Origin of the sequence: Clostridium ganghwense, assembly GCF_026735165.1 — a bacterium.
Classification (GTDB): domain Bacteria; phylum Bacillota; class Clostridia; order Clostridiales; family Clostridiaceae; genus Clostridium_H; species Clostridium_H ganghwense.
Window position 1 is genome coordinate 127,745 of record NZ_JAPQES010000002.1, and the last position, 405,822, is coordinate 533,566.

The 405,822-nt window shown below is 29.1% G+C and carries 397 protein-coding genes, 9 tRNA genes, 1 other RNA gene, 4 pseudogenes, 2 riboswitches and 5 other annotated features; of the genes and pseudogenes, 72 read left to right on the forward strand and 339 right to left on the reverse strand.

Annotated features, from left to right (window positions below; genetic code table 11):
* Positions 1–298: 298 nt before the first annotated feature.
* The 32 genes from OXH55_RS07215 to glyA form a co-directional block, all read right to left on the reverse strand.
* On the reverse strand, positions 299–1,111 hold the full coding sequence (locus OXH55_RS07215; protein ID WP_268049157.1) for a flagellin N-terminal helical domain-containing protein: 813 nt from the start codon (positions 1,109–1,111) through the stop codon (positions 299–301).
* Positions 1,112–1,281: 170 nt separating this feature from the next.
* Positions 1,282–1,620 (reverse strand): flagellar protein FliT, encoded by a 339-nt coding sequence (gene fliT, locus OXH55_RS07220; RefSeq protein ID WP_268049158.1) that lies wholly within the window; start codon positions 1,618–1,620, stop codon positions 1,282–1,284.
* A gap of 22 nt (positions 1,621–1,642) precedes the next feature.
* Positions 1,643–3,253, reverse strand: a complete 1,611-nt coding sequence (gene fliD, locus OXH55_RS07225; RefSeq protein ID WP_268049159.1) for a flagellar filament capping protein FliD — start codon at positions 3,251–3,253, stop codon at positions 1,643–1,645.
* A 44-nt stretch (positions 3,254–3,297) separates the two neighbouring features.
* Positions 3,298–3,684, reverse strand: a complete 387-nt coding sequence (gene fliS / locus OXH55_RS07230; protein ID WP_268049160.1) for a flagellar export chaperone FliS — start codon at positions 3,682–3,684, stop codon at positions 3,298–3,300.
* 216 nt (positions 3,685–3,900) lie between these two features.
* Positions 3,901–4,182: a hypothetical protein gene (locus OXH55_RS07235; protein WP_268049161.1), complete on the reverse strand. Its 282-nt coding sequence runs from the start codon at positions 4,180–4,182 to the stop codon at positions 3,901–3,903.
* Between the two features lie 19 nt (positions 4,183–4,201).
* Positions 4,202–4,594: a flagellar protein FlaG gene (locus tag OXH55_RS07240; RefSeq protein ID WP_268049162.1), complete on the reverse strand. Its 393-nt coding sequence runs from the start codon at positions 4,592–4,594 to the stop codon at positions 4,202–4,204.
* 42 nt (positions 4,595–4,636) lie between these two features.
* On the reverse strand, positions 4,637–4,855 hold the full coding sequence (csrA, locus tag OXH55_RS07245; RefSeq protein WP_268049163.1) for a carbon storage regulator CsrA: 219 nt from the start codon (positions 4,853–4,855) through the stop codon (positions 4,637–4,639).
* The gene (gene fliW, locus OXH55_RS07250; RefSeq protein ID WP_268049164.1) at positions 4,855–5,286 is read right to left on the reverse strand and encodes a flagellar assembly protein FliW; all 432 of its coding nucleotides are present in this window, start codon (positions 5,284–5,286) and stop codon (positions 4,855–4,857) included. Before fliW ends, csrA begins: the two co-directional genes overlap by 1 nt.
* Positions 5,287–5,317: 31 nt before the next feature.
* Positions 5,318–6,721 (reverse strand): flagellar hook-associated protein FlgL, encoded by a 1,404-nt coding sequence (gene flgL, locus OXH55_RS07255; protein ID WP_268049165.1) that lies wholly within the window; start codon positions 6,719–6,721, stop codon positions 5,318–5,320.
* Positions 6,722–6,732: 11 nt separating this feature from the next.
* Positions 6,733–8,553, reverse strand: coding sequence for a flagellar hook-associated protein FlgK (gene flgK, locus OXH55_RS07260; protein WP_268049166.1), 1,821 nt, complete (start codon positions 8,551–8,553; stop codon positions 6,733–6,735).
* A 109-nt stretch (positions 8,554–8,662) separates the two neighbouring features.
* Positions 8,663–9,100, reverse strand: a complete 438-nt coding sequence (locus OXH55_RS07265; RefSeq protein WP_268049167.1) for a flagellar protein FlgN — start codon at positions 9,098–9,100, stop codon at positions 8,663–8,665.
* The gene (gene flgM, locus OXH55_RS07270) at positions 9,100–9,375 is read right to left on the reverse strand and encodes a flagellar biosynthesis anti-sigma factor FlgM (protein ID WP_268049168.1); all 276 of its coding nucleotides are present in this window, start codon (positions 9,373–9,375) and stop codon (positions 9,100–9,102) included. The genes OXH55_RS07265 and flgM overlap by 1 nt, the downstream gene beginning before the upstream one ends.
* Before the next feature lie 336 nt (positions 9,376–9,711).
* The gene (gene fliY / locus OXH55_RS07275) at positions 9,712–10,929 is read right to left on the reverse strand and encodes a flagellar motor switch phosphatase FliY (RefSeq protein ID WP_268049169.1); all 1,218 of its coding nucleotides are present in this window, start codon (positions 10,927–10,929) and stop codon (positions 9,712–9,714) included.
* On the reverse strand, positions 10,922–11,917 hold the full coding sequence (gene fliM / locus OXH55_RS07280) for a flagellar motor switch protein FliM (RefSeq protein WP_268049170.1): 996 nt from the start codon (positions 11,915–11,917) through the stop codon (positions 10,922–10,924). Before fliM ends, fliY begins: the two co-directional genes overlap by 8 nt.
* Before the next feature lie 20 nt (positions 11,918–11,937).
* Positions 11,938–12,339 carry a chemotaxis protein CheW gene (locus OXH55_RS07285; RefSeq protein WP_268049171.1) on the reverse strand — a complete coding sequence of 134 codons (402 nt, stop codon included), beginning with the start codon at positions 12,337–12,339 and terminating at the stop codon, positions 11,938–11,940.
* A gap of 21 nt (positions 12,340–12,360) precedes the next feature.
* A complete protein-coding gene (locus OXH55_RS07290; RefSeq protein ID WP_268049172.1) occupies positions 12,361–12,720 on the reverse strand; it encodes a response regulator in 360 nt (119 codons plus the stop codon).
* A gap of 17 nt (positions 12,721–12,737) precedes the next feature.
* Positions 12,738–13,343 (reverse strand): chemotaxis protein CheC, encoded by a 606-nt coding sequence (locus OXH55_RS07295; RefSeq protein WP_268049173.1) that lies wholly within the window; start codon positions 13,341–13,343, stop codon positions 12,738–12,740.
* A 12-nt stretch (positions 13,344–13,355) separates the two neighbouring features.
* Complete coding sequence (locus OXH55_RS07300; RefSeq protein WP_268049174.1) at positions 13,356–15,407, reverse strand: chemotaxis protein CheW; 2,052 nt, start codon at positions 15,405–15,407, stop codon at positions 13,356–13,358.
* A 12-nt stretch (positions 15,408–15,419) separates the two neighbouring features.
* Positions 15,420–16,187 carry a CheR family methyltransferase gene (locus tag OXH55_RS07305; RefSeq protein ID WP_268049175.1) on the reverse strand — a complete coding sequence of 256 codons (768 nt, stop codon included), beginning with the start codon at positions 16,185–16,187 and terminating at the stop codon, positions 15,420–15,422.
* 3 nt (positions 16,188–16,190) lie between these two features.
* Positions 16,191–17,252 carry a protein-glutamate methylesterase/protein-glutamine glutaminase gene (locus tag OXH55_RS07310; RefSeq protein WP_268049176.1) on the reverse strand — a complete coding sequence of 354 codons (1,062 nt, stop codon included), beginning with the start codon at positions 17,250–17,252 and terminating at the stop codon, positions 16,191–16,193.
* A 15-nt stretch (positions 17,253–17,267) separates the two neighbouring features.
* The gene (locus OXH55_RS07315) at positions 17,268–17,756 is read right to left on the reverse strand and encodes a chemotaxis protein CheD (RefSeq protein ID WP_268049177.1); all 489 of its coding nucleotides are present in this window, start codon (positions 17,754–17,756) and stop codon (positions 17,268–17,270) included.
* Positions 17,757–17,766: 10 nt separating this feature from the next.
* Positions 17,767–18,219, reverse strand: a complete 453-nt coding sequence (locus OXH55_RS07320) for a chemotaxis protein CheW (protein ID WP_268049178.1) — start codon at positions 18,217–18,219, stop codon at positions 17,767–17,769.
* 14 nt (positions 18,220–18,233) lie between these two features.
* A complete protein-coding gene (locus tag OXH55_RS07325; RefSeq protein ID WP_268049179.1) occupies positions 18,234–20,168 on the reverse strand; it encodes a flagellar assembly protein A in 1,935 nt (644 codons plus the stop codon).
* Between the two features lie 155 nt (positions 20,169–20,323).
* Entirely contained in the window at positions 20,324–22,264 is a 1,941-nt protein-coding gene (locus OXH55_RS07330; RefSeq protein WP_268049180.1) for a glucose PTS transporter subunit IIA, read from the reverse strand.
* A gap of 185 nt (positions 22,265–22,449) precedes the next feature.
* Positions 22,450–23,271 carry a PRD domain-containing protein gene (locus tag OXH55_RS07335; protein ID WP_268049641.1) on the reverse strand — a complete coding sequence of 274 codons (822 nt, stop codon included), beginning with the start codon at positions 23,269–23,271 and terminating at the stop codon, positions 22,450–22,452.
* A gap of 35 nt (positions 23,272–23,306) precedes the next feature.
* Complete coding sequence (locus tag OXH55_RS07340) at positions 23,307–24,128, reverse strand: aminotransferase class IV (protein WP_268049181.1); 822 nt, start codon at positions 24,126–24,128, stop codon at positions 23,307–23,309.
* A 14-nt stretch (positions 24,129–24,142) separates the two neighbouring features.
* Complete coding sequence (locus OXH55_RS07345) at positions 24,143–24,796, reverse strand: HAD-IB family hydrolase (RefSeq protein ID WP_268049182.1); 654 nt, start codon at positions 24,794–24,796, stop codon at positions 24,143–24,145.
* Positions 24,797–24,866: 70 nt separating this feature from the next.
* The gene (locus tag OXH55_RS07350) at positions 24,867–25,190 is read right to left on the reverse strand and encodes a DUF1292 domain-containing protein (RefSeq protein ID WP_268049183.1); all 324 of its coding nucleotides are present in this window, start codon (positions 25,188–25,190) and stop codon (positions 24,867–24,869) included.
* 328 nt (positions 25,191–25,518) lie between these two features.
* Positions 25,519–25,941, reverse strand: coding sequence for a hypothetical protein (locus tag OXH55_RS07355; RefSeq protein ID WP_268049184.1), 423 nt, complete (start codon positions 25,939–25,941; stop codon positions 25,519–25,521).
* A 159-nt stretch (positions 25,942–26,100) separates the two neighbouring features.
* Positions 26,101–27,678, reverse strand: a complete 1,578-nt coding sequence (locus OXH55_RS07360) for a sodium:neurotransmitter symporter family protein (RefSeq protein WP_268049185.1) — start codon at positions 27,676–27,678, stop codon at positions 26,101–26,103.
* A gap of 201 nt (positions 27,679–27,879) precedes the next feature.
* Complete coding sequence (nifJ, locus tag OXH55_RS07365) at positions 27,880–31,392, reverse strand: pyruvate:ferredoxin (flavodoxin) oxidoreductase (protein WP_268049186.1); 3,513 nt, start codon at positions 31,390–31,392, stop codon at positions 27,880–27,882.
* Positions 31,393–31,929: 537 nt separating this feature from the next.
* Complete coding sequence (gene glyA / locus OXH55_RS07370; protein WP_268049187.1) at positions 31,930–33,165, reverse strand: serine hydroxymethyltransferase; 1,236 nt, start codon at positions 33,163–33,165, stop codon at positions 31,930–31,932.
* 137 nt (positions 33,166–33,302) lie between these two features.
* Between glyA and OXH55_RS07375 the strand changes: the two genes are divergently transcribed.
* The gene (locus OXH55_RS07375) at positions 33,303–34,079 is read left to right on the forward strand and encodes a threonine/serine exporter family protein (protein WP_268049188.1); all 777 of its coding nucleotides are present in this window, start codon (positions 33,303–33,305) and stop codon (positions 34,077–34,079) included.
* The gene (locus OXH55_RS07380) at positions 34,076–34,525 is read left to right on the forward strand and encodes a threonine/serine exporter family protein (protein ID WP_272508987.1); all 450 of its coding nucleotides are present in this window, start codon (positions 34,076–34,078) and stop codon (positions 34,523–34,525) included. Before OXH55_RS07375 ends, OXH55_RS07380 begins: the two co-directional genes overlap by 4 nt.
* 50 nt (positions 34,526–34,575) lie before the next feature.
* On the opposite strand, the gene OXH55_RS07385 is transcribed toward OXH55_RS07380, so the two are convergent.
* The 31 genes from OXH55_RS07385 to hflX form a co-directional block, all read right to left on the reverse strand.
* Positions 34,576–34,845 (reverse strand): metal-sensitive transcriptional regulator, encoded by a 270-nt coding sequence (locus OXH55_RS07385; protein ID WP_268049189.1) that lies wholly within the window; start codon positions 34,843–34,845, stop codon positions 34,576–34,578.
* Positions 34,846–35,051: 206 nt separating this feature from the next.
* A non-coding RNA gene (ssrS, locus tag OXH55_RS07390) (6S RNA) lies at positions 35,052–35,235 on the reverse strand.
* A 74-nt stretch (positions 35,236–35,309) separates the two neighbouring features.
* Positions 35,310–37,094: an aspartate--tRNA ligase gene (gene aspS, locus OXH55_RS07395; protein ID WP_268049190.1), complete on the reverse strand. Its 1,785-nt coding sequence runs from the start codon at positions 37,092–37,094 to the stop codon at positions 35,310–35,312.
* A gap of 16 nt (positions 37,095–37,110) precedes the next feature.
* On the reverse strand, positions 37,111–38,364 hold the full coding sequence (gene hisS / locus OXH55_RS07400; protein ID WP_268049191.1) for a histidine--tRNA ligase: 1,254 nt from the start codon (positions 38,362–38,364) through the stop codon (positions 37,111–37,113).
* Between the two features lie 125 nt (positions 38,365–38,489).
* Complete coding sequence (locus OXH55_RS07405; RefSeq protein ID WP_268049192.1) at positions 38,490–39,914, reverse strand: coproporphyrinogen III oxidase; 1,425 nt, start codon at positions 39,912–39,914, stop codon at positions 38,490–38,492.
* A gap of 51 nt (positions 39,915–39,965) precedes the next feature.
* Entirely contained in the window at positions 39,966–40,568 is a 603-nt protein-coding gene (locus tag OXH55_RS07410) for an MBL fold metallo-hydrolase (RefSeq protein ID WP_268049193.1), read from the reverse strand.
* A gap of 22 nt (positions 40,569–40,590) precedes the next feature.
* Positions 40,591–41,040 carry a D-aminoacyl-tRNA deacylase gene (gene dtd, locus OXH55_RS07415; RefSeq protein ID WP_268049194.1) on the reverse strand — a complete coding sequence of 150 codons (450 nt, stop codon included), beginning with the start codon at positions 41,038–41,040 and terminating at the stop codon, positions 40,591–40,593.
* A gap of 13 nt (positions 41,041–41,053) precedes the next feature.
* The gene (locus tag OXH55_RS07420) at positions 41,054–43,240 is read right to left on the reverse strand and encodes a RelA/SpoT family protein (protein ID WP_268049195.1); all 2,187 of its coding nucleotides are present in this window, start codon (positions 43,238–43,240) and stop codon (positions 41,054–41,056) included.
* 197 nt (positions 43,241–43,437) lie between these two features.
* Positions 43,438–43,956, reverse strand: coding sequence for an adenine phosphoribosyltransferase (locus OXH55_RS07425; RefSeq protein ID WP_268049196.1), 519 nt, complete (start codon positions 43,954–43,956; stop codon positions 43,438–43,440).
* An 18-nt stretch (positions 43,957–43,974) separates the two neighbouring features.
* Complete coding sequence (locus OXH55_RS07430) at positions 43,975–44,850, reverse strand: DHH family phosphoesterase (protein WP_418921834.1); 876 nt, start codon at positions 44,848–44,850, stop codon at positions 43,975–43,977.
* 214 nt (positions 44,851–45,064) lie between these two features.
* Positions 45,065–45,934 (reverse strand): protein translocase subunit SecF, encoded by an 870-nt coding sequence (secF, locus tag OXH55_RS07435; protein WP_268049197.1) that lies wholly within the window; start codon positions 45,932–45,934, stop codon positions 45,065–45,067.
* 5 nt (positions 45,935–45,939) lie between these two features.
* Complete coding sequence (gene secD, locus OXH55_RS07440; RefSeq protein WP_268049198.1) at positions 45,940–47,205, reverse strand: protein translocase subunit SecD; 1,266 nt, start codon at positions 47,203–47,205, stop codon at positions 45,940–45,942.
* A gap of 91 nt (positions 47,206–47,296) precedes the next feature.
* Positions 47,297–48,667: a thioether cross-link-forming SCIFF peptide maturase gene (gene scfB / locus OXH55_RS07445; protein WP_268049199.1), complete on the reverse strand. Its 1,371-nt coding sequence runs from the start codon at positions 48,665–48,667 to the stop codon at positions 47,297–47,299.
* A 62-nt stretch (positions 48,668–48,729) separates the two neighbouring features.
* Positions 48,730–48,867 (reverse strand): six-cysteine ranthipeptide SCIFF, encoded by a 138-nt coding sequence (gene scfA / locus OXH55_RS07450; RefSeq protein WP_268049200.1) that lies wholly within the window; start codon positions 48,865–48,867, stop codon positions 48,730–48,732.
* Between the two features lie 73 nt (positions 48,868–48,940).
* The gene (locus tag OXH55_RS07455; RefSeq protein ID WP_268049201.1) at positions 48,941–49,309 is read right to left on the reverse strand and encodes a TIGR04086 family membrane protein; all 369 of its coding nucleotides are present in this window, start codon (positions 49,307–49,309) and stop codon (positions 48,941–48,943) included.
* A 63-nt stretch (positions 49,310–49,372) separates the two neighbouring features.
* Positions 49,373–49,663, reverse strand: coding sequence for a preprotein translocase subunit YajC (gene yajC / locus OXH55_RS07460; protein WP_268049202.1), 291 nt, complete (start codon positions 49,661–49,663; stop codon positions 49,373–49,375).
* Between the two features lie 86 nt (positions 49,664–49,749).
* Entirely contained in the window at positions 49,750–50,880 is a 1,131-nt protein-coding gene (tgt, locus tag OXH55_RS07465; RefSeq protein ID WP_268049644.1) for a tRNA guanosine(34) transglycosylase Tgt, read from the reverse strand.
* A gap of 63 nt (positions 50,881–50,943) precedes the next feature.
* Positions 50,944–51,969, reverse strand: a complete 1,026-nt coding sequence (queA, locus tag OXH55_RS07470; protein ID WP_268049645.1) for a tRNA preQ1(34) S-adenosylmethionine ribosyltransferase-isomerase QueA — start codon at positions 51,967–51,969, stop codon at positions 50,944–50,946.
* 29 nt (positions 51,970–51,998) lie between these two features.
* The gene (ruvB, locus tag OXH55_RS07475; RefSeq protein ID WP_268049203.1) at positions 51,999–52,997 is read right to left on the reverse strand and encodes a Holliday junction branch migration DNA helicase RuvB; all 999 of its coding nucleotides are present in this window, start codon (positions 52,995–52,997) and stop codon (positions 51,999–52,001) included.
* Between the two features lie 12 nt (positions 52,998–53,009).
* Positions 53,010–53,612 carry a Holliday junction branch migration protein RuvA gene (gene ruvA, locus OXH55_RS07480; protein ID WP_268049204.1) on the reverse strand — a complete coding sequence of 201 codons (603 nt, stop codon included), beginning with the start codon at positions 53,610–53,612 and terminating at the stop codon, positions 53,010–53,012.
* A 122-nt stretch (positions 53,613–53,734) separates the two neighbouring features.
* Positions 53,735–54,376, reverse strand: a complete 642-nt coding sequence (locus OXH55_RS07485; RefSeq protein ID WP_268049205.1) for a hypothetical protein — start codon at positions 54,374–54,376, stop codon at positions 53,735–53,737.
* Positions 54,377–54,484: 108 nt separating this feature from the next.
* Positions 54,485–55,174: a DUF421 domain-containing protein gene (locus OXH55_RS07490; RefSeq protein ID WP_268049206.1), complete on the reverse strand. Its 690-nt coding sequence runs from the start codon at positions 55,172–55,174 to the stop codon at positions 54,485–54,487.
* 82 nt (positions 55,175–55,256) lie between these two features.
* Positions 55,257–55,880 carry a hypothetical protein gene (locus OXH55_RS07495; protein ID WP_268049207.1) on the reverse strand — a complete coding sequence of 208 codons (624 nt, stop codon included), beginning with the start codon at positions 55,878–55,880 and terminating at the stop codon, positions 55,257–55,259.
* Positions 55,881–56,053: 173 nt separating this feature from the next.
* Positions 56,054–56,794: a YebC/PmpR family DNA-binding transcriptional regulator gene (locus tag OXH55_RS07500; RefSeq protein WP_268049208.1), complete on the reverse strand. Its 741-nt coding sequence runs from the start codon at positions 56,792–56,794 to the stop codon at positions 56,054–56,056.
* Between the two features lie 129 nt (positions 56,795–56,923).
* Positions 56,924–57,574 (reverse strand): YigZ family protein, encoded by a 651-nt coding sequence (locus OXH55_RS07505; protein WP_268049209.1) that lies wholly within the window; start codon positions 57,572–57,574, stop codon positions 56,924–56,926.
* A gap of 1 nt (position 57,575) precedes the next feature.
* Positions 57,576–58,229, reverse strand: coding sequence for a HEAT repeat domain-containing protein (locus tag OXH55_RS07510; RefSeq protein WP_268049210.1), 654 nt, complete (start codon positions 58,227–58,229; stop codon positions 57,576–57,578).
* A 14-nt stretch (positions 58,230–58,243) separates the two neighbouring features.
* Entirely contained in the window at positions 58,244–59,647 is a 1,404-nt protein-coding gene (gene pdxR, locus OXH55_RS07515; RefSeq protein ID WP_268049211.1) for a MocR-like pyridoxine biosynthesis transcription factor PdxR, read from the reverse strand.
* Positions 59,648–59,748: 101 nt separating this feature from the next.
* Positions 59,749–60,645, reverse strand: coding sequence for a nucleotidyltransferase domain-containing protein (locus OXH55_RS07520; protein ID WP_268049212.1), 897 nt, complete (start codon positions 60,643–60,645; stop codon positions 59,749–59,751).
* 77 nt (positions 60,646–60,722) lie between these two features.
* The gene (locus OXH55_RS07525) at positions 60,723–60,947 is read right to left on the reverse strand and encodes a hypothetical protein (RefSeq protein ID WP_268049213.1); all 225 of its coding nucleotides are present in this window, start codon (positions 60,945–60,947) and stop codon (positions 60,723–60,725) included.
* A 141-nt stretch (positions 60,948–61,088) separates the two neighbouring features.
* Positions 61,089–61,673, reverse strand: coding sequence for a hypothetical protein (locus OXH55_RS07530; protein WP_268049214.1), 585 nt, complete (start codon positions 61,671–61,673; stop codon positions 61,089–61,091).
* Between the two features lie 161 nt (positions 61,674–61,834).
* Positions 61,835–63,622, reverse strand: coding sequence for a GTPase HflX (gene hflX, locus OXH55_RS07535; protein ID WP_268049215.1), 1,788 nt, complete (start codon positions 63,620–63,622; stop codon positions 61,835–61,837).
* Positions 63,623–63,760: 138 nt separating this feature from the next.
* Between hflX and hpt the strand changes: the two genes are divergently transcribed.
* The gene (gene hpt / locus OXH55_RS07540; protein ID WP_268049216.1) at positions 63,761–64,285 is read left to right on the forward strand and encodes a hypoxanthine phosphoribosyltransferase; all 525 of its coding nucleotides are present in this window, start codon (positions 63,761–63,763) and stop codon (positions 64,283–64,285) included.
* A gap of 55 nt (positions 64,286–64,340) precedes the next feature.
* On the opposite strand, the gene yunB is transcribed toward hpt, so the two are convergent.
* Positions 64,341–64,997, reverse strand: a complete 657-nt coding sequence (gene yunB / locus OXH55_RS07545) for a sporulation protein YunB (RefSeq protein WP_336296766.1) — start codon at positions 64,995–64,997, stop codon at positions 64,341–64,343.
* 247 nt (positions 64,998–65,244) lie between these two features.
* Between yunB and OXH55_RS07550 the strand changes: the two genes are divergently transcribed.
* Positions 65,245–67,833, forward strand: coding sequence for a transglycosylase domain-containing protein (locus OXH55_RS07550; protein ID WP_268049217.1), 2,589 nt, complete (start codon positions 65,245–65,247; stop codon positions 67,831–67,833).
* 49 nt (positions 67,834–67,882) lie between these two features.
* On the opposite strand, the gene spoVAE is transcribed toward OXH55_RS07550, so the two are convergent.
* The 43 genes from spoVAE to OXH55_RS07765 form a co-directional block, all read right to left on the reverse strand.
* Complete coding sequence (gene spoVAE / locus OXH55_RS07555; protein WP_268049218.1) at positions 67,883–68,239, reverse strand: stage V sporulation protein AE; 357 nt, start codon at positions 68,237–68,239, stop codon at positions 67,883–67,885.
* Complete coding sequence (gene spoVAD, locus OXH55_RS07560; RefSeq protein WP_268049219.1) at positions 68,232–69,257, reverse strand: stage V sporulation protein AD; 1,026 nt, start codon at positions 69,255–69,257, stop codon at positions 68,232–68,234. The genes spoVAE and spoVAD overlap by 8 nt, the downstream gene beginning before the upstream one ends.
* Before the next feature lie 15 nt (positions 69,258–69,272).
* The gene (gene spoVAC, locus OXH55_RS07565; protein ID WP_268049220.1) at positions 69,273–69,725 is read right to left on the reverse strand and encodes a stage V sporulation protein AC; all 453 of its coding nucleotides are present in this window, start codon (positions 69,723–69,725) and stop codon (positions 69,273–69,275) included.
* Positions 69,726–69,834: 109 nt separating this feature from the next.
* Positions 69,835–70,590 (reverse strand): RNA polymerase sporulation sigma factor SigF, encoded by a 756-nt coding sequence (gene sigF, locus OXH55_RS07570; RefSeq protein WP_268049221.1) that lies wholly within the window; start codon positions 70,588–70,590, stop codon positions 69,835–69,837.
* A gap of 56 nt (positions 70,591–70,646) precedes the next feature.
* The gene (gene spoIIAB, locus OXH55_RS07575) at positions 70,647–71,075 is read right to left on the reverse strand and encodes an anti-sigma F factor (protein ID WP_268049222.1); all 429 of its coding nucleotides are present in this window, start codon (positions 71,073–71,075) and stop codon (positions 70,647–70,649) included.
* 15 nt (positions 71,076–71,090) lie between these two features.
* Positions 71,091–71,426 (reverse strand): anti-sigma F factor antagonist, encoded by a 336-nt coding sequence (spoIIAA, locus tag OXH55_RS07580; RefSeq protein WP_268049223.1) that lies wholly within the window; start codon positions 71,424–71,426, stop codon positions 71,091–71,093.
* A gap of 350 nt (positions 71,427–71,776) precedes the next feature.
* Positions 71,777–73,537: an Eco57I restriction-modification methylase domain-containing protein gene (locus OXH55_RS07585; RefSeq protein WP_268049224.1), complete on the reverse strand. Its 1,761-nt coding sequence runs from the start codon at positions 73,535–73,537 to the stop codon at positions 71,777–71,779.
* 83 nt (positions 73,538–73,620) lie between these two features.
* Entirely contained in the window at positions 73,621–74,262 is a 642-nt protein-coding gene (locus OXH55_RS07590; RefSeq protein WP_268049225.1) for a cyclodeaminase/cyclohydrolase family protein, read from the reverse strand.
* 116 nt (positions 74,263–74,378) lie between these two features.
* Positions 74,379–74,948: a nitroreductase family protein gene (locus OXH55_RS07595; protein ID WP_268049226.1), complete on the reverse strand. Its 570-nt coding sequence runs from the start codon at positions 74,946–74,948 to the stop codon at positions 74,379–74,381.
* A 38-nt stretch (positions 74,949–74,986) separates the two neighbouring features.
* Complete coding sequence (gene murJ, locus OXH55_RS07600; RefSeq protein ID WP_268049227.1) at positions 74,987–76,546, reverse strand: murein biosynthesis integral membrane protein MurJ; 1,560 nt, start codon at positions 76,544–76,546, stop codon at positions 74,987–74,989.
* Between the two features lie 3 nt (positions 76,547–76,549).
* Entirely contained in the window at positions 76,550–77,665 is a 1,116-nt protein-coding gene (locus OXH55_RS07605; RefSeq protein ID WP_268049228.1) for a glycosyltransferase, read from the reverse strand.
* 72 nt (positions 77,666–77,737) lie between these two features.
* Entirely contained in the window at positions 77,738–78,463 is a 726-nt protein-coding gene (locus tag OXH55_RS07610; RefSeq protein ID WP_268049229.1) for a WecB/TagA/CpsF family glycosyltransferase, read from the reverse strand.
* Positions 78,464–78,481: 18 nt separating this feature from the next.
* Complete coding sequence (locus tag OXH55_RS07615; protein WP_268049230.1) at positions 78,482–79,135, reverse strand: sugar transferase; 654 nt, start codon at positions 79,133–79,135, stop codon at positions 78,482–78,484.
* A gap of 43 nt (positions 79,136–79,178) precedes the next feature.
* Entirely contained in the window at positions 79,179–80,420 is a 1,242-nt protein-coding gene (locus OXH55_RS07620) for an O-antigen ligase family protein (protein ID WP_268049231.1), read from the reverse strand.
* A gap of 111 nt (positions 80,421–80,531) precedes the next feature.
* The gene (locus tag OXH55_RS07625) at positions 80,532–81,710 is read right to left on the reverse strand and encodes a DegT/DnrJ/EryC1/StrS family aminotransferase (RefSeq protein ID WP_268049232.1); all 1,179 of its coding nucleotides are present in this window, start codon (positions 81,708–81,710) and stop codon (positions 80,532–80,534) included.
* Positions 81,711–81,726: 16 nt separating this feature from the next.
* Entirely contained in the window at positions 81,727–82,761 is a 1,035-nt protein-coding gene (locus OXH55_RS07630; RefSeq protein ID WP_268049233.1) for a glycosyltransferase family 2 protein, read from the reverse strand.
* A gap of 17 nt (positions 82,762–82,778) precedes the next feature.
* Entirely contained in the window at positions 82,779–83,846 is a 1,068-nt protein-coding gene (locus OXH55_RS07635) for a glycosyltransferase family 4 protein (protein WP_268049234.1), read from the reverse strand.
* A gap of 29 nt (positions 83,847–83,875) precedes the next feature.
* Positions 83,876–85,243: a glycosyltransferase gene (locus OXH55_RS07640; protein WP_268049235.1), complete on the reverse strand. Its 1,368-nt coding sequence runs from the start codon at positions 85,241–85,243 to the stop codon at positions 83,876–83,878.
* Between the two features lies 1 nt (position 85,244).
* Complete coding sequence (locus tag OXH55_RS07645; protein WP_268049236.1) at positions 85,245–86,723, reverse strand: O-antigen ligase family protein; 1,479 nt, start codon at positions 86,721–86,723, stop codon at positions 85,245–85,247.
* 26 nt (positions 86,724–86,749) lie between these two features.
* Positions 86,750–88,468 carry a capsular polysaccharide export protein, LipB/KpsS family gene (locus tag OXH55_RS07650; RefSeq protein ID WP_268049237.1) on the reverse strand — a complete coding sequence of 573 codons (1,719 nt, stop codon included), beginning with the start codon at positions 88,466–88,468 and terminating at the stop codon, positions 86,750–86,752.
* 14 nt (positions 88,469–88,482) lie between these two features.
* The gene (locus tag OXH55_RS07655) at positions 88,483–89,901 is read right to left on the reverse strand and encodes a lipopolysaccharide biosynthesis protein (protein WP_268049238.1); all 1,419 of its coding nucleotides are present in this window, start codon (positions 89,899–89,901) and stop codon (positions 88,483–88,485) included.
* A 17-nt stretch (positions 89,902–89,918) separates the two neighbouring features.
* On the reverse strand, positions 89,919–91,022 hold the full coding sequence (locus OXH55_RS07660; protein ID WP_268049239.1) for a LegC family aminotransferase: 1,104 nt from the start codon (positions 91,020–91,022) through the stop codon (positions 89,919–89,921).
* A 158-nt stretch (positions 91,023–91,180) separates the two neighbouring features.
* Positions 91,181–92,176 (reverse strand): NAD-dependent 4,6-dehydratase LegB, encoded by a 996-nt coding sequence (locus OXH55_RS07665; RefSeq protein WP_268049240.1) that lies wholly within the window; start codon positions 92,174–92,176, stop codon positions 91,181–91,183.
* 77 nt (positions 92,177–92,253) lie between these two features.
* Positions 92,254–93,303: a nucleotidyltransferase family protein gene (locus OXH55_RS07670; RefSeq protein ID WP_268049241.1), complete on the reverse strand. Its 1,050-nt coding sequence runs from the start codon at positions 93,301–93,303 to the stop codon at positions 92,254–92,256.
* A gap of 4 nt (positions 93,304–93,307) precedes the next feature.
* On the reverse strand, positions 93,308–93,946 hold the full coding sequence (locus tag OXH55_RS07675; RefSeq protein WP_268049242.1) for an acetyltransferase: 639 nt from the start codon (positions 93,944–93,946) through the stop codon (positions 93,308–93,310).
* A gap of 14 nt (positions 93,947–93,960) precedes the next feature.
* Positions 93,961–95,109 carry a UDP-N-acetylglucosamine 2-epimerase gene (neuC, locus tag OXH55_RS07680; protein ID WP_268049243.1) on the reverse strand — a complete coding sequence of 383 codons (1,149 nt, stop codon included), beginning with the start codon at positions 95,107–95,109 and terminating at the stop codon, positions 93,961–93,963.
* Between the two features lie 26 nt (positions 95,110–95,135).
* Positions 95,136–96,182 carry an N-acetylneuraminate synthase gene (neuB, locus tag OXH55_RS07685; RefSeq protein ID WP_268049244.1) on the reverse strand — a complete coding sequence of 349 codons (1,047 nt, stop codon included), beginning with the start codon at positions 96,180–96,182 and terminating at the stop codon, positions 95,136–95,138.
* Positions 96,175–96,879, reverse strand: a complete 705-nt coding sequence (locus OXH55_RS07690) for an acylneuraminate cytidylyltransferase family protein (protein WP_268049245.1) — start codon at positions 96,877–96,879, stop codon at positions 96,175–96,177. Before OXH55_RS07690 ends, neuB begins: the two co-directional genes overlap by 8 nt.
* A gap of 29 nt (positions 96,880–96,908) precedes the next feature.
* Positions 96,909–97,649, reverse strand: coding sequence for an N-acetyltransferase (locus OXH55_RS07695; RefSeq protein WP_268049246.1), 741 nt, complete (start codon positions 97,647–97,649; stop codon positions 96,909–96,911).
* Positions 97,650–97,689: 40 nt separating this feature from the next.
* Positions 97,690–98,790 (reverse strand): Gfo/Idh/MocA family protein, encoded by a 1,101-nt coding sequence (locus tag OXH55_RS07700; protein ID WP_268049247.1) that lies wholly within the window; start codon positions 98,788–98,790, stop codon positions 97,690–97,692.
* 57 nt (positions 98,791–98,847) lie between these two features.
* A complete protein-coding gene (locus OXH55_RS07705; RefSeq protein ID WP_268049248.1) occupies positions 98,848–100,164 on the reverse strand; it encodes a nucleotide sugar dehydrogenase in 1,317 nt (438 codons plus the stop codon).
* A gap of 47 nt (positions 100,165–100,211) precedes the next feature.
* Positions 100,212–101,318, reverse strand: coding sequence for a DegT/DnrJ/EryC1/StrS family aminotransferase (locus OXH55_RS07710; RefSeq protein ID WP_268049249.1), 1,107 nt, complete (start codon positions 101,316–101,318; stop codon positions 100,212–100,214).
* 27 nt (positions 101,319–101,345) lie between these two features.
* A complete protein-coding gene (locus OXH55_RS07715) occupies positions 101,346–103,187 on the reverse strand; it encodes a polysaccharide biosynthesis protein (protein ID WP_268049250.1) in 1,842 nt (613 codons plus the stop codon).
* A gap of 182 nt (positions 103,188–103,369) precedes the next feature.
* On the reverse strand, positions 103,370–104,275 hold the full coding sequence (galU, locus tag OXH55_RS07720; protein WP_268049251.1) for a UTP--glucose-1-phosphate uridylyltransferase GalU: 906 nt from the start codon (positions 104,273–104,275) through the stop codon (positions 103,370–103,372).
* Positions 104,276–104,379: 104 nt separating this feature from the next.
* Positions 104,380–105,453: a tetratricopeptide repeat protein gene (locus OXH55_RS07725; RefSeq protein ID WP_268049252.1), complete on the reverse strand. Its 1,074-nt coding sequence runs from the start codon at positions 105,451–105,453 to the stop codon at positions 104,380–104,382.
* Positions 105,454–105,617: 164 nt separating this feature from the next.
* The gene (locus tag OXH55_RS07730) at positions 105,618–107,354 is read right to left on the reverse strand and encodes a phospho-sugar mutase (RefSeq protein WP_268049253.1); all 1,737 of its coding nucleotides are present in this window, start codon (positions 107,352–107,354) and stop codon (positions 105,618–105,620) included.
* 132 nt (positions 107,355–107,486) lie between these two features.
* Positions 107,487–108,092, reverse strand: a complete 606-nt coding sequence (locus OXH55_RS07735; protein WP_268049254.1) for a 50S ribosomal protein L25 — start codon at positions 108,090–108,092, stop codon at positions 107,487–107,489.
* Positions 108,093–108,159: 67 nt separating this feature from the next.
* Positions 108,160–108,987 (reverse strand): hypothetical protein, encoded by an 828-nt coding sequence (locus tag OXH55_RS07740; protein ID WP_268049255.1) that lies wholly within the window; start codon positions 108,985–108,987, stop codon positions 108,160–108,162.
* Positions 108,988–109,017: 30 nt separating this feature from the next.
* A complete protein-coding gene (locus OXH55_RS07745; protein WP_268049256.1) occupies positions 109,018–109,851 on the reverse strand; it encodes a hypothetical protein in 834 nt (277 codons plus the stop codon).
* Positions 109,852–110,009: 158 nt separating this feature from the next.
* Positions 110,010–111,023 carry an alpha-hydroxy-acid oxidizing protein gene (locus tag OXH55_RS07750; RefSeq protein WP_268049257.1) on the reverse strand — a complete coding sequence of 338 codons (1,014 nt, stop codon included), beginning with the start codon at positions 111,021–111,023 and terminating at the stop codon, positions 110,010–110,012.
* 85 nt (positions 111,024–111,108) lie between these two features.
* Positions 111,109–111,564: a 2-thiouracil desulfurase family protein gene (locus OXH55_RS07755; protein ID WP_268049258.1), complete on the reverse strand. Its 456-nt coding sequence runs from the start codon at positions 111,562–111,564 to the stop codon at positions 111,109–111,111.
* 40 nt (positions 111,565–111,604) lie between these two features.
* Positions 111,605–113,965: an endonuclease MutS2 gene (locus tag OXH55_RS07760; RefSeq protein ID WP_268049259.1), complete on the reverse strand. Its 2,361-nt coding sequence runs from the start codon at positions 113,963–113,965 to the stop codon at positions 111,605–111,607.
* A gap of 80 nt (positions 113,966–114,045) precedes the next feature.
* Positions 114,046–116,409, reverse strand: a complete 2,364-nt coding sequence (locus tag OXH55_RS07765; protein ID WP_268049260.1) for a U32 family peptidase — start codon at positions 116,407–116,409, stop codon at positions 114,046–114,048.
* Between the two features lie 160 nt (positions 116,410–116,569).
* On the opposite strand from OXH55_RS07765, the gene OXH55_RS07770 reads away from it, so the two are divergent.
* The gene (locus OXH55_RS07770) at positions 116,570–117,127 is read left to right on the forward strand and encodes a superoxide dismutase family protein (RefSeq protein WP_268049261.1); all 558 of its coding nucleotides are present in this window, start codon (positions 116,570–116,572) and stop codon (positions 117,125–117,127) included.
* An 84-nt stretch (positions 117,128–117,211) separates the two neighbouring features.
* Here OXH55_RS07770 and OXH55_RS07775 read toward each other — a convergent pair whose 3' ends face one another.
* A complete protein-coding gene (locus OXH55_RS07775) occupies positions 117,212–117,976 on the reverse strand; it encodes an exodeoxyribonuclease III (RefSeq protein WP_268049262.1) in 765 nt (254 codons plus the stop codon).
* Positions 117,977–118,002: 26 nt separating this feature from the next.
* On the reverse strand, positions 118,003–118,998 hold the full coding sequence (locus OXH55_RS07780; protein ID WP_268049263.1) for a glycosyltransferase: 996 nt from the start codon (positions 118,996–118,998) through the stop codon (positions 118,003–118,005).
* Between the two features lie 186 nt (positions 118,999–119,184).
* Here OXH55_RS07780 and OXH55_RS07785 point away from each other — a divergent pair, with 186 nt between their 5' ends.
* A complete protein-coding gene (locus tag OXH55_RS07785) occupies positions 119,185–120,456 on the forward strand; it encodes a nucleotide sugar dehydrogenase (protein ID WP_268049264.1) in 1,272 nt (423 codons plus the stop codon).
* Positions 120,457–120,513: 57 nt separating this feature from the next.
* Here OXH55_RS07785 and OXH55_RS07790 read toward each other — a convergent pair whose 3' ends face one another.
* On the reverse strand, positions 120,514–121,503 hold the full coding sequence (locus tag OXH55_RS07790; protein ID WP_268049265.1) for a glycosyltransferase family 4 protein: 990 nt from the start codon (positions 121,501–121,503) through the stop codon (positions 120,514–120,516).
* Between the two features lie 201 nt (positions 121,504–121,704).
* Between OXH55_RS07790 and OXH55_RS07795 the strand changes: the two genes are divergently transcribed.
* Positions 121,705–122,565 (forward strand): hypothetical protein, encoded by an 861-nt coding sequence (locus tag OXH55_RS07795; RefSeq protein WP_268049266.1) that lies wholly within the window; start codon positions 121,705–121,707, stop codon positions 122,563–122,565.
* A 98-nt stretch (positions 122,566–122,663) separates the two neighbouring features.
* Positions 122,664–124,133: a glycosyltransferase family A protein gene (locus tag OXH55_RS07800; protein ID WP_268049267.1), complete on the forward strand. Its 1,470-nt coding sequence runs from the start codon at positions 122,664–122,666 to the stop codon at positions 124,131–124,133.
* 80 nt (positions 124,134–124,213) lie between these two features.
* Here OXH55_RS07800 and OXH55_RS07805 read toward each other — a convergent pair whose 3' ends face one another.
* The 15 genes from OXH55_RS07805 to OXH55_RS07875 form a co-directional block, all read right to left on the reverse strand.
* Complete coding sequence (locus tag OXH55_RS07805; protein WP_268049268.1) at positions 124,214–124,927, reverse strand: glycosyltransferase; 714 nt, start codon at positions 124,925–124,927, stop codon at positions 124,214–124,216.
* A 20-nt stretch (positions 124,928–124,947) separates the two neighbouring features.
* Positions 124,948–125,856, reverse strand: a complete 909-nt coding sequence (locus tag OXH55_RS07810; protein ID WP_268049269.1) for an NAD-dependent epimerase/dehydratase family protein — start codon at positions 125,854–125,856, stop codon at positions 124,948–124,950.
* A 37-nt stretch (positions 125,857–125,893) separates the two neighbouring features.
* Positions 125,894–126,967, reverse strand: a complete 1,074-nt coding sequence (gene rfbG, locus OXH55_RS07815; RefSeq protein WP_268049270.1) for a CDP-glucose 4,6-dehydratase — start codon at positions 126,965–126,967, stop codon at positions 125,894–125,896.
* A complete protein-coding gene (rfbF, locus tag OXH55_RS07820) occupies positions 126,967–127,737 on the reverse strand; it encodes a glucose-1-phosphate cytidylyltransferase (protein ID WP_268049271.1) in 771 nt (256 codons plus the stop codon). The genes rfbG and rfbF overlap by 1 nt, the downstream gene beginning before the upstream one ends.
* Before the next feature lie 183 nt (positions 127,738–127,920).
* Positions 127,921–128,655 carry a sugar phosphate nucleotidyltransferase gene (locus OXH55_RS07825; protein ID WP_268049272.1) on the reverse strand — a complete coding sequence of 245 codons (735 nt, stop codon included), beginning with the start codon at positions 128,653–128,655 and terminating at the stop codon, positions 127,921–127,923.
* Between the two features lie 139 nt (positions 128,656–128,794).
* On the reverse strand, positions 128,795–129,808 hold the full coding sequence (gene rfbB / locus OXH55_RS07830; RefSeq protein ID WP_268049273.1) for a dTDP-glucose 4,6-dehydratase: 1,014 nt from the start codon (positions 129,806–129,808) through the stop codon (positions 128,795–128,797).
* Positions 129,809–129,922: 114 nt separating this feature from the next.
* The gene (locus tag OXH55_RS07835; protein ID WP_268049274.1) at positions 129,923–130,810 is read right to left on the reverse strand and encodes a glycosyltransferase family 2 protein; all 888 of its coding nucleotides are present in this window, start codon (positions 130,808–130,810) and stop codon (positions 129,923–129,925) included.
* Between the two features lie 264 nt (positions 130,811–131,074).
* A complete protein-coding gene (locus tag OXH55_RS07840) occupies positions 131,075–132,022 on the reverse strand; it encodes a hypothetical protein (protein ID WP_268049275.1) in 948 nt (315 codons plus the stop codon).
* Between the two features lie 82 nt (positions 132,023–132,104).
* Entirely contained in the window at positions 132,105–133,013 is a 909-nt protein-coding gene (locus OXH55_RS07845) for a hypothetical protein (protein ID WP_268049276.1), read from the reverse strand.
* Between the two features lie 231 nt (positions 133,014–133,244).
* Entirely contained in the window at positions 133,245–134,162 is a 918-nt protein-coding gene (locus tag OXH55_RS07850; protein ID WP_268049277.1) for a hypothetical protein, read from the reverse strand.
* 46 nt (positions 134,163–134,208) lie between these two features.
* A complete protein-coding gene (locus OXH55_RS07855; RefSeq protein WP_268049278.1) occupies positions 134,209–135,156 on the reverse strand; it encodes a hypothetical protein in 948 nt (315 codons plus the stop codon).
* 56 nt (positions 135,157–135,212) lie between these two features.
* A complete protein-coding gene (locus OXH55_RS07860; protein ID WP_268049279.1) occupies positions 135,213–136,286 on the reverse strand; it encodes a DegT/DnrJ/EryC1/StrS family aminotransferase in 1,074 nt (357 codons plus the stop codon).
* 210 nt (positions 136,287–136,496) lie between these two features.
* The gene (locus OXH55_RS07865; protein ID WP_268049280.1) at positions 136,497–137,519 is read right to left on the reverse strand and encodes a glycosyltransferase family 4 protein; all 1,023 of its coding nucleotides are present in this window, start codon (positions 137,517–137,519) and stop codon (positions 136,497–136,499) included.
* Positions 137,520–137,598: 79 nt separating this feature from the next.
* Positions 137,599–137,871, reverse strand: coding sequence for a putative Se/S carrier protein (locus tag OXH55_RS07870; RefSeq protein ID WP_268049281.1), 273 nt, complete (start codon positions 137,869–137,871; stop codon positions 137,599–137,601).
* Positions 137,872–138,096: 225 nt separating this feature from the next.
* On the reverse strand, positions 138,097–139,026 hold the full coding sequence (locus tag OXH55_RS07875) for a hypothetical protein (protein WP_268049282.1): 930 nt from the start codon (positions 139,024–139,026) through the stop codon (positions 138,097–138,099).
* Between the two features lie 198 nt (positions 139,027–139,224).
* Here OXH55_RS07875 and OXH55_RS07880 point away from each other — a divergent pair, with 198 nt between their 5' ends.
* Entirely contained in the window at positions 139,225–140,817 is a 1,593-nt protein-coding gene (locus OXH55_RS07880) for a hypothetical protein (RefSeq protein ID WP_268049283.1), read from the forward strand.
* Positions 140,818–140,871: 54 nt separating this feature from the next.
* Here OXH55_RS07880 and OXH55_RS07885 read toward each other — a convergent pair whose 3' ends face one another.
* The 12 genes from OXH55_RS07885 to ytxC all read right to left on the reverse strand — a co-directional run bounded on the left by OXH55_RS07885 (position 140,872) and on the right by ytxC (position 154,166).
* Complete coding sequence (locus OXH55_RS07885; protein WP_268049284.1) at positions 140,872–142,002, reverse strand: aminotransferase class V-fold PLP-dependent enzyme; 1,131 nt, start codon at positions 142,000–142,002, stop codon at positions 140,872–140,874.
* A gap of 164 nt (positions 142,003–142,166) precedes the next feature.
* Positions 142,167–142,760: a cell division protein ZapA gene (locus OXH55_RS07890; protein ID WP_268049285.1), complete on the reverse strand. Its 594-nt coding sequence runs from the start codon at positions 142,758–142,760 to the stop codon at positions 142,167–142,169.
* 78 nt (positions 142,761–142,838) lie between these two features.
* Positions 142,839–145,217 carry a phenylalanine--tRNA ligase subunit beta gene (gene pheT / locus OXH55_RS07895; RefSeq protein ID WP_268049286.1) on the reverse strand — a complete coding sequence of 793 codons (2,379 nt, stop codon included), beginning with the start codon at positions 145,215–145,217 and terminating at the stop codon, positions 142,839–142,841.
* A 30-nt stretch (positions 145,218–145,247) separates the two neighbouring features.
* Positions 145,248–146,267, reverse strand: coding sequence for a phenylalanine--tRNA ligase subunit alpha (gene pheS, locus OXH55_RS07900; RefSeq protein WP_268049287.1), 1,020 nt, complete (start codon positions 146,265–146,267; stop codon positions 145,248–145,250).
* 51 nt (positions 146,268–146,318) lie between these two features.
* Positions 146,319–146,535 (reverse strand) — a binding site (T-box leader).
* Between the two features lie 64 nt (positions 146,536–146,599).
* Entirely contained in the window at positions 146,600–147,382 is a 783-nt protein-coding gene (locus OXH55_RS07905) for a TrmH family RNA methyltransferase (RefSeq protein WP_268049288.1), read from the reverse strand.
* A gap of 13 nt (positions 147,383–147,395) precedes the next feature.
* Entirely contained in the window at positions 147,396–148,058 is a 663-nt protein-coding gene (locus tag OXH55_RS07910; RefSeq protein ID WP_268049289.1) for a potassium channel family protein, read from the reverse strand.
* Positions 148,059–148,070: 12 nt separating this feature from the next.
* Positions 148,071–149,408: a TrkH family potassium uptake protein gene (locus tag OXH55_RS07915; RefSeq protein ID WP_268049290.1), complete on the reverse strand. Its 1,338-nt coding sequence runs from the start codon at positions 149,406–149,408 to the stop codon at positions 148,071–148,073.
* Between the two features lie 195 nt (positions 149,409–149,603).
* Positions 149,604–149,963 (reverse strand): 50S ribosomal protein L20, encoded by a 360-nt coding sequence (gene rplT / locus OXH55_RS07920; protein ID WP_268049291.1) that lies wholly within the window; start codon positions 149,961–149,963, stop codon positions 149,604–149,606.
* A 33-nt stretch (positions 149,964–149,996) separates the two neighbouring features.
* Entirely contained in the window at positions 149,997–150,194 is a 198-nt protein-coding gene (gene rpmI / locus OXH55_RS07925) for a 50S ribosomal protein L35 (protein WP_268049292.1), read from the reverse strand.
* Positions 150,195–150,213: 19 nt separating this feature from the next.
* Positions 150,214–150,708, reverse strand: coding sequence for a translation initiation factor IF-3 (infC, locus tag OXH55_RS07930; protein WP_268049647.1), 495 nt, complete (start codon positions 150,706–150,708; stop codon positions 150,214–150,216).
* 97 nt (positions 150,709–150,805) lie between these two features.
* Positions 150,806–150,933, reverse strand: a sequence feature (ribosomal protein L20 leader region).
* 41 nt (positions 150,934–150,974) lie between these two features.
* Complete coding sequence (gene thrS, locus OXH55_RS07935) at positions 150,975–152,888, reverse strand: threonine--tRNA ligase (protein WP_268049293.1); 1,914 nt, start codon at positions 152,886–152,888, stop codon at positions 150,975–150,977.
* Between the two features lie 90 nt (positions 152,889–152,978).
* Positions 152,979–153,205 (reverse strand) — a binding site (T-box leader).
* 61 nt (positions 153,206–153,266) lie between these two features.
* Positions 153,267–154,166 (reverse strand): putative sporulation protein YtxC, encoded by a 900-nt coding sequence (gene ytxC / locus OXH55_RS07940; RefSeq protein ID WP_268049294.1) that lies wholly within the window; start codon positions 154,164–154,166, stop codon positions 153,267–153,269.
* A 156-nt stretch (positions 154,167–154,322) separates the two neighbouring features.
* Here ytxC and OXH55_RS07945 point away from each other — a divergent pair, with 156 nt between their 5' ends.
* Positions 154,323–155,027 (forward strand): DUF6873 family GME fold protein, encoded by a 705-nt coding sequence (locus OXH55_RS07945; protein WP_268049295.1) that lies wholly within the window; start codon positions 154,323–154,325, stop codon positions 155,025–155,027.
* 180 nt (positions 155,028–155,207) lie between these two features.
* On the opposite strand, the gene OXH55_RS07950 is transcribed toward OXH55_RS07945, so the two are convergent.
* The 15 genes from OXH55_RS07950 to OXH55_RS08020 all read right to left on the reverse strand — a co-directional run bounded on the left by OXH55_RS07950 (position 155,208) and on the right by OXH55_RS08020 (position 164,498).
* Positions 155,208–155,281, reverse strand: a tRNA-Cys gene (locus OXH55_RS07950).
* Positions 155,282–155,363: 82 nt separating this feature from the next.
* Positions 155,364–155,437 (reverse strand) — tRNA-Cys (locus OXH55_RS07955).
* Between the two features lie 84 nt (positions 155,438–155,521).
* A tRNA-Cys gene (locus tag OXH55_RS07960) sits at positions 155,522–155,595 on the reverse strand.
* Positions 155,596–155,610: 15 nt separating this feature from the next.
* Positions 155,611–155,685: transfer RNA gene (locus OXH55_RS07965), tRNA-Gly, on the reverse strand.
* Between the two features lie 4 nt (positions 155,686–155,689).
* Positions 155,690–155,765: transfer RNA gene (locus OXH55_RS07970), tRNA-Phe, on the reverse strand.
* Positions 155,766–155,774: 9 nt separating this feature from the next.
* Positions 155,775–155,851: transfer RNA gene (locus OXH55_RS07975), tRNA-Asp, on the reverse strand.
* Positions 155,852–155,856: 5 nt separating this feature from the next.
* Positions 155,857–155,932 (reverse strand) — tRNA-Val (locus OXH55_RS07980).
* A 390-nt stretch (positions 155,933–156,322) separates the two neighbouring features.
* The gene (locus OXH55_RS07985; protein ID WP_268049296.1) at positions 156,323–157,303 is read right to left on the reverse strand and encodes an ABC transporter ATP-binding protein; all 981 of its coding nucleotides are present in this window, start codon (positions 157,301–157,303) and stop codon (positions 156,323–156,325) included.
* Positions 157,296–158,321 (reverse strand): ABC transporter ATP-binding protein, encoded by a 1,026-nt coding sequence (locus tag OXH55_RS07990; RefSeq protein WP_268049297.1) that lies wholly within the window; start codon positions 158,319–158,321, stop codon positions 157,296–157,298. The genes OXH55_RS07985 and OXH55_RS07990 overlap by 8 nt, the downstream gene beginning before the upstream one ends.
* A 12-nt stretch (positions 158,322–158,333) precedes the next feature.
* Positions 158,334–159,251: an ABC transporter permease gene (locus OXH55_RS07995; protein WP_268049298.1), complete on the reverse strand. Its 918-nt coding sequence runs from the start codon at positions 159,249–159,251 to the stop codon at positions 158,334–158,336.
* A gap of 14 nt (positions 159,252–159,265) precedes the next feature.
* Positions 159,266–160,216, reverse strand: coding sequence for an ABC transporter permease (locus OXH55_RS08000; protein WP_268049299.1), 951 nt, complete (start codon positions 160,214–160,216; stop codon positions 159,266–159,268).
* 228 nt (positions 160,217–160,444) lie between these two features.
* Complete coding sequence (locus OXH55_RS08005; protein ID WP_336296764.1) at positions 160,445–162,091, reverse strand: peptide ABC transporter substrate-binding protein; 1,647 nt, start codon at positions 162,089–162,091, stop codon at positions 160,445–160,447.
* Positions 162,092–162,441: 350 nt separating this feature from the next.
* Entirely contained in the window at positions 162,442–163,320 is an 879-nt protein-coding gene (hslO, locus tag OXH55_RS08010; protein WP_268049300.1) for an Hsp33 family molecular chaperone HslO, read from the reverse strand.
* Positions 163,310–164,077 carry a class I SAM-dependent DNA methyltransferase gene (locus tag OXH55_RS08015; protein WP_268049301.1) on the reverse strand — a complete coding sequence of 256 codons (768 nt, stop codon included), beginning with the start codon at positions 164,075–164,077 and terminating at the stop codon, positions 163,310–163,312. Before OXH55_RS08015 ends, hslO begins: the two co-directional genes overlap by 11 nt.
* A 160-nt stretch (positions 164,078–164,237) precedes the next feature.
* Positions 164,238–164,498 carry an alpha/beta-type small acid-soluble spore protein gene (locus OXH55_RS08020; RefSeq protein ID WP_268049302.1) on the reverse strand — a complete coding sequence of 87 codons (261 nt, stop codon included), beginning with the start codon at positions 164,496–164,498 and terminating at the stop codon, positions 164,238–164,240.
* Between the two features lie 316 nt (positions 164,499–164,814).
* Between OXH55_RS08020 and OXH55_RS08025 the strand changes: the two genes are divergently transcribed.
* From OXH55_RS08025 to dapB, 3 genes are read left to right on the forward strand one after another with little or no spacing between them, the layout of a single operon-like run.
* The gene (locus OXH55_RS08025) at positions 164,815–165,810 is read left to right on the forward strand and encodes an aspartate-semialdehyde dehydrogenase (protein ID WP_268049303.1); all 996 of its coding nucleotides are present in this window, start codon (positions 164,815–164,817) and stop codon (positions 165,808–165,810) included.
* A gap of 22 nt (positions 165,811–165,832) precedes the next feature.
* Positions 165,833–166,711, forward strand: a complete 879-nt coding sequence (gene dapA / locus OXH55_RS08030) for a 4-hydroxy-tetrahydrodipicolinate synthase (RefSeq protein WP_268049304.1) — start codon at positions 165,833–165,835, stop codon at positions 166,709–166,711.
* Positions 166,712–166,727: 16 nt separating this feature from the next.
* Positions 166,728–167,480 carry a 4-hydroxy-tetrahydrodipicolinate reductase gene (dapB, locus tag OXH55_RS08035; protein WP_268049305.1) on the forward strand — a complete coding sequence of 251 codons (753 nt, stop codon included), beginning with the start codon at positions 166,728–166,730 and terminating at the stop codon, positions 167,478–167,480.
* A gap of 57 nt (positions 167,481–167,537) precedes the next feature.
* Here dapB and OXH55_RS08040 read toward each other — a convergent pair whose 3' ends face one another.
* Entirely contained in the window at positions 167,538–168,698 is a 1,161-nt protein-coding gene (locus tag OXH55_RS08040; RefSeq protein WP_268049306.1) for a pyridoxal phosphate-dependent aminotransferase, read from the reverse strand.
* A gap of 201 nt (positions 168,699–168,899) precedes the next feature.
* On the opposite strand from OXH55_RS08040, the gene dapD reads away from it, so the two are divergent.
* Positions 168,900–169,610 carry a 2,3,4,5-tetrahydropyridine-2,6-dicarboxylate N-acetyltransferase gene (dapD, locus tag OXH55_RS08045; RefSeq protein ID WP_268049307.1) on the forward strand — a complete coding sequence of 237 codons (711 nt, stop codon included), beginning with the start codon at positions 168,900–168,902 and terminating at the stop codon, positions 169,608–169,610.
* Between the two features lie 42 nt (positions 169,611–169,652).
* Here dapD and OXH55_RS08050 read toward each other — a convergent pair whose 3' ends face one another.
* The 3 genes from OXH55_RS08050 to pdaB all read right to left on the reverse strand — a co-directional run bounded on the left by OXH55_RS08050 (position 169,653) and on the right by pdaB (position 171,876).
* Positions 169,653–170,321, reverse strand: a complete 669-nt coding sequence (locus tag OXH55_RS08050) for a single-stranded DNA-binding protein (protein WP_268049308.1) — start codon at positions 170,319–170,321, stop codon at positions 169,653–169,655.
* 95 nt (positions 170,322–170,416) lie between these two features.
* A complete protein-coding gene (locus OXH55_RS08055; RefSeq protein WP_268049309.1) occupies positions 170,417–170,932 on the reverse strand; it encodes a hypothetical protein in 516 nt (171 codons plus the stop codon).
* Between the two features lie 173 nt (positions 170,933–171,105).
* Positions 171,106–171,876: a polysaccharide deacetylase family sporulation protein PdaB gene (gene pdaB, locus OXH55_RS08060; RefSeq protein ID WP_268049310.1), complete on the reverse strand. Its 771-nt coding sequence runs from the start codon at positions 171,874–171,876 to the stop codon at positions 171,106–171,108.
* 182 nt (positions 171,877–172,058) lie between these two features.
* Between pdaB and OXH55_RS08065 the strand changes: the two genes are divergently transcribed.
* A complete protein-coding gene (locus OXH55_RS08065) occupies positions 172,059–172,292 on the forward strand; it encodes an alpha/beta-type small acid-soluble spore protein (RefSeq protein WP_268049311.1) in 234 nt (77 codons plus the stop codon).
* 77 nt (positions 172,293–172,369) lie between these two features.
* Positions 172,370–172,894, forward strand: coding sequence for a DUF4364 family protein (locus OXH55_RS08070; RefSeq protein ID WP_268049312.1), 525 nt, complete (start codon positions 172,370–172,372; stop codon positions 172,892–172,894).
* Here OXH55_RS08070 and OXH55_RS08075 read toward each other — a convergent pair.
* On the reverse strand, positions 172,891–173,775 hold the full coding sequence (locus OXH55_RS08075) for a YncE family protein (protein WP_268049313.1): 885 nt from the start codon (positions 173,773–173,775) through the stop codon (positions 172,891–172,893). The genes OXH55_RS08070 and OXH55_RS08075 overlap by 4 nt on opposite strands.
* Before the next feature lie 170 nt (positions 173,776–173,945).
* On the opposite strand from OXH55_RS08075, the gene OXH55_RS08080 reads away from it, so the two are divergent.
* Both OXH55_RS08080 and OXH55_RS08085 read left to right on the forward strand, forming a co-directional pair.
* Positions 173,946–174,194, forward strand: coding sequence for a TIGR03905 family TSCPD domain-containing protein (locus OXH55_RS08080; protein WP_268049314.1), 249 nt, complete (start codon positions 173,946–173,948; stop codon positions 174,192–174,194).
* A gap of 523 nt (positions 174,195–174,717) precedes the next feature.
* Complete coding sequence (locus tag OXH55_RS08085) at positions 174,718–175,827, forward strand: AI-2E family transporter (protein WP_268049315.1); 1,110 nt, start codon at positions 174,718–174,720, stop codon at positions 175,825–175,827.
* Between the two features lie 29 nt (positions 175,828–175,856).
* Here the strand turns inward: OXH55_RS08085 and OXH55_RS08090 are convergent, their stop codons facing one another.
* Together OXH55_RS08090 and OXH55_RS08095 are read right to left on the reverse strand one after the other, a co-directional pair.
* Complete coding sequence (locus OXH55_RS08090; RefSeq protein ID WP_268049316.1) at positions 175,857–177,173, reverse strand: bifunctional folylpolyglutamate synthase/dihydrofolate synthase; 1,317 nt, start codon at positions 177,171–177,173, stop codon at positions 175,857–175,859.
* Between the two features lie 136 nt (positions 177,174–177,309).
* Positions 177,310–179,949: a valine--tRNA ligase gene (locus OXH55_RS08095; RefSeq protein WP_268049317.1), complete on the reverse strand. Its 2,640-nt coding sequence runs from the start codon at positions 179,947–179,949 to the stop codon at positions 177,310–177,312.
* A 116-nt stretch (positions 179,950–180,065) separates the two neighbouring features.
* Positions 180,066–180,279, reverse strand: a binding site (T-box leader).
* A 179-nt stretch (positions 180,280–180,458) separates the two neighbouring features.
* On the opposite strand from OXH55_RS08095, the gene OXH55_RS08100 reads away from it, so the two are divergent.
* On the forward strand, positions 180,459–180,989 hold the full coding sequence (locus OXH55_RS08100; RefSeq protein ID WP_268049318.1) for a serine/threonine protein kinase: 531 nt from the start codon (positions 180,459–180,461) through the stop codon (positions 180,987–180,989).
* 101 nt (positions 180,990–181,090) lie between these two features.
* Here the strand turns inward: OXH55_RS08100 and OXH55_RS08105 are convergent, their stop codons facing one another.
* From OXH55_RS08105 to OXH55_RS08200, 20 genes are all read right to left on the reverse strand, one after another.
* Positions 181,091–181,735, reverse strand: coding sequence for a peroxiredoxin-like family protein (locus tag OXH55_RS08105; RefSeq protein ID WP_268049319.1), 645 nt, complete (start codon positions 181,733–181,735; stop codon positions 181,091–181,093).
* A gap of 69 nt (positions 181,736–181,804) precedes the next feature.
* Positions 181,805–182,389 (reverse strand): TetR/AcrR family transcriptional regulator, encoded by a 585-nt coding sequence (locus OXH55_RS08110; RefSeq protein ID WP_268049320.1) that lies wholly within the window; start codon positions 182,387–182,389, stop codon positions 181,805–181,807.
* 70 nt (positions 182,390–182,459) lie between these two features.
* Positions 182,460–183,104, reverse strand: coding sequence for a flavodoxin family protein (locus OXH55_RS08115; RefSeq protein WP_268049321.1), 645 nt, complete (start codon positions 183,102–183,104; stop codon positions 182,460–182,462).
* A gap of 101 nt (positions 183,105–183,205) precedes the next feature.
* A complete protein-coding gene (locus OXH55_RS08120; protein WP_268049323.1) occupies positions 183,206–183,493 on the reverse strand; it encodes a putative quinol monooxygenase in 288 nt (95 codons plus the stop codon).
* 102 nt (positions 183,494–183,595) lie between these two features.
* Entirely contained in the window at positions 183,596–185,521 is a 1,926-nt protein-coding gene (locus tag OXH55_RS08125; protein ID WP_268049325.1) for an oxidoreductase, read from the reverse strand.
* Positions 185,522–185,556: 35 nt separating this feature from the next.
* Entirely contained in the window at positions 185,557–185,778 is a 222-nt protein-coding gene (locus OXH55_RS08130) for a NifU family protein (protein WP_268049327.1), read from the reverse strand.
* 358 nt (positions 185,779–186,136) lie between these two features.
* A complete protein-coding gene (arsA, locus tag OXH55_RS08135; RefSeq protein ID WP_272508992.1) occupies positions 186,137–187,882 on the reverse strand; it encodes an arsenical pump-driving ATPase in 1,746 nt (581 codons plus the stop codon).
* 21 nt (positions 187,883–187,903) lie between these two features.
* Positions 187,904–188,275 (reverse strand): arsenite efflux transporter metallochaperone ArsD, encoded by a 372-nt coding sequence (arsD, locus tag OXH55_RS08140; RefSeq protein WP_268049329.1) that lies wholly within the window; start codon positions 188,273–188,275, stop codon positions 187,904–187,906.
* 26 nt (positions 188,276–188,301) lie between these two features.
* The gene (locus OXH55_RS08145; RefSeq protein ID WP_268049331.1) at positions 188,302–188,631 is read right to left on the reverse strand and encodes an ArsR/SmtB family transcription factor; all 330 of its coding nucleotides are present in this window, start codon (positions 188,629–188,631) and stop codon (positions 188,302–188,304) included.
* A 383-nt stretch (positions 188,632–189,014) separates the two neighbouring features.
* Entirely contained in the window at positions 189,015–190,895 is a 1,881-nt protein-coding gene (gene htpG, locus OXH55_RS08150) for a molecular chaperone HtpG (protein WP_268049333.1), read from the reverse strand.
* 241 nt (positions 190,896–191,136) lie between these two features.
* Positions 191,137–191,244, reverse strand: coding sequence for a MetS family NSS transporter small subunit (locus OXH55_RS08155; protein ID WP_268049334.1), 108 nt, complete (start codon positions 191,242–191,244; stop codon positions 191,137–191,139).
* A 2-nt stretch (positions 191,245–191,246) separates the two neighbouring features.
* The gene (locus tag OXH55_RS08160) at positions 191,247–192,749 is read right to left on the reverse strand and encodes a sodium-dependent transporter (RefSeq protein ID WP_268049335.1); all 1,503 of its coding nucleotides are present in this window, start codon (positions 192,747–192,749) and stop codon (positions 191,247–191,249) included.
* Between the two features lie 334 nt (positions 192,750–193,083).
* Complete coding sequence (locus OXH55_RS08165; RefSeq protein WP_268049336.1) at positions 193,084–193,833, reverse strand: tetratricopeptide repeat protein; 750 nt, start codon at positions 193,831–193,833, stop codon at positions 193,084–193,086.
* The gene (locus OXH55_RS08170) at positions 193,827–194,783 is read right to left on the reverse strand and encodes a GNAT family N-acetyltransferase (RefSeq protein WP_268049338.1); all 957 of its coding nucleotides are present in this window, start codon (positions 194,781–194,783) and stop codon (positions 193,827–193,829) included. Before OXH55_RS08170 ends, OXH55_RS08165 begins: the two co-directional genes overlap by 7 nt.
* Before the next feature lie 223 nt (positions 194,784–195,006).
* Positions 195,007–197,544: an ABC transporter permease gene (locus OXH55_RS08175; protein WP_268049340.1), complete on the reverse strand. Its 2,538-nt coding sequence runs from the start codon at positions 197,542–197,544 to the stop codon at positions 195,007–195,009.
* 14 nt (positions 197,545–197,558) lie between these two features.
* Entirely contained in the window at positions 197,559–198,224 is a 666-nt protein-coding gene (locus OXH55_RS08180; protein WP_268049342.1) for an ABC transporter ATP-binding protein, read from the reverse strand.
* A 174-nt stretch (positions 198,225–198,398) separates the two neighbouring features.
* Positions 198,399–199,313: a sensor histidine kinase gene (locus OXH55_RS08185; RefSeq protein ID WP_268049344.1), complete on the reverse strand. Its 915-nt coding sequence runs from the start codon at positions 199,311–199,313 to the stop codon at positions 198,399–198,401.
* A 3-nt stretch (positions 199,314–199,316) separates the two neighbouring features.
* Positions 199,317–199,997: a response regulator transcription factor gene (locus tag OXH55_RS08190; RefSeq protein WP_268049345.1), complete on the reverse strand. Its 681-nt coding sequence runs from the start codon at positions 199,995–199,997 to the stop codon at positions 199,317–199,319.
* 3 nt (positions 199,998–200,000) lie between these two features.
* On the reverse strand, positions 200,001–201,416 hold the full coding sequence (locus OXH55_RS08195) for a sensor histidine kinase (RefSeq protein ID WP_268049347.1): 1,416 nt from the start codon (positions 201,414–201,416) through the stop codon (positions 200,001–200,003).
* A gap of 11 nt (positions 201,417–201,427) precedes the next feature.
* Positions 201,428–202,147: a response regulator transcription factor gene (locus tag OXH55_RS08200; RefSeq protein ID WP_268049350.1), complete on the reverse strand. Its 720-nt coding sequence runs from the start codon at positions 202,145–202,147 to the stop codon at positions 201,428–201,430.
* Positions 202,148–202,312: 165 nt separating this feature from the next.
* Between OXH55_RS08200 and OXH55_RS08205 the strand changes: the two genes are divergently transcribed.
* Genes OXH55_RS08205 through OXH55_RS08215 form a run of 3 tightly spaced genes read left to right on the forward strand, consistent with a single transcriptional unit; the run spans position 202,313 to position 204,552 of the window.
* The gene (locus tag OXH55_RS08205) at positions 202,313–203,041 is read left to right on the forward strand and encodes an ABC transporter ATP-binding protein (protein WP_268049352.1); all 729 of its coding nucleotides are present in this window, start codon (positions 202,313–202,315) and stop codon (positions 203,039–203,041) included.
* Between the two features lies 1 nt (position 203,042).
* A complete protein-coding gene (locus OXH55_RS08210; RefSeq protein ID WP_268049354.1) occupies positions 203,043–203,795 on the forward strand; it encodes an ABC transporter permease in 753 nt (250 codons plus the stop codon).
* 13 nt (positions 203,796–203,808) lie between these two features.
* On the forward strand, positions 203,809–204,552 hold the full coding sequence (locus tag OXH55_RS08215; RefSeq protein WP_268049356.1) for an ABC transporter permease: 744 nt from the start codon (positions 203,809–203,811) through the stop codon (positions 204,550–204,552).
* Between the two features lie 158 nt (positions 204,553–204,710).
* On the opposite strand, the gene OXH55_RS08220 is transcribed toward OXH55_RS08215, so the two are convergent.
* The 7 genes from OXH55_RS08220 to OXH55_RS08250 form a co-directional block, all read right to left on the reverse strand.
* The gene (locus tag OXH55_RS08220) at positions 204,711–205,445 is read right to left on the reverse strand and encodes an ABC transporter permease (RefSeq protein ID WP_268049358.1); all 735 of its coding nucleotides are present in this window, start codon (positions 205,443–205,445) and stop codon (positions 204,711–204,713) included.
* A gap of 35 nt (positions 205,446–205,480) precedes the next feature.
* On the reverse strand, positions 205,481–206,227 hold the full coding sequence (locus OXH55_RS08225; protein ID WP_268049360.1) for an ABC transporter permease: 747 nt from the start codon (positions 206,225–206,227) through the stop codon (positions 205,481–205,483).
* Positions 206,220–207,140 (reverse strand): ABC transporter ATP-binding protein, encoded by a 921-nt coding sequence (locus tag OXH55_RS08230; protein WP_268049362.1) that lies wholly within the window; start codon positions 207,138–207,140, stop codon positions 206,220–206,222. The genes OXH55_RS08225 and OXH55_RS08230 overlap by 8 nt, the downstream gene beginning before the upstream one ends.
* 177 nt (positions 207,141–207,317) lie before the next feature.
* Positions 207,318–208,229 carry a sensor histidine kinase gene (locus OXH55_RS08235; protein ID WP_268049364.1) on the reverse strand — a complete coding sequence of 304 codons (912 nt, stop codon included), beginning with the start codon at positions 208,227–208,229 and terminating at the stop codon, positions 207,318–207,320.
* Complete coding sequence (locus OXH55_RS08240; protein WP_268049366.1) at positions 208,226–208,933, reverse strand: response regulator transcription factor; 708 nt, start codon at positions 208,931–208,933, stop codon at positions 208,226–208,228. The genes OXH55_RS08235 and OXH55_RS08240 overlap by 4 nt, the downstream gene beginning before the upstream one ends.
* Positions 208,934–209,184: 251 nt before the next feature.
* Positions 209,185–209,388, reverse strand: a complete 204-nt coding sequence (locus OXH55_RS08245) for a hypothetical protein (protein ID WP_418921835.1) — start codon at positions 209,386–209,388, stop codon at positions 209,185–209,187.
* A 31-nt stretch (positions 209,389–209,419) separates the two neighbouring features.
* A complete protein-coding gene (locus OXH55_RS08250; protein WP_268049368.1) occupies positions 209,420–210,211 on the reverse strand; it encodes an alpha/beta hydrolase in 792 nt (263 codons plus the stop codon).
* Positions 210,212–210,355: 144 nt separating this feature from the next.
* On the opposite strand from OXH55_RS08250, the gene OXH55_RS08255 reads away from it, so the two are divergent.
* The gene (locus OXH55_RS08255) at positions 210,356–211,228 is read left to right on the forward strand and encodes an AraC family transcriptional regulator (RefSeq protein WP_268049370.1); all 873 of its coding nucleotides are present in this window, start codon (positions 210,356–210,358) and stop codon (positions 211,226–211,228) included.
* Between the two features lie 99 nt (positions 211,229–211,327).
* Here the strand turns inward: OXH55_RS08255 and OXH55_RS08260 are convergent, their stop codons facing one another.
* Both OXH55_RS08260 and OXH55_RS08265 read right to left on the reverse strand, forming a co-directional pair.
* On the reverse strand, positions 211,328–213,292 hold the full coding sequence (locus OXH55_RS08260; protein WP_268049372.1) for a hypothetical protein: 1,965 nt from the start codon (positions 213,290–213,292) through the stop codon (positions 211,328–211,330).
* Between the two features lie 1,003 nt (positions 213,293–214,295).
* Positions 214,296–217,673 carry an AAA family ATPase gene (locus OXH55_RS08265; RefSeq protein WP_418921836.1) on the reverse strand — a complete coding sequence of 1,126 codons (3,378 nt, stop codon included), beginning with the start codon at positions 217,671–217,673 and terminating at the stop codon, positions 214,296–214,298.
* A gap of 338 nt (positions 217,674–218,011) precedes the next feature.
* Between OXH55_RS08265 and OXH55_RS08270 the strand changes: the two are divergent.
* Positions 218,012–218,245: pseudogene (locus OXH55_RS08270) on the forward strand (ABC transporter substrate-binding protein); the annotation flags it as partial.
* Between the two features lie 423 nt (positions 218,246–218,668).
* Here the strand turns inward: OXH55_RS08270 and OXH55_RS08275 are convergent.
* Positions 218,669–219,052 carry a hypothetical protein gene (locus tag OXH55_RS08275; RefSeq protein ID WP_268049378.1) on the reverse strand — a complete coding sequence of 128 codons (384 nt, stop codon included), beginning with the start codon at positions 219,050–219,052 and terminating at the stop codon, positions 218,669–218,671.
* Between the two features lie 579 nt (positions 219,053–219,631).
* Between OXH55_RS08275 and OXH55_RS08285 the strand changes: the two genes are divergently transcribed.
* From OXH55_RS08285 to OXH55_RS08300, 4 genes are all read left to right on the forward strand, one after another.
* Positions 219,632–220,177, forward strand: coding sequence for a sigma-70 family RNA polymerase sigma factor (locus OXH55_RS08285; RefSeq protein ID WP_268049380.1), 546 nt, complete (start codon positions 219,632–219,634; stop codon positions 220,175–220,177).
* Positions 220,174–220,998 (forward strand): hypothetical protein, encoded by an 825-nt coding sequence (locus OXH55_RS08290; protein WP_268049382.1) that lies wholly within the window; start codon positions 220,174–220,176, stop codon positions 220,996–220,998. The genes OXH55_RS08285 and OXH55_RS08290 overlap by 4 nt, the downstream gene beginning before the upstream one ends.
* Positions 220,999–221,064: 66 nt before the next feature.
* Complete coding sequence (locus OXH55_RS08295; RefSeq protein WP_268049384.1) at positions 221,065–222,027, forward strand: hypothetical protein; 963 nt, start codon at positions 221,065–221,067, stop codon at positions 222,025–222,027.
* Positions 222,028–222,399: 372 nt separating this feature from the next.
* Positions 222,400–222,654 (forward strand): ABC transporter substrate-binding protein, encoded by a 255-nt coding sequence (locus OXH55_RS08300; RefSeq protein ID WP_268049386.1) that lies wholly within the window; start codon positions 222,400–222,402, stop codon positions 222,652–222,654.
* Positions 222,655–223,061: 407 nt separating this feature from the next.
* Here OXH55_RS08300 and OXH55_RS08305 read toward each other — a convergent pair whose 3' ends face one another.
* Positions 223,062–223,427, reverse strand: a complete 366-nt coding sequence (locus OXH55_RS08305; protein WP_268049387.1) for a hypothetical protein — start codon at positions 223,425–223,427, stop codon at positions 223,062–223,064.
* Between the two features lie 18 nt (positions 223,428–223,445).
* Between OXH55_RS08305 and OXH55_RS20210 the strand changes: the two genes are divergently transcribed.
* Entirely contained in the window at positions 223,446–223,526 is an 81-nt protein-coding gene (locus OXH55_RS20210) for a hypothetical protein (protein WP_418921837.1), read from the forward strand.
* A gap of 84 nt (positions 223,527–223,610) precedes the next feature.
* Here OXH55_RS20210 and OXH55_RS08310 read toward each other — a convergent pair whose 3' ends face one another.
* The 5 genes from OXH55_RS08310 to OXH55_RS08330 form a co-directional block, all read right to left on the reverse strand.
* Positions 223,611–224,048 (reverse strand): hypothetical protein, encoded by a 438-nt coding sequence (locus OXH55_RS08310; RefSeq protein ID WP_268049388.1) that lies wholly within the window; start codon positions 224,046–224,048, stop codon positions 223,611–223,613.
* Between the two features lie 19 nt (positions 224,049–224,067).
* The gene (locus OXH55_RS08315; RefSeq protein WP_268049389.1) at positions 224,068–224,520 is read right to left on the reverse strand and encodes a hypothetical protein; all 453 of its coding nucleotides are present in this window, start codon (positions 224,518–224,520) and stop codon (positions 224,068–224,070) included.
* On the reverse strand, positions 224,444–225,394 hold the full coding sequence (locus OXH55_RS20110; protein WP_268049390.1) for an RHS repeat-associated core domain-containing protein: 951 nt from the start codon (positions 225,392–225,394) through the stop codon (positions 224,444–224,446). The genes OXH55_RS08315 and OXH55_RS20110 overlap by 77 nt, the downstream gene beginning before the upstream one ends.
* An 801-nt stretch (positions 225,395–226,195) precedes the next feature.
* Positions 226,196–226,459, reverse strand: coding sequence for a hypothetical protein (locus OXH55_RS08325; RefSeq protein WP_268049391.1), 264 nt, complete (start codon positions 226,457–226,459; stop codon positions 226,196–226,198).
* Positions 226,460–226,502: 43 nt separating this feature from the next.
* On the reverse strand, positions 226,503–229,295 hold the full coding sequence (locus OXH55_RS08330) for an RHS repeat domain-containing protein (protein ID WP_268049392.1): 2,793 nt from the start codon (positions 229,293–229,295) through the stop codon (positions 226,503–226,505).
* Positions 229,296–229,821: 526 nt separating this feature from the next.
* Here OXH55_RS08330 and OXH55_RS08335 point away from each other — a divergent pair.
* Positions 229,822–230,844 (forward strand): ABC transporter substrate-binding protein, encoded by a 1,023-nt coding sequence (locus OXH55_RS08335; RefSeq protein WP_268049394.1) that lies wholly within the window; start codon positions 229,822–229,824, stop codon positions 230,842–230,844.
* 42 nt (positions 230,845–230,886) lie between these two features.
* Here the strand turns inward: OXH55_RS08335 and OXH55_RS08340 are convergent, their stop codons facing one another.
* Positions 230,887–235,179: a 2-hydroxyacyl-CoA dehydratase gene (locus tag OXH55_RS08340; RefSeq protein ID WP_268049396.1), complete on the reverse strand. Its 4,293-nt coding sequence runs from the start codon at positions 235,177–235,179 to the stop codon at positions 230,887–230,889.
* Between the two features lie 258 nt (positions 235,180–235,437).
* Here OXH55_RS08340 and OXH55_RS08345 point away from each other — a divergent pair, with 258 nt between their 5' ends.
* The 3 genes from OXH55_RS08345 (at position 235,438) to OXH55_RS08355 (ending at position 237,534) form a co-directional block, all read left to right on the forward strand.
* Positions 235,438–236,202 carry an ABC transporter ATP-binding protein gene (locus OXH55_RS08345; RefSeq protein ID WP_268049398.1) on the forward strand — a complete coding sequence of 255 codons (765 nt, stop codon included), beginning with the start codon at positions 235,438–235,440 and terminating at the stop codon, positions 236,200–236,202.
* Entirely contained in the window at positions 236,195–237,004 is an 810-nt protein-coding gene (locus tag OXH55_RS08350; protein ID WP_268049399.1) for an ABC transporter permease, read from the forward strand. The genes OXH55_RS08345 and OXH55_RS08350 overlap by 8 nt, the downstream gene beginning before the upstream one ends.
* A gap of 173 nt (positions 237,005–237,177) precedes the next feature.
* The gene (locus OXH55_RS08355) at positions 237,178–237,534 is read left to right on the forward strand and encodes a tetratricopeptide repeat protein (RefSeq protein ID WP_268049400.1); all 357 of its coding nucleotides are present in this window, start codon (positions 237,178–237,180) and stop codon (positions 237,532–237,534) included.
* A gap of 71 nt (positions 237,535–237,605) precedes the next feature.
* On the opposite strand, the gene OXH55_RS08360 is transcribed toward OXH55_RS08355, so the two are convergent.
* The 6 genes from OXH55_RS08360 to OXH55_RS08385 all read right to left on the reverse strand — a co-directional run bounded on the left by OXH55_RS08360 (position 237,606) and on the right by OXH55_RS08385 (position 244,820).
* The gene (locus tag OXH55_RS08360; RefSeq protein ID WP_268049402.1) at positions 237,606–238,955 is read right to left on the reverse strand and encodes a sensor histidine kinase; all 1,350 of its coding nucleotides are present in this window, start codon (positions 238,953–238,955) and stop codon (positions 237,606–237,608) included.
* 255 nt (positions 238,956–239,210) lie between these two features.
* Positions 239,211–240,365, reverse strand: coding sequence for a transglutaminase-like domain-containing protein (locus OXH55_RS08365; RefSeq protein ID WP_268049404.1), 1,155 nt, complete (start codon positions 240,363–240,365; stop codon positions 239,211–239,213).
* A 33-nt stretch (positions 240,366–240,398) separates the two neighbouring features.
* Positions 240,399–241,229 (reverse strand): recombination regulator RecX, encoded by an 831-nt coding sequence (recX, locus tag OXH55_RS08370; RefSeq protein ID WP_268049406.1) that lies wholly within the window; start codon positions 241,227–241,229, stop codon positions 240,399–240,401.
* Entirely contained in the window at positions 241,229–242,482 is a 1,254-nt protein-coding gene (locus OXH55_RS08375) for a M16 family metallopeptidase (RefSeq protein WP_268049407.1), read from the reverse strand. Before OXH55_RS08375 ends, recX begins: the two co-directional genes overlap by 1 nt.
* A 133-nt stretch (positions 242,483–242,615) precedes the next feature.
* On the reverse strand, positions 242,616–244,199 hold the full coding sequence (locus OXH55_RS08380) for a glycoside hydrolase family 57 protein (RefSeq protein WP_268049409.1): 1,584 nt from the start codon (positions 244,197–244,199) through the stop codon (positions 242,616–242,618).
* A 108-nt stretch (positions 244,200–244,307) separates the two neighbouring features.
* A complete protein-coding gene (locus OXH55_RS08385; RefSeq protein ID WP_268049411.1) occupies positions 244,308–244,820 on the reverse strand; it encodes a DUF4912 domain-containing protein in 513 nt (170 codons plus the stop codon).
* A gap of 151 nt (positions 244,821–244,971) precedes the next feature.
* Between OXH55_RS08385 and OXH55_RS08390 the strand changes: the two are divergent.
* Positions 244,972–245,325 (forward strand): annotated as a pseudogene (locus tag OXH55_RS08390) (L,D-transpeptidase); the annotation flags it as partial.
* 11 nt (positions 245,326–245,336) lie between these two features.
* Here OXH55_RS08390 and OXH55_RS08395 read toward each other — a convergent pair.
* Both OXH55_RS08395 and OXH55_RS08400 read right to left on the reverse strand, forming a co-directional pair.
* Positions 245,337–246,914 carry a recombinase family protein gene (locus OXH55_RS08395; protein WP_268049415.1) on the reverse strand — a complete coding sequence of 526 codons (1,578 nt, stop codon included), beginning with the start codon at positions 246,912–246,914 and terminating at the stop codon, positions 245,337–245,339.
* An 86-nt stretch (positions 246,915–247,000) separates the two neighbouring features.
* Positions 247,001–247,132, reverse strand: coding sequence for a hypothetical protein (locus OXH55_RS08400; protein ID WP_268049416.1), 132 nt, complete (start codon positions 247,130–247,132; stop codon positions 247,001–247,003).
* A 214-nt stretch (positions 247,133–247,346) separates the two neighbouring features.
* Between OXH55_RS08400 and OXH55_RS08405 the strand changes: the two genes are divergently transcribed.
* Both OXH55_RS08405 and OXH55_RS08410 read left to right on the forward strand, forming a co-directional pair.
* On the forward strand, positions 247,347–247,799 hold the full coding sequence (locus OXH55_RS08405; protein ID WP_268049418.1) for a helix-turn-helix domain-containing protein: 453 nt from the start codon (positions 247,347–247,349) through the stop codon (positions 247,797–247,799).
* A gap of 203 nt (positions 247,800–248,002) precedes the next feature.
* Positions 248,003–248,386 (forward strand): DUF3888 domain-containing protein, encoded by a 384-nt coding sequence (locus tag OXH55_RS08410; RefSeq protein ID WP_268049420.1) that lies wholly within the window; start codon positions 248,003–248,005, stop codon positions 248,384–248,386.
* Between the two features lie 136 nt (positions 248,387–248,522).
* Here the strand turns inward: OXH55_RS08410 and OXH55_RS08415 are convergent, their stop codons facing one another.
* The 6 genes from OXH55_RS08415 to OXH55_RS08440 form a co-directional block, all read right to left on the reverse strand.
* Positions 248,523–248,693, reverse strand: a complete 171-nt coding sequence (locus OXH55_RS08415) for a hypothetical protein (RefSeq protein ID WP_268049421.1) — start codon at positions 248,691–248,693, stop codon at positions 248,523–248,525.
* A 278-nt stretch (positions 248,694–248,971) separates the two neighbouring features.
* Positions 248,972–249,412, reverse strand: a complete 441-nt coding sequence (locus tag OXH55_RS08420; RefSeq protein WP_268049422.1) for a hypothetical protein — start codon at positions 249,410–249,412, stop codon at positions 248,972–248,974.
* Complete coding sequence (locus OXH55_RS08425) at positions 249,393–249,614, reverse strand: helix-turn-helix transcriptional regulator (protein ID WP_268049423.1); 222 nt, start codon at positions 249,612–249,614, stop codon at positions 249,393–249,395. The genes OXH55_RS08420 and OXH55_RS08425 overlap by 20 nt, the downstream gene beginning before the upstream one ends.
* Before the next feature lie 348 nt (positions 249,615–249,962).
* The gene (locus OXH55_RS08430; protein WP_268049424.1) at positions 249,963–250,250 is read right to left on the reverse strand and encodes a hypothetical protein; all 288 of its coding nucleotides are present in this window, start codon (positions 250,248–250,250) and stop codon (positions 249,963–249,965) included.
* Positions 250,251–250,291: 41 nt separating this feature from the next.
* Positions 250,292–250,630 (reverse strand): DUF6054 family protein, encoded by a 339-nt coding sequence (locus tag OXH55_RS08435; RefSeq protein ID WP_336296769.1) that lies wholly within the window; start codon positions 250,628–250,630, stop codon positions 250,292–250,294.
* A 109-nt stretch (positions 250,631–250,739) separates the two neighbouring features.
* Complete coding sequence (locus tag OXH55_RS08440; protein ID WP_268049425.1) at positions 250,740–251,390, reverse strand: hypothetical protein; 651 nt, start codon at positions 251,388–251,390, stop codon at positions 250,740–250,742.
* Between the two features lie 628 nt (positions 251,391–252,018).
* On the opposite strand from OXH55_RS08440, the gene OXH55_RS08445 reads away from it, so the two are divergent.
* The 5 genes from OXH55_RS08445 to OXH55_RS08465 all read left to right on the forward strand — a co-directional run bounded on the left by OXH55_RS08445 (position 252,019) and on the right by OXH55_RS08465 (position 256,916).
* Positions 252,019–252,633, forward strand: a complete 615-nt coding sequence (locus OXH55_RS08445; RefSeq protein WP_268049427.1) for a PD-(D/E)XK nuclease family protein — start codon at positions 252,019–252,021, stop codon at positions 252,631–252,633.
* A 115-nt stretch (positions 252,634–252,748) separates the two neighbouring features.
* Positions 252,749–252,916: a hypothetical protein gene (locus OXH55_RS08450; RefSeq protein WP_268049429.1), complete on the forward strand. Its 168-nt coding sequence runs from the start codon at positions 252,749–252,751 to the stop codon at positions 252,914–252,916.
* Positions 252,879–254,420 (forward strand): recombinase family protein, encoded by a 1,542-nt coding sequence (locus OXH55_RS08455; protein WP_268049430.1) that lies wholly within the window; start codon positions 252,879–252,881, stop codon positions 254,418–254,420. The genes OXH55_RS08450 and OXH55_RS08455 overlap by 38 nt, the downstream gene beginning before the upstream one ends.
* Complete coding sequence (locus OXH55_RS08460; RefSeq protein WP_268049432.1) at positions 254,389–255,999, forward strand: recombinase family protein; 1,611 nt, start codon at positions 254,389–254,391, stop codon at positions 255,997–255,999. Before OXH55_RS08455 ends, OXH55_RS08460 begins: the two co-directional genes overlap by 32 nt.
* A 281-nt stretch (positions 256,000–256,280) precedes the next feature.
* Positions 256,281–256,916: a hypothetical protein gene (locus tag OXH55_RS08465; RefSeq protein ID WP_268049434.1), complete on the forward strand. Its 636-nt coding sequence runs from the start codon at positions 256,281–256,283 to the stop codon at positions 256,914–256,916.
* A 152-nt stretch (positions 256,917–257,068) separates the two neighbouring features.
* On the opposite strand, the gene OXH55_RS08470 is transcribed toward OXH55_RS08465, so the two are convergent.
* The 5 genes from OXH55_RS08470 to OXH55_RS08490 all read right to left on the reverse strand — a co-directional run bounded on the left by OXH55_RS08470 (position 257,069) and on the right by OXH55_RS08490 (position 266,928).
* Positions 257,069–261,016, reverse strand: coding sequence for a hypothetical protein (locus tag OXH55_RS08470; protein ID WP_268049436.1), 3,948 nt, complete (start codon positions 261,014–261,016; stop codon positions 257,069–257,071).
* A 355-nt stretch (positions 261,017–261,371) separates the two neighbouring features.
* A complete protein-coding gene (locus OXH55_RS08475) occupies positions 261,372–262,649 on the reverse strand; it encodes a ComEC/Rec2 family competence protein (protein ID WP_268049437.1) in 1,278 nt (425 codons plus the stop codon).
* 626 nt (positions 262,650–263,275) lie between these two features.
* A complete protein-coding gene (locus OXH55_RS08480) occupies positions 263,276–264,094 on the reverse strand; it encodes a hypothetical protein (RefSeq protein WP_268049439.1) in 819 nt (272 codons plus the stop codon).
* A gap of 352 nt (positions 264,095–264,446) precedes the next feature.
* Positions 264,447–265,577 (reverse strand): protein kinase family protein, encoded by a 1,131-nt coding sequence (locus tag OXH55_RS08485; RefSeq protein WP_268049441.1) that lies wholly within the window; start codon positions 265,575–265,577, stop codon positions 264,447–264,449.
* A 550-nt stretch (positions 265,578–266,127) separates the two neighbouring features.
* The gene (locus tag OXH55_RS08490) at positions 266,128–266,928 is read right to left on the reverse strand and encodes a DUF4393 domain-containing protein (RefSeq protein ID WP_268049443.1); all 801 of its coding nucleotides are present in this window, start codon (positions 266,926–266,928) and stop codon (positions 266,128–266,130) included.
* Positions 266,929–267,180: 252 nt separating this feature from the next.
* On the opposite strand from OXH55_RS08490, the pseudogene OXH55_RS08500 reads away from it, so the two are divergent.
* Together OXH55_RS08500 and OXH55_RS08505 are read left to right on the forward strand one after the other, a co-directional pair.
* Positions 267,181–267,576, forward strand: a pseudogene (locus tag OXH55_RS08500) (L,D-transpeptidase family protein); the annotation flags it as partial.
* Between the two features lie 163 nt (positions 267,577–267,739).
* Positions 267,740–268,009 carry a hypothetical protein gene (locus OXH55_RS08505; RefSeq protein ID WP_268049445.1) on the forward strand — a complete coding sequence of 90 codons (270 nt, stop codon included), beginning with the start codon at positions 267,740–267,742 and terminating at the stop codon, positions 268,007–268,009.
* A gap of 167 nt (positions 268,010–268,176) precedes the next feature.
* Here OXH55_RS08505 and OXH55_RS08510 read toward each other — a convergent pair whose 3' ends face one another.
* From OXH55_RS08510 to OXH55_RS08545, 8 genes are all read right to left on the reverse strand, one after another.
* Positions 268,177–268,881 (reverse strand): hypothetical protein, encoded by a 705-nt coding sequence (locus OXH55_RS08510; RefSeq protein ID WP_268049447.1) that lies wholly within the window; start codon positions 268,879–268,881, stop codon positions 268,177–268,179.
* A 167-nt stretch (positions 268,882–269,048) separates the two neighbouring features.
* On the reverse strand, positions 269,049–269,411 hold the full coding sequence (locus OXH55_RS08515; protein ID WP_268049449.1) for a CPCC family cysteine-rich protein: 363 nt from the start codon (positions 269,409–269,411) through the stop codon (positions 269,049–269,051).
* 223 nt (positions 269,412–269,634) lie between these two features.
* Positions 269,635–272,217 (reverse strand): ABC transporter permease, encoded by a 2,583-nt coding sequence (locus OXH55_RS08520; protein ID WP_268049451.1) that lies wholly within the window; start codon positions 272,215–272,217, stop codon positions 269,635–269,637.
* Complete coding sequence (locus OXH55_RS08525; protein WP_268049453.1) at positions 272,217–272,903, reverse strand: ABC transporter ATP-binding protein; 687 nt, start codon at positions 272,901–272,903, stop codon at positions 272,217–272,219. The genes OXH55_RS08520 and OXH55_RS08525 overlap by 1 nt, the downstream gene beginning before the upstream one ends.
* 82 nt (positions 272,904–272,985) lie before the next feature.
* The gene (locus OXH55_RS08530; RefSeq protein ID WP_268049454.1) at positions 272,986–273,975 is read right to left on the reverse strand and encodes a sensor histidine kinase; all 990 of its coding nucleotides are present in this window, start codon (positions 273,973–273,975) and stop codon (positions 272,986–272,988) included.
* Positions 273,968–274,648 carry a response regulator transcription factor gene (locus tag OXH55_RS08535; protein ID WP_268049455.1) on the reverse strand — a complete coding sequence of 227 codons (681 nt, stop codon included), beginning with the start codon at positions 274,646–274,648 and terminating at the stop codon, positions 273,968–273,970. The genes OXH55_RS08530 and OXH55_RS08535 overlap by 8 nt, the downstream gene beginning before the upstream one ends.
* Complete coding sequence (locus tag OXH55_RS08540; protein WP_268049456.1) at positions 274,645–274,839, reverse strand: helix-turn-helix domain-containing protein; 195 nt, start codon at positions 274,837–274,839, stop codon at positions 274,645–274,647. The genes OXH55_RS08535 and OXH55_RS08540 overlap by 4 nt, the downstream gene beginning before the upstream one ends.
* Positions 274,840–275,223: 384 nt before the next feature.
* Complete coding sequence (locus OXH55_RS08545) at positions 275,224–275,808, reverse strand: ATP-dependent Clp protease proteolytic subunit (protein WP_268049457.1); 585 nt, start codon at positions 275,806–275,808, stop codon at positions 275,224–275,226.
* A 292-nt stretch (positions 275,809–276,100) separates the two neighbouring features.
* Here OXH55_RS08545 and OXH55_RS08550 point away from each other — a divergent pair, with 292 nt between their 5' ends.
* The 3 genes from OXH55_RS08550 (at position 276,101) to OXH55_RS08560 (ending at position 279,055) form a co-directional block, all read left to right on the forward strand.
* On the forward strand, positions 276,101–277,030 hold the full coding sequence (locus tag OXH55_RS08550) for a helix-turn-helix transcriptional regulator (protein WP_268049459.1): 930 nt from the start codon (positions 276,101–276,103) through the stop codon (positions 277,028–277,030).
* Between the two features lie 53 nt (positions 277,031–277,083).
* Positions 277,084–277,710, forward strand: coding sequence for a DJ-1/PfpI family protein (locus tag OXH55_RS08555; RefSeq protein ID WP_268049460.1), 627 nt, complete (start codon positions 277,084–277,086; stop codon positions 277,708–277,710).
* 184 nt (positions 277,711–277,894) lie between these two features.
* Positions 277,895–279,055 carry a MerR family transcriptional regulator gene (locus OXH55_RS08560; protein ID WP_268049462.1) on the forward strand — a complete coding sequence of 387 codons (1,161 nt, stop codon included), beginning with the start codon at positions 277,895–277,897 and terminating at the stop codon, positions 279,053–279,055.
* A gap of 242 nt (positions 279,056–279,297) precedes the next feature.
* Here OXH55_RS08560 and OXH55_RS08565 read toward each other — a convergent pair whose 3' ends face one another.
* Entirely contained in the window at positions 279,298–280,068 is a 771-nt protein-coding gene (locus OXH55_RS08565; RefSeq protein WP_268049464.1) for a YoaP domain-containing protein, read from the reverse strand.
* A 190-nt stretch (positions 280,069–280,258) separates the two neighbouring features.
* Here OXH55_RS08565 and OXH55_RS08570 point away from each other — a divergent pair, with 190 nt between their 5' ends.
* Positions 280,259–280,720 carry a DUF3888 domain-containing protein gene (locus OXH55_RS08570; protein WP_268049465.1) on the forward strand — a complete coding sequence of 154 codons (462 nt, stop codon included), beginning with the start codon at positions 280,259–280,261 and terminating at the stop codon, positions 280,718–280,720.
* A gap of 145 nt (positions 280,721–280,865) precedes the next feature.
* Here OXH55_RS08570 and OXH55_RS08575 read toward each other — a convergent pair whose 3' ends face one another.
* The 32 genes and pseudogenes from OXH55_RS08575 to OXH55_RS08730 form a co-directional block, all read right to left on the reverse strand.
* A complete protein-coding gene (locus OXH55_RS08575) occupies positions 280,866–281,393 on the reverse strand; it encodes a GNAT family N-acetyltransferase (protein ID WP_268049467.1) in 528 nt (175 codons plus the stop codon).
* 356 nt (positions 281,394–281,749) lie between these two features.
* On the reverse strand, positions 281,750–282,283 hold the full coding sequence (locus OXH55_RS08580; RefSeq protein ID WP_268049468.1) for a flavodoxin domain-containing protein: 534 nt from the start codon (positions 282,281–282,283) through the stop codon (positions 281,750–281,752).
* A gap of 345 nt (positions 282,284–282,628) precedes the next feature.
* On the reverse strand, positions 282,629–283,294 hold the full coding sequence (locus tag OXH55_RS08585; RefSeq protein ID WP_268049470.1) for a hypothetical protein: 666 nt from the start codon (positions 283,292–283,294) through the stop codon (positions 282,629–282,631).
* A 511-nt stretch (positions 283,295–283,805) separates the two neighbouring features.
* Complete coding sequence (locus tag OXH55_RS08590) at positions 283,806–284,813, reverse strand: ABC transporter substrate-binding protein (protein WP_268049472.1); 1,008 nt, start codon at positions 284,811–284,813, stop codon at positions 283,806–283,808.
* Complete coding sequence (locus OXH55_RS08595) at positions 284,810–285,553, reverse strand: ABC transporter permease (RefSeq protein WP_268049473.1); 744 nt, start codon at positions 285,551–285,553, stop codon at positions 284,810–284,812. The genes OXH55_RS08590 and OXH55_RS08595 overlap by 4 nt, the downstream gene beginning before the upstream one ends.
* Complete coding sequence (locus OXH55_RS08600; protein WP_268049474.1) at positions 285,550–286,302, reverse strand: ABC transporter ATP-binding protein; 753 nt, start codon at positions 286,300–286,302, stop codon at positions 285,550–285,552. The genes OXH55_RS08595 and OXH55_RS08600 overlap by 4 nt, the downstream gene beginning before the upstream one ends.
* A gap of 7 nt (positions 286,303–286,309) precedes the next feature.
* Positions 286,310–286,969: a thiaminase II gene (tenA, locus tag OXH55_RS08605; RefSeq protein WP_268049475.1), complete on the reverse strand. Its 660-nt coding sequence runs from the start codon at positions 286,967–286,969 to the stop codon at positions 286,310–286,312.
* A gap of 78 nt (positions 286,970–287,047) precedes the next feature.
* Positions 287,048–287,157, reverse strand: a riboswitch (TPP riboswitch).
* 282 nt (positions 287,158–287,439) lie between these two features.
* Positions 287,440–287,910, reverse strand: coding sequence for an NUDIX hydrolase (locus OXH55_RS08610; protein WP_268049477.1), 471 nt, complete (start codon positions 287,908–287,910; stop codon positions 287,440–287,442).
* Positions 287,911–288,450: 540 nt separating this feature from the next.
* Entirely contained in the window at positions 288,451–288,762 is a 312-nt protein-coding gene (locus OXH55_RS08615; protein ID WP_268049479.1) for a hypothetical protein, read from the reverse strand.
* 80 nt (positions 288,763–288,842) lie between these two features.
* Positions 288,843–289,082, reverse strand: a complete 240-nt coding sequence (locus OXH55_RS08620) for a hypothetical protein (RefSeq protein ID WP_268049480.1) — start codon at positions 289,080–289,082, stop codon at positions 288,843–288,845.
* Between the two features lie 20 nt (positions 289,083–289,102).
* Positions 289,103–289,780 carry a hypothetical protein gene (locus OXH55_RS08625; RefSeq protein ID WP_268049482.1) on the reverse strand — a complete coding sequence of 226 codons (678 nt, stop codon included), beginning with the start codon at positions 289,778–289,780 and terminating at the stop codon, positions 289,103–289,105.
* A gap of 295 nt (positions 289,781–290,075) precedes the next feature.
* A complete protein-coding gene (locus OXH55_RS08630; protein ID WP_268049483.1) occupies positions 290,076–290,738 on the reverse strand; it encodes an epoxyqueuosine reductase in 663 nt (220 codons plus the stop codon).
* 299 nt (positions 290,739–291,037) lie between these two features.
* Positions 291,038–291,481 (reverse strand): MarR family transcriptional regulator, encoded by a 444-nt coding sequence (locus OXH55_RS08635; RefSeq protein ID WP_268049485.1) that lies wholly within the window; start codon positions 291,479–291,481, stop codon positions 291,038–291,040.
* 15 nt (positions 291,482–291,496) lie between these two features.
* A complete protein-coding gene (locus OXH55_RS08640) occupies positions 291,497–292,069 on the reverse strand; it encodes a cyclase family protein (RefSeq protein WP_268049487.1) in 573 nt (190 codons plus the stop codon).
* Positions 292,070–292,228: 159 nt separating this feature from the next.
* Complete coding sequence (locus OXH55_RS20115; protein ID WP_268049489.1) at positions 292,229–293,623, reverse strand: histidine kinase dimerization/phospho-acceptor domain-containing protein; 1,395 nt, start codon at positions 293,621–293,623, stop codon at positions 292,229–292,231.
* Positions 293,613–294,293, reverse strand: a complete 681-nt coding sequence (locus OXH55_RS08650) for a response regulator transcription factor (protein WP_268049491.1) — start codon at positions 294,291–294,293, stop codon at positions 293,613–293,615. Before OXH55_RS08650 ends, OXH55_RS20115 begins: the two co-directional genes overlap by 11 nt.
* Before the next feature lie 124 nt (positions 294,294–294,417).
* Entirely contained in the window at positions 294,418–295,707 is a 1,290-nt protein-coding gene (locus OXH55_RS08655; RefSeq protein ID WP_268049492.1) for a CE1 family esterase, read from the reverse strand.
* A 305-nt stretch (positions 295,708–296,012) separates the two neighbouring features.
* Positions 296,013–296,144 (reverse strand): hypothetical protein, encoded by a 132-nt coding sequence (locus tag OXH55_RS08660; protein ID WP_268049494.1) that lies wholly within the window; start codon positions 296,142–296,144, stop codon positions 296,013–296,015.
* 27 nt (positions 296,145–296,171) lie between these two features.
* Positions 296,172–296,969, reverse strand: a complete 798-nt coding sequence (locus tag OXH55_RS08665; protein WP_268049496.1) for a multinuclear nonheme iron-dependent oxidase — start codon at positions 296,967–296,969, stop codon at positions 296,172–296,174.
* A gap of 96 nt (positions 296,970–297,065) precedes the next feature.
* Positions 297,066–297,554, reverse strand: a complete 489-nt coding sequence (locus OXH55_RS08670; RefSeq protein WP_268049498.1) for a hypothetical protein — start codon at positions 297,552–297,554, stop codon at positions 297,066–297,068.
* A 219-nt stretch (positions 297,555–297,773) separates the two neighbouring features.
* A complete protein-coding gene (locus OXH55_RS08675) occupies positions 297,774–298,451 on the reverse strand; it encodes an HD domain-containing protein (RefSeq protein ID WP_268049500.1) in 678 nt (225 codons plus the stop codon).
* A 75-nt stretch (positions 298,452–298,526) separates the two neighbouring features.
* A complete protein-coding gene (locus OXH55_RS08680; RefSeq protein ID WP_268049501.1) occupies positions 298,527–298,673 on the reverse strand; it encodes a hypothetical protein in 147 nt (48 codons plus the stop codon).
* A 31-nt stretch (positions 298,674–298,704) separates the two neighbouring features.
* On the reverse strand, positions 298,705–299,256 hold the full coding sequence (locus OXH55_RS08685; RefSeq protein ID WP_268049502.1) for a GyrI-like domain-containing protein: 552 nt from the start codon (positions 299,254–299,256) through the stop codon (positions 298,705–298,707).
* A 32-nt stretch (positions 299,257–299,288) separates the two neighbouring features.
* Positions 299,289–300,167: an AraC family transcriptional regulator gene (locus OXH55_RS08690; protein ID WP_268049504.1), complete on the reverse strand. Its 879-nt coding sequence runs from the start codon at positions 300,165–300,167 to the stop codon at positions 299,289–299,291.
* A 182-nt stretch (positions 300,168–300,349) separates the two neighbouring features.
* Positions 300,350–300,859: a GNAT family N-acetyltransferase gene (locus OXH55_RS08695; RefSeq protein WP_268049506.1), complete on the reverse strand. Its 510-nt coding sequence runs from the start codon at positions 300,857–300,859 to the stop codon at positions 300,350–300,352.
* 108 nt (positions 300,860–300,967) lie between these two features.
* A complete protein-coding gene (gene def, locus OXH55_RS08700; protein ID WP_268049508.1) occupies positions 300,968–301,423 on the reverse strand; it encodes a peptide deformylase in 456 nt (151 codons plus the stop codon).
* 174 nt (positions 301,424–301,597) lie between these two features.
* Positions 301,598–302,065 (reverse strand): annotated as a pseudogene (locus OXH55_RS08705) (VOC family protein).
* A gap of 122 nt (positions 302,066–302,187) precedes the next feature.
* Positions 302,188–302,517, reverse strand: coding sequence for a hypothetical protein (locus OXH55_RS08710; RefSeq protein ID WP_268049510.1), 330 nt, complete (start codon positions 302,515–302,517; stop codon positions 302,188–302,190).
* A 317-nt stretch (positions 302,518–302,834) separates the two neighbouring features.
* Complete coding sequence (locus OXH55_RS08715) at positions 302,835–303,320, reverse strand: GNAT family N-acetyltransferase (RefSeq protein ID WP_268049512.1); 486 nt, start codon at positions 303,318–303,320, stop codon at positions 302,835–302,837.
* Between the two features lie 83 nt (positions 303,321–303,403).
* A complete protein-coding gene (locus OXH55_RS08720; protein ID WP_268049515.1) occupies positions 303,404–303,544 on the reverse strand; it encodes a hypothetical protein in 141 nt (46 codons plus the stop codon).
* Positions 303,545–303,587: 43 nt separating this feature from the next.
* Positions 303,588–304,091, reverse strand: a complete 504-nt coding sequence (locus OXH55_RS08725; RefSeq protein WP_268049517.1) for a hypothetical protein — start codon at positions 304,089–304,091, stop codon at positions 303,588–303,590.
* 88 nt (positions 304,092–304,179) lie between these two features.
* Positions 304,180–304,821: a DUF998 domain-containing protein gene (locus OXH55_RS08730; protein WP_268049519.1), complete on the reverse strand. Its 642-nt coding sequence runs from the start codon at positions 304,819–304,821 to the stop codon at positions 304,180–304,182.
* A gap of 212 nt (positions 304,822–305,033) precedes the next feature.
* Here OXH55_RS08730 and OXH55_RS08735 point away from each other — a divergent pair, with 212 nt between their 5' ends.
* The 3 genes from OXH55_RS08735 to OXH55_RS08745 are packed head-to-tail and all read left to right on the forward strand — an operon-like array spanning position 305,034 to position 307,626.
* Positions 305,034–305,894, forward strand: coding sequence for an AraC family transcriptional regulator (locus OXH55_RS08735; protein WP_268049521.1), 861 nt, complete (start codon positions 305,034–305,036; stop codon positions 305,892–305,894).
* A 23-nt stretch (positions 305,895–305,917) separates the two neighbouring features.
* Positions 305,918–306,874 carry an ABC transporter ATP-binding protein gene (locus OXH55_RS08740; protein ID WP_268049523.1) on the forward strand — a complete coding sequence of 319 codons (957 nt, stop codon included), beginning with the start codon at positions 305,918–305,920 and terminating at the stop codon, positions 306,872–306,874.
* Positions 306,875–306,876: 2 nt separating this feature from the next.
* Positions 306,877–307,626, forward strand: a complete 750-nt coding sequence (locus OXH55_RS08745) for an ABC transporter permease (RefSeq protein ID WP_268049524.1) — start codon at positions 306,877–306,879, stop codon at positions 307,624–307,626.
* 66 nt (positions 307,627–307,692) lie between these two features.
* Here OXH55_RS08745 and OXH55_RS08750 read toward each other — a convergent pair whose 3' ends face one another.
* The 3 genes from OXH55_RS08750 to OXH55_RS08760 form a co-directional block, all read right to left on the reverse strand.
* The gene (locus tag OXH55_RS08750) at positions 307,693–308,322 is read right to left on the reverse strand and encodes a CatB-related O-acetyltransferase (protein ID WP_268049525.1); all 630 of its coding nucleotides are present in this window, start codon (positions 308,320–308,322) and stop codon (positions 307,693–307,695) included.
* Between the two features lie 129 nt (positions 308,323–308,451).
* The gene (locus OXH55_RS08755; protein WP_268049527.1) at positions 308,452–308,685 is read right to left on the reverse strand and encodes a hypothetical protein; all 234 of its coding nucleotides are present in this window, start codon (positions 308,683–308,685) and stop codon (positions 308,452–308,454) included.
* A 111-nt stretch (positions 308,686–308,796) separates the two neighbouring features.
* Complete coding sequence (locus OXH55_RS08760; protein ID WP_268049529.1) at positions 308,797–309,399, reverse strand: TetR/AcrR family transcriptional regulator; 603 nt, start codon at positions 309,397–309,399, stop codon at positions 308,797–308,799.
* Positions 309,400–309,568: 169 nt separating this feature from the next.
* On the opposite strand from OXH55_RS08760, the gene OXH55_RS08765 reads away from it, so the two are divergent.
* Positions 309,569–310,597: an FUSC family protein gene (locus OXH55_RS08765; RefSeq protein WP_268049530.1), complete on the forward strand. Its 1,029-nt coding sequence runs from the start codon at positions 309,569–309,571 to the stop codon at positions 310,595–310,597.
* A gap of 57 nt (positions 310,598–310,654) precedes the next feature.
* On the opposite strand, the gene brnQ (OXH55_RS08770) is transcribed toward OXH55_RS08765, so the two are convergent.
* Entirely contained in the window at positions 310,655–311,995 is a 1,341-nt protein-coding gene (brnQ, locus tag OXH55_RS08770) for a branched-chain amino acid transport system II carrier protein (RefSeq protein ID WP_268049531.1), read from the reverse strand.
* 133 nt (positions 311,996–312,128) lie between these two features.
* Positions 312,129–312,391 (reverse strand) — a binding site (T-box leader).
* Positions 312,392–312,550: 159 nt separating this feature from the next.
* Positions 312,551–313,720, reverse strand: a complete 1,170-nt coding sequence (locus OXH55_RS08775) for an SAM-dependent methyltransferase (protein WP_268049533.1) — start codon at positions 313,718–313,720, stop codon at positions 312,551–312,553.
* Between the two features lie 431 nt (positions 313,721–314,151).
* Here OXH55_RS08775 and OXH55_RS08780 point away from each other — a divergent pair, with 431 nt between their 5' ends.
* Entirely contained in the window at positions 314,152–314,475 is a 324-nt protein-coding gene (locus OXH55_RS08780; RefSeq protein ID WP_268049535.1) for a protease inhibitor I42 family protein, read from the forward strand.
* 261 nt (positions 314,476–314,736) lie between these two features.
* Here OXH55_RS08780 and OXH55_RS08785 read toward each other — a convergent pair whose 3' ends face one another.
* On the reverse strand, positions 314,737–316,071 hold the full coding sequence (locus OXH55_RS08785; protein ID WP_268049537.1) for an aminotransferase-like domain-containing protein: 1,335 nt from the start codon (positions 316,069–316,071) through the stop codon (positions 314,737–314,739).
* A gap of 204 nt (positions 316,072–316,275) precedes the next feature.
* On the opposite strand from OXH55_RS08785, the gene OXH55_RS08790 reads away from it, so the two are divergent.
* Positions 316,276–317,619: an MATE family efflux transporter gene (locus tag OXH55_RS08790; RefSeq protein WP_268049539.1), complete on the forward strand. Its 1,344-nt coding sequence runs from the start codon at positions 316,276–316,278 to the stop codon at positions 317,617–317,619.
* Positions 317,620–317,701: 82 nt separating this feature from the next.
* Here OXH55_RS08790 and OXH55_RS08795 read toward each other — a convergent pair whose 3' ends face one another.
* Both OXH55_RS08795 and OXH55_RS08800 read right to left on the reverse strand, forming a co-directional pair.
* Positions 317,702–318,358, reverse strand: a complete 657-nt coding sequence (locus tag OXH55_RS08795) for a M20/M25/M40 family metallo-hydrolase (protein ID WP_336296770.1) — start codon at positions 318,356–318,358, stop codon at positions 317,702–317,704.
* Positions 318,334–318,927, reverse strand: coding sequence for a M20/M25/M40 family metallo-hydrolase (locus OXH55_RS08800; RefSeq protein ID WP_268049542.1), 594 nt, complete (start codon positions 318,925–318,927; stop codon positions 318,334–318,336). The genes OXH55_RS08795 and OXH55_RS08800 overlap by 25 nt, the downstream gene beginning before the upstream one ends.
* A gap of 185 nt (positions 318,928–319,112) precedes the next feature.
* Between OXH55_RS08800 and OXH55_RS08805 the strand changes: the two genes are divergently transcribed.
* From OXH55_RS08805 to OXH55_RS08820, 4 genes are all read left to right on the forward strand, one after another.
* Positions 319,113–320,588, forward strand: coding sequence for a spore germination protein (locus OXH55_RS08805; protein WP_268049544.1), 1,476 nt, complete (start codon positions 319,113–319,115; stop codon positions 320,586–320,588).
* Positions 320,581–321,666 (forward strand): GerAB/ArcD/ProY family transporter, encoded by a 1,086-nt coding sequence (locus tag OXH55_RS08810; protein WP_268049545.1) that lies wholly within the window; start codon positions 320,581–320,583, stop codon positions 321,664–321,666. The genes OXH55_RS08805 and OXH55_RS08810 overlap by 8 nt, the downstream gene beginning before the upstream one ends.
* Positions 321,653–322,786 carry a Ger(x)C family spore germination protein gene (locus OXH55_RS08815; RefSeq protein WP_268049547.1) on the forward strand — a complete coding sequence of 378 codons (1,134 nt, stop codon included), beginning with the start codon at positions 321,653–321,655 and terminating at the stop codon, positions 322,784–322,786. Before OXH55_RS08810 ends, OXH55_RS08815 begins: the two co-directional genes overlap by 14 nt.
* Before the next feature lie 168 nt (positions 322,787–322,954).
* Positions 322,955–323,197, forward strand: a complete 243-nt coding sequence (locus OXH55_RS08820) for a hypothetical protein (RefSeq protein WP_268049549.1) — start codon at positions 322,955–322,957, stop codon at positions 323,195–323,197.
* An 88-nt stretch (positions 323,198–323,285) separates the two neighbouring features.
* Here OXH55_RS08820 and OXH55_RS08825 read toward each other — a convergent pair whose 3' ends face one another.
* The 8 genes from OXH55_RS08825 to OXH55_RS08860 form a co-directional block, all read right to left on the reverse strand.
* The gene (locus tag OXH55_RS08825; RefSeq protein WP_268049551.1) at positions 323,286–324,686 is read right to left on the reverse strand and encodes an ABC transporter substrate-binding protein; all 1,401 of its coding nucleotides are present in this window, start codon (positions 324,684–324,686) and stop codon (positions 323,286–323,288) included.
* Positions 324,687–324,706: 20 nt separating this feature from the next.
* Positions 324,707–325,639: a sirohydrochlorin cobaltochelatase gene (locus OXH55_RS08830; protein WP_268049552.1), complete on the reverse strand. Its 933-nt coding sequence runs from the start codon at positions 325,637–325,639 to the stop codon at positions 324,707–324,709.
* 136 nt (positions 325,640–325,775) lie between these two features.
* A riboswitch (cobalamin riboswitch) is annotated at positions 325,776–325,968 on the reverse strand.
* Positions 325,969–326,058: 90 nt separating this feature from the next.
* Entirely contained in the window at positions 326,059–326,802 is a 744-nt protein-coding gene (locus OXH55_RS08835; protein WP_268049553.1) for an ABC transporter ATP-binding protein, read from the reverse strand.
* A complete protein-coding gene (locus tag OXH55_RS08840; protein WP_268049555.1) occupies positions 326,803–327,777 on the reverse strand; it encodes a FecCD family ABC transporter permease in 975 nt (324 codons plus the stop codon). It abuts the gene before it with no gap.
* Positions 327,774–328,883 (reverse strand): AI-2E family transporter, encoded by a 1,110-nt coding sequence (locus tag OXH55_RS08845; protein ID WP_268049557.1) that lies wholly within the window; start codon positions 328,881–328,883, stop codon positions 327,774–327,776. Before OXH55_RS08845 ends, OXH55_RS08840 begins: the two co-directional genes overlap by 4 nt.
* A 24-nt stretch (positions 328,884–328,907) precedes the next feature.
* Positions 328,908–329,477, reverse strand: a complete 570-nt coding sequence (mnmM, locus tag OXH55_RS08850) for a tRNA 5-(aminomethyl)-2-thiouridylate-methyltransferase MnmM (RefSeq protein ID WP_268049558.1) — start codon at positions 329,475–329,477, stop codon at positions 328,908–328,910.
* Between the two features lie 38 nt (positions 329,478–329,515).
* A complete protein-coding gene (locus OXH55_RS08855; RefSeq protein WP_268049559.1) occupies positions 329,516–330,211 on the reverse strand; it encodes a SanA/YdcF family protein in 696 nt (231 codons plus the stop codon).
* Between the two features lie 96 nt (positions 330,212–330,307).
* On the reverse strand, positions 330,308–331,039 hold the full coding sequence (locus OXH55_RS08860; RefSeq protein WP_268049560.1) for a class I SAM-dependent methyltransferase: 732 nt from the start codon (positions 331,037–331,039) through the stop codon (positions 330,308–330,310).
* A gap of 215 nt (positions 331,040–331,254) precedes the next feature.
* Here OXH55_RS08860 and OXH55_RS08865 point away from each other — a divergent pair, with 215 nt between their 5' ends.
* From OXH55_RS08865 to OXH55_RS08895, 6 genes are all read left to right on the forward strand, one after another.
* Positions 331,255–331,944 (forward strand): response regulator transcription factor, encoded by a 690-nt coding sequence (locus OXH55_RS08865; RefSeq protein WP_268049561.1) that lies wholly within the window; start codon positions 331,255–331,257, stop codon positions 331,942–331,944.
* Entirely contained in the window at positions 331,941–333,359 is a 1,419-nt protein-coding gene (locus tag OXH55_RS08870) for a HAMP domain-containing sensor histidine kinase (RefSeq protein WP_268049562.1), read from the forward strand. The genes OXH55_RS08865 and OXH55_RS08870 overlap by 4 nt, the downstream gene beginning before the upstream one ends.
* A 108-nt stretch (positions 333,360–333,467) precedes the next feature.
* Positions 333,468–333,986, forward strand: coding sequence for a CDP-diacylglycerol--serine O-phosphatidyltransferase (pssA, locus tag OXH55_RS08875; RefSeq protein WP_268049563.1), 519 nt, complete (start codon positions 333,468–333,470; stop codon positions 333,984–333,986).
* Positions 333,987–334,245: 259 nt separating this feature from the next.
* Positions 334,246–334,734 carry an NADH-quinone oxidoreductase subunit NuoE family protein gene (locus OXH55_RS08880; protein WP_268049564.1) on the forward strand — a complete coding sequence of 163 codons (489 nt, stop codon included), beginning with the start codon at positions 334,246–334,248 and terminating at the stop codon, positions 334,732–334,734.
* A 3-nt stretch (positions 334,735–334,737) separates the two neighbouring features.
* On the forward strand, positions 334,738–336,633 hold the full coding sequence (locus OXH55_RS08890) for an NADH-quinone oxidoreductase subunit NuoF (RefSeq protein ID WP_272508996.1): 1,896 nt from the start codon (positions 334,738–334,740) through the stop codon (positions 336,631–336,633).
* A gap of 20 nt (positions 336,634–336,653) precedes the next feature.
* Complete coding sequence (locus tag OXH55_RS08895) at positions 336,654–338,387, forward strand: NADH-dependent [FeFe] hydrogenase, group A6 (protein ID WP_268049565.1); 1,734 nt, start codon at positions 336,654–336,656, stop codon at positions 338,385–338,387.
* Between the two features lie 101 nt (positions 338,388–338,488).
* Here OXH55_RS08895 and OXH55_RS08900 read toward each other — a convergent pair whose 3' ends face one another.
* Together OXH55_RS08900 and OXH55_RS08905 are read right to left on the reverse strand one after the other, a co-directional pair.
* Positions 338,489–339,697: an ABC transporter permease gene (locus OXH55_RS08900; protein WP_268049566.1), complete on the reverse strand. Its 1,209-nt coding sequence runs from the start codon at positions 339,695–339,697 to the stop codon at positions 338,489–338,491.
* Between the two features lie 39 nt (positions 339,698–339,736).
* Positions 339,737–340,906: an efflux RND transporter periplasmic adaptor subunit gene (locus tag OXH55_RS08905; RefSeq protein WP_268049567.1), complete on the reverse strand. Its 1,170-nt coding sequence runs from the start codon at positions 340,904–340,906 to the stop codon at positions 339,737–339,739.
* Between the two features lie 212 nt (positions 340,907–341,118).
* On the opposite strand from OXH55_RS08905, the gene speD reads away from it, so the two are divergent.
* Entirely contained in the window at positions 341,119–341,937 is an 819-nt protein-coding gene (gene speD / locus OXH55_RS08910; RefSeq protein ID WP_268049568.1) for an adenosylmethionine decarboxylase, read from the forward strand.
* Between the two features lie 105 nt (positions 341,938–342,042).
* On the opposite strand, the gene mgsA is transcribed toward speD, so the two are convergent.
* The 18 genes from mgsA to OXH55_RS09000 all read right to left on the reverse strand — a co-directional run bounded on the left by mgsA (position 342,043) and on the right by OXH55_RS09000 (position 357,439).
* Positions 342,043–342,417 (reverse strand): methylglyoxal synthase, encoded by a 375-nt coding sequence (gene mgsA, locus OXH55_RS08915; RefSeq protein WP_268049569.1) that lies wholly within the window; start codon positions 342,415–342,417, stop codon positions 342,043–342,045.
* Positions 342,418–342,430: 13 nt separating this feature from the next.
* Positions 342,431–343,549: a rod shape-determining protein RodA gene (rodA, locus tag OXH55_RS08920; protein ID WP_268049570.1), complete on the reverse strand. Its 1,119-nt coding sequence runs from the start codon at positions 343,547–343,549 to the stop codon at positions 342,431–342,433.
* A gap of 91 nt (positions 343,550–343,640) precedes the next feature.
* Positions 343,641–343,907 (reverse strand): cell division topological specificity factor MinE, encoded by a 267-nt coding sequence (gene minE, locus OXH55_RS08925; protein WP_268049571.1) that lies wholly within the window; start codon positions 343,905–343,907, stop codon positions 343,641–343,643.
* Between the two features lie 11 nt (positions 343,908–343,918).
* Positions 343,919–344,716 carry a septum site-determining protein MinD gene (gene minD, locus OXH55_RS08930; RefSeq protein ID WP_268049572.1) on the reverse strand — a complete coding sequence of 266 codons (798 nt, stop codon included), beginning with the start codon at positions 344,714–344,716 and terminating at the stop codon, positions 343,919–343,921.
* 14 nt (positions 344,717–344,730) lie between these two features.
* Positions 344,731–345,363, reverse strand: coding sequence for a septum site-determining protein MinC (gene minC, locus OXH55_RS08935; protein ID WP_268049573.1), 633 nt, complete (start codon positions 345,361–345,363; stop codon positions 344,731–344,733).
* Positions 345,364–345,471: 108 nt separating this feature from the next.
* Positions 345,472–348,555 carry a penicillin-binding transpeptidase domain-containing protein gene (locus OXH55_RS08940; protein ID WP_268049574.1) on the reverse strand — a complete coding sequence of 1,028 codons (3,084 nt, stop codon included), beginning with the start codon at positions 348,553–348,555 and terminating at the stop codon, positions 345,472–345,474.
* 14 nt (positions 348,556–348,569) lie between these two features.
* Positions 348,570–349,061, reverse strand: coding sequence for a rod shape-determining protein MreD (gene mreD / locus OXH55_RS08945; protein ID WP_268049655.1), 492 nt, complete (start codon positions 349,059–349,061; stop codon positions 348,570–348,572).
* Between the two features lie 11 nt (positions 349,062–349,072).
* Positions 349,073–349,918 (reverse strand): rod shape-determining protein MreC, encoded by an 846-nt coding sequence (gene mreC, locus OXH55_RS08950; RefSeq protein WP_268049575.1) that lies wholly within the window; start codon positions 349,916–349,918, stop codon positions 349,073–349,075.
* Positions 349,919–349,924: 6 nt separating this feature from the next.
* The gene (locus tag OXH55_RS08955) at positions 349,925–351,046 is read right to left on the reverse strand and encodes a rod shape-determining protein (RefSeq protein ID WP_336296765.1); all 1,122 of its coding nucleotides are present in this window, start codon (positions 351,044–351,046) and stop codon (positions 349,925–349,927) included.
* A gap of 26 nt (positions 351,047–351,072) precedes the next feature.
* Complete coding sequence (gene radC / locus OXH55_RS08960; RefSeq protein WP_268049576.1) at positions 351,073–351,759, reverse strand: RadC family protein; 687 nt, start codon at positions 351,757–351,759, stop codon at positions 351,073–351,075.
* 14 nt (positions 351,760–351,773) lie between these two features.
* On the reverse strand, positions 351,774–352,349 hold the full coding sequence (locus tag OXH55_RS08965; RefSeq protein ID WP_268049577.1) for a Maf-like protein: 576 nt from the start codon (positions 352,347–352,349) through the stop codon (positions 351,774–351,776).
* A 10-nt stretch (positions 352,350–352,359) separates the two neighbouring features.
* Positions 352,360–352,620 carry a DUF4321 domain-containing protein gene (locus tag OXH55_RS08970; protein ID WP_268049578.1) on the reverse strand — a complete coding sequence of 87 codons (261 nt, stop codon included), beginning with the start codon at positions 352,618–352,620 and terminating at the stop codon, positions 352,360–352,362.
* Positions 352,621–352,761: 141 nt separating this feature from the next.
* Positions 352,762–353,490 (reverse strand): SPOR domain-containing protein, encoded by a 729-nt coding sequence (locus tag OXH55_RS08975; RefSeq protein WP_268049579.1) that lies wholly within the window; start codon positions 353,488–353,490, stop codon positions 352,762–352,764.
* A 153-nt stretch (positions 353,491–353,643) separates the two neighbouring features.
* Entirely contained in the window at positions 353,644–354,225 is a 582-nt protein-coding gene (locus OXH55_RS08980) for a C40 family peptidase (protein ID WP_268049580.1), read from the reverse strand.
* A gap of 189 nt (positions 354,226–354,414) precedes the next feature.
* Complete coding sequence (locus OXH55_RS08985; RefSeq protein WP_268049581.1) at positions 354,415–354,927, reverse strand: GNAT family N-acetyltransferase; 513 nt, start codon at positions 354,925–354,927, stop codon at positions 354,415–354,417.
* A 108-nt stretch (positions 354,928–355,035) separates the two neighbouring features.
* The gene (locus OXH55_RS08990) at positions 355,036–355,440 is read right to left on the reverse strand and encodes a hypothetical protein (RefSeq protein ID WP_268049582.1); all 405 of its coding nucleotides are present in this window, start codon (positions 355,438–355,440) and stop codon (positions 355,036–355,038) included.
* Positions 355,441–355,524: 84 nt separating this feature from the next.
* Entirely contained in the window at positions 355,525–355,959 is a 435-nt protein-coding gene (locus tag OXH55_RS08995; protein ID WP_268049583.1) for an ACT domain-containing protein, read from the reverse strand.
* Positions 355,960–356,113: 154 nt separating this feature from the next.
* A complete protein-coding gene (locus OXH55_RS09000) occupies positions 356,114–357,439 on the reverse strand; it encodes a methyl-accepting chemotaxis protein (RefSeq protein ID WP_268049584.1) in 1,326 nt (441 codons plus the stop codon).
* Positions 357,440–357,736: 297 nt separating this feature from the next.
* On the opposite strand from OXH55_RS09000, the gene OXH55_RS09005 reads away from it, so the two are divergent.
* A complete protein-coding gene (locus OXH55_RS09005) occupies positions 357,737–358,030 on the forward strand; it encodes a YmaF family protein (protein ID WP_268049585.1) in 294 nt (97 codons plus the stop codon).
* Between the two features lie 142 nt (positions 358,031–358,172).
* On the opposite strand, the gene OXH55_RS09010 is transcribed toward OXH55_RS09005, so the two are convergent.
* From OXH55_RS09010 to polA, 4 genes are all read right to left on the reverse strand, one after another.
* Positions 358,173–358,257 (reverse strand) — tRNA-Leu (locus tag OXH55_RS09010).
* A 96-nt stretch (positions 358,258–358,353) separates the two neighbouring features.
* Positions 358,354–358,923, reverse strand: a complete 570-nt coding sequence (locus tag OXH55_RS09015; RefSeq protein WP_268049586.1) for a lytic transglycosylase domain-containing protein — start codon at positions 358,921–358,923, stop codon at positions 358,354–358,356.
* Positions 358,901–359,527, reverse strand: coding sequence for a dephospho-CoA kinase (gene coaE / locus OXH55_RS09020; RefSeq protein WP_268049587.1), 627 nt, complete (start codon positions 359,525–359,527; stop codon positions 358,901–358,903). Before coaE ends, OXH55_RS09015 begins: the two co-directional genes overlap by 23 nt.
* A gap of 18 nt (positions 359,528–359,545) precedes the next feature.
* Entirely contained in the window at positions 359,546–362,194 is a 2,649-nt protein-coding gene (polA, locus tag OXH55_RS09025; RefSeq protein WP_268049588.1) for a DNA polymerase I, read from the reverse strand.
* A 211-nt stretch (positions 362,195–362,405) separates the two neighbouring features.
* On the opposite strand from polA, the gene OXH55_RS09030 reads away from it, so the two are divergent.
* Positions 362,406–363,200, forward strand: a complete 795-nt coding sequence (locus OXH55_RS09030; protein ID WP_268049589.1) for a TIGR00266 family protein — start codon at positions 362,406–362,408, stop codon at positions 363,198–363,200.
* A gap of 40 nt (positions 363,201–363,240) precedes the next feature.
* On the opposite strand, the gene OXH55_RS09035 is transcribed toward OXH55_RS09030, so the two are convergent.
* Positions 363,241–364,389, reverse strand: a complete 1,149-nt coding sequence (locus OXH55_RS09035) for a YibE/F family protein (protein WP_268049590.1) — start codon at positions 364,387–364,389, stop codon at positions 363,241–363,243.
* 171 nt (positions 364,390–364,560) lie between these two features.
* Between OXH55_RS09035 and OXH55_RS09040 the strand changes: the two genes are divergently transcribed.
* Positions 364,561–364,647, forward strand: a tRNA-Leu gene (locus OXH55_RS09040).
* A gap of 281 nt (positions 364,648–364,928) precedes the next feature.
* On the opposite strand, the gene OXH55_RS09045 is transcribed toward OXH55_RS09040, so the two are convergent.
* From OXH55_RS09045 to OXH55_RS09080, 8 genes are all read right to left on the reverse strand, one after another.
* Positions 364,929–365,555: a hypothetical protein gene (locus tag OXH55_RS09045; RefSeq protein WP_268049591.1), complete on the reverse strand. Its 627-nt coding sequence runs from the start codon at positions 365,553–365,555 to the stop codon at positions 364,929–364,931.
* A gap of 62 nt (positions 365,556–365,617) precedes the next feature.
* On the reverse strand, positions 365,618–366,091 hold the full coding sequence (locus tag OXH55_RS09050; RefSeq protein WP_268049592.1) for a hypothetical protein: 474 nt from the start codon (positions 366,089–366,091) through the stop codon (positions 365,618–365,620).
* Positions 366,092–366,297: 206 nt separating this feature from the next.
* The gene (locus OXH55_RS09055) at positions 366,298–366,600 is read right to left on the reverse strand and encodes a hypothetical protein (protein ID WP_268049593.1); all 303 of its coding nucleotides are present in this window, start codon (positions 366,598–366,600) and stop codon (positions 366,298–366,300) included.
* A gap of 44 nt (positions 366,601–366,644) precedes the next feature.
* Positions 366,645–366,899 carry a hypothetical protein gene (locus OXH55_RS09060; RefSeq protein ID WP_268049594.1) on the reverse strand — a complete coding sequence of 85 codons (255 nt, stop codon included), beginning with the start codon at positions 366,897–366,899 and terminating at the stop codon, positions 366,645–366,647.
* A gap of 165 nt (positions 366,900–367,064) precedes the next feature.
* A complete protein-coding gene (locus OXH55_RS09065; protein ID WP_268049595.1) occupies positions 367,065–368,144 on the reverse strand; it encodes a M24 family metallopeptidase in 1,080 nt (359 codons plus the stop codon).
* 100 nt (positions 368,145–368,244) lie between these two features.
* Positions 368,245–368,382, reverse strand: a complete 138-nt coding sequence (locus tag OXH55_RS09070) for a hypothetical protein (RefSeq protein ID WP_268049596.1) — start codon at positions 368,380–368,382, stop codon at positions 368,245–368,247.
* 42 nt (positions 368,383–368,424) lie between these two features.
* Positions 368,425–368,613 carry a hypothetical protein gene (locus tag OXH55_RS09075; RefSeq protein WP_268049597.1) on the reverse strand — a complete coding sequence of 63 codons (189 nt, stop codon included), beginning with the start codon at positions 368,611–368,613 and terminating at the stop codon, positions 368,425–368,427.
* Positions 368,614–368,688: 75 nt separating this feature from the next.
* Positions 368,689–368,871, reverse strand: coding sequence for a hypothetical protein (locus OXH55_RS09080; RefSeq protein ID WP_268049598.1), 183 nt, complete (start codon positions 368,869–368,871; stop codon positions 368,689–368,691).
* A gap of 189 nt (positions 368,872–369,060) precedes the next feature.
* On the opposite strand from OXH55_RS09080, the gene OXH55_RS09085 reads away from it, so the two are divergent.
* Positions 369,061–369,369, forward strand: a complete 309-nt coding sequence (locus OXH55_RS09085; RefSeq protein WP_268049599.1) for an ArsR/SmtB family transcription factor — start codon at positions 369,061–369,063, stop codon at positions 369,367–369,369.
* Positions 369,370–369,430: 61 nt separating this feature from the next.
* On the opposite strand, the gene OXH55_RS09090 is transcribed toward OXH55_RS09085, so the two are convergent.
* The gene (locus OXH55_RS09090) at positions 369,431–370,345 is read right to left on the reverse strand and encodes a ribonuclease Z (protein ID WP_268049600.1); all 915 of its coding nucleotides are present in this window, start codon (positions 370,343–370,345) and stop codon (positions 369,431–369,433) included.
* A 214-nt stretch (positions 370,346–370,559) separates the two neighbouring features.
* Here OXH55_RS09090 and OXH55_RS09095 point away from each other — a divergent pair, with 214 nt between their 5' ends.
* Positions 370,560–371,033: a flavodoxin family protein gene (locus OXH55_RS09095; protein ID WP_268049601.1), complete on the forward strand. Its 474-nt coding sequence runs from the start codon at positions 370,560–370,562 to the stop codon at positions 371,031–371,033.
* Positions 371,034–371,072: 39 nt separating this feature from the next.
* On the opposite strand, the gene OXH55_RS09100 is transcribed toward OXH55_RS09095, so the two are convergent.
* From OXH55_RS09100 to OXH55_RS09160, 13 genes are all read right to left on the reverse strand, one after another.
* On the reverse strand, positions 371,073–371,516 hold the full coding sequence (locus OXH55_RS09100) for a hypothetical protein (RefSeq protein WP_268049602.1): 444 nt from the start codon (positions 371,514–371,516) through the stop codon (positions 371,073–371,075).
* A 36-nt stretch (positions 371,517–371,552) separates the two neighbouring features.
* Positions 371,553–372,176 (reverse strand): hypothetical protein, encoded by a 624-nt coding sequence (locus tag OXH55_RS09105; RefSeq protein ID WP_268049603.1) that lies wholly within the window; start codon positions 372,174–372,176, stop codon positions 371,553–371,555.
* A gap of 94 nt (positions 372,177–372,270) precedes the next feature.
* On the reverse strand, positions 372,271–372,936 hold the full coding sequence (locus OXH55_RS09110) for a deoxynucleoside kinase (RefSeq protein WP_268049604.1): 666 nt from the start codon (positions 372,934–372,936) through the stop codon (positions 372,271–372,273).
* Positions 372,937–373,069: 133 nt separating this feature from the next.
* Positions 373,070–374,386, reverse strand: coding sequence for a Na+/H+ antiporter NhaC family protein (locus tag OXH55_RS09115; RefSeq protein WP_268049605.1), 1,317 nt, complete (start codon positions 374,384–374,386; stop codon positions 373,070–373,072).
* Positions 374,387–374,453: 67 nt separating this feature from the next.
* Entirely contained in the window at positions 374,454–375,641 is a 1,188-nt protein-coding gene (locus OXH55_RS09120; RefSeq protein ID WP_268049606.1) for a trans-sulfuration enzyme family protein, read from the reverse strand.
* A 19-nt stretch (positions 375,642–375,660) separates the two neighbouring features.
* Entirely contained in the window at positions 375,661–376,746 is a 1,086-nt protein-coding gene (locus OXH55_RS09125; protein ID WP_268049607.1) for a 2-hydroxyacid dehydrogenase, read from the reverse strand.
* Positions 376,736–377,380 (reverse strand): class II aldolase/adducin family protein, encoded by a 645-nt coding sequence (locus OXH55_RS09130; protein WP_268049608.1) that lies wholly within the window; start codon positions 377,378–377,380, stop codon positions 376,736–376,738. The genes OXH55_RS09125 and OXH55_RS09130 overlap by 11 nt, the downstream gene beginning before the upstream one ends.
* A gap of 22 nt (positions 377,381–377,402) precedes the next feature.
* On the reverse strand, positions 377,403–378,947 hold the full coding sequence (locus OXH55_RS09135; protein WP_268049609.1) for an FGGY-family carbohydrate kinase: 1,545 nt from the start codon (positions 378,945–378,947) through the stop codon (positions 377,403–377,405).
* A gap of 177 nt (positions 378,948–379,124) precedes the next feature.
* The gene (locus OXH55_RS09140) at positions 379,125–379,766 is read right to left on the reverse strand and encodes a YidC/Oxa1 family membrane protein insertase (protein WP_268049610.1); all 642 of its coding nucleotides are present in this window, start codon (positions 379,764–379,766) and stop codon (positions 379,125–379,127) included.
* Between the two features lie 58 nt (positions 379,767–379,824).
* Positions 379,825–380,058, reverse strand: coding sequence for a hypothetical protein (locus OXH55_RS09145; protein ID WP_268049611.1), 234 nt, complete (start codon positions 380,056–380,058; stop codon positions 379,825–379,827).
* Between the two features lie 188 nt (positions 380,059–380,246).
* The gene (locus OXH55_RS09150) at positions 380,247–380,408 is read right to left on the reverse strand and encodes a hypothetical protein (protein WP_268049612.1); all 162 of its coding nucleotides are present in this window, start codon (positions 380,406–380,408) and stop codon (positions 380,247–380,249) included.
* Positions 380,409–380,556: 148 nt separating this feature from the next.
* The gene (locus OXH55_RS09155; protein WP_268049613.1) at positions 380,557–381,033 is read right to left on the reverse strand and encodes a ferritin-like domain-containing protein; all 477 of its coding nucleotides are present in this window, start codon (positions 381,031–381,033) and stop codon (positions 380,557–380,559) included.
* Between the two features lie 49 nt (positions 381,034–381,082).
* A complete protein-coding gene (locus tag OXH55_RS09160) occupies positions 381,083–382,297 on the reverse strand; it encodes a DNA polymerase Y family protein (RefSeq protein WP_268049614.1) in 1,215 nt (404 codons plus the stop codon).
* A gap of 144 nt (positions 382,298–382,441) precedes the next feature.
* Between OXH55_RS09160 and brnQ (OXH55_RS09165) the strand changes: the two genes are divergently transcribed.
* On the forward strand, positions 382,442–383,767 hold the full coding sequence (gene brnQ, locus OXH55_RS09165) for a branched-chain amino acid transport system II carrier protein (RefSeq protein WP_268049615.1): 1,326 nt from the start codon (positions 382,442–382,444) through the stop codon (positions 383,765–383,767).
* Between the two features lie 28 nt (positions 383,768–383,795).
* Here brnQ (OXH55_RS09165) and OXH55_RS09170 read toward each other — a convergent pair whose 3' ends face one another.
* Complete coding sequence (locus OXH55_RS09170) at positions 383,796–384,593, reverse strand: N-acetylmuramoyl-L-alanine amidase (protein ID WP_268049616.1); 798 nt, start codon at positions 384,591–384,593, stop codon at positions 383,796–383,798.
* A 147-nt stretch (positions 384,594–384,740) separates the two neighbouring features.
* On the opposite strand from OXH55_RS09170, the gene OXH55_RS09175 reads away from it, so the two are divergent.
* Positions 384,741–385,223, forward strand: a complete 483-nt coding sequence (locus OXH55_RS09175; protein WP_268049617.1) for a DUF4883 family protein — start codon at positions 384,741–384,743, stop codon at positions 385,221–385,223.
* A gap of 49 nt (positions 385,224–385,272) precedes the next feature.
* On the opposite strand, the gene OXH55_RS09180 is transcribed toward OXH55_RS09175, so the two are convergent.
* The 16 genes from OXH55_RS09180 to OXH55_RS09255 form a co-directional block, all read right to left on the reverse strand.
* Positions 385,273–388,200, reverse strand: a complete 2,928-nt coding sequence (locus OXH55_RS09180) for an insulinase family protein (protein ID WP_268049618.1) — start codon at positions 388,198–388,200, stop codon at positions 385,273–385,275.
* A 239-nt stretch (positions 388,201–388,439) separates the two neighbouring features.
* Complete coding sequence (bioA, locus tag OXH55_RS09185; RefSeq protein ID WP_268049657.1) at positions 388,440–389,789, reverse strand: adenosylmethionine--8-amino-7-oxononanoate transaminase; 1,350 nt, start codon at positions 389,787–389,789, stop codon at positions 388,440–388,442.
* A 21-nt stretch (positions 389,790–389,810) separates the two neighbouring features.
* Positions 389,811–390,527: a dethiobiotin synthase gene (gene bioD / locus OXH55_RS09190; protein WP_268049619.1), complete on the reverse strand. Its 717-nt coding sequence runs from the start codon at positions 390,525–390,527 to the stop codon at positions 389,811–389,813.
* Positions 390,528–390,578: 51 nt separating this feature from the next.
* Entirely contained in the window at positions 390,579–391,559 is a 981-nt protein-coding gene (gene bioB, locus OXH55_RS09195) for a biotin synthase BioB (RefSeq protein ID WP_268049620.1), read from the reverse strand.
* A 26-nt stretch (positions 391,560–391,585) separates the two neighbouring features.
* Positions 391,586–392,149: a biotin transporter BioY gene (locus OXH55_RS09200; protein ID WP_268049621.1), complete on the reverse strand. Its 564-nt coding sequence runs from the start codon at positions 392,147–392,149 to the stop codon at positions 391,586–391,588.
* 260 nt (positions 392,150–392,409) lie between these two features.
* Entirely contained in the window at positions 392,410–393,144 is a 735-nt protein-coding gene (locus OXH55_RS09205) for a glycerophosphodiester phosphodiesterase (RefSeq protein ID WP_268049622.1), read from the reverse strand.
* A 106-nt stretch (positions 393,145–393,250) separates the two neighbouring features.
* On the reverse strand, positions 393,251–394,636 hold the full coding sequence (locus OXH55_RS09210; protein ID WP_268049623.1) for an ABC transporter substrate-binding protein: 1,386 nt from the start codon (positions 394,634–394,636) through the stop codon (positions 393,251–393,253).
* A gap of 78 nt (positions 394,637–394,714) precedes the next feature.
* Complete coding sequence (locus tag OXH55_RS09215; RefSeq protein WP_268049624.1) at positions 394,715–395,539, reverse strand: carbohydrate ABC transporter permease; 825 nt, start codon at positions 395,537–395,539, stop codon at positions 394,715–394,717.
* Positions 395,539–396,477, reverse strand: a complete 939-nt coding sequence (locus OXH55_RS09220; RefSeq protein ID WP_268049625.1) for a carbohydrate ABC transporter permease — start codon at positions 396,475–396,477, stop codon at positions 395,539–395,541. Before OXH55_RS09220 ends, OXH55_RS09215 begins: the two co-directional genes overlap by 1 nt.
* Before the next feature lie 251 nt (positions 396,478–396,728).
* Entirely contained in the window at positions 396,729–397,634 is a 906-nt protein-coding gene (locus OXH55_RS09225) for a DMT family transporter (protein WP_268049626.1), read from the reverse strand.
* Entirely contained in the window at positions 397,618–398,445 is an 828-nt protein-coding gene (gene folK, locus OXH55_RS09230) for a 2-amino-4-hydroxy-6-hydroxymethyldihydropteridine diphosphokinase (RefSeq protein WP_268049627.1), read from the reverse strand. The genes OXH55_RS09225 and folK overlap by 17 nt, the downstream gene beginning before the upstream one ends.
* A 23-nt stretch (positions 398,446–398,468) precedes the next feature.
* A complete protein-coding gene (folP, locus tag OXH55_RS09235; protein ID WP_268049628.1) occupies positions 398,469–399,290 on the reverse strand; it encodes a dihydropteroate synthase in 822 nt (273 codons plus the stop codon).
* 25 nt (positions 399,291–399,315) lie between these two features.
* Complete coding sequence (locus OXH55_RS09240) at positions 399,316–399,816, reverse strand: HD domain-containing protein (protein WP_268049629.1); 501 nt, start codon at positions 399,814–399,816, stop codon at positions 399,316–399,318.
* Between the two features lie 128 nt (positions 399,817–399,944).
* Positions 399,945–400,694 (reverse strand): aminotransferase class IV, encoded by a 750-nt coding sequence (locus OXH55_RS09245; protein ID WP_268049630.1) that lies wholly within the window; start codon positions 400,692–400,694, stop codon positions 399,945–399,947.
* 23 nt (positions 400,695–400,717) lie between these two features.
* On the reverse strand, positions 400,718–402,079 hold the full coding sequence (pabB, locus tag OXH55_RS09250) for an aminodeoxychorismate synthase component I (RefSeq protein WP_268049658.1): 1,362 nt from the start codon (positions 402,077–402,079) through the stop codon (positions 400,718–400,720).
* On the reverse strand, positions 402,079–402,651 hold the full coding sequence (locus tag OXH55_RS09255; protein ID WP_268049631.1) for an anthranilate synthase component II: 573 nt from the start codon (positions 402,649–402,651) through the stop codon (positions 402,079–402,081). The genes pabB and OXH55_RS09255 overlap by 1 nt, the downstream gene beginning before the upstream one ends.
* A gap of 179 nt (positions 402,652–402,830) precedes the next feature.
* On the opposite strand from OXH55_RS09255, the gene OXH55_RS09260 reads away from it, so the two are divergent.
* Positions 402,831–403,667, forward strand: a complete 837-nt coding sequence (locus OXH55_RS09260; protein WP_268049632.1) for a PHP domain-containing protein — start codon at positions 402,831–402,833, stop codon at positions 403,665–403,667.
* 45 nt (positions 403,668–403,712) lie between these two features.
* Here the strand turns inward: OXH55_RS09260 and OXH55_RS09265 are convergent, their stop codons facing one another.
* From OXH55_RS09265 to OXH55_RS09275, 3 genes are all read right to left on the reverse strand, one after another.
* Positions 403,713–404,108, reverse strand: coding sequence for a PPC domain-containing DNA-binding protein (locus tag OXH55_RS09265; protein WP_268049633.1), 396 nt, complete (start codon positions 404,106–404,108; stop codon positions 403,713–403,715).
* A 33-nt stretch (positions 404,109–404,141) separates the two neighbouring features.
* A complete protein-coding gene (locus OXH55_RS09270; RefSeq protein ID WP_268049634.1) occupies positions 404,142–404,414 on the reverse strand; it encodes an acylphosphatase in 273 nt (90 codons plus the stop codon).
* 157 nt (positions 404,415–404,571) lie between these two features.
* Positions 404,572–405,822, reverse strand: a 1,251-nt coding sequence (locus tag OXH55_RS09275) for a PTS sugar transporter subunit IIABC (protein ID WP_268049635.1), incomplete at its 5' end; no start/stop codon positions are given.

Here is a 405,822-nt window from a genome sequence, read left to right on the forward strand (position 1 = left end):
TCTTAAACCTGAAGATAATTTTTCCATAGATTTTCCTGCATTACCTACGTTAGTCATCATGTTTCTGTGAGCATTCATTGCATTTAAATTGTGGTTAATAATCATAATAAATTCCTCCTTGAATTTTACCTGGACATCCTTGTCCATTTTTTTATATTTATAATGGAATTAATTTTTTTAACTTTTGACTAGACAAATAGTTGAAATAAAAATTTTTAGCTATTTGCTTTAAGGAAACTCGACTCCTTTCAGTCGCCGAGTAAGTTCGAATAACTAAATCATAGATTTAGATTCTCACTTATCTTAATAATTGAAGTACACCTTGTGGTGCTTGGTTAGCTTGTGAAAGCATTGCTTGAGCTGCTTGGTTTAGTATATTATTCTTTGAGAAGTTCATCATTTCTTTAGCCATGTCTACATCTCTAACTCTTGATTCTGCTGCTTGGATATTTTCAGAAGCATTGTTTAAGTTGTTTATAGTATGTTCTAATCTATTTTGGTTTGCTCCCAATTTTGATCTTTCTGTAGATACTTTTTCTATAGCAGCATCTACTTTTGAAATAGCACTTGCTGCTTTTGTATGTGTGCTTACATCAAGAGCATTTACTGATAATGCACCAGCTTTCATTGTTGCAATAGCTAATTTCATCATAGTTCCTTTGTCTGCTCCTATTTGGAACTTTAAGCTTTTTGCAGTACCATCCAATAAGTTTTGCTTGTTGAATGTAGTTTTATCACCTATTCTGTCTATTTCATTTACTAGTTCATCCATTTCTGCATCTATTGCAGTTCTATCAGCAGTTACGTTAGTATCATTTGAAGCTTGTACTGATAGTTCTCTCATTCTTTGAAGAATTGAATGTGTTTCAGTTAAAGCACCTTCTGCTGTTTGGATAAGTGATATACCATCTTGAGCATTTCTTGAAGCTTGGTCTAAACCTCTGATTTGTCCTCTCATTTTTTCAGAAATTGATAGTCCTGCAGCATCGTCTCCAGCTTTGTTTATTCTTAAACCTGAAGATAATTTTTCCATAGATTTTCCTGCATTACCTACGTTAGTCATCATGTTTCTGTGAGCATTCATTGCATTTAAATTGTGGTTAATAATCATAATAAATTCCTCCTTGAATTTTATCTGGACATCCTTGTCCATTTTTTTGTTTATACTCTTTTTTCGTATTAATTATACAATACTTTATAGTTTTTTAAAAGTTTTTTTATAAAATAATATTTTTGATTAAATCTTTTATTTTTTTATGCTAATCAACTTCTTATTAAATCTTAAATTTGTTTCTTTAAAAAAAACGAACTATTAATAAAACTTTTATTATATGCATTATGAGCATTCCTTGATTTTTTAACATTATTAATTTTAACTCTTATTTCTTGTTTTTTATTATTCATCAGTGTATTTAGTTTTTGCTCCAACAAAACAAGATTAATTTCTTCACTTACACTTCTAAATTGTTCATAAGTATAATCTAACTTATTTATATCTTCTATAATTTCCTGTCTTTTTTTTAAATTATCCTCTAATGTATTTAACTCTCCCTTTTCTAGAACATTGATTAAAAGCATAGTTAAATCTCGATAATCTACCAATTTATCTTTTAACATCATGCCCATCCTCTTTTTCATATTTTTACGCTGTACCCATCTGAGAATATAGCCAGTTAGATTGTGCATTCATTTGGTTCATAGATTGTTCTAGTCTTGCAAACATTGCATAATAACTGTTTTCCTTATGAATTAATTTCTGCTGCATTGCATATATCAAAGTATTTTTTTCTTCTATCTGTTTAGTTAATGTGTTAGTAAAATAAGTTGTATCATCTTCCATTCCAGCTATTTCTAAAAGGTATCCTTTTTTACCGTTAGTATCTCTTCTTGCTCCCATATTATCATTAAGTATATCGTTAATTCTCTGTAAAATTCCTTCTTCAGCATATCTGCTTTTTCTATCAGTGCTGCTCATAGTCCTGCTGTAGGCAGTATCTGATTGTTTTATAAATAAATCCATAACTTGCTGTGGATTGTTTCTTAAAACTTCCTTTAATTTACTTTCATCAACGATTTTTATTTTTCCTCTTTCAGTTATATCAGAAGATGTATCTAACCCTAATTCTTTCTTACCAAAAGAGATCCCTGTTCCATTTACCGAATCAAAAAATGCTCCTCTTAAACCTGAAAGCATTTTTTTAAGAGTATTATCATTTCTTACAATTCCCTTTTTAGCTTCTGTGTCCCATTTTTTCACTTCATCTTCAGTCATAGCCTTTTTTTGTTCTTCTGTTAACGGCTTGTAACTGTAATTTTTTTTCTCACCTATTTTATCTGAAACCTTACCTATCAACTTATTATATTCTTCTATAAAACCTTTCATTTTGTTAAAAGGTTCATCAACATTATCTGCTATAGTTATATCAGTAGTGCCAGTTTTAGCTAAACTATAACTTACACCATCAATAGTAAAACTATTGGTTGATTTTGTAACATTAGTTGGAATAACTTCTCCAGGTGGGGTTATATCAATGGAAGCATCCTGTCCAGAATTGGTATCTAAAGCATTAACATTTAAAGCATTAGATAAATCACCATCAATGGCATCAACTGTAATAGATTCTGAAGCTCCTGTTTTAGATGTTTTCATTGTAAACTTACCTGTAAGTTCACTAAAGCTTGCTATAACTTCTCCAGATGTTTCTTCATTAATCTCATTCATTAAGTCAGAAATAGTCTTATCTCCAGCACTGTTATCCAAAGTTATTACTTTATTACTTACAGTTCCATAGCTTAGTGTTATACTTAACACCTTATTTGTATTCACATCTAAATCCGTTAACTTTGAGTCTAAAGCATGTCCACTTCCTGCTACCACTTTACTTATCTGTGCTGATTCTGCTAATTGATTAACTGTTACTGTATAAGTTCCTCTCTGGGCTCCAGCAACTGCTGTTGCTGTTCCTACTGCTGTTTCACTACTTGTAATATCAAAGCCTGAAAAAGCATTAGGCGATAAAATATAGTCATCGCTTAATACATCAAAATATTTATTCTTAAAGTCATTGAAATCCTTTATTATATCTCTATAAGCTTCCTGTCTCCATTCTATTAGCTGCTTATCTTGATTGATTTTGTCCAATTTAACTTTTTCAGCATCCATCATCTGTTTTACCATTGCATCAGTATCCATTCCTGTTGCCAGACCACTCACTCTCATTGTACTGCTGCCTACACCACCTACATAACTCATCCTTGAGCCTCCTTTTCACAACTCCATTTGTTAAATTCATTTATTTATTTCATATTTTTTGCAATTCTATTTGCTTCATACCAAGTATCTCTTATATCCTCTATCAATGGTATAATTTGATTCATCTTTTCTTTATCTTTTTTCATATTTGCCTCACCCAATTCATCAACAATAAACCTATATATACTCATCATCTTAGTTCCCCATTCTCCCGCCTGTTCTACATCTAGAGTTGCCATTAATTCATAAAATATATCTTGAGTTTTTGTTATATTATCATGAGCTTTTTGAATCTTTTTATCTATTATAGCTTGTCTACCAATTTTAGAAAATTTCACAGCTCCATCTAAAAGCATTAATAATAGTTGCTCCTTTGAAGCATAATTTATACTATTAGTTTTATAAGTATTATAAGCATTATTTGCGTACATTTAAAGCCCTCCTACGTTTCTTCATAATACCATATTCTTTTCTAATATTTTTATCGTTGATATTTTATACAACTTTACTAAATATAATTTATAAGTACAGATTTTAAATACTAAACTTTAAACATTTATCTAAGCTACTTAATGTTCAGCAACATTTTTTTAAAAATATACAGTATATAAAATTATCATATAAATTTTATATACTGTACTAATAGCTTATTTTGTAATATCTAAAAATCTCCCTGTTGAAATACTCTTTTGTACTCTCTCTTCTTTAATTGCTTCAATTTTGACATTATTAAGTTTAACAGCATCCACCATTATTCTCTTTTTCCCTTTATTCTTTAATAATTTTTTCTTAAAGGTTTCTTCTTTATTTTTCTTTTTATCTTTATCAACTTTCTCAGTTACTTTGCTTCCATGAACCTTCCCCTCTTTTGCTGAATCATTAACTATTTGACGAATCTCCATGTCTATCTTATTTAATCTATATTCCATAATATCACCTCAAATTAAATTAGACTTTTTCATCAAACATAACTCCTGCAAGCTTACACATTTCAGCAACCATATCTAACATTTTTTTTGGTGGTATTTCTTTTATAACCTCTTTTGTTGTATCATTTATTATTCTTATTATGAATTCACTTTTAAATTTATCATGCCTTTCATATTCAACATGAGTTTTTTCACCTTCAAGAAATTTATTTAATTTATCAACTGCTTTTTTAATATTTTGCTCTTGATTACTATTTTGTTTTGTAGAACCATGATTTACTTCTTTACTAATATTTTCATTTTGAAAAACAGGTTGAACCCCTGTAGAGTCATCTTTTGAATTATTCACTGTATTATTTGAAGTTATCCCCAAATTATTTTGCCTTCCTTGGCTTATAGCTCTAACATCCACTCTGCTTCCCCCCTTTAATTCCCTTTTTTAATAAAATTATAATTATTTTTTGCTAATTTTTTTTAATATTGATATATCTGCATATGCAGCTTTTTGATTTTCTTCTCCCACTTCTTTATACAATTCACTTCTTAAAATAGTAACAGTTTTTGGAGCATCTATAGCAAGCTTAACGGCTCCATTTTCTATGCCTATTACGGTTACTTCTATATCATCACCTACAAGTAAGGACTCTCCCTTTTTTCTCTTAATTACTAACATTAAGTCTCCTCCTTAAATAATGGATACTTCACCAAATATTCTTCATTATTTAATATTATTTGTTCCCCTAATTTTTCTTTAATATTAATAATTATAGGAGCTCTTAAGTTAGCCGTTATTTCTTCAACATTAGAACTTATAGTAACAGTATTTAACAACATTACATCTTCAGGCTTTTCTACTTTTAACCTTTGAACCAAATTATCATCTAATTTTATTTCATAATCTTTCTTTACATAAAAAGGAGAAACTACAATAAACCCAACTTCACTATTTTCTATTGAATGTAATATACTAAACATTTCATTATCTTCTACATTGAAAATTATAAACTTTCTAAGATCTTCAAAGCCAGGTACACCTTTATGAAAAGTTACTATATCTTTTTTCTCATATTCTCTTACTCCGTGATACTTAGTTTTGAACTCCATATTTTAATCTCCTGTTCTTATTAATTCTTAACTATCTTAAGTAATCCATTAACGAAGGCTGTAATACTTTAGCACTTGTTTGAAGAGATGCTAAATATACTGTCTGCATTGTAGCATATTCCATAGTTTTTTCAGTTATATCTATATCTTCAATTTTTGATAATATTTCTGTCATATTAAAATTCGAATCAACATTTCTATCTTTTGCGCTGTCCATTCTGTTTTGCTTTGCCCCAACTTCAGAACGAATTTTTAGTAAGTTATTCATAGCATCAGTAAGCTTTTGTAAATCTCCATTAACTAACTCTTTTATAGCATCTGTATCTACCGTTACCCCATCATCATTTTTACCATCTAGATGATTAGTTATGTTATTAAATATATCTCTTAGGTCTAATGAATCTCCCTTTGAATTTTTAAACTCTAATATTTCTGAAGCTGTTACATTATAGTCCATAGAAACACCTTGAGAAATCTGAACTTTTAATTTACACTGTATTTGATTATATTCAGGACCATCTACTAATTCTCCACCACTCTTCTTATGATACACAAGTCTAGCATTACTGGTATTGTTGGTACTAAATTTAGCAGTATCGCTGCCAGCTGATATTTTTATGTCACCTGTAGCACTTATCTTAAAATAATTATTACTAGGATCTTCTCCTCCCGCCTCATTTATGTTAACAAACATAAGATTATTATCTGCCATATTAGGAACTACTTTTATCTTATCTTTTAAATCATTATCTTTATCTATTTGTTCATTTATTTTACTTGCTAGATCACTCAAGCTATTAATTTCAGTATCTTTAGCAATAGATATTGTTTTTTCGGTCTCTACTGTACTACCAGAAGGTTTGAATTTAACTTTTATATCTAGTTGTTGTTTTAATTGTCCTTTATCACTAACTATTGTATTAGCAATTTTTTGATCTTTGTCTATAATTATTTTTTCAGTTGATGCCGCATTTCCAAAACTACTTCCACCAATAACATCTACAGGCTTAGTAGTTCCCCTAGTTCCACCAAAAATATACTTACCATCAAAGCTTGTATTTAAAATTTGTGATACTTCACCTATTTTTTCATTTATTTCATCTTTTATAGCTCGCCTTTCATTTGAACTATATCCTGCATTACCTGCTGATATTAAAAGTTCTCTTACCCTTTGAAGAACATCCCCAACTTGTCCTACTGCTGTATCTGTAGTATCAAGCCAATTTATAGTATCATTTATATTTTCATTATACTGCTTATTTGTATTAATGTCAGTATGAAGTTGCATTGATCTTGCAACCTTAAACGGATCATCAGAAGGTTTTCTAATTTCTTTCCCTGATGTCATCTGTTGTTGTAATTTTTTCATATATTCAAGATTTGTTCTCATATCAGCTAAAAAACTGTTAGAAAGCATTTTATTTGTTACACGCATTGTTATTCCCCCTATCTCTTCAAGCCATTAACTACTACATCTAGAAGTTCATCTACTGTTGAAATTATTTTTGCATTTGCTTGATAAGCATGCTGGAACTGAACCAAATTTGCCATTTCCTCATCAAGAGACACTCCCGATATAGAATCTCTTCTTTCCTGGAAGCCTTGTAGCAATACTTCCTGGTTTCTAACTACTCTTCTAGCTTCTTGTTCCTGTATTCCAAGCTTGTCTATAGTATCCTTAAAATAATTGTCTATTTTCATTCCATTTATATCACTTTTAACTGTAGCTACTCCTAAACTTGAATCTACAGCTAATGTGCCTATAAACCCTACTCTATCGGTTGAATTATCTATATCTTGGATTTTTAGTAGAGTCCCTCTAAGTTGAGCTATAGCAAGTGCTCTCTTACCATCATTTTCACCATCTACATCTGGGTTACCAGTAGTCCCTGCTTTTATTTTCATTACATCCTTTATAATTTCCATGTTAACTGATATATTACCAGCTGTAATTTCAACTTCTTTATTTAGTGTATCTCCTAAATTATTAAGCACACCATCGGTATACTGAGCTGCATCTTTATTAACAAAGAATGGCATCGTATCAGCACTTGAATCTTCTTTACCACTATGAACAGCATTAACTGAAAAAACCAACCCCTTAGCTAGTTTATTCAACTGATCTATATATTTATCTACATCCTTTTGAACAGACATATAGCCTTTAAGTTCGCCTCTATTTTCGTCCTTTGGAAGGCTAAACATAGCTAAATTTTCAAAATCTATTGTAGTTTCTTTTGCAATTGCTGCTCCGTTCTTGTCAAGTGCTCTTCCATTTGCATCATCATCATTTTTATCATTTTGAGCCCATATTACTCTGCATTGATCTAACTGCTTATATTCATCCTCAGTCATTTCTACCGTAATAGTTTCCGTCTTATCTTTATCACCATTTTTTAAGTAAGTGACTTTATATTGTAATGTATTTGCTCTTGAACCAGGTGTAGTAGTTTTTGCTATACCAGAAACATAAGAAAATCTTCTTACAGCATCATTTGGATTTTTTCTTATCAAAAGTGAATTTACATTGGGATTAAGTCCACTTTCATCTTCTGGCCCTACATTTACAGAATAAAATTTATCTTTTTTTACTTCTATGTTAAATTTTTCACTTAATTGATCTAATAATAAGTCTCTTTTATCCATTAAATCATTTGGTTCCATACCTGAAACCTTAACACTCATAATTTGCTGATTTAGCTTATCTAATCTATCAAGCATTCCATTCAAATCAAAAACAGACTGCTTTATAGAGTCATGAGTATTTTCTTTTATTTCCATTAATTGATTATACGTATGATTTAATTCATCTGCTAAGGCTGCTGACTGTTGAGCTACAACAGTTCTTGCATTTGAACTTTCTGCTTGCTTGGATAACTGATCCCAAGAATTAAAAAATTTTCCAATCAAAGTTGAAAGTCCATTGTCTGAAGGTTCATTAAATATGCTCTCTATTTCACTTAAATACTTATCTCTAGCTTCATATTGGGCTAATGTACTTTTTTCTCTTCTAACTTGGAAATCCATAAAACTATCCCTAACTCTTTGAATAGTCGACACTCCAACACCAGTACCAACTTGTCCCGGACCTACTTGGTTGTCCATAGATGGCATTCCAAAAGGTCTTGTAGTTTCAAGAACTGCCCTTTGCCTTGAGTAACCTTCTGTATTTGCATTTGCTATATTATGTGAAGTTACATCTATAGCTCTTTGCTGTCCAAATAGTCCTCTCTTCCCTATATTAAAAGTTGCAAATAATCCTGACACTTTTATACCTCCCTTTTTTCGAGTAACCAGATACCAGTATTCAGTAACCATAAAAAAATATTTTTTAACATAACCCACTCACTGGTTACTGACTACTGGTTACTATTCCTTATCTTCCTACTTTTCCATATGCATTATACGTTTTTGCCTGTCTATCAGGATTTAATAGAACAAGCATCTTATTTGTAAAGGCTAAACCTTGTTTTATAAGCAATTCATTAGTATCTTTCTGTAGTCTAACCTCTTCCAAAACCTTTCTAGTTTTTCTAAGATTATCCTCTAATTCTTTATCGTCCATTTCTTCAATTAATTTACCAAAAGTTTTCTCTTGTAATATGTCATTTGTTAATTCTCTTCTTTTTAATTCAATGTTAGCAATTTTTTGATTGCATTTTTGTATTTTTTCTACACAAGCATCCATATTAAAAGCATCATTTTTAACTATATATTCATGTTGTTCTTCTAAGATATTAAGAAGTTCTTTGGATGATTCTATTTGCTTCACCATTATTTCATTTAATTGATCTCTGAACTCTCTATCGTTCATTAAATTTCTCTTCCCTTCATTATATCTATCATTTTTTGTGCTACTAGTTTGGCATCCACATTATACGTTCCCTTTGCCACTTCATTTCTTATTTTTTCCAATTTTTCTTGAGATATTTCCTTTTTATCTTGAGCAGCAAAAGAACTTAAGCTTTTACCAACTTGTGAAATTTCTAGTGAATCTTTCTTTGCTACTTTTTTAGTTTTTTCTATATTCCTATTATTTTTTTCGTACATATTTATTACTTTATTTATACCAACTTGTGATATTTTCATATTTTACACTCCTTAATCTTCTCTTCATTTCTATGTTAATATTATCGACTTAGAAAATATAAAGTTTATACTTATTCATAAAAAAAGAAATGAAATTATAACAAAAATTTCATTTTTAATTCAAATTTGTACTCTATTAAACTTTACATAAAAATCTTTCTATGCCTTATCAACTAAAATAGACAATAAAAGTCCATTTTAAAATTTTTCCTCGAAAAAAGTTAAAATGAAATTTTTCAATTGTGAAATTTCATTTTTAAAACATGAATCCAAAAAAGTTAGGTAACAAAATATAAATATTTTGTTACCTAACTTTAACTATATTTTCTTATATAATTATCCTTTTAGTGATCTTACTCTTTCCTCACTACTTACTATATTCACTATTCTAACACCAAAATTTTCATCTACAACAACAACTTCTCCATAAGCAACTTTTTTACCATTTACTAGAATTTCAACAGGTTCTTCTGCTAACTTGTCTAACTCTATAAGTGATCCAGTTCCTAGATTTAATACATCCTTTATGCTCTTTTTAGTTCTTCCTAAAACAACTGAAATTTCAAGTGGAACATCTAGTATCAAATCAATATTCTTAGGTGTCTCATTAACCGCAATCTCTTGAAGCGGTTGAAAACTAGCCTGCTGAACATTAACCGGCGGCTGTGGTGGTACCACTGGTGGTACTGGTGCTGCTACAGGCTGTTCATATGCATAAGTTTCAGCTGGTTTAGGCTGCACTTGAGGCTGCTGTACATATTGTTTAGGAACTTCTTGCTGTACCTGTGGTTCCTTTGTTTTGTTTTCTGGTTGTTCATTTTCCTGTCCCATCATTATCGAAACTATTTTTTTTGCTGTGTTAATAGGAAGAACTTGCATAATATTACTATCAACTAAATCTCCTATAGTTAATCTGAATGATACTTGAATAATATCTTCTTCATCAGTTATACCTTCTGCTAATGGTGCAGTAATATCTTCCCATATTTTTGCAGTAGGTGGAGATATATTTACTTCTCTTGCAAACATCGTTGCCATTGATGTAGCTGCTGAACCTATCATTTGGTTCATAGCCTCCGCAACTGCGCTTTCTTCAATTTCAGAGAGAGAAGTTGGTTTCTCAACATTTCCATCTCCTCCCATCATAAGATTTGCAATTACAGCTGCATCAGTTATTTTCATTACTAATAAATTTCCACCTACAATACCACTTACATATTTTACTTCAAGTGCGATATTAGGAATTTCAAAGGTTTCCCTTAAATTATTTAGTGTGGTAACCTTAACCTGAGGTGTTGTAATATTTACCTGTTGACCAATTATAGTGGAAAGGGCTGTTGAAGCTGATCCCATGGATATATTTCCTATTTCCCCCAACAAATCTCTTTCTATATCAGAAATAGTATCACTTTCTGAATTTGATTTATTAGACTCAATAGTATTTTGTTGAGGTATATTTTCTTCTACAGATTCTTCCTTAGATACAGAATCATTTCCCCCTTTTAATAATGCATCTATCTCATCTTGTGAAAGAAATCCGTTATCGCTACTCATAGTTTTCCACATCCTTATCAATAATATCTAGTATCTGAACGCCTTTATTTTTGCCAATAATCCCCGGTTTTGCATATAAGTAGTCTTCATCTTCTACTTTCATTTTAATAGCCTCTTTTGTTGTAATATCTAAGGTCACTACATCTCCAATAGATAATTTCAAGAAATCATCTACAGTTATATTAGTAGCTCCAAGCTCAGCTGTCATTGCTAAATCAACAATATTTATTCTCTGACGCAGTTTCTCCTTAGAATGTTCTAAAATTTCAGCATCATTTTCTCTAAACCAATATTGAACTACAAGCTTATCTAATATTTTTTCTATACTCAGATATGGAATACAAATATTTATAAATGTACTACTTCCACTCATTTCAACAGAAAAAGTTATCAATGCAACTGGTTCTGTAGGCGCTAAAGTCTGATTTAGAGCTGGATTAGTATCTAATCCTTCTATTTCAGGTTCAACTTCTAATACATCCTCCCAAGCAAGTTTTAAATTAGCAATAAGCCCTTTATTTATTTGCTTTATGATATTCTTATCAATATCAGTAAATTCTCTTGTCTTATATTGACCTATACCTGCCCCACCTAAAAGAACATCAGTAATCCTATATACAAATTGAGGGTTAGTCTCAAAAAGTATTGATCCACTTAATGGTGGCATCTTAAATATTGTTAATATAGTTGGATTTGGTACTGAATGAATAAACTCTTCATAGGTTATCTGCTGAACAGTTTCTATATTTACTTTCACATTTGTTCTTACTTGAGCAGTTAGGTAATTAGAAATTATTCTAGCAAAATTATCATGAATAAGTTCTAGCGTTCTTATGTGATCCTTAGAGAACTTTTGAGGACTTTTAAAATCATACGGTTTAACCTTCTGTTTTTCCTCCTCTTGCTCAAGTTCATCAGGATTTAATTCCCCAGAGTCCAAGGCAGATAAAAGGGCATCTATTTCGCCTTGTGATAAAACGTCTGCCATGTTTGTCCCTCATTTCTTTACTAATTTGCAAACAATTTGTCTATATCGATTAAAGTAACTACCCTATCTTTAAAATTAATAACTCCTTTGATGTAAAGCTTTCTTTGATCATCAACCTTTTCTACTATTTCTTCTTCAATCTCAAGCACTTCATCGACTTCATCTACAGTAATACCTACATGTTCATCTTCCATTTTTAAAATTATTATATTATTTTGTTCTACATTTTCTTTTTTCTCAATATTCAATAATAAATTTATATCTAAAAGTGAAATAACATTTCCTCTTAAATTTATTAAGCCTTTTATATAATCTGGTGATTTAGGAACTCTAGTTATTTCCATGATATCATTTATTCCCTGAACTTTTGCAGTTTCAACTGCAAACTGTTCATCTCCTAGTCTAAATATGACTACCTGCATTTTTATTCCTCCCTTAGTCTATTAGCCTATTGCCTTCCTAATAGCCTCAAGAACTCTTTCTGCTTGGAATGGTTTTACTATAAAATCTCTTGCTCCAGATCTTATAGCATCCATTACCATTGTTTGTTGTCCCATAGCACTACACATTATTATTTTAGCCGCTGGATCAAATTCCTTTATCGCTTTAACAGCTTCAATTCCATCCATATCAGGCATTGTTATATCCATAGTAACAACATCAGGTTTTTCAGACTTATAAAGTTCTACAGCTTTTAATCCATTACTAGCTTCTCCCACAATTTCAAATCCATTTTTTTCTAAAATATCCTTTATCATCATTCTCATAAAAGCAGCATCATCAACAATTAATACTCTAGCCATGTTCTTATAACCTCCAATTAATTTACTCCTAATGTACTTAATATTTTTTCTAATGAGCCAGGCATTGGAATATAATAAAAATGCCCGCTTATTTCTTCACTCTTATTATTTTGCAAAAATCTAGTCTCTAAGTCAAGTACTTGATCATCAAATTGACCAGCTTCAATAAAACTTGTAGATAATATAGCTCCAAGCATATCATATGAAACTGCTGGTACAGACGGCGTTATTGCTAATCCTGTAAATTTAGCTATAGCATTCATATATGATGTAGCTATAATATTTCCAATTTCACATAATACCGAATTACCCATATCAGTTATCTGTTCTGCCTGCTCTCCTGTTAATAATTCTATTATTTGGAATGCAGTTTCTCTTTCAAGAACAAATAATATATTTCCTGGAGTATCACCAAGTACTCTTACAATAATACCAATAACAACTCTTTCTGTTCCTTCATCAGAAAAAACATCATCAAATGGAACTATATTTACCGCTGGTACTGTCATATCTATTTTTTTATTTAATAACTGTGACAAAGCAGTTGCTGCATTGCCAGCTCCAATATTTCCAACTTCTCTCAAGGCATCCATCTGCATAGGAGTCATCTCAAGATATATCATATTACTCCCTCCTTATATCAAAGCTGCAACATCAAGTATTAAAGTAACTAATCCATCACCATATATAGTTGCCCCTATATATTCTTTTAATGCCTTTAATGTTTTTCCTAAAGGTTTTATTACTGTTTCTTGTTGTCCTAATAATCCATCAACTAAAAGTCCAACTGTTTTCTCTCCAACTTTAACAATTACAATATAGTTTTTATTGCTATTGGATTTTTCAAGTCCTAACTTTTCATAAACTCTTATAAGAGGAATTACATTTTCATTATAAACAATAACTTCTTTATTGTCTGTTTTCATTACTTCCTCTTCTTTGTAATCTATAACTCTATCAATATATCCTAGTGAAATAGCCATAGTTTCATTTCCAACCTTAACAAGTAACGCTTGTATAATTTGAAGTGTCAATGGTAATGTTATAATAAAAGAAGTACCTTTGTCAATCTCACTTGTAACATCAACTGTACCACCTAGGGAGCTTATCTTGGTCTTAACTACATCCATACCTACCCCTCTACCTGATATATCCGTAACTTCTTCATTAGTACTAAAGCCTTGTGCAAAAATAAGATTTTTAATGTCTGATTCACTCATACCTTCAGTACTTATACCAACTTTTTCAGCCTTTGCTCTAACCTTTTCAACGTCAATTCCAGCACCATCATCTTCAACTTTTATTATAGCTTTTGTTCCTTCTTGATAAGCTATAAGCTTAATAGTTCCTGTTGGTTTTTTACCCCTAGCTATTCTATCTTCCTTACTTTCAATTCCATGATCTGCTGCATTTCTAATAAGATGAATTAGCGGTTCTCCTATTTCGTCTATAACTGTTCTATCAAGTTCAGTGTCTTGACCTTTAACTATAAACTCAATATCTTTATCAAGTTCCACTGACAAATCTCTTACCATTCTTGGGAATCTGTTAAATACAGTTTCTAATGGAAGCATTCTTATTTTCATAACAAGGTCTTGCAAATCTGAAGTAGTTCTAGCAACTTGTTCTAAAGTTTCATTTAATTCAGTTGACCTATAATTAGAGCTTATCTGTTCCAATCTAGTTCTATGAATAACAAGTTCTGAAACCATATTCATAAATTTATCAAGTCTTTCTAAATCTACTCTTACAGATTGATGTACCTTCTTATGCTGTTTTCTTTCTACAGGTTTTTTCTCTACTTCTTTTGGTTTAATTGGAGTTTGTTTTGTTTTTGTCTCCTGTTTCGTCTCTACTTTTACTTCTTGTTTTACTTCTGGTTTTTGTTCATTACCAGCGGCTTTATTTTCTTTCACATTTACATTATCGACTATAACTTTTGCAACTTCAGATATATTTATTAAAACATCATAAATTTCTTCTTTGCTTTTATGAGTTAAATAAATCATATCAATGTCCAAATCAAAATTTTCATTTTCTAAATCATCTGCTGATGGTATGCATTTCACAACCTCACCAAATTCCTCTAAACCTTTAAAAATCAAAAATGCTCTAGCAGATTTCAAAAGAGTATTTTCGTCTAAAACTACTTTAATTTGATATGCTTCAAAGCCTTTATCTAATGCTTGTTTAACAATATTAATATCATATTCATTCATTTCTATAAAAGCATTATCTGAAGCTTCAATAGTCACATTCACTTCTTCTTTTGCAATTTCTTTAGTTTCTTCTTCATCATTACCTTCTTTGCCCTGAGCAATTTGTTCCAAATTATCCATTATTTCATTTATAGAAATATTTTCTTCTATTCCTTCAGCTATATTATTGACCATTTGCTCTAGTGTATCAAGGCATTTAAAAAGGACAGTTACAACTTTTTGTGTAACTTTTAGTTTACCTTCTCTAAATTGAGATAGAACATCCTCCATTTTATGAGTAAGTTCAGCCATTTCATTAAATCCCATCGTAGCTGCCATACCCTTTATTGTATGTGCCACTCTAAAAATTTCATTTAGCTTATCTATATCATCTGGTTCTTGTTCTAACTGTAATAAAGACTCATTTAAAGTCTGAAGATTATCCATTGATTCTTCAAGAAACATTGATAAATATTGTGATGTATCCACGCTTTTCCCTCCTTATAGTTTCTTGTATATAAACGTAGAAGCTTTTTCAAAACCATAGTCTTTATAATTATATATACTTTCAGTTGCTCCTACAAAAAGGAGTCCTCCTTTCTTTAAGGATTCACTGAACTTTCTATATATTTCATTTTTTATATCTTGATTAAAATATATTACTACATTTCTGCAAACTATTAAGTCAAATCCTTTCTCATAATTATCAAGTATGAGATCATGTTTCTTAAAAGTTACCATATTTTTTATTTTAGAATCAATAATATATTTATCGTTTACTTTAGTAAAATATTTTTGTATATATTCTTTTTTTACATTTTTTATTTCTGAATTTACATATTCACCTTTTTTAGCTCTTTCCAAAATACTTTTATCTATATCAGTTGCTAAAATATTGTGTCTACCTTTTACTTTTAAATTATTCAAAATCAAAGCTATTGAATATGGCTCAGCACCAATTGAGCATGCGGCACTCCATATCTTTAAATTCTTTTCTCTAGGTATTAGGTCATTTTCAATTTTCTTTCTTAGTTCTTCAAAAATTTCTGGATTTCTAAAAAATTCTGTTACATTTATAGTTATAAAATCAAGAAATTTTTGTCTTTGACTTTGATCCTTTTTTAGAAGATTAACATATTCATCTACAGAACTCACTCCTACTCTAGACATCAAGCTTAAGATTCTTCTATGCAACTGATTTGATTTATAAGCAGATAAATCTATTTTAAATTCTTTTAAAACCCATTTTTTAAAATCCTCTAAATTCATATTTTATCCCCTAGCTTCCTTTGTATTTTTAACTATTATTGATGCAATTTCATTAATAGGAAGTACTTCATCCACTTTTCCAGTTTCATAAGCTGCTTTAGGCATTCCATATATAGTACAAGTGGACTTATCTTCTGAAATAGTAACACCCCCATTTTCCTTAATTACAGCTGTACCTTGTGCACCATCTTTTCCCATACCAGTTAACACTACACTTAAAAGGTACTTTCCATAAATCATTGAAGCAGATACAAATAATTTATCCACTGCTGGTCTAACTCCCCATATAGGTGGTTCTGTATTTAAGTGAATCTTCTTATCTGCTCCCACTTCCATATGAAATCCTCCAGGTGCAATGTATACAACATTCTTTTCTACATTGTCACCTTCACTTGCCTCTTTCACCTTAATTTTACTATTTGAATCAAGCCGTTCAGCAAAGGCTTTAGTAAAGCCTACTGGCATGTGTTGAACAATAAATACCGGAACACCAATATCTGCTGGTAATTGAGTAACCACTTTATAGAGAGCTTTAGGCCCTCCTGTTGATGCACCAATAACCACAGCATTTATTTTTTTATTTTTTTCTGATACTGATGCAACGTTTTCTTTTTGCAATTTACGATCTTTTTTTAATGAAGTACTTTTTTCTTTATAAATATTTTTACTATAAGCTAGTTTAATTTTGCTTTTAAGTTCTTCTCCTACCTTTTCTATATCTAAAGATATAGCTCCTGATGGTTTAGGTATAAAATCAAAAGCTCCATTTTCTAAACATTCCATTGTTAATGCTGTTCCTCGTTTAGAGATACTACTAAGCATTATAACAGGTATATTATATTTTTCTTCTTTCATTTTCTTTAAAGTAGTTATACCGTCCATTTTAGGCATTTCAACATCCAATGTTATAACATCCGGTTTTTCTCTACTTAATTTTTTAAATAAATCCTCGCCATTTCTTGACGTGTTTATAACTTCCATATCATTATTTGAATTAATGATATCTGAAACAATTTTTCTCATCAAAGCTGAATCATCAACTACTATAACTTTAATTTTATCCAAATTAGAATCACTCCATTATATTTCTTTAATTCCCATTCCCACTGTTTTAATTTGAACAATTCCATTTTCAGTATCAAAAATCATAGTTCTTCCTTTGTTCCCACCTGTTTCTTCACTAATTATAGGAATAGACATCTCTTTTAAAACTTTTTTTACAGAAATACTATTTCTATTTCCAATATCCATAATCATACTTTTATCTGAAAAATTAAACATTGAAGCTCCACCAGCTATTTTGGCTATTAAATTTCTTTTAATAGCTCCCTCTTTTTCCATTTTTTTTAGAAGTAAAGGAATAGCAAGATCTGCAAATTTCATAGGATTATTGACCTTAGTAAATTGAGTACTATCCGGAAGCATAATATGGGCAAGCCCACCTATTTTTCTTGAAGTATCATAAAGGACTATTCCTATGCAAGAACCTAATCCAACTGTTATAAGTTTTTTTGGTGGTGAAGCAGTATTAAGATCTGCAATTCCTACTCTAATATCATTTTTATTCATAAGTAGCACCTTATTTCAAAATTAATTCTTTTTCTTCTTGAGTTAATATAGTTGAAATATTTAAGAAGATTATTATTTGTTTATTTATTTTGATCAATCCTTTTATATATCTTTTAGCAATTCCAGCTACAATTTCAGGTGGTTCTTCGATATTTTCCATTTTAACATCACAAACTTCTGAAACCACATCAACAATTATACCTATTTTTGATTCTCCTTGTTTGGCTACTATAATTTTTGCTTCATCACCAGTATTATTATATGGTATATTAAACTTTTTAGCCAAACTCATTATTGGAAGTATATTTCCTTCGTAATTTATTACTCCCTCTATAAATTCAGGAGAATCTGGAAGCTTTGTAGGTTCTTCATACCCTAAAATTCTTTCTACCTCCATAATATCAGTAGCATAATATTGATCATTTATATTAAATATTAAAATTTTAATTTCTTTTTCATTCATATAGCCATCCTCCTCTATAGTACAAATTTATCTACTACTAATTCATTTTCAGAATTCAAATATGCGTGAATATCTTTACTTGCACTATCTAGCGTATATTCTCTTCCTCCTATAATGAAGCAAGTATTCTGGTAAGCAGTTCCTACCCATATATTGCCACCAGGTTCAACGATAAGTTTAGTAGATACTCCCCCTTCACTTCCAACTTTTTTACACTTAATCTCATTTTTAGCTTTTATAATACCACCCCTTGCAACACTTGTAGGATTTGTAAATTCTATACTTTCATGAGCTATTATTTCTGAAACATACTCACCCTTGCCAGTAATTATAATATTCCCTGAACTTTTTAAAGTTGAATCCTGACAATAACCTATTTTCATATCAACTGGAACTGCTAAAATCCCTCTAAATATTTGTATATTTTCATTTATAAGTTCTATTAAAACATTTAGCTCAGAATAATGCTTTATACTAATTGGTGCAAATCCCATCAATTTTTGCTTTATTACACTTGCTAGTTTTATTTCTTCGTTATTGGCATTACCTTGTATTAATTTTACATAATCATTACAAATTCCAGTTATATGTTTAAATTTATTTTCAATGAGTACTTTTATTATTTCTCCATCATGTACATTTTTCCCTAAAAGATTTAATTTTTTAACTTGTTCTACACTCTTAATAAGTTCTACTAACGCTGAATTTAATTTTTCTAACTTCTTCATCTTATTAAGTTTTATTATATCTTCTCCACCAGAACTAAGTGTAGAATTAATAACATGCCCTCTTACCTCCATATCACTTTTTGATGATATTTTTGCACTTTCTACATGTTTATTAATAAACAAATCATGTCCTGCATTAACTTGCATTCCTTCTTTAACACTTCCATGAATAATCACATCTCCAATAAATTCAATATTTCCTGTTTTTAAATCCACATCACTTTTCACTTCATGTACCTGATGAACACTAAATAAAGTACCTTTTACTGAAGGCTTCCCTTCCATAGATGCAACAACAGTATTCTCATCTTTAAATTCACAGTCTTCACCTACTTGCAGCTGAATTTTTTTAGCTACCTTATGCCTTTTTACTGTACCTTTTACATCTATACCATCTTTTCCGTTTTTACCTTCGTGTCTAACAGCTAAAACTTCACCTTTTTGAACTGATTTAACATGTCCTATACACTTATAATCTACTCTACCTTTATTATCTTGTTCTAACTGTTCGGTTTCTCTTTCGGTACTAAAATTAATCTGAATTTTATCGTCAATGCTCTCTATAACTTCTTCTCCCTGCGCTATCAGCAAATTGCTTACTTCTTCCATTTTGGTGGATTTTGCTATATTGTCTTCTATTATACCAAATTTAATTCCACTTGTGTTTAATTGTTCTTTAATTTCTTGTTCAGTATAAAACTCAGGGTATATTTGCTTCGCGATTTTTCTTTCAGGGCTTAATTGAAAAACTTCTAATGAATCCTGAACAACATATATATTTTCAGGAATATATTTAATATTTATAAAAGCCTTCATTTTATCAGGACTTAAATTTATATTTATTCTTCTTTCGGCAGTATTTTCGCCAAAAAATACCTCAATATTGCTATCTTCATATACTTCTTTTTTACCATTCACCTCAACATTATCAACCATAACTGTAATATTATTGGAATTTCTTATAGATGCTGGTTGTCCACCTTCTTTAGGATTTTTAACTATTATTATACCATTTTCAACTCTTATACTTCCATTTTTATTTTCTTTCTTTTCTTTTTTTTTCTCTTCAAATTCAATAGAAATAGTAATTTTTCTTTTAAAAAGCCCTCGTTTTTCTTCAATTATTTTATATTTAATATCCTCTTTTGAAATGTTTAATTGAGAACTTGCTAATTCTAAACACGCTTCCAATGTTTTACCTGAAAAAACCTTTTTATTCAAGAAATTCCCCCCTATACTTTTTATTCTAATAAAAGTATACCATATTATTATACAATGCTTTAATAGATTTATCGTTATTTTATTTATATACTTTATATGGTATTTTATTATAATTATTAAAACGAAATAAAAGAATGTTGCAGAGCAACATTCTTTTATTTCGTTTTAACCATAGCCACTAATTCTCCACTAACTTTATCACCATATTGTACATATATTTCTAATACTTTCTCCATATTTGTTACTATAACTGGAGTTATTAAGCTTTTTGCTTTTTCTTTAACTATAACTTCATCAAAAGAAATTAACAAATCTCCTTTTTTAACCTTATCTCCTTTTTCAACATAAGTTGTAAATCCTTGTCCATTCAACCTTACAGTATCTATGCCTATGTGAACAAGAATTTCTAATCCTTTTTCACTATTAATCGCTATAGCATGTTTAGTGGGAAACAATACTGCAATTTCTCCATCTATTGGTGAAAAAACCTTATTTCCTTCTGGTTTAATAGCAAAACCATCCCCTAATAATTTCTCTGCAAATACCTCATCTGGCACTTTATCGATCGTGATTATTTTACCATTTATAGGATTTTGAATTTGAATAGCTGATTTTTCCATAAAATCCCTTTCATTATCTTCAACTGCAGCCTCCTCTTTACCATTCCATTCATAAAAGCCCCTTCTAGCAATTATATCTTTAATATCATCCTTTATCTTCTCTGCATCTGTACCAAAGATTGCTTGAATACTATCTGCAGCTTTTAAAATACCTGCCGCGCCTAATGCTTTTAAAGCTTTTTTATCCACCGCAGAAGAGTCTTTTAAAGTCATTCTTAATCTTGTTATACACGCATCTATCGCTTCAATATTATCTTTACCGCCAACAGCTTCTATAACTCTAGCTGCTTTATCACTTCCTTTAGCGTTTACTGATTGAACATCATACTCTTCTTTATCTTCTCTTCCAGGAGTTTTTATATCTTTTGCTTTAATTGTAAAATAAAAAATTGCAAAGTATAATGTGAAAAATGCTATACCTACAACCCATATAAGCCATGGATGTCCTGCAAATTTAAACCCTAAGACATAATCTATAGCTGATGCGGAAAAAGTATATCCTAGTCTTATCTTTAATAAACTTGTTATAATACCTGACGCAAAAGCTGCAAGCACATGAAACACAAATAATATTGGTGCAACGAATATAAATGAGAATTCAATAGGTTCTGTTATACCAGTTAAAAATGATACAAAAGCTGCTGAAATCAACATACCTGAAATTTTCCTTCTATTTTCTGGTTTTGATGCTGCTATCATAGCAAGTGCTGCTCCCGGAAGTCCGAACATTAATATAGGATATTCTGCAGCCATAAATACTCCTGCAGTAGGATCTCCATGAAAATATCTAGCTGAATCTCCAAAATACGTCACTCCATTTGATACAAACTCACCAAATTGAAATAAGAACGGTGGATAATACATGTGATGAAGTCCTACTGGAATGAGTAACCTCTTTCCACCTGCATAAAATGCTGGTCCTAAAATAGATGTACTTGCCCATTTAGCAAAAACATCTATACTATTTTGAATTGTGGGCCAAATAGTTACACCTATCACTGCAAATATTAGTGCCGCTACAGAAGTTATGATAGGTACAAATCTCTTTCCGCCGAAGAAACCTAAAACTTGAGGAAGCTTTATATTATGATATTTATTATAAAGAATTGCAGCTATAAGCCCTACCACAATTCCACCAAAAATGCCCATATTTATGGTGATATCTAATCTAGAACCAGTAGCTTTTATTATTGCTTGTAAAATTAATTGTCCTACTACCGCAGCTAGAGCAGCAACCGCCTCTCCACCTGAAAACCCTATTGCTACTCCAACTGCAAAAATAATGGGCAAATTACCAAAAATAGCATCTCCAGCAGTTGCTAAATTTTGAAATACCGCTCCATATTGACCTAATAAGTCATTTTGCCCCAGTCTTAGCAGAATTCCTGCTGCTGGTAAAACAGAAACTGGAAGCATCAATGATTTACCTATTTTCTGCAGCACAGCAAAAAACTTTCCGCCTTTACTTTTATTCATTTTTATCTTCCTTTCTTCTAATATACTTTTTAAAGATTTATATTTTACATAGTGTTCATTAATATAATTAGCTAAACATAAAAAATATTTCACAAAAATTATCGTAAAAAAATGCACGAACTTAAAGATATGGCTACAGTAAGCCTACCTTTAAAGCTCGTGCCTAATTTCATAGTAACACAGCTCTAATCTTCACAAAGCCTTCTTAAATGAAGTGCAATATATCCAATTTCATCTTCAGGAACTTTTATATTAAAAATATCTTCAATTTTCAGTGCAACTTTTATTGCTATAGAGTACTCATTATATAATTCTTTTTTTATGCTATCAAGCAAATCATTTTTTATTGTTTTATTGTCTCTAACTCTTTCTATCATAAAATTAATATGAGTAAGAGTTCTTATATATTGAAAGGAGTTAATATCAAGTTTTTTCCTTAACAGCTTTGATATAAGTCCCATTATTTCTTTTATTTTTTTTGTATAAGCTAAAGATCTACTAACATCTTGTTCCATTATAGCTGCTCTAATATGTAAACATATAAATCCGACTTCATCTTCTGGTAACTTATGTTCAAATCGTACATTTATCATTTCTAAAGCTTTTTGAGCAATTTCAAATTCTTTAGGATATAATATTTTCAACTCATTGTAAAAAGGATTTTCAATCTTCACTCCTTTTTTTATTCTCTGAAAAGCAAAGTTAATATGATCTGCTAACGAAAGATGTATAGCTTCATTTAATTTAACATTTAATTCCTTTTCCGCTAAAGATATTATTTCTTCTGATATTCCAATAACTTCATTATCAATTTTTTGTAATAATCTTTCGTAGTTATGTCCTCTTTCACCCTTCTGTTTTATAAAAACACTCTTGATTCTATCTTGTGGTATAGACATCTTTTTTTTAAAATCAAAGCCAATAGCCTTACCTACTAATATTACTTCTCCATCTTCCTTTTCTGCTATAACCACATTATTATTTAGTACTTTTTTAATTACATACATCAATCCTCTTCCTCCTATAAGAGCAGTACAATAATTTAATTGTTTTCTACATATTCCTGTATAACTTTATCATACCCCTTTTTTATTTGCTGAACAATATCATTATTAGGATTATATTTATTTTCATCTACTCTGGATATAGGAAGAACTTTAGGTGAGGTACCACAAACAAAAAGTCCATCTAGTTCTTTTATATCTTTATAATATATCTCTTTTTCTTCTATCTCTTTTCCTAACTCATTACATACTTTCACAACATACTTTCTAGTTATTCCTGGAAGCACAGCTTTTAGTGGAGATGTAAAAATTTTATTCCCTTTAATCATGAAAATAGTAGACCTACTTCCTTCAGTTATATAGCCATTATCATCTACTAAAATCGCTTCAAATACTCCCTTTTCTTTTATTATTTTATTTGTAGCTTCTCTAAGGTTTGTATTAATAACTTTAGCATTAGGATTTTCTCTTTCAGCATGATACAAAGTAGTATAAACTCCATTTTTGTACATATCTTCAGTAGGATAATTATGTTTAATAAAATACATTAAAAAATCCTTTTCATTCTCATCTCTATGATTAAATACAATCTTTACATTGCCTTCAAATACATTATTTACTCTACACAATTCTTCAATATTACTTTTAATTTCACTTTTATTTAACCAAAGCTCTAGTCCTGTAATTGATGCTGAATTTTCTAATCTTTGTAAATGATCCTCTAAAAATAAAGGAACCCCTTTAATTATTCTAATAACTTCATATAAAGATTTTCCTTTATTTACAAAATCGTTACTAAATTCTTCACAAGACTCAACCTCATTATTGCAAATAAATTTTTCGCTATAACATTCACCCATAAAAATTCCCCCTTTTACTTCCATGTTAATATCTTTATATTATCTTTATTTTTGTTACGTCTCCCCTTATAATTAATTAAATACGGATTGCCAACAAGTTTAAACAGAGGTAAATCCGATAAAGAATCAGAAAACATATAGGATTCCTTGAAGTTTACTTCTATATTTTCTTTTTCTAAAACTTCTTTTAACCTTCTAACTTTTTCCTCTCCCTTACAGTTTTCTCCCTCTATTATACTACTATACACTCCATTTTCACACTTTAATTTTGTCCCAATAATTTTATCGACTTCTTTTATATTGTATAACTCACTTAAATATATCTCAGGGGAAGCTGATATCAAATATATCTTGCAACCTTCATTTTTTAATTTTTTTATAGTATCTATAGCATCTTTATATAAAATTTTACTTAATCTTTTTTCATAAAATTCTTTTACTACCTTCTTCATTTTCTCTTCATGAATACCATTTAAAAATCTTCCAAAAGCTTGCTTTGCTTTTGCTGCATCATAAATCTTGAATAAATAAAAAAATGCTGTTTTTAAATTTCTTGGTATGTGTTTTATCAATCTTGGATTTTTTCTAATCATAAATATATACAACTCAATAAAAGTTTCTCTTTTAGTAAGTGTAAAATCCACATCAAATATAGCTACCTTTTCCATCTGACCACCTCTACTGTTATTATAACTCTATTTTAAAAAAGTCGATGCTATTGCAACGACTTTTTTTCAATTACTCTTCTTCATTTTCTAATAGAGATTCGTAATAAGCTGTAACTTCCTTGAATTCTTCATCATCTGGAACAACAAGCTCCCCTTCATCACCTTCGCCAATAACTTTGAATAGGTATACTGAACCATCTTCTGGATTCTGTACAAGAGCATATTCATTATCTTTATATTCAAATCCATCTACAACTTCGCACGGAACCGTATTTCCATTTTCATCTTCTAATTCTACTCTAAGAGCTTCATGTTCATGCTCTCCACAACCACATCCGCAGCCGCAGCTTGATTCTTCTTCACATCCACAATCATGTAATTTTTCCTTATCCATTTTATACCTCCTAAACTGTCTTTTAATGTATATATTTATAATATAACAGTAATATTTCTATTTTACCCTTAATTCTAAAATATTAAAAGCACTTTTTGCAATTTTTTCGTAAATACAAAAAAACATGCAAAATTTTCTTTAAAAACTCTGCATGTTTTTATAGTTATTTTAAAACATTCTTCTAATATTTTTCATCATTCTTCTCATTCTTCTTGCAAGCCTATTCATCCTTCTCATAGATATTCACTCCTCTCCTTTCACTTATATATAGTTTGTGTAAAGAAACTATATATAAACTAGTGAGTTCATACCATGGAAGTACATTAGATTATTTGAAGTTTTTTCTATTCTTCATTATAAATATAAAAGATATTATACTTAATATTCCAAGAATAAAACTTAACGTAAAAGCTCCCAAAATTAAAATTTTAGCTGCGAATAGAGAAATGTGATACTGAGAACTCATACTCAAAAATTCACCATGTAAATTCTTATATACTGCCAAAAAGTAATTTATCCATAGTACTGATACCGCAAATGCTAAAGGTAGAATTCCAAGAGAAATATACATACCACTTTTCTTTCCAGCCTTAACACCATGTATAGCCATGTAAATAGGAATTACAAAAATCAAAGGTAATAAAGCCCCCAAATATGGTGGCGATAAAGCCAAAAATAAAGCTGAAACTAATGTAATTAACAATGATGTTTTGCTTATTTGTTTTCCTCTACTCATATTTATATTTTGCATTTTTAACACCCACTTTAATCGTACTAAATATTTTTATCGTTTATTTTGGTGTTTTATTAAAGATGTTAAAGTTATTGCACAAAAACCTAATATTAAAACCCAAAATGTTCCCATAAAAATTGCAGCACTGGAAGACATACTTCCACCTCCATATTTCTTTTATTTTTTAATTATAACAGAATTACTTTCTAATTCCTCACCATACACTTTTTTAATACTTCTATAAGTTCCTATAAACCCTAAAGTAAATACTATAATAATTATAATTCTAGCCCCATTAACCCAAGGCACTAACTCTGGAGTTTTAGCTACAAAATCTGGAACTAGTTTAAAATATCCTTGTTTTATATAATCCATAGTTGATCCAATCAAAAGCAGCAGAATTGATATAGGGGTAATAAATTTTATAACTACATTATATACCCAACTTGGTAATTTCCAATAAGCCCCTCTGTTTATTTCGTCTAGGAAAGAATCTTTCATTAACCATCCTGTTACCACTATCTCTATAAGACCCATGATAACTAAGAAATACGTTCCAACCCAGTTATCAACTTCAGAAAAATATGCAAATCCAGCTGTTTTTGTAATTATCTGCTCAAGTCCCACAGGAAGTCCTACTATAATATACAAAGCAAAAACTAAAATTGATGCTTTTTTTCTTGTAAAACCCATGTCTTCTTCTAAAATAGCAACAATATAATTATACATTGCTATAGCTGAAGTAATACCTGCACAGAACAATAATATAAACCATAATGTACCTATAGCTCTTCCACCATTTACTGCTCTAAATATATTCGGTAATGATATAAAAGTAAGGCCTATACTTTGACTCAAGCCTTCTGCACCTAAGAATGCGTAACATATAGGAATTACTATTGTACCACCTAATATTACTTCTGCAAATTCATTAAGCCCGACTGTTGTTAAAGAAGATAATACTATATCATCATCTTCTTTTATATATGAAGCATAATTTTGAATAATTCCCATTCCAAGAGACAACGTAAAGAAAATCTGTCCACTAGCAGCCAATGCAGTTTGCCAACTTAATTCACTCCATCTAGGTGACCATAAATAATCTAATCCTTTTAGAGCTGACCATTCAGGTTTTACTGGAGCTCCTATTGTAACTGATTTAAAAATTAATATAAATCCAAAAACATAAAGTATAGGCATCATTAACTTAGCCCATGCTTCTATACCCTTTTGTATTCCTCTTGTAACTGCCAAAGCCAAAAACCCTAAACTAATAATCCAAAATATAAATACAGGACCAGGACTTGTAACATAGTTTACAAAGAAATCCCCTGTTGAAACATTTGCATCCATAGTTTTTCCTGCAGCTGTAAAAATTCCATATCCTAATGTCCATCCTATGATGTGATTATAATATGAATTTACAAGTACAGTAACTCCAATTACAATCATTCCACAAATGGAGCCTAAAATAGCTGCTCTTTTAGGTTTTATTTTTTCTCTTGATTGCAGGTAAACCATATATCCTATTGTGCCGTGTCCATACTTTCCGCCATATCTTCCCTGCATCCATTCTACTAAAATTATTGGTATACCCAAAACAAACAACGCAATAACATATGGCAGCATAAATGCGCCTCCACCATTTTTTGCTGCTTGATATGGAAACCTCCAAAAGTTCCCAAGACCTATAGCATTACCTGACATAGCTAAAATCAATCCAATCTTGGACCCCCAATTTTCTCTTTCTTTCATATAATTGCCCCTTTCTCTTTTATAAAAATATAAAATAATATAAGTGAATTTAAAATCTATAATATCAAATTTATCAAACAATTGCAATATATTTTATTATTTTATTCATTTTTCTTGCAGTTAAATGGTTTTCATGTTTTTTTAAAAAAAGAACTCCTAAAATTTATATTTAGAAGTTCTTCCTTTTGTTACTTGTACTGTCTATTTTTGTGCAGCAAGTTTTCTATAACTTTCTAATCTTTCCATAGCATCCTTTTCTGTCTTCTTATATAACTCTTCTGCAAGTTCAGGATGTACTTTTTGCAATGAAGCAAATCTCACTTCACCTAACAAGAAATCTCTGAAAGATGTAGTAGGTTCTTTAGAATCTAAGCTAAATGGATTTTTACCTTCATTCTTAAGTTCTGGATTATATCTATAAAGTGACCAATATCCGCAATCAACAGCTTTCTTTTGTTCTAATTGGCTGCATCCCATACCAAGTTTTATACCATGGTTTATACATGGTGCATATGCAATAATCAAAGATGGTCCCTTATATGCTTCCGCTTCTTTAATAGCTTTTAATGTTTGATTTTTATCAGCACCCATGGATATTTGAGCTACATATACATATCCATAGCTCATAGCCATCATACCAAGATCTTTCTTCTTAGTCCTTTTACCACCTGCTGCAAATTTAGCTATTGCAGAAGTTGGAGTTGATTTAGATGATTGACCTCCTGTATTGGAGTAAACCTCTGTATCCACTACTAACACATTTACATCTTCTCCTGATGCAAGTACATGATCCAATCCACCATATCCAATGTCATAAGCCCAACCATCTCCACCTATTATCCATTGAGATTGTTTTACTAAATAATCTTTATTTTCTGCTATTTCAGCAACTACAGGACTCTTTCCTTTTTCAGATTCAAGTAATGGTAATAATTTTTCGACAGCAGCTTTTGAGCCTTCCCCTTCTGCCATATTTTCTTTCCATTCTTTTAGAGCATTTCTCAAGGCTTCACTAATATTTTCATTCATAGCTTTATCAGACAACAATGCAATTTTATCTCTTATTTGAGCAGTTCCTAAGAACATTCCAAGACCGTATTCAGCATTATCTTCAAATAATGAGTTAGCCCAAGCAGGACCTTGACCTTTTTCATTAACTGTATATGGTGTTGTAGGTGCTGATCCACCCCAAATAGATGAACATCCTGTAGCATTAGCTACAATCATTCTGTCACCAAATAATTGAGTTATAAGTTTAGCATATGGAGTTTCACCACAACCTGCACATGCTCCACTAAATTCAAATAATGGTTTTTCAAATTGGCTACCTTTTACAGTATACTTACTCATTGGATTTTGTTTTTTACTCAATGTTAGTGCATGATCCCAGTTAGCTTGTTCTTTTAACTGAGTATGAGCTGGCTGCATAACTAATGCTTTAGCTGGCGCTGGACAAATTTGTGCACAATTTCCACAACCAGTACAGTCAAGAGCACTAATAGCCATTGAATAGTACATTTTTTCCCCTTTAATTCCTTTAGCTTCAACAGCTTTAAAATCTGCTGGTTTATTATTATATTCCTCTTCTGTTAATAAAAATGGTCTTATTACTGAATGAGGACATACATATGAACATTGATTACATTGTATACAATTATCTAATTTCCATTCTGGAATATTAACAGCAATTCCTCTTTTTTCATACGCAGCAGTTCCTGCTGGGAATGTTCCATCTTCTATGCCATTGAACGCACTTACTGGAAGATTATCTCCCTCTTGTCTATTCATTACATCTGCTATATTTTTTATAAATGCAGGAACATCTCTTTCTACCTCTACTTTTTCTTCCTCATTCTTCCAGCTTTCAGGTACTTCTATTTTAACTAAAGCTTCTATTCCTTTATCTATAGCTGCATTATTCATATTAACAACTTTTTCACCTTTTTTACCATATGAAGTAACAACAGCTTCTTTTAAGTATTTGACAGCATCTTCTACCGGTATTATGTTAGCTAGCTTAAAGAAAGCAGCTTGCATAATCATATTAATTCTTCCACCGAGACCAATTTCTTGAGCTATTTTAACAGCATCTATTGTATAGAAATTTATATTATGGTCAGCAATGTATTTTTTAACACATGCAGGTAAATGTTGTTCAATCGCATCTTTATTCCAAATGCAATTTAATAAGAATGTTCCGTTATCTCTTAATCCTTTAATCACATCGTACTTATCTACGTATGATTGATTATGACAAGCTACAAAGTGTGGAGAAAGAATTAAATAAGGGGATTTAATTGGATTTTTACCAAATCTTAAATGTGATACTGTAACTCCCCCTGATTTCTTAGAGTCATATGAAAAATATCCTTGAGCATACATATCTGTATAATCTCCGATAATTTTAATTGCACTCTTATTAGCACCAACAGTACCATCTGAACCTAATCCCCAGAATTTACAAGCTGTAGTTCCTTCTGGTATTACATCTATTCCAGAAACAGCTTCTAATGATGTATGAGTAACATCATCAGTTATTCCTATAGTAAATCCATTTTTGGGATTGTTAGCTTTAAGATTTTCAAATACTCCAGCAATATGTCCAGGTGTAGTTTCTTTTGATCCAAGACCATATCTTCCACCAACTATCATTGGTTTAATTTCAGAATCATAAAATGCAGTTCTTACATCTTGATATAGCGGTTCTCCAACTGATCCCGGTTCCTTTGTTCTATCTAAAACTGCTATTCTCTTAACAGTTTTTGGCATAGCATCCATGAAATGTTTTATTGAGAAAGGTCTATATAAGTGAACATTTATATATCCTACTTTTTCCCCCCTTGCATTTAAGTAGTCAACTGTTTCTTCTACTGTATCGCATCCAGAACCCATTGCTATTATTATTCTCTCAGCATCTGGAGCCCCATGATAATTAAATAACTTATAATCTCTACCAGTTAATGTATTAATATCATTCATATATTTTTCAACTATTGCTGGTAAAGCATCATAGAATTTATTTGAAGCTTCTCTAGATTGGAAATATATATCAGGGTTTTGAGCTGTACCTCTTGTTACTGGGTGGTTTGGATTCAAAGCATTGGTTCTAAATGCTTTAATAGCTTCTTTATCCACCAATTTCTCTAAATCATTATAATCTAATATTTCAATTTTTTGAATTTCATGTGATGTTCTAAATCCATCAAAGAAATGTAAAAATGGAACTTTTCCTTTTATTGAAGCTAAATGTGCTACTGCTCCTAAATCCATTGCTTGTTGAACACTACTTGAAGCAAGTAAAGCAAATCCAGTTTGTCTTGCAGACATTACATCAGAATGATCTCCAAATATTGAAAGCGCCTGTGCAGCAAGAGCTCTTGCACTTACGTGGAATACACTTGGTAAAAGTTCTCCTGAAATTTTATACATATTAGGAATCATTAATAACAAACCTTGAGATGCAGTATAAGTTGTAGTTAATGCTCCACTTTGTAGAGAACCATGGACTGCTCCAGAAGCTCCTCCTTCTGATTGCATTTCCATAACTTTTACAGTTTGCCCAAATATGTTTTTCTTTCCTTGTGAAGCCCATTCATCAACATGTTCTGCCATTGGTGAAGATGGTGTAATTGGGAAAATTGCAGCTACATCTGTAAAAGCATAGGAAACGTATGCTGCTGCAGTATTACCATCCATTGTTTTCATTTTTGCCATTTGTATACCCCTTTCTATATTTATTTTACCTGCTGTACCCATATGTAACTTATTGTATATTTACAGCAAGTTATTTTACAAATTTAATACATCTTGAAATAAATTTATTACTATTTTAGTTTAACCAATAGTCATACTCTTATCCAAATATGTTCTTTATATAACTTGTCTAACTTTCTCTAGAGATATTGGATTTCTTAGAAATATTTAAAGAACTTTATTTGTCTGTAACTCCCAGGTATTATTTTAACATTTATTTCAATATAATGTAAAAATAGTTTTTGTAATATATACCTATTTTTCTTTAAATATACTATTTTATTGCTATATATCTTTAATTTTCATTATTTTTTTATTAAATAGGAATTATTTATGAATAATTATAATCATTAAATGTAATTATTACAACTTGAAAAACATTATTGTTTAAAATTTTCTTATAACAAATAATAATTGTTATTTTCTAAAAAAGAGGTTAAATTTAAACAAAAATAAGCCTAAAGTTAGATAAATTCTAACTTTAGGCTTTAATTTTTTTTATTCATAAAGTGGATGTCTTTTGCAAATTTCTTCAACCTTATCTTTTACTTTACTTAAATCTTTATCTCTATTTTCTATTACATAATTTATTAGATAAGCTATTTCTTTCATCTCTATCTCTTTAAATCCTCTAGTTGTGACGGCTGGAGTACCTATTCTTATACCACTAGTTACAAAAGGACTTCTAGTTTCAAAAGGAATAGTATTCTTATTTACTGTAATTCCTACACTATCTAAAAGTGCTTCAGCTTCTTTTCCTGTAATATCTTTATTTGTTAAATCTATAAGAAGTAAGTGATTATCTGTTCCTCCTGAAACAATTTTGAAATTGAATTTCTTTAGTTCTTCTTCAAGAACCTTTGCATTCTTTACAACTTGTTTAATATATTCTTTGTAGTCCTCTTTTAAAGCTTCTCCGAAGCAAACTGCTTTTGCAGCAATTATATGTAATAACGGTCCCCCTTGTATTCCCGGAAAAATAGCTTTATCTATTGCTTTTGCATATTTTTCTTTGCAAAGTATAGCTCCTCCTCTTGGTCCTCTTAAAGTTTTATGCGTAGTTGTTGTAACAAAATCAGCATAAGGTACTGGTGAAGGATGTTCTTCTACAGCTATAAGACCTGCTATATGAGCCATATCCACCATAAAGTAGGCTCCCACTTCATCACAAATTGATTTAATTACTTCAAAATCTATTATTCTTGAATAAGCACTAGCACCAGCAACTATCATTTTGGGTTTATGCTCAAAAGCAAGTCTTCTCAACTCATCATAATCTATCATTCCAGTTTTTTTACTTACACCGTAAGATGCAAATTTAAATAACTTTCCTGAAAAATTAACCGGACTTCCATGTGTTAAGTGTCCCCCATGACTTAAATCCATTCCTAATATTGTATCACCGGGCTCTAAAACGGAAAGATATACAGCCATATTAGCTTGAGAACCTGAATGAGGTTGAACATTTGCATGTTCGGCATCAAAAAGCTTTTTTAATCTCTTCCTAGCTAACTCTTCTGCTTTATCTACAACATGACATCCTCCATAATACCTTTTATTTGGATATCCTTCTGCATATTTATTTGTAAGTTGTGAACCCATCGCTTCCATTACAGCTCTACTTGTAAAATTTTCTGAAGCTATAAGCTCAATATTATCATTTTGTCTTTTAGTTTCCTCTTCAATAATATTATAAATATCCTGATCAAAAACTTTTAAATTATCAAAATTCATTATAAAACCTCCTTTTTTTAAAAATATTGATTAAATTATAAAATTTTATTGCGAAAATATCAACTAAATGAATAATTATGTTATAATAACTTTGTAAAATTACTACTAGACTATTGATTAGAAAGGATTCTCTAAATATGAACAGAAGTCATAAAATACTTCACATAGCTGCTGAAGCTGGAACAATCATACTCCAAAGTGGTGGAGAAACTTACAGAGTAGAAGAAACAATGCTTAGAATATGCTATGCCTTTAATATAAAAAAAGCCGATAGCTTTGTTACTCCTACAGGTATAATGATTTCAATTACTGACCAAAATAATCAAACAATTTCACTTGTACGAAGAATAAATAGTCGAACAGTAAATTTAGAAAAAGTTTGTATGGTCAATGATTTGTCACGATCTATTATTCCTAAAAAGCTTACTTTAGATTGTGTAGAATCCAAACTTAAAGAAATAAATTCTACTTCTGGACATAAATCTAAAGTTCTAATTGTTGCCGCCTCCTTTGCCGCAGGATTTTTTACTCTCGTTTTCGGAGGAAGTGTACAAGACTTTCTTGTTTCATTAGTTATAGGAGCAATCATTAAAATCCTATCTACTGCTTTAAACAACATACGAATAAATGAATTTTTTATTAATTCCCTAGGGGGTGCAGTAGCAGCTTTAATTGCTTTAATCAGTGTGAAATTTAATTTGGGTCATAGTGAAGATAAAATAATAATTGGCTCCATCATGCTTCTCGTGCCTGGACTTGCTATAACTAACGCTATAAGAGATACTATAGCTGGAGATCTGATTTCTGGAATATCTAGAGCAATAGAAGCTTTTTTTATTGCCATAGCCGTAGCAATTGGTTCAGGTCTTGTTATAAAATTATGGGTTATAGCTTTTGGAGGTATCTTTAAATGATTACTATAGTATTAAATTCATTGTACGCTTTAATTGCTACATTAGGCTTTGCTGTTTTATTTAACATAAAAGGGAAAAATATACTTTTTGCTTCTATAGGTGGATCTGTAGGTTGGTTCGTCTATTTATTAACCCTCACTTACTCTCCTTCTAAAATATTTGCAATGTTTCTAGCTTCAATTGCATTAAGCATATACTCTGAAATAATGGCAAGAGTTTTAAAAGCTCCCGTAACTATCTTTATGATTTGTGCCATTATCCCTTTAGTACCTGGTTCTGGAATGTATTATACAATGCTTGAATCTATTAAAGGAAACATTGATAAATCTTTAAGTTTAGGGTTAGAAACATTAAGTATTGCAGTTTCCATAGCAGCAGCTACTATACTTGTAGCTTCAATTACAAATGTTATAATTGCTATTAAAAATATAAAATCAAAACCTTGATTATTTTAAATGGCAATAATTCATTTATATATGAATTATTGCCATTTTTATTACTTCATAAACATTGTTAGAGTTGAAACTAATTCTTCAATTTTATGTTCATGTGTAGTTTCTTCATCTGAAGCCATACAATTTTTAGCATAATTCTGAAGTATAAGAGCACCTACTTTATTAATCGCTGCTCTTACAGCTGCAACCTGCACTAAAATATCTTTACAGCAAACTTCATTTTCCATCATTTTTTCAATACCTTTAACTTGCCCTTCAATACGTCTAAGCCTTACTTGTATATCTCTTTTAGTATCTTTTTTCTTTTCCATAAATTTCGTCTCCTATTATTAGTAATCACAAAACAATCATACCCATACCGGGTACTACATACACATATTATATCATTTATCATTGCCTTATTCAATCTCATTATTCATAAGGATTTATATATATTTTTAAAAATATAAGACCATCAAACAAATCATATCCTAGGATAAGCTCTGTTTAATGGTCTTAGTTTTCTGATAATAAACAATAAATTCCCACTGCACCGTATAGCAAGTAATAGTTGAACCTGTTCCCTAACAGGTGGGCATCACCTTTTTGCTTCTTGTACTTTAATTACATGACTAAAGTCTCATTCCACCAAAAGAGTTAGATTCCCTTTTTCAATAGTGTTGGGTCAATATATACTCACTTTACTAATACAACAGGAATTTCATATTTATTCTATACTTATATTATACTTAAATTATGTTATATTTTCAAATATTATTAATACTTTTCAGTAAAATTATTTTTCATTTATCTTTTTCTCTATACCTAACTCTCCTAATTGCTTATCATCAACTACATTTGGAGCTTCAGTTAAAGGACAGAAAGCATTTTGATTTTTAGGGAATGTTATAACATCCTTTATATTTTCTGTTCCAGCTAAGAACATAATCATTCTATCAAATCCATAAGCTAATCCGCCGTGTGGTGGAGGTCCAAATTTAAATGCATCTAGCAAGAACCCAAATCTTTCCCATGCACTTTCCTTAGTAAATCCAAGAACTCTAAACATCTTTTCTTGAAGAGTCGTATCATGTATTCTAATACTTCCTCCTCCAAGCTCTTCTCCATTTAATACTATATCATATGCCTCTGCTCTTACTCTTCCTGGATCGCTTTCTAGATAAGGTATATCTTCTTCCATAGGCATTGTGAACGGATGATGTTCTGCTTGGTATCTTTCTTCTTCTTCATTGTAAGATACTAATGGGAATTCAGTAACCCATACAAATCTAAACTCACTATTATCTTTTAGAAGTTCTAATTTGTTTGCCATTTCAAGTCTTAGTGCTCCAAGTGATTGTAATACAACACTGTCTTTATCAGCAACAATTAAAATTAAATCTCCTACTTCTGCATTGATCTTGTCAATTATACCTTGTATTTCTTCCTCTTTTAAGAACTTAGCTATAGGAGATTTTATTTCATCCTCTTTATAAGCTATCCAAGCAAGACCTTTTGCTTTATATGTCTTCACAAACTCTGTTAATTTATCAATTTGTTTTCTTCCCATACCAGCTGAATTTGGAACTTTTATAGCTCTTACGCTGCCTCCATTTTCTACCGCATCTTTAAATACCTTAAAGTCACAATTTCTAACTACATCTGAAAGATCGTTTATTTCCATACCAAATCTTAAATCTGGTTTATCACTTCCATATTTATTCATAGCTTCTTTATATGGCATTCTTTGTATTGGTAACTTAACATCAACATTAGCTACTTCTTTAAAAACCTTTTGTATTAACTTTTCATTTAATTCAATAACATCTTCCATATCTACAAATGAAAGTTCCATATCTATTTGAGTAAATTCAGGTTGTCTATTAGCTCTCAAATCTTCATCTCTAAAACATTTAGTTATTTGGAAATATTTATCAAACCCAGACACCATTAATAATTGTTTAAATAATTGTGGTGATTGAGGTAGCGCATAAAACATTCCTGGATAATTTCTGCTTGGAACAATATAATCTCTTGCTCCTTCTGGAGTACTTTTAGTAAGCATTGGAGTTTCAAGTTCTAAAAATCCGTTTTCATCTAAGAAATTTCTTACTACCTTAGCAGTTTTATGTCTTGTAATAAAAATTTTCTGCATATCTGGTCTTCTAAGATCTAAATATCTATATTTTAATCTTACCATTTCATCTGTATCTAAATCTTCTTTTATGTATATAGGTGGTGTTTCTGATTCTGATAATATCTTTATGCTCTCACCTTTAAGTTCAACCATTCCTGTAGGTAAATTTTCATTTGGAGATTGTCTTCTTACTAATTGACCTTCAACAGCTATACAATATTCAGGTTTAACTAAGTCTGCTTTTTCAAAAGCTTCCTTGTTTATTTCTTCTCCAAATACAACTTGAAGAATACCTTCTCTATCTCTTAGGTCTACAAAAACTAATCCTCCTAAGTTTCTTTTTCTTTGAACCCATCCCATAACTACGCACTTTTGTCCAACATTAGATTCTCTTAACTCACCGCACATTATCGTTCTCTTAAGTCCATTTAATGATTCTCCCATGGTTAATCCTCCTCTATTAGTTTCCTTTTACTATTTTAACTATTGTCTCTAAATCCTTCAAGCTTATATCAAACTGTTCTCCGTCTTCCATTCTCTTAAGTCTAGCATTTCCTTCGTTTATCTCGTTATCTCCTAAAATAATGGTAAAAGCTGCATCTATCTTGTTGGCATACTTCATTTGAGCTTTTACAGATTTGCCCATATGATCACAATCACACTTTATTCCTTTTTCTCTTAAAGAATTAACAATCTTTAAACTCTCAATTTTACCGTTTTCACCCATAGAACCAATATATAATTCAACATGATTTGGTTTTGGTATTTCTATATTATTTTCCTCAAGAGTAAGAAGTAATCTCTCTATTCCCATTCCAAACCCTACTGCTGGGGTATCTTTTCCTCCAATTTCTGATATTAAACCATTATACCTTCCACCGCCGCATACTGTTATATCATCATTTATTATTTCAAATACTGTTCTAGTATAATAATCAAGTCCTCTTACAATATAAGGATCAACTTTATATTTAATTCCTAAAGCATCTAAGTAAGTTTTTAGCTTTTCAAAATGTTCATTACATTCTTCACACACATAATCTAAAATAATTGGTGCTTCTTTAGCTATTTCTTTACATTTTTTATTTTTACAATCTAATATTCTCATTGGATTTCTTTCAAATCTGCTTTTACAAACATCACATAATTCATCATATTTTGATTTAAAATATTCTTTTAACGCTTCATTATACTTGCCTCTACAAGTTGGACACCCTATATTGTTTATGTTTAACTCTAAACTTTGTATTCCAAACTCTTTAAAGGCTCTCATCGCTAAACTTATAACTTCTGCATCTAGAGAAGCTTCTTTAGAACCAAAAACTTCTATTCCAAATTGGTGATGTTGTCTCAATCTTCCCTTTTGAACATTTTCATATCTAAAAACAGGCGTAAAGTAAAACATTTTAGTAGGTTGTGCTTCATTATGTAATCCGTTTTCAATAAAAGCTCTTGCTGCTGGTGCTGTTCCCTCGGCTTTTAAAGTTACGCTTCTATCACCTTTATCTTTAAAAGTATACATTTCCTTTTGAACAACATCTGTAGTTTCTCCAACTCCTCTTTCAAATAATTCTGTATGTTCAAATATTGGAGTTCTAATTTCTCTACATGCATAAACTGCAGCTATATTTCTTAATTTTCCTTCAATATACTGCCATTTATATGAATCCGCAGGTAATAAATCTTTAGTACCCTTTGGCGCTTGAATTGCCATAATCTCTCACTCTCCCTTAACTAAATTATAGTGCCAAACTATTGGCACTATATACTAACTATAGATTATAAACTGTAAATGGTAAACTGTAAACCTTAAAGCAGTATTTTATTCCTAATAGAAATTTAATAAAGAGTTTCTAAAATTTCTATTTTCTTTTCTATCTTTTCATCAATCCTCTTTATATATTCTCTTACGTCCTTTATATTTGGAAATCTTTCCATTCTATTATCATCTAAGAAAACAACTTTTGTAACTGCATCAGCTCCTAATGCAATTATAGTTTGCTTTTCTTCAATCATTTCAATATTATAGATTCCCTCTTTTGAAGGTTTTGCATATCCTACATTCTCCATATTGCCCACCATATTTTTTTGCCTATACATATAATAAGGCTTCATACCTAATTCTTTTGAAAGCTTTACAGTTTCTTCATACATGGCATTAAGTTCCTTTTGTTCTCTTATATTAAATACTCCAGTAACTATTTGCTCATGCAATTTAGAAGCTCTTTTTACGGACATACCATGTACTGTTATACTGTCAGGGTTAAGCTTTAATAATTCGGAGCATGTATTTCTAACCTGTTCTAAACCTTCATTAGGAAGGCCCACAATAATGTCCATATTTATATTATCGAACCCGAGTTTTCTAGCCAAATTAAATTTATTGATTACATCTTCTACTGTATGGTTTCTTCCTATTGATTTTAAAGTATCATTATTCATAGATTGAGGGTTAATACTAATTCTATTAACACCAAATTTTTTCATACTACTTAGTTTAGCCGCATTAATACTGTCTGGACGTCCACATTCCACATTAAATTCACGAACATTTCGCCCTTTTACAAAATTATCATAGATATTAAATAGAGTAGATTCAAATTGTTTTTCACTTATAGAAGTAGGCGTACCTCCTCCAAAATAGACACATTCAATCTTCAGATTCTTTTCATCTATAAACTTTTTCATTACTTGAATTTCATGATTTAATGTTGTTAAATAATCATCTACAATTTTTTTGCAGCTGCTAATTGGATTTGATGTAAAAGAACAATATAAACATCTAGTTGGACAGAAAGGCATACCTATATATACACTTATAGATTTTTTATCTTTATTCACATTTTTTCTTTCAACTTTGGCTATATCTATACAAAGTCTTGCTTTATCCTCTCTTACAAAAGAGTTTTCTATAAAACTTCTTAGTATATCTTGTTCACTTTTCCCCTGATCCATGAAGTCTAAAACTTTTTTTGTAGGTCTAATACCAATTAATACTCCCCACGGCAGTTCTTTTCCTGTTTTCTCTCTTAAATATTTAAAGATTGCACCTTTAACTTGATCATTTTTTTTAAAATCTTCATATATTTCAAAACATGCTAATTGTTCATCTTTATCAAAAATTTCTATTTTTTCCTCCAAAATAGTTACATGAAAATCATAATCTTCTTCTACAAATTCGATATTGTTAAAATTATAAAAAAGATTAAACATATGATATACATCATATCTATATTTGAAGTCATTTAACTTAATTTTCACCATTTTCTTTCCCTCGTATTCTAATGCACTGACATTCTCAACCGCCAATTTTCTTTATAAAAATGGGTTGTTTTGTTTTTCATATTTAATACTACTTTCTGGTCCATGTCCTGGCAATACAATAGTATCTTCTGGAAGAATCATAAGTTTTGTCTTAATATTTTTAATTAATAACTCATAGCTTCCTCCAACGAAATCAGTTCTTCCTATTGAACCCTGAAACAAAGTATCTCCAGTGAAAACTACATTTTCTACTAAAAAGCACATGCCTCCTGGAGTATGTCCAGCTGTCTCTATACATTTGATTATCAACTCCCCAAGTTTTAGGGTGTCACCATCTTCAATTGTTCCATCATTCTTTTGTTCCCATATAGCACCAAATACATTTTCTCCTGCAGACATCATTTCTTTGTCTTTAGGATTAATATATACAGGAACATTGTATTTGTCTTTTATATCTTGAACAGCATCAGTATGATCCATATGTCCATGTGTTAAAAGAATACAGTTAACCTTAACATCTAACTTATCAATTTCCTTAATTAGAATTTCTCCATCTCCACCTGGATCTATTACAGCAACCTCTTTGGTTTTTTCGTCTATTAATATATAACAATTAGCTTCATAAATTCCGGCTGGAATTCTCTTTATTTTCATTTTTATCACCCTTTATACAAAATTAAAAAGTTTTTTTACTCTCTACCATTAATGTAACAGGTCCGTCATTTTTTATATCTACTAACATTTCTGCTCCAAATTTTCCTGTTTCTACTTTATCAATTTCTTCCCTACACGCATCTACAAACTCTAAATAGAGCTTTTCTGCTTCTCCTCCACCTAAAGCCTGCATAAAATTAGGTCTTCTTCCTTTTCTACAATCACCATACAAGGTAAATTGTGAAATGATTAGAAGTTCTCCATTTACCTCTTTCAGAGACTTATTCAACTTTCCGTTTTCATCCTCAAACACTCTTAGATTAACTATTTTATCTTTTAAATATTTAACATCTTCTATTGTATCATCTTTAGAAATACCTAGCAAAACATTAAACCCTTTTCCTATATTACCAACTATTTCATCTTCTACTGTAACAGTAGAAGATGTAACTCTTTGCACTACTGCTCTCACTTTTAACACCTCATTAATTTTTAGTTCTATATACCGCAATTACGCCTTTAAGCTTTCTCATTTTCCTCATAACTTCTTTTAGTTTTTCTATATCAGATATTCTTAACTTAATAGTTACTATTGCAACACTAGATTTACCTGTTTTAGCGTTAACTGCATATAATGCAATCTTAGTTTCAATAATAGCTTCCATAAGTTCCGCTAATAATCCATTTCTATTCTCCGCTCTAACCTCAATTTCAGTAATATATTCTGTTTTTCTTGAATTTTCATCTTCCCATGTAACATCAATAATTCTACTACTGTCATTTACAATTAAAGTATTTATATTTTGACAATCTCCTCTGTGTACAGAAACGCCTCTTCCTTTTGTTATATATCCAATAATAGAATCGCCTGGTACTGGATTACAGCATTTAGCAAACCTAACAAGAACATTTTCAATTCCTTTAACTCTAACTCCTGGTGAATTACTTCTTCTCTTAACTTTTGTTGTATGCTGCAGCTGTTGCTTTAATTCCTCAATATTAACATCTTCTTTTTGTCCTTCTTGACTCTTTATATATCCTATTAACTTATTAACAATAGAAGCTGGTGCAACAGCACCAATACTAACACCAACATATAAGTCATCTATATTATTAAAATTATACTTCTTTAATAAATTTTCTAACGCTTCACCTTTTGCAACTTTTCCAAAATTAGTTCCTTGGCGTTTACTTTCCTTATCAATTAATTCTTTACCTTTTTCTATATTATCATGTCTTTTTTCCTTCTTAAACCAAGCCTTAATTTTGCTTTTTGCTTGATTACTTTGGGTAATATTCAACCAGTCAATGCTAGGTCCTTTTGGAGATGACGACGTTAATACCTCTACTATTTCTCCAGTTTTTAAACGATAATCCAATGGTACAATTTTACCATTAACCTTAGCACCTACACATCTATGCCCAACATCCGTATGAATTCTATAAGCAAAATCTATAGGTGTGGAATTATAAGGAAGATTAATAACTGCCCCCTTAGGAGTAAAAACAAAAACTTCATCTGAAAACATATCTATTTTAAAGTTTTCCATAAACTCTTCAGGATTAGACGTTTCTCTCTGCCATTCTAAAACTTCTCTAAGCCAAGTCAGCTTAGTTTCAAAGTCCTTATTTTCATTAGAAGGTTCTCCTTCTTTATATTTCCAGTGAGCTGCAATTCCATATTCAGATGTGTTATGCATTTCATAAGTTCTAATTTGTATTTCAAACGGTTTTCCTTGTGGTCCAATAACAGTTGAATGTAATGACTGATACATATTTGGTTTAGGCATTGCTATATAGTCTTTAAACCTTCCTGGAATAGGTTTATACATAGTATGGACAATACCAAGTGCAGCATAACAATCTCTTACATCATTTACAAGAATTCTAATAGCCGTTAAATCATAAATTTGATCTATTGTTTTGTTTTTTATAACCATCTTTCTATAAATACTATAAAAATGTTTTGGTCTTCCTGCAATTTCAGTTTCTATTCCCGTACTTTTTAGCTTTTCTTGCAGTTGGTTAATAATTTTGTTTATATATTCTTCTCTTTCATTTCTCTTTTCTGCTACTTTTCTTACCAAATCATAATATTCATTTGGATGCATATATCTTAATGCTAAATCTTCTAATTCCCATTTAATCTTGGAAATCCCAAGTCTATGGGCTAGAGGTGCATATATATCAAGTGTCTCTTTTGCTTTTTCTTTTTGCTTTTCTACAGACATATATTTTAAAGTTCTCATATTGTGAAGTCTGTCTGCAAGCTTTATTAAAATTACTCGTATATCCTTAGTCATTGCAAATAACATTTTTCTTACATTTTCAGCCTGCTGTTCTTCTTTCGTTTTATACTTTATTTTACCAAGTTTAGTTACTCCTTCAACTAAGATAGCGACCTCACTATTAAATTCTCTTTCTATATCTTCAAATGTAAATTCTGTATCTTCTATTACATCGTGGAGTAAACTAGCCGCAATAGTATTTTCATCCAAACCCATTTCTGATAAAATACAAGCAACTTCCACTGGATGCATTACATAAGGTTCACCTGATATACGTCTTTGATCTTTATGTGCATTTTCTGCATAACGGTAAGCTTTTATAATTATATCTTCATTAATATTTTGACAATTTTCTACAATTTTTTCTAATAAATCATCCAGCATACAAATTCTCTCCTAAAATCAAAAGCTGGTTTTTCTAACCAGCCATCGTTTTTTTTATAAATATTATATAATACGGTGTAGAAATTTGCAATAAAAACCTTTTTTTATATAAATTCCTTAACTACCATTATTATATCCAATTGCCAATAATATAAACCAATAAAAACTCCTTGCTATAATTTAGCAAGGAGTTTTTATTATAAATCATACTTAACTAATGACATAACGTCATAACCTTTTAGTTTATCTTTTCCATTTAATTCTGTTAACTCGATGATAAAATCAACACTCACTACTTCTCCACCTAGTTGTTCTACAAGTTTAACAACTGATTCAATAGTACCACCAGTCGCAAGCAAATCATCTACTATTGCAACTCTTTGCCCTGGTTTTATAGCATCTTTATGCATTTCAAGAGTATCTGTTCCATATTCCAAAGAATACTCTACACCCATTGTATCACTTGGTAATTTTCCTTTTTTTCTAACTGGAACGAATCCTGCATCTATAGCATAAGCTACTGGCGCACCAAAAAGAAAACCTCTAGCTTCTGGTCCAACAACAATGTCTATATTCTTATCTTTTAAATAGTCTGCAATTTTATCTACTGAATATTTAAAGGCTTTAGCATCTTTTAAAACAGTTGTTACATCTTTAAAGCTTATACCTTCCTTTGGAAATCCTTCAATTACTCTAATGTTTTCTTTTAAATCCACTTGTATTCCCCCTATTATTTATAAATTTATTTTTTCGGCATCATATTGAATTGTCTTATTTATGTACTTAGCAATTTGTTCTGCTCTTCCATTATCTAATGTAGTAAATAATTCTACTACAATTCGTGCATCATCCATTCTGCCTACTGCATTAATTTTAGGCATCACAATATTAGCCAACTTTCTTAAAGCTGAATAATTAATTTTAGTTATATTATTTATCTTCATTATGGCTTTAATACCATAATTATTAGTGTAAGTTAGATAATAAATTCCTTTTTCTATCATAAGTTCATTCTCACCAACTAAAGAAACATTGCTTGAAGCAATACCTATGGCTACCAAATCCAAGTATTTTTCAATGCATTGCACATGATAATGTTCAGCAATTGCACAAGCCAATTTAAACGCTACACCAACAGCATTTAATTCTTTAAAAGGATAGATACACCCTTCTTGTTTAGGGTTAATAACAATAGTTTCAGGTATTGTACTTTTAGGCTTTTGATAATCTGTTATAATTACATCAATTCCAAGTTTCTTACACAATTGAACTTCCTCAAAAGAATTTGTTCCACATCCAACTGTAATAATTAAACTAGCTCCTAGTAATTTAATATGATTTTCAATAGCTGCAGAATTAAAAATATTTTGCTCATTTATTCTGTCTGGTATATAATATTCCACGTCTGCATTTAAATATTTTAAAATTAATATAAGCAGTGAAACACTAGTTATTCCATCTACATTGTAAGAGCCATAAATAACTATTTTTTCTCTTTTATTAACTGCTCTAATAATTCTATCCAAGGCATCATTTATTCCCTTTAATAAATTCCAATTATTCATTTTTACTGAATTAAAAAAATTATGATAATAACAATACTTTCTCATATATAATCCCCCAAAGTTTATAGGAAGCAAGTAATATTATAAGTTAAATTCTTAATTATTACAAATATTTTTTTTATTATTTAGGATTATATTCGATAAAAACCCCTATCTTGTGGATATATATGTATATATATAAATATATTGTATTGCAGTACATAAAAAAAGCTGTCTCGTCATAGAAATTACTTTCTATTTTGAGACAACCCCTTAACCTTTATACTGTAGCTTTTTTCTTATATTTTTTTAGAACAACCCAAACTGGACTTGCTATAAATATTGAAGAATAAGCTCCTGATACTATACCAACTATAAGAGGGAAAGTAAACTCTCTAACAGATGGTACCAATACATAAACTGCTATAATTGTAAACAACGTAGTTACAACTGTGTTTATCGATCTTGTTAAAGTTTGAGTTATACTTATATTAGTAAGTTCTTTTATGTCTCTTCCTCTCATCTTTCTACTATTTTCTCTTATTCTATCAAAAATAACAATTGTATCATTTATAGAATATCCTAAAATAGTAAGCATAGCTGCTATGAACGGTGAATTTACCGGAATCTGGAAAACAGCATATACACTTAAAGTAATTAATATATCATGTACCAAAGCTGCGATGGCAGCAATTCCAAATTTAAATTCAAATCTAATTCCTATATATATAAGCATAGCAATAGTTGCTATTAAAAAAGCTTTAACTGCTTTATCTTTTAATTCTTTACCTATTGATGGTCCAACTTTACTTTGGGATAATAAAGCTTTATCCTCTAACTTATATGTATCTTTTATTTCCTTAAAAGCTTTACTTACAGTTTCACTTGTCAAAGTATTGCTTTTTATTTCTAATTGAGTTTCATTCGCTATATTTGTAGTAGCGTTAACATCATATTTTTTTATTATCTTATCAACTTCTTCTTTTTTCTTTTGATTAAAGTCTTTACCCATTTCTATAGTAACTAAGGTTCCTCCCCTAAAATCTATACCATAGTTCAAACCCTTAGTTCCTAAAAATCCCATTCCTATAATAATTATAGTTAAAGATAAAGCAAACCATATCTTTGTTTTTTCTATGATCTTTAGCACTATATTTACCCCCTTTTAACACCAAAATGAGTAGAACTATTAAGTAATCCCATTTCGATACCTAGTTTAAGTAATAATTTTGTAACTGTAAGGGCTGTAAATATACTTAATACTATACCAATCATAAGTGTAAGTGCAAATCCCTTTACTGCACCTGAACCTAAAGAATATAGTACTATAGCAGCAATAACAGTAGTTATATTAGAATCAAGTATAGATGAAAGAGCTCTGTTAAATCCAGCTTCTGTTGCTGCCTTTACACTTTTCCCTAGCTTAAATTCTTCCTTAATTCTTTCAAATATAAGTACATTAGCATCAACTGCCATACCAACTGTAAGTAAGAATCCAGCTATACCTGATAATGTTAATGTTACATTAGCAGCTGCGAAAGTAGCTAAAACTATTATTACATAGAAAACTAAAGCAATACTCGCCATAATTCCTGGTCCTCTATAATAAATAAGCATAAATAGTAATACTAATCCTATTCCTATAGCACCAGCTTTCATACTTAATGGAAGTGCATTTTGCCCTAAAGTTGCACCTACCGTTTTAAACTCAACCGCTTCAAGAGTAACAGGAAGTGCTCCTGATTTTATAATATTAGCTTGGCGTTTTGCTTCTTCTAAGCTTTTACTTCCTGATATAGTCGCCTTACCATTTGATATTATATCCTTAACATGTGGTTTAGTTAAGCTTTCACCGTCCATATAAATTCCTATTTGTTGTCCAAGGAATTTTGCTGTTGCTTCTGCAAATTTCTTTGCGCCTTCTGGATTAAGGTCTAATCCTACTATAGGCTGACCCATTTGATCCATATAAGCAGTAGCATCTTTAACATCTTTACCTGTTAAAATCACTTTATCATCAGGGCCTTTAAATTCTAGTTTACCTGTTTTACCTATATTTTGCAAAACCTTCTTAGCATCAAACTCACCTGGTATTTCAATTCTTATTCTATTTTTTCCTTCTCTAGAAACAGTAGTTTCCTTTGCACCATTTGGATTTACTCTCATAGATAACATTTCTATTGTTCTATCAATGGTAGCATTGTCTACTTCTTCACCTTTTATCTCTTCTAAGACAGAAATACCACCTTGTAAATCAAGCCCTTTATTTATAACCTGACTAAATGGTTTAACCTTATATCCCGCAATATTCTTAAATCCAAAAGCACTAGAATAAGCTAATAACCCTATTGCTAATACTATAACGAGGAATGTTATAGTGCTTTTAATCTTTTTGGATTTATTTGCCTTTGAGTTTCTCATTTTTATCCCCCTTTGTCACATATTTATAGGCACAATTATACTTTATTATAGTCTTTTTAATTTTACTAGTCAATATTAGGTAATTATATGACTATTCTTCCATTTTTTTAGCTTTTAAAGCAATAGCACATTCTATTCTCTTCTTCTGCATTTCACATCCTACCTTATATGGAATATGTATGTCATCATTAAAATTATAATTATTAGCTTGACATCCTCCACTACAGTAAAATCTTGCCCAACATTTTTTACATGTCGGTTTATTGTAAATATGAGCACACTTGAATTTTTTAGCAATATTCCAATTTATTTTATCATCCTCATCATATATTGTTCCCATTTTAAAATCTTCATTACCTACAAATTGATGGCATGGATAGATATCTCCATCTGGTGTTACAGCAATATACTCATGCCCAGCACCACATCCTGATATTCTCTTATAAACACAAGGTCCTCCTTGAAGATCTATGTTAAAGTGATAAAACTTAAATTCGTTTCCTTCTTTTTGTCTTTTAAGCATATCTTTATATAACATATCATAATTTTCGAAAATAGTTGGTAAATCCTGTTCTCTTAAAGATAACGGATGTTCATCAGGTAAAACTACAGGTTCAACAGATATTTCTTTAAATCCTAAATCAGCTAAATGCTCAACATCCTTATAAAAGTCTAAATTCTCTCTAGTGAAAGTTCCTCTAACATAATATAGTTTGGACTTGTCTCTTTTTTCCACCATTTTGTATATTTTAGGCAGTATTGAATCATAAGTTCCACTATTATCTACTCTAATTCTTACATTATCATTTACTTCTTTTCTTCCATCTATGCTCAATACTATATTTCCCATTTCTTCATCCATATATTCCATAATTTCATCAGTTAGTAATGTAGCATTGGTAGTCATAGTAAATCTAATAACTTTATTGTGTATCTTTTCTTGTTCCCTAGCATAAGCTATTATTTCTTTTATTTCTTTCATAGCTAAAAGTGGTTCTCCACCAAATAAATCTACTTCAATATTTCTTCTTGGACCACTATGCTCTATAACATAATCTATTGCTTTTTTAGCAACTTCTGGTGACATAACCTTTCTTGCACCATGGTATTTTCCCTCATCAGCAAAACAATATTTACATCTTAAGTTACAGTCATGAGTTATATTTAAACATAAAGCTTTTATGTAATTTGGAGACTCTTGACTTTTTATTGCAATATCCTCATACAAATCTTGTGAGTATAGATACCCTTCTTTTACAAGTTCTTTTATCTCATTATATACTTCCTCAATTTCTTCTTTAGTATACTTATCCTTATATTCTTCAAGAAGTTCTTCTTTTGTTCTTAATTTTTCTTCATCTAGCAAATCATAAACTATTTCATCTATAATGTGAACTGCTCCCGTATTAACATCTAGTACAAAATATTCTCCTTCTTGAATAAATTTATGCATTAATTCCAATTTTATTTCCTCCTTAAATAAACATAAAGCAGTAACATAATGTTACTGCTCATACTTTAGTATTAGTTTTCACAAGCTAAATTTGCAACTGTGCAAGATGTCTTACATGCAGATTGGCAAGAGTTAGCACATTCTTTGCATCCTGGTTTATTTAAACTATTTTTTATATTTGGCTTGTTTATAGTTTTAATATGCTTCATCGTAATTCCTCCATTCCCAATATAAAATCACCCTGTAAATTATATCATATATTTTACTTTAAATAAAGTAATTTTATATATTTATTCCTAACATTCCAGATAGTGTTCCTACAGCAAGAGCCAAAATTATTCTTAGTATAGAAAAACTTGATAATGCTAATCCTCTTCCATTAAGTACCGATACTAAATAGATAACTATCATATATAACATTCCTACAATTAATCCAATTAACCATCCTCTTCTGTTAATTTTTCTTACTGCATATATAGCTCCATACATGACACCAAGTGCAGTTATTACAACTTTATATATAGAATCAAATTTTGCATTAGTATCTACAAAGGATGTTATTATAGCATATACAAGTAACAATATTAAAGTTAGAAAAAAGCTTCTAACTACACCTTCTCCAATTCGGATAACATCACTATTATTTTCCATAAAAACACCTCCTATCTAATAATACCTATGTAGATTGAAGGTGTTTTATTACTTTTTAACTTGTTATTTTTTTTCTTCTATAACACTTGTAACTGCAGCTATCCCATTTTTTTTGAGTTTAAATTTCACTTTATCAGGACCTGACTCAATTATAATAAAATCATCTTTGATTTTTGTAATTTTGCCTACAATTCCACCTCTAGTCATAACTTCATCATTTATTCTTAATCCCTCTATCATAGCATTATACTGTTTTTTTCTCTTTTTTTCAGGGATTGAGATAAATATGTAAAACAACGCCATAACAAATATAAATGGCAATACTAAGGCAATAATACTTCCCTGCTGCGGCATACTTCCCCCTCCTTCCAACTCATTACATATTTTGTTAGCTTTTAGTTTGTATTTTTTACAGTATACTAATTTTTCCCTTTGAAGCTCTACGCTCTTCCTCCCCATTCTTCAAGTTTTTGGGCTTTAAAATCTGCAAAATAATCTCCGTCAATTGCATCTCTAATGTCTTCCATTAACTTATTATAGAAATATAAGTTGTGAAGTACACATAATCTCATAGCAAGCATTTCTTTTGCTTTAAAAAGATGTCTTATGTAAGCTCTAGTATAGTGTTGACACGCTGGACAATCACATTCTTCATCAATAGGCTTATCATCTAATTCAAATTTTGCATTCATCAAGTTTATTTTACCATATTTAGTGAATACATGTCCATGTCTTCCATTTCTGGCAGGTAATACACAATCAAAAAAATCTACGCCTCTCTCTACTGCTTCTAAAATATTGCTAGGAAGACCAACTCCCATTAAATATCTTGGCTTATCAGCTGGAAGATAAGGTTCTACTGCGGAAATCGTTCTATACATTTCTTCATGAGTTTCTCCTACAGCAAGACCGCCTATTGCATATCCATCTAAATCCATTTTTGAAATTTCTTTCGCATGTTGTATTCTTATATCTTCATAAACTCCACCTTGATTTATTCCAAATAGCATTTGTTTCTTATTTATTGTATCTGGAAGAGAATTTAATCTATCCATTTCTTTCTTACATCTTTCAAGCCATCTTGTTGTTCTAGCAACAGAATTAATAACATATTCTCTTGGCGAAGGATTCGGTATACATTCATCAAAAGCCATAGCTATAGTAGACGCTAGATTGCTTTGTATTTGCATGCTTTCTTCTGGTCCCATAAATATTTTTCTTCCATCAATATGTGAATTGAAGTAAACCCCTTCTTCTTTTATTTTTCTCATTGCTGACAAAGAAAAAACTTGAAATCCACCCGAATCAGTAAGTATAGGTCTATCCCAATTCATGAATTTATGTAATCCACCTAATTTCTTTATAACCTTATCCCCTGGTCTCAAATGCAGATGATATGTATTAGATAATTCTACTTGACATCTTATTTCTTTTAAATCCATTGTTGATACAGCACCTTTAATGGCTGCTAAAGTTCCTACATTCATAAATACCGGAGTTTGTATTACTCCATGTGGAGTAACAAATTCTCCACGTCTTGCATTACCATTTTTTTTATGTAACTTAAACACTGTCTTTTCTCCTTTCATTTTAGTTTTGCCAAAGGCAAAACTCCCCTAACTCTCAATTATCAATTATTTTATAATCATTGCGTCTCCAAAACTAAAAAATCTATATTTTTCTTTTACAGCAATATCATAAGCATTCATCATAATATCATTACTTGCAAAAGCACTTACTAACATTAATAAAGTAGATTGTGGTAAATGGAAATTTGTAATTTGTATATCAACTACTTTAAATTTATATCCTGGATACATAAATATATCTGTCCATCCTGATTGTTCTCTTACTTTTCCATCATTGTCTCCAATAGTTTCTAAGGTTCTACATGATGTAGTCCCAACAGCAATTACTCTGCCGCCATTTTCTTTTGTTTCATTAATAATATCAGCAGTTTCCTTTGACATTGTATAATACTCTGAATGCATATGGTGTTCTTCAATATTTTCCACCTTTACAGGTCTGAAGGTTCCTAGTCCTACATGAAGAGTCACAAAACAAATTTTAATTCCCTTTTCTTTCATAGAATTCATAAGCTCTTCTGTAAAATGTAGTCCAGCAGTTGGCGCTGCAGCAGAACCTACTTCCTTAGAATAAACAGTTTGATATCTTTCTCTATCTTCTAATTTTTCTGTAATATATGGAGGTAGTGGCATTTGTCCTAACTTATCTAAGACTTCTTCAAATATACCCTTATATTCAAATTTAACAATTCTGCTTCCATCTTCTCCTATATCTTGAACTTCTGCCTTAAGTTCTCCTTCACCAAAACTAAATCTTGCTCCAATCTTAGCTCTCTTACCAGGTTTTACTAGAGTTTCCCATAAATCTCCTTCTATCCTCTTCAGCAATAAGAATTCCATTTTCCCACCAGTATTTTCTTTTTCTCCTATTAATCTAGCTGGTAAAACTCTTGTATTATTTAGTACTAAACAGTCTCCTGGATTAAGATAATCAATTACATTCTTAAATATTTTATGCTCTATTTCGCCAGTTTCTTTATCAACTACCATGAGTCTTGATTCATCCCTATTTTTCTTTGGATGCTGTGCAATTAATTCTTCTGGTAAATAGAAATCATATTCACTAACTTTCAATACGTCCACTCCTCTTACGTTAATCTTCACTACTTGCTTATTGGTCTTTTTAAATGTTTATAAGCTTTTTCTGTAGCCTTTCTTCCTCTTGGCATTCTTACTATAAATCCTTTTTGCAGAAGATAAGGCTCATATACATCTTGTATAGTGTCGAGTTCTTCTCCTATAAAATAGGATAACGTTTCAAGACCTACAGGTCCTCCTTTAAAGTTATCAATTATAGCTTCTAATATTTTATTATCTATTCTATCAAACCCTTCACTATCAATTTCTAAAAGTTGCAAAGCATTTTTTGCAGTATCTACATCAATTATTCCATTTCCTTTAACTTCACAATAGTCTCTAACTCTTTTTAAAATTCTATTTGCAATTCTTGGTGTACCTCTTGATCTTTTTGCTACTTCGTATGCAGCATCAGCTTTTATCTCTACTCCTAAAATCTGAGAAGATCTAATTACTATTTCCTTTAGTTCCTCTTCTTCATAAAATTGCATGGAACTTAATACTCCAAACCTATCACGAAGAGGTGAAGTCAAAAGCCCTACACGTGTTGTTGCACCTATCAATGTAAATTTAGGTAAATCTAATCTTATAGATTTAGCAGCTGCTCCTTTTCCTATAACTATATCTAATGCATTATCTTCCATAGCTGGGTATAATATTTCTTCTACAGCTCTATTTAGTCTGTGAATCTCATCTATAAATAATACATCAAAATCACTTAATCCTGTAAGTATAGCTGCTAGATCTCCAGCTCTCTCTATAGCTGGTCCTGAAGTAATTTTTAAATTACCTCCCATTTCTTTAGCAATTATATTGGCCAAAGTAGTTTTACCAAGACCTGGCGGCCCATATAAGAGTACATGATCTAATGATTCTCCTCTTTGCTTAGCCGCTTTTATAAAAATGCTTAACTTTTCCTTTACCTTCTGCTGTCCTATATATTCATCAAGGCTTTGAGGTCTTAATGAATATTCTATATCAGTATCTTCATTTTTATATGAAGCAGAAACTAATCTATCCTCCATATACTATACCCCTCAATTCATTAAATGTTTTAAACTATCTTTAATAATTACTTCTAAACTTTTGTTTATATCAACAAGTTTAAGCGCCTTTTCTGACTCTTTCTCTGAAAATCCAAGAGAAATAAGTGCCTCAAGTGCATCAGCATAATTTTTTTGCACTGACTCCGAAATCGCAATTAAATCTTTTTCATCCTTATTGCTTAGTTCATTTATATCCCCTAACTTATCTTTAAGTTCTAAAATAATTCTCTGAGCAATCTTTTTGCCTATTCCAGGTGCTTTTGTAAGTGTTGCATAATCACTAGATAAAATAGCAAATTTTAAATTATTTACATTACTTATAGAAAGTAATGACAAAGCAGCCTTACTTCCAACTCCATTAATTGTTAAAAGAAGATTAAACATTTCTCTTTCTTCCTCTGTTAGAAATCCATATAAACCAATGAAATCCTCTCTTACTATTTGCTGAATGAAAATCTTTACTTCTTCATTTATATTTGGCATTTTAGCCATAGTACTTCCTGAAGTATAAATTTTATGGCCTATATTATTATTTTCAACTATTATATAATCTTTATTTATCCCTATATAAGTCCCTTTAATATATTCGTACAAATTTTATACCCTCCAAAACTTCCTAATTATACAATCATATAATACTTTACCATTTTAACTTTAAATTATCAAGAAATCACAGAAGTTATAAAAGTTATTTATACAAAAAAATATGAAATGCTCTATTCTGGAATTTCATATTTTATATCAAAGTCTTTAATGCTGTCATTTAACTCTGTATTAGTTGCATATTGTATAGATTCATGTCCATTTATAATATTAGATATATCCTCAGCTCTTAAACTTTCTAAAAAAGTTCCAGTTCCTTGTCTATCTAATATATTTCCTTCACTGTCAAAAACACTACCATTTTTATCACTATGAGCTATTATAATTTCATTATTTTCAGTCATAAGAATATATGAATTAGGTTTATATTTTAATGTTCCTCTAATCATTTCAACTTTATTATCATTTATTTCTTTAACCACATATCCTGCTTTTTTATATATTTTTTCTAATTCTATACCTTTTTTGCCTACTATTCCTTCATCCTCTGCTTTTTTTCTTCTTTCTATCATATATTTACTTTCATTAGTACATTCCATTTCAAAAATTATTTCAGCATCTTTTGAAACTATCTTGTTTAAAATTTTCTTATCTCTTATTTTGCCTACACTAACATCTAAATTTAACTGTTGCTTTTTATCTTTAGTATCTTTTTTTATTTTACTTTCCTTATTTAATCCTATATTATATCCAATAATAAAGGTAAAAAACAATAAACCGGCAAACAAAATTGAAATTAATTTCTTTTTTTCCATAATATCACTCCTTTTGTTGATATTATGGTCAAGGTTCAACTTATTTATTCACCTAAAAGTTTAATTTATATATTTTTCTTTACATATTTTAAGCATAAAAGGTAAGATTTATTCTTTTGTATTTTTTAGGGAAACATATACATCTCCATCAGAGTCTAATCCTGCATAAAATACATCTTTTATATTTTCAATATGATAAGTATGTAATTTATTATTTAACCACTCTATATTTTTATGTTCAATTAATAAGTTCTTATTAATTACTTCGCCATCAATAATTAAATCTTTCATAAGAGTCTTATATTTTGTTTTTATATTTAAATTTTCAGGAGTTACTGGCTGATTTTCGGGTTTTAAAAGTACCGATAGTTTTCCATCATACTCACATAACGCAGTATCTACTTCAGATATATCGAATACATCTTTCTCACGTAATAGCATTAACAAATCATTTATAGATAATGGGATTTTGCATAAATTTCTATCAATAATTTTCCCATTTTTCACAACTAAAATAGGTTTATCATTTATAATTTTTCTAAACTTCACACTTTTTATATCAAAATAGTTTATTAGAATTGTCAATATAGTAAAAGTAATAAGAACAACCATTGAAGAATATTTAGGAGCATTGGAATCTACAACAAAAACTCTCGTTACTGATCCTAGTACTATTGCTATTATAAAATCGAAAAATGTAATTTGTGAAATTATCATTCTTCCCATTAATCTTGTTAATATTAAAAGTACTGCATATGCTATGATTGTTCTCAAAATAGAAAATAATACTATTTCCATTCTCTTTTCACCCTTTTAATCTTTTATTATATATACTTTTAGTATGCAATTAGTATATATGATTATTCTTTTGAATAAATAATTACAATGAATTCTCACTTATATAAATTTCAAATAGTGCTTTAAATGTAGTACATTCAACATATGATGATTTATAAATTGAATAAATATACTTAATCATTTCAAAATAGTCTAACGTTCTTTTATAATGATTTATATTTTTTTGTATTATCTTAATTAACTCCTCTAATTCTTGTATTTCATCAATATTCTCAATTATTTTTTTATAATTATTGGTATTCAAATCTTCAGATTTATATCTTAATATATCTTTGCAGTATATCATATTGCTAAATATATTTTCCTCTTTGATTTGTATTTTATAGAAAATTTTTTCACTTGGAATTTTAAGAGAAAACATATTATTATCTTCATTAATTAATATTATATATAACCCTTTATATTTTGCAGTATACATATTACTCTTTGTTTCTACGCTAAAATCTTTTTTGTAAAAATACTCAATAAACTCATTAATAAAATCTTGTTTTTTATTTTTAATTTTAGTATTAATTTCTTCTGTAACTTCGTTGTAAATAATACTAAAATTATAAAATTTATATTTTGCTATAGTTTTCAACTTCACTCTTAATAAATCATCTAACTCTTTTTTATCTTCTTTTTGCTTTAATTTATCAATATCCACATAAAACACTCCTAACTCAGAATATTTTAGTATCTCTTATTTAATTTCTAGTTTTTCTATTCAATACTTATTCATAAGTATAAAAAATAATCACTTTATATATATTTTTTTCAACATATAAAAAGTGATTATAACAATCAATCATAAATTTTTAAGATATAATGATTACATCTTTAACCTTCAAATTCCTCAGGAAACTCAGCATTTGTATAAACATCTTGAACATCATCGTCATCTTCAAGCATATCTATAAGCTTTTGAGTCTTTGGTGCAGTTTCCATATCAACAGATGTCATCATATCTGGTATCATAGTAATGTCTGCTTCTACAAATTCATAACCAGCTTTTTCAAGTTCTTCACGAACAGCTGAGAATTCTATTGGGTCAGTTACAATTTCAAATACCTCTTCTTCTGCATTGAAATCTTCAGCTCCAGCTTCTAATGCTACCATCATTAATTCATCTTCATCAACTTCTTCAGTTCTTTCTATTACTATTTGACCTTTTCTTTGGAACATATAAGAAACACATCCATTTGCTCCTAAATTTCCACCATACTTATCAAATAAATGTCTAGCGCTTGCAGCACTTCTATTTCTATTATCTGTAAGCGTTTTTACCATTACTGCAACTCCACCTGGTGCATATCCTTCATAAATTATTTCTTCATAGCTTATGCCTTCAAGTTCACCAGCCCCTTTTTTAATTGCTCTTTCTAACGTATCATTAGGCATGTTTGCAGCCTTTGCTTTTGCTATAACATCTCTTAGCTTAGCATTAGTATCTGGATTAGATCCACCATCTCTAGCTGCTAACATAAGCTCTCTACCTATTTTAGTGAATATTTTTCCTCTTTTAGCATCATTTTTACCTTTTTTAGCTTGTATATTATGCCACTTTGAATGTCCTGACATGAAAAACTTCCCCCTAACTACTCACATATATTATTTACAAACATACAATACGCTGCCATCATATGTATAATTTATTTTACAATCGCTTAATATTATAGCATATATTTTAAAATTTTTTCAAATTTTAGTTTACAACTCTTCTTCAAATAATCTATTTTCTAATTTGAAATAATATTTTTTATTACCCAATTTAAACTCACTTTTTCCTGAAGTTGCTTCAACTATCTTTGCTTTTACTTTTTCTACACTGTCTAGAGGAGACAATATTCTTAAACACACCTTATCTGTATATTCTACATCTTCTATGTGCCATTGATTTTGCCCGCATACATATTGAACTTTTCCTAACAAGTCATAATCTATTGTAATATGCATTTGTACTCCTTTCACCTTTTCTACAACTTCTGCTTTTTCTATAGCAATAGACGTTCCTTTAGAATAAGCTCTTGCTAAACCTCCTGTTCCAAGAAGTATTCCTCCAAAGTACCTTGTAACCACAATTGCTACATCAGTAATTCCTTTTCTCTTTATAACTTCCAGTGACGGAACTCCCCCTGTCCCTTGTGGTTCTCCATCATCACTATAACGTTGAATCCCCATATTCTCTCCAATAACATATGCGTATACATTGTGTCTCGCTTCTTTATGCTCATTTTTTATTTTATCAATAAATTTTCTAGCCTCTTCTTCACTATATACTCTTTTTGCATGTCCAATAAATACAGATTTTTTCTCCTCAAATTGGTCACTTGCTTCATTCTTTACTGTAAAATAACTCACTTCATTTCACCTCATTTAAAAAGTTTTCTGCTGCTTCCCTTAAATATTTCTTCTCAGCATTATTCTTTATATACTCTATTTTATTTGTTGCATTAATACTTTTAATCTTATCTAAAGCTTTTATTGCATACATAATTACCTGAGGATTTTCATCATCCAAAGCACGTATTAAGGCAATCTCACACTTATTGTTTTCTATTTTCCCCATAGCTGATACTGCCATTCTTCTTATATTTACAAATTTATGAACAGAAGCTTTCATTAATATATCTAAACCTTCTATTTCCTTTAGTTCACCTAAGATCCAAACAGCAGCTTCCTTATCTTTAGGGTACATATCTGCATAGTTCTTTCTGATAAATTCTATAAGCTTTCTTTTGTTTTCTTGATCAATGGAATTAAGCACTAATATTTTATCTTGTTTTCCTGCCTTTGATATAATCTCAAAAAATTCCCTAGAATTTTTACTTTTAGCTAAAAATCTATACTTTATCTTTCCTTCAATAATATGATTTTGAACTGTAATCCTATCAATCTTTCTTATCCTACATATACTCTCAATACTCTTACCTTCTACAAATAAAAAGTATGTGATTTCCTCTTCAGTATATTTTTCTATATCATTCCAGTCAAATCGAACAAGGCCCTTTTTCACATTTATCCACCCTTTTATTTAAGTAATTTATCTATTATTTTTATTCCTCTTTCAATTTTATCAATATCCGTTTGAGAAAATCCCAATCTGAAATATTTTTCACCATCAATACTATTCTTATAAAAAAGTACACCAGGTGTAATTATAACTTTTTCTTTTTTACATTTATTAAAAAGTTCTAAACAATTCATATTTATTTTATCACTTATTTTTAAATAAAAGTGTAGTCCACCTCCTGGACTATTAAACTCAACCTTATCGCCTAAAACATCTTTAATATTTTTTTTCATAAACTTATATCTATCTCTGTAGGCTTCACTTAAATTTTTCATATGACTTTTCCAATATCCCTCTTTAATATACATATCTAATGCCCTCTGCATAAGACTTGAAGTAGTTCTGTCTGTATTTATTTTAGAATTCTGTATACGTTCACTAAATTTATATGGTGGAATTAAATACCCCATTCTAATCCCTGGTAAAAATATCTTTGAAAAACTTTTTACATATATTACTCTATCATTTATATCTAAACTTTTAAAGCTTTCATATTTAATGTTGTCATCAAAAATTAACTCTGACAAATAATCGTCTTCAAGAATATAAAAATCATATTCTTCTGCTAAATTTAAAATTTCTCTTTTTTTCTCAATACTATATGTACTTCCTGTTGGATTTTGAAAATAACTCATAACATAAAAACAATTAATTTTGTTTTTCTTTAATATTTTTCTAAATGAAACTGTATCTACCCCATCCTTAAGCATATCCACTTCAAAAATATTTGCTCTTCTTCCTTTAAAAACATTTAATGCCCCACTATAAGTTGGCTTTTCTACTGCAATGTTGTCATTAACGTTTATTAATGATTTTGACACTATATCTATCCCCTGCTGCGCCCCAGAGACTATAACTATATTTTCACTATCTATTTTTTTCTCCCAAAAATGATTTTTTATACTTTCACGAAGCCCCTCATATCCTAAGGCATTTTGATAGGTAAATGCATCAGCACCATCCCTGTCTAAAACCTTATTTAATACATTCTTAAATGTATCAACAGGAAAAAACTCACTACACGTTGTCTCACCTGTAAAATCAATATAATCCTTTACAAGGCCTCCACTTACTTTTTTATAAATACTTGAATATTCTTTTAAAAAATTTCTATTTTCTTCTTTTCCTTTTGCATACGTTCCACTACCAATCTTTTGTACTGCATACCCCTTTTGCTGAAGCTGTTTATATGCATTCACTATAGTCACTGTATTAACCTCTAATAATTTAGCTAAAGCCCTTATAGAAGGTAATCTTTCACCTTCTCTTATTTTTTTTGCATTTATAAGTTTTTCAATATGTTTAGCTATCTGTAAGTATTTTGGTATTTCATCTTTAAATCCTAAAAAATATTTTTCCATATCCTCACCTTCTAATTATTCTTAAGTAATATATTTTTTTAAATTTCAAATAACAAATTTGGCATACAATTTCCAATATTTCAAAATTGTATGCCAAATATTTAAATAAAATACACCTTTTCCTTAAACAAGGTATTGTTAGAGTCGTCCTTATATTCTCTGCTTTCTTTTTTTATAATTTTCTTTTCCCATAATTTATTTAATATATTCTCAAAATCTATTTTGAAATTTTTAAAAAATTCATCTTTTTTCATATCTTCTGAACTTAAGAAGCAATCTTTTTTTGTCATATAATCTAATAATAATGTAGTATATTTTTTTAAATTTTGATTTATATTATCTTGGAAAAAATCTATTATTTCCTCAACATAATGCTCTAGATTATCCTTATTAAAAAATAATTTATCAACATACTCTTTTAAACTATCATTTAAATTCATTGCCATAGTAATAACATCTTTGCTTATCATATAACCTGATGAATTAACATAAAGCTTTGAAAAATCTTCAATACATTTAATTGTTTCACTATAAGCCATATGTATGTTCCCCATATTTAAATATTTTTTACAAATGCTCATACTTTTCAAGAGATTTCCAATATAAACCATATTCCATTTTTCTCGATCTACATCAGGATAATATCTCCCTATATCGTACCTTACTGTAATCTCTTCATCCTTTGAAAACACTAATCTCGAAGATACAAATACTCTGTGAATAAATCCTCCAACTATATCTTCTTTATGAAGATGCAGCAATCTTTCTTTACTCATTAATTTAATATGCACAGGAACATCTTTTTCCTCAGTATAAATATTTCTCATGCCATTAATATTATCTTTTGAAATAACGAATAAATCTATATCTGATTCTTCCCATAAATCTCCTGTAATTATGCTTCCAAATACCATTACTGCAAGAACAGAATCATTTTTTTTTAGTCGTTCTATTACAGAATTAAATGCATCTTGATATTTTTGAATAGTATTAAGCATTTAAAACCCCCCCCTGTTACTATTTTTATTATAATAATATTCGTTCCTAAATACAACTTTATATTAATATCACCCTATTAAACTATTATTTTTTTTATAAGTTTTTTTTCAAAAAAGCCACATTTATTGCACTTGAATATGTGAATACAATAATCATCATAATCTTTTATAGGATCATCTGCACTATAATCGTCAAAGTATTCTTGTTCTCTCCCCTTATCTACCATATTTCCATTGCATTTACCGCAGTTAAGCTTTATTTTACGTATTTCATTACAAACAGGACATATTTTTTTCTCCATACTAAACACCTCAGATATTAATAAAATTCTAAAATTATTATTATCTTTATTATATAAAAATACACGTATATACTTTAGGTAAATAAGCTAAATAACAAAAATTGTAATTTATATGGTTATTTCTTCATATAAATTACAATTTTACTTCTTACACATTTTTTTCAAATCACATTTATATATATCTAGTAGAATATCTATTTCTTTTTCTAATACTTCAAATACATCTTCTGATTTAGCATTTATATCATATATTAGATCTAATGTATCCTTAATTTCAGAACTCTTGCTAAATGTAATTACATATAAATTCTGAGCTGATATAGCAAATCTCTCTGATGAAAGAGCCAAATTACTAAATGTTGTCAATAATGGCTCAATATCATTTTTAAAAAAGGTTCTTTTAGCAGGATTTAATTTTAATTTACTAAGTTCTTCTCTTATTATATTTATATCTACTAGCTTTTGTCTTATACAGGTAAGTTCATCATTTAGGCAATCTAAAATAGCATCTTCATTCTTAGTTTCCTGATCTTCTTTTAATTTTTCCTTTGTCTCTTTAGACTGATTATCTTTTTTAATTTTCACCTCTAAATCGTGAATTCTACTTTCTTCTTTTGTTTTTTTCTTAACTTCTTTAGTTTTTTTTCTTTTTTTCGTTTTAGTATTATCTTCAGTGTTATTTATGTTATCTACATTTCTTAAATTTTCTTTTTTTTTCTCATCCATATTTGCTCCTATTGTTTAAATAGTTTTCAATAAGGAAGCATATAACTTATATAATTTCCCCTTATATAAAATTATATAAGCTTTTCATAAAATTTATTCCCTAAAAATAATATTCTTTCTTTACCATGCTGTCTTATAAATACCCTTCCTTATATGAATACTTATTTGCACATATATTGTCTGCACCTATTATAAACTTCTTCATCAACCATAGCAGAAATATACGTTCCTTCTTCTTTATATTCTTCTTCTATTACCTTTGCTCCTCTATGTAATAATGCTACAGTCCCTTGATCAGTATATGGAATTAAATATTCTACTTTTTTTAGTTGATTAGGAAGCATATTAGATATTTCATCTAATAATAAATCTAAATTAATATCTTCTTTCGCTGAAATTTCTATAATATCTATATTGCTGTATTTTTCCTTCAATTTAGCTAATGATAATTCATCCACTTTATCTACTTTATTTAATACTAAAACTAACGGCTTATCCTTTGCTCCCAACTCCTCTAAAACCTCATTTACTGCTTCAATTTGTTCATCTGCTGTTTCTGATGAAGTATCTACAACATGTAAAAGCAGTTCAGAATTTATTACTTCCTCTAAGGTAGACTTAAAAGCTTCAACTAAATCATGAGGAAGTTTTCGTACAAAACCTACTGTATCAGTTAAAGTTACCAACCTATTATCTGGTAAGATTAATGCTCTTGTAGTTACGTCTAATGTAGCAAATAACATATCAGCTTCAAAAACACTTTCTTTTTCCTGTACATCTTTTGGTGATGATATCTGACATAATTTATTTCTTAAAGTTGATTTTCCCGCATTTGTATAGCCCACTAAAGAAACTTTAGGTATATTTTCTCTGCTTCTTTTATCTCTTTGAATTTCTCTTGTCTTTTTGATCTTTTTTAGTTGTTGAGTTAGATCATATATTCTCTCTCTAATATGTCTTTTATCCATTTCAAGTTTCTTTTCTCCAGGCCCTCTAGTTCCTATTCCACCACCAGTCCTTGATAAAACGGCTCCTAAACCTGCTAGTCTTGGAAGTCTATATTTAAGCTGAGCAAGTTCAACTTGTATCTTAGCCTCTCTACTTCTAGCTCTGCTTGCAAATATTTCAAGTATCAGCGTAGTTCTATCTATAACTTTAGCTCCTATAAAAGCTTCTAAGTTTCTAATTTGTGATGCAGATAATTCATCATCAAATATAATTACATTTGCATTATGTGCCTGTCTCAACATTGAAATTTCATTAACTTTTCCTTCCCCTATAAAAAAAGTTGTATCAATTTTGTTTCTTTTTTGAAGTATCCTATCTAATGTAATAACATCACACGCTCTTGCTAATTCTTCTAATTCTTCTAAACTCTCCTCACTCTCAATTCCAACCAAAATAGCCCTTTCCCCATGGTCCTCCTCTACATCATTAAGCTTTACATTTTCCTCCTTATTGCTAATTACATTTAAAATATTGATTTTTAATGTTTCTTCAACATCTAAAGGTCCAAGTAATTCAGCTACTAATTTATTATTCTCTATACCACAAAATCCAATAGTTATATCTGTACACTTTCCATCTCTTACACCTATAGCGGCCATTGCATCAAGTTTCATTTTTATCATAGCAGATATATCTAAGGTTGAAAGCATAGAATTTCCATTTGGATGAGTATGTATTATTCTAACACCTGATAATTTTTTTTCCTTTACATCTATAATAGGCATTTCTACTGTAGTATTATCTCCAATTGAAATATTTACAATATTACCTTTTCTATCTACAGCTATACTTATTTCTTTATTTATGTCTTGAGTAATTTCACACATTATATCCATTACTTCTTTATTACAAATATCGTCCTTATCTATTTTGTAATTATAAATATCCTCTAATTTATTTATAATTGATTTTCTTACTCCGTCAGTATTTCCTAATATCATATTAGCACCTCATTTTTACGTTTTTCATCTTATTTTTACATATTTCAAGAATTTTATATGCTCTTTTACTTGACAACTTTCATATAATTTTATACTATAAAAACAATATTGTAAATATCTATAGTCTGGAGGATTACAATGGAAAATAAAAAAAGAAATATTCTTATAAGTGAAGAACAAATACAAAAAAGAATCACTGAACTAGGTAAAAAAATATCTTCTGATTATGAAGGTAAAAACCTTTACGTTCTTTCATTGCTTAGAGGAAGTTTTATATACACTGCTGACTTAGTTAGAAGCATTACAGTTCCAACTAAAATCGGGTTTATGACAACTTCAAGCTATGGACATAATGAAAGCTCATCTGGTCAAGTGAAAGTAGTAAATGATATTCCTGACAACATTGAAGGTCTAGATGTACTTATAGTAGACGACATAGTTGATACAGGAATAACAATGAAATTTGTAATGGAACATGTAAAATCTTTAGGTGCTAGAGAAGTTAAAAGCTGCGTACTTTTGGATAAACCTGAAAGACGAAAAGTAGATGTAACACCTGATTATTGTTGTTTCGAAATTCCCGATGTATTTGTAGTTGGTTATGGTCTAAATTATGGTGACTACTACAGAAATATACCGTATGTATTTAATTGGGAAGAATAATAAAATTACATTTAATTTGTGTAAATTACTATGCCATAAGGCATAGTAATTTTTATTAATTGCTATTATTAGGCACTTTTATTCCCATATCATCAAACTGTAGAGCAGTTTCTGGTACCTTTCCGATAATAATAGTTTCAGCAATTGGTACTTCATTATTCACTTCTACAATGTTACTACTTAAAGGAAGAATTACTCTAATCTTAGTATTAACCCTTACATAAATTTTATGTCTTGTTTGATTTATGCCTGCACTTTCAAATTGAGATAAATATTTTGTCTCTATGTAACCTATTGGATACATTTTAACGGTTATTTTAGGTCCTAAATATGAAAACATATTATTTTTTAATGCATAAGCTAAAGGTAATCTTATTCCCTTTTCCCCTAATTTTCTTAGTTCTTCACCAGCTTTTAATGCTACATCACAAGCTATCATATTCATTTTTAATGTATCTGCTTTTAATAATACTATATTTCCCTCTCTATCTTTGTCCATTTTTATTATCTCATCATATTTAAATCTATTAATATATTCTTCAACTACACACTTATTTACTATTTCTATTGCTCTCGCTCTTACTTCAGCATCTGCTGCTGCAATTATTGAAGGTGTCAATGTTTTATTAAATATATAAATAAAAAGATTAATTCCAATAATTATCGAAATAATATAAGCTATAATTCTTATTTTATTATTCTTTTTAATAATAACTCCTCCTTACTATCAATTAACAGTTGAGTCTTAATATTAGGACAGTAACTGATATTTTTCTTACAAAAAACTCAAAAACAAACTATATTATAACTATATAATTATATGAAACAATTTTATAATGCAGAATAGGGAATTATGCTCTTGCAGTATAATAGTTATCAAAACTAAAAAAATAGTATATAATTTCATTATATGATATAATGTTAGAGTTAACATAAGACTAATATAAGGAGGATTATAGATGACTGAAAATAAAAAGAGCCCAACTGAAAAGAAAAAAAGGAAAAAAAAGTTTAAAGCTCTTAAAATTATATTGCTAACTATATTAGCCATAGTCCTATTTTTTGCAGTTGCTGCTGGTGGTTTAGCTCTTGCAATGATTAAGACGGCTCCTGAATTGGACATAAATCAAATTAAAGCTACTAACCAAGCTTCAGTAATTTATGATGATAAAGGCAATGTTATAGATACTATAATCACAGATAAAAAAAGAACTATCATAAAATATGACGAAATGCCTAAAGATTTAATAAATGCCTTTGTCAGCATTGAAGATGAAAGATTTTTTGACCATAAGGGTATAGACCCTAAAAGAATTATGGGTGCCTTTGTTTATGATGTTAAAAGTTTTTTAACAGGACATAAAGGAATGCAAGGTGCATCTACAATCACTCAGCAATTACTTAAAAATACAATTTTTGATACTGATACTAAAAATCTTGATTCAAAATCAATATTACAGCGAAAAATCAGAAGAAAAGTTCAGGAAATATATTTAGCCCCTAAGCTTGAAAAGCTTATTGGTAAAAAAGCTGTTTTGGAAGCTTATTTAAACACCATATATTTAGGTGGAAGAGCTATTGGTGTAGAAGCTGCTGCACAGCAATATTTTCATGTTAAAGCAAAAGATTTAACTTTAATTCAATGTGCTTTTATTGCAGGATTACCTCAAAGTCCTTCAGTATATTATCCATATTCAAGAACATCTAGAAAAGATCCATCTAAATATAAAAACAGAACCAAAACTGTTCTTGCTAAAATGAGAGATAATGGATACATAACAGAATCACAATATAAATCTACAATAGCAGAAATAGATATTCCTAGAAAAAGTGTAACTAAAGATGAAAATGCATCTACTTTAGGTAACTCCGTAATAGGAAAAGCTACTTCGAATAACGATAGATATAATTTCGAATGGTTTTCTAGACCTGCTGTTAGTGAAGTAAAAAAAGATTTACAAGAAAAATATCATTATACTGATGGTGAAATTGAAAATTTATTAGTTAACGGACATTTAAAAATATATAGTACAATGGATAAGGACTTGCAAATTTCTACTCAAAATATTCTAGATGATAATAATAATCTTAGGGTCTCTTCAAAAAAAGATGAAAAAGGTATACTTCAACCTCAAGCCTCTGCTGTTTTAGTTGATTATCATACTGGAGAAGTGAAAGTTTTAATTGGTGGTCGTGGAAAGCAACCTGCTATGTCTTATAATAAAGCATATGATGCACATGTTCCTAGTGGCTCTAGCATAAAACCTTTAACAGTTTATGGCCCAGCAATTGATACGAAAATTGCTACTGCTGCCACTGTTATAGAAGATTCTCCATTGCCAGCTGAAAAAGGTAGAAAATATAATGGTGGAAGACCATGGAATCCTAAAAATGCTGGTGGAAGCTATTCTGGATATATAAATTTAAGAGAAGGTTTGAGACGTTCCATAAATCTTTTTGCAATAAAATTAGAAGATAAACTTGGTCTTGAAGTTGGTGCAAGCTATGGTAAAAAATTTGGTTTAACCTTAAATAATACAGACAAAAATAGTATAGCAGCTTTAGCTCTTGGTGAATTGAATTACGGTACAAATACATATACAATGGCAAATGCTTATGGTGTATTTGGTAACAATGGATTATATACTGAACCTCGACTTTATAGCAAGGTAGTAGACAAAGCTGGTAAAGTTATACTTGAAACTAAAATAGAAACTAGAAAAGTTTTATCTCCACAGTCAGCTTACATTATGTACGATTTATTAAAAGAACCTGTGAGAGCTGGTACTGCTACTCGTGCAAAACTAACTTATAAAAGCAATATTCCTTTAGCTGGTAAAACAGGTTCAACAACAAACTTTAAAAATCTTTGGTTCTGTGGACTTACTCCATACTATTCAGGATCAGTTTGGATTGGAAATAAAAACAATCAAAGAATTTACAGTAGTGATGCAGCTTATATCTTAGGTAAAATAATGAATGAAGCTGTTAAAAACTTACCCGTTAAAGATATATCAGCACCTTCTGGCATAACAAGTGCCTCAGTTGATAGAATCTCTGGTCTACTTCCTACGGAACTATCTTATAAAGATCCTAGAGGAAGCACTGTATATACTGAATTATTTATTAGGGGTACGGTTCCTACAACTTATGATGATATTCATATTCTAGCTAATATAAATAAAAGTAATGGAAAACTAGCTACAGCAAATACTCCACCTTCTCTAATAGAATCTAGAGTATTTATCAAAAGAGATTATATTCCTAGTGTAACCTTAAGAGATCAGCAATATGTATCTCCAAAAGAACTTGATGATACTGCAGCACCGCCTCCAACTGAACCAGATGAAACTACGGATCCAAATAAAGAAAATGAAAATTCCGATAATAATACTACAGATCCTGAAAATCCTGGTAAGGAAGAAGAAACAAATGAAGATGTTAATGATGAAACAGGCTCTAATGTAGATGATGATAATGATACTGCTGACGATAACCCCACTGATATTACTAACGAAAACTCAAATACTCAAGAAACAAGTAACTAAAAACTAAAAATAGGATTAAAGGAATTTGTTTAAATCCCTTTAATCCTATTTATTTTGTCTTTGAATTAAATAATAATGCCATTATATATCCAAAAAATATGGCTGCACTTATTCCACCAGCGGCCCCCTTTACTCCTCCAGTAAACGCCCCTAGAAAACCAACCTCATCCACTTCTTTCATAACAGACTTTGCAAGATTAAATCCAAAGCCAAGTAAAGGTATAGTTGCTCCTGCCTTTCCATATTTAACTACCACATCATAAATCTTTAAAGCTCCAAGAATTACTCCAGTAGTAACAAAAACAACTAAAATTCTACCTGGTGTGAGTTTTGTTCTATCCATTAGAATCTGAGCAATAAGACATATAGTACCTCCTACGAGAAAAGCCATAATATAATCATTCATTTTGATTCCCTCCAAACTCTATAGATACTGCATGCGCAATTCCTGGTATACTTTCTCCTTGAAGAGAGCTAGTAGGACTCATTAATGCACCTGTAGAAACAAGCAACACTCTTTTCAGTTTTCCTTGCATCATATTCTTATATATGTATCCACAGCCAACTACTGCTGAACAACCACAACCACTTCCTCCACAATTAGTTTTCTGCTTTTCTTTATCAAATATTTCATCTCCACAGTCAATATATTTATTAGATATATCATAACCATATTCTTTTAGTAATTCCTGAGTTATTTTTTTACCTAATTGCCCTAAATCTCCTGTTGCAATTAAGTCATAATACTTTGGAGTTCTACCTGTATCCTGAAAATGCTGTTTTATTGTATCTACTGCAGCAGGAGCCATTGCAGACCCCATATCATTAGTATCAGTCTTGCCATAATCTTTTATTTTTCCTATTGTCACATGTGTAGTATAAGGATAATTGCCTTCTTTGGCTAAAAGCATAGCTCCTGATCCTGTAACTGTCCATTGGGCTGTAGGTGTTCTTTGACTCCCCATTTCAAGTGGAACTCTGAATTGTCTTTCTGCTGCTGAGAAATGTGAAGATGTAGCTGCTATTGCATAATCAGCAAATCCTCCATCTATAATCATCGATGAAATACTCAAAGATTCTGACATAGTAGAACAAGCACCATAAAGTCCTATAAAAGGTATATCAATGTCTCTTGCTGCAAAGTTTGATGCAGAAAGTTGATTTAGTAGATCTCCTGCTACTAAATAATTTATATCTTGTTCGTTCAAATTAGCTTTCTTTATAGTTTCTTCTATTGCTTTATACATCATGCTACTTTCAGCTTTTTCAAAGCTCTCTTTTCCATCTAAATCATCTTGCAAAATAATATCAAAGTAATCTTTTAGAGGACCTTTTCCTTCCTTTGGTCCCACCACACTTGTAGTTGCGATTATTTTAGGTTTACTTTCAAGCTTTACTGTTTGTTTTCCTACTCTCTTTGACATATTCATACCACCTTGTTATAACGTAATAAAATAATATATAATCCCTACTATAATCGAAGAACCAATTCCATATACCAAGACTGGTCCAGCTATTATAAACATCTTTGCTCCTACCCCAAAAACAAATCCTTCTTTTTTGAATTCTATTGCAGGAGATACAATAGAATTTGCGAAACCTGTTATTGGTACTACCGATCCTGCCCCTGCAAAATCTCCTATTTTATCATAGATACCTATTCCAGTTAATAATGCACCTATAAAAATCATTGTTATAGATACATAAGTTGCTGTATCTTGTTTAGAAAAACCTAAATTAATATAAAAATTATTAAATGCCTGACCTATATCACATATAAGCCCTCCAACAATAAAAGCCCGTATACAGTCTCTAACTAACTGTGATTTAGGTGCTTCTTGTTGAGATAAAGTTTGAAATTTTTTTTTAATTTGTTCTTCTTTATTATTCATATCTCTATCTCCCATCATAAAATTCATTATAAATTATCTATAATTATTATCTGCAATAATAAACTTTTTTAAACAAAAATAGGATACAAATATTTGCATCCTATTTATTCTATACACTTAATTTTTCCTTCATAGCCTTTAAAACTTTCTTTTCAATTCTAGAAACTTGAACTTGACTTATACCAAGCATTTTAGCAACTTGAACCTGTGTTATATCTTTAAAATATCTAAGTATTATTATTTGTCTCGATCTTACATCTAATTTACTTAAAGCTTCTTTTAAAGCAATCTTATTAATTATATCCTTATTTTCATCTTTATTATCACTAATTTTATCGATCAAAAAAATTGGTGAACCATCATCATGGTGAATTGTATCATATAAATATTTAGGATCATTTACAGCTTCAGTAGAAAATAATATTTCTTCAGTAGTCATTCCTGAAAACTCTGATAATTCTTCAATAGTTGGTTCTCTACTTAACTTTTTTGTTAGTTTTTCTTTATCATAATGTAACTTCCTAGCATTATATTTTATACTTCTACTAACCTTAATTAGTCCATCATCTCTTAAAAATCTCTTAATTTCTCCCATAATCATAGGAACTGCATAAGTAGAAAATTGTACATTATATTTAGCTTCAAAATTATTTACGGCTTTTACAAGTCCTATACATCCAATTTGAAAAATATCATCATATTCATAACCTCTATTCATGAATTTTTTACTTATTGCTGAAACAAGAGGTAAATTATTTTCAACAAGTTTATCTAAAGCACCTTTATCTCCTTCTTTAGCTCTTTGAATCAAACTTAAATTTTCTTCAAACTTGGTATTATTTTTTTTATATACATCTCCACTCATAATATCCACAAACCACTTCCAAGGTTCTTTCCTCCTTTCATAAAAACCTATGTATCCTAGTCCAATACTTTAAATTTTTTCCTCATTATAACCCTCGTTCCGTTATCTCCTTCAGATGTAACTTCCAATTTGTCCATAAAAGTTTCCATCACTGTGAACCCCATACCTGATCTTTCTAAATCAGGTCTTGATGTATATAAAGGCTGCATCGCTAATTCTACATTATCTATCCCAATCCCATTATCTTTTACTATTAAAGTAACTTCATTTTTACATATCTCTGCTTCAATAGTTACTAAACCTTCTTTGTTTTCATATCCATGAATAATTGAGTTAGTAACAGCTTCTGATATAGCTGTTTTTACATCAGTTATTTCTTCAATTGTAGGATCTAATTGAGAAATAAAAGCTGCTACAGCAACTCTTGCAAAACTCTCATTTTCTGATTTACTTAAAAACTCTATTTTAATTTTGTTATCATACATTCTATATTCCCCCCACTACATATTCTCTAGTGCTTGTTCAATACTATCATATAAAGGAATAATCTTGAACATTCCTGATAGTTCAAATACTCTTTTAACACTACCTTTTACTTTTGTAATATATACCTTACCTTTTTTTCCCGATAATTTCTTATATCTTCCAATCACAACTCCTATACCTGAACTGTCCATAAATGTAACTCCAGAAAAATCCATAATAAGTTTATTACAGTTTTCTCTTTCTAACCTATCATCTACCTTATTTCTGACTTCCTCTGCGCTATGATGGTCTAATTCTCCTAACATATAAACTATTAGTTTATCACCTTTATTTTCAAAACTAAGATTCATTTTATCCCTCCCAAATCTATTGTAAAATTATGCAATAATATATTTATTCTATAATATTGATTATTTTCCTTCTTTTTCTAATTGTTTTAACCGTATCAATTTTATTTTTGCCTATTTTCTTTATTTTTATACATATTAAAATATAAAAATCACTTTCTTTTTTTATAAGTTGGATTTTTTATTTTAAAACACATCCTTAAGCTACTAAATGGAAGTTTTTTTTGGGGGAATGTTGTTTACATTCTTTTAAAACAGAACCTAAACAAAAATAAGTCTAAAACACATAATATATGTTTTAGACTTAACTATTTATTTACCACTTATCTTATTCTATGAATTTAATATTTTGTTTATTTAATGTATTCTTCTATTATCTTTATTTCTTCTTCATTAAATTGAAAAAAGTTATAAAGTTCTTTATCACCAAATTGCTCTTTAGTTCTCATTGTAGGTATACAAAGCTTCATTAAATTATTAGGATAATATTCATAAAGATTGTCTCCTAATTTCTTAGCAAAAGTCTGAAAATAATATTGATAAACTTTACTATTTAATAAAGATATCAAATATTTATACGTAAAAGGGACATTATTTCTTAAGACAAGGCAATATATATCTGCACTAAAATATTTGCCTTTATCTAAAATAAATCTATTATTACTTGATTTATACGGAAAAATTATTTTCTCATTCTCAAATATTTCTTGTTTTCTGCCCCATTGAAGTGCATACCATTTCCTTACACCACGTTTACATTCTCTTCTCTGTAAAAGTTTTGTTTTTTGTTTTGCAATATGTTTTATTGCGTTAGGATAGTCTTCTTCATTTTTTATAGCATCTGAATAGATTATGTAATTATCATGTTTTTTTATATTATCTTTTCTAATACAACTGCTTTTTATCCAAGGTTTAATAATATCTTTTTCTATTTTCTCTTCATTTATAGTTTTATCATCTAATACAAAAGCTTTATCACATCCTGTAATTATACCTTGAAAGCTCTCACAAATATTTGAAAGATGAGTAAAACTTTTTTTCTCTATTTTAGATATTATATTTCTTTCTTTCTCATCTCTTAATATCCAACCCTTATTATTTAATATATTTTTATTTATATTAAATTTTTTGTAGTTATTCCCTTGATTAAAAAATAAAGAATTATAAAATTTATCTTTATTTTTAGGTAAATTTTGAATAGGCTTTATTATTTCAATATTTTCTTCTACATTTTGTTCATTATTTAAAAATATTATTACTGGATCTATTCCAGCTTTTTTAAAAGGTCTTATTCCATAAAAATCTACTATCTTATATAATGAACATACTTCCTTCAGTATTTTTCTAAGTTCTTCTCCACTTGGAGCTTCAATAAAATATCTAGAAGTTATAAAGGCAAGTTTTCCTTTCTTAATTAAATTATTTAAGGCGCTTTGAAAAAAACAATAAGAAATATCTCCTTTATCCTTATAAATACTTTTATATTTTTTCTTTAGCTTGCTACTATATTCCTTATCAACGGCTTTATGTCCTATATATGGTGGATTTCCAACAATGATATTATATTTTGTTTCATTCTCATCTATAAGAAAATCTTTATTCACTAAATTATCTTTATTAAAATAATGAGCTATATTAAACAAATCAATAGATAATATTTTTAAGGCTTCACTATCCAAATCAAATCCGTATAAATTATTATCTATAATATGAGAAACTATATCTGATTTTGAAAGTTTTAAATTATTTTTAATATTTATTTGCTCTAGATTATTCTCATATAACTCTCTTAAATATATGAAACATGGTATTAATATATTTCCACATCCACAAGAAGGATCTAAAATCTTTATATATGGATTTTCTACTATGTCTTCAGAATATATTGTATCTTTTACTATGTAACTAGCTATTTCATAGGGAGTATATACTATTCCTGACTCTTTTCCTTTTTCCTTATTAATAAACTTAGTATACAAATCCGAAAATCTTTCTTCATCCATATTAAATATTTTCTTATATTTGTCCAAAGCCATTATTTTAAAAGTATCGTCAATTGGTGCATTTATTATATTATAAAGTTCATCGATTTTATCTAAAAAATAGTTAAACATTCTCTTCATCTCTCCAAAGTTAGTATAATGGCATAAACCAAAGTATATCATAGTTCAGCATAACTAACAACCTTAATTACCACTTAACTAATTTTAGAATTAACTATTTTCATTATTTCATCTTTCTTAGATAATGCTTCTTTCATTATTTTTCCACATTCATCCTCTATTTTGTTTTTATAATTCTCATCTTTAATTCCACTTAAATTTATATTTACATTTAATATGGCACTTTCTACTGCACTCTGTAACAAAATTGCCGCTACCCCAGCATCTGAAATAACATTTTTATTTCCATACTTGCTAGCAATCAATACATGTTCATACACTTCCATACATCTTTCAGCTAAATTTAACGGAACTTGTAAAGCAGTTTTATATCCTATATTTATCCTTTCTATTCTTTTCATTTTTTCTTTTTCTGTATTCTTTGGTAATTTAAAAGCTGACATAAGACTTAAAAAGGCTTCTCCATCTTCATCCATAAAGTTTAATAATTCATTATTATATTCTTCTATTTTAGTTAAAGACTCATTAACCAAAGCTCTCTCATCTTCAGTATACTCGTCATATATTTTTTTTCCTATTGTTAAGTTAAAAACCATAGCAGTTAATGCTGAAGATAGTGCCCCTGCTAAAGCCGCCGCACTTCCTCCCCCTGGTATAGGTTCTTTTGAAGATAATCTTTCTATATAATCTTTTATCATAAAATTCTTTTGTATCATATTTTTCTCCTTCCTTTCTATCTCAAAAATATATTTAACGTGGTAATTTATATTATCATATTTCTGCTAATATAAATAGCCATACAAAGATATTCTTGTATGGCTTTAAAATTTAATTAATGGTGTATTATAATTTTAGTATCTTGATCTGCAAAAACTCTATTCCACTCATTCAAGAAAACATATTCTCTAACATCTTTTGGCGGATTTTTAGGTTTTTCTGCAGCTATTTCTCCAACTGGTGTTAATGCTACTACTCTAAAATGATCTGGTATAGAAAGGATGTCTTTTATTTTTCTCTCATCAAAAGAAGCTATCCAGCAAGTTCCATACCCTTCTTGAGTAGCTGCAAGCACAAAATGTTCCATTGCTATAGCACTATCTACTAAGTAATATTCTTTTCCCTCCATAGCACCAGATGCATCTGGTTCAGCAACTACAACAGCAGTCATAGGCGCATCCATAACTGATTGTGTTGCTTCATTTGTATTATTCATTATGGCATTTGCTATACTTTGTTTTTTGTTATCATCATCTACTAAGATAAATTTATAGCAAGTTTGGTTTTTCCATGATGGAGACATCATAGCAGCATTTATCATTCTGTTTATTTTATCTTTATCTAATGTGTTAGTCTTAAATTTTTTTATGCTTTTCCTATTTTCAACTACATCGTAGAATTGCATGATATCACACTCCTTCTACAATAGTATGGCTATATACATTAGCTTTTATTCTTACCTAGTCTTTTCTTTACTAGCTCCAGCATATACATGTACTCTTCCACTTTTAAAATATGAATACATATAAAATAAACAAATACTCCAATAATAAAACATAGAATAATTGATATTATATCACCTTTAAAATTTACACCTATTTGGGTAAAACATACATTTCTTATATTGATTATAATAAATCCCATTATCAAAGATGAACTAGTTATTTTTACAAATACCTTTAAAAGATATCTTATATTTATTCCATTAAGTTTATTATTTAAAATAATAATTAAAATCAAAGTAGTTGCCACAGCTGAAATAGCAGAAGCTAAAGTTAATCCTGATACTTGCATACTGTTTACAAGTATTAAGCTTAAAATTATATTTATGCAAATTCCTATAAAACTATTTATCATAGGAATTTTCGTATCCTGCAGTGAATAAAAGGCTTTATACAGTATATCTCTAACTCCATAAGCTACCATAGCTGGAGTATAAAACATTAATGCATTTGCTGTTAATTTTACCGCTTTTTCATCAAAAGCTCCTCTACCAAAAATAAGACTTACAATAGGCTCTCTTAAAATTAGAACGCCTATGCTCGCTGGCACCATTATTAAAAGTATTACATTTACTCCTCTAAGAAGTGCATTTTTATACTCTTTATTATTTCTCTGAGTAGCAAAGATAGAAAGTGTTGGATAGATTACCATAGATATAGCTACTGCAAATACTTCATATATAAGCATATTCAATTTATTTGAAAAGTCTAAAGCCGAAACAGCCCCTTCATAAGCTGTAGTTGCAAAATATCTACTTATAAATAGATTTATTTGAATTATAGAAGTACTTATTATAACTGGAAGCATCAATTTTACTAGTCGAATTAAATTTTTATCTTTAAAATTTATAACAAAAACATATTTATATCCTAACGCTTTAAATCTCGGAACATTTATTAAAAATTGGGCTGCAAACCCCATAACTGTAGCTATTGCAAAACCATTCATACCAAATTTGTTACTTAAGAAAATTAAATATATAACAAATATTATATTGGAAACAAAAGCCATAGCTGCCGGAGCATAAAACTCCTTATGTGCTTGCAAAACACCTGTTACTATGCTTTGTATAAATACAAAAAATAATGATGTAAACATTATTCTTAAAATATATACTGAACTATTATATACCTCCAAATTTTCTCTAAACCCAGGAGCAAATATGTATATTATGTAAGGTGCAATTATTATTCCAATAATTACAAATACTATAGTAGATATACCTACTGTATTCAAAATATTGCTTACAAAAATATTTTTTTCCTCTTGGCTTTTATTCTCTATGTTTTCAGTATGCATTGGTATAAGAGTTGTAGTAAGTCCATATCCTATAGTTGTAAGCAGCATTACAGTACCTAAAGAAAACATATATATATCTGTAACATAAGTAGCTCCAAATTTTGAAGCAATCAGTGCATCTCTAATAAATGCCATAATTTTGCCTAATACAATTAATATAATTATGATGAAAGAACTTTTTATAATCTTTTTATCCTGCATATATTACACTCCATTTTTAAACTTATTTGTTTTAATTACTTTTTTGTAAAAAGAATAGTATGTATTGCAAAATTTTTCCATATCGTAGTTATCTATGACTTCTTTATAAAGTTCCTTTCCCATTATATTAAGAACATCTTTTTTCAAATAAGCTTCTTTCATTTTTTTATAGATTTCTTCTTCAGAATTATCGTTAATTACAAATACCGTTTTATCATTAAAATTCTTTTCAATATCTCCAACCTTTGAGGAAATAGCTGGTACATTTGCTATGCCACTTTCAAGAATAACTATTGGTGGAGAACCTCCTTCATTAAAAGAGGTTAATATACTAATCTCACTAGCATTCATAATATTTATAGGATTTTCTACAAATCCAGTAAAAATTATATCTTTTTCCATTTTTAATTCTAATACTTTTTTCTGAAGCTTATCTTGAAGCTCTCCATCTCCTACTAAGACTAACTTTATATCCTCAAATTCATCTCTGAGTTTATAAAATGCATTAATTAGTCCATTATGATTTTTTATGGGGTGCATTCTTGCTACATTTACAAAAACAAAATAATTTTGCAGTATACCATACTCTTTTCTTATTTCTTCTTTAGTTTTTGTTATATTAATATTATCTAAATCTATTCCATTGTTTACAACACATTTCTCTCCCCTAAAATTATTTTCTTCTAAAACATCTTTAATATAATTTGATATGCACATATAATTATTAAAGGATTTAAGACCGTATTTACTAAGAGGGGTAAATAAAAAATGTTTAATTTTATTATTTAAAAAATCATATCTATAATCACTATGTACACTAGCCAAAGTAGAAGCTTTTATTTTATTTTTTAAAACCCTATGTATAAGAAAGGCTTTTGCTCCATGAAAATTCACAATATCTATTTTATTTTTATTAATATAATCTATAATCTCTTTATTGTTAATTTTATTTTTAAACATTACAGTATTAATTTCTTGTTTCTTAGCTTTTTCGTATAAATATCCTTCTCCAATACAGCCAAGAATGTTATTAAATTTCTTTGAATATTTACATATATTTAAAACATGGGCTCCTCCCCCTCCATTATCACTCCCAGTTATAATATGTAAAACTCTCATTCTCTTGTCCCCCATTCTTTTTCTTTTGAATTAAATGCAAAAAAGAAGAGCTTATGCCGCTCATCTTTTCATTTACTTATTCTCCATTTTATCAGTATTGAATATTACTCTCCATAAAAACTTAGGTATACAAATTAAACGCTTAATTCTCCATGGTTCTTTAATTACCCTATACAACCATTCAATCCCTAATTTTATCATCCATTTTGGAGCTCTATTCACTTTTCCTGCAAAAACATCGAAGCTTCCTCCGACTCCCATAAAAATTTTACATGGAAGTGAATTCATATATTTTGCTATAAAAGTTTCTTGTCTTGGACATCCCATAGCTACAAATAAAGCATAGGTCTCTTTATGCTTTATATCCTCCACAATCTCTTCACAATTTTCTAAATCAAAATACCCATTATGGGCACCTACAATCTTTATATTAGGGAATTTAACTAATAAATTAATAATACATTCCTTTAGTATTTCCTCTTGAGCACCTAATAAGTATATACTTTTATTTTCTTTTTCGCATTTTTTAACAATCTCTTCCATAAGCTCTATTCCTGCTATTTTCTCTTTCATAGGATTTTTAACTATTTTTGATGCCATTACAGTACCAACACCATCAGGAATTATTACAGAGGTCTTATCTGTATATACTTGGTGTAAAAACTCATTTTCCATTCCACTATACAAAATTTCTGGATTTCCCGAAATAATGTTTACTTTATCAAAATCCTCTATATATTGTATTAACTGTTTTTTAGTTCCACTAAATACTTTATAATCTAAAATTTTTGTAAACATATATCCCCCTAATCCTAATTAGAATGCTCCTTCTTTTTTAAACACACTAAATACTGTTTGAAATAAAATTTTTATATCTAGTAATACGGAAAAATTTTTAATATATGTTAAATCATAATAAACTGTCCTACCTAATTCAATTTCTCCTCGTCCACTAATTTGAGCAATACCTGTTATACCTGGTAAAACCAATAATCTTTCTCTATATTTTTCAGGATATACATTAACTACATCTGGTATTTCAGGTCTTGGTCCAACTAAACTCATATTTCCCATAAGAACATTGAATAATTGTGGTATTTCATCAAGACTAGTCCTTCTTAAAAAAGCACCAATTTTAGTTATTCTATTGTCACTTTTACTTTGGAATACAAAGTTTTCAATATTTTGAGTATCTATAGCTAGTTCTTGTCTACTTTCAGCATCAACCACCATAGTTCTAAATTTATAAATCTTGAATGGTTTATTATCTTTTCCTACTCTTGTTTGTGTAAATATTGCTGGTCCTTTAGAATCAGTTTTAATTAAAATTATTATAATTAAATATACAGGTGTTAAAATAATTATACCAATCAAGGACAGCAAAATGTCTAAAATTCTTTTCATTATAAATTGAATTTTTTTGTCTTTAATATCTGTTTTTACATTTATTTGTATATCATTTACGTCCATATTACCTCCTACTACATCCACCCTGAATTACTTAATGCTTTGTTTATATAAAATCTCTGCTATTATTATAAAGCATAGATTGAGATATTGCTACTAAAATCCAAAAATACATACTTATTTTGGGTACAAAAAATAAATTATCAGAAATATTCATAATATAAAAAACTATTATTGATATTAAAAGCCCTTTATAAAAAGCCTTGTAAAATCCATTTTTTGTAATATTTATAAAAGTCTTTATCTTTACCAATACAGATACCAAAATTCCTACAAATGAAACACTACCTGCAATTCCAAGTTCACTTTGAATTTTAAGATATGAATTATGTACTGGAAAATTTACATGATGATTATAATCAAGTTCAGGATGTTTTTTTACATATGCTCCATACAAACTATAATAATTTCCATTTCCAACACCTACTATAGGATGGTCCTTTATCATTTCCAAAGCTATTTTCCACAAATTAACTCTAGGATCTTTAAATACCAACTTAAAATCTCCAATTCTATTTCTTACTGATGGTATCATTAAAGCTGATGCTCCTCCAAGTAGAAATAAAAATATGGCTTTCCAATTATATATAATAATAAAAATAAACGCTCCTATTAAAAATCCACCCCATGTATTTCGTGAGCCACTTAATACTATATTGATAAATACTACCATAGATATTATCCCATATAACATCTTCTTACTTTTATTTTTCTCATATAAAGTTATCATTATTAATGGAAATATTGCTAAAATTAAAAATGCACCTAAACTATTTGGATTTTCTAGTGTAGATGGTATTCTAACCTTAAAAGCATATCCCTTGTCATATATAAACTCCTTACTCAAGCCTATCTTTGTAAAATACTGTATTATCCCAAAACTACTTATAGCTGCTACAACTAAAAGATAAGTCTTTATTATATTATCCAAAATATATTTTTCAGTTATTTCATACTTAATTATAAAATAAATTATAATATAAGTTACAAATCTCAAACTTTCTTTTAATGCCATAGTTTTATAAGATGCATAACTAACAGATATACACATTACAATAAATAATAGAACCATGAATATACTCAGATAATCTGTAAAGAAATCTTGTATTCCCTTTATAAATCTTTCTCTGCTCTCACTGTATATTAATATAGTAAACAAATACACTAATCCGATTAAAAATAATATAATATCTCCTAAAGGTATTCCTTTAAATTTACTAGGAAGTATTGGCATAAGTATTATATACAAATATATTAGACAGCTTAGCATACTTTTTTTCTTAATCATTTTATCACCTTCTTATAGTACTAATAATCTATAAATATTATAATACACTATTTTTTCTATTTGTCATAAAATTAGCACGCAATTTTAGCGTGCTAATTTTATATATTAATTTTATTTTCTATATTTCTCAACTATTCTCTTAACAGCATAAATTACATCTTCTGTATCTTGCTTTGTCATCACTGGATATAATGGTAAGGACAGCATTCTGCTAAATATTTTTTCACAAACAGGGAAATTTCCTTCTTTATGTCCAAATGTTCTTTTATAATAAGGATGTAAATGTACTGGTATAAAATGTACGCTTGTTCCTATATTTTCTTCTGCTAATTCTTCAATAAACTTATCTCTGTTTATAGTTAACAATTCATCATTAACTTGAATTACATATAAGTGCCATGCATGAGTTGTTGTATAATCTAAAGTTTTAGGTGTGATTATTTCTGGCATATCAGCAAATGCTTCATTATAGCTCTTTGCTATATCTGTTCTTATTTCCTGCATTCTATCTAATTTCTTTAGCTGATGAAGGCCAAGAGCTGCTTGCATATCTGTCATATTATATTTATATCCAGGATATTCTATATCATATCTCCAAGAACCACCCTTACCATATCTATTCCAAGCTGCTTTGCTCATTCCATGCAGACTCATAACTCTTACTTTTTCTGCAATTTCATCACTATTTGTTGTAAGCATTCCGCCTTCACCAGTAGCAAGATTTTTAGTAGCATAAAAACTAAAAGAAGCTGTATCTCCTATACCACCTATCATTTTACCTTTATATTGAGTATAAACAGCATGAGCAGCATCTTCTGAAACAAAAAGATTATACTTTTTAGCTATCTCCATTATTTTATCCATATCACATGCCTGTCCACTGTAATGTACAGGTACTATAGCTTTAGTTTTTGAAGTAATTTTTTCTTCAATCTTGTTTACATCAATACAATATGTATCTGGGTCTATATCTACAAATACCGGAGTTGCTCCTACATGTGTTATTGTATTAGCACTTGCTGCAAAAGTCATAGGAGTTGTTATTACTTCATCTCCTTCACCAATTCCTGCTGCAACCAAGGCTAAATGAAGAGCACTTGTAGCAGAGTTTGTTGCTATAGCATGTTTTGCGCCAACAAATTCTGCAAATTTCTTTTCAAATTCTATAGTCTTAGGTCCTTTAGAAATCCATCCTGATTTTAATGTATCTACCATTTCATTTATTTCATCTTCTTCAATTAAAGGTAATGCATAAGGTAGAAATTCTTTTCTTGCTTCTGTTTTTGACATTTTTATTCCTCCCAATTTATCTAGACATTTTAGTATTTTTTTCTACTAATTTGTTTGATCTTAAAACATAAAATGCCATTAATCCATTTATAAATCCTAATCCATAGCTAATATGTAATATAGGGAAAATAAATGGTATATATTTTATAAGGTTAAATTTATTTTTAACTAATTTAACTGAAGCCGCAATATCTAGGGCTAAATACATAATAAACTGAATCAACCACAAAATCAATATAGGTTTAAAAAATAACCCCAATCCTATTCCCAAAGTATTGGTAAGAACAAATGCCATTGGTACTAAATGTCTTATAGATGCTGTTTTACCATGTTTTTGCATAACTCTAACTTTCCAAAAACCATATTGGTAATACTGTCTCCATAATTTGCTTAGTGAACCTCTTCCATAATATTTAGATCTTACTTCTGGAGATAATAAAATTTTATACCCTGCTTTCACAACTCTATAGTTTAACTCATCATCTTGATTTCTCACTAATTCTTCATCAAAAAATCCTATTTCCTCTAAAACTTTTTTTTCATATGCTCCAAATGCTACTGTATCAACATATGTCTCCTTCTGAGCATATCTAAATAATGCATTTCCTACACCAAATGGTGAACTCATTGCAAGTGAAATAGCTTCTCCTACCTCATTATTGCTAATAGTTTCAATAGGACCTCCTGCACATCCCACACCTTCTTTTTGAAGTAATTTAACATTATTCTTAATGAAGTCTTTATCTGCATAAGAATGTGCACCAAAAATAATAATTATATCTTTATTACTCTTTTTTATACCTAAATTCATTCCCTTAGGTGCTGATAATCCTTTATTATCAACAATATGTATATTATCATATTTCTTTTTGTATTCTTTTATTATTCCCCTTGTTCCATCATCAGACATTCCATCGCACACCAAGACTTCAAATAAATCTTTAGGATATGTTTGATTTATGAAAGATTCTAAACATTGTCCTATATAATCTTTTTCATTTCTACATGGAATAACTATGGATACTGTTTTTTTATGCTTAACTTCTTCCACTATATCACTCCTCAACTCTATATGCTGTATATCTGTTCATATTCTTTTTCTACCACAGCCATATTATCTTCCCAAATAGCTTTTTTTAATATTATATCTCTATTAAGTCCTTCAGCATTATCTTTTAAATTATTATCTTCAATGCATAATTTAATAGCTGTATATAACTCTTCTTCTTTTAATTCTTTAAGAATTATACCATTTACCTTCTCCTCTATCCACTGCTTATTAGCCGGCAAATCAGAAACTATTGGTAAAACTCCACAAGCCATAGCCTCTAATAAAGTTACTGATGTAGAATCAGAATCTAATATTGATACAAATACCTGAGATGTAATTAGTAAATTCAATAGTTCTTCTCTTGAAATAAATCCTCTTATTTCAACCCTATCTTGTATTTGTAATTCATTTATTAGATTCTTTATATTATCCATTTCAGGACCATCATTAGTAATAATAAGCTTAATATTCTTATCTTTAATATTCTTTAATATTTTAGAAAAAGCTTTAACGATTATATCTATATTAGAATTTTTATTTACAGTTCTTAAGCTTAGTATTTTTATTTCTTTATTTTCATCTTTTCTCTCTAATGAACAAAGACCTTTTTCTACCCCCATAGGAACAGTAATAGTTCTAACCTTTGTCAATTTTCTTGTTTCTTCTGACATAAAGTCTGAATCAGATGTAATAAGTTTTGCCCTATCTAATGCAAATTTAGTTATTAACTTATAAACGATATTCCTTTTAGGAGCTACAAGTATATCACTTCCCCAAGCAGAAATCACAAGATTTTTAAAGCCTGTTAATGCTGCTATAAATCCATAACTTGTAACATAATGAGCATTAACTACATCAGGATTTATTTTTTTTATAATTTTTTTTACTTCTCCTGCCTTCAATATATATCTCCAGTTTCCTCCATCTTGGTTTATATCAAATTCACCGATTTTATGCACTTCTATATTCTCAAGTTTTACGTCTGAAAAAGTTATCAAATGAACCTGGTGTCCTTTTTCCTGAAAGTAATATAACCATCTTTTTATATGAATGCTACTTCCATCTCCTAGAAAACAAATTCTCATTTTTTATCTACCTCAATCTAGAATTTTTACTATCTTATTTCTGACATGGCTTCTGTCAACTGCTTTGTTAAATTCTCTCTACTATATTTATAAATTTCTTCCCAGTCAGGATTTATAGAGCAATTACTGCTAACAAATGAACAATAGGCATTATATATACTCTCTTCAATTTCATCTTGCTTTGAAGGATATGCTATAAACCCAGTATTAGTTTTTAATATCAATTCTCTTGCTACTCCATCTGGTACTAAAGCAATAATTGGTTTTCCTGCTCTTATGTACTCAAATATTTTCCCAGTATATATTCCTTCAGTCCCTCTTCCTTCATGAATTAGAAGCAGCAAAGCATTTGCTCTACATATTGCTTTTAAGCTTTCCTCATGTGGTACATAATTTTTATGTTCTATCATATTAGGATACTTTGATTTATAAAAATCCACTACTTTTTTATGTTCACTTCCTATTTCACCCAAAAACTTTATTTTAATATTATCCTTAGGTATTTTATTTGAGTCTATTAAATTTTGCACTGCAGCAAATATTTTTTTAGGAGATCTCTTTTCTCCATACAACGCTCCATTATGTAAAATAGTAAACTTATCGTTCTCTTCTGAAGCATTAAGTGAAAGATCACAAAAATCTTTTTCATCATATCCATTTGTTATTACATGAAACTTACTTTTTTCTTCATTTTTATATCTTTCTAAAAATTCATTGATTATCGGTTGACTTACACTTATAATCTTATCTGCATTTTTTATAATCCTACTTTCTAATCCTTCATGCCTCTTTCTAGTTAAATAGCCATAATCAACAAAAGCATTTGCTACCCAAGGATCTCTAAAATCAGCTATCCATTTAATTGAAAACTCTTTACGCAATTCATATCCTATCATATGTGCTGTATAAGGCGAAGAAGTTGTATAAATAATATCTATATCTTTCTCTTTAATTATCTTTCTTGCTTCATCTACAGCATATTTTAGCCATCCTTTTTTGTCATCAGGTACATAAATAAAATTATACGTATTCAAAAAATACTTTTTAGCTAAATTCTTCAAATTCTTTTTAATCTTATAGTTAAATGAATTGGTTTCTACAACTATATTTGAACAGCTTTCTTCATTACTTACTGCTTTACTACTTCTTTTATTTCTTAAAGCTAATAAGTTACTTAATAAATTAGTTTCTTTTATATCCGTTCTGTATACATTAATCTGAGGGTCAATCTCTTTATTTAAAGACTTATCTGTAAGTCCATTTGCTTCTTCCTTTACAGTTAATACATTTACATTATAACCAAATTTCTTTAAGTAACTTGCAAATTTAGTTGTTCGCTGTACACCAGCTCCCCCTTTGGGAGGATAGTAATATGCAACCATCAATATATTTTTCATATTATTCCCTCACAAATTCTGTAGTAGTTTTCATCAAAATAGTATAAATTATAATAAATACAAAAGCAGGTACAATACTTACTGGATATGTAGACGTAATAAACGCTTGACCAGTTATATTTCCATATGCAAATAAAGCAATTATCCCTATCAGCCCTGGATATAAAATATTTTTATACTTCTTCTTTTTCCACCCAAACACAAGACTTTTGAAAAAAACAGTAATGCACCCTAAAAATAATACTAATGTAAATATCAATCCAACTTCCGTTGCTACATTTAAAATTATATTATGTGCATCTATATACATTCTCGAAGGTTTTCCTCCATATTGTAAATAATAGTTTTTAAACTGTCCTGGTCCAACTCCAAGATAAGGCTTATCATTTATCATCCCTAAAGCAACAGTCCATATAGGTCTTCTGCTTTTAGTCTGCTCCATTAACTTTTTGAAAATACCTTCTCCTTGTACTACACCTTCAATTCCTTCTGTTTCTATCTCCTGTCTTATTTCATTAAATTCCCATCTGTGAGTAACATTATACCCAAGGCCACTAAAAATAACAGCTCCAACCAATAGATATTTAATGAAATTCTTTTTATCTAAGATCATTGTGAAAACAAAACATATGAATACAGCTAGTAATATTCCTCTTGACATTTGAGTTGATAAATTAATAGTTTGTATTAATAGCAACAATATAAATATTTTATTGTATTTTTTACACATATTTTTGTTAATAGAAAATAACAATATAAAAGGCAATACCATAATAGTATACCCAAGCATAAAGTTACTTCCAAGAACTCCATACAAATGCTGATTCTTTCCTAAAAAAACTATACTATATAATGCTACAACTATGTCTGGAATAGACGATAAAGTAACACCTATACATAAATAAGCTATAACTGTTTTTATAAAATCCTCATCCATATTTTTATAACTTAAAATAGATAAACTTACAATAATCATTGAGAGTAAGGATATCCCTATTAAATTAAATGATTCTAATTTATTGATACTTAAAAGTGAAGATATAAGTGCTAGTATTATAAGTATTAAATAAACTAATACAACTTTTTTATACCTTCCATTTTTTATTGATATTCTTGAAAAATCTAGTTCATTTTCCTTTAAAGCTCTAAAAGCATTTATTATAAATATAAAAAAATATAGCCAGTACACCCCAGTACCTATCCAAGTCATATTTAATCTAAAAAACAAATAAAGAATTAAAGGAATCATAGGTATTGTTAATATATACATTTTTACTGTTGTTTTAAAATCTTTAAAACTTAAAACTATACTGCATATCATAAAAAGTGTAACAAATATGGTACTTGCAAACATAAAAACATTGGATCTACCTATTTTTATGAAAATAGCTATTTCCGATAAAAGATATATACTTAATATTACATACATATATTTTTTTAAATAACTTAAATATTCTTTACACTCACTTGCAAAATTCATACTTTACCTCCAAGGTCCATTTCATTTTATTCTTTAGTTAAATTAATCATAGTCGTAGTAATTCTTTTTGTAACTTTTCCATCAGATTTATAAAAGTTATTATGTATATATTCATTAAATTTTTTACTAAACTCATATTTATGTATGTTATCTAAACATTGCTGCAGCTCATTCTTTTCTCTTACTCCCATAGATAATCCATCTTTTATAAATCCTCCTGCATCATTATATTTAGGAAGTACTATACATATAGATGGTTTATTTAAAAGAGCTCCCTCCACAACAACTGTAGAATGTACACTTACAACAACATCACACCAAGCTAAAAGTTCATATAAATCTCCATCTTTTATTATTTTTACATTTTTTATTCCTTTTTCTTCTATCATACTCTTATAGATATCATAATACTGATCCGCTGGATGTAATTTTACTACTATTTCATATTCTTTCTCCATCAAATTTAAAGCATCAAATAATATATCTGTGGCTGGTACTAATAAATCTTTAAAATACTGTGTAGCATACAATATTTTAACTTTATCATTAGTATTACTTTGCTTTTCTAAGTAATTTACTAATAAATCCGTTCTAACTTGCCCCACCACTTCTATCTTATTATTTCTGTATATATTAGACCCATTTTTTAGCATAGTTTTATATTTTTCTCCCCAAACAAAAGTACATTTAGGAATTATTCCACTATATTTAGAATTAATCATGTACGCTGGAGACACCTCATTAATTATACCATGCTGAACTGCATATGTTTCGATGTTTTCTCTATTTCCCGCCGTAATAAAACATCTTGGTCTATCTCCTTCATCTGTAACAATACATTTTTTTATATTATACTTTTTTATAACTTTTTCAGCACATAGAATTTCTATTAAATCTGACATATATCTATTTTCTAAGTTATTCAACACATATTTTAGTATAATATTTTTCAAGTTATATCCTTTATAAGTAAAATCCAAACTATTTATCTTTTCTAACTTATTCTTTATTAAGTTGTCCTTAACTAGTTTTCTTCCTTTAAGCTTTTTATACAACATAAAAAATTCAAAAGGTATGTACTCTTTTTTGTAAGATAAACTTTTATCTAGCATATTAAAATTAAATACACATTGTAGATTTAAGACATTAACTTTATTTTTTAAATCTTCTACAACAGACCCTATTTGAGTATCAATAAACTCATTTTTAGTATCCTTTTTTAGAAGGTTTATATTCATAACATTAGAAATAACAAGCACATTATCTCTTTTATTTAAATTTGATTTAAATTTAATATAATTTTTTATGCCTCTTAATGTTCTTAAAAATAATTTGTATTTTTTGTCTCTTAGTGATTGAGTATTTGAAGGGATATTGTTGTTTGAAATTTCATCACATTTAAGATTAAAAATTTCTCTACTTATATCTAAAAATACCTCATCATCACTTTCTATTAATATCTCTTCATCTATATTTTCCACAATATTTTTTATCAATAAAAAACATAGAAAAACATGTTTTAAGTTTAAATAAATAGTAGGTTTTTCGAAATAATATAATGGTATAGTCTCATATAAATATAAGTCTTCTAAATTTAATCCTTCTATTTGCAAATTTTCAATTTCATTAAGATATTTAAAAGTTTCCTTATCTATATCCATCTTCTCAATATATTTATATATTTCATCTTTTTTCTCTTTATAAATTATAAATTTTTCATCCCTAGTATATATAAGCTTAGCCATGTTTTTCTCCTAAATTAAATTTTTTTAAGTTTTTCCTTAATTATATTTTTAGAACTATAACCTAGAATAGCTATAACAAAAATTACAAAAATATATCTTATCATCCAATTATCTTTTAATAAATAAAATATATAGCCCACTCCACTAACAAAAACTATACTATAAATAAAATACTTAATTTCAAAAATTTTTTCCTCTGAAATAATTTTAGCCATAATGTAATGGTATATAAATAGCAAAACATATGAAACTAAAGTAGTCCATGCTCCTGCTTCATATCCATACCTAGGAATAAATAGATAGTTTAAAAATATATTAGTAAATCCTGCTCCAAATGTTCCTATAGATATCAAGTATGTCTTTTTAGCATAAAACTCTAAGTTAGATGGTAAGCTATATAAAAATATAAAGAAATATGAAATCATTACAATTGGAACTATCTTTAGTCCATCCCAATAAGCTTTTGGTGACATAATCTTTACTATTTCCGGAGAAATAAAAATCAAAATAAATGTTATCATTGAAAAAATAGCTATGTAATATTTATATTTTTTCTTTATGTCATCATAATTCTTTTTCTTCATATTTTCAAAAAAGTAAGGAACCCAAGCTTTATTTAAAGCAGCCCAAACTACACTTAAAATAAGCCCCATATTATATGCAAAACTGTATATTCCAGTTGCACTATCTCCAATATATTTTTTTATCATTATTCTGTCAAACTGAGCTAAAATAATTCCTGATAAGCTATGAGGAATTAAAGGAATTGATATTGCTAATGCATATTTCCAATAATCATTGCTAATAGATATTTTTCCTTTTTTCATTATTGAAAAATATAGTACTATAGCATATATTCCTGTAACTAATACTCCACCACCTATTCTTCCCATATACTTATTTACACTCAAATAAGAGATAAATGTAATTGACAACATTACATTTAATAAGGTGCTTGTAATAGCTATAAACAGATACTTTTTATAATTATATTGAATTGTTAATTTAGTGTTACAAAAATCAATTACAAATGCACAAAAGCTTTGAATAATTAAAAGCTTAATTACCGTTGACTCTAGTCCTGTAATATCCGAGAGGGTGCTTTGAAATGCTAAGCTTAATACTACAAACACTCCAAAACAAATAGTAGAAAGTAATAGTATAGATGATAAAAAATCATTATACTGTTCTTCAAAATCATATTTTGCTCTTGAAACACTTGATACAAGTCCTAGACTGATAATTGATGTAAATATAGCAAGCCATGTTGAATATACTCCAAGTACGCCATACTCTGATGTACTAAGCATTCTAGTAAAAATAGGTGTAGTAAGGAATGAAATCCCTTGCAAAAACAAATTCCCTATTGTATACCATATACCACCTTTTATTAGATTGCTTTTATAAAGCTTTTGTGTAAGTACCTTTATCATATCCTTACCTCTACATTCTATTTACTGTATTTCTTTATAACATTACATACTGTTTCTATTTGTTCTTTTGTTAAAGAAACTGAACTCGGAAGATTAATTCCTCTGCTGCATAATTCTTTAGTTACACTCATATTTCCATGCTTACATTCTTTATATGGTGGCATTTCATGTACTGCCATAAAGAAAGGTCTTGTTTGAATTCCTTCCTCTTCAAGTTTTGCCATAAGCTCATCTCTACTTAATCTATAATCGTCTTCAACTAAAATAGAATATAACCAATAACAATTCTCAGCCCACTCTCTTTCTCCTGAAAGTGTTATTCCCTTTATATCTTTTAATAATTCATTGTAATATGCAGCATTTTTTCTTTTAGCTTTTATATATTCTACTATATTTTCAAGCTGCGCAACTCCAAAAGCTGCTAAAAGATTAGGCATTCTAAAGTTATATCCCATTTCTTCATGGTAACAACCCTTGTTATCTAAAATTGTTTTAGTTTGATTAGATAAATACTTTGCTCTATTTCCTAATTCTAAATCATTAGTTACAAGCATTCCACCTGCTCCTGTAGTAATTAACTTGTTTCCGTTAAAGCTATAAGCACCTATATGTCCTATTGTTCCGGTCATTCTCCCTTTATATGTAGAACCTAAAGATTCTGTTGCGTCTTCTATAACATATAAGTTATATTTTGCAGCAATTTCCATCACTTTATCCATATCAACAGGATGTCCATAAATATGTACTGGCATAATAACCTTAGTTTTTGGAGTAATAAGTTCTTCTATTTTTTCTGCATCCATTACAAAAGTATCTCTGCAACAATCACAGAAAACAGGAGTTGCTCCTACATATTTTATAGTATTAATAGGTGAAATAAAAGTCATAGAAGGAACAATAACTTCATCTTCTTCTCCAATACCTAAAGTTACAAGTGCAAGCTGAAGAGCAGCTGTTCCATTCATTGTTACAACAGCTTTTTGACCATTAACATATTCTGCAAATTTTTCTTCAAATAAATCTACATAACTTCCAACAGAAGAAACCCAACTTGTATCTATACAATCCTTAACATATTTCCATTCATTCCCTCTAATTTCAGGTATACATAAAGGTATCATTTTATACACTCCCATCATAAAAATTATTTTACAATTTTTGCAGATACTAAGAATTAGGTACTAGGTACTAGGAAAAACCTCTTTATTTTCCAGCACCTAGTACCTAGCACTTAGTACTTAGCACCTATAAAGAAATTGATTATAATGCAATCTCTTTATTACACATTGTATATATCAGTCTTAAAGTATTGAATATTATTTTTAATCCATTCTATTGTTTCTTTTAGTCCTTCATCAAGAGTATATTTTGGAGCCCAATCACTCAATTGTTTAATTTTTCTATTATCAGCCCACAATCTATTAACTTCACTCTTTTCTGGTCTTATTCTTTCTTCATCGCATAGTATCTTAACATCTTTATTGGTTAATTCTATTATCTTTTTAACCAAATCTCCAATGCTTATTTCATGATTTGTGCCTGCATTTATTACTTCTCCAATAGTTTTATCACTTTCAGCAACTTTTATAAATGCTTCTGCCGTATCTTTTACATAGTTAAAATCTCTTGTTGGAGTTAAACTTCCTAATTTTATTTCTTTTTTACCAGCAAGTATTTGTGAAATTATTGTTGGAATTACGGCTCTTGCTGATTGTCTTGGCCCATATGTATTAAATGGTCTTAATGTAGCAATTGGTAAATTAAAAGATCTATAGAAACTTTCTGCCATCTTGTCAGCACCTATTTTTGAAGCTGAATAAGGTGATTGTCCCTGCATAGGATGTTTCTCATCAATTGGAACATATAGTGCTGTACCATAAGTTTCACTTGTTGAAGTATGTATAATCTTCTCTATATTTTCTTCGTCTCTACATGCTTCTAAAACATTTGTAGTTCCTTCTACATTTGTTCTTACATAAGCCATTGGTGATAAATATGAATATGGTATAGCAATAAGTGCAGCAAGGTGCATTATAACTTCTTGACCCTTTACCATTCTCTTTACATTATCATACTCTCTAATATCTCCTGTAATAACATTTAAGCTGTCTTTAATATTTTTATCAAAAGTATCTATCCATCCCCAGTTGTTAAAAGAATTATATTGTACAAGAGCAGTAACATCAGCACCTAACTCTACTAGTCTTTCTGTTAAATGACTTCCTATAAATCCTTCCGAACCTGTTACTAAAACTTTTTTACCTTTCCAATTCATAAGTATTTATTCCTCCATATCAATTGATTATTATGCTATCTCTTATTTGATTCCAATTTCTTACAAAATAATTTTTTCTAGAAAAATTTTTTAACATCTTCGTTAGCCTTTTTAAAATCCTCCATCTGTCCTATATCAGACCAATATTCAGTTATCTGATATACACCTGATCTACCATTATCACTTATAACATCTTCTATCAAATCAGTCATATTATAATTTTTATCTTTAGGAATATATTGTACTACTTTTTCACTTAATACATATACCCCACTATTTATATAAAAATTATATACAGGTTTTTCTTCTAGAGATTTTATTAAAAGCTCATCAGTAACCATTACTCCATAAGGAACCTTCATCTCGTAATTTCTTGCTCCAACAGTAATATGAAACTCATTGTTAATGTGATGATTTAGAAAAGCATCAAAATCTATTCCCGTTAATATATCACCATTTATAACAATGAAAGGCTTATTTAGCTTTTCTTCTGCTAATTTTATAGAACCAGCTGTACCTAATTTTTTAGTTTCTCTTACATATTCAATATTAACATCAAATTCCTTGCCATCCTTAAAATATTCTTCAATAATTTCTCCTTTATAATTAAGAGAAATTATAAAATTTTTAAATCCGTATTCTTTAAATTGTTCTATAATACGTTGTAATATAGGCTTTTCTCCTACTTTAAGCATTGGCTTTGGAGTATTCTCTGTAAGAGGTCTAAGTCTAGTTCCAAGTCCGCCAGCAAGTATAAAAACATAGTTATCTTTTTGTTCATATGAAATTATATCATCTAGAAAATATAAGTCTAATAATTTACCTTCTTCATCTAAAAGCGGAACCTGTCTTATTTTATATTTTAACATTAATTCCTTAACTTTTTTCTTGCTTACAAATTTATTTACATATCTAAATTCTTTGCTATAAATATCCTCGATGCGCTCTTCAATTCTATTCCCTTTAAGTATGGCCCTTCTTATAATACCATCAGTAATAATTCCTTTAACATGTTTTTCTTCATCAACTACTAAAGCCGCTCCAGTTAAATTTTTATCTATAGATTCCATGGCATCTTTTATTGTTGACCCAATTTTTATACAGTATGTATCATTTGAAAATCTCACCAAATCACCTACACTTTATAATTTTTGCCGGAACTCCTACTGCAGTAACATTGTCCTTTACGTGGTTTAATACAACTGAACCTGCTCCAATTACTACATTACTTCCAACATTTATTCCTTGAATTATGGAAGCTCCCATTCCTATATGAGAATTATTACCTATTTTAACTCCCCCAGCTATACAAGCCCTAGGAGAAACATGTGAATTTCTTCCTACAAAACAGTCATGCTCTATCACTGAAGAAGTATTTATTATACAATTTTCTTGTATAACAGCTCCTGTATTTATTACAGCTCCTGCCATTACACAAGTTCCATCCTCTACTTTTGCATAGGGAGATACCACAGCTTTATTATGTATTAACTTAGGTATTTCGTAACCTATATTTCTTAGTTTATAGTAGATTTCATCTCTTAGGTTCATATTATTTAATGCTCCTAAACTTACAAAAGCATTTCTTACTCCGCCTTTATAAACTTGAGACAATACTTCATCATTACCTATTATAGGAATGTCTAAAATCTTATCACCTATTCCTTTATTATCAGTAATTCCTACTATCTCATACTTTCTCATACTCTTTATTATATCTATTATAACCTTACAGTGTCCTCCACCGCCTACAAGAACTATCTTTTCCATGTAAACACCTACTTTTAATACGTTATTCTTTTTTGAATTAATTCTCTAGTGATTTCAATTTCACTCAAGTGTTTGCTTATTCTTGATCCAGCTTTACCATCTCCATAAGGATTAACACATGACTTTAATTCTTCTCTATACTTCTCATCATATAGTGCTTTATTAATTCCTTTTAGTATTTCCTCTTTCTCATATCCAACGTCTATTACATTACAAGCTCTAAGTCTTCCTTCTTGCCTTGTACCGATATTTATAACTGGCAACTTAAAGCTAGGGGCTTCTATTATTCCTGAAGAAGAGTTTCCTATCATTGTATCAGCAATATTTAAAAGACTCAAATATTCAACTTGTGAAAGATTTTTGAACACCTTTAAAAAATCATATTTTTCTCTGTATTCTTCTATCACCTGTATTATTTCTCTTCCACCATTGTCGCTATTAGGATATGAAATAATTGTTTGTACCCCACACTCTACTACAGCTTGTAGCGTTTGTTCTATCTGCCATTTTACTAAATCTCTTTCTGTAGTTATTGGATGTTGAGTCATTATAAAAATCTTATCATCCTTTAAGTCAAATCTTTTTAACATTTCCTCTCTTGAAAGATATTCAGTATTCTTAATATAATCAAGACCAGGTGCTCCTACTACATATATATTTTCTTCTCGCTCACCCATTCTTAAAATTCTTTGTTTACTATCTTCTGTTGCAGGAAAATGTATGTGAGAAAGTTTAGTAATAGCGTGTCTTATAGATTCATCTACTGTTCCTGTAACTTCTCCTCCATGAATGTGTGCTACAGGAATATTCATATGAGTAGCTGCAAGAGAAGCTGCCATCATTTCACCTCTATCTCCTAATACTACTAAAACATCTGGTTTTACCCTTTCTAAACTTTGTGTCACATTCATAATAGTTAAACCAATAGATTTTGCCATAGCAGCTCCTGTATCTGAAGCTAAAATAGTTTCAATTCTTTCAGCTATAAAAAATCCATCTTTTTCAATTTCCTCTATTGTCATTCCAAATTCTGGACAAAGATGCATTCCACAAACAATTAATTGTAATTCTAAATTAGGATTTTTTTCTATATCTTTAAGAACTGAGTAGTATATACCGTAATCAGCTCTAGTTCCAGTTATAACTGCAATCTTTCTCTTCATACCTTCTCAAACCTCTCTATAAATTCTTAATCTTCAACAGCACCAAAAGTTATTTGCTCATCTTTATTAATATCTTTATTAGCTTGTTTACCTATTAAATTTTTATAATACTTAGGACTAAGCCCGTTTCCTGGTCTTTTGTAATCTAAATCCTCTAATTTTATTATTTCACCTTTATTTATGTTTCTAGAAGCTACTATGCTTTTACGTGCAACCTGCATAGTACTAATTTCACTTTCACTAAACATCTTTACTCCATTTCCTAAAGAACTTTCCACATTTCTGATTCCCTCAACCATCTTTTTAAGTTCTTCTGGTTCTAAAGAAGCTTTATGATCAGGCCCATCCATATTTTTGTCTAGTGTAAAGTGCTTTTCAATAATATTAGCTCCTAAGGCTGCTGCCGCAATAGGTATTGTGATACCCTCAGTATGATCTGAATATCCTCCTACCACACTTAAAGCCTCTTTTATAGTATTCATCGCTCTTAAATTTACTGATTCTAGTGCTGCTGGATAGTTTGACGTACAATGAAGTGCTGCAACATCTTCTATATCTTTATTTTTTAGGCACATAAGTGCTTCTTCAATTTCTCCTAACACAGCCATTCCTGAAGATAGAATTATTGGTTTTTTAAACTCAGCTATATGCTCTAATAAAGGAATATTTGTTAAATCTCCTGAGCTTATCTTAAAAGCTTCAATTCCAATGGAATTAAGGAAATCTGCACTTTCAAAGTCAAAAGGTGTTGATAGAAAAATTATTTCTTTATCTTCACAATACTTCTTAAGTTCTTTAAACTCATCATATGATAATTCTAGCTTCTTTAACATATTAAACTGACTATCTTCAGTTCCTATGTTATCCTTTTGATACTTAGCCATTTGAGCATAACCTGTTACTAGCTTTTCGCTTTTAAAAGTTTGAAATTTCACTGCATCTACGCCTGCATATACAGCCATATCCACAAGTTTTTTTGCAAGTTTTATATCGCCATTATGATTAACTCCAGCTTCAGCTATTATAAAGCAAGATGAATTGTTGCCAACAATTCTATTTCCTATTTTAATCATTACCATTCTCCTTTAAAATAAGCTCTACTAGTTTTGCATCCAGCATATTATCTATATCAACAGATTTTTCTCTTTCCATTATATATGGCATAGTTTTTTCATTAACAAAAACTTTTTCCTCTAATAACATACTCACCTTATTTATATATAAGGCTCCATTAAAAATATATACTTGAGGCAATTCTTGTCTTCTTAAATTCTCACCAGTAAATTTTATTATAGGCTCTAATCTATTCTCTTTAATTTTTCTCATAATAGCAGGATTTTCATCTACTTCACATACACTTACCAAAGAATCATCTTCACTATTCATAAGAATTTCTATTGCCTCATCAATATCATTATGGGTTCTAAGTGGAGAAGTTGGTTGAAGTAAAACTACATAATCAAACTTTTCTCCCTTTTCCTTTAAAAAATTCATTCCATGTATAACTACATCTATGGATTTTGCAGTATCATTTGATATTTCTTGAGGTCTTAAGAATGGAACACTAGCTCCATACTTTAAAGAAACCTCTTTTATCTTACTATCATCTGTTGAAACCATTGTGTAATCAATATATTTAGACTTTTCTGCTGCTTCTATAGTATATGCTATCAATGGCTTATCGCAAATGTCCATTATATTTTTATAAGGTATTCCTTTTGATCCTCCTCTAGCTGGAATTATAGCTAGAATTTTTTTATCCCTATACATAGTAATAGTCTTCCCTTCTAGATTGTGGACTATTGATTTTTTAATAATTGATCTTCTGGCACATTTTTAAATTTTTTCGCTGGATTTCCCGCAACAATTTCAGCTTCTTGTACATCCTTTGTTACAACACTACCTGCTGCTACAAACCCATCTTCATGTATAACTTTTCCTGGCAATATTACTGCTCCTGCACCAATTCTTCCGCCTTTTTTTATAGTTACTCCTTTAAAATGATTAAATCTTTCCTTAGAACGAGCAGCATAATTATCATTTGAAGTAACAACACAAGGAGCTATAAAAACATAATCTTCAACTTCTGAATATGCTGTTATATAAACATTAGTTTGTATTTTACAATTAGAACCTACTTTACAGAAATTCTCAACTGTAGCTCCTCTTCCAATTATTGTTTTAACTCCAATACTAACATTTTCTCTTATAGTAGCTGCATCTGCAACAAGAGTTTTTTCTTCTATAGTACACCCACAGTAAATTATTACTCCTGCTCCTATCAAACATCCATCCCCTATTTTGCAAGGTGTATATTCTTCATCGTCTTTAAATATACTATTTACAGCTCTCATAGGAGTTTTTCCTATTACAGTATTATCGTCTACTCTAACATTATTTCCTATTTTGCTTCCTTCATGTATTACTACATTATGCCCAATAATACAGTTATCTCCTATTTCTACACTATCCTCAACAACAGCAAAATGGCCTATTTTTACATTCTTCCCTATTTTAGAACTTTCAGAAATATAGTTCATATTCTTTCCTCCATTTTATCCTTACTTAAAGGTGTAGTTTCTATTTAGATAATTCTTTTTCCATATCTAAAGTAGAAAAATCTTCTAATGGGAATTTCACAGGCATTTCAGTTAATCTTGACTTGTATGCTGCAAGAATTATTGACATAGCTTTTTTACCTTCTTCTCCACTTATTAATGGTTCAGTATCATTTTTTATTGCATCTATAACATTTTTAAATAATGGCACATGTCCACTTCCATATACGCTATCTGGGTCTCCTTCTTGAGCCTTTAATATCGCTTCCTCACTATCTTTATTGTCTTCGAATCTCCAATTTTCTATTCTATTAACAGCAAGTCCACCTATACATACAGTTCCTTTTTCTCCAAAAACACTTAAAGTTTCTTCTAAATTTTTAGGGAATACGCAAGCAGTTCCTTCTACTATACCTATAGCTCCATTTTTGAATCGTATAATTATAGCACCAAAATCTTCAGCTTCTATATCTCTTAGGAAAGTATTACATTGTGCATATACAGTATCAATCTCTCCTCCCATCATCCATTGAAGAAGATCAATGTTATGTATACATTGATTCATAAGAGTTCCACCATCAAGTTTCCAAGTACCTCTCCATGGTGCTTGCTCATAATATCCCATATTTCTGTTCCATAGTATTCTCGCTGTTCCATTAACTAACTTTCCAAATCTATCATCTTCAACAGCTCCTCTAAGTTGTTGAATTGGTTTATTAAATCTGTTTTGGTGACATATTGATAATTTAACTTCATTTTCTCTAGCCACTCTTATCATTTCATCAGCATCTTTAATTGAAAGTGCCATTGGTTTTTCAACTACTGCATGCTTTCCTTTTTTCATACAATAGATAGCTATTTCTGGATGGTATCCACTTTCTGTAGCTATAGTTACTACATCTATTTCTTCATTCTCTAGCATTTCTTTATAATCATTATATACATTTACTTCAAGTCCTTCTTGCATTTTTTCTATGTATTCTTCTTTTTTAGCTATAGCTTTAGTTATATCAACATCACAAGTCGCTGCAAGCACAGCTTCTTCTCTATTATGTACTAATCCTTCTACATGTTTATAAGAAATTCTTCCACAACCGATTATGGCAAATCTCAATTTTTTCATCACAATCACTCCTTAATCATAATAAAGGATAAACCCTAAGGTCTATCCTATTTAACTTTAAAGTTTGTTTATTTTTTGTCTATTGTTCTTAACGTCCTTTGTAGCATTTCTAGTATCGTATAATAACTTAGCATTCTCCACTATTCTTTCATAATCATAGTCTGTATGATCTGTAGTTATTATTACAATATCAGCATCTTTTATTGCAGTTTGCCATTCTACTGATACATATTCTTTTCCGTTATGCTTAAATTCTGGTACAAAAGGATCATTATATATTACTTCAGCACCATGTTGCTCTAAATGTTCAATTACTTTAAGAGCAGGTGATTCTCTCATATCATCTATATCTTTTTTGTATGCTATTCCCATTAAAAGAACCTTAGAACCATTTAGCGATTTTCTATGTCCATTTAAAAGCTTCATTGCATTATCTACTACAAATTCAGGCATGAAATCATTTATTTCTCCTGCTGTTTCGATAAGTCTTGTATGATAATCAAATTCTCTAGCTTTATATGTTAGGTAGAAAGGATCTAGTGGTATACAGTGTCCTCCAAGACCTGGGCCCGGATAGAAGGCCATGAATCCATATGGTTTTGTTTTTGCTGCATCTATTACTTCCCAAATATCTATACCCATTTTTTTGCAAAGTACAGCCATTTCATTTGCAAGTCCTATATTTATATGTCTGAATGTATTTTCAAGTATCTTTTCCATTTCAGCAACTGCTGGTGAAGAAACTGGATGTATTTCACCTTCTAAAACAGTTGAATAAAGTGCTGCTGCAACTTCAGTACATTCTGAAGTACATCCTCCAACTACCTTTGGAGTATTTTTTGTTTTAAACTGCTTATTACCTGGGTCAACTCTCTCTGGTGAAAATGCTAAGAAGAAATCTTCTCCACATTTTAGACCTGATTCCTCAAGAATAGGTTTAACTATTTCTTCAGTAGTTCCTGGATAAGTAGTACTTTCAAGTACTATTAGCATTCCTTTATGTAAATATTCTGCAACACTTTTTGTAGAAGCAATAACATAAGATACATCTGGCTGTTTGAATTTGTCAAGAGGAGTTGGAACAGCTATTGCAACTGCATCTACATCCTTAACAAAAGAAAAATCTGTTGTTGCTTTTAATTTTCCTTCTTTAACCAAAGTTTCTAAATCACTATCTATAATATCTCCTATGTAATTATGTCCTTCATTAACCATTTCTACTTTTTTATCTTGAACATCAAAACCAATAACTTCATATCCTGCTTTTGCTTTTTCTACAGCAAGAGGTAGTCCAACATAGCCTAAACCTACTACACCTAATTTTGCTGTTTTATTTTCAAATTTTAATAAAAGTTGATCTTTTATTTGTGACATCATATTTCCTCCTAATATCCGTAATATTATTAAGATTATTATCTTACTTATTTATTTTGAAAAAATTCTTTTATTTTTGTTACCACATATTTTTGTTGTTCTCTTGTCATTTCTGGATACAATGGAAGTGCAAATGTTTTAGTACATGCATCTTCAGCATTTGGAATATCTCCTTGTTTATATCCTAAATGCTTATACACTTCTTGAAGATGTACTGGTATAGGATAGTAAATTCCAGATGCGACTCCATTTTCTTTTAAATGTTCAATAATTTCATCTCTTTTTGAACTTTGAATAGTATATAAATGATAAACATGCTTACAATTTTCTCTTTCTGTTGGTAATACAACATCTAAATCCTTTAATAATTCATTATAAGTATGTGCATGTTCACCTCTTGAATTATTCCACTTATCTATGTATTTTAACTTAACTCTAAGTACAGCAGCCTGCATTTCATCTAGTCTACTGTTATGCCCTATAGCTTCATGGTGATATTTAACTTTACTTCCATGAACTCTAAGAAGTTTTATCTTATCTGCTAGTTCTTTATTATCAGTTACTATCATTCCTCCATCACCATATCCACCTAGATTTTTAGTTGGGAAGAATGAATAACACGCAACATGTCCTATTGAACCTGCTCTTTTACCTTTATATTCTGCTCCAATAGCTTGACAAGCATCTTCTATAACTATTAAATTGTGTTTATTTGCAATTTCCATTATTCTATCCATATCACACATTTGCCCAAAAATATGAACAGGAATAATTGCTTTAGTTCTTTCGTTTATATTCTTTTCAATACTATCTGGGTCTATGCACAAAGTATCTTTTTCTATATCTGCAAAAACTGGAGTAGCTCCAACTACAGATGTAGTTTCTGCTGAAGCAAAGAAAGTAAATGGTGTTGTAATAACTTCATCCCCTTCTCCTATTCCTAAAGCTTTAAGCGTAAGCATTAAGGCATCAGTTCCATTTGCAACACCAATACCATACTTAACTCCAGTATATTCTGCTATTTCTTCTTCTAATTTTTTTACATTTGGACCCATTATAAAATGAGAAGATTCTAAAACTTCCTTAATAGCTTTATTAACCTCTTCTTCTATTGTATGATATTGAGCTTTTAAATCTAATAAATTAACTTTCACAAAAACCTCTCCTTGTCTATTACTTCTTTATTTTTTTCTTTTATAGGTTGGAACTTTTTCTTCCATTAATTTAAAGATACCTTCTTCATCATCTTTATAAATAACTTTTTTAAATTCTGAAATTGATTTTTCAATATATTCAATATCAAAATCCATTGGTTTCTCTACAAATATTTTTTCATGTTCTGTTGAAGTTAAAGCTATTTCATCCATTAATAATTCTTCATATAATTTTTCTCCTGGTCTTAACCCAGTGAATTCTATCTTAATATCTTCATCAGGTTTCAATCCTGATAATCTTATTAAATCTTTAGCTAAATCTACTATTTTAACTGGCTCACCCATATCGAGAACAAAAATTTCTCCACCTTCAGCCATAGCTCCTGCTTGTATTACCAACTGCGCTGCTTCTGGTATAGTCATAAAGAATCTATTGATGTCTGGATGAGTAACTGTAACAGGTCCTCCTTGTTTTATTTGCTTTTTAAACAAAGGTATAACAGAACCATTACTTCCTAGTACATTTCCAAATCTTACTGCTACATATTCTGTCTCGCTTCCTCTATCATAAGCTTGAATTATTTTTTCACAGAATCTTTTAGTAGCACCCATAATATTAGTTGGATTTACAGCTTTATCAGTACTTATTTGAACAAATCTTTTAACATTGTAAAGATGACTGCATTTTGCCACATTATATGTACCTATTACGTTATTTTTTATTGATTCCGTTGGATTATTCTCCATAAGTGGCACGTGTTTATGCGCAGCAGCATGGAATACTACATATGGTCTATATTTCCCAAATATTTCTTTTAGTCTTTCAAAATCTCTTATAGAAGCAATAACTACTTCTAAATCTAATTCTGGATATTTATATTTTAATTCCATTTGAAGGTCATAAGCATTATTTTCATAAATATCAAGTATTATTAGCTTTTCTGGTGAAAATTTAACTATTTGTCTACAAAGCTCAGAACCTATAGAACCTCCACCACCAGTTACCAAAATAACTTTATCTTTTATATACTTGTTTATATTATCGTTATTTAGCTTTATTGGATTTCTTCCTAAAAGGTCATTAATATCTACATCTCTTAATTGACTAATGTTAACATCTCCACTTATTATTTCATATATTCCTGGAAGAGTTTTTAGTTTACAATTTGTCTTCTTGCATGTATTATATATTTCTTTCCTGTCTTGAAAAGGAATAGATGGTACCGCAATAAATATTTCTTCTATTTCTTTTGTTTCACATGTTTTAATAATATCTTTTCTAGTACCTAATACTTTTATTCCATTAATAACTTGGCCTATTTTAGACACATCATCATCTATAAGTCCTACAATATCATAATTTAAAGCATTATGTTTTTTCACTTCTTTTATAAGCATTGCCCCAGCATCTCCAGCACCAACTATTAAAACTTTTTTATTTTCAACATTTGATTCTCCACTTTCATTATGCCTTGCAATTATTCTATAAATAAATCTAGTTCCACCTAAAGCAATTACACATAATAACCAAAATATTATATGAACTGTAAATGGAAATCTATAATATGTATGTCTAAGCAACATATAACTAACCAAATAGCTGTATAGAATAAAAATTATATTTGATATTGAAACTGAATATATAATTGAAATTAATTCATCAACAGATGCATATTTCCAGATAAAATCATATAGATTAAAAACTTTGTTACAGAAAATTGTTATTAATATTACCGGAATAATCGAAAGTTTTAAAAAAGTTATATACTCCCCAGGTATTTTAAAATCAAATCTTAACAATAGCGCAAAATATAATGAAATGGAAACTAAAATTATATCTAACACTAAAAATCTTTTATTACCTTTCAAGTTCTCACATCCTTATTGTTATTATTTTATCCGTCTTAAATCATTTTACATCATTTTAGAAATTATTCAATCTTTTTTGTAAATCTATTTTAAAATCTTAATATTGTAAACAAATAGACATATCTTAGACATAAAAATAGATTTTATGTCAAGACATGTCTATTATATCACAAATATCTTGTTTAGTTTTCATTCATTTCATTGTATAACTGCGAAAATTTAGGATTATCCTTTATTGAAATCAAATATTTCATGAATTCTTCCTTAAGTTCTTCCCTTTTTAAAGCAAACTCAACAGTAGCTTGTAAAAATCCTAATTTGTCACCAACATCATATCTTCTTCCTTCAAACTCATACGCATACATTGCTTCTTGTTTAATTAATGTTTTCAAAGCATCAGTAAGCTGTATTTCTCCTGATTTTCCGGGCCTTGTTTGATTTAATATATCAAAAATTTGAGGTGTTATTATGTATCTACCTAAAATGGCAACATTTGAAGGTGCTTCCTCCTCTTTAGGTTTTTCAATAAGATCCTTTACTTTATAAACTTTATCTTCTATGTGCATTCCTTTAACTATTCCATACTTGCTAACATCATTCATTGGAACTTCTTGAACTCCTAAAATAGATGTTTTATATTCACTAAAACAATCAATTAACTGTTTCAAACATGGAACTTCACTATCAACAACATCATCACCTAGCATAACAGCAAAAGGCTCATCTCCCACAAAAGTTCTAGCACAATTAATTGCATGCCCTAATCCTTTAGGCTCTTTTTGTCTTATGTAATATATGTTAACCATATTAGAAATATCTGTGACCATATCTAAAAGTTCTGTTTTACCCTTAGCTTCCAGTTGATTTTCAAGTTCAATAGATTTATCAAAATGATCCTCTATTGCTCTTTTATTTCTACCAGTTATAATAAGTATTTCTTCAATTCCAGAAGCTACTGCTTCCTCAATAATATATTGAATTGTAGGTTTATCTACTATAGGAAGCATTTCCTTTGGTTGTGCTTTAGTTGCTGGCAAAAATCTTGTTCCAAGACCTGCTGCAGGTATAATAGCTTTCTTTACCTTCATATATAAATTCTCCCTTCAAGTACATAATTTTACCAAATAACATAGCAGCATTTGATGACAACAATACATATTATTTCTCAAATTATTTAAAATTATTGATTTTTTTAAAAATCCTTCATCATTTTCTCTAATTGAATTACAATTTCATCCTTCGCATCTATTTTTTTAGCAATTTCTAAGTGTATTTTAGCCTGTTTATTATCACCTATATTTAGATAACACATAACTAAATTGGTACAAACCTCAATTGATTTAGTAGCTTCAAATACTTTTCTAAAATATTGTATAGCACTCTCAAAATTTTCAAGAGATGCATAATTTATTCCTAGTTCATTAAAGACTTCTGGATAAGAGCTATCTATTTCTAAAGACTTTTCTAGATAATATATAGCTTTATCATGATTCTCCAAAATTCTATATCCTACAGCAATATGGTAATAAATTTCTGCATTATCCCCTAACTCTCTAGTTAAAGGTATTAATATTGCTAATGCTTTTTCTGGTTCCTCATATACAAGCTTTTTAGCTTTATCATAATTTGTTACAGTTTTTAAAGAATTCTTGAATTCAGTAATTTCTACAGTTTCTTCTCCACCTTTTGCTATATAAGTGTTTATAGAAAATAATGCACCATCGTAATCACCTTTATCTCTTTTAATAAAAGCCTCATACAAATATGGATTTGCATAATCTTCAATTAACTTAGCTTCATCAATTATTTTTAATTCTTCATCCACATAAGACTTATTTAGCTCCTTTAGATTTTGTAAAAGCATAATTAGTTTATCATAAATCTCTTTATTTTTTTCAATAACATTTAAACCTTTTAGCATTATATATGCATCTTCGTAATTATTATTCTTAACCTTTTCTGCTATCCTGCCTTTAATAAATTCTATACTTTTAGGAACATTGTTTATCAATTCTTTATATGTTTCATTGTATCTAAACTCTTCATCTGCTCCTAGTACAAAAAACATTCCCTCCACAAAAAATCCTATTGGAATCTTTTCAACCGTTTCTCCATTCTTTACTTTTTGTATTATACTATCCGTTGCAATAGGTATGTAGATATCTTCATTAATATTAGTTTTAAAAATCGAAGTTCCTCTGTTTTTTTCAATTTCTAAAAATAACAAATTTGAAAGCTTACTCTTAAAATGTGCGTTAATCTCCATTTTATTATAGTCACCAACCTTAATTAAATTTATTTAATATATTATTAATTTCTATGTAAATTTCATTATAATAAATAATAATGTTTTTTGTAACCCTATATCATCAATTTATGAAACAAAAATTAACTGCAGCATAAATATACCGCAGTTAATTTTAAAATAAATCAAACATCACATGCATTATTAATTATATCCATAACATTCTTTTTAAAACTCTTCATTTTTTCATCTGAATTTTTAAGGCTATTGCCTGTAACAGACATATATATTTTCATTTTAGGTTCAGTACCTGAAGGTCTTATAACAAAATACGATTCATCTTCTAAAATAAATTTAAGTACATTTGACTGTGGAAGCTTTATTTGCTTTTCTGTTAAATTAACTAAATTCTTTTCAATACTTATATTATAATCTAGTTTTTTAACTATTTTCACATTATTAATTTCCACTTTCATAGAATGTCTAAGGTGTTCTAAAACTTTTGATATCTTATCTACACCCTTTTTTCCTTCTAATGTTATTGAAACAAGCTCTTCTTTATAATATCCATATTCTTCATATAAATTTATCAAAGCATTATATAGATTCATACCTTTTTTCTTATAGTATAATGCCATTTCACATATAAGCATTGAAGCTATAATAGCATCCTTATCCCTTACAAAAGTTCCTGCTAAGTATCCATAACTCTCTTCAAATCCAAATAAATAAGTTTTATCACCTATTTCTTCAAATTCTTTAATTTTTTCTCCTATATATTTAAATCCAGTTAATACATCAATACTTTGCACTCCAAATTTCCCAGCAATTTTAGCTGCCATTTCTGTTGTTACAATTGTTTTTATTATTACTCCATTATCAGGTAATTTATTTTTTTCTTTTAAAGATGTTAAAATATAATGTGAAAGAAGTACTCCCATCATATTCCCACTTAGAACTTTGTATTCACCCCTATCATCTTTTACAACAGCTCCTATTCTATCACAATCTGGATCTGTTCCAAAAATTATATCAGGCTTTAACTCCTTTGCCATATCTAATGCTATTTTAAACACCTGTGGTTCTTCTGGATTAGGATATTCAGCTGTAGGAAACTCTCCGTTTGGCATTTCTTGTTCTTTAACAACAGATAAATTTTTATATCCTAACTCTTTCAAAACTCTTCTAACTGGAATGTTTCCAGCACCATGAATAGGCGTATATATTATCTTTAAATCCTTAGCGCTTTCTTTAACTAAATCTTCTCTTATACTTAAGCTCTTAACATTATCTATATAATTTTTATCAACTTCTTCTCCAATTATATTTAAATATCTCAACTCTTCAGCCACCTTCATTTCCATAGTTTTAATTTTAGAAAAATCATCTATTTTTTCTATAAATGAAGTTATGTTTTTAGCTGTTTTATCTGTAACTTGTCCACCATCTTCGCCATAAACTTTGTACCCATTATATTTTTTAGGATTGTGTGATGCAGTAATAACAATTCCAGCTTTAGACTTTAGATATCTAACTGCATATGAGAGCATGGGAGTTGGTCTTAGTGATTCAAAAAGATTAACTCTTATTCCGTTTGCACATAATGTCAAAGCCGCCTCTTTAGAAAATGTTTCTGACATTATCCTAGAATCATACGCAATACTTACTGAAATTTTTTCTTTTCCATATTTATTAAGTAAATATTCTGCAAGTCCCTGTGTAGCTTTTCTTACTGTATAAACATTCATTCTATTAGCTCCAGCACCAATAATCCCTCTAAGCCCACCAGTTCCAAACTCTAAATCTTTATAAAATCTATCTTCTAATTCTTTTTTATCTTTAATTTTTTTTAACTCTTCTTTTGTATTTTTATCAATCAGTTCTGAATTTAACCACTTATCATATTTTACCAAATATATCATTTTATACCTCCTATTGTGATTGATAAAGATATTATACTATAAAATTCCACGTTAAAACAATTATTAAATTAATTTTATGAATATTTTTACAAAAGAAAAAGGCTGTCTTTTAACAGCCTTAAACTATTCTTTCTATTTTTCCTCGATTACCTCATTATTTTCATCCTCATCTTCTTCCTCAGGTAATCCACCTGTACTATAACGACTTACTGCCGCTATAACAGTATTAAGATCATCAACAATAGAAATTTCTCTTGCTATTTCTAAATCAGCTACTCTATATACCTGACCTATATTCATTGTAGAAAGATTTACCTCTATTGATTTAGGAATCTCTTCAAATTTTCCTTGAACCTTCACACTACTTCTTTCTTTTTGTATAATTCCACCATTTTTTGCAGCCAATTTTTCTCCTGTAAATACTAATGGTATTTCAGTTTGAACAACTTTATCATTATTAACCGCTTCCAAATCAATATGTACTATCTTGTGAGTTACAGGTTCTCTTTGAAGTTCTTTTATCAAAGTCTTATGTTTTTCATTATTAATCTCTAACTCTATAGTTCCATGTTCACCTATTTTGTTAATTTCTTTATTGAGTTCTAGTTCTCCTACCTCAAACAACATATTGTTGATTGTTGCTCCATAAAGAACTCCTGGGATTTTACCTTGCTGTCTTTTCGTTTTTGGATAATGCGTTCTATTCTTTTCTCTAATTTCGCCTTTTAAAATTTCCATTATTATCCCTCCTATACTTTTTTTATTATTAGCAGAAGAAATAATAATATACATAATTTTTGAAATTTTATGTTACACTTTTCTTAATTAACGCCCTTCTCTTATTAATATAGTCTTTTTCAACCTCATCAATATATGTTCTATACTCTTTTAAGTCCATATGTATAGCATTTTCATATTTACTTATCAATCTCTTAAAATACTCCATTGTATATATTATTTTTGTATATGCAGCAGATGAATTTTTATTAAATATACTAAACATTTTTTTCTTACTACATATATTTTTTATAAAATCAAATTCTTTTTTACCCTGTGATAAAAGTTTTGCCTTTTCAAAATTAATTAGAAGAATTTCTTTATAAATTGGATTCAATAAAGAAATAATCTCTTCACTAAACACTTCACTTTTTTCAGCAATTTTATCTGCTTTTAAATTTATTTCCTCTACCTTTTCATTGTGTTTTTGTATTATAGCTTTCATATCATTAGTAATCTTCTTTACTTTTTCAGCTTCTTGTATGCCACTTTTGTTTAAAACCGCTAAACTTTCACTAACATCATCTAAGTCATTAATTTCCCTTTCCTTAACTTCACCCTTTTTTAATGCTTTTTTTATACTAAGTTCACTTTCATCATTAAAAAAAACATTTAGAAAATAAGCAAGTCTAGAAAGTTTTTTATTTATTTCTTCATTTTGAACCACTTCATTTTGTTCGTCCACGTATAAAAATTTAGTATTTACACCTTTAAAAGTATTTTTTTCTAAAAGAAGTTGTCTGTAGATTTTCTCATTATATAAAATATTCTGTGATACCCTAACCTTTTCACCTTTTTCTAAATATCCTTTAATTTTGTCTAAAACTTCTTCTAACGCTGGAGAATATATGCCCATTATCGTCCTCCTCTCCATACTTTACATATCTTACTTATTTCTTATTAAATTCATTATATTATCTATATTACCTTTTTCAACATTTAATAAAAACTTCTCATATTTATCTTTGTCCTGACTTAATATCTTTCCATAAGTCATTAGTATCTTCTTATAATTATTTATAAGATTTGATAATTTAATAAATGGCATATACTTACTTTTCCCTATAAATATAGAAAGTACTCCTTTTTGCTTACTAGCTTTTTCTTCTATATCATCATAATAATCTATGCCAGAATTTATAAGTTTTATTCTTGTAAAATTCATCATTAATATTTCTTTATAAATTGAATAAAGCTGAGAAAATATTTCATCTCCATAAATTCCTTTATCATTTATATATTCTTCACCTTTTGATACTAATTTAATTATTTCATTATCATTTTCTACTCTAAGTTCAATAACTTTATTAATTATTTCTTTAACTTCATCAGTTCCCTTAATTCCTTTTTTCTTTAAATCATCTAAGGCATTACTTATTTTTAAACAATCAACTTTTTGATTTTTTATATTTTCACTACCTTCTAATGCTCTTTTTATATATAAATTACTTTTTTCGTTATAAAAAACATTTAAATAATATCCTAGTTTAATTAATTGTCTTAATGTTGATTTATCCTCTACTAGTTTGTTTTTTTCACCTATGTACAAATATCCTTTAACAGCTTTATTATTGATAAAACCTTTTTTCATAAATATAATTTCTCTATACAAATTTCCATTATATTCTATAGAAGTAGAAACCTTTGCTTGTTCTCCTTTATTCTTATAGTTCCTTATAACTTGATTAATATCTTTTGTACCTAATGAATATATCTCCATTTTCTTCCCCCCTAGTGTTTAAAATAATTATAACATTTTATCTCTTGCCTCATAATTAGTATGCACTAATTCTTCAAAAAAATTGTGCTGTATATTTATGGTCTACAGCACAATTTATAAAATACTATACTCTCAACTTTTTTTATTTAACTTACTACTTAATATATAATTCTGTCATCTATACTCTTAATATCATTACAGCCTGTAAGTACCATTGCTGACTTTAATTCTCCTTTTAACTTTTCAACATAAAGCTTAACCCCTTCTCTTTTTGCACCAAAAGAAGTTGTTACAAATGGCCTTCCAATTAGAACAGCATCAGCACCTAATGCAATCATTTTTAAAATATCAACTCCACTTCTTACTCCACCATCAGCTAAAATTGTAACTTTTCCTTTAACTCTTTCTGCTATTTCAGGAAGTACATCAGCAACTCCAGGAGTTTGATCAAGTACTCTCCCTCCATGATTAGATACAACAATAGCATCTACACCTGCTTCAGCAGCAAGTTCAGCCTCATCAGGAGTCATTATTCCTTTTAAAATGAAAGGCAGCTTAGTACTTTCAACAATTTCTTTAATTTCTTCTACCGTTTTAGGCATTACTGGTTTTCCATGTAGTGCTAGAGTAATAAGACCACAGGCATCTATGTCCATCCCTACTGCAAAAGCTCCTGCTTCTTCTGCCATTTTTATTTTCTTTATAACATTAGCGTTTTCCCATGGTTTTATAAAAGCAATACCTTCTCCATTAAATTTTTTTAATTGTTCTAGATTAGTTATAAGGAAAGAATCAACTGCAGTATCTCCAACCATGGGATATACTCCTGCATCTAAACATCCCCCTATTACCCATGATATATATTCCTCTTCAGTAAATTTTCCTCCCATATTTAAAGTAGTACCTGAAACAGGTGCTGCAAATACGGGAATCTCCATCTTCTTTCCGAATATTTCAATTGATGTATCAGGATCTTTAGCATTATGTATAACCCTCATATTTAACTTGTAAGAATTTAGAGCTTCTATATTTTCTTTAAAAGCTGCTCCTGTACCTTTTCCTCCCATTCCAGGTACTTCACCTGAACAAACAACTCCATTACATACTGAACATACTCTGCAGCTTCCATTTAAATTTTCTCTTGCACTTTTTAACACTTCCTTATAATCCATAATAGTCCCCACCTTTTAAAATTAATTTTATTAAACCTTTGCGAAAGCAAAGTATCCTTCATTGTATACTATCAATTTTTAATTTTTAAAATTCTTCACCTATATCGTCTTCAGTATATACCTTAATCCTATTTCTCATAAATAATTCTGCTGTGATACCATTTCCTTTTATTTTTTTCCCAGTAAAACTTCCGTCATATATTTTTCCACATCCACATGATGGACTTTTAGCTTTTAAAATTGCAGCTTTAGCTTCTACAGTTTTTGCAATTTTCAAAGCCTCATAAGCACCTTTAACAAATTTTTCTGTAGAATCTCCTCCCTGTGAATTTATAACTCTAGCCTTTCCATCAAGAACATCAGCACCATCCCCTTCAAATATTTCATGAGGTACCCTTGGGGTATTAAGTCCCCCCATTTGTTCTGGACAAACCACTACTGCTTTTCCTTCTTCCAAAAGAGCTAACGCCTCTTTATTTAAGTTATTTTCTCCGTTATATTTACAGTTCACTCCACAAAGACAAGCACTAATTACTATCACTTTTACCCCTTCTTTTTATAGGAATTTTCTTATTTCGTATCTATTTAAGTACTGCTATTGTAGCTCCACTTCCACCTTCTCCATATGCTCCCAATCTATAACTTTTAATATGTGGATGAGTTCTTAGCATATCATGTATTGCTTTTCTTAATATCCCTGTACCTTTACCATGAATTATGGTAACTTCACCTAACCCACCTATATAAGCATCATCTAAATATTTATCAACTGTATAAATAGCTTCCTCTGCATCCATTCCTCTCAAATCTACTGATGAAGAAATCTGCTTTAAATTTAAATTAATACTTTTCTTTTTAATCTCTTTTTTCTCTGCTTTAGTTTGTTTTATTTCTCTAAGATCTTTAAGTTTTACATTTATTTTCATAATGCCAGCCTGTACTTGTACTTCTCCTTTGCTATCTGGCTTAGATAATACTATAACCTTTTTATCGAAAGTAGGAAGATACACTTCTTGGCCTTCGTATACACTTTTAAGTTCTTTTCCTTTATCTTTGTTAGGTTTATTTATAGAACTTTCTACCTTCTCTAGGTTTTCCTTTAATTTCTTTCTATTCTCTTCTAATTTTTGGCGCACATCAGAAGAATATCCCATTCTTTCAAGTTCTCTAATATCCTTTAATATTTTATCAGCTTCTTCTTTAGCTTCCTTTATAATACGTTTTGCCTCTCTTTGAGCATCAAAGGTAGCTTTTTCTCTAATATTTTGGAATTTTTTTAATTTCTCTTCATACTTTGATTTAATTTTTATAGCGTCTTCTTTAACTACTTCTGCCTCTCTAACATCTTTTTGAGCCTTTATATTTTTATCTTGAAGACTTTGTATTAAATCCTCAAATTTAAGTGTATCCTTAGAGATTCCTTTTTTAGCCTCATCTATTATATAATTTGGTAATCCAAGCCTTTTAGATATTTCGAAGGCATTTGATTTACCTGGAATACCAATAAGCAATCTATAAGTAGGTCTTAAAGTCTCTACATCAAACTCAACAGAAGCATTTTCTACACCCTCTACTTTTAAAGCATAGGCTTTAAGTTCACTATAGTGAGTAGTTGCAACTACTTTAGTTCTTCTACTTTTTAAATTTTCTAATATAGATACTGCAAGAGCAGCACCTTCTGTTGGATCAGTTCCAGCTCCAAGCTCATCAAATAAAACTAAAGAGTTCTCATCTGCATTATCAATTATTTTTACAATGTTTGTCATATGAGATGAAAATGTTGATAAGCTTTGTTCTATACTTTGTTCATCACCTATATCTGCAAAAACTTCTTTAAAAAAGCTTATAGTTGAACCCTCTTTTGCTGGAATCATAAGCCCACTCATAGCCATAATATGTAAAAGTCCTACAGTTTTCAAAGTAACAGTTTTTCCACCAGTATTAGGTCCTGTAACAACTACAGAAGTAATTCCTTCATTTAAATAAATATCATTTGGTACTACTACTTTAGTATCAATTAATGGATGTCTTCCCTGTATAACATCAAAACGTCCCTCTTCACTAATTTTAGGACATATACCATTTAAACTGCCAGCATACTTAGCCTTTGCAAATATAAAATCTAATTCCCAAATAATATCAGCATTATTTTTTACAGGTATTATATTTTCATATATCTTATTTGATAATTCTTGAAGTATTCTTTCTATCTCAGCTCTTTCTTTAAGTCTTAATTCCTTTATTTCATTATTTAAAGTAACTAAACTCATAGGTTCAATAAAAAGAGTAGCTCCTGAAGAACTCTGATCATGTACTAGTCCTGAAACAGACCCCTTATATTCTACCTTTACAGGAAGTACATATCTGTCTCCTCTAACTGTATATATATTCTCTTGAAGATATTGAGAATAAGTTCTAACCAATGAATTAACTTTGGATTTAATTGAAGTTGTTTTATCCTTTAAAGTTCTTCTTATATTATATAATGTAGAACTAGCTCTATCTGAAATTTCTTCTTCGGAGACTATAGCTGTAAATATCTCATCTTCTAATTTTTTTATTGGCACAAGTCCAGCACAAATATCTTCTATAACTCTAAAAGATTCTTCTTCTTCCTTATGACTTATGTAATCCTTAAATCTTCTTGCGCATCTCATTAAATTTGCAATCCTTAAAAGCTGAACTGGCATAAGTAAAAAACCTTTTTCTGCTCTTCCAATTCCTTCTCTAACATCATACAATCCTTCAAATGGTGGAGCACTCTTCTTTACTAGCAATTGAAAAGCTTCTCTTGTTTCTTCTAAATGTTCTCTAACTTCATAACTATTATCATAAGGAACAAGTTCCTCAATAATATCCTTTGCTGCAGATGTAGTTGTATATTTTTTCAGTTCTTCTTTTATTTTATCAAACTCTAAAACTTTTAAAGCCTTATCATTCACGTATCTCACAACCCCTTTAACACTTGTTTTATCTAAATTTTTTTAACTCTCAATTTTCTACTCTAAAATCTTAACTGTTTTTATTCTACGCCCCTTTTAAAATGCCCTCTTGTAAACCCTTTAAATTCTCCTTCATAGGATTCGTTTTTATATCCTTTTAATATTGATAAAGTTTCTTCATAACTTTCATCAGTAAAATCAAGTCTATATAACTCTACATTCAATCCTTTGATTTCTTCTAAATTAGGAATTAAATTTATAGCCGAGCCATTATATATATGACTTCTACAATATTTATCAGTCTTTACTGGGAACTCTTCTCCCTTTCTATCCTTTAAAACAAAACTTCCTTTGGTACATTCACCACTGCATGCAGTTTTACCTGTTTTTTCTCCAAAAGCACTGCCTATAGGACAGTACTCACTTACCATAAGTTCTGTTCTTCCATAAACTATAATAGAAGTTGGAAGAGGTGCTTTCTTAACTAAATTACCTATTTCTTTTTTATTTAACTCAACACTGATAGTTGCAATATCTAAAATATCTTTATAGAATTCCATACAATAGCTATTAAAGCTATTCAACTTATAATCTCCAATTATCAAAGTTTTCTCTTTAAGTTTGCTTATTATCCCCAAATTAGAGGTAATTATCCCCTTTATATATGGTAATTTTTCTTCAATTTCTCTACATACATTATTAAACTCTTCCTTAATTATAGTTGAAGTTTTTATATATACATTAGGACAATTTATATTTTTAAAATCTATATCGTAGTCTCTCATAAATAATTCTACGGCTATATTATCAATATTGCATTCTTCTGCAGCTTTTAATTGTTCCTTTGTAGTTACAACAACTATGGGACCATTTATTTGACTTTTCAATTCTTTTTTACTGGTAACATTTAAATCCAAACCTTTGTTTAAGGTTCTCTTTCCTTCATTCTTTATATATTCACCTATTTTATCAATCAACTCTCTACGAAGTGCATTAATAGAGGATACAGGTATAAATCCTTCTTCAAAAGTTTCAAAACTAATTTCTATAAAACTAAAAGCAGTATCTCCTGTTTTATTGAGATTCTTTATAACCTTTTCTTTTTCTAAAGGTTTTTTTAATGCTTTTTGAACTTCTTCTCCTGATACTTTAAAGGATTTATCCTTATAAATAGTTTCTAAAGTAACTGGATCTCCAATCTTAAATTTAACATTTAGTTTCAAGTTATTTTTCTTTTCATATATATCGCTGTAAGATTTACTCAAATCATCTAAAAGCTTAACATCAGAAGTTTTGTATAATATATCTCCTGACTTATATTTAGTAGGTTTTAATTTAACTCTATCCCCTATAAAAGCTTCTTCTACATTTTTTGAACCCTTTACTATCTTAAAAATAGTAAAACCATCATCGCCAAACCTAATTCCATCTCGAATACTTATATTTTCCTTTAGTTCAATAGTTAAATCTTTATTCACCTTACCTATTTGAACTCCTGTATTCTTTGGAAATCTATAAGACATCATGTCTCTGCCTGTATTTCCAAATAGATAAGCTTTAGAAAATCCTTCTCTATTAAATAATTGAAGTAATTTTTTCTTTTCTTCTTCTACCTTAAAGTTACTTTGTTTTTCATAATTTAACTGGCAACTAGCTTCATCTATGGCTTTTCTATAGGCGGACACAACTCCTGCTACATACTGTGGTCTTTTCATTCTTCCTTCTATTTTTAAAGAACTTGCTCCACTTTCAATTATATCCTTAATGTTTTCTATAGTGCATATATCCTTTGGACTCAAAACATACCCTTTTTTACCTTTTCCAGTAGTTTTATTTATAATCCCATAAGGTAATCTGCATGGCTGGGCACAACGTCCTCTATTCCCACTTCTTCCACCTATTAAACTGCTCATGAGACATTGTCCTGAATACGATATACAAAGAGCTCCATGAATAAAAATTTCTGTTTCAATATCTAAGTCCTTTGAAATATATTTGATCTCTTCTAAGGATAATTCTCTTGAAAGTACTATCCTAGAAAATCCTAATTTTTTCAAAAGAAGTGCTCCTTCTCCATTATGTACAGTCATTTGAGTTGAAGCATGAATTTCAAAATCCGGAAAATTTCTTCGTACTAGCTCTGCTATACCTGTATCTTGAATTATTAAAGCATCAACTCCTATTTCATATAAAAACTTTATATACTCTAAAGCTTCTCCAATTTCATTCTGTTTCATAGAAGTATTAACTGTAATATAAACTTTTACATTATATAAATGACAGTATTCCACTGCTTTAGTCATAGTTTCTTCATCAAAATTTGAGGCATAAGCTCTTGCTGAAAACTTTGTTCCACCAAGGTAAACTGCATCTGCTCCATTCTGTACTGCCGCATATAAACTCTCCAAACTTCCTGCTGGAGCTAATAGTTCAACTTTTTTCATATATTTATCTCTCCTTAATCCATTCTTATACCTAATTATACATTATAGCAAATTAAACTTATTGTTGCCAATTAATAGTTTTACATATCATATAGTTAAATTAACAGTTAAGTAATCCAAATCATAAAATACAATATGTATTAATAATTGGAGGTTTACTATGTACTTTAATTGTGAATTTCTACCTTATTATTTATATAGCTGTAGAATTTTTCATAAAAAATTTTGCCCCAAATACAATAAAAATAAACCAATATATTTAGCAGCAGCTCTTATAAAAGGTGGTCCTCTCGCTCCAAAAATAAAAGGAATTGTACATTTTAACTCTGTACCTTATGGAACAGAAGTTTATGTATGTGTAAATGGTCTTCCCGACTACAAACCTGCCCAAAACGGCAGCAAATCCATAGGTCCTTTTGGTTTCCATCTTCACGAAGAAGGTTGCTGCAAAATTGGTGATGCTGCTAATCCTTTTACATGTGCTAAAGGTCACTATAATCCAACTAATCAGCCTCATGGGAACCATGCTGGAGACTTTCCTGTACTCTTTTCCAATAACGGCTTAGCCCAAATGTGTTTCTTCACTAATAAATTTAAAGTTTCTGAAATTATAGGTAAAGCAGTAATTATCCATGAAAATCCAGACGATTTTCAAAGTCAACCTACTGGTAACTCTGGAAAAAGACTAGCCTGTGGAATAGTAAGAGCCTGCTGCTAATTGCATTATAAAATAAAACTGCGAAGCAATATTCAGTTTACAATTATCATTTGTCAACTGAATATCACTTCGCATATTCTTATATTATTTATTTAATTGAAGTACTACAGGACAATGATCTGACCCCATTACATCATTAAGAATTTCAGCATCTTTTATATCATCCTTCATACTATCTGACACAAAATGATAATCAATTCTCCACCCTGCATTATTTTTTCTAGCATTAAATCTATAACTCCACCAAGAGTACTTTATTTCCTCAGGATAGAAATATCTAAATGTATCTATATATCCATTTGCTATAAATTTATCCATCCATTCTCTTTCCATAGGTAAAAAACCTGACCTTTTTTCATTAGATTTTGGATTTTTTAAATCTATTTCCGTATGAGCTGTATTATAGTCTCCACATATAATCAACTTTTTATTTTCATCCTTTAATTTATTGCAATATTCTAAGAGTGCATCATAAAATTCCATTTTATAATTAAGTCTTTCATCATCCTTCTGTCCATTTGGAAAATATATATTAAACAATATAAATCTAGGGTATTCACATATAAGTATTCTTCCCTCACTATCAAAACGTTCTATCCCTATTCCATAGGATACTGATATAGGTTCTTCCTTTGTATAAACAGCAACACCACTATATCCTTTTCTCTCTGCACATGAAAAATAGCTTTTATAACCTTCTATGTTTCTTAATTTATCCTCTATTTGATTTTCTTGTATTTTAGTCTCTTGAATACATAAAACATCTGGTTGCTCCTTATCTATCCACTCTAAAAATCCTTTTTTCGCTATAGCTCTTAGACCATTGATATTCCATGAATGAATTTTCAAAATAACTCTCCTCTCTATACTTTAGTTTATCTTATTCCAAATTCTTCATATAATATATTTAATATTGTATCTACCCTATCTTTCCATGAATTTTTCTTAGCAATTTCAATTCTCATATTAAATAATTTATTATCATTTTCATCAACAGCATTATAAATCTTTTTTCTAAACTCTAGCTTTGATTTTGCTATATAACATATATTATTAAACTCTTTAATTCCATACATATTAGTACAAACAGCTGGTTTACCTAGTGCAAAATATTCATATAACTTTATAGGATTGCAGCAATTAGTCATACTATTAAGTTTAAATGGTATTAAGCAGCAATCAAAATTATTAATATAAAATGGTACTTCTCTATACTGTTTTAATCCTAAAAAATATATATTATCTCGCAAAATCAAATCTCTAATTTGATTTATTAAAGCCCCTATAAAAACAAAATTATAATTAGAATCCTTACTAATATAATTTATAATATTCCAATCTAACCAACTTGCAATAGCTCCAGAATAACCTATAATTTTTTTACCTGTAGGTAAATCCTTAGGCCATTTACTTTTATTTAGGGTAAAATGCTCACTATCAACCCCATTTTTAATCAAATACGTTTTCACATAAAGATTTTTATATTTATTATAAAGATTTTCAGATGATGTAAATATAATATCTGCTTTAGATATCATCTTCTTTATGCTCTGTCTCCACCCAATAAACTCATGTGAAGCCTCATCTATTATATCATATATCACATAATCATGAGGTATTATATCTACAAGTTCTACTTGTTTAGGTGAGCTACACCATAGTACTATATTTCCTCTAGTTTTTATATTCTTTATATCAAAATTTCTCCCTGACACATAAAAGTTATTATTTTTCTTCAATAAATAATTTCCTGTAAGATTTTCTATATAATATACTAAATTATTTCTTCTATTTAATTCTTTCATTATCTGTTGAGGTCTTTGAATCATCCAATTATAAGGTATAGTAGGCATTTGTATAAAAGTTATCATACACTTACACTCCCAATAGCTTTCACATAATTATATACTATGTTTTTATTCTAAAAAAATTTCTAATCTTACAATTACCTTATATGCAAAATATTGATAAAATATAAACATTTCACATTATAATTACATAATATATAAGGAAAGTGAAATATAGACTTTTCACAGTGTATTGAGGAGGTAAATTTAATGGAAGTATACGTCTTTGGTCTTGGACATATAGGCTTACCTATGGCAACCTGGATAGCTTTATCCAAGTACCATGTTAATGGAATTGATATAAATCCAACTACAATTGATAATATTGTAAATGGGAATGTAAATATAGAAGAATATTATAAAGAAATGCATATTTCTAAACTTGCAAAAAAATTAATTTCTGAAAATAAATTTAAAGTAAGTACTGATTTAAAAAGAATAGATAAAAAACCAGCTGTCTTTGTAATAGCTGTTGGAATAGCAGATAAAGAAAATGGAGAGCAAGATATTTCACCTCTATTATCCGTTTTAGATACATTAATGCCTCAGCTTGTAGATGGAGACCTTATATTATTTAGAACTACCCTTATTCCAGGTACTTGTGAAAATATAATTTATCCTAAATTAAATTCTTTAGATGTATCAGTAAACTTAGCATATTGTCCTGAAACTTTAATGGAAACTCATGCTTTTAAAGAATTGGAAAACAACTCTATGATTCTTGCAGCAAATAATGATGAAGGTTTTTTAAAAGCTAAAAGCTTTTTACGTTCATTATCAAAAGCTCCTATTTATAAAGCATCTAATATTAGAACAGCTGAAATGACAAAAGTAGTCCAAAATATATATAGAGATGTCAATATAGCGCTATCTAATGAAATTAGTGAAGCAACTTCTCAATTAAATATTGACATTTATGAATTACAAGCTTTAGCAAACACTCATCCAAGAGTAGAATTTTTAACTCCTGGTCCAGGTGTAGGAGGATATTGTCTTCCAAATGCCTATCATTATCTTAGAAAAGCTATTATCCAAAAAGAGGATTGTCCTTTATCATTAATTAGCCTTGCTAGAAAACTTAATGTTGAAAGGCCCAAAAAAATAGTTGACCTTATTAAAAAAGCTCTTAATGACGCTAATAAAGATATAACTAACTCAACCATAGGGATTCTTGGCTTAGCAATGAAGGATTTTTGTGCAGATTGTAGATTTAGTCCTGCTGTGGATATAGCATATATTTTAAAAGACATAGGTTCCAAAGTTAAAGCTTATGACCCTAAAGTTCCATTAAAATATGATTTTCAAGTTTCTTCATTAGAAGAATGTATTAAAAATATAGATTGTCTAGTCATCACAGTAAATCAGGAAGGTATAAATTTTAATTATGATAAACTCAACAATAGCATGTCCAAGCCAATAATAGTAGTAGATACTAAGAATATTTTTCCAAATTACGCCAACGTAAAACTATATACAATTTAAAACATTTATAACTAAAAGTTAGGGATTTATAATAATTATGACCCCCTAACTTTTAGTTTATTTCAACATATCTCTATAGCTTTTATATAATTCTTTTATACATACATCCCAACTGTAATTTTTTATTACATGTTTTTTCAATGTATCATTTTTATCTCTTTTAAATCCCTTATCTACTATATCTAAAATTTCATTTTCCTTATAAGGATTATAATATAACGCTAAATCTTGAAAATATTCTCTCGCACTACCTATTTCTGTAGATACCACATTACATCCTAAAGCTGCTGCTTCTAAAGATGTTAATCCTGGAGTTTCTAAAAAACTTGGAAGTACATGTACCCTAGCACAACTATATGCACTGTATAAATTATTACTATTCATAAATCCTAAATATCTAACATTTTTATATTTTATACAATATTTATAATATTTCCTGTTATTTATATTTCCTATAAGTACTAATTTATATCCTAGTTCTTTACACGCTTTAGCTAAGGCAAGCTGATTTTTTCTTGGACATATACGTGCTGCACATAACACATAATCATTTAGCTTATATTTCTTTTTAAAATTATAAATATTATATTTGTTATTTAGTATATCCACCCCATTGTAAATTACTGTACAAGGCAATCTTTTTCCATATTCCTTATTCAGTAATTCTTTTTCTATCTTACTATTAGGATAAATTCTTTTACAGCCATATAATATCTCTTTCCTATATAATTCATATTTTTTCCATACATTTATATTTTCTTTATCATTAACATGTACATAGTATTTTAGCAAATCCCAATATATAGGAGAAATAACTATATATTTTTTATACTTACATGCTATTTTATAGTATCTATATGTTTCAGTAATTCTTGTTAAGTTAAAAAGATGTATTATATCGTAATTTGAATAATCTACAATTCTCCCATCATTTATATATACTTTAACCCCTAGCTTTCTTAAGTATTCTGCCGTTTTTAGTACTTGCATAGAATCTCCTGCAAAATTTTTAACATAATCATCTCTTATACACAATAATATCCTCATATATACTCTCCTAATATTTCTATATAGTTTTAAACTTTATTCGTACTATGTATACAATAATTCCAATCATTAATAATGTATTTAAGTAAAATCACACATTAATATTATCTACATATAATATTAATGAAAGCTTCCATATAATTGCAAATAAAAATGATTTAATACTAACTTATACTTTCTTTATAGAAAGGAGGAAAATTTTTGATTGATTTAGAAACTAATAAAAATAATTTTGGTAGGAAACATCAAAACTGTAAAAACACATGTATTGTAACCCCTAAACCTTATGGTAATTGTAAACAACAAGATTGTTTACAATTACCTGAATTAGGGCTTGTTGTTTCCGCTGAACCATGTGCATGTATAATATTAGGTATCCCTCCTATTGAAAAGCTTGGAGCAATAAATCTACCTGGTTTACCTATTAAAGTACCTCTTCAAGCCCTTTCAGTAAAAGTAGTAGACAATAGTTTTCACATAAATTCAATACAAGTACTTTCTATCAAACCTTGTTCATCTGCTGGAGCTGGATACTTTGAAATTAAAATAAACTATATCTTCAAGTTTAAGTTACAATTTTTCGATATTGATATGAATGTACTTCAAGTAAAATGTAGTACCCCTTCAAGTACTTCTGAAATAATAAAAGATTTTATTTATGGAAGTGTAAACTATGTAAAAAAAGTAATACTTTTTGGTGGTAAAGGTGGCGATACTGTAATTGCATCTAATTTAATCAATTCATCTACTAATATGCTAGGTAACCAGCCTTACGCTATTGCAAAAGCCAAAGCAATACCCCTAGATGTTGAACTACAAGAATCAAAAGATTCTCGTTGTGATCCTTATTGTGATCCTTATTGCGATCCAACTAATAACGTTATAATATCTATAGGATTATTTACTATAATTAGTCTAATAAGAATTATCAATCTAAGTGTATCTACTACCTCCACCTGCGATGATTGTAACATACCTTTATGCGAAAGCATAGTACCTGGAGACCCTTGTTCTTACTTTAATAATATGCCATTTCCTTTAGAAAAATTCGATGCTAAATAATAAATTAAAGCACCCTAATAATATTTGACTATTAGGTGCTTTAAATTTTATAATTCTTCAGGTTTATTTTTTAACATTAATTTGAAAGGATGAAAAAAATGTATGAATGTTATCGACAAAACAACCGTAATTATGAAAAATATAGTGACAAATTCCCCAAAATATCTTCTAAAAAAAAGGTATTACCTAATGTAAAAGCTGCATGTATATTAAATGATTTTAGTTTTTTATGTTTTAAATACGAATGTAATCTAATACCTCTAAATCCATATAATTGGGAAAATGCTTTAACAAGTACTAAACCTGATTTCTTATTAGTTGAATCAGTTTTGCATGGCAGCAATGAAAAGTGGTTTCAATCATTTGAAAAAAAAGCTTCTCCTTTAAAAAATCTAATTAAATGGTGTAAAGAACATAATATACCTACAATTTTTTGGAACACAGAAGATCCTATTCACTTTAATAAATATATTGAAGCTGCAAAACTTTTTGAATATATTTTTACAATTGATTCTGCTTATATAAAAAAATATAAGGAATATATTGTACATGACAATATATATCCTTTACCTTTAGGCGTACAACCTAGGATTTATAACCCTATAAATAATCCAAACAGCATTGTAAAAAAGAATCCTTATATAATGCCTCTTACGCTATTTGAAGCACTTGCTTGTGGAAATATCACTAGTTCCGCTAACATACCTTTGAAAGTCTTTAGAAAAAATTCTAATAAAGATTTGTCCTTTTTAATTAACAATAAATTATTAAAGAATAAATTATCTCTACTTTGTCAAAGGGAAGTGCTTTCTAATAACACCTACACTCATATCCTTAAAACCATATTAAATAAAATAGGATTAAAATATGAAAAAAATAAAGCTGGTGTAACTATTGTTACAAGTACTAACAAAGCAAACACTATGGATTATGTATTTACCAATTATGAAAGGCAAAACTATGAAAATAAAGAATTAATTGTTATTTTAAACGATAACAAAATGGATTTACAAGAATGGAGAGATAAATCCAGTGCATATAAAAATGTAAGAATATATCAAATAGATGAAAGTGAACCTCTAGGACACTGTTTAAATTTTGCTATTGAGCGTAGCAACTTTAACTATATATCTAAATTTGATGATGATAACTATTATGGAGCAAACTTTATAACAGATTTAATGAACACTTTTAAATATGTAGATACAGAATTAGTTGGTAAATTATGCTATTACGTTTATCTTGAAAAAAGCAATACTTTAGCAGTAATATGCCCAAATATGGAAAATAGATATGTACATTTTCTATCTGGTTCAGGATTGATTATTAAAAAAGAAGTATTTGATACAGTAAAATTTTCAAGCACTCCTCAAGGTTCAGATTCTATTTTTTTAAGAGAGTGTACCAAAAATGGATTTAGAATGTATTCTGCTGATAGATTTAATTATGTATATATAAGACGAGCTTCAAAAAAAGAACATACTTGGAAAGTGTCAGACGATGTATATTTAAAAAGTTGTGAAATTATTACAGTTACCGATAACTACGTACCAATTGTATCAGTATAAAAAATAAAAGCATATATTACTACAAATGTTCAAATACGTTTGTAGTAATATATGCTCTTTTAGCGTATTAATAGTTATAATTATTTATATACAATATCACCCATAAACTCGCTTAATATTTTCTTTACTTCTGAAGAATCTGTTATTATATCTTTTTCTTTTATAGGTTTAAATTTTGCTAAAGCATCAGCTGTATTCTTAGAATGTACATGCCACAAAAAATTACGTTTTTTTATAACTTCATGAGGTAATTTAATTGCTCCTGGATGTCCATTTATCAATTTATATCTATTACCAGCTAAATAATCTTCAACTTTATATATTAATGTAAAAAAAGGTGGACTTGGATGATGATATTTACCTAAACGTTCTGCATTAGAATCATATAAGTATCCCTCTTGATTTACTAGTACTATAGTATTTTGTTTTGGGTTATATTCATGTAATTGCTGTGTATAAGTTTTATGATACATATCATCTGTATCTAATCGTGCTAAATATAAATAATCATAACCTTGTATTTCTTTTTCAATATCAGATTTATAGTCAGTTTTTCTGATAAATCTAATATTATATGGAAGTTTATCATACTTATCAAGGTATTCTTTTACTATATCTTCTGTTTTTTCGTGATACATATAGGTAGCTGTAAAATCTTGATTAATTTGTGCTTTTAAACTTTTCAATGTATATTTCATAAATATATCAATTCTATATTTAATCCATTCCTTATCGAATCTTCCTTTCCATGGATAAGTATTTAAACTACTACTTATATAAATCTTTTTTTTCATAATTAACCTCCACTACTTTTTTAATATTTTATTTGCTTTTTCCACCACTCAATTGTTTCATCTAATCCTTTGTCCATATCATAATATGGAACCCATCCTATTTCATTCTTAAGTCTATTAATATCTGCTAATATTACATGTGCTTCATCAGGTGATGTTTTAATATCTTCTAAATGAATTAAATCTTGACTTCCTATTTTGGCACCAATTTCCATAAAAAAATCCATTAATTTTATTGGATTACCTGAACCAATATTAACTACTCCTTCTACATTACTTTCAAACAAGCCCACAAGTGCAGAAGCCACATCATAAACATGTAAATAATCTCTTATTTGCCTACCATGAGAACAATGAGCTACTTCACCTTTTAAAAGTTTATTTATTACATAAGGTATAACTCTATTAGGATTCTCATGAGGGCCATACACATAAAAAATCCTAGCCCAAGCTAAACTCAAATCATTTTTCATACAATAACTTTCTGCAATACTGTGCAAGCTTGCTTTACACACTCCGTATAATAAATTGGATTTTACAGGTGTTAACTGCTCATTTAAATAACCATATTTACAATCATATTCACTACAAGTTCCTCCAAATACAGCTCTTTTTCCATTATACTTTTTAAAACTTTCAAGAATTTCTATACCAACCTGAACCCATTTCAAATGTATATTTGATTTTTTATATTTTTCAGGAGTAATATTCCAAGCAAGATGTAGTAAATAAGTAGGTTTAACTCTTCTAAACAACGCATCTATTTGCAGTAAATCTAGTAAATCTATACAATGCCAATAAATATTTTTATTACTCGATTTAAACTGCCTAGAACTAACTGCATGTACTTCATATCCTTTGTTTACTAGTAAATTTAGAGTATTCCTCCCAATAAAGCCACTAGCACCTGTAACTAAAATCCTCTTCATAGACAATTTATCATACTCCTCAATATTACTTATTTTTCTATAATTTTTCATATTGTTTTATTTGATTTAAACATAGATCATATACATCTCTTTTTTTGTAATTTCTATACCATTCTACAGTATATTTTAATGACTCATATATATTTAACTTAGGTATCCATCCTAAATAAGTTTTTGCTTTAGTACAATCTAAAGTTAATGTATTAGCTTCATGTAATTTATTTTCTTTAGATAATTTTATACAACCATTACCACCCCACTGCTGTAATATAATATTAGCTACCGTCTCAACATTAACAATTGAATTATAATCAGGTCCAAAATTCCATCCACCACAATATTTAGTTCCATCTTTATACATATTAGCAGCTAAAATTAAATAGCCCTTTAAGGGTTCTAATACATGTTGAAATGGTCTAATAGCCTTTGGATTTCTAATTTCTATAGGCTTATTGCTCGTTAAAGCCCTGATACAATCAGGAACTATTCTATCTTTAGCCCAGTCTCCTCCTCCAATAACATTTCCTGCTCTTACTGATGCAATAGCTTTTCTATGTTCTTCATAATTCTTAGGATTTATAAAAGAATTTCTAAATGAAGCTATTAAAATCTCTGCACATGCTTTACTAGAACTATAAGGATCATATCCTCCCATTGGATCATCTTCTCTATATCCCCAAATTTGTTCTCTATTTTCATAACATTTATCCGTAGTAACCATAATTCCAGCCTTTACAGTGTTGGATTGTCTTATACACTCTAATACATTTAACGTCCCCATGACATTAACTTCATAAGTTTCTATAGGTATCTTATATGAAAGTCTAACAAGAGGCTGTGCAGCTAAGTGAAAAACTATATCTGGTTTATATTTTTCAAATATAGCTTTTAATTTATTTAAATCTCTAACATCACCTCTAATATCTATAATTTTTTTATTTAGACCTGCCATTACAAAATTATCTTCCTGTGAATTAGGAGCTAATGCATATCCTATAACATTAGCTCCTAATTCTCTAAGCCATATACTGAGCCAAGATCCTTTGAATCCTGTATGTCCTGTAACTAGGACATTTTTATTTTTATAAATATCCTTAAATATATTACTCATTACTTCCATACCTTCCACGGTTTATTACCAGTATTCCACAACATATTAGCTCTCTGAACATCCTTAAAAGTATCTATTGCAATCCAAAAACCATCGTGTTTAAATATAGCTAATTCTTTCTCCTGTGCTATATTTCTAATAGGCTTTTCTTCGAACATACAATCCTCTTGAATATAGTTAAATACCTTTTTATTTAGTACCATAAAGCCTCCATTTATAAACCCACCTTGTCTAGGCTTTTCGTTAAAAGACTTAGCTATTCCATTTTCAACTTCTATTACTCCATAAGATGACATAGGATGAACTCCTGTCATAGTAACTATTTTTTCCATTTTTTTATGATATTCTATAAGCTTATTAATATTTATATCACTTAATCCATCTCCGTATGTCATTAAAAAGTTTTCTTCATCTATATATTTTTCTATTTTTTTTAATCTACCTGCAGTTAATGTTTCAAGTCCTGTATCAACTAAAGTAACATTCCAATTTTCTCTTTCTTGATTATGATATTGTATATATTTAGAACCATTATCTATATGAAGAGTATAGTCATTATTCATCCAATCCATATCATTAAAATACTGCTTTATCATATTTCCCTTATATCCAAGACATAAAATAAAATCTTTTACTCCATAATATGAATATATTTTTAATATATGCCATATTATTGGCCTTCCGCCTATATCTACAAGAGGTTTAGGTCTATATTCTGTTTCTTCTCTCATACGGGTTCCTTTACCTCCACATAATATAACTGCCTTCATTATTATCCCCTCGCGTTTTTATTATAAAAAATTAGAAATTTAAACTTATTTGTCCTACACTAAATTATATGTATCCAATGTTTCTTTTGTGATTAAACAACTAATTTTGCACAAAAAACAGAACCTAAAAAATTAAACATTATTTAAAGGTTCTGTTTATAGTCTTAAATAACTTATAATATATTATTTATCTAAAATACTCATTAAATCTATATCTTTAGCAAGAATGTTAGCAGACATTAAAGAAGAAATAGTCCCAGCATCAATCCACCAATTTTTTAATACATCGTAACTTAAATAACTTTGCTTTATATAACAATTATTTACATCAGTTATTTCTAATTCATTTCTACTAGAGGGTTTTAATTTTTTTATCACATCAAATACCTGATTATCATACATATATATCCCTGTTACGCAATAATTGCTCTTAGGCTTTTTAGGCTTTTCTTCAATGTTTACTATTTTATTTTCATATATATCTGCTATTCCATATCTTGTAGGATCTTTTACTTCTTTTATTAAAACCTTTGCTCCCTTGTCTTGTTTTCTAAATTTATCTACAAAAGGTTTAATATTATCATAAAAAATATTATCTCCCAACATAACTACACATTTATCTAATCCTACAAACTTTTCACACAAGCCTAAAGCCTCAGCTATACCACCAGCTTTTTCTTGCACTCTGTAGGTAAATTCCATTCCAAATTCATTTCCATTTCCTAATAATTTAGCTAAAGAGCCTATATCTTTTTTGCTACTAATAATCATTATATCTGTAATTAAAGCTTGTTTTAATTTTGCAATACTATAATAAATCATAGGATATCTACCAATCGGAAGTAAGTGTTTGTTTATAGATTTAGTAATTGGATATAACCTAGTACCATTTCCTCCTGCTAGAATTATTCCTTTCATTTTTCATATTCCTCTCTTTCATCATATATAACATATAGTTACTTTATCTTTAATCCTTTCACTAATCATAATATTCAGTGTCTATTTAAAAGTAACCATAGAAAATATACAATTAAAAGAGTATTTATTTACCTATTATTTAAGATATACTATTTTCAAGCCATGCTCTATTATTCAAATACCAATCAATAGTTTTATCTATTCCTACTTCAAAAGAAAATTCTGTACTCCATCCTAAATTTTTTCTTATTTTTTCAGCACTTATTGCATATCTCCAATCATGACCTTTTCTATCTTCCACAAATTTAATAAGTTGCTCTGTAATGCCATTTTTCATTTTCTCACTTATAATTCTTATAATCAATTTTACAATTTCAATATTGGTTTTCTCGTTATTTCCACCTATATTGTAAACCTCTCCACTCTTACCTTGTTTCATTACTAAATCTAATGCTCTGCAATGATCTTCTACATAAAGCCAATCTCTAACATTAAGTCCTTTACCATACACGGGTACATTCTTTTTTTGTAAACAATTATTTATAACTAGTGGAATGAGTTTTTCAGGAAACTGATTTGGTCCATAATTATTAGAACATCTTGTTATATTGACAGGCATTTGATAGGTATCATAATACGCTTTAACTATACAATCTGCACTTGCTTTACTAGCTGAATAGGGGCTATGAGGATTTAATGGTGTGTTTTCAGTAAAATAGCCTGTATCTCCAAGAGAACCATAAACTTCATCAGTAGAAACTTGTAAAAATTTTTTTCCCTTAATGAAACTCTTATTTATAATCCAAGCTTCTTTTGCACAATTTAAAAGATTTACTGTTCCTAGCACATTAGTTTTTACAAAAATCTCAGGATTGTTTATACTTCTATCTACATGAGACTCTGCTGCAAAATTAACAACATAGTCTATGTCATATTTATTAAATATATCTTTTACTAAATCCTTATTACAAATATCTCCTTTTATAAATTTGTAGTTTGAATTATTTTCTATCTCTTTTAAATTTTCCAGATTGCCTGCATAAGTTAATTTATCTAAATTTATAACTTTAATATTTTTATACTTGTTAATTACATATTTAATGAAATTAGCTCCTATAAACCCAGCTCCTCCAGTAACCAAAAATTTTTGCATTGCTTTTCTCCACCTTTTATCAAAGTAACTTTACGTTAACCTTATTCTTTAAACCATATATTGATTAATACTTTAAATTTAATAAACATTTATTATCCACTGTACTCAACATAACTATATAATTTGAAATTTTTCTATCTCTTGTTTATACTGTTTATATTTAGGATTTTGTTTAATTATATTGATTGACTTGCTAAATGTAACTTTCCATTTTTGTAAAGCAGCATTATACTCTTCTTCAGTTAACAAACCAGTTTTATACGCATTTTCTACAAGATATATCCATTCCACTAAATCTGTAACTCTATCCACTGTCACAGCATTTTGACCTCCATGGATTCTTCTATAACTTAATATATTATTAACACGTATACAATCTCCTTTGGAACAAAGTACAAGCCACATTGCTACATCTTCAAGTATACGATGCTGTCTTCCTCCAAAAACACCAAATCTATCAATATATTTTTTATCAAAAAGAACACCGGTTGGTGCACCTACAACATTTGCAAACCTTCTAAAAAAACTTTTAATTAAATCGACACCTTTTTTTCTTTTTACTACTAGATTTTCAACTGGTAAATATAAAATAGGCTCTCGTTTCCACCCTATTTTTTCATTAGCACCAACAACCATAGTTACATTTTCATATTTACAAATACATTCCACCATTATTTTTATCTTATCAGGATGAAATACATCATCATCATGTAAATAATTTATATATTTCCCAGAAGACAACTCCAAACATTTTTGACTATTTCTTGTCCCCCTTAGTCCTAGTGGTCCTCCATTATAATAGTATTTTATATTTTTATATTTCTTAAGATAAGGTTCTATCATTTTTGTTGTATCATCATTTGTACTATCATCACATATAATTATCTCTATATTTTTATAAGTCTGGTTTAATGCACTATCTAAAGCTACTTGTAAATAATGAGGTCTGTTATATGTTGGTATTAAAACACTCACTAAAGGATTAAATTTATTTTCAATCATACTTTTCACCCATTTCAATAATATTTTTCAAATCCTTTTATTTTGTAACTATATATATACACTTTTATAATATGCTAAACATAAAAATTTCGTTATAATAAAAAAAGTGACTTAGTTTAACTTTAAACCAAAGCCACTTTTAATCCTTCAATTCTTTATTTAAAATTCACCTTTTCTATATGCTGGGAAATAATCTTTATCAACTATTTTAAATTATTACTTATACTTTTAAATTTCCATTTTTCTAGTATTTTCAAAGTATAGTTATACATATCTCTTTATTAACTCACATATAAATTTCATATCATTCAAATCATATCTTTGATCTATTGGTAAAGGTAATAAATATCTAGTTAATTTATATTCAAAAGTATTGTCTTTTACTCTTTCTAAAACTTCTTTCCAATAAGTTGCTACATATAATTTATTTTTTATAAGTTTTTGTCTTATTCCTTCTTTCGTTATTAATAATGGATAAACCATCGGTCCATTTAAATAATTTATATCAATTTTCAATTCATTAAATTGAGATAATTTTTCGTGCAAATAAAGAAAATTTCTCTCTCTTATTGACTTAACCTCATTATAATTTATGCTTTTCATAATCCTCTTAGTCAACTTAGACATTGACATTAATTTTCTATCTTTAAACTTACATTGATTGTGTATAAAATCATCATAGCTTTCCTTTGCTGATATATCAATTCTCTTCAATAAATATAAACATCTATCGTATGAATTATCTCTCTCAAACTCTACTAAATATCTATATTTAGTATAAAGATATCCACCTTCTGGAACTCCAAAAAATTTTCTTGGAGAGTATATTGTTCTAACATCTTTTATTTGTTGCTCAAAAAAAGCTTGGGAATTGTCTATAATAACATTATTTTTATCATATATAGAATCAACTATTTTCTTATTTATGCCAAAATAATTAATATATATAAATAATTCACTAGATAAAATTTTTTTGTGTAATATAGGATTAAAGTCATTATTTATATTATAAAATTCATAATTTATATTCTCTCTGATTATAGGTTCTAACAAAGTATGACAAGAATAATATGGTAAATATATCTTTTGGGGTCTCTCAGCTTTTATAATATAAAGCAAACAATTTCTAGCACTATTAAGTTTTATAGCATCTTTATGATATTCTTCACCTTTATTTAATTCTAATTCAAAAAAACCTCCTATTTCTTTCATGTAAACACCACTCTTAATTAATTTTAATGCTTATACTTATTTATAATAAAACTTCAGGTCATATGCTCATAATTTTAATTATTCAAAATTCCCCTTCTCTATATTGTGGAAAATATTCACTATTACTTTTTTTCAAGTCACGAATTATTGTGTTATACTTTTCTTTATTTAAAACTTTTCCACAAATATAAGCCATTCTTGTCCCTGTACTCCATCCTCTTTTAAAATAATTCAATCCATCATTTTTATTTGCAATTGTTCCTGCGCCTGCTCCAAAATTTACCCATTTAACTTTATCTTTCAAGTATTCTAGAGCCCTCATTCTAATAGCATAGGAAGCATTTAATTTATACCCTTCATCGCTAAAAGCTGATAAATGAGTATATGCAACTTCTTCATAAATAATAATCAAATTTACTCCCACTATTTTGCCATTATATAATCCACGTACTAGTAACATACCTGGTGTTTTCAGTTGATATTCAAAAGCTTTTTTCGAAAATTGTCTCATACCTATAATTTTATGCCTTTTTACTAAAACATTATATAATTGCAGCACTTCATCTAAATATCTAATATAATCATTGGTACATATTTCTACATCTATCTTTTTTAAAGCTCTTCTTGAATTTTTTTTATGACCTCTAGCTATAATTTTATTTAATTCACAGGATAAATCGGCTATATAATGCTCTTTAAATGGCTTTACAAAATCAAAAGTGTTATATAGTTGTGTTAAATTATAATTTCCAAAGGGATCTGCAACTAAAGATATACTAACTAAATCTTTTTTTAATTTTTCAAAATCTAAAGAAAGTTTTGTCCAATCTTTACAACAAAATAGAGGGTATAATCCCATTGCATCATACAATTTATATTCATCGATTTTTCTTTTTAAAATCCATCCACCACTTTCTTCTAATCTTAGAGGCTGTCCCCATTCTTTAAATGAATTTGCATAGTTATAGCTTAGATATCCTTTCTCGTCCAAATTAATTTCTTCCCTTCCTTATTTTAATTCTGTTTTATTAAATTATATAAGCACCTATTAACGCCAACTTCAGTAATTAGAATATTATTACAATAATATTCTAATTACTGTAAATTAACTTTTATATTAAGCTATACACTCTTCATTTATACTCACTTTTATAATATTCAAATTCCAAAGATTACGTTCTAAACAAAAATTCTAAATTATATACTCAAAATTTTCTCTTGTTCAAAATTCTCCTTCTCTATATTCTGGGAAATATTCAACACTACTCTTTTTTAAACGCCAAGTTATTCCATCATACTTTTCTTCATCTAAAACTTTTCCGCATAAATACACCATTTTTTTACCTGTACTCCATCCTCTCTTAAATTGATTCAATCCATCATTCAAATTTGAATTTATTCCTGCATTTGCTCCCAAATCTATCCACTTCACTTTATTTTTCAAGTATTCTAATTCCCTCAATGTAATCCCATAGGAAGCATGCATGTTATATCCTTCATGACTAATAGCCATCAAATGATCATATGCAACATCTTCATGAATAATACACAATTTCATCCCTACTACTCTTCCATCATATACTCCACGAATAAGTATGGTACCTGGCGTTTTAAGTTGATATTCAAAAGCTTTTCTTGAAAATCGTCTAATTCCTGTTATCTTATGTCTTTTTATTAAAACATTATATAATTCAATAAACTCATCCAAGTATCTAACACAATTTTTTGTGCAAATTTCTACTTCTATATCTTTCAAAGCTTTTTTGGCCTTTCTTTTATGCCCTTTGTATATAAATTTATTTAATTCACAGGATAAATCTACTATATAATGCTTTTTAAATGGTTTTACAAAATCAAAGATTTTATATAATTCGGTTATTTTATACTCTCCAAAAGGATCAGTTACTAAAGTTATACTTACTAAATTATTTTTTAATTTTTGAAAATCTAAAGAAAGTTTCTTCCAATCTTTACAACAAAATAATGGGTACAACCCCATTGCATCATATAAATTATATCCAGCAATTTTTCTTTTTAAAAGCCATCCCCTACTTTCTCCTAATGTTATAGGTTCACCCCATTCTTTAAATGAATTTGCATAATTATTGTTTAGATATCCTATTTCATCCACATAACTCATTCCTTATACTCAATGTTATATATTTATATAATATTTTAAATAATAATTATATATACTTTTTTATCAAATCATGTATAAATTTCATATCACTCAAATCATATCTTTGATTTATTGGTAAAGGTAATAAATATCTAATTAACTTATATTCAAAAGACCCTACTTTTACTCTTCTTAAAACTTTCTTCCAGTAAGTAGCTAAATATATTTTATTGCTTATTAGCTTTTCTTTTATTCCTTCTTTAGTTATTAAAAGTGGATAAATCATAGGTCCATTTAAATCTTCTATATTAAGCTTTAATTCATTAAATTCAGATAATTTTTCATGCAAATAAAGAAAATTTTTCTTTCTTATTAACTTAACCTTATCATAATTTATACTTTTCATAATCCTCTCAGTTAGCTTAGACATCAACATTAATTTTCTCTCTTTGAACTTACCTTTATTATGTTTAAAATCAGCATAGCTTTCCTGTGCTGATATATCAATTCTCTTTAACAAATGTAAGCATCTATCATATGAAGTATCTCTTACAAGTCGTTCTGAATATCTATATTTTGTATAAAGATATCCCCCTTCCGCAACTCCAAAAAATTTTCTTGGAGAATATATTGTTCTAATACCTTTTATTGGTTTCTCAAAAAATGCTTGAGCATTATCTATAATAATCTTGTCTTTATTGCTTATAGAATCAACTATTTTCTTATTCACCCCAAAATAATTGGTATATAAAAAAAATTCATCAGATAAAATTTTTTTATGGAATATAGGACTAAAGTCATTATTTATATTATAAAATTCATAATTTATGTTCTCCCTGATTATAGGTTCTAGCAAAGTATTACAAGAATAATATGGTAAATATATCTTTTTGGGTCTTTCAGCTTTTATAATATAAAGTAAACAATTTCTAGCACTGTTAAGTCTTATAGCATCTTTGTGATATTCTTCACCTTTATTTAATTCTAATTCAAAAAAACCTCCTATTTCCTTCATGATAGCTTTCACCACTCTAATTATTTTCTAATATGGCCTGTATAAAATATGATTTTTCATACAGATTTCTTTATAACATTTATAATTTTATCCTGATCTTTTACTGTTAAAGAATCATACATAGGTAAACATAATATTCTTTTAGATATACTACTTGATATTGGAGCATACTGATTCTTATTCAAATAATTCAACTTCTCTAATGATGGATAAAAATATCTTCTAGGATTAACCCCCTCCTTCTTTAAACTATATTCTACTCTTAATAAAATCTTTTCATCTTCAAAAACCACTGGAAAATAACTGTAGTTTCTACTACTATATTTATTCTGTTTTTGAAATTGTAAATTTTGTGGTAATTTACTCATATAATACTCGTGTACCATTTTTCTGCAATAAATAATTTTATCAATATCATCCAATACACATAATCCCATAGCAGCTTGTAGTTCATTCATTTTTGCATTTATTCCTAAGTACTTTATATTGTCTGATTCATATATTCCAAAATTAATCATCTTTTTAGCTTTTTCATATAATTTATCATCCTTTATTACTAGTGCCCCTCCTTCAACTGTATGAAAAAGTTTTGTAGCATGAAAACTTAAAGTAGAAATATCACCATACTCTAATATACTTTTTCCTTTATAAGTAACTCCGAAAGCATGTGATGCATCATAGACTACTTTAAGATTATTTTTTTTAGATATACTATCTATAAAATTAATATCACATGAATTACCAAATACATGTACAGGTACAATTGCAGAACTATTATCTGTAATAGATTTTTCTATTTTTTGTGAATCTATATTATAAGTTTCTTTATCTATATCACAAAAAATAGGATTTAATCCTTCCCATACTTGACTACTCACTGTAGCCACAAAAGTGAAAGGAGTAGTTATAATCTTCCCTTTTAACTCCAAAAGCCTATAGGCCAATTGTAATGCTATAGTTCCGTTGCATACTAATAAAATATTTTTTACATTTAAATATTGTTTTAATCTTTTTTCTAATTGTCTAACAAACTGACCATTATTAGTAAGCCACCCACTTGAAAATATTTTATCAATATATGACTTATATTTCTTACTATCAGGAATATAAGTTTTAGTAACATTTATCATTAATCTCTTCCTCTTCTTTCATAATTTCTATAAATTTAAACCTATAACAAATAAAATAGTTCTTTAAACTATTTCTAAATTTATATTCTACTTTAAAATTATATGCTTAATCATATTCTTCTGTGATAAAATCATATATTTCTACAAAAGCTATGTTTGTAATAAATAAGTGATAGACAACCCAATTCTAGGTTGTCTATCACTCATTTACTAATTTAAAAAATTTAAAGCCTTCCCTGTATTTTTTACTTTTAATACTTCATAGACTTCATATAATTTTTTACAATGTTTTTCCCAACTATAATTTTCAAGCACAAAATCTTTTAATTTATTAATTTTTCGTTTTTTCATTCCTTTTTGTACTGCTTCAAAAATACTATTTTCATCATACGGATCACAATATATTGCCATATCCTTAAAGTATTCTTTTGCAGTTCCCTCTATTGTTGAAACTATATTGCAGCCACTTGCAGCAGCTTCTAAAGATGAAAGTCCTGGAGTTTCCATATAGCTTGCAAGTACATGTAATTTTGCAAATCTATATGCATTATATATATTGTAGCTATCCATAAATCCTAAATATAAGACATTGTTAAATTTAATACATTCTTTGAAATAGTTTTCATCTTTTACATTTCCTATGAGCAATAACTGAACTCCAAGTTTATTACATACCTTTGCTAAAGTAAGCTGATTTTTGCTTGGACAAATTCTTCCCACGCATAACACATAGGAATTTAAATTGTGTCTTTCCTTAAAGTTATATAATGGAATCTCCTCATCTTCTACTTCAACGCCGCTATAAATAACAGTACTTGGTAAGTTAAGTTTAAAATCATTCTTAAGTGCATTTCTTTCCAACTCACTATTTGCAATAATCATCTTGCACCCTTTTAATATTTTTCTCCTATAAACATTACTTTTTTCCCATAACTTCACTGCTTCAATATTATTTTTATATTTGTAGTATTCATTAAGATTCCAATATACAGGAGATACTACGATAGGTTTTTTATAATAATTAGCTAATTTATAATATTTATAAGTTTCACCTATTCTTATTATATTAAATAGATGAATTATGTCATAACTAGAATAATCTGAAATAGCACCATTGTTTATATCAACTTCAGCTCCTAATTTTCTTAAACATTCAGCAGTTTTCAACACTTGCATAGAATCCCCAGCAAAATTTCTATAATAATCTTGTCTTATACATAAAAGTATTTTCATCTTTATATTTTCCCCCTAGAACAATAAGTTTTTACCTCTTTTATCATATTTCTATGCTAACTTTTTTACATTTATTAAATTATTGAATTTTTAAATAATAAAATTTACTATCTTTATATACTTTTTTATATATTCCCCTTATAGATACCTTATTTCTTCTTATTTCTTCTATAACAAAATGTATTTCTCTTTCTTGTACCTTTATTGCTCTAGAGCATCCTGCCGAAATAGTACATGGAGTAGACATAATTTCAACATCGTATCTTTTATCCTTTAATATTTTATATAAATGAATACTTTCATTTGAAGAATTAAAAACAATTATATATATTTCCTCTCTTGGTCTTGGCATAAGAACACTCCTCTTTAATAAATAAAAACACTCTCATTAATAAAATATGTACTTTATTTACTATTATGTTACACTCAAAAGTATATGTCTCTAATTATTTGGTTTTAGATAAAGTAAAAATTAACACAAATAAAGACTATTGGTATTATCCCAATAGTCTTTATTGTATTAAGTAAATTATTTTTTTAACCCTCTGTTTGTACAACATTAATGTTTAATTTTAATTTACTCTTTAATTACTGGATCAAAGTCATCAAATGGGAATGGTATTTCATTAAAGAACGAACATGGATCACCAGGTACTATTGGATCACATACAGGTATATCACATCTTCCAGTAGTTAAGACTGTCATATTTACTAATCTAAATAATTTTATTATTGTAAATAATCCTATAGTAACTCCTAAGATTTTTTCTGGACAAGAATCTAAAGAATCACAAGGGTCTATATAATCACCAATTGAAACTGAAAGAGGCATAGCTTTTGCTTGTGCGAATACGTATGGTGCATTTGGTGAAGGACTTAATTCATTGTTATCAAATAAATTACAGCTTGTAACTATGTCCTTATTTGCTGATCCTCCAAATAAAACTATTTGTTTTTCATAAAAACTATATGCTAAAATATGCTTTTTAATTGTAGTATTTCCACATTCACTATCTGTTAACTCTATATTTAATCTGTTCCCTGCAAAATCAACTAGTTTTAATTTATAGACAAATTTATATCTTATCTTTACTCTCCAATATCCATCAGCTGCAAATAAATTTTGTTCCTGCTCATTAAGTGTTTTAATCTCGGCAATATTAAAACTTCCTTCTATTATTTCAGCATGTTCAACTAAATTACGTGGAAATATAATAGGTGAATTAGGACTAATAGGGTCAGGTAATGGCATTTCTTCCGTTGGTAATATTGATGGGTCTGCTGCTAATGTTAGTTCTGGTCCTATAAATGCTGTAATTTCTAATTTTTCTCCACTATATGATCCACTAATAGGTATGGAATCAACTCCAGGTTCAGGTACAATAAAATCTGGTTTTAAGCAGTCCTGCTGTCTACATTTTCCAAATACTTTCATTGCAATTATACATTCATCGGTTAATTCATGGGGCTTCTTGCACATATCTTTCATTTCTAAATTATCTTCCATGCCTTATCCTCCTCTTCTCTTCAAAAACTTATTTATTATAGCTCATAATAAGTAATATCTTACATTAACATAATATGTGTAGCTTTAATATGTGTGATTATCATTATAAAAATTTTAATAATGTTTTTAAGTTATAAACTTACCTACTAAAATCATATGTTTATATATAGAAGTAATTTTACTAAAAGGAGTATTTTAATGTCTTTGATTGAAAGAAATTTTTATACATTAAAGCAGTCTTGTAGAACTATATGGAATTTCACATATAAAAAAAATTGGGGTATCATTTATAAAACCTTTATTGATAATAAGTGGTCAACATACAATGTTTTGGTAAAAGAATGTAATAAAAATTTTTCTGCTTTACTCCTCCCTGATGATAGAATATGTGTTATTTATCAAGATTTCTTGGGAAATATAATTTTAAGTATATATAATGAGACTAATTGGAGTCACCATGAAATCTTAAAAAAGAAAAATAATACTATAAAAGATGTTTACTTAAAAATTTTATATAGTAATAATAAGATTCATATTTTCTACAATATTTACTTAATCCAAAATAATATTAGAACTTTATTTCACCAAACAGTTGATAAAAATTTAAATCTTTCTAGTCCTAAAATGATAGATACCACTAACGTAACTCTTATTAATCCCTTTTCAGTACATGTTTCAGATAACCAAAACATATTCATCATGTATCAAAAGCTTAAAAACACCTATGAATTAGGATATAAAATATTAGATAATAATAATACTATGTGGTCTGATTTTTATGTTGTTGATAAAAATATATCTCCTTATATTGATTTTTCAATATCCTCTATGGATAATACATTTCACTCATTATATATAAAAAATAATACTAAAACTAATATCCTAACTCACTGTTCTGGATATTTATCAGATTTAACTCATGTTAAAATATATGAAAGTATTAATGATATAATGTTGCCATGTTTATTTAGAAAAAAAGATACTCTATGGGATTTATGGATAAGCGATAACTCTATTCATAGCTGCTTCTCGAAAGATAATGGAATAGATTTTAGTAACATAGAAAATGAATTATTACAATCACCTGATATATTCAAAACAATATATATTTCTAATTCTGATAATAGACAGTATGAAGTAAATGAATTATATTCAAATCAGTTAACTTTATTACCATATACATTTGTAACTAGTAAAAATGATTTGCAAAATAAAACTAATTATACTGACCACTTTAATGAAACTTCAGTAACTTTAAAAAAAGATATGCCTGATCTTGATGTTGAAAAAAAACTTTCTTATTATAATCATAAACTTATTCAGAAGGATCAAATAATTAATCAGCTTAACTATTTGCTTAAAGAAGAAAAAAATAGATCACAATTATCAAGTAGCAAGCTTAAGACTCTTGAAAAAAAATATATTGAATTCAAAAATGCAAAACTCAATATAGATAAAAATATAAGTCTTCTTAAGGATAAGTTAATATCTAAAGATAAACAAGTTTCTAATTTAGAAAAAGCCATAGTTGAAAAAGAGGAAGAAATCTCCTTTTTAGAAAATAAATTTTCTGAATTAGAAGATAATAAAACTAATGATGCAAATACTATAGTTCAACTTGAAGAAAAATTGTATGAATATGAAAATAAAATATTATTTCTTGAAAACGAACTAAATGAATATGAGAATGAAATATCTGTTCTCAATGTAAAGATTAAAGATCTTGAAAACGACTTAGCTAATGCTAAGTCAAACTCATCTTTATTCAAGAAATTCTTTAGTAGTAATTAATACAAAAAGCATATGGGAATAATTAACCTATATGCTTTTTATACATAATAGATTTTACTTAATATTTTTAAGTGCAAAAATTAATTTATCTATATCTTCTATTGTATTAAAATACCCTGGACTTATTCTAACAGTGCCTATATGATTTGTACCAAGAATACCATGTATTAAAGGTGCACAATGGTATCCTGTTCTTACAGCTATTCCTTTTTCATTTAACTTATACCCCACTTCTGAACTATCTAATCCCTCTACATTTATGGATACTACGCTAGCTCTATTTTCGTAAGATTTACCTCCATAAATTTTTATATATTGTAGTTTACTTAGTTCATAAATAAGATGTTCTATTAACATTTTTTTGTGTTTATTAATATTTTCAATCCCTATATTTTCAATAAATTTTATTCCCTGGCATAGTCCTGCTATACCCGGAGTATTTAAAGTACCACTCTCAAATCTATCAGGTAGAATTTTAGGCTGACTCATAGAATCTGACTGACTTCCCGTACCTCCTTGCCCATATTCCTTAAGATTTATACCTTCTTTTATATATAATGCTCCCGTTCCTTGTGGTCCTAATAACCCTTTATGACCTGGGAAAACTAATATATCTATATTATCTTTCACCACATCTATAGGTATATATCCTGCACTTTGTGATGCATCTACAATGAATATTATTCCCTCTTCTTTAGCTATTTGTCCTATCTTATTTATATCTTGTACTGTACCAATAACATTAGAAGCATGGTTAATTATTATTGCTTTTGTATTTTTTTTTATCTCTTTTCTTAAAGTTTCAATATTTATATAGCCTATATTGTCTACACCTAATAAAGTAAATTCTACTCCATGTGATACTTCATAACTTAATGGTCTTAATACAGAATTATGCTCTATAACTGTACTAATAACATGATCTCCTTTTTTAAGTAATCCTTTAATAGCAATATTTAATCCCTCTGTAGCATTTTTAGTAAATACTATTCTTAAAGGATTAGAGATATTAAATAGTTTACAAATTCTATCTCTTGTCTCCATTATTTTCATTTCAGCCTGAATAGCCATTTGATGTGAACTTCTTCCTGGATTAGCAGCATAATTTTTCATACAATTTAGTACTTCATCATAAACTTGCTGCGGTTTTGGAAAGCTTGTTGCAGCATTATCTAAATATATCATATTATCCCCCTATATTAGTATTTAATTATCACTACTAATATACTTATTAATCTCTAATATAGAATTTTACTATTTTGTGTAAATTAATATTTATTATTCATCATATTTAAGAAAAAAAATACCTTATAGTCATAACTATAAGGTATTTGAGTTACATTTATTATTTATTTTACATTCAATAACGGGTTTTCTTGTTTCTTAATTTTTACTAAATCAATTTGGTTTTCTATTAATCTGTTTTGCAAATCCATTATTTTATACTTAGAGGATTGAACTTGAAATTTCAATTCTTTATTTTCTGACTTCAATTGATTCTTTTCTTGCAAGTATTGTTTTGCACTTTCTCTTAAAAGTTCTAGTTCTTCACTTAATCTCTTATTTTCTTCTTCATACTGTTTCAAGTATTCTCCGCTCTTGCTATTTTCTAGTTTATTTTGAAGTTCAGCATTATATTCCTCTAAATTTTTAATATGCTTCTTTAAATCTTCAACTTGAATTTGCAGTGCTTTCTGTGATTTTTTAAACTCTTCTAATTCTTTATTCAAAAGTTCATTTTTACATTCACATTTAAGCATTTCATCAACTACATTAACAGCCGTTAAAACAGAAGCATCTGATATACTCAATCTTTTATTCTTATTTAATATATCAAGAATCTTTTTATCTACACATCCAGCTACTTTATGTAAATACTCTTCTCTTTCTTCGCCTACTAAATTATATTCAGAACCGTTTATCTTTACAGTTACCCTATTCATCTGAACACCCTCTTAGATAAATTCAAGAAAATTCTTATTTATATTTTATCACATTTTCTTAGTATATGAAATATGAATTTATCTAAGTTCCGCACCTAGCTTAAATTGTAAAGCTCTTACAATTTTATCATGTACTTTATTTACCTCTTTATCAGTTAGAGTTTTATTCTCTCCTCTATATATTAATGAATATGCTATACTCTTTTTACCTTCAGGGATTTGTTTTCCTTGATACACATCAAATAATTTAATACTTTCAAGTATTTTACCGCCCTGTTTTCTTATGTTTTCTTCAATTTCTTGAACTAAAACTTGTTCATCAATTAATACTGCAAGGTCTCTTGTAACAGCTGGGAACTTAGGAAGAGCTTTATATTTCTTCTCAGTATTTGCATACTTAAATAGTACATCAAGATTAAGTTCTGCAATATAACATCTTTCTTCTACTCCATAATTTTCAGATACATCTGGATGTATTTCCCCAAGCACACCTACTAGCTCATTTTTTATATATAGTGCTGCTGTTTTACCTGGATGGAAAGTTGGATTTTCACTTTCTCTTGTAAATTTAGTCTTTTTCACTCCTAAGCAGTGTATTATATTTTCAACTACTCCTTTTAAATCTAGATAATCAACTTCTCCATACATTCCTAAAGTTACTAAATTTCTTTCCTCTGGAAGTTGCTTTTCATCTTCATTAGGAATATATATCTTACCTATTTCAAATAATCTAACTATCTCATTGTTTCTAGAATAGTTTCTAGCTAAAGCTTCCATCATTGAAGGAATAGAAGTAGTTCTCATTATGCTGTAATCTTCTCCTAAAGGATTCTTTATAGTTACAACTTTTCTAAGAGGACTATCTTGTGGTATTAATACTTTATCAAAAACCTTAGGACTTACAAAAGAATAAGCTATAGCTTGATTAAGACCACTTCCTATTAAAGTATCAATAACCTTTGTTTCAAGAACTTGCTTCTCATTTTTACCGCCTTTTAGTGTTTGAGCAGCTGGAATTGTTGATGGAACCTTATTATATCCATATATTCTTGCAATTTCTTCTGCAACATCTTCACGTATATTCATATCACATCTAAATGTAGGGACATTAATAACTAATGTATCTCCTTGTACAGTAGTCTTTAGATCTAATCTGTCTAAGTACATTTTCATATCTTCTTTTGATATATTTAATCCCAAGAATTTGTTAATCCAATTTGAATCTACCTTTAAAGTGTGTGGTTCTAATTTTTCAGGATATACATCAATAGTACCTTCCATCACTTCTCCTGCCCCTAATTCTTCTATTAAGTGGCATGCTCTATTCATAGCCATTTCTACTGCATTAGGATCTAAATCTTTTTCAAACTTTCCTGAAGCATCTGTTCTTAGAGCTAATTTTTTAGAAGAAACTCTAATATTTGTTCCTTCAAAATTTGCACATTCAAAAACTATTTCAGCAGTATCTTCTTTAACTTCTGAATTTAAGCCACCCATAATACCTGCAAGAGCAATAGTTCTTTCTCCATCTTTGATGTTTAAAATTTCAGAATCTAATGTTCTCTCTTCTTCATCTAATGTAGTAAATTTTTCTCCATCCTTTGCTCTTTCTACTACAATTGTATTAGAAGCTATTTGTCTTCTATCGAAAGCATGCATTGGTTGCCCAAGTTCTACCATAACAAAATTAGTAATATCTACTATATTATTTATAGGTCTAACTCCTGCTTCAAGTAATCTTTCTTGCATCCATTGAGGTGATGGTTCTATTTTTACATTGGTTACACCTCTTGCCATGTATCTTCTGCATAGTGAATCACGAACTTCAACTTTTAAGCTATCTTCTATGTTTTCGCTACAAGCAGCTTTGAATTCCGTATTTGGCATTTTATATTCTTTTCCTAAAGTTGCTGCTGTTTCTCTTGCTATACCAACTATACTTAAGCAATCTGGTCTATTAGATGTTATTTCAAAGTCTATAATTGCCTTTTCCAAATCTATAACTTCTTTTATGTCCTTTCCTATTGCTGTATCTTGTGGAAGAATCATAAGTCCTACAACAGGTTCATCTCCAGCTATTCCCAATTCTTCCTCAGAACAGAACATTCCGTTAGAAACGGCTCCTCTCAACTTTCCTTTTTTGATTTTAGTTCCATCAGCTAAAGTTGACCCATGTAATGCAGTTGGAACTATGTCTCCTTCTTTCATATTTGTTGCTGCTGTTACTATTTGTATTGGCTCTTCTTTTCCAATATCAACTTGACATATTGATAATTTTTCTGCCTCTTCATGCTTTTCAAGCTTAATAATTTTTCCTGTAACAACTTTATTTATTATATCTCCTGTTACAATAACTTCTTCAACCTTAGAACCTGAAAGTGTTAACGCATCTCCAAGTTCTTGAGGAGATAAATCTATATCAACATAATCTTTTAACCAATTTATTGGTGCCTTCATTATAATTCCCTCCTATTATTAATGTATTTACTAGAATTGATTTAAAAATCTCATATCACTTTCGTATAATAATCTTATATCATCTATTCCATATTTCTGCATAACCATTCTATCAAGACCAAATCCAAAAGCAAAGCCACTATATACTTCTGGATCTATTCCACAATTTCTTAAAACTTGAGGATGAACCATACCGCATCCTAAAATTTCAATCCATCCACTGTTCTTACAAACACTGCATCCTTTACCACCACATACAAAGCATGTAGCATCCATTTCAGCTGAAGGTTCTGTAAATGGGAAATGATGTGGTCTAAATTTAGTTTGCATTTCATCCCCAAACATTTTCTTAATAAACATTTCAAGAGTTCCTTTTAAATCTGCAAAAGTTATTCCCTTATCTACAACTAATCCCTCTACTTGATAGAATATTGGTGAGTGTGTAGCATCTACTGCATCTGATCTATAAACTTTTCCTGGTGCAATCATCTTTATTGGAGGCTTTTCATTTTCCATTGTTCTTATTTGGATTGGTGAAGTTTGAGTTCTTAAAACTATATCATCATTTATGTAAAAAGTATCCTGTTCACCTCTTGCAGGGTGATTTTTAGGAATATTTAAAGCTTCAAAATTATAGTAATCTTTTTCTACCTCTGGTCCTTCTTCTATAGAAAAGCCCATAGAAATGAAAATATCATTTATACTTTCTAAAGTTAATTCTAATGGATTTTTCTTTCCTACTGTTTGTTTTCTTCCAGGCATAGAAATATCTATTATTTCACTCTTTAATCTCATTTCCTTTTCTTTGTTTTTAATATCATTTGCTGCAGAAGTAATAAAATTCTCTAAGAATTCTCTTACCTCATTGGCAATTTTCCCTACAACTGGTCTTTCCTCTGGTGATAATTTACCCATTCCTCTTAATATTTGAGTAAGTTCACCTTTTTTACCAAGATATTTTACTCTTATGGCTTCAAGCTCTGCTTTACTTGCTGCTTTTTTTAGTTCTTCTAAAGCAGTATTCTTTATTGCTTCTAAATTCTCTCTCATTTTGCTGCTCCTTTCACATATATTTATTAAAATAAAAAACTCCATCCCAACAAAAGGGACGAAGTTTATCCGCGTTACCACCCTGATTAACTATAAAAATATAGTTCTCTCATTTAATTTATCGGTTTTACCCGCTAATTGCTACTTTATTTCACAATTAGAACTCCAGAGTGAACTTCAATATATTCCATCTTAAAAAAGCTTTCAGTCTCTGGCTTTTTCTCCCTAAAAGAATTCCTATATCTACTCTCTCTATCATAGTTTTAACTATTAATTTATGTATTACCTTTAAATAAACTTACATAATATTATAACCATATCTAATAAAAATTTCAAACATTTTTTTGTCTTACTGCTTCATACATCATAATGCTAGCTGCTACTGCTGCATTTAACGATTCAGCTCCACCAGGCATTGGTATTTTAACTTTTTCCTCACCTAAAGCATATAATTCAGAACTAATTCCATTACCTTCATTCCCTACTGAAATTATAGCTCTTCCAGTTAAATCTATATCATAAAAATTTTTTTCAGTATCTAGAGAACTCACTATAAGCTTAAATCCTTTTTCTTTTAAGTCTTTAACTATATTAAAATCTTCATCTTCAATTATTGGCATCTTAAATATAGACCCCATAGTTGAACGTAAAGTTTTATCATTAAATACATCTACAGTTCCCTTAGTTACTATAACACCTAATGCACCGCTAGCATGAGCAGTTCTTATTATAGTACCCATATTACCTGGATCTTGAATCTTATCAGCTAAAACATAAAAACCTTTAATATCTTTTGTCTTTACTCTTTTATTGTCAACTACGCCTAAAATACCTTGAGGATTATTTGTATTACATAATTCTTTTAATATACTATCACTAACACAATAAACCTTAGTATCTGTTTGAAGCAATTCTTCAATTTTAAAATTTTTATATCTATCCATTCCACTATCACTAATAAAAATATATGGAACATTAAAAGAAGATTGTAGTGCTTCACCAACAAATCTAAAACCTTCTATAACAAATTGTTCTTTCTCATTTCTATATTTTTTCTTATGCAATTTTTTTATTTCTTTTATTAGAGAATTATCTCTACTCTCAATCTTATTCAAAGAGCATCACCCTTTATTGATTTATTTCATTTTCAAGTTTATTTAATTCTTCAATTCCACCTATAGCCACTATAACATCTCCTGGCTTAATAATATCATCTGCTGAAGGTGAAATATTAACATCATTATCTCTTTTTAATGCCATGACATTTATTCCATATTTTGATCTCATATTTAGTTCTTTTAAAGTTTTTCCATGCCATTCCACAGGACTTGCTATTTCAGCAATACTATAATCTGAAGATAATTCAATATAATCTAAAATATTGGATGAAACTAAATTGTGTGCAACTCTAACTCCCATATCACGCTCTGGGAAAATAACTCTTTCCACCCCAACTTTTTTAAGAACTTTTGCATGTAATTCATTATGTGCTTTAGTTATTATATAATTTACTCCAAGTTCTTTAGCTAAAAGCGCTGTCATAATACTCGCCTGTACATTCGAACCAATAGTTATTACTGCAACATCAAAATTACTTATTCCGAGAGTTCTAAGACTATTTTCATCAGTTGCATCAGCTTGAACTGCATGAGTCACACTATCCGCAATATTTTGAATAATATCCTCATCTGCATCAATTGCTAACACATCATTTCCTAAAGAATAAAGAGTTTTTGCAATTGAACTTCCAAATCTTCCAAGACCTATTACTACAAATTGTCTCTTTTTCACGAAAAATCACCTCTACCCAACTAATATTTTACCTTCAGGATACTTTATTGAATTTCCATTTTTCTTATTTGCTAAAGCTAAAACCAGTGTTAAAGGGCCAACCCTTCCTATATACATTGTTATAGCAATTACAATTTTTCCTATAATACTAAGTTTAGGAGTAAGTCCTAAAGTAAGTCCTACTGTAGCAAAAGCTGATGTTGCTTCATACAATATATATTCAAGTGAAGCTCCAACCTCTGTAATTGATAGTATCATAGTAGTTGTAATAACAACTCCTATTGCTATAGTTGTTATTACAAAAGCTCTATAGACTAACTCTTTACTTATTGTTCTCTCAAACATTTCTGTATCTTCTCTTCTTCTTATCACAGAAACAACAGTCATCAAAAGTAATCCTACTGTTGCTGTCTTAACTCCTCCTGCAGTAGACCCTGGTGAACCACCAATAAACATAAGAATTATAGTTAAAGCTTTTCCTCCTGCAGTCATATCTGCTGTAGAAATAGAGTTAAACCCTGCTGTTCTAGGGGTAATTGCTGCAAATAATGATGACAATATTTTACCTTTCACAGGCATATTTTGAATAGTAGCTGGATTATTCATTTCAAATAAAAACATTAAAATCCATCCACCAAAAATTAATAATATAGTCATTGATATAACAAGCTTTGCATGAACAGAAAGTTTTTTTATACCTTTATAATTGTAAATTTCTGCCCATACTGAAAAGCCCAGTCCTCCTATGATTACTAATCCAGATATAGCAAGAATTACAACCAAATTATTAGCATAAGGTACTAAACTATTCCCTGTAAGATCAAACCCAGCATTACAAAAAGCAGAAATTGAATGAAATATACTATAATAAATTCCTTTTAAAGGTCCATACTGAGGTATAAATTTTGTAGACAAAAACAATGCTCCTATACCCTCAACAGAAAAAGTAAATATTAATATGTATTTTGCTAATTTTACAAGGCCTTGAAGTGAAAAAGAATTCATAGCCTCCTGCATTATCAATCTTTCTTTAAGTGTTATTCGCTTACCCCACAGCAATGAAAACAATGTAGCAAAAGACATAAATCCAAGTCCACCAATTTGAATCAAAATTATTATAATTGTTTTACCAAAATAGCTCCAATGTTCTGCTGTATTTACAGTTGTTAGTCCTGTAACACATACTGCTGAAGTAGATGTGAAAATACAATCTATAAAAGGTGTTATACTATCATTTTTAGATGCTATAGGCAGTCTTAATAGAAAAGCCCCTATAACAATAACTATTACAAAACCTAAAGCTAATATTTGAACAGGAGATAATTTTCTTTTATTTTTTGACAACTTCAACACCTCTGAATTCTGAAATTTAATAAACTTATTATAACACTTAAAATAAGTTTGTCAAAAGAAAAAGGCATATAGTGCGTATAATGCTAAATGGAATGCATTACTACACTATATGCTCTTTTTTACATACTCATAGATGGAATTTATAAACTCCTATACTATAAATAAAATGCAGCTATTAAGCCGCATTTTATATTAAGCATTTAATTGTTTTTTAGCTACTTCTACTAAATCTGCAAATGCTTTTGGATCGTTTATAGCTATTTCTGAAAGCATTTTTCTGTTCATGCTTATACCAGCAAGTTTCATTCCATTCATGAACTTTGAATAAGAAAGTCCACTTATTCTTGCTGCTGCATTTATTCTAGCAATCCAAAGTCTTCTGAAATCTCTTTTCTTTAATTTTCTACCAACATATGCAAAACTCATTGCTCTCATTACTGTTTCATTAGCAGCTCTGAAAGTCTTGCTTCTTCTTCCATAATAACCTTTTGCAAGTTTTAATATTTTTTTATGTTTTTTACGAGCGTGTACAGCTCTTTTTACTCTTGCCATTTAGAAAAACCTCCTCTTGTGACCGATATTATATTATAAGTATGGTAATAATTTCTTCATTGCTTTTTCTTGAGTGTCAGACACAAGTCCACTTTTTCTAAGATTTCTCTTTGTCTTTGAACTCTTCTTAGTTAATATGTGGCTCTTGTAAGCTTTAGATCTCTTAAGCTTTCCACTTCCTGTCTTCTTAAATCTTTTTGCTGCACCTCTATGTGTTTTCATTTTTGGCATTACAAATTCCTCCTTTCAATTATGCTCTTTTCGGAGCTAATATCATGATCATGTTTCTTCCTTCAAGCTTTGCCGGCTTTTCAATAACACATACATCTTCTATTTTTGATACAAAGGCACTCAAAATTTTATGTCCTTTGTAAGCATAATCTGCTTCTCTTCCTCTAAATCTTACTGTAACTTTAACTTTGTTTTCAGCTAGTAAAAACTTTCTTGCCTTATTAGCTTTTATTCCTATATCATGTTCTTCAATAGTTGGGCTGAATCTGATTTCTTTGATGTTAACAATTTTTTGATTTTTCTTTGCTTCTTTAACTTTTTTAGTTTGTTCATACAAATGCTTACCATAATCCATAATTTTACAAACTGGTGGTTTTGCACCTGGAGATATCATAACTAAATCAAGCTCTTTTTCTTCAGCAATATTAAGTGCTTCCCTAGAACTAATTATTCCTAGTTGTTCTCCATCACTATCTATAACCCTTATTTCTTTTTCCCTAATCTTTTCATTGATAAGACAATCTTTTTTGATAATTTTTCACCTCCGAATTATTATAAATTCTTATTATTATAAATCCTTAAACATAAACATTTATAATTTCAATTATCATATAAATAAAAAAGGAACGGCCTCAAGCCGTCCCTTACATTACAATAACAAACATTACTTTTGCAATAATAATGTATACCTTACTAGCAATGCTGTAAGGTGAGAAACAGCTCGTTTCTTCTTAACAAATAGTATTTTACTATTAATATATTATATTGTCAATATATTTTTTATAAATTATTTACTTTTTCCTGTATTTCTTTATCTAACTTTTCTATAAAGTCATCTAAATTCATAGCTCCAAGGTCTCCATCTTTTCTACATCTTACAGCAACTGTATTTTCATTCATTTCTTTTTCACCTAAAATTAACATATACGGTACCTTTTGAAGTTGAGCTTCTCTAATTTTATATCCTATTTTTTCTGCTCTATCATCCATTTCTACTCTGATTCCTTTTTCAAACAAAATATCTTTCACTTTAGCTGCATATTCCATATACTTATCTGAAATTGGAAGTACCTTAACTTGAGCAGGAGCAAGCCACAATGGGAATCTACCTGCAAAATGTTCTATAAGAATACCTATAAATCTTTCTATACTACCAAAAGCAACTCTGTGAACCATAACTGGTCTGTGCTTTTCTCCATCTTTTCCTATATAAGTTAAGTCAAATCTTTGAGGTAATTGCATATCTAATTGGATAGTACCGCATTGCCAAGTTCTTCCTATGCAATCTTGTAAATGGAAATCTATTTTTGGTCCATAGAAAGCTCCATCGCCTTCATTTATTACATAGTCAAGTCCTATTCCTTCTAAAGCTTCTCTTAAACCATTTTCAGCAATTTCCCATTCTTCATCAGTTCCCATAGAATCTTCTGGTCTTGTTGATAATTCAACATGATATTTAAATCCAAAAGTTTTGTAAACTTCATCTATAAGTTTTGCAACTCCCATTATTTCTTCTTTAATTTGTTCAGGAAGCATAAATATATGTGCATCGTCTTGAGTAAATGCTCTTACTCTCATAAGTCCGTGTAATGCTCCTGATAATTCATGTCTGTGTACTCTTCCTAATTCTGCAACACGCATTGGGAAATCTCTATAAGAATGTATCTTAGTTCTATAAGCAAGCATACCTCCTGGGCAATTCATAGGCTTTATAGCATAATCTTCTTCGTCAATTAAAACAGTATACATATTTTCTTTATAGTGATGCCAGTGTCCTGAAGTTTCCCAAAGTTTTCTATTTAATATAATAGGAGTTTCTATTTCTACATAACCAGCTTTTCTATGAACTTCTCTCCAGTATTCTAAAAGCTTGTTTTTAAGTTCCATTCCTCTAGGTAAGAATAATGGGAATCCTGGTCCTTCTTCTGGAATCACAAACAATTCTAATTCTTTTCCTAATTTTCTATGATCTCTCTTTTTAGCTTCTTCTAACATGTGAAGATATTCATCTAGTTCAGCTTTTTTAGTAAATGCTGTTCCATATATTCTTTGAAGCATTTTATTATTTTCATTTCCTCTCCAATATGCACCTGCGATTGAAAGTAGTTTGATAGCTTTAACTTCTTTTGTTGAAGGTACATGAGGTCCTGCACAAAGATCCACAAAGTCTCCTTGCTTATAGAATGATATTACTGCATCCTCTGGAAGATCTTCAATAAGTTCTACCTTATAATCTTCTTCTTTTTCTTGCATAAGTTTAATTGCTTCTTCTCTTGAAAGCTCAAATCTTTCTAATTCAAGATTTTGTTTAACTATTTTTGCCATTTCTTTTTCTATTTTCCCAAGCATTTCTGGAGTAAATGAGAAATCAGCATCAAAATCATAGTAGAAACCATTATCAACAGCTGGCCCTATTGCAAGTTTCACTTCTGGATATAATCTTTTAACTGCTTGAGCAAGTATATGAGATGCAGTATGTCTTAAAGTCCATCTTCCATCTTCATCTTCAAAAGTTAGTATTTCTAAATTACAATCTTCATTAACCGCAGTCATTAATTCGGCCTTTTCTCCATTTATCTTAGCACCTAATGATTTTTTTCTTAATGAAGGGCTTATGCTAAAAGCTATTTCACTAATCTTTGATCCCTTTTCAACTTCTAAAACTTTTCCATCTTTTAATGTTACTTTAACCATTGGTTTTCCTCCTTTATTTAAAATAAAATTATTGTTATATATTTTTTGAATTTGTAATTCAAATTCCAAAAAAAATAAAAACTCCTCCCAAAATGGGACGAGTATTATCGCGGTTCCACCCAAATTAACAATAAATAGTAACTTAATTTTATTGTTATCTTATTAACTATAACGCCAGCTAGCGGAAAATATCTACTGAATTCAATACTCAACTCAAAGGTGGTTTTCAACAACTCTTGAACAGAGAACTTTTCAGCCACTGGGTTCTCCTCTCTTAGAACAGAATTCTGTTTACTCTTCCTTTTCATAGTGTTTAAACTATTCTTTTTCATAAATTATATTATTTATAACTTTTTATGTCAATACTTTTTTTTATTTTTATACTTTTAAAGTACTTTTTATTTTATCACATTTGCTGCATCCCTCACATAATTCAACTCTATTTTCAAAAACCTTCTTAATAGTATCAATAATCTCTTTGTTAATACAGTTGTCAGAACAATGTATTATAATGTGTTTAGGACAATATGTTATAAGCCCACTTATTATGAGATCATCAATACTTACAGATCCAGTATATTTCACATCTAATAAGTCTGATAATATCTCTTCCATTATGTCTGTGCCATCTTTATCCTGTATAATATATTCTCCATTTTCTTTAATCATTATATTAATTTCATCAATTTTGCTCTCTTGGACTTCAACAAAATATTTTAGTAGTTTTATAAATTCATTATATTCTTTCTCCGCCATATACCGTTCTACAACTTTATTAATTATACTTTCCAAATCTCTTGTTAATTCCTTAATCCTGAAAGTAACAAATCCTTTAATGTTTATTTCATTATTTTCTTTTATACACTCTTGTATTTTATCTAGTATATCATTTTTTTTATTTATACAATAAATCATATCTTCATCCAATACTTTTTCTTCATTCTTTAATATTTTTAAGCTTCTTTCTGTAACTTCTCTCATCTCTTCATATTTAAGAAAAAAATATGTGTCATTCAAAAATTTCTGTATTTCATCATAGCAAAATTCTTTAACAACTATCTTGTATAAAATATTAGACATATATAAATTAAATTTATTTTCTAAATTACTAGTAAAATCTAAGTCACTACAAAATATCTTTACAAAATGATTACCATTACTTATAGATTCAGATATCCCAATAGAAACATCTTTTGCTTCAAAATATTGTTTCATTTCATTTAATTCAGTCATAACATCGTCTTTCTCATTTTCATAAACAATAGTTTGTAATATCAAAGTATTCACTCCTTCCTGAAAATAGTATGTGTCTAAAATAAATGTATATACAAAATCTCTTTAAATTTTACAGGTCATACATTATAGACTAGCAATTTAACAAATGTTATATTTGTAGTATAAAATTTAATAATAAACAAAAATGAGGTGATATATTTGAAAAAGATTATTATAGATCATAGAACTTCCCAAGAAGAAAAATCATCAATTTTAAATTTAGGGTATGACTACCTTATCTGTCCACCGTCATCTAGCTTATACGATGCTATATCCGGTCATCCAGATATACTTTTACACATTATAGATAACAAAAATATAATTGTACATAGAGATATACACCCAAAATTCGTAAAACTCTTAAAAGAATTAGATATTAATGTACTATATTCTTTATCATCATTAAATTCTTCTTATCCACTAGACATTATTTTAAATGCAGTCAATACTCCTAACTTTTTTATGCACTATTTAAAATATACAGATTTAAATCTTATGAAATATGTTAATGGAAGGAAAAAATTGATAAACGTTAATCAAGGATACACAAAATGTTCTACAGCAATCGTAAATTCTAATGCAGTAATGACAAGCGATAAAGGAATAGCTCAAGCTTTATATAAAGAAAATGTAGATGTTCTTCTATTACCTCCAGGTGATATAGAACTTCCTGGTTTGAATTATGGATTTATTGGAGGGTGCTGCGGCTTATTGGAAGATAATATCTTAGCTTTTTTTGGCGAATTAGATCATTATGCCTATGGAAAAGAAATATACTCATTTTTGAGTAAACATAAAGTAGATCCTTATTTTTTAAGAAAGGGAAAATTGATTGATAGAGGCAGCTTGTTAACAATAGAATAAAATCTAAACTTAAATAAAGTAAAGAGCAAAAATATAGGTATTCTCTATATTCTTGCTCTTTTTTATGCTTATTTTTACTTAATTCCTTTAATTTTCTTTGCATTTTTATTTTTAGCTTCTTGTTACTGAATATTCTACACAAAATGAAAAACATCTTAACATTTCTGCTAAGATGTTTGTTGGAGGCGCCACCCGGATTTGAACCGGGGATCAAGGCTTTGCAGGCCCATGCCTTACCGCTTGGCTATAGCGCCTTATTAATTATTGTTTTTTAATCATTATTTATATCTAAAAACAGTTGAAAATTTAATTTTTTAATAATTATTATTTATTTTTTGGAGGCGCCACCCGGATTTGAACCGGGGATCAAGGCTTTGCAGGCCCATGCCTTACCGCTTGGCTATAGCGCCTCATTGATTATTGTTCTTCTAACCATTAATTATATCTAAAACGGTTGCAAATTCAATCTTTTAATAATTATTATTTTATTTTTTTGGAGGCGCCACCCGGATTTGAACCGGGGATCAAGGCTTTGCAGGCCCATGCCTTACCGCTTGGCTATAGCGCCTCATTAATTAAATTTTGGAGCGGAAGACGAGATTCGAACTCGCGACGTTCACCTTGGCAAGGTGACGCTCTACCACTGAGCCACTCCCGCATTTTGGTGGCTTCAACTGGAATCGAACCAGTGACACGAGGATTTTCAGTCCTCTGCTCTACCGACTGAGCTATGAAGCCTTATTTAATTGGCGACCCGGAAGGGACTCGAACCCTCGACCCCCGGCGTGACAGGCCGGTACTCTAACCAACTGAGCCACCGGGCCGCATGTGGTGGGCACAACAGGGCTCGAACCTGTGACCCCCTGCTTGTAAGGCAGATGCTCTCCCAGCTGAGCTATGCGCCCACATACTTTGTCTTTCAGCGACATCTAATATTATATATCTTTAAAATCGCTTTGTCAAGTTTTTTTAACATTCTTTTTTCTTGACTTAATTTGAACTTGGAAGTTGTTTTGTATAACTCCCTGGTGCACAACTATAATATAAAATTTCACTACAAATGTCAATGTATCAGAAGCTCATTATGGAAATTTATCTATATTTTACATAGTTTTTTTCCATCATACTCTATATATCATCCATATCTTATTGTGATTCTTTATATTAATATTCTAATTATTCCATCAATTAAGAAAATCACCAAGCAAGACTGTTGTAGTATGCCATACCTTTCATTTCAGAATGCAAAAAGGATAAGGCCTTGCTATTTAAGGCTTTATCCTTTTAATTTAAGTTTATTTATCATTAAATAAATGACACGCTACAAAGTGTTCTTTCTCAATTTCTTTAAATTTGGGTCTTTGCTCAGAGCATATAGGTTTAGCATATTTACATCTAGCTACAAATCTACATCCTGGTTTTGGGTTTATTGGACTTGGTACTTCCCCTTCTAGCATAATTCTATTTCTGCTATTTTCTACGTCAGGATCTGGAACAGGAATAGCTGAAAGTAGCGCTTTTGTGTATGGATGTAGTGGATTATCATACAATTCTCCACTAGCAGCTAATTCAACCATTGTACCTAAATACATAACACCAACTCTATCTGATATATGCTTAACCATAGACAAATCATGAGCAATAAATAAATACGTCAATCCGAATTTATTTTGAAGTTCAATTAATAAATTTACAACTTGTGCCTGTATAGAAACATCCAAAGCTGAAATTGGCTCGTCGCAGACAATAAATTTAGGTTCAACAGCTAAAGCCCTAGCTATACCAATTCTTTGTCTTTGACCACCTGAAAATTCATGTGGAAATCTTGATGCATGTTCTTTATTAAGTCCTACTAATTCTAGTAAATTATATATTCTCTCAGTTCTTTCTTGTCCAGTATACAATCCATGTATATCTATTCCTTCAGCAATTATATCTCCTACAGTCATTCTAGGATTTAATGAAGCATATGGATCTTGAAATATTATTTGAGCATGCTTTGTAAATTCTTTTTTTTCTTTGCCTTTTAATTTATGGATATCAGTTCCTTCTAATAATACTTCCCCTTCAGTTGCACCATAAAGCCCTAAAACTGTTCTACCACAAGTAGTCTTTCCACAACCCGATTCTCCAACTAAGCCTAGAGTTTCTCCTCTTTTTATGTTGAAGCTTACACCATCTACTGCTTTTAATATTGCATTATTTCCTACTTTAAAATATTTTTTTAAATTTTTAACTTGTATAAATTTATCATCTTTTAAATTATCCTTATTCATTACGTGCACCTCCAATTCCTTTTGGTGTATCAACCTTAGGTGCCATTGGATGTTGCAACCAGCAGCTAACTTGTTGAGTTTCACTAATCTTAGTAACTTCTGGCATTTGTTCTCTACATATCTTCATACAGTACTCACATCTTGAAGCAAATGGACATCCTACAGGTGGTTTAATTAAATCTGGAGGTGTTCCACTCAATGAATATAACGTGTCTTTATTTTTTGTTTCTAATCTAGGAACAGATTGAAGCAATGCCCAAGTATAAGGATGCTTAGGATTATAGAAAATTTCATCTGTAGTTCCTCTTTCTATTATTTGTCCTGCATACATTACTTGTATTTTCTGTGCTACACTAGCAACTACTCCCAAATCATGAGTTATCAATATGATAGCTGTTCCTAATTTTTTCTGTAAATCAATCATTAAATCCATTATTTGCGATTGAATTGTAACATCCAAAGCTGTAGTAGGCTCATCAGCAATTAATATCTTAGGATCACATGCAAGAGCTATAGCTATCATAACTCTTTGTCTCATACCACCTGAAAATTCATGTGGATACTGATTAACTCTTTGTTCTGGATTCGGAATACCAACAAGTTTCAATATCTCCGTAGCTTCCTTAAGAGCCTCTTCTTTATTCATTCCTCTATGAATAATTAAACTCTCTGCTATTTGTTTGCCTACCTTCATTGTAGGATTTAAAGAAGTCATTGGATCCTGGAAGATCATACTAATCTCTCCACCTCTAATACTTCTCATTTCCTTATCTGACATTTTCACAATGTCTTTTCCTTCAAATAACATCTCTGAACCCTCTTTTATCTCTCCAGGGGGCATTTTTATTAATTTCATTATACTCTTAGATGTTACACTCTTTCCACATCCTGATTCTCCAACTATAGCTAAAGTTTCTCCTTTTTCTAAATCAAAGCTTACTCCTCTAACAGCTTGAACTTCACCAGCATATGTGTGGAAAGAAACTCTTAAATTGTTTATTTCAAGTAATTTAGTCATATCTCACTCTCCCTACTGACGAAGTTTTGGATCTAGCGCATCTCTTAGACCGTCACCTAATAAATTGAATGCTAACATTGTTAAACATATTGCTAAAGCTGGGAATATAAGCTCATGAGGATAGAAGTCCATTACAGCTTGACCAAATGAACACATTGCTCCCCAACTAGTTTCTGGAGGTTGAATACCTAATCCTATAAAGCTTAAAAATGCTTCAGCAAATATAAATCCTGGTATATCAAAAGTCATGTAAACTATAATTATACCTATTGTATTTGGTATCAAATGTCTCAAAATTATTCTACTAGAGCTAGCCCCTAAAGCTTGAGCTGCAAGTACATACTCTGACTGCTTAAGTTGCATAACCTGACCTCTTACCATACGGGCCATTCCAGTCCATCCTGTTATACATAATGCAATCAAAAGAGAACCTATTCCAGGTTTTAATACAACTGAAATTACTATTACAACTATCATATATGGAATACTAATTAAAACTTCAACAATTCTCATCATTATAGTGTCTACTTTTCCACCAAAATATCCACTAATACCACCATATATACATCCAACTATAATTTCAATTATAGTACCTACAATCCCTATTGCTATAGATACTCTACCACCAATCCAAAGTCTAGAGAATAAGTCTCTTCCTAAGTTATCTGTTCCAAACCAATATTCTGAGTCAGGTTTAAAATTAACTTTATCCATATTTTGCTCAAAATATGGATGTTTAGTAATATATGGTCCTATTATGCACATAGTAATTATTATCCCTAATAAAACCATCGAAAATATTGCAACCTTATTTTGCTTTAATCTTCTCCAAGCGTCTTGCCAATAGGTAATATTAGGTCTAACTATGGAATCAGAATCTTGATTATCACAGCCTATTATTTCAAACATATCTTTATTTAATTCTGCCATTCTCCTTTATCCTCCTATCTTTTTCCACCAGTTAGCCTTATTCTCGGATCTACTAAAGAGTACATTATATCAACTATTAATAATGAAATAATATACAAGCTAGAATAAAATATTGTAAGTCCCATTATAACATTATAGTCATTTGTCATAATTGCATCTATCATAGAATTTCCAAGACCTGGTATAGAGAAAATTCTTTCAATTACTAGAGAACCTACTAAAATAGCAGCAATTTGAGGTCCTAGTATTGTTATAATAGGTAATATAGCATTTCTTATAACATGCTTCCATGCAACAGCTTTTTTTGACACTCCTTTAGCTTCTGCAGTCATAATATAATCTTGACTAATTACATCTAAAACTGAAGTTCTCATATATCTAGCATACGTTGCAATACTACTAAAGCAAAGTGCTAACGTTGGTAAAATAGTATATTTAAAACCTTCAAAGAACTCACCCTTACTATACCAACCGGCAATAGGAAGTCCCATATTTCCACCTAAGCTTTTTTGAAGTAAAGCAGCAAGCACAAAACTAGGAATAGATACCCCTAATATTGCCAAAAATATTACTAAATAATCCACCTTAGTATTTCTCTTAAATGCAGCAACTATACCAAGAATCACTCCAATTACAACTCCAACAAATACTGCTTGAAGTCCAAGTCTCGCTGAATTCGGAAACTTATCCGTAATATTCTCTCCTACTGAGTAACCTGGTGTTACAAAAGAGTCACCTAAATCACCTTTAACTATATTTTTTAAATAAAGCACATATCTTTCTGGTACAGATTTATCCAAACCATATTTTTCTCTTAAACTTGCTTGAATTTCTAGAGGTAGCTGTTTTGCTTGAGCAGATACTGGATCTCCCGGCATACTATTCATCATGAAAAATGTCACTGTAACAACTACCCATAATGTTAATATCATGTATCCTATTCTTTTAAGAATATATTTTGCCATATTTGTCCTCCTTTCCTGTAAATAACACTACAACAGAGCCTCCCCCTGTTGTATTATTAGTTTATCATATGAATTTATGAAATAAAATTCTTGAGCTCTTTAAACTCAAAATATTATTTTCAAATTTAAATATTATTAATATGTATATTTTTATTAATCATACAAATACTACAACAGGAAAATTCCTGCTGTAGTATTTACTTTTACATGCCATTTAATATTATAAAATTATTTTTCTCCTTCTACAGAAGCCCATTTAAGTTCATATGTTCCGCCAAATGATGGGAATTGTAATCCCTTAACACGTTTTTGTTGAGCATATCTTTTATCTTTGTAATGTGTTGGAGCTATACCAGCATCCTCAATTATAAGTACTTTTTCAGCTTCTTTGAATAATTCTATTCTCTTAGCATTATCAGTTTCTTTACTTAATTTTTGTAATATTGCTTCATATTTTGCACTATTGTATTTTCCATAGTTGTTTCCATTATCTTTTTGGAATAAACCTATGAATGAATCAGGGTCATTAAAGTCTGCACCCCAACCTGACATTGCTATTTCGAAATTACCATTTTGTGTTTTTGTTAAGTAATCTGCAAAACTAGCTGCTGCATCAAGTTTAATATTAACACCAATATTCTTTTTCCATATACTTTGGAAGAATTCAGCTGATTGTCTATCAAAAGCACTACTGCCTTGTGGCAAGTATCTTAAAGTATGTTTTGATGGATCTTGATCAAGACCAAGTTCCTTTAATCCTTCAACAAATAAAGCTTTTGGATCTTCTTTACCCATAATTGCTTTTAATGGTTCTTCAACTTCATTTCTAAATTCTTTATCTCCACATAATAATTTTGTTGGAACTACACCATAAGCTACAAAACCTCTTTTGTAAACTTTATTTACATAATCTTCTCTATTTATAGCTAATGATAATGCTTTTCTAATCTTTGCATTTGTAAGTAATTTATTTTTTCCTGTTTGATTAAATATCATATAGAATGATGTTGGTGCAGCTTCTTCTAAAAGTTGGATTTTCCCTGCTTTAGCATCATCTTTAGCTTTTTGCACATATTCACCTGTTAAAGGAGCACAATCAAGTTCTCCACCAGATAACATTTGGTATTTTGTAGGCATTTCTTTGATAACCATGAAGTTAACTTTGTCTACTTTTACATTTGCTTCATCATAGTATTTATCATTTTTCTTTACAGAAAGTTTTGAGCCTTTTTGCCAATCAGTCATTACATATGGTCCATTAAATACCATTTTTGTTATATCAGTTCCGTATTTTTTACCTTGTGGTTCTACAATATCTTTTCTTAATGGTACAAGTAAAGGGAATGACATCATTTGTAAGAAATATGGTATTGGTTGTTCAAGTTCAACTCTAAATGTCTTTTCATCTACTGCTTTTATTCCTACATCTTCAGCTTTTGCTTCTCCTTTATAATATTTCGAAGCATTTTTAATGCCCATTAAGAAGAATGCATATGTTGATTTAGTATTAGGATCTAAAATTCTCTTCCATGCATACTCATAATCCTGAGCTGTTACTGGCTTATCATCTGACCATTTATGATCTTTTAATGTAAAAGTATAAACCTTTCCATCTTCTGAAATTTCCCATTTCTCTGCCCCTGCTGGTTCTGGCTTATCATTATTTCCTCTTGCCAAACCTTCAAAACAAGCATTCACAGCATTAAAAGAAGCTACATCACTAGCTAATGCTGAATCTAATGTTCTTATTGCTGGTTCCTCTAGGTTTAAAACAACTTCTTTTTTCGCTTCTTCTGTTTTTCCGCATCCTGATAACACTGTAGTCATCACTACAGCAGATGCCAAAAGAGAAGCTAATAGTCTTTTCTTTTTCACTAAAATTCCCCCTTATTATTATTGTTTTATTTATTACAATAATAAGTTAACCTTATTATTGTAATATTATGCACAAACTTGATATGTATAATCCAAAAAATATTATTATTTTTCTCTTTTAAACTTAATTTAAAAATGAGAAAAAATTTATTAACATTACTAATAATAATAAATTTTTTAAATCTAAATGATACATCATTAATAATTATTTAATTTTTCTAATTATTTTTTATCATATTAGCATATTTCAATATCTTTGTCAAACACTCCAGCCCTTCGCTTTACTGCTGTGCAGTGGTATATTTTTCTTTCAAAACTACTTTACTATTTCGATATTTATACATTAAAAATTACAATTCTTTTAGTATTTTTTCTAAATCGTTATGGGTAAATTCATAAGATTTATTACAAAAATGGCATTTTAATTCTTCTGTTTTTCCTTCATCATATATCTTTTGCAATTCATTTTTTCCTAAACTTATCAATGCTTTTTCCACCTTTTCTCTTGAGCAATCACATTCATACATAGGTTCTATAGTATCTAATATTTTGAGTCCCATATCATCAAATAAGAAATTCAATATATCTTCTGCACCTTTTCCTTCAGACATAAATTTAGTAATAGAACCCATATCTTGCAATCTAAATGTTATTAAATCTGCTAACATTTCGTCAGCTCCTGGCATCATCTGTATAATCAAGCCGCCTGCATGCTTTACACTTAAATCTTTATCTACGAGTACGCCTAATCCTACTGCTGTAGGTGTTTGTTCTGATACAGTAAAATAATATGCTATATCATCGCCAATTTCTCCAGTATATATAGGAACCTGTCCTACATACGGTTCTTTAAGCCCCATATCCCTAATCACCAATAAATTACCATTTTTCCCTATAACTCCACTTACATCTAATTTTCCTAAATTATTTGCTGGTAAATCTGCTGATGGATTTCCTATATACCCTTTCACATGACCATTACTATAAGAAGTTACAGTTATACCTTTTGCTGGACCTCCACCTGAAATCTTTAAAGTAACTACATCCTTTTCAGATTTAAGTAAAGCTCCCATTAAACTTCCAGCAGTCATCATTCTACCTAAAGCAGCAGCTGCTGTTGGAGCACAGTTATGTATTTTAACTCCTTCATTTACCATATCTGTCGTTGTAGCTACTAAAACTCTAACCTGACCATCCTTAGCAATAGCTCTTATTAATTTATCTTTCATTTTCTTTCCCCCCAAGTTGTTTTTTTGTTAATACATATACAATTCTCTCAGTATTATCAGTAATTTTTTCTTCTTTATAATTGTCAAGTTTTTTAATTATATCAAATCCAATTTTCTTTAAGATTTCATCTAAAAATTCTTCTTTATAAGCTCGTTCAGTATGCTCTTCATCAAATCGTCTATATAATTCTTTTTCCTCAACAAAAAATGTGAGATACATATCTACAACATCATTTTCTAAAACATTTTCCCATATATAAACAATCTCTTCATCGTCATAATTAAATATGTTATTCCCCAAAATTCGAGTTAATTTATAGTAGGAATTTATATCAAATACAAATATTCCTTCATCTTTTAGATGTTTATATACTCCCTTAAAATATTCTTCTAGTTCTTGTTCATCTAGTATATAATTAGTAGAATCAAGCACACACGTTATAAGATCAAATTTCTTCATTAAATTTAGTTTACTCATATTTTGACATATAAAATTTGCTTTTAATTTTTCTTCTCTTAATTTTCCCTCAGCTTGAGCCAACATATCGTAAGATAAATCTACTGCCCATACATTTTTAAACTCTTTCCCAATCTCTTTTGTAACATTACCAGTACCACATGCTAAATCTAAGTAATCAATTCTTTCAATATTGTTTTCATTACATATTTTAATTATTGCTTCACCATAACTTTTATAATCTATATCTCCATGGATAAGTTTATCATAAATCTTTGCAAAATCTTTGTAACACTTCACACTATCACCCCATTTCAGTCATATTTTACCATAATTGATAAATAACTCTCTTTATATCTTAAATTTCTTTTATTCATCACTAAAATATATTATTATATATTGATATAAAAAATCAACTAAAATTAGGGATTATAAATTCAAAATAGCTTAATTTATTTATCTATTTATTTTCATTCATACTCAAAATCACATCATTTTTAGGTATTTTTAATTCTCTTTTTCTTTTTGTCATTACTCCTCCTATTCTTCCTGTTTCTTCTGCTGTTAAACCACTCCATCCAAACTTATCCACCTTTTCATTAAGACCTAATTCTTTTGCTATTTCATACTTCATTCTTTCTCTAAGTTTTTCTAGTTCACTTAATTCTTTATTTGATTTTAATTTTGCTTTTATTACTTTTTTAAGCGGAGTCTTCCCCATTTTTCACCCTCCCCAAAACCTTAATTTTTAATAATATAGTTCTCAAATTTGTAATTTTTTATACCAAAACAAAAGTAGCATTTAAAGCTACTTCCTCCCCCTAAATATATATACTCTATTGTTTATTTATTTTTATCATCTTAATACCATTTGCATATTATGATTGTATAACAAAGAATATATATATAAAATTAACCTAATTGTCCAAAAAAAGTTTGTGTTTTCTACAATATAATATATAATTATAAGAAATATATATTTTTATTGAATTTGACTGTAGAAAAACAAATAAAATATATAGGTAGGAGGCTTTGTTATGAAGTATAATGTTGCGGTTGTAGGCGCTACTGGAATGGTAGGAAATAAGTTTTTAGAAGTTTTAGCAGAAAGGAATTTTCCAATTGAAACTCTTTATTTATTTGCTTCAAAAAAATCAGCTGGAAAAACACTTTCTTTTAAAGGTAAAGACTTTATAGTAGAAGAACTAAAAGAAGATAATATTAAAAACAAACAAATTGATTTTGCTTTATTTTCAGCTGGTGGAAGTGTCAGTTTAGAATATGCTCCAATTTTTGCAAAATACAATGCTACTGTTATCGATAACAGCAGTGCTTGGAGAATGGACCCTAATGTTCCTCTAGTTGTACCAGAAGTTAATCCTGAGGATATAAAGTGGAATAAAGGCATAATTGCTAATCCTAATTGTTCTACAATTCAAGCAGTTGTTGCTTTAAAACCTTTATTTGATAAATACGGAATAAAAAGAATAGTTTATTCTACTTATCAAGCTGTTTCAGGTGCTGGAGTAGGAGGTTTTAACGACTTAAAAGAAGGATATAGCGGTACTGCTCCTCAAAAATTCCCTCATCCAATAGCTGGGAATGTTCTTCCACATATAGATGTATTTTTAGATAATGGATATACAAAAGAAGAAATGAAAATGATAGATGAAACAATAAAAATTCTTCATGATGATTCACTTAAAATAACTGCAACTACAGTGAGAGTTCCTGTATTTTATGGACATAGCGAAAGTCTAAACGTAGAATTAAAAAAAGACTTTGATGTAAAAGATATTTTTGAGCTGTATAAAAATACTGATGGTATAATCTTAAAAGATGATGTTAAAAATTTAGTATATCCTATGCCAATAGAAGCAGCTGGAAGTGATGATGTGTATGTAGGAAGAATAAGACGTGATTTTAGTGTTGAAAACGGCTTGAACTTATGGGTAGTAGCTGATAATATTAGAAAGGGTGCAGCTTCAAATGCTGTCCAAATTGCAGAATGTATAATTAGACAAAACAAATAATTATTCCTAAGGGGGATTTAAAATGACATTATTTAAAGGCTCAGGAGTTGCAATCGTCACTCCATTTATTAACGACAAAGTAAATTTCAACAAATTAGAAGAACTTTTAGAATGGCATGTAGAAAATGGTACTGATGCTATTGTAATCTGTGGAACAACAGGTGAAGCTTCTACAATGTCAGAATCTGAAAAAAAAGAAGTTATTAAATTTACAGTAGACGTTATCAACAAAAGAATACCTGTAATTGCAGGAACAGGAAGTAACAATACACTTTCAGCAGCTAGTATGAGTAAATGGGCTGAAAGTATAGGAGTAGATGGTCTTTTAGTAATTACTCCTTATTATAACAAAACAACTCAAAAGGGAATCATAGAACATTTTAAAGTAATTGATAGTAATGTTAATATACCTATAATCGTATATAATGTTCCTGGAAGAACTGGATTAAATATAGCTCCTAAAACACTTTTAAAACTATGTAATCTTAAAAATATAGTAGCTATTAAAGAGGCTAGCGGTGATATAAGCCAAATAGCAGAAATGAAAGCATTATGTGGTGATAAAATAGATATTTATTCAGGAAATGATGATCAAATTGTTCCTATACTATCTTTAGGCGGAATAGGAGTAATTTCTGTAGCTGCAAATTTATTCCCAAAAGATGTTCATAATCTTTGTGAATTTTACATGAACGGAAATCACGAAGAAGCATTAAAGCTACAATTAAGAATGTTACCTTTGATAAATTCTCTATTTATAGAAACTAACCCTATTCCTGTTAAGACAGCAATGAATCTTTTAGAAATGGGTGTTGGAAACTTAAGATTACCTTTATGTGAAATGGAAGAAAATAATCTTAATATTTTAAAAGAGGATTTACAAAAATATAGCGAAAAATAGAGGAGGACTAAAATTCATGATAAGAATTATACTAAGCGGATGCTTAGGAAGAATGGGAAAAGTTATATCCCAAAGTGTAGCAAATTTTCCATCCTTATCTATAGTAGCAGGAATTGATAAAAATGACGATGATACAGTAAAATATCCTGTATATAAAACCATACAAGAATGTAATACTGTAGGTGATGTTGTTTTAGATTTTTCAAGACCTGAAACATTATCCTCATTACTTCAATATTGTAAAGATAAAAACTTGCCACTTATATTGTGTACAACTGGATACTCACAAGAACAATTAACTCAAATAGAAGAAGCTAGTAAAGAAATACCTATTTTCCGTTCAGCAAATATGTCTATAGGTATTAACGTTATAAATAATATTCTAAAAAAAATAAGTGCAATGCTTTATGAAAATTATGATATAGAAATAATAGAAAAACATCACAATCAAAAAGTAGATTCTCCAAGTGGAACAGCTTTACTTCTTGCCAATACTATAAAAGAAACTATTCCTTCCGAAACAATATTTACTAAAGGCAGAGATGGTATATCCAAAAGAGAACATAAAGAAATTGGTGTTCACGCAGTACGCGGCGGCAGCATTGTAGGAGAACATGAAGTTATATTTGCAGGACAAGGAGAAATTATAGAACTAAAACATTCAGCACTATCTAGAGAAGTCTTTGCTGTAGGCTCTCTTAAAGCTTGTGAATTTATATATGGGAAAGAAAAAGGTATGTATTCAATGGATAACGTAATTAATAAATAAATTTTAAAAAGAGTATCAATTTTGTCCATAAATTGATACTCTTTTTCTTTACACCCTTTATCCTATTTTTTCTTTAGACATCCATTTTTCCAATCTATTAAGTGCTTCCTGTAGTTCTTCCATACTATAGGAATATGATATACGAATATATCCTTCTCCTCCATTACCAAAAGCAGAACCAGGAACCATAGCCACCTTTGCTTCTTGTAAAGCTCTCTCACAAAATTCATCACTACTCATATTAAATCCCTTAATGCTTGGAAACATATAAAATGCTCCCATAGGAAGATTAACTTCAAATCCTAAAGCTGTTAATCTTTCATATAAATAATCCCTTCTGTTTATAAATTCATTTTTCATGTACTCAACATCACTTAAACAATTTTTTATTCCTTCATAGGCTCCCCACTGTACAATAGACGGAGCACAGGATACATTATATTGGTGAACCTTTATAATGCTTCCCATTAACCTTTCACATGCACAGACATATCCTAACCTTAATCCTGTCATAGAAAACATTTTTGAAAAACCACTTACAAGTACAACCTTCTCTTTAATATCTTCATACTGAACAATTGAGAAATATTCATCTTCAAAAGTTAAAGAACTATATATTTCATCAGATACAACAATAGTATCATTATCTTTTATTAATTTATATAATTTATCTCTATCTTCTTTGCTTAATATTGCCCCTGTAGGATTAGATGGATATGATAAAACCATAACTTTAGGTTTTTCTTTTAAAATAATTTCTTCAAGTCTATCAAAATCAATAGAAAAATCTTCTTTCAGATAATAGTTTAACACTTTACCACCTAAAAGTTTCACGCAGCTTTCATAAGCTGGATAAGCAGGTGTAGGTATTAATACTTTATCTCCACTATTTATAAGTGCTGTAAAAGTAGACAATAACCCTTGACTTCCCCCTATAGTTAAACATATTTCTTCTTTATCATAATAAATATTAAAATATTTTTTCAAATAATTTGATATCTCGCCTCTAAGTTCCTCAATACCAGCATTTGATGTATATGTAGTTTTATTTTCTTCTATAGCTTTTATCATGGCTTTCTTTATTTTTTCTGGAACACTAAAGTCTGGTTGCCCTAAAGTAAGAGATACAGCCCCATCAACCTTGGCAACTTTATTAAAGAACTTTCTTATACCAGAAATCTGTATATCTTGTACATTTTTAGAAATTATGTTATTCACATGTATCGCCCCTCATAAATTATTTTTATTTTAAATTTTACTCTACTTCACTCCTATATGTCTAGTTAAAACACTAAATTATATATATAATTGAATATCTACAATATATTTTTCTGTTATTTACATATTTTTACTTTCAATTAGTAATAATATTTATTATAATAATGATTATATTTAATTATTGTACAGGAGGTTTGAACTATGAATTACGATTTTACTAATCCATATGAAATAGCAAGATACATAAAGGAAGCTGAAAAATCTACTCCATTAAAGGTATATGTTGACGGCAATCTTGAAGGTTGCAATTTTCAAGGCATAGAATACTTTGGTGAAAAAAACTTTTATGTCCTATTTGGTGAAAGTTCTGAAATATCTGATTTTCTTATTGAAAATAAGGACAAAATAAAAAAATATCGACTAGAAAATGACAGAAGGAATTCTGCAATTCCTCTATTAGATATGAAAAATATAGAAGCTAGAATAGAACCTGGTGCAATTATAAGAGATAGAGTTGCAATAGGTAAAAATGCAGTTATTATGATGGGTGCTGTAATAAACATTGGATGCGAAATTGGCGAAGGAACTATGGTTGATATGAATGCAGTACTTGGAGCTCGTGCAAAGCTTGGAAAAAATGTCCATCTTGGAGCAGGTGCAGTTGTTGCAGGTGTACTAGAACCACCAAGCAAATCTCCTTGTGAAATTGGAGACAATGTATTGATTGGTGCTAATGCGGTTATCTTAGAAGGAGTTAAAATTGGCAATAACTCTGTAGTTGCTGCTGGTTCTGTGGTTGTAGAAGATGTTGCTGAGAATGTGGTTGTTGCAGGAAGTCCAGCAAAAATAATAAAACATGTAGACCTTAAAACTAAAGAAAAAACACAATTAATGGATGACTTAAGAAAATAAAATAAAAAAAGTACTTAGTGGTAAACTAAGTACTTTTTTTTATTATTCAGCAATATCTTTGCAGCTATCTTGCTCTTCTATATTTTCTTCCATATCATTAGCACGTTCTAATTTTGAAATAGAAACTTCATACGCTGTTTTAGTTATAGCTTCATCTTCACCTATCTTTTTTTGATATTGTCTACTTTGAAGTCTTCCCCAAACTTTTATATTATCTCCTACCTTTAGGGTTTTACAAAATCTTGAATTTCTTCCCCATGATATTGTAGGTATATAATCTGATTTATTGTATGGTCTATTTACTGCAAGTAATATGTCCGATATTTCTCTTCCAAACGGAGTAGTTCTATAAACAGGTTCCTTACAAATGTAACCGTTTAAAAATATTTGATTTGGATTTTTACTTTTTTCTATACAAGGTTGAATATCCCTTGCAAATACAGTAAGTATTAATCTATTTGAGCCATCTATAAATTTATTATATGATCTTAGTTGCCCTTCAATAACTAATTCAGCTCCTACCTTTATATCTATTTCAGTGAGTAATCTTTCTGAAACAGTTATCGGCAAAACATCCCTTGCATCACTAAGTCTATGAACCGAAATTTTAAACATATAAAATCCTTCACCATACATCTCATGACTAAATTCTAGCCCTGATACACAAATACCTTCTAAATAAATCTTGTTGTTTAACATTAAATTGTCCATTATAACCCCTCTCTCCCTTAGTTTTCTTTTTATTATTTATCTTACTGAAATATAAATATTCATATATTTTATAAAATATTACAAATATCTTAAAATTATTTATATGAAAATTCATTATTTAACTTTTTTTCTATCCTCTTTTTATTATTTATACCTTCTATCAAAGATATTGTTATAGCTACCATATATGAATATAATTCCTCTTCTTCTTCAAATTCTATTTCTATAGGTATTTCTTGTGGTTCTACTCCTTGTAAGTCATTAATGTGTATATATCTCTGAAGACAATAAACAAATCCATCGTTTTCATCCTTAACACTTGAAATAGTTACAGTATTCTTACTTCCAAAGCCATAAGTAATTAAATTTCCATTTATACTAATCTTATTTCCAAGTAAAGTATCCATATTAGCTAAACAATACCCACAGTTTAGTGTTACTGCTGATATGTTAATGCATGAATTCATAATAATATAATCACTATATTTTTCATTATACGGTATATCTTTACTAATATCTCTATATTTAATTCCTAAAGCTTCAATAAAACCTAATACGTTGGATTTAAAAACCTTATCATTGTTTTGTCCAACAAATGCTATTGTTTTCATTTAACCAACTCCACCTTTAGAATATTTTGTGTAATTTCTTAAACATAGTTTAAACATATAGTGAGATTTTATGAGTAAGCTAGCTTAAACAATATTAATTACAAAAATTCCAAAAATTAAATTGGTGTTGTTTCCATTATAATACAATTATGCGTTAAATTTCAATAACTTTTTTAATTATTTAATATTTGTCTTCCTGTATAATCTATATGATAATTATCTTTATAAATCAAATCAGATATTTTCACAAACTCATATCCTTGAGATTTTAACTCTTCTATTATCTTAGGCAAATTTTCAGGTGTATATTTGGCGGTATTGTGAAATAAAATTATAGAACCTGGCTTCACCTTGTTTATTACCCTTATATATTCACTTTCAGCCCCTTGTTCTTTCCAATCAATACTATCTACATCCCATTGTACACAGTAATGATTTGTGCTTTCTGCAGCCTCCACACTTTTATCATTATAGGAACCTGATGGAAACCTAAATAACTTTGTATCCGTGCCTATAAGTTGCATTAATTTTGCATCTGTAGCAGATATCTCCTTTATTATTTTATCATTTGACAATGTAGTCATATCTGGATGGGTATCTGAATGATTACCAATTTCATGTCCTCTTATATATATTTCTTTTGTTTCTTTTGGAAATTCATCACTCCATCTTCCTACTAAGAAAAAAGTAGCTTTTACATTATATTTATCTAAAATATCTAATATTTTAATTGTATTGTTAGCTCCCCAACTAGCATCAAAAGAAATTGCTACTTTTTTCTCCTTTGTGTCTACACAATATATGGGTAATTTTTTTTCTTTTGTAAATACTCCTCCACTTCTATAATTAAACATAGTAGCAATGAGTCCAACTGCAATAAGCATTATAAGTACTAATAAAATGTTTTTAACTTTAGTCCTTCTAGATATTACTAGTATTTTCATAAATCCTCCTAAATATTAATTACTCTATTGAATTTATATATATTTTTCCCTTTAAATATTACCAAAATATAGATTTAGTATTTTTCCCAAGAATCTGCTAATTTACCTATATAACTCTAGTATAAAGCTTGTTTCCTAAGACAAACTATTAATACAAATAATACATAAAGGAGGATTAATTAATGGCTTTAGGACAATCTGGCAGTGGTCGCACACAAGTAGTACCTGACTGTCATAAAATACTAGATCATATGAAATATGAAATAGCTGAAGAATTAAACTTAGGAGTTCACGAAGGTTCAGAAGACTATTGGGGCGATATTTCTTCTAAAAATTGTGGTAGAGTTGGAGGCACAATGGTTAAGAGACTGGTAAATTTAGCTGAAGAAGAACTTTTAAATGGAAAAAAAGCTTAAAAATTTTAAGCACCGATTCATTTCGGTGCTTTTTATGATATAATATTCTATGTAATCTGTTTAAAGGAGTGAAGGTAATGTATAGCAATACCTCAGAATTAGCCGAAGATAAGCTTCTTTTGCTTTATTTATTGGACAAAATTAAACTTCCTATTTCAAATAATAAAGTTACCGAAATTATATTAGAGAATAATTTTATTAACTACTTCACTCTCCAACAATATCTAACGGAACTCGCAAATGCGAATTTCATAAATTACATAGAACAAGAAGGTAAACATAGAATTATTGTTTCTAATAAAGGGTTGAAGGTCTTATCATTATTTAGAAATAGAATATCTGAAGTTAAAATTAAAGCAATAGATTGTTATCTAAAAAAACAAATGGAAAGTATAAAAAAGGAAATTGCCATATCTGCTGACTATACAATTGAAGGAAATAATTATATTGTTAATTTAAAAGCAGTTGAAAACAATTCTATATTAATTGATTTAAAATTAAATGTGGCATCAAATAAGCAAGCAAAAGATTTATGTGCAAAGTGGAAAAAAAATTCTTCTAAACTTTATAATGAATTATTTAAAGTACTCATAAATAATTAACCAACTGTCATTCCCGTAGGTTCGCCACCTATGGATATGACTTTTTTATTTTCTTTTTCTATATCAACTCTTATAAGCAAATTATTATAGTTATCTCCTACATAAATATAATCTCCCATTTTTATAATGCCTCTAGGCATTCCCCCAATGTTTATTTTCTTAATTGCTTTATATAAATTAATATCTGCTATACTAATACTACCTTCACCAAAATTAGATACATAACAATACAAAGCATCTGCATACATGTCCACAGGATATTTGCCAACTAAAATTTTATTTAATACCTTACAAGTTTTTAAAGATAATATGCTAATACTTCCTCTTGTATCAGCTCCTATATTACTTTCACAAACTAGTATATGATCACCATCAACGGTAAATAATGCCTTTGTAGGATAAGCACCAACTCTTATATGCTTTATATTTTTTCTATCCTCTAAATCCACAATAGTTAAACTATCGTTTTCAAAATTTGATATTAACATGAGATTTTTTTGTTTGTTTACTTGTATGCTATGTGGCAAATTGCCGCAGGGGATCTCTTCATCAATCTTGTTTGTAATTAAATTAAAAACTACAATGTAATTGGATTCTCCACAAATAACATAAGCCTTATCATCATACACAGCAGCATCATTACAATGCATACCTATAAAATAATTTTCTATCTCTTTATTAAGTTCTGTATCAATTATTGAAAGAGTATTACTATAGTTATTAGCAACAAGTAATTTTTCCCTATAGGTACATATACCATGAGGACCTATCCTGTCCATATTATATGGGTTTAAAGCAATCTTATATTCTTCTTTAAAATTTTCAATATTGACTACAGATATGTTATCTGAAGAAGTATTACATACATATAACCAATTCATATTTTCACCCCCTCACAGTATACTATGTGATAAAGTTAGAATTTGAGATAAAATATACAATTAAAATAAAGTTTTTAAAAAAACTAACCTTTCTTTTCTTGAATAAAATACAATAATACATTATAATTTTTAACAGCTAAATAAATTTTACAAAAGAAAGGATGAATAATATGTATACTTTTAATCCTAAAGGAGTTTGTTCTAGAGAAATAAACTTTAATTTAGAAGATAATAAAGTTAAAAATGTTTCTTTTATTGGTGGTTGCGATGGAAACTTAAAGGGCTTATCAAGCCTTGTAGAAGGAATGGAAGCAAAAGAGGTTGTTAAAAGACTTAAAGGAATACATTGCGGTAATAAGTGTACTTCTTGTCCAGATCAACTTTCTAAAGCGCTTGAAGAATTAGTTGTAAATAAATAAAAAAAGAAAAGTGCCACGCACTTTTCTTTTTTTATAAAATTTTATAAATTTTCTCTATAAAAACGAAAACATTTTCGAGAAATTTACATATACTATTATTGATAGGACAAGCTGCGTGTTCTATCAACTCCTCACGAAGGGAGGCTTATTTATGAGTCGCTCATACTGCCCTAGTAATAATTTTGATGGCTTACTAGCAGTAATCGTATTAATTATTATACTCTGCTGCTATTGTGGCTATGGATATGGCTGTTATTTACCTTATTATTTTTATTCATGCTGTTGTTGTTGCTGCTAGTGAATAATAAAAACTTATTATTACAGCGGTATATTTCTTATAATATACCGCTTTATTTTATTAACTAATGTTCATAAAATTCTATATAAATTTATACAAACTGTAAATTTTTTATATACATAGTTTTAAAATTATATGTTGAAGGTAAAAATACTAGAATAATAAGGAATTTAGTGATATAATCTAATCTAACTAATTACCATTTATGAAAGAGAGGACTCGATGTTGTTTAAAAACAAAAAAATTCCCTACTTAAATTTAATACCCATTTTAATAATTTCTTTCTTACTTTTTAAGGCTATAAATAATATTGAGATCTTGGCAGAAGGTTTTTGGTTTTTAATGTCAATTCTCACTCCTTTTTTTTGGGCCTTTGGAACAGCATATTTACTAAATCCATTAATGATTCATATTGAAAAAAGGTTTAAATTAAAAAGAGGATTAAGCATATTAGTTGTTTATATGATCCTTATAGGTTTCATAACCTTAACAGTAACTATAATTTCTCCTACTATAACTAAGAATATAGGAGACTTAGTGGATAATATTCCAAACTTTGCTAAGCAAACAGAATCATGGTTTAATACTAATGTAAAAAATCTAAATTTAGCAAATAACGCCAATCTTGTTGAATCAATAAACAACTTTTTAACTACATCCTCAGATAAATTAACATCGATTTTAAATACAGGAGTTAATGTAGCATTAACCAAAGCTATTAATTTCACTTCATCTTTTCTTAAAATGATTTTTGGATTTATAATATCTGTTTATATGTTAAAAGACAAAGAAATTTTTAAGAACAATATAAAAAAATTTTTATATGCTGTTTTTGATCAAGAATCTGTAACTGCTTTTCTTATATTTGGAGATGAAGTAAATAAATTATTTTCTCAATACATCATTGGTAAGTTCATTGACTCATTAATAATAGGACTACTATGCGCTATAGGTTTAACATTGCTAAAAACACCTTACGCTCTACTTATTAGCTTAATAGTTGGTATTACAAATATGATACCTTACTTTGGTCCTTTTATTGGAATGATACCAGCTGTTATAATAACTATATTTTATAGTCCAATACAGGCTTTAAAAGTACTTGTCTTTATATTATTTCTACAACAATTCGATGGGTTATACTTAGGTCCTAAAATACTTGGAGACAAAGTAGGATTAAGCCCTTTTTGGATAATACTAGCTATAACTTTTGGTGGCGGTCTTTTTGGAGTTCTCGGAATGTTTTTAGGAGTACCTGTTATGGCTGTTATAAAAATTTCACTGCAAAGGCTTATTTCTAAACGCCTAAAAAATAAAAATATTAAGGAAATTTAAAATAAAGAAAAATGAGGAACAGCTTTTAGCTACTCCTCATTTTTCTTTATTATTTTTCTCATATCTCCTATCATATATAGTGAACCTGAAATTAACAATAAATCTTCTTTGTTGCAATAACTCAGTCCAAGTTTATACGCTTTTTCATAATTTTCAACAGCTTCACATTCTTTATTACATTTTTCTACTTCTAATTTAAGTTTATCTGCTAACTCTGCCCTATCACTATGAGGAGTTACACATATTACTTTTTTTGCTATTGGTACAATTGTTTTAACCATATCGTATACCTGCTTATCTGCAAGAATTCCCAAAATTAAAATTAAACTATCATATTTTGTATATGTTTCTACACTTTCTTTTAACTTTGATATTCCATCAACATTATGAGCTCCATCTATTATGACTGTAGGCTGACTTTTCATTATTTCAAACCTTCCCATCCATTTAACTTTGGATAAAGCCTTTATAATATGTGTTTTCTCTATTCTTATTCCCTGGTCTTTTAATAATTCTACAACCTGTATAGCTACTGCACAATTTAATAATTGATGCTTACCCAATAAAGATAGCCTTATATCATAAGTATCATATTCTCCCTTTATACTTATATTTTGAAGACTTTTTCCCTGGTGCTCATTTTCTCCTCTGGTACATCCAAAAAACTCTACACAATCTTTTTTAACCTTAATAAGCTTTGAGTACATATCTTTACAAACTTTTTCAATTACGTCTTCAACCTCTTTTTGTTGAGGATACAATACAACTGGAGTATTTTTCTTGATTATACCTGCCTTTTCAAATGCTATTTCAGATAATGTTTCTCCTAAAATATTCATGTGATCATAACTAACAGATGTAATAACGCTCAATATAGGAGTTATTACATTCGTAGAATCTAATCTTCCTCCAAGTCCTACTTCTATAACTGCAAAATCAACTTTTTTTTCGTAAAAATATAGTAACCCTGCGCAAGTTATTATTTCAAATTGAGTAGGATTATCATACCCCATATCTTTAACTTTATCTATTACTTCTGCAACTCTAGTAATAACTTCTGCTAATTCATTTTTACCTATATTAACTCCATTTATCTGTATTCTTTCTTCAAATTCCTCAATATATGGAGAAGTATACATTCCAACATTATAACCAGCTTCTTTAAGCATACTAGTAATCATTGAAGTAGTAGAACCTTTTCCGTTAGTTCCAGCTATATGTATACATTTTAACTTTTTATGAGGATCTCCTAACAATTCAAGTATCTTCTCTGTTCTTGAAAGCCCCAATTTTATACTAAATCTAGCTGTGTCTTCTATATATTGCCTAGCCTGTACATAATTCAATTTCATTCTCTCCAATCTCAAATATAATTTTCTTTATATAGATTAAAGTTTAAAATTAATTCTATCAAAATTCAACATCTTTATCAAACTTTTTATATAAAAAGTACCTGCTATTTAGCAGGCACTTTCATTAAAATTATTTTAAATTATTTATTCTTTCTAAAACAGCTTCATACATTTCTTTATATTTTTGACCCTTTTCTCTTTCTTCATTTACAACTGCCTCTGGAGCTTTACTTATAAATTTCTCATTTGAAAGCTTCTTTTCTACTCTTGTAATTTCTTTTTCAAGCTTTTCCTTTTCTTTATTTAATCTTTCAAGCTCTTTTTCTACATCTACTAAGTCTAAAAGAGGCATATAGATCTCTGCTCCTTTTGTAACTGTTGAAACTGCATTTTCTGGTATTTCATCTTTTGAATCGGTAAATGCTACTTCTGATGCTGAAGCTAGTTTTTCAAAATATAACTTTCCTTCTTCAAAAGCTTTTCTACCTTCTACAGCGAAAATAGTTACTTTAGCTTTTCTTGAATTCGGAACATTCATCTCAGCTCTTACATTTCTTAATGCCTTTATAGCTTCAATTATATAATTCATGTTTTCTTCTGCTTGCTTATCTTCTAATTCCGCTCTATATGTTGGCCAATTAGATGTAACTATAGATTCATCTGTACTTGGTAAGTTAGTATATATTTCCTCTGTAATATATGGCATTGCAGGATGTAATAATTTAAGTCCTGTTGATAATACTTCATTTAATACATTTAATACTATTCCTTTAGCTTTTTCATCTTCTCCATATAAAACTGGTTTTACAAGTTCAATATACCAATCACAGAATTCAGTCCACATAAAATCATATACTTTTTGTGAAGCTATTCCTACTTCAAATTTATCTATATTGTCAGTTACTTCATTAACTAATGTATTAAGTCTTGATAGTATCCATTTATCAGCAATAGTATATTCTTTGCAATCTTTATATTTATCCATCAACTCTTTATCAAAATTCATCATAACAAATCTTGATGCATTCCATATTTTATTTGCAAAGTTTCTAGCTGCTTCTACCTTTTCTTCATAGTATCTAATATCATTTCCTGGAGCATTACCTGTAATAAGCATAAATCTTAAGGCATCTGCACCATATTTTTCTATAACTTCAAGTGGATCAACACCATTTCCAAGAGATTTAGACATCTTTCTTCCGTCACCATCTCTTACTATTCCATGAATTAATACTGTTTTGAATGGTATCTCTCCCATACTATGAAGTCCTGAGAATATCATTCTAGCTACCCAAAAGAATATAATATCGTATCCTGTAACTAAAGTATCTGTTGGATAGAAATATTTTAGATCTTCTGTTTTTTCAGGATAACCTAATGTTGAGAATGGCCATAATGCAGAACTAAACCATGTATCAAGAACATCTTCATCCTGTTTTAAGTTTGCACTTGAACACTTAGTACATTTTGTTGGTTCATCTACAGATACTATTAATTCTCCACAATCTTTACAATACCAAACTGGAACTCTATGTCCCCACCAAAGTTGTCTTGAAATACACCAATCTTGAATATTTTCCATCCAGTTAAAATATGTTTTTGAGAATCTATCAGGTACAAATTTAATTTGACCTTCTCTTACTACCTTTATAGCTGGTTCTGCAAGAGACTTCATTTTTACATACCATTGTTTAGATGTTACAGGCTCTATTGTAGTTCCACATCTATCGTGAGTTCCAACATTATGTGCATGTTCTTTTATTTTTACAAGATATCCTTGCTCTTCTAAATCTTTTACTATAGCACGTCTTGCATCATATCTGTCCATACCTGAATATTCGCCATATCCGTCTACTATAGCACCTTTTTTATCCATAACAACTATTTCTGGAAGATCATGTCTCTTACCTACTTCGTAGTCATTAGGGTCATGAGCTGGAGTTATTTTAACTGCTCCTGTTCCAAAGTCTATACCAACATAATCATCAGCAATTACAGGGATTTCTCTTCCTACTAATGGTAAAATTAATTTTTTACCTATTAAGTGCTTATATCTTTCATCCTCTGGATTAACAGCTACAGCTGTATCTCCAAGCATTGTTTCAGGTCTAGTTGTAGCAATTTCTAAATACTCATCACTATCTACTACTGGATATTTTATGTGCCAAAAATGTCCATTTTGTTCTTCATATTCTATCTCTGCATCAGATATAGCTGTTTGACATTTTGGACACCAGTTTACTATTCTATTCCCTCTGTAAATTAACCCTTCATTATAAAGATCAACAAATACTTGTTTAACAGCTTTGCTTAAACCTTCATCCATTGTAAATCTTTCTCTAGTGTAATCCGCTGAAATTCCTAATCTTTTGTACTGAGTTTTGATTCTTTCTCTATATGTATCAGACCATTCCCAAACCTTTTCCAAGAAAGCTTCTCTTCCCATTTCTTTTTTATGTAGATTCTGCTTTAATAATTCTTTCTCAACTTTTACTTCAGTTGCAATACTTGCATGGTCTTCTCCTGGTAACCATAAAGTACTATAGCCCTGCATTCTTTTTGTTCTTATAAGAAAGTCTTGAAGTGTTCCATCAAGCGCATGACCTAAATGAAGCTGTCCTGTTATATTTGGTGGCGGCATCATTATTGTATAAGGTTTTTTATTTTCATCTACTTTTGGAGTAAAATACCCCTTTTCTTCCCAATTTTTATAAAGTCTGTTTTCAAATTCTTTAGGATCATATGTTTTTGCGATATTTACTTCTGCCATTTATATTACCTCCCATTATATTAATGGACAATGAACACTAGACAATCAAAACTTAAAAATTCTTATATTGCCAATTGTTAATTGTCATTTTTTTAAATAAAAAAAGCACTGACCTCCCAAAGGACGACAGTGCGCGTTACCACCTTAATTCCTGCAAAATGCAGACACTCATTTATATTAACGATGTGACCACCGTCTTTACCTACTACTATTTCGGTAAAGAAGCTCCAAAGCTACCTTCAAGATAATTTGTATAGAAAGTCTCTCAGCTAATAAACTTTCCTCTCTTAATACTCCTATATCTTTACTCCTCTTTTTCTTTGCTTTTATATTAGATTCAAATATATATTTTCTATTATAACTTTATTTTATAAACTGTCAATACTTATTCTTATTTTTTCACCACTTAACTAAAAAAGAATATTGTAATAATAAACGGGATTTTTTTATAAATATATATTACACGAACTATCTATTGTTGAATATTCCATAAAGGATGATGTATTAATATGAAACATACAAGTATTCCCGGAATAAATTTAACTACTTGTAAAATATTACATGACAGTAAAAAGGAAAAAATTTATTTAACACCAGATTATAAAGTAATAAAGATATGTAAAAATCTTGATGAATGTAGAAGAGAATATCTTATACTTAGATACTGTCAAAATAACAAATATTTTCCTAAAGTATATGAATATCATGCCGGATATATAATTAGAGAATATATTTCAGGAATCTGTCTAATAGATTATATAAAAAAACAAAGTATTGATGAAAGTCTTGTCCTTTCATTAGTTGATCTTATAGAAAATTTTAAGCTTCTCCATTTCACAAGATTAGATACAGGTATTTCTCATATTTTTATAAATAAGAATGGTACTTTAAAAGTAATAGGTCTAAAAAATAATTATCTTCGAAAAGAAAAATATCCAAAGCATATGATTTCTGGTCTCAGAAAATTAAAGGTTTCTAAAAAATTTTTTAAAGTTTTAAAAAAACAACATCCTGATTTATATCAAAAATGGAAAGATTAATACAACTCAAAGTGAAGATGCAAATGTTTTATTTTGTATATCTTAAAAACAAAGCTATTGAAATGTTTTTTACATCTTAATAGCTTTTAACATCCTAATTTTTAAAGTCTTTCAAGAGATTTTATAACTTCTTTAGGCTCTAATCTATTAGTATAGTCAATATTTACATAATCTAAGACTATATTTCCATTCGTATCAACTACATATGTTGCAGGTATTGGCAGCTCATAATTATCATTACCCTGTGTTGCAACTAAATCAATACCAACCCCTTTATAAAGTGATTTGAATTCCTCTTCAATCTGAAAACTCAAACCAAATTTTTGGGCAACTTTATTTTCAATATCACTTAAAACTTCGTATTTTAATAAATATTTCTCTATTAAAGACATAGAATTATCTGGTAACTCAGGCGAAATAGCTACTAATTGAGCTCCTAAGGCTTTTATTTCAGGAAGTATTTCTTGATATGCGTGTAACTCAAGATTACAATATGGACACCATGCACCACGATAAAAACTTATAACTAATGGACCTTTTTCCAATAAATCATGTGAATCTATCTTTTCTCCAACAGCATTTCTAAGTATAAAGTGAGGTATTTTATCACCTACTTTTAAAGCTTTTTTTTCTACCCCTTTTTGTGCAAGGTTTTCTGCTTGACTTCTTAAAAGATCAATAATATCTTTAGGAGCTTTATTAAGAAAATCTTCATTGAATTTTTTTAGTTCTAAATTTAAATTCATTTTGTTGCCTCCGTATTTACAAATTTATATATGACCAGTCATTTAATTATTAGCTTTAAAACAGAAGTTTTACTTTAGTAAAACTTCTGCCAATACTTCATAAAAATCATCTAAATCTTGTCTGTTTTTACTTGCTTTCATTCTTAACAATGTTCCTTGCCAACTACTTACAATAAAATTAGAAAGTTTCTCTGTATCTACTTTAGGATTTAATTCATTAAGTTCACAAGCTTCTATTAAACAAGCATGGATTCTTTTTACAATTTCTTTATGAATTACATCTGTAGCCTCTGAAATTATGGTACTTATATCCCCCATTTCTTGAGTTATATTTCCTACAAAGCATCCAAGCTTAAAGCCTGCTTCTTCATTCTGATTAATTAAATTTTTGTAAAAATTTTTGATTCGATCTAAAGGTTTAAAGTTTTTGTCTTTTAGGAATTCAAAGTTTTCTTTAGTCATTTCATAAAAAAAATGGTATAAAGCATCTACAGCATAATGTTCTTTATCTTCAAAATAATTATAAAATGACCCCTTTGGAATTCCAGCTGCATCAGTGATGTCTTTTACACTTGTTCCGTTATATCCTTTTAGATACATAATATCAATAGAATTTTCTATTATTTGATTTTTTTTAATTAGTTTTTTATTCATAATTAAATTATATGACCACTCATCTAAGATGTCAAGTTTTTGGGGAACTGTTTTCTATAATGTATTGATATTATTTTAAATTTTTAGCTTTTTGATTGATTGCTTCAGCTATTTTTTTACCTAATAATGTTGCTTTTTCTACTGCTTTTTCGTCTTTGTCAAAAACATAAAAAACATCATCAGTTATTTTCGCATCTTGACCATATTTTGCACGGAATGCACTATAATTACAAGTTTCTCCATAACCACATTTAAAACAAGAAGCATTTCCATCTATTGTGATTGAACCAACATCTTCCATTCCAAGTGTTTGTAAAATAGATGATAACTCATCTTTTACTACCTCCTGGTGAAAAAAGCCTCCTGCCACTGTTGCAGCTATTTTCCCTTTAGTTAACATATATCTATGTACGAAAGGGAAAAGTCTTTCAATAAATACTTTAGTTAACGCATTTAATTTTCCAAATCTAGCAACTCCCCCCAAAAGAATTGCATCTGCTTCTAAAATCTTGTCCAATATTTCATTAATATCATCTTTCAAAACGCAACGATTAGTGGTTCCACATCCTACACAGCCAGTACAATATTTCATATTAATATCATTTAATCTAACTAATTCCCATTCATGCCCTGTAGATTTTAATACTTGTTCCATAGCTTTTTCAAGAACCCCTGATTTAACTGTACTTCCACTAAAGCCAATAATTTTTGCCATTATTATTCCTCCTAATTTATATTGATAATTTATTCAACACCTATATTGCATATTTAGAATGTATTCGAAAACTGTTTGCCAAATACACATTTTATTATTAATTACGCTACCTTATAACAAAGATTTATCTCTGTTTCTTTTGTCATATATTCAGACATCTTAGGAGCTATTCTTTCAAAATGCTCAGATTTCATATGATTATCAAAATCTTCTCTACATTCCCATTGTTCAAGAACTATAAGCGTTGAAGGCTTCTCTTCGTCTTGATACATTTCATATTGTATGCATCCTTTTTCTTTTTTTGTTGGCTCAATCATTCCTTTGAATACTTCTACAAATTCATTAATTTGCTCTTCTTTAACATAGATTTTTGATACAGTTTGCAACATTTTCTCTACACTCCTCTTATAAATAATTTTTTAATATGTTTAAAGTTAGAGACAGTTCACAGCTATTTTAAACTTGAAACAACTGTGAACTTATCTTTATTTTTATATTTCAAGTCCTGCTCTAAATCCTTCTTCTACAGCCTCCAAAGCCTTTCTAACCTTTACTGCATCTCCAACGGTTATAACTTTTTCAACTTTACCTTCTAATTTTGCAGCTAATTCATTTACAGGTCTAGAACCAATTGCCATAACAACTGTATCTATGTTTTGCAATTTAGATTCATTACCTTCTTTGTCAGCAGTTACAACTGAATTATTGAGTATTTCTTTTACTGAAGTATTCGTTAATATTTGTACCTTATTTTGCTCTAAATCTTTGAATAAGAAATAATTCACTGCTGGTTCTCCGCCTGAAACTATTTCTGGAAGCATTTCAACTATTGTAACCTTTTTATTGTGGTTCGCAAGATGAGCTGCTGTTTCTGCTCCAACTAATCCACCACCTATTACAACTACATTTGTACCTGTATCTTTTAATCCTGCTAAAACATCATTAGCTATTACAACATTATCTAAATCTTTTCCTGGTATATTTGGTACAAATGGTTTTGCTCCAGTTGCTACTATAACTACATCAGGCTTCATATCTTCTACTATTTCTTCAGTTAAATTAGTGTTTAAATATACATTTACCCCTAATTTTCTCAATTGAGTTTTTTGCCATACAGTAAGTGTATTTAATTCTTCTTTTGATGGTGGAATTGCTGCTAAAATCCATTGTCCACCTAATTTATTATTTTTTTCATATAAATGCACTTCATGCCCACGCTTTGTAGCAGCTATAGCAGCTTCCATTCCTGCTACACCACCTCCAGCAATAAGTACTTTCTTTTTATCTTCTGCTTCTTCAATCTTTATTTCACTTTCATTACCTATCATTGGATTTACAAGACATTTTACTGGTAATTGTTTTACATTTCTTCCTGCACATCCTTGTAAACACCCAATACAATGAATGATATCTTCAAATCTGTCTTCTTTAGCTTTGTTTGGCATATGTGGGTCAGCAAGAGACGCTCTTCCCATAGATACTAAATCTGCTTTTCCAGAAACTAAGATAGATTCTGCTATTAAAGGATCTGTTACTCTTCCAACAGTAATTACAGGTATAGAAACTACTTTTTTAATTTCAGCAGAAATATCAGAACTCCAACCATGTTTTACTGCTGCTGGTGGTATAATATATTGAGCACTTGCATAAACTCCATTAGTAGCATGGATTGCATTTACTCCTGCTTCTTCTAACATCATCGCGATAACCTTACTGTCCTCTGTTGTTAATCCACCCTCAACTAATTCATTTACTGACATTCTATATATAATAGGAAAGTCTTGTACAACTTTCTCTTTTATGTTCTTAATTACTTCTAATGCAAATCTTGCTCTGTTTTGAATCGTTCCACCATATTCATCTGTTCTTTTATTAGAAAATGGTGACATGAATTCATTTATAAGATATCCATGAGAACCATGAACCTCTACCCCATCAAATCCTGCTTTCTTAGCTCTTAAGGCTGCATCTCCAAATTTTTCTACTATTTCATGTATTTCTTTAATAGTTAATTCTTTAGGAGTTTCTCCTATAGTAGGATCTGCTATAGGAGAAGGGGCTACTGGCTGTACACCAGTTATTGCACTGCTCGTTTGTCTTCCAGCATGATTAATTTGAACTACAATTTTAGCTCCATGTTTATGAACCCTTTCTGTTAACTCTTTGTGGCTTTCAATTTGTCCATCATTCCATAATCCTGGAAGCTTTACAAATCCTCTTGCATCCGGATCCATTGTATAATTTTCTGGAATTATAAGTCCCCATCCACCTTTTGCCTTCTCTTCAATATATGCAATAAACCTCTCACTAGCTGTTCCATCTTCATTTGCAAAATTAACTACCATTGGTGGTACTACAAATCTATTTTTTACTTCCATAGTCCCGATTTTTATTGGAGTGAATACTTTATTTAACATTACTTTACCTCCCATTTTATATTGTTTACTAGAATTTATACCCCAATAACTTCTTTAACCTGTGGTACCTCTTCCTTTAATATCTTTTCACTTACCGCTTTTAACGTCATTTTAGCTCCAGGACATCCAGCACAAGCACCTTGTAACTCTACTTTTACAATTCCATCTTCACTAGCACTTATAAATTTTACGTCACCGCCATCTCTTTGTAACATAGGACGTACCTTTTCTAATGTTTCTATTACTCTTTTTTCCATATTTTTCTCTCCTTATAGTAAAATATTATTGGCATAATCATAAATATTATTATATGACCAGTCACTTTTTAGTGCTTTATTCATTTTTCTATTAATTTCTTATCTACGACTTAATTATATGACCGTTCGTCTATAGTGTCAAGTTTTTTATTCAGACTATTGGTAACATTTCTAATTTCATTAGCTAATATCCTTGTTTATTGTTTTTTGTCTTATCCTTCTTTTTTAAGGATTCAGGAATAAAAGATTTTAGGAAATAAAAAATTTTAGAATAAAGTATGTAACAGCCCCTAGAAAATATGAAAATCCCACTACAAAAATCACCAATTTTACACAATCATTGTAGCGGAATTATTTTTTAGTTTAATAAATCTAAAAGTTTTTCACCTTTAATCTCTTCTGATTTCCATTCTATTAATGCAAAGCTACCGTTGGAAATTTCATTAACTTTATTAATCCAAACCACTTCATTACTTGCTTTAGCTCTAAGAATATTATTTGTAGTATTTGTAGCATATAAACTTGAATTTATTACCCACCATTTACTATTGATACCTGCACGTTTTAAATCTTCTTCAAGCCTCATAGCTTCATAAACAGGTGTTGTTTCAGCTAAAGTTACAATTATTACTTCTGTTTCATCTGCATTTCTAAGCTTAGGTAATAGCTTTTTAACTGACTCGGGAATATCCCCTTGTGAACGCTGTATTTCTTTATGATAACTTTGTGTGGAATCTAAAAGTAAAAGTGTATGACCTGTTGGAGCTGTGTCTATAACAACCACCTCATTTTCAGACCTTTCCACTATTTCTGCAAAGGCTCTGAATACTGCAATCTCCTGAGTGCAAGGACTTCTTAAGTCTTCTTCTACATATTCAATATCTTGTTCGCTCATTGTTTCTCTAGCTTTACTTAAAACTTCTTCTTTATACTTTTCTAATTCTTTCTTTTCATCTATACTACTAAGTGTAATACCATAATTTTCATCTAAAACAAATTTCAAATGAGCTGCTGGGTCTGTAGTAGTCAAATGAACTTTTTTACCTCTATCAGCTAACCCAAGTGCAATTGTAGCAGCTATAGTAGTTTTACCTACCCCACCTTTACCCATTGTAAAAATAACCTTTTTATTAGAGTTGTATAAATCATCTACGACTGTTTTTAACTTTGGAATTTCACTAACAGTTAATTTTTCATCGTTGTATTTTATATTATCTTCTTTTAAGAAAGCTCTAAGATTTTCAAGTCCAGTTATATTATATGGTCTAAGTGGAATCTCAAAAGTTTCTAAACCTCTTAGATATTCTGGCATATCTTTGAGTGATTTTTGTTGTTTGTTAGATATATCAATTGATAAGTCGTCATCGGCATTCTTAAGCACCCCATTAATAACAAGAATTTGATTGTTAACTCCAATATCTTGTAATTCTTTTGATGCTCTTTCTGCTTCTTTTAGTGGAGCTACTTCTGGTCTTGAAATAAGTATAAGTGTTGTCATACTCTTGTCAGCTAATGTTTTTACTGCATTCTTATAAACTTCTTTCCTACTTTCAAGACCTGCCAACTGACCTAGACATGATGCACCATGGGTACTTTCACTAATAAAGTTACTCCATGCTGATGGTAGTTGTAACATTCTAAGTGTATGTCCCGTAGGTGCTGTATCAAATATTACATGGTCAAATTCTTTTTGAACCTTTTCATCTGTAATAAAATTTGAAAACTCATTAAATGCAGCTATTTCAACAGTACAGGAACCCGAAAGTTGTTCTTCCATATTTTTTATAACTACCTCTGGAAGCTTACCTCTATATGGCCCTACAACACTTTCCTTGTATTCTCTTGCAGCATCTTCTGGATTAAAATTTGCAACTACAAGATTTGGTACTTCATTTATTCTAACACCTTTATTATTTAAGTTAGTATTGAATACATCTTGCAAATTTGAAGCTGGATCCGTGCTTACTAACATTATTCTTTTCCCTTGGTCTGCTAATATCATAGCAGTTGCACAAGCTGTTGATGTTTTGCCAACTCCACCTTTTCCAGTAAAGAATAAATACTTAGTTAACTCTATTTCATTAGGAGTAAATTTATTAATCATCTCTACACTTCCTTCCGTAAATTAGCAACATCCACCTTTGCACCCGCAACCTTTAGATTTAATCTTAATTGTAGTTTTAAGATAATCTTCTGGAATGTCTAACATTTTGCAAAACTCCTCATTTGTTGGATATGCTTTAGTCTTTACAACTTCACCATCTACAATTGTTACTGGTAGTACATCTACTCCATTTGTATTTAATAAATCATTGATAATCTTATTATCTACAAATGCTTGTGGATTGTTTGTTAGATTATATCTTTCAACAATAACTCCTTTACTTTTTAAATTGTTTAGTACTGTAGCTACTCTTAATAATTCCGAATCAACACCTGGACCGCATACTCCTGTTGAACAACACATTGCAGGGTCAAAAATAATCATTTTTTTCATAACATCCATCTCCTTAAATTTAATTTTTATTTATTACAAGCTTTTTCTTTATTACCACATTTACATATACAATCATCTGTATCTGTAATCACATTCATTAGAAATAATACTATCTTATTTGAGTTTGTATTATCTAATGAATAGTAACTCCACAAACCTTCTTTTCGACTTTCTACAAGCCCACATTCCATAAGAACTTTCATGTGGTGCGATAAAGTTGGTTGAGTAAACTCAAAGTTTTCTAATATATCACAGGCACATTTTTCACCGCAAGATAAAATATCAATAATTTTTAATCTGTTTGGCTCTGATAATGCTTTGAATATTTTAGCACTAGTTTCATAGTTTTTTTCCATTCAATCACCTCTTATATACATGTATCCATATTTAATATAGATGATAATCTATATATCGTCAATACAGATTATGTATTTAAACATATAGAATGTGATTATATATATTATTTTCTATATAGTCATAATATATGTGTATATTATATAAATGTTGTAGATAATTTTCAAAACACAAGTATTATAATTAAGGCATGGCACATAAATCATCCTAAAAAATGCAAATAAAAAAAGCCTGACTACAATTATAATCAGGCTTTCAGATAAAAAACATATAATAATTCTACATTATTTAATTTTCTCTATTGTTTTCCATTTCTTCTTTATCATCACAAAACAGTTCAAATCCGTTGTCTTGTTTATTTATTGGTCATCTCTAATAATCCATTTTATTTCATTATCTTACAAATATTATTTGTAAACTCTACTGGATCATTTATCATTAATCCTTCTATAAGTAATGCTTGGTTATATAATAAATCTGTATATAACTTAAGTTTATCTTTATCTTTTTCGTAAGCTTCTTTTAATGACGTAAATACATCGTGATTTATGTTTATTTCTAAAACTTTATCTGCTTTTATATTCTCATTGTTAGGCATAGAGTTTAAAATTTTCTCCATTTCAATTGTAAGTTCACCATCATTAGATAAACATACAGGATGATTTTTTAATCTTTTTGATGCCCTAACATCTTTAACTTTATCTGATAAAGTATTTTTCATATATTCAAATAGTTCCTTATTTTCCTCATTATCTGAGCTAGATGAATTTTCGCTTTCTTCTACTTCTATACCTAAATCTCCACTTGATACAGATTTAAATTCCTTATCCTTATACTTCATTAACATTCTTATAGCAAACTCATCTACATCATCTGTAAAGTATAATATTTCATATCCTTTATCTAATACTAGTTCTGTTTGTGGCAGTTTCTCAATTCTTTCAATTGATTCTCCTGAAGCATAATAAATATATTTTTGATCCTCTGGCATTCTAGAAACATACTCACCTAAAGTGACCATTTTTTTCTCTTTTGATGAATAGAACATTAATAAATCTTGTAATACATCTTTATTGCTTCCAAAATCACTATAAACTCCATACTTTAGTTGTCTTCCAAAAGATTTATAAAACTCGTCATATTTATCTCTTTCATTTTTCAATATGCTTTGTAATTCATTTTTTATTTTAGTTTTTATATTTTTAGCAATAAGTTTTAATTGTCTATCATGTTGTAGTATTTCTCTAGATATGTTAAGGGATAAATCTTCAGAATCAACTATGCCTTTAACAAATCCAAAATAATCAGGCAATAAATCTGCACACTTATTCATAATTAAAACGCCATTTGAATATAATTCTAAACCTTTTTCATATTCTTTTGTATAGAAGTCATATGGTGTTTTTTCTGGAATAAATAAAATTGCATTGTAACTTACCATACCGTCAACACTAGTATGAATATGCTTTATTGGTTTATCAAAGCCATAGTGCTTTTCAGAATAAAAGTTATCATAATCTTCTTTATTAAGTTCATTTTTATTCTTTCTCCATATAGGAACCATACTATTTACAGTTTGTTCCTCTATATACTCTTCGTATTCTTTTTCACTACCCTCTTTTGGTTTCTTTATGTTTACATCCATTTTTATTGGGTATCTGATGAAATCAGAGTATTTCTTAATTATAGACTTTAATTTATATTCCTCTAGGTATTCATCAAAGTTTTCATCTTCTGTGTTTTCTTTTATTTTAAGTATAATTTCTGTACCAACAGAATCTTTTTCACATGGTTCAATAGTATACCCATCTACACCTTTAGATTCCCACTTGTAAGCTTCATCACTTCCAAAAGCTTTGCTTGTAACAGTAACCGTATCAGCTACCAAAAATGCAGAATAAAATCCCACACCAAACTGACCAATTACGTCATATCCATCTTTCAATTCAGTTTCTTTTTTGAAGTTCAAAGATCCACTTTTTGCTATAACCCCAAGGTTATCATCAAGTTCTTCTTTTGTCATTCCAATACCAGTATCAGAAATTTTAACTGTTCTATTTTCCTTATCAATAGATACTTTAATATAATAATCTTCTTTATCGAAGCTTAAAGAATCATCTGTTAATGCTTTGTAATACATTTTATCAATTGCATCGCTGGCATTAGAAATAAGTTCTCTTAAAAAAATTTCCCTATGGGTATAAATTGAGTTAATCATAAGATCTAGTAGCCTTTTAGATTCTGCCTTAAATTGTTTTGTTTCCACTTAAAATCTCTCCCTTCACAATAAAACAATCTTTTATAGGATTTTTTTATTATGTATTAAAATTATTAGCACTCTTTCTTATTGAGTGCTAATTCCTAATTCTTATATAACACATATTTAATTTTATGTCAATATATTCTATAAAACTAAAGAATTTTTAACGTCTCGTATAATCTACGTGTCAGAGGCTTAGGTATCTCTTACCCAAGCCTCTCTATTATAAATTTTATCCTCATAAAAATCACTTTGAAGATTTCTCTTTTTTAATTGCAATTGCTAGAGTACATAATAGTCCTCCCCAAAGTACTGTTGCTCCTATACAAAAAAATATCATTGCACTTTGTGTCATTTTTAAACTGCCTCCTCTTCTTCACATTCAACATCATGTTTCCATGATTTTTTACTAATTATTACAGCACCTACTATACCTAATACAATTATACTCCATCCATATGCCAATAAATTTGACAATTTATATCCTCCATATGGTTTACTTATTTCTGTAATAATGCTCTTACCTAGCATATAGATTAAAATAGTTGGAGTAACATACTTAATAATTACATCCCACCACTTTCCTATTTTATAATAAGAAACTGCATTTGTATGGTTGCGAATTGTTTTTGCTTTAATTATCCATCCTACTAAAATAGCTTCTAATAATCCTACAACTACAATTCCATAATTATTTATGAAATTGTCCATAATATCTAACAGATAAAGTCCTGCTCTAGTTGCAAATACTACACTTATACAAACTCCAATCAAAGACATACCTGATACTACTTTTTTACGTTCCCATCCTGTTTTATCAATTATAGATGAAGATAAAGCTTCAACTAGTGACACTGCAGATGTTAGTCCTGCAAATACTAGACAAGCAAAGAATAATACTCCTAAAATGTTTCCCCAAGTACCCATAACTGAAAATACTTTTGGGAAAGCTATAAATGCAAGTCCAATACCACCTGATACAACTTTATCAATTGCTACACCTTGGCTATTTGCCATAAATCCAAGTATTGCAAATACTCCAATAGCAGATAAAAATTCAAATCCACAGTTTGCAAAGGCAGTCATAAATGCACTGTTGTTTATATCTGTTTTCTTAGGCAAATAACTTGCATAAGTCATCATTATACCTGTTGCTATACTTAATGAGAAGAATACTTGACCATAAGCTGCAATCCAAACTTTAGGATCTTTTACCTTGTCCCAGTTTGGGGTAAATAGTTTGTTTAATCCTACTGATGCTCCTTCTAAAGTTACACCTTTTATAACTATAATTATCATAATTACTAATAGAGTTGGTAGTAATATCTTACTTAATTTTTCAATTCCACCTTTTATTCCTTTGTAACATATCATCCAATTAACGGCCCAAACTAAAATTATACCTATTAATATTGGAACTACTATACCTCCAAACTCAAAAGGAGATGATGATAATTTCAAAAAATCTTTATAAAAATATTTATTAGGATCAGCTCCCCATCCTTTTGTAAAGCTTAAAGTTAAATACTTTATAGCCCAACTCAAAATCATTGAATAATAACATAAAATAATGCCTGAACTAATTATTGGCCACCATCCAAGCCATTCCCATTTTTTATTTGCTCTTGCAATTGCAAGAGGTGTTGACCCTCTAAATTTATGCCCCATTCCATATTCAAGAATTAATAAAGGTATTCCAGCTGTAAATATAGCACAAAAATATGGTATTAAAAAAGCGCCTCCACCATTTGAATAAACTACATAAGGGAATCTCCATATATTCCCTAATCCTACAGCAGAACCAACAGCTGCAAGTATGAAACCTACCTTTGTTCCCCATTGTTCTCTAGATTTTTTCATTCTTAGCCCTCCTAAAATCTATTTAAATTAAAAATATTATTATTTATAAAATAAAAAAGCCCCTTAGTTTATACTAAAGGACTTTTTTACCTAGGATATTACAAAAGTCCCTTAGTTTACCTATGAGACTTAATTTATTTCAACACAAATATTAGCCACCATAGATACAATACACCTGTTTTCGGCGATTGTATGTATGGTAGTATTTATCTATCTATACCTACAATCGCTATTATAAGTTAGCTAATAAGAGTTTATTATTTAATTTTGAATTTAATATATTCATCTTAAAATTCATAATATTTCTCCCATTCAATAATTTTAAATTATCTTATCATGTATTTTTTTTAATGTCAAGTAAATTTTGTTTTGCTTGTATTGCTATCCACAACTTATTACCCTCATCTACTACTTTTTTGTATCTCCTTTGTGCAGATTCAAATTCTCCATTTTTTTCATCTATCTGGGCTAATTTATACAATATACTTACCTTTATACGTTTACTTATTTTCTCACTCAATAATGGTTGAATTTTTTCCTTACTTTCTTCATATCTATTTAAAAAGAATAATCTTTCTGCAACAAGAAGTTTCATTGCCAACTTCATTCTTGGATTCACAGGTGACAATATTGGAATCTGTGTTTCAAATATTTCCTCTGCATAAGAAATTTCTCCAAGTTCATACAAACAGGATATTAAATTTATTGTATATACAAGCAAAGTTCCATTTTTTAGTGATAAATAAGATTTATCAATTGATAATAAAGCTTCTTTTGCTTTCTGAAATTCTCCATGTAAAATAAGCCCTACTGCCTCATCAATATTTAAATATGTGTTTATTTTAGGATTTTTACCTGTAATACTTCTTTGCTTTTCAGTAGCTTCTATAAATGCTTGTGGGTCACAGTTTTCTTCTATTAAATTCAGTCTTTTTTTACCACGTATATACGCAATAATTATGTATCCAACCATTATAATAGTAAAGGTAATTCCTCCTGATATAATAGGATTATTTGTCAATATTAATAAAGTAATCATTATTATAAAAGTAATAATAATAAATTTGATACGATTTACTAGCATGATGTATTCTCCTTAATTATAAATCTTTTAAATTCAGTCCCTGGAATAAATCCAAGTTCGTAATAAACTGATTCTGCAACATTACCTATTGTTACAAACAATCGTAATATAGGATATTCTTTCTTTAAAACAGTTAGTGCCTTTTTAAGCATCGTTGTTGCGAGATGCTTTCCTCTATATGAAGGATCAACTCCAATAGTATGTATTAAAGGCCACTCCTCAAAATGTGATACAAGACAAGCACCAATTAACTTTTTTTCTTCTTTATCATATATAAGTGTAGATGCTTCAAGTAGTATGTCTTCGGTACAGTTATTAAAATAATCATTTATTTCATCTAAGTACTCCTCATACGTACATTCTTGTCCATTTTGTTTGGCAGCATACTGACAATCTATATCCCCATTAAAACTTTCATAAAATAGTTTAGCTATTTCTACATTATTGTTCTGTTGAGGAGTTTTTACTATTATAGTATTATCCCAGACAAAGTCAAAAGCTTCGGTAGGTCTCATCATCCATCGTCTATTTTTATCTGGCCAAAAACCCAGCATTTCAAAATAGTGAGATTGTTCCGGAGGAATTTGATAAGCATATATGTTTTTGCTAGAAGACGACCATTTAACTAATAATTTTTTTAATAATTTTACTATTTCAAATGTGTTTGTAAAGGGAGGAATAATAAATAAACGTGATAATACATTAGGTTCTATTAGCACTCCACCTATTCTGAGTTCACCAGCTTTTATCCAGTAAAAGCTTTCATCCTTTGCAAAAGGATTATCAAGACTTATTGCTAACCGTAAATCCCAATGTTTAACTGCAAATCTATTATAAATTTTATCCCCATAAACTGACTCATATATTGCAAATTCTTCTGGATTAGCTTTTACAATGGAATATTTGTGTGATAGTTCATAATACTCTATATTACTTGACCAATTTTGCATATTATTCTAATTCTCCTTTTATATAAATATTTAAATATAATTCAATGAAAAAGGCTTAATAACCCCTAAACACTAGTATTTTATAATTTTCCATATCTATTATTAATTTTAACTTATTCCATATGTACCCTCAACCCCTATATATTTTTTCTAACAAAAAAGACCTCGAGTGTAACTAAATACATCGAGGGCTTTAAACAATTTTTGACTTAAATTAATCATATTATACATTTTCTCTAAGTTGTTCAACTATGCTTTGTTGGCTAGTTTCTTTATAAGATATAAGTGGTACTAGTATTGAAACAATAATTAGTATTGGTGATGCAATTAATACTGGCAATATAGTAAAATGATATGTGAAGAACCAAATTTGGCCTGCCATTGCCTGAACTATAATATAAGAAAATGCATTTCCAACTGTCAATGTTATAGCTATTGTTAATATTGCATAGTATATACCTTCAAAAATAAGCATTTTATAAAGCTGTTTTTTCGTCATTCCTATACTTTTCAACATTGCAAATTCTCTTTTTCTCGTAATTATACTTGTAAGCATTGAATTAATAAAATTCAATATACCAATAAATCCAACAATGAAACAAAGTACACCGCCTACAATTAAATATGTATTTTGCAGCTGTTTAAAGCTATCAACATACGTTTGTTTTGATTTATAATCCATCATAGTTTCTATATTATTTGTATAATTTTCAAGAAATTTTTCCATGGTTTCAATATTTTTATCATCTATATCAAAAACATAATTTATAAACATAGGTTTTTTAACCTGTGATTGAAATTCACTTGATGGTAAAAAGCACGGCATACCTTCTGTAATATAACGCCTCAAGGACATATTATGAGGAATACGTGCTTTTGCCATTACCTCATAAGTCTTTTCTGTGTTGTCATCAAATTTTATAGTTATTTTATCTCCAATATTATAATAACTACTGTTATCAGGATCTTCACAATGCATTAATGGACTAACCAATACATATTTTCCTGTAGCAAATTTTTCTGCATCAAATTTTCCTTCTACAATACTAAGCTTTTCTACAAGAAAATTATTTAATCCATAAATATCCAGACTAACTTCCCCTGAAATTTTACTTTTTATAAGTTGATCTTTCATATGTTTGTCGCTTTTATCTATAAATTCATCATTGAATATATTTTTATAATTCTCCATACCTTTCTTGCTTAATTGGTGTAAATTATAAGTATAATATGTCTTACCGCCTTCTTCTATTCCATCTATATTCTTTATTTTATCAATCAATTTTTGTGATGGCATATACTCTTCACTTCTAAAATGAGAATTAAAATAATTTACATGGCCCACAATAAAATCACTCACTACTTGGTGACTTAAATATTTGTCCATATTAAAGCCACTTGTTATGGTATAAACTGCATTTAAAAGTATTAAACTTAGTGACATTGAAATAATAACTACTATAGTTTTTTTCTTATTTCTAAATAGATTAGACCATGCCATTTTGTGAATTTTTGCACCCTTTGATGATTTTTTGGATTTCTTTTTATACTGTAATTCTATTCCTGTATATCGTACCGCCTCAACAGGTGAAACCTTTGATGCTATTTTGCTTGGCTTTCTTGAACTTATATATACAGTTATAAGAGAGAATAGAGCTGCACCTATAAATATTAATGGACTTGCTGAAGTACTACTATTGTTGATGCTTGTTATACTTAATATTACAGGCAGTAATACAACACCTAAAATATATCCCAAAATAAGCCCTATTGGAATTCCTATAGCAGAAAGTAAATATGCTTGTTTTCTTACTAATTTTTTAATTTGTTTTGAAGTTGTTCCTATGGTTTTTAACAAACCATAAAAGCGAATATCTTTTGTAACAGAAATTTGAAAAATATTATAAATAATTAAATATCCAGTGAAAGTTATTAGTAATATTCCTCCAATACTTGATAAAATCATAGTAGGATCTAAAGTAAAATTTGTAGACATATATGCCCAATTGACACCGTAAGCTATATTTTTAAGTTCATAACCACTTTCTTTTACCACAGTCTGTATGTTTTTTTCCATGCCCCAACTACTATCAAACATTATATCTGCAAAGATTAATCCTGGATAAAGATTGTTCTCCTTTTGATATTTTTGATCTATATCTACAAGATTTTTATCTATAAATTCTTGGGAAACATATGCCATACTTGCCATTGCAGCAATATCACCTTCCCAGTATCCAGATAAAACAAAATCTTTAGTGATTTTTTTACCATTTATTGTATATTCAAATGTTATTGGAACACCTATTTTATGTGGTAGACCTAGCATATCTAGAACAATAGTATCCGTTACCACTTCATTTATTTTCTGCGGCATTTTACCTTTTGTCGGATAACAAAATCCCCATTTTGCTGTGTTATCAGTTGCAAAACGTATTTCTGTCTGTCTTTTAATAAGCTCTTTATTTTCAGCAAAACCCACCATAACAGAATATCCAATATCTTTTATTAAAGGGTGATTTTTTATATTATTATACTCTTCATAAGTAAGGTATTTTAATCCTGCATGAGCAGATGTACCAACTTGCCTCATGGTTTGTTCCTGCATAGCTTTAACCATACCCATACTTAAAGTGAAAAGAGTAGTAAAAAGAACAGTGGTAAGTACTATGGCAATTATTGCAAAGGTATTTCTAAGTTTATTATTTTTTAGGCTTTTTCGTGATAAATTGTTTATGACTTTTTGATTATTATTACGCATCTAACTCACCCCCACTAAGAAATAATTTTTCCGTCTTCAATTCGGATAATTCTATCACAAAGTTGAGCAATATCTTCATTGTGAGTAATCATAACTATAGTTTGATTAAATTTTTCACTTGTCACTTTTAGAAGTCCTATAACTTCTTGAGTTGTTTTACTATCTAGATTTCCAGTAGGTTCATCTGCAAGAATTATTGCTGGTTTTGCAGCTAAAGCTCTTGCTATTGCAACACGCTGCTGCTGACCACCTGATAAATTATTAGGAAGATAGTTTATTTTTTCTGTTAAACCTAAAGTATTTATTATATTATTTACGTAATCTTTATCTACTGTATTTCCATCAAGTTCAACAGGAAGTATTATATTTTCATAGACATTCAAAATAGGTACCAAATTGTAGCTTTGAAACACAAACCCTATGTTTCTTCTTCTAAATACAGTTAGTTCATCATCATTCATTTTAAATATCTCTTTATTTTTAACTATAACTTCTCCACTTGTAGGTCTATCAAGACCTCCTAACATATGAAGTAAAGTTGATTTACCTGAGCCTGATGTTCCTACAATTGCCCAAAATTCTCCTTCTTTTACTTCTATGTTAACTCCATCAAGAGCTTTTACCATATTAGGCTCTTTACCATAGTATTTTTTTAACTTAGTACATTTTAATATATTCATAATAATTCCTCCTTCTAGAATTACCTTAATTAACATAAAAATTGGATTATACAAAAGTCAATAATAATTATTACCTTTTGTATAATCCAATTATAAAATTTAATTCTTACATAATCTTTACAGATTTCAAATTTTTTCTTTCAGTTCTGTAAGAAAATACTGGTTAACTGTTATTTATGCTTCACTCTGTAAGAAAACAGAAAATGTACTTCCTTTTCCTAAAGTTGATTTAACTGTTATATATCCACCTTCTTTAGACAATATGAACTGTGAAAGATAAAGTCCAATTCCCATCCCCTTGTGCTCTGACACGTTTTCACTTCTATAAAATCTTTTGAATATTTTATTATAATCTTTTTTATCTATTCCAATACCTTGATCTGTAATTTCTATTTTCGTATAAATTTCAAGGGGAATAATTTTAATATTTATATTAGAAAACTGTGGTGAATATTTTATAGTATTTTCTAAAATATTAGTTATAGCTTCACAAGTCCACTTTCTGTTATGAAAAAGCTTTATATCTTCAAACTCTTCAACTTCAATTTTTATATTTTTATCACTTGCCTGAGAATAAACTGAACTAACTGCCCTTGCAATAGTTTCTTTTATATATTCATAATCAGGTTTAAAATTAATAGCACCAGTCTCTAGTCTTGACATTTTTAGTAGAGATTTCATAAGCCAATTGATTTTTTCCGACTGTTCCTTAGTCCTCATCAAAAATTCTCTTTTCTCATCTTGACTTAAATTTTCATCTAATAGTATATCAGTATACATACATATATTGGCCAAGGGAGTTTTAATTTGATGTGAAATATCTCCAATTAGTTCCTTAATAAGTTCTTTTTCATCTTGGGTTTTATTTACATCATTGTTTATCATTCCTATAATACTCTTTGCTTGATGAGCTAATTTAGACTCTCTAGAATCCTTAGTTTCAGAGATTTCAATATAATCATTTTTGGACAATATTTGTTCTAAAATACTGCTTATAAAATCAAACATTTTAGCTACATACCTTCTTGAAAACAATATAACTAAGATACATACTAATACGGCAATAATAATAATTATTATACTTCCCATTTTCTACTTCTCACTCCACATGTAGCCCATACCATGTACAGTTTTTATATATTCAGGATTAGATGAATCATCTTCTATTTTTTTACGAAGTCTTCTTATCGTAACAGGTAAAGTATTTTCATCCACAAAATTGCCGCTGTCGTCCCAAAGACTACTTAGTATTTGCTCTTTAAGTAAAACTTGTCCTTTATTTTTCATAAGATATTTTAACAATTTAAATTCAGTAGAGCTAATAGTTAGTTCTTTATCCTTTTTATAAACTTTCAAATTATCTAAATTAACTACTATATCTCCTGATTTAATCTCATTAGATTTAGAATTATCCACACTTCGCCTAAAAATAGAATTTACCCTTGCCATTAAAACCGAAAGAGAAAACGGTTTTGTAATATAATCGTCTGCACCAGAATATAGGCCTTCAACTTCATCAGTTTCAAGGTCTCTTGCAGTAAGCATTATAATTGGAACTGATGATGACTTTCTAATCTCTTTACAAAAGTCAATACCATTTCCATCTGGAAGATTTAAATCCAAAATAATCATATCTATATGCACTTGTTTAATCAATTTATTAGCTGATTTTAGATTAAAAGCAGTATATACCTTGTAACCAGCCTTATTAAAACTAAAAGACATACCTCTGCTTAGTCCTTCATCATCTTCAACTATTAAAACACTCTTCATAACTTACGCTCCTTTAAAATTTATCTTTATATTAGCACCTACTCCTAATTCGCTTTTTACAGAGATATAGCCACCATGTATGTCAATTATTTGTTTAGCTATAGCCATGCCCAAACCTGACCCTTTATTTGAGAACGAAGTATTTGTGCCTCTATAATACCTTTCAAAAATATATGGTAAATCTTCTTTAGAAATACCTTTTCCTGTATCCTTTATTAAAATATACACCGTATTATTTTTCTCATATATTGAAACATCCACTTTAACACTTTCATCATTATGAATTATAGAATTAAAAATCAAATTAATAACTGCTCTTTTAAATAAAACCTCATCTATAAAACACATAACATTTTCTTTTTCATAATGAAGGTTTATATTTCTGTTTGAATAAATAGGATCATTTAAAATTTCTATAATTATATTCTGCAGCATATTTACCATATTTACTTTAGTTTTATTTAACGAAAATAAATTATTTTTAAGCTTATAGGTTAAATTTAATTCTTCTATTAACTCTTGTATATAAGAAGCTTTGTTCCATATTATATCTGAATACTCTTTTATTTCTTCATTAGAAAAACTATAATCTGGTTCTTTCATTATTTCTGCATATCCTTTTATAGAAGACAACGGAGTTTTAACATCATGTGATATGGAAGAAATCCAGTTATCTCTCATTTTATCTAGTTCTTTTCTTTTAATATTATTTTCATTAAGGGTTTTATTAAGTTTATTTAAACTAACAAATACATTTTTGTATATACCCTGTTCCTTATAATGCTTTTGATAATTTCCATGGGACATTTCTTTTATACCTTTTATTATATTTTCAAGGGGTTTACCCATTTTCTTACCAAAGAAAATATAAGCTACTATTATTGCAATGCATATATCAATTAAAAGTAAAATTAGTATACCTCCACTAAGAATTTTTCTAACCATAAAAGGACTATATTCCATAGTGTATTTAGCAACAAACTTAATAGGAAATCCAATAATATAACTATAGGTTTTATCATTATGCTTACTTTCACCTATGAATATAGTATAGTTTTTGATATCATACTTGTACGCATGTACTATTGTTAAAGGATTATATATTTCACTAACTCCTTCTGGTTTATTCAAAGAATATTTTTCTTTAAAATCCTCACCAAGTATTTGAATCCATGCACTTTTATTTTTAAGTTGCATTTTCCCTTCTTCCGTTACATAAGGAGTATTATCTTTATACTCTATATACTTTGAAAATTTTCTTGTAAAGTCTGAAGGTGCATATAATGAAATTTTTGTTGTGTTAAGAACAGAACTAAAAATCAAAATAATATTCATAAAAAAAATTATAAATATTACTACTAATAGTGCTCTTAAAAATGCTCCTGTAATGGTCCATTTATTTCTATTCATAAACTTCATATTAACATTACCTACTCTTTAATATTTAATTTATATCCTAATCCCTTAACAGTTAAAATATATTTAGGATTGGATGGATCATCTTCTATTTTTTCTCTTAATTTTCTCATATGAACCATTATTGTATTGTCATAACCCTCAAAATCATCTCCCCATACTTTATCACAAAGCATTTGCTTACTTAATATTTTATTAGGATTTTTAGCCATATAATTCAACAAGCTATATTCTTTTGGAGTAAAAGCTATATTTTCCCCGTTTTTTGTGATTTCGCCTTTTGTAAAATCAATAGTTACATCTCCAAATTTTATTGTTTTTTGTTTTTCACTGTAAATTTCATTTTTAATATATATATTTCTTCTAAGGTGGGCTTTAATTCTATAAGCAACTTCTTTTGGACTAAATGGCTTAGTTACATAATCATCTGCACCCATCCCAAATCCAACAATTTTATCTACATCATCAGATTTAGCTGATAGAAAAAGAATTGGAGTAATGCTAAGTTCTCTAATTTTTTTGCAAGTTTCAAAACCGTCCATTCCTGGCATCATTACATCAAGAACTATTATATCTGGTTTTTCACTTTTGCACAGACTAACACCTTTAATACCATTACTTGCTTTTACTATTCTTCTAAAACCCTCTTTTTTGAGAACTGTTTCCATTAACTTTAAAAGCTCTATTTCATCATCAATCAAAAGAATCTTTCTATCTAAAATTTCGTCGTACATATTACACCTCTAAAAGTTATTTTTTTATATTATAGCATTATTTTTGTAATCTTAAATTAAAAATGAAAAATATTAAGGTTCCCATAAGGTTCCCATTAATGATTATTAAGCTTTAAGATTTATTATTAAGACAAATAAACAATAAATCTTAAGGAGGAATACATTATGTCAAATTATATAGTAGAAACAAATAATCTAACAAAATCTTTTGAAAATTTTAATGCAGTAAGGGATTTAAACTTGAAAGTAAGAAAGGGAAGAATATATGGATTTTTAGGTCCTAATGGTGCTGGAAAATCTACCACTATACGTATGCTTTTAGGACTTATAAAACCTACTAAAGGAGAAATTGAAATTTTCGGTAAAAGCATTAAAGAAAATAGAATAGAAGTTTTAAGAAATACAGGTTCTCTTGTAGAATCTCCATCTTATTATGGTAATTTAACTGCTTATGAAAATTTAAAGATTTCTACAGAAATTTTAAATTTGAAAGAAAGCAGTATCGATGAAGTTTTAGAAATTGTTAAACTAACTAATTGGAAAGACACTCAAGTAAAAAAGTTTTCTCTTGGAATGAAGCAAAGATTAGGAATTGCTCTAGCTTTAATTGGTAAACCTAACCTTTTAATCTTAGATGAACCTACCAATGGTCTTGATCCTGAAGGAATACATGAAATAAGAGAGCTTATAAAAGAACTTCCTAAAATTAATGGAATGTCTGTAATAATATCCAGTCATGTTTTAAGTGAAATTCAACTTATGGCTGATGATATTGGAATAATCAACTTAGGTAAACTTTTATTTCAAGGGTCACTAGATGAATTATTATTTAAATTCCCTGGTGAACAAAATCTTGAAAATATATTCCTTAAACTTATTAAAGGAGTTGTTTAATATGAGTTTGTTATCCTTGCTTAAGATAGAATTTATAAAACAAAAAAAGAGTTTTCTTTGGAAACTCTCTTTTATAACTCCAATAATTTGCTTCTGCATATTATTAACATTTTGGTATTTTAAATATTCTACATTAATAAATGGTTGTAAAGATTTGGGTTTAAATTCTCAATTAGATGTTTTATTTTTCACAAATCATCTATCTTCCTTGTGGTTTATTCTTTCAACTTTTAGTTTTTCACTGATATCCTTAGGTGTTAATTTTATAGAACACAATGAAAATTGTTGGAAATATGTTCTTTCATTACCCATTGATAGAACTAAAATTTATTTTTCAAAATGGCTAGTTATTTTTATACTTTCTTTTGTTTCAATAATTTTAAATTCTATTGGATTTATTGGTGTAAGTTTTATCTTTAAATTAGAAAATTGTTTAAATGTAATATTAATATTTAAATATATATTTTTTCAGATATTATGCTCTATAAGTATAATCAGTTTTCAACATTTTATATGCTGTTATTTTAAAAACACTTTAATTCCTTTATCTATAAGCATAATAGGAATTATTAATACTATAATGTTTTCTCAAAGTAAAATTTTAAGTATACTAATTCCCTATGTTCCTACTATGAACTGTGTTCCTTTAAGGAACGGAAACACTGCACAAATAGCAGCTGTTACAGGTTTAATTTGTGGAATATTGTGGTTGTTAGTTGGTATTATAGAATTCAATAAGAGAGATATTAAATAAAGGAGGCTTCTTCATGATAAGTATATTCAAAAATGAACTTTTAAAATTAAAACGCTCAAGATTTCTAGAAATAATAATGATAATTCCATTACTTTTTGTAGGTATAGGTATTAGTAACTTTATAAGATATAAATCTATTTTTCTAAAAGAAAACCCTAGTATATGGGAACCAGTATATGAGCAAAGTGCTCTTCTTTATGGATTTTTTTTACTACCCGTACTTGTCACAGTTATAATGTGTATGATAGTAAATATAGAAAATAAAAACAATAATATAGGAAGAATGTTATCTATACCTATAAAAAGAAAAGATTTTTATATAGGTAAATTTTTGTGTGGATGTTTCCTTATTTTCATTAACATATTAGTCTTTATATTAATTGTTTCTATCTGTGGAAACATATTAAAACCTTCTAATTCCCCTATGCCTTTGTATGTAATATATCGTCCAATTTTAACTTACTTTGCACTAGTACCAGTTATGGCTATTCAATATTACTTAAGTATCAAATTTTCAAATATTTTTATTCCTATAGCTCTTGGAATACTCTTTACACTTTTGTCATTTATAGTTGCAGGTGCTATCCCTTTTCTATGGATTATTTTCCCGTGGTCTTATGCAGGTAAAGCTATTTCAGCTACACATGTTTCAATAAGCCTTTCAATTACAATATTAATGTACTTTGTAGGAATTGTAACAGCTGTAGTTATTACCTACAAAGGTATTAATGAACTTAATAGTAAAGATATTTTTTAATATATACCTAAAAATTTGTAATTATTTAATCTTCATAATAAATCTATACAATGGATTTTAGCTAATAAAATATATTTAATTGCCCAAAACGCTATCAACTATAAATTGATAGCGTTTCATTACCTAATAGAGTTATTTTAACACTTTCCTTATTACTCTTATTGTACTTCCATTCTATTCATATACCAGCATCCGTACACAATACCGAAAGTAAACATTGCAACAGCTATTATAACTTGACTTGGTAAAATTGAAATATCCTTAATAATTCTGTAGTTACCACTTATTAGCATAAGATTAGATATAACTGGTAGTGGAAATGGTATGAATGCTCTCACCATTGGTTCACTTAAAAATATAAAACTAGCTATAAGCTGAACACCAATATATATTACTGGAACAATAATCTTTTTGCTTACAAGTGCCAAAGATGCGGTTACTGTAATCATAAGCATCTGAAAGAAAAATGCTTTTAAAGTTAGTATTAAATGTTTTATCATAACTGCTGACGTTAGGGTATTTCTAAAAGATATATAACTCATCAATGTAAGCATAGCAAATTCTACAATATATAATAATAGAGATATTAATATTACGGTAATAATCTTACCTATAAATATCTTCCACCTTGCATGCTTGTATATCATCATTGATAGCATTGTATTATTTTTAAATTCCCATATAAACATATACGCAATAATCATATTTACAGCTGCAAGAAAACCATAAGAAAACACTGCTAAGTTCACCCAAGTAAATAAACCATCAGCATCTTTCATAACTGCTGTATTTATAGGTACTGAACTGATTTGAATCAGAAGAAATACTCCTACAATTAATGGAATCCAAATTCTTTTAAACTTTTTCAGTTCGCATATTACAATATTTAACATAATAAACCTCCCAATTAAAGATAATTTCCATATTCTTAATAAATATTAGCTTTTCTGTAAAATAGAATACATCCTGTAATACCTATAATAAATATATAAATCCCTAAATATATATCATTGTTATTTATTACCATATTTACTGGTATAGGAACTTCACATATAGGTGTTCTAAGCTTTGCAACAGGTGATGCTGGTAAAATTGAAAATATATAATCGCTATACTTACTTTCTAAAATATAATGTACATTTCCTATTATTAATACTACAGAATAAATTGATGAAATAATCATACTTTTACCTATTAAAGATACTAAAATTGCCAGTGGAATCAGCGCTACTTGAAAAATAAATGAAATTATAAATATTTTAAAATGATTTATAAGAGGCTCTACTGTTAAAGGAGTTTTCAAAAAAATAATTCCTCCTAAAACTATAAAAATATAACTCATTACATAAATAATAGCGATGACTAATATACTCATGAAAAATTTATTAATTAAAGCTCCGAATCTACCATTAGGATAAGTAAATGCTATAGGGGCTGTTTTATACCTGAATTCTCGAATAAATATAATTGCAATAACATTTGAAATCACTAATGTAAAAAATATGCTAAAGGCTATAAATTCAAATTTAAAAAAGTATCCGTACCAATTTAAAGAAGATACCATTTGTTTATTCATTGTACTAAACTGTAAACAAATAAAACCAACTAATAAAATAGTGATATAGTATCCCGTTCTTTTTAGTTTCAAAAATTCACTATATAATCCATCAAACACTTTGTCCACCTCCAGTAAGTCTTACAAAGTAATCTTCAAGAGTATCATTCATAACATTAACCTCATAAACATCTACGCCTTGTGAAATCATTTTTCTTGCAACATCATTTGACTTATCAAGCATCTCGTATACTCTAATTTTATTTGGATCTGTTACTTCATAATCACTAATATTCATTGATTTTTCTAAAATAGTTACTGCTTTTTTATCATCGCTAACTTTTAAATTAATATAATGTCTATTCTTCTTCTCAAAGTTGCTGTAATCAATCTCCTCCAATAGCTTTCCTTTATGAATAATACCAATCTTTGTTGCAAGCTGTTGTATTTCTCCAAGTATATGACTTGATATAAGTATTGTTATCTCTTTCTTTTTATTAAGCTCTAATAAAGTTTCTCTCATCTCCTTAATACCCACTGGATCAAGACCATTAGTTGGTTCATCAAGAATAAGAAGTTCTGGTTTATGGAGAAGCGCCCTTGCGACTCCCAATCTTTGCTTCATACCTAAAGAGTATTTCTTAATCATTTTCTTTTTAATATCATAATTAGTAAGTCCAACAATTTCTAAAGCTTCATCCACATATTCCTTATTAGGAATTCCCATCAATCTTCTATGAATATCAAGATTCTCTCTTGCGGTTAAGTTTGGATAAAAACCTGGTGTTTCAATTATTGCCCCTATTCTTCCAAACACAGATCTATCTCCCATCTTTTTTCCGAAAAGCTCATATTCTCCTTTTGTTGGAGAAATAAGTCCCATTAGCATTCTCAAAGTTGTTGTCTTACCTGCACCATTTCTTCCTAAAAATCCGTATATCTCTCCTTTTTTAATGTTCATATTAATATTATCAACTACAGCTGTAGCACCATATTTTCTTGTAAGATTATAGGTTTTTAATATATTTTCCATTGTTTTTCCTCCATTTTAATTAAATAATTAAGGATTACCCCTCATTTATATACATAATAAGGGATAATCCTTAAATCTAAACTACATAATTATTACAAATTTATTAAATCTTTTTTCGATATTTAATAGATATTATGTAATTAAACTTACCAAATAGTTTATCTGTAACTCTTCTTCTTAACTATTATTCTTAGGCAGCTTTACTGTAAAAATTGTTTTCTCATAGGGTATACTTTCAACCGTTATTCTTCCATTCATGTCCTCAACTAGCTTTTTTACTATACTAAGTCCAAGTCCACTGCCTTGAAGATTTCTGTTTCTAGACTTTTCTGCTGTGTACAATCTATCAAAAATATAAGGAAGCTGATTTTTATCAATACCTTTTCCTTTATCCCATATACTGAGCTTTACCCATTGCTTATCCACTTTTAAATCAATGCCCATAACTTTTCCTTCATATCCATATTTCAAACTATTTGAAATAAGATTTATTATAATTCTATTTGTATAGTTTTTATCTCCAAAAGCAAAAATCTCTTCATCACCTATATTTATCTCAGGAGTTATATTTCTTTCATTTATTTCATTCATAAAAGTAATTATATTCTGTCTTACTATCTCAGATATATTAAACTTTTCAATAGTTATCTCCACATCATTACATTCAAGCTTTGCCATTTGAAAAAACTCTTCCATAAGCTCTTTTAAAGCAGTCCCTCTTTCTCTAATAATGCTAATATATTCTTCTTGTTTTTCTGGTGTAATAGAATTATCTAAAAGAAGGTCAACATATCCCATAAGAGCAGTAAGTGGTGTTCTTATGTCATGTGAAATATTTGAAATCATTTTTTGGTGCTGTTCTTTATAATTTTTATTATCAATAGAAATACGCTGATATCTATCAAGGAAAATATTAATCTGCTTTACCAATTCCTTTTTATCTACACTTAGATTATAAAACTTTATTCTTTCTCTTGAATTTTCTTTTAGAATATCTTTTAATTTTACAGTAATCATTTTAGTTTTTCTTTTATCATTAAATAATAATATGGATAATATGATAATAATAATTATTAATAACCAATTCATGCTCTATTACCTACCAATTTATATCCTATACCCCAAACAGTTTCTATAAGTTTAGGGTTATTAGAATCATCTTCAATCTTTCTTCTAATCCTTCTCATATGTACTGTTACCGTATTATAATCCGATAAAAATTCTTCTCCCCATACACTGTCATATATCTGAACTTTGGTAAATACTCTGTTTGGATTTTCAAAGAAAAGCTGAAGAATTTTCATTTCCTTTGCAGTAAGTGTAAGTTCCTTTCCTCCTTTGGTAACTGTGTAATTATTCATATCAAATTTCACATCACCATACTGATATATCTTCTTATCTCCACTGGTTTTAGTTTCATTATAATATATTGCTCTTCTTATATTACACTTAACCCTTGCTATAAGCTCTGGTACTGAAAAAGGCTTTACAATATAATCGTCAGCCCCCATACCAAGTCCTATTATTTTATCACTGTCCTCTCCCTTTGCAGAAAGTATTATGATAGGTACTTTGCTTTTTTCCCTAATTCTCCTCATGGCCTCAATCCCGTCCATAACAGGCATCATAATATCCATAATTATCATATGGTACTCTTCACCTTGAAACTTTTCCACACCTTCAAGACCATGAAAAGCTTGTCCAACATAGTATCCTTCCTTTATTAATGCTTCTTTTATCATATTATTTATATTAACGTCATCTTCTACAATTAATATCTTTAAAGTTTCCATAATATCACCTTGTATAATAAATTATATTAAAAATTCATTATACATTTTCCTTTCATAATGTTTTTATTATAATGTTTCCATATATACAATTAAACACAAAAGCATATTATAATTATACAAAGTATTAAGATATTTTTCTATATGCTTTACCAGTTTTCAACTATTAACACTTTTTTATGAAAAGTAAAAGCACTAGCTCTAAAAAATAATAGCTAATGCTTTAAATCCTTATACAAGTTTATAATATTTCTTTAACACTTTGCCGTTGATTCTATATCACATTTAAAATTATCTTTTTTTAATAATACTTTAAAATAGCAAAATCCTGCTATAGCTGCAGCAATATGACTTATTAGAACAGCAATCCAAATTCCATTTAATCCCCATTTACTTATGGATAATAACTTTGCTAATGGCATACGAACAACAATATAGTAGAAAATCATTACAAACATAGAAGAAGATTTAGATATTTTTCATAATATATTAACATCCATAAAATTTTAAATATTTTTCAAGATTTGATTGTATATATTCAACACTGTGATTACCAGGGAATACATGGTTTTGAGAATTTATCCCTTTTTCTTTCAACATTTTATGTAAAATTGAACAGCCCTCATAAAATTTACCTTCATCCTTATCTCCAGCATCAAGATAGACATCAATATCAGAAGAAATATTATTGTTTCTTGCAATATATATTGGATCATATTTTTCCCATACACCCATGTCTTTATAATATGGTTTGTCTTCCTGGTCAAGTTCCAGTTCCAATGCAGGCATATGTCCTCCTACTTTTGAAAACATATGCTGATGTCGAAATGTATTGTGAAGAGCTACATAGCCCCCAGCAGATACCCCCCCTATATATCTTCCTTTTCTATCTTTTATAGTATTGAAAGTTTTATCTGTTAAAGGTACTATCTCTTTCATAAAGTAATCTTCATACATTCCTAAATTTATGATTCTATTATTATCTCCAGGATCAGACACCTCTTTACAGATTAAGGATGAATTCAACCCACGGCTGTTTTCAAGTCTTGGACAGACAATTATCATAGGCTTAATTTCCCCATCTTTTATCATTCGATCAGCTTTAGTATTTATATCTATTTCAAACATTACATTTTCACTCCCACTTCTTCCATGTAGAAAATATAATACAGGTAGAGGAGTTAAACTATTATAGCATTCAGGTAAATACACCAATATTGACATTTCTTTACCAAGTACATCGCTATAAAAACTTACTTTTTCTACTTTTGATTTATTCATTTTTGTACCACCTCATTTGAAATTTTTAACTTAAATCGTTATGTTTACAATAGAATGCACTTGTATTATAATAGTTATATTTGCAATATAATTCAAGAATTGTATTGCTGAAATTTAGCACAATTTTGACATGAGGGTATAGATATGAAAAATTTGCAAACTTATTATTATAAAAAAATGCCAGATCCAAATTTGGGTATAGATATATTCCTAGCAGAAAACTTTAAGAAGGGAAGAAAATTTAATACACATTGGCATGAAAATATGCAACTATATTTTTTTACTAAAGGTAAGGCTTTAGTTGAATGTAATAAAAACCGCTACTATGTTACAACTGGCAGTATTGTAGTCATTAACAATAATGAACTACATTCCCTTGAAAGTTTAAGTGACGATCTGAAGTTTTATACAATTCGTATCGATTCTTCATTCCTGTTCAGTAATCAAGTTGATTTATGCCAGACAAAATTCCTTTCACCTCTGTCACAAAATCAAATATCTTTTCAAAATTTAATTGAAAATGACAAACAGATATTGGACTGTGTCACCATAACAATACAAGAATATTTTTCGAGGAAAATCGGGTATGAACTTGCTGTAAAATCTTTCATTTACCAATTAATCGTCCTCCTATTAAGAAAATACATTAGTAAATTTCTAACTAGAAAAGAACTTATTTCAAAAGCAAATAATTTGAAACGTTTTGATTTGATTTTTAAATATATAGACACCAATTACTCTAAAAAAATAGCTACTTCTGATCTTGCAAATATTGTGCATATCAGTACCTATCATTTTTGCAGAATTTTTAAGCAAATGACAGGTAAGACAACTACAGATTATATTAATGGAATAAGACTGGAAAAGGCTGTTGACTATTTGAATAAAGGCGATCTGAATATAACTGAAATAGCATTAAGATGTGGATTTGATAGTGTAAATTATTTTAGCCGTTTATTTAAAAGGTATTATAATGTTTCACCAACAAAATTTAAAGAAACTAATTTCAAACGATAAAATGGTTAGTAAATATGATAGCTGGAGATTTAAACATATCAAAACAAAATAAAAAGAATACACAGTATATTTTCATTATACTCTGCATTCTTTACACACTTACTTTACAGTGAATTCCATTCTTAATGGTGATTTATATATTTCACCCTCTGCTGTCTTCACATTTTGTACAAATAAGTAATATGTTTTACCAGTCTCCCATATTGGTTTGCAATCATAATTTATTAATATTGATTTACCCGAATCACTTAATTTTATATCAATACCATCTAGTCTGTTTCCGCCACTAGGATCTGTACTTATAAATACATTATCATTATTTACAGATACCCCTTCTATACTTTTGTTAAAATTAATTTTCCAACGCTTAGATTTATCTTTTATACTTTTCTTCTCTTTGAATTTTCTCCAATTTGTTACTTTATCTTTTGATGTTAAGTCACCATTATATATAAAGAATAACTGCATATTCATATAACAAGCACCAAATTCTGTAGCTCCATGAGCTCCACCATATTCTGAGTTAAGCTCAAATGTTATAGTTTTTGTATTTGCAGGTACCTTCGCATCCAAATTATATTTTTTTCCGTTATTAGACTCTCCAGAATGATCGCGTTTGATTAAATAATTTTTATGATTATTGTAATCTGTTGTGTAAATTGTAAGTATTGGTCTTTCATACCCCACTCTTTTACCATCATTCCAAATATAATCTTTTACGTGGTGTTGATACCATGAATCACTATCTGATTTAAATTTCATTTCAAATTTCCCTTTATTAATTAACTGTTTATATTCACTTAAATCAAATACATAAGTAACTTCAAATGGATTATTTCCATCCTTACTTGATATTCTATCAGATGTAACATTAGCATTCTTTTCATAAGTAGGGTTTGCACTCTCAAAATTATTTTTTTCACCTAAAACAGGTTTATTTATATAAGTATCTTCTTCATTTGCTTTATCTTTGAAGGACAGAAACACATTATGGTAGTAAGCACCAAATCCTGTACTTTTATAATCTCCAGCAGCTGCTGAGTCAAACTCAAATTTTATTATTTTTGTGCCTGCAGGTAATGTGCCCTTCCAAGCATAGTCTTTTCCGTCATTAGACCCTTCAGGAGAATCGTGATTGATTAAATAAGTTGTTATATCATCCCTATCGTTATCGTAAACGTAATCCATTGTGTAAACTGAAAGCATCGGTCTTTCATAACCCCATTTTTGAGTCACTCTACCCAAAAATTTTTTTTCATTTTTACACCATGAATCACTACCTGCTCTAAAATCCATTTCAAATTTACCCTCATTAATTGACTTCTCGTATTTACTTAAATCAAATACATAAATAACTTTAAATGGATTATTTCCATCTCTACTTGTTATGTTGCCTAATCTAATATTAGCATTCTCTTCATAAGTAGGTTTTGCACTCTCAAAATTATTTTTTTCACCTAAAACAGGTTTACTTGCATAAGTATATTCTTTATCTGCTTTATCTTTGAAGGACAAAAACATATTATGGTAATCAGCACCAAATCCTGTACCTCTATAATCTCCAGCAGCTTTTGAGTCAAACTCAAATTTTACTATTTTTGTGTTTGCAGGTAAACTATCTTTCCACTTATAGACTTCTCCGGTATTAGACTCTCCAGAATCATCGCGGTAGATTAAATAACTTTTATTATTATTGTAATCCATTGTGTAAACTGAAAGCACCGGTCTTTCATAAGCCCATTTTTTACTCCCAATACCCAAAGTACCTTTTTTTTCGTTTTGATACCATGAATCACTATCTGCTCTAAAATCCATTTCAAATTTACCATCATTAATTGACTGCTTATACTTACTTAAATCAAATTCATAAACAACACTAAATGGATTATTTCCATCATGACTTGTTATCTTGTCTGATGTAACATCCGCATTATTTTTCACAATAGGTGTTGCAGTTTGAAAATTATTTTTTCCACCTACATCAGGTTCATCTGCATAAACTTCTAAAACTCCAAAACAAAATGCAAATAAAATAAACATTAAACCTACAACTATTTTTTTCAAATTAAACCTCCCCTTTTCATTTACATAATAGCCACTTGCAAAACCCCTAAACCCGTTAGGGTTCAAGGCTTTTCAAGCTTTATCAAAAAGGATTTCCCTCACTTTATGTCGAATATATATAATAACCACAAAATATAAATTCAAGGAGGTACCCTTTATGATTAATTTCAAAAATCAAATTCATCTTTGTGATATTTACGAAGAGGTCGTAGACTGCTTTCAAGAAGATAAGCCTAAATATTTCGGATCTCTTTTAACTATAAAGATTCTAATATTATTCCACATAAGGTTGCTTGTAGTAAAATACTTAAACAAACATATGCCAATCCTGAAATTAAACTTTCTTATATCAATGGTCATTATTGTTATACACTTAAAGCAACTACTCTTCCATTAATTTTATTAATCATAAAATTTCACTCCTTTTCAGCATAAAGTTTCGTATTTATATCCGTATTTGAAAATTCCTAGTTTATTCTACAATATTATACTTTTATAATACTATTTCATTCTGAATAAATTCTGAATATAAAAAAGACAGATTATATATCTGCCATAAGTTTTTTGTACAAATCTTTTATTTCCCATTTAGGCTCAATTCCTAGTTCACTTTTTAGTATTTTATTACCAATAAATGATTTAGTTATTGACTTGTTAATAAATATATATGCATATTCCTAGAAATATTATTACAATTATATAGTATATAAGCTTTAATTTACTTTCTTCATTTCCTAATATAATTTTACCTATATCAATCCTCTAGATATAACTACAGCATCCTAAATCATTTTCAATTCTCTGTACTTTGATCTTGAGTTTTACACTTCTAACAGGATGTGCTCCTAAGAAAGAAACTCAACTAAAAAAAGTATAAATAATTCAAAAAAGCCTAACAGACTCATAAATTCTATTAGACTTTTTTATTCTACAACTATAATATTAATTTTTAATATATTTAGACATATACTTCAAATCATTCTCAAAAATTTAAATATTCTCTTTAAGTATTTTTATGAAGGAACATTTTCTTAGCTTGAATCAAATCATCAGTGATAATGGTATTAATACCATTATTTCCTATTTTAGAATCATAGACCCTTACACTTTGAATTCTAATAACATTATCAAGGAATTGTTTTATCATAAGTCCATTCTTTATAATAATATATTTATTCTCATAGAACTCAGTTATTATTTTACCTATATTGTCTTCACATTCACTCTCCATTGAATAACCTTTGTCTTTAAGAATTTTTAGAGCCAAATTAATTAAATCAGTTTCAGTATAGTCATCAAAATCTAATAAAGTTGGGAATCTATAGCTTAATGCTGGATTTTGTTTCATCAAATCTCTTATAGTTTTTTCTTCTCCATTCAAAACTATTATCATCCTATTGCTATTTTTATCAATAAACTTAATTAGTTTAACAATAGTGTTGTTAGACTCCTCTCCTCCAATAAATAAATCAGTTCTATCTATAAATAATACCTTCCCTATTCCTTTATTCAGAACATCTTCTAACGTTTTGCCGCTTTTAATAGCAGTGTCAATTTCATATTTACTGATTTGAAGAGGAGCCTTTGCATTTACTATACCTATGCTGTATAACATTTCAGTCAAGACATTTAATACAATATTTTTACCAGTTCCTATTCCTCCAGTGAAAATAATATTCATATACTTGTTTATATCTGAGTTTATTCCTAATTTCTTTCTTCTTTCATTAATTCTAAATAACTTATATTGATTTCTTAAAAATTCCTTAGCTTTGTCATTATCAGAAATCCTCATCAGTTTGTTTTCAAGATTAAAACTCTTATCATTTTCAGAAAATATAAGTTTTTCAACATCTTCAGCAATTATACGATTCATTTCGTAAGCACTAATTTGTTCTTCAGCAACTCTGACACTTTGAATTCTTATAAGATTTTCAATATGGTTTCTTACCATTCTAGCATTACCAGATTGGGCATCTGAATTCTCATATATATCAACAAAACTCTTTTCAAGCTCTACATGAGCATTTTTAGATATTTCAAATCCTTTTGACTTTAAAAGTCTAAGCCCGATTTCCAATAATTCATTTGGTCTATAATCCTCAAAAGTCGTCCATAATGGGAATCTTGATCTAAGACCAATGTTTACATCAAAAAAATCTTCCATCTCTTTACTATATCCAGCTAAGATAACAATAACTTCTTTTGAATAGTCTTCAATTAGTTTAAGTAATGTTTCAATAACCTCTCTACCTAGTGAATCATTTGCTAACGTATATGCCTCATCAATAAATAAAATTCCACCAATAGCTTCTTTAAATTTTGCCTCTGTTTTTTTAGATGTCTCTTCTGAATTTTCTGCTACAAAACTTGATCTATCTGTTTCAACAAGTTGTCCTCCTTTTAAGAAGCCCATGCTGTTTAACATTTCCGCTACAAGCCTTGCAATACTTGTTTTTCCTGTTCCAGGATTACCTGCAAAAACCATATTTAAATTTTGTTCAATCTTTGTATCAACACCTACTGATTTTCTCTTTTCTTGCGCAATTAACAATTTATATTGATTTCTCAGTAAATTCTTTACTTCCCCTAATCCAACAATACCTTTTAATTTTTCCTCTAAATCAAATCTAACTCTAACATTAAAGTTAAAATTGCTTCTATCTAATATATCAATTGGTCTTTCCAAATCTAAAAGGTACTTTTTAGACGCATCCATTATAGCATTTTCTATAACATTCCTTACAAATCTTGCATTTCCTAAGCCTTTGCTCTCAATAGTCTGGTTTCTTGTAAATAGGTCTATTAAATCATTCTTCACATTATTAGCAATATAATACCCTTTATCTCTTGCTATATTAACAGCTATTTCGTACATTTCTTCTGGTGTGTAGTCTGTAAAATGTATAATATTATGGAACCTAGATTTTAATCCTTGATTATAGTTAAGCACTCTTTCCATATCTTTCTCATAACCTGCTAAAATAACAACTAGATTATCTCTATTATTTTCAATTCCATATAGAAGAGTATCTATAATTTTTCTTCCTACATTATCATTTTCACTTTCACACAAGGCATAAGCTTCATCAATAAACAAAACCCCTCCAATAGCTGAGTTAACAATATCATTTGTTGTTTTTTCAACATCACTAGCATCTCCAGATACAAAATCAGCTTTACTAACTTCTACAAAAACATTCCTTGATAACACTCCTAAAGCATTTAAAAAATCAAATGTAATTCTAGCAGCATTTGTTTTTCCAGTACCTGCATTACCTATAAACACCATATTTGAAGGTGTATTAACTGTCTTCATACTAAGTCTTTCTCTTATTTTTTGTACTTTAAAGTTGTTTTCAATATTATTAATGTGTTCTTTAAATTCTTTTATCCCTACTATTGAGTCCAATCTATGCTTTACTTCTTCTAAGGATGGTGTTACATAATCGTTTAATTCATATACTTCATTATTTATTTTTGCAAATATTTTATCATTTTCGATATATAATAAAATTCTACTATTTTTCTTAATCTTTTCTTCTTCAATAATTTTCTTTAGAGGATTGCCTATTTTGTATCTAGTATAGTCCATTAAAGTAAAATTCTTATCTTCATTAAATTTATAAATATAAGATAAAATACCGTAATCCTCTTCTAGATTATTACTTTCTTTATTTCTAAATGTGATATCAAGACTATAATTTACTTCTAATTCTTTTAATACCTTAAATAGTACTTTTTTCATAATAAGTGTTTTTTCAACCTTAGTTAGGTTTTTAGTATATAAAACTTTGTCTCTGTTATTAATGTAATTTTCAACAAACTCTAAATAATCACTGTCATTCTTTTTATCATATAAAAACACAACAAATTTATCATTACATTGTATTGTATTAATTGTATTTCCTACATTTTCAGTTGTTTCTAAAAGGAATCTGTTATTCATAACATAGTCAGTTTCTAATTCAATACTACTATTTGGATATATCTTAGTTAATATATCAAGCATCTTATCACTTGCCATATTAACATTTGTGAACACTATACCTTCTGAACTATTGCTCAGCTTTTCATATAAATCTGTTAAAAATGCATTATAACCGTAGTTACAGTTGTATGAAGCTAAATCAATCTCTTCAAGAGTTGCATTCTCTAAAAGTTTATTTGCTCTTAATTCTTGAAACATATGTCTCATACTAACTTTTTTAAATGTATTCATCTCTCCAACAACAAGTAATACACCTTTTTCTCTATTCATTACTTTATCTTTAAAATAAGCACTTAATTCTTTAAAATAATCTTCTTGTCCAATAAATTCTTTATTCAATTTTCCTTCTATCTCTGCAAAAATATCTTCATTTAAAATCAATCTCACAATGCATTTCTCCCTCAATAAATATTTTCTCTATCTATCCAAATAATTTGATGACTATAAGTGGTATAAATAACATTTTATATGAAGATAATTATAGCATAATTTAATGATATATTCATCAAGAGCAGAGAATATCTGAATTTTTATAGCATTTTCATTATATTTAGTAGAATAAAAAATTTTAGAATTTAGGAACCTAAAAGTAAAAATTCTTATGAGGAAATGAATTTAAGATTGTATAGTATTTAAATGAAAGGCTTAATAAAACCTAAGCACCAGTACTAGATAATTTTCATATAATACTATCACATGAATTAATTCTATGGAGGTAAAGTACTTTTATGAAAAAAAAGGTGTTTAGTCTATTTTCAATTCTCTGTACATTACTCTTGAGTTTTACACTTCTAACAGGATGTGCTCCTAAGAAAGATACTCAACTAAAAAAAGTTAAGTTAAATGAAGTAGTACGTTCTGTTTTTTATGCTCCTATGTATGTAGCTATTAATGAAGGTTTTTTTAAAGAGGAAGGCTTAGATATTGAGCTTTCGACTGGACAGGGGGCAGATACAACTATTGTGAAAACACAAGTATTGTAATTAAGAGGTTGTACATAGAAATGCCTAAAAAACATAAATAAAATAAAAGATATTTTTTTCTATCATAACCTTAGTACTCTTATATACCCAAATCACTTCATATACACCGTCTCTGACTAAGTGATTCGCACTTTATTTGTTACCCCTAAGTCCTCTTCTCTTTCATTTGTATAAATCCTATTTATTTCATCTTATTCTAAAAAATCCAGCAGAAAAACTGCTGGATTAGTAATTTTTATATTCTATTCATTTACAATTTGTTCACAATCCCCGAGGGTTCTAGGCGAACCCGTAGGTACGCCTTGCTTTAAATGTTTCAACCTATTATATATACACTACCTCTTACTACAATATGAGTAAGCTTACTTACTCCTGTTTGCTTGTATATTTACTAGTTCTTTATTATTTTTTCTTAAATTTATTATGCTTATTACGTTTGTAAGCAACATTAATTAATGCTGTTATTAATAAGCTTAAAAATAAAATTCCCATTAAAGTTATAAATATAGGCTTATATTGTTTTGAAATTTGCGGATAATTATTTTCTATGGTAACTGCTATTATTAATATACTAAAAAGCAATATTGCCAATATAGTCATAACAAGCAAATAGATACGCTCTTTTTTATCTCCTTTATATTTTAAAGCAATTAATAATGCTACTGTCATGCACAACATTAATATGATTACTATCATTGGAAATGGTATATTTTCTATACCTATAATTCTAATAGCAGTAATTAATATAAATACTGTTACAATTGCAATAATATTATTCTTTTTCATAGTTTTTGTTCCACCTACATTCTTAATTATTATCTTACTTGTTACTGGTATTTTAGAATTCTATAATTTGAATCTGTATACTCATAAGCATAGGTCTTTGTAACAGTTCCTAGTGTTCCTGTTGTATAATCCTATTCTTCTTTACTTGTTATATTTCCTCCCACATCATAGCTATATACTATAATCTTGTCTAATACTTTGTTATCCTCTCTTACAAGTTGGTTCAACTCATCATAGTAGTATTTTATTACCTTACCATTTTCAGTTATGGTCTGAATATTACCATTAGCATCATAAGTATAAGTTATTTTCTTCCCATTATTATCTATTTCACTTACTCTTGTGGTAGTTGTATTTGCTTCTTTCCCTGCTTCAAAACTTATCCAATTAACAATGGACAGTTGAAAATTGACAGTGTTATTTGTAATATGAATTTCTGTATATAAACAATTTCTGGTATTTGTAAGAATAATATTCAGATATGTTTACAAAAAAAGTTTTAAAAGTTTGAGTGAAAATCAAAAACTATTCGTATATATAAGTGAAAGGGCAACCAAAGCTATTGAAGGGAGTAACAAAATGGATGATAGTAGCATATTATTACTTCTTAAAAACAGTCCATCTAAAGGATTATATGAAGTTACTAAAAAATATGGTGGAATGGTAGAAGCAATAACAAGAAAAATACTTTACAACACTGCAGAAGATATTGAAGAATGCGTGGCAGACACATTTGTTACCTTATGGAAAAACACAAATGATGTAGAATTTGAGCGAGGTACACTTAAAGGGTATATTGCATGTATTGCTAGAAATAAAGCAATTGATCGATATAGAAAACTGTGCAAGGAAAGTACTGTTTATATGGAAGATAAAGATATTGTTTCAGATACGGATATAGAAGAAGAGATTGTCATAAAAAGTGATGTTGAGGTTTTACAAGGAGTTATTAACCAAATGGGTGAGCCTGACAAAGAAATTTTTATAAGACGTTTTTTCTGGTTTGAAAAAGTGAAAGAAATAGCAGCTCATTTAGAATTAACAGAAAAGAATGTTGAAAATCGTATATACCGTGGTAAAAAGCGATTAAAACAAGTACTAACTGAAAGAGGTGTTACAATATGAAAAAAATTGATGATAAGTTTTTAGATAAACTTGACGAAATGGAGATAGATATGGCTGAATTATCAGAAGATAAACTTAAGCGAATTTATGAGCTTGAAATGAAAAAAGCAGGGGTACAGAAGCCACAAAAGAAAAAAAATAACTGGAAAGTTAGAAAAGGGCTTGTTGCAGCATGTTTTGTTGTGGCGTTTGGAGCTGCTTTCCCTAATATGATTACTGATATAAAGAATTTTACAGAAAATCCTGCAGTAAGTATTCCTAATGATAGTATAAAAGAAAAAATCAAGATTAGTACATCGCTGAAAGATGACGAACACTCTTCTGTGGTAGAACTTTCAAATGGTATTCTGAATTTTGGTGAATCTACACCCCCTATGGATAGTATTCTATATTTTGACCCTGAAACTACAACAAAGCGTTTGTTGACACAAAAGGAGTATATTGAGTATTTGGGAGTAGACCCAAGACTTTCATATATACCAACAGGGCTAATAGAGCAACCAGTTAATAATTTGAAGATAATAGAAAACAAAAATGGAACTATGGCTTTTGATAATGGCTGTTTTAATTATAGTTCAAAAGATAATAAAAAATTTCTAACAGTAACAACTTCAAAAGGTGGTTATCCAAAGGATTGTGCTTTTATCGCTAATGAAAGTGATAGTAAGTCAAATATAAACGGTATAGAGGTTAATGTTGGGTATAATCAATATAACATGTATGTTGCAACTTTTATGTTCAAGGGAATTGGATATGAAATAACAAGCACTAATATAACTCAAAAGGAATTTATAAATGTGCTCATTTCTATACTTCAATAATACAGTAAAAGATATGTTTTTTTAGTTTATTAAATAAAATTAATATATAAAAGAGGGAGAATAATTATGTTAAAAACAAAAATAATAGCATTATGTGCAGTAGGATCAATTCTTTTAGGAGGTACAGGTTTAGGTGTTTCTGTATCCTCATTGCAAAGTGACAACGAGCCTAAGGCTATAGTTAGTGAAGCAGTGTTAGCAGATGAAATTAACGTTGAACCTATCTCTTATGGTGAAGATGGTTTAGAACCTAAAGGTGAATTAGCATGTGAACTTATTGAGGAACCTAAAGATGGATTAGCATGTGAACTTACTGAGGAACCTAAAGATGGATTAGCATGTGAACTTACTGAGGAACCTAAAGATGGATTAGCATGTGAACTTACTGAGGAACCTAAAGGTGAATTAGCATGTGAACTTACTGAGGAACCTAAAGATGGATTAGCATGTGAACTTACTGAGGAACCTAAAGATGGATTAGCATGTGAACTTACTGAGGAACCTAAAGGTGAATTAGCATGTGAACTTACTGAGGAACCTAAAGGTGAATTAGCATGTGAACTTACTGAGGAACCTAAAGGTGAATTAGCATGTGAACTTACTGTAGAACCTAAAGGTGAATTAGCATCAATGACAAATGAAGTTGATATATATAATATTGTTTTAGATTATTTTATTTCTCTAGATGAAGCATTAAATAGTGATATGAAATATATTGCTGTGAATTTCGATGCAAGTATTGATAAGGAAAACAAAGAAAAAGTTATAGAGAATCTAAAAAAATATAATGTAGATATAATAGAAGGGAACGTGGAGGAATTAATGGCAAAAGGGCTAGGTGACGAATATGGTAATTTAGATGGTATTCTATTATCAATAAGTGATGTTAAAATAGAATCAGAAAATAAAATAATAATCAATGGTTCTAAATATCGTTCAGGTCTTGGTTCTATTTCCACTCAAGTTACTATTAACAATGATAACGGAACTTGGAAAATTGAAGAGTCATCACCTCAAATTGCATCATAATACTTTACAAGGGCTAACCCCATATTGGAAGCAAATGGCTCCCATTTGATAAGTTAAGAACATATAGAAAATATCGTTGGTGAAAAATACGTAAGCGTCAAATAGTCCCCACCTATTATTGAGCTAGGGACTATTTGACGCTTACTTTTTAGAATTCAAATTATATTTTTCATGAAAATTAATATATAACCAACTAAGCGAAAGTAAAGAATTTTAGAATTTAAGAACTAAAAAATAAAAATTCTTGTAAAGAAATAGATTTAGACTGCATAATATTTAAATGTAAAGCTTAATAAAACCTAAGCACCAGTATTCTATAATTTTCATATAATACTATCACATGAATTAATTCTATGGAGGTAAAGTACTTTTATGAAAAAAAAGGTGTTTAGTCTATTTTCAATTCTCTGTACATTAATCTTGAGTTTTACACTCCTAACAGGATGTACGCCTAAGAAAGATACTCAACTAAAAAAAGTTAAGTTAAATGAAGTAGTACGTTCTGTTTTTTATGCTCCTATGTATGTAGCTATTAATGAAGGTTTCTTTAAAGAAGAAGGCTTAGATATTGATCTTTCAACAGGTCAAGGTGCAGAAGCAACTATTGTCAAAACACAAGTATTGTAATTAAGAGATTGTACATAAACATTCCTAAAAAACATAAGTAAAAGATTGTTGTTTTCTATCATAACCTTAGTACTCTTATATCCCTGAATTACTTTACATATACCGTTTCCGACTAAGTGCCTCGCACTTTATTAATCAGCCTAAAAAACAAAGCTATTGAAATGTTTTTTACACTTCAATAGCTTTTATAAGTCTATCCAATATAATAAATTCCTAAGTACCTAACCACTTAACGAAGGAACCTGAAACTGAGCTTATCATTAACTATTTATTTTCTTTTTTCTTGTTGAGTATTTTACATTTTTCAGGTCATCAACACGTTCCCTTAGCATTTAATGGTAACTACTTTCATTTGCTAATCTCGAGAGACCCGTAGGTACGTATTGCTATACCTTATTTTAAATTACCTATTTAATTTTACCAATATTTTTTATAGCTAATATTATTATATAGATTGTAAAATAAATAAATACCGCTAAAGTTAATACAATAAAAATAGATTTATATTGTTCCCATACTTGTGGAAATTTATTATTAACTATAGCTATTACAAAAAGCAACATTGCTAAAACAATAAACAATAAAATAAATATCTTAGCAAATTTATTCTGGTTTCCTATTGCATCATAGACTATTTCGCTGCCATTAAATTTCTTTAATAAATCTTTCCAATTTGCATCTGTATACTCATAGGCATAAGTCTTTGTAACATCTCCTAGTGTTCCTGTTGTATGAGCATATTCTTTCTTATTTGTTATTTTTGACGAACTCAAAAAGCAATTGATGAGTATATTCATTTTTATAATTATAATAGAATTCAAAAAAGATTAAACAGCCTCAGTCGAATGGAATTCAAGACTTTGGCTGCTTAGAGTTTTTTTTATTATTTCTACTGTCTACTTGACAGGGAGCAGTTCACTTACGTATATGCTAATCAAAAAATTTTACTATAGAGCTTACTTTAACAACACTCCAATTATAACCATACTTACGCCAATTAACATAATACCGTGTAATATTATTATAAATCTTCTCATTTCAAACCTATTTCTCCAAACCCATGTCATAAGTGTTAAATAAAATATAAAAAAAGCGAGCCCACACCAAATATATAAATAATTTACATACATTTGGTATTTATGGTAATAGTTTTCTACTAATAAAATCAATAACATTGGAATACAAAAAATTACTGATTGAAAAATTATTAGTATATGCATAAACGGTTTTTTCAACACAATATATCTAACAAATTCTTCAATTAATAAACATATCCCTATTGCCAAAGCTCCTATTTTAAATTTATCTGATAAATACGGCATGAGTGCTACTAAGCACGCACCCAACATAGCCATATTTTGGGGTGAATTTATATTGTTAAATATTTTTTTCACTATTAAATCCTCCTACCAGTTATTCAAAAATAATTTTTTTAGCTTCATTTGCTAAACCGCCTATAATAACTGAACCTACAGTACAAACAATAACACCTGTCGCCGTACCTGCTCCAACTGCTACAAGCCCTACTCCAATGCCCGCTCCAGTTGCTAATCCCAATATATCAATACCACTTCTTCCTAGACCTTCTCCCCATCCATAATAACTAATATTACTATACATTTGAAGTCCTGTTAAAGCTACTGACAATAATCCTGCTGTTCCAGATATCTTACCCATTTTTCTACTTATACTGATAAATTTTCTACTATATTTAAAATACTCAAATTTTTGAATACCTACATACTTAATACTTGTTTTATATAAATGTTTACTAATAGTAGCTACTTTCTTAGCTACGCCTGCATGTATACCAGTATTTACTATTGATGTAGCAAGTTGTCCTTGTGGCGTTCCGCTTTTTTTCAAGTACTGTATCAATAACATTAGCACTAGAATCCACACTTGATGATAAATACTCATAATAGTAATATGCTTGTTTTTCTCCATTATCATCATTCAAAAACTCTCTTAAAAATCCACTTGGATCTGAATACATTATAGGATTATTGGAACAGTACACAAACATATTATGAGATAATAATTCTCCTACACTTCCAGCTATTGCATCCGCATTTATAAATCTTCCCCATTCAGGATTATAGTACCTGCTTTGTAAATAATACAATCCAGTCTCACTGTCATATCTATATCCTCTATATCTATACGGATTCTTTTCACCAACATCCTTGTTACTTGTATCATTAATAGAAATTAATTTTCCCCATGAGTCATAACTATATTTTACTACTTCCTCTCCATTCTTATCATATAACCCTATTATATCTCCTTGAGCATTTCTGATGTAGTAATATTCATCTTCACCATTTAGATTCATGCTAATAAGCTTGCCATTACTATCGTAACTATAGTATATCTTATCTGTTCCATTATCCTCATAGGTTACTTTATCTCCTATTAGATGATACTTTGTTATAACCGTATCTTGTCCTTGAACTACTTTTTTCTCTGTTCTTATGCCTGATGCGTTGTATTTATAATCAATATCGTAACCATTTCCATCTAAAGATGCTAGCTGTCTGCCTTGCTCCCATGTAAAATGCCATCCAGCATAATCTGTTGGGTTTCCTATTGCATCATAGACTATTTCGCTGCCATTAAATTTCTTTAATAAATCTTTCCAATTTGCATCTGTATACTCATAACCATAGGTCTTTGTAACATCTCCTAATGTTCCTGTTGTGTGAGCATATTCTTTCTTACTTGTTATATTTCCTCCCACATCATAGCTATATACTATAGTCTTATCTAATACTCTGTTATCTTCCCTTATAAGTTGGTTTAACTCATCATAGTAGTATTTTATTATCTTACCATTCTCAGTTATGGTTTCAATATTACCATTAGCATCGTAAGTGTAAGTTATTTTCTTCCCATTATTGTCTATTTCACTTACTCTTGTGGTAGTTGTATTTGCTTCTTTTCCTAATTCAAAGGTATAAGTTGTGCTAAGGTCTGTTTTTCCTGTGCTTAATTTTCTTTCTTCAAGTCTTCCAAAATCATCATACTTATAATTTACTCTGTTTCCTCTTCCTCTTGCATGAATTGCTTTTATTTCATCATCATTTAATGCTGTATTGTAATAACTGAATTGTTCTAACTGGCCGTTCTTAACTAATGGAGAATTGAGAGTTGAGAATTAACAGTGATGGTTGTTTTGCTAATGCAAAACTAAAATTCAAGTTTTTCTGTAACAAAAACTTCATTCACTTTCTACTTTCAATTCTCAATTTTCAACTAAAATTAATCTACAATTCAAATGCTATCGCATAAATTTAGAGTTATTTTCTCTCATACCCTTAATTACTCTTATATACCCAAATCACTTCATAGACACCGTCTCCGACTAAGTGCTTCGCACTTTGTTGTACACACTGAAAAACAAAGCTATTGAAGCGTAAAAAAAACACTTCAATAGCTTTTAAGAATTCCTTTAATGGAATATCCCTCATCAATTAGTACTCTTCCAATAAATATAATAAACTTTGTCCATTACTTATCATATTATAAAATTATTAAACACCTATTTTTTCTTATTTTTTTTCTCTTCATCAGAAATTTTTTTCCTTAAAAAAACAGATTTATCATTTGCATAGGTAACAACTTTGAACAATAGGTACCACATTATCACACCAAAAATTGAAGCTATAATACTTAATTTCATAATTGAAAAATCTTTATAATAAATACAATGTATTAACGATATTACATTAGAAATAACCCCAAAAAATATGATACCAAACCAAAAAATAAATTTATAGTATATATGCTTTATTTTATTAAACATTACATTTCTCCTCTACCTTTATTGTTATTCTTATAATACTTTTCTACTTACTAATTTCTAAAGTAAATCCACCACCTAATTCCCCTACTCCAACAGATCCATGAATCTTAAATTGTCCTTTTTTATTTAATCCCAAAGATGCTTCTGCTCCAATACTAAATATCTCTATTTCTCCTTCAAATGATACATTATATCCAAAGATGTCAAATGAACCAAATAATATAGATGTTTTAAACACTGAAGCTTTCAAGCCTCCTCCAACACCTATTGCTCCATCATTAGGTGTCCATATAGAAAAACCACCTTCGGCATTCAAAATTTTTTCTGTTATCGACATTCCATAATCAGCTGGAACATATGCTTCAATTCCACTTAATTCAAATGTACCTCCAATACTGCTAGACTCCTTATTCACTTTACCAAACTTTATATATTTTTCATCACCACTTTTATCACATATTTGGGACGATTTTATTTTTTTTACATTATGTCGACTGCTACTTTGTAATGCTTCTTTTTTCATCAATTCTAATGAAGCTTCTCTCATCTCTTCCGTCTCTTCACCTAAAGTAAATATAGCTCTAAATCCAGATGGGTCACTCATATTTACAACATTATTCTTACAATAAGCAAAGATATTGTGTCCTAATAATTCTCCTACACTTCCTGCTATTGCATCCGCATTTATAAATCTACCCCACTCAGGGTTATAGTACCTGCTTTGTAGATAGTATAATTTAGTTTCATTGTCATATCTATATCCTCGATATCTATAAGGATTCTTTTCACCAACATCCTTGTTACTTGTATCATTAATAGAAATTAAATTTCCCCATGAGTCATAACTATATTTTACTACCTCTGCTCCAGTCTTATCATATAACCCTATTATATCTCCTTGAGCATTTCTAATGTAGTAATATTCATCCTGACCATTTAGATTCATACTTACTAGCTTACCGTTATTATCATAAGTGTAATATATCCTATCTGTTCCATTATCCTCATAGGTTACTTTATCTCCTACAAGATAATATTTAGTTATAACTGTATTTTGTCCCTGAACTACTTTTTTCTCTGTTCTTATGCCTAATGAATTATACTTAAATATTATATCATCATACCCATTTCCATCTAAAGATGCTAGTTGTCTTCCATGCTCCCAAGTAAATGTCCAACCATTATAAGTTAGAGGGTTTCCTATGGCATCGTAAGTTATTGTTTGACCATCAAAATTTGTAAGCATATCTTTCCAATTTGCATCTGTATACTCATAACCATAGGTCTTTGTAACATCTCCTAGTGTTCCTGTTGTGTGAGCATATTCTTGCTTACTTGTTATATTTCCTCCCACATCATAGCTGTATACTATGGTCTTATCTAATACTTTGTTATCTTCCCTTATAAGCTGGTTTAACTCATCGTAGTAGTATTTTATTGCCTTTCCATCTTGTATTATGGTTTCAATATTACCATTAGCATCGTAAGTGTAAGTTATTTCTTTTCCATCATTACTTATTTTGCTTACTCTTGTTGTAGTTGTATTGGCTTCTTTTCCTGCTTCAAATTCATAAGTTGTACTAAAGTCTGTTTTTCCTGTGCTTAGTTTTCTTTCTTCAAGTCTTCCAAGATTATCATACTTATAATTTAATCTGTTTCCTCTTCCTCTTGCATGAATTGCTTTTACTTCATCATCACTTAATGCTGTATTATAGAAGCTGAACTGCTCCAATTGTCCATTTAATTGGTAACTTCCAGAATTGTGTCCGCCTACTGCTGTTGTTGCTCCTGTGAAGTCTTTAAAGTCTGTGGTGTCGCCAATATCTGGTATATAAACTTTATCATTTAGATATAATTTCGCACTTAAACTTCCATCAGTTACAGTCCAATTAAATGCTGCATAGTTCCATGTATTTACCGCTACAACATCTGTTGATGTTTTTAGAGTAACCCAATTTCCACCTTTACCTCTTACTGCTAGATTTAGTTTATTGTTTGAATCAAGATACAGACTTAAAATTGCATTATCATTGCCTTCTGATGCAAGTATATATCTTGTAGTGCCACTACTTTTTATAGTAAACCATACTCCCATGGTTCCAGAGTCTTTAGTTAGTCCTAAATCATATAGAATTTTTGTTGCTGTGTCTGTTGTTAGGACTTTCTTACCACTTTCTACTGTAGTATCAGCAACAAAATCAACTCCTGTTGCGCTGTATGGCTTCGTTCCTTTTGAACCTGTAATTGTTCCATTCAGTGGGAAGTTTTCCATGTTTCCATCATTCTTTAATGGATTATTATAGTAGATGTCTGTTGTTTTGCTGTCTTTGTCATAGTCATAAGATGTCATATAGCCTTTTCCATCTACTTTTTCCTGGAAGCTGCTTAGATTGCTTTCAATATCATAATTATAGTTTATTATATTTCCCTTTGAGTCTTTTATCTTTGTAAGTCTTTCTGAAGCATCATAGAAATATTGGTAGTTTACTTCATTTACTTCTTCATGATATGCTAAATTTCCGCTGGCATCGTATTTATATTTAAACTTTTCTACTCCATTATATTTGTCAGCAATTACTCTATCTTCTTCATCATAAACATATCTTACGGTATCACCATTTCCATAGTCTGAACCTAAAAGTTTACTAGTTCTAGCTTGAAGTATATTTGTGATTAAGTTTTGATTTCCTACAGCTACTGTAGTATTGTTGCCTAATTTATCATAACCAAAATTGTAGCTGAATCCATTGTGAGTTACTGATTTTATTCTGTCATTTTCATAAGAGTAGCTGTTTGTTACAGTTTTACCATCAGCAGTCTTTGATACACTTTGCAAACGATCAAGATTATCATAGGAATATGAAGTTATTTTTCCTTTCGCATCAGTAAAACTCTTAAGTGTACCTTTTACTGTATCGTAGTCATAAGTTACCTTACTGCCTGACGAATCCTCAACGGATTTTATATAGTTTCCGTCACTTGTATATTCAGCAGTTGATTTAATGGTTAAACCATTAGTTGTATCTCCTATTGTAGCTGTTTTTGGATTTCCGTAGCCATCATAACTAAATGAATATACTACATTTTCAGCAGAAGTTGCTTTTGTTATATTGTGTTTTGAATCATACTCATATTTAGTTTCAAATCAAATTATATTTTTCATGAAAATTAATATATAACCAACTAAACGAAAGTAAAGAATTTTAGAATTTAAGAACTCAAAAATAAAAATTCTTGTAAAGAAATAGATTTAGACTGCATAATATTTAAATGTAAGGCTTAATAAAACCTAAGCACCAGTACTCGATAACTTTCATATAATACTATCACATAAATTAATTCTATGGAGGTAAAGTACTTTTATGAAAAAAAAGGTGTTTAGTCTATTTTCAATTCTCTGTACATTGATCTTGAGTTTTACACTCCTAACAGGATGTGCTCCTAAGAAAGATCCTCAACTAAAAAAAGTTAAATTAAATGAAGTAGTACGTTCTGTTTTTTATGCTCCTATGTATGTAGCTATTAATGAAGGTTTCTTTAAAGAAGAAGGCTTAGATATTGATCTTTCAACAGGTCAAGGTGCAGATAAAACTATGCAACAAGTTTTATCTGGAAGCTGTCAAATAGGTTTCTGTGGACCTGAACAAGTTATTTATATCTACAATCAGAAGCGTGAAGATTTACCTATTATATTTGCACAACTCACACAAACTGATGGTTCTTTCTTAGTTGGCAGAACTACCGAAACTGATTTTAAATGGGAATCTCTTAAAGGCAAAACTATAATAGGTGGAAGACCTGGTGGAATGCCTGAAATGTCTCTTGAATATGTCTTAAGAAATCACGGTTTAAAACCTAACGAAGATGTAAATCTTATAACTAATCTAGCTTTCACTGCTACAGCTGGTGCTTTCAAAGCTGGAACTGGTGACTATGTTGCTCTTTTTGAACCTACAGCTAGTATGTTAGAGAAAGATCAATCTGGATACATTGTAGATTCTATAGGCAAACAAGCTGGTACAATTCCATATACTTGTTATTTTGCTACTAACTCTTATATGGAAAAAAATCCAGATGTAATAGAAAAATTCACAAAAGCTATTTATAAGGGTCAAGTTTGGGTAGCTAATCATAGTGACAAAGAAGTTGCAGAATCTATAAGCTCATTCTTCCCTGGCAGTGATATAGAAATTTTAACAAACGTTATTAAGAATTATAAAGGTATAAACGCATTTGCAGAAAATCCTGTAATGAAAGAAGCAGACTTAAATAGACTTATGGACATAATTCAATCTTATAGATCAGATTTAATTAAAGAAAGACCTCCATTTAACTCTATTGTCACTAATAAATATGCAGAAAAAACAGTATCTGAAAAGAAATAAAATCATAAAAGCTAATGCCACTTGGCATTAGCTTTATATTTTTTAGTGCTGCTTACTGCTAGCAATCTCTTCCATAACTTCAGATTTGCTTCTTAAATTTTCACTATCTTCATCCTTTAAATTTTTAACTGCTACAGCTAGCATTAACTTAATTCTATTGATTTGATTTACTTCACTAGCACCAGGGTCATAGTCAACAGCAACAATATTAGTACCCTTATATCTTCTTCTAAGCTCTTTAATAACTCCTTTACCAGTTACATGATTAGGTAAACAAGCAAAAGGCTGCATACACACTATATTCTTAACTCCACTCTTTATAAGTTCAACCATTTCACCTGTTAAAAACCAACCTTCACCAGTTTGATTTCCCATAGATAAAATAGGTGATGCTCCTTCTGCAAGTTCTCTTATAGTAGAAGGTGATTCAAATCTCTTACTGCTGTTAAGAGCTTTTTTCATATCTCTTCTAAAATATTCTATATACCAGATAACTGCATCACTAATAATCTTAGACTTTAAATTACCTGATAAATATTTATATTTAAATGTCTCATCATATGCGCAGTATAAGAAAAAGTCTGTTAAATCTGGTACAACTGCTTCTGCTCCTTCACTTTCTAAAATTCCTACAATATCATTATTTGCTGTTGGATGATATTTTACAAGAATTTCTCCAACTACTCCTACTCTAGGCTTCTTAATATCTAAAATTTCAAGTTCATCAAAATCCTTAACTATTTCATATATATATTTTTTAGCTAATTTAAAATCTCCATCCCTAATTACTTTCTTACACTTTTCAACCCATTTATCATATAGGAAATTTGCAGATCCCTCTATTTTCTCATAAGGTCTCACTCTATATAATACTCTCATTAACAAATCTCCAAAAAGCAATGCTGTTAATGATTTTTTAGCCATTGAGTACGAAAGTGTAAATCCTGGATTGCTTTCAAGTCCTACATAGTTTAAAGATATTACAGGGACATTTGGAAATCCAGCTTCCTTTAATGCCTTTCTTAAGAAACCTACATAGTTACTAGCTCTACAGCCGCCGCCTGTTTGAGTTATTATAAGAGAAGTATTATTAACATCATACTTTCCAGATTTCAATGCTTCTATCATTTGCCCAACTACTATAATAGAAGGATAACAAGCATCATTATTTACATACTTAAGGCCTTCTTCAACAGCACCTTTATCAACAGATGGTAATACTTCTAAATTATAACCTGATGAAGATAAAGCTTCTTGTACAAATTGGAAATGTATAGGTGACATTTGCGGTGCTAAAATAGTATGCTTATTTCTCATTTCCTCTGTAAATGGTATCTTTTCTGCAGGTTTTGATTGTAATTTAGGTTTAACCCCTTTTTTATCTCTTTCTTCTATAGCAGCTTTTAAAGAACGTATTCTTATTCTAGCAGCTCCAAGATTACTAACTTCATCTATTTTTAAAAGAGTATAAATTTTATCATGTCCTTTTAGTATTTCCTCAACTTGATCAGCTGTAACAGCATCAAGACCACACCCAAAAGAAGTTAACTGAACAAGTTCTAAATTATCTTGAGTAGCCACAAACTCTGCAGCTGCATATAATCTTGAGTGATATACCCATTGATCCACAACTCTTAATGGTCTTTTAACCTCTCCAAGATGTGCAATAGCATCCTCCGTTAATACAGCCATATTAAATTCTGTAATTAAATTTGCCATTCCATGATTAATTTCAGGATCTACATGATATGGACGACCTGCAAGTACAATTCCTTTTCTTCCAGTCTTTTTAAGGTATTGCAGTACTTCTTCTCCTTTTACTCTTATATCATTTCTAGCGTTTTCTCTTTCTTTCCACGCTTTTTGTGCTGCCTCTAATATTTCTTTTTTAGAAATCCCACTATCTTTTAATTCATCATAAAGTCTTTTAGCTAATCTTTTCTCATCATCCATTGGAAGAAACGGATTCATAAATTTTATATTCTTTTCTCTTAATACATCTACATTATTTTTTATTACTTCTGGATAAGACGTTACTATAGGACAGCTATAATTATTATCTGCTCCTTTCTGCTCTTTCTTATCAACTGGTATACATGGGTAGAATATAAAGTCTACATTTTTGCTCACTAAATCCATTATATGTCCATGCACCAATTTAGCTGGATAACACACAGACTCTGAAGGTATTGTTTCCATACCTAACTCGTAAACTTCCTTAGATGATCTTCTTGATAATTCTACTTTGAATCCTAATTCATTAAAGAAAGTAAACCAATAAGGATAATTTTCATACATATTAAGTACTCTTGGAATTCCTACTGTTCCTCTTACTGCCTCTTCCTGCTTTAAAGGTACATAGTTAAATATTCTATTATACTTATAATCATAAAGATTTGGTATGTCTTTTTTAGCATTTGCTTTATTAATTCCTTTTTCACATCTGTTCCCAGATATAAAAACTTCACCATCTGCAAATTTATTTATATTAAGAAGACAATTGTTTCCACATCCTCCGCATCTTCTCATAGACGTATTTATCTTAAAATTATTGAGCTTTTCTAGAGAAATTAAAGTAGTTTGATATCCTTCTTCATACTTTTCTCTTGCAATTAGTGCCGATCCAAAAGCTCCCATTATTCCTGATATATCTGGTCTTACTACATCTCTTCCTGATATATTTTCAAAGCTTCTAAGCACTGCATCATTATAGAAGGTACCCCCTTGAACAATAACCTTTTCTCCCATTTCTTCTGGATTTCTTAATTTAATTACCTTATATAGTGCATTCTTTATAACTGAATATGAAAGTCCTGCAGATATATCCCCTACAGAAGCTCCTTCTTTTTGTGCCTGCTTTACTCTAGAATTCATAAAAACTGTACATCTTGAACCTAGATCTACAGGTTCTTTTGCAAAAACAGCAGCTTCAGCAAACTTCTCAATTCCCATATCTAAAGACTTTGCAAAGGTTTCTATGAAGGAACCACAGCCTGAAGAACAAGCTTCATTTAGCATTATGCTGTCTATTACGCCATCTTTAACTTTCATACACTTCATATCTTGCCCACCAATATCCAGTATAAATTCAACCCCTGGAAGGAAAAAATCTGCTGCTTTATAATGAGCTATTGTTTCAATTTCTCCAATATCAATTTTTAGTGCTGCCTTAATAAGCGCTTCTCCATAACCTGTAACAGTACTGTTTACTATTTCAGCTTTTGGTGGAAGCATATTATAAATCTCTTTTAATATTTCAATAGTTCGAGCTAAAGGCTTTCCCTCATTACTTCCATAATGAGAATATAGAAGAGAGCCATCTTCAGCTATTAAAGCCGCTTTTGTAGTTGTAGAACCTGCATCTATACCTAAAAAGCATGTACCTTCATATCCAGAAAGCTCTTTTCTTTTTACTTTATATTTTGAGTGTCTCTCTCTAAATTCTTGTAATTCATGCTCATTAACGAATAATGGCCTTAATCTATTAACTTCATGAGTTGTAGCTTCTCTCAACTTAGGCAATTTTTCATAAAGAGAATTAAATGATATTATTTCTTCTTCTCTAGAAGCTAAAGCTGCACCCATAGCTACATACAACTGTGAATTTTCTGGAAAGATTATTTGATTTTCTTCTAATTTTAATGTTTCAACAAATCTTTTTCTAAGTTCAGATAAAAAGTATAAAGGTCCTCCTAAAAAAGCAACATTTCCCTTTATAGGCTTACCACATGCAAGTCCACTTATTGTTTGATTTACTACAGCTTGAAAAATCGAAGCAGCTAAATCTTCTTTTGAAGCACCTTCATTTAAAAGTGGTTGTATATCAGTTTTTGCAAATACACCACATCGTGATGCAATAGGATGAATTACTTTGTATTCCTTTGCCATTTCATTAAGGCCTGATGCATCAGTTTGCATTAATACTGCCATTTGATCAATAAATGCGCCAGTTCCTCCTGCACAAGTACCGTTCATTCTTTGTTCGATACCATCATCAAAATATGTTATTTTTGCATCTTCACCCCCAAGTTCAATTGCCACATCTGTTCTTGGGATAAATCTCTCAACAGTTTTAGTAGATGCTATTACCTCTTGAATAAAAGATACATTTAACCACTTTGATACAGCAAGTCCACCAGACCCCGTTATCATTATTGTTATACTATGATCCTTGAATTTTGAGTAAGCTTCGTGGATAAGGTCAATAATAGTATTTTTTATGTCAGAAAAATGTCTCTTATATGTTCCATACACTATATTATCCTTTTTATCAAGTGCAACTAATTTAACTGTTGTTGAACCTACATCCAATCCAAAACATAATAATTTCTTCATATTCCTCTTCTCACTTTTCTAATAAAATTTTCATCTGTCTACTAATTATAAGATTTATAATTAAAATTTTCAATCCGTAATTTATAAATATTAACAATATTTTCATAAACTAATGTATTTTATTATTGTTTAATTAAATTATTTTGAAATATATTGTTCGTTGTATTCTACTAAAATTATACTTTATTCTTTTTCTCTATGTTTAACATTATATTTTTTTTTTCATATAATAAACTATAATTCTTTGGAGTTGATATGATGAATAAATTATCTATGTCTCATGTTTATATGAATTATCATACTCTTAAAAGCGAAACTGAAGCATTAAAAGATATTACCTTTTCTGTATCTGAAGGAGAATTTATAAGTATTGTTGGCCCTTCTGGGTGTGGCAAGTCTACAATTTTAAACATTATTGCTGGACTTTTAAAACCCTCTCAGGGAGATGTACTTATAGATAATAAAAGTATAAGTTATTCATACTTAAAAATAGGCTATATGTTTCAAAAAGATCAGCTGTTTGAGTGGCTTACTGTATGGAACAATGTACTTTTAGGATTAAAAATTCAGCATAAAGTAAATAAGCTCAATATAAATAAAGTAAAAAAACTTTTAACTGATTATAATCTATGGGATTTTAAAGACTTTTATCCAAATCAATTGTCTGGAGGTATGAGACAAAGAGTTGCTTTAATTAGAACTTTAGCTTTAAATCCTGAAATACTACTTTTAGACGAACCTTTCTCTGCTCTTGACTATCAAAGCAGATTAAACGCCAGCGACGAAATATATAAAATTATTAAACGTGAAAACAAAACAGCCATCATGGTAACTCATGATATTTCAGAAGCTATATCTATGTCTAATAGAGTATTGATACTATCTAAACGTCCTGCTGTAATAAAAAAAGAAATACCTATTAAATTTTCTACTGAATGTAATTCTCCTTTAAAATCCAGAGAAGCTCCTGAATTTAGACTTTATTTCAATACAATTTGGGAGGAGTTAGATATAAATGATTAACAAGAGTATAGAGCATGAAAATTTCATAAAAGAAATAAAAAAAGAAAAAAGGAAAGTTGTAATTACAAGATTGCTTATTCTCATAGCATTATTCGCCTTTTGGGAAATAGCTGGCAATACTGGTTTAATTGATCCTTTTCTTACAAGCACTCCATCAAGAATGTGGAAAAGCTTGATAAAAATATATAACGAAGGAACCTTATTTAGACATATTTTAATTACTTGTGGAGAAACTATTTTAGGTTTTTTACTGGGAACAGTTTTAGGTACATTTATAGCAACACTTCTATGGTGGTCAGATTTCGCTTCAAAAGTACTAGATCCTTATCTCGTTGTGCTAAATGCATTACCTAAAGTAGCCTTAGCCCCTATAATTATATTTTGGGTAGGTAACGGTGTAAATGCAATAATTTTAATTGCACTGCTAATATCAATTGTTGTAACAATAATAAATATATTAAATGGTTTTAAGGAAGTGGATAAAGATAAAATAAAGCTACTGAAAACTTTTGGTGCTCATAAAAAACAAATTCTAACTTCTCTTATCATTCCTGCCTCCATACCTACAATAATATCATCTCTTAAGATAAATGTAGGACTTTCTTGGGTAGGCGTTATAATGGGTGAATTTTTAGTAGCCAAAGAAGGTCTTGGCTTTTTAATTATATTTGGTGGTCAGATATCGCAGCTTGATATGGTTATGATGAGTATAATAATACTTTCAATTTTAGCATTTCTTATGTACACTGTAGTTTCACACTTAGAAAAACGTTTGATTAAAAATAACTCTAGTAAAAACTAAATTTATAAAAAATATTAATTCACTACAAAAATATTAATTCACTACAAAAATAAATTGGCAATAACAAATTGTCAATTTATTTTTATTACAATAATTTTTTGTATAGATTGAATAATATATATATAACTAGACAATAATTAAACTAGTATTTTTGATTATATGGAGGTTTATATATGAGTTTTTTTGATCAAGCCAATAATTTATATAATAAAAAAGAATATGAAAAAGCTATTAATGCATATAAAAAAGCTATTGAACTTAAAGAAAACAAAACAGCTTCATTATATAATACAGCTGTATGTTTCATTAAACTCAATAACTACACAAGAGCCATCTCCCTTTTAAAAGCTGCAATACGCGAAAAGGAAGACAGCAGATATTTTTTCAATTTAGGTTATTGTTATGCTATGCTTAAAGATGCAAAAAAAGCTTTGATTTACTTTAATACAGCATGGGCTTTAAATAATGAAGACTCTGATTGTGAAAAAGCTATAGATTTAATAATTCAAACCCTCAGTAAAGACAAATAAAGATAAATAATGTAGTATATCGTAAAACTAACTTCTATAAAATACTAGCTTTGTGCCGAATAATAATTTTATCAACCAACTTCTCCACAATAATCCTTCTTTAATTTAAATTCTAGCAAAAATTCTGTCTCCTGTGGAGAACTTGAAATTTCTATTTTCCCGTGATTTTTTTTCATGAGCTTATCTACAATAAATAATCCAAATCCATGGTCTTTTTTATTACTAATCTTTGTAGAAAAACCTTTTTTAAATAGTTTCTCTTCTGTCTCCTTATCAATCATTGGTCCATTATTGGCAATAGATAAAAAATAACTATTATCTTCAACATATCCATACACAGAAACTATTTTCTTTCCTTCATGTGTTTCTAAATTAAACGCCTCAAAAGCATTATCTAAAATGTTACTTATAATACCTACTAAATCATTATCATCTGCCATTACTATTTCTAATGGTGTTTCAAACTCAACATCTAAATAAATATTATTTTCAAAAGCAAAATTGCTTTTCATTGCCACTAAACCATCTATGTAATCATTCCCAGTATCAAAAAATCTATATGCTGATTCCAGATTGTTTGTAGTCTTTTTTAAATAATCTTTTATTCTGTCAACAGTATTAGGTTTATCTAACACACACATAGCATAAACTGTATTTATATGATTAGCAAAATCATGCTTTTCTCTTCTAATAATATCTACAATACTTTCAAGGTTATTTACATATTCTTTTTTTAGCTCAAACTTATTTTTTATCTTGTTTAATTCAATCCTCTTTCTATAGTCAACCATTCCAATAACTATAAAAAATAAAAATAATAAAAACAGCAACACTTGATATAAAACAATATTAACTTTATTACTAATAATAATATTAATGCTAACGATAGAAAGTAACATAATAAACATACCAAATATCCAATAAGATGTTATAGTATCTTCATCATCTTTTGAAGGTAACTGCAAAAAATTTATTTTGTGTCTATTCATTAATTTTATAATTAATACTCTAATAAAATTCAATATTATTGCAAATATTATATCTATACCAATATCTTGTAATAAATTAATACTATTTGTACCAACACAAATTGAAAAAACAGCAAGACATCCTAATTCAATAACGGTTGCATAAATAATAGAAATTAATACTCCTATACATGAAAATTTTAATGGTGTAGATGTAAGTATTGAAAGAACTATTATTGAAAATGTAATTATGACAATAGTATGACTTCCCATTGGCATACTTATAAAAGCCCATGCAGTAAATACTGAATATATTAATATAAACAAATAGACTCTTTTTCTATGTTCCTTTAAATAATGTTCTTTTTGAAGAATTTTAACATACATCAATAAAATAGGTACTGCTTCTAAAGCAGAAATAAAAATTTTACTAATGAACTTATACACTGTCATTTTCTTTTTCCCTCCTATATAAGTCACATTAATTAATATTGCTACAACTTACTCTAAAAGGATATATTTTACATTTAAGCTTTGAAAGCTGCCATTACCACTTATTGAATAAATTCACGCATTTAAACTATATTTCTACATAATATACCCCAATACAATCATACCTTATATAAAAAATATGTCAATAAATCATTAAAATGTTATTAATTTTTTGTTCATTGTTTAATGTTCCTTAAAATTTCATGTTTTTTATCATTATCCAGCTATTTTAGCATTTCTGTGATCTAATTTAAAAATAGAACTATCAAAGTAATTACCACCCTTATAAAAGGTAGTATCCACATTTATCCATATATTTTCTTCACTTATATATACTTGATTCCACGCATGACTAACCCAATTTGATCCATTAAATCCTTCTCCCGTAATTATTCTAACTTTTATATTATTCGCTTTACACATAGCAGCATAAAGACATGCATAATCAAAACATATTCCCTTTCTTGAATTAAAAGTATTGATTGCTCCAGACTTAACACTAAAATCATTTCTTAATATTTTATCAACTTTTTCATAGTCATAATCGATATTTTTCCCCACCCAATTATATATGTGTTTTGATTTTTCATAAGTATTTTTTCTATCTTTAACCAACTCTCTTGCAAACTGATCTACATCTTTATTTGACTTTATACCTTCTGATAAAGTAACCCCATTATAGTAAACTATAGTTTTCCCAGAATTGCTTAATGATTCTGTATCATCATTTTTTATAACAATTTTAAAGGAATCATTTATTATATTAGGAAGTTTCTTTGCAAACTTAGAATTTGTAATTGGATTTATAATATTTTCGCAAATAGAACTATATACCACTGACTTATCAAGCTTTTGATTATAGGAATTATTTACTCCAATTATCACCAAAACATTTAAAACCAAAGACACAAGTAAAATATAGCAAATAGATTTAGGTAATTGGAATAATAAGCCTATGATTCTCTTAGTAAATCCACTTTTTTCTTTTATTAAATCCTCTATCCCATCTAACAAAGGATAAAAAGTCATACTATTTATAATTTCAATAACAAATCCAATAATTTTATAAAGTAAAAATATCATAATAGGCATCACCACTACATATATAAATATAGGATTACTGTCTAATACTGAGACAATCTTTTCTGGAATATAATTATAAATCTCTGCATACACTCCTTCCTGGTGCATTACAAAAATTTGCTTAGTCAAATAGGTCCCAGAAATTGCTCCACCTATAAAAGATATATAACTACCAATCTCTTCAATATCATTCTTTAAATTTTTAGATGAAAATTTAAACAAAAACCCTTTTAGTAAAGGATATAAAAATATTAATATTAAAGCTATATCTACTGTATTTTGGGTCATATAACCACCCCCTAAAAATTGATAGTTAAACTCCTATATTATCTCTTTAAGCACTTTTTTAACGTCCTGCCATTCATACCCTCTACGAATAAGATATTGTCCTAATTTTCTATAAAGTTTTACTCCATCTTTTTCAGATTTGCTTATTATTCTATATCTCTTTTCTGCAAGTTCTTTAAGTTCCTCCATGTCATTACTCTTTTCCACTTCATTTTCATTGTTAGAAACTTCATTCTCTACTTTAACCACTTTGTTTAAAACATTATTAACTATATTGAATTCATATCCTCTGGAAATCAAATAATCTCCAAGCTTTTTATAAATTTTATATCTATTTTTTTCTGATTTAAGAATAATATTATATCTCTTCTCTGCCAGTCTTAGAGCAGTATTTATTTCAAAATCATAATCAATTTTCTTAAGTCCCTCTTCCACTATTTCTTCTGGTATCCCTTTTCTTAGAAGCGTATATTTTATTTTATTCTTTCCACAAGACGAACTTTTATCTTTTATAAACATATCTGTATACTTAAAATCATCTACAAAACTATATTCTCTTAAAAAATCCATAACCCTAGCTGAAGTTTTTTCATTATATCCTATCTTCACTAGCTTTTCAAACATTTGTTTTTCAGTTTTATAACTCTTCTCTATTATATTTAAAGCTGAATTTTTAGCCTTTAGATAATTATCTTCTTCTATTATATCTTTTAACAACTCAAGATTTATTTTTTTATTTTTTTCAAGTCTATAATAGTAAACAAGATCTGTACTGCACGCAAAAGTAAATTCTTCATCTAAATATACATTAACTCTTTTTTTGTTTTTCTTTTGAACCTCAATCTTCGTTATTGTTTTCTCCACTACTCATCACTCTTTTCAGATAATAAAATATGTATAGTAGGTTCTTTTAAAACTTTTTTTGAAACCTTATATATATCCTCGCCTTTAATATTTTCCATATTATTCATATTATCAATAAATTCATAAATATCTTCTTTATCAATGATTTGATGTACCACATAATTGGAAAGCTGAGTAGAATCTTCTAATGTACTCACAACAGCCGTCTTAAGCACTTTTTTCATAAGTGAAATATTTTTATCATCTAAAACTATTTTTTCATTTTGTATATCTTCTATAGATTTATTAATTATATCTAAAGATTCACTAACATCATCCTCATTAACAGCTGTATATATACTAAGTGTCTTAACATATTTACCCATATCTAATTCAGAACAAACATCATATGCAAGACCTCTTTCCTCTCTTAATCGTCTAAACAATACAGAATTTGCACTTTCTCCAAATTTGTAATTCATTATTCTAAGGGCAAGTTCTTCATCTCTACTTAAATTATGAAAAGTATATAAATAAACTATTGTGCATTGTTCCGCATCTTTTTTATAAGAAATCTTTTTAATAGGTATATTATTTTCCACTATTACTTTTTCTCTTTCAAATTCTTTTTTTTGCCAATCTTTAAAATATTTTTCTATTAAGTTTATGGCTTCATCATGATCATAAGATGAAACTAACGTTATATATGCATTGTTTGGCACATAATATCTTTTATAAAACTCCATTAGTTCATTTCTTTTAAATTTTTCAACCGTATTTTTGCTGCCTATTGTATCTATTCTTATGGAACTTTTCTTAAATGCACATTCCATTGTGTTTTTAAAACTATAATCTTCTATATCATCTTTGCTTGTCCTGATTTCTGCTAGTATCACTCCTCTTTCCCTCTCGATTTCTTCTTCAGGAAAATTAGAATTCTGAGTCATATCTGCCATCAGTTCTATAGAAGCCTCTATCTCTTCTTTTAAAACTGTCATACTGTAAACTGTGCAGTTATAATCAGTATAAGCATTGTAGTCTCCTGCCCTTTGTTCAAGTTCTTCATTAAGTTCTTCATTTGTTCTTTTTTTTGTTCCTTTAAACATCATATGCTCTACAAAATGTGATATACCCTTTTGTTCAACTTTTTCATATATAGATCCTATCTTAATTCCTACATGAACAGAAGCTAGTTGGGTATCTTTCTTTATTGTTACTACTGTTAATCCATTATCCAAATTATGTTTTTGTAAGTCAAAAATTCCTTTTTCCATATACTCTCCTTTTCATATCTATTTATAAAACCTATTATAATTTATAATGTAAAAAATAAAAAGTACATATATATTGATTTTTACTTTTATATGAAATAAATCCCTGTGAAGCCTCAGTTCACAGGGATTTATTTTAATTTCTCCTATATATCTCATAATTAGCATTAGGAAATATATTATCTATTTCTTCAATATTAGAAAGCCATTTAATATCTATGGAATTTTTAGTTATATCTTCATATAATTTATTAAATCTTTCTACATGTGTATTTACCCTTCTTATGGCATATTCTACTGTAGTATTATTTTTAATAATAAAAGGCCAATCTGAAGACTCTGCTAACATTAATTCTCTAGCTGCTTGATTTAATGCCCTTTTTTGAATATCCGTAGGTTCTTTATAGGTGTTAGCAAGCCTTATCATAGATTGTTCACATCTATGTAAATCTTTATATATCCAATGATTTGATGGATTTAACCATACAGAATAATCACTATTTTCTCCCCAACTTGATGGTGAAGGACTGCAGCACTGAACCATAGGATTTTGTTTTAAATATTCTGAAGGTGTTGTTAACTTGAAATTAGTCCAATCTTCAGAAGCCATACGTATAAACTGTTCTATGAAATCAGGACCTTCAAACCACCAATGTCCATATAATTCAGTATCATAAGGACAAGTTATTAATGGTGGCACATCCATCTGCTCGCTAGCAAACATTATTTGTCTATTTCTACCATCAGCAAAATGTCCTGCATGATCTCTTACTGTTTTCATTGCTATTTCTCTATCATAATACTCTTTATTTTCAGTTTTACCAGTTATTTTATAATATTTAATTCCGGTATCAATTCTTATTCCTGCTCTATTTATATATGGTGCGATATATTCCATAGGTGCCTCATAACCTATATCTCTATAAAATTCTCTATAGTTAAAATCTCCTGGATATCCTAAATAGTTGCTCCACACCTGCTGAGAAGATTCCATATCTCTTCCAAAAGCACATATTCCATTTGATGTAGATATTGGAGTGTAGGTACCATACTTTGGTCTAGGCGAAGCATTAAGTACAGCTTTATTTTCCGCAATGAAATAATTTATTCCATACTCTTTCAATATGGAATCAAGAGAATAAGTATAGGCACATTCAGGAAGCCATATTCCTTTTGGGGCATGTCCAATACAATCTATGTATGATTGAACAGCTGTAGCAATTTGAGCTTTTATAGTTTCTGGATTTATAGTAAGTAGTGGAAGTAATGCATGAGTTGCTGAACATGTTATTATTTCAAGACATCCTAATTCATCAAATTTCTTAAACGCATTCATTAATCTTTTGTCATATTTTTTATATGTTTCTAATATATTTTTAAATCTTTCGTTATAAAAATGTGCTAATCCATTTAATTTTTTGTCATTTTTAGTTCTTATAATCTCTTTTTCTGAAAGCTCTATACATGAATCTAAATATTCTAAATACCTTTCATTTAAATATTCATCTTCAAGCATTGCCATAAGAGGCGGTGTAATATTCATAGTTATCTTAAATTCAATTTTATCTTTATTTAAATTATCAAACGCATTTATCAGTGGTATATAACATTCACTCATTGCCTCAAAAAGCCATCTTTCTTCAAGAGCATCTTCAACATCTGGATGTCTTACATACGGCATATGACTGTGTAGTATTAAGGCAACATATCCTTTTTCCATATTTATCCCCCCGCTAGTTTATTTATGATGAAGCATTTATATCTTCTTTTGATACTTCATTAAAATATTCTTCAAAATATTCATTATAATAATTTTTTTCTCCTATAATTATTGATTCATACATTTGATGTTTTTTTTTTTAACCATAAATGGATAAGGTTTTGGTTCATTTCGTTTCATTTTACACTCATCATTTTCATTATAAGTAGGAAGTACTGTATCTGGTTTTTCTTTATATTCTTGAGAAAGATCTACATAATATACATCTCTATCACCAGATTGTCTGTCTCTTGGTGTTGTTATTGTATTTGAAACTGATATTGCAACAAATTTATCATCAGGAAGCATTCTTCCTAACTTCACAAAAACATCCATATCATCTTTATTAAGATTTATGTACCAATTATTTGCAAAAGCATCTAAATAAATAGTCTCTATTTCTTTAGCTATTCCTTCATCTACTTCATACATCTTCAAAACTGGCTTTGAATTTTCCCAAGCATTCTCTCCATATATATCTTCAAAATTCTTCACCGTCAAGGGTGAAATATTATAATAGCAAAATACCTTATAGGCGCTTTGTACCATTAAAATTATTGAAGATTTTTCATCCAAATTCACATTTATCACCTCTTAAACCATATAATTTATTTAATTATACCTTATAATGGAAATTTTGTCACTTATTTAATGTTATTTTTTGTATTTTATCCTTTAACTTGTAAATGTTGCATAAAATAATATAGATAATAATTTATATAGGAGATTTTATATGTTTAAAAAACGTATTAATTCTAATTTTTTAAAACTTCTTTTAATACTAATATTAATACTTATAATAGAATTTATTTTAATTTACAGAGGATATAAACAAGGTAATTGTCAAACTTATACTTCTACTATTCAAAACTATGACCCTAAAAGACCTATTGTTATAGTAGTAGATGTATGTGACAGCATCATTACTGTTTTACAAGATGAGAAAGTATTAAAAACATATACAATAGCTAGTGGAAAACCTTCTACTCCATCCCCTGTTGGTACCTGGACTATTGTAAACAAAGGAATTTGGGGTGAAGGCTTTGGAGGAAGATGGATGGGGTTTAATGTACCCTGGGGTAAATACGTTTTGGAATACTAAAAAGGTAACTTGAATTTATAAAATATCTTTATTTTCTTATTTTCATATATTTCTATCTTATCTATTAACTTAGATAATGTTAATTTATCAGGCTCATCCATCTTTAAAAGCTCCTCAACCAAGTTTTTAAACATGTCTTTATTTCCGCTCTCTTCTTCCTGTTTTTTTATGATCTCCTTAAGCCTTACTCCTTCACCCTTTAATTTTTTCTGTTCCTTTAAATACTCATCGGTAAAATTATTAAACATCTCTTCTGAAATCTTACCTAGATACTTATCTTCTAACATCTTTTTCAAAAAAATTTGTATCTCTCCTAAACGTTTATCTATCCGTCTTAACTCAGATTTTATATTTGCCTTTTTAGTATTCTTAGCCTTAGCTTCTTCCGCGACCTTTATTAATCTTTCCTTATCTATATAAGCATTTAGAATACTTTTCAAATCTTTTAGAACACTCTCGATTAGCTCATTTTCTTTTATGGAGTGCCTTGTACAAGTATGAAATCTTTTATATGCTGCACAAATGCAGTAACTCTCTCCTTTTGGTGTTTTGGTATAAGTCATCCTTCCACCACAATCTCCACAAAATATTAATCCTGAAAGTATATGCTTACTTATTTTAGTATTGTATTGCCTATTTCCCTTTACACTAATCAATCTCTGAATAGCTTCAAATGTCTCATTACTAACTATTGCCTCATGGGAATCTTCAACAGTTATCCACTCTTCTACACTCATGGACTTTAGTTTTTTTATCTTATAATTAATTTTCTTATATTTATTCTGCGTAACATTCCCTGCATAGGTTGGATTTTTCAATATGTTTCTTACTACCTCTGGTGTCCAAAAACAGTACTTAGACCTTACATTATTGTAATTAGGATTTTGAAGTTTCTTATAAGCTGCTGGACACAAAATACTTTCTTTGTTTAATTTATTTGCTATTTTAGAAAATCCATAACCTTTTCCTTCTCCCTCTCCATTAAGATACATAGCAAATATTCTATTTACAATGTAAGCTGCTTCTTCATCAATAATAAGATGGTTCTTATCCTTAGGATCTTTTTTATAACCATAAGGTGCAAAAGCTCCTATATATTTTCCCTGCTGTCTTTTTAAGTTCATAGTAGTTCTTACCTTCTGAGATATATCCCTTGCATAATAGTCATTAACAACAAGCTTAAAAGGCAGCATAACATTATTATCATTAATAAAGCTGTCCATATTATCATTGACAGCAACAAATCTTACATCATTTTCTGGGAAATATTTTTCAAGAATCTCACCTGTGGTAATATAATCCCTTCCAAGTCTTGATAAATCCTTGGTAATTACCATGTTTATTTTTTTATCTTCTATATCCTTAAGTAATTCTTTAAAACCAGGCCTATCAAAATTGGTACCTGTATAACCGTCATCCTGATAAATTTTCACCAAGTTTAATCCTTTGTCTCTTACATACTTGGTTAAAAATTCTTTCTGGTTTTGTATACTCTCTGATTCTACAACTTCCTTTTGTTCATCTTCACGGGAAAGTCTTACATATATTCCTACCTTGTAGTTGTTATCTACCATACAGTAACTTTTCCTCCTCTATTGATAGATAACTACCTGCCATACCATTAATATGCCACCTAATAAACATAGTTATATGTGGAACATTACCCCATCTTAAGTTTAAGAATTTCTTCCACAATTTGCTGTAATGTTTTTCCCGTTTTATTCTTATAAACCCTCTCTATCTTTATTTTATTTTCTTCACTTTTGCTGAGAGTCTTTTTTTTCTGTTTCAATATATAACACCACTTATAATTGCTCTACTATATTAGATATGAAATAGGGACAAGTTTTAAAACTCTTTGAGAGATTATTACTGATTTTTAGAAATAAAAAAATCCCACCACAACACCTATGATGGAATATACTATTAATTCATACCTTCTTTAATTTTTTAGTAAGTATTATTTTCCCTAATGCTGTCAATAATTCATAACAGGAGGGATTCATATGTCTGATATTTACGAAACTTTCGGTACTACTGTTAAAAAGTATAGAAAAACAAAAGGCTACTCAACTCAAAAATTATCTAAAAAACTTGGTATATCTGTAGGGTTACTTAATAACATTGAAAATGCTAAGAGCGATATATTTAAAATTAAGTTACTAAGAGATCTTGCCAACGAACTCAATGCTCCTTTAATTGAACTAATTCAAAATAAGTCTGCAGCTGTTAATGATATGTCTTTTGATTTCAAACAAAATCAACTAAAAATAGATTTAGCAACTGAGAATATTCATAATATAGACTTATTAAATAACTATATAACTCTAATTATAGAAACATTTTTAAAAAATTTATCAGAATATGAATACAATACTGAAGCTATTGAAGTCATAGGAAATCACCTTCTATATGAGTTAGATTCATTAAATAAAATAAAAAAATTAGACCACACTTGAAAATAATAAAAGTGCTGTAAAAATCAGCACTTTTATTATTTTCAATCCCCTAATTTATATGTATCCTTTATGTGATACTCTTTTGCTATTATGTCTTAACTACTTCTTTGCTTTTTAATCTTTTACATAGTGATTTAAGGAAAGTATGAATTATTAATAAATCACTACTTCTTACACAAACTATAATACAAGGAGTTGATTTTATGAAAAAAATATTTATCCCAGTATTATTAATAATATTAATAAGTTTTAGTTCAAAAAATGTTTATTCATATACTAGTTCTTATACCAAGCAAATGAAGGATACTAATCAACAAGAACTATACAAAGGAAGTCTATTGTCTCTTTTATATCCATATATCTCTGATGAAGTAGATAAATATTATGGTTACCCTAAACAATTTGATTTATGGGATGCAAAAATATTAAGTATCAAAAAAACACCTGAAAGATTTGAGTATGAAATAACAGTACAAGTAGAAACCTTTACTGGGCCACATAACCCTCCAAGAGGTATAGAAACTATAACTATACTAACAAGTCCAACGGGAACTAAAGCTATTAATTTTAAGCATGAGATACAATAAACTTTTTAAACCAATACACTATAGGATAATATTAAGACGCAATATTTTGCTATTACGACTTAACTACTTCCTTAATTATTAATTTTTTAAACCTTCATTTAAAAATAGATTGTATTCACATGTATACAAATTATGCTCATTTTGTTTGCTTGTTATCATTTTTCGATCTAAGACGACCAATAATGATTAGTGCTATTGCGATCAATAGTGCTGGGATTGCAATCCAATCCGATAATGGTGCAATAAACTTATCTATTAATACATATATAACAAACATTAGAAGTCCAATATTAAGTAAAGGTGACATGTTTTTTTTCATATTGTTACCTCCTTAAAATATAAACAATGTTTACCTCACAACTTTTTAAAATTTTGTCATAACTCATTACATCCTCTTTATAAGTCATTTTCTGAAAATTGCTACGCAATTTCTTTAAATTGTTCAACAGCAATACATATTTTTCATAAACCAAGAAAGCAAAATTATGGGTATAAAATAATTTAAATAACCTTTTTTGTTATTTTGAGCAACTACTAATGCTATTTAAGCCTACAAATAATAGTACCATATCGAACATTTTGAATTTAATTACGCTTATCATGATAAAAATAAGCAATCATGTCAGAAAATATAGAAATATTCCAAATTATACCCAAACCAACAATCATACCAATAATACCGTTGATTTTAGTAAAATACCATACAATCATTAATATTATCATTAAAGCGCAGCAAAAATACTGTGTAATTTTTAATGAAGTTTGTGAAGCTTTTAAAACAATAAATTTTTCTCTTTCATCATCCTGCTGCTCATCTTCTCTTGTTTTTTTATAATCTAAACTTCGGTTAATAGAAGTAAAACCAATGGCTAATAATAAAATAATACCTATAATACTCTTTATCATTTTCGCCATTTTCATATCATTGTAATAACTTGGAATTAAAAAAAACATACCAACCATAGCTAAACATAAGGAAACTATGCCTGACCAAAAGCCTTTCGTATTATAAATTTTTTTCTTCATTCTCCAAATTCTCCTTTAAACAATATAAATTTTCAATTGTAGTATTAAAAACACAAGCTATTTTATATGCCAACATAATAGATGGATTATATTGGCCTTTTTCAAGTGAGATAATTGTTCTTGAAGAAACATAAACCAAATCAGCTAATTGCTGTTGTGTCATATTTGTAGCAGTTCTCAACTCTTTTATTTTGTTTTTCAAAAATATACCTCCCTGTATATATGAAGTACACTTCACATGAAGCACACTTCATATTATAGTAATTAATTCCATTTTGTCAAGAAAAAAAATAACAGAAAGTTATTTAATTACAACTTTCTGTTATTTACACTTTGCTCCAACAATCTATATAAACCTTCCGTTTTACTCAAGTCCTTTTAAACATTGTAAATAATTATTTCACAATATCTTTATGTTGTTCAACAACAATTTATATCTAAGCTCCATCTGTTATGACATCAGGGGTCATAATATCTTCACATTCTTTAACATGTAACCATTATATATAAAATCTATGTAATAATATTATCTTGTTATAATAATTCTAAACTATAGCATCAATTGAATAAATGGCAATAAAGTAAATGGTAATAAATTCAATATAAAACCTAGTATAAAATAAGTTTTTTTACCATCAGTCTTTAATAACCCTATAATTGCTAATATTATACCAATTAAAGATAATATCAATAAATTAATTGAAAAGCCAAAATAATGACAAATACCTATCCGTTCTTTATCCATAAAAATATATACATAATATAAATCAGAAATAATGCACAAAATGCCTATACTACACGATAAAAGGCCTAAATTTTTTAATAATTTAATTTTCATAATCATTTTCCTCTGCTATACGAGTAAGAAATACGTAAGTCTTACTTTATTCGTTTTACGCTTTCTCTTACTATCCCTACCATATCATCTTCGGCACCGAGACTGAAGTTAAAAATAATTCCTTGCCCTCCACCAGCACCGATTGCTGAAATAAAAATATCCATTCCATGACCAACTATGGTCAAACTTAAACTAGCTCTATTTCCGTTTCGCATAAAATATTTGTCATATACCCGAACTGCAATTTTAGTATCTCCAGAACTATAATTACTTTCAGCCACTAAATTCATGGTCATTCCACTATTACTAATATCATTTTCTAAATGCCTAAGCACGTCCTCGAATTTCCCTGTTATTGATTGCTCAAATTTTGCCATCATAAACCTCCCCAATAAATCTAATTAAAATCTTTCCAGTTTAAAATTAATGTTTCACAATATTTTGCTGTTACGACTTAAGTACTTCTTTGATTATTAACCATTGCCCCTATTAATCAAACTTTTGAACCACTCCACCAGAAATTGATTTGCATATCCATTTGTCATTTTCATCTTTTTTAAAGGTATGTTTCCTAGTATATGGGAAGCCTCCATCGGTTGGATTTCCTACTTCTTCAATGATTAACTCTTCACTATCTTTTCTTTTTTTTATATAAGCTTTTAATATATCACTACCCTCATCATAGATACAATAAAAGTGTACACTTTTATCTATTTCCAAGCTATTATCATCTCTCTCAACAATAATATGATCGTACAATTCTTTCACATTATATTCAGGAAACGTATCATCAAAAAAATTAAGAAAATCACTTTCATTTCCTATATACTTTGGCGGTAGAATTATTTTTCCAGTCTTGTCTGATATTATGTCCTCTCTAAATAGTTTTACTGGTTTATACGTATTTTCTAATATAACTCTTGCCTCATTTTTATCAAAATCAATTTTTTTATAATGTCTATTATAAATATTAAATGAACCTGTTACTATTAAAATTATACAAAGAATATTTTTAAATATCTTATATATTTTATTATCTATAATACTTTGTGGTATTTTATTTATTAATTTTTCAATGACTATTGTTAACAGAATTATTGAAATAATAAAAACTAAAATAATAAAATTAAGTCCAACCATAATGTATCACCTCATAATGTAAGATTTTTAGAAGGCGGTTTTCATAAATATTGTAATGCAAAAGAGCGATTAATCTTTTATTACATATCGTATTTCGTTTCCAAATACATAGAAACAAGCGTGGGTTACGCCTTTAAACTCATCTTCTGGCATGAAATTTCATTTAATTTCTATTGAATACCCAATGCCATTGTATGTTCCCGAACCACCATCTTTACGAAAACCGCCTAAAAGAATAATCAATAAGAATAAATCAACTTTACTCAAAAATTTTTCCCCCTTTAAATTATGCATTATTATATCGATTCGCAACATTATACGATTATGTTTTAATACATTTATGCTGTTAATGCACACTTTAAGACAATTCCTTCTACTTTACATCTTGTGTATAGATTTATTTTCCTTTTTTGACAATAAATATTTACCCCAAATAAGTATACCACATGAGATCTTTTAAATAGTAACATTTCCCATAAATATCTCTACACCCCTCTCTTTTATCCTAATAAATTCAAATATCCATATTTCTCTTTCCACTTTCTAAACGCACCTAATTTTATTCATTGTTCATAACCATGAATATTTTTTCTAACTTTGCACACTCTAATGTTCAAGGAGGTGAAAAATGAATAACGTCACCAATACCTCAAATAAGTATTTCGCCTTTGATAAGAGCATTCACAATACTCTGGCAGAATTCAACAAGATATATGCTGAAAAAGACAGAACCTTAAAGAAGCTCCTTGAACTTCTTGATAAAAATTGGGTTAGTGATGGATACCTCTCCCCTAAAGAAGAAAATAAATTTAAACTACGAGGATTTACTATGCTAACTAATTACTTTGCAAATCCGCTTGATGTAGGGCAAGATACTTTTATTATCAATAAAATACTAAGAAAAAAAGTAAGTAAGAATTTAGTCTTAACCGCAAAACTAGATAAGGTGTATGAAAGAACTGATGGTGATTTTGAAATTATAGACTACAAAACTGGACGTGTGATTAACCATACTGAAAACTTTAATTTAAATATACGCTCAGTTACTTATATGCTGCTGATTGAGCAAAAGCTTGGCATATTCCCTAAATTCTTAAGCTACTATTATCTGTCTTACAATAAAAAATTTACTCATGTAATCACAAAAACTGATATTGAAAACCTTCCTATTTTTATAAATGATTTTATTGCAAAACAAAGCATTGAAAATAGATTTTATCGTGAAATATTAAATAAGCTGTAGAAAATTTAGTTTTACAGATATCTTATAGCTAACTATGTCACCAAAATTTCTTAAATACTATACTAAGTATCATCTTTTAGAAAAGCTCAAAGTTTAACTATAGGAGGAAAACTATATGAAAAGAGAACAAACCACAAGTAAAATATCTATAGAATATAAAAATGACCAAAATGCAAGGAATAAACTCATAGAATTTATAATAGATTTTCTAGTAGAAAACCCTGATATAGTAGGTGATCCTATAAGTGAAGCCACAAATAAGAGAGACTATAAAAATGTGTGAGCCTAATGCAGAAGAATATGCAGCAATATACGCTAGAAGATCTACTAAAATAGAAAACAATTCTATTCCATCTCAAATTGCCATTGCCAAAGAAAGAATAGAGTCAGAAAAGCTATTTATATACGACATTTATGAGGATAAAGAATCTGCAACTAAATTCCATCCTCTTCATAGACCAGGCTTTAAAAGATTAATGTATGATGCCATGAATGGGAAATTCAAAACAATTGTAGTGTTCAGACGTGACCGTCTAGCAAGACGTGTTGAGGATTTAATAGAAATAAAGAACACTTTTAAAAAGCATGGAATTAAAATAATTTATTCTAACAAAGGTGAATATGAATGTGATGGAAGCTATCTTTCTAGTTTTATAGAAAATATCATTATAGCCGTTGATGAATTAGAGCCTGCCATATTATCTGAAAGAATTGCAGCTGGGAAAAAAGAAAAAAGAGAAAGAGGTGAATATGTATGTGGTGGGTGTCCTCCCTTTGGTTATAAAAGAGAACATGATGTAAATGGAAAATCTTCTTATGTTCACGATAAAGATAAATCTAAAAATGCTACTGACAACAAACCTTATTTAATTAGAGAAATCTTTAAAAAGTATCTAGAGTTGGATAATGATAAAAATATATTTAATAATTTAACTAAAGAAATAAACAAAATATCTGACACTAAAAAATTCACAAAGGAATCTATTGTAAATATCATTCAAAGGCCTGTGTATGCTGGATTGCTTTTATTAGATGAAAATACTAATGTACTAGACGCTGTAATTGAAGATCCTCTTTCACATAAACTAACTGTAGATAAAACCTTATTTAAAAAATGTACAAATGTTACTAAAATAATTGAACGTGAAACTTGGTATAAAGCATTAATAAAATGTAAGTTAAATCCAGCTAAGCGAAAAACAATAAAAAAAGATTCTAAGAACTACTTATTTAAAACTTTACTACACTGCTCCAAATGTAAAAAACCTCTTCACCTATCTGGTAAAAGATATAGATGTTCAAATGGATGTACAAGTATTCCTGAATATATACTTATAGATACTCTGTTTAATCAAATATTAAATGATCTTTTCACCAATACCAACATAATCAAGTATCAAAATGAAAAGCTAAAAGAGCACGAAAAACAAATAATTAAATCTGAAAGCGAAATCAAAGCCTCTAGTGATAGGCAAAATAAACTTCTTCTAGAAATTATAGAAAACTATTCTACTGAAAATAAAGATATTCTTAACAATGCTGACCTAAATGAATTAATATCTAAGGAAAAAACAGAAAGAGCAAAAATTGAAACACTAAAACAAGAATCTACTCAACTAAAAATCACTTTAGAAAAGCTTACTCAAATATCAAACCTTAAAAATAGAACTTTAATAATAAATATGTTTAAAAGAAATATAGAATCTACTCAGCAGCTACTAATAACAATTATAAAGGAGGTATCTATATATAAAAATGAACAACCATTCATCGAATACCAAAGATAAAATTTCTATAGCTTACCTTAGAGTTTCTACAGAAGAACAAGAAAAAGAAGGCTTTTCACTTGATGTCCAGAAAAAAGCTGCTCTTAACTATTCTGATGAACATGAATTAGGATTAAAGGGAAATATGATTTTTGACGAATCAAAACCAGCTTCTACAATAAACAATAAAAATTTAGATGATGATTTAAACTCCACCCTAAAAACCAGACCTGTATTGCAAAATATATTAGATATGGCGCAGCAAAAATCTTTTACTGACTTAATAGTCTTTAGCCGTGATAGACTAACAAGAAATTTTCAGGAATTTATTGCACTCAGGTTTATTCTTCAAAAAAATAATATAAACATCCACTACTGCAGGACCGGTGAAACCTTAAACTCATCGGATAATAAAATTAATAGATTTCTTGACCTTGTTCTTGCAAATGTAGCTGAACTTGAAGCAAACACAATTTCTATAAGAGTAAAAGGGGCAGACCGCTTATGTATTAAAGATGGATATTGGGCTGGTGGAAAAGCTCCTTTAGGTTATAAATTAAAGAAATCTAAAATTCCCGGAAGAAAAAGACCTGCATGTAACCTCTCCCCAGTTAGAAAGGATAAGAAAAAGATAGAAGAGGTTTTTGCTTATTATAATGATGGATATGGATATAGGAAAATAGCACAATTAATGAACAAGATATATGGAACTAGAGAATGGACCAAAAGTAAAGTTGAAACCATAATAAAAAATGAAACTTATACTGGATATATTACATGGGACAGAAGAGGTGGAAGACGTTCTCCTGGTAAGCATGATACGATTGTTAAATCTGAGAAACTCAATGCTGATATCTCCTTTATATCTTCTGAAGACTGGAATACACTTTGTAAATTGAGGAATAGGAAAAATATTGTTAAAGATCCTAAATACTATAGCACCCCTTTTTTATTAAAGGACAAATTAATATGTCCAAAATGTGGGAAAAAATTAAAAACTAAAAACTATGGTAAGAATTCAGAAGGAAAATATTATCGTGTTTATAGATGCCCAACTCTATGTAATGGGAAATCAGAACTCATTGTAAACAAAGAGTCCATTGAAAAAAAGTTTATGCCTGTACTATGTAAAATCATAAAATGCACAAGCATAGATGAACTATGGGAATTATACTCTAAGCAAATTTCAAAAAAACGAAAAGAACAAGGTCTTATGATTGCTGAGCTGTATGAAAATATAAAAACTATAGATACATTAAAATCAAACATAAAAGCCATATTCAAAGAAAATCCAAATAAAGATTTACAAAAGCGCTTAGAATTTCAAGATGCCTTATTATCTAAAACAAAAGAACAATACCAACTCCAAGTAAGCCAGCTAAAAGAAAACTTATCTAAAAAATTCTTTACTAATAAAACTGAATATGCTGAGGCTCTCAATAGATTCTATGAGAATTTCTCAGATAATTTTTTTAGTTCCAAAATTCACCCTAGAAAAAGAAGAATGTTACTAGATATTATAGTTGACAGTATTACCTTAAATGAATCAGGAGATGATATTGAAAAAATTCTTATAAACCCGCCTAAACTCAGTACTTAACCTCTACATACCATAGTAGAGGTTTTGTCGTATTAACTCTATTTTTTTATAGGCGTATAGTCTGTCACGGCATGCCGTGACAGACTATACGCCTATCTACTTTTATCTTATTTTCAGCAGTTTATTTATCCTACTTTTAGTTTTAAATCTCTCCTAAAAATATATTCCTATTTTATTCTTCCCTCAATTGAAAATTTATTTCAAAAGCTTTGTGTAATAATTTCACAAATACTCTTATATCCTAATATTGATAGTACTAAATAAAGAATTTGGAGGGATTAGTGAATAATAATGAGAAGATAAGCGTATTAAAATTTATGGACATTGAAGAGCATATAAATAAGAACTTAGATACATCTCAAATTTTGAAAAAATTAGAAGAAAAAAATTCAATTAAAGTTACACCTTGCCTTTTACAAAAATTTATTAAAGAAAATTTTAATAAGGAGTGGGATGAAAGTAAGAAAGTTTGGATAACTGCTTTAAATCCTAAATCTTCTGATACTCATACTTCGACTTCTAAATCAAGCAATACCAATAAAAAAGTTACTAACGAACACCTATATTATTCAGAATGGTTAGACAATAGTCAATCTGTAAATAACTCTTTAAATCAAATAACAAAGTACTTAGTTACGCTCCTAGATAAAATAACCCAACTTGAAAGTGATATGAAAAAATTTGAAGCAGTATTTAATAAAACTTCTTCAAGGGATAATCCTAAAGATAATCAAATAGATTCAGATGAACTTATAAATTTAATAAGCAGCGAGAAAAAGAAAAGATCAATAACTATTAATACAGAAATGGAACAGAAACTTGAAAAGCTTGTTGCAGATGCTTATGGAATCAAGAATAACAAATCGAAAATAATAGAAATAGCTATAGCTCTGGCATTGTATAAGAATAATAAGTAAAATTTGTCAAATAAAAATTGGCTACCAAAAGGAATTATAAGCTTTTAACTTATAGTTTCTTTTTGGTAGCCAGAATACCAGTTCTTTCTCATTTCTATAACTTCTCAATTATATGGATATTGGGAAGTTGTTTTATACAAAAGATTTTAGATTTACATAAAATTACAACCATCTAATAATCCTGTAACTGCTTCAACCATTGAATTTAAGACATTGTTAATCTGCTCTTTATCTTCTATCATAACAATGTCATCACTTGTTTCTTTGTACTCATTCAGCATTGATAGAATAACTTGATAAGCCTCATATGATTCCTGAGGAACAATATTTTCTAATTTTTTAAACGCATTTATAATTTCTTCTAACACTGCATAATGCAATTTTGCCCCCTCTTCATGCCAACTATAAAAAATATTTTCTTGTATAACAATATCTTTACTATATGATTTTATGTATTTCATTACAGAAGTAGTATGATTATAAAATAAAGATAAAGCATGAAGATTTCCTATAACTTTATATGCATTAAACATCATATTATCTTCATCAAAAGAACTGTTGTTTATTACATCTATGTCACTTTTATCAAGTGGCTGTCTAAAAAGCATATATTTTTCAATCTCTTGACAATAGATTAAATTTTTAAGTTCTATTTTAAATCCCCCGACAATTGTTTTTTCATCTAGTGGAATTGTGACGATAATCTCTTCAGCAAACTCCTGAAAAAACAAACTTTCAACCGATAATGCTTCTACATTTGGAAATTCCTTTTTAAATTGAACAAATAATTGCTCTGAAAAATCATCAGCTAATATTCCATCTAAAGAAACATATATTTTTGAACCAATTCTATTAATTTCTTGACTTGTATAATTTCCAATTATATTAACAAAAAAATTCTTTATTTTCCTACGACTTTGTTTAATTATTTCTTTACAATTATACAAAACCGAGCTTTCTTTTCTAATCTTATTGTTATATAAATATCTCCACATAACAGATAACAATAATAACTGTTCATATTCATCATTAGCATTAATGGCTGCATCATATACTGAAAATACTTCTGAATATTTATTTTGCATTTTAACTAAATCAGAAACCGCGCATACAATGTTAATCATAGAGAGTCTGCAAACTTCATCTAGTTCTACTCGCTTATATCGTGATACCACAAGAGCTTCCATTTGATTTAAAAAAATTTTAAATGAAGTTGTATATTTGCTTATATACGAAGTAATATCTTTTTCTGTATTTTGGGAATTATTATTTTGAATAACATCGGGCAATATCACTTTATTTTTATTGACCATTAATCCATATCTGTCATTAATACATTTTGGAGTTCTATAAATTTGAGTTGATATTTGTGCTATCTCTTTTCGGTTCGTCTTATATTCCTGAGAAGTAAATTTTTCAATACTGCCTTCTTTTTTATAAAAATAGGAGATAGCATCACATACCTTTTTAGAATAATTGAATATATTATATCGGTCTTTGTCTACTATACATCTAAAATCATTCCAATTGTCAGCTCTTTTTTCATAATCATCAATTTTAATAAGCCAACCATTCATTTGTGTAACCCACACTAAAGGTAGATTTTTAGAATGTATACTTTTATCGGTATCAGGTAATGGAATATCTGGCATAACGTCAGTACCTATAGCTTTAACTTGATATCGTTCCTTATTTAAAAACAGTCTGCGCAATGCATCAACAACAAACATAACTCTTTCATTCATTCCCATATTATTTTGCTCTAAATTTTCTTTGAAAACATTTTGTATAAAATCGGCTTCAATGCAATTTTCGTCATTTTTCAATCTAATTATGTTATATCTTTGGGAAATTACAGGAATTAAATATTTAATAATACTATGATATATTTCCATTAAATTTTGCACCTGAACTCCAACTAAAAAATCAAGAATATCATCTACAGAATAGCTTGATAAGTTATTTATTACATTTTTCAATGAAATATCTTCTAAAAAAACATTTCTTTGTGCTAACCAAAATAAAACAAAACCAATTTCAGATAGATTATCTGCTAGGAAAATTTCATGTGTATTTAATTGAGCTTTGATGCTATTAATGAAAATATCAGTGTAATAATAATCTATTTTACTTTGAGGTAACCTACGTATTAACTCTTTCATTTTTTCAACTGCGTTTGGGTTATTGCCTAAAACATTAATAATATCTGAAGAGTTAAAATCTATGTATCCTGTTGCATCACCTGTAAATAAAATAAAATTTCCAGAAAATAGTTTGTTGCCTTGATTAATAACTTGCTTATTGTTTAGATAGAATCTGTATGTATCTAACCACAATAATGCACTTAGCACACTTGCATAACCACTCCACGAATGGAATTTAATCTCAGTAATATTGTTAATTAAATTATCAATATTACTATGCTTGAAGAAGTATTTAACAAGCATTGATTGGCAAAATTCATCTACTGAAGCAAGCGAATGTAACAGTGTAGTTTCTTCATCCATCATACTATTTTGCATTAAAATATCATATAAGATTTCCGCTCTAACCGCGTGTAAGCACTCAACATATTGCTTATCACTACTCATTTTGATTAAATATTCATTTTGAAATTGCTGTAACATTTTTCTTGTTTGATTACAAGACAATTCGCTAAGTAACCTTTGTAGGTTAATTTTCAAGTTGTTCTTTCCAGTATAACATATTACTTGCAGAATATTTAACCATCCATCTGAATTAATCTCATTGTTATCTATTTTACTTATCTGAGACCTCAGTTTGTTTTTTAGCGTGTCCGATTGTTTTAACAAATACATAAACTCCATAAATGGGCCTACTTCACCAAATTTCTCCCATGCTTGTTCAAAATTGAGAAAATAAGGAGAGTTGTATTTTTCAAATACTTTTCTTGCTTCTGATTCACCGAAAGAAAGCTCAATAACTTTTGTCCTAATTATGTTTAAATCAATATCTGACCGATTAAAATCTTCTTCCCTAATTGTTATTAGTAGTTTTAAATTTATTCCTCGCTTATTAATTTCTTCTACAATCCATAACCACTCTTTATCGTATGGGGATACATCCATATAAACAATAATGTTGCCTGACTTACTAGCTGATAATCCATGCAATGCTGTTACAATATCAATAGCTTGTTGTGAATCAACAATTTTTTCAACAACAAAGATATAATTTTCTGGATAATTGTTAATTAAATATCTGTATGCTAATGAAGACTTTCCTTGCCCAGAAGCACCTTTAATGATTACAATACTATTGTTATTTCCAAAACATTCTTCTATTCGTTCTAACCACTCATCTCTAATTATATCTAAATTGTTTCTTATATGCTGAGGATGAGCATTTACACCTAATTGATATTCTGAAGCCAGTTCTTCAAGCGATTGTTGTGTCTTGTAATCCGCCAAATTAATGATTGTTCTTCCATATTGAGAACACATACCTTTTATAGCAACAATATCTTTTACATATTCATCAATTTTTTTATTCCATTTTTCTTTTGAAGTATATTTTGAATATCTTGAAAGATCAGAAATATAACTAATTAATGTATCAAAAGCCACTTGAGGTGCAGCCATCGTTTCTATTCGTTTTTCTAAAATCTGAAATATTTTTTTTTCCAACTCAGCTTCATTAACTTGTTCAATTGATAAGTTTGAAAGTATCCATTCTATATCATCTGAGTAATATTTATACTCCAACAATTTATTCTTAATACTATTTATGTGAGTTTTATCTTTATTAATAAGTCCTTGAAGTTCTTCTCCTATTTTTCCAAATGATACAATTTTCAAAATGAAACTTTCATTATCTTTTCTACTGGCTAATGCTCGTCTAAAAAAAGAGTCAGCTTCTTTAGGCGAAAAACTTGACAAAGCCAAATTACTGCTAAGATTTTTAATTTGTACTAACTCAATAATTGAATTTTGATTTTTTATCATCAGATCCTCTACTTTTTCAGGATAAAAATCGTATTTGTCATTTAAAAGCATTAGCCTATATGCAATATATGTTGTCTGCGAAGAAAAACCTTTCCAAGCTGCTTTTGCTCCAATATCTGATTTAGAATTGCTCATAATGTTTATCCTCCTTTTCCCAACTTTCTATTATAGACATTAAAAGCTTGTACCTAATATGCACTTTATCTCATATAATTAACATCACATTATTAGCCTAATGGGTATATGGATAATGGGAATTAATAATTCAATAATTATGGTTAATCTTCCATTCAATAGTCACCATAGCTCTTTCTTTCAATTTGCCATAAAACTTTCTTTTATTCTCCTATTTAATAGTACTTAATTGAGAAACATCAAAATGTATTTCATTAAAGCTTGAATCCTTGCTGGTTAGTATTTTTCTATTTCATCAGCATAACCTTATCTTATCCATTCTGTACTTACGTGAAAGTAACTTTTTGCTGCTATATCAAATTTCATCAATAGCACATTCTTTATCTTCAACATAAGTTTTATAGAAAATCTCATTGTAAATTTCTTTATTTAGTGTATGATTTACTGTTGTGTTAAGCCGTGATGCAAGTGATAAGTCTCCTAAAACTACTGGTGATGGATGGTGTTTATTACCTCTTGCAGTAATTATCATCTCAGCATTTTTGAATTTGCTTAGTAAATCTTTATTCCAGTTATGTACCGAACCATGATGAGGTATAGTAAATACTGACATTAATTCTCTTTCATTTCTATAATAATTAATAAAATCATCATAAATTAAATATTTGCTCGTATCATTAAAACTCAAATCGCCAGTAAACATATAGCCAAATCTTTGCATACATGGTTTATGAAAACAACCTAGTCCCATAATGATACTCATGAGGCATTTACTATTAGCACTTGTTAGTCTATCATTTTCTTCTTCTGGGGTCACAGACATACATATTGATGAATTATTTATACCATATGATAAGCCATTATATAACTCTTTCATTTTTTTCATTACTATTTTGTTTTTGAACAAATTTTCATCTAATTTCACTCCATACTTATCCAAAACAATATCTACATTCTTATAAAAAGGTGTTAATTCAGAGTCATCAATTGCTTTATTGTAAAATTTGAATTTTACTAATTGAACAAATTTAAGTTCTAGTTTATTGTATATTTTAGCTTTGCTTGATGTAAGAGCAAAATCACTTCCCATTGATTCTTTGTTTATTTCTCTCCTACTGGAGCTTAACAAATCATTATTATTCCTAAATTCTACTTCTTCATTATATTCCTTGTTATCATCAACTATGTAAATTATCTCTTCTGCATAATCATTGAAAAAAGCAGTTGGATTAAAAATCATGGATGCAATCTTTCTATTGCGATGATAATATTTAAGAACAAGTGATAATCTTTGTTTAGGCTCCAAATAAGGTAATACTAATCGTCTTACTGTTCTACCATTTAGAAGTTTTTCTAATCCATTAACATGATCTCTATCAAAATGTGAGATTACAATCAAATCAAAATTTCTTGTATTTCCTTTTTTATATTCATTAATTCTATCTTCAAGAATTTTGGCACTATTACTTGTTCCACAATCGTATATATAATTAAATTCGCTAACATAATCTGTATTATCTGAATTTTTTATCACTAATTTACCTGAACTAAATAATCCATTTCCTACCGCATGATATATTAAACTACTTTCTAGCTTTATGTTGTGATTTAGTGATAACGTACATCTTGTCATACTTTCCCTCCACTATATATTAATCCATAAATATTTTTATTAAAATAAACTATTAATTCGATATACCAACAATTTTAAAATTTACTTTAATATCTATCAAACTAATCTCTCCAAAGACTAGTTATTATCATTTCTATTCAGCTTAACTTTGTAGTCAAATTTAAAAATCTAGATGAAATGATGATTTTGTTTTTTTATAAAATTTCTATTTCATCGACGTATTGCTTGATATAATAAATAGATTACTAAATCTTCTTATTTTACAATTCACTTCAGCATCACTATCAGCTATTACCATTGTAATAGTTATCTATTTATGATTCATTGTATAATTAATAGAAGGCTTGGGACTTTCTACTTAACCTAAAGTAAAATATAATAAATCATTAAGTGCAGGCTTTTAAATTCGGCCAATATTTAAATTGTAAGAATTTAAAATATCACTGAGCATAATTGTATCTGCCATCGACAATATTAACACTTTACATTAGAATCGCTACCTTTTTTCAAAGTGACCTCTAAATAATAATTCAAGCTCAAATCTATTTTCTCATTAGCATGTTCTTCAGAATTTTTAATTTATCCTCTGGTATTAATAATATTTTTTAAACAAGTAACCTTAGTATTTAATCTAATAAATTAAACTGTAAGTCTACGATTACTTTATTCAAATCAACACCTGTCCCCATACAGAACTCTTTTAAGTCCTTCCACCATCCGTCATATGGTAAGTCTATTAAACGGATAACATCTATATCCTCCCAATCCTTATCCCTATAACATAGATTGTACTTTTCCAATATTATAATGTTATCAATAAAATCCTTGAGGCTCATTTTACAAATTGCTTTTATTTCAGCTGCCGGAACTTCATAAATTGTATCTATTCCTTTCTTTCTTCCTTCAGCACGTTCATTGATTATAAACAATAAGTTTCGTATATCTTTTGTTACGCTACTCAAATTTTTTGCAAATTTACCTATACATTCAATAGTCCACTGTAACTCTTCATCACTATTGCCCCACTCTAAATATTTATTCATTGATTCTAAAGTCTTTGGCATAATTAATATATCTTCTTTTGAGTGATCCTTTATACTCTCACTAATCTGTTCTATTATATTAGTAAATTTAGCTTCATGATCTGCTTTAATTTCTTTTAATCTCTCAACAGGATATTCATCAACATTATCTGTTACCTTATGGTGATAATGACACATTAGCATTAAATTATCAAAATGTCTTCTTTCTTCATTAGTTTGATTTTTGTTAAACCTTTCTCCACCTGGCATTGCAGCCTCTATATGGCACACTTGTCCTACAAAAACTCCATCTTTATTCATCATCAAGTTTTTACAGTCTGGAAATGCACACTGATTCCCAGATTTCAAATACAATTCTCTAAGGGTTTCTGATGTTGGTTGTAATCTTCTTACTTCTTCCAAAATAATCACTCCATTAAATAATTTGAATTTTTACCACTGCTATTTTTTAAGTCCCACCACTTATCATTCTAATTGCGGAAGTTTGATTCTCCACAAACCCATTTAACCATTTCATAGAATTCAGTCATTACTTCTTTTTCAAATATTTTTTGAATATAAATCATTGTAATATAATTACTAACTTAACTATTTTCAACTTCCCCTTATAGACAATATGTTACATTTATCCGTAATCAAAGGTGAAAATTAATACAAATAATATTTTGTACTCAACCCATTCCTTAGCAATAAACAGACTTGACTTGGCCAAAGAATGTGCTTTGACTAGAAATCTTGACCATATCCATTCTCTTCAAAAAGGAATTTCATCATCATTATATTTAATTTTTACTACTTTTAATCTTGTATTAATATTACTTAATACAATTTTTTGCTTTGTTTTTGTTAATTTTTTGAAAAAACTATAAAAATCTCTAATTATTTTAACATTGATGTCTTTTGAGGTAGTATAATTATAATCATTATTAATAAAACATGCTATTAATCTACTGTTATCCTGTAAAATATCTTCAATAAGAGAGTCTTTAATGACCTTTTCTAATGAATTGACTACTTCTTCTGGTTCTGTTACAGGTATAAATTTGTCTATCATAAAATTCATATGCGAAATTAATTTATCTGTAAAACTAACATAAATTGATTTTTCAGTATCTGTAAAATCAATTTCTTGAAAAATATCTTGAGACAAACATTCAAGTACCTGTGAAAATGAGTTAATTCGCTTATATGGATTTGATATTATCATCTTGTCAATAATATGTTGATATCTAAAATCTTCAATAAAATTCATTTCTAATATTTTGTTAAATAATTTTCCTACAAAATAAACTTCTGTTTGATGGTCGTATTTGTAGTTATATATTTCTTCTGGGAAATCACTTACTGGCCAATTAAGCAGTATACTTGCCTTTTCTTTAGATTCACACTCAATTTTTTTACCGAATCCAAAATCAATTATTTTAACAATTCCTTCATTTGTTACAAGTATATTTTCATTTCTTATATCTCTATGTAATACATTGTTTTTTTCAAGATATTTAAACCCTTCTATTAATTGAATAAAAATCTTCTCAAATATATCGTTACCTTGAAATAATAGGTAATTATCTATTGTTTCCCCTTCAATATGTTCCATAAGAATATATCCAGTTGTATTTTCAGGATATAAAAAATAATTATATATTCTAACTATGTTTGGATGAGAGAGAAGATACATAATTTTAATTTCATCTATGAATCGATTAAAATATTGATTCTTGTTAGTAATATCATAAGGGGAATATTTTTTACATACAAAATTAATATCCGTAACCTCATCTTTTACAAGAATAGTTTTACCAGTTCCTCCTTGTCCAATTTTCTTTTGAAAAGTATATTCTTTTTTTCTAATAAATTTAATTACATCTCCTGGTAATTTATTCAATATACTTGCACTCCTTTTCAAATTTTTAAATATACTACCAATTATAGATTTAAAATAATGGCTATAGCATAATCCATACTATTTATAATGTTGGATGATGTGTTATAGTTTGTTCGTAGGCTTACCCTAAAAATACCATAATGAGGATACATTGTTGGCAGAAGTATATCAATGCTTTTCTCCTAATTATAAATATCCAATTTTTCATATATTCATCACAATATTACATATGTATTTTACTATACACTTCAATATAAATTCCTTAAGTATCTTTAAATCCTAATACCTAATTATTGTTAATTTCAGTTAAAGGAAATATTATTTCCGCACCCATTACATCAAGCTTTTTCACTATTGCATTTATATCATTAACCTCAAAACTTGGTAAACACTTCTCTCCCAAAACAACTTTCTCATTTGCCTTGCTTCGTTCCAGTTATTTATACATAATCTTCACTACTTTTATTGCCTCTACCCAACTTTCCATTATAAACATTAGGAACTTGTACCAAATTTGCGTAATGGTCAAGTAATATCATTATCTAAATTTTTATTCATTATCACTTAAACAAGCTTTAGCAAAGTTTTTACCAAAATCATTTACAAATAAAACATCTCCATTAATATTAATTTTTAATTCAACTTCAGTATTTATTGCTTTACATTTTTCAAACTGCAGCCTTACAAAATCATGATTCCTAAATAAATCGTAATCGTAACCAATAATTGTGTTATCACTATGCGTAAGTAGACCTAATCTACAAAGGTTTTCAACACTTGAAGATAGTAAAAAAGGATTTTCTGTATCCAACAAATCAGGAATAAAAATTTTAGGCATTGCATTTATATATACTTTTTCATCAAAACCTATTGTTACACGTGAACATGGTATTTGTCCCATTTTCGAAGCTCTTTGAAACACAATTGCATCTAATGGCGACATAGCTTTTATAATATCTACATAAGCTGGATGTGTTAGTATAACAGTATCAACATTCATAGATGTTGACAATAAATTAATATACATCTCTCGCAATTCTTTTGTATCAAATGTATATTTTAAAGCCTCTAAAGTAGGACCAGCTATAGCTAAAGGTGGTTCTATTAGTTTGTGACTTGGTGTTTTTTCTGTTTTTCTCTTCAAATCTTGCTCAAATTGTTCTAACTTATACTTAAAAGTAATATTTGCTTTTTTAACAGGATATAGTACAACATTATTAAATAATCCAACAATCGTTTGTAGTGCTTCACCACCTTCCCTTGTTGCTGATTTCAATCCATCATCATATATATCTTTTGATCGTTCTTTTAAAACTTCTGTTGCTATCTCAGCTACTTGATTTTGCTCCATTTTATCCTCCTATCAATATAATTTAAAATTTATTTATTCAACTTCCCATTACACATATTAGTTACGTTATAATCTGTTTTTTAAACTTATTTAACTTACTAAGTATATTTCTACCATACGACTTTCATATATAATTTTACCACTTCAATTTACAAATTAAAACATTATATTCCATATTTTTTATATATCTACAAATGTTTCATTATTCATATATGGCAGGTAGTTATCCCATTCTATTAATATTCCAAATCGAATGTACCCTGGGGTAAATACGGAATACATGGAACTATTTTTCCCAACTCTATAGGATGGAATTCTTCTCACGGCTGCATTAGAATGAGAAATAAAGATGTTGCAGAGCTTTACAAAATAGTTAAACCTGGTACAAAGGTTATTATATGGGGAGGCCCTTATGGAAATTTTGGTTCCTCTCTTAGACCTTTAAGACTTGGTGAAAGAGGTTCAGACGTATTTGAACTTCAGAAACTCCTTAAAGATAAAGGTTATTACAAAGCTAACCCTGACGGTATCTATGGAGACTCTTTTAGAAATGCAATTCATAAATTTCAAAAGGATAATGATATTCCAGTTAGTGATAATATTGGATATGGCTTCTATAAAAAACTAGGAGTAAAACTTGTGGAATAAAAATAAAACTTCTTAAATTCTTTAATTCCTTTATTGCTAAAATAAAAAAATCCCACCACAACACTTGTGATGGAATATACTATTTACTTCATACCTTCTTTAATTTTTTAGTAAGTATTATTTTCCCTAACACTGTCAATAATTCATAACAGGAGGATTTCATATGTCCGATATTTACGAAACTTTCGGTACTACCGTTAAAAAGTATAGAAAATCAAAAAATTTCAAAAAAAATCAACTAAAAATAGATTTAGCAACTGAGAATATTCATAATATAGACTTATTAAATAACTATATAACTTTAATTGTAGAAACATTTTTTAAAAATTTATCAGAATATGAATATAACTCTAAAGCTATTGAAGTCATAGGAAATCATCTTCTATATGAGTTAGATTCATTAAATAAAATAAAAAAATTAGACCGCACTTGAAAATAATAAAAGTGCTGTGAAAATCAGCATTTTTATTATTTTCAAGATTCTAATTTATCTACATCTTTTATGTGGTACTCTTTTGCTATTACGTCTTAACTATTTCCTTAATTCTTAACCTTTTACCCCGTGATTTAAGAAAAATATGTATCAATTAAATACTCGTATCATTTGATATTTACTAATATATTCCGTATCTTATCAGTATAAATCTTATCTAAATGTTTGGTACAGTATTCAAAATTATCCATACTTGATACTTTAGAAATACCCATGTTTACATATTGACTGTCAAGTTTTTCAATAATGAATCGAGGGTCATCATCATTTTTAGCCCCACCCATTTCAGTTAAATCAATTTTAGTACCATCATTTAATTGTATAATATAATAAAAATCACCCTTTGAATGTGTATATTGCTTTTTACCATAAACTCCTGTGTCAATTTTTACAATATCGTTGTATCCATATTCCTTACCTTGTGGTGATAAAAACGTATAGTTTATTATCTTATTATTGGTTATAACAGTAACATTATAGAGTATGGTGTACATCAGTACTATATTAAGTATTACGAAAGTAAAGAGAAAGGACATTTTATGCCTTTTGATAAAGCTTTTTTTTGAATTAATAACCCTTAATATAAATGATCTTAAATCCTTGCTAAAAATATAAGCAAATCCAAATATAATATACCATTCATAAATAAATACTAACCTTGAAGAAGGCGATTTAAAAATCCACATTATATACTCTTGGGGTAAAAATAACTTTGCTTGAATAGCGCCTATCAATACGAAAGATCCTACTGATAATATAATTATACCGATTAGTGAAAGTATCAAAATAATAATTGCTTTTAACTTTTTCAAATTAACAACTCCTGTATTCTTAACTTGCTCATAAATTTATAACGCCTGTCTAATATAAATAATTTTTACTTAATTAAGTATACACTATTATACGATCATGTTTTAATACATAATTTCTTTATATAGTGACTTAACACCAACTACCTATTATTTTCCCTTAATGAAATTCATTTCTCATCATCAGTTGGTTTACGAACGTATTGTAACATTCGTTTATCACAAGCACCAAAAGTTCTATAGTTTAATCGTGCTTGAACTAAAGTTAAGCCGCCATTTGAGTCGCTTTCTTCATTTTCACTGTTAATAAAAGTGTCAATTTCCCAAAAACAGACTGGGCAAATGAAACCATCAAACTTATTTCCATCAGTGTCTACTGGAATGGTTAAATAACCACAGCAGGAGCAAGCTTCTTTTTCATATATATTTTCCGTTTCTACTGGTTTTATTTCTACAGGTTTTGTTTCACCGTAGTGTGTATAGCTTGCTGTTGGTATATATTTTTTTGCTTTTTTCATCTCATCATCTCCCATACAGGTTATATAAAGCGTCATATATATATATTTCTTTGTGTGTTTTTTCCAGCCTGTCAAGATCATTTTCAACGTAAGCGGTTAATAACTAGTCACCTTGACAAGCTATTAACCGCTTACGTATTTTCAATGTCTAAATCGCCTTTCGGGGCGATTGCGAATCACTTGAACCCAATCACGCAGATGTTTTTTTATTTTATATCAAGTCAATATCAGTTTTGAATCAAGACATATCATCTCGAAGCGCGTCAATGATATTTTCTTTTTTTATCTTGCTGATTGCATACAGCATTGTAATGAACACCACAAGGAACACGCTGAACACGCTGATTCCGATACTGCCCCACGGCAACACAAAATCGATATCGTCCGCACCGCCGCTGACCATCCCTTTGTAAATCAGCCAAGAAGAAATTATCGCTATGGGAAGCCCGAAGAGCAACGCCTTCATACCATAAAAGGCACACTCAAAATTCATCATCTTTTGGAAATCGCGTTCAGACATTCCCACAGAGCGGAGCATGGCAAGCTCTCGTCTGCGCAGTTTGATATTCGTGGAAATCGTATTGAACACATTGGCAACCGCAATCAGCGAAATCATAATGATAAAAGTATAAGCAAACACGTTGGCAATGAATATCATATTGCGGTTATCATCAAGCATTTTATACATATTGTACAGCTTGTAGTTGGCTGTAATCCCCTCAGCTTGAATCATCGTTTTCATTTTAGCCACCGACTGTGTGGGATTCTTTGACCTAAAGGTCAAGCCCTTAATAGCCACACGGGTATCGGGGGTTTCAAACTTCTCTTTGAGCGAATAAGGGACCATCACCCTAAAAAAGAACGGATTCTTCGCCCCGGAATTTCCTAGGATCGGGAGTGTATCAGGTGGCACGGTCTCGACAAGCTTAATCCTTACGTTTCGCCCCTGTTCCATCTTCGGTTTACCATTTATTTGAGGAGCGATGGTAAAATTCATGGAAGAACTCTTAAACATATTAACAAATTGGTCAGACTCCTCTCCCTGATTGCTGTGGCCTTTCATTTTGGCAACAGCAATCATTTTCGTATTTTTACCGGTATATTCCTCTGGGGGCAAGCCCATGTTTTTGATAATATTCAGATAGGCGCTGTCATCAAGAAACTGGATTTCCACTGGAAGATTAACTGTTTCGTCCGGCGAATGTGAACCCGCGTATTCCCAGTAATAGTTTGAAAGCTCCCTTGCTTTGGCAGCACATGAATACCTCATAAGTCCTTGATAGGAGCTTTCGTAAACACCGTCGGTTGTTTTTAGTTTATCGTAAAGTTGCAACATTTTACTATCTTCCATGTCCTGTGTTACAAAACCGATGTCATAAGTAGTATGTACTGCGGCCTGCTCCGACCTCTGTTTCAAACACGTTACAAAAGCACTGGTCGATATAAACAGCACTATGCTTAAAACAAGTGATAACACAATGCTGCGATAGCGTTTCTTGTTTCTTTTAAAATTCTTTAGAGCAAGGGTTCCCTCCAAACCGTAAATACGCTGCGCAAATTTTGACATTTTTACAGCCTTGGCTTCAACTTTGACCTCGTTTGTTTGGCGAATACATTCCATCACAGGAGTGCTTGCGGCCTTCCTTGCTGGAATATAGGCCGAAATTAAAATAGTAACCATGCTGACCACAGCCGCGATGACAATCGCCGGGGCAGATACCGTTAAGGTTAAAGGTACGGTGTCGTATAGAATGCTCCCAAAATTTTTGGCTACAACGGAAAGCACAAGCCCAATGCTGCATATGCCAACGATAACGCCAATCGGTATGCCGACCGCACTGATACAAAGCCCCTCAAACAATACGGAATTTCGCAACTGTTTTTCCGTAGCTCCCACCGACGATAGAATCCCGAATTGGTGTGTGCGTTCATTCAGTGAAATATTAAATGCGTTATAAATCAAAAAAATGGAGCCTATCATGATAATGACCACTACAATGCCGCCAACCGAGTACAGAAGCGTATTGAATATATTATCATCGGAAAGGCCCATGAAGCGTAGAACATTATCGTTGAAGGCGTAAGTATAGTTTTTAGCTGTGCTGCTTGCGTAAGCGTGAACACCACGGGGGTTTTTAAGACTAATAAATAGACTAAAGTTGTCCCCTTTGTATTGTGAATCTGCTTTTGTTATCAAGGTATATCCAGGTGCGGAAGATTTCTCAAAACTTGGTCTTTGGCAGATACCGACAATTGTGTAAGTTTTCTTATCTTGTGGCACAAGAGTTTCGCCTCCGGAAGTGTAAGTATCCTGTTGACCGAGATTCTTGTTGCCATTCATACGTCTTCCCACAGCAAGTGAAATGGTGTCGCCCACCGAGAGTTTGACGCCACCTTTTGCTGCTATGCTCCCCGAAACAACAATCTCCCTACTGTTTTTCGGCAATCTACCTAAAATCAGGTTTATGGGCAAGGTATCAAAGGCTTTCTTGCTAAATCCGGCTATAAAAAGATACGGTTTTTTGGGGTTTTTCCCTCCCTCAAGTTTTCCGTAGCCGATATTTTCAAATGCCACGGCATTAGCGACTCCCTCATCGTGGGTTCGTTCCTGCACGAAAGAAGAAGGTACATCCAAAAATTCAACGTGCCAATTGCCGTATTTTTGGGCCGCACCATTTGCCATATAGTTCAGTAGGGAAATTCCAAAGGTAGCCACTGCTGTAATCATGGCAGCAGACAAAATAACTCCGATAATCGTTACAAGGGTTCGTGTGCGGTTCTTTTTCAGTCCTTGCAGAGCGACTTTGTTAAAAACGTTCATTACTGTGTCACCTGCCTCTCATCTCGAACTACTTTACCGTCTGCTATACCGATAATACGGTCTGCCTGCAGGGCGATATTTTCATCATGTGTAACAATGATAAGGGTCTGATGATATTTCTTATGGCTTTCTTTCAGTAGACGGATGATCTCCTTTCCATTGCGGCTGTCCAAACTGCCAGTTGGTTCATCGGCCAGCATGACCGCCGGTGCGTTCATCAAAGCGCGACCGATTGCAATACGTTGTTGCTGGCCCCCGGAAAGCTGATTCGGCAAATGAGTTTTACGATCTTTTAGTCCAAGTAATTCCAATAAATCATTTAGTCTTTCCTCGTTGACCTTTCGTTTGTCCATCAGAATGGGCAAGGTGATATTTTCTATTACATTCAAAGTAGGAATCAGGTTATGAAACTGGTAAATCAGTCCCACCTGACGCCTGCGAAAAATGGCAAGTTTTTCATTGCTTTGGGCATATATATCCTGCCCGTCCAAATATACCTTTCCGCTTGTTGGAACATCTACACCGGCGATGGCGTGAAGCAATGTGGATTTACCGGAGCCAGAGGAACCAATGATTGCGGTAAACTCTCCCTTTTCGATTGTAAGCGAAACATGGTCAAGTGCAGTAACTTGGTTTTCGCTCTTACCGTAGACTTTGCATAAATCTTCAATTTTTAAAAACTCCATTATGTGAGCCTCCTTTTTTATGTTTTACCCATATAATAGAACTTTCACCTTACGTTTCAGTGACTTTCAGGTGAGAGATTTGTCACTTTTGAAAACGAATGGAAAATATGGCGCCGCCCTGCAGGTGATTTTTGGGGGTAATGGTCCCTCCCTGTCGTGTTATAATCATCTTGCAAAGAGCCAAGCCGATCCCGTATCCTGTGGCACTTGCGTTTTTCCCACGATAGAACCTGTTGAACAGACAGGGCAAATCTTCTTTTTTAAAGCCTGCACCGCTGTCGTGGATGGTAATCTGGGTAAACAGGGGGTTGTCCTCACAAATAATATCAAGATTCCCATTATTTCCTGCGCTTTCCATACAGTTTTTGATGACATTTTGAATTGCTTCTGAAAGCCAGCCTAAATCTCCCAAAATCTTTATCCCTTTTGGCACGTCCATTTGTAAAGTAATATTGTGCAGTTCCATTGGAATCAGAAGCGGGTGAAGTGCGGCATTTATCAAGTGGTTCACATCGATTTGTTCTCTTTTAAAAGCCACAATGCCCGCGTCCAAACGGGATAATTTCAAAAGGGAAGTAATCAGCCAATCCATCCGTACAAGCAATTCCTCCGTTTCCCTTAGTAAATTTTTACGCTCATTTTCATCAGGGTTATTTGCTAACAATGATAGAATGAGGTTCACTGATGTGAGCGGGGTTCGGAGTTGGTGAGCTATGTCAGCCAGCGAATCGGCAAGATGCTCCTTTTCTTTTTTTAGGGCGTCGTTTTGCTCCCGAATACGCAGCATCATTTTTGTTATCTCGCTGTGCAGAATGGAAAGTTCGCCCTCCTCAGATTCACCAATATACAGATGATCAGCATTATGAAGCACAAGATCGATTTGATTTGAAATCCGAGCAATGCTTTTGTATCGGGCTTTGGTAAACGCGAAAAACGTTGTGCCAAAGGCGATAGCAGAAGCAATTGCAAGGATTCCCGCAGCCGTATTTATTGCAAATCCCAGCATTACAGCAGCTGCGGCCATTAAGAAGAACAAAATGGCAAATTGTCGAAACTCTCTATTCCTAAGCATACTCGTTCCCCAATCTATACCCTGTCCCACGAACAGTTAGAATAATTTGTGGTCTTGCTGGGTCTTTTTCTATCTTCTTTCGTAAGCGTTTGATGTACACGGTTAGTGTATTGTCATTGACAAACTCGCCTGCAGCGTCCCATAATTCGTCAAGTAGCTTGCCCCTCGTGATAATATTTTTGGGGTTGTTAATAAACACCAGCAACAAGCGGTATTCTAATGCTGAAAGAAAAATCTCGCTTCCGTTTTTTTTCACAACGCCGCTTGTCATATCCACATGAAGCCCAGAAATTTCAAAACCCGACCCGGAACGCCCGCTTTTTCGCAGGGCAGTTCCAATTCGCGCAATCAATTCACGGGGACGAAAAGGCTTGGTGATATAGTCGTCTGCGCCCATGTTCAGCCCGGTAACAACACTCCCCTCATCGTCGTAAGCTGTTAGAAAGATAACGGGAATATCTTGCGCTTCTTTGATTTCCGTGCAAACTGTAAAGCCATTTCCGTCAGGCAAAGAAATATCAATCAACGCCAAGTCAAATTTATTCCCGGCAAGTGCGGCAAGGGCTTCACTCCGCGTAGGGGCGTGAGTGACTGTAAATCCCTCCGAGCGGAGCAAAAGCACAAGATTTCTGGCGATTGCCTTATCGTCCTCAACCAAAAATATCCGTTTCATTTATTTTCACCATCCTTTACTTTACTACTCCTATATCGTCCGTCAGCCGGTTTTTCAGCGTTAACCGAAACAAGCCATGTATTTCCCCTTTTTTTAGCTCCCTTAATCCGTCCGGCAGAGCAATGGTACACTACCATTCTGTCTGTGATTCCCCAATTTTTCGCTGCTTCTTTTGTCGTTATATAATCCATGCTCAATCCCTCCAATGCTCTTAATATATTTCTTTTATCCAAAATATACAACTAATTATTATGACTTATTTGTAAGCGGTTAATAACTAGTCACCTTGACAAGCTATTAACCGCTTACAATTATACCATATAAAATCTTGCATATAAGTAATATAAACCTAATTGAAGTATACAAAAAGAACTTTATATTAGTTTTCAAAAACAAATAGAGCTGCTAATTCAGCAGCTCCAATATTTATACCCTATTATCCTATTCACTTATGTCGTACTTTTTTGCTATTGTGTCTTAATTACTTCTAGGATTATTAATCTTTTAAATCATGATTTAAGAAAATAGTGACGGAACTCCTATTGTTAAATAAGCAATATCAGTATACTAATAAATTATAGATCAGTTAGTTCTTCATACTTTGAAATAACTTGATTTACTATTCCATAGTCAATTGCTTCGTAAGCATTTAACCAATAATTTCTATCTGTATCTTTTTCTACTTTTTCTAACGATTGACCAGTAGCCTCACTAATGATGCTATTAATTCTCTTACGTAATCTCAATATCTCTTCTGCCTCAATACCGATATCTGTAGCTGGACCATTGAAGCCACCTAATGGTTGATGTATCATATACCTCGTATTAGGTAAAGAATACCTATCTTGTTTGTCAACAGCAAGGTAGATTGTGATACCGGCACTTGCAACCCAACCAGTACCAATTACAATAACACGCGGTTTAACAAACTTAATCATATCATGAATTGTATCACCAGCTTCAACATGACCACCTTGACTGTTAATAAATAACTTTATAGGTTGATCTCCCATTTCTTGTAGAATTAAAAGTTGTGTAGTTATTTTTTCAGCTAAAGCTTGATTTATCTCTCCAGAAATAATGATTGTTCTGGATTGCAATAGTTTTTCTAGTACTAAGCCAGAAGCTTCTTTTTCTTGTTTTTCCTCTTGATTATTCATAGTATCATTCTCCTATCAATTAATATATTTAGATTTGATAATAATGAAACTATTACCTTTTTAACCAATTATAACATAATTATCCTATGAATTATTAATTGAAAGATAAAAACGCCCACTTATGGTATAAGCAGAGAACAGAAAATATCTTGATATAGTTCTTCCTTTGAATGTTTGGCAGGTTCATATTTAATATAATCTATTATTATTAAGGAGTTCTAATTTGCTGAAATTCGTTGCCATTTGCTGAGTAACACTATAAAATCTATATATATTGAATCGAGGTGAGATGATGAAGATTGAAAGATTGTTAGGAATATTATTTTATATAATAAATAGAGATAATGTTAGTGCAAATAATTTAGCTGAACATTTTAATGTTTCTCGAAGAACAATTATTCGTGATATAAATACATTGACATTAGCAGGGATTCCAATTTATTCTGAAATAGGGTCCAAAGGTGGTTATTCAATTAATCGTGATTATAAATTGAATGAAAAAATAATTGATAATGCCAACTCTGAATATATTCTACTTGCGCTGCAAAGCTTGAAAAGTGTTTATGGTGAAAGAAAGGTTCATGAAACATATGAAAAAGTAAAACATATATATTCTGATAAAAATAATAATCATGCACTAAATATTGATTTTTCTATAGTAAATGAGAACAGAAGTATAATTTCCTATATTTCTATGTTAAAAGAAGCTATTCAACATAATAAAACAGTCTTATTTCAATACACTAACCTCAATAGTGACACTCGAATAGTTAAATGTAATATCATACATGTTTTCTATAAATGGTACTCTTGGTATGCTTTTGGTTATGATTTAGAGAAAAGTGATTTTCGCATGTTTAAGATAGTAAGAATGAGAAATTTAGAAATAAGTGAGGAGTATTTTGATAATGATTATGATGTAGCAAAGCTACTTGATGATTATGAAGAAAAAAGAGATAAACACAATATATATGTTACTATTGAATATTCTAAAGAAATCGAGGCTTTGATTAATGAATATTTTCATGGTGATGTTATCAATGTGTCGGAAACATCTATAGTTAAAAAGGTTACTATAAAAGAAAATGACTTTATTATGTTTTCCATCATTTTAGGTTTTGGAGAAAAAATTAAAGTTCTTTCACCTTTATCCTACCAGCAAAGAATTAAGGAACATTTGAAAAATACTTTAATAAAAAATTATGAGAACAGTGACATATAGGTGTCACTGTTCTTATGCTATACTGTTTTAAAATTAATTTAAGGAGGAACAGAATGAAGAAAATTATATATCTTTACATTTTAGAATCTATGGCTGAATGGGAAGTTGGCTATATTCTACAAGCTATTAGTATGGAATCTATGTTAAAAAAACAAAATAACGAGTTTGAAATTAAAACTGTTAGTACTAGTAAGAATCCAATACAAACAATTAGTGGATTAACTATCACTCCAGACTGTTTATTAGATGAAATAGATGAAAATAATATGGTTGCCTTACTTTTGCCTGGTGCAGAAACATGGAACAATGAAGAAAATAATCAGATTTTACAAAACGCCTTATCATATATAGATAAGGGTATTCTTGTAGGGGCTATATGTGGAGCTACACTTGCTTTGGCTGATTTAAAAGTTTTAGATAAATTCAAGCATACAAGCAATTCTTTAGATTACCTAACATTATTTTCAAAACAATATAGTGGTAAAGGGTTATATGTTAATTCTCCAGCTTTTGTAGATTGTAACTTGATAACTGCAAGTTCAGCAGGAGGTTTGTTGTGGGCAAAACACATTATACAATATTTGAATGTTTTCCCTTGTGAGATTATTGAATCATGGTACAACTATTATTCTACCGGTGACCCTAAATACTATACAGAGCTTATTTCACAGAGTATTTAACCTAAGTAGTGAAGCTATAACAATATTTTTAATGTAGGATTAAATTTTTTTGAAAAAGTGTTGACTCTAACGCCACGTCATAGTGCAATATATATGTAGAGCTTACCTATATTAACAAAAACTCACAGCCAGCGGAGTATTAAATAGTAGTGATAGCTCTAAAATCAAACTTTGAGGTGCAGTAATGAGAACAGTAAAACAAGTTTCGGATTTGACAGGAATAAGTGTGCGCGCACTACATTACTACGATAAAATCGGATTATTAAAACCAAGTGAGATCACAGATGCAGGTTACAGACTTTATAACGAAGAAGCTCTTGAAATCTTGCAGCAGATTTTATTTTTTAAAGAACTTGATATTCCTTTGAAGGAAGTTAAAGAGATCATGGTTAGTGCTCACTTTGATAAAATGAAAGCACTAGAAAATCAAAAAAAGTTGCTTATTTTAAAACGCAATAGATTAAATGGTTTAATTGAGCTTATAAATAAAACATTAAAAGGAGAAAATACAATGAGTTTTAAAGAATTTGATATGAGTGAATATTTTAATGTTTTGGAAGAGTTTAAAAAAGAACATGAGAATAAAATCATTAAAAGTTGGGGTAGTGTAGATAAATATAATGAATTTATTGAAAAATGTAAATCTAATGAAGCTGAAATTGCTAAAATTGCTATAAAGCAATATGGAAGTATTGAAAAATATGCTAAAGCTATAAAGAAAAATTTTAATAGTGATATAGTAACTATAGCAGAACAATATGATGAGTTTAAAAAAGATTGCTTAGAGGATAAGCATCCTAAATTAAAAGAACTATATAAAAAGCTTGTATCTGATTTAACTAAAGATCCTTCTTCAAAGGAGATTCAACAAATTGCTGAAGAAATATCAGATACAGCTAGAAAAGATTATGAACTTTTCAAAATGGATAAGGGAGACAATCATTGGTACTATATGGTACAAAATTATTTATTAAATCCTGAGTGGATAAAAGAAGTTGATAAGAAATATGGAAATGGTGCCTGTAAATTTATTGGAGAAGCTCTAAAAAATTATTTGGGAGATAAGCAGCCTAAAATAAATATACTATATAAAAATCTCACATCTGACTTAAGTAAAGATCCTTCTTCAAAAGATATTCAACAAATTATTGAGAAAATTGCAGATATAACTAAAAAACAACAAGAATCTTTAAACGTAGATATGGGAGATAACTATTTGGGGTTTACGGCTGATCTTTATTTATCAAAGCCTAAGTTTATCAAAGCAATCGATAAGAAATACGGCAGTGGTGCATCTAAATTTATTGGAGAAGCTTTAAAATTTTATTCTGAAAATAACAAGTAATGAATTAAAAGCTGTCAAAAAGATACGTTAAGCAGATAATAGGATAAATACATAATATATTATAAAAAAGCACTTATAAAAAGTGCTTTTTTAGTTCGTATTATCAGACTAGTATGTATCTGTTAAAACATTATTCTTTTTTTATTTTCAAAACATCCAGCTCCTTGGATTATATAGATATGTATCAAAACATTACTTCGTAATTTCTTTAGAATATGTGTTAATAATAGCAAAGATTATGCTCATTTTGCAAGTGTAGATAGTCCTTTTTCGGCTATTATTTTTTGAAATTTCTTATCAGAAAGAATATCATTTGTTACAAATTCCCCATTATAAAACAAGCTATATGATGTAAAAGGAGTAGGAGCGTTTTGTGCCTGTTCTGTGGTTTCAAAACGAATGGTCTTAAATTTGATGCCTTTAGCTTTTGCAATTGCTTCTATAATAGGCACATATTTTACGGTAAAAGGACATTGGTGTGCGTAATACAAAACAAATCCACCTTCACTAATTACAGAATTTCTTACTGTGTCCTTAAATTTAGGACATGACGCATTTTTCTCAAAAGGAAGATACATAAGCTCATAATAGGGCTCGGCTTTATCGACCACCTTAAACCCCTTATGTTTCAAAAACTTAGGTTCAGCAAGATATGGTCTTTTCTTGTTGGATGACAGTATAACAAGTCCTTTTTTACCTTTTTCTTTACTATCTTTGATACACTCATCTAAAAGTAAAGTAGAGTTGCCTTGTCCTTTGAATTTTCCTGAAACCCACAGGCAATCAATATACATATATCCCTCTGCATTAATTGGACACCACGCTTTTTCGGCTGGTATATACTCAATGAAACATTTGCCTCTAACATTACCTTTTTTGAAAACAAGCCCATCACTAAACCGTTCTGCCAGCCATGCTTTTTTTGATGCAACCTGACAGTCTTTGTTGTTTGTAATAGCACAGCATATATGTTCTTGTTCTAAATTTTCACTTGTAACTGTTATTATATCCATATTTATTTCCCTCATTTTCCTATTATATAAATAACCTTTGTTACACATAATTTTGCTATTATATCTTAACTACTTTCTCAATAATTTACTTTTTACATCATTATTTAAAAATATTGTGATGTTGTAAACTTATATAAAACATATAATACGAAATACTATTAAAGACAACTATTTTAGAGGTGATAATAAAATGAAAAAAATATTTACTATTTGTTGTTTAACAATGTATTTAATATGTTTTTCTACTAATACTAATGCAATTTCTACTGAACCAGGAAATAATGCTAAACAAGGCATCCCTTATAAATATACTCCTACTGAAGGCTCTGTAGAAGAACTATATAAAGATATAATTGTAACTCTTCTTGAACCTTACATTACCGATGAAATAACTAAACAATATGGTAAATTGCTTCAATATGATTTATTTTCCGTAGAATTTTTAAAAATAGAAAGACCAACATATAGTGCTTTCACTTTTTTAATCAAACTTCAAGTAGACCCATTTGTTGGAGCACACAATACTATAGGCATTGATGAAATTATTATTAGAGTAAGTCCAGTTAAAACTGAAGTTGAAAAATTTGAGCATATTAAAAGTTTTCCAATTCCACCACATTTAAAAAAATACTATGAAGATTTAAAATTATAGTTAGACTAAAAATACATTTTTGTTTACACATAGGAGTTTGATAATAAGTCAATAGTTGAAATTTGTTACCAAACTTCTTATTTTATTTGTGTCGTATTATCTTTAGATTATGTAATAAATGCTACATGAGCTTATGCTCATTATCTCACAGTAATTTTTCATATAGTCTAAACCAGTTCAACCCGTAGTTTCCAAGTCCTAAGTCAACTGTATCAATATATTTAAAACCACATTTTTCATACAGCCTAATGGCAGGTATATTACCTTCGTAAACATCCAACCTAATTGACTTAGCTTGTGATTTAATACTGTGTTCAATACAAAAGTCCATTAATGCTTTGCCTACACTACATTTCAAAAATTTTGGATGCACTACAAATGTATGTACAACAAAAACATCTGAATAGTCAGACTCAAATTCCCATTTAGCTTTATAATATGCAGGTTCAGGTTCATGGCTTAGAATAATAGAACCAATGATTTTCCCATTATGTTTTGCTACATAGAGATTACCTTGTTTAACTCCATCAATTGCATTTTGCCTAACAGGATATATACCCTTTCTCCATCCAGGATAGTTTACTCCTTTTGCCAAATGGTCATTCAAATCGTTATAAAGCTGTTCTAATTCATCAATATCATTTGCTTTTCCTAAATCAAAAATGATATCCATATGTGTATCCCTCCGATCAACGTAAAATATAAATAATCTTCGTAATAAAATACAATTTCGTCTTAACACATTATATCTTCTTACGAGACACTTTATTTAAATTACGTAACTATAAATACTTGTACAAGTATACCAAAATAAACTAAAGTTTTATAAACATATACTGGAAAAGCATTTTCTCTAGTTAGTTATAATTAGATGGCATAAATAGAGGAGAGAGGACTATTTTAAAAACAAAGGATAAGGTAAAAAGTGATAACCTATATTAGCGCTTTTAGTGGTGAGACGTAAAATTTTGCTATTGCGTATTAACTATTTCTTTGATTTTTAACCTTTTGTATCATGATTTAAGAACATTATGAATTAATATAACTAACTATTTCATCTATATTCTCTTTTTTCGTAAAATCTACTGGTTTTTCTAAAAAGGCAAGCATACCTATTTCATCAGGTATTAATTCTTTTTTCTGCTTCTTTTTAATCTTTATTTTCCAACTCAATAATGTCATAAGCACTTTATCAAAAGGTGGTAGTTTATTATAGTTAAACCCACCTCGCAAATAGAAAAACTCAATATGTTTTTGTTGGTCTGAAGTAAAATTCTTGTTCCTAACTTCCTTTATTACTTCTTCACTTGATGGAGAAGCCCCCGAAGCAAAAACAACTAATTTTTTGGCTTTTAGTTTATCAATGTTTTTCGTAATGAACTTGACACCAATAATACCCACTGCATGCAAACTACCACCATAAACCACGGTATCATATGTTGTTAACATATTGATATTAACTTTTGAAACCTCAAAAATATCCGCTGATAGTTCTTCTGCAATCCATTCTGCATAATTCCTTACAAACCCTGTTTTTGATTTATAGACTACAATAGTTTTCATTATTTTTAACTCCTCATTAATTTATTGTTGAACGTATAATATTATGCACAATATTATACGATTATGTGTTGATACATTTATACTTGTTAATACACAATTTCTTTATGTTGTGCATTAACTATAGTGCTAAAGATTATGCTCATAATCTTTAGCACATCCATATGCTATCCAGTCATTTTATCATCAAAACACTTCAAATCATTGTCATAAATTCTAATCCAAACGGAAATATAATTAAGAAGTGACTCATAAGAATAACTTTTACTAAAGGATACACCCTCATTTTCATCTCATCATCTCCCATACAGGTTATATAAATAATCTTTACTGTATATAATTTTGCTATTACGTCTTAACTTCTTCAACCTTTTCTTTATCATTAACACTTATTTTCATATTAATTTGCTTGATTTCCTCATATTTAAACACTTTTTTTATTAGAGGACTATATACTTCAAACTCTAGGCAATAATATTCTAAATTTTCTTTTCTATTTTGTTTACTTTCAAGTTCTCCCCATTCATAAGATTTTATGTTCTTCCATTTATAATCTCCATTATTAGTATATATACCATCTTTACATATAATATCCTTATCAAAAATTCTAACTAACCCTACAATACCTATTAAGACTCGTACTATTCCATCATAAAACTGATTCAATCCATGTCCTGCAAAATTATTAACAGTCATAGCTTCTGAATACATTTCATTCTTCTTAAACATATTTGCTAAACTTATTAAATCATCATAATGAAAAAATAACTGCTTCCTTTGGCTTATGTATTTTGGTACTAGAAGCCAATATGCTTGTTTAAAATCTTCACTAAACCTTGCAAAAGAAACAAATCCTAATAGGAATAAAATAATAACAGGAATAATAATATTGTAATTACACTCTCTTAAAGCTATTGCAATGGCTTTATCTTCTCTTTTTATTTTTCTCACTCTACCTATTATTGAAGATAAAACAAATAATATAATAAGTAGAATAAAAGACCTATGTTTCATATAAAAATTCTCCTTTTGTCATCATTCATTAAGAATTTTAATTTTTTCAATATCACTATTCCATTTAAATGATCATTGAACAATATATCCAATTATACCATATAATTCCTTAAATATATAACATATCATATTGCAAACTGCATTCACTAAAACTAAAAAAGCTACTGAATCAGCAGCTCTTTTTGAAATTATAGTTAAAATATAGGTAAACTTAATAAATCAGCTGTACATTACGCTAATTTTACTCAGAACTATTATTATTCATACCTATTTCCCATATAGAGACATGGATAGCCCCTTACATTCCCCGCATTTAGACATTATTATTGGCCTATTTTCAGTAGCTAATGGGGCATTTGTCAAGATACTACACATGCACAATGCACTTTCGTATTCCTAGGTAACTAGCAAATTGTTTTTTCCAATCCAACCTACTCCAGCCACTTTAAAATACAAATAACATCACAAACATTTATGTTTGTGATGTTGTTTATGTAAGTATTTACAATTGTTAATCTAAAAGATTTGCATAACAATCTTCTGCTTTAGGTTTTTCCTTTATAAGCCCTCTTTTATATAACCAATTTATATTATCTTCCCAAACCTTTTTTTCCTGCTTTAAGAATGGTTTGTCCTTTGTTTCCATTTTAGGAAGCAATATATCCATACTTTGTTTTTCTACTTCCTCTACAAGAGGGAAATTATCCTTTTGTTGATTTGCTAATAATATCTTCAATGCTTTATCTGGATTTTCTTTCATAAAATTAAATCCCTTTTGGCAAGCTTTCATAAACTTCTTCAAAGTTTCAGGTTTTTCCTTTAAAGTTGTTTCGCTTGTAACAAAAGCTTCTTCATAATAGTTAGGTACTCCATATTGAGATGGATCAAAATAATTTATTTTCTTTCCTTGATGGATTAAAACAGGGACTTCATGGTTTATAAGTCCACCAGTAGTTGCATCAACTTTTTTTGTTACCATTGATGATAATAGTTCAAATCCTACATCTATTATTTTTAATGAATTTGGATCTCCACCATCTGCCTCTACCATAGTCTTAACATATTCTACATTTAAAGGATTTCCTGAAAACCCAATAGTTTTCCCTGATAATTCCTTTGGAGTGTTTATATTTTTATCTTTTAAAGAAATAACAACATTTAATGGTGTTTTAGTTATAGAACCAATACATTTCACTGGAATCTTTTCATTAACTCTAGCCATTACTATATCAGGTTGGTAATAAATACCTACTGTTGCCTTTCCTGCTGCTGGTAAAGATAATGGGTCTGTTGGATTAGACGGAAATTTAATATTAACATTCAATCCCTCTTCTTTAAAATATCCTTTTTCAATAGCTGCATATATAAAACTATGTATTGCATTTGGATACCAATCAAGAACTACATCTACATCTTCTAACTTATCTGAAGCCGTTGTACTTGCTTGTTTACTCGAACAACCTGTAGCTAGAAAACATACTATCACTAATAATACTGGTAAAAATTTTAGTTTCTTCATACTTCATTCCTCCATGTTACTATTTTATTTTCTAATATATTGATTATAAAAACAAATATTATTGCAGCGAAAGATAAAATTACTATTGGAGCAAAAACAGCTGCACCATCTAATTGAGTCATCATTCTCTTACTAAAATATCCAAGCCCAGATTGAGCTCCAAGCCACTCACTAATAGCAGCACCTATTACACTAAGAGGTACAGATATTTTTAATGCAGAGAAAAAATATGGCAAAGCAGAAGGAATTTTTAATTTAATAAATATGTTCTTTTTACTAGCTCCATAAGTAATTAACAACTCTTCCATTTCTCTTCTAGTAGACCTAAGTCCATCGTACACGTTTACAGTTATAGGGAAAAATGTAATAAGTATAGTTACTATGATTTTACTCCAAATTGTATACCCAAACCAAAGAACAAATATTGGAGCTATAGCAGTAATTGGTATAGTTTGAGTTACTACTACAATAGGGTATAGTGCCTTTTGAATTTTTTCATTTAAATTCATGATTACAGCCAAAGAAACCCCCAAACATACTGATACTAAAAGACCTATAAAGGTAACTAATAATGTGGCTGGAAGATGGACTAAAAATAAAGGTTCTTTCAATATCCAGATTTTCTCCAAAATCTTACTTGGAGATGGTAATATGTACATAGCATTTATATATCTTGCAATAGATTCCCAAATTCCAAAAAATACAATACTTACAATTATTGATGATTTATACTTTTTCATAATTCAATCCTCTGTTTCAACTCATTTACAAGTTGTTCTTTTATGTCTAATATTTCAGGTCTATTTAACATATGTCTATTTCTTGGATAACCAATAGGAACTGTTACTTCTTTTAATTTAGTTATTGGTTTTTCAGAAACAACAAATATTCTATTAGATAAAAATAAAGCTTCTTCCACATCGTGAGTTATAAACACTATGGTTTTTTTCAAAGTGGACCACTGAGTTAAGAGCCATTCCTGCATAGAAATTTTAGTTATTGCATCTAATGCACTAAAAGGCTCATCTAAAAGCATAAGCTTCGTCCCAGTAAGTAGTGTTCTAATAAAAGAAACTCTTTGTCTCATTCCACCAGATAAATCCTTTGGATATTTATCTTTGTATTTATGAAGGCCAAAAACCTCCAGATACTCTTCTGCTTTTTTTTTGGCTTCTTTTGAGGTTTTACCTCCTACTTCCAGTGGCAAAGAAGTATTTTGAGAAATAGTTCTCCAAGGGATTAGCAAATCCTTTTGAGGCATATAACCTATATACCCTTTCAATTTATTAATATTATCTCCATTAACAAAAATATCTCCACCGACGGCTTTTTCAAGACTGCAAATCAATCTAAATATAGTACTTTTCCCACAACCGCTTGGACCTATTATACTTACAAATTCACTCTTATTAACATGAAAATTCAAATCTTCTATAAGAAAGTTTGAGTCCTTATCATATTTAAAATCAACATTACAAAATTTCAGCATAAAAAAATTACATCCCCTCGTTGTAAGCCATATCCCAAAACATATATTCATACTTACTAGTATTTATAAATATTTCTGTTAATTTCTTTATTTCTTTTTCAGATATATCATTAGCAAGCTCGTCCACTAGGTCTATAACCCATTGAGTCGACTTCTTATATTCTTTGGAAATATAACCTTTTACCCACTCTCCATAAAATTCATGTTCTGTGGCACCTGGTATTTTGCTTAAATGTATTCCAATTTCTAAATAGCTCCACATACAAGCTAATAATGAAACTGAAAGCTCTGCTAAAGTACCTTTTTGAGAAACCGCAAGCATATAATGGGTATAGGATATATTAGCAAGTGACATTTCAGTATTTTCAATTTCTTCTTGGGTAATTCCAATCCTTTTCATATAAGAACGATGAATACTCATTTCACCATTCAATGTATCATTTACCATATTAGAAAACCCTTGCATTTTTTCTTCTGTATCAGATTTAATTACACCTAAAGCATAAACCTTAGCATAATCTAATAAGTAAAGATAGTCTTGAATCATATAATATTTGAATTTATCTATTTCTAAAGTACCATCACCTATTTTTTTTATAAAAGGATGCTCATAATAAGAATTCCAAATTTCTTTTACATTTTCATATAAATATTGTGAAAATTTCATTTAAATCCCCCTAAATTTCATATTTTCCCATAAAACAACAATAAGTACAAACCTAAAAGAGGTTTGTACTTATATTTTTACAATATATAAAGCCTCTACCTCCGCTGGCATTACCCAGATCAGGTTATAGGGTCTAAGAATTTCGTTCTTACTCTCAGCTGGCATCACCAGCCCCCCTTGGATTACTATAATAGTTTTACATTATTAAATTTTATCTCATTAATTCGATTTATTTCTACAAATGTATATTACTACAATATAATTATATCGTCAACCCAAACTAGATCGTTGTAATAGAACATTTATGATAAATTTTACTTCTTAACTACTTTTCAGCAGCTCCAATAATTATAGCCTATTATCCTATTAACTTATGTCATCATATTTTGCTATTGTGTCTTAACTATTTCGTTTAATATTAGCCTTTTATATCATCATTTAAGAAAAAAGCGAAGCAAATCAACTTCATATTATTCGCAAGTGATAATATGCTCAACACCATTCTTAAAATTAAGCAGTTTATCTGCAAAAAAATTTGGATATGCAACATAATTTTTTAACTTATTAATTGGTAGCCAATGCATATATTCACGTACCCCTTGTGTATAACTATTGCTATTCAACTCTTTTGTACCTCTTGATTTCATTAGAAAATAAAATGTGATTTCATGGCACATCAAGCCATCAAGTGTACCTGACCCTTCAAAAAAATTCTCATGAATAAATACCAGTCTGTCAACTTCATATGCAATTCCCGTTTCTTCAAGTACTTCTCGCTTCACTGCATCTTCTGCTTTTTCTCCTAAATGTACACCACCACCTATAGAATAATAGTAAGAATCTAATTCATTTTTTGCGAAAAGAACATTTCCATCTTCAATAATTATTGCTGCAGCCCGATATCGAAACCATCCATCTTTATTTTTAAATCCACAATCCATTACGCACACTCCTCCCTTATATATAACTAATCTTTAGTTCGCTATATTTTGCTATTATGACTTAACGCGTTCTTTTAATATCAGCTTTTTATATGGTCATTTAAGAAAATGGTTTATTAAATTATTCATTTACCTCAAAAAATTTGTTAATCAAAATAAACCCTATCATTCACTAAATTAAAAAGGTAAAAAGTTATTTTTATCTGAAATAACTATTATAATCCTGATATTTAGGACATAATAACACAATCCTAGGGTAACTACGTTGAATGATAAAAATTATTATTTATAATATTAAACGCTTATGTTTTAATACATTTATATTTATTTCATCTTATTTTACAATTTCTTTGTAACACATCATATATTCTTTCCAACGCACTTCACTGCAATTATGCGTCAACAATATATATCTAATTTTACCATATAAGCCCTAATAAAAGCATACAAAAAGAACTTCATATTAGTTCTCAAAAAACAAATAGAGCTACTGAATCAGCAGCCTAAAATTATAGATATATTTATAGTTATTACTTTTTATCATTTACAAATGTTTTTATTTTCTTGCTTAGTATCTTGTAAAGATTTAAACTCTATTAATGCCATTAATATAAAACCCAAATCAGCAATATAATGGAAATGATCTAAATTATAGAATGGAGAAATATATAAACAAGTTCCTATTATTGCCCAAATTACACTTTTTAACTTTGATTTTATGTTATTTCTCATCAAAACGCCTATTAAACCTACTAAAATAAAGGAACATCCAGAAATAATATAAGAGTATTTCAAATTATGAAGTGCTGGAATAAACGTAAAAATTAACGCTGTGATGATAAGCAACTCCATAAAATTTGATTTTATTTTAAACAACTCTCAACATAATATAAATATTCACAAAAATATTATGATTTCCCATATCAAAATACTTATCTCCAATCTTGTTTATACATTAAATTAAATTTCACAACTCCTTTTTCATTCTTTTCTCCTATCCTGTATATTACACTATATATTTCCTCTCTCATGCTAAGTCGTTCAATGCCCCATACTTCTCCACCCATTTTTCTTATTCTATCTCTAATTTTCTTTTCACAAACTTTGGGTCTCCACCATTTTTCATATATTAATCCTCCTATGATAAATAACAGACAAATAAAATTATACATATTTCCCTCCCATGAATTAATTACTTGTTCTTCTCTTTTAAAAATTCTTCAACCTTTTCTTTATCATTAACACTTATTTTCATATTAATTTGCTTGATTTCCTCATATTTAAACACTTTTTTTATTAGAGGGCTATATACTTCAAACTCTAGACAATAATATTCTAAATTTTCTTTTCTACTTTGTTTGCTTTCAAGTTCTCCCCATTTATAAAATTTTATGTTTTTCCATTTATAATCTCCATTATTAGTATATATACCATCTTTACATATAATATCCTTATCAAAACTTCTTACTAACAACATAATACCTATTAAGACTTGTCCTATTCCATTGTAAAACTGATTTAATCCATATCCTGCAAAACTACTAATAGTTATAGCCTCTGAATACATTTTATTCTTCTCAAACATATTTGCTAAACTTATTAAATCTTCATAATGAAAAAGTAAATACTTCTTTTGGCTTATATATTTGGGTACTAGAAGCCAATATGCTTGTTTAAAATCTTCACTAAACCTTGTAAAAGAAGCAAATGCTATAAAAAACCAAATAACCCCAGAAAGAATGATTAAGTAATTCCAATCTCTTAAAGCTATTGCAATGGCTTTATCTTCTCTTTTCATTTTTCTCACTCTACCTATTATTGACGATAAAACAAAGAATATAATAAATAGAATAAAATACCTATCTTTCATATAAAAATTCTCCTTTCGTCATAATTCATTAAGAATTTCAATTCTTGCAATATCACTATTCCATTTAAATCGCCTTCAACAATATATATCCAATTGTACCATATTAAACCTTAAATGCATAAAATAGAATAATATCAATTAAACTGCATTCACTAAAACTAAAAGAGCTACTGAATCAGCAGCTCTTTTTGAAATTATAGTTACAATATAGGTAAAATTAATACTCCAATTAGAAATATAAAAGGTATTAGTGCAAAAATCAGCAACAAAATATCCCCTAAAGATTCCCCTCATTTTACTCAGAACTATTATTATTTATATACTTTTGTGTCCAAGGGCAATTAGATAAACATTTTAAACAACCGTTACAGTGATATACATCGACTATTAAATCTCTATTCATACCTATTTCCCATGTAGATCCATGGATAGCCCCTGCAGAGCAAATGTCCTTACAAACAGTACATTCCCCGCATTTAGGCATTATTATTGGCCTATTTTCAGTAGGTAATGGTGCATTTGTCAAGATACTACACATACACAATGCACTTCCGTATTCCTCGGTAACTAACAAATTGTTTTTTCCAATCCAACCCACTCCAGCCAATATGGCAATTTTTTTATGTGGAAGTGGAGTGGTTTTCGTAGTTTCATCATAAAATCCATGCAAACCAAGATTTCTTTCCGATTGGGCAAAGGCTTTGTATCCTTTTGCAATGATAAAATCAGCCGTCCATTCTGCAAGTTTATCAGTACTATGTTCCTTTTCCGAAAACTCGGAATAATCTAATATATTTTCTTTTGATAGACGAAAAATATAACAGGGGCTTAAAACTATTCCTATCAAAATAGCAGCGCTGTATCCCCTATTTTCTTTTGCCGAGAGCATTGATATATCAACTGTCTTGATAAAATTTACACCACGGGTATTTAACTCAGAAATTAACTCATTCACCATATGTGACACCCCCTACTGTCTTTCAGTTATAAAATAATTTAAGAAAAATCCTAATTAATTAAATAAATCATTCAGAAAATCTCTAACTTCAATTAAAACTTTTTTATTATTTTCAAAGGTTAATAATTCAAGCATATTAATATAGTTCAGCCATTTGAATTCTTGAACAAGATTTTTGTATAATCATTGTTTTCCTCCCAATTAGCCATTTTGTAATGTACTTCTAAATACTTTGGAAAGTCTTGATATTCCATATTATAATTATTCTATTCTCTTTATTACGTGTACACTTTGATATACTACTTCAGCTTTTCATCAAAGTCTTTTTTTACAATGTCTAAAAATCTAAATATAACTTTCTTTTCACTTTCATTAAAATTTTCAAATATCTTCTTATCTCTTCTCACGGCTTCCATGTGTAGAGTTTCATGCTTGATAAAAATCGCTTTGCCTTTTTTTGTGAGACTAAAATATTTTTCCTTCTTATTTTCTTCGGTTTGATATGAACTTATATATTCGTTAGCCATCAACTTTTTTGTTATTTTGGTGACTGCACCTTTAGTTACTTTTAGGTGTTCTGTAATTTTAGTCACATTAGCACGTTCCGTTCTACCTATATAATCAATAGCATGTACCTCATTTATGTTCAAATTACTATAATTCTCTAAAAAAGCTTTCTCGTTAAACTCTTCAAATAGTTGGTAAATTTCCATTAATTTTTTTACCATTAACTCGTCATTCATATTTCTACCCCCTATTTATATTACATCAACTAAAACTCTAGTAGCTAATCCAGTTGCAAATGGATTTTCTATCCACATAGTATAAACATTAAATTTACTATCTGTTTTAATATTTAATTTGCTTAAATCTAAGTTTTCTATAACATAAGTATTATTTTCTTCTGACTTTACATCTGCCTGAACATGTTCCTTACCTCTACGAATTCCTGCACAATCAATTCCTATAAAGCACACCTTTTTCTCAAGTAAATGAGTTATAAGTTTCCAACTAAGCTCAGGGTGTTGCTTTACATATATATCACTTCCATATGGATACTTAATTTGGATATTAGTTTTGAATATTACAAAACTATTCTCTTCTATTTCTATGTCTTTTAATACTTCTATCCCTATCTCTTCATCCAAACCATAACTTGTGCAATCAATTAAAGCTCCTCTAGTTTTGAAGTACTCTATTGGAATATTACTTCTCTTATACACATCTATATGAGTACCGACATGTCCTGCATTTACTAGCTTATTTTCTTGAAATTCTAGCCACTTCCAAACCTTATGATTATTATCTAATTTTATTGTTATATCTATCATACTATCGCTCCTTTTTTCCTTTAAACTAAAAAATAATGTATTATAGTTTCCTCGTAAACTATAATACATTATTTTTGTTTCCTTGTAAACTATATTTTATTTTCTTCATAATCCTAGGTACTATGTCCCCCTCTAACTAATTTCCATTAGCTATTCCTCTTAACATTTTTCAATTTCTATTTCAAACCATACACCGTTTTCTACATTTCTAGCATATATTTTACCATCATATATTTTCAAAATCCTCTTTACTATATACAGACCTATACCACTTTGTCCCTTTTTTCCTTTTTTGAACAATTTAAATATATCTTCTATTTTTTCAATAGATTCACCATCATTAAAAAAGTTTAAATAAATCTTTTCACTATCTTCTTTTAAAGATATTTTTATTAAGGTTTTTGCATATCTGATTTGATTGTCTAAAATATTTTCTACTATAACCTTTAATTGATTATAATTTGAATATATAACTACATCATCAAGATTTAATTGCATGTCTAATTGTTTTAATTGAAGTGAATAACTTTTTATAACTTCTTGTACTATTTCTTTTAAATTTACTTTTTCTCTATTCTTTATTTCACTATCTAAATAGTCTAACCTTTGCATATACAATAGGTTATAAACTAATTTTTCCAGTCTATTACACTCTTCATCTATTACCTCTAAAGAAGCATCTAAATTTCCCTTTGGATATAATCCTCTCTTTATAGCATCTAAATAACTTTTTATTACCATAATAGGTGTTTTTAGTTCATGGGATACAGCGTGTAATTTGAATTTTTGATCTTCATCATATTTTAATAATTCTTTTCTCATTTTTTCAATTGAATTTGCTAAAAATCCTATTTCATCATCTCTGCTCATTTTTATAGGTACATTTAATTCTCTATTAGATATATTTCCAACATAACTCTCCAGTTCCACCAAAGGTCTTGTCAAATATCTTGATAAATAAAATGCAACTAAAAACATCATTCCTATACCCAAAAGGAATGAAATACATATCTGTATAAACAATCTTTTTTCAAGAGTATCATCTTCTACCTTCCATTTAAAAGATACTTTATAATAACACGAACCCTCTGAAGTTTTAATACTAGAATACTTTTTATCAGTAGCCTTTTTTTTACTATCGTTGCGTGAAATTTTATATTTTGTTATAACATAAAACAATTGCCTATCTTCTACATCCATAACATATCTTTTACTATCTTTCTCTTGTTTCTTTATATCATCCTCAACCTTTAATAATATTTGTTCAGTTATATTACTACGACCATCTTTAAATTTTCTGATGAGAACATTTTCATTGGTTTTAACCCATACTTTTTCTTCTATTTTTCTTATATCTCGATTTTTACCTTTTATAAAATCATCAATATCAGTGATCCTAATAATAGTTTCATTTTCTTCTAAAGTTCTATAAATATCTTCGTAATAATAACTATTAAAAGCTTTTATTGAAAGCATAAATATGATTGCTGAAAAAAAGCAAATACTCACACCAAAAGATATTATTAAACGAAAATTTAGTGATTTAGTCTTCACTTTCACACCACCTATAACCGTATCCATATATAGTTTCTATCCTCAATTCAGGCAGTTTTTTTCTTATTCTTCTCACTAAATCATCAATAGTTCTATCACTTCCAAAATAATCTTCACCATAAATTTTACTTATGATATCTTCTCGTGACAAAGCAGTATTTTTATTATTAATTATGATAGATAAAAAATCAAATTCCTTTGAAGTAATATCTATCCTTTTATTCTCTTCAAGAATCACTCTCTTATTAAAATCAATAGTATATGCGTTATTTATCAGTAAATTTACAACTTTAGACTTCTTATTATTTTCATAAATTCTTTGTAAAAGCTTTCTTGTTCTTATAACTAACTCCATGGGAAGAAAGGGTTTTGCTATGTAATCGTCACTTCCCATTTGCAATCCTATTACCCTATCTAGTTCTTCATCTCGGGCAGATATAAATATCACAGGAGTATCATCATTTTGTTTTTTTATCCTCTTAATAAGTTCATATCCATCCATATCTGGAAGCATAATATCTAGTATCCATAAATGCGGCTCTTCCTGTACATATTTTTCTGCATCTAATCCACATATAAAACTTTTAACCTTATAACCTTCATTTTGTAAATAAAAAACTAATATATCATTTAAGTTTTTTTCATCTTCTACAAGAAAAATATTATACATTTTCATCTCTTTCCTTTCAGGTTTAAATTATAGCCCATTAATAAAATATAAGTATGGATATTATATCAATAATACCATACTCATATTTTAGCATATCATTGCTCTTTAATTTTTTCTAGTAAATCTATTTATTCTTTGGATGATTTTTCATAAATTTCCACATTGACTGAGCAATGGTATCCCAAGAGATTCCATGTTCCTCATCTTGTATTGAATACATTTCTAAATCAGACATTCCTCCTCTCCATTGTTCAACCTTAACATCATAATCACCAATAGTAATAAGTTTCTCTTCAATTTTAATAGGATTACCTCTATTTTCTTTTTCTGCCCAAACCCTCATATTATCGCTAGCTGCTTGATAATTTACACTTCTATCCTCTGTACCATTATAAGCTCTAATAGGAACAGATATATCATTACCTATAAAAGTACTTTTTTCTGGATTCTTTGTTAAGTTATATTGACCTGAAACTGGAACTGCTGCTGCAATTTTGTCTTCTCTAAATCCCGCTAAAGTAAATGAAAATATTGCTCCACTAGAATGACCACATGTATATATCCTGTTAGAATCTATATTATCAAAAGTTTTTTCAAAACATTTTACCATTTCATCGAAAAAAGCTAAGTTCTTTTCTGTATCATTCCAAGTAATCATTGTGTCTTCTGCTCCGGCAGTTCCTGCAGGATATACTACTATAATATTTTCATCATTTGCAATCTGATTTAATATGTAATTTTTAGTTACTGAATCAATAGGATCTTGTGAAATAGACACTGAACCATGAAATCTGAATACTAAAGAAACACCCTCCCTTGATAAATTTTCAGGGACATAAAACTTAAACCTTCTATTTTGGCCATTTACATTAATCGTAACTTGATTCATACCAACTTTATAACTCTTGATATTATCCGCTGTAATCTCATTCAGTTCACGTATATTTTCAAGTCGTTCATTAAAATATGCTTTTTTTGCATCATATTTTTCTTTTGAAATTAATCCTTCTTTATGTTTTTTTTCTAACATCTTTATACTTTCCTCTAACTGTCTTATTCTTTCTTCCTTAGTAAGCTGTTTAACCTCACCTTTCTTTTTCTTTAAATTATCTACTTTAGATAATTTATCTTTTCCATTTTTCAAATTCTCAAGCATTTTATTAAAATTTGATTTTTTTGCATCATATGTTTCTTTGGATATTAGACCTTCTTCATATTTCTTTTCTAACATCTTTATAGTTTCTTCTAATTTTTTTATTCTTTCTTCTTTTTTAGTAGATTGTTTAAACTCAACTTTCGCTTTCTTTACTTTATTTGCTGCAGCTGTTTTTGAAGCTGGACTAGCAAACCCTATTGTTGAGAAATTTGATGTTATAACTGCTGCAAGAACTATGATTTTTAACTTTTCTTTCATCTTTAATTACCTCCATTTTTTTGATTATAAATAACTTTCCTAATCGTTATTTATATTTTATAAAATAAATATCATAGAATTATCATAAGAATATGTGAAATTGTGAAAAAATACTTTCAAAGTTAAATTCATATAACTTTTTCTACAACAATTCTTTAATTACTTTATTGCTAAAAAAAATTCCACCACAACATCTGTGATGGAATATAATAATTCTATATCAATACTGGCTAAATCGATTTATTTCCTTTAGTACCTCTCTAACTACATTTGTGATTTGTTTATGCTCTGGTTTATCAATGAATCTAAAGTACAAACATATCCCCTATATTATCCATCATCGTTAAAGATAATTGATATGGATTTACCCCTTCAGGTACTGTATAGTCATTCTCTTTTATACTCTTTAACAATTCTTTTAATGCTTGTTTTTCCAAATTATATTCCCCCATTTTTGAATCTTCTCATTTAGTTAGATTGCATATATTTTGTATTTTATTTAGTTGTTTTTCTAAAGAATAAATAACTATATCATCATTTTCTGTCGCTATTCCGTTATATTCTAATGTAACAATATCTGGATTTGTATAATTAAGAACCCATTCTAACAATTTGTAATCTTCATTTTCCATAGCTTGATGTGTATCTGCTGGAAAACCATCTTTATCATAACCAGAACCATTTACATGAATTTCTACAACACGATTAAGTGGTAACTCGCTAATGTAATCATGAATATTCCAACCATGATATTGTGCAGTAACCTTTGCATGTGTTAGATCAAGCAAAAATGATACATCATTTTCTATAAACAATCTACTAAGTTGTTCTGGCATAATATAAGGATAGTGATCAAATCTTACATATTCTTGTGGTGAATCGGGAATATTTTCAAGCAACAATGGTACTGTTAAGTTCTTCTTAAAACTCTGAATCTGTTTAGACATATGTTCATATATATTTTCTTCAGTCATACCTGGATACATATCTGAATTCTTAATTGAAAGATGAAGACCATAATGCGGAGAATTACATTTTTTAATGAGAATATTTGCAAAATCAAAATCTATCATTTCTATATTTTTCATTCCAGTATGTTCAAAATATCCTAGACCATGTAGTAGTATTGGACGCATTGAACGTATGGTAGAAAACTGTTCATTAAACGTCCCATATGCACCAGATTTAATATAATCTATATTAACAGCATTTTTTTCAAGAAGGAACTTCAACGCTTTTGACCAATTGCATCCAATACGCATATATTACCTCACTCTCCTATCACATATAAATAAAAATATAATCTTCAGTTTAAGTCATCATTTAAAAATAATACGCAACTCCTTCATTTTAAAAGCCTATTTTTCTTTTCTCAAAACAAGCTTATAAGATACACTTACTGCTAAACCTATCACTATTAAAGCTGTTGACAAACTAAGGATCTTCTTTTGCGTGCTGTCAATAATTTGAGTTTTACTATCCTGTACCGAATTTGCTTTTTCATTTATCTTTTCTTGTGCTTCAAAGTATTTACCCTCGTTAATATACTTCTCATATCGTTTAACCATATTGTGTTTTTCACTTTTGAGATTTAAAGTTTTATAGTCATCGGATGTTGCTTTGAAAACCCATAGGTCATCAATTTTACCTTCTTCTAGTAAGACTGCTACCAAAATATCTCCGTTTTCTGGAATATCGTTAGTACCATAATATTTTTCAAACTTATTTACTTTAATTTCTTTCTGTTCAATACTACCCATCATAACCGTTAATGGAGTTATAGTGTATATTTCAGAATTTTTATCCGTCAATTTTCCTATAAATAATGCTTGTTGATTTCCTAACATGAGTGATTCAGGAATATCCCCTGCAAATGCGATGATATAAGTTAAGGTTACACACATCAAAAAAATAATAATAAATTTTTTTAGCATTTCAACCTCCTTTAAACCATGACTATTTCACATCATTCTGTGATTATGTTTTAATACCTTTATACTTCTTAATACACATTTTTTAGAATGTACAATAATTCAATACAGATTATATTTCAAAATTAATATTCCTTATTCAAGTATTTTGTCCATTAGTTTTTTACCATTAGAGTAATTTCTATTTACCTCTTTTAATAAATTCATAAAGTATAAGTCCATTGTCTTTTGTTGTTCTATTCCAATTTCTTTTGCTTTTTCAGTATTTAGTTTTAGAAACAATTTATTTAGTTTCCGATTGTATTCTCTAAATAAAGATGCCTCTTCTGATGGTAATCCCTTAGTAGGTAGTCTATCGTCTCCAACTAAATATAAAGGTTCTGCAATTTGTCCTCCAAATAAAATTGCCCTTGCAGTCCCCACAGTTCCTGTCAAATCCAATTTATCTGCATCAAAAATAATTTTTGCTTCCATTGTTTGTGGTTTTAAATTCTTTTTATACCTATGGGTAAGAATACAATCAGCAACATGATTTGCTTTTTCTTCACTATATCCATTGTTAATCAAAAATTCCCTTGCTTTTTCACTTCCTATTTTTGCATGACAAAGACTTGGATTTCTTATTTCATCTACTCTACCTATATCATGTAAAAGTGCTGATATTATCACAACTTCAGTATCTACTTTTGGGATAGTATCAGCAATTTGAATTGCATAATTCAAAACTCTATATACATGTAAACAATCATGAACAGTATCATTCATATTCTTTAACATAAACCTTTCAATTCTTTGAAATTCTTCTCTTTTCATATTTTGATGCTCCTTTAGATTAATGTTATAAAATAATTTTTTTGTATCGTGATTTTAGAATGTTGTGAATTAATATTATTTTATACACTCTTCAAGAATAGTTACTCTCTTGTTTGTAGCATCAAGTTCTATTTGACACCTTCTATTCTCTCCAATCAATACCTTCTTGCAATCAAAAGCTATTCTAAGCTTGATTATTTTATTAACACTGCACGCTTTCATTCTGTCTTAACTGATTATATGATAATTGTTTTTATGACCTCTTAATACAAGGAATGTAATAATCAAGAATTAAAACTTTCTGTCCATTATTCTTAGGTATTCCAAATCGTGCATCAGTATACACTTCACATGAAAAGTAATTTTGCCAATCAACAACATATCCATGTTGATTAATCGCTTCAACTGCTAGCTGATGTGCATTAGGATATATGTCATATTCTTCACCCTCAATCCATACCTTTGCAATGGTACAAGCTGGTATCTTGTAAAAAGTATATCCATCAGGAACAGGCGTATTTGTTTTCATAAAAAAACCTACAAGGTAAGTGAATGTTCCATCCTCATTACAGAAATCCCTCATATACCCCTCATAAGCATCTGGTGTTTCGCTTGGACAATATTCGCTCATCTTTGCAAGAGTATCAAATGTTCCATCAGAAAAGCACTGCTGCCATAATGAAGGGATAGTTTGATACTTTGATTGAAAAATAGGGTTAAAGCTTTCGTGCTTTGTTCTTATTTCTTTTCCAATAATTTTGTATGGGCCAAAATCTACAAATTCTATTTTTTTTAATGTTGCCATTTTATCATCCCTTTCATACTGCATTTGAGTAATTAATTTTTCTTAACAATAGGTACCCAGAGCTCATTTTGAGGGTTGTGTCCTGGAGGATAATAGCACTCAATGGCTGGTAAATCAGCAAGAAAATAATTTGACGTAGGAACCCAATCGGTATATAAACGCTTCCAAACCTTTACGATATCAGTAAGATTGGAGGCTTCAAATACTACCCACTGGCTTTCTGGAAAGTTCAATTTTTCCATATCTATAGGAGTTTCATTTTTATAGGAAACAGCTAAGTAGTATGAAAAATCTTTATTCTTACCCCAAGCACCCTCTGATAAAATACCAAGTACACCGTTAAGTGATTTTTCTGGATTAGTATCCATTAAATTAAGTAATCTTTCTGAAAAGCCATTTTGCTGAATCTCCTGCCAAATCATAGGTACTGTACTGAATGATTTTTCAGTGTTCACACTATATTTGAAACCTACTGCTGAGAACGGACCGATTTTTTCGATTCTGTAATTCATTTCTGAACCTCCTACAATCGAAAAATGAAAAGACATACGTGGATAAGCTTTCAATTTTGCACCTGATTTACGCACGAATGTAGGTGCAATTCCATGAATCTCTTTAAATGCACGAGTAAAGGCTGAATGAGATGTATATCCATATTTCTGTGCAATCTCAATAATGCTGCAATTATTTTGTTGTAGCTCAAAAGCTGCAAGGGTTAAGCGTCTTCGTCTGATATATTCAGAAAGTGGTATTTCTGTAATAAACACAAACATACGCTGAAAATGATAATTAGGACAGCATGTAATTTTTGCAATTTCCTTATAGTCAATATCACATGTAATGTTGTCTTCAATATAATCTATAGCTGCATTCATTCTTTTTATCCAATCCACATTTATCTTTCCTTCCATTACAGTTTAGCAGAGAAAATAATATATTGCTTTGCAGTTGGTGTACTAAAAATGTAAAGTAAATTAAACTTTTAAAAATAATGTTCATAATATCAAACAATTTTGTCTTAAAACATTATATCTTCTTGCTACGTAATTTCTTTATATTATATATTAATAAATATATCCAAAATTTTTTTCTGTTAGAATGTAAGAACATAATTATTTCCATTGCTCAAAGAATCAACTAAATTAAATTTACAATTATTTAAGACTCTATTTGACCCTATATTGGTTTTTAAAACTCTCATTGCTGTAATGCCCTTACAATTAGGAAAATTTGAAGCCCAATTTACTAGAACTGATAATGCTTCAGTCATAAGCCCTTTTCCTCTGTAATTAGGAGCTATACTATATCCCACTTCTGAATAGCCACTTTCATCTGGTATTCCTTTAAAACCAATAAATCCTATGCCGTTTTGATTATTCTTATCAATAATTAACCAATATGTATACCATTCATGAATATCTTTATTAAGCTTTTGCATTTTCTCTATTTTTTTTGATATTGCCAATTTTACAACATCAGATATTGCTTCTAATTCAATTGAAGTTTCAATACTTTCAATCATATTGTTTTTAATGCATAATAGCTCATTAAAAGACAAAGGTTTTAAAACTAATCTTTCCGATTTTAATACTTTTTTACTCAATATAATACCTCCATTCTGTACTCTTACTGATTTCACAATTTCTTTATAATATTAGCCTTTTATATTATCATTTAAGAATGATGCGTATTAACTGTTATCTATTTCATATCATTCTTCTATGAATTCTGTTACTTTATCTATAAAAAGGATCCCATCTAAATGATCAATTTCATGGCATAGGCACTTTGCCAAATCTCCTTCTCCAGTTATAATAAATTCCTGCCCCTTTTCATTTAATGCTTTTACTTTAACCTTTTTAGGTCTTATTAGTTTCCCCCATTTATTTGGAATACTCAAGCACCCTTCTACAACCTTTTGCTTTCCTTCAGTTTCAACTATTTCTGGATTAATCAGATATATTATCCCCTGACCCATATCTATTACAATAGCTCTTTTTAAGATACCCACCTGTGGTGCTGCCAATGCCGCTCCATTTTCTGTATTATGCAATGTATCTGCCATATCTTTGAGTAAAGTTAAAACTCTATCATCAATATTTTCTATCTGTCTACTTTTTTTTCTTAATATGTTATCGCCGAAAATCCGAATATTCCTTAACGCCATTTTTTAAACCTCCACTTTCAAATATTATATAATTTTTTTTATCATCTATCCAGCTATCTTGTTATTGGACAATACTCTTACTATTACGCCTTAACTACTTCCTTAATCTTTAATCTTTTGCATCGTAATTTAAGAATATTGTGCAATTAATTTACTACAGATTATACTCATAATCTACTCTAAGCAAGATTTCACATAATCAACTGGTACATCCATTTTAATAGCAGTTTCTTCAATTGATAGACCATTGTTTAAGAATCGTCTGACAACCATAAGCATATTTTCTCCGACTTCAATAATATGCTTATCAGGGTCATAGAACCGAACAACACGCTGTCCTCAGGAATGTTCTACCATAGGATGTACATAGTTAATGTCTACAATGTCATTCATCTTTTCAATAAAACCATCAAAATCATCTTCTTCAAAATATAACTCTGCTACATTTCCTCCAAAAATAATTTCACTATCCTGTTTGTGAATAAAAGTCGACCAAATATCTTTTGTCTGTAATGCAATACCACCTGTTAAAGTTACATTTGCCCCAAAATCAACAACAACTTCTAACCCAAGCACTTCATAGTAAAATCGCTTTGCCTTTTCCATATTCGAAACAACTATCAATGGATTTGAAAATTTCATTGTACGCCTCCTCACGAAAATTATATAAATAATCTTTGCTTCCCTATTAAATATAATTCGTTCTTAAAATATTATATGTTTTTGTTACGCAAATTCTCCTTTTGTCATGTATTCGGAATAAATTACTCTCTTTTACTTAGTATTTTTTTATCCAAATAGATAGCTATTAAACCAGTTTGCAAAACCGCTAAAAACACAAAAACGTTAGAATTTGTTGTAGTTATACCTCCAAGCTTTGCTTCAATAAATAACGAGATAGGAGCATGCATGATTAGCCAAATTAATTTTTGATTAAAATCCAGTGGAAAACTGGTTCCTGAAAGTCTATATTGTTCAATACTTGGGTTAATATATGGCAGTACAATGCCTGAAAATGCCAGTAACCAAGTTAATAATAAATCAATAAGTACAACAATAATAACTATTTTGTGTTTTTTTATAGTATTAAGCATATGAACCTTCAATCTACAGTATTTCAATACAAATATTATATATTATTCAATAATTTTCTTATACATATTATGCTCATAATAAATAAATGATAGACTTTGCTCTTTTCTTCTTGTCAGAACTGATTAGAGGATGATCTACTTGCAACACCTCCTAAATAATTAATACTACAACCCCATCTAAATTACAATTCTTGTTTTTTTGTAATTTTGTGTTATAGTTAATACATAAAATAAAAAAAGTGCTGTAAAAATCAGCACTTTTTTTTATTTTTATAATTTAAAAATATGTTACATAACTTTAATGCAAGCTACACTTATCACACTCCAGTAATCTTCAATTTCATAGGAGTAAACCTTATGCCATCAACATTCTGTTCCGAATTAACATCTTTGAAACCTAATTTGTGATAAAATTCTACTGCATAAGGTGATGAATTAACCGTTATTTCTTTTATCTTAGGATTATTTTTAACAGTGGATAATATTGTTTCAAATAAATTCCTAGCTATTCCTTTTCTATGATAGTTTTTATCTACAAATAGCATACAAATATGACTAACTTTCTTCGTAGCAATAACTCCAACAATTTTTTCTTTATCATAACACACCCAAAAGTTTAAAATATTATCCTGAATCATATTTTTAATTGAATTAAACTCTATAAAATCTCCAAATGCTTTTATACCTTGTTCAGAATAGTCAGGAGCTTCAAATTCCATAAAAACATTGTATACAAGGGCCAATACTCTTTCTAATTCCTCTATTTTTAAAACTTCAATTTGAGATACTAACGAATTATTCAATACTATTCCACCTCTATTCACTTATTTACAACATCCTAAAATTTTGTTGTACTTATCATAATGATATACCATATTTTTTAAAATTATGTAGTAGTTACTTCTTTATATTTTTTTCTTAGACTGTTTTTTATTATACTTTCAAAAAAAGCATAATCATTTCCACTTCCAAATTCTTTCCAAATCCAATTTATTACTGTATCCACGTATTCTTTGTGTTCTGCCAAATGCTCAATAATAAGAATAATAACCCCTCCTTTTTTTCTCTTATTATTTAATTGTTTTTATAACCTCTGGAATTTGTAACTGTAGTTTTCTATAAGTAGGAAACTTTGGGTTATCCTCTGAAAAAGTAATTCCTGTAGGTCCACCTATAACATAAGTATCATCTTTTGTTTTAAAATATCTTTTATCACAAACAGTATCAAAATGATCTTCATCCAAATCTTTTGATGATTTGTTAATAATACCGAAAAGATAACCTGCTCCTTTCTCTTGTATTTTTTCTTTTGGTTCAAAGTATACCATTATACCCATATCATTTTCTTCAACTCTATATTTTCCTTTCCAACTTTCAGGAAAAATAAGCGAAAATCCTAATTTTTCATTCTTGTATTCTATTCCTTGTGAAATTTGTTTACTTTCATTAGTTGTTGTAATTGATGACTTTGAATTAGGTACATTATTTTTTTGTTCAACTTTTTTCTCCGAACATCCAAATACCAAAAAAATCAGTGATAAAATAATACAACTTTTCAATAAAATTTTTTTCATAACTAAACTCCCCTTTTTTAGGGTATAACATTTATTTAATATTTGTAACCCGCTCTTAATTAAATTCGTCTTAAAGCATCTGACTTTACTAGTTGTTTTGTTTGACTAAACTGAATGATAATACAAAAATCATTAGTTGTAATGTAAATATATTGATACGCTCTATCAAACCTAAAATAGGAATATTTTTTGCCATAACAATACCAGTAGAAACACCAGAAATCGTAATAATAACACCACAGCCAATAACAAATAAACCTAGTTTTTTCATACTTTTTATTTTGCTAAAACCTATTCCAATAAAAAATGTGCAACCTATTGTAGTGATTACAACAATTACTGTTACAATAATATGCATTTTATTTTGAAATGTCATTCCAGTGTTCGTGCCTTCTAATGGAAATAATGAATATCCAACAAACGATGAAACCTCCATTATAATCAATAAAATCATTTCGAATTTAGATATTTTGTTTACACAATTTCTTAAAATCACATATAAACTAATAGCAAAAATTATTGCTAATATTCCATATACACTGGTAAATCCTCTAAGTAGTCTAGCATTGGGAGCATCTATACCTGTTAAATCGCTGATAGGTTGCTTAATAGAGTTATATCCATCCCATAGAATTCCACCAATAAAAACATGTAAAACATACACTATAGAACTCATCATTCCACTTATAGTCCCTATTTTCCAAAAACTTTTTATTTTATTATTTTCCATATTTCAATTATCCTCTAAATTATAAATGATCTTCACCATATTTTACTATTTTGTTATATCTATTATGTTTATTTTATGAATATACCTTTGTACTCTCATAATAATACGATACATACTCTTTATAAATAAGTGATGAGTTTACAAAACTGGACATCAAAAGAGAAGATATATATTTTGTATTGTGCTAAACTTTAAACCAAGGAGGTGATGAGATGGAGTGGTTGAAGCATCTAAGCCAAGCGATTGATTATATAGAAAACAATTTAGCAGGGGATATTTCTTACGATGAAGCCGCAAAAATTGCCTGCTGTTCACCCTATTATTTTCAGCGAATATTTTCCTATGTAGCAGGTATTCCGCTCTCTGAATATATTCGCCGTAGGAGAATGACAAAAGCCGCTTTTGAATTACAGGTAAGTGAAGCTAAAGTTATGGATATTGGTTCAAAATATGGTTATGTTTCACCAACATCATTTAATCGTGCATTTCAAAAAGTTCATGGTGTTGCCCCAACTGTTGCCCGCATGGAAGGAACTATATTAAACTCTTATCCACGCATTAGTTTTTCTATTAAGGTCACTGGAGGTGAAAGTATGAGGTATAGAGTTGAAACAAAAGCCCCTATTAGAATTGTTGGAGTCAGAGTTGCATTACAAGAAGAGCAAGAACAAAATTTCAAAATTGTTCCTAAGTTTTGGGATACAACATTAAAAAGCAACCTATTACCCCAAATTCATAAATTAACAAACCAAAGCCCTCATGGTGTTTTAGGTGTTACCGTATATGAAAATCCTGAGGAAATCTATTACTATATTGCAGCTGCTACTGATAAAGCTGTTCCAGAGGAATTGTTTCAATATAAAATTCCAGCAGCTACATGGGTTATTTTTGAATGTAATGGACCTTTTAAAGATTCTATTCAAACCATCTTCAAACGATTTCTTACAGAATGGCTTCCGTTTTCTGGTTATGAATATGCTGGATTGCCAGATATAGAAGTTTACCCAATAAGCGATCCCAAATTAAAAGGCGGACATTCTGAGGTCTGGATTGCAGTTAAGAAAGCAAAGTAATCTAAGAATATGGAGGAGAATAAATGAATTATGAAATTGAAATTGACAAATTGGTTAAGCAGTACAAGAATGGTGTTAGAGCATTAGATGATTTAAGTATGAAAGTAAATAGCGGAGAAATCTTCTCTCTATTAGGTCCAAATGGTGCAGGAAAATCTTCCCTCATTAATATTCTGACAACCTTTTACAAACCCACATCTGGGAATATAACCATGTTGGGTAAAGATTTATGCAAGGAGCCTGCCTGGATACGCACACAGATTGCTTGTGTTGCTCAGCGTGTTTCTATTGATGAACACCTGTCGCTTATGGAAAATATGCTATTTCAAAGCAGGCTGTACAAAGTAGATCCACAGGTAGCAAAAGAAAGAATCAATTCTTTGATTGACAGCTTTGAACTTTCTGGATATCTGAAGTACCCTACAGCCTCCTATTCTGGAGGGGTGAAACGAAGACTGGACATCGCCATGAATATGGTATCAATGCCTAAAATTTTGTTTTTGGATGAGCCCACAGTTGGTATGGATGTTGATTCCCGTAGAGCTATGTGGAAAATGCTGCTGAAAATCCGAGATGAATATGGTACAACTATTTTCCTTACAACACATTATCTTGAGGAGGCCGATCAACTGAGTGATACCATCTGTATCATGAAAAACGGGAAAGAATTAGCTCAAGGAGCACTCAGTAACTTACGAGGTTACATTAGACAAAATATGCTTCGTATTGCATTTTCCAGCGCTGAGAAAACAATAAAATACAAGGATACCCTTAATAGCATAGGATTCATTAAGTTTACCAATGTACGAGATAATTCTGTTTTTGTAGGCGTGGATGATAGCAGAACAGCTTTTACATCTGTGAACAAATGGCTTTTGGATCATGATGTTGAGTTTGATGCAATCGAAATTGTAGAACCTAGTCTGGAAGATGTATTTTTGGCATTAACGGGTTCAGGAAAAAATAGAGGGGAGGAATAGTTGTGCTAAATATTTTGTGGAGAAATATGAAATGGCGTTTTCAAAATCCACTGTCCATAATAATTACAATACTGCAGCCGCTTCTTTGGCTTGTTATCTATAGTGCTGTTGCTGATCAGACAATGCAAAACATGGGGATTAAAAATTACACTGCTTTCATTTTACCTGGCATTATAATGCTCGTAACCTTTTCTTCTTGCTGCAGCGGCGGTATCATTAATTTTATTATGAAATCAAGTGGCAGCTTTTATAGAGTCTTAATCTCACCTGTAAGTCGAAGCTCCATAGTGATTGGACAAATGCTGGAGGCAATACTGCTTTCATTCGTAGAAGTAGCAATTTTATGTGTCGTAGGTCTTTTTTTCTCGGTAAAGATTGCGTCAGGAATTGCTGGAATTATGCTCATGATACTTCTAATCTTTATGACATCCTTTTTCTTGGCAGGTCTAGCCTATTCAATCAGTCTCTTCTTGCCCAATGAAGTAATCTATGAAACAATCATGACTGTCATTGTACTGCCAATCTTTTTTTTGAGCTCAGCTCTTTTCCCTGTTGAAAATTTATCTGGAGGATTGAAGATAGCTGTTATGCTCAATCCATTTACACATATTATTAACGCCTTGCGCAGCTTAATATTGGGAGAAACGGTTGTATTTGGGGACATTCTGCCTGTCATTGCGCTATTTGCAGTATTGTGCTGTGGGAGCTTTATGCTGGCAATGTGGAGACTGAAAAAAGAAACTGCCCACTAATTGAGATCATAACATTTTTGTAAATACCGCATATTCAATCATGAATAATACGGTATTTATAAAATATCACTTTAACTTATCAATATTTCCTGATTGAATGTGTGGGATATTGGCTTGAATTTTTTCATACGGCCAATCCCACCACTTAATTTTAAGTAATTTAGAAATTATATCATCACTATACCTTTTCTTTATAACTTTTGCTGGTACTCCTCCGACAATAGTATATGGTGGAACATCCTTAGTAACTACTGCTCTAGTTCCAATAATTGCACCATCTCCAATTTTCACTCCTGACATAATTACAGCTTCATATCCTATCCATACATCATTTCCAATTTGAATATCACCTTTATTGTCCCAGGCATCTTTTGGCTTTAATGTTTCATTCCATTCTTCACCAAATATAGGGAATGTATAAGTGGATAGTGACTTCATTGTATGATTTCCACTAGTCATGAGGAATTTAGCTCTACATGCAATTGAACAAAACTTTCCAATTACTAATTTGTCATTATTAACAGGATAATGATACAATACATTATTCTTCTCAAACTCTCTAGGATCATCATAAAAATCATTATATATTGTATAATCTCCAACTTTTATATTAACTCTTGTAATTACATTTTTAAGATATACCGTTTGATAATCATTACTTCTTGGATATACTTTATTTAAATCTGGAATAGTCATATTTAACTCTCTCCTTTGTGTTATGTTATCTTAATACCCATTCCATTATTTCAATGTATCTTTTCATACAATCCCCCCTAAAAAAGTTAGGATATACCGCAACCCTATAAATATCTAAAACAATAACTATTAATTATTTTTATCTTTTTTTATAGTAAAAATTTGAATAAATATAAGTATCCCAAATATTATAATAAATAGGTGTCCTATATTATAGAAAAAATACTCTATATTTCTTATGAATTCACGTGGAATAAATTCTGATAAAAATAAAGTATTATGAGTTATATCACGTATCGCTGATAGCAACATGAAGCCTATTCCTACCATAAAACAATAGAAATAATATTGAACTTTATTCATTTTATACCTCCTATAATTTCTTATATTTTACCTCAGTTAATATTTATAAAAATAATTTTCTTCATTCTTATAAAAAGAGCCTAAACTTGATCTAAGCTCTTAATTTGATACTTAATCTAACTTCATATATTTATGTATTAAATCAGTTAAATTATCTATATATTCTTTTTTTAAATCTAAATTATTTATAGTAGCTATCTCTAGAATATTACCATATATAGTACGCCATATTAACATAGCTCCAACATGTATTGTTGACTCTGCTGCATTATGCCAAATTTCAAATAAAATATCTTTGATTGCATTTAAATAGTCTTTTCTAGCATTATTTGTAAAATCTTTTATGTGTTCATTTTCTTTAGTTAAAATATGGAATTCTTGCATAATCCCATTATATATAATTATTCTAAGTCTATTTTCAATATAACTCCTTATAACCTGTTTTTTATTCTCCTCTTCAATTATTCTATCCTTGAAATCTAAAACTACTTGCATCTCTTTTTCAATTAGTAACTTTATGACTTCTATATAAATATCATTCTTATCTTTAAAATACTTGTAAAATAAACCTGTTGAAATTCCTGCTTCACCAGTTATGTCTTTTATATGTGTATTATGATATCCTTTATCATTAAATACTTTTTTAGCAGCTTCTATTAGTTTTAACTTTTTTTCTATTGCCCTTTTTTGAATAGGTTCTTTTATATAACTCAAGTCCTTTCACTCCTTTATACTAATTTTAATATACTTTTAGTTTTTAGTACAGTTTATATAACTTGAATTTCTATTCACTTTTTGTTGACTCCATATAAATTAGCATGTATAATATTCTTGAAAGTTGAATTTATATTCAACTTTTATTCTACCTCTAGGAGTGTTTAATATGAATTTCATTAATGAATTAAACTTACAATTTAATAAGCTTGATTTTAACTTTGGATTTAGATATACTTTTATATTTTTATTGTCATTGGCTCTTAATTGGTATCTATTTGGAATAAACATTTCATTATTAGGTGCTATAATAACTTTACTTTACTTTGCAATACCTAATAAAAATATCAAAGTTAAATCTTTATCTAAAGTTACTTATATCTATTTAAATATTATTTTAGTTACTTTTTTAGGTTATCTAGCAACTACTAACTTGGTTTTATCTTTATTATTAAATTTGTTAGTTCCATTTGTTATAGTATGCATATTTTCTGATGAAACTAATGTTAATGGATACTCATTTTATTATTGTTTATTTGTTACTATGCAATTTATTGGTATAACCTTGGATATGTTTAATTTCCACTTATTATCTACTTTTATAGGGTTGATTATAGGATATGTATTTAATGAAGTTATTTGGTCTGATAATCATAAAAGTATAAGTTCAGATATTATAGCGCTTAAAGAACACTTTGTTATAAGCTTAAAGTCTAATTATGTAAAATTAAGAGATGGTTTAAATTTAAATTTACTTACTTCAAGGTTTGCATTTAGATTATCTATTGCTACTGCTTTTTCCCTTGTTTTTTGGAAATACTTAAATTTACCAAAGTGGTATTGGATATCTATATCTACTTGTTATACTTTAATTCCTATCCATAATCAAATTAATTCTAGGGCTTTTAAGAGAATTCAAGGGACTATTATAGGTGTTATAATCTTTTTAATATGCTCTTTTTTAGTAAAAAATATGTTTATTTCTGTAATATTAACAGTACTTAGTGTTTTATTAACGCTTTCTTATCTTCCCCACAACCGCTTAGCTGAATCTTATGTATTCTCTACATACTTGGCACTGTCTTTTTCTATAATTTCATTATCGTCTATAACTGCTACATCATATAGAGTTTTATACGTTTTAATAGGTGCTTTTATAGCTATAGTATTTAATAAATTAATATTTCCTGATAAATAAAAAAATGTAAGATACAAATAAAAATTAATTTGCATCTTACATTTTTTAGTATTCACTCTAAATAGAATTTTCCAAAGCTTTATTATTCACTGATTTTTCCTTTACACTTTTAATTACTGCTCCTAAAAACATTCCAACTATGGCCGGAACTACCCAACCTAAACCTTTTGCATAAAGAGGTAGTCCATCACATAAATTTGTAACAAATCCTAGCTTTATTCCTACCTGCTGTAATGAATCAACTACACTTACAACTCCAGTAAATAATATTGTTAATCCATAAACCATAGAACTTTCTTTAAATATCTTATCTAACATTGCAAGTACTATAAGCATTATTGCTATTGGATAAATTGCATTTAATACTGGTACTGATATTGCAAGTATTTTTGTTAATCCCATATTAGCAAGAATCATACTAGAAAGAGATAATATTCTAGTCCAATTTTTGTACGATATCTTATTAGTTAATGTTGAAAAATATTGACTGCATGAAGTTATAAGACCAACACTAGTTGTTAAACAAGCTAAAGTAAATATAACTGCTAATAATACAGCCCCTGGTTTTCCAAATATATAAGTTGTAACATTTGTTAAAGTTTGTGCTCCATTTTGAGTACCTCCAAATCTTCCTCCACTAGTTGCTCCTAAATGTGCAAGTATTGAATAGATAATTATTAGTAAAGTTCCCGCTATCATTCCAGCTTTTATTGTTGTTGAAACTACTGCTTTTTCATCCTTAACTCCTTTAGATTTTATTGCTAATGCAATAACTATTCCAAAGTTTAAAGCTGCTATTGTATCCATTGTTAGATATCCCTCTAAAAATCCTTTAACAAATGGAGAAGTTACATATTCTCCTGTTGCTGCACCATAATTGCCTAATGGTTTAACTAAAGCTCCAACAAACATAACTAAAATTAAAAGTAATAAAGAAGGTGTTAATACCTTACCCATACGATTTACTAACTTAGTTGGTGATAATGAAAGCCAATAAGCCACCATAAAAAATACAAGTGTAAATACTAGTAACGCTAAAGTCTTTGATATACTCTGTGGTAAATATGGTGCTACTACCATTTCAAAAGGTAAGCTACCTGCTCTTGGAATTCCTAAACAAGGTCCTATTGATAAATATATTAAAACTGTAAAAATTCCTGCAAACACTGGATTGACTCTTTTAGCTAAATTCGCTAATCCACCAGATTTAGCAACTGCAACCACTCCTAAAATTGGAAATCCAACTGCTGTTATAAAAAAGGAAAGCATTGCTGTCCAAACTTCCACACCTGCTGCTTGTCCTAAAAATGGAGGAAATATTAAATTTCCTGCTCCAAAGAATAATGAAAAAAGCATTAACCCTACAAGTAATAAATCTTTCTTTGATAAATTTTTCATTTTGAATGTCCCCCTCGTTGTTTAAATAATCATCTTTTTTGCTAATTAATAATGCCATCCTCAATATCCATATAATCGCCCCCTTGAAAAATTAACAAAATTCCTTATAAAACAAAAAACCCGTCCCTTGAAAACAAGGGACGGGATAAACCGCGTTACCACCCTAATTCTATAAAATAAGTTTATGATAAATAAACCTTTTATAGCTCTTAGTTACGTATCCAACAATACGCTTATCTTTTAACGGTGAAAGACTCCGGCAAAGCTTACTAAAATTAATTTCAGCCTTGCTTCTCAGAGATGATTTTCAGTTATAACTTGAACATTGGCTTGCAGCAAAATGCCAACTCTCTGTGGAACAAGATATTACTTACTTTTTCTCTTCATAGAATTTATTTTAATTACCATATATATGATATACTCATATTTATTATCTGTCAATCCCTATATTTAATTTTTTACAACATTAAAACATATTAACTATAAACTCTTTGTAATTCTATAAAATTACAATTAATATATTCAAATACGTAAAAGTGTTATACCTTCATCTGTCTATAGATGTACTCTAGTCATAGGTAAATTATTATTAAGCCCTTTAGTAAATACAAATTGATGTATATCTATTGTCCCATAATTAAACGAAGCAGCGCACCCTTGTAAATATAATCTCCACATTCTTATAAAACGCTCGTCTTTAGTTTCTTTAATTTTATCTAATTTAGCTTCAAAATTAGCAGCCCAATGCTCTAATGTTTTTGCATAGTGGCGTCTTAAGCTTTCCATTGTTATAAGATGAAAATTATATTCGGGCATAAGGTAAACTAGTTCTCTTATAGAAGGAAGATGACCGCCAGGGAAAATGTATTTTGTACTCCATGGGTTAACTTTTCTTTCATTTTGTGCTGTAATACAATGAAGTACAGATACTCCTCCTTGATTTAAGAGTTTATTTATTGTTTCCATATATATTGGATAGTTAGCTCTACCTACGTGTTCTAGCATTCCGATACTTACAACTCTATCAAATTTTTCACCTGTTTTTGCCAATTCTCTATAGTCTATTAATTTTACGTCTACAAGTTCTTCAAGATTTTCTTCTTTAATTTTCTCCTTAGTTTTAGCAAATTGTTCTTCACTTAAAGTTATGCCTAAAGCTTTAACACCATAAGTTTTAGCAGCTTCAATAATAAGTGTTCCCCAACCACTTCCAATATCAAGAAGCTTTTCTCCTTTTTTTAAGTTTAATTTTTTTAATGTATATTTTATTTTATTTATTTGAGCATCATATAATGTATCATTAGGATTATTAAAGTATCCACATGAATAAGTCATTGTTTTATCAAGCCATAATCCATAAAAATCATTTCCTAAATCATAGTGATATTGAATGTCTTCTTTTGCTTTTTTTATTGAAGTAGGTTTCATTTTTACTATTTTACCTAAAATTTTGTTCTTATGTAGAAAACTTTCTGTATTTCTAGATATGGCTTCAATTATCTGCTGAAGACCACCTTCTATGTCTATTATTCCATCCATATATGCTTCTCCAAAAGCAAGATAAGGATCATCTAGAATTTTCTTTTTAGATAAAGGTTGGTGGAATATTATTTTAAATACTGGTTCACCTTGTCCATATTTTTCTATACTTCCATCCCAATATTCAACAGTTAAAGTTTCCTTCATAATTTTGCTCAAAAATGTTTTTAAAAATATTTTATCCATTTTTATATCCCCCTTGTATTGATTCTTTATACCATTAATAATAGTATAACATTTCCATAAAAGGATAATATTAAAACAGTGCAATGTTTACATTAAGTTTAAAAAATACTCACAATGCAGTTTTGAAGTTAACTGTAACTAAGAAATTCATTTAAACCTGAACATGATCTCATAGTCTCTTTATCACCAGAAGATACCTCTCCTTCTCCACGGATACAAACTGTAATCTAACCCATGGACAGTAAAATTGTTCAATAACTATGCAATATCTTTCAAATATTAATATTTATCATAAATATATGTAGATTTTGTATCTAAAATTATGATGTTTTGTTATAGAAAAGTATAGGCAAATATTAAAAGTAACAAAACTCTTTTAAATTAATATAATATAGTGTAGATTTATTTTAAACTTTTATGGAGATGAAAATATGAAACAAATTCTTTTATCAGATAGTTTTACAAATAAAGTACGACAGTGTGAAGATTGTGCTTGGTTTATCTTAGACTATGTTCCTACAACTCCTTATAAATGGGTATATGTGCCTGATAATTCAGGTGTGTACAAGCTTCACGATAAAATTACCCTAATTCCTCAACCAATTGGTGGTATAGTTGGAGTTGGAGGAAAAATAATTTGGAAATTCATTGGGTGTAAAGTAGGCAGTGGATCAGTTTGCTTTAACCTTGTCAATATTACAACAAATCAAACTGTTAAAACAATTGTAGTTGACATTAAAGTCGTTAACAATTAATTATTAATAATCGTCAATAGTGTAAACCATATCCTATGTGTTAATTACTCTACTGACGATTTTTTCTACCTGAATTCGCTTTTTTATTATGTACAAATGCTTTATATTGTTTTCTCTAATATACAGCAGATAGCTAACACTAACGATATTTATGGAGACTCTAAAAAAAGTAATACATAATTTCCAAAATTCTTAAGAATTTTGCCACCTAAAAATAAAACTTCTTAAATTCCTTTATTTTTGATAATTTATTATTTTCATTTAACCTTCATCTATTTCCTTTAAAATAATAGAGAGTCCCCTATTAATTTCATTATTGCTAACCCTACTTATACTCAACCTTATTAATTTTTCATTTGTATAATCTTTCAGGCAAAATTTTTTTGTATCTGATAGTAATATATTTTTCGTATATAACCTTTTGATAATATCTTTAGTACTTACACTATTAGTAATTTCAAAACTTGCAAAAAAACCTGAGTTAGGAACATACCATTTTATATTGGAATTATGTAAGTTTTTTGTTAGTTCATTAAGATATCTCATCCTTTCAGAATACACCTTTCTAAGCTTTTTCATATGTGCATTAAACATACCACTTTTAATATAAATTTCTAAAGCCCCTTGCGAAAGTATAGATGTATTTAAATCATTCCATCTCTTATATTTTTCAAAAGTTTTTAATAATGATTTGGGAAGCACAACTGCTGAAACTCTTAATCCTGGAAGTAGTATTTTAGAATAGCTTTTTAAATATACTACCCTTGATGAAGAGTCTAAAGCATATATTGGATCTGCTTTTTTATTAATTTCTAAATCAGCAAGATAGTCATCCTCAACTATATACACATCATACTTTTCAGCCAGCTCTATTATTTGCTTTTTCTCCTTATTGGAGTATGAAAAACCTGTAGGATTATGAAACCTTGGTATAATATAGAAAAATTTTATGTTACCATACTTAAATATTTCTTCAAGTTCATCAAAATCTATTCCATTATGGTTTCTTTGGATACCAATAGTATTTATATTATTAAGATCTAATGATTTTATAACTCCGTGATATGTAGGTTGTTCTATAAGTACGTTTTCTTTGCCATTTGGAAATGGCATCATTGTCAATATATTTATGGCTTGTTGTGAGCCTGTAGTTATGAAAACACCTTTCTTATCAGTAAATACTTGATAATCTTGAAGTTGTTTTACTATCACATGAATTAGATTCTCTAATCCCTGGGCATTAGAATGATAAAAAAGACTTTCCTTATATACATCCATTGCTTGATTTAAACAATGCTGAAATTCTTCATAAGGTAAAATACAACTATCTGATGCAGCCGTACAAAAATCTATCTCTTTATTAAAAATATTATTATTTAAATTTAAATTATTTTCGATAAGGTAGTGTCCACTTTTAGGTATTGAGTATATTATATGTTCTTTTTCTAATAAATCATAAGCCTTAACAACGGTTACTTTACTACATTCAAATCTTTCGCAAATATTTCTTATTGAAGGTAACTTTTTACCTGGTCTAATACTTCCCTTTGATATTTCACTTTTTATATAACTTATAATAGCTTGATATTTTATCAAAATGTCTTCCCCCTATAATATCTGTACCAGCCCACATTAAAATTTCTATCATTGCCTTAAATATAAATATATTTTATATTTTTACTGTACTACAAATATTATTCAAAATAAAGCATTTAAATAAACCACCCTTAATCTATGATTTTTAGGTCACTATTTTTAAAAAAATTATATATAAAAACAACTCGATAAGGAGGCTTTAACATGAAAGATTTAACTACTGGAAATGAAGGTCAGGTAATATTAAAATTTACAATACCAATATTGATAGGTAATATATTTCAACAACTATACAATACAATAGACAGTATTATTGTAGGTAGATTTTTAGGTAAAAATGCTCTAGCTTCAGTTAGTGCTAGCTTTAATATTATGCTTGTAATTTTATTAGTAGCTATAGGACTAACTTTAGGTACAAATATTCTTGTAGCCAAATATTATGGTGCAAAGGATATAGGTAACGTAAAAAAAGCTATAGATACAGCGTATATATTTACATTCGTCATATCAATATTAATCACTCTATTAGGATTTTTAACTAGTAATTCTATATTGCTTTTTTTCAAAGTTCCATCACAAATAATACCTCAATCAAAAATTTATCTTCATATACTTTTAATTGGAACTACTTCTTCATTTTGTTACAATACTATTAGTAGTGTTTTAAGAGGTATTGGAAATTCAAAAGCACCTCTATATTTTCTTATATTATCAACTATATTAAATATAATTTTAGACTTAATATTCATAATAGTTTTTAACTTTGGAGTATCAGGAGCTGCTTTAGCTACAATAATTTCTCAAACTTTTTCATTTATAGGAAGTTTCATTTATTTAAATAAAATTTATCCTCAATTCAAATTTAATATTAGGAATATATGTTTTGATAAGTATATATTTAAATTAAGTTTAAAAATTGGACTTCCTGCTGCATTGCAAAAATTATTGCTAGCTGGTGGTTTTATAGTTATTCAAATTTTAATAAATGGTTATGGGGCAAATTCTATGGCTGCATTTGCCGCTGCTGGAAAACTAGACTCTTTTGCTCAAATACCAGCAATGAATTTAGGTGATGCACTATCAACATTTACAGCACAAAATTTAGGTGCTAATAAACATACTAGAGTAAAAAAAGGCTATATATCCACACTAATAATTGGTTCTGTTATTTCTGTTTTCATAACTATAATAATTAACTTCTTTTCTAAGCCTTTAATGTACCTGTTTGTAACAGATACATCTGTTATTAAAATAGGTGTAAGCTACCTTACTATAGTTTCTTTATGTTATATTGTCTATTCAGCTATGGTTATAACCAATGGAGTTTTAATAGGCACAGGAAATTCTTTTATACCAATGCTTTCAACTGCACTCTCTTTATGGTGTGTGCAAATACCTATATCAATATTTTTAACTAATAAACTTGGAATAAGTGGTATATGGCTTGGTGTGCCTGCTGGTTGGTTAACTGGATTTGCATTGAGATTATCATATTACATTTTTGGAAATTGGAGAACAAAAAATTCACATATAAAAGTTAAATGCTGATGATAAAAATAAAAATATTCCACCATAATTCTTGTGGTGGAATATAAATATATAATTCTATTGCCATTCTAGCTTACTTTTATCACTCATAAATTTCACTCAAAATATCAAACACTAAAATACTATAAACTTTCACTGCATTTTTTAAATCCTTCTCATTGAAATCAAAATTAGAGTTATGATGTTCAGCTTTTAGGTCACTTCCAAACATTATGTATACAGCTTTTCCTCCATTAGACTGAACTTTATTCATCATATAAGAAATATCTTCACTTGCCCCAAAATTAATTTTTTCATCACATATCAAATTATAAGCATAAATTTTACTAGCAGCTTCTTTTACCATGTTAATCATCTCATGATCGCTTTCTGCACTTACTGCCTCCCCTACATATTTTATATTTACTTCAGTATCATGCATTTCTGCAGCACTGTGTAATATCCTTTCTGCATACTTTCTCATATAGTCATTAAGTTCTGATGTTTTTCCTCTTGTTTCTATTTTCATGTAAGCACTTTCAGGTATGATATTTCTTTCTGTCCCAGATACTAATTTTCCAACATTTATTCTTGTTGCTCCTTTGCTATTTCTAGGAATAGAATGGAGATTTAATACTGCTGAAGCTGCAGAAATCAAGGTATTATTCCCTTTTTCTGGTGCTGCACCAGCATGAGAAGCCTTTCCTTTGAAAACTGCATCAATTTTGGAAGTTGCTAAAAATCCACTTGCACCATAGATTTAGCACCTTTCACTCCTTCTTCAGCTGGTTGAAATATCAACTTTATTGTTCCATTGAGTTGTTCTTTTATTTCACTTAAAACTTCTGCAACCCCTAAACCTACAGCAGCATGTCCATCATGTCCACAGGCATGCATAACATTTTTATTTATAGAAGAAAATCTCTTGTTTACTGGGAAATGTTCTTTATCTTCACTTTCTTGAATTTCCAATGCATCAATATCAAATCTCAAAGCTATGTTAGGACCTACTCCATTACTTAAAATGCCAACAACGCCTGTAAAGCCTCCTTTTAAAGACTGAATTAATTCCTTATCAGCCCCCTGTTCCAACGCTCTTATATAATTTTTTTCTAATTCTCTATCATCTGGTACTTCCATTCTAGAATCATTATCAATAACCTCTCTACCTAATTTAATCTCATATCCAAGCTCTATTAATTTCCTGGCAATTAATGATGCTGTTCTAAACTCTGTCCATCCACCCTCAGGATGTTTATGAAAATCTCTTCTATATTTAATTACTTTATTCTCTATATTATCCACTAATTCATCAATTCTTTTGTACAATTTAAAACACTTCCTTTAATTTCTATCTTATATTAAGGATACCATATAATACCTTTTAAATATTAAAATTTTTATCCTATGTATATAATTAAAATTTCAGCTGAAACTAATAAAAAGTAATCACTGAGAAAATAAACCAACTCTAAATTATAATTATTAATATTTTTAATTAGAGGAGAAATATAATGGAATCTACTATTTTAAGTAATGATTTAGAAAAAAATATAACTTTAATTTCATCAAATGCACCAGCAAATTTTAACTTTAAAACTCGAGAATTAATTCTTAAAGACAATATTAAATGTATTATTATTTATATAGAAGGACTTTCTAAAAAAGAGGATATTGAAAGTTGTATAATATCACCCCTTTTATCTAAAATTGATTGTGATATTAATGCTTTATTATCGCCAGCTTCATATATAGGTAAAAGATACATTACTATAAATGATATAGAATTATCATCTGATGTAAATGTTATATCAAAAAATTTAAAAAAGGGTAAAAGCATAATATTAATAGAACATGATAATACAGCTATTATTTGCAACACTTCTCAAAGTAACTTTAAAAAATTTGCGGAATCTAAAATTGAAGAAAACATAAGAGGAGAAAAAAGTGCTTTTGTTAACAACTTACATATTAATGTTTCTCTAATTCAGGAAAAGCTAAAAAATAATAATCTTAAGATTGAACTCTATACATTTGGGGAAGAAAACAACTGTGAAGCTTCTCTTATATACTTGGAAAATACTATTGATCCTGATGTTTTAAATAAAATAAAAAGCAAATTGCAAACTGTAAAAACTTCCTATGTACCAGATACAGGTTATCTAATGCAATTTATAGAAAAACGTCCTCTTAGTATTTTTCCTCAATCTAAACTTACGGAAAAACCTGATAAAGTTGTGTCAGATATTATTCAAGGAAAAGCAGCTATTTTTGTAAACGGATGTGCTTATGCAATAGTTCTTCCTGTAGTTTTCGTAGAATTTTTTCAAGCTTTTGAAGATTACTCAAACCGACTTATTTTAGCTAATTTTGATAGATTTATAAGGTTTCTAGCTTTACTTATAATATTAACAGCATCACCTATATATCTCGTACTTATAAAATATTATGCTTCACTTATACCTTTAAATTTAATTAAAATCATTATTATTTCTAGAAAAAATATTCCTCTTCCACCTTTTCTAGAAATACTTTCTATGGAGCTTTTAATAGAATTTTTAAGAGAAGGTGGACTTCGTCTTCCTTCAACCATAGGTCAAACTTTAAGCATAATCGGTGGTATTATAATTGGCGATGCTGCTATAAAATCTGGTATTGTAAGTCCTACAACTTTAGTAGTAACTGCATTAACAGTAATTTCCACATTTCTTATACCAAATTATGAAATGAGTCTTTCTATTAGGCTATTGAGATTTTATATATTAATACTTGCACAATTTTTTGGATTTTTTGGTATATTTATAGGGTTATTTTCAATATTTGCTCATCTAATTAATTTAGACAGCTTTGGAATACCTTATTTTTCACCTTTTGCTCCAATGAGGTTTAAAGATTTAAAAGATAGTACAGTTAGATATTCATTAAAAGATACAAATAGAATTCCTATAAGCTTTATAAGGAGGAAAATTAAAAATAAAAAAAATGAATAAAAATAAAATAACACAAAACCAATACATATTTATCATTATAGCTTCTATGGTAGGTATAGGAATTTTGTCTTTGCCAACAAACATTAGTAAAATAGCTCATCAAAATGGTTGGATATCGACTTTTATTTCTGGCATTTATCCAATTTTTATTGTAATAACAGCTTCCATAATAGATAAAAAAACAGTTCATGCTGATTTTTGGGATATAAACAATAAAATCTATGGTAAAACATTGTCTTATATATTTACATTTATATTCTTTTTTTATTTTTTAACAATATTTAGTGCTGTTATAGCAGGATATACTAATATATTAAATACTACTATCGCAACTTTTCTACCTCCTATTTTCGTAGTATTCCCTACTTTGTTAATAGTTACTTTAATATCAATGTCTGGAATTTATATGATAGGTAGAATATGTGAGTTATACTTTTATTTTTCTATACCTCTTATAGTCATTCCCTTATTTTTTATAGGAAAAGGTTCACTCTTTAATATTCAGCCTTTTTTTTCTCCATACACTGAAATAATAAAAGCTATTCCTAATACTTTTCTTACTTATACACTAGTTGAAATATGTTATATAATTATTAGCAAAATTTCTAATAGAAAAAATACAAAAAAGGCTGGTATTATTGCTTGTGTAGTAACAATTTTTATATATACTTTTTTTATTTCTTTTATTGCAATATATTATTTAGGTTGGGAATTAACTTCCAAACTTGAAGTTCCAATTATATATATGATAGAAACACTACGTGTTCCTCTAATATCTAACTTTAAAGCTTTATTTATTTTTCTTTGGAGTGAAATTGTTTTTAAACATTTACTATGTGATAGTTTTGTGCTTAGTTATTGTTTATCTAAATTGCTAAAAATGAGTTATAAAAAAGCTTGCATTATATCTTCAGTCATTACTTTAGCTTATACTTTTCTTATGATACCAGAATACAACAGAAAAATGATTATAGATTTTTTTGTACATTATTTTGTAATTTTTTCTGTTACTTGGGGATTAGCTACAACAATATTAGTTTCTATAAGATATAGAGGTGAAAAAGATGAACATGTATAAAAAATTTACAGCTACTTTACTTATTATATTTACTTCTGTATTCTTTTGTAGCTGCTACAATATGCACCCAATAGAAGATTTAAGTATAACAATGGGTATAGGATATGATATAGATAGAACTGCTGATATTAAATTAGTTAATGCTGCTGAATTTCTAAAAATTGATGAAAATGGAACACCGTCTTCTTTTTTATTAACTGGGGAAGGACCTACTATATTTTCTCTTGTAGAAAACCGTAGAACTAAACAAAGTAAAAAATTCGTCTTAGGGTCAGAAATACTTTTTCTCATTAGTGAAGAAAGAGCTAAATTTGGAATTAAAGATGTACTAGAAAATTTATTAAGAATTCCTGACCTAAACATAAATGCTATGATTGCAATTTGCAAGGGTAAATGTGAAGATTATTTTTCGCTTAAAAGTTCTCATCCTGGTGCTATATCTGAAACATTAAACAATATGATTAAATTTTCATATTTAGGTAATTTTAATTCAAAACATTTTACTATTAATGATATGTTACTTATGTATCATCAACAAGGTAGAGAAATTCTTTTACCGTATATTGAAATTATCGATGATAATCCCCAAATAACTGGTGCTGCCATATTTGATAATGATAAAATGATAAAAAAAATACCTATAAAAGAAGCTAAATTAATAAATCTTTTAAGATTCTCAGGTGGTACAGGTTTTGTATCGATTTCATCTAATACTCCAATAAACTATTTAGATATAGAAGGTAAAAATAAAGTCAAAGTTAAAGTTTCCCAAAACAATGAACAACTAAAATATGATATTTTTGTTAATATTTCCTCCGATTTAAAAATAGACACTCTTTTTGAGAAAGAACTTAATAAAAAACAAATTTTAAAAATAGCAAAATTATTTGAATCTAAATTAGAAGAAGATTTAAATAATGAAGTAACTAAAATTCAAAAAGAATATCCTGTAGATTGTTTAGGTTTAGGCCGATATGCTCTTGCTAAGTACGGTATAAATAGTGGCTATGATAGTTATAAGCACTTTGCTAATGCTGATATTAAAGTACATGTAAGTGTTAAAATTAAATCAATAGGAAGAACTTATATTAAACAGTTACCTAAACCTACTAAAGATTAATTTATTTCCTTACCAGTCTATTTTTATCATGTACACCATAAGTAAATTATGAAAAATTTATATAGATAATTATAGAGGTCTTTGATATTATTTATATATAAACTTTTATAAGTAGCATTTTAACAATAATATATAGGTGTATATACAAAGGATGAAAGGAATGATATTATGCAAAAAAGTATATATCCTAAACTGCTCTTAGCTTTTTTCGGCTTAATTTTAAGTACAATGATTAAAGGTAGTCCTGTTAAAAATTTATTTTCTGGAATTTTAATAGGATTAGTGTTTGTACTATTCATACAAATATTATGGGATTATAAGAATAATAAAAAAGCCAAGAAAGTTAATAACAATAAGACAATTAACCAAAACAAGAAAAACAAAAAAAGGAATAAAAAAAAGAAAAAATAAAATACACCAATCATATATCATGGAATTATAAAAACACCACAAATAACTTAATTAAAGTATTTGTGGTGTTTTTATATTATAGAATTAATTATAATCTTTTTAATATTTTTACAACTTCTTTTTCTGTTACAATTTTATGTGGATTAAATCTACCATTTTCAAGCTGCATAACTTTGTTTGTTACAATACTTTTAATTATATTAGGATTGCTGCATTCATTTATATCCAAAACATTAGCTTCTTTTAAATCAAAATCCTTCAGCATATATATAACCTGTGCAAGTTCCTCACGAGTTATCTTTCCCTTTGGATTAAATGTATTTTTATCACATTTAATATAGCCAGATAATACTGATGTTTCTATATAATCAAAATATGGACTAGATGTATCAACATCCTTAAAACTACCATATACATGACCTTTTTTCTTCTTATATGTTCTAGAAGTTGGAGTAAAAATCAACTTATGTTTTACCATTATAATCATTTTTGCAAGTTTTTCCCTTGTAAGTGGCTCATCACTATTAAAACATGATATGTCATCAAAAATTTCAGGATAAAACATTCTTTGAAGTTCTCTCATACCTTTTACATGCCTAAAAACAGGACTTGAAATAAGTTTCTCATCAATATTGTAAACTCTTCCATTAGCAACCCCTTTAATCTTATCAAATCCAGGTCTTATAGAAATAGAATGTGGATTACCCCCGGCATTCATTGAACCTCTTTGTGCTACATATACATCTATTTGCTTACCTTTTTCGAGTATTCTTTCTGCACCATAATCTGCTATACTAGTACTGTCATTTAATGCTTTAGCATCTTGTGCAATATTAATTCCTCCAGCGATTTCAATTGACTTTGCTGCAGTAGATTTTGGTGTTATTGTTCTACAATTAGTTTCTGTAGATTCAAAAAATACCTTTACTTTATTCTTAATTTTACTTGAATCTTTTTCAATTACATCCATTTCCTTATGAAAATCTTCAAGAAGCTCTTTAGCTCTTTTTTCTTTTCCTGTAAGCATTCCCAATTTTTCAATATATGAATCAAATTCGTCAAAACTCTCAGGATATAAGGATACTACATTTACCCCTGCATTCTCCAAAGCTTTAACAAAATCAGGACTATGTCTTTCTATAAATGGTCTAATAAGCACCAAATCAGGTTGAACTGATAAAATTGATTCTGTATCATCCTTATAACTATATACTTTTTTTGGTATAATCTTTGGTGGATAAGTATCACTTTTACCTCTTCCTATTATTTCTTCATCAAGTCCTAGTTCAAATAAATTTTCAGTATGAGCTGAATATAAGCTTATAATTCTTTTTGCTGGTTTATCCATTCTAATAGTTCTTCCTGAATCATCTTTAAACTCTATTTTATATTTTTTATTTGAACTTACTTTATCACTTTTAACTCCGCAACCAACAGCTGTAAATATCAGTAATAAAACTAAAACAACAGATGTTATTCTTTTTTTCATATTTTTACCTTTCTACTGCTCTATTCTTTTTCTTCCATTAGAGGATTTCCATCAATACAATCTTTTACATGCTGAACATAGATACTTTGTATTTTTTTATTTTCTCCTAATCCATGAAGGTAAGTATTTACCTTAAATCCTTCTTTCTTTAAAAGTATCTTCCATGAGTCGTCTTCGTCTCCAGCCATATCATTGTTAGCATGGTCTCCTGCAACTACCATAAACGGCATCAAAGTTACTTCCTTAATATTATCCTCTTTTAATCTTCTTATAACATTATCAAGTTCTGGTGTTCCTTCTACAGTTCCAACATAAACATTTTTTAATCCTTCTTCTTTAAGCATATAATCAAATAATGCATAGGAAGAATTTGCAGGATGTGAAGTACCATGTCCCATTAAAACAACGGCTTGTTGTTGATTCATTTTTGGAAGTTGTCCTTTTAAACCATCAATAGCAGCTTTATAATCTGAAGTTCTATATAATATTGGTCTTCCAAGTACTAATTTACCAAAAGCTTTATCTTTTTCAAACTTTTCAACCATTTCTTTTATTTCATCATATTCAATACCTGGAATGATATGTAGTGGTTGTACAATAACTTCACCAAATCCTTCTTGCTTTAATTTGTTTAAAGCTTCTTCTGGACTATCAACTGAAATACCATCTCTTTCCTTTAGTTTCTTTCTTATAATACTAGAAGTATATGCTTTTTTTACTTCATAATCTTTAAAAGTTTCTGCTATATTCTTCTCAACTGCATCTAGAGTTACTTTTCTAGTATCTGCATAGCTTGTTCCAAAGCTAACAACAAGTATAGCTTTCTTGTTATTATTTGCTGCAGATGTTGCTTTTGAATCTTCACTTTTTGATGTTTGTACTTTGTTTCCACATGCAGCAAATAAAACAACTGACATTAAAATTGACATTACAATTAAAATTCCCTTTTTCATTTTACCTCTCCTTTTCTTTTTTAAATAAAAAAATGGCTTCTTTCGAAACCAAGGAGATAGTGCAGTATATTTTTACATGAAATAGTAAAATAAATCATGAAATTAATACCTACACCTTCTCTCCCTCCGAAAGATGGTTGCATATATTTATTAGGCAGGTCTCCTGGCTCAGGTTTCTTCCGACTCTTCCCTTCCCAACTTATACAAGTCAGTGGTTATGAAGATTTGTCCACCTTTACAGTAGCGGGGGCTGCATCGGTTTTTCACCGATTTCCCTTTTAACTTTTTACTTTTTTAAAGTAAAAAGACCTTAATAAATTTAAATTATTATTACTGCTATTTATTGTAAGCATGTTATTTATCTAAGTCAAGCATTTTTTCCATTATTTTATCTTTGAAGATTTCTTACATTTATATTTTTATTCCAATTCTAAGGAGTTATGTATAAACCTTCCTTTGACCTTAAAAACTTCAAATAAAGTTTTTTCGTTAAGTACTTCTTCGCTTTTGCCAAATTTGTTTACGGTTCCTTCTTTTAGTATTAAAATTTCATCACAGTGTTTTCTTGCCATAGATAAATCATGCATTATAAAAATAATCATTTTGTTTTCATTCTTAGCTTTTTCCTTTAATAATTTTATAAATTTGACTTGATAATATATATCCATATTACTAAAACCCTCATCAATTAAGATTATTTCTGTACTCTGACATAAAGTTTTTGCAAATTGAACTCTCTGACGCTCACCACCACTTAGTTCTGTAATTTTACTATATCTCATAGGAAAAATATCAGCATCCTTCATTGATTTTTCAATGATTCTTTTATCTTCATCATTTAATACTCCATTATTAAATGGATATCTACCCATAGCAACTATTTGTTCCACTGTATAAGGAAACTTAACGTCAAAATTTTGAGACATAAGAGCTATCTTTTGTGCTAATTCTCTCCATTTATAAAGTTGTATATCCTTTCCCTCTAAAAAAATACATCCTTTATTTATTTCGATTAATTTTGTTACAGCAGAAAGTAATGTACTCTTTCCAGCACCATTAGGTCCTATAATTCCATACATTTTTCCTTTTTCAAATTCCAAATTAATTGAATGTAGTATTTGTTTTTTTCCTATATACACATCTAAATTCTTTATTTTCAGCATTTATATTACCTCTTTCCTTTTAATAAATATGTAGCAGAAAAAAGGTCCTCCAACTAATGTTGTTAAAACACCAACTGGCAGTTCATGGTTTAATACAACTCTTGTAAGAGTATCAGCACCTAATAGCAATAAAGAACCTAATATTGCACTTACAGGAATAACTCTTTGATTATCTGCTCCTATTAAAAGTCTCGTAAGATGAGGTACCACTAGCCCCACAAAGCCAATTATTCCGCATAGTGAAACACACATAGCAGTCATTAAAGCACATATTATCAAAAACAATTTATTTATAAAATCATAGTTTACACCAACTAATAAAGCTTCTCGTCGTCCCATTGTCATAATATTGAGTTCTTTTGAATATTTAAAACAAATTATTGTACCAACCAATGCAGTTACAGTAACCATAAGTACTTGAAATATAGTTTTAGACCCTAAATTACCCATCAGCCAGTTAATCATTGATACTGCATCTTCATCTGCAATACTCTTAAAAAAACTTACTCCAGCCTGACAGATAGAACTTACTATTATACCAGCCAAAACCAAATTAGTTATTGTAAGTCTACCTTTTAATCCTGCAATTTTTATAACCAATATCAATACTAATAAAGAAAATACTATAGCATTAAATTGAATAGGAATATTTTTCTCAAATACAATATTAATATATATTGTTAAGCAAGCTCCCAAAGCAGCTCCTGAAGATATACCTAAAGTATATGAATCTGCAAGTGGATTATTAAGTAGACTTTGAAGTACAGCACCACTAACAGCTAAAATACATCCTGCCGAAATTGCTAATATAACCCTTGGAAGCCTTATTTTAATTAAAATCGTATCTCTAATAACTTCATTCTTTAGAGTAAATAAATTTACTTTTCCACATACCAAAGCTGTAATAGTAAGTATAGTAAGGAGTAAAATGAAAATTACAATAACTGAATAGAATTTTTTATTTGAATTTCTCATGAATTCTCACAATCCACTTCAGTATGATTTTTAAGATATTTGTCTATATAAATTTTTATTACAGCCATCGTAGGTACAGCTAAAAGCATTCCAGTAACTCCAAATAATTTACCGCCAATAGTTACTGCAAATATTATTAAGAATGGACTAAGCCCTACCTTACCACCTATTAACTTAGGATCTAAATACCATGCATCAAATTGCTGAAGAAAAAACAGGAATATTAGTACCTTAACAGCCCTCATAGGATTAAAGAAAACATTTATTACAAAAGCTATTATCATTCCTATAAACGGACCAAAATAAGGTATCATATTTGTAATACCAACAATTGGTGCTATTAACCAAGTATAAGGCGAGTTCAAAAATGTAATTCCTACAAAGCAGATTATAGCTATAATTGATGAATCTATAGCTTTTGTTCCTATATAAAGAGATAGCATATAATGAATATTTTTTAAAAGTTTTACTAATCTCTCTCCATTTCTTCTCTTTAAAACAATATAAGTAAACTTCTTTATAGTCTTTATAAAAACCTCTTTATCATATAATATATATATTGATATTATAAATCCGAATATCATATTTATAAGAGAAGTTGTAAAAGATATAGTTTTTGCCAAAATTGTATCTAATGATATCATGAGCATATTTGTTATCTTTGGAATAACGGAAGTTATATTTTTATTTTTTAAAAAGTCTGTTGAACTAATATTATTTAGTAATTTCGTTTTTGAGACAAAATTAGTTATCCAAGCTTGCGTTTGTCTAGAAAATTCAGGTATGTTCTTCAATAAATCAGCTAAATTTGCAGCTATTTTAGGTAATAATATAGTAGTAAAAACTGCTATTAGACTAATTATTAGAGCATACGTTAATGCCATACTTAAAGATCTCTTTAACTTAAATTTTCTTTCTAGAAATGACATAAGCGGATTTAAAATATAAGCTATTATAAAAGCAAAAATAAATGGCGATAAAATAGCAATCAAATTATCTATTACTGAAAAAACAGAATCATAATTATCTATAATCTTTATCAATACAAATGACACAACAACTGCAAATATTAAATTAATATATGGAATTTTTTTATTATATAACAAAATATAAGTTCTCCTTTCCCCTCTTTATCTTTTCTCTATAGCCACTAGTATAGGTGGATTATTTATCTGATTTACAAAACTCAACTCAATTACATTGTATTCTTTTTGGTTTAAACTTTTAGCAAAATTTTCAATAACTGTTTTTTCTTCTTTTCCTTCCTCATGTCCATGATATATAACTAATATAACCACTCCATTTTTTTGTAGTAATTCCAATGACTTTTGTATAGCTATTAAAGTCGTATCCGGCTTTGTTGTAACCTTATGTTCCGCTCTTGGAAGGTATCCTAAATTAAACATAATAACTTTAACTTTTTCTTTTATATATTTATCTATATTTTCATGTCCATCATTAATAAGCTCTACCAGTCCATTAATATTATGATTTTTAAGCTTTTCTCTAGTATTTTTTATAGCACTGTCTTGAACATCAAAAGCATATACCTTCCCCTCTTCCCCTACTAACCTGGATAAAAATACAGTATCGTTTCCATTTCCCATAGTAGCATCTACAGCTACATCACCATTTTTTAATTTTTTAACACATATTTCCTTCCCTAAATTCATAGCATTTGTCAAATAATTATTGTCCATATTATCAGCTCCTAGTGTAATTTATAACATATTAAATCTTACTTTTTAATTTTAGAATTAACTTCTAACTTATCATGAGTTATTCTTCCATCTCCTGAAATAGGTATAGTCTTACCTAAATATTTTGGTTCCGGTTTAAGTATATTTACAAACACAAAATCCTTACATCTAGCAGCAACTTCTCTCATTTTATATTTGTCCATATTAATATATTGTCTCTTATCTGAAGCAACGCCATAAGCTTCAATCCCCATTTTCCTTGCAAGATAAACTGATCTCATAAGGTGATAACCTTGTGTTACAATAATAACTTTTTTTACTTTGAAAATCTCTTTTGCTCTATACATACTTTCATATGTACTAAATCCAGCATGATCCAAAAATATATTTTTACTTTCAACATTTTGCTCTTCAATATAATTTTTCATTGCATTTACTTCATCATAATTAACTTGTCCATGATCACCCGTTAACAAAAATTTATCAGCTTTATTTTTATTATATAACTCTAATGCTGTATCTAATCTATCTGAAAGTATTGGTGAAACTATACCGCCTCTAAAAACTGCTGCTCCTAGAACAAGCACTGCATCAACCTTTGGTGCTGCTTCTGGTTTTACAATATATTTTGCTCCTTCTTTCTTCACATGACTATCTATTAAAAATATAGTTACTGCCCCAATAATTATTGTTAATAAAGCAAAACTTATTAATTTTTTTAGTTTTTTCATCATTTGTTTTCCCTCCCTTTATCTTTGAATATATCACATATAACTATAATATATATCTTGAGGATAATTCAATACGTTAAGAAATATTTAAGAAAGGTTCTACTTAAAAGCCTTTATAACTAAAGCATAAGAATCATTTTTGAATTGTTCCTTCAAAAAACTTCCATATACATTGATTTCTGAAAATCCTGCTTCTTTTATCATACTTATAATTTCATTACTCTTCATAGGCAGTAAAGCTCTACTATTTGTATATTTTTCTTCTCTTTCTTCTTTTGAAATTAATAACTCTGTTTCAAAATAAATTAATTCTTCCATCTTTGAGTAGTTATATTTTCTTATGAATTTAACCCCCTCCGCCTCTCTATCAATAGTAGGTAATGATTTTATATTATTCTTCAATATTCTATCATAGTTAATTGTTTGAATTACGATAGAACCATTACTATTAAGTAATCCATACATGTCGTTAATTAAGCTTTTAATTTCTTCTTTTGTATTGAGATGTACCAATGAATTACCTATACAAAAAATTCTATTATATTTTGACTCTTCAAATTTATCTTTAATTTTTGTCATATCATATCTGATAAAATCTATATTTAAATCACCTTTTTTATATTTAGCTTTTTCTATCATTTTTTCATCTAAATCAATGCCAGTAACTTCATGTCCTAGTTCTCCTAAAGCTATAGAATATATGCCAGTACCACATGCTAAATCTATGATTTTTGAATTTTTTCTTAAATCCTCGCTTAAAAACTTAACTGTATTCTTATTTTTAGGAAAAACAATATCATATACCTTACTTAATTCCTTGTAAAAATTCATGAGTATGCACCTATTTCCTTTCAAGTATGTTAAATTTTAAAAAATCTCCTTCATTTAAATATATTATTGACTAAATTTATGTTCTTTATAGCTTTTTAGAATAAATGTATAACTTAGTAATCCTTTCTATTTACTAAATAAAATTTTTCCTATATTATAAAAGTAAAATGTTAAACTATAACTAACATTATCAAACACATAGGCAGGTGAATAAAATGAATATATTAATAGCAGAAGATGAGCAAGATATAAGAGAACTTTTGGAGCTTCACTTAAGCAAAGAAGGTTATACAGTATTTGAAGCTGAAGACGGTATTCAAGCTCTAAAAATATTTAATGAGCAAGATATAGACTTAGCTCTACTTGATGTCATGATGCCAGGAATGGACGGTTTCAAAGTAATAAAAAAAATAAGACAAACTAGTGAAATACCAGTTATTTTCTTAACTGCAAGAGTGGAAGATACCGATAAAATCTTAGGTCTTGGTTTAGGAGCAGATGATTATATTGTAAAACCATTTAGTCCAATAGAGGTTATTGCCAGAATAGCTGCCCAACTTAGAAGGTACTACAAATATACAAGTGGCCATCTAAATGATCAACTAACTATTGGAGATTTAAAACTTGACAAAGAAAGTTTTACATTATATAAATTTGAACAACTTGTAGAATTAAATCCTAAAGAGTATAAAATTTTAGAACTTCTTATGGATAATGCAGGAAAAGTATATACTAAAAAGCAATTATACGAAGCAGTATGGGAAGAACCTTATTATGGTGATGACAATACTATAATGGTACACATTAGCCATTTAAGAGATAAAATTGAAGATAATCCAAAAACCCCTAAATATCTAAAAACTGTAAGAGGTATAGGATATAAATTTGAGAAGGTACAGTCATGAAAAAGCAAAAGAAAAAAAGGAAAAGAAAAATAGCCAATTTACTTTTAAGAAATTATGTGTTTTTATATTTCTTAATGACTTTTATTCTTTTAGTAACTTTTATAATAACAATTTATGTTGCCAGTATTTCAATTAGAAATGTTGATGAAACAAAGATCATAGCCTCTGAGATAATGAGAGATGACTATAAAAACATTGATACCTCTTATATACTTAAGGCTAATGGTTTTATAGAAATAATTGATAGTAATTTAAATGTAATATATAGAAAAGGAACTCCTATTGAAAATAAGAAAAAATATACAAAAGAACAATATTATAAAATGCTAATAAATAATAGAAACAATGATCAATATGAAGATGAATATATATATAGTTTTTCCTATAATGAAAATAAAGATTTTTTACTAGTGGCAGTTGTTCCTAATAAGGATTTGCAAGACTTATATAATAAAAAATCTAAAATTAAACCTAGCTTTTTACTAAAATCTGTATTGTTCTTTTATCTAATAACACTTATATTAGGAATACTACTTTATTCAAGATTAACCTCCAAAACCTTTGTTACTCCTCTAAAAATTCTTTTAAATGGAGTTAAAAGAATTACCGCTGGAGATTACTCTACAAGAATTGATTTGAAATCACGAAATGAATTTGGTGAACTAAGAGACGCCTTTAATTTAATGGCAGCAAAAATAGAAGAACAAAGAGATCTTAAGGAAAAATCAGAAGAAAACAGAAGAAGACTTATTATGGATATATCTCACGATCTTAAAAATCCACTTGCAAGTGTCATAGGATATTCGGATTACCTTATAAAAAACCCTAAAATATCAGAAGAAGAAAGAACTAAATATTTAACTGTTATAGAAAACAACAGTATACGTGCTAACAACTTAATTATAGATTTATTTGAATTTTCTAAGTTTGAAAATACAGATTTTAATCTTCAACTTAGAAAAGGAGATATATGTGAGTTCTTAAGAGAACTTATTGCCTCATATATACCTCAAATGGAAGAAAAAAATATAAACTATGATTTTGATATACCAGAAAAAAGTATTTTTGTAAATTTCAATGCCAAAAGTATGGATAGGGCTATAAGCAATCTTATAATAAATAGTATTAAATATAATCCGCCTAATACAAATCTTACTATAATAGTTAGAGAAATATTGGACAAGGTAGAAATTGTTATTAAGGATGACGGCATAGGAATCCCCAAAAAACTTGCTAAAGATATTTTTGAACCTTTTGTAAGAGTAGACTCCGCTAGAAATTCTAAGAGTGGTGGAACAGGACTAGGTCTTGCTATAACAAAAACCTTGATAAAAAAACATGGAGGAAGCATTGATTTAGAAACTGATAAAAGTATGGGATGTAAATTTACCATTACCTTGAAAAATTATATATAAATAAAAAAAAACACTAAATTTAAGGTTGTTTTAAGATTTCCATAAGGCTTATATAAGATAAAACTGATATCATATAGTAAAGTAATGATAATTTAGGGGGTAAGTATAATGGTTAAAATTAAAAATGCCATACCTAATGCTTTTACGTTAAGCAATTTAGCTTGCGGAATTATATCTTTAATTATGAGTTTTCAGGGAAATTATAAGTTATCATGCTATTTTATAATACTAGCAGCCTTAATGGATAGATATGATGGGAGAGTAGCAAGATATTTAAATGTTTCTAGTGAATTAGGTAAAGAATTGGATTCTTTAGCTGATCTTATCTCCTTTGGGGTAGCTCCTTCAATACTTGTATTTAATTTAAACAGCTTTCAGCAGTTAGGTATTGCTGGATATATTTTAGTCTTAATTTTTCCTATTGCAGGAGCATATAGACTTGCAAGATTTAATATTACATCCTTTGATGGAGCATTTGCAGGTATACCAATAACTGCTGCGGGTATGTTATTAGCTTTGTATTGTCTATTAACTGTAAATAGGACAATGTCTTCTCAAATAACAATATTTTTAATAATTATTCTCTCTTATCTTATGGTAAGTAATTTAAAATTTAAAAAGATGTAAAACATTATTTGAATTAGAGCATATTTGAGATGATAATATGGAAATATATAAAATTTAATTAGCTTATATTAAAAAGAGTATCTTAGTTAACCTAAGGTACTCTTTTGTTTTTGAAATATACTGCATTTATTTACTTGCCCCTATACGTTCTCTTTCACTAATGACAGAATGTGTTCAAATTTCACATACATTTCTAATAATATCTAGCTTTATTGCTAACAATAGTCTTAGGTTAATTTTATATAAGGAGGTATATTTAGTGTGCTCAAATAATTTAAAAGAAGAAAAATTTAAAATGTTAGATAACTTCATTAATACAGTTCCAAATGATCAAAGCGCTTTAATTGAAGTACTTCATAAAGCACAAGCAATCTTTGGTTACCTTCCAGAAGACGTTCAAAGTTATGTAGCTTATAAATTGAATGTACCTGTGGCCAAAGTATTTGGGGTAGTATCCTTTTATTCCTATTTTACAACAGAACCAAGAGGAAAATATGTAATAAATGTTTGTATGGGAACAGCTTGTTTTGTAAAAGGAGCTAATTTAGTTCTTGAAGAGTTTGAAAGAGAATTAAATATAAAGGCTGGTGAAACTACTAAAGACGGTAAATTTACCATTGAAGTTCTAAGATGTGTTGGAGCTTGTGGTCTTGCTCCTGTAGTTACAGTTAATGATAAAGTTTATGGTCACTTTAAAAAAGAAGACGTAAAAGAATTATTAGAATCATACTCAGAAGAGGAGGTTTAAAACTTGAACAAAATTAATTCCTTTGAAGAACTTCAAAAAAAGCATGATGAATTTAAAGAACTTTTGAAAATGCGAAAATTATCTCATGATGAAGAAATACTAACTGAAAATAAAAAATGTAAAAGAGAAATTTTAGTTTGTGGTGGAACTGGGTGTAAAGCTTCTAACAGTTATGATATCATAGAAAATCTGAAAAATGAGATTAGTAACTCAGGATTATCAGATCTTGTAACAGTTCATATAACTGGATGTTTTGGATTTTGTGAAAAGGGCCCTATAGTAAAGATAGACCCAGATAATGTTTTCTATGTTCAGGTTAAACCTGAGGATGTAAAAGAAATAGTTGAACAACATTTATTAGAAGGACATATTGTAGAGAGACTTTTATACGAAGAACCAACTCTAAAACAAAAAGTAAAAAGACAGGATGAAATGTCTTTTTACAAAAAACAATATAGAATTGCCCTAAGAAATTGCGGTCTAATTAACCCTGAAGATATAAAAGAAGCTATTGGTGCTGAAGCATATTTAGCTTTAGGCAAAGTAATCACTAGCATGAACCAAGATGAAATTATACAGTTAATTTCAGACTCAGGTTTAAGAGGAAGAGGTGGTGGTGGATTCCCTACTGGTCGAAAATGGTCTTTTGCAAAACAATATGATGCTGATCAAAAATACATTATTTGCAATGCAGACGAAGGTGACCCAGGTGCTTTTATGGATCGTTCCATTTTAGAAGGTGATCCTCATAGCGTTCTTGAAGCCATCGCAATATCCGGTTATGCTATAGGAGCTTCTAAAGGTTTTATCTACATAAGAGCAGAATATCCTCTTGCCATAGATAGGCTCAGAATAGCTATAAATCAAGCACATGAATATGGACTTCTTGGTAACAATATTTTAGGAACAAACTTTAGTTTTGATCTTGAACTAAAATATGGTGCTGGTGCATTTGTATGTGGAGAAGAAACTGCTTTAATCCATTCTGTTGAAGGCTATCGTGGTGAACCTTCAAACAAACCACCATTCCCTGCTCAGAGTGGCCTTTGGAATAAACCAACTAGTGTAAATAACGTTGAAACCTTTGCTAATATACCAGCTATAATAAATAAGGGGGTAGATTGGTTTACTTCAATCGGTACAGAAACTTCCAAAGGAACTAAAGTATTTGCTCTTGCAGGTAAGATAAATAATGTTGGTCTTGTAGAAGTTCCTATGGGAACAACTTTAAGAGAAATAATATATGATATTGGCGGTGGAATTAAAGATAACCGTAACTTTAAAGCCGTTCAAACAGGAGGACCTTCTGGTGGATGTATTCCATCATCCCTTTTGGATACTCCTATAGATTATGAATCATTAAACAACATAGGTTCTATGATGGGTTCTGGTGGTATGATTGTTATGGATGAAGATAACTGTATGGTTGACATTGCAAAATTTTATCTTGAATTTACTTTGGACGAATCTTGTGGAAAATGTACTCCATGTAGAATTGGTAACACTCGTCTCTATGAATTACTAGATAAAATCACCAAAGGCAAGGGAACAGAATCAGATTTAACAAATTTAAAAGAACTTGGTCAAATTGTAAAAGATACTTCACTTTGTGGCCTTGGTCAAACGTCACCAAATCCAATCTTAAGTAATATGAAGTACTTTAAAGATGAATTTGAAGCTCATGTAAAAGATAAACACTGTCCTGCTGGTGTATGTAAAGATTTATTACGCTTTGAAATAACAGATAAATGTATAGGATGTACTAGATGTGCAAAAGAATGTCCCGTAACCTGTATTATTGGAAATGTTAAAGAAAAACATGTTATTGATCAGGAAAGATGCATAAAATGCGGTACTTGTTATGATGTCTGCCCTGTTGACGCAATAATAAAAAAATAACATAAAAAGAGGTGAAAATTTTGAGTTTAGTAACTTTAACTATAAATGATAGAGAAGTTCAAGTGGAAGAAGGAACAACAATATTAAAAGCTGCCGAAAAGCTTAATATTCATATACCAACATTATGTCATTTTAAACTTCACGATGATAGAACTATAAATGACCCTGGCTCCTGTAGAGTTTGTGTAGTAGAAGTAGAAGGCAGAAGAAATTTAGCACCTGCTTGTTCAACTCCAGTAGTAAACGGTATGAATGTTAAAACAAATTCTATAAGAGCCATAAAAGCTCGTAGAACTGTTGTAGAACTTCTTCTCTCAGACCATCCACACGAATGCTTATTATGTGAGAAGAATATGAATTGTGAACTTCAATCTTTGGCAGCAGAGCTTGGAGTTCGTGAGATTAGATATGAAGGTAAAATGTCTACTTATCCAACTGATAATTCAAGTTATTCTATAATTAGAAATATGGATAAATGTATTGTTTGCAGACGCTGTGAAACAATGTGTAACGAGGTTCAAATGTGTAACGTACTAAGTGGAATTAATAGAGGTTTTAATACTGTTGTAGCACCTGCATTTAATATGTCTTTATCTGAAAGCAATTGTACATTCTGTGGTCAATGTGTAGCAGTTTGTCCTACTGCTGCTTTAACAGAAGTAAACTTTACTCCAAATGTTTGGGATGCAATAAATGATAAGGATAAAATTGTTCTTGTAGAAACAGCTCCTGCTATAAGAGCAGCACTTGGTGAAGAATTTGGTCTAGAACCTGGAACTTTAGTAACTGGAAAAATGGTTTCTGCACTTCGAGCTATAGGTTTTGATTATGTATTTGATACAGATTTTGGTGCAGATTTAACTATAATGGAAGAGGCTGCTGAATTTATTCACAGACTAGAACATGGTGGAAGACTGCCTATGCTTACAAGCTGTTGTCCGGCTTGGATAAATTTACTCGAACATCGATTTGCTGATTTATTAGATATTCCTTCCACCTGCAAATCACCACACCAAATGTTCGGTACAATAGCTAAAACATACTTTGCTGAAAAAATAAATGTAGACCCTAAAAACATCGTCGTAGTTTCTGTTATGCCGTGTCTTGCTAAAAAATATGAAGCTTCAAGAGAAGAAATGCAAATAAATGGTATACGTGATGTAGATGTTGTAATAAGCACAAGAGAATTAGCAAAAATGATTAAAGAAGCAGGTATTGATTTTGTTTCTTTAGAAGATGATGATTTTGATAATCCTATTGGAGAATCTACAGGTGCTGCTGTTATTTTCGGTGCATCCGGTGGAGTAATGGAGGCAGCTGTTCGTACAGCTTATGAATGGATAACTGGAGAATCTGGTTCACCTTTAGAATTTAAATCAGTAAGAGGTTATGAAGGCGTTAAAGAAGCTTCTCTTAAAATAAAAGATATGGATATTAATGTTGCTGTAACAAATGGGCTTGGAAATGCAGTTAAATTACTTGACAATATTAGAGAAGGAAAAGTAAATTATCATCTAATCGAAATTATGGCATGTCCAGGTGGATGTATTGGTGGAGGAGGTCAACCATATATCTATGGTGATACATCAATACTTCAAAAGAGAATCGAGGCAATTTATAAAGAAGATAAAAATAAGCAATATAGAAAATCTCATGAAAATCCATCTATCCAAAAATTATATAAAGAATTTTTAGGTGAACCTTATGGTGAAAAAGCTCATAAGCTTCTTCATACTTACTATGTAAAACGTTAATAACTATTATTTAAATTACAACTTAAAAATAATACCATAATATTTTATATATTATGGTATTATTTTTAGCAAATATATATTTAATTTATAATTAAATTTCTTTATTCATATCTCAATGCATCTATAGGATTAAGTGATGCTGCCTTTTTAGCAGGATATATTCCAAAAAAAATTCCTATAATAGATGAAAATAGAATTGTTCCTATTATAACCTTTGTAGACAATTCAGGAGTTATTCCAGCAACATTTCCAATCAATTCAGCTCCTACAATTCCTGTTATCATTCCTATTGTTCCTCCTATCACGGATATAATTACAGATTCAGTTAGAAACTGTATAAGAATCATACTAGTAGTTGCCCCTAATGCTTTTCTTATACCGATTTCTCGTGTCCTTTCAGTTACAGATACAAGCATTATATTCATTACACCAATCCCACCTACTATTAATGATATACCAGCAACAGCTCCTACAAAAGTTGTAAATATACTTAATACCCTATTCACTTGTTCTAGTTGTTTCATTATACTTTCAGCACTATATATCTCTTTTCCTTTATTATTATGTCTTACCTCTAGTACATCTATAGCTGCTTTTGAAACATTCTCAGTTTCTTCTTTTGAAGACGCTGCTATTTTTATATTACCAATAGCAAATCTATAAGGATACAACTCCCCCATTAATGTTACTGGTATACTTACAAAAGCAGGCAGTTCATCATTATCTCTCCCTCGCAAAATTCCTGATATACCTTTTTTTACTCCTATTATTGTAACTTTTTTAGTTATAGAATCATTTCCTAACTTCACAGTTTTACCTACTACATTTGGATATCCAAACAGTGATTTTGCAGCCTCTTCATTTAAAACTCCAACAGCTTTACCTTCTAAATATTCCTTATTACTAAAATATCTACCATAAATAATCTCTTCATTATCTATATAAGCTAGTTCTTCATTTCCTCCACTAATATAAGCTCTTTTACTTTTTATATCAGAACTGATTTTTCCCATTTTCTGATATAAAGGACTTATGTATTTTACATCTTGTAAAACTTCTTTTATTTTTTCAACATCTTTAACTGTGAAATAATCACTCTTATCCCCAGACGACTTTACTTTTATTTCTACTGCAAACGCTCCAATTTTTTCAAATTGTCCAATTATTGCAATTCTTGCCCCCTGACCAATGGCTACAATAGCGATTACCGAACTAATCCCTATAATTATTCCCAACATAGTAAGGAATGAACGCATTTTGTTACCTTTTATACATTCAAAAGCCATTTTGCAATTTTCAAAAAAATTCATCTTTTTCTCCTTTACTCTGAAAGCACCCTAACTTTATTCCTAAATATTTTTATTATTTTCTATACTCTCTCTAATTAAAGTTCCATTTTTTATAGAATTACCTGGATTTAAAATTACTTTTTCTCCTTTCTTTAATCCTTCTATAACCTCAATTTCACTATCAGATTGAATACCTGTTTTTATAATCTTTTCTACTGCTTTATTATCTTGTACTACATATACAGTATCAATTCCATTAGTATCCTTTTTAACCGCTTCAATAGGAATTTTTATAACATCTTTCATTTCAGAAAGTAAAATATCCATATCTACATCAAATCCTATTTTTAATCCTGAAGTATCGCTTTCTATATCACTTTCTATACCTAATAAAGTACCTTGCCCTGACGGTACACTGGTTTTATATGCAGCTGGATTCACAAATGAAACCTTTCCCCTATACTCTTTACCTTTATTATTTATTAAAACTTCCTGTCCTACCTTTACACTGCCAGCATGATATTTCCCTACTAAAGCTACAACTTTCAAATTTTTTATATCTTCTACTTTAACAGCAGGTTTAACTCTATTATCCACAGCTCCGTCCACAACATTCACTTCTGTTACAGTTCCCTTGTTCTCTGCAATAATTTTATATTTTGTACTCTTAATCTGTTTTTGGACAGATTCTAAAGCTATTTTTGCAAGTAAAATAGAATTCTCTCCTTGTTTTATCTGATCATCTGATATGGGAGTTATAGATTGTTTTTGATTCTTTAAAGTTAATAGTATTTGCTCATCTTGTGGCTCTTTACTTCCTTCTAATGCCTTTATTTCTTCTTCTAATAACTTTATTTTATTATCAATTTTATTCTTTTTATTTTTCAGATCATTTTGGCTAAGTACCGCATTATCGTATTGTATTTGTGCTTGTTTCACCTGTAAACTTAAATCTGGTATATCATATGTAATCAAAACATCTCCCTTTTTAACAGTATCTCCAACTTCTACATTTACATTTTTCACCTTTCCTCCTGTACCAAAATAACTTTTACTTTTTTTAGACTCAACATCTCCTGTTAATGATAAATAGGATTTCACATTTCCTTTTTCCACTAATCTAGTTTTTACCTGTACATATTTAGCTTCGTTTTTAGATATAATCCTTAGTGCAATAGCTCCTACTAGGGCTAAAATTATAATCACCCATGTGACTATCTTCTTTCCCATAGCTTCCTCCTCAAAGTATATTTTTATATCCATAAATAGATTTAACTAAAAACTTAAATATATTCATTTATGTATAAATTAAACCAATAAAGCACTATAAAATATTATATTGGTTGATATTACCTTGTATCATATTATAATTTTTTATTGGAATGAAGCATAAAATAAATTATAATATTTATTATTAATATCACTAGAAAAGGGGAATGACGTTGGCAAAGATTAGTGAAAATAAACTAAAGCTTTATGGATTTAATAATTTAACTAAATCACTAAGTTTTAACATTTACGATATTTGTTATACAAAAACTGAGCAAGATCGAAAAAAATATATTGAATATATTGATGAGCAGTATAATTCTGAAAGACTAACAAGAATTCTAACAAACGTTACAGAAATTATAGGGGCAAGTGTTCTAAATGTAGCTAAACAAGATTATGATCCTCAAGGAGCAAGCGTAACATTGCTAATTTCAGAGGAAGAAGTTCCCTTATACGTACTTGACCCATCTTGTAATAGAGGACTTTTAACTCCAACTCGTGAAAATATAGTAGGACATTTAGATAAAAGTCATGTAACAGTTCATTCATATCCTGAAAGTCATCCACAAAATGATATAAGTACTTTTAGGGTAGATATAGATGTTGCTACTTGTGGAACAATTTCTCCTTTAAAAGCTTTAAATTACTTAATAGATAGCTTTGATTCAGATATTATTACTATAGACTATAGAGTTAGAGGATTCACTAGAGATGTTGATGGTAAAAAACATTTTATAGATCATAAAATCAACTCTATACAAAACTTCATTGCTAAAAAAACATTAGATAAATACAGTTTAATTGATATGAACATATATCAATCTAATATATTTCATACAAAAATGAGACTAAAAGATTTTGAGCTTCATAATTATTTATTTGAAATTAAAGAAGAACATTTAACAGAACAAGAGAGAGAAGATATTATTCATAATCTTAGCAAAGAAATGACAGAAATATTTTATGGTAAAAATATTTCTAATGTGTAAATTTTATAGTTTCTAATATTAAAAATATAACAATTATTAATATCATAATGATACTAGCCCAGCCTATTGTGAATCACCACATAAGCTGAGCTAGTATTTTAACTTTTATTGTCTTTTTGTCATAAGTGCTTTCACAAACACTTCAGCAGATCCTATATTTGTAGCAAGTGGAATTCCATGAACATCACATATCCTTAAAAGCGCAGAAACATCTGGCTCATGTGGCTGTGCTGTAAGCGGATCTCTTAGGAAAATAATCATGTTCATTTTTCCTGTACAAACTCTTGCTCCTATTTGTTGATCTCCACCTAAAGGACCAGACAAGAATCTATATACATTCAGTTCTACCTTTTCCCCAATAAGTTTACCTGTTGTGCCTGTTGCAAATAGCTCATGTTCTTGAAAAACATTTCTATACCTCTTAACTAAGTCAATTAATTCTTCCTTTCTGTTATCATGTGCTATTAATGCTATCTTCATGATACATCCCCCCCTAAAAGTTAATTTTTTTCTTTCGCATACCTATATTTAAAACTAGCCCTATAGACATAAAGCTAGAAAGTACGGAACTACCCCCATAACTCATCAGTGGTAAAGTTATACCTGTAATAGGCATAAGTCCAATTGTCATTCCTATATTTTGAAATATAGAGAATAAGAATGTTGAAATAACTCCTACAGTTACTATACTTCCCAATATATCTTTAGATTCTTTAGCTATTTTTATAAACTTATATGTTAACATACCGTAAAGAAATAATAAGAATATTGCACCTAAAAGTCCCCATTCGTCACCTACAACTGAAAAAATAAAGTCTGTATGAGCTTCTGGAACATTACTACCCGCTATTTGAAGCCCATGAGTAAAACCTTCTCCTAATATCTTTCCAGACCCTATAGCCATTAAGGATTGATTTAATTGGAATGCCAATCCTCTACTATAAGCTTCAGGATTTAAAAATGAAAGTAATCTTCCTTTCCAATATGTCTTCATTAATGGTGAATTCCATATGATTGCAATGAGGCATACTATACTAGCTAGTCCTCCGAAAATAACCTTCAAATCAAGTCCAGCAATAAAAAATATTCCAAGTACTATAAAAAAGCTTACCATTGTCATTCCCATATCCGGTTGTATTACTATTAAAAGCATTGGTAAAACTGCATAAAATATTAACTTAAAAAAGTTTTTAGGTTCATTAATCTTTCCTTCCATATCATCTAATTGTTTAGCTAACATTACTATCATTCCGAGCTTCGCAAATTCAGATGGCTGAATAGATATACTACCTATACTTATCCACGAATTTGCACCTTTATGGACACTTCCAAGAACCCAATTATTTAATATTAACAATATAATTCCTGCCCAATATATTACAGGAGCATAATTTCCTATTAAAGTGTAATCAACTAGTAAAATTACATATACCACAAAACATCCTATAAAAAGCCATATTAATTGTCTCTTAGCAAAAAATATTCCCATACTTCTAAACGTAGCACTATATATATTAATACAGCTAAATAACACTATAAGAATTGTTATAATTATAATTCCATAGTCTAATTCTCTCAGTAATTTTTTACTTATCTTTAATTTTTCAAACACCTTTATCCCTCCATTACACATACGATTATATCATATAAACACAAAAAAACTATGTATAAGTTTTAAATTATACATAGCTTTTATTGTTTAATTATCTTTCTTTCATTTTCTTTATAGGAATACTAGCAATTAAAGCTGGTGAAGTTCCCTCAACTTCTTTCGTTCTAGTTAGTCTTACATCTATATCTCCATCATCAATTATCACATATTTAGATATCACTTCTAAAATATCACTTTTCATCATGTCTAAAAGTTCAGGCGAAATATTAGATCTATCGTGGATTAATATTAACTTCAGCCTATCCTTGGCCACTTCTTTAGAGGAAGGCTTACCTGAAAACAACTTAAATAAATCCATGTAATCTCCTCCTATTTAAATTTAAATATTTTCTTTATTGATGCAAAAAATCCAGTTTCCATACTTGTAATAGGAGTAAAAGGGATTTCCTCTCCTAATATTCTTTTAGCAATATCGTTAAATGCTTGTCCAGCCGCTGCTTTACTATTTAAAACTACAGGTTCTCCTTTATTAGTAGCTACAGTTATTTCTTCATCTACTGGTACAATCCCTATTAACTTTATAGCTAAACTATCAAGTATATCACTTACATCTAACATATCCCCTCTTTTTACCATTTCATAATCTAGCCTATTCACTATTAGCTCATGGTTATCTAATCCTTTAGCATCTAGCTTTCCAATAACTCTATCAGCATCTCTCACTGAAGTAACCTCTGGATTTACAACGATAAGAGCCCTATCTGCTCCCACAATAGCATTTTCAAATCCCTGCTCTATTCCTGCTGGACAATCAATGATTACATAGTCAAATTCTTCTTTCAATCCTTTAATTAGATTTAACATTTGTTCTGTGCTAACATCATTCTTATCTCTAGTTTGAGCTGTAGGTAATAAGCATAGATTTGAAAATCTCTTATCTTTAATAAGTGCTTGCTTTACTCTGCATCTTTCTTCTACTACATCAAGTAGTGTAAAAACAATTCTGTTTTCAAGTCCCATAAGCACATCTAAATTTCTAAGACCAGTATCTCCATCTACTACAACTACCTTCTTACCAAGAGAAGCCAGTGCAGTTCCTATATTAGCAGTAGTTGTTGTCTTTCCTACTCCACCTTTACCTGACGTTATTACTATAGCTTCGCTCATATATTTTTCCTCCATTATACAAATTTATTAGGTAAATAAGGCTCTACAATTATTGTATCGTCTTTTATTTTAGCAACTTCAGGATAATATGTTTTTTCATCGTCTTCTGGGGCTCTTGTCATTACATTAGCAATTTGAAGTATTTTAGGCTGCAGGCTAAAAGCTGCTATTATAGCTTTTGTATTTCCTGTACTACCTGCATGGACATTTCCTTTTAAGTTTCCCAAAACTATTATGTTTCCAGCAGCGTAAACCTCAGCTCCTGGATTAACATCTCCTATTATTACAATATTTCCTGCATATCTTATAATTTGTCCACTTCTTATAGTTTTACGGTAAAATTTAGTACGTCCCTCGTAGATACCAGAAAATACTCTATATTTCGTTTCTTCTTTATCTTCAAAAATACAATCTTTAATTAAAAACTCTTCAAATAGTATATCCTTTAATTTTATTATATCTCTTTCGGTAAGTTCTTTTAGTTGAGTTGTTATTTTTATAGTAGCACCCTTATAAAATCTCTTTCCACTAATTAATTTTTCAACGAACTCTTCCATCATTTCATCAAAATCTCTGAACTTATTCATATCAATTACTGCATTTAATCCATCTTTATTGCCTTTTATTATTAAACCGCCCTTAACCATACCAAACCTCCATAAATGCCCTTGTTTTATATTTCAACATTTTTATTCTAAATCCTTCTATTAATTAAAATAAATTTAAAAAACCAGATAAATATTTATCTGGCTTTTTTATCTTTCAACATTTATATCAACTGACGATTCTGTTTTTTCTTGATCTATGTCATTTTGAATAGTAAAGTTATACCTTGGAACATAATCTGGATAATCTTTTTTTAATCTTTCTTCAAAATATTTTTCGTAAATTGCTCTTGCAACAGGAGCTACAAATCCACCATGTCCTCCATCAAATACTACAGCACAGACTGCTATTTCTGGATTATCAAAAGGTGCAAAACCTACATATACACCATAAGAAGTTCTTCCAAATTCATCTTGAACCTTAGCAAATGTAGCTGAACCTGTTTTACCTCCATTAGATATTGGGAAACCTTCAAAAGCTGTACGTGCTGTACCATCACCACCAGTAACATCTTTCATACCAGCTTTAACAGCATTAACATTTACATCTTTTAAATTTATTTTTTCAATAAGCTCTGGTTTATATTCCTTAACTACTTTTCCATCTTGATCTAATATTTTATCAACTAAATGCACTTTATATCTATTTCCTCCATTGACAAGCGTTGCAATATAATTTGCCAATTGAAGTGGTGTAAATTGATTTGTTCCCTGTCCTATAGATGCATCATAAACATTGTTTTGGTTATTTATATTAAAATTAGCATCATCAATTGAATAAACTGCTGCTAGCCATGCTTGCTCTACTTGATCAGCAACATAAGCTTCATATGTCATTTTTTTATTAGCATTTCCAACATAATTTTTAGAGTATTCATTATAGTTATCAGTATATTTTTTCTTTAATTTAGGATCTAAATCTGAAAGTTCTAAAAACATAGATTTGATATCAGCAGTACCTTTAGCCCTATATTTCATTTCTTCTAAAATTCTACTTCTAAGTTTTTCCTTTAATTTTTTAATCTTATCACTATCATTTTCATTATCTGTAATATCCACACCTATATAGTGACTATTGTAGTTAGGAGTTCTTGTATCAGTACCTCTTTGTAAAAGATTAATTAAAGAGTTCATATATAGCGAAGAAAAAATTCTTCTACCTGATTCTAAATTATATACTTGCCCAAATCTTTCTGGAATTTCTATTCCAGTTGCTGGCTTAACTCCACTTGGAGCTCCAAGCCCAAATTTCCATGCATAGTGTGCTATCGCATCAAATCCACCATTATACTTCTTAGTTTGGAATAATCTATCACCAACTTCAAAGAAAAAATAGTTTATGGATTTTTCTATAGCTTTTGCTACGTTCACCTTTCCAAAACTATACGAGTTCCAGTCTCTACCTTTATATCCGTGTTTAGTATAAACAATGCCATCATATATAGTTTCATTTGGTTGTAATACGCCTTCTTCTAATCCTGCAAGCCCTACAAGAGGTTTAAAAGTAGAACCTGGAGGTATAAGACTTTTAGTAGCGTAATTATAAAGAGGCTTTGGATATATGTCATATCTATCCTGTCTAATAGTAGTATTATTTTTTATACTTTTATCCAATGGAAATAATCTATCCACTATATCATCTACAGTTTTATTTTTATAAGCTTCTCTTGCAATACCATTTCTTTTTAATAAATTTTTAGCATATTCTGCTCCAAAAGATTTTAAATCTGGATTAAAATATTGTGATTGCAATTCAGACGTTAACCTTCCTGGTACAGCAAATAAATTAGGATCATATCCTGGTTTACTTACCAATGCAAGTACTTTTCCAGTCTTTACATCAATAGCTGTAACTGCTCCTCTTGTTGCATTTGTTGTATCAACATCATCATTTCTTCCTGACGCTTGTAAATTTTTCATAACTTGATCAAAAGCCATTTCAGCAGTATATTGAATTTCACTATCTACTGTTAACTGCACACTTTTGCCTGGATAAGGCTCTTTTCTACCAAGTTCCTTCATAATTCTACCATGTTTGTTTATCTGTACAATTTTAGTACCCTTTGATCCTCTAAGTGTACTTTCAAAAGCACTTTCTATTCCTGCTGCACCTATATAATCAGTACTTGCATCATATCCTTTTTCTTCATACTTTTCTTGATTATACGAACTTATCTTAGACAGATATCCTAAAAAAGCTGAACCCAATTCCTTATTAGGATATACTCTTATTGGATCAACAGTCACCTCAATACCAGGAAGTTCCTCATATTTCTGCATATATATAAATGCAGTATTTTTTTTAAGGTTTGAAGCAATAACAACAGGTTTAAAACCATAAAAGCTCTGCATTTTCATAGCATCTTTTACAAGCATTAATCTTCTTTTTAGTTGTAAAGAATACCTGTCCTTTTTAACATTATACAGTCCAACTAAATAATCAAAAATTTCCTTTGGCATCTTTTTATATAATTCAGCAAATATCTTTTCGTCTTCTTTATTTTTAACTTCTATTTTGTGCAAATTCAAATAATGTTCTAAAGTTTCTGTACCTTTTACTTCTTTACCTTTCATCTTATTAAAAAGGTCTGTATATATTAATTTATTTTCTTGAGCATCGATTTTATAAAAATGTAACAAATAATTAAAAGTTTCTTCTGGAGTTATCTTTAATAGTTTTTCATCAATTTTCTTTTTTTCTTCCTCAGTTAACTCTTCTGATTTTTTTCCTGGGAAAAGGTCTTTTCTAACTTCGTCATTCATTCCTCTATCTTTTTTGAATCTTAATTCCATCCATCTTCTAGTCTTAGGGTTATCACTTCCGAATTCAAATCTAAATGGATTAATCTTAAGTTCAAAATCATCTCTTTGAGATTCACCATTTTTATCAAGTATTTCAAAAACCTTAATCATAGTATCAAAAAATTTCTTTTTACTTTCATCCGTTTCAGTAAAAACTAAAGTATATCCTTGTCTGCTTTCTGCTAGTATCTTTCCTTTTGAATCAATTATATTTCCTCTTGGAGGTGCTATAGGTATGTTTCTAATAGACTTTTTACTGGTCCTTTCTCTATATTCCTCTCCCTTAACTATTTGCAAATTTACTAACCTACAAATAATTAAGGAAAATATAAGAAACATAATCATAACTAATGCAGTGTATCTATTATATTTTTTCTTATCTTTTTTTTTCTTATATCTCTTTTGTGCTTCACTCATACTAAACTTACTCATTTATAATCACCACTTTAAAATCTCCAATTTTTAACCATAAAATCCTTTTGACAAAGCTTATATACTCTTTTATACATAAAAATTCCAACTACCATATTATATAAGCTTATAAATAATGATGTTTTTATATGTATATATTGTTTTAATATATAAAGAATAGCAAACATCAAAACTCCTTTTAAAAAACTAAGTAAGAAACAAGTAATAATTGGAACTAATGATTTATCTTTAAATATGGTTTTCCCTATTTTACTAGCAGCTAAACACATAATCATATTTAAAAACATATTAATTCCTAAGCTATTAGTTAAATACATATCTTGTAATAGCCCACAAAATATTCCAAGAAAAACACCACTCCAACTATCATTTATGATAGAATAACAAATTGCAAATACAAATAAAAGACTAGGATAATAACCTTTAATAGCAAAAAAAGGTATCAAAGCATTATCTAATATTAAAAACAAAGTTAACAAAAGTATCACTGTAACTATTTTCTTCATCATATATCACCTTAATATTTTACTTCTCTATTATTTTTAGGAACTACTACAAATATCTCCTCAAGTTTATTAAAATCAACACTCGGTTGTATTAAAGCATTTTTTATTAATTTTCCTTTATCTTCTTCTATACTTATAACAGTTCCGATTTTTATTCCTTTTGGATATAGAGCACCAAGTCCAGAAGTTAGAATAACATCTCCTTTTTTGACTTTGGAATCTAAAGGAAGATAATACACTTTCGCAAGTAACTTATCATTAATATCTCTATACCCTTTTACTACCCCATCATTCTCTCCCGTACTATTAACCAAACCAGCAACTGCTATATTCTCATTTACTAGAGATTGAACTATAGCCCAATTATTACCTACTGAAGTTACTTGTCCAACTAGCCCTTCTCCAGTAATAACTACCATCCTTTTCTTTATTCCATCATCTGCGCCTCTATTGATTACAAATCCATCTAACCAGTTATTACCGCTTTTACCTATAATATCGCAACCTATATATTCGTATTCTGACCTTTGATTTTTAAAATTTAACATTTTTCTTAATCGTTCATTCTCTTTTTCTAATGCATCATATTTTAATGCTTTATCAGTAAGCTGAGTATTTTCAGCTCTTAACTGTTCATTTTCATTTTTTACTTTTGAAAAATTCATAACAAAATTTATATTATTCTTTATTTTGTTGTTAAAATTATATACAACTCCTTGAACAGAATTCAACACAACACCTATACCATTTTCTGCAGTAGATTTTTTTTCTCTTTTAGAGGTATAACCAATTAAGATTAAAAAGCTAACTGACAGCACAATAACAGTCACTGTCAGTTTATTCTTAAAAAAAGTCATAATATTTTACTTTTTGCCAACTTTGTCAATATTATCAAGAGCCTTGCCTGCGCCTACTGCAACGCAGTCAAGAGGTGATTCTGCTATGTGTACTGGCATATGTGTTTCTATATTAATAAGCTTATCAATGCCTCTTAACATAGCACCTCCTCCAGTAAGCATTATACCTTTATCCATTATATCTGCCGCAAGTTCTGGTGGTGTTTTTTCAAGGTTAGTTTTTATTGCATCTATAATAGAAGATACAGGTTCCTTGAGCGCTCCCCTAATTTCAGTCTCATTTATTTCAACTACTTTTGGAAGTCCTGTAACAAGATCTCTCCCTCTTATTTCCATAGTTCTTTCTGTTATTTCCTTAGATAAGTCAATACTACTTTCTTCTGTATTTTCTTCATTTTCTTCTTCTATTCCCTCTTCTTCGTCTTCTTCACTTTTTCTTAGTTGTTTTAGTTCTTCTGAAGTCATTCCTGTTGGATATGCAGAACCAATTTCCATCTTTATACTTTCAGCTGTTCTTTCACCAATCATAAGATTATACTCTTTCTTGATATATGCAATAATTGCTTGATCAAGTTCATCTCCTGCTATTCTTAGTGATTTACTTGTAACAATACCACCAAGTGAGATAACAGCAACTTCAGTAGTTCCCCCTCCAATATCAACAACCATACTTCCAGTTGGCTCGTGTACAGGCAATCCTGCCCCTATAGCCGCAGCCATAGGTTCTTCCATTAAATAAACCTCTCTAGCACCAGCTCTTTTAGTTGCCTCTTCTATAGCTCTTCTTTCTACTGCAGTAATTCCCGATGGGAAACAGACAACAATTCTTGGACTTGTAAAAGCTGATTTTGTACAAACTTTAGAAATAAAATTTTTTAACATTTCTTCAGTAACATCAAAATCTGCAATTACTCCGTCTCTCATAGGTCTTATAGCCACAATATTTCCCGGAGTTCTTCCTATCATTTGTTTAGCTTCATTACCTACAGCTAAAACCTTATTTGTAGTTCTATTTATAGCTACAACAGATGGTTCTCTTAAGACTATACCCTTTCCTTTTGAATATACTAATGTATTAGCTGTTCCTAAATCTATTCCCATATCTTTTGTCATTCCAAATAATCGCACGAAAATTTCTCCTTTCACTTTTAAAACTACAATATAAATTTGTCTTTTAAACTTATGTAAACACCATTTCCAATTATTATATGATCCAACAAATCTATTCCTAGTAATTTGCTGCACTCTTTTAATCTTTGTGTTGCCTTTATATCTTCACTACTTGGAGTAGGATCTCCCGAAGGATGATTATGACATATTATAATAGAAGTACTGCTCTTTCTTATTGCTTCACTAAATACTTCTCTAGGATGCACAATAGATGAATTTACACTTCCTATAGATATATCTTTTACAGATATAACAAAATTTTTTGTATTTAGCATAATAATTCTTAAATGCTCCTTTTTTAAACAGCGCATATCATCCATAACTAAATTAGCAGCATCAGAAGGTTGTTTAATTGTATATGTATCTCCAGATTTAAATGTTTTAAATCTTTTTGAAAGCTCTGCAATTGCTAAAAGTTGAGCTGCTTTTGCAGAACCAATACCATTGAGATTCATAAATTCCTCGACGTTCATACTTAAAAGTCCATTCAAGCCTCCACTTTCTTTCAAAATTCGGCTGCTCAAATTTACAATGTTTTCTTTTGATGTGCCTGTTCTTAAAATAATTGCTAAAAGTTCACTATTAGACAAGACTTCAGCACCATATCTCAGAAGTCTTTCCCTTGGTCTTTCATTTTGTGGTAAATCCATAATTTTAAAAGTATTTCTCATCTACATTACTCCTTTTATAGATTTACCCCCATCTCCCTAAGCATATAATTCAATTTATTTAAAGGCAATCCTACCACATTATAGTAGCATCCTTCTATTTTCTCAACAAAAATCCCACCAAATCCTTGAATACCATAAGCACCGGCCTTATCCATGGGTTCTCCTGTAGCTATGTATTTTTTTATTTCTTCTTCTGTAAGTTCTGAAAATTTTACATTTGTACAAACATAGTCTGTTTTTATTTTTTTAGACACAGTATCATAAATTACCACTCCTGAATATACTTGATGAATATTTCCACTTAAAAGTTTTAACATATTAAACGCATCTACCTCATTTTTAGGTTTACCAAGTATATGCTCATTAAAAGCTACTAAAGTATCACTTCCTATTATAACTGCATTAGCATTTATAATATTTGATACTGCTAAAGCTTTTCCTTTAGCAAGTTCCATTACATAATTAGCACAATCACCATTAAATTTTATTTCTTCTTCATTAAAATCGCTCACTATTATATCAAAGTTATTCGTAAGCCTACGTAAAAGACTTTGTCTTCTCTCAGAAGCTGAAGCTAAAACTATGCGCACTTTATCACTCCTAATATTTTCTATATAATATCATTGCTAAAATTGCTCCAATTATAGCCATTAAATTCATGTTGAAATTAATACCAAATGTTAACTTAATAACTTTCAAATTTAAAATAAATGGACTAGAAGTTCCAATAGGATATGATATTTTTAAAAAACTTAGCGTTTTTACACTACTACCTAAAATATCGCCAATAAAATTTCCACTTATTGCACCTAGTAGTATTACAAAAGCTAATAAGCCACCTTTCCCACTACTCCTCACCATATATACCTCTCTTAACTTTTTTATCTTATATAGTTTAACACTTAATAAAAACTTAAACAAGTATATATATCCATTATTTTTCTTAATTTTTTTTGAACAAAATAAAAGCATTCAAAAATATTTTGAATGCTAAAAAACTGTTTATTTTATTTCTTTTAATACATTATATATAAAAATATTCTGCTTATCTATCTCATCTTTTGATATCTCTTCTGGTAATTTATTAATATTATCTTTTAAAGATAAAAATAATTTATAATTTGTACTATTTTTATCTACATTCTTTAAATTAGAAACCCATTCTTTTATCTGCTTAGTCTGCACAGATTTCACCTTATTATCATATAATTTATGTATTATTTGTAAATTTGCATCTATCATTTCACAAATTTGCATATCACATGGATCTTTAGGTTCTAATTCAAATTTGACTCTAGAATATTCCTTTTTATCATTTTTAAGAGAATTTATTATATTTGAGCATTCTTTTTCAGAATATATTCCTAAAATAACTTTAATTTTTTCTTCTTCCTCTACAGAAAAGGCCTTTCCAAACTTAGATAGCTCTATTTTTAAAGCTTGTGCATTATCTTTATTGGAAAATGCTCCACACTGAATAGCTACAAAACTGCTAATATCACTTAAACTTGGCTGTTGCAAATTTTTATTATCACCTTTTTCATTTATTTGTTTCATCTGAACTTCATTTTGTGTATTTTTCTTAACTTTATTATCTCCAGCTCCTTTTATAAATATATCGGATATAATGGTACCAGAAACAAATGCTAAAATTAGTATACCAATTATTATAATTATAAAAAGTATTAAATTATTGTTTTTCTTTTTCAAATCATATCTAGTATACTTCATTTTCATCCCCCCCCATAAAATTAGAATAAACATACCTCTCTACTTTAATTTTATTTTCATAGTTGAATGTTTATACTAAAAAATTCCGACCATAATAGACCGGAATTTTTATAATTATATGTAAATATATATTTTTAGTTTATGTATTACAATTTATTTTATGATTCTTCTTGCTGCTGAGTATCTTGATTTATAGTATGATTGGCTTAAATCGCTTACTATGACTTTCCTTTTTCCGGATGATGCATGAATAAAATTACCATTACCTATGTAAATTCCAACGTGACTATTAGAACCTGAAGTATTGAAGAACACTAAATCTCCTGTCTTTAACTTACTTTTTGATACAGATTTGCCCATCTGAACTTGATATCCTGTATAGTGTGGTAATGAATATCCAAATTTACGATAAACATATGATGTGAATCCTGAACAGTCAAATGATGATGGCCCGGAAGCTGCCCAAACATAAGGTCTTCCTAAAAACTTGTAAGAGTATTCGACTACCCTATTACTAACACTACTACTTCCTCTTGACAGTTTTTCTCTTTCTGATTGTTTCTTAGGTACTTTAATAATTCTATTGCTTTCTAGTTTCGTGGAGCGAACATTTACACTGTGAGTTGCTCCATTTCCGACATCAGCCTTTGCCTCATAACAACTAATAGACATTATAAAACCAAAAGCTATCAAAAAAACTGTTGGCATCATAGTCTTTCGTATAAAACACTTCATTTTTTTTCCTCCTCGCAGCTTCAAAGATAACGTTTTCAAGTGCAAACAATACTAAATTTTCTGACAAAAATAAGCTTTATATCATATTTTTTATAAGTATTGTATATACATTTGTCATTATATAATATTTTATAAAGAATTGTCAATAATTCCTGCATCATATTATCATATTGTCATCAATAATATACTTTATTGTATTATTTTTGTTAAAATTATAAATCCATTATTTAAAGCGGTATTTGTTTCTTTACAAACTCTTGATACTTTAAATTTATTCTTTCTCAAAAAGCTTATAAATCTTAAATTCTTTTCATTAACCTTAACAAAAAAATTACATATTCCACATTCAATACAAAAATACCTTATGATCTCTTTTAATACTTTAGCGCCTACCCCTCTCCCCCTCAAGGAGTGTTCCACCATAATATATCCTATCCAAACTTCATTAGGGTTTTTGAAATCTATTGTTCCCTTAATAATTCCTATAAATTCACTCCCTCTATTTATCTTCAAAAAGAATTCACATTCACTTAAGTAATATTCTAGGAATCGTTCATAAAATTGCTTTTCGTCTAAAGAAGCACTCTGTACCTTTAACAAATACTTTTCTTCCTTTGTAAACCATTTATATATTCTTCCTAAATCTTCTTTTTCTATACTTAAAATTTCTAAGTCTTCAAATTTCAATTTAATATCAAACATACTTTACACCTCTTAATATTTTAATTTCTACATAAATGTTGAATTTCCTTTAAAAAAATAACCTCTAAAGCATAAAAGCTTTAGAGGTTATTTTTAAAATTCTATCAACTAATCATCATAATACATTAAGGTTAATCTAATTATTCTTCTACATAATCGTCTAGCAGTAGGATAAGGTATTCCATACATGCCCATAGTTCTAAAGATACCTGGATTATACCTTTCAATTTTTCTAAGTATTCTATTTACTTCATTAGGCCTATAAGATTCTTTGCCTCTACTTTCATTGCCTTCCTCTTCTCCGTAGTCTTCCTCTTCCATTTCATCCATTTCCATCATATCTGGTTGATACATTCTGCCCATCATACCCATCATCTGAGGCATCATCATTCCTGACATCTCCATCATTTGAGGCATGATCATTCCAGGCATTCCCATTGACATCGGCATACTTATAGGCATAGGAACCATTTCGTATTCCATATCCATTCTATCTTCAGAATTAAATTCCATATACATACCCCCATAATAAATTAACTATATTATAAGGTATGCACAAGATTAGTATTTAAATACTTTTTTTAATTTTTTACATATCTATTCCATTGCTATTAGATTAACTTTTACCACATTTTTCGTTTCTCGTATTTCGTCAATTAAATCATTTAATTCAATATTCATATTTGAAATATCAAAAGTTATTGTTACATTAGCAGCATTATTGATAGGTATATCTTGATTTATAGTTAATATATTTCCATTAACCTGAGCTATTCTATCTAATATTTTAGACAAAGTCCCTGCTTCGTGACAGAGTGAAAATGCAATAGTAGCTTTTTGTACATGAGTTGCTTCTGCAACAGGAAAAACAGAATCTTTATATTTATAATACGAGCTTCTACTTATCCCGACTTCTTTAACAGCTTCAGTAATATCTTTTGCTTTACCCGTCTTTAAGATTTCCTTAGCTTTAACAACTTTTTCAAAAACTTCTGGCAAAATCTTTGTGTTTATTATCAGATATTTATTCATCTTTACTCCTACCATCCTATCGTATATTAATAAAAATATTTTATACTATTATTTTAATTTCTTTTTTATATTTATTCAAATAAAAATATAAAAAACTAATCAACTATACACTATTAATTTTTTATTTTTTTGCATTTGTTAATATAATTTACACTCAAAAATCTTGTAATTTAAATTCATTTACAATACTATACAATATATTGGCACCTTGATTATTATTATCAACTTCTGCAGCAATTGAATTGCCGCTATTATTAACCTCACTAACACTTTGAGCAATTTCTCCTGAAGTTTTTGCAACATCTATAACTGTATCTGAAACCTCTTCCATACTTCTAGCTATCTGTTCTACAGAATTTGAAATACCATCTGAAATCTCCGTAAAATTCTCAACTATATATTTAAAAGTATTTCCATCATTTTTATATTGAACACTCACATCTATAATATTCTCATAATCTTTTAATACATCTCTTTCAATAACCTGTAAAATTTCTTCTGATGAAGCAGATAGTTCATTTACAGATGCTAAAACTTTATTAACATTAACTTGAATCTCACCAACTGATTCTGATGATTGTTCTGCGAGTTTACGAACTTCTTCTGCAACTACAGCAAAACCTTTACCATGTTCTCCTGCTCTAGCAGCTTCTATAGCTGCATTTAAAGCTAATAAATTTGTCTGCTCTGCAATACCAAGAATGCTTTCTGCCATTTCTGGAATATTTTGAACAACTTTTGCTTCTTCTATAGCCTTCTCAAGCTTTTCCCTTGCGCTTTCATAAATTAACTGAACCTTTTCTTTAGATTCTGTAGAATTTCTATTTATAGCTTCTGTTTTCTTTTGGATATCTAAAGCTAAATTTAAACCTTCTTTAGCTTTTTGAGATGAAGTAACAGCATCTTCTTTAACTGTAACTGTCATTGAAGTAACTTCCTGTACAGCTGCAGAGGTTTCTTCCATACTAGCTGAAATTTCTTCTGTTGCTCCTGACACTTTTTCTATCTGTGTACTCAATATTTTAAACATATCTCCTGTTTTATCACTGCCGTCTAATATAGTATTACTTTCTTCTTTAACAGCTATCATTACTCCATTTAATGCATCCGCTGCATCATTTAAAGCTTTTCCTGTTTGTCCAAATTCATCTTTTCTTGTAACATCTATTTTATAGGATAAATTGGCTTTTCTTAGTGCCTCTGCGTATTCTTTAATTTTCAACAAAGGATTTTTAATATCTCTAGCAATATATATAGCTACACCTAATCCCGTTAATATACATAAAACTGATACAACAATCACTCTTATTTTTAATGTACCTAATGCTTCAAGTAATTGTTCTTTTGGTACTATATTGCTGAATATACTAGAAGCACTAAAATATACAATGCCTCCTAAAATGCTACATACAATAATTAGTAAAATTAATATTGTAAATATAATCTTTGTACTAATGGTTTTATTTTCTTCTAACATCATTCAACAGCCCCTTTAATATAAAATATAAAATATAAAATCACACGCCCCCTTTCTTCTTATTTTATAAATTCTACATTTTGTCAATATTTCCTCTACTTTCAAAGCATTTATACTAGATAATTGTTTTTTCGTTCTATCTAAAATCTTTTATTTTATTTAATCTATTAACTATTTGTTTTTATAGGAAATTTTTAAGATTTGTTTTTCATTAATTTAAAATAAAAATATTTTTGTCCCCATAATATCAATTTCATCATATTATAAATTGAACAACATAATTTTAGGGGGGGGATTGATATGAGTTGTAATTGCTGCTGTCATAGACATTATTATTGTGGTAGAACATCCTGCAATTGTGGACATACCCATAAGTACAAAGGTAAAACAACTTATGGGCCAAATTGCGGACCACATGTACACTATATAAAATGTTGTACAACCAAAGAGGATGGTCATCGTCATTACTATTATATTAGGACTAGCGTTAGCTATCCTTGTCCTGGCGGAGGTCATATTCATTATATAAGTGGTCCAACACAATGTGAAGACTGTCACATTCACTATATTTATGATGTCACAAGTCCATGTTAGATATATCTATATCTTAATATATAATAAGGAGCCAAAACTGGCTCCTTATGTGATTTCACACAAATAAATTAATTATTTTTATACATATTTTAAGAATTACAAAAAGGGAAATGGCTTGAAACCAATGTTTCAAGCCATTTTATGGTGCAGGAGACGGGACTTGAACCCGTACACCTCGCGGTACACGCCCCTTAAACGTGCGCGTCTGCCGATTCCGCCACTCCTGCTTAAGTATATATTATTTTCTTATAGTATTATTATACTACCATAATATATACTGTCAAGACTCTTTCCAAAAATTTTCAAATATTTCTTAATAAATACTATTGTTTCTTATATTCATCACCGTATAAATAATTATATACATTATAATTAACTTTAACTTTTTTTACATATTTGTCTGTTTCTTTAAAAGGTATATAATGAAGATTTTCACCATCTTTGGAAACACCCTTGTCTTTCAGCCATTTCTTAACGTTTCCTCGTCCACCATTGTATGCTGCTAATATCAACTCCATATTTTCTCCAAATTCTCTTCTTAAATCATTTAAATACCAGCATCCCATATTTATATTTAATTCAGGATCATAAAGCATATCAACAGTAAAATCCTCAATCTTCATTTTATCTGCAACTTCTTTCGCTGTAGAAGGCGTCATCTGCATAAGACCAATAGCATCTTTTTTAGATCGTGCATTTTTATTATAATTACTTTCTACTTTTATTACTGCTGCAACCACATAGGGGTTAAAATCATACTTAACTGAATATTTTTTTATATAATCATTATATTTTATAGGATATATTTTTCTTCCTATAGCTTTTACATTTAATACTATCATTATTAGTATGATGATAAAAACTAACCCTCTAATTCTTTTTTTCACCTTCATTGTTGCCTCCTAGTAGTCTAATTTCTGTCAATATATTCTCCAACTGCTCTTTCGTATATTGTAATTCCCTACTATTATCTATTATATAATTAACCTCTTTTCTTTTATCTTCAAGAAGCATTTGTGAATTAATTCTATCCAATACCTCTTGTTCTTTAAGTTTATCTCTAGCCATTACGCGTTTTATCTGAATATCTCTATCTACCCATACTAAAATATTAGCATTCATTTCCTTATGTATAAAATGTTCTATCAACGTAGGAGCATCAACTACACATATAGCTTCTCCTAACTCATTATATTTTTCTAATCTATTAAATATTTCTCTTTTTATATAGGGAATAACTATGTTTTCTAATTTTTTTCTAAGTTCATTGCTCTTAAAAATATGATTACCAAGATCTCTTCTTTTTAAACTTCCACCTTCATCTATAAATTCTTTTCCAAAAGTATACTTTATTTTCTCAAGAGTTTCTGGATATAAATCCAGAACCTCTCTTGAAATTATATCAGCATCAACAATAGGTATATTTTTTTGTATAAGCATTTTTGATACAGTACTCTTTCCACTGCCTATTCCACCAGTTAAACCGACTTTAATCATCTTTTCCCCCTAAAATAATTATTTTGCTTCATACCAATTTTGTCCAGTATTCATATCTACATCCAAAGGTACAGATAGTTCTATAACATTCTCCATTTTATCTTTAACAATATTTTTAACCTCTTCAAGTTCGTCTTCATAAACATTTAGAATTAATTCATCATGTACTTGAAGTATAAGCGTAGTTTTTAAATTTCTATTTTTAAGTTCCTTATAAACATTTATCATAGCAAGTTTAATAATATCAGCAGCACTTCCTTGGATAGGAGTATTCATAGCAAGTCTTTCTCCAAGTGATTTAATAATTTTATTTTTAGATTGAATTTCTGATATAAATCTTCTTCTATTCATTATAGTAGTAACAAAACCATCTTTCTCTGCCTTATTTATGATATTATTTATAAACTCTTTAACCTTAGGATATCTTTCAAAATAAGCGTCTATATATTGCTTAGCTTCTTTTCTTGAAACCTTTATATCTTTGGCTAGACTAAAGGCACCTATACCATATACTATACCAAAGTTTACTGCTTTTGCATTACTTCTCATTAGCGATGTAACCTCTTCCATAGGTACTTTAAAAACCTCTGAAGCAGTTTTGGTATGAATATCACTATGATGTTTAAAAGCATCTATTAAATTCTCATCGTCTGCAATATGTGCAAGAACTCTAAGTTCAATTTGAGAATAGTCCGCAGAAAATAGTAATGATTTTTCATTGTTAGGCACAAATACCTTTCTAATTTCTCTTCCCATTTCATATTTTATAGGTATATTCTGAAGATTTGGTTCTGTACTAGATAATCTTCCTGTAGTGGTTACTGTTTGATTGAAACTAGAATGTATTTTTCCATCTTCATCAATTACATTTTTTAATCCTTCTACATAAGTTGAATTAAGCTTAGTAATTTGTCTGTATTCAATAATTTTAGAAATTATAGGGTGTTTATCTTCTAGCTTTTCAAGAACTTCCGCATTAGTTGAATATCCTGTTTTTGTCTTTTTAATTACAGGTAAATCTAACTTTTCAAAAAGAATTTTACCTAATTGCTTTGGAGATTTTATATTAAATTCTTCATCAGCAAATTCATATATTTCTTTTTCTAAAGACTCTATTTCTATTTTGAATTTCTTTCCAAGTTCAACAAGTTTATCTCTATCTACCTTAAATCCCTTACACTCCATCGAAGCTAAAATTTCTACAAGCGGAAGCTCTATTTCGTATAATAATTCTTCCATATGAAGGTTTTTTATTTCTTTTTCTAATTCTTCATAAATTGATTTAATGTAATAAGTCTCTTTTACCTTTATTTCTTCTTCATCACCTGTAATAGATTTTTTCAATTTAGCTTCTATCATCTCTTTTAATATGTAGTCTTTGCTAGCAGGTTGTATTAAGTATGCAGCAATTTTTGTATCAAACTTAATTCCTTTAACTTGTATGTTATACTTATTTAAAACTACATAAGCCATTTTCACATCATGACATACCTTTTCTATTGTTTCATCTTGGAATATCTTACTTAAAAGTTCTACTGTTTCATCTCTATTTTCATTATATATTTCATCTACATAAACAATATATACTTTTTCATTTAACCTTATGTATATCTTATCAAATCTAACCTTTGAATATGTACTTTGATCTAAAAATTCAAATTTAAAATAAATCTTTTCATGAATATCTTCTAATAAATTAGATAACTCTTCTAATGTTTTAATATTTTCAAAATCAACTTTTATATCTTCAATTTCCTCTTCTACTCCATTGTCACTATCCTGTTGTTCTTCCCCCGATTCATCCTTAAACTTATCTAAAAGAGATTTAAATTGAAGTTTTTCAAATAATTGTTTTACTCCATCAATATCATACGCTTCTTTAGATTTTATCTCGTCAAGATCAATATCTATAGGGACATCTGTCATTATAGTTGCAAGCTTTTTACTAAAAATAGCCTGTTCACTATACTCTTTTAAGTTTTCTTTCATCTTCTTTCCGCTAATATTATCTATGTTCTGAAGCACATTCTCTACACTTCCATATTCCTTAATAAGCTTATATGCAGTCTTAACTCCTATTCCAGGAACTCCAGGTATATTATCGGATTTATCTCCCATTAACCCTTTTACGTCAATAAATTGTTTTGGAGTAACTCCCTGCTCTTCTATCATCCTATTTTTATCGTAAATTTCCTTTTCACTCATTCCTTTTTTATTAATAACTACCTTTACATTGTCCGTTGCAAGTTGAAGAGCATCTTTATCTCCTGTAACAATATAAACTTCTATGTCCTTCTCTTCTGCAAATACAGAAAGGGTTCCTATTAAATCATCCGCCTCAAACCCATCTATTTCAAATATATTTATAGCAAGCTTTTCTAATAACTCTTTAACTATTGGAAATTGCTCGTTAAGTTCTGATGGCATTTTTTCTCTGCCAGCCTTATATTCTTCAAATTCTTTATGTCTAAAAGTAGGCGCTTTTTTATCAAAAGCAGTTACTATGTAATCAGGATTTATTTCTTCCTTCATTTTTAAAAGCATCTTTACAAAACCATATATTGCATTTGTGTGAATTCCCTCTGAATTTGTAAATTGTGGTAGTGCAAAAAACGCTCTATACATAAGGCTGTGCCCATCTAATATCAATAATCTTTTTCTATTCATAAATACCTCCATAATTAAGTTACATATTCAAATCATTCCTTTGTAACCTTACTATATCTAGTTTACTCATTTTGAACATTTATATCAACAAAAATAGTTAAATAATACTTTCATAATTAATTATTATATTCTACAAAAGCATATAATATAAATTGATATGCTTTATATACATCTGCTAGAATATTAATATATTTAAGTAGGAGGAGATAATATGAGTGCACATGATATTGACTATAAATTATACGGAGATGATATGCAATTTGTAGAAATTGAATTAGATCCAAATGAAAGTGTTATAGCTGAAGCTGGAGCAATGATGATGATGTCATCAAGTATTCAAATGGATACAATTTTTGGTGATGGATCTAAGCAAAGCGGCGGCGGATTTATGAACAAGCTTTTTGGTGCAGGCAAAAGAATTCTTACAGGTGAAAGTTTGTTTATGACTGTATTTACAAATGGAGGCCATGGAAAGCAGCATGTAAGCTTTGCTTCACCTTATCCTGGTAAAATCATACCTATGGACTTAAGTGAACTTGACGGAAAAATAATATGTCAAAAAGATGCATTCCTATGTGCTGCAAAAGGAGTTTCTGTAGGAATAGATTTTAAACGAAAACTTGGTGTAGGTTTCTTTGGTGGTGAAGGCTTTATCCTTCAAAAATTAGAAGGAGATGGGATGGCATTTGTCCATGCTGGAGGTACGATAATAAAGAAAAATTTAATGCCAGGTGAAACATTAAAAATTGACACTGGATGCCTTGTTGCTATGACAAAAGATGTACACTATGATATTGAATTTGTAGGTGGAGTAAAATCTGCATTTTTCGGCGGAGAAGGTTTATTCTTTGCAACTGTAAGAGGACCTGGTTCTGTATGGGTTCAATCTCTTCCATTCAGCAGACTCGCTGATAGAATTTTTGCTGCAGCTCCTCAAACTGCTGGAAAACGAGTTGGAGAAGGTAGTGCTTTGGGACTTCTTGGCGACATTTTTGATGGAGAATAGATTTTATTATATGTATAAAAAGGTCCATTGGACCTTTTTTTCATATGTCTAAGCTCTTTTCTATTTCTCTTTTTCTTAACATTCCTGAAGCTAAAACAGTTATTGGTATAGAAGCTATTAATCCTATACTTCCTGACAAAGCCCTTACAACTTCTGTTGCAATAATATTTTGATTGATTATGTCAATAAAAGAAACCTTATATGCTATCAATAATATTACAGATTGCAGTGAAGCTCCTACATATGCTAGAATCAGTGTATTTGACATAGTTCCCATGATATCATGCCCAACACTCATTCCTGCCTTCATAAGTGAAGCTGTGCTAATATTAGGATTGGCATCATCTATTTCATTCATTGCAGAAGCAATAGACATACTAATATCCATTATAGCTCCTAATGCTCCCATTAAAATTGCTGCAAATAAAAGTCCTTTATAGTCAAATTTAATATTTTGTGGAATATACATTAGCATTTGACTTTCTTCTGTCCCATAACCACTAAGCTTAGTTAAATCTCCTACTATTTTCGCTATTACTCCTGCTATTGCTACTCCACAACTTGTCCCAATAATTGAAGCAACTGTTTTTCTGTTACTTCCACTTACAACTAACAATGTAAAGATGATAATACCTACAGACATTACTACAGAAGTCTTTATAGGATCATATCCTCTAAGTAATAATGTTGGAAGTAACTTTAAAATTGCTAGTACTGTTACTCCTAAAGTAAAAATAGATTTAAGCCCTTTAATCCCTCCAATTAATATCATTAAAACCACAAAACCCAAAACTAAATATAATAAATATTTATCTCTTGCATATTCGTACATATAAGCTTTTACTATATTACCGTCTGTCTCCTCTATAGAAATTAATATTTCATCTCCTTTATGTAATAAAAAATCATTTGACATGGAAGTATCTACAGAATTTAAAATTATGATACTTTCCCCTTTATGATTTCCTGTATTTATGAGCACCTTAACTTGTTGTTCTTTTATTCCTCCTTCGTTTTCTGCTTTACTAATGTTTTTTTCATTAGTAGTTATTATATCTGTAACGGTAGCTTTAATTCCATCTATTGATTTACTATTGTCAATTTCATCTGCTAAAACTGTTACCCCATTGAGAAAAAAAATTAATGATAATACACAAATAAAAAATTTTATTTTTTCTTTAGAAAACAACTCCCTATCCCTCCTTTATACTGTCTTTAATTAATTTTAACTCATATGTAATTATTTGTAAATATTTACCATGTAAGTAGTTTATAAATTATTTTTGTGAAATTTGCCCAAAATTTATTATAAAACCCTTGACACATTATATATATCATGATATTATAATATACGTTCCATGCCGAAGTGGTGGAATTGGCAGACGCAACGGACTCAAAATCCGTCGCTGGCAACAGCGTGCGGGTTCAAGTCCCGCCTTCGGCACCAAGAGTATCAATGGGTTAAGGACTTTGGATGTTTTATCCAAAGTCCTTTTTTCGTGTCTATGTCCTCCTAATGTCCTCCAAAAAATAAAATAAATTAAAATTCTTAGTAACATATTAAAATAGCTCTTCTATTTAGCACTTATTTTTCAAGAAATGTTTTCTATAAAAAGCAAAACTTCTTAAGTTCTAAAATTCTTAAGAAGTTTTATTTCTAAATATTTATGTTTTCAATTCCTAATATTCGATTTAAGATTTTCAATAATCCCAACAAAATAATAAATACTATCTTTTTAAATACCTATTAAATAGTTTTTTCACAACACCATCTTTAATTAATTTTGTAGCTGCTACTTCTCCAATAGCCAGTTTTATAAAAGATTCTAATATATTTCTTTTATCTATGTACTGTTTAATATTTTCCATTTTTTCTTTTTTGATTTGCTCTTCCTCTATATCTTTTAAAACTTTTAAAGATATATGGTACATTATATCTTTAGGTTTATCTTTATCAATATCTTTTGAAAAAGCTTTTATAATAATCAGAGTAAGTACTACAAGAAATATAGTAGAAACCCAAATATTTTCTTTAAAATTCCAAACTTTTACTGCATTAAAATATACGTTAAAATATAAGGAAAACATAGCAGCAATAATTGAAATAAAAAGCATAATATCATAATTAGAAGCTGCTCCATTATATCTTCCTAACCTTTTCTCAAGCTGTATCTTTTCTATTTTTATATCTATTTGATTGTTTTTAATTTTTTCAGTATAGCACTCTTTTATTTGAGTATACACTTCACTTAATCCCATATATTCTTTAGTTTTATCTTCACTATGAATATATTTATTAAATTCTTCTAAACATTCTTCCAATTGAGTTTTCTTTGTTTTTTTCTTTTTAAACATATTTGCACCTCATATATTTTGTCATAAATCATATTCAACTATTGCTATATGCTTGTATCTTTTCACACCTTATGCCCTCCAGAATTCCTTAGAGTTTCATAATATTTTCTTAGAAATTCATAATCCATTTCCCCATTACTGATTCTATATATAAAACTATCTAATTGTTTATCATAAACAGTTACATAGATAGCAGTCCTCATATTAATAGTTATATGTATTAATCTCGTGCCCTTTGTTATGTCAATAAAATAATAACCATACTCTTTAAAATCTTCTCTACTACTTTCACTATAAGATTTTCCAAATACTTTTTTGAATCTATACTTCTTTAAAAAAGTATTTAGCTCTTCTATCTTTTCTTTATTCTTGACTAAAATCCTTTCATTTTTTGTTTGAATTTCTACCTTATCAGCATTGTTAAAATCTATTTTAACAATATCATCTATTCTATATTCCTTAATGTGATAGCTATATAAATATATAGCTAATAATATAAATATTACGCTAAATACTTTTTTACTAAGTTTGTCCATCTTTTTTATCCACCTTTAATATGAAATTTGTTCATTGTCTAAACATCACTAATTTTATTATGATTTTTCTTAGATTAAATACCGCTTAATCTCCCTATACATATAATACCATTTAAATACATACCAAACAATTAAGTAATAAAAAAGAAGAGATGTCATACACCCCTTCATTCTTCTTTATATATTCTTATAAAAACAATACCCTTTTATTTTTTCTGTATTTTAGTATTCTGCTGCATATTATTTATAGTACTTAGAATGTCATGCATAAAATTACTGCCTCTACTTATTAATAATCCTGTAAGTATTAATCCTAAAAAAGGTGTCCTTAAAGGCATTCCTATGATACTCATCAAATCCACCCCACTTGCTGTTGTTAATAGTATACCTAGAGCAATTACACCAAGTCTATCGCCCCACTTAGGTAGCTTATATGGAACTGCCAATTTAATAGTTTCCCATATAGATTCACAAATCATAGATAAAAATATTAATCCTATCCCATTCATATTTTCCACCTATCCCCTATATACTTATATGTGTAAGAATACAATTAAAGATCCATGATTTCTATTCTTTTAACAAACAAAAAAATATTATTTCTATTATCAATCATTCTTTCGATTATTTTGTACTTGACAAATTCTTTATTTTCTCCTACCTTTAAAAAAGTATCTGCTTTAATGAGTAAATCTTTTCTTACGTTATCCCTTAATAATTCTACTTTTTCTCCATCCACAAGAAAAATTTTGTTATAATTATCCTTAATATACTTGCTTATGTCTCTTGTATTAAACAAGCTTTTCATATAAATCCTATCCCCCTTATAATTTCCCCTTATTTTTTATATTCACATAAAGATTTTTTTATTCTATAATTTTAAATTTAAGTAACAAAAATTTTTAACTCCATATATTTAAAAATAAATTTGTACAAACAAAAAGGATGGCTTTCACCATCCCTTTTTAGATTTTCATTCAATTATTTGCAGTTCCTTTGGATATTTATTTAAAACCTCACATCCATCTTTAGTTACCACTACTAAATCTTCTATTCTCACTCCAAGATTTTCGTTAATATATATACCTGGCTCAATTGAAAAAATCATACCTTCTTCTACACACATTTCATTTACTCCACCTACATCTGGGAATTCATGAACATCAATTCCAATATTATGCCCTGTTCTATGTGTAAAGTATTTTCCATATCCCGCTTTTTCTATAACCTGTCTAGCCGTTCTATCTATGTCACAAAACCTAACACCTGGTTTCACAGCCTGAATAGCTTTCAAATTAGCTTCTAATACTATGTTGTATATCTTCTTACTTTCTTCCGAAGCTTGTTTATAAAATACAGTTCTAGTCATATCTGAACAATAATTATTTGTTCTACCACCAATATCTAAAATTATACTGTCCCCAACTTTTAATTTACTATTATCTGAACTGTGATGAGGCTCTGCAGCATTAAAACCATAGGCTATAAGTGGATAAAATGAAAAACTATCTGTTCCATATTTTTCATATATATCTCCTAGCAATTTGCAAGCTTTCTTCTCTGTATATTGTTTAGGAATAACTTTTCTTATCAAATCGTTCATAGCTATATCATTGATTCTTGAAGCTTCTCTCATAAGGTCGATTTCTTCACTATCTTTTATCATTCTTACCCTATCAACTATAGGTGAACCATTTACAAATTTAATTCCTTGTTTCTTTCCCATAAGATTAATCAAAAAATGTGATGGCCATTCTTTATCTATTCCCAAAGATTTATTTTCTTCTACTTCAGAAGCTAATAACTCTATTGGATCCTCTGAATCACTGTATATTTGCAATTCAACTCCTAAATCTTCATTTATTGGGAAAAGTTCATTTATGAATAATTTTTTATCGCCTTTAGTATTTATGTACAAAGCTAAAAGTCTTTCCCCTGGTTCTATCCATTTCCCTGTAATATAAAATATTGATGCAGTGGAAGTTATTATTATTTGCTCTAGATTATTTTCCTTCATATTAAATATAATTCTTTCTAATCTTTTATTTTTCACTTTCTACTCCTCCTTTGTCTTAAAGATTATTTCTACATCTATTTTATAAATCCTTCAAAATAAAAAGAGCTGTAATCTTTTGACTACAACCCTTTTTGCTTTAATCTATTGACTCTCCTTGAAAATTTGTATATTGAGGATCATTTTTTCTACTTCTAGCTGGCCTATCTGCCGGCTTAATCCCATCCTGTTTTTGTCCTTTTTTATGAGCTTCACCTTTAAGCATCGGCTTTCTCATTTTAACTCCCCTTTCTGGGATTAATTTAAATAAATTATTTTATTATTTATCATACTTTGTAAGTAGTTGTTGAAGTTTTTGAGCTTGCATAGCTGATTCTTCTGCAAAATCTTTAAATACTCTATTTACTTCACTGTTATCTACTTGTTTAGCATATTCTTCATAATCTCTAACACTCTCTTGAACATCTAGTAACTTTTGTTTTATCATATCTTTAGTGTTTAATTGCATAATATCACTCCTCTCAGCTTTAATATTTCCTAAATAAAAAAATCTTATACTAACAAAAGATTCAATCTATATCTTTTAATTTCTTATATCATAAGTTTCTTCCATTCTTTTTTGATTATCTGTATCATCTGTAATATAGGATGAAGTAAACGGAATTTTTTCTTCATTTAAAATAAACTTATCTTCTAATTTGAGGACATAATTACTTGGTAAATCTCCAAGATTTAATCCAATATTTTTATTTCGTCTTCTAGCCATACTTCACCTCTCCTCTCCTATTTAATTTTCCCTTTAGTACAAGTTTTATTCTGATAAAGATAAGCCATAATATATTTTTACCTTACATTAATACTTTGATTTACTTGACAAAAAATTTATTAATACTTAAAATTTATGTAATCGGATTTAATATTATATATGTAAAACTAAAATCGAAAGGTGATTTCATTGAATAAAGATGAATATAAGGAAAATTTAAAAAATTTAGCTGAAATTTTTAAAACAATAGGACATCCTACAAGATTATGTATAGTCTGTAAACTACTATCAAAAAACTTAAATGTAACACAAATTCAGGACTGTTTAGAAATGCCTCAATCTACTGTTTCACAGCATCTTGCAATTCTAAAATCAAAAGGTATTATTGAAGGCAACAGAAACGGTGTAGAAGTTATATATTCTCTAGTAAACGAGGATGTAAAAAAAATAATATCTAGTATTCTTAACCCAGATGATCTTCTAAAATTCAACAAATAAATTCATAACTCTTAAATAAAAAATGCCAACAAAATCAGCATTTTTTATTTTTTTCTATTTATTAATCTTTTTCAAAGTTTAATTCTTTAATCATAAGCTCTTCTCCAATTTTTGAATTTGGAAATATTTCTTCAGCTTTATATAAAAACTCTTCTGGGTCTTTAATAGAAGGACTAAAATGAGTTAACCATAGTTCTTTAACATCTGCCTCTTTTGCAAGATATGCACACTCTGAAAAAAGCATATGATAATTTTCTTTAGCTTTTTCAAGATAATCATCATCACCATACATTCCTTCTCCTATAAACAAATCTGATTGTCTTATAAAATCTATTAACTTATCTACTGGTCTTGTATCTGTACAATAGCTTACTTTTATTCCTTTTCTTTCTTTTCCAAGGATCATTTCAGGAGTAAACATTTTATCTTCACACTGTACTGTTTCACCTTTTTGAAGTATTCTCCAAAATTCCCTTGGTATATTTTTACTTTCAGCTTTATTTTTATCAAACTTTCTATTTCGTTTAACTTCTATACTATAAGCCATACATTCTAAACTATGTTCAACAGGTACTGCACCTATATAATATTCTTTATCTTTATAATCTTTAAGCCCTTCATCTGAAACTTCGATTAAATTAAGTTTAAAAGGCAGCTCAGGAGTAATAACAGTAAGACCTTTTATTATTTCTTTTAGTCCTTTAGGTCCTATTATAGTTATAGGTTCTGTCCTTCCTGAATTTCCAATAGTGCTTAGAAGACCAGGCAGTCCTGCAGTATGATCAGCATGATAATGTGTAATACAAATTACATCAATAGCCTTAATTCCCCACTTTAATTTTTTTAACAAAATTTGGGTACCTTCTCCACAATCTACAAGTAACAAGCTTCCTTTACAACTTACCAGCATAGAACTTAAATATCTATTAGGCATTGGCATCATTCCTCCTGATGCCAGTAAACAAACTCTTATCATATTCCTTACCTCTTTCAGTTAATTTCAATTTTTTATTATATCACTATTTTAATTTTTAGTTATTATTTCTGTAATAGTTTCAACTTTTAAAAAACAAAATATATAGTAATAATTGAAAAACTATAATTTATTTTAAACATGGTAATAACATGTATATTATACTTAAATGGATGTATAATTTAAATATAATATATAAAGTAAAGGTGGCATCATTATGGGAAACAAAAAAATTCTTGTGGTTTTTTACTCTAGATCTGGAATAACAAAAAAAGTTGCCCACGAAATAAAAGATACTGTAAAATGTGATATTGAAGAAATCCACGATAAAACAAATAGATCTGGAATTATAGGATTCTTAAAATCAGGATATCAAGCAGCAAAAGGTAGAACAACAGATATAACTCCACCTAAAATATCTCCTTCAAATTATGATCTTGTAGTACTTGCTACTCCTGTTTGGGCATCCCACACTTCTTGCGCAATAAGAACATACATTAACTCTTTTAAAGATAACTTTAAACAAGTTGCCTTTGTAGCTACTCAAGGTGGTGAAGGAAAATTTAAAGTTTTTGAAGATTTAAAATCAGCATGCAAAAAAAAGCCAGTATGCACTCTTGGAATTACAAGTAAAGATATGAAGTCAGAAAAATACAAAGAAAAGATAAAAAACTTTGTTGAAGAATTTTAAAATTAAATTTATACAGCATAAATAACTTTTGAGCCTATATCAATTGGATATAAGCTCAAAAGTTGTATTTAATTCAAAATCCAAACTATTCAATAATGCATCTGTATTGCCTTTAAATGTAAAACAAACTAATCTATTTTCATTTTCGAAAATCATTAGAAATGGGTCTTCCTGTTCAGGAAATATAATAATGACTTCATCTACAAATGCATTTAGCCATCTCCCTTGTATTTTTACAGGAGATTCTAAAGGAATTTTAATAGCATATCCATTACTGGGAACAGGATCAAATTTACCATATACACCTTCTATTCCTTCAAGATAATTTACAGCCAACTTCTGAATCTCAGAGGTTGATTGGACCACCTTTACCACCTTATCCTGATTTATGCTAAAGATTTCAATGTGTCTATATCCTTGAGCGTAAATATTTGTAGAAGATAAAAGTACAATAACCAAAGTTACTACTGCTCTTTTAATCATTAGCATCACCTCATTATTACTATTCCCAAAAGAGTACTAACTATCATTATTCAATTGTAAATCATTTATTTTGTTACCCAAATTTATTATTCTATCTTCTATCTCTTTAATTTTTGCAGCATATTCATCACAACTGCCTTCCACTTTTGTTAAGCTTTCATAATATTCTATATAATCTTTATAAAAATATGTCAATAAATTATAAGCTTTTAAAAATTTTTCTGGAGGATTAGTTAACTTCGTCATACCTTGATCTATATTATTCTTAGCACTCTTTATTTCTACCATATCCTTGCTGTTAATTAATTCTTTTATTCTATTATCCAGTATATTCTTAGCTTTTTTATTTCCGTCCGTAATTTTTTCTATATCTTTAGCATAATTTTGTAATTCTTCATTAATGTTAATCATCCCATCATAAATTTTTACATAAACATCATAAAAATCTGAGTAATATTTTTTCTCATCCATCTGTGAGATTTTTGGCTGAAATTCTACTTGTTTTTTCACTTTATATTCTGCCTCTTGTAATTTAGAATTACTATTTTTTAAATTCTTTAATGTACCACTTACTCTAACAAAAATGGATGTTATAAAAAATATACTACCTATAGCCAACAAAACATTTTTCATAGTCTTATACTTATTAAATTTATTCATACTTTTACCTCATCCACCTCTTTAGTTTTCATTATTCTACACTAACCCCTATAAAAAGCACACTATATTCTAAAGTATATAGTGTGCTTTTTCCCTAAATATTGCTTTCTATCTCTTTTAATTTGTTATAAATTAAATTAAATATGTATTCTTTATCTTGTGGATTATTTTGAAAATCCATATTATCTACATTTATTTTTAATATTGGTGAAATATTATAACTGTTAAAATACTCACTGTAATGATTATTTAATCTTTGCCAATAATCTCTTTCAACTATTTTCTCATAGTCTCTTCCTCTTTTATTAATCTTTTTTATAGCTTCATCCACAGAAGTTTCTAAATATATCATAAGTTTTGGAGCATGGCAGTGTTCAATCATGTTTTCAAATAAATCAACATACAATCCGTACTCTTCTTTACTCATTTCTCCACTTTCCATAAGCATTTTTGCAAAAATCAAATCTCCATATATGCTTCTATCTAATATAGCATTATTCATTTTTGCAGCTTCCTTTATCATTCTAAATCTGTTATTAAGGAAGAATATTTGAAGAGAAAAACTATATCTTTCTCTATCATAATAGAACTTGTCCAATATAGGATTGTCCACAACTGGCTCCAAAAAAGCTTTATAACCTAACTCTTCAACTAACATATTCATTAAAGTTGTCTTACCAACTCCTACAACTCCATCTACTACAATCACGTTCCAGCATCCCTTTCTATTAATTTTCTTTAGTATATCTTTGTAATTCATTACATTACTCCTTAGTTTACTCTTTGTATTAATATGTACTCAATTATTATATCATAATTTCATCTTTAAAATTAAACAATTTGCATAAATTAAAACACCCATTAACGAGTGTTTTAATTTATATTATTGAATATTATTTACCTGTATTTGCATTTATTTTCTTTGCTCTAGATGGAGCAATTATTATTACTGCAATTGCACAAACAAGCATTAAATATGGATAGAAGTTATATTTCATGATTGCAAAAGGAGATATTGCAGCAAGTCCTGATGCAGCTAATAATTGCCCACTATAAGGTATCATTCCCTGGAATGCACATGAGAAAGTATCCAATAAGCTAGCTGATCTCTTAGGTTCAATATCATATTCATCAGCTATGTCTTTTGCTAAAGGTCCTGTCATTATGATAGCAATAGTATTATTTGCCACACAGATATCAACTAAACTAACCAAGAAAGCTATTCCAAATTCAGCTCCCCTTTTACTTTTAATTCTTGAACCAACAAAGTCTATCAAGAAATCAATTCCACCATTTAATTTTATAATTTCAACTAATCCACCTATTAATATAGCAATCATAGCTAAATCTTCCATACCCATCATTCCTTTAGATGCTGATGCTATAAATCCAAAGAAGTCAAAGTCTCCATATGCCATACCAACTATACCTGCAAAAATTGTTCCACCTACTAAAACTGCCATAACATTCATTCCTGCTATAGCTGCAATTAATACTGCAAGATATGGTAAAACCTTTACAATATTATAAGGATGCTCAGTTGCTGCTACACTAGGCCCTCCAGATGTTACAACAGCAAGAATTATTGCAGTTACTATTGCTGCTGGTAAAACTATTTTAAAGTTAGCCTTAAATTTATCTTTCATTTCACACCCTTGAGTTCTAGCTGCTGATATTGTAGTATCTGAAATCATTGATAAGTTATCACCAAACATAGCTCCACCTACAACAGCTGCAACGCATATTCCCATTGCAATACCTGTTTGCTGTGAAATTCCCGCTGCTATTGGAGTTAAAGCAACTATAGTCCCCATTGATGTTCCTATGGAAATAGATATAAAACACCCAATAATAAATACTCCAGCCATTAAAATATTTTGTGGTAAAATTGTTAAGCCCAAATTAACTGTTGAATCTACTGCTCCCATATCTCTTGCAACACCTGCAAAAGCACCTGCTAAAATAAATATTATACACATTAAGATAATATTGGGCTCTCCTCCGCCTTCACAAAACAAGTCAACTTTTTCCTCAAGCTTTAACTTCTTGTTCATAACTAACGCTGCTATACCAGCAATTACAAAGGCAAGGTTAACTGGCATTGCATAAAAATCCTTCTTTATTAGACCTGAACCAATGAATAGTAGTAAAAACAATACCAATGGAAGTAAAGCTTTTGGGTTACCCTTGTACTTCTTTTGATTTGACATGAAATTTCCTCCCTATATAATTAATAAATTATTTATTATTATTAATTCATAGTTAAACATCTAATTTTTACATTTTAGCAAAAGCCTGCTCTAAATCTGCTATAATATCCTCAGTATTTTCTATACCTACTGAAAGTCTTATTAATCCATCAGTTATACCGCTGGCTCTTCTTTCTTCTAGTGGTAAAGATTTATGAGTCATAGAAGCTGGATGCTCTATAAGTGTTCCTACATCACCAAGACTTACTGCAAGTTCTATCATTTCTAAGTTGTCACATAGTTCTCTAGCTTTATCTAAGCCTCTCTTAACTTCAAATGAGATTAATGCTCCAAAGCCTTTCATTTGTTTTTTAGCTAATTCATGTTGTGGGAAAGATTTAAGTCCAGGATAAAAAACTTTTTCTACTTTTGGATGAGATTCTAAATATTCAGCAACCTTCATTGCATTTTTTATATGCTGCTCCATTCTTAAAGGAAGAGTTTGAATTCCACGTTTAACTAGGAAACATGTAAAAGGTGAAACCAAGGCTCCAATTTTAGTTACTCCTTCATGCAAACCTTTTGTAATAAATCCCTTAGATCCGACAACAGCCCCTGCTATGCAGTCTCCATGACCATTTAAATATTTAGTTGCACTGTGAACAACAATATCCGCTCCTAACTTAAGAGGTTTTTGCAGATACGGTGTCATGAATGTATTATCAACTACTAAAGTTAAGTTATGTGCTTTACAAAATTGTGATACTTTTCTTATATCTGTTATTCTTAGTGTAGGATTTGCTGGAGTTTCTACATGCACTACTTTTGTATTAGATTTCAAAGCTTTTCCAATCTCTTCAATTTTTGAAGTATCTACATAAGTTACATCAATGCCAAAAGGTCTTAACATCTTATCAAATAATCCATATGTTCCTCCATAAACTACATCTCCACAAATTACATGGTCTCCAGCCTTAAGAAGAGCCATATGTGCATTTGCTATAGCTGCCATTCCTGATGCAAATACTTTACAAGCTTCTCCACCTTCAAGTGCAGCTATTTTCTCTTCAAGTTCTATCTCAGTAGGACTATGATCTCTCCCATAAAGATAGCCAAACTTTTCTCCTGTAAATATTTTTCCTGCCTCTTCCGTACTTTCATAAGCATAAGTTGATGTTTGGTATATAGGCGATACTAATGCTCCTGTTGCTGTACATGGTTCACACCCCACATGAACTGCTTTTGTATTCATTCCCCATTTTTCTATATTTGCCATTTTGTAATCCCCCTTAGCTTTATCTATATTCATATAGTAATTTTTCATCATTTATAAATCTTTTCACATCTTCAACTATCATGATCGTATGATTATCTATTGCATCATAAGTTGCTCCTGCTAAATGAGGTGTAATAACTATATTATCAAGTTCTATTACAAAAGGATGATTTTTATATATAGGTTCTGATGCAAATACATCTAGTGCAGCTCCTGCTATTTTTTCTTCTCTTAAAGCCTCTATTAAAGCTTCTTCATCAACAATTGCTCCTCTTGATGTATTTATAAAATATGCTGTTTTTTTCATTTTCTCAAATTCATCTTTTCCTATAAGTCCTCTTGTACTCTCATCTACTTTACAGTGACAACTTATAAAATCAGACTCTCTAAAAAGCTTATCTAAAGAAACCTTTTCTTGAACATTATCATTTATCTCTACACTAGATAATAATGGATCATATACATATATCTTCATTCCAAAAGCTCTAGCAATATTTGCTACTTTTTTTCCTATACTTCCATATCCAATTAGCCCCAAAATATGTCCTTTAAGCTGTATTCCCTTAAACAATACATAAGGTGTTCCTGCTCCCAAAGCCCAAGTTACATCTTCTTTTAAACCTTCTTTAATCTCATTTTTAACTTTTTTATTTTCTAAGTGCATTCCATCTTTAAGACTCTTATATGCCATGGGAATTTTTCTTGATATGCTTAACATAGAAGCTATTGTAAATTCAGCTGTGCAATCCGAATTTCTTCCTGGTGTATATATAACTGGTATACTTCTCTCTTTAGCTGCTTTTATATCTATATTAACTGGATTAGCTCTTGTACAAGCAATTAATTTTAAGTCTTTACACTCATCAATTACTTTTTTTGTTATTGGATCATAACTTGTTATCAATATATCCTTTCCTTTTAAGAGCTGAATCATATCATCTTCTTCAAGCTTTCTAAGCTCCTTCCCCCAACCAGCAATAGTAATTTCACCAAATTCATACAATTCCTTTAATAACTCTTGATTTATTTCAGCAGTTACTAATATTTTCAATACATTCTCCCTTCTTATTTGTATTGTTTTTGTATTTATTAAATTATTTTCCATATGAATTCAAAAAAAAGTCTCTCATAAAATTAACATCTTTATCATCTAAAGCTACTGGATTTCCTATAGATTTTGCTAAACAATAAGATTTAAGTGAAACTTCTACTACGTTTGTAATTTTAAATGCATCTTTTAAATCTTTGCCTACACAAACTCCTCCATGATTTGCAAGTAAAACTGCCATTCTATCACCTAATGCTTCTGCACAATTACTTGCAAGCTCTTGTGAACCTGGAAGTCCATATTTAGCTGTTTTTATTCCTCCACCAACTATTTGAGCCATTTCATCCAATACTGCAGGTACATCTGTTCTTGTAGCTGCTACTGCACAAGTATAAATAGAATGTGTATGAATTACAGCATTTACATCTTCTCTCTTTTTATAAATTCCTAAATGAAGACCTGCTTCTATAGAAGGTTTTTTACCTGATACTAGCTTGCCATCCATATCTACTAAAGACATCATTTCTGGAGTAATTTTCTCATAATCTACCCCACTTGGTGTTATAACTATGTATTTCCCATCTGCAGTTCTTACACTAAGGTTTCCCCATGTTCCTACAGTTAAACCACTGTTTAACATTGTTTTTCCAGCTTCAATTACCATTCGTTTTTCTTCCATATAATTATTCATAAAATCACCTCATAATATATTTTTAATATTCTAAATGAAAAATATCTTTCCTTAAATTCCATAAATCATATTCAACTTCTCTTAAAATCCTATAAAGTCTATATATCTTTTCATATATTTTTGTATTATTATCTCTAGGAGTAAAACATCTTTTAACCTTTAAAGTATTTAATGCTGCTGCTGCAATATCGTTATATACACCTACTTGCACACCAGCTGCTAGAGCAGCTCCTTTAGCCGCGAATTCATTTCCACTTGGAATTATTACTTCACATGCAGTACAATCTGAAATTATCTGAGCCCAATAAAAGCTTTTAGCGCCGCCACCACCTAAGTATATTTTTCTAGAACTTTCTACTCCTTGTAAACAGTCTTTGATTGAAAGAGCTATTCCTTCATATACGGCTTTTAGCAGGTAATACCTATCTGCATTGTTTGATATTCCAAAAAATTGAGCTCTAGCATTTGCATTAAAAAAAGGTGCTCTTTCTCCACCAGTACTTATATATGGATGATAAATAATTCCTCCTGAACCAACTGGCACATTTTTTATTTTCTCTTCTAGTATTTCATATAAGTTTTTATTATTTTCTTGTGCTAATCTTTTATCTTCTATAAAAAAGTTATCTATAATCCAATCTAAGTTAGGTGTTCCAGCCATAGATGCAATAACATTTAAATATAACTTGTCTACTGCATGACATTCAAAGCCTGAAGAATTGTTTATATTAGATTTATAACATGACCTTACAACTTCATTACAGCAAGTTGTTCCAAGTATTGTACAGCAATCGCCTTCTTTTACAGCTCCAATTCCAACTGCCGATGCTACTACATCCATCATTCCTGCAGCAACAGTTGTTCCTTCACATAATCCTGTAAGTTCTGCTGCTTCTTTGCTTATCTTACCTGCAAAATCATAAGGTTTAACTACATCTTTAAATAACTTTCTATATTCTTTGATTTCTAATACATCCATAACTTCATCTGAAATTGTACTATTGTTTAAATCCAATATTGATGTTGATGCATCTGTAACATCTATACATATATCACCTGTAAGCTTAAATCTAAGCCAGTCTTTACAAAATAAACAATGATATGCCTTTTTTAAATTTTCTGATTCATTTTCCTTCAACCATCTTAAAATTATAGATGTAGCTCCTGAAAAAGCATAAGAGCCTGTAATTTCTTTTATTCTATTCCACTTTTCTTTATCTTCTTTTATTTTTTCAACAATACCAACTGCTCTTGCATCACTCCATAAAATAGCATTTCTTACAGGGCTACCTCTAGAATCTATAAGCCAACATCCTTCTCCTTGTCCAGTAATTCCTATACTCAATATTGAGGCAGAGTCTATATTATTTTTTTCTATAATTTCTTTAATAACTTTGCAAAAATTCTCCCATAAAAGATTCATATCCTGTTCTGTCCAAGTCCTATATTTTTTTATAATTTTATTTTTTCTAGATACAATAAATTTTTCTTCTCCATTTATTCCAAATAATACAGCTTTTATATTTGAAGTTCCTGCATCTATACCCATTAAGTATTTATCTTGCATCATTCCTCCTCCCTTATCTTTTTAGTTAATATTTAAAATGTTATTGGCTATAATGTTGTCTTATCTATTATTATTCATCCCTTTCTCTTTAAATTACACTTACCCACAATTAATAATTATCAATAAAAAAAATCTTTAGATTGCTAAAGTTTAACAATCTAAAGATTTTTTATTAAATTAAGCTATACATTTTTTATTCGTATATATTGAATATCCTATTTGCTCTACTGTAGAATATAAACTTGTTGTTATAAAATATATACCAACAGCTATAGGAGCTCTTGCTAAAAATAAAACACTAACTGCTCCAATCATTATTACATTTCCTAATGAAAGCTTTCCTCCCCCAATATTCTTTAATATTCCTAAAGTAGAAAGAATATTAGGCAGCAATTGAATAAGAGCCGCTGCTATAGGTAATATAAAATATGGATCTGAAATCTTCAATGTTGAAACCCAAGGTATAACTTTTGTTCCCACTTCTACTGCCATGGTTGAGAAAACCTTATATAGCGAATACATAACTGGTATCTGAAGTATCATTGGTAAACATCCTAATATACTTGATGAATTACTCATATACAATTTCTGAAGTTCCTCATTCAATTTCTCTTTATTCTGATTATATTTTTCTTTAAGCTGGTGAACTTTTTTTGAAAGTTCCTGCTGTTTCTTTAAACTTTTTCTTTGTTTTATGGCTATTGGAAGAAGCATAGTTCTTACCAATATAGTTAAAAGAATTATAGCTATTCCATAGTCTCCTGAGATATTGAATAATACATTTAATAAGTCATTAAATATTGTGAAAATAACGTTCATATAATCTTCTCCTTTACATTCTCATATGTCTTTTAGATATATAAATTATTTTCACTAATTATTTCTCTACACAAAATCTCCATATCTCATATTTTTCATAGGACAGATAATCTTTAATTACAAGTTTCCTCAAATATCCAATAATTGTAATAGCATTGTTTTTTATACTTTTACAACCAAATAGTTTATTCTTAAATTCTTTTATAGTACATCTAATACATGAAAAAGCCACCATAAAAAAACTTACTATCAAAAGTATATATATTGAATTGATAATATCAAATTTAATCATAAATTTCTCCTATTTTATTGAGCAACCTAATTATTGTTAATAATATACTATTATTGTTCTTAATAACATAATATATATATAATTATATATTATATTACTATTATCCTATTTATGCAACTTGACATAAGTTATCTAAAAAAGCTAGTGGAATATTAAAACTCCACTAGCTTTTACAAACTTGTTTCTTACTATTTTTTTTGGTTTTTAGGATTTCCAAATCCCGCCTGTTTCTTTTGATCTTCTAATGCAAATTCTCCAGCAGCCTCCATATTAACCTTTTGTAATTCTCTCTGTCTTTTTTCAGCTCCTCTATTGTTACCTTCTGCTTTTTGCTTTTTTCTTTTTGCCATTTTATTTCCTCCTTAATATTAGAACTTACTCTAATATTTTAACCAATCTTTTAAAATATATTTTTATATTAAGTTATAAATATTTTCTGTAATAAAAAAAAGATGGCTGACTAACCATCTCTTTCAAACTGCTGCATACAACATATAACTACTGTGGATTATACATACCCTTACTTTCCATATATTGATATACAGACTCTCCATGTTTTTGTTCTTCTTTTTGAATATGATTTAATACATCCCTAATATTTGTATCTCTAAACTCAAATATTGATGTATCATAAGCTGATGAAACATACTTCTCTGTCATCAAAATATCTTCACACATCTGCACATCAGATGCAGCAGACATTCCAGCTTCCTGCATATTTTGATTTTGTTCCATAGGTTGGTTATTCGCTTGCTGTCCTCCCTGTGCATTTAAATCTGGAAGTTGACCATTCAATAATTGATTAATACTATCTAAATGTTGTTTCTCTTGATTTGCATTACTAGTGAATATTTGCTTAAGTTGAGGATCACTAGCTTTGTTTGCATATTCTGTATATTTCTCAATGCATAACTCCTCATGACTTTTCTGATCTTGTAAAAGCATTGTTTCTTTTTGAGTTAAACTTACATTCATATTATTACCTCCAATAGTTTTTTACTACTATTATAGTGTGTAATGTAAGTTATTTTATTCTTTTATTTATTTTTAAAAACCTTGACCTTATAACAGATTTTTTTCCATATCTAATTCTAAACTCATCAATAGTTCTATCCAAAACTGCATTTTTTTCTATATTTTCTTTATCAAAGATAGAAACTTGTGTTACTTTATCACTGCATAAATACCCAACTCTTACTCCCAAAAGTCTAATAGGATCACCTTTCCACATTTCATCAAAAAGTTCTTTTGTAACTTCTAATATTCTATCTGTTGAATTAGTATGATAATCTAGCTTTCGCTGGTGAGAATAACTTTTAAAAGAACTATTTTTTATACTAACAGCAACAGAACTACATAGATTTTTTGAATCTCTTAGTCTCATAGATACCGTTTCCACTAAAGATATTAAAATTTCATATGCAACTTCTTTCTCCTTTATATCATAAGGTAGAGTTGTAGAGTTGCCTATTCCTTTCATTTTAATATACTTTCTTTCATCCACTTCCGATTCATCAATACCATTTGCATATTTCCATATAAGTGTTCCATACTTTTTAAATTTATATTGAAGTATTTCTAAATCATACCTTGCCAAATCACCAATTGTATTTATATTTAGACCTTTAAGCTTAGAAGCTGTAGCTCTACCTACCATGAAAAGTTTTTCAATAGATAACGGCCACATTTTTTTCTTAACTTCATTTTCAAACAATGTGTGAACCTTATCAGGCTTTTCAAAATCGGAAGCCATTTTTGCTAATAATTTATTGCTACCTACACCAATATTAACTGTAAATCCTAGTTCATTCTTAATCCTATCCTTTATCTTATTAGCCATTTGTATAGGTTCTCCATATATATTATACATTCCAGTATAGTCTAAGAAACACTCATCTATAGAATATCTTTGAACACAAGGAGAATATTCTTTTAATATGTTAACCATCTCTTTACTATATTTTATGTAGATATCAAAATTAGGTGGAACAATTTCTAAGCTAGGACACTTTTCTAGAGCTCTTACTATAGGCTCTCCTGTATTAATATTATATTTTTTAGCAGGAATTGATTTAGCTAAAACAACTCCATGTCTTTTTTCTCTATTACCACCGACAACTGATGGTATCTTTCTTAAATCAACTTCTTTTCCCATCTTTAATCTATGTACTGCTTCCCAAGATAAAAAGGCCGAGTTAGTATCTATATGAAAAATGATTCTTTTTTCTTTATTTTTCATTTTATCTTCCTTCCTTTTCCATAACTCTCATAATTATTATACTCAAACATATGTTCGTTTTCAATGACTAAATTTTGTATTTGAAGATATAGGTTAATTCATGCTATTATTTTATTGGTATTTACTAATATGAGGAGGCTAGTTATGAACAAAAGATTGAAAGATTTCGCAATAATAGGATTTGCATTATTTGCAATGTTTTTTGGAGCCGGTAATTTGATTTTTCCTCCTTCACTTGGAAAATCAGTTGGTTCAGCCTATTTATTGTCTTCAGTAGGATTTATAATAACAGGAGTTGGTCTTCCCCTGCTCGGTATTTTAGCTTGTGTAAAGAGTGGCGGAAGTTTTGAAAATATGGCTGGTAAAGTAAGTAAACCCTTTGCTATTATTACAACCACTGCTCTTATGCTTGCAATTGGGCCAATGCTTGCAATACCTAGAACAGCTGCTACAACCTTTGAATTAAGTATACAACCTTTATTTCCGTCAATAAAGCCCATTACAGCTATACTGATATACTTTTTTATAAATCTTTGCTTTGTACTTAAACCAAATTCTATAATTGATAATATAGGTAAATTTTTAACTCCTATCCTTTTAATTATGTTATCTTCAATAATCATAAAAGGAATAATCTTTCCTATAGGTCCCATTATTAATACTGGATATACAAATGTTTTTTCCAATTCTTTATTAGAAGGTTATCAAACTATGGATGCAATGGCATCTGTAATTTTTGCTTCAATAGTAATATCTTCTGTTAAAGCTAAAGGATATAAAGAAGATGCTGAAATTACTTCTGTAACAATTAAATCTGGTATTGTTGCAGTTATAGGATTAAGCTTTATTTATGGAGGACTTTTATATTTAGGATCACAAACAGCTACTTTATACGGAAACCAAATTACTAAGACAAAATTAGTTATGGAAATTTCAAGAAGTGTTCTTGGAAACTTTGGTGCTTTTGCTCTAAGTATTTCTGTAGGAGTTGCATGTTTAACTACTTCTATTGGTTTAACTGCTACAGGTGCTAAATTCTTCACAAAAATTTCAAACAATAAAATACCTTATAATATAAATGTCTTTATAATAACAATATCTAGTATAATAATATCTCTTAAAGGTGTAGACACAATAGTAGCTTTTGCAGGTCCTATTTTACAAGTGCTATACCCTATAGTAATCCTTCTAATTTTAACAAGCTTACTGCAGAAATGGATTAAAAATAATAAGATTATAGCTATAACAATCTATGTAACATTTATAATTTCTCTAATAAATACATTAAACTCTTTAGGCATTAAAATCGTATTTTTAGAAAATCTATTAAATTCCATACCTTTAGCAGACCTAGGATTTGTATGGATAATTCCTGCTTTAATAACTTTTGTAGTTTCATACATAGTTTTAAACAATAACCAAACACATATAAATTTTGATAAAAATAATATAAATAAAAAAGCATCGTAAAAGAAAAGTGCACCGCACTTTTCTTTTATCATACCATAAGTTTTTCCCAAGTATTCTTTCCAACAATTCCATCTACAACTAATCCATTAACTTTTTGAAATAATAGTATAGCACTTTCGGTATTTCTTCCTAAAATACCATCTTCTATCCCAGCTTTATATCCTAGTTTGTTTAATCTGTTTTGCACTAATTTTATATCTTGGCCTCTCATCATAGGAGTATTATATTTTAATATTCTTGAAAGAGATTTTATTGGTTTTGCAACTGTCTTTGAAGCTTGTTCTGAAGTGTTGTTCAATACTTTTCGTCCTAGTATTCCGTAAACAACAGCTTCAGCACATTTTTGCCTTACATCTGCTCTGTTTAATTTCCGTGCATCTTCTATATTATCAATAAATCCAAATTCATTAAGTATTGCAGGCATAGCTGAAGCTCGTATTACATATAAATAATCTCCATATCTTCCTTCTTTACTCTTTATTCCTCTTGATTTGAATATTCCACTAAGATTTTTTTCTACATTTATAGCATATTGCTTTCCCTTGCCCTCATAAATTGAATGCCATACTTCTATTCCAACTCCTCCACCAGCATTGATATGATTTGAAATAAATATATCTGCTCCCCATTTGTTAGCTTCTGTTGTTCTAACTGTTAAATTAACGAATCTATCAGTAGTTCTCGACATTTTAACCTGATGACCTAATGTTTCAAATAATTGTTTCTGCCTTAAAGAAATATCTAGGACTAAATCTTTCTCTGAAAGTCCATTAGCTGTTGCACCTGGATCTATTCCACCATGTCCTGGATCTATAAATATTTTCATATATCTCCCCCCATTTTATCTTGAAATAAAATCCACTACATTTTAAATATATGCAACTTCCTTAAATTTGTAGTGTACTTTTGTACTAAAGATTTCTTTTAAAACATATTTTTATTTATATATCAATAAAAATGAGGTGCTATAGATTTGAAAAAAGGTAGTTTAATACTATTAATATTACTATTAATAGGTTCAATATTTGCAAGTGGTAAAATGTATTTAAACAGGAAAAAACCTTCAAATTTTTATTATACAAATTTACTAGCAAAAAATATTTCATTATGTAATAAATATGATGCTCTAGTATTAGATACAAACTTTTATAAAACCGAAGATCTTTCTTCTGAAGATATAATCATTATAAAAAGTTTTTTAAGTGAACTTAGGAAACCTAATTTTATACAGAAACCTATATCTTTACCTAAAAAACCTCTATATAAAATATTCCTTACATTTTACAAAACAAACGAAAAATACGTTATAAATATATATTCCAATGAATATATATCAATTCAACCTTGGGATGGTGAATTTACTATGGACTACATAACTATGACTGAGATACCTCTTAGATATAATTTATATAATCTCAGCAAACATGCTTTCAACAAAACACCTAAATTTGACTAAAGAAAGGTAGTATACATTAAACCTGTATACTACCTTTCTTTTATCTTAATTAATTAAATACATCTATAAGATTATAAAATACATCTTCATTTTCTCTAAGCTTTGCTTCATTTCCAACAACACATAAATACTCTTCCTTCATTGCATCACTTATCATGTCTGCAAAACCTTTTATCTCTTCTCTAGAAGCATTTAAAACTTCATCTCTTTCCTTTTGTATATCTTCTTTTGTAATATTACTGAAATAGCAAGATGCTGCTTTATCTGCCTTCATAGATGGAGTTAATGGAGTATCTAAGTTACTTATGGTTCCAATGATATACTTAGTCATTTGTCTCTTATCAGCCTCAAAGTTTCTTAAATAGTTTTCCAAATTCTTATATACTTCTAATGTTTCTTTTAAATTAGGGTCACGATATGAACCAAAGAACATATTTCCACTTCTTCCAAAGGAAGCAAAAGCACCATATGCTCCTCCCAAAACACGCACATTGTTCCATAAATAATCTAAGCTTGCAATAGTTTTTAGAACTTGAAGACTTCCCTTATACTCATATCCTAATTTTCTATAATTGCATCCCTTTACAACATATTGTACGTCTCCTTGAGTCATTAATCCCTCATTACATGCTTTAAGCTCAAAATTATACTGTTTATATTCTAATTTTTCATTTCCTAACTTATTTACTAAAGGACATATATTTTTCTCAATTTCCTTATAATCTTCTTCTTCAACAGCAGCACTTATTATTAAATTATTTTTATTAAATATTTCTTTAGATATCTTTTCTAGGTTAGAAATAATCTCATCAGCTTTTGAATCAAAATTTTTCTCTAAGTTTTCAACAAATTTATAGAACTTTAATCCTGATGTAATCTCTTCATATTGTCCAACAGGTGAAAAATAAGAGAATAGTCTATGTGCTGCAACTACATGCCCAGCATCAAAAATAGCCATTTCTAAACGTGATTTTAATTCTTGAATTATCTCTTTTAATCTCTTTTTATCATCAAATTTGGTTCTAAGAATAATTTCTTCTAAAATTTCAGACAGCTTAGGAAGTTTATCTACTAAAGCTTTTGATTTTATTAAAAATTTAGGGGTATATTCTCCTGCAGTATTGTTTAAAATATAGGTCGTTGGACTATATACTATTCCACCAGTATAAATATTTATTTCATTTGCCAAGTCCATATATGTGTAATTTTCAGTATCTACTTTCCCCATAACAGCAGATAAAAGTCCAATGTATTGTATTAACTCTTCTTCCACCACTCTAGTATCAAAAATAAATCTCAAATAAGCTATTTTATTAGTAAACATAGGATTAAAAAGCATTTTATTTCCGCAAATTTCTCTTTCTTCTAACGAAAGTTCCTCAGTCTTAGGATCAATATCTTCTAAGGAAAGTAATGGTACTTTTTCTAAGTCCTCTTGCTTCTCTCCACTTACTTGTCTTTCTTTTAAAGCTAAAGTATCTTTAACTAATTTATCTAGCTCTTCTTCAGAAAGAGATTTTTTATAATCGCTTAATTTCTTTCTTACAGCTTCAGTCTTTTCTTCTGCCATACCAGGTTTAGGGTTCAAAACAAGTACACTGCTGTGTTTAGTATTGAGTAAATGTTTTTCTATAAGCTTTTCAAAATAATCTGTTTCCAAAGCACTCTTTATTTTTTCTAAAGTTTTCTCATACTCTAAATGTATTAAAGGATTTTTATCATGAAGCCAGCTATTTAAAGCTTTAGTATAATATAATAATCCTTTAGGATAAGTTCTTGTATCTCCCTCTCTTAATCTAAATTCTTTTATATTTATGCACGCCTCAACTAATTTTTTATCTATTCCATTTGTAACAAGTTCACTTAAAGTATCAAAAACAATCTTCTTAAAACTTTCCTTCTTATCTGCATTTGAATTTTTTACTATAATACTGAATACTGGTTGAAGTATACTATTGTCATAGAAACCATATACATCCTTGCCTAGTCCAGACTCTATAAGCGCTTTTTTAAGTGGTGCTGCTGGTGTTTCTAAAAGTAAATATTCTAATATTTGAAAAGCTAAATAAACCTCTGGATCTGTACATTCACCTATTACAAAATTCAAACTTAAAAAGGCTTTATCTTTTCCATCATCATTTGGTGATACTGGATATTCAGCTACAATTTCTTTAATCTTATTAAAAGGTTTTTGCACTTCTATATGAGAATCTATATTAGCCTTATCAAATTCATTTAAATATTCTTCACTTATAAACTTAAGCTGCTTTTCCAAATCTCCATCTCCATATAAATAAATATAGCTATTAGATGGATGATAATATTTTTTATGGAAATCTATAAATTGGTCATAAGTAAGATTTGGTATTTCAACAGGATCTCCACCAGATTCTACTCCATAAGTAGTATCTGGGAATAGAGATTCTTGTATTTTCCTATAAAGCACATCATCTGGAGATGAAAAAGCTCCTTTCATTTCGTTATAAACTACTCCCTTATAAGTAATTTCATCATTTTTATTGTTAATTTCATAATGCCAACCTTCCTGCATCAATATTTCAGGATATTTATATATATTAGGATGAAGTGCAGCATCTAAATAAACATCCATCAAGTTAAAAAAGTCCTTTTCATTCTTGCTTGCAACTGGATATAAAGTTTTATCTGAATAAGTCATTGCATTTAAAAAAGTATTTAAAGAACCTTTAGCAAGCTCTACAAAAGGGTCTTTTATTGGAAATTTTCTTGAACCACAAAGAACAGAATGCTCCAATATATGAGGTACTCCAGTACTGTCACTTGGAGGTGTTCTAAATCCTATTGCAAAAACCTTGTTATCATCATCATTTTGTAGGTTTAAAAGTTTTGCTCCACTTTTTTCATGTACAAAAACTCTAGCTTTAGAATTTATTTCTTTAACTTCATATTCTTCCATTAGTTTAAAACCATGATATACTTTATTAAGTTCAAATTTCATTTAAGTTCCTCCTCTACTATATGTATATATTATATATTCTACCAAAACTTACTGTGAATAATATACTCCTATATATAAAATTCACCTTTTTTTAATTTTTAATTCGTAAATCTGTAATCTATCGTAGAAAATATATTTATACATATATACTTAGACAATTGCAACTATATAACAAAAGAGAATCTTTTCTAAGTAAGAAAAAATTCTCTTTATTGTATTATTTAAGTAAAATTCTGTTTTTATTTTCTGCTGAAATATTCTAGGATAGACTCTTTAGCTATATTTACCATACGCTCCATTTCCTCTTCTTTTATAACATAAGGAGGCATAAAATAAACAATATTTCCAAGTGGTCTTAGTAAAACACCTTTTTCTAAAGCTATCTTGTAAATTTGATATCCTACTCTTTCCTTCCAATCAAAAGCTTCTTTCGTTTCTTTATCTTTAACCAGTTCTATAGCCCCAACCATTCCTATTTGTCTGTATTCGCCTACATAAGGAATATCTTTTATAGCATTTTCAATTTTTTCTTTTAAAAGCTTAGATTTTTCTAAATTCTTTTGAAGAATATCTTCTTCTTCAAAAATCTTAAGAGTTTCCACAGCAACAGCACATCCTAGTGCATTTCCAGAATAGCTATGACTATGTAAAAAAGCTTTCATAGTATTGTAATCATCATAAAAAGCATCATAAATTCTATCTGTCATCAAACAAAGGGATAGAGGCATATATCCTGCAGTAAGACCTTTTGAAGTACACATTATATCCGGTGAAACTTCTGCATGATTACATCCAAACATCTTTCCTGTTCTTCCAAAACCTACAGCTACCTCATCTGCTATAAAATTTATATCATATTTATCACATAATACTCTAAGCTTCTTAAGATATTGTGGTGAATAAATTTTCATACCTGCTGCACATTGAATCATAGGCTCTATTATTATAGCGGTTATTTCTTCATGTTTTTCCTTAACTACCTTTTCCATAGACTCAAAACATTCTCCACTACAATTCTCTCTATTTTGATTATATTTACACCTAAAACAATCTGGTCCATCTACTCTTATTACATCTAAAAGCAGCGGCTTATAGATCTGGTTATATAAATCTACTCCGCCTACAGAAAGTGCACCTAATGTTTCTCCATGATATGCATCAGTCAGAGCTACAAACTTTCTTTTCTTTTTCTTCCCTACTTGTTGATGATACTGAAAGCTCAATTTTAATGCAATTTCAATAGCTGAAGATCCATTATCACCAAAAAATATCTTACTTAGCCCCTTTGGTACCACCTTTATAATTCTCTCAGCTAGTTCTATTCCAGCTTCATGAGAAAAATTAGCAAAAATAACATGTTCCAGTTTGTTAGCTTGTCTATATATCGCATCATTTATTCTTTTATTTGAATGCCCAAATAAATTTACCCACCAAGAAGATACTGCATCTAAATATTTTTTTCCATTCATATCCTCGAGAAATACACCTTCTCCTTTTTTAATAACTATTGGTGGAAAGTTTTCATAATCCTTCATTTGAGAACAGGGATGCCATATGTATTTTAAATCTTTTTCTTGAAGTTCTTTCATATTGCTCAAATTATTCTCCCCCTAATCTTCAAATACCTTTTTTATATTTTCAATGGTTATATTCTTTTCATATTCTTCTCTTGATTTTTCAATAAGATTTTCATACTCTTTTGCTTTTACCTTGTTAATAACAGAAATTATATCTAATCCCGTAATATCTTTAATTACTCTTATATTATCATCTTCATAAAAAGTACCTTCATAACCGTTGATTATTATACCTTTTATATCTATTCCTTTACTTTTTAAAAACTCCACTGTTAAGACAGTATGATTTATTGTACCTACTCCTGCTCTTGCCACAATAACTGTAGGTATGTCCAAATCTTTAATAAGATTATATATATAGTAATTATTTCTTATTAAAGGAACTACTGCTCCTCCACTTCCTTCAGCTATTATAAAATCATATTTTTCTTTCAATTTTTTATATCCATCAAATAATATTTTTTTATGAATTTTAACATTTTCTATTTCTGATGCTATATGTGGAGATACTTCTGTTTTAAGACAATACGAGTTCATCACTTCATACGCTTCCTCTATATCTGTTATATCCTTTACGAATTTAACATCTCCAGATACTAAATTTGTACCTTCATAAACTCCTCCACTCTGTACTGCTTTGTAGCTACATGCATTAAATCCGTTTTTTCTTAAAACATATGTTATTCCAGCTGTAACAAAAGTTTTTCCTACATCTGTATCTGTTCCTATTATAAATATTCCTTTACTCATATCTTCACTCCATTAAATAGTGCATGTATTCTTTATCAAAAACTTACTATTTTATATTTCTAATCCTAAACAACTTATCATTTCTTTATCGTCTTCTATCTTACTTCCTATTGATGTTAAATAATTCCCAACTAATGCTGCATTTACTCCAGCTCTGAATCCCAAAGCTTGTTTATCTTTAAGTGCCATTCTTCCCCCAGCATATCTTATATAAGCATCTGGAATTATATATCTAAACACAGACATTGTCTTTAAAATTTGTAAAGGTAACAAAATTTCTATATTTTCACATGGTGTTCCTTTTATTGGAGTTAGTACATTAATAGGAACTGACTTTATACCTAATTCTTTTATTTCAAAAGCCATTTTCACTCTATCCTCAGCACTTTCACCCATACCAATTATTCCGCCACAGCAAATATCCATACCAGATTTTTGTACATTTTTCACTGTCTTTATTCTGTCTTCATAAGTATGAGTTGTACATATATTGGAATAATTACTACTGCTTGTTTCTATGTTATGGTGATACATGCTAACTCCTGCTTCTCTTAATCTCTTTAGTTGTTCATACGAAACTATTCCATGAGAAGCACATAAATTCAAAGTAGTGTCTTTTCTAAGTCTTGAATATATTTCAACTAATTTATCCAATTCCTCTTCACTACTAATTCCTTTACCACTAGTAACTATAGAAAATCTATGTGCCCCTTGCCCCTGAACCTCTAAAGCTCTATCTAATATTTCCTCATATTTTAGAAGCTTATATTCCTTTACTCCAGTGTTATAATGAGCTGATTGAGCACAATACTTACAATCTTCCGAACATCGTCCTGATTTACCATTTATGATTGTACATAAATCTACTTTATTCCCTAAAAACCTTTTTCTGATTTGGTTTGCTCCTTCAAATAAAACTCCTAAAGTTTCACTATCATTTCCATCAATATTTATAATTTTTAAAGCCTCTTCAAACTCTATACTTCCACCATTTAAAATTTTTTCTTTTATATTTATAATAAACTCCTTCATTATGAATTCCCTTCTTTAACTTTTTTCTATTCTGTTATCACTTTTGCTAATCCTGATTTTCTAAGTGCTGGTATTACGTGTACCGCAGTAAGTGCAACTAATATGCTGAGAATAAAATCTGAAGTGATATATGGAAGGAATCCAGCAGCAATAGCACCTTTTATTGTCATTGCTTTACCTATATAAAGATTTACAATCATATATAAATAAGATACTCCAAAGAAATATACAAAAAATAGTCCAGATAAAACCGCTCCTAATATTCTCCACACTTTAATTTCTTTTAAACCTTCAGTTAACTTTCCAATTACAAATGCACCTATTATAAAACCAATTAAGTATCCAAAGGTAGGTTGAAATATATAAGTTATCCCACCTCCATGTGCAAAAATAGGAATACCAATTAATCCAATACCTACATACAAAATTTGTGAATATAAACCATGTTTAGCTCCTAAAAAAATACCCGCATAAGCACAAAATACAAATTGTAGTGTAAATGGAACTAAAGGGGTTGGTATTTTTATAAAAGCACCTGCTGCTGTTAATGCTGCAAACATAGAAATTAAAATCATATCTCTTGTTTTCATATTCTCTTTCGCTCTCACTTTCATTATAATGTTTTCTCCTCTCAATAAATATTCATTGTAATTCTATTGTATATACATTATTTTCAATTGTCAACTCAAATCGAAAGTAAAGTTTACAATTAAAAATGTATAATTTTTCTATCATTAAATTAATCAATAAATTTTCTATGTAAACTACTTCTAAGTTTTAGGTAATAAAAAAACTTCTATACTATCTTAAAAATACTTTGATATGTATAGAAGTTAATAATTCTTTGTCTTCATCTATTCAAAAATTCTTTTAACTTATTTGGATAATTTGTAATAATTCCATCTACACCTATTTTACACATACGCTTAAATTCCTTCTTTTGATTTACAGTATAAGTATTTACTTTGAAATTACTAGTATGTGCTGCTTGTACAACTTCAGCATTCAAACAATTAAAACTTGGATGAATTGCATTAATTTCAAATTCTAAAGACTTAGCATATCTTTCAGGATGATATAAATTACTACCACATAAAACCCCTACCTTTACATTTTTATCAAGTTCCCTACATTTTTTTATAGAATGGTGATTAAAAGAAGAAATTATTACATTGTCACAAAGCTTATATTTATATATTTCTTTTAAAACCTTTTCTTCAAGATATTCATAATATATTATACTATTTTTTAATTCTAAATTTATAAGTATGTTCTTATCTTTAACATAATCTAAAAGCTCATCTAGTCTAGGTATTCTTTCTCCCTTAAATTCTTGTCCTTTTTTTATTCCTGCATCTAATTGACAGAGTTCCTTATAAGTATACTCACAAATTAATCCTATTCCCTCTGTAGTTCTATCTATTTTTTCATCATGACATAATACCAGAATATCATCTTTTGTCAGCTGTACATCTGTCTCAATCCCATCACATCCTACTTCTATAGCTTTTTTAAAGGCTATCATGGTATTCTCTGGGAAAACACCACTAAATCCTCTATGTGCTATATTTAATATTTTATTCATATATGTTCCTCCTATTAAACCTGTTTTTTATAAAAGGATACTAAAAATACTTTTTAGTATCCTTTTATATTCTTTAAGAAATTATAAAATTTTATAATTTCTAACCTTATTTATTATTCTCATTGTAATTTTTAATAGCATCATTAATTTTATTTGCTGCATTTTGTACTGCTTCTTCTGAAGTTTGATTTCCCTGAATCATCTTTTCAATATTCATTTCAATAGTCTGTCTTGCCTCTGAAAATACGCCTAGTAAAGCACCTTGCGTACAAGGATTTACTGGAGTATCATGTAATTGGTCTATAGCTGTTTTAAATTGTGGATATTGTTTCAAATGTTCATTCATTTCAGGAATATCATAAGCTTTTTTTGTTATAGGAAAATATCCACTTTGACTATTCCAATATACTTGCTGTTCAGGTGACGATATAAATTTAATAAATTCCCAAGTTGCTTTCTGTTTCTCATCTGAACCATTGTCAATTGCCCAAAGAGAGCCTCCCCCGATTACAACTCCACCTTTATCTGTCTCTGTTAAATTTGGAAGATATGCTGTACCAATTTCAAATCTATCTCCAACCCCTTTAATAAATCCGCCTAAACAAGCTGTTGATTCAAGTATCATCGCCGTTCTGCCTGCTGTAAAAGCATTTTTAGTATCGTCTGTTTTTCTACCAAAATTACCTGCACTGCCAGAATCAATAAGTTTCTTCCATTCTTTCAATATATTTAATGCTGTTCCATTATTATCCCATTCAACTTGAGTAACTTTATCTTTTCTTCCATTTTCATTATTTCCATAGAATGCTCCTTGTTTTGCTAATAATTGTTCAAAGAACCACCCATATACACACATTGCAAATCCATATTGAGATACTTTATCTCCATCCTTTTTTACTAATTTTTTACTATATTCTTCAATTTCTTTAAAAGTTTTAGGTGGTTTGTTTGGATCAAGTCCTACTTCTTTAAAAGCAGTTTTATTATAGTAAAGTATAGGAGTAGATGAATTAAACGGCATTGAATACAATTTATTGTTAACAGAATAATATCCTAAAAGATTAGGTTCTAACTGAGAAGCATCGAACTCCTTATCATTATCAATAAAGTTTTGCATTGGTACTACCCAACCACTATCTATCATAAATCTTGTTCCAATATCATATACTTGGCAAATATCTGGACCAGCTTTTCCCTGCATAGCAGTCTTGAATTTTGTTAAAGTATCATCATACTTTCCTTGATACTGTGCTGTAACATGAATATTTTTATGAGTATTATTAAAATTATCTGTCATAGTTTTTACTGCTTTTCCATTTACCCCTCCCATTGAATGCCAAAATTTAAGTTCAATAACCTTATTGTTAGAAGCTGTTTCTTTTGACTTGTCTCCAGTATTACCTGATGACTGTGCAGTATTCTTTCCACATGCTGCTAATGAAAAAATCATTGAACTTGCTAGCAGAATTGAAAGAATTTTCTTTAATTTCATAATATACTCCTCCCTTTGTCTATAAAATATTTATTAAAATCTAAAATTTTAATATGCTTTTTAGTTCTCTAAAAACTATTAACTCTTTACAGATCCAGATGTTAATCCTTCAATCAGTTGTTTTTGCCCTAAAACGAAAGCTAATATTGAAGGTATAATTATCATAATAATACCCGCCATTAAAGGACCAAAAGCTTGTGCATCAACATCTTGAAGCATGCCCATTCCTATTTGTACTGTCCTCATGTTGTCACAATTTGTGGTAAGCAATGGCCACATGTACATATTCCACGCTTGTAGAAAAGAATATATACCCAAAGAACCTATTGCTGGTTTAGAAAGAGGTATAACAACATTAATTAAGAATCTAAAATTCCCACAACCATCTAAAATAGCTGCTTCATATAGTTCCTTAGGCAAAGTTAAAAAAAATTGTCTAAAAAGAAATATTGCAAGCGCTGATGTTAAATATGGCAAAATCAGTGCCCTAAATGTATCTAATAATCCTAATGAACTTATAGTTAAGTAATTAGCTATAATTACCGCTTGTCCCGGTATCATAAGTGTTGATAGTATGATTATAAACAAAACTTTTTTTCCCTTAAAATTCATAAAAGCAAATGCATAAGCGGCAAGTATGCCTGTTATTACTTGTCCTACAGTTATTGATACAGACATTATTAAACTATTTAATATAAACTTTAATATTGGAGCAGTTTCTAGCGCTTCCTTATAATTTTCCATAAATAACTTTCTAGGTATAATTTTAGGTGGATATTCAAAAATTTGTTCTGGTGACATTATACTTACACATAAGGTATATATGATAGGTCCTAAAATCAAAAGTGAAATTATGATATTTAAAACATATATAATAATCTTTGATGTATTCTTTTTTCCCATTAATAATTCACCTTTCTTTCACCAAATTTAAATTGAAGTAGTGTAAGTACTAACAATATTAAGAAAAGAATTATAGATTCAGCACTTGCAACTCCAAATCTGTTATTAAAAAATGCTTCTCTGTATATTGAATGTACAAGAACATTTGTTGATTCTCCTGGTCCACCTGAAGTCATTATGTTTATTTGTCCAAATGCCTGAAAAGTATTTATTATATTTATTACTAATAAGAAAAATAAAGTTGGAGATATGCATGGAATTGTAATATGTAAGTGCTTACTAAAAATTCCTGCTCCATCTATGGCAGAACTTTCATATAAATCTCTAGGAACTCCTTGTAAAGCTGCTATGATAAATATAAAATTTATACCTATATTCATCCAAATAGTAACTATTGCAACTGCCGTTAATCCCCACTTTGTATCAGTAAGCCATCCTATATTTGTTTTTAAAAAATAATTAATGATACCTATACTAGGATGAAAAAGAAACATCCATATTACCGCTGCTGAAGCAGAAGAAATTGCCATTGGAAGTGCATATATTGTTCTAAATATACCTATACCTTTAAGTTTTACATTAGCAAGAATTCCAACAATAAATCCTATAATCATAGCTGGAAATACAGTAAAAACAGCAAATTTTAACGTAACAATTATGCTATTTTGAAAAGAATGTAATTTAAAAAGATTTATATAGTTATTCAATCCTATAAAACTACTTACCGTTCCTTGGGAATCTGTTGCATTTAAACTTAAGTATATCGTTTTCATAAAAGGATAAAAAATAAATAGTGCAAAAATAATCATAGCTGGTAAAATATACAAATATGGTTCTATAATGCTGATAAATGATTTTGATGAAGTTTCAAATTTTATTTGCTGCTGTTTTTTCTTATTTACTCTTAGGTTATTTTTAAAAGCCTGTCCTTTATTCATTATTTCTCCTCCTATCATTTTGATATTTATATTAAAATATTAAGTTTAATAAGTATTTTTCTTAATAGATATATGTATTTCATATTTCAAACATACCATATATCATATTTTTTTACAATAATTTTCCATGGAATTTATTGTAAAATTTTTCTTAAAAATAAAAGTGACCTTATAATAATTCAAAAGTATTATAAGGTCACTTTTAGACGTTAAATTAATTTAATTCATTTAGATAATTTAAAATAAATCTACTATGCAGCAGTACTATTTTTCTTTTGTTTAGGTTTTAAAAATTCCCACTTAGTTTCAGAAGTTATTACAGCTATAAATATAAATATGCATCCCAAAATCATTTTTGTTGTAAATAATTCACCTAATAAAATTACAGATAATATACAGCCAAAAAGTGATTCCAAGGAAAGAATTATAGCAGCATGAGTTTCAGAAGTATATTTTTGAGCTACGTTCTGAACTATTATCCCTAGCATAGTGCTAAACAGTCCTAAATATAAAATAGACATGATACTTTGAGTTCCTATTTGCTTAGGAAAAGGCTCAAAAATAAAACCACATATAGCTGAAAGAAGTCCACATACTGCTAGTTGGACTATGGTAAGAATTACAGGATCTACATCTTCTGTATAAAACCCTATTGCCACTATTTGAACTGCAAAAAAAACAGCACATAAAAGTGTAAGGCTATCACCTAAGCCTATATGTAAACTATTTTGCAAGCTTAACATTCCTATACCTATCAATGTTAGGAAAGCTGCTATTATTGAATATATATCTGGTCGTTTTTTGTTAATTATCCAAGCTAAAAATGGTACAATAACAACATATGTTGCCGTTATAAATGCCTGTTTTCCTGGAGTTGTATATTGAAGTCCTACAGTTTGAGTTGCAAAACCACCAAACAAAAATATACCAACCACACTTCCTGCTTTAATATCATTTTTAGTTATTAATCTTATTTTTTTCCAAAATACTATGCATAATAATAAAGTGGCAATCATAAACCTCATTGCTGTTATATAAAAGGGAGGAACATTATTTAACGCATCTTTTGTGGCTACAAATCCACCTCCCCATACAATAGCTACTAAAAGCAATGCCATATCTGCCATAATACTTTTTTTCTTATCTATGTATTTCATTTTTCATATCCTCCACCAACTGATAAATTCTTTTATTTAGTACAGGATGCATTAAATAAGGAGCTAAATCCGAAAGTGGCTTTAATACAAACATTCTCTCATGCATTCTTGGATGTGGTATAATAGCTTCTTCAAAATTAGTTACTATATCATCATACAAAAGAATATCTAAGTCTATAGTTCTAGGACCCCACTTTATTATTCTCTCTCTCTTTAAATCTTTTTCAACCCCTAATAATATATTTATCAGTTCTCTAGGGTCTAATAAGGTTTTTATCTCTAAAACTGTATTAAGGAAATCATCCTGTTCAATATATCCTACAGGTTTTGTTTCATACATATCTGCTACTTTGATAACCTTAGTTAGTCCTGAAAGATTTATTCTTTCAATAGCTCCTTTTATATTCTCCTCTTTATTTCCTAAATTAGATCCTACTCCTATATAAGCTTTATGCCAACTTCTATCAACTTCAACAGCGGCATACTTTATAGGCTTTCCTATAGGTGCCCAAGGTTTTTTAACCATAAGCTTAACTCTTTGAACTAAATCATAATTTAGAAGAATATATTTTGCAAGCTCCTCTGCTGCTTTTTCAATTAAGCCATACTTTTCCTTTTTAAATTCATCTTCAAGCTCACAACAAAGCTGACCATAATGTACTGTCTTAGTTAAATCATCATTTTTCCCAGCAGCACTTAAATCTATAAACAATTCAGCAGAAATTAAAAATCTTTGTCCCATTTTTTTTTCTTCTTCATAAACTCCGTGAAATCCATAAATCTCTAAATCTCTTATGTACATCTTATCCAAAAAACCACTTCCCCTGTCTCTTCTTATCTTGTTTTATATTCATTTTTAAAGATTGCATCGGTCATAATGCAAGCTCTCTTATTCTCCTTAACATCATGGACACGAACAAAATCACAGCCTTTCATTATACCTATTACAGTAGTTGCAATAGTTCCTTCAACTCTTTCATCGGTTGGTAAATCTAAAGTAAGACCAATCATTGATTTTCTAGATGTCCCTAGAAGAATAGGATACTCTAATACCTTCAATTTTTCAAGTTCTTTCATAACCTTTAAATTATCTGTATAAGTTTTTGCAAATCCTATACCTGGATCAAGTATTATATTTTCTTTTTTTACTCCAGCCTCTAAAGCTATATCAATACTTTTCTTTAAATCCTCTATCATATCTTCAATTATATTATTGTAATTTTTATCTTTTCTATTGTGCATAAGACAGCAAGGCACTCCATATTTTGCGGCTACCTTTGCTATTTCTTTTTCCTTCTTAAATCCCCAAACATCATTTATAAGACTTGCCCCTGCTTCTACAGCTCTCCTTGCAACCTCTGCTTTACATGTATCGATAGATATAGGAATTTCAATTTCTTTGGCTAAAGCTTCTATTACAGGAACTACCCTATTTATTTCTTCTTCAACAGAAATTTCTTCATGCCCTGGTCTTGTAGATTCTCCTCCAATGTCTATAATATCGACACCTTCTTTTATCATTTCCTTTGCATGTGCTACAGCTGTTTCTATATTATTAAATTTTCCTCCGTCAGAAAAGGAATCAGGAGTAACATTAAGTATCCCCATAACATAGGTTCTTTCTCCTATTTTAAATTCCTTGTTTCCTATTTTCATCACTATTTCCTCCTTATGTTACATCTTAGTAGTATATATCTAAATTTTTCTTTTCATCCGGCCAATTGCATTTTTTTTTACTTCTGCAGTTAAAACAGTTTCTTGATAGCTTATCAGCTTTATAAAATATACTTCTCAAAGAGTCCTCTTCTTCTATACTCTTATCCTTATCCTTTTTTCTATGACCTAATATAGCTTTCCTTATTTCTTTTCTTTCTCCTTCTGTAAAACCACTATCAATTAAAATTCGTTCACTTAAATCTGAACTTGCAATATTATGAGGAGTACCGTCTTCATACTGTCTCCATCTTCCTATATCATGTAGCAATCCAACAGCATAAATAATTTCTTTATTTATTCCTAAATTTTTCTCTAAATTTAAAATATAAGCAATTCTTGCCGCATCTAAAAAATGCTGTATATCATGCTTACAAAATTCTCTTTTTCTCTCATGTTTAGTTATTTTCTTCATATATTCTTTAAATTTTTCATGATGTAAAATTTTATTTACTCTTTCAAGCTCCATTAAACTACCTCTCTTTTTCAATAATTTACATATAATTTATTTATGCAAATCTTAAAATACATATGCTTAGTTTTTGATAACCTTCATACATCATAAATATCGCCCCTATTCTTACCTACTACTCTAAACTATTGTATATAATCTTCATATCTTAATCTAATATCCTCTATTATATCACTTTTTTCTAAAATGTTTTTATCTACTCTATTTATGTTCATAATCCCCATTAAACTATTAGTTAAAAAAGCACCATCAGAATTTATCAAATGATCTAAACTGAACTTTCCTTCTACAACATTAAAATTATCTACAATCCACCTTCTCATAACTCCAGGAAGCAGTCCACATTCTATTGAAGGAGTATATAGCATCTTTTCTTTAACCCAAAATATATTTGAAATACTTCCCTCACTTAAATATCCATAATTATTTAAAAAGAGAACCTCATTATAACCTTGTTTTAAAGCTATTTCTCTTTCAATTATATTATCTGTATAATTAAAGGATTTTAAATAACTCATATGAGAATTAGGGTTTCTTGTAAGCTTACTCGTTTTCACATTAAAACCCTTAATATAATCTTCAGTCTTATATGCTATTTTTCTCTTAGTAAAAATTATGTTTTTTTCACTTACAGCTATTTTAACACCACAGTTTTTGCAATTTAGTTTTTTAATATTTTCTAGGAAATATTCTTGTGAAATCTCTATTTCTATTCCCAATTTTAAAAGCCCTTCATTTAATCTTTCCAAATGCTCTTTAATAAAAATAGGTTTATCTTTAACTAAAATAGTCTCAAATAATCCTTTACCAAAAAAAAATCCACTATCCAACTGAATTTTATCATCTTCCCTTATTTCACCATTAACAACTATCACAAAAACACCTCTTTTAATAAATACTAAACTGTACTCTCTAAACTTCTAAATAAAGCTCTAGCTTTATCTAGAGTTTCCTCATATTCTGCCTCTGAATCTGATTCCCAGGTTATTCCTCCACCTACTCCTAAATAAGCCTTATTATCTTTCATCAAAATAGTTCTTATGACTATATTCAAATCCACATTATCATCAAAGCCTATATATCCTATACAGCCCGTATATATATTTCTTCTTACCTTCTCTAGTTCATCAATTATTTCCATAGAACGGATTTTAGGCGCACCCGTTATAGATCCTCCTGGAAAACATGCTTTGATACAATCTATTGAAGTACATTCATCTCTCAGTTCTCCTTTTATCGTTGAAACTAAATGATATACTGTACTGTATTGTTCTAGCTCAAAAAGCTCTGTTACCTTAACAGAGTTTGGTCTGCATACCCTACTTAAATCATTTCTCTCTAAATCAACAATCATCAAAAGCTCTGATTTGTCTTTCTCGCTATTTAGAAGCTCCTGTCTATTATTCAAATCCTCTTCTTCATTTTTCCCTCTAGGTCTAGTTCCTTTTATCGGTCTTGTTTCTACAACTCCATCTTTTATTTTTAAAAATCTTTCTGGAGATGAAGATACTATGCTAAAACCCTCAAACTTCATGTATGCAGCAAAAGGAGCTGGATTTATATTTCTTAAAGTCCTATAAACATCATAAGGGTCTTTTTCTATGTCACAAGTAAACCTTTGAGTTAAATTAGTTATGTATATATCTCCATTCTTTATATATTCTCTAACTCTATCTATAGTTTTTATATACTCCTTTTTAGTAAAGTTAGATTGGAATGGAAGCTTATTTTTTTTATGTTTTTGATATTGTACTTTTTTTCCTTTGCAGATTTTATTTTTTATATGGCTTATACTTTCTTTTTGCTCTTCTAAAATTCCTAATGCAGTTACATAAGTTTTATTGTTAACGTGATCTATTACAATAATATTGTCATAAAAATTAAAATAACAATCAGGTATATCCACATCTTCCTCTGATATCTCTGGAAGTTTTTCTATACTCCTACCTAAATCATAAGAGAAGTATCCTATACCTCCTGCTATAAAAGGAAATTTAGTATTATTGTTAAACTTATACTTCTTTATAATCTTTTTTAATTCTTCAAAGGTATCACCTTCGTATTGTTCTCTATTTAAAAAACATACATTATTTTTAGATTTGAAGGTTATAAAAGGATTCAATGCGATAAAAGAATATTTCCCAAGTCTTTCTCTATCCATGCCGCTGTCTAAAAATATGCTTTCATATCTATCTTTAAATATAGAATATATACTAAAGGCATCAAGTTCCGTATTAACTTCTTCTATTAAAGGATTTATCATCTTTTGCACCTCTCTATAAAGTTTTTAAGAATTTCATGTCCAAACTCTGTAAGTTCTGCCTCTGGATGAAATTGAACTCCTTCTATATCATATTCTCTATGTCTCAATCCCATAATAACACCTTCTTCTGTATGGCAAGTTATATCCAAACAAGAAGGAAGGCTCTCTCTCTCTACAACCAAAGAATGGTATCGAGTAACCTTTAAAGGATTTTTTATATTTTTAAATACCCCTTCTCCCTTATGGCATACCTTAGATATCTTTCCATGCATAGGTCTTTCGCCTTTTACTATTCTCCCTCCAAAAGTATATCCTATAGTTTGATGTCCAAGACATATCCCTAAAATAGGAATTTTCCCTTTAAAGTTGTTTATAATATCTATTGATATTCCTGCATCTTTAGGAGCTTTAGGACCTGGTGAAATTATTATTCCCTCTACTTTCATTTTTTCTATATCCTCTATTATAATTTTATCGTTTCTATATACTTTAATCTCTTCTTCAAGTTCATTAAAATACCGTACAAGGTTATATACAAAGGAATCATAATTATCTATCATTAAAAACATAAAACGCCCCCTTTAAAATAATATTCATTTTAAAAATTAGTTCTATTATATCAAAAGCTTTTTATGGGGTACATATCAAAACTCACCAAAAACCTTTTCTTAAATATAGATTTATGTTTATAATTAATTAATAAATTTGATACTAAAACAAATTCTTATTAAAATAGAGGTGAAAAACTATGAGTAAAAAAGGTGATTTTCACAATCACACCACTGCATCCGATGGAAAACTATCTCCATGTGAACTAGTAAAGTTAGCAAAAAAAGAAGACTTAGATATAATAGCTATAACAGACCATGATAATACTAACGGTCTTGAGGAAGCTTTGAAGACAGGAAAAGAAATAGGAATAAAGGTTATCCCTGGTATAGAATTAACCACACGGCACAATGGTGAAAGCATTCATTTATTAGGATACTTTAAAGAAAATAGCTATAAATCTTCTACCTTTCAAAAGTATTTAAATGAACTTCAAGAACACCGTATAAAAAGAGGAGAAAAAATAGTACATAATTTAAAAAAGTTCTTTAATATATCTATTGATTATGAAAAAATATTAAAGAAAAACAAAGGAGTTGTTGCAAGGCCTCATATTGCAAAAGCAATAATAGAAGCTGGCTACAATTATGATTGGAACTACATTTTTGACAATATCATAGGAAACGACAGCCCCGCTTATGTCCCTAATAAAAATATAAGTATAACAGAAGGTATAAATATACTTAAATCTGTGAATGCTTTTATATCTTTAGGTCATCCTACTCTTATTAATAAATCCAAGGTAGAAGACCTTATGAAATATTCTTTTGACGGAATTGAAGGAGTTTATCCACTAAACAAACCTTCTGAGGAAAATTATTTTAGAGATATTTGCAGAAAATACAGCAAGATTATAACTGCTGGCTCTGACTATCATGGATTAGACAAAACTGATGAAAAGCACGGATATATAGGTGATTCTGTGTTAGAAGGTGAAGAACTAAAAAAATTTTTAAATGCACTTCAAAGGTACTAAAAAGTACCTTTTTATTTTACAAAAATAGTCATTTTAAGTTATCTACTATTGTTTCGAAATATTAAGTTCATCATACCCTGTCTGCTCATCAAATTCTCTTGTAAAATTAACGTTCTCTAACTCTCCAATGATAATCTCAGCTGTAGTTCCAACTAAACAATTTTCTTTCATATGTCCTCCAATTACCTTTCCGTCTTTATCAGATAACGAAATATGTAAGTGCACACCATCTTTGCACAAAGTACCTACCAAAGAAACTATCTCATAATTGTTTTCAAAATCTTTTATAAGTGATGCATTAGCCATCCTAAGAGTTGCTCTAGTAACACATCCAACACAAGTTAATATACAACCTGCCTTGATATTATTTTCTCTTGTAAAATTAATTAACTCTTCTTTTAAATCCTGTCCTCTTATTAATCTTATAGAATAGGTTTTCACATTTATTCCTCCAGTTATTAGTTTTCTCATTTTTTAATACTTAACTTTAAAAGATTTCTCATCTTTCATAACATCAATTTTTTTCATAGATATATCTTCTACCCTAATAAAACCATTTCCTTTTTTTATCTTTTCAATAAAATTTCTAATCTCTTCTTCTTTCCCTTGAACCTCCATCTGTACCGTACCATTATCGCAATTACGAACCCAACCTGTTAGATTAAAATTCACTGCTGTATAATTTACAAAAAATCTAAAGCCTACTCCTTGAACTCTTCCAAATACTATAATAAAATATCTAATCAATGTTATAACTCCTTTCCCTATAGCATACATATAAGAATTTGTTATAATTTAATTATTATACGTTATATTTTAACATATCATACTAAGCCTAAGAATATAAAAAGAGCACCTGAAACCTTTTTAGTTACAGATGCTCTTTACATATTCTAATTATTATCTATTTTATAGTTACAAATCCTTCTTCTCCACGTTTAACTTGTTTTCCAAATTTAACTGATAATTTTTGTTCTTCAGTTAAGTTAGTGAATATAACTGGAGTAATAACTGATGGAACTTTACCTTTTACTTCATCTAAGTTAACTTTTAAAATCGGTTGTCCAGCTTTAACTTTAGCATCTTGTTCTACTAAAGCTTCAAAACCTTCGCCCTTAAGTTCTACTGTATCTATTCCAAAGTGAACTAATAATTCAAGTCCATTATCTGCAGTTATTCCAACAGCATGTTTTGTTGGGAATAACATTGTTATTGTTCCGTTTACAGGTGATACAATTTCACCATTTGCTGGTTCAATTGCAAATCCATCTCCCATCATTTTTTGAGAGAAAACTTGATCTGGAACATCTGATAATTCTAATATTTTTCCATCTATTGGAGCAACAAATGTATCGTTCTTTTCTAATGTAACAGCGGTTTGCTTTGTTGGTTCTACTATTTCTGCAGTTGGAACCTTTCCAGCCATAACATCTTTGATTTGTTCCTTTAATTGATCTGATTTTGGTCCATAAATAGCTTGTATATTATTTCCTATTTCCATAACACCTGAAGCACCCAATCTCTTAAGTTCTTGTTTATCTACATTTTTAATATCATTTACACTTACACGAAGACGAGTTATACATGCATCTAATTTAGCAATATTTTCTTTTCCACCTAGTGCTTTTAATACTCCTACAGCAAGTTCTGCACCTTTAACGTTGCTAGTTACTGTTGAAGTTTCTTCATCTTCACGACCTGGAGTCTTAAGATTCCACTTTCTGATTGCAAAACGGAATCCGAAGTAATAAACTACTGCTAATACTAATCCTACAGGGATTACTAACCACCATGATGTACGGTTTGGCATTACACCAAATAGTATATAGTCAATAACTCCACCTGAGAATGTCATACCTATTTTAATATTTAAAATGTGCATTGTCATAAATGATAATCCTGCAAAGATACAGTGAATTCCGAATAACACTGGTGCTACGAATAAGAATGAAAACTCAATTGGTTCTGTAATACCTGTTAAGAAAGAAGTTAATGCTGCTGATGCTAAGATACCTGCTGCAAGAGTTTTCTTTTCAGGTTTTGCTTCATGATACATTGCTAATGCTGCTGCTGGAAGTCCAAACATCATGAATGGGAATTTACCAGTCATAAATGTTCCTGCTGTAAATGGTACTCCATCCTTTAATTGAGCAAA

Coding starts and splice junctions, on each gene's coding strand:
- OXH55_RS07215 (WP_268049157.1), bottom strand. CDS start 1,111: ATGATTATTAACCACAATTTAAATGCAATGAATGCTCACAGAAACATG.
- fliT (WP_268049158.1), bottom strand. CDS start 1,620: ATGATGTTAAAAGATAAATTGGTAGATTATCGAGATTTAACTATGCTT.
- fliD (WP_268049159.1), bottom strand. CDS start 3,253: ATGAGTTATGTAGGTGGTGTAGGCAGCAGTACAATGAGAGTGAGTGGT.
- fliS (WP_268049160.1), bottom strand. CDS start 3,684: ATGTACGCAAATAATGCTTATAATACTTATAAAACTAATAGTATAAAT.
- OXH55_RS07235 (WP_268049161.1), bottom strand. CDS start 4,182: ATGGAATATAGATTAAATAAGATAGACATGGAGATTCGTCAAATAGTT.
- csrA (WP_268049163.1), bottom strand. CDS start 4,855: ATGTTAGTAATTAAGAGAAAAAAGGGAGAGTCCTTACTTGTAGGTGAT.
- fliW (WP_268049164.1), bottom strand. CDS start 5,286: ATGGAGTTCAAAACTAAGTATCACGGAGTAAGAGAATATGAGAAAAAA.
- flgL (WP_268049165.1), bottom strand. CDS start 6,721: ATGCGTGTAACAAATAAAATGCTTTCTAACAGTTTTTTAGCTGATATG.
- OXH55_RS07265 (WP_268049167.1), bottom strand. CDS start 9,100: ATGAACGATAGAGAGTTCAGAGATCAATTAAATGAAATAATGGTGAAG.
- flgM (WP_268049168.1), bottom strand. CDS start 9,375: ATGAAAATATCACAAGTTGGTATAAATAAAGTAATAAATATGTACGAA.
- fliY (WP_268049169.1), bottom strand. CDS start 10,929: ATGAGTAGCGATAACGGATTTCTTTCACAAGATGAGATAGATGCATTA.
- fliM (WP_268049170.1), bottom strand. CDS start 11,917: ATGGCAGACGTTTTATCACAAGGCGAAATAGATGCCCTTTTATCTGCC.
- OXH55_RS07285 (WP_268049171.1), bottom strand. CDS start 12,339: ATGCAGGTAGTCATATTTAGACTAGGAGATGAACAGTTTGCAGTTGAA.
- OXH55_RS07290 (WP_268049172.1), bottom strand. CDS start 12,720: ATGGCTAGAGTATTAATTGTTGATGATGCTGCTTTTATGAGAATGATG.
- OXH55_RS07295 (WP_268049173.1), bottom strand. CDS start 13,343: ATGATATATCTTGAGATGACTCCTATGCAGATGGATGCCTTGAGAGAA.
- OXH55_RS07305 (WP_268049175.1), bottom strand. CDS start 16,187: ATGAATTTAGAGGATTTTAAAAAATGGGTTTTAAAAGAATTTAAAATA.
- OXH55_RS07315 (WP_268049177.1), bottom strand. CDS start 17,756: ATGAATAAAAATGATATTAGAGTAGGAATTGCAGATCTTAATACTGCT.
- OXH55_RS07320 (WP_268049178.1), bottom strand. CDS start 18,219: ATGAATGAAAAAGAAATTAAAATTTTAATATTTAATATAAATGATCAA.
- OXH55_RS07330 (WP_268049180.1), bottom strand. CDS start 22,264: ATGAATAAAAGTAAAGGCGGAAAGTTTTTTGCTGTGCTGCAGAAAATA.
- OXH55_RS07335 (WP_268049641.1), bottom strand. CDS start 23,271: ATGTATGTAATTAAAAAAGTACTAAATAATAATGTGGTTATAGCAGAA.
- OXH55_RS07340 (WP_268049181.1), bottom strand. CDS start 24,128: ATGGGTGAATGTTATAGCGAAAAATTTATTTGCAATAATGAGGTTGAG.
- OXH55_RS07345 (WP_268049182.1), bottom strand. CDS start 24,796: ATGGAAAAGGTAGCTATATTTGATGTGGATTTTACACTTACTAAAAGA.
- OXH55_RS07350 (WP_268049183.1), bottom strand. CDS start 25,190: ATGGATAAGGAAAAATTACATGATTGTGGATGTGAAGAAGAATCAAGC.
- OXH55_RS07355 (WP_268049184.1), bottom strand. CDS start 25,941: ATGCAAAATATAAATATGAGTAGAGGAAAACAAATAAGCAAAACATCA.
- OXH55_RS07360 (WP_268049185.1), bottom strand. CDS start 27,678: ATGAAAGAAAGAGAAAATTGGGGGTCCAAGATTGGATTGATTTTAGCT.
- nifJ (WP_268049186.1), bottom strand. CDS start 31,392: ATGGCAAAAATGAAAACAATGGATGGTAATACTGCAGCAGCATACGTT.
- glyA (WP_268049187.1), bottom strand. CDS start 33,165: ATGAATTTTGATAATTTAAAAGTTTTTGATCAGGATATTTATAATATT.
- OXH55_RS07375 (WP_268049188.1), top strand. CDS start 33,303: ATGAACAGAAGTCATAAAATACTTCACATAGCTGCTGAAGCTGGAACA.
- OXH55_RS07380 (WP_272508987.1), top strand. CDS start 34,076: ATGATTACTATAGTATTAAATTCATTGTACGCTTTAATTGCTACATTA.
- OXH55_RS07385 (WP_268049189.1), bottom strand. CDS start 34,845: ATGGAAAAGAAAAAAGATACTAAAAGAGATATACAAGTAAGGCTTAGA.
- aspS (WP_268049190.1), bottom strand. CDS start 37,094: ATGGGAGAATCATTAAATGGACTTAAGAGAACGATAATGTGCGGTGAG.
- hisS (WP_268049191.1), bottom strand. CDS start 38,364: ATGGCAATTCAAGCGCCAAAGGGTACTAAAGATTTATTACCTGCGGAT.
- OXH55_RS07405 (WP_268049192.1), bottom strand. CDS start 39,914: ATGGTGAAAATTAAGTTAAATGACTTCAAATATAGATATGATGTATAT.
- OXH55_RS07410 (WP_268049193.1), bottom strand. CDS start 40,568: ATGAAAATAAAGAGAATTCCAGCCGGAATTTATGAAGCTAATTGTTAT.
- OXH55_RS07420 (WP_268049195.1), bottom strand. CDS start 43,240: ATGCTGGATGATTTATTAGAAAAAATTGTAGAAAATTGTCAAAATATT.
- OXH55_RS07430 (WP_418921834.1), bottom strand. CDS start 44,850: ATGAGAAAGTATTGTTATTATCATAATTTTTTTAATTCAGTAAAAATG.
- secD (WP_268049198.1), bottom strand. CDS start 47,205: ATGAGAAACTCAAAGGCAAATAAATCCAAAAAGATTAAAAGCACTATA.
- scfA (WP_268049200.1), bottom strand. CDS start 48,867: ATGAAGCATATTAAAACTATAAACAAGCCAAATATAAAAAATAGTTTA.
- OXH55_RS07455 (WP_268049201.1), bottom strand. CDS start 49,309: ATGGAAAATAATAGTGATGTTATCCGAATTGGAGAAGGTGTAGTTAGA.
- yajC (WP_268049202.1), bottom strand. CDS start 49,663: ATGCCGCAGCAGGGAAGTATTATTGCCTTAGTATTGCCATTTATATTT.
- ruvB (WP_268049203.1), bottom strand. CDS start 52,997: ATGGAGGATAGATTAGTTTCTGCTTCATATAAAAATGAAGATACTGAT.
- OXH55_RS07485 (WP_268049205.1), bottom strand. CDS start 54,376: ATGGAAAAAAAGAAATTAATTTCAATTTTGTTTGCCGGTTTATTGTTT.
- OXH55_RS07490 (WP_268049206.1), bottom strand. CDS start 55,174: ATGGAAATAGTATTATTTTCTATTTTGAGAACAATCATAGCATATGCA.
- OXH55_RS07500 (WP_268049208.1), bottom strand. CDS start 56,794: ATGTCAGGACATTCAAAGTGGCATAATATACAAGCTAAAAAAGGTAAA.
- pdxR (WP_268049211.1), bottom strand. CDS start 59,647: ATGGAAAAATATTTTTTAGGATTTAAAGATGAAATACCAAAATACTTA.
- OXH55_RS07520 (WP_268049212.1), bottom strand. CDS start 60,645: ATGCTTAATACTATTCAAAAATATCAAGATGCATTTAATTCTGTAATA.
- OXH55_RS07525 (WP_268049213.1), bottom strand. CDS start 60,947: ATGGAGAAAAAAATATGTCCTGTTTGTAATGAAATACGTAAAATAAAG.
- OXH55_RS07530 (WP_268049214.1), bottom strand. CDS start 61,673: ATGGATGAGAAAAAAAAAGAAAATTTAAGAAATGTAGATAACATAAAT.
- hflX (WP_268049215.1), bottom strand. CDS start 63,622: ATGATATTAGGAAATACTGACGGAGTAAGAAAATCAATTATAAATAAA.
- hpt (WP_268049216.1), top strand. CDS start 63,761: ATGGAAAATAAAAAAAGAAATATTCTTATAAGTGAAGAACAAATACAA.
- OXH55_RS07550 (WP_268049217.1), top strand. CDS start 65,245: ATGACTGAAAATAAAAAGAGCCCAACTGAAAAGAAAAAAAGGAAAAAA.
- spoVAE (WP_268049218.1), bottom strand. CDS start 68,239: ATGAATGATTATATTATGGCTTTTCTCGTAGGAGGTACTATATGTCTT.
- spoVAD (WP_268049219.1), bottom strand. CDS start 69,257: ATGTCAAAGAGAGTAGGAAAACAAACAGTAAAGCTTGAAAGTAAACCT.
- spoVAC (WP_268049220.1), bottom strand. CDS start 69,725: ATGAATAATAAAGAAGAACAAATTAAAAAAAAATTTCAAACTTTATCT.
- sigF (WP_268049221.1), bottom strand. CDS start 70,590: ATGAGTGGAGATGTATATAAAAAAAATAATACCAAGTTTGAAGAAAAT.
- spoIIAB (WP_268049222.1), bottom strand. CDS start 71,075: ATGTATGATAACAAAATTAAAATAGAGTTTTTAAGTAAATCAGAAAAT.
- spoIIAA (WP_268049223.1), bottom strand. CDS start 71,426: ATGAATCTTAGTTTTGAAAATAAAGGTGATAAACTAATAGTTTATATG.
- OXH55_RS07585 (WP_268049224.1), bottom strand. CDS start 73,537: ATGTTTAACTATTTTTTAGATAAAATCGATGAACTTTATAATATAATA.
- OXH55_RS07590 (WP_268049225.1), bottom strand. CDS start 74,262: ATGATACAAAAGAATTTTATGATAAAAGATTATATAGAAAGATTATCT.
- OXH55_RS07595 (WP_268049226.1), bottom strand. CDS start 74,948: ATGCAATTCTACGATGTAGTTGAAAATAGGAAAAGCATAAAAAAATTT.
- murJ (WP_268049227.1), bottom strand. CDS start 76,546: ATGCAGGATAAAAAGATTATAAAAAGTTCTTTCATCATAATTATATTA.
- OXH55_RS07605 (WP_268049228.1), bottom strand. CDS start 77,665: ATGAGAGTTTTACATATTATAACTGGGAGTGATAATGGAGGGGGAGGA.
- OXH55_RS07610 (WP_268049229.1), bottom strand. CDS start 78,463: ATGTTTACAAAAATTTTAGATTATAAAGTATTTAGTGGAACTAAAAAA.
- OXH55_RS07615 (WP_268049230.1), bottom strand. CDS start 79,135: ATGGACGTAAATGATATACAAATAAATGTAAAAACAGATATTAAAGAC.
- OXH55_RS07620 (WP_268049231.1), bottom strand. CDS start 80,420: ATGATTAAGAAAAAAAGTATGCTAAGCTGTCTAATATATTTGTATATA.
- OXH55_RS07625 (WP_268049232.1), bottom strand. CDS start 81,710: ATGTCAAAAACAGAAGCAAGAAAAGAATTTCTACCTTATGCATTACCT.
- OXH55_RS07635 (WP_268049234.1), bottom strand. CDS start 83,846: ATGAGAATTTGTTTTCTAGGAGATGGAAGTAGCATTCATATAAAAAGA.
- OXH55_RS07640 (WP_268049235.1), bottom strand. CDS start 85,243: ATGAAAAATATATTGATGGTTGCATATTACTATCCTCCCAAAGGGGGA.
- OXH55_RS07645 (WP_268049236.1), bottom strand. CDS start 86,723: ATGAATTTTGCAAGTGAGTGTAAAGAATATTTAAGTTATTTAAAAAAA.
- OXH55_RS07650 (WP_268049237.1), bottom strand. CDS start 88,468: ATGGCTAAGCTTATATATACTAGGGATGAAAAATTTATAATTTATAAA.
- OXH55_RS07655 (WP_268049238.1), bottom strand. CDS start 89,901: ATGATAAAGGTACTTACACAAAAGCTTTATAAAAGCAATCTAATAAAA.
- OXH55_RS07660 (WP_268049239.1), bottom strand. CDS start 91,022: ATGATACCTTTATGTATACCTGAAATTAGAGGGAATGAATGGAAATAT.
- OXH55_RS07665 (WP_268049240.1), bottom strand. CDS start 92,176: ATGAATTGGAAAGGTAAAAAAGTTTTAGTAACAGGTTCGGAAGGATTT.
- OXH55_RS07675 (WP_268049242.1), bottom strand. CDS start 93,946: ATGGAAAAGATAGTTCTTGTAGGCGGTGGAGGACACTGTAAGGTTATA.
- neuC (WP_268049243.1), bottom strand. CDS start 95,109: ATGAAGAGAAAGATTGCAGTTATAACTGGAACTAGAGCTGATTACGGT.
- neuB (WP_268049244.1), bottom strand. CDS start 96,182: ATGATTAAAATAGGAAATAGAATTGTTGGCAACAATTCATCTTGCTTT.
- OXH55_RS07690 (WP_268049245.1), bottom strand. CDS start 96,879: ATGTATAGGGATAAAAAAATTCTAGCTATAATTCCAGCTAGAGGAGGA.
- OXH55_RS07695 (WP_268049246.1), bottom strand. CDS start 97,649: ATGAACTATATTTCTGAAAGTTCTAAAATAGGGAAGAATGTAAAAATA.
- OXH55_RS07700 (WP_268049247.1), bottom strand. CDS start 98,790: ATGAAAAAATTGAGATTTGCCATAATCGGTTGTGGAAGAATTTCTTAT.
- OXH55_RS07705 (WP_268049248.1), bottom strand. CDS start 100,164: ATGTCACAAATAAAAGATCAACTTTTATTAAAATTTGAAAATAAAACA.
- galU (WP_268049251.1), bottom strand. CDS start 104,275: ATGAAGGTAAAGAAAGCTATTATACCTGCAGCAGGTCTTGGAACAAGA.
- OXH55_RS07725 (WP_268049252.1), bottom strand. CDS start 105,453: ATGGAGATTAACGCACATTTTAAGAGTAAGCTTTCAAATTTGTTATTT.
- OXH55_RS07730 (WP_268049253.1), bottom strand. CDS start 107,354: ATGATATATTTGGTAAAATATGATAAGTGGTTAAATTCAGAACTGATT.
- OXH55_RS07735 (WP_268049254.1), bottom strand. CDS start 108,092: ATGGAAATTTTAAAAGGCGAAATTAGAGAAAAGAATAGAACGCATTAT.
- OXH55_RS07740 (WP_268049255.1), bottom strand. CDS start 108,987: ATGGGCATATATTCTCCAGCGTTAGAAGAAGTTTTAGACAAAATTAAA.
- OXH55_RS07745 (WP_268049256.1), bottom strand. CDS start 109,851: ATGGAGATATATTCATTAGGTACAAAAGATATTAATCAAGTTATAAGG.
- OXH55_RS07750 (WP_268049257.1), bottom strand. CDS start 111,023: ATGGATTATAAGGAAGTGTTAAAAAGTGCAAGAGAAAATTTAAATGGA.
- OXH55_RS07765 (WP_268049260.1), bottom strand. CDS start 116,409: ATGAAAAAAGTTGAACTATTAGCTCCAGCAGGAAGTTTGGAGAGTTTA.
- OXH55_RS07770 (WP_268049261.1), top strand. CDS start 116,570: ATGTACTTTAATTGTGAATTTCTACCTTATTATTTATATAGCTGTAGA.
- OXH55_RS07780 (WP_268049263.1), bottom strand. CDS start 118,998: ATGATAACTTTTATACAAATGCCTACTATACCTTATAATTGGATGATT.
- OXH55_RS07785 (WP_268049264.1), top strand. CDS start 119,185: ATGGAAGTATACGTCTTTGGTCTTGGACATATAGGCTTACCTATGGCA.
- OXH55_RS07790 (WP_268049265.1), bottom strand. CDS start 121,503: ATGAGGATATTATTGTGTATAAGAGATGATTATGTTAAAAATTTTGCA.
- OXH55_RS07800 (WP_268049267.1), top strand. CDS start 122,664: ATGTATGAATGTTATCGACAAAACAACCGTAATTATGAAAAATATAGT.
- OXH55_RS07805 (WP_268049268.1), bottom strand. CDS start 124,927: ATGAAAAAAAAGATTTATATAAGTAGTAGTTTAAATACTTATCCATGG.
- OXH55_RS07810 (WP_268049269.1), bottom strand. CDS start 125,856: ATGAAGAGGATTTTAGTTACAGGTGCTAGTGGCTTTATTGGGAGGAAT.
- rfbG (WP_268049270.1), bottom strand. CDS start 126,967: ATGAGTAATATATTTAAGGATATTTATAAAAATAAAAATGTCCTAGTT.
- rfbF (WP_268049271.1), bottom strand. CDS start 127,737: ATGAAGGCAGTTATATTATGTGGAGGTAAAGGAACCCGTATGAGAGAA.
- OXH55_RS07825 (WP_268049272.1), bottom strand. CDS start 128,655: ATGAAAGGAATAATTCTAGCAGGAGGAAATGGTACTAGGTTATATCCA.
- rfbB (WP_268049273.1), bottom strand. CDS start 129,808: ATGCAAAAATTTTTGGTTACTGGAGGAGCTGGGTTTATAGGAGCTAAT.
- OXH55_RS07835 (WP_268049274.1), bottom strand. CDS start 130,810: ATGATTGAAAATAAATTTAATCCTTTAGTGAGTGTTTTAATACCAACA.
- OXH55_RS07840 (WP_268049275.1), bottom strand. CDS start 132,022: ATGAAAGAAATAGGAGGTTTTTTTGAATTAGAATTAAATAAAGGTGAA.
- OXH55_RS07850 (WP_268049277.1), bottom strand. CDS start 134,162: ATGAGTTATGTGGATGAAATAGGATATCTAAACAATAATTATGCAAAT.
- OXH55_RS07855 (WP_268049278.1), bottom strand. CDS start 135,156: ATGAAGGAAATAGGAGGTTTTTTTGAATTAGAATTAAATAAAGGTGAA.
- OXH55_RS07860 (WP_268049279.1), bottom strand. CDS start 136,286: ATGATAAATGTTACTAAAACTTATATTCCTGATAGTAAGAAATATAAG.
- OXH55_RS07865 (WP_268049280.1), bottom strand. CDS start 137,519: ATGAAAATACTTTTATGTATAAGACAAGATTATTATAGAAATTTTGCT.
- OXH55_RS07870 (WP_268049281.1), bottom strand. CDS start 137,871: ATGCCAAGACCAAGAGAGGAAATATATATAATTGTTTTTAATTCTTCA.
- OXH55_RS07875 (WP_268049282.1), bottom strand. CDS start 139,026: ATGGAAGATAATTTAGAAATGAAAGATATGTGCAAGAAGCCCCATGAA.
- OXH55_RS07880 (WP_268049283.1), top strand. CDS start 139,225: ATGTCTTTGATTGAAAGAAATTTTTATACATTAAAGCAGTCTTGTAGA.
- OXH55_RS07885 (WP_268049284.1), bottom strand. CDS start 142,002: ATGATATATTTAGATAATGCTGCAACAAGCTTTCCAAAACCGCAGCAA.
- OXH55_RS07890 (WP_268049285.1), bottom strand. CDS start 142,760: ATGAATAGGGTAACTGTAAAGATAAACGGTTCTGAATATAATTTAGTA.
- pheT (WP_268049286.1), bottom strand. CDS start 145,217: ATGAAGGCACCAATAAATTGGTTAAAAGATTATGTTGATATAGATTTA.
- pheS (WP_268049287.1), bottom strand. CDS start 146,267: ATGAGAGAGAATTTAGAAGCAATAAAGAATACTGCTTTAGAAGAACTA.
- rplT (WP_268049291.1), bottom strand. CDS start 149,963: ATGGCAAGAGTAAAAAGAGCTGTACACGCTCGTAAAAAACATAAAAAA.
- rpmI (WP_268049292.1), bottom strand. CDS start 150,194: ATGCCAAAAATGAAAACACATAGAGGTGCAGCAAAAAGATTTAAGAAG.
- thrS (WP_268049293.1), bottom strand. CDS start 152,888: ATGGTTAAAGTAACATTAAAAGATGGAAAAGTTTTAGAAGTTGAAAAG.
- OXH55_RS07985 (WP_268049296.1), bottom strand. CDS start 157,303: ATGAATAAGGATAATTTAAAAGATGATAAATTTATACAAGTTAAAAAT.
- OXH55_RS07990 (WP_268049297.1), bottom strand. CDS start 158,321: ATGACTAAATTACTTGAAATAAACAATTTAAGAGTTTCTTTCCACACA.
- OXH55_RS07995 (WP_268049298.1), bottom strand. CDS start 159,251: ATGGCAGAATTAAATAAAGATATGTTTGAAATAATAGGCTGTGATAAT.
- OXH55_RS08000 (WP_268049299.1), bottom strand. CDS start 160,216: ATGGCAAAATATATTCTTAAAAGAATAGGATACATGATATTAACATTA.
- hslO (WP_268049300.1), bottom strand. CDS start 163,320: ATGAAAGATAAATTAATAAGAGCTATTGCTAAGGATGGTCAGGTTAGA.
- OXH55_RS08020 (WP_268049302.1), bottom strand. CDS start 164,498: ATGGGGAAGACTCCGCTTAAAAAAGTAATAAAAGCAAAATTAAAATCA.
- OXH55_RS08025 (WP_268049303.1), top strand. CDS start 164,815: ATGAAGTATAATGTTGCGGTTGTAGGCGCTACTGGAATGGTAGGAAAT.
- dapA (WP_268049304.1), top strand. CDS start 165,833: ATGACATTATTTAAAGGCTCAGGAGTTGCAATCGTCACTCCATTTATT.
- dapB (WP_268049305.1), top strand. CDS start 166,728: ATGATAAGAATTATACTAAGCGGATGCTTAGGAAGAATGGGAAAAGTT.
- dapD (WP_268049307.1), top strand. CDS start 168,900: ATGAATTACGATTTTACTAATCCATATGAAATAGCAAGATACATAAAG.
- OXH55_RS08050 (WP_268049308.1), bottom strand. CDS start 170,321: ATGGACAATTTAATGTTAAACAACAAGATTTATTTAGAAGGTATTTGT.
- OXH55_RS08055 (WP_268049309.1), bottom strand. CDS start 170,932: ATGAAAACAATAGCATTTGTTGGACAAAACAATGATAAGGTTTTTAAA.
- pdaB (WP_268049310.1), bottom strand. CDS start 171,876: ATGAAAATACTAGTAATATCTAGAAGGACTAAAGTTAAAAACATTTTA.
- OXH55_RS08065 (WP_268049311.1), top strand. CDS start 172,059: ATGGCTTTAGGACAATCTGGCAGTGGTCGCACACAAGTAGTACCTGAC.
- OXH55_RS08070 (WP_268049312.1), top strand. CDS start 172,370: ATGTATAGCAATACCTCAGAATTAGCCGAAGATAAGCTTCTTTTGCTT.
- OXH55_RS08075 (WP_268049313.1), bottom strand. CDS start 173,775: ATGAATTGGTTATATGTATGTAATACTTCTTCAGATAACATATCTGTA.
- OXH55_RS08080 (WP_268049314.1), top strand. CDS start 173,946: ATGTATACTTTTAATCCTAAAGGAGTTTGTTCTAGAGAAATAAACTTT.
- OXH55_RS08095 (WP_268049317.1), bottom strand. CDS start 179,949: ATGGCAGAAGTAAATATCGCAAAAACATATGATCCTAAAGAATTTGAA.
- OXH55_RS08100 (WP_268049318.1), top strand. CDS start 180,459: ATGAAACATACAAGTATTCCCGGAATAAATTTAACTACTTGTAAAATA.
- OXH55_RS08105 (WP_268049319.1), bottom strand. CDS start 181,735: ATGAATTTAAATTTAGAACTAAAAAAATTCAATGAAGATTTTCTTAAT.
- OXH55_RS08110 (WP_268049320.1), bottom strand. CDS start 182,389: ATGAATAAAAAACTAATTAAAAAAAATCAAATAATAGAAAATTCTATT.
- OXH55_RS08115 (WP_268049321.1), bottom strand. CDS start 183,104: ATGGCAAAAATTATTGGCTTTAGTGGAAGTACAGTTAAATCAGGGGTT.
- OXH55_RS08120 (WP_268049323.1), bottom strand. CDS start 183,493: ATGTTGCAAACTGTATCAAAAATCTATGTTAAAGAAGAGCAAATTAAT.
- OXH55_RS08125 (WP_268049325.1), bottom strand. CDS start 185,521: ATGTTAAATAAAGTATTCACTCCAATAAAAATCGGGACTATGGAAGTA.
- OXH55_RS08130 (WP_268049327.1), bottom strand. CDS start 185,778: ATGGAAAAAAGAGTAATAGAAACATTAGAAAAGGTACGTCCTATGTTA.
- arsA (WP_272508992.1), bottom strand. CDS start 187,882: ATGATTAATAAATTTACTCCTAATGAAATAGAGTTAACTAAGTATTTA.
- arsD (WP_268049329.1), bottom strand. CDS start 188,275: ATGAAAAAAATGATTATTTTTGACCCTGCAATGTGTTGTTCAACAGGA.
- OXH55_RS08145 (WP_268049331.1), bottom strand. CDS start 188,631: ATGGAAAAAAACTATGAAACTAGTGCTAAAATATTCAAAGCATTATCA.
- OXH55_RS08155 (WP_268049334.1), bottom strand. CDS start 191,244: ATGACACAAAGTGCAATGATATTTTTTTGTATAGGAGCAACAGTACTT.
- OXH55_RS08160 (WP_268049335.1), bottom strand. CDS start 192,749: ATGAAAAAATCTAGAGAACAATGGGGAACAAAGGTAGGTTTCATACTT.
- OXH55_RS08165 (WP_268049336.1), bottom strand. CDS start 193,833: ATGCTAGTAAATCGTATCAAATTTATTATTATTACTTTTATAATAATG.
- OXH55_RS08170 (WP_268049338.1), bottom strand. CDS start 194,783: ATGCAAAATTGGTCAAGTAATATAGAGTATTATGAACTATCACACAAA.
- OXH55_RS08175 (WP_268049340.1), bottom strand. CDS start 197,544: ATGCGTAATAATAATCAAAAAGTCATAAACAATTTATCACGAAAAAGC.
- OXH55_RS08180 (WP_268049342.1), bottom strand. CDS start 198,224: ATGAATATATTAAAATGTACTAAGTTAAAAAAATACTATGGTAAAGAG.
- OXH55_RS08185 (WP_268049344.1), bottom strand. CDS start 199,313: ATGGGAAGTATAATAATTATTATTATTGCCGTATTAGTATGTATCTTA.
- OXH55_RS08190 (WP_268049345.1), bottom strand. CDS start 199,997: ATGAAGAGTGTTTTAATAGTTGAAGATGATGAAGGACTAAGCAGAGGT.
- OXH55_RS08195 (WP_268049347.1), bottom strand. CDS start 201,416: ATGAAGTTTATGAATAGAAATAAATGGACCATTACAGGAGCATTTTTA.
- OXH55_RS08200 (WP_268049350.1), bottom strand. CDS start 202,147: ATGTACGACGAAATTTTAGATAGAAAGATTCTTTTGATTGATGATGAA.
- OXH55_RS08205 (WP_268049352.1), top strand. CDS start 202,313: ATGTCAAATTATATAGTAGAAACAAATAATCTAACAAAATCTTTTGAA.
- OXH55_RS08210 (WP_268049354.1), top strand. CDS start 203,043: ATGAGTTTGTTATCCTTGCTTAAGATAGAATTTATAAAACAAAAAAAG.
- OXH55_RS08215 (WP_268049356.1), top strand. CDS start 203,809: ATGATAAGTATATTCAAAAATGAACTTTTAAAATTAAAACGCTCAAGA.
- OXH55_RS08220 (WP_268049358.1), bottom strand. CDS start 205,445: ATGTTAAATATTGTAATATGCGAACTGAAAAAGTTTAAAAGAATTTGG.
- OXH55_RS08230 (WP_268049362.1), bottom strand. CDS start 207,140: ATGGAAAATATATTAAAAACCTATAATCTTACAAGAAAATATGGTGCT.
- OXH55_RS08235 (WP_268049364.1), bottom strand. CDS start 208,229: ATGAATTGGTTATTAATAATTATTATTATCATATTATCCATATTATTA.
- OXH55_RS08240 (WP_268049366.1), bottom strand. CDS start 208,933: ATGGAAACTTTAAAGATATTAATTGTAGAAGATGACGTTAATATAAAT.
- OXH55_RS08245 (WP_418921835.1), bottom strand. CDS start 209,388: ATGTTTGTAATGATTTTCTACTATATTGTTGTTCGTATGCCATTAGCA.
- OXH55_RS08250 (WP_268049368.1), bottom strand. CDS start 210,211: ATGAATAAATCAAAAGTAGAAAAAGTAAGTTTTTATAGCGATGTACTT.
- OXH55_RS08255 (WP_268049370.1), top strand. CDS start 210,356: ATGAAAAATTTGCAAACTTATTATTATAAAAAAATGCCAGATCCAAAT.
- OXH55_RS08275 (WP_268049378.1), bottom strand. CDS start 219,052: ATGAAAAAGAATAATATTATTGCAATTGTAACAGTATTTATATTAATT.
- OXH55_RS08285 (WP_268049380.1), top strand. CDS start 219,632: ATGGATGATAGTAGCATATTATTACTTCTTAAAAACAGTCCATCTAAA.
- OXH55_RS08290 (WP_268049382.1), top strand. CDS start 220,174: ATGAAAAAAATTGATGATAAGTTTTTAGATAAACTTGACGAAATGGAG.
- OXH55_RS08295 (WP_268049384.1), top strand. CDS start 221,065: ATGTTAAAAACAAAAATAATAGCATTATGTGCAGTAGGATCAATTCTT.
- OXH55_RS08300 (WP_268049386.1), top strand. CDS start 222,400: ATGAAAAAAAAGGTGTTTAGTCTATTTTCAATTCTCTGTACATTAATC.
- OXH55_RS08325 (WP_268049391.1), bottom strand. CDS start 226,459: ATGTTTAATAAAATAAAGCATATATACTATAAATTTATTTTTTGGTTT.
- OXH55_RS08335 (WP_268049394.1), top strand. CDS start 229,822: ATGAAAAAAAAGGTGTTTAGTCTATTTTCAATTCTCTGTACATTGATC.
- OXH55_RS08340 (WP_268049396.1), bottom strand. CDS start 235,179: ATGAAGAAATTATTATGTTTTGGATTGGATGTAGGTTCAACAACAGTT.
- OXH55_RS08345 (WP_268049398.1), top strand. CDS start 235,438: ATGAATAAATTATCTATGTCTCATGTTTATATGAATTATCATACTCTT.
- OXH55_RS08350 (WP_268049399.1), top strand. CDS start 236,195: ATGATTAACAAGAGTATAGAGCATGAAAATTTCATAAAAGAAATAAAA.
- OXH55_RS08355 (WP_268049400.1), top strand. CDS start 237,178: ATGAGTTTTTTTGATCAAGCCAATAATTTATATAATAAAAAAGAATAT.
- OXH55_RS08360 (WP_268049402.1), bottom strand. CDS start 238,955: ATGACAGTGTATAAGTTCATTAGTAAAATTTTTATTTCTGCTTTAGAA.
- OXH55_RS08365 (WP_268049404.1), bottom strand. CDS start 240,365: ATGACCCAAAATACAGTAGATATAGCTTTAATATTAATATTTTTATAT.
- OXH55_RS08375 (WP_268049407.1), bottom strand. CDS start 242,482: ATGGAAAAAGGAATTTTTGACTTACAAAAACATAATTTGGATAATGGA.
- OXH55_RS08380 (WP_268049409.1), bottom strand. CDS start 244,199: ATGGAAAAAGGATATGTTGCCTTAATACTACACAGTCATATGCCGTAT.
- OXH55_RS08395 (WP_268049415.1), bottom strand. CDS start 246,914: ATGGTAGATAACAACTACAAGGTAGGAATATATGTAAGACTTTCCCGT.
- OXH55_RS08405 (WP_268049418.1), top strand. CDS start 247,347: ATGTCTGATATTTACGAAACTTTCGGTACTACTGTTAAAAAGTATAGA.
- OXH55_RS08410 (WP_268049420.1), top strand. CDS start 248,003: ATGAAAAAAATATTTATCCCAGTATTATTAATAATATTAATAAGTTTT.
- OXH55_RS08415 (WP_268049421.1), bottom strand. CDS start 248,693: ATGTCACCTTTACTTAATATTGGACTTCTAATGTTTGTTATATATGTA.
- OXH55_RS08420 (WP_268049422.1), bottom strand. CDS start 249,412: ATGAAGAAAAAAATTTATAATACGAAAGGCTTTTGGTCAGGCATAGTT.
- OXH55_RS08430 (WP_268049424.1), bottom strand. CDS start 250,250: ATGAAAATTAAATTATTAAAAAATTTAGGCCTTTTATCGTGTAGTATA.
- OXH55_RS08435 (WP_336296769.1), bottom strand. CDS start 250,630: ATGATGGCAAAATTTGAGCAATCAATAACAGGGAAATTCGAGGACGTG.
- OXH55_RS08440 (WP_268049425.1), bottom strand. CDS start 251,390: ATGGTTGGACTTAATTTTATTATTTTAGTTTTTATTATTTCAATAATT.
- OXH55_RS08445 (WP_268049427.1), top strand. CDS start 252,019: ATGAATAACGTCACCAATACCTCAAATAAGTATTTCGCCTTTGATAAG.
- OXH55_RS08450 (WP_268049429.1), top strand. CDS start 252,749: ATGAAAAGAGAACAAACCACAAGTAAAATATCTATAGAATATAAAAAT.
- OXH55_RS08460 (WP_268049432.1), top strand. CDS start 254,389: ATGAACAACCATTCATCGAATACCAAAGATAAAATTTCTATAGCTTAC.
- OXH55_RS08470 (WP_268049436.1), bottom strand. CDS start 261,016: ATGAGCAATTCTAAATCAGATATTGGAGCAAAAGCAGCTTGGAAAGGT.
- OXH55_RS08475 (WP_268049437.1), bottom strand. CDS start 262,649: ATGACAAGATGTACGTTATCACTAAATCACAACATAAAGCTAGAAAGT.
- OXH55_RS08490 (WP_268049443.1), bottom strand. CDS start 266,928: ATGGAGCAAAATCAAGTAGCTGAGATAGCAACAGAAGTTTTAAAAGAA.
- OXH55_RS08505 (WP_268049445.1), top strand. CDS start 267,740: ATGTCCGATATTTACGAAACTTTCGGTACTACCGTTAAAAAGTATAGA.
- OXH55_RS08515 (WP_268049449.1), bottom strand. CDS start 269,411: ATGGGAGATGATGAGATGAAAAAAGCAAAAAAATATATACCAACAGCA.
- OXH55_RS08520 (WP_268049451.1), bottom strand. CDS start 272,217: ATGAACGTTTTTAACAAAGTCGCTCTGCAAGGACTGAAAAAGAACCGC.
- OXH55_RS08525 (WP_268049453.1), bottom strand. CDS start 272,903: ATGGAGTTTTTAAAAATTGAAGATTTATGCAAAGTCTACGGTAAGAGC.
- OXH55_RS08530 (WP_268049454.1), bottom strand. CDS start 273,975: ATGCTTAGGAATAGAGAGTTTCGACAATTTGCCATTTTGTTCTTCTTA.
- OXH55_RS08535 (WP_268049455.1), bottom strand. CDS start 274,648: ATGAAACGGATATTTTTGGTTGAGGACGATAAGGCAATCGCCAGAAAT.
- OXH55_RS08540 (WP_268049456.1), bottom strand. CDS start 274,839: ATGGATTATATAACGACAAAAGAAGCAGCGAAAAATTGGGGAATCACA.
- OXH55_RS08545 (WP_268049457.1), bottom strand. CDS start 275,808: ATGAATAATCAAGAGGAAAAACAAGAAAAAGAAGCTTCTGGCTTAGTA.
- OXH55_RS08550 (WP_268049459.1), top strand. CDS start 276,101: ATGAAGATTGAAAGATTGTTAGGAATATTATTTTATATAATAAATAGA.
- OXH55_RS08555 (WP_268049460.1), top strand. CDS start 277,084: ATGAAGAAAATTATATATCTTTACATTTTAGAATCTATGGCTGAATGG.
- OXH55_RS08560 (WP_268049462.1), top strand. CDS start 277,895: ATGAGAACAGTAAAACAAGTTTCGGATTTGACAGGAATAAGTGTGCGC.
- OXH55_RS08565 (WP_268049464.1), bottom strand. CDS start 280,068: ATGGATATAATAACAGTTACAAGTGAAAATTTAGAACAAGAACATATA.
- OXH55_RS08570 (WP_268049465.1), top strand. CDS start 280,259: ATGAAAAAAATATTTACTATTTGTTGTTTAACAATGTATTTAATATGT.
- OXH55_RS08575 (WP_268049467.1), bottom strand. CDS start 281,393: ATGGATATCATTTTTGATTTAGGAAAAGCAAATGATATTGATGAATTA.
- OXH55_RS08580 (WP_268049468.1), bottom strand. CDS start 282,283: ATGAAAACTATTGTAGTCTATAAATCAAAAACAGGGTTTGTAAGGAAT.
- OXH55_RS08585 (WP_268049470.1), bottom strand. CDS start 283,294: ATGAAACATAGGTCTTTTATTCTACTTATTATATTATTTGTTTTATCT.
- OXH55_RS08590 (WP_268049472.1), bottom strand. CDS start 284,813: ATGAAGAAACTAAAATTTTTACCAGTATTATTAGTGATAGTATGTTTT.
- OXH55_RS08595 (WP_268049473.1), bottom strand. CDS start 285,553: ATGAAAAAGTATAAATCATCAATAATTGTAAGTATTGTATTTTTTGGA.
- OXH55_RS08600 (WP_268049474.1), bottom strand. CDS start 286,302: ATGCTGAAATTTTGTAATGTTGATTTTAAATATGATAAGGACTCAAAC.
- tenA (WP_268049475.1), bottom strand. CDS start 286,969: ATGAAATTTTCACAATATTTATATGAAAATGTAAAAGAAATTTGGAAT.
- OXH55_RS08610 (WP_268049477.1), bottom strand. CDS start 287,910: ATGGATTGTGGATTTAAAAATAAAGATGGATGGTTTCGATATCGGGCT.
- OXH55_RS08615 (WP_268049479.1), bottom strand. CDS start 288,762: ATGGAGTTGCTTATCATCACAGCGTTAATTTTTACGTTTATTCCAGCA.
- OXH55_RS08620 (WP_268049480.1), bottom strand. CDS start 289,082: ATGTATAATTTTATTTGTCTGTTATTTATCATAGGAGGATTAATATAT.
- OXH55_RS08625 (WP_268049482.1), bottom strand. CDS start 289,780: ATGAAAGATAGGTATTTTATTCTATTTATTATATTCTTTGTTTTATCG.
- OXH55_RS08630 (WP_268049483.1), bottom strand. CDS start 290,738: ATGGTGAATGAGTTAATTTCTGAGTTAAATACCCGTGGTGTAAATTTT.
- OXH55_RS08635 (WP_268049485.1), bottom strand. CDS start 291,481: ATGAATGACGAGTTAATGGTAAAAAAATTAATGGAAATTTACCAACTA.
- OXH55_RS08640 (WP_268049487.1), bottom strand. CDS start 292,069: ATGATAGATATAACAATAAAATTAGATAATAATCATAAGGTTTGGAAG.
- OXH55_RS08650 (WP_268049491.1), bottom strand. CDS start 294,293: ATGTATAATATTTTTCTTGTAGAAGATGAAAAAAACTTAAATGATATA.
- OXH55_RS08655 (WP_268049492.1), bottom strand. CDS start 295,707: ATGAAAGAAAAGTTAAAAATCATAGTTCTTGCAGCAGTTATAACATCA.
- OXH55_RS08665 (WP_268049496.1), bottom strand. CDS start 296,969: ATGCGTATTGGATGCAATTGGTCAAAAGCGTTGAAGTTCCTTCTTGAA.
- OXH55_RS08670 (WP_268049498.1), bottom strand. CDS start 297,554: ATGTTAGGAAATCAACAAGCATTATTTATAGGAAAATTGACGGATAAA.
- OXH55_RS08675 (WP_268049500.1), bottom strand. CDS start 298,451: ATGAAAAGAGAAGAATTTCAAAGAATTGAAAGGTTTATGTTAAAGAAT.
- OXH55_RS08680 (WP_268049501.1), bottom strand. CDS start 298,673: ATGAAAGCGTGCAGTGTTAATAAAATAATCAAGCTTAGAATAGCTTTT.
- OXH55_RS08685 (WP_268049502.1), bottom strand. CDS start 299,256: ATGGCAACATTAAAAAAAATAGAATTTGTAGATTTTGGCCCATACAAA.
- OXH55_RS08690 (WP_268049504.1), bottom strand. CDS start 300,167: ATGGAAGGAAAGATAAATGTGGATTGGATAAAAAGAATGAATGCAGCT.
- def (WP_268049508.1), bottom strand. CDS start 301,423: ATGGCGTTAAGGAATATTCGGATTTTCGGCGATAACATATTAAGAAAA.
- OXH55_RS08710 (WP_268049510.1), bottom strand. CDS start 302,517: ATGCTTAATACTATAAAAAAACACAAAATAGTTATTATTGTTGTACTT.
- OXH55_RS08725 (WP_268049517.1), bottom strand. CDS start 304,091: ATGAAAAAAATTTTATTGAAAAGTTGTATTATTTTATCACTGATTTTT.
- OXH55_RS08730 (WP_268049519.1), bottom strand. CDS start 304,821: ATGGAAAATAATAAAATAAAAAGTTTTTGGAAAATAGGGACTATAAGT.
- OXH55_RS08735 (WP_268049521.1), top strand. CDS start 305,034: ATGGAGTGGTTGAAGCATCTAAGCCAAGCGATTGATTATATAGAAAAC.
- OXH55_RS08740 (WP_268049523.1), top strand. CDS start 305,918: ATGAATTATGAAATTGAAATTGACAAATTGGTTAAGCAGTACAAGAAT.
- OXH55_RS08750 (WP_268049525.1), bottom strand. CDS start 308,322: ATGACTATTCCAGATTTAAATAAAGTATATCCAAGAAGTAATGATTAT.
- OXH55_RS08755 (WP_268049527.1), bottom strand. CDS start 308,685: ATGAATAAAGTTCAATATTATTTCTATTGTTTTATGGTAGGAATAGGC.
- OXH55_RS08765 (WP_268049530.1), top strand. CDS start 309,569: ATGAATTTCATTAATGAATTAAACTTACAATTTAATAAGCTTGATTTT.
- brnQ (WP_268049531.1), bottom strand. CDS start 311,995: ATGAAAAATTTATCAAAGAAAGATTTATTACTTGTAGGGTTAATGCTT.
- OXH55_RS08775 (WP_268049533.1), bottom strand. CDS start 313,720: ATGGATAAAATATTTTTAAAAACATTTTTGAGCAAAATTATGAAGGAA.
- OXH55_RS08780 (WP_268049535.1), top strand. CDS start 314,152: ATGAAACAAATTCTTTTATCAGATAGTTTTACAAATAAAGTACGACAG.
- OXH55_RS08790 (WP_268049539.1), top strand. CDS start 316,276: ATGAAAGATTTAACTACTGGAAATGAAGGTCAGGTAATATTAAAATTT.
- OXH55_RS08805 (WP_268049544.1), top strand. CDS start 319,113: ATGGAATCTACTATTTTAAGTAATGATTTAGAAAAAAATATAACTTTA.
- OXH55_RS08810 (WP_268049545.1), top strand. CDS start 320,581: ATGAATAAAAATAAAATAACACAAAACCAATACATATTTATCATTATA.
- OXH55_RS08815 (WP_268049547.1), top strand. CDS start 321,653: ATGAACATGTATAAAAAATTTACAGCTACTTTACTTATTATATTTACT.
- OXH55_RS08820 (WP_268049549.1), top strand. CDS start 322,955: ATGCAAAAAAGTATATATCCTAAACTGCTCTTAGCTTTTTTCGGCTTA.
- OXH55_RS08825 (WP_268049551.1), bottom strand. CDS start 324,686: ATGAAAAAAAGAATAACATCTGTTGTTTTAGTTTTATTACTGATATTT.
- OXH55_RS08830 (WP_268049552.1), bottom strand. CDS start 325,639: ATGAAAAAGGGAATTTTAATTGTAATGTCAATTTTAATGTCAGTTGTT.
- OXH55_RS08835 (WP_268049553.1), bottom strand. CDS start 326,802: ATGCTGAAAATAAAGAATTTAGATGTGTATATAGGAAAAAAACAAATA.
- OXH55_RS08840 (WP_268049555.1), bottom strand. CDS start 327,777: ATGAGAAATTCAAATAAAAAATTCTATTCAGTTATTGTAATTTTCATT.
- mnmM (WP_268049558.1), bottom strand. CDS start 329,477: ATGGACAATAATTATTTGACAAATGCTATGAATTTAGGGAAGGAAATA.
- OXH55_RS08855 (WP_268049559.1), bottom strand. CDS start 330,211: ATGATGAAAAAACTAAAAAAATTAATAAGTTTTGCTTTATTAACAATA.
- OXH55_RS08860 (WP_268049560.1), bottom strand. CDS start 331,039: ATGAATTTTTACAAGGAATTAAGTAAGGTATATGATATTGTTTTTCCT.
- OXH55_RS08865 (WP_268049561.1), top strand. CDS start 331,255: ATGAATATATTAATAGCAGAAGATGAGCAAGATATAAGAGAACTTTTG.
- OXH55_RS08870 (WP_268049562.1), top strand. CDS start 331,941: ATGAAAAAGCAAAAGAAAAAAAGGAAAAGAAAAATAGCCAATTTACTT.
- pssA (WP_268049563.1), top strand. CDS start 333,468: ATGGTTAAAATTAAAAATGCCATACCTAATGCTTTTACGTTAAGCAAT.
- OXH55_RS08900 (WP_268049566.1), bottom strand. CDS start 339,697: ATGAATTTTTTTGAAAATTGCAAAATGGCTTTTGAATGTATAAAAGGT.
- OXH55_RS08905 (WP_268049567.1), bottom strand. CDS start 340,906: ATGGGAAAGAAGATAGTCACATGGGTGATTATAATTTTAGCCCTAGTA.
- mgsA (WP_268049569.1), bottom strand. CDS start 342,417: ATGAAGATAGCATTAATAGCACATGATAACAGAAAGGAAGAATTAATT.
- minE (WP_268049571.1), bottom strand. CDS start 343,907: ATGGATTTATTTAAGTTGTTTTCAGGTAAGCCTTCCTCTAAAGAAGTG.
- minD (WP_268049572.1), bottom strand. CDS start 344,716: ATGAGCGAAGCTATAGTAATAACGTCAGGTAAAGGTGGAGTAGGAAAG.
- minC (WP_268049573.1), bottom strand. CDS start 345,363: ATGGTTAAGGGCGGTTTAATAATAAAAGGCAATAAAGATGGATTAAAT.
- OXH55_RS08940 (WP_268049574.1), bottom strand. CDS start 348,555: ATGAGTAAGTTTAGTATGAGTGAAGCACAAAAGAGATATAAGAAAAAA.
- mreD (WP_268049655.1), bottom strand. CDS start 349,061: ATGAAGAAAATAGTTACAGTGATACTTTTGTTAACTTTGTTTTTAATA.
- mreC (WP_268049575.1), bottom strand. CDS start 349,918: ATGACTTTTTTTAAGAATAAACTGACAGTGACTGTTATTGTGCTGTCA.
- radC (WP_268049576.1), bottom strand. CDS start 351,759: ATGAGAAATACTTTTAAAATTATGGATTTACCACAAAATGAAAGACCA.
- OXH55_RS08970 (WP_268049578.1), bottom strand. CDS start 352,620: ATGGTGAGGAGTAGTGGGAAAGGTGGCTTATTAGCTTTTGTAATACTA.
- OXH55_RS08975 (WP_268049579.1), bottom strand. CDS start 353,490: ATGAAGTATACTAGATATGATTTGAAAAAGAAAAACAATAATTTAATA.
- OXH55_RS08980 (WP_268049580.1), bottom strand. CDS start 354,225: ATGAAGTGTTTTATACGAAAGACTATGATGCCAACAGTTTTTTTGATA.
- OXH55_RS08985 (WP_268049581.1), bottom strand. CDS start 354,927: ATGTTTGATATTAAATTGAAATTTGAAGACTTAGAAATTTTAAGTATA.
- OXH55_RS08990 (WP_268049582.1), bottom strand. CDS start 355,440: ATGGAATTTAATTCTGAAGATAGAATGGATATGGAATACGAAATGGTT.
- OXH55_RS08995 (WP_268049583.1), bottom strand. CDS start 355,959: ATGAATAAATATCTGATAATAAACACAAAGATTTTGCCAGAAGTTTTT.
- OXH55_RS09000 (WP_268049584.1), bottom strand. CDS start 357,439: ATGATGTTAGAAGAAAATAAAACCATTAGTACAAAGATTATATTTACA.
- OXH55_RS09005 (WP_268049585.1), top strand. CDS start 357,737: ATGAGTTGTAATTGCTGCTGTCATAGACATTATTATTGTGGTAGAACA.
- OXH55_RS09015 (WP_268049586.1), bottom strand. CDS start 358,923: ATGAAGGTGAAAAAAAGAATTAGAGGGTTAGTTTTTATCATCATACTA.
- coaE (WP_268049587.1), bottom strand. CDS start 359,527: ATGATTAAAGTCGGTTTAACTGGTGGAATAGGCAGTGGAAAGAGTACT.
- polA (WP_268049588.1), bottom strand. CDS start 362,194: ATGAATAGAAAAAGATTATTGATATTAGATGGGCACAGCCTTATGTAT.
- OXH55_RS09030 (WP_268049589.1), top strand. CDS start 362,406: ATGAGTGCACATGATATTGACTATAAATTATACGGAGATGATATGCAA.
- OXH55_RS09045 (WP_268049591.1), bottom strand. CDS start 365,555: ATGTTTAAAAAGAAAAAAACAAAGAAAACTCAATTGGAAGAATGTTTA.
- OXH55_RS09050 (WP_268049592.1), bottom strand. CDS start 366,091: ATGGACAAACTTAGTAAAAAAGTATTTAGCGTAATATTTATATTATTA.
- OXH55_RS09055 (WP_268049593.1), bottom strand. CDS start 366,600: ATGAATGGGATAGGATTAATATTTTTATCTATGATTTGTGAATCTATA.
- OXH55_RS09060 (WP_268049594.1), bottom strand. CDS start 366,899: ATGAAAAGCTTGTTTAATACAAGAGACATAAGCAAGTATATTAAGGAT.
- OXH55_RS09070 (WP_268049596.1), bottom strand. CDS start 368,382: ATGAGAAAGCCGATGCTTAAAGGTGAAGCTCATAAAAAAGGACAAAAA.
- OXH55_RS09075 (WP_268049597.1), bottom strand. CDS start 368,613: ATGCAATTAAACACTAAAGATATGATAAAACAAAAGTTACTAGATGTT.
- OXH55_RS09080 (WP_268049598.1), bottom strand. CDS start 368,871: ATGGCTAGAAGACGAAATAAAAATATTGGATTAAATCTTGGAGATTTA.
- OXH55_RS09090 (WP_268049600.1), bottom strand. CDS start 370,345: ATGATAAGAGTTTGTTTACTGGCATCAGGAGGAATGATGCCAATGCCT.
- OXH55_RS09095 (WP_268049601.1), top strand. CDS start 370,560: ATGGGAAACAAAAAAATTCTTGTGGTTTTTTACTCTAGATCTGGAATA.
- OXH55_RS09100 (WP_268049602.1), bottom strand. CDS start 371,516: ATGATTAAAAGAGCAGTAGTAACTTTGGTTATTGTACTTTTATCTTCT.
- OXH55_RS09105 (WP_268049603.1), bottom strand. CDS start 372,176: ATGAATAAATTTAATAAGTATAAGACTATGAAAAATGTTTTGTTGGCT.
- OXH55_RS09110 (WP_268049604.1), bottom strand. CDS start 372,936: ATGAATTACAAAGATATACTAAAGAAAATTAATAGAAAGGGATGCTGG.
- OXH55_RS09115 (WP_268049605.1), bottom strand. CDS start 374,386: ATGTCAAATCAAAAGAAGTACAAGGGTAACCCAAAAGCTTTACTTCCA.
- OXH55_RS09120 (WP_268049606.1), bottom strand. CDS start 375,641: ATGGCAAATATAGAAAAATGGGGAATGAATACAAAAGCAGTTCATGTG.
- OXH55_RS09125 (WP_268049607.1), bottom strand. CDS start 376,746: ATGGAAAATAATTTAATAAATACAAAAACAATACAAATAAGAAGGGAG.
- OXH55_RS09130 (WP_268049608.1), bottom strand. CDS start 377,380: ATGAATAATTATATGGAAGAAAAACGAATGGTAATTGAAGCTGGAAAA.
- OXH55_RS09135 (WP_268049609.1), bottom strand. CDS start 378,947: ATGCAAGATAAATACTTAATGGGTATAGATGCAGGAACTTCAAATATA.
- OXH55_RS09140 (WP_268049610.1), bottom strand. CDS start 379,766: ATGAACGTTATTTTCACAATATTTAATGACTTATTAAATGTATTATTC.
- OXH55_RS09145 (WP_268049611.1), bottom strand. CDS start 380,058: ATGATTAAATTTGATATTATCAATTCAATATATATACTTTTGATAGTA.
- OXH55_RS09150 (WP_268049612.1), bottom strand. CDS start 380,408: ATGGCAAAAAGAAAAAAGCAAAAAGCAGAAGGTAACAATAGAGGAGCT.
- OXH55_RS09155 (WP_268049613.1), bottom strand. CDS start 381,033: ATGAATGTAAGTTTAACTCAAAAAGAAACAATGCTTTTACAAGATCAG.
- OXH55_RS09160 (WP_268049614.1), bottom strand. CDS start 382,297: ATGAAAAATAAAGAAAAAAGAATCATTTTTCATATAGATACTAACTCG.
- brnQ (WP_268049615.1), top strand. CDS start 382,442: ATGAACAAAAGATTGAAAGATTTCGCAATAATAGGATTTGCATTATTT.
- OXH55_RS09170 (WP_268049616.1), bottom strand. CDS start 384,593: ATGAAAATATTTATAGATCCAGGACATGGTGGAATAGATCCAGGTGCA.
- OXH55_RS09180 (WP_268049618.1), bottom strand. CDS start 388,200: ATGAAATTTGAACTTAATAAAGTATATCATGGTTTTAAACTAATGGAA.
- bioA (WP_268049657.1), bottom strand. CDS start 389,789: ATGAAAGAACTTCAAGAAAAAGATTTAAAATACATATGGCATCCCTGT.
- bioD (WP_268049619.1), bottom strand. CDS start 390,527: ATGAGTAAAGGAATATTTATAATAGGAACAGATACAGATGTAGGAAAA.
- bioB (WP_268049620.1), bottom strand. CDS start 391,559: ATGAAGGAGTTTATTATAAATATAAAAGAAAAAATTTTAAATGGTGGA.
- OXH55_RS09200 (WP_268049621.1), bottom strand. CDS start 392,149: ATGAAAACAAGAGATATGATTTTAATTTCTATGTTTGCAGCATTAACA.
- OXH55_RS09205 (WP_268049622.1), bottom strand. CDS start 393,144: ATGAATAAAATATTAAATATAGCACATAGAGGATTTAGTGGTGTTTTC.
- OXH55_RS09210 (WP_268049623.1), bottom strand. CDS start 394,636: ATGAAATTAAAGAAAATTCTTTCAATTCTGCTAGCAAGTTCAATGATT.
- OXH55_RS09215 (WP_268049624.1), bottom strand. CDS start 395,539: ATGGGAAAAAAGAATACATCAAAGATTATTATATATGTTTTAAATATC.
- OXH55_RS09220 (WP_268049625.1), bottom strand. CDS start 396,477: ATGAATAAAGGACAGGCTTTTAAAAATAACCTAAGAGTAAATAAGAAA.
- OXH55_RS09225 (WP_268049626.1), bottom strand. CDS start 397,634: ATGAAATACATAGATAAGAAAAAAAGTATTATGGCAGATATGGCATTG.
- folP (WP_268049628.1), bottom strand. CDS start 399,290: ATGAAAATAGGAAACAAGGAATTTAAAATAGGAGAAAGAACCTATGTT.
- OXH55_RS09240 (WP_268049629.1), bottom strand. CDS start 399,816: ATGGAGCTTGAAAGAGTAAATAAAATTTTACATCATGAAAAATTTAAA.
- OXH55_RS09255 (WP_268049631.1), bottom strand. CDS start 402,651: ATGTTTTTAATGATAGATAATTATGATTCCTTTGTATATAACCTTGTA.
- OXH55_RS09260 (WP_268049632.1), top strand. CDS start 402,831: ATGAGTAAAAAAGGTGATTTTCACAATCACACCACTGCATCCGATGGA.